Here is a 461,373-nt window from a genome sequence, read left to right as displayed (position 1 = left end):
CGTCATGGCGGTTCCGAGCGGAGCGACGGCCCCTGTGAACCCTGCCTGATGCAGCGCGATGACGTCCATATAACCTTCGACGACCAGCGCCTCGACTGGCAGCGCCCCCCTCGGGCGAGCCGCACGGAGAGCGGGACGGGCGCGATCGAAGCCGAACAGAAGCCGCCTCTTGGAATAAAGCGCCGTTTCGGGACCGTTGAGATATTTCGGCTGCCCGTCGCCGAGGATACGGCCTCCGAAGGAGACGAGGTCACCGCGTCGGTCCCGGATGGGGAACGTCACGCGGTTCCAGAACAGCTCGCCTTTCGGACGCCCCTGCTCGTCGAGACGCATGAGCCCCGCCTCGGCCATCGCCTCCGGCGTGATACCCTGAGATTTGAGGGCGTCCACGAGGGCGTTACGACGATCACTGGCCCAGCCGAGACCAAAAGCCGCAATGGTTTCGTCAGTGAGACCACGTCGGCGGAGATAATCGAGACCGGACCGTCCGGAAGGCTGATGCAGATCGTAAGTATAGATACGTTGGGCGGCCTCAAGCACGTCGCCGAGAGTTTTTTGCCGGGCGGCTTCCTCGCGGGCCCGAGGGCTGGGCTTGGGAACGCTCAGTCCCGCTTCTCCGGCGAGAGTCTCCACAGCCTCGGGGAAGCCCTTGCCTTCGATCTGCATGACGAAGGAGATGGCGTCGCCGTGCGCGCCGCACCCGAAACAGTGGAAATGGTCGTCGTAAACGTAGAAGGACGGGGTTTTCTCGCCGTGGAAGGGGCAGCATCCCTTCCAGTTGCGACCCGAACGCGTGAGCTTGACGCGACGACCGATCAGGGGCGCGAGAGGCGTTCTCGCACGAAGTTCGTCAAGGAAGGCGGCGTCAAGACTCATACGTTCATGATTAGGTGGAGAGTGCCGCCTTGACGAGGCCATTTGCGCGCCCAAGGTCGAGAGATGCGCCGAATTTGGCTTTCAGGGCGCCCATGACCTTGCCCATGTCCTTCATGGTGGCGGCGCCTGTCTCGGAGACGGCGGCCTTCACGGCTTCTTCAAGTGCGGCCTCATCCATTTCCGGAGGCAGGAATTCGCGAATGACTTCGATTTCACGCTGCTCCTTTTCGGCAAGGTCTTCCCGACCGCCTTCAAGGTACATCTTCACGGATTCCTGACGAGACTTGACCATACCGCGGAGCGTGGCGGTGATATCATCATCCGAAAGCGCCTCCTTGCCCTGCCCGCGTGCGGCGATATCGACGTCCTTGATTTTGGCGCCGATCATGCGGAGCGTGGTGACACGATCTTTCTGACCAGCCTTCATCGCGGTCTTGGTGTCTTCGGCAATGCGCGCACGAATGTCGGTCATGGGATCAGCCCTCGGATGGAAATATGTTCGGTTGACGGGGTGTCTCCCGGATTGACGGGATGGTCAAGGCCGACAGAATTGGCCATCAGCCTGACAGAACGCTCCTGACACAGGCATATTACTTAAATCCGGCCAGAACTGTGGACACGACAATAATCGTTTCACGGTAACGGCTGGATAAGGCGATTCATAAAGGTGCATGCCTCAAATAGCTGCGTCCGCCAGTTTCTGCCCGTCTGGAAGACGTTCCGACAAACCCTGCTTTCAGGAAAACCGGAATTCAAAATTCTTGTTTTTATTATCGATATGCTATGCGGAAGATGCCCTACACGTCAGAACCTTCTGCGATGAGGCATCTTATCGCAGAAGGCTCTGACACATTGTTTATCAAGAATCTTCACGTGATTGGGTGAGTCCGCCCCATCACGATCTGCTCTAGCGCCCGACTGAAACAGGTGACCACTCATGCCAGCATCACGACTCATTCTCTCCTTCGGCAGCGTGAACATCGACGTCACGGCGCGAGGGCAACGCCTGCCCACTCCCGGGGAGACCGTTCATGCCGACAGCTACACAATCGGACTGGGAGGAAAGGGAGCCAATCAGGCCGCCGCCGCCGCTCGACTGGGGTCAGGCCGCGCCATTCAATCCGCTCTGGTGGGACGTATTGGAGCAGACGCCTTTGGCGCTCAGGCAAGAAGCTCACTGGAGACGTTCGGCGTTGAACTCGAAGCGCTGAGAACGGATGGGAACGCTGCAACAGGGCTGGCATTGATCGGCATTGATCAGCAGGCCGAAAACTGCATCACGGTCGTCGGCGGCGCAAACCTGCATGTCGATGAGCATGACATCCAGAATGCGGAACATCTGTTTTCACGGGCTGCGGTTCTGCTGCTGCAACTGGAAGTGCCAGTTCCGGCGGTTCTGGCAGCAGCCCGGAAAGGACGGCAGGCTGGAGCGCGCGTAATCCTTGACCCGGCCCCCGCATCAACAGAACTCCTTCCGGACGCTCTCTGGCCACTGCTTGATGTCATAACGCCCAATGAGACCGAAACGGCGGCCCTGTGCGGAATACTGCCGAAGTCCCCGGAAGATGCCGACGCCGCGACACGCCTCCTGCTCGAACGGGGCACAAAGGCCGTCATCATCAAAATGGGGGCCCGAGGCGTCTACTGGCGCACCGACAGCGCGAAGGGTTTTCTCCCGCCTTTTCCTGTCAAAGCCGTTGATTCGGTCGGCGCCGGAGACTGCTTCAATGCGGGTCTTGCCGTGGCTCTGGCTGACGGTCTGTCTTTTGACGCTGCCGTGAGAGTCGCAGCCGCATGTGGCGCACTGGCCGTCACAAAACACGGGGCTGCCGAAGCTGCCCCCGAATGGAACGAGGTCGCGGCGCTCCTGTAACCTCTGGGGCTGGCAACAAAACGTCTGACGGACCGCCGACGAACAGAGGCGTCATCTGTCAGAAAAGACCCTCAACCAGAGCAGATCAGCGCCCAGCTTCCTTCTGTCGCCGCATCGAGACTGAAACGATCAATCCTCCCGCTGCTCCGAAAGCGGGAGGGAGCATCACACAGCTTCCAGAATTACGCCGTGCGCCGCTTTTCGTCTTCTATACTTCTGGCCATTGATCCTTGGATATGTAGAGAGAACGCGGTTTTTGGGGTCCCTTATGAAGCGGTAAATACAGTACCATTTTTCAATAAGCGCATGACTGTTTGTGCGGCGCGCCTCTTCAAGCTGACGAACAACGTAATTGATGGTGTTTTCTTCCTGCTCGAATACAATTGAGTAAATTTCTTCTAACTTGTCTATAATATCCATCTTTTCCATTTCTGCCCCCTCATAATGAATATCGTCAAAATCCATAAATGAGGGATTAATATTTTCAGAAATGATCATTCATTTAATAACCAGACACCACTGGGACAGAGCATCTCCCCATAAGCAGACCCAATCTTGATGCAAGCCAGATTCAGAGAAGGGTACCCGGCTTCTCCGCAACCCTTTCCTGAACCGGACATCCCGACACGACTGCGCCGATTCGTCACAGATGAAGCGCCCTGCATACAGTCGGCGCAGTCAGAAATTCCGCCCTCTGGAGCCGCATTATCCCAGAACCCGGTACAGCCAGACACGCCTAGAGAACAAAATTCCCACCCATCAGACTTTGGGGTGGGAATTTTCTTCCCACTTTTCCACCAGACTGTTAAAAGCGCGTTCTGTAGGGAGAAGGTAGCCATGTCTCTGTCTGTCGAAGCCATCATTGAACGGGTCGGCGGCCCTGAAAAGATCGCAGCGCTGACTGGTGTCGGCACTGAAGCCGTGCGCAAATGGCGTCAGGCGCGGGCCATCCCGCCAAAGCACTGGCCCGTCGTGGCCCGGGCCGCAGGCATTTCGCTCGATGAGCTTCAGCCCGAAACACCTTCTTCTTCCCCGCCCCTTCCAGAGTCCCCTAACCGGAAACAGATCATGTCCGAACAGCGCGCAAGCTCAGCCACTGAGGTTCCGGAGGGAGCAACAGCCGCTCTCGTTCTCGCCGATGGCACAGTCTTCTGGGGGATCGGCTTTGGAGCCGCGCCGGCTGACGAGGCGCTCGGGGAAATCTGTTTCTCCACCGGCATGACCGGTTATCAGGAAACACTGACCGATCCGTCCTTTGCCGGGCAGATCATCACCTTCACTTTCCCTCATATCGGCAATGTCGGCACCAACGGCGAGGACGACGAAGCCCTGCGCGTGGCCGCCCGTGGCCTCGTGGTGAAGCAGGATCTGACGGAGCCGGCCAACTGGCGCTCGACGGAAAGCCTCGACGCCTGGCTGAAAGAGCGGAACGTGCCGGGCATCTGCGGCGTGGACACGCGTGCGCTGACTCTTCGCATCCGCGACGGGGGACCGCAGACCGCCGTGCTCGTAGCCGTCAGCAACGGTCAGATCGACCTCGACGCCGCCAAGGCGAAAGCTGTCGCATGGCCGGGTCTGGAAGGCATGGACCTCGCCAAGACCGTGACATGCGCCAAGCCTTACACATGGTCGGAAGGCGTGTGGGAATGGCCGTCCGGCACAAAGCCGCTGCCTACCAAGCGTCGCAAGGTTGTTGCGGTTGATTACGGCGCAAAGCGGAACATTCTCCGCTGCCTGACAGCTGCGGGCTGCGATGTGACAGTCGTTCCGGCAACGACATCCGCCGAAGAGATTCTCGAACTCAAGCCGGAAGGCGTATTCCTCTCCAATGGTCCCGGCGACCCGGCCGCCACGGCCCCCTACGCCGTTCCCGCCATTCGTGGTGTTCTCGATGCGGGCATTCCCGTGTTCGGTATCTGCCTCGGCCACCAGCTTCTCGCACAGGCGCTCGGCGCGAAGACCTACAAGCTCGCGCAGGGCCATCGCGGCGCAAACCAGCCCGTGAAGGATATCGAGACCGGCAAGGTCGAGATCACCAGCCAGAATCACGGTTTCGCCGTCGATGAGAAGTCGCTGCCGAACGATGTGAAAGTCACGCATATCAGCCTGTTCGACAAGTCGAACGAGGGCATCGCCTCCACCACGCTTCCCGCCTTCTCCGTGCAGTACCATCCGGAAGCCAGCCCCGGCCCGTCTGACAGTTTCTATCTTTTCGAGCGGTTCGTGGCGCTGATTGATAAACACGGAAAGGCCGCCTGAGCCTTCCCATATGGATCCTGTCCGTAACCCCTATGTCCCCGGAGCGGGGGCTTCTCCCCCGGAGCTTGCCGGACGGGAAGACCTGTTCACACAGGCCGGAATCGTGTTGCAGCGCGCGCTTGGCGGAAAGAGCGCGCGCAGCTTCATCGCGACCGGCCTGCGGGGCGTGGGCAAAACGGTCGTGCTGGCCCGCGTCGAGCAACTGGCGAAAAGCGCCGGGTATCTGACCTGCTTTGTCGAAGCCGAGGAAGAAAAGCCGCTCGGCGCCACTCTGGTTCCGCATCTGCGTCGGATGATGCTGGAACTGGATCGTCTGGGCGCGGTGACGGAGCAGGTCAAACGCGGCCTACGCGTCCTGAAAAGTTTCGCCAGCGGCCTGCGTATCCAGTCCGTGCTTGGGTTCAGCATCGAACTGGACGTGGAACCGGAGCACGGCACCGCCGACACTGGTGACCTGACCACCGACCTGCCAGACATGATCTCGGCTCTCGGCCACGCAGCGCAGTCCCGTCATACCGGCGTGGCGCTGTTCATCGACGAGATCCAGAATCTCTCCGAGGCCGACCTCTCAGCAGTCATCATGGCGATGCACCGGGTCATGCGTGAAGGTCTGCCCATCGTGCTGGTCGGCGCGGGTCTGCCGCATCTGGTCTCGCTGATCGGGCAGGCCAAATCCTATGCCGAGCGCCTGTTCGAGTTCCCCATCCTCGGCCCACTTTCTCCCGCCGAGTGCGAAGATGCCCTCCGCACACCCGCAGCACGGGAAAAAGTGGATTTCACACCGGAAGCCGTCGCGGAAGTGGTCCGCATCACGCGGGGCTACCCCTATTTCCTTCAGGAATGGGCCTATCATGCGTGGAACGTGGCGCATGGCGACCGCATTCTCAAAGGCGACATCGATGTGGCGACCGAAGTGTCACTCACCTCGCTGGATGGCGGTTTTTTCCGGATGCGCTACGCCCGCCTGACGCCCCGCGAACGGGAATACTGTCAGGCAATGGCGGAACTTGGCGAAGGCTCTCACCGTTCCGGGGAAATCGCCGAACGCATGGGCTCCCGTACGCAGGCCGTGGCCCCGGTGCGGGCGACGCTGATCCGCAAGGGCATGGTCTACAGCCCGGCTCACGGCGAGACGGCGTTCACCGTGCCGCTTTTTGAAAACTATCTTCACCGTATTCGGACCATGGGCACCGACCCGGCCGACTCAGACGACTGACCAAAAGGACTGATCATGCCCAAACGGACAGATATCCGCTCTATCCTGATCATCGGCGCTGGTCCGATTGTTATCGGTCAGGCCTGTGAGTTCGACTATTCCGGCGCGCAGGCGTGCAAGGCGCTGCGTGAGGAAGGCTACCGCGTCATCCTGCTGAATTCGAATCCGGCCACGATCATGACAGATCCGGGTCTGGCGGACGCGACCTATATCGAGCCGATCACGCCGGAATTCGTGGAGCGGATCATCCTCAAGGAGAAGCCGGACGCGATCCTGCCGACCATGGGCGGTCAGACGGCGCTCAATGCCGCCATGGCGCTGGATGCTTCCGGTTTCCTCGTGAAGCACAATGTCGAGCTGATCGGTGCGAAGGCGGATGTGATCGACCGCGCCGAGGACCGTCAGAAGTTCCGCGAGGCGATGGACGCCATCGGCATCGAGAGCCCGAAGAGCTTCATCGCGCACACGCTGGAAGAAGCCCGCGAGGCGCTGACGCATGTGGGGCTCCCGGCCATCATCCGCCCCTCCTTCACCATGGGCGGCGCGGGCGGCGGCATCGCTTACAACAAGGAAGAGTTCGACCAGATCGTCGCCGGTGGACTCGACGCCTCTCCGACGACGGAAGTGCTGGTCGAAGAGTCGGTGCTGGGCTGGAAAGAATTCGAGATGGAAGTCGTCCGCGACAAGGCGGACAACTGCATCATCGTCTGCTCCATCGAGAACATCGACCCGATGGGCGTGCATACCGGTGACTCCATCACCGTCGCCCCGGCGCTGACGCTGACCGACAAGGAATATCAGCGGATGCGTGACGCCTCCATCGCCTGTCTGCGGGCGATCGGCGTCGAGACAGGCGGCTCCAACGTGCAGTTCGGCGTCAACCCGAAGGATGGCCGCATGGTCGTCATCGAGATGAACCCGCGCGTGTCACGTTCCTCGGCGCTGGCCTCCAAGGCGACCGGCTTCCCGATCGCCAAGATCGCGGCGAAGCTGGCCGTCGGCTACACGCTGGACGAACTGACCAACGACATCACCGGCTCGACCCCGGCCTCCTTCGAGCCAACCATCGACTATGTCGTCGTGAAGATCCCCCGCTTCACGTTCGAGAAATTCCCCGGCACCCCCGCCCTGCTCTCCACCTCCATGAAGTCGGTTGGCGAGGCGATGGCCATCGGCCGCTCCTTCCCCGAGGCGCTCCAGAAGGGTCTGCGCTCGATGGAAACCGGACTTGTCGGGCTGGACCCGGTCGAGGCTCCCGGCGACGGCGGTGTGGACGCGTTCCGCGCCGAACTGTCGCAGCCGCGTCCGGAGCGCATCCTGATGGCCGCACAGGCGCTCCGTGCCGGTCTGTCCGTTGAGGAGATCGCCGCCGCCTGCAAGTTCGAACCGTGGTTCCTGCGCGAGCTTGAAAAGATCGTTCAGGCCGAACGCGAAGTGCTCGACAGGGGACTGCCGGAAGATGCTCAGAGCCTGCGTCGCCTGAAAGCGATGGGTTTCTCGGACGTGCAGCTTGCCCGCCTGTCCGGCACGCAGGCCAGCGAAGTCTCCGCCCTGCGTGAGAAGACTGGCGTGAAGCCGGTTTACAAGCGCATCGACACCTGCGCGGGTGAGTTCGCCTCCGCCACGCCGTATATGTATTCGACCTACGAGAACCGCTTCGGCCAGCCTATCTGCGAGTCCAACCCGACCAGCCGCAAAAAGGTCGTCATTCTCGGCGGCGGCCCGAACCGGATCGGTCAGGGCATCGAGTTCGACTATTGCTGCGTCCATGCCGCCTACGCTCTGCGTGAAGCCGGGCTTGAGACCATCATGGTCAACTGCAACCCCGAGACAGTCTCGACGGACTACGACACGTCCGACCGTCTGTATTTCGAGCCTTTGACGAGCGAGGATGTCATCGCGCTGATCCGGCTTGAGCAGGAAAAAGGCGAGGTTCTGGGCTGCATCGTGCAGTATGGCGGCCAGACGCCGCTCAAGCTGTCCCGCGCTCTCGAAGAAGCGGGCATCCCGCTGCTCGGCACGCCTGCCGACGCGATCGACCGTGCCGAGGACCGCGAGCGCTTTCAGGCCCTGCTCCGCAAGCTTGGTCTGCGTCAGCCAGCCAACGGCATCGCCCGCTCTCCCGCCGAAGCCGAGGATATCGCCGAGCAGATCGGTTATCCGGTTGTCGTGCGCCCGTCCTACGTTCTGGGCGGTCGCGCGATGGAGATCGTGCATGACCGGTCCAGCCTCCAGCGCTACATGAAAGTCGCATTGCAGCTCGCCGGTGCGGAAGTGGCGAACGGCCCCGTTCTGATCGACCACTATCTGAACGACGCCATCGAAGCCGACGTGGACTGCATTGCCGACGGCAACGAGGTTTATGTCGCGGGCGTCATGGAGCACATCGAGGAAGCCGGCATCCATTCTGGCGACAGCGCCTGCGCCCTGCCGCCCTACACGCTCTCCCCGGCCATCGTGACGGAGCTGAAGGCCCAGACCGAAGCCATGGCGCGTGAACTCGGCATCGTTGGTCTGATGAACGTGCAGTATGCGATCAAGGGTCAGGACGTTTTCGTTCTGGAAGTAAACCCTCGCGCCTCCCGCACCGTACCGTTCGTGGCGAAGGCGACGGGCGTTCCGGTGGCCAAGATCGGCGCCCGGGTGATGGCCGGTACGAAACTGTCCGAATTCACGCTGGATGATCGGGCCGTCGTGCCGCACGTGGCGGTGAAGGAAGCCGTCTTCCCGTTCCACCGTTTCCAGGACGTGGACACGATCCTCGGCCCGGAAATGCGCTCCACCGGCGAAGTCATGGGCCTCGATACCTCGTTCGAGCGGGCTTTCGCCAAGTCGCAGCTTGCTGCGGGCGTGAAGCTGCCGATGTCCGGCGCGGTGTTCCTGTCGGTGCGTGACGGAGACAAGACCCATCTGCCCCGTCTGGGCCGTATGCTCGCCGATATGGGCTTCACCATTCTGGCGACGAGCGGCACGGCGAAAGGCCTGAGTGACGCGGGCATTGAAGTGAAGATCGTGAACAAGGTGCTGGAAGGTCGCCCCCACTGCGTGGACGCTATCCGTTCCGGCGAAGTCCAGATGGTCATCAATACAGTGCAGGGCGGGCAGTCCGTGAAGGACAGCTATGACATCCGTCGCTCGGCCCTGACGATGGGCGTGCCCAACTTCACCACGATGGCCGGAGCCCGGGCCGCAATTCACGCAATTGCAGCGATGCGCGAGGGTCCGCTTGAAGTTGCGCCGCTTCAGTCCTATTTTAACGGATCGTTCTGAGTAGATGAGGGGCGTTCCCGTTGAACGTCTCTCGCCTTCTCCCGGTAATTTTACCGTTCTGAAACGATCTGCTGAGAGGTTTATCCCTTGAGCGGATCGTGAGGGATTATCCCTCTTCGCACGGGGCTGGACTGGCGCTCTCGCCGGTCTGGTCCTCTTTTTATGTTCCGCTTTCCGAGGATTGGCACCTTGCAGAAAACTCCGATGACCGCTTCCGGCCTGCAGCGACTTGAGGACGAACTCCGTCATCTCAAGTCTTCGGAGCGTCCGGCCGTTATTCGTGCGATTGCAGAAGCCCGAGAGCACGGCGATCTTTCGGAAAACGCGGAATATCACGCCGCCCGCGAGCGTCAGTCGTTCATTGAAGGGCGTGTGCTGGAACTTGAGGAAATCGTCTCGACAGCCGAGGTGATCGACCCTTCCAAGTTCTCTGGTGATCAGGTGAAATTCGGCGCACGCGTCACCCTGATTGACGAGGAGACAGAGAAGGAAGTGCGCTACCAGATCGTCGGCATGTATGAGGCCGACATCAAGCAGGGCCTTCTCTCCATTTCCTCGCCACTGGCAAAATCACTCATCGGCAAGTCGCTGGGTGACACGGTCTCCGTACCCGCGCCCGGCGGCGACCGGAGCTACGAGATCACCGCCGTCTTTTACGCCTGAGGAAAGCTGCCCGCGTGATCACGTTCGAAGACATCACGGCCGCTGCCCGGCGGATCGAAGGGCGTGTACTGCGCACGCCCACCATCCCGTCTCACTCCCTGTCGAAGTCAGTCGGGGCGGAAATCACGCTGAAGCTTGAAAATCTTCAGGCGGTCGGATCGTTCAAGGAACGCGGCGCTGCGAACAAGCTGGCGCTGCTGACACCGGAAGAACGCGCCCGTGGCGTGATCGCCGTCTCGGCGGGCAATCATGCGCAGGGCGTGGCGCGTCATGCCAGCCTGCTGGGCATTGACGCCGTGATCGTCATGCCGCGCTTTACTCCGGCGTCCAAGGTGACACGGACCGAAGGCTGGGGCGCACGGGTTGTGCTTGAGGGCAACAATTTTGCCGAAGCCTCTCTTTTCGCCAAAGACCTTCAGGAACGCGAAGGCCGGGTTTTCATCCATCCCTACGACGACGATGCGGTCATGGCTGGTCAGGGCACATGTGCGCTGGAGCTTCTGGAAGACGCCGGCCCGCTGGATGCGCTCGTTGTGCCGATTGGTGGTGGCGGCCTTCTCTCCGGCATGGCTGTTGCGGCAAAGGCCATGCGTCCCGAGATTGAACTGATCGGCGTGCAGGTGGAAAGCTACTCCTCCCTGTCAGCCTTTCCCGGCCCCGAAATCATGCCTTGCGGTGGCGCAACCATTGCCGAAGGCATTGCGGTGATGCAGATCGGTCGCCGGACGCATGAGGTCATCCAGCAACTCGTCTCTCGGGTCGTGGTCGTGTCCGAACGCGACGTGGAAAATGCGATCACCCTCATGGCCGAGGGAGCCAAGCAGGTGACAGAAGGTGCTGGCGCAACAGGGCTGGCCGCCGTGATGAGCAATCCCTCCCTGTTCGCAGGCAAACGCCTCGCCCTCCCCGTGAGCGGTGGGAATATCGACACGCGCATTCTGGCCAATACGCTGCTGCGCGCCATGCTACGTGACGGAAGGCTGCTGCGACTGATCATGCAGATTCCTGATCGTCCTGGCATACTGGCGGATATTTCAAAAACGATAGGCGAGGCTAACGGTAATATCCTCGAAGTTTCTCATCAGCGTCTGTTTGCCGCGCCATCGGTGCAGGCTGCGGAACTGGAAGTGATGATCGAGGCGCGCGATCCTCAGCATGCGGAACAGATCACCGAGGCGTTGCGAGAGCGTTACGTGGTGCGACGGGTGTGATATAATGCAATAACTTTAAATGTCTTTTTGATAATGAAAGCCACTCTCTATAAAATATTCAAAATGGAATCGTGTCAGCAGTAATCTTTAATTCTATTCGCGATAGAAAATCCTGATAGGGTGTCCGCACCTTCATTAATGCGAAACCATTTAAATCATAACTATCTTGCAATTCATCACCATGCCACGAACGGCCCATCACCTTTCTCCCAATCAATTTCAAAGGAACCCATCCTTTGCGCCCAATACGCGAGACTGGGCTTTTAATAAAATGTCTCTGTCCAAAATCGGGCATATCTGATTCAGTTGACATACACTCCTGACCGTCCTGACTAAAATACCACCCCTTTCCAGTATAAAAATATATTGTTTCGATCTCAGGTGATTGTGTATCTGTTTTATTTTGTATATCAAACGATACAGTAACAATTGCAGTTGCCGTATATTCAGTTTTTTCCAAATCTCCTTCTATATTATTAAGAGAAACAACAATTGGCTTTTCAGATTCCACTAAAACATGCTTTAAATCACTCGTTAATTGATCTCTCAAATGAGATACTGAATTATAAACAAGATGCCTATGGTGTTTTAGATCAAATGGAATATCTTGGGAATTATCCGTGAGGAGAATACATAATTTTCCTTTTGCATGAGCATACCCAACTTCATAAAATACATTAGGATTACGGCCAGTCATATCAGCAACAATCACATCAGCCGTATTTATTTGATTATAGATTCGGGTAAGAATATTTTCTTGATGAAAAATCTGTTCATCTACTCTTTGACAAAACATTCCGCTTTGCTCAACGGCACTTTTTATTCCTAAATTATAGACGTCATCGAAAATTTTATCAAATGGCATAAGCACAAAAACGAAAGGTTTAGTATTTTCCAATTTAAAAACCTTCCTTAAAAATAAAGGAAAAGGTTATTCAACCTTTTCCTTCTTTAATAATATTTATCAGAGAGTGGTAATCTCTCCCCCATCGGCACCATCAAAATCCGTGCCCCACATCTGCTCCAGACCGTAAAGCGCGCGCGCTTCCGCCTTGAACAGATGGATCACGATATCGCCGACATCGATCAGCACCCAGTCAGAGCCGTTCGCGCCTTCGACGAGGATGCGCTTCAGACCGACTTCCTTCAGCTTGCGCTCGATATGCTGGGCCATCGCGGCAATCTGACGATCCGCCACACCCGTCGCAATGACCATACGGTCCGCGAAAGAGGCCCGCCCGGTCAGGTCAATGACGACAATGTCCTCACCCTTATCGTCGTCGATGCTTTCCGTGATGATGCCGAGATATTTTTCGAGCTCATCAGCGGGTGCATGAGGACGTTTCTTGCCTTCCTTCGCAGGACCTGCCGCTGCGGCTTTCTTGCGCGGCGTACCGGGAGCCTTTGCCACAGCGGCAAGGCCCGGATCGACCGCCTTGGGCGTTCTGGATTTTGCCGGCGCCTTCGACGCTCCAGCTTTCGCGGCGACCGGGCGACGATCCGTCGTGTCCGTATCGGTGGGGGGCTTTCTGGCTATGACCGTGTCTCCTGCCGGGTGGCTGCCCGATCTGTCCGGAATAAGGATTCTGTGTGTCCCGCGCGTCGCAGGGCTGTTGCCGATATACCGTTTTGCGGGCCAGGAAGAAAAGCCCAGACCGGGGGCGTTTTATCGGGAAGCTGTCGAATTTTTCCGACTGGCAGACGACAGTGGCTCAGACGCCCCGCAATCTTGCCATGCAGCGCTGCGGCATTGCTGCCCGGACGCGGCATGACAGCAAGCGGAACCTGCCTGAGAAAGGCCTGCCAGCGATACCAGCGGGGCAGTTCGGCAAAAACATCCGTACCCATAAGCCAGACGAAACGGACTCGGGGAAAACGACGCCTGAGAGCCCGCATGGTGTCAAAGGCGTAGCGTGTGCCGAGAGCGACCTCGATATCCGTGGGAATGAGCCGGCGGTCGGTCGCCAGCCGCTCGACCGACGCCAGACGCTCGGCAAGCGACGCCATCCCTTTACGTGGTTTGAGCGGATTGCCCGGCGAGACCATCAGCCAGACCTGATCGAGACCCAGCAGATGCAGCGCCCGAAGCGCAATCTGGATATGCCCCTCATGCGCGGGATTGAATGATCCGCCGAGGAGACCGATCCGCACCGCGCGGCGATCTCCCCGGATCGGGATCGTATCGTGATGGAAGGTCACGGCAGACTTATGAACGGGTCTGGCCTGTCCCGATGACTTCGTAACGGAAGGTCGTGAGTTGTTCGAGACCGACTGGACCGCGAGCATGGATACGACCGGTGGCAATGCCGATTTCCGCTCCGAATCCGAACTCACCGCCATCGCAGAACTGCGTGGACGCGTTCCACATGACGACAGCACTGTCCGTGCCGTTCAGAAAGCGGGTCGCCACAGCTTCGTCGGAGGTGATGATCGCCTCGGTATGGCCGCTGCCATAACGGGCAATGTGAGCCAGCGCGGCCTCCACACCATCCACAACGGCAATGGAGAGAACCGGGGCCAGCCATTCGGTCGCAAAATCCTCGTCAGCGGCAGGCTCAAGACCGGGCACGATGTGACGGGCGCGCTCGTCGGCACGGAAATCGCAGCCAAGCTCCCGCAGGTCACTGACAATCCCGGGCAGCAACTCCGATGCGATGGCATTGTCGATCAGCAGCGTCTCGGTGGAACCACAGATTCCGGGACGACGCATCTTGGCGTTAGCCAGAACACGCCGGGCCATCTGCGGCTCGGCGGCAGCGTGAATGTAGGTGTGGCACAGCCCCTCGGCATGCGAGAGCACAGGGATACGCGCCTCGTTCTGCACGCGCTCGACAAGGGATTTGCCGCCACGGGGAATGATGAGATCGATCAGACCGGACGCCACCAGCATATCGGCAACATGCTTACGATCGACGCTGGGCGCCACCTGCACGGCGTCCACGGGAAGGCCTGCGGCTTCAAGACCGGTGGCCATCGCGGCATGAATCGCCTGCGCGGAATGGAAGCTCTCCGAACCACCCCGCAGAATCACGGCATTGCCCGATTTGATACAGAGACCGGCTGCATCCGCCCCGACATTCGGACGGCTTTCATAAATCACGCCAAGCACACCGATGGGTGTCGCGACACGACGGATTTTCAGACCGTTGGGACGTGTCCATTCCGTGAGGATACGGCCAACAGGATCGGAAAGATCAGCCATGTCCTCCAGCCCCTTCGCCATCCCCTCGACGCGCTCGGCGGTCAATGTCAGACGGTCACGGAAGGCATCGCTGCCTGTATAGGCGGCAAGATCCTTCGCATTGGCTTCGAGGATGGCGTTCTGCTGTTCACGCAGAGCATTGGCGGCAGCCCAGAGAGCCTTGTCGCGCAGAGCGGTTGGGGACTGGGCCAGCGTCCGCGCTGCGATCCGTGCGGCCCGGGCCATGCCCGCGATCGCATTGGAGTCTGTCGCTTCCGCCTTCATGCTGGCGCTCATTTACGGTCCCCTACCCTCTTCTTCTATAAAGTTGATGTCTCAGACATTGAAACGGAATAGCAGCACATCGCCGTCGTGAACGATATAGTCACGGCCTTCGATCCGCATCTTGCCCGCTTCTTTTGCCCCTGCCTCACCATTGTATTTCACATAGTCGTCATAGGCGACCGTTTCGCAGGCGATGAAGCCTCGCTCGAAATCATTATGAATGACGGCGGCGGCCTGAGGAGCCTTCGTGCCGGCCGTGATGGTCCAGGCCCGGGTCTCTTTCGGACCGACAGTGAAATAGGTGCTCAGGCCGAGCAGTTTGTAACCCGCGGCGATGACACGATCGAGACCACTGTCTGACAGGCCAAGACCTTCCAGAAATTCCTTCTGGTCTTCCTGAGGAAGCTGGCTGACCTCGGCCTCGATCGCGGCGGATACGATGACGCAGGCCGCGCCTTCGGCTTTCGCACGCTCTTCGACCTGAGCGGAAAAGCTGTTGCCCGTTGCGGCCGAGCTTTCCTCGACATTGCAGACATAAAGTACGGGCTTCGTCGTCATGAGCTGAAGACGCTCGGCGATCAGTTCCTTGCCTTCCGGAATGGCCGTGCGGGCAGGCTTGCCTTCGCGCAGCGCCTCGATCAGAGGCTCCATCACCTCGACCTGAGCCAGCGCATCACGATCGTTCGACTTGGCCTTTTTCTGCAAAGGCACGATGCGCTTTTCGAGAGAGTCGAGATCGGCCAGCATCAGTTCGGTCTCGATGATCTCGGCGTCCCGAACCGGGTCAACACCGCCCTCAACATGGGTAATGTCGTCATCCTCGAAGCAGCGCAGGACGTGAATGATGGCGTCCACTTCGCGAATATTGGCGAGGAACTGATTTCCCAGCCCTTCACCGCGTGAAGCCCCACGCACGAGACCGGCGATATCCACGAATTCAAGGCTGGTCGGCAGGATTTTCTGCGACTTGCCGATCCGCGCCAGTTCCGCAAGGCGCGGATCGGGCACGGCGACGCGACCGACATTCGGCTCGATGGTGCAGAACGGATAGTTCGCCGCCTGTGCCGAGGCCGTGGCCGTCAGGGCGTTGAACAGGGTGGATTTACCGACATTGGGCAGTCCGACGATGCCGCAGTTGAAGCCCATCAGTCTTTCACTCCTGTTTCTCCTGCCTTCTGGCCGGGAATTGTTGGTTTGGGGCTGTTTGCCGTGAGAAGCGCAATACGCGTCATACAGTCTTCGCGCTGCCCCGCAGCAAGCAGGGGCGCAGTATCGGACACGGCGTCCAGCAGGTCTTCAAGCCACGGCTGATCGGCCTTGGCGAAGTCCCCGAGAACCCAGCCGTGGACACGTTCCTTCGAACCGGGATGGCCGATGCCTAGGCGCACGCGCCAGTAATCCTGTGTACCAAGCTGTCTGTCGGTCGAGCGCAGGCCGTTATGACCAGCGGCTCCTCCTCCCTTCTTGATGCGCACCTTGCCGGGAGCAAGATCAAGCTCGTCATGGAAGACGATGATGGCATCGGGGGAGATTTTATAGAACGTCGCGGCTTCGCGGATGCTGTCGCCGGATGCGTTCATGTAGGTCATCGGCTTGAGGAGCAGCACCTTGCTGGTGCCGATCCGTCCTTCCGCGATCTCGCCGCGAAAGCGCTTTCGCCACGGCGAAAAACCGTGACGTGACGCAATGGAGTCGACCGCCATGAAGCCGATATTGTGGCGGTTATGGCTCATGGAAGTCTCGGGATTACCGAGCCCAACCCAGAGCTGGATCGCCGGTTGCATGGCGGTCTGTCCCGAGGCCGGAAGCTATGCTCCCGACCCGACGGGCCTCCTTCTGTTTTTATACAGCAGCCGAAGCCGCAGCGCCTTCCTCAACGTCCACGGTCGGAGCCGCGATCGTTGCAACGACGAAGTTCGGGGTCTGCAGAACCGGGGTCACACCCTCGGTGCCCTTCAGATCGTCCCAACGCACGTTGTCGTTGATATCCAGAGCCGACACGTCAACCGTAAAGACTTCAGGGATGTTGGTCGGGTCAGCCGTCACTTCGATCGTGTGAAGAACGATATTGAGCACGCCACCGCGCTTGATGCCGGGGGAGCTGTCTTCACCATCGACATGCACGGCGATCTCGACATGGACCTTCTGTCCCGGCGCAAGGCGCTGGAAGTCAACATGGATCGGCGCATCGGACACCGGATGGAACTGGATGTCACGCATCAGGGCGCGCTCGCTGAGATCGCCAGCCTTGATTTCGTAGACATGCGAACGCCAGCCCGGCTTGTGCAGCTCGCGCATGATGACGCGCGGATCGAGCGCGATAAGGGAAGCTTCAGCCTTTGCACCATACACGACAGCCGGAACAAGGCCCGCACGTCGGGTTGCGCGCGCTGCCCCCTTACCTGCGTTCGCGCGCTTGGATGCTTCGATGGAAATCAGTTTCGTCGCCACTGTATCAACTCCTAAGTATGCGAACGGACGTCGGCCTCCAGGGGTGCCGACGCGAGGCGCGCTCTTTAGCGGAAAAGCGGTAACGACGCAACAGAAATGCCGGAACGACACTGCGTCCCGTTCCTTTCAGCCTCTCTGGCTGTCAATAACCCTGCTGAGGGGCATAACCAGCAGGATAACCACCATAGGTACGGGGATAATTCGTAGTGCCCTGCTGCGAGACACCATTATACCCGCCCTGATAGCCACTCTGCTGGTAGCGCTGCTGGGTCTGATACTGCTGCTGGGGGGAGACGGCCTGAGGCTGCTGATAACCCTGCGTGTAACCACCACCGGGACGGTTGGGCGTGGTCAGCGCTCCGGTCCCTGCCCCGAGCAGACCACCCGCGAGGGCGCCAATGGCCGCGCCACGACCGCCTCCGGCCAACGCGCCGATAGCAGCCCCGGTGCCTCCACCTATCAGCGCACCGTTACCAGCTCTCTGCCCCGGGCTGTACGGATCGCCGCAAGAGGAGAGGAAAAGCGGCAGAGCCAGAATCGCAATGCCGCAAGCCTTCTGTCTGTTCACTGTCTTTGCCATCCATTCGTTATGTCCGGCAGCAAGCTGTGGACTATTGGTCCGCCGCAGCTTGCCCCTTTCTCTCAGACGTCTCCCTGCCCTGAAAAGCGGCAGGTATCAACGTCTGCGATTACCAGCCTTCGGCGGATTGGGCGTTGTCGCGGCCCCCACCGCCGCTCCCGTTCCTCCACCGGCCAGCGCGCCAATGAGCGCACCCTGACCACCTCCGGCAAGAGCGCCGATCGCCGCACCGCCACCCGCGCCAATCAGGGCGCCACTCCCCGCACGCGCTCCGGAATCATAAGGATTGCCGCATCCGGTCAGTACAGACATGGACATCAGCCCGGCCATAGCCAGCAGACGCACGCCCCATCGACCGGATTTCGGTTTTTTAATTATATTTTCTCTCATGACGCCACTCCCTGATCTTCATGGCACACCGCGTTGACCGCCTCACCGGAGACTCGTCAGGCGCAGTACAAGCAAAAACGACGAAGCGTTTCCGGAAGTTCCCCGCCTGTCTGACGGGAAGCAGGAAATCCAGAACACTACATGGATGCGGATTCCTGCTTTAGAACACTCTGAAAGAGATTTATGGCCAAATCAGGAACGCCCTGCCTGTCCCATAGTTTCTGCATGTCAGCCCTTGCGGTGTCATCCCAGCCTCGCTAAGCGTCGCAACCAACCTGCATGCGCGACCGACACATGCTTCCCGCGTTCTTCGCACCTGGAAAACTGGCGTCCCTCACGTCATGCGGGTTTCATTATGCCGCACGACCTCAGTGCGCGCATGACTGCTGGCCAGGAGTTTTGGATGTTCGCTCGCCTGCTGGGTCTCATGTCGGCCGACATGGCCATCGACCTCGGCACCGCCAATACGCTGGTGTATGTCAAAGGCCGCGGTATCGTTCTGAACGAACCGTCCGTTGTGGCCATTGCCGACTCACGTGGCAAAAAACAGGTTCTCGCCGTCGGTGAGGAAGCCAAGCAGATGGTCGGGCGCACACCCGGCAACATCATGGCGATCCGCCCGATGCGCGATGGCGTGATTGCCGACTTCGAAGTCGCGGAAGAGATGATCAAGCACTTCATCCGCCGCGTTCATAACAGAAGCATTTTCGCCAGCCCACAGGTCATCGTGTGCGTCCCCTCCGGCTCGACGGCCGTCGAGCGCCGCGCCATTCAGGAAAGCGCCGAAAGCGCCGGAGCACGCCGCGTGTTCCTGATCGAGGAACCCATGGCGGCGGCCATCGGCGCAGGCCTTCCTGTCACCGAGCCGTCCGGCAGCATGATCGTCGATATCGGCGGCGGCACCACGGAAGTCGCCGTCATCTCTCTCGGTGGAATCGTCTATGCCCGCTCCGTGCGCGTCGGCGGCGACAAGATGGATGAGGCGATCATCTCCTACATCCGCCGGATGCATAACCTGCTGATCGGCGAGAGTTCAGCCGAACGGATCAAGATGTCCATCGGTTCGGCCATGATGCCCGACGATCCGAACGATCCCGGCCCGCTCCAGAACGTGAAGGGGCGTGATCTGATCACAGGCGCGCCTCGCGAAGTGGTTGTGTCGCAGGCGCAGATTGCTGACAGCCTTGCCGAGCCGATCACCCAGATCATCGAAGCCGTCAAACTGACGCTGGAGAACACACCGCCGGAACTGGCCGCCGATATCGTTGATAAAGGCATCGTGCTGACAGGCGGCGGCGCTCTGCTCTATCGCCTCGATGAAGTTCTGCGACTGGCAACCGGCCTGCCGGTTACGGTTGGCGAAGATCCCCTGTCCTGCGTTGCACTGGGAACGGGACGCGCCCTTGAGGAAATGAAGCGTCTGCGCAATGTCCTCACGACAATGTATTAACGAAAAATAACCATGCACTCTCTGCGGCTTTTTGCCATTATACCAGCAGAGAGCTGAAGGATTATGGCTCGAAGAGCGTAGATTGGGGATACAGCCCCCAAAATATGGGGGTTCCTTGTCAAGCGGCTGCGAGGAAAAATCAGGACGGAAATCCGGCAGGGCGCTGTCTGACATGACGACAGGGCCGATTTCGTGTCCGCGCCGGTCAAAGCTGTCGGAAAGATCGACAGCATGATTCCTGTCTCGATCCAGATTCGTCAGGCTCTGGACCGGCTCTGGCTGCCCGCCATGCTCCTGCTGTCCATCGCGATCATGCTGCTGGGCTGGGCCAATCAGCGCGTCACGGTCGCGGCGCGCATGGCGACTGCTGATGTCCTGTCCCCCCTCTGGTCTCTCGTGGCCCTGCCCGGTCATGAAATTTCCGAGGCAGTCTCCGAGTTGCACAGCATCGGACATCTCGCGCACGAAAATGCACAGCTTCGCTCCGAGAATGAAACCCTGCGCGGATGGTATGACGTGGCCGTCTCGCTGACGCAGGAAAATGCCACCCTGAAAGAAAATCTTCACTGGATGCCCGACCCGCTGCCATCATTCGTGACAGGGCGCGTTATCGGCGATGTCGGCGGTCTTTATTCCCATGCCGTTCTCATCAACGCCGGGCCCGCCAACGGTGTCCGGGTCGGCGATGTGGCGCTGGCCGCTGACGGATTTGCCGGGCGTGTGACGGAAACCGGCGAACATTCGGCCCGTATCCTGCTGATCAACGACGTCGCCAGCCGTATTCCCGTCCTGCTGGAATCCAGTCACGGCACAGCCATCATGGCGGGCGACAGTTCGCTGACCCCAAGACTGATTTTCTATGCTCAGGACAATCATCCGGTAGAAGGAGAGCGTGTCGTCACATCCGGGCAGGCCGACCTCCTGCCGACAGGAATTCCGGTCGGCGCCGTGCATTATGTCCGTGCCGGAACGCCGGTTGTGGTCCCCTACGCCCGCCTTAATCATCTGAGCATCCTGCGGGTCTTCAACTTTGAAACCGGGACGATCGAATCGCCTGATGCGCCTGGTCGTGTGCCTGTCACAGCCAGTCGCAGCGTCCGCAGCGACGGCAAGAAAGACAATCCGCTCGATGGCATGACCCTTGGCGGCGTGGTCGAAAGCGCGACCGGTCGCCCGCCGGCAGGCTACCAGCCGCAACGTCAGGACAATCAGGAAAGCGGAAAGCCGGACCCTGTCCATCCTGATGATGACCATCCGCAGAACCGAAACGAGGATGAGAGTCCGCAGGGCGACCATGAGCCATTACAGAAATCAGGTTCCCTCAACCCTCATTCCTCTTTCGGCATCCCTCCGGCGGAACACGGGTGAGAGAGACCGGCATGTCTTCCGATCATCATCCGCAGTCTCACTGGCATCCCGATGTCCGTTCCGCGCCCGCTCTCGCACAGCGTCTCGACCGGCTGGCCATGCGTCTGCTGCCGGGCGGTCTCACAGCCCTTGTGGCCGCCCTGCTTGCCGCGCCCACCGGCATTCCCGGCGCCATCGCGCTGATTCCGGGACTTGTCATGGCCTCGGTGTTTTTCTGGTCCGTGTGGCGTCCGGCCTCGATGTCCGTGCCTGTCGTATTTTTTCTGGGTCTTCTGCTCGACCTGATCGGCTTTGCGCCTCTGGGCGTCTCCGCTTTTGCCTTCCTGCTGCTGCACGGCGTAGCGGTTCATATGCGTTTCGGACTCATGCGCCTGAATTTCGTCACGCTGTGGCTGGCTTTCACACTGCTGGAAAGCGGCATATGCTGGCTGTTGTGGTTTATGGTTTCTTCGCTATCCTTCAAGATCATGCCGACAGCTCCGGTCATCTTCGAATGTATGCTCACCGCAGGCATCTATCCTCCCTTCGCCGCACTGGGAAACTGGGCGCATCGAAGATTTTCCAATCCGGAACCCCAGCTTTGATGACGTCTGACCTCATAACCGGACCATCCGTCGCCGGAGCATCCGTCGGATGAAATTCCGCGGGCGGAAAAAAAGGGAAAAGCTGAACAGGCTTCTGCCTGTCCGTGACCAGAAAGACCCCGGCAAGGGCGTCTTCACCCGTCGCGCCCTTCTGCTCATGGCGGCTCAGACGGCGGCGCTTGGAGAACTGGGCCGTCGTCTGTACGACCTTCAGGTCAATAGCGGCGACCATTTTGCCAGACTGGCCGACAAGAACCGGACCAGCAAACGCCTGCTCGCCCCGCCGCGCGGCCTGATCTCCGACCGTTTCGGCACCATCCTCGCCGCCAACAAAACCAACTGGCGGGCGCTACTTCTTTCTGAAGAGACAACCGATGTCGATGGCAGCGTCGAACGGTTCTCCCAACTCGTGCCGCTCGACGAACATGACCGTTCCCGCATCGCCCGTGAGGTTCGGCACAAACGCAAATTCATTCCCGTCGTGCTCAGGGAGTTTCTCTCCTGGGACGATATGGCCCGCATAGAACTCAATTCTCCCTCGCTTCCCGGCGTGCTGATCGATGTCGGCACCACGCGCTCCTACCCCTTCGGAGAGCTTCTGGCGCACACGATCGGCTACGTGGCCCCACCCAACGAGCAGGATGTCGCCAAATCCGCGCTGCTCGCGCTGCCCGGCATGAGGGTCGGGCGCGCCGGTGTCGAACAGAGTCAGGACGCCATGCTGCGCGGACAGGCCGGTTCCGTGGAGATGGAGGTCAACTCGGTCGGCCGTATCATGAAGGAACTCGAAAGACAGGACGGCACTCCGGGCGATGAACTGGCGCTGACGCTGGATGTCGGGTTGCAGCAGACCATCCAGAACCGGATCGGCGACCTCGCCGCCTCTTCCGTGGTCATGGACTGCCGCAATGGGGAAGTGCTGGCCATGTGCAGCACGCCGTCCTTCGATCCGTCCCTGTTCGACAGCGGCGTCAGCCGCGCCCAATGGATTGAATGGACCAATGACCAGCGCACGCCCCTGATCGACAAGACCGTCTCCGGCGTCTATCCACCCGGCTCCACCTTCAAGCCCGCGGTTGCGATGGCGGCCCTGAATGCTGGCGTCATCACGCCTTCCGACAGGTTCTTCTGTCCCGGCCATTTCGATCTGGGCGGCGCCCGCTTCCATTGCTGGGCAAAGCACGGCCATGGCTCCGTCGATCTACATCTTGCCCTGAAATATTCATGCGACGTCTATTTCTACGAAGTCGCCATGAAAGTCGGCATGGACAAGCTGGCGGCCTCAGCCCGTGAGCTGGGCCTTGGCACCGAGCTGGGCATCGAACTGCCTCACCAGCGTCAGGGCCTCATCCCGACACCCGAATGGCGGCGCAAGCACAATCATCACTGGAACGGCGGCGATACGGTCGTCAGCGGCATCGGTCAGGGATTCGTGCAGGTCACGCCCCTGCAACTGGCGACCTACACATCCCGCATCGCCACAGGCCGCAAGGTCGAGCCGCACCTTGTCCGGGCCGTGAATGGCGACATCGGCGCCGAGGTCGATCCGCAGCACTGGCCGGAACTGGGGATGGACGAACGCTACCTGCAAGCCGTCCGGGAGGGCATGTTTGCGGTTGTGAACGAGAGCCACGGCACCGCTCCCAAGGCGCGTCTGGCCATTCCGGGTGTCGAGATGGCTGGCAAGACCGGCTCGGCACAGGTGAGACGTGTCTCCAGAGCCCTTCGTGAGAGCGGCCACTTCAATTCCGCCACCCTCCCGTGGGAATTCCGCCCGCATGCGCTGTTCATCTGCTTTGCGCCCTATGACTCTCCGCGCTATGCGGTGTCCGTCGTGATAGAACATGGCAACGCCGGCGCCGATGCGGCGGCTCCACTGGCCCGTGACATCATGACCGACACCCTGTTGCGCGACCCGGTCAACCACAAGAGCGCACCCGGCCAGACAGTGGCGGATGCCGAGTAGTCCACCCGGTCCCTGAACTGGTCCCCATCTGACTTCGAGGAGGGCATCACCGTGGATTCACGGATGCCGATGAGGCGTTTTCGCAAGCGGCTGTTACGCGCCGAACCGAATTTTCGCACACTGTCCAAGCTCTGGCAGGTAAGCTGGCTGTACATCCTTCTCATCTGCACGCTGGCGGGCATCGGCTACATCGCGCTCTATTCCGCAGGTGGCGGCTCCGCCCGCCCCTTCGCAGGACCACAGGCCGCGCGTTTCGGTTTCGGGCTGGTCCTGACGCTGACTGTCGCCATGCTGCCACCCAGATTCCTCGTCCGGCTGGCGTGGCCGCTCTACCTCGTCTCGCTGGCGCTGCTGGTGATCGTGCTCCAGATGGGGCATGTCGGCAAAGGCGCGGAACGCTGGGTGATGATCGGCGGCACACAGGTCCAGCCGTCCGAATATGCCAAGGTCGCGCTCGTCCTGATGTTGGCGACATGGTTTTCCCGGATTCCCTATAGCAAGATGGGCAACCCGCTCCGTCTGATCATTCCGGCGCTGATGGTTCTGGTTCCCGTCGGTCTGGTTCTCAAGGAGCCCAATCTCGGCACCGCCGTCATCATCGGCGGCATCGGCGCCTCTCTCTTCTTCGCCGCCGGAATGCGTTTATGGCAGATCGTCCTGCTTTTGCTACCTGTGCCTTTTCTTCTGAAAATCGCCTATGCCCATCTGCATGATTACCAGAGAGCGCGGATCACCACCTTCCTGCATCCGGAAAACGATCCTCTCGGAGCCGGCTACAACATCATCCAGTCGAAAATCGCACTCGGCTCGGGCGGGATGTGGGGACAGGGCTATCTGCACGGGACACAGGGACAACTGAATTTCCTTCCCGAAAAGCAGACGGACTTCATCTTCACAACCATCGCCGAAGAATGGGGCTACGCAGGCGGAATACTGGTCATAGGCCTGCTGCTGCTGCTCATACTCGGCGGTATGGTGATGGCCATCCGCAGCCGCAACCGTTTTGGACGCCTGCTCGCTCTGGGCATCTCAGTGAATTTCTTCCTGTATTGTCTGGTCAACCTCTCGATGGTGATGGGCGCGATTCCTGTCGGCGGCGTGCCTCTGCCTCTTGTATCCTACGGCGGCTCCGCCCTGATCAATGTGATGCTTGGTTTCGGACTGCTCATGTCCGTGTGGGTTCACCGTAATTCCCGGTTTGGCGAAGAGGGGGATGAAGAAGCGTAAAGGCGCAGAGTGCGTCCGGCTCAGGGTTACAGTCTGCAAAACTCTGTTGTCCTTTATGATAGAACCACTCTGTCATCTGACGGCTTACCTTGCAGCCCTGTGTCGTTCGACTCTCTGCCCGTTTCTCCCCGTTTTTAGAAACATCTGGGCAGCCGCATATAAGCTTTTCAATGAAAACGCCTCCCCGCTGTCCGGTCTTTGTCTTGAATCAGCGCCATGTTAGCGCCATCGTTTTCATGTCATATTGACCTGCAACACAGCTCAGGAAGTGAGTTCCCTATGCGGATAAAACATATCGCATTCATCATGGCGTCCGTTCTGAGCGTCGCGCCCGTCTGCGCGATGGCCCAGCCCATGCCCGGTGGCCACTCGGGTCCGGGTGGAGATTACCGGGGCGGAGGCGGGCGCGACAATGGCGGCCCAGGACGTGGAGGACCGGATCGCGGTGGTCCGGGACCGCGTGATTTCCGGGGCGGCAACTATGGTCGTCGTGGAGCACCTCCACCACCACCCATGAACAACTGGCGGCCCGGAGCACGCTATTGGGGCGGTGATCCGTGGATCAACAACTGGCAGTCCTACAACGGCCTTTATGCGCCTCCCTACGGCTATCGCTGGATTCAGTCCGGCAACCAGTTCCTGCTGACCGCCATCGCCACCGGCATCATCTCCGCCGTGGTCGTGAACGGCATGGCAATGGGCGGACCACGCTGACCTTTGAAGCAAAAACACCCCCTGCCATACGGACAGGGGGTGTTTTCATCCAGCCGATATCGGGCGTGTTATCCGGCTGAAGGAGTTGCCTCTTCTTCAGCATCCTGCCCTCTGAGAAACACCTTCAGTTTCTCATCAGCCTTTCCGATATGCACTTCCAGCCGGACATACAGATTTCCGGCCTCGTGCTTTCCATGCTCTTTCACGCCACGCCCCTTCAGACGCAGAACCGTGCCCGTGTCTGAATCAGCCGGTACATTCATACGCACGGCGCCCGATGGCGTCGGCACCGTGATGGGGCCACCCAGAATGGCCGTTTTCAGATCGACAGGGAGCGTCTGGCGCAGGTCGCGTCCTTCCCGCGTGTACTGAGTATCCGGCGCCACCGTCACGGTGATGAGAGCATCTCCGGCGGGACCGCCCTGCGTCCCCTCGCCGCCTTTTCCGCGCAGCCTCAGCACCTGACCACTCTCGATGCCCGGTGGAATACGGACATCCAGCGTCGCGCCACCCGGCAGCGACACGCGCGATGTCGTGCCCAGCACGGAATCGATAAAGGAAACCGTCAGATTGTAGGATCTGTCCTGTCCCGGCTGCGGACCGGCAGAACGACGGTTGAAGCCGCCGCCGCCCCGGCCACCGCCGAACATTCCACCGAACAGGTCACTCAGATCCTCGGTCGAAAAACCACCGGCTCCGCCCCCCTGACGGAAACCGCCCATACCTTCGCCGAAGTCACGATATCCACCGTGCGCGCCATAGCCCGGAGGTGCCCGCTCCTGCCCACCGGCATCGATCTCACCACGATCATACCGCGCCCGTTGCGCTTCGTCGGACAGCAGATCATTCGCTTGACTGATGGCCTTGAATTTCTCCTCGGCCTCCTTGTTGTCCGGATTGAAATCCGGGTGATACTGCTTGGCCAGCTTGCGGTAGGCCTTACGAATCTCGTCCTGACTCGCGGTTCGCGCGACACCCAGTATCTGATATGGATCGCCTGCGCTCACTCATCTTCTCCTTCAGGCGTGGTCACAGCAAAGCTCTCCGTATCCAGCAGATTGATCAGAACCGCGACCGTCACGTCGGCCGGAAAGCCATTCTTCACGGCTTCAGCTACCAGCGCGTTAAGGCGTGGTTTGAGAAACCGTGCCTCTGGCCCTTCAGTCATAATGGTCCTGCTCCACCTGATCCGGAACGGTCGCAACCCGCGCCGCAACATTGCAGACCCGGTTCCGGGCCGCCCTGTGACGCGCCCGCACGGATCTTTTTCACGATGCGGCCCCGCCGCGCCTCCTCTATGGACAACGCCCGGACAAACCGCACCGCATTTTTACAAAATAATGGGAACGCAAACCTGTCCGGTCAATGGGAATGGGAACAAGTCTTTCACATCATTCATCTCTGACCCGTTTTTTCATTTGCCGCCCTTTCCTCCGTCAGCAATATCATCTCCCGAAAAGAGGCTGTCCCGTCCTCCAGCCGGAAGTTCCGATGCAAGTTGCCCTTACCGTTCTCGCTTTGCTTGTCATGACCGCCCTGTCCGGCCTGTTAGGACGCCTGCTCCCTGTCCGTATCCCCCTGCCCCTGCTGCATATCGCGGCAGGCAGCGCGGTCAGTCTTCTCGGCTTCTCAGTCCCGCTCTCATCGGACCTGTTCCTGCTCCTGCTGATGCCGCCGCTGCTCTTTATCGACGCCTACCGCATTCCCATGCGCGAGTTCGGAGAACTCCGGACCATTATCCTGTCGCTCGCCGTCGGGCTGGTGGTGTTCAGCACTGTCGCGGGCGGATACGCGATTCACTGGATCATGCCCGCCATCCTGCCCGCAGCGGGCATGGCGCTGGCCGCGGCGCTCTCTCCTACCGATGCGGTTTCCGTCAACAGCTTCCTCTCCACAGCCAAGGCGCCCATCCGCCTGACACAGGTCCTCAATGGCGAGGCCCTGCTCAACGACGCCTCCGGTCTTGTCTGTTTCAAGTTCGCGGTCGCCGCCGCCACAACCGGCCTGTTCTCGCTCAAGGCAGCCTCCAGCAACTTCGTTTATGTCTCGCTCGGCGGCGTGCTGGTCGGCGCGGGACTGGGCTGGCTCTTCGCCCGTATCGAGCTTCTGGTCCTCAGACGTGGCTATGACGATTCCTCCAGCCACATCCTGATTTCGCTGCTCATTCCCTATGTCATCTATCTCGCCGCCGATTCCATCGGCTGTTCAGGCATTCTCGCAGCCGTTGCCGCAGGTATGTGCATCCGCCTGACGGGCGTGATGCTGGAAACCCAGATCGAGACCCGGCTGCGCGCCACAACCTTGTGGGACCAGTTTTACGCCACCCTGAACGGGCTGGTCTTCATCATGCTTGGACAACAGCTTCCCGGCCAGGTCACACAGGCTTCCCACATCATCCAGTCCGCCGGGCTGACCCCGTGGGTACTGCCTCTGGCCATTATCGGTATCCAGTGCGCCATGAGCCTTCTCCGCGCGGTCTGGATGGCCACCAACGGGCTGGTGTTCCATGTCGTGGGGAAACTGGTCCATCGTCCACAGGTCATGCCGTCATGGCGCAATGTGCTGGTCATGACGCTGGCGGGCGCACGCGGGGCCGTAACACTGGCCGCCATCATCTCTCTGCCGTCGGAAAGCGACATGCCGGAGCGGACCGTGATGGTCGTGCTGGCGACCGGCGTCATCATCACATCGCTGCTGCTGACCACCTTCGGCCTGCCCCGCGCCCTGAAACTGCTGCCGCGTAATGACGGCGAAACCCCGGCGCAGCGCGAGCTTCTCGAAACCCGCATTACACTGGCCCGTTCCAGCATCGCCGCCCTTCAGGCGGAGCAGGCGCGACTGCCGCCCGACGCCAACCGCACCAACGACACGGTCAGCCTGCTACTGACCGAATTCAACGAGCGCCTGCGCCGTCTGGACCCGAGCAATGACGATGATGGCAAACGCAACAACAGCGTGCAGCGAAAGCGCGACGAACTGATGTTACGGCTTCGCATCGTGCGGCTGCAACGGCGTGTGCTGCATTCCCTCCTGACGGACCGCAATATCAACGACCTGACAGAACGGGCTATCGGGCGTCAACTGGATGTGCGGGAGCAGGAGTTTCTGATGGAGATGAGTGATCTGCCGCAACTGCCGGAACCGCCGCCTGCGGAGACTTTGGTTACGGCGATGCCGGTGGGGGATAATATTGAATTGAAGACAAAATAACTTAAAGCATTACGGAAATAACCGAATCGGAAATTCATCGAGTAATTTGATATATAAACTTTTTTGAATTATAATAATATTTAAATATCAAATATCATCGCATTAAACGCTTTTATGAATATAAAATACACACAATTTTGAAACTTTTAAAAAAATACGTGACAAAATTACAGATAATACAATAAAATTAGTACAGATATTGCACTAATTTATTTAATAAATACATTAAACTGTCATATCCTTATAAAATACTATATCCACTGATATACCTGTTTTTATTAATTTTTATTGCGCTCCAATGAGAACTGGCCCAGAAAGATATCTGACAACCTGAAAGCTTAACGCTGTAGTCAACTCTCCTGTTGCAGCAGTGTATTGATAAGGATCTCTACCAATTACCACGGTCCACCTACCTAACTTCAAGGCTTCGTCACTATGAATGAGCATAGGAATCCCACAACCGTATAAGCTCCCGCATTTAGGAATAACAAGCGCTGTATTTTTATCAATCCATTGTATTCTTGAAAGCAAACCAATCAATAATTTATAGCATTTTCCATTTGTATTAAAAGGATTCCCATCAGTGTGTATATTTTCTTCGTAATTAATGCATGTTTTTTCTGCTATTTTTTCTTTAGGTACAATCATTCGATTAGATGGTTTTATATCTACCACATTATGGAAGGGTGACGGGAGATTCATACCAGTTTCTGCGTTATACTTGTCCAGAGCATTAATGATGTCTGATGTTCCAACCAATGACATAGGAAGATGTTTTCCATCAAACGTGATAAATGCTTTATTTGCCGAGGTAAAATTATGAATGATGCCAGGGAGATCTCCAGTATTTATCTGGCCTAAAAAACATTGAAATAATGATGGACAACCATCAGATACATAAGTAGGGAATTCTAAAATATCGTCGTTCAGACTCAATGTCACATTTGATACCGAACGCGCATAGACACCAATAAGAAAAAAGAATTTCTTAGAGTCTCCATTCAAATACATCTTCGCTATAAAGCCATCCTGCTGACTTTCAAGTAAAGCAGAGTGCTCTGTTTTTGATACTTTCAGAGTCCAATCACCAGATTGTTCAAGAGTTTTTATATTAGAAACCAAATCATCTTGTGCAATTGATTGCGTTCCAGAAAATAGAAGACTACCAACCACTAAAAGAAAACCATAAAATCCGAAACGCATCTAACATTCCTTTTGAATATAATAGATATTCTGCACATATCCGGGAAAGAAATACTAAAAATCCTCCCAGAACAAATGCACCAGTTTGGACCACGTTAATTCACCATGATTGAGAATTCACGCGTATTCAAGCATCAGTTAACCCCGGATTGATCTATTGTAAAACAGCCATATCCAAAACCAAAAAAAAACCGGGAACAAACCTGTTCCCGGCTTCCAAAACTTATCTCGTCACAAAAGCCCCTCACTCCGTCTCCGCCGCATCCTTCTTCACGACAGGCTTCGGCTTGGGCAGGTTCAGTGCGATGGACAGTTCTTTCAAACGCGCAGGCTCGACGGTGGACGGTGCGCCCATCATCAGATCCTCGCCCTGCTGGTTCAGCGGGAACAGGATGACCTCGCGGATGTTAGGTTCATCAGCCAGCAGCATGACCATACGGTCCACGCCCGGAGCAGCACCACCATGCGGCGGGGCGCCGAAGCGGAAGGCGTTCAGCATGCCGCCGAACTGCTCCTCGACCACGCTTTCCGGATAACCCGCGATCTCGAAGGCGCGGATCATCAGGTCCGGCAGGTGGTTGCGGATCGCGCCGGAAGTCAGCTCGATGCCGTTGCAGACGATGTCATACTGATAGGCTTTGATCTCAAGAGGATCTTTCGTATTGAGCGCCTCAAGACCGCCCTGCGGCATGGAGAACGGGTTGTGGGAGAAATCGATCTGTCCCGTTTCCTCGTTCTTCTCATACATCGGAAAGTCGACGATCCAGCAGAAGCGGAACTCACCTTCTTCGATCAGGTCCAGTTCGGTCGCGATCTTGGTACGCACCAGACCGGAGAACTTCGCCACTTCGTCGCCCTTGCCTGCGGCGAAGAACACGGCGTCACCGGCCTTCAGGCCGAGCTTGTCCTGAATGGCCTTCACGCGGTCGGCTTCGAGGTTCTTGGCGATCGGCCCCTTGCCGCCTTCCTCGTCGAACTGGATGTAGCCGAGGCCACCTGCGCCGTTCTCACGCGCCCATGCGTTCAGCTTGTCGAAGAAGCCGCGCGGTTTCGGACCAGCGCCCGGAGCGGGGATAGCGCGGATTTCGCCACCATCGGCCGCGATCTTGGCGAACAGGCCGAAGGATGAGTCGGCAAACTGCTCGGTGACGTTGGCGATCTTCAGCGGGTTGCGCAGGTCCGGTTTGTCGGAGCCATAGACCGCCATCGCCTCAGCGTAAGGAACACGCGGGAACGGTGCGGGTGTCACGGCGCGACCATTGCCGAACTCGCGGAACACGCCTTCCATCACCGGCTCAAGTGTCGCGAACACTTCTTCCTGCGTGGCGAAGGCCATCTCGAAATCGAGCTGATAGAACTCGCCGGGGCTACGGTCGGCGCGGGCGGCTTCGTCACGGAAGCAGGGCGCGATCTGGAAGTAGCGGTCGAAGCCCGCGACCATGGCGAGCTGCTTGAACTGCTGCGGAGCCTGCGGGAGCGCGTAGAACTTGCCGGGATGCAGACGGGACGGCACGAGGAAGTCGCGTGCGCCTTCCGGGGAGGAAGCCGTCAGGATCGGCGTCTGGAACTCGGTGAAGCCCTGCTCGACCATACGGCGACGCAGGCTGGCGATGACCTGCGAGCGCAGCAGGATGTTGCGGTGAATCTTCTCGCGGCGCAGGTCGAGATAGCGGTATTTCAGGCGCAGCTCTTCGCCATAATGCTCGTTGCCGGCGACCTGGAACGGCAGGACGGCGGCGGCGGACTGCACCGTGAATTCTTTCGCGCGCAGTTCGATATCACCGGTCGGCAGGTTCGGGTTGCGCGTGGTTTCCTCACGCAGCACGACCTCGCCCGTCACGGTGATGACGCTCTCGACACGGACTTCTTCGGCCACTGGCATGACCGGAGATTCGGCGGGAATGACAATCTGCGTCAGGCCGTCCTGATCGCGCAGATCGATGAACAGCAGGCCGCCGTGATCTCGCTTGCTGTGGACCCAGCCGGACAGGCGCACGGTCTTTCCGGCGTCTTCGGCGCGGAGGGCGGCGCAGCTATGGGTGCGATACGGATGCATGTGGTCAATTCCTGCCCGGCTGGAACGCGGCGCGGACGACGTGGAGCCGTCCGGCCACAATGTGAAAATTCAGGGGCGGAGGAAGCCGGTCGCAGGCGCTCATGTCAAGTCCGGAGAGGTTTCGCAGGCATGAACAGCGCCGTTTTTTCCTCTGCGCCGGAAACCCTGCCGCGTTCCAGTATCGGTGGTCGAAGACACGGGGAGCGGATACAACCCCACATGAACTTCATCTCCACCGATCAGGCTGCCCGCATGTCCGACACCCTCTCCACCCCGACGACCGGCGTGGAAACCGTTCTTTCCGCTCTCCGCGAAGCTATGGGGAGCCAGATCAGCACCGTAGCTTCCGTGCGCGAAGAACACAGCCACGGCGAGGCGCTGGACACCGCCTGTCTGCCCGCCGCTGTTGTGTTTGCGGAAAGCACGGACGATGTCTCCCGCGTGTTGTCCCTGTGTCACGAACATCGCGTGCCGGTCGTCGCATTCGGTGCGGGCACGTCGATTGAAGGCCATGTCACGCCGCCCGCAGAAGGCATCAGCCTCGATCTGTCCCGCATGAAGGAAATCGTGCAGTTCAATCCGGAAGATCTCGACTGTCGTGTGCAGGCGGGTCTGACGCGGCAGGAACTCAACGCGCACATCCGCGATTCAGGCCTGTTCTTTCCGGTCGATCCCGGTGGCGAGGCCACGCTAGGCGGCATGTGCGCCACCCGCGCCTCCGGCACGGCGGCGGTAAAATACGGCACGATGAAGGAAAATATGCTCGGCATGACCGTGGTGCTCGCCACTGGCGAGGTCATCCGCACAGGTGGCCGGGTCCGTAAATCCTCGACCGGCTATGACCTGACCTCTCTGTTCATCGGCTCGGAAGGCACGCTGGGCATCATCACCGAGATTCAGTTACGTCTTTATGGATTGCCGGAAAGCATCGCCGCCGCGATCTGTCAGTTCAGTACGGTGGACGAGGCGATCACCACCGCCGTCGAGATGATCCAGTATGGCCTCCCCGTCGCCCGCGTGGAGTTTCTCGATGAAGTGCAGATGGCAGCCAGCATCGCCTTCTCTCACCTTGATGAACTGAAACCTCTGCCGACGCTGTTCTTCGAGTTCTCAGGCGGCCCCGCGTCCGTGCGTGAGCAGGTGGAAGCGACGGAAAGCATCGCCCGCGACAATGGTGGTCTCGGCTTTGCGTGGGCTGACACACCCGAGGAACGCACCCGTCTGTGGAAGGCCCGTCACGACGCGTTCTGGGCGGCCCGGGCCATCGACCACGTGGCGCTTGTCATCTCGACCGACTGCATCGTGCCAATCTCCCGTCTTGCCGAGCTGATCGACGGCGCACGCGGGGATATCGCTGCGTCCGGCCTGCGTGCCGCCATGCTGGGTCATGTGGGCGATGGTAATTTCCATACCCTGATCCTCACTGAAAATTCTCCAAAGGGACGTGAGCGGTTGCTTGAACTGGACCGCAGGATTGTGGGCCGTGCGCTCGCGCTGGGCGGCTCATGCAGCGGCGAGCACGGCGTCGGGATCGGCAAGCTTGAATTTCTGGAGCCGGAACATGGTGCCGATGCGCTCAGCGTGATGCGGGCGCTCAAGCAGACGATGGACCCCCGTGGCATCCTTAACCCCGGCAAGCTTCTGCCTCCCGGCGAAGCCTATAAAGGATGACGACATCCACCATTCTGGAGGACATCTTCCGCTGGCGGCGGGATGTCCGGCATTTTCGTCCTGAGCCAGTAGCCGAGGCTACACTCGATGAACTGCTACAGGTCGCCAGCATGGCGCCATCGGTTGGTCTCAGTGAACCGTGGCGCTTCATGCGGGTGGACAGTCCTGCCCGACGTAATGCTGTGCGGGATATCTTCGCCCGTAGTCAGGCCGAAGCCCTCGCGGAACGCGAGAGCGAGGACGCAGCCGCCTATGCCCGCCTGAAGCTGGCCGGGCTGGATGATGCGCCCCATCATATTGCGGTGTTTTCGGTGGAGAATCCGGAACAGGGAGGTGGTCTTGGCCGCCGCACCATGCCGGAGACGACGGTATGGTCCACGGTCATGGCGATCCACACCTTCTGGCTGGCCGCCGCAGCACAGGGGATCGGCGTGGGATGGGTTTCCATCCTTGAGCCTGAAGCCGTGAGAGAGGCGCTCGAAAGCCCGACATCCTGGCGGTTCATCGCCTATCTGTGCGTCGGATATCCAAGTGAACGCCACGACACACCCGAACTGGAGCGGCTCGGCTGGGAACAGCGCCAGTCAGCCTGTCGGGAATGGATCAGGCGTTAGCTTCTTTCGCCTGACGCCGCTTTCTGAACTTTCCGCCGAACCTGTCCATAATCTCTCTGAACATTTCGGGCCGGAAGACCGCAAGCAGCGCGGGATAGACGACGCAGGTCACAAGACCGATGACCATGCACTCCACGAAATCGTTGCCGTGAAACAGGCTGGTCTGAGCAAGCGCCATACCGGCCCCGATGGCGATACAGGAGAATAGCATGGGCAGGAAATAGAACTCGGCCACGGCCAGGACAGATACACCCGACCCGATCAGAATCAGGTAAGAGGTGATGGGGGGCCACAGAAAATAGTAAACCGCCACAGCATACGCGACACCCATGACGCCACTACAGTATCCGCCGAGACCGACCATAATGTAGAATAACAGCAGTGCAATGATCCGATACTGACAAGAACGTGCAAACTCCCGTCTTGCACTTTGGAGAGCGCCCGTAATCCAACTGATTGAATCAAATGGCAGACCAATACTCAGAATGATGACATAGGGTACCGCTGGCATCCAGCGTTCACCAAACAGCAGATGCAATCCTGGCTTGGCCAGACCCGCCTGCAAAAAGCAGAACGGCATGACAAGATAACCAAGCAGGCGACACGCACGAAGAACGGCATCAGTCTGACGGACTGGTTCATTACGAAACTGTACAAGCGCCGGAAAAACAACGTTAGTTACATTACCAGCGAGCATGCGCACAGGTTGAGCGGCAAAACGAAAAGCAAAAAAATAATATCCTACCATAACCTTCGATGCGATCAGTCCAAGAACGATGTAGTCACCCTGATTGATGAATTCGATACAACTCCGGTTCAACAGAATAAGCGTGCTGTTACCCACCAGATAGCGGGCCTGTATGGCCTTATAGCGCCCTTTAATAGCGGGTATGGCTCGCCTCCAAAGCCAAGCCGTACGCGCTAAAGCGACAACGGGATATGGAATTGCAAAAGCATATGCTCCCATCCCCAGAGCCGCCAGAACAATGGTCAGAACCTGCAACGCTACAATTTCAAATGTATTGCAGACGGCCAGAAAGCGGAAATCCATTTCTGCCCGGACCTTGACGGCAGACACCGTGCTCAACGCCCGGAGGGGCGTGGCAACAGCAATCGCTATGATGAGCCCGACAAGTCCCGGTGAATGGTACCAGTGTGCGGCGAATGGCGCTGCGATGAACATCCCCAGCATGCCTACGACACTCACACCCGCCGACATCCAGAACGCCAGCGGTTCCCACAACGTCATGGTTTTCTGACGCTGAAGCAGAACCTCATCGATCCCGAAACTGATCAGGGAGTTGGCAATGCTGGTGACCGTCAGCGCAAGACTGATCGCACCGAAATCTTCCGGCAGAAGCAATCGTGCCAGAAAAAGCTGTGAGATAAACCCGATACCACGAGCGGCCAGGCTCTGGACTGCAAGCCAGAGGAAACCACTTGTCGCCGCCTTCCCCACCTTGGATGGACCTGCTGTTTTCGCAGTCATAGCGGCATAGAACTGTGCATGTGATCCAATCCGGTTTCTGACATGAACATTACTGACATCATGAATATCGCGTCTGGAGCAACATCCAAGCAGACAAAATCGTCTGATCAGATAAAGCTGCCCGACAAATAATGAACCAGCGCGAAACCCGTCCTCCAGTCTGAACGGATACCGCCTAAAAACAATCCAGTTTTATACATCTTTTAAAACTGCATGCACCCTCTCTCCAGTCAGAGAGCGCTCTCTGTCAGATACAACACGTCTTCAGCTCACCGATCCATCTTCAGCGCGGCAAGAAACGCGCTCTGCGGAATTTCGACCTTGCCGAACTGCCGCATCCGCTTCTTGCCTTCTTTCTGCTTCTCCAGCAGCTTGCGCTTACGCGAGATATCACCGCCATAGCACTTCGCCGTCACGTCCTTGGACAGCGCACCGATCGTCTCACGGGCAATCACACGTGCGCCGATGGCCGCCTGAATGGCGATCTTGAAAAGCTGGCGGGGGATCAGGTCTTTCAGGCGTGCGCAGATGGCTCGGCCACGGCTCTCCGCCGCAGAACGGTGCGCGATGAAGGACAGCGCATCCACCGGTTCCTGATTGACGAGAATCGAAATCCGCACGAGATCGCTCTCTTCATAACCATCCATCTGATAGTCGAAGCTGGCGTAGCCGCGTGTCAGCGACTTGAGACGATCGTAGAAATCGAACACCACTTCGTTCAGCGGCAGGCGATAGACCGCCATCGCGCGATTGCCGACATAGGTGAGATCGCTCTGCACGCCACGGCGCTCGGTGCAGAGTGTCAGGACGGCGCCGAGATATTCGTCCGGCACCATGATCGTCGCCTTGATCCACGGCTCCTCGATATACTCGATCTTCATCGGATCGGGCATGTCGGCCGGATTGTGCAGATCCTCTTCCGTGCCGTCGTTCATCTTCAGGTGATAGACCACGGACGGGGCGGTCGCGATCAGATCGAGATCGAATTCACGCGACAGACGTTCCTGAATGATTTCCAGATGCAGCAGACCAAGGAACCCACACCGGAACCCGAATCCCAGCGCGGCGGACGTCTCGGCTTCATAATGGAAAGACGCATCGTTCAGACGCAGCTTGGCGAGACTGTCACGCAGCTTGTCGAAATCATCCGCGTTGACCGGGAACAGACCACACCACACCACCGGGATCGACGGCTTGAACCCTTCCAGCGGCTTGTCCGCCGGACGACGGTCATCGGTGATGGTGTCACCCACGTTACAGTCGGCGACGGTCTTAATGGCGGCGTTGATGTATCCCATCTCACCCGGTCCGAGATCATCCACCGGCACCATGCGCGGCGCGAACACGCCGACCTGATCGACCAGATGGGTCGCCCCACTGGACATCATGCGGATACGCGCGCCCTTCTTCAGGCGGCCTTCCTTGATGCGGACAAGAATAATGACGCCGAGATAGGCGTCATACCAGCTATCCACCAGCATCGCCTTGAGCGGCACATCCGCATCGCCCGTCGGCGGCGGCAGCCGCGTGACCACGGCTTCCAGCACACCTTCAATGTTGATGCCGGTCTTGGCGGAAATCTCCACGGCGTCCTCGGCGTCAATACCGATGACCTCCTCGATCTGCGCCTTCACCCGCTCCGGCTCGGCGGCGGGCAGGTCGATCTTGTTGAGGATGGGCACGATTTCGTGATTGGCGTCGATAGCCTGATACACGTTGGCCAGCGTCTGGGCTTCCACACCCTGCGAGGCGTCCACGACCAGCAGCGAACCTTCACAGGCGGCGAGCGAACGGCTGACTTCATAGGCAAAGTCAACGTGACCCGGCGTGTCCATCAGGTTCAGGATGTAGGTCTTACCGTCCTTGGCCGGATAGGTCAGGCGCACGGTCTGCGCCTTGATGGTGATGCCGCGTTCGCGCTCCAGCTCCATGTTGTCGAGCACCTGATTCGTCATCTCGCGGGCGGTCAGCGCACCACAGGCCTGAATCAACCGGTCGGCAAGGGTGGATTTGCCATGATCAATATGGGCGATAATCGAGAAGTTGCGGATCAGGGAAAGCGGCGTATCGGTCATGCCCGCTCCATAGGGGATAAAGGAAGAAAAGTCAGCACGCGAAAGCACGGGAAATGCAGCCTGCCGCAAAGAATCAATCGGCCTCGCCACCTGCATCCGCCCGCGCTACAATTCCGGACATGGTAGATCAGGCTCCTTTCCCCCTTCCGCACGCTCGACTGCGACCCTTTTCCGCTCAGGTTTCGCTTGCAGCGAACACTCAGTCATCAGGGCAGAGCACAGACATTTCTCCACCCCGATGGGATTTGTCCGACCTTTACACGAGCCCCGACTCGCCTGCGGTAAAGGCTGATCTGGACCGTGCGGCCACCAAGGCAAAGGCTTTCGCAGGGCAGTACAAAGGCACCATCGCTTCGCTTTCCGGCGCTGATCTGGCTGAAGCGATCAAAAGCTGCGAAGCGATCAACGAAATCCTCGGCAGGGTCGGTTCCTTCGCCTCCCTTTCCTTCTCCGCCGACATGACCGATCCCGAGACCGGAAAGTTCAGTCAAGCCATCCGTGAACGTATCTCCGACATTTCGGCTGATCTGCTGTTCTTCACGCTGGAACTGAACACCATCGAGGAAGATGTGCTGGAGGCGAAACTGTCTTCCTCCTCCGCGCTGGCGCACTGGCAGCCATTCCTGCGTGACCACCGGATGTTCCGCCCACACCAGTTGTCGGACGATATCGAGCAGGTGCTGCTGGAAAAATCCGTAACGGGCGCATCCGTCTGGTGCCGCCTGTTCGACGAACAGATCACGGCTCTGCGTGTATCACTGGACGGACGGGAAATGCCTCTCGGCGAGGCGCTGAACCTGATGTCGGATCAGGACCGCAGCCGACGCGAGGCCGCCGGCAGGGCTGTCGGAAAGGCGCTGGAAAGCAACATCCGGCTGTTTTCTCTGGTGACCAATACCCTCGCCAAGGACAAGGCCATCTCCGACAAGATGCGCCATTATCCGCGCCCGGAATCTTACCGAAATATCTCCAACATGGTGGAAGACTCGGTCGTGGATGCGCTTGTGTCCGCCGTGACGGATGACTTCCCTCGCCTCTCGCATCGCTATTACGGACTGAAGGCCAAATGGCTTGGTCTGGACAGGCTGGAACACTGGGACCGCAACGCACCACTGCCGGGAATGCGCGAGAAGGATATTCCGTGGACAGACGCCAAGACGATCGTGCAGCAGGCGTATGAAAAATTCGATCCCGCGCTGGGAGAAATCATCAGCGAGTTCTTCAACAGACCATGGATCGACGCGGCTCCTGTTCCGGGCAAATCGCCGGGTGCCTTTGCCCATCCGGTTGTGCCTTCGGTGCATCCTTACGTCCTGATGAACTATCGCGGTCGCACACGCGACGTCATGACGCTGGCGCATGAACTCGGCCATGGCGTGCATCAGAAACTGGCCGCGAAACAGGGCTATTTTCTCTCTTCGACGCCGCTGACACTGGCGGAAACGGCCAGCGTGTTCGGGGAGATGCTGACTTTCCAGCATCTGCTGGACACTGAAAAGGACCCTGTTCAGAAACGTCTTCTTCTTGCCTCCAAGGTTGAAGACATGCTGAACACGGTCGTCCGTCAGATCGCGTTCTATCAGTTTGAAAGCCGCGTGCATCATGCCCGACGTGAAGGCGAACTGCTCCCCGAGCAGATTGGCACCATCTGGCGTGAGGTCCAGACCGAAAGCCTCGGTCCTGCCTTCAATTTTACGCCTGAATACGACACCTACTGGGCATATGTTCCCCACTTCGTGCATACGCCGTTCTATGTTTATGCCTACGCTTTTGGAGACTGCCTCGTGAATGCGCTGTATGGCGTCTATCAGCAGGGCGAACCGGGGTTTCGGGAAAAATACCGTGCCATGCTGGAGGCCGGTGGCACCAAACGTCATGGCGAACTACTCGCTCCTTTCGGCCTCGATGCCAGCGATCCAGCCTTCTGGCGCAAGGGACTGGATGTGATTTCGGGCTTTATTGATCAACTGGAGGAAGCCTGAGTCATGGCGGAGAAAGATCTCGACAGCACGGGACTGTTCGGAGAGTTTCGCCGGATGGTTCGCACCACCGGCACGGTCGGTGGCATCGCGGCCCGCATGGCCGGACACCGTCTTGGCTTCAAGGGCGACGGCGCCGCGCACGCGGAGGATCTGAAGGCCATTCTTGGCGGCCTCAAGGGACCGCTCATGAAAGCGGCACAGCTCCTCGCCACCATTCCGGGCGCCCTGCCAGACGAATATGCGACTGAACTGGCGCAGCTTCAGTCGAATGCGCCGCCGATGGGCTGGAGCTTCGTGCGTCGGCGCATGGCGGCCGAGCTTGGCCCTGACTGGCAAAAGAACTTTCGTGAGTTCGGTCGGGAAGCGGCGGCGGCGGCCAGTCTTGGGCAGGTCCACAAGGCCGTTCTACAAAACGGCGAAATCGTCGCCTGCAAACTGCAATATCCGGATATGACCACGACGGTCGAGGCGGATCTCAAGCAGTTCCGCATGGCAATGGGTGTTTACCACAAGCTGGACAACGCCATTCGTCAGGACGACGTCATAGAAGAACTGACCGACCGTCTGAGAGAAGAGCTTGATTACAAGCGTGAAGCCGCAAATCTACGGCTTTACGATCTCATGCTGAAAAACTCGGCATCTGTGACCATTCCAAAAACCGTTGACAGCCTCTGCACCCGCCGCCTTCTGACAATGGAATGGGTCAATGGTCAGGGACTTCAGAAAGTCCTCGACACCAATCCGACACAGGAAGAGCGCAACACCATGGCGCGTGCGCTTTTTGAGGCGTGGTATGTGCCCCTTTACCGTTACGGCGTCATTCATGGCGACCCGCATATGGGCAACTTCACGGTTCGTGATGATTGCGGATTCAATCTGCTTGATTTCGGCACGATCCGTGTCTTCAGGCCGCGTTTCATCAAGGGCATAATCGAACTGTGTGAAGCTCTCCGCACCAAGGATGAAGATCGGGCAGCCCATGCCTACGAGATGTGGGGCTTCGAGGGACTGTCCCGTGAGACGATGACCGTACTCAACGAGTGGGCCAGTTTCCTCTATGAACCGCTCATGGAAGATCGTGAGCGCACCATCAATGAAAATGCCGAAACGATCTTTGGACGCGACATAGCCGGACGCGTTCATACCGGTTTGCAGAAGACGGGCGGCGTCAAGCCACCACGCGAATTTGTTCTTGTCGACCGCTCAGCGATTGGTCTCGGCTCCGTGTTCATGCGGATCGGCGCGAAGCTCAACTGGCACAGAATGTTTCAGGATCTCATTGCTGATTTTGATGAGGATGCTCTGGCCGCCCGCCAGGCCGAAGTTCTCACGGCAGCAGGCCTTTCGGAATTTATCAAGAGATAGTCAGGTTTCTTTCCAAGAAACCGACATTCGTGGTGGTGGACAGGCCAACATCCATCACCACGAGCAGATGATCTGTCACAAAGCATTTTTCTGAATATGCCAGTTATTTTTTTCGTTTTTTCATTACGATATCGAAATATTTAATGCAAATTATAGAAAATAAAGTTTTCCATTTTTACATAATATTATTTAACAAAAACAAAGTATTTATTGCGTTAAAAATCATAAATACTCAGATCAACCGGAAAACCGGGGTAGTTTATTTGAGGATTATGCCATGTACGCCTTACTGTTTGCAGAACCCGTTCTTGATCGCGATGTCGTCCGTGTCGGCACCAGAGAAGGCATATTTTCATCTCAGCTGATCCGCGCCTGCGCCCAGGGTGACCGCGCCGCCATCCGCGCCCTGCTCATCGGCTTCTGGCCCTTCGTGCAGGCGTTTGAACGCGCCATTGACCAGCGTGTCGGACATCTGCCTTTGCGTCCTCTCGTGGAGCGCTTCGGTCAGTCGCGCGTCAAAACGTTTTTCTCAGAAGCCCGCGAGGCTGTCAGGGAGATGAAGGAGGAGGAAGGTTCGCACGCACTGCTTTGGGTAGCGGGCGCAAAAGAACTGGGAATTGATCTGAATACGGACCATTACCCACTGCTTTCATCTGTTGAAAACCTTATTCAGGCTTCCACCAGTGACGACCCGGTCGAATTTTTCTCTTGGCTGGCTGGCGTGGAATATCTTGCGGAAGAGCTATCAGCCTACCTCTGCCACGCGCCCCGCTTTACCGGAACGTTCCCTTCCGGACGCTGGATCTGGGGAGAAGCCCACAACGCCCACGAACACCACGGCCCATCACATCTGGAAATAGATGAAGATCTGGCCCGTGCTTATCACCCGTCGAGTGATCCGGAAATCGTGGCGACAACGATCAGCACAAACATCCGTCGCTGCATTCATTTTTTTGACGAGGCTGCGGATCAGATTCAGGAAACTCTTGTCCAACCGGAAAAAATTTCCTAAAAACAGAGGTGTCTTTGAATTAAAGACCTGATTTTATTTTAATACGATCACGTCGTTTTTTCAAGAGAAAATGCCTCTGTTTCTTGTATGACAGGGAAAAGAGGCATTTCCGGAACACACGGGAGGTAGCTGGAGCATGAAAATTCGACAAAATGAAATTTTTGTCAAAAAAATATGAGATTTATCAATTTTTTTATACGCTTTTGGAGAAAACTGAAGAACAGTCCTTTTATGTTGAAAGGACAGGCTATTGCGCCGCGCCTGAAGGGATTCGTCAGAAGGCAGCAACGTAGAACCCTTCTCCGTCTGCTTCCCTTTCATCTGACAGCCAACATCATCAGCGCACCCTTGACCCTGTCCTTCATCGAGAAGCGTCATCCCCTTTATGGAATGGTCCTTCTCATTATTATCGAAACCCTTGTTTTAAGCTATACTTTTTGTGTATGTTTTTTTCAGGAAACAGCACTATCCAGAAAAAACTTCACCATCTTCAATGCATTACTCGGCATTTGCTGGGCCAGTGTGCCTGTTGTCGTCTTTCCCGCCGGTTCAGATCAGGAACAGACGCTGATTGCCGGCGATATTGTTGCCCTCATTGCAACGTCTCTTTCCGTATCACCGTTTTTCTGCGGAACCATCGCACTTGCCAGCACAATGATCGTCGGCTGCACCATAGCCCTGATCTGGGCTTGGATTCTTCAGCCTGATACTTTTTATATAGTGCTCATGATGCTGCTGGGCATATACGCAGCCTTCATTCTTGGACTTGGCCGCGCCGTCTCCATTCTGCTCGAACGCTACATCCTCACCAGTCTGGAACTTGAGGAGCAGACTGAAATCGTGCGGCTGATGTTGCGCCGTTCGGACCAGAGTGTCGGCGATTGGGTGTGGGAGACAGATGTCAACGGAAGTCTGACCGCCAACATTCCTGCTCTTGAAGCTATTTTTCAGGACACAGGCAATCTGTCGGGAAGACCGTTCCTGCAAACACTTGAAGAATACGTGACGGCACAGGCCCAATGGCATCACCTCGCGGAATGCATGCAGTCACGTCTGTTTTTCCGCGATCTGATCGTCTCGCTCAAAAGCGCGCACTCAATCCGCGTTCTTTCCCTCACCGGACATCCTCTTTTCAACGATGACGAATTCACGGGATATCGCGGCATAGGTGCCGATATCACCAAAAATTATACGCTGGATCAGCAGGCTTCATTCAGGGCCGCTCATGACAGTCTGACCGGATTGCCGAACCGGTATTGCTACGAAGATTCCCTCAGGGCCGCTCTTGTCAAACTCTCCCGTGAGCACACGCCTTTTGCACTTCTCGCACTGGACCTCGACAGATTCAAACCCATCAATGACACGCTGGGACATGCCGTCGGTGATCTTGCGTTGATCGAAATTTCGAAACGTCTGCAAGCCTGCCTGAAGAATGATGACATGCTGTTCCGTATCGGCGGCGATGAAATGATGCTCATTCACCATCATGCCACGCTCGATTCCGCTACAGACCTTGCAGCGCAGCTCGTAGAAGAGGTCGCCAGGCCGCTCTGCATTGCGGAGACAGTCGTTCCCTGTTCCATCAGCAGCGGCATTGCTCTCGCGCCTGTTGCGGGCTCCAACGAGAACTCCCTTCAGGAAGCGGCAGACCTCGCTCTTTATGAAGCAAAACGGCAGGGGGGCAACACCTATCGCGTCTTCGTGCCTTCCTACAGGGCTGTCGCGGATTCCCGCAGGGATCTGATCCGTGATCTACGTGAGGCTATCCGGACACACAGCATCACACTGTATTACCAGCCCATCATCAATGCCCAGACACGTCACCTTGCCGGTTTTGAAGCCCTTGCACGTTGGACCCATCCCGTTCTGGGACCTATTCCACCGGATCGCTTCATACGTCTCGCTGAAGAAGCCGGTCTGATGCACGATCTGGGTCTGTCTCTTCTGACCGAAGCCTGTCGCACAGCCCGCTTCTGGCCTCACAATCTGTGGATATCGGTCAATATTTCAGTCGGGCAGCTCTACCATCGGAATTTCATTCAGGAAATCAGGAGGGTTCTGAAGGAAACCTCCTATCCATCCAAGCGGCTCCAGTTGGAAGTCATCGAAACCATCTTCATGGAATCTGATGCGGCGACCTATGGCGTGTTGCAGGAACTGGATACGCTCGGCATCCGGGTCGTTCTTGATGATTTCGGAAAAGGCTACTCGTCTCTTGGATATCTGAGATTCTTCCCGTTTTCCAAGATCAAGCTGGATGCAAGCTTCGTCCGGGACATGCTGTCAGATTCCCGCAGTGCGGCAATTGTCAGCTCCGTCATTGCCCTGGCAGGCGATCTTGGCGTGGCCGTGACTGCAGAAGGCGTTGAAACGGAAGAATATTTCTATCGACTAAGCAGCAAGGGCTGCACGGAAGTACAGGGCTACCTCTTCGGATATCCCATGCCGAAAGAGAAGGTCCCAGCCTTTATCGAAGACAACTGCCGCAAGGTGCCTTTCTTCTCCCAAAGCACACAGCAATCGTGACGCTCTTCGCACTGGACGGGCCAGTCCCGTTTCTGCTCCACTCCCCGACGATGACCGGAATCATCACCTGATATCCGGCAAGTCTGCGGAGTTTTCCATGAACACAGAACCAACTCTTAATTTTTCCGTTCTTTTAGGAAGTCTGCGTAAATCGTCGCTCAATGCGGCCATTGCGCGTGCGCTGCCTGATCTGGCGCCTCCCGGCATAACAATCACGCCCCTGGGGTCAATTGGCGAGTTTCCGCATTATGACGCCGATGTGCAGGAAAAAGGCTTTCCCGCACCCGTTCTGACGATGGCGCAGCAGATTGCGGCCTCTGATGGCGTCATCATCGTAACGCCGGAATATAACTACTCTATTCCCGGCGTTCTCAAAAACGCGATCGACTGGCTGTCCCGTGTGTCACCGCAGCCCTTCACAGGCAAAGCCGTCGCGATCCAGACCGCCTCGCCGGGCCTTATCGGAGGAGCCCGCGCCCAGTATCATCTCCGTCAGTCGCTGGTCTTTCTGGACGCATTCGTTCTCAACAAGCCCGAAGCCATGATCGGTCAGGTTACACAGAAAGTAGACCCTGAAAGCCTGCAACTGACCGATGTCGGGACACGGGAGTTTCTGACCCGCCAGATCAGCGCTCTGGCCACGCTTGCCAAAAGGGTTCGTGAATAGCCTGCCCGGTTGGAAGCGACACGAAGGGTAGCGCAGATTTTCTGAAACAATCATCAGAATCAAAAAGGGAGAAGCGGCCTTAAGGCTGCTTCTCCCCACACGGAAGATCAGTCGTTCTTGAAATTACCGACGCTTGCGCGAAGATTCCCGCGTTGAATCGCCACCTGAACGGCGCGGCTTCGCAGTACGTGAGCCCGGTGCCCGTCCACGCGGAGAGGGTGCTTCGTTGCCCGATGGCGCTTTAGCGGGCTCGATCCGGATTTCATCCGCATCCGCGGCGGAAGCGCATTCGGTAAACCGCTGTGCTTTCTCAGGCGAGATTTCCACAAGCGTATAAGTCGGTGCGATACGGATTGAACCGATGTCCTTCTTGGTCACGCCACCAAGACGGCAGATGACGGGCACCAGCCATTTGGGATCGGCCTTGTCCGCACGACCAACCGACAGCTTGAACCAGCTTCCGCCTTCCATCTGCTTGCGCTCGCGTGGTTCACGGGGCTCGCGAGGTTCACGTCCCCCTTCTCTCGGAGCGCGAGCTGGTGCGCTGGAAGGTGTAATCGGCCGCACCCTGACAGGCTGGGGCAGACCCTTGTTCCACAGGAAGACCAATGCCGCCGCCAGTTGTTCAGGCGTCCGCTCAGAAATCAGGCGTTCAACCAGCGGTTTTACATTTTCCGGGGTTTCACGCGTCAGAGCCTCGCTGGTGATCAGCCGCTCCGTATCCGCTTCGTGAATCTGATCCAGCGTCGGCGCCGTATTCCACGTCACGTCCACGCCAGCCGCCTCAAGCAGACGGTCGGCCTGACGCTTCTTCGATGGCACTGTGACAAGAACGCAGATACCCTTGCGGCCCGCACGACCGGTGCGGCCTGAACGGTGCAGCAGCGTGGCGGGGCTGCCCGGCAGGCTCGCATGAATCACCAACCCAAGCGAGGGCACGTCAATGCCGCGCGCCGCTACATCGGTCGCCACACAGACACGGGCCTGACCGTTGCGCAGGCTTTCGATAGCCCGGCTACGCTCGTTCTGGCCCAGTTCACCGGAGATCGCGACGGAAGAAAAACCGTGCTGAAGCAGAGCCGCGTGCAACTGACGCACGCCTTCTCTCGTATGGCAGAACACCATTGAGCAGGGGCTTTCGATCAGCCGCAGCGTGTTGATGATCGCGCCGATCGTGTCATTCTGGTCTGCAAGAATGGCGCGATATTCGATATCGGTATGCGGCTCGTTGTCGCCGATCGTGTCGATCCGCAGCGCATCATGCTGATAGCGCTTGGCGAGGCGAGCGATTTCGCGGGCGATCGTGGCCGAGAACAGGAAGCTGCGACGATCCTGCGGCGTGGCGTCCAGCAGCGTTTCCAGCTCTTCGCGGAAACCGAGGTCAAGCATCTCATCGGCTTCGTCGAGAACGGCGACCTTGAGGCCCGAAAGATTGAGGTTTTTCCGTGAGAGATGATCGCACAGACGGCCCGGCGTGCCGACCACAATGTGGCAGCCCATTGATAGCGCGCGCGCTTCCTTGCGCGGCTCCATGCCACCGACGCAGGACACGATACGCGCTCCCGTGTCCGCATAAAGCCACTCCAGCTCACTCTTCACCTGCAGGGCGAGTTCACGGGTCGGCGCGATGACCAGCGCCAGCGGTGTGGCGGCATAAGCGGCCTTGCCCTGCGCGTCGAGCAGTTCATTGGCCATGGCCAGACCAAAGGCGACCGTCTTGCCGGACCCTGTGCGCGCAGAGACGAGAAGATCCCGTCCCTTTGCCTTTTCATCCAGCACGGCCTCCTGAACGGGCGTTGGCTCCTGATAGCCGCGTTGGGCGAGAGCGTGCGCAAGCGTGGGGACTGTGTCCGGAAAAGGCATGGTTTGAATTGGTCCTGGAACGGGTGACTGGAAGCCGGGCATAGAGAGAAATCTCGGGAAAAGCCAGCTTCAGCTCATAAAAAACAACGGGCGCCCGGAGAGGAGCGCCCGCGTATGCTGTATGCAGCCATATTTACTGAAATGGCAAATATCGGAAATCAAAGAATATCTGGCTTTCGGATGTATGCGGCTTGCCACCCACGCCTTCCCACGCCTGTACGCGAGAGTAAGCAAGCTGGGTTCCGAATTCGACCGTCCCGAACCGCCCCTTGAAAAAGCGCCACCAGGCACCGATCGTGCCTTCCATGACATTATGGATGTTAGCCGTGCAGGGCATCGAGGACATTTCGATGTTGCAGCCCGTATTGAGTGCGTTCGGGTTGCCATAACCATACGCCGAACCGTTCAGCGTCGAATAGTTACGACCGGCCCACTGCGTTCCAAAATAGCCATACACATCAAATCTCGGGTTGGGGTGGGCAATGATGCCCGCCGTGCCCTGCGCCGAGAATAGCGGCTGAGGCTTGCCCTGAGCATTGATCGTCGCGTCAGGCAGGAGAACCGAGCCGTATCGTCCGATTCCATATCCCGCCAGCCCCGCGATACGCACTTCAACTTTTTGGGGAATGATCGGCAGGATCATGGAGCCGCCGCCGCCGCCGGTGGGCACGGTGTAGTTGTGACCGCCACCCTCCCAAGACACCCGGTCATGGGCAAAGTGAGCAATCCCTTCGATTTCGTAATGGCCCCAGCTCGGATCATAGGCGATTTTTGCGATCACATCCGGCGCGATTTCGTTCGAGAACGGCCCGTTATTGGTCAGGCCCGTGCCATCCTTGTTGATTGTCGCCACCTGACCGCCAGGGAGAACAACCCTTTCATCCCCCTGCGTTGTAAAGCCCGTCGTGTCATACAGGGTCTGCGGATTCTCGATGGACAGGCCAAGCCAGAGCTTGTGTTTGAAGAAATCCTGCGTGATGCGAACCTGCCACTGACGCGCCCAGGTCTGGCCAGCCAGCATTGCGGCGTCGATCGTTTCCGGCAGGCTTTCCTGTCGCGGCACGATACCGATACGGCCGGGAGTCAGCATGCTCCAGGCCTGACCAGCAAGAAAATGGAAGTTCTCCCTGCTGTTGTCATAAACAAGGTAAGCCTGTCGGAGACGCGGCGAGTAGCTGTTGCTCTCATAAGCGTTAGTCGTGGCCGCGCCCGCGCCGAAATCAGTCTCAAAGAAACCTGAAATAGTTTCGTACTGATCGATATTTCCCCTCAGCATAAGGGAAAGGCGACTATACCGCGCTCCCCCTTCAAAGCTGTTGGTGTGATAATTCGGACTATTTCTGTAAGGCAGACCGGACCAGAACGTGAAGGTGCCTGTTGACATCTGACGGTTCTGCAGGACCGTTGCGGTGTCAACAAACCCGCCGAGCGCAATCGTCACCGGCCCGACATGGAAAACACCGTGATCACCCACGGCGCCGGCGGCCTGCGCGCCCACTGTTTCACGCGGATGCGGACCGACCCCGTTTTCAGCCGTGTGTACGATCGTGTCTTCTGCACGATGCGCGGTCACCGTCTTGATCGTCGGCACGTCATCCGTGACGAAACTCGGGTGCGCCTCCGGTTCATGCCTGCGCGATGCTGCATGCACCGGCTCTTCGATTTCCGTTTCCGGAACAGGCACGGCCTCGTTATTGGCTGTCATGATCTTCTGACGCGTGGCCTTGCTCAGACCGGCATGGCTCGTCGTGTGATCTGTCGCGGCCGCCTTTCTCGCAACGAGCTGCTTCTGAAGGCCCATCAGGGCTTTGGTAAGCTGCGCCTGCTGTTGCTGAATTCGTGCAATCTGTTGCTGCATGAGCTCCAGCGATTCACTCTGCTCGTCAGCATAAGCTGCGAGAGGGGAAAAGGCTGCCCCTGCACAAAGCAGGAAAGTGAGGGAATAGCTGGTCCGGCGGAAAAACGTCGGGCATTGGGGCATGGAGGAAGAGCGTCCGTTCTCTCGAAGAAGTTTTACGTCAAAGTATTTCTTATTCAGGACATTTAATAATAAACCAGCATTAAAATGTCATTCAAAAAAAATTTAAGAAGTCCCCCCAACCCCATTTTCCCTTTAAATTTTTCGCACAAAACCGTGCATTCCGGGGATTTTTGGCCTAAATGCCACATATGAAGACATTTTTTCACAAGATGCATGGATTGGGGAACGACTTCGTCATTGTTGACGAAAGATCGGCCTCTTTGGACTTGACACCCGCCCGCATAGCCGCGCTGGCCGATCGCAGACGCGGAATCGGCTGTGATCAGTTCGTCACTCTCTCCGGACCGTCAGACAGCAAAGCCTCCGTCTTTGTGCGCTTCTTCAATCCTGACGGGAGCGAGGCAGGCGCATGCGGAAACGCCTCCCGTTGCGTCGCCAGCCTGATTGGCGAGGAACTCCAGACCGACACTCTGATTCTTCAGACGCAAAACGGTCTCCTTCGGGCGCAGATGCTCTCCCGCAACGGAACGCAAGGGGCTGTCGTCACGGTTGACATGGGACGCCCCAGGACTGACTGGCAGGCTGTCCCCCTGGCGCACCCAGCCGATACACTCCGGCTCCCGCTTGCGGGTGAACCTGCGGCCCTGTCGATGGGCAATCCGCATGCAACCTTCTTCGTGCAGGATCTAGCCAAAGCGGAACGCGGCCCCGCTCTGGAAATCGATCCCCTTTTTCCTGAGCGTGCCAATATCGGCTTCGCCCGCATCGATGCCCCGGACCGGATGCGGCTGCGGGTCTGGGAACGTGGCGCGGGCTTCACACTCGCCTGCGGTTCCGGGGCCTGCGCGGCCGTCGTGAACGCGGCCCGGCGTGGGCTGGGTGAACGCCGGATGACAGTAGAGGTTGACGGCGGGGAGATGGTTATCGCATGGGATGCCGACGATCATGTGCTGATGACCGGTCCCGCCCAGCTTGCCTTTGAAGGGACCGTCGATCTCGAGGCCTATCCAAAATGACTGACACCCCTCCGGACATGCCGGTGGACGACACGCCCAATTCAACACGGGACAACCCGACACAGGGCGTGGATATCCTGACCTTCGGCTGCCGCCTCAACACCTATGAGAGTGAGGTGATGCGAGGCCACGCGGCTGCGCTGGAGGATGTCATCATCGTCAACACCTGCGCCGTCACGAATGAAGCTGAGCGGCAGGCGCGGCAGGCCATCCGTCGCGCTCATCGCGAGCGTCCGGATGCGCGCATCGTCGTGACAGGCTGCGCCGCGCAGATCAATCCGGACCGCTGGGCGTCCATTCCCGGCGTGACGCGCGTGCTCGGCAACGAGGACAAGCTGAAGGCCGAAAGCTGGAGCCTCCCTGCCCTCAGGTCCGGCAATGCCGTGTCCGACATCATGGCCGCCAAGGAGACCGCCGCTCATCTGGTGACGGAGTTCTCCGGACGTACTCGCGCCTTCGTGCAGGTGCAGCAGGGCTGTGACCACCGCTGCACCTTCTGCATCATTCCCTATGGACGCGGCCCGTCACGCTCCGTTCCGGTCGGTGTGGTGGTCGAACAGGTGCGCGCCCTCGTTGCATCCGGGTACCGTGAAGTCGTGCTGACAGGCGTGGACATCACCTCATGGGGAGACGATCTGCCCGGAACGCCGCAACTCGGTCAGTTGTGCCGCCGCCTGCTTGCACTGGTGCCTGAACTGGAACGGCTGAGGCTGTCCTCCGTCGATCCGGTGGAGATCGACGAAGATATCTGGCGTCTGCTGGAAAACGAACCACGCTTCATGCCCTACCTGCATCTTTCCTTGCAGGCCGGGTCAGACATGATCCTGAAGCGGATGAAGCGACGTCATCTGGTCGCGGATGCAGCATCTGTCATTGAACGCGCTCGCTCGATCCGCCCCGAGATCGGCATTGGTGCTGACCTGATCGCCGGTTTTCCCACCGAGGATGAAGTGCTGTTCGGGGAGACGCTGTCTTTCCTTGAGCAGGCCGCCCTGCCCTATCTCCACGTCTTTCCCTACAGCGCCCGTCCCGGCACCCCTGCCGCCAAGATGCCTGCCGTGCCGGTTGTCGAACGCAAGGCTCGTGCCGCCCGGGTCCGCGCTGTTGGCGAACAGTCGGCGCAGAATTATTTCAGGAGCCTTCTTGGCCGTGAACTGCGCGTGCTGATGGAAACGCCGGAAAGCGGTCACAGCGAGGAATTTGCCCCTGTTCGACTGGCCCACGGTCAGTCGGAGATGGGACGCATTGAAGTTCTGCGTCCGGTAGCGGTTGACGAAAAAGGGCTTGTGGCGGAGATCGTATAATCATGGCACTCGGATTTTTCTCCCGTCTCAAGCAGGGGCTGTCGCGCTCCACCCAGAAACTCAGCAGTGTCTTTACCAAGCGCAAGCTTGATGAAGCGGCCTTGGAAGATCTGGAAGAACACCTGATCGCCGCTGATCTCGGCCCGGAAGTGGCTGAGCGCGTCATCGAATCCTTCCGCAGCACCCGTTTCGGGACGGAAGTGACCGATGACGAAGTCCGGCAGACACTGGCGGATGAAATCGCGCACGTTCTGACGCCTGTGGCGATCCCGTTCGAGCCGAACCCGGATCTCAAACCCCATGTCATGCTGATGGTTGGTGTCAACGGCACCGGCAAGACCACCACCATCGGCAAGCTGGGCCGCTATTTCAGCGAGCAGGGCAAGAAAGTCATCATGGTGGCGGGCGACACCTTCCGTGCCGCCGCAGTCGAGCAGCTTCAGGTCTGGGGCGAGCGGACGGGCGTGCCGGTCATTGCCGGCAAGCCTGAGGCCGATGCTGCGGGACTTGCTTTCGAAGCCCTCAAGCGCGGCAAGGAAGAAGGCGCGGACCTGCTTCTGATCGACACGGCCGGACGCCTGCACAACAAGGGCGCTCTCATGGAGGAACTGGCCAAGATCATCCGTGTGATGAAGAAGTTTGACGAGACTGCGCCCCACTCCGTCATTCTGGTGCTCGATGCGACGACCGGACAGAACGCTATTGAACAGGTGCGTGTCTTCCGCGAACTAGTGAACGTCACAGGTTTGATCGTGACCAAGTTGGACGGCTCGGCTCGTGGTGGTATCGTGGTCGCGCTCGCAGACCAGTTCAAACTGCCGATCCATGCCGTTGGTGTCGGAGAGAAAGCCGAGGATCTGCGTCCTTTTTCGGCGCAGGAATTCGCCCGGGGTCTTGTTGGCAAAACCGAGATTTCGACGACAAGTGCAGAAGAAAGCGCCGAGCAGTCGGTTTCTGAATAGCCCAGAATCACAAAAGCGTCTGTCCTTGCTGGCAGGAGAACAGACGCAGTCACTGTCGTTATCCTGAGCGGTTTTTTAATCCGACCTCCATGACCTGACGCTACAGTCAGTATAATACATTAAAATTCTTATGTATTTACGAAATTGCGAGTGTACGTTTCTATTAAAAAAACGACAGGAATGTCCGCCTCGACTTCTCCGTCTATATCTTATTAAAAGATATTTTAATTTCATTTCAAATACAATAATAAATAACGTCACATTATACTGAAATCACACACCCCATTCATCAATATATTTCTGCACGAGACAGGATTCGCAATGCCGTTGTCAAAGTGGAAATCAGTTCTTCTTCCGGCATTGGCCTGCCTGACAATGGAAGGCTCCGTTTCAGGCTACGCTGCCATTCCATTATTTACCAAAAACACTGAAGCAGCGGGTTTCGAAGAATGGTGGCGAGCCATAACTTTGTCTGGTCGCATGGATGGCGGCATTACCGCTAATCCCGCAAGGCCAGACAATGGCATCAATTTTGGAAACTTCATTGGCGATCATGCCAATCAGGCCCAGCTCAATCAGTTTGCCCTGACTCTGGCGCACGGCATCGACACAACGACCAACGGGTATAGCTTCGGTTTTACTCTTGAAGCTTCTTACGGTTCGGACTCCCGATATTACCACCTTCTCGGCATTTCAGACCGGGCTTTCAACTCGCGTTACCAGATCATTCCCTCACATGCCCAGCTTGACGCCCATCTCCCCTGGTTCACCAGACTGGGTGTCGATATGCATGCTGGCATTCTTCAGGCTCCCATGGGGCTGGAGGCTTTTGATCCAACAGCACGTCCATTCTACACATTCAGCTATACGGGTCAGTATTCAGTCCCCTTTCAGCATGTGGGCATGATGGCCACCATCCATGTCACCCCCATGATTGATGTTCTCACAGGTATCGATACCGGTAATCAGACCACTTTTGGTCGAAACGACAACAACAGTGCTCCCGCCGGATATGCGGGAATCACACTGAATAATCTGGCTCATGGGAAACTCACACTAACGGAGTTAAGCCGTTTTGGCTCCGAGGATTCACGTATTGCTTTTACTCACGGAGTCAATGAGGATTTACGTTTCTGGAATGACCTGACTGCCATCTACAAAATTACTCCCACCATTATTGTGACGGGAGAATTCAATTACATGCACGATGACGGATTGAGAGCCGACACAGAAAGCTTTGTCTCTTATCTCAGTTGGAACTTCATGAAAAATCTGACCTTTAATTATCGAGGCGAGATTTATCGTGACAATACGGGGCTGATGGTGGCCAGCTTTTTAAGTAATGAAGGTTATATGAATGCCATTGCAGGACGTTCAGCACCTGTGGAGAGCGCGCCCCGCACTACATATGGCGCACTTACGCTGGGCATAACCTACAAAACATCGCTGAGCAAAGACTACGGATATTTCGCAATCCGTCCGGAAGTCAGGTTCGACCGGTCGCTGAATGGCACGACACCATTCAATGACAATCGGAACAGCGGAATGTTCACATTCGGTGGAGACGCCATGATTGGCTTCTGAGCCCCGGCGAAAGGACTTTTAAACGTCCTTCCGCGAACACCCCTCAACGAAAACCAATTATATGTAGTTTGCCAGCGTCATACTCTTGAGATCAGAGATCAGGGTATACGACGCAAGAAGCTGATCCTGAACATTCCCTGTCTGCACGGAAACAGCCGCGATATCAACTTCCTTGATATCGGCAAGCTGGGATGTGAGCATGCTGCTCATTGTAGACAGGTTCGTCGACTGAGCCGTCAGCGAGTTCTGCATAAGACCGACAGCACTCTGCTGATTGCTCAGCGTTGTTCCCACGGAAGCTGTCGATGTTGTCAACTGCGTCACAAGATCTGAGAAACTACTGCTGGACGTATCAGCACTTCCAAGAGATGCGACAATCATCAGATTACGCATCAAATCCCGAATGGCTGAGCCGGTCGTTGTGGAATCCGCCGACGTTGTTCCTTCCGTGGCAACCATTCCAACATTAACAACAGAGGATTGTCCGACAACTGCTTTTGTTTCAAGGCTTTTTGCCGAACTTGGATCTGTGGACAGAGCAGACGAGAAAACGGACAGGCTGACCGTTGCACCGGACGCATCAGTGTACGTTCCGCCACTTGCGGCGTACGATGTCGCTGTTGCAAAAACAGAGGAAGCTCCCAGCGTATCAAGCTGACTGACCGCATCGGAAGTGGCCGTCGCAAGGGTGCTGCTCGCCAGATCACCTGTATCGGAAACCGGAGCATTGTTGACGTCAGTCCCGGCGAAGACATAGCCGTTGCTACCTTTGGTATTCAGGTAATCGCCCAGTTCGGACAGAGCCGTCTTTGCGCTTTCTGCAACAGTCGCCAGAGTATCCTGTCCAAGCGTTCCCTTCAGGGACAACAGGTCATTTTGCAGTGTCGTATTGAGCGCAACGATCTGCGTCAGAGCCCCCGCTGTCACGCTCAGGTTCGTCTGCGCACCGGTGATGGAGGTCTGCCATGTGGAAATTGCGGTAATCTGAGGTTGCAGACTCAGCGCCTGCCCACGCTGGTCTCCCAGACCGGCATAGGTGTCGGACACCACGCCGGTTGTCGCCTGTGAGACTAGCGCTGTCTGCTTGTCAGTCAGGGTGCTGACTGCCTGCTGCAACACATAAGCTGTGCCGCTTGCTCCATAAAGACCAACAGATGTGCTCATGACTTTTACACCGCATTCAGAAGCGCCGTGAACATATCCTTCACGGCTGTTATGATTTTTGCATTCGCTGTATAGGCATTTTGTAATGCAATGATGTGGGACATCTCATTATCCACATTGACCCCCGAAACATTCGAGACTTTTGTGGTCAATGAAGACTGCACGGACGTCGCAGTTGTAAGGCTGGCCGTCACCGACGACGCCACCTGCGCCTGAGCGGATGTCAGAGAGGTCGCAAGATTGGCAAGTGTCTGACTACCGTTATAACCGGTGGAAATATTGCCATTGACACCCAGCCCCGAACTGGGTGCTGTGGGTGAACCGGCCCCTAATGCAGTCTGCAATAATGCCTGAGCGGTATCTGTCGATCCATTTTCAGACAATGGAGATGGATCAGCGGCCAGCGTCGCGCTCACCTGAATGACACTTGAAAACCCTACAATACCCGAAGGCGAAGAGGAGGTTGTGTCTGTTCCCGGCACGTTACCGGAACTGTCGGTGAACAACGCAACTCCTTCATCATTGAATCGCGTTGCGAGCGTTGAGGAAAAGGAATCAAGCTGGGCCTGCATCTTTGGGTAGACATTATCCCGCAGGTCGATATTGGCGCCAAGCTGACCACCCGTCAGATGAGACGTCAGATCCGTTGTGCTGCCCACCAGCGTAATGGCCGGAATATAGCTGCTGTTTGCGGAAGCGGTAATGGATGAGGTCGCAGTAAGGGTTATAGCATCCGTCGTCAGGGGCCAGGTCGAACTGGGCTCCAGAGTGGACGTTCCCTCGCTGTTGGAACTTGTTGTCGGATAGGTCGAAAGGCTGTTGTTATTGCTATCCTTAGGATAGGTTGGCAGTTGCGTTCCATCTGCTGTCTTGACCAGCATGTCGCCTTTGGATGTCTCCGTATACGTCACCGACAGATACGAAGAGAGGTCGGACATGGCGGCGGCACGCTGGTTTTCCAGATCGGCCGTGCTCATGCCCTGCACTTTAAGGGACATGATCTGCTTCGAAAGAACACCGATCGTTGTCAGATCTGTATTCACCGAAGAAACCTCGGTAACAATCGAATCCTGTGCCGCCTGACGCTGTGACTGATAGGCTGACGAGAGAGTATTGATGGATGCCGTCAGCGCCTGCGCGTTGCTGATGACGTTACTTCTCGCCGTCGCATTGGAGGGCGTTGAAATCAGCGACGTAATGGCATTCGAAAGATTGCCAACCTCATCCGACAGGGTCGCGCTTGATCCTGAATCCGAGCTGGTCGATCCCTGAAGCGCCGTAATGGCGGAAAGGGAATTGCTCTTTACCGTCAGCGCGGCGACTGAGGCGTTCTGTGTGTAAAGACTGCCCTGTAGCGCATTGTTGACGTTGCGCGTTGTCAGTCCGATCGAGACACCGGACCCCGTCCCCGTCGTATCGGCGGAATTGAGGTTTGCAACTTCCTCCACATAACCAGTCGTACTGGCGTTGGAGACGTTCTGTGACAGCACGCCAAGAGCGTACTGAGTGCCTTCCAGCCCGCTGGTGGCGATGGACAGAGCATTGTTCAGATCCATGACCTTGAACTCCGACAAAACCTCGCCAACCCAATAAGAATGTAGCAAGGCGCACCACGCCCAAGTTTTTTGGCGACGCGGCGCTTTGTTGAACCGGGCGGAACTACCGATCTTTTGCTCATCTTGCTCCGCTCAGGTGAAAAACAGGTTAATCAGCCGTTAGCGGATCATCGCAATCGTCGCCTGCAGCAGGGTGTCCGCCGTCGTGACGATCTTGGTGTTGGCTGTATAGGCTTCCTGAGTGACGATCAGGCTGGACAGGTCGGATGTAAGGTCAGTCGTGGAGGATTCTGTGGAAGATGTCTTCAGAATACCCGTGCCATTTGAACCCACCGTTCCAATTGTTGCGGAACCCGAGGCTGAAGTCGCCTGATAGGCCTGACCATCAACAGCCATCAGACCGTTCGGGTTTACGAACGAAGCCAGCGCCACCTTACCGACAAGCTGCGTGTCACCATTACTGAAAGTCGCCATGATGGACCCGTCGGATTCCATGGAAATACCCTGATAGGTGCCACTGGTCACACTATCACTGGTCAGTGTGGGTGTCGTTGAATTCGCTGCCGCGGTTGTCGTTCCTGCGCTGCTGCCAACCGTACCCAGATCGAGATCAACCGTCTGGGACGCCGCACCATTAGAGTAGGTCAGTGTAATCGGCAGGGTTGCCGAGGAACCACTGTAACCCGTACCGACCAGATTACCGGATGAGTCCTTCACATCCTTGATGTTTCCACTGGAGTCAAAATCAACCGTATATGTGGAAGTATCGCTGCCAACAGACAGTGTGGAGTCGGTGGAATCACCGTTTGCAATCGCAACCGTATATGTGGACCCGCCAGTATTGTCGCTGGATGTCGTCGTCTGCGTCCAGGTTGTGGAGAGTGTATGGGACTGGGACGTCGAGTCATAAACCGTCTGGGAATACGTCTTGCCGGTATCGACGCCACCACTCATCGTCAGGGTCGTTGTCTCTGTCGGACGGAACGCAACATCTGAAATCTGAATTTGCGTCAATGTGTTGTTGAGCGTTCCCGTCTTGGGATCGACCATGTAACCATTCAGGTAATAACCTGATGTATTGAACAGATAGCCGTTCTTGTCCTGATAGAAGTTACCATTACGTGTAAAATACTGCTGGTCCGAGAATGTTTCCTTACCAGCGGTCGCCTGACCTGATGGCTGCGAAACATCGAAGAAACCGTTTCCTGAAATCGCAAGGGCAAGCGTATTCGTGCTGGCTGAAATCGTGCCCTGCTTCTGCGTCTGGGACGTCGTGTAAGCCGTCACGCCATCAGAAACGGCCTGACCCTGTGCATAGGAAGCAAGATTGTTGGAGACCGTATCCTGAAAGCTCGTATCGGATGCCTTGTAGCCGACAGTCTGGCTGTTGGCGATATTGTTACTCAGATTTGTAAAAGCCGTTGACTGGGCATTGATACCGGCAACAGCTGTTGTAAGAGAATTGAAAATCGACATGGATCACTCCTAAAGGGCGGCCCCGGCAACCCGGCGCCGACGACCTCAACACCCCTTATCCATGCAGAAAACGTGCCAACTTCCACCTGATCACGTTTTTTTATCGATGTTAATAAACACTCCAGGAAATGCGCCAAAGAAATCTGCAATATTTACCTTTCCATTTTCCATTCAGAACTTCCGGAAAAAACTTCACTCAACAGACCGGCAAATTCTGCCGAGCATGGTATTTTCGTGCCTGTTTGATGCGAGCGTTCCTCTCGTTCACTTAATTCCCACCTCCACTCAAATGAGAAACCTTGCGATCTTTATCTGCATAAGGATTTTACATAAATTCAATATTTTCAGTATATTACATAACGGTCGGTTCAAAAAAACCTTCTCAGACCCTCTTCGGGGAAACTATCTCCCCTCAGTTGGCACGAAATTTGCATCTATTCTCATTGCATAATTCGACTGGGATTAAGTTATGGCAAGTCTGCTGACATCGCTGCTTACAGAAAACTCCCCCAAAGTGACCAAGGTCGCTTCGGGACAAACCGGTTCTTCTGCGGCGATATCCCGGCGGTCCCCATCCCCCGCCAGCTCACCGACAGACGATCTGGCCAGAACAGGTTCGCAGACCACATTTGGCGACCATATGGCACGTCAGACCGCCAGCCTGCCGGACAGCTCCCAATCCAAAACCAGCCCGGCAAATTCTGCCCAGTTGAAATCCTCGGACATCTCATCCCCATCAGCAGGGAAAAATGAGAGCACCCAGACATCATCGGACATTACAGCGGCCTCCGCCGATACGTCGCTATCGCTTTCCTCTACCAGCACGGCTCAGGAGGAAACGGCCGCCATAGCAACCAGTCTGTCTCCACTGTCCGTCGTCACGAAAGATGCCTCTGCCCCCCCCACTGCCAGCAGCACCACCGACAGCAGTCATACAACCCCTAACAGCCGTCCGGTAAAAAACCAGCGTACGGAAAAACAGAGCAGTTCTGAACAGTCCGCCAGCGACAGTAACAGCACAACACAGACGCCCTCGGATACAACGCTGGAACTGGCGGCCTTGACCGTTTTGCAGCCTTCATCGCTGCCCACCGAAGCCGCCGTTACTTCCTCTGATAAGAGTGGCCAGACCGTGTCCTCCCTCGGCACAGGGCAGGCAACCATTTCTTCTCCATCGCCTGCATCCGGAAACGAGTCAGGAAAACCCGTCCTGACCGCGGAAACAGTCAGCAATGCGCTTTCCGGCACACATATTTCTCTGGCTGGGTTAACGACATTTGGAAATACGGAAGCGAGTGCATCTGATCCACTCGTATCTCTGAGCGACGCCTCACCTCGGACACAGCAGAATGAAGGAACGCGTGACCAGACTGCCGTCAGCGCGATCACAGACACGCAGATATCGGGCAACAGAATCACGGGCCTTCAAACAACCAGCGTTCAGGGAACGAAAAACCAGACAGCCACTACCGAGACGGCCAGTGTGCAGGCGGCTGGAGACAAAGCCGTCCTCTCAATGATAGCGGATGCAAAAGTCACCTCTGACCTCGACACCAGTCACACATCGTCTTCGCCTGATGGTACCCGCCCTGCGAGCACAAGCAGCTTCGGGCAAATTCAGTCCTTGCAGGATATTGCGATCACTCTCCCCAACACCGAAGAGAGCAGGCACACTCTTTCAGGTGAAACACTCTCTTCCTCGAAAGCGCAGACTGAAACGGCATCTGTTTCCACAACGACCACTCCCGTCCGGAATATGCCATCTGAGTCGACGGTCCTACCGGCACAGAGTCAGGTCAGTCCATCAGCGGCACTTCAGACTGCCCAGAGCAGCAACAGTGCCGATACTGCCCAAGCAGCACAGATATCGGCCCAGTCCGTCGGTTTGTCTTCACTGACGCAGGTGATCTGGAATCCAGTTTCTGGCGTCTCGGCTTCCCCGACAGGGAAAACCAGCGCAGCCGACACATCCGGTCTGGAGGTCAGCACCCGGTCACGCACCGATATTCCGGGTTCTGCACAGATACAAACCGCCGCTGCGGAACCACAGACAGAAGGCGTATCGTCTTCCATCATCTCCGGGAAGACAGCCACCGACCAGTCAGGCAACAGTGACGACAACAGGCAGTCCGGACAGCATGCTTCGTCTGATCACTCTCTCACTGCAAACATGACGACACCGCAGGCCTATAACGAAGCCACACCATTTTCTGAGCGACTGTCCGCCAACACGGCAGGCGACGGCTCTTCCTCTGCCGTCAACACATCGCAGTCAGCAGCAACGACTTCCACCAGTTCCATCGACAGGACCGCATCGTCCGACACAAGCTCCACAGCGCTCAACCTGACAGTCGCGCTGCAAAATGATGACCAGACGGCATTGCACGTCACGATTGATAAATCCGCCACATCTGACGGGCTGAACATTCATATTGGAACGGACGGTCTTACGACCCTGAACGAATTACAGACCCATAAACACGAACTGGTTCACGCTCTGGAAAATGCAGGCATCTCGACAACCGGATCGCAGATTTCATTCGGCCTGGCAGACAACAGTTCTGTTTCTTCCTCTTCGCAGAACAATCAGTCTCATCAGCATCCACAGGATAACAGCGCGGCAACGCCAGCAGGCTCTTCAGATTTTACAAACGCTTTTGGCGGTACACTCTCCGGGAACAGCAACGGCGACGGTGCACGGAGCAACTGGAGTGCGGCCCCATCCGCGAACTCGACCACGGCGTCAGACGCCGATGATACCAGCGACCAGACATACGCCCTGACTGCCCTGCGGACAGGCTCAGTCAACATCACAGCCTGAAAGAACCGGATATGACAACGATAGCAACATCCTCCTCCACTTCGCTTCTTTCATCCGCAGTCAGCGCGTCCCAGTCCGCGGCATCGGTCAATGCGGCCGCCAACACTGCCGCCTCCAGCACCACGGCAACCGATACCAGCACAAGTGCGCTTTCCTCGCTCACCAGCAACTTCAACACGTTTCTCACCCTGCTCACCACGCAGCTCAAGAATCAGGACCCGAGCAGCCCCATGAGCAGTGACTCCTTCACGTCCGAACTCGCCCAGTTCGCAAGCGTGGAACAGCAGGTCGATACCAACACCAACCTGAAGACGCTCATCTCCCTGACGCAGGATGGTCAGCAGTCGACCGACATGTCGCTGGTCGGCAAGACCGCCATCGCAACCACCAGTGAACTGCCCCTGCAGAACGGCAGCAGCAGCGTTTCGTTCAAGACGACAACGCAGGAACCGATTGCAATCGCCGTCACCGACAGTAACGGCAACGTCGTCAAGACGGCGGAACTGACCTCCTCTGTCGGCACCAATACATGGACGTGGGATGGCACCAGCAACAGCGGAGTCCAGCTCAAGGACGGCTCCTACAACATCGCCGTGCAGACAGCGGACAATTCCGGCAACACGTCAGACGTGCCGTTTACCGTCACCGGCACGGTCACCGGCATTACGCGCAACGGCAGCACGATTTACGTAAATATGGGCGACAGCACGATCGATATGTCGGACGTCAATTCGTTCTCCGACGCGACAACTTCCAGCACGACCTCAACATCGTCCACGTCATCGACTTCTTCTTCCAGTTCAAGCTGACGATGACACAGGACTGGGTCTTTCCTACGGATGAGACCCGGCCTCTTTCAGCAGAGAGATCACGGGGCGCTGCCCCGGCTCTCGCCAAAGGTGCGCCCTTGAAAAGCGTTTATCGCCAATAAATCGGAAGAGCGTGCGGTCCCTCTCGGGTCGGGCAACGCCTGTATAAAAGGCGTGCCATAGGGTCGTCGTTGGTATTACTCGTCCTCGCCAAGCACCTCACGAGAGCGTCGGACGACCGTCTCATACTCTTCATCCGACAACTCACCCCGATGGTGAAACTCGCTGGCACGCGCCAGAGCATCTCTGGCGTGGCTTTTGTCAGGAATAGGATATCGCCGCCCCGGCAGGGCAAAGGCGCTATCAGGAAGCGCATCGCGCTCGGCTTGCGTCAGACGTGACATGGCGGTCCCCCAGAAAAAAGCGCTCGAGCAAAACCATCACATCAATGATCGTGGATCGAGCGAGAACAACACGACCGACTTTAAACCGACCAGTGACAGACTGCTTTGATATGGCCCCTGTTCCCGCCGAAACAATCACGGAGGCCCATCTTTAGCGCGAGATTTTACGGCGATCCGTCCTTCGCATACAGATCCGCCTCTCCCATCTCGTCGAGATCCACCATGGCGGCCTCCGCGCTCTGCGTCGGCACATCACTGGCCCGGACATCCGTTCTCTGCATCGGAGCCTTGGCAGCCCCCGGCACTGACAATCCGTGCACGACACGGAAGGCGACAATAATCGCCAACCCTCCGAACAGCACGCTGCCTACCGCCTGACCGATCTGCACACCCAACGCGCCGAATCCGGCTCCATAGGCAACAAAGGGAATCGTTCCCAGTGTCGCGCGCCCCCAGTTGAACAGGGTCGAATACAGCGGATGGCCGAGATTGTTGAACACCGTGTTGGCAACGAACAGCATCCCGACAAACAGGTAGCCCAGCACCGTCCATGAACAGAACAGATGGATCAGGGCAGCCCCATCCCCCTGAAGGTGGAAGCCCGCCGTCAGCAGATTCTGGGAAAGCGCCAGCACGAGCCAGGTGCAGGCGACACAGCCCACCACAATCTTGAGAGAAGCGACCAGCACCTCCCTCACCCGATCCAGCTTGCCCGCTCCGAGGTTCTGCGAAATGATCGGCCCAACAGCGCCTGTCAGCGCAAAAACCATGGCGAACGCGACCACCACGATCCGCTCGACCGCCGTCTGGCCACTGACCGCCTCAAGACCGAACTGCGCCATATGCTCGGTGACGTAAGCCCCTCCCACGGGGGTCGCCAGATTTGTCAGGATGGCCGGAATGGCAATCACCGCAACGCGACGGCTGTCACCCCACACGGCGACAAGCTTGGGCCATTCGAGCATTCCATGCAGGCTCGCCCCACGCCATCCGAGCACGAGAACCGCTCCACGAGCGAGGATCGTGCTGATGGCGGCCCCCACCAGTCCCTCTCTGAGCCCGAGAATCAGCAGAGGGTCCAGAATGGCGGTGAGGACCGCCCCCACAAGGGTAACATTCATGGAGCGTTTGGCATCTCCGACGGCGCGCATCAGCGCCGAGGCGGACATGCCGAGAGAAATCAGCGGCAGAAATGGAGAGGTCAGATAGAGATAGAGAACGGCCTGATCGAGCGCCTCTCCGGATGCTCCCAGCAGCGAAAGGATGGGACGTGCCAGAATCGCCGTCACGATGCCCACCATCGCCGTAAGCACGAAATTGGTCAGCATGAAGGAGGAGGCGATCCGCCGCGCCCGATAGAAGCTGCCGCCGCCGATCTCCCTGCCGATACAGGCGCCAAGCCCAATGGTCAGACCGATGGAGACCGCTATCTGGATGCCGCCCACCGCGCCGGCAAAACCGATTGCCGCAGTCAGGGCCGGCTCACCGAGATGAGCGATATAGATCATGTTCAGCATGTCGACGGCAAACACGGCCATCAACCCGATAGCGCCGGTTCCCGCCATAACGAGAACGTGCCGCATCACACTGCCGACCACGAAACACGCCTTTTGTCCGGGCACTGCTCTTCCGTTCATTCAGATTCTGCGTGTCGGACTTCAGGAGTGCTTGGCCCGCTGCTACTTCACCGCACTATGGCATGGCTGGCCTGTAACGCGAATGCCGAACGCGTATCACAATAACATTTATATTCCATGACGTGCCGCTCCGGACAAACGGGGCGAATTCCGGCCTGAAAGGACTTATCCTCCCTTCAGGCTCATTCCCCGTTCACGAGACCAGTTACGCCAGAGCAGATGCAGCGTCGCCATCGCAGCCGGGCCGAGAAAGAGACCGAGAAGCCCCCATGTCTCGGCACCACCGACAATCCCGAGCAGCACCCACAGAAACGGCAACTGCGTGCTGCCACCGATAAGCCCCGGACGGACGAAATGATCCGCCGTGAAGATCACCACCGCTCCGATGGCGAAGACAGCCACAGCCGACATCGTTCCGCCGTCAACAAGCAGGAAAGTCGCGGCGAGTCCGACCGGAATCATGGCGCAGAAGGGGATCATCGCCGCAATGGCCGTCGCGCCACCAAGCAGAACCGGATGAGGAACTCCCGTCAGAAAATAGATCACTCCCATGATGATCCCCTCGCCCACTCCGACGAGCACCAGCCCCGCGACAGTGCCGTGGATGGAAGCGATGATCTGGTGTCCGATCAGTTCACCCCGTCGGCCGAAAGCCCGGCGGGAAGCCACGGTACATTCCCGCATGATCGTGTCCCCGTCCTTGTAGAGAAAGAACAGGGTCAGGATGGAGAAGAAAAACAGCGTGCCACGATGGACGACCTGTGACCCGACCGTCCTTGTCATGGCCAGCCCCCGCGCATCAAACGAGCTGAAGAACTCCGCTGCGGCGCTGGGATCGGAGAGATGGCTGTCCCACCACTTGATGACCGCATTGGCTCCAAAAGGCAGCCTGCTGACCCAGACCGGCACCGGCACACCGGCATTCCGGGCATGCTTCATCAGACCCAGCACGTTCTGCGCTTCGTTGGCCGCCTCAAGTCCGACAAACAGCATCGGGATCAGAAAGAGCAGAGCCATCCCCGCCGTGCAGACTGCGGGCAGAAATGCCCCGTGCGCCAGACGGGGCCAGCGCGCCTGTATCTTGCGATAGAGCGGCCATGTCGCCACGGCGAACACGACACCCCATGCCAGCGCACTCAGAAAACCATGAATTGTGTAGGTTGTGATGGCGACAATGGCGAACGCGAGTACCTCCCGCGCTTTCCACTGCGCCCGTCGGGCTGCCTGCCTCTGCTCAAGCGTGACATCTTCGACCGTACAGGGCGCGAGGTGAACATGGTCGTCATCATGCGGCGGCAAACCGGATTGTGACATTCAGCTATCTTCCCTCAAGCCATTGCTCCCCGGACAGCCTCGGCAAAATCCGTGGATCAGATAAACGCCAATGCCACGCAGGACCGCTCCTGTCACGCGCTCACCTGTCGGCCACGCGCTTCTGCCCAGATCGCGAACGCATGAATCAGGGCGGCTTCATCAAGCGCCTTGAAGCGTCCGGACGCGCCGCCATGTCCCGCTTCCATGTTGATCCTCAGCAGAAGTGGACTGTCTGAGACAGAATGGTCCCGAAGCTTCGCAATCCATTTGGCGGGCTCCCAGTAAGTCACGCGGGGGTCCGTCAGGCCGCCAATGGCGAAGATCGCCGGATAGGGTTTTGCAGTAATCTGATCATAGGGTGAATAACCGGCAATCCGGTCATAGGCTTTTTCATCAACCAGCGGGTTCCCCCATTCCGGCCACTCCGGCGGCGTCAGCGGCAGACTGTCGTCCGACATGGTGTTCAGCACATCCACAAACGGCACAACCGCGACGATCCCTGCGAACAGGTCCGGACGCATGTTGGCGATCGCCCCCATGAGCATGCCGCCTGCCGAGCGGCCATCCGCCACAATACGACCGGCATCCGTCCAGCCCTGCCCGATCAGATGGTCAGCACAGGCGATGAAATCCGTGAACGTGTTTTCCTTGTGCTCCCCTCGCCCGCCAAGGAACCAGTCCCAGCCCTTTTCCGAACCGCCCCGGATATGCGCGATGGCATAGACCCAGCCACGATCGACCAGACTCAGGTTACGGGTCGAGAATGTCGGGTCAATGGAAATGCCATAGGAGCCATAACCATAAAGCAGCATCGGCGCGGGTTGGCCCTCCGGCGTGTCCCGGTGCCATAGCAGCGTGATCGGCACGAGTTCGCCATCCGGCGCTCTGGCCATGAGACGCTTCGTCCGATAGTGCTCCGGATCATGACCCGACGGAACGTCCTGCATCTTCAGCAGATGCCGCGTGCGGTCCTCCATGTCGTAGGAAAACCACTGACGCGGCGTGGTCGGCGACTGGTAGGAATAGCGGAGTTCCGTCGTCTCGAACTCGTAGGAGCCATCGAGCGAGAGTGTGTAGGCGTCTTCATCCGTCGCAATCTGATGCCGTTTACCCGCGGCGTCTTCGATCACGATGACAAGGTTCGCATTCACCCGCTCGGTCCAGACCAGATGCCCGGAAAAGCAGACCGCGCCCGTGACGTAGTGCCCTGCGCGGTAAGGCACATGCTCACGCCACGCCGAACGTTCACCAATCGCTCCATCGGCCGTCCCATCGGCGACTGTCATCAGCTTGAAGTCCGTCGCCCCATCGGCATTCGTGCGAATGACAAACCTGTCTCCCCAATGGGACAGTTCATACATCAGCCCCTTTTCACGACGGGCGACACACACAGGCGACGCCTCCGGGTCACTGCCGGGAATGATCCAGTTTTCCGACGTGTCATGATCATTGGTGCTGATGACAATCCATTTGCCGGAACGCGCCGCGCTTACTCCGACAAAAAAACCCGAGTCCGGCTCATCATACACCAGAACATCGTCGCTCCCGGTCAGCGCCCGGCGATAAATCCGCACCGGACGACCGTTATCATCCCGACAGGTCCAGAAAATGAAACGCGTATCGGGAGAAAAGGTGAATTCTCCTGAACAGTTCGCTATCTCGACAGGCAGCATCTCACCTGTGGTCAGGTCGCGCACACGAATGGTGTAGATTTCTGACCCCTGCGTGTCTTCCGCCCATGCAAACAGCCGGTGGTCCGGACTATGAGTTGCGCCGCGTGCCGCGTAATAGGGCTGATCCTTTGCCCGGCTATCCGCATCGAGCAGCACTTCTTCCGTATCCGGATGACCTTCCGCATGGCGAACATACCGAGGATACTGGGACCCGGCCTCATAGCGGACACCATAGCGCCAGCTTCCGTGCGGAAGTGGCGGGAAAGAGTCGTCTTCCTTGAGACGCCCTTTCATCTCGGCGACGATGTCGCTCTGCAACGCGCTGGTAGAAGCAAGCACAGCGTCAGAGTAGGCATTTTCCGCACGGAGATGCTCGGCAATTTCCGGGCGCAGCAGGGCCGGATCACGCAGAACGGCCTGCCAGTTATCGTCCTTCATCCACGCATAGTCGTCCACACGGGAACGGCCGAGTTGCTTGATGCGACGCGGGTTCTTGTGAGCGACGGGAGGTACGGGGATTGCGGACATGCAAATGGCCTTCCAGTGACTACCAGAAGGCCATTCTTGCACAGGATGGCTTAACGAACACCCTGTCACCAGACGGGATTCAGCCATGCATGTATCGAAAAACCGTGCGTCAGGAGTCTTTCAGCGCCTTGCCTTCTTCAGCACGTGTACCAAACGGCACTTCCTGCCTGTCGTCCAGTTCGTCCATGCTGCCGCCGGGATTGCCTAGATTTTCCTGAATTTTCGCATTTTCGATCGGCTGGCCGTTCGGAGCCAGCGGCACGGGAAACTCGACCGGGATTTCTCCCGCGTCCGGGTTGAGTTCCATCCCGACCAGATCCGTCGCGGCTTCCAGATAACCTTCCGGACCACAGGTCGGCTTGCCGTCGGCAACCCACATCTCGTTGGCTCTGGCCTTGATTCTGGCGTCGCGCTGCGGCGAGTCTTCTAGCGGATTTTCCATATCACGCACTCCTTCAAATGACGGTCACTGTGCGGAGATCACCTCCGCTTCCCCATCAGAACAGCCTGATCGGGAGGCAGTTTCGGTCCTGTCCGTCATGTTAGGCCAGCCGCCGCCGGAAGACACCCCTTCAGTTAGCAGATCAGGGAGCCGGGTTGTTGTGGACCTGATGAATGTCGTTGATCCGGCTTTCCAGTTCTGGCGCAATCTCGACATCCACAGACCCGAGAATCGTCTGCAACTGGGCGATGCTGGTTGCGCCGATGATATTGGAGGTGACAAAGGATCGTGACGTCACAAACGCCACTGCAAGCTGCACCGGATCGATCCCGAATTCCCGCGCCAGAACGAGGTAGGCCCGAATGGCGTCATCCACGCCCGGCTTTTCGTAGCGCTGTCCACGGTTGAACAGGGTGGTGCGTGCGCCGGCTGGCCGTGCGCCGTCCAGGTATTTTCCTGTCAGATAACCCTGAGCCAGAGGGGAATATGCCAGCAGCCCAACCTGTTCGCGCAGGGCGAATTCGGCGAGCCCCAGTTCGAATGTCCGGTTGATCAGATTATAGGCATTCTGGATCGACACCACACGCGGCGCCCCCTGACGGGATGCTTCCAGACATTTCGCAACGCCCCACGAGGTTTCATTGGACAGCCCGACATGCCGGATTTTGCCTTCCGTCACGAGGTCGCCCAGCACCCCCAGCGTTTCCTCAAACGGCACTTCATCATCAGCAGACGGTTTTTCGAATGTCGTGCCTCCGGCTCCGAACAGATTGACCCGACGATCCGGCCAGTGAAGCTGGTAGAGGTCCACATAGTCCGTACCCAGCCGCTTCAGAGAGCCTTCCAGCGCATAACGGATCTGACGCGGTGAGAGACGGGTTTCCTCGCCGCCGGGACGAAACCATTCCATCGGACTGCGACCCACGACCTTGGTGGCAAGAATGATCTGGTCACGACGTCCGGTTTTGGCCAGCCAGCTTCCTACAATCCGTTCCGTCGCACCAAAAGTCTCGGCTCTCGGGGGAATGGAATACAGCTCTGCCGTATCAATGAAGTTGATGCCTCTGTCGATCGCAAGATCAAGCTGGGCATGACCTTCCGCTTCCGTGTTCTGCTGACCGAATGTCATCGTGCCGAGACAGATTTCACTGACAAGGATGCCGGTTCGGCCAAGTTCGCGTTGTTTCACGTTGCTGTCTCCTGTCCGGATGAGTTCCCGCAGGAGATAAGCAGCGCTTGGGGGACCATCGCAAGGGAGGCTGATGATTTTTCCGTCAAATTATCCAATCGTATCAATTGATAAAAATCAACTGATACATTGCAAAACAAACAATCAATTCAAAATCCGGGAAATGATTTTATAGCCCCCCTCGATATTATCTGCTGATGGTAGTCCAATTCACTCCACCACCCGATCGTCATTCATAACTGACTGTCAGTTCACCAACATTTTCGCATCTGGCTTCCAGAATATCATGAACATTGACCTGACCGACACCCGCTGGTGTGCCTGTCATGATAAGGTCACCCGCACGCAGTGTAACACTATACGACAGCACAGAGATCATGTCCGGTATCGACCAGATCATATCGCTTATTCGCCCGGATTGCCGGATGTCGCCATTGACCGTCAGGGTGAGAAGACTCTGTTCCACCTCACCTACCAGACTGGCCGGACGAATAGCGGAAATGGGACAGGCGTTATCGAATCCCTTGGACAGGCTCCACGGATGCCGGTTGTTTTTGGCCGCCTCCTGCATGTCTCGTCGGGTCATATCCAGACCCACGGCGTAACCATAGATCAGCCTGCGACTTTCTTCCGGCGACAGATTGGTGCCGCCAGCATTGAGCGCCACCACCAGTTCCACCTCATAATGGAGTTTCTGTGTTTGCGGCGGGAACGGCAGCACAGAAAGAGTGCTTATGTTGTCAGACGGTTTTGTAAAAAAGAACGGCGGGTTTCGCTCGGGGTCGCTCCTCATTTCCCGGCTGTGCTCCGCGTAGTTGCGTCCAACACACCAGATCCGTCCGACCGGAAATTTTACGTCCAGCCCCTCGATTGGCAGTGCTGAAATCGTAGGAGGAAACAGGAAAGATGCTTTCTCAGTCATAGGCAATACTCCGGAACCAGAGAAAAAACACATGCAGAAATACGCGCACCAACCAGAACAAGGACCACATGCGTCAGGTATAGCTGCGGTCCTGTGAAACACTGGTCTGGTTAGAGCAACATCCGGGCAGATGCGGTTGTCTGATCGGATAAAGTTGCTCGACAAACAAAGAGTTAGAGCGGCATCGCCCTGCTACTGTTTACAGAAATTTCCATGCCTGCTCACTGGTCGAATCTGAGCGTCATATAGCCATCGCCCACACCGAAGGATGTACCATAAGGCGCGGACAAATCCTTGATTTTCTCCCGAACACGATGGCTGTCGGCATCTTTCGCCAGATAAGGCACGCCGCGTTTATGCGCAGAAAGCCCCAGTCCGAGCGTCACAGGATGAACATCCACCGCTTTAAGAACACCCTCTTCAAAATGGCAGACAGGAAGCATGCTATCCCAAAATCTCTGATCCGACGGAAAGCCTTTCGTATCATTCTCGCTCCGCCCCTTATAAAGCCGGTGCGGCGTCATATCCGGTGTGTAACGAAAAGCACTGTATGAATCCATCGGCAGACGGGACACCAGTTCATTCTGTCCGATAAAATTTCCCATTCCGTGAAAGATCGGGGTATTTTTGTAAATCTCGATCCCTCGCAGCAAATGCGGGCCGTGACAGACAACAACCGATGCTCCGGCATCGACGACTGTGTGCGTGAATTCACGCAGAAAAGCAGCCGGGACTTCGATATCCGGAGTTCCCTGTGCGTTGTAATCACTCTCATGCGCGTGAATGCTGACGACAACCACATCAGAAACAAGCTTTGCTTCTTCAATCCATTTTACAATATCGGCAAGATCCTGCTGGTTCGCGCGGGTCTGCACACGGGTCTGGTCGCCAGTTGTAAATTGAAGCCCATCAAAGGGTAATGTGCCCTTGGGAGGGTGGAAGGAGAAACCCTGCCGGATTTTCTCATCCAGAATATCCTGCAAGCCCAGACGCTCATAAATGCCGCGCAATTGCGCGATTTCTTCCGGTGTGACCTGATACGTTTTGCTGAAGTGCAGCGGATTGACGCCCGGCCGCCCCGCCATGAGGCCTGTCTGGGCGGCGGCTTCCTGCCCACGCGCAAAAGTGGAAGTGCAGGATACCAGCGCCACCGTTCCCGCCGGTGTTGTGGTATATGCGGGCCTGCGCGCCTCCTCAAGGTTGACGCCAACACCCGCGTAGACCATCTCCCGCTCATCCAGAGCCTGCATCATCTTACGCAGGCCGGATATGCTGTAATCAAGACTGTGGTTGGTTGCTGCGGCGTACAGATTGAATCCGGCGTCATTCAGTTCATCCAGCACCCAGCACGGGGCCCCGAAATGCGTGCCGCCATGATCCAGCGCCGGATCACCTTCAAAATCATTTGCTACAAACTCAAGATTTGTAAAACTGATATCACATTCGCGGATCAGATCAAACAGAGGAGCAATGGCGGCATCCCGCTGGCTGTTCAGACGACGAAAGAGAATGGAATCTCCGGTCAGAGCCAAACGCATCAATCAGATCCTTTCCGCACGAAGTTTAAGAACGCCATCCAGAACGGAAGTCGCAGCAGCAAAATCGGTCATTTCGAGATGTTCGTAGGGATTGTGGCTGCCATTTTCATTCCGGACAAACAGCATTTCCGTTGGAATGTCGCGGTTGGCGAAGGTTGCGGCATCGTGTCCTGCACCACTTGCCATGCTGATCGCGGGAATCTTCAGCTCCCGGCTCACATCAAACGCCAGACTCTGGAGCGTTGCATCCATGAGCGCCGGGGCACTGCCTGTGCGCTCGCCCAGATCAATTTTTACATTATGGCGCGTGCCCACATCCTGCACGACCTGCTGAATATGCCGATCGACTTCGCCCAGCAGATCCGTATCCTGTGATCTGACGTCAAGCGAGAACGAAACCTTGCCCGCAACAGCGCTAAAATTGGCCTGCTGTGCATCGGTATGACAGACACCGAAGGTCAGAGTCATGGCCTTGCCATTACTCTCCATCTGCTCCCAGTATGCCTGTAGCGTAGTCACAAGATCCGCCATAGCCACCACCGTATCGGCCCTGAACTGGCGGGGTGTCGCCCCCGAATGAGCGTACTGCCCCAGTATACTGGCATGGCGATAACGCATGCTGCCACAAATTCCTGACACCACGCCGATAACGGCATTATTACTGGGCAGAACAGGGCCTTGCTCTATATGCAACTCAACAAAACAGTCTATTTTTTCGGGTTGCAGAATACCCGCATGTGGCCATTGCGGTTCCCCGCCGCATTCCGCCATATGCTCCGCCAAGCTTCGGCCTGTATCGGAGCGTCTGGCCTGAAGGTCCTTTTCTGTCAGCAAATCGAAAGCTGTCCTGCTGCCGATATAGGACACAGGGAACCAGACACTCTCTTCCGCACGGGTCGCCATGACGGTGACATCCCGTTCAGGCGTAAATCCGTCCCTCACCCAACGGCACAGGACGGACAGACCGGCCACGACGCCCGCAGCGCCATCGTAATTACCGCCCGAAGGGACCGTGTCCATGTGAGAACCAGTCATGACGGCAGGCTTGCTCCGGTCACGACCTGGAAGCGTCAGATACAGGTTACAGGCCCAGTCCCGTCGAATTTCCAGTCCATGTTCGCGTGCGATCACACAAAGCATCTCGTGCGCTTCATTTTCCTTCTCGCTGAAGGAAGGACGCGTCATGCCCAGCCCGTCAAAACTCATTGCGTGCAGGGCTTCGAAAAGCGCCTGTCCGAATGCCTGATGAAATAAGGTTACACTCATGCTTCGGGAACTCTTCGCTTGGGGTATCAGGGTAAATTGACGAAAATCAACTACATTGACCGGAAAGAAACGTAATAAACTTTCCAACCGATATCTTTCTTCTGCTATTGAAGGCCATAACGCCTATTTCTCGTTTCTGAGAAAATTCTGGTATGTCTATACATTTAATGTTTTCGTATTTATTGATTTCCTGACATGAAGGAATAATGGCAATCCCGATATTCTTGGAGACCATATCCAGAATAAGGCTGATTTCCTCCGTCTCGGTAATATCATGCGGCGTCATACTATGCATTTTCAAAAAACTACTGATACTGCTGCCACCAAATGAACGACTGTCATAACGGATGAACGGATGCTGATTGAGGATGGACTTCCAGTCCTGCACCTCAATGCTTTCATGCATCACCATCACGTAGTTCTGGGTCACAAGTGGCACCCATTCCATATGAGGAATAAGACTGAATGGCGGCTTGACCATAATCGCCATATCGAGTTCCTTGGCCTCCAGTTTCTGAAGCAGCGCAAGAGACACGTCGACACTGACTGAAAGCAGGACATCAGCATAAATTTTCAGGAACTCGGCCATGGCAGGCGCCAGAAGCGCCGAGTAGGCCGTAGAGATGACTCCAACCTTGATGGTACCGCTAATGGTGTTATCTCTTGGAATATCACGCATACGATCAAAAAGCGTAACAATCTCGGCAGCACGATCAACGGCAATCAGACCTGCCTTGCTCAGACTGACCGCCCGGCCAGTCCGTTCAAACAGGGCATAACCGAACTCCATCTCCAGACGTTTGATCTGCGCACTGACAGCCGACTGGGTCAGCCCCACTTTTTCAGCCGTGGCGGCAAAGCTTTCGAGTTGGGCGGCAACGAGAAAGGTGCGCAGTTCCGTTATCATCATACAACACTTTTTTTGTGCCTCAGAGGCAAAAATTATCGATATTTTTGTTGCTCTTTTTTGTTCTATAATCGAAATTAAATGGAAGACAAGCTCTTTTTGCGGGTGACGAGGACAAAAACTTCTTTTTCTGAAAAGGGAAGTTGAAAACCTCAATACCACCGAAAAAACTGTGAAGCCCATGTGTGTACGGAGAGATAACGATGCCACGCAACCTTGATGTCATGCCCGTGCCCCGTTCAATTCTTCCAGCATGATTGTCTGAATTTTGACGCAGGAAAAAAATCAGGACGTGCATCTATCCTCTTCTCTATCGAGCGGAGTGGCCGGAACAACATGGAGGCGGGTTGCCGTCTGTGCCGCCACAGTCATGATGTGTGTCATCTGTTATGGAGACAGAGCCGCCCTTTCTGTTGCATTACCTGACATTGTAAAAGATTTTGGTCTAAGCCCCAGTCAGGCAGGATGGGTTCTGTCGAGTTTTCTCTGGTCCTATTTTTTCCTGAATCTGCCCTCTTCCATCCTTCTGGACAGACTCGGTCCACGGCTTGTTGGCATTCTGGCCGTGGCAGTATGGTCCGCGGCGATGGTGCAGGGCAGTCTGGCCATGACGCTGCCTGCCTTTCTGCTTTCCCGCGTTGTGCTCGGGGTAGGAGAAGCACCAACTTTTGCCTTGGGGGCCAAGGTCATGCGCCTGTGGTCGTCTCCCCATCAACGGGGGCTGATGATGACCCTGTTCACCAGTGGCATTTCAATTGGTCTGGCATCTGGCGCCCTTGTTGCGGGCTACATGGTGGCGCAGCATGGCTGGCGCATGACATTCATCATTCTGAGCTTGGTGGGATTTCTGTGGTGTCTTCTATGGTATTTCCTCTACCCCCCACGAACGAAAGCAACTGAAAAATCCATTAAAAAAACGCGTTTTTCACTCAGGCCATTTTTTGCATCCCGCTCGTTCTGGGGCGTGGTTATCGCACAATGCTGCGTCAATTATGCCAATTTCCTCATGATGTCGTGGCTGCCTGTTATTCTCAAACAGAGGATGAATCTCTCGGTTTTTGATGCAAGCGTTTATACTGCCTACTGTTACGCGGGCGCTGTCATTATTTCACTTGTTGCGGGCCGGATAGGAGAAAGCCTGCACAGCACCCACGCAAACACACGCTCTGGTCGGAAACGTATTGTCGCACTCTACCTTTCCATGGTCTCCGTGCTCGGCATTCTGCCATTCATCCATTCGGTTCCTCTGTCGATGGTCTGCCTTATCCTGAGCATGGGGTTTGTAACCGCTGGCAGCGGCGCAAACATGGCTCTATTGGCCGACCTGCTGGTCGAGCATGACGCTTTGGGGGCAGCCAATGGGCTTGTGCTGACCTTCAGCAACGGCACCGGCATCCTCGCGCCGGTTATCACCGGATATATTCTTGAATTTACAGGAAGTTTTGAATACGTATTCTACATGGTCGCAGCCATTGTTCTGGCTGGGGCTGGAGCGATTCTGACTTTCCCCCGCATTCCCATAAAACTCGACACTGTTGCAAACGGATAATTTGTCATGCGTATCAGTTATGCGGGCGTGGAGGCTTTCCTGTTGGACATGTCCGAGGGGCCATTCCTTGACGATATACAGACCCGGATATGGAGTCTGGAAAATATCCTGAAAAAGAAAACCGAAATTCAGACAGTCATTCTCGGAGCAAACAATCTTCTGGCCACGTTTGACTGCGAAAAACATGAAGCCGCCGACATACGCCAGATATTGCATACCGCATGGGAACAGGCAGGATCAGCCCACATCACTCCGCGAGAGCTGGTTATTTCTGTGACTTACGGTGGACCAGATGGAGAGGACCTTCCCTTTGTAGCCGAGACGGCAGGGCTGTCCGAACGTGAAATTGTGGCCCTTCACACGGGCGCAACCTATCGGGTTGCCATGGTCGGCTTCTCTCCCGGTTTCGGTTATCTGACCGGAGTGCCGAAACCGTTGGCCATCCCCCGCAGAAACACCCCTCGTGTTAGTGTGGAACAGAAATCCGTTTGTCTTGGCGGTGGTTTCACTGCGGTAACGCCCAGCAAGGGACCGTCAGGCTGGCATATTCTGGGTAAAGCTCACTGCCCTGATCTTTTCGACGTAACGGAAGATGATCCCTGCCTGCTGAGAGCTGGCGATATTGTCCGTTTTGTGAGCGCATGATGCTTGAAATTCTCACGAATGCCCCCCTGAATACCGTGCAGGATCTTGGTCGCGCCGGAAGCTTGCCTTTTGGGGTGTCCTGTGGTGGCGTCATGGACCGCACCGCCTTTATTCTGGGAAATATTCTTGTCGGGAACAAACCGGATGCAGCCGGTCTTGAGATTGTGTTTTTTCCTTTCAGAATCAGATTCCGTCAGGACTGCGTATTTGCCATTACCGGAGCGCCCGCCAAGGTCCAACTGGATGCAATGCCTCTGCCTGCCTGCTGGAGCATGAAAGCACGCGCTGGTCAGACACTGGCCCTGGAAGCTCCCAAAAAAGGAATGCGATCCTACCTGACGGTTGCCGGAGGAGTGGATGTACCCACCTTACTCGGCGGTCGCTCAACAGACATCAAAGGCAGCTTTGGCGGTTTCGAAGGGCGTGGCCTGCAAAAAGGCGACCTTCTGTCCTGCGGCACAACAACAGCCAGTCTCCCGGTACCCGTCAATGGACTGGGACTGGCAGCCCATCCCCCCATGCCTGATAAGGATGGCGTGGAACTGCATGTTCTGCCCGCAGCCGAATACGAAGAATTTACGGAACAGGCACAGGCTTGTCTGGTACAGCAGCCGTGGCGAATCACCACACAGACCAATCGGGTTGGATTCCGGCTTGAAGGAGACTCCGCCCTCCAGACCCGGAACCCCCTCAGCCTTCTGTCACACGGACTTCTGCCCGGAACGATACAGGTGCCTCCATCAGGTCAGCCCATCATCCAGATGGCGGATGCCAACACCTGCGGAGGATATCCAAAGATAGGTATTGTTTCCGAACCTGACCTGAGTTTTCTATCCCAGATGCCTCCGGGAGGCTGGATCAGATTTCGTATGATCGACCATGAACAGGCGCTTGCCCGACTCAGGGCGCATCGCCAATATCTGCGACAGATGGCAGAACAGGTTGATACTGCAAAATCCCATATTCTAACAAAATAGTTTCTTTTCTGGAGAAGACGCCATGACAAAAACAACAATCGACATGAACGCCGATCTTGGCGAAAGCTTCGGTCACTACAAGATCGGCGATGATACGGCGATGCTGGATATTGTCACTTCAGCAAACGTCGCCTGTGGTTTTCATGGAGGAGACCCTGAAGTCATGGCGCAGACATTCCAGATTGCCCGCGAAAAAAATGTCGCTGTCGGCGCGCATCCCGGCTACCCTGACCTATGGGGTTTCGGTCGCAGGCTGATCCCTTTTTCTCCAGAAGAGACAGAACGCCTGATCGCCTATCAGATTGGAGCGGCTCAGGCCATGGCCACCTATGCTGGCCACCCTATAGCCTACGTCAAGACACATGGCGCGCTCGGCAATCTGACAGAACGGGACGCTGATGTTGCAAATGCCGTCCTGAACGCCATGCAGGCTGTAGACCCTTCCCTCGCTCTTGTTGCCGGTGCGTTTGGTGAACTGGAACGGCTTGGACGTGAACGAGGCATGACCGTCTACACTGAAATCTTCGCCGACCGGGCCTATACCGAGGACGGACACCTCGTCTCCCGCAAGGAACCGGGCGCCGTGTTGCATGATGTGGATTTCGTCTCTGAAAGAGTCATACGCATGGTCAAGGCAGGCGCTATTGAAACACGTTCCGGCAAAATGCTGCCAACCCAGATGGATACCATCTGTGTCCATGGAGATAACGCTGAATCCGTTGCCATTGCACGCACCGTAAGAGCCCGTCTGGAGGATGCCGGTATAGCTCTCAAGGCTTTCATATGAAAAAAATACCGTCTTTTTCTGGCACAATGGACATGGAGCAGTTGTGCGCTCTCATGTCCTGCATGCAACAACTGGGCGTGCGCCTGCTGGACTATACGACCCCGGACGGCAAACGGATTGTTCTGCGCGGGCCAGAAACCGCACAGACGGAACAGCCCGCGCAGTCCAGAGGCGCAGCCATCCTCGCCCCGCCCGCTCCAGCACCTCTTGCAGCCAGCCAGCTTGAGGCTTCCATGCACGGGGTGTTCTACGCCGCTCCCTCTCCCGGCGAAGAATCTTACGTTCAGCCCGGTGATGTCGTGGAGGAAGGACAGACAATTGGCATTCTTGAAGCCATGAAAACATTGACCTTGCTGGAGGCTGACTATCGCTGCCGCATTCTCTCGGTTCTGGTCAAGAACGCCACGATGGTAGAGCCGGGTACGCCGCTTTTTAGCGTGGAGAAACTGGATGACTAAGCCATTGCGTGTTCTGATCGCCAACAGGGGTGAAATAGCTCTACGTATTGTTCGCGCCTGTCGCCTGATGGGGCTGGAAACCATCGGTATCTATTCCGAAGCGGATGCGGATCTCGCCCATCTGGACCATGTGGATGCCAAAGTGTGCATTGGCCCTGCCAGCGCTGCACAGAGCTACCTTGATCAGGAGCGTATCCTGCGGGCCGCCCGGTTGTGTCAGGCAGACATGGTGCATCCCGGATACGGTTTTCTGTCCGAAAATCCTGATTTCGCAGAGGCCGTGGAAGATGCAGGCCTGATATTTATTGGCCCAACTGCGCAGGTCATGCGCCTTATGGGCGACAAGATCAGCGCAAAAAAGGAAATGATTGCTGCTGGCGTACCCTGCCTGCCCGGTTCTGATGGTGCGTTACCTGACTCAGCGCAGGACACACAGCGTATCTGCGACACCATTGGCTACCCTCTGATCGTCAAGGCGTCTGCGGGTGGTGGTGGCAGGGGCATGCGGATTGTGGAGTCCGCGACGGATGTCGCCAATGCCGTTGCCAACGCCAGACAGGAAAGCCTTCTCGCTTTTGGCAAGCAGGATGTCTATGCCGAGCGTTTTTTGGAATCTCCGCGTCACATTGAAATTCAGGTCATGGCAGACCGTCACGGTCATGCCGTATGGCTGGGCGCACGTGACTGTTCTGTGCAGAGACGGCACCAAAAGCTGATGGAAGAGGCTCCTCCAGCCGGCATCCCGGAGCAGGAGATTGCCGCACTCGGGGTCAAATGTGCTCATGCCTGCCAGCAGATCGGATATGTTGGTGCTGGCACGTTCGAATTTCTGTACGAAGATGGGCAGTTCTGTTTTATTGAAATGAACACACGTTTGCAGGTTGAACATCCGGTAACGGAGATGACAACCAGCATTGATATTGTGCGCGAACAGATTTCTGTCGCTCGTGGCCACCCCTTATCCTTTACGCAGACCGACGTGAAATGCATGGGCCACGCCATAGAATGCCGGATCAACGCGGAAAACCCTGATACTTTCCTGCCAAATCCAGGAAAAATCACAGAATGGTGGCCCGCGGGTGGGCCCGGTGTGCGTATGGACAGTCACATTTATGAATCCTATGTGGTGCCTCCCTATTACGACTCCCTTATCGCAAAATTGATTGTTTACGGCTCTACAAGAGAAGATGCGATTGAACGTATGCGTGCCGCGCTCGCCGAAACACGCATTGGCGGCATCTGCACGACCATCCCGTTACAACAGCGTGTTTTGCAGTCGGAATCGTTTCTCAAAGGCATGGTTACTGTTCACTCACTGGATAAAGGGCTCATGAAATGATCATGCCCGATCACAACACTCAGTTGATCGATCTTCTGACAGTCCTTGTGCCCCGCATGCGTGAACATGGCATTGTATCCTGCGATGTCCCTCTGGAGGAAGGTCAACTCAAACTTGAGCTAACTCCACTGCAAATTGTCGACGTTCTGCATAATGTTTCGACAGTAGAGTCCGCTGCCAGAACAGTGGACGCACTCAGCCCAGAAATGGGAATCTTTTCCGAAGCAGTCGTGGAGGAAGGGCTCCATATCACTAAGGGAGCGATTCTGGGGTTTGTCGATGTCGGACCGTTGCGGCTCGCACTGGATGCACCCGTTTCGGGCACCGTCCTGCTCTGTCTTGTGCCGGTAAACTCTGTGGTTGGATATCATCAACCCGTTTTCCGTATCCAACCGGATTAACCTTCTGTTTTCATTACTATCCTGCCTGTTTCAGGATTATTCAGATCGCGTAAAGGATCAATTTCGGTGGAATGTTTTATCACCCAACCCGTGCATGAAGCCGCTATTACCTTCCTGAACAACCACGGTATTGCAACACGTTACGCTTCACGCCCAGACATGCGGACCGTTATTGAGGAAATAGGCTCGGCCGACGCGGTCATAACACGTGATCTGGGTCTGGACAGGCAGGCCATTCTTGCCGCTCCCAACCTGAAAATTATCAGTTGTCACGGTGCAGGCACCAATCGGATTGATGTCCCGACTGCCTGTGAACGGAACATTCTTGTAACCAACACGCCCGGCGCCAACAGCCAGTCGGTTGCTGAACTGACCGTGGGCCTGATGCTCGCAAGCGCCAGAAACATTTGTGAAGCAAATCAGGCTGTCCGCGAAGGTAACTGGGGCTTTCGTTACTCTGCGCACGGAATGGAATTACACGGCAAAACACTGGGGCTCATCGGCTTTGGCATCATTGCTCAGAAAGTCGCCACCATTGCAGGCAGAGGATTGGGCATGCGTTGTATTGCATGGTCGCCCAGCGTGCCCGCCTCCATCTTTACGGAGCATGATGTGGAACAGGTTCACCATCTGGAAGATCTTCTGAAAAATGCCGATGTCGTTTCAAATCATCGCTCCGGAAAAGCGACAGACACGCCAATTATTAACGCCTCCACACTGGCGCTGATGCACCCTGATGCAATTCTCATCAATGTAGGTCGGGGTTTTTCCGTGGAAAGCACGGATCTCGCTCATGCGCTGGAAGAAGGACGCCTGCATGGCGCCGCACTGGATGTATTTCAGCAGGAGCCTCCCTCCGCAACCTCTCCCCTGCTCAAGGCTCCCTCACTCATTGTCACGCCTCATCTTGGCGGCACAACACAGGAAGCCCTGCGACAATTAGCCCTTATCTGCGCGCATCAGGTACGGGATGCGCTCACGGGCACGCAACCCGAGCATATTGTTCTGGCACACTAGAGCAGTATCCGTGATCCAATCTGAACGGATGACGATCTAGTTTCAGACTGACGTGTCAGAAGCAGGCTATTTATGAACTCCTCCGCTTTCGTCTCCGCCCATGATGGCCTGTACGGGCGTATGCGTCTCTGGGCCATGACAGCCATCACGCTATCCATTCTTCTGTCCATTCTGGATTACTCTTCAGCAAATATTGCTCTGCCGGTCATGGCGCATGATCTCGGCATATCACAGGCGCAGTCAATCTGGATTGTTAATGCCTATCAGTTCGCCTCTCTGATTACGCTGCTGCCCTTCTCCTCCCTAGGAACCCGAATTGGGTATGCGCGCATGAGCCTGATTGGCACTGCCGTTTTTCTTCTGGCGTCCATCTTGTGCGCAGTAGCCACTTCCCTTTCATTCATGATGTTCGCCCGCGCCCTGCAAGGTATAGGTGGAGCCTGCATCATGAGCGTGAACCTGGCTCTGGTACGTCTGGTGTATCCTGCTGCAGAGTTGGGTAAAGGCATCGGTGTGAACGGCCTTATGATTGGGCTTGGCGTTGCCATGGGACCAAGTCTCGGGGCCTTTATTCTCGCTCTCGCCAACTGGCACTGGATTTTCTGGATCAACATACCCCTTGGCGGCATTGCCTTGATGCTGGGTATATCAGCCCTGCCAAAGACGCAGCACCACACACAGACATTCGACTTTCCGCATGCGGTGCTTACGGTTGCGGCGCTGGGTTTTCTGGTGATCGGTTTAAATATCTGTGCGCATGGACAGCATGTGCCGCTTGGCAGCACGCTATTATGTGCAGGCAGCGGACTCATTTTTTTGCTCTGGAAGCGGCAAAGCAAGGCCGATTCCCCTCTTTTTCCCGCCGACCTCCTCTCCCTCCCGGCCATGAGACAGGCGAGCGCGGTAGCCATCATCAGTTTCATTGCCTCCAATTTTTTCCTGATTTCCATCTCGTTCACCTTGCAGGATGACTTTGGCCGATCTTCCGTCGTATCCGGCCTGCTCATCACCGCATGGCCCATTGGTGTTGTTCTGACTTCTCCGGTTTCCGGCAGAATGGCGGACCGATTTTCCAGTGCGTTCCTCGCATCTCTGGGATTACTGGTCATGACCTGTGGCTTTGCCTGCCTGTGGACACAACCACTGACGGCAGGCAATCTATCCATTGCTTCATGTATTTTTCTGGCTGGAACAGGTTCTGGCCTGTTTCAACCTCCCAATAACCGCATCATCATGAGTTCCGCTCCCAAAGGGCGTGAAGGCGGCGCAAGCGGTGTCGTTTCTCTGTCACGCCTGTCCGGGCAGACCCTCGGAGCAACGGCTGTCGCACTTGTCTACCGTTTATACGCAGACCACGCCGCACAGATCTGTCTGGGCATGGCTACAGCCATAGCGTTTCTCGCTGCAATTGCGAGTTTCTGCAGAATACAGAAGAAACAGAATGATCCACCCATATCTGGGTAGCGTCTTTTTTCCACCTCATGAGTGAGGCATCCAGTGTCTGTATTTTTTGCTCTTAGCCCTAAAAAAGATCATTTTTCACAACAGATCACCCACCTTATGTGTTTGTTTTTCATGAGGAGAGTGAAAAAATGACTGCCCAAGAAACAACCGCACGATCTATCCCCCCTTTTCATCTTGCTTTTCCAGTGGATAACCTGTCGGAAGCACGCGCATTCTACGGTGACAAAATGGGATGCGGAGAAGGTCGCAGTTCCTCCGATTGGGTTGATTTTGATTTCTTCGGTCATCAGATTGTTGCTCACATGGCCGATTGCTCTCAGAACCGGCTTCATCTGAGCGGTGTGGACGACCATGACGTCCCCGTTCCGCATTTTGGTGTCGTTCTGACCATGCCCCAGTGGGAAGACCTTTCCAAAAAACTGATCGACGCAGGAACAAAATTTGTTATCGAACCTTATATCCGCTTCAAGGGACAACCTGGAGAGCAGGCGACAATGTTCTTTTACGACCCGTTTGGAAATGCAATCGAAATCAAGGCTTTCAATGATCTGAAAAGCCTTTTTGCAAAATGATCTATCACCTTTTCCGGGCGTCTACGCGCCCGGAAAAGCGGAATATAGTTGCAAATTACACCGCGCGATTCATCAAAAAAATTCAGAATTCTGATTATCAATCAGGCAGACAGACCTCATCTCCAAATCTTTCTCACAAAGTGCATTTCGAACAGATACAAATCACTTAATAAATTGATTTTTAATATAATTTTCTTCATATACACCTCCTACTCACATCCATTCATCTGATCTCATGGCTGCCCCGAGCCACAAAAAAATAATCTCTTGGGGCCAAAAAATATCGTTTTCCGAATTGGCGCACCCAGATTATTATCATTTCGAAACGATATTGCCGGAAAGAAGAATCGGCCCGTATATATGGAGAGCCAGAGATTGATCTCCTGCCGAGACCAGACTTCCTAAAATATTCCTGTTGTAACGGTGCATCCAACCTCTTTTTTTTCTTCATTGAATGAGTTTTAGGTTGTTCTCCCGTCGCAGTTACGTGGTCCCTTGTTTAGCTATGGAGTATATTTGATGCGACAAAAGACCTCACCCATCGACAAGAAGCTGTTGATCAGCACAGCCGTATTTGTCTCGGTTTTTTCAACACAGCACGCCACTGCTGCCACGACGTCGGGAAATATCAGAAAAACATCCTTCCAAAACAAGGATGTTACAAACAACCCTACAAAACTGGCATCTACCCAGGCAATATCCAAGCCTGCATCCGTTACGGCTTCAAAAAAAAGCTCTCCTCATAACCTGTATAGCCGTTCCAACGAAGAAGTCAGGGTCGCTGCGTCTCGTGTTATCGGGAAATCCGCAACATCTCCCTCTACCCCCGTGAACAGCACAACTCCTGTCACGGTGATCAGCGGCGCCGAACTCGCCGCAACCGGCCAAAGCAATGTCATGCAGGCGCTGGCCCAGCTCTCTCCTGCCATCACTTCCCCGGCGGTTCCGGGAATCGGCGGGAACGCCTTTGTGCAAACCATGCAGCTCCGTGGCCTCTCCGCCGACGAAACCCTGATTCTGGTCAATGATCACCGTCGTCACATTGGCGCAAACTTCAATGCCAATGCGGGTCCAAACTGGGGCACGGAACCAGCGGACATCGGCCTTATCCCCATGAGCGCCATTGACCATGTGGAGGTCATTACCGAAGGCGCAACAGCACTGTACGGACAGGACGCCCTTGCTGGTGCAGTCAATATCGTTCTCAAATCAGACACACACGGTGGTTCTGTCAATTTCAAGAACAGCGGATTTTATGGCGGAGATGGTCAGGGCATCAACGGCTCTGCGAATATCTCATTTCCCCTCGGTCACCACGGCGGTTATCTGGATCTCGCGGCGGAAATCGTTCATCAGCTTCCGGCCTTCCGTAATGGCGACTACAAGAACAGCAGCCGTTATCCCAATGACCTGTATTACACCCTTCCTGATGGCAGCACAGACCCACGTTCAAGCCGTAGCCGTGACGTGCAACGCTCCAACGGCCTGCCCAAGAAGACAACGGAAACCCTGTCTGCCAACATGAGCGTGCCGGTTACGGACACGATCAACCTGTATTCCACTTCCACCTACGGGCATCGCAACGTGAGCGTGGGTCAGGCTTACCGCTCTGCGGCGGATGATCTGACCGTCACCGCCCTTTGGCCTAATGGCATGCAGCCTTACTATCTGATGGAAGAAAATGATTTTGAAGTTGATAACGGCTTCAAGGGTCATAATCTGGGCTTTGCGTGGGACACTTACGTCAACTACGGCAAGGACATGCAGTCCTACGACCTGAAAGATACGGACAACGCTTCCTACGGCACAGACAGCCAGACGCGCTTCCACACCGGGTCCGCCGTTTCCAGCCAGTTGACCGCAGGTTTCAAGGCATCACGCAATATCAATGTCGGTTTCCTGCCCAAGCCTGTGGGACTGGAGTTCGGAGCAGAATATCGTCGGGACACCTTTCAATTGGGCGCCGGTGAATACGCATCTTATGCATCAGGTGGCGTGCCAATCCTGACAGGCCCCAATGCGGGCAAGACAGCAGCCCCCGGCGCGGCCACTCATGCCGGCAACCCTGATTACGTTGCTGGAAAATACACACGCGATGTTTTCGATGGCCACGCCAACCTGGACTTTTATGTCACGCCGAAATGGGAGTGGACAATTGGCGGCCGGACCGTCGCCTATCACAACTATCCTGTCGTCTCTACAGGCTCGATCGGAACACGCTACAACTTCAACAAGCGTTGGGCCATCCGCGCCAATATCAACACAGGCTATCGCCCACCAACCCTTGGCCAGACCTATTATTACTACAATTCACCACAGGCAACCTACTCAACTCTGTCTCTGCCCAACAACAACGCTGCAGCTCAGGCACTTGGAGCAGGCAAGCTCAAGGGGGAATATTCGCGCAGCTTTACTGTTGGAGTCGATGCTACTCCTCTGGATAACTGGCATGTAACCGGAAATCTGTATTACATTGCCATTAACGATCGTCTTGCCAGCACTACGACACTGAGCGGTAATTTTGTTGCCCAGACTCTTGGTGCGTATGGCATGGGCAATGCAACCTATGCATCCTACTACTCAAATCCGGTCAACACCAACACATGGGGTGGTGACCTGACAACAGACTACACACTTCGCACCAGAATCTATGGCACATTCCGTTTTGCCTTCAGCGTCAACTTTTCTGATAACGAAATTCGTAGTTATAACAGCACACCGAGCGTTCTTCAGGCCAACGGACTTTCGTCCTATAACGCTTACGCCGTGGCGGAGCTTATTCACTCCAGCCCCAAAAATCGTGAAACTCTGAGCCTGAACTGGACCAAAGACAAATGGTCTGTGTCAGTGGAAGAAATGCGTTACGGTTCCAGTGTCTTTATCGCGGCCCCCAGCCTCCCCACCAATCTCTGGACGAAAATACATCCGGCCTTCATCACGAACATGGAAGTTGGCTACAAGATTACTCCCATATGGCGCGTAGCCATTGGAGCCAACAACCTTGGCAACAAATATCCGACACGCGTCAAAGCTGCGGCCGCAGCATCGAACAATAACCTCTTCAAATATCCCACGTCCTCAGCCTTTGGATATTTTGGCGGCATGTATTACGTGAACACATCCATCAATTTCTAAAGCATACCCAGCTTAAATGGAGATATTCAGGCTAGTGAGCAGACCCTTCAAACATAGAGTTAATAAAAACTGATACTCATTGATTGAAGATTCCGTCACAAGTCTGAAAAAATTTATATGGTCGGAGGGTGAGATATTTTCTCATCCTCCGACCATTTTTCGTAAAAATTCCTACTCGACAGAACGAAAATTTCCTTCACCATTCAACCACATGCATTTTTCAACAATCGTTTCATTATAGCCATAAAAACGATTGCACTTCTCAGAGCTACAAATGCCTGGCATTCTGCTGAATGATTTACGTCACAACTTCATGGAAGGCGGGCAGTAGATGCTGGTTCTAGAAACCCTGCCCTTTCAGCCTCACTCCAATCATCACGTCGATATTTCTATCAGAACAACCAACCAAAATAGGCTTTTAGAACCTGCCATCGTGCCGAGACGGATTTCACTGGCAATACGCCATTTTGGAGAAGTCCGCGTTGTTTCATGCTGCCTGTCTCCTGCTTGAACAAGTTTCCGACCGAAGGCAGGCAGCGCTTTGAAAAGCATCACAAGGAAGAAGGGATATTGTCGGCATCAAATAATCATGTGGCATTAACTGGAGATTTCATTTCTCAAGTAAATTGCCCCAAACAGATTTCCATATCCGTATTTCATCCCGAATTATCCTGTCATTTTGGCAGGATGGTCAGAGCGTCAATGGAATACGTTCACGTGTTTCCCATGCATAAATCTCTTCTCCAAGAGCAACCGGATTATCTCGACCGTCTACAATCTGCTCACTTCTTTTACCCGTGACACTGACGGGTGTATCTCCCACCAGCGTCACACGCTGCAACTCCCTGTGCTGTGCGCCAAAATCCGCTGTTGCACGATGCTGCGTCGATCTGTTGTCCCAGATCGCTATATCGCCAGCCTGCCAGTACCACGTCACCGTGTTTTCCGGACGTGAAATATATGACTGAAACAGATCAAGAAGCGAACGTGAATCAGGAAGATTGAAGTCAGCAAGGCGCTGAATAAAGTTCGCCAGGAGCAGGCACTTCTCTCCTGTCTCCGGATGAACATGCACGACTGGATGTTTTGCCTCAAAAATGCGGGCAGCGAAAACATTCGCCTGCCACCGCACGAATTCCCAGTCTCTCTCGGACACCAGATCTGTATGGTCGTAGGCATTATTCGTATGAATTGCCCATATTTTTTCAGCAAGCTCCTGAAGTGGTTCTGGAAGCATTCGATAGGCGCTCGCCGTATTCGCCCACAGGGTCGCACCACCATACTCTGTCGGCTCAACGCACCGGAGTATGGAGGCCTTCGGGAAGGACTTCATGAATGTCATGTCCGCATGCCATGTGTTGGCTGCACGTCCATTACGGGCCTTCAGTTCGAAGATATGGCTAGTCCCTTTCGCACTGGTCACAGTGGGGTGCGGCACCAACACGCCAAAACGTTTACCCAACTCTTCCTGCTGAAGGCTGGAAAGCGATTGCCCTCTAAAAAAAACAACTTTGTGTTTTAGTACATTATTCCAGATGAGGCTTATTATGTCCTCATCAAGGTCAGGTGAAAGACTGACTCCCCTGATTTCCGCTCCGATGTTTCCACCGATTCTGTGTACCAAAATATCATCGATCTTCTGAGAACCATCTGTAGACATACCAAGCACTCCTTTTATCCACCATTTTTCCCGTTAGAATTCAAATCGAAAGACGATCAAAATAAAAAATAATTACCTTATTTATCAATTATATATAACAAAATCTCTCATATTTCACTATTTTATAAAGCAATAAAAAACTCTCATAATCAGCCAAAAAGAACGAATTTAATCATAAGAAATGCTGCATATCCTGATTTCAAAAATATAACAACATTGACTGTGTGTGTTTTATGGATAAGAAACACATTCACGAATCGCAAAAGTTAAATTTAACTATTTATGACGGTAGATACCTAGATGACCGCTTTCTCTCAAAAGCTCCGCCGGATCACACTGAACACGTCAGTAACGTCGCTCGGCTGTGCTTTGGCCATGAACGCAGTTGCTGCCGCGCCTCACACATCCGGCGCAAAAAAGGCAAAGCCCGTCGCCCTACAGGCCAGCAAAACTGAAGAAGTGACGGTTTCAGTACGTCGCCGAAGCGAACCTCTGCAGAAAGTTCCTGTGGCCACATCGGTTTACACCGCGAAACAGGCGACGAAGGACAATGTCCATGACCTCCAGGGCATTTTCCAGTTCATCCCTTCCGCGAACTTCAGAGCAAATGCCTCCTCCAAAGACCGTGCAATTTTTGTGCGGGGCATTGGCACCGTTTCCACATCACCCGGTGTATAGCCATCCGTTTCAACCGTGATCGACGGTGTTGTTCTGGCGCGCCCCGGCCCGGCAACGGCCGATATCCTCAATCTTGATCACATCGAGGTCATGCGCGGCCCGCAGGGAACGCTCTTCGGCAAGAACGCCTCAGCCGGAGCCGTCAATATCGTGACGGCAGCCCCCACAAAGGATTTTCACACCTTTGCTGAAAGTTCCTATTTCTCTGGCAATGAATACCGTCTGACGGGTGGTGTTTCAGGCACGCTCGTTCCTTCAAAACTCATCGCGAACGCTTCTTTTCTGGTAGGTGGTTTTGATGGAAACGTCACCAATCTTGCCACGCATGACATGGTGAATGGTTACGAACATCGCGGGGCCCGCACCAAATTTCTCTGGACCCCCGACGAGAAGACCAATGTCACCCTCGGTCTTGATTACATGTATCAGAACGACCGTGTGCCTACCGGTGTCTATTCCTCTTCCCGCAATATCGCTTACCCCACGGGAGCCGTGACCCTGAATCCGGCTCTCGCGTCAGCCCTGACGGCGGAAGGCATCAAACCTTCGAACAACAACACCTCCGTCAGCAATAATACCAACAGCCAGTCGGTGGACCATACGGGAGGCGCCGCGATAACGCTCGATCGTGATATGGGGCACGGATACAAGCTGACGTCGATTTCAGCCTATCGTCGCTGGCAGAATATTCAGGATCAGGATTACGATGGCCTCGCTTACGTACACGCGGGTCTGCCACAGGTCCGCGATCACGGCCAGCTCAACTTCTGGCAGGCCTCGCAGGAAGTCCGCATCGCATCACCTCGCGGACACTTCTTTGATTATGTCGCCGGTTTTTATTACCTTCACAGTGTGGACAGGGAGGTTTACACACGCTCCCTGTCCGCATCAGGTACCAACGCACGCGGACAGTCCCGTTACGGCACGGTCAACAACAACTATGCGATGTTTGCCGAAGGTAATCTGAATTTCACCCGGAATTTCAGGGCCATTCTGGGGCTACGTCTTCTTCGCGACGATATCGGCTACGATATGTCCCGCGTATCGAGTTCGGCAGTCGCCGTGACAGGCATTCGCCCCTCCTATGCTTCGTCAGGTTCAACCGCACGCAATGGCTATGTCGATCGAATCGGGCTGCAATATGACATAAACCCCGACATGCACGCCTATTTTACGTACTCTCATGGGTACAAGGGGCCTGCCTATAATGTGTTTTTCAATATGTCGAACACGGACACGCAGGCGCTCAAGCCCGAGCAGAATGACAGTTTTGAAATCGGCCTGAAATCGCAGTTCTGGCATAAGAGGATCACAGCCAACCTGACCGGTTTCATGGAGAACTTTACAAACTATCAGGCCAATTTTCTCGATCAGGTCGCAGGCGGCACTGTCTACCGCATGATCAATGCGGGTTCGGTCTCATCCAAAGGCTTTGAGGGAGATATTTCCGCCCGTCTTCTGCCGGGTTTCACCCTCGGCGGAAACTTTGCCTACACCTATGCTGTCGTGGACAAATTCAATTGCCCTGCCGGTTCTCCCGCTTCCTGCAATGTCAACGGACAGCCCCTGCCCTTCGCACCCCGCTGGAAATTCGTTCTCAGCGCTGACTATGCGCGTCCGCTCAACGACCGCTTCATAGCCTCTGTCGGCAGTGATTACGTATGGCAAAGCCGCACCCAGTTCTCCCTCACCGAAACTCCGGATACGGTGCAGAAAGCCTACGGCATCTGGAATCTGAACGCTGGTCTGGAAGACACGAAACTCCGACTGAAGCTTACACTGGTCATGCGTAACGCGATCAACACGCACTATGCTTCTTACATGAGTTACGGCGCAGTGGGCGGCGTGCTCAATTCGCTGCCCCGTGATTATGGCCGCTACGGAGGCTTCGTCCTCAGAAAAGATTTCTGACAATGCATGTCATAGACAGCGAGAGTCTGCCCATGCCTGTCCGCAGTCCGTCAGCAGGGTGGACCACGCCTCTCCTGTTTGGAATCATCGTTATTGCCGCCGCCGATCGACAGATCATGGCGCTCCTGAAACCGATCCTCGACTCAACCTTCGGCTGGAGCGCAAAAGACTACGCGGCGATTTCAACATTTACACAGGTTGCAAGCGCGTGCAGCCTGCTGGTCGCAGGCTGGCTTGTCGACCGGCTCGGTCCGAAACGCACACTTGGTATTGCGATGACAGGCTGGAGTCTCATGACCATCCTGCATGCTGTCGCCCGGACCGTCGTTGATTTCATCTGCATCCGTTCAGCACTGGGTGCGCTTGAAGGGGCGGGAATGCCGAGCTTGATGAAGGTCATCGCAACCAGCATCGCACGAAAAAAGCGTGCAAAGGTCATCGGCTATCTCAACGCCGCACCCAACCTTGCGGCCATTCTGACCCCGTTCCTCGTGACCGTGCTGCTCTCCTTCACCGACTGGCGAAGCATCGTGATCGGTCTGGGAGGAGCCGGACTGCTGCTGGCCCTTCTCTGGCAACTCAAGGCAACGCCAGCACCGTCAGAAAGAACGTCTGCTTATAACATTCACCCTTCATACGAGCGGAAAGCAGATATCCGCCGCATGTTCACGGTGTTTTCCGCCAGCAAGGTTTTCTCGGATGCCACATGGTGGATCACCCTGTTCTGGCTCCCGGACATTCTGCATTCACATTTTCATCTGACGATGCAGGCAACCAGCACCGCAACCGGAATCGTTTATATCGGCGCTGCGGCAGGGGCGATGCTGGGCGGCGTCCTACCCGCACGCTTACAGGTCATCACAGGCTCTCATGAAATCGCACGCCGGTTGATCATGGGCGTTGCCGCGCTCTGCATCATGCCGATGTCGCTTATCTTCGTAACGTCCTCATTGCCTCTCGGAATCGGACTGCTGACACTGGCCCTGCTGGCTCATCAGGTTTTTTCCAGCAATCTGTTCGGCATCGCCACCGAGTGGATGCCCTCCGTTCAGGTCGGACGCCTGACCGGAGTGGGAGCATTCTGCGGCAACCTTGGTGGCGCATCCCTTCTCTGGCTGACAGGGTTCGTGCCCATGCCTTTCATCCTTGCCGGATGCGGAACAGCCTATTTCGCTGCCTGGGGTGTACTCGCCGTTGGCGCCTCTCCCCGCTGGCTCGAACGCGCCTTTCCGCAGTTCCTTGGCGCCAACATCTGAACCCTGTAGATTTTCCCACAATAAAGGAACAATCCCATGAACTGGTCCCCCGACACCGGACGGTATGATAACGCAACTTTCCGTCGCTGCGGTCGCTCCGGCCTCGACCTGCCGCTGATATCTCTGGGCCTGTGGCATAATTTTGGCGATACCGACGTGTTTGAGACGGGTCGCGCCACTCTTCGCCGTGCTTTCGATCGAGGCGTCACACATTTCGATCTCGCCAACAATTACGGCACGCCTTACGGATCAGCCGAACAGAACTTCGGCAAAATTCTTGATCTTGATTTCCGTCCTTTCCGCGATGAACTGATCCTTTCCACAAAGGCTGGCTGGGACATGTGGCCCGGTCCTTACGGCAATGGCGGCTCACGCAAATACCTTCTGTCATCGCTTGACCAGAGCCTACGCCGCCTCCGGTTGGATTATGTCGATATTTTCTATTCTCACCGCCCGACACCCGATGTTCCTCTTGAGGAAACGATCGGCGCGCTCGTGCAGGCCTACAGACAGGGGAAAGCCCTCTATGTCGGCATTTCTTCCTACGACGACGCCACGACACGACAGGCGGAAGCAATCCTGCGACAGGAGGGCATTCCCCTTCTCGTGCATCAACCCTCCTATTCCCTGCTGAACCGGGAGATTGAGAAGGACCTTCTGCCCGCCCTCGATGAACTGGGCGTCGGCTGCGTTGTGTTCTCCCCGCTGGCTCAGGGCGTGCTGACCGACAAATACCTCTCGGGTATTCCCGCGGACTCCCGCGCCGCCAGAAGCCGTTATCTGGACAGGAACAGTCTGACCGAGGACCGGCTTGCAACAGTCCGCGCTCTGGCGGACGTCGCAGGCAAAAGAGGGCAGAGCCTCGCCCAGATGGCTGTCGCGTGGACCCTGCGGGATCGTCGCGTCACGTCATCCATCATTGGCGCGCGTAACGTGAAGCAGCTTGATGACACGCTCGATGCGCTGAAAAACATTACATTCAGCGAGAGCGAGGAACAGACCCTGAATCGTATTCTCGCCGGAGAAGCCGTTTCGCCCTGAAGCAGAATCCAGAAACCAGCCTACTCCGCCGGCCCCAGATGGTGCGTCCCCCGTCTGGCGGCCAGACGGGTCTGCTGCTCACGATCGGCATACCGACGACGCTGCGCCTCCGTCCGCTCGTCATGGCAGGCCGGGCAACTCACCCCTTCCTCGTAGAGCGGTGAGGCCTTGTCCTCATCGCTGACCGGACGGCGGCAGGCATGACAGACGGAATACTGTCCCTGCTCAAGCCCGTGCTTCACCGTCACGCGCTGATCGAAGACGAAGCATTCGCCATCCCAGAGACTCTCTTTCTCCGGGATGGTTTCAAGATATTTCAGAATCCCGCCCTTGAGATGAAAGACATCCTCCACCCCTTCCGCCTTGGCGAAAGCCGTGGATTTCTCGCAGCGGATGCCGCCCGTGCAGAACATCGCCACTTTCGGCGTGCGTCCCTGTGCGGCAAGCTCGTCCCGTCTGGCGCGAAACCAGTCTGGAAATTCACGGAACGTCGTAATCTTCGGGTCGATTGCCCCACGAAACGTTCCGACCGCGACCTCATAATCATTGCGGGTGTCGATAACGATCGTATCCGGATCGGAAATCAGGCTGTTCCAGTCCGCAGGGTCAACGTAGGTTCCGACAATGGCGCGCGGATCAACACCCGGCACCCCCATCGTGACAATCTCTTTCTTGATGCGCACTTTCATCCGCAGAAACGGCAGTTCAGCGGCGCGGGATTCCTTGACCTCCAGATCGGCACAGCCCGGCAATGCGCGGATATGCTCCAGCACCTTGTCCATAGCCCCGTCACTACCGGCAATCGTGCCGTTGATGCCTTCTTGGGCGAGAAGAAGGATGCCCCGAATACCCAGTGAACAGCACAGTTTAGCCAGAGGGCCACGGATCACCTCACAATCCTCGAACGGCGTGAAGCGATAGAGCGCGACAACCCGAACAGGCAGCGTGGTTTCGGACAGATTATGATCAGACATGAGCATTCATCGCTTCCGTATAAGCCTTCAGCACATCAGAAGCCGGGCCATCCATTTTCACACGCCCGCCTTCAAGCCAGATAATCCGCGCGCACCATTCTTCAAGGACAGGCAGCGAATGGGACGTAATGACCAGAATTTCAGCCCCATCCACGACGTTGGCAAGACGCGCCCGCGCCTTGTCCTGAAACCGGGCGTCTCCTGCCATGAACCATTCATCCATCAGCAGTATCTGCGGCGCGATGGCCGTCGCCAGTCCGAAGCCAAGACGGATGGCCATGCCTGATGAATAGAGCCTCAGAGGCAGGTCCATGAATTCGCCCAACCCGGCGAACGTTTCCACATCCTGCTCAAGCTGTTTGAGCTGGGCCGACCGGAGAGCCTTGTGCTGCGCGAGCAGATAGATGTTCTCACGCCCGGTCAGCGCAGGATTCATCCCCGAATTGGTGTCGATCAGCGTCTCGACCGAACCCCGCACCGTCACCATGCCGGGCTGCGCGAGATAGATTCCGCCCAGCACCCGCAGAAGCGTGGATTTCCCTGCCCCGTTATGACCAATCAGACCGACACGTTCCCCGCTTCGGATCGTCAGAGAGAGATCACTGATGGCGCGCACTTCCAGCACACCGGGCGTGTTCTCGCTCATCCGCACCTCACCGCCCGTCCGGGAACCGCGTCCCAGCGCCAGCGGACGCTTGACCTTCCCGAACAGGCTTTTCTTGAGCGAACGCGCTCCACCGTGGAAGATCGGAAAATCGAGCGTCAGATGCTCAAGCCGGATGAGCGCCTTCGACTGCGCCGGTTTTCTGACGGTCATGCCGGGAGTGGATGCGGAGCCTGTCACGTTCGTCAGATCCAGAAGGCGAGTTGCGCCCGCGAGCGCGAAAACACAATGAGACTGCTGATCCAGAGCAGCACGCTCAGTCCGATGGCGACACCCCATATCAGCAGGGACGGCATATCCCCGGTCAGAGGCTGGCGCACAATTTCCAGCAGGGAGTAGAACGGGTTGAAAACCAGCCACCATCCCCGCGCTCCAAGTTGCCGGGCGCTCCAGATGATCGGCGTCACATAGAACGCAACCTGCACGATGCTGGCGACGATAGGCGGAATATCCCGGTACCGGGCCGCGACCGACCCCAGCAGCAGGCAGAAGGCAAACGCATTCAGCGCCCAGATGAGCAGTCCCGGCACGGCAAACAGGGCGACCGGTCCGGGCAGCAGGCCGAAGATCACATAGACTCCCACCGGCACGACAATGTTGTAGCCGAACATCACGCCGTTACGGACCAGCACGCGCAAAGCCTGTAAGGAGAACGGCAATCGGGTCGCCCGGATCGAGCTTGCAGCATTGATGAAGCAGGAGCAGGCGTCCTGTGTCACGCCCGCGACCCCGATCTGCCAGAGGATCATGGAAATCGCCAGATAGGGCAGATAATCCTTCAGGACGATATGAAACAGGTGGCTGTAGATGCCGCCCATCGAACCGATCATCACCGCCGTTCCGAGCGTGAGCCAGAGCGGTCCCACGCGTGATCCACGAAACTGGAGCCTGATGTCGAGCCAGCCGAGAGACACGGCCAGACGCCACAGGCGCAGACCTTCCCCGATATCCGCCAGAGCCAGACTCAGACGGGAACGCCGGGCGCTCTGTTCATTATCAGGATCGAGGTCACTCTGCTCCCCATCATCCATATCCGTAGCGGCAGACGTGCCGCCGTGCGGCAGGAGCGTCTGCTCCATGCTCTCCTGCGCGGAGATGGTCGGTGTCACTGCGGAACGCTGGCCGGTCGAGGCTGTCATGGTCCGATCGCGTAGCCCATCCGGCCCACATGCGGCAACTCCCGTCAGTCTCCCGCCTCCCGGAACCGTGCCGCTCTCTGTCGTTGTCAGGTCCACCAAAAGACGACTCCACCTGCGCCACGATAACGTCACAATTCGAAGCCAAACGAGGATTCTCAGGACCGGGTTCGTGTGCAAGGCGGATAAATCGCGTGCATCCTGCCGCATTGAGGGTTATTCCTGCGCTTTGAAACACAGGGTGGAAAGGGGAGATACGCTTTGCGGACCGGGAACGAGAGACCGATGCACCACGCGCCCGGGTTTTCCCCGTGTCACGCCAGAACATCCACTCCCATGAACAGTTCAAAATCCGCGCTCTCCCGTGTCGCCAGCCAGCTTCAGGCTCCCGCCGTTCTCGGCCTGCTCGCCCTCCTGTCGGCCTGCGCCGGTCAGGGGCCGCAGTCCGACCTCCAGATCCCCATCGCGCAGGAAGAAGCGCGCTACCGGGCACACGCAAAATCCTATTACGCCCCTCCCGGCTCAAGCGATGATCCGTGGGGACCATACATCACCGAAGCCTCCCAGCGTTTCGATATTCCGGAAATCTGGATTCGGAGCGTGATTCAACGTGAATCCGGCGGTCGGCTGTTCCATAACGGCGAACTGGTGACCTCCGCCCCCGGCGCAATGGGCCTGATGCAGTTGATGCCGCCGACCTACGACGCCATGCGCAGCCAGTATAATCTCGGCGACGATCCTTATGATCCGCATGACAATGTGCTCGCGGGAACCGCCTATATCCGTCAGATGTATGATATCTACGGATCACCAGGCTTTCTGGCGGCCTATAATGCGGGCCCCGGTCGGCTTGAGGACTTCATCTCCCGCAATCGCACCCTTCCGCGTGAAACCCGGAACTATGTCGCCGCCATCGGACGCGAGATCGCCGGGATTTACCCCAACAGCCGCTCACAGGCCGATCTTCTTGTCGCCAGCCATACCTCCGGCCAGAACGCGGAATATGCCGCGGCGGCGCCACCGGCAGGCAGCGCCGCCAGTGTCCGCAACGCCTGGGCGCAGCGCGCAGCCGGCAACACCCGGCCCGTCGAGGTTGCGGAAGCCCCGACATCTCCGACGGAAGACACGACACCAGTCGTTCCGACTCCGGCCTACGCCAGCCAGATGGCTCCGGTCTCCAGCAATACCGAGTCTCCTCAGGCCGTCAGTTCGGTGTGGGCGGCGCGCATGAAGTCCAGCGGCGCAAGCACGGAAACGGAAGCTGCGGAACAGCCCCAAGCTTCGGCTGACACATCGCCCACGCAACCCGTGGTCATCAATGACAGCGCCATGCCTGCGACACTTCCGGCCCGCAGCGCCAACCGCTTCGCTCTGATCTCGTCTGCCTCCGCCGCGTCCGCTCCGCTGCCCTCCCGCGCAGCCACCGTGACGAACAACCACATCAAGGCGCCGGTTGCCGAGAGCGCGGCCGCAGCCACATCCCGGGTGTGGGCCATTCAGGTTGGCGCGTTCAGCACGCCATCCCTCGCCCAGACCGCCGCCAGCCGCGCCCGCTCCAAGGCAAGCAATGACCTGTCTTCGGCCAGAACACAGATTGCAAGCGTCCGTCTGGCAAAAGGCCAGATCTATCGCGCGCGCCTGACCGGTCTTTCCCATTCGGAAGCGACGGCCGCCTGTCATCGCCTCGATGCCGGTTCGTCCAATTGTGTGGTTGTCTCGCCCGAAGGCATCTGATCGCCGCACGAAGCAGCCGCATTCATCGGCCTCATTCACCAGCAGGGAACGATTCTTATGCTCCTACGCAAATGTTTCGGTCTGACCCTGATGACTGGTCTTCTGATGACTGGTCTTCTGATGACTGGCATTCTGGTGACTGGCCTGACACTCACGCCGCAGGCCAGCGCCGCCCTGCAGACGGGCGCCAAGGCTCCTGTTTTCACGCTTCCAGCCAGTCTGGCGGGACACAAATTCAATTTCTCACTGGCAACAGCGCTGAAGAAAGGGCCTGTCGTCCTGTATTTCTATCCTGCCGCCTTCACACCCGGCTGCACGATAGAAGCGCATGACTTCGCGGAGGCTATGGATCAGTTTCAGGCCCTGAAAGCGACCGTCATCGGGGTTTCGATGGATCAGTTCGATACCCTGAAAAAATTCTCGGTCAGCGAATGTCGCAATCGTTTCGCCGTCGCCGCCGACGAGAGTGGGGCCGTTTCCGCGCTCTATGACGCCAGACAGTCCCATGACACCCATGCCGCACGCATGTCGTACGTCATCGCGCCGGATGGAAAAATTCTGATGAGCTACGAAAATCGCTCGCCCGACCAGCATGTGGCCCAGACTCTCAGCACGCTCCAGCAATGGAAAGCTGAATCATCCCGATAGTGCAGCAGTCGTCCTTGATGACTTCTGCGATCAGGCTTGCCTGACCCTTCTGCCGGGGGATGACGGAGCGCTAACGCGAACCACACCAAAAGCGCGTCTTTGGGAACCGTTTTGTCTGTAATACATTGGGGGCATGGGGCCTGTGGTCCCTACCGGGGTGCGGGCAGCGCCCGCTTCGATCCTGCAAAGTCCAGCCCGTTATACCGGCCTTACTGCTTTCTTGTTTTAAGTCATCTTCTTACGTGATCAGATGAACCATCTCATCACGATCTGCTCCAAAGGGCGGCGGTCACCCGCCCTCCCACTGAACTTTCCTGAGAAACCACTGAAGCTCCAGAACGCTGCTCAGGCGGGAGCCTTCCGCAGTGTCGATCAGCACGCCACTACGGCTACGAGGCTCGATCAGCCCCCATTTCACCAGATCGCCACGGATTTTGGCGTCGTCATACTCGTACCCTTCCCGCACGACCTCTTTCAGCCGTTCGACAATGGAGGCGAGGAGCGTGAGATCAGCTGCATGCCGCGCCAGCATACTGCGCCTCACCTCCGCGACTGCCTGCATGGCAACCCGCGGAACCTCACCCTCCTGAACGAGAGGTGTGATTGTGTAGCCAAGATTGAGGTAACGCTCGGGATAGTCGGTGGTGAGCCACTTCTCACGGCCCGCCGCTTCGACAAGCCATGCCTCGACCTTCGCCTCGACCTGAGGCAGGGCGAAGTTTCCGCTCAGAACCTCATCAGGCGTTGGTGAGTCCTTTCGCCCGGCAGACTGCGCTTCTTCCGAAGAGTGCTGTTCCGCCCGATCTTCAGGCACATCCTTATTCAACAGGATTTTGCTCCTCCGTGGGCACCGCCAGGGTAATTCATGACCAAAGTTGTCGCTGATCCGACAGACACTCCGCCAGAACGGCGGACATGCCATCTTCCACCAAATTCAGTAACGGGAAAACAGCCTTGCCACATTTTTCAGACGATGAGTAATGTCTCAATACATAATCCATTTCTATCGCCGACCATAGAGCCTGTACCTGCTTCATCGTAGAACAGGTTTTCGTCCGGCAGAAATCAACTGAACGAATGACCATCTCAGAAAGAGAGCCTATTGAGAGCGGCATTCGTTCAGACTGAATCGCGGATGCCGCTCTAAGCCATTGTTTATCGAGCAATTTTATCCGACCAGACGATTCAGTCTAATCGGATGTTGCTCTAAACGCTCCGAACCGTGAACTTCCATTTTGGCGAAAATCAGACCGGTTCGGTCGATCACAACACAAGCCGGGGCAAAATCGCTTCCAGCCTCACGCGCCCCGACGGCGTCGCCACCAGTCCTCCGCCGGAAAGCTGCCGCAGATATCCCTCTTCCAGACAGAGTTGCAGCACGCTGTCATCAAGAGCCTCAGAAAAAGCGCAGCCTGTCCGGGCCTCGAAAGCGGCGCTGGAAACACCCTCAGCCAGTCGCAGCCCCATCAACAGCATCTCCCGGGAACGATCCAGCCGGTCCAGAGGCTCCGCACTGGTTTCGCCCGAGCCGGTCTGCTCGACTTTTTCCGCCCATATCTCGGGCGCACGATGACGGCGCGTCGCCAGCAACTGCCCGCCCCACGTCAGTCGCCCATGCGCTCCCGCACCGATGCCGAGATAATCCCCGTAACGCCAGTATGTCAGATTATGGCGGCTCTCCGCCCCCGGCACCGCGTAATTGGAGACTTCGTAAGCCGACAGACCGTGCCGTGCCGCCACCTCTGTCGTATCGTCATAAAGCGCCGCCGCCAGATCTTCATCCGGCAGAACCAGCTTCCCCTGACGAAACAGTCCTTCAAATTTCGTACCGTCCTCAATGGTCAACTGATACAGCGAGACATGGTCAGCGACGAGATCAAGCGCCTGCGCAAGCTCAGTGCGCCAGTCCTCCCGCGATTGTCCCGGACGGGCATAGATCAGATCGAACGTCACCCGGGGAAAGATGCGTCGCGCCATTTCCAGCGCCCGCACGGCCTGCCCTGCCGAATGCTCGCGACCGAGCATCTTCAGCGCATCATCACGCAGGGACTGAACCCCCAGCGAGACCCGGTTCACACCAGCGTCACGAAATCCCTGCAACCGGGCCGCTTCCACACTCGTCGGGTTGGCCTCCAGCGTGATCTCGATATCAGAATCCGCGTCAAACAGCGTCCGGGCGTCCTCGATCAACTCCGCCACGCCTTCCGGCGGCATGAGAGAGGGCGTCCCACCCCCGAAGAAGATCGATGTCAGGGACCGGCGACCAAGACGCGCGGCTTCATGCACCAGTTCTTTCCGCAGGGCCGCAATAAAACGTTCGGACGGGATACGTTCCCGCACATGGCTGTTGAAGTCACAGTAAGGGCACTTGGCCAGACAGAATGGCCAGTGGATATAAAGCGCGAGAGGCCCGCCATCCGATGACGGGCCTCCCTGCATGAGAGATGAAGACATTGCCACAGGTCTCAGATGGCGACCTTCACGCCAAGCTCCACAACGCGATCCATCGGAATCCGGAAGAATTCCGTGGCGGGTGTGGCGTTCCGCGCCATGAACATGAACACCGCCATTCGCCAGCGCGCCATCTTCGGCACGGAGGAGCGGGCGATCAGTTCACGGGAAATGAAATAGGACGCCAGAGTCGGGTCGAAGTCGATGCCGTTGGACTTCAGTTCTTCCAGCGCACGCGGAATGTTCGGGGTTTCCATGAATCCGTAACGCAGAATGACGCGGTAGATGTCATGGGACAGTTCCTCGACCATCACACGATGCCCGCGATCCGCCTCAGGCTGGTCGAGGTTCTGGATGGTCACGAACAGCACATGATCATGCAGAACCTTGTTGTGCTTGAGGTTGTGCAGCAGGCATGGCGGCACAAAGTCCGGCGTGGCGGTCAGAAACACGGCCATGCCCGGCACGCGCACGGTGCGGGACTGCGGCAGACGGGCGATGAACGAGCCCATCGGCAGACTGTCCTGTCCCTGCCGGGCGATGATGAGGCTGCGCCCGCGTTTCCAGGTCGTCATCATCAGCGTGAGGACGCAACCCAGCATCAGCGGCACCCAGCCGCCATCGGGAATCTTCAGCGCGTTGGCTGAAAAGAAGATCGCGTCAATCAGCATGAACGGGATAAAGGTGGCGTAGACCGTCTGAGTCGACCATTTGAAATGCGTGCGGAACACGATGAAGCATAAAGCCGTCGTGCAGATAAAGGTGCCGGTCACCGCGATGCCGTACGCGGCCGCCAGCGCGTCCGAACTGCGGAAGGCCACAACCAGCAGGATCGCGCCCACCATCAGGAAACGGTTGAAATCCGGCAGATAGATCTGCCCCTCTTCCTCGGCGTTGGTATGCACGATCCGCATGCGCGGCAGATAGCCAAGCTGGATGAGCTGTCTGCACACCTGAAAGCCGCCCGAAATACCGGCCTGACTGGCAATGACCGTGGCGAAGGTCGAGAGGATCACCAGCGGAATCTGCATCGAATGCGGCGCCAGCATGAAGAAGGGATTCGCCAGCGCCGCAGGGTCCGCCATCACCAGCGCGCCCTGTCCGAAATAGTTCAGCACCAGCATCGGCAGCACGAAGAACAGCCACGCATAACGGATCGGCTGACGACCGAAATGCCCCATATCGGCATAAAGCGCCTCGGCACCGGTCACGCAGAGCACAACGGACCCGAGCGCCATAAAGGACAGGGTGCCGTGATGGATGACGAACTGGATGGCGTAGAGCGGAGAAATGGCGAACAGAACCGCCGGATGATGCAGGATCTCAAGAAGTCCCATCACCCCGAGCGTGCCGAACCACAGCAGCATGACAGGACCGAAGACCGCCCCCACCTTGCCGGTGCCAAGCCATTGCACGCTGAACAGGCCGATCAGGACGGAGATGGCCATGGGAATGATGATTTCCTGCGCAGCAGGGAAACTCACCTCCACGCCTTCGATCGCCGAAAGCACCGAAATGGCGGGGGTGATGATGCCGTCACCAAAGAACAGACACGCTCCGACGATCCCGACCAGACCGAGGATGATCCTCATGCGGCTGCTGGAGGCGCCACGCTGGGCGAGCGAGGTCAGTGCGAGAATACCACCCTCCCCGTTATGATCAGCCCGCATGACGAGGAGCACGTATTTCACGGTCACAACGATGATGAGCGTCCAGAAGATCAGGCTCTCAATGCCCAGAACTTCCGCGTTCTGCACCGGATGGTGCCCGGAAACGACTTCAATGGTGGAGCGCAGCGCATAGAGAGGGCTGGTACCGATATCACCATACACCACACCCAGCACGCCAAGGAGCGCCGCGAAACCAACGGGGGGTGTCTCGTGCTCGGCCTGATCAGCTCCGAATTCCGTCACTCTCGGGCTCTGATGAGCGCCTGCCGCCGCACCCTTGCCCGCAGCAGCAGGCGACGCGCCGTTACTGTCAGACGATGTCTCGTGTCCGGTCATTCTTCGCGTTAACTCCCTTACGCGGGGCCTGTGCGGGTTTTCACACCAGGAAATCCGCGTCTTCGGAAAATCGTTGCCGGAGATTTACCGGCTCAGGTCAGTCTCCGGCAACCCCTGCGGGTCTCTCGCCGAAAATGGCTGTTCCCACACGCACGAGAGTCGCGCCCTCGGCGATGGCCTGCGGATAGTCAGCCGACATGCCCATCGAACGCACGGGAAGGTCGTGCTCATCGGCCAGCGAGCGTAAAAAACGGAAGTGCGGAACCGGGTCCTCACCCGCTGGCGGAATACACATCAGCCCACACAGTTTCTCTCCGAACCGCTCCCGGGTCATACGGATAAACGCATCGGCTTTTTCTCGCGGAACCCCGAATTTCTGCGGTTCATCACCAGTGTTCACTTCCACCAGCAGGTCCGGCATGCGCCCCTCCTGATCCGCCGCCTTCGCCAGCGCGTCGGAAAGAGAGGGTCGGTCGAGGCTTTCGATCACATCCGCGATCCTCACGGCCTCCCGCGCCTTGTTGGTCTGAAGACCGCCGATCAGATGCAGGCGAAGATCGGGATATTGCGCTCGGAGCCGGGGGAATTTCTCCGCCGCTTCCTGCACCCGGTTCTCGCCGAACACTCTCTGTCCGGCATGCAGGGCGGCTTCCACCGCGTAGGCCGGATGAAACTTGGACACGGCGACCAGCGTGACAGAATCAGACGGTCGCCCGGCAGTCTGCGCGGCTTTTTCAATCTGCCCGCGAACCTCATCCAGAGCCCTGCTGATAGATACGGCAACCATTTCCATGGAATATCCGTCAGAATGTGGGAGAGTCATGTCCTGCACCTTGCGCTTTTGTCATGCCCGGTCAAGAGGTCGTCCCGTCATCGTCCGATTGTGGTTATGCGCCCGGACGAAACTGCCCCTGACAAAACTGCGGGGACGACGCTTTCCCGCCTGCTGCTGCGCCCACCGGACCGCATGCGACTGGAAACCAGTCCCGCGCCAGTCTTGTGCAAGATGGGACACATTCCTTGATAGGAGCCCTATGATAGGAGCGGAACGACGCAGGCATATCAGTCCAGCCGCCGTTTTTCTCCCATACCGAAGGCGAGATAGTGATAGAAGGCCTTCATGCCCGAGGCGGCGACATCAGGATAAAGTTCAAGATATTTTCCGGCGTCGAAGGTTCGGGTCCGGGTCATCCGCCCCTCCTCCACCTTCACCAGTTCGGCTAGATCAGTGGGAACTGCCGGTTCCGCGGGCTGCATCGTTCCAAAAAATTCAGAGCGCAGCCCGATTGCCCTGAAATGGTTCAGCACACCGGGGAAGCGCAGATAGACCCCGTTTCTGAAGCGCCCGAGATATTCCTCTTCCGTCATGAAGAAATACTCGATCAGGTGCATGCCCGCGCCGACAAAACCTTTCAGCGCTTCAAGGTCCGTCACGTCCACCCTGTCACGCAGCTTGCGGGAGGCATGCTCCACCAGCATGTCGAACGGCTTATGGTGCATGTGCAGATAGGCCAGCCGTGTCTCGGCAAAACCTTTTTCCACCCGCGACGTAATCGCATGGTAGCCGAGATCGACCTCTTCGACGGTTCCACTGGCGACGAATTTCTTCGGAAAATCCATCGGCATGAAGCAGCCGGGCACACCGGGCACGTTTCCCGGACTGAACCGGATCTGCATCGCCCTTTTCTCTCCGATCAGTTCATCCAGACAGGCATGAACCGCCTCTCTGGAGCAACTGAAACCGTCTTCCGTGTAAACGGAGAGAAATTCGTCACAGTCAACCGGGATCGCAAAGTCGTATTCTTCCGTCGCATCCCAGAACTGGATGATGCGGCGGGCATATTCACCCTTCGCCTCGAAATCCTTGGCCTTGCCCAGCCCGCGAAAAATCCGCGCCCCGGCCTTTTCATACCGGTCGAGCGTGGCGAGCACCTCGGGTTCGACGGATCCATTATCCAGAACGACAAGGTTTTCAAAACCGAACAGGTATCCGTAGTGCCTGAACCACGCTTCCAGCAGCAGGGTTTCATCCCGCTGCATCATCACACATTTCACACGCGCCATTCGCGCAGCACCCCGATCGGCCTTGACATGAAGCCACCCTATAGCCGGGGTGGTTAAAACTCTATTCCTCCCGGAACAGACAGTTTTGGCGGAGTGTTCACTCTATGGTAAACGCCGCTTCGACCTTACACTGAAGCCGCATCCCGCGGCCTGTAGCCCGGCATCCGGCCGGGCGACCCGGAGCATCACATGACCCTCGACCGGACTACGGACCTCGCAGCGAACGCCCCCGTCACCAGAGACGAGACGACGCATGCGACCCATCATCCGGATAACAGGCTGATTCTGGCGCTTCCCAAGGGCCGTATCCTGAAAAGCGCTGGTCCCCTGCTGAAAAAGGCGGGCATCATCCCATCTTCCGACTGTCTGGACGAAAGCAGCCGTCGCCTGCGCTTCACCACCAATGATCCGAATCTCGACGTCGTGCGGGTCCGTTCCTTCGATGTGGCGACCTTCGTGGCGCAAGGTGGCGCGCATCTCGGCATCTGCGGCGCGGATGTCATTATGGAGTTTGATTACCCGGAACTCTACGCCCCGCTTGATCTCGGCATCGGCGGCTGCCGGGTTTCCGTGGCCCAGCCGATCTCCGATTCCCCGGAAGAAGGCCCGACCCGCCTGTCGGAAATCCGTGTCGCCACGAAATACCCCTCCATCACGCGGCGTCATTTCGCCGCACGCGGCATCAATGCCGACATCGTGCATCTGCATGGCGCGATGGAACTGGCCCCGATGCTCGGCCTCTCCCGCGTGATCGTCGATCTGGTCGATACGGGCTCCACCCTGCGCGCCAACGGCCTGCGCGAAGTGGAAACCATCGCCCACATCACAAGCCGTCTGGTCGTCAACCGTACGGTGATGAAGACACGCCCGCAGGAAATCGCACGCCTGATCGCCAGCTTCCGCGATGCGCTGGCGACGCCCTGATCCCCCATCTTCAGTAGACTCATTTTATCCGGCCCGATTTCACCGGGCAGAAAGACAGAGAACATCATGAAACGTCTTGATACAGGCTCCGCCGACTTTGAAGCCGGTTTTGTCGCGCTGCTGGCCGACCGTGAGACGGAAAGCGGTCGTGTGGACAAGCCCGTCACCACCATTCTTGAGGATGTCCGCACCCGTGGCGACGCCGCCGTCTGCGAACTGACATCAAAATTCGACAGGCTTCCGCTAACGCCAGAGCACATGCGTATCACTGCGGAAGAAATCGACGCGGAAACCGCGAAAGTGCCGCAGGACCAGATCGACGCCCTCAATGTGGCCGCGTCCCGCATCGAAGCCTTCCACCGCGCCCAGTTGCCTAAGGATATGGAGTTTACCGACGCCGATGGCGTGACGCTCGGCCAGCGCTGGAACGCGCTCGACGCCGTAGGTCTCTATGTGCCCGGCGGCAAGGCGGCCTACCCCTCTTCCGTGCTGATGAACGCCATTCCGGCCCGTGTAGCAGGTGTGGAGCGGCTGGCCATGTGCGTGCCGACCCCGGATGGCGTACTGAATCCGCTGGTGCTGGCTGCTGCGAAACGTGCCGGCGTGACCGAGATTTACCGGATCGGCGGCGCACAGGCTGTCGGCGCGATGGCATACGGCACGGAGACGATCCGTCCCGTGGACCGCATCGTCGGCCCCGGCAACGCCTATGTCGCGGAAGCCAAGCGGCAGGTGTTCGGGCGTGTCGGCATAGACAGCATCGCCGGTCCTTCCGAGGTCGTGGTGGTGGCGGACAACCAGAACAACCCGCGCCTCGTCGCGCTGGATCTGATGGCGCAGGCCGAACATGACGAACTCGCACAGTCGATTCTGATTACGAACGATGCCGTCTTTGGTGACGCCGTGGCCGCTGCCGTGGAAACGGAGCTGAAAACGCTGACCCGTTCGGCCATTGCATCCGCGAGCTGGCGCGACTTCGGAGCGGTCATCATCGTCGCCGACTGGGATGAAGCCGCGAAGCTGGTGGACCGGATCGCGCCCGAGCATCTTGAACTGATGCTGGATGATCCCAAATCAGTGTTCGCAAAGGTACGGCATGCCGGTGCGGCGTTCCTCGGCCGCTTCTGCCCCGAAGCGGTCGGTGATTATGTCGGTGGCCCGAACCACGTTCTGCCGACCTCCCGCACGGCGCGGTTCGCATCCGGTCTTTCCGTTTATGACTTCCTCAAGCGGACGACCTATATCGCCGCCGACAGAGAAGCGCTGGAAAAGATCGGGCCCGCAGGCGTTACATTGGCGAATGCGGAAGGTCTTGAAGCCCACGCGCTGAGTATTTCTGCGCGTCTCGGCAATTCGTGACTCGGCAAAAATCAGCCCGAACTTGACCCGGGGGCTCGGGCGCGGCCATAAGACCGCCCTTGACCAGCTATTTCAAGCAACCGGGTTCACTACAGGGAAGCCGACAACCATATGAAGAGTGGAAATAACGATGTCTAAAGAGGACATGATCGAGTTCAGCGGAACCGTAACGGAGCTGCTGCCTAACGCCATGTTCCGCGTCAAGCTCGACAACGAGCACATGATTCTGGCCCACACGAGCGGAAAGATGCGCAAGAACCGCATCCGCGTGCTGGCTGGTGACCGTGTGAGCGTAGAGATGACGCCTTATGACCTGTCCAAGGGTCGCATCACATTCCGCTTCAAGTAAGACCGTAGTGCCGGGATTGTCTGAAAACCCGGTTGGCGGACGGGGTGACGCCGCTTCACAGCGGCCCCACCTGATCCTTGCCTCGGCCTCTCCCCGCCGTCTGACTCTTCTGGAGCAGATCGGCCTGAAGCCGGATCGCATCGATGTTCCCGACATTGATGAAACGCCCCAAAAAGATGAACTGCCGCGCGTCTATGCCCAGCGTCTGGCGCAGGAAAAGGCCGCGACTGTCGCCACCCGCACGGCTGACCCGGCGCTGATTCTGGCTGCCGACACGGTTGTTGCGCTTGGCCGTCGCATTCTCCCGAAAGCTGAAGACCGCAAGACCGCCGAATCCTGCCTGCGTCTTCTCTCCGGCCGTCGCCACATCGTTCTGACAGCCGTCGCCATTCAGCCCAGCGCTGCATGGACAGACGGGCGGGCCGGTCTGCGTGTGGTGGAAACGGGAGTGGTATTCTCCCGCCTGACTGAAGCACAGATTCAGGGTCTGCTTGATGGTGGCGACTGGGAAGGCAAGGCCGGGGGCTATGCGCTTCAGGGGCAGGCAGCCTCCTGTATCCGCTTCGTCTCAGGAAGTCCGTCCGCCGTCATCGGCCTACCGCTTTTTGAAACCGCCCAGCTTCTCCGAGGCCAGAAAGGCCAGTGGCTGCCGTGAAAGGCACGCTACGCCTCGCCTGCTCGCCGGGTGAGGCCCGGATCGCCGTTTTCGAGAACGGCACACTTCAGGATTACGGAATCTGGACACCAGGTCATTCAGACCATCTCAGCTCTGTCTTCCTTGGACGTGTCACAGCCCTTGCTCCCGCGCTGGGAGGAGTCTTCGTTCATATCGGTCTCGGCGAAGCCGGCTTCATGCCCGTGCGGGACAATGATCCCGCCCTGCACGAGGGCGATGCCGTCTCCGTACAGCTTATCCGCTGCGGCATGGGTGGCAAAGGTCCACGCCTGAAGCGGGTGGAGCTGTCTGCTCCTGCTACAGAGATCGGTTTGATACAGCAGGGCCCCTCCCCGCTGGAAGATATGGCGCAGCGATGGGCTGGTGACATTCTGGTCGATCATCCGACTTTCGCCGCCCGTGTGCCGTCGTCTCTCCGGGATCGTGTCCGGCTTGTGCAGCAGGCATGGACCGATGACATCCATGATGCCGTTGACGACCTACTGGCATCGGAGATTCCTCTGCCGGGTGGAATGCGCGCCAGCATTACACCCACACCCGCGCTTGTCGCCATCGACATGGATACGGCTTCCGCCTCCGGGATGGCAGGACTGAAACAGACCACCCAGTTTGCCCTGAACCGGGACACCTTCCCTGCTCTGGTGCGGCAGATCTGCCTGCGTAATCTTTCCGGCGCGATCCTGATTGACCCGGCCGGTCTCTCGACCCGCAAGAGGCAGGCGCTTCGTGACCCCATGGAAGAGGCGCTGAAAGCCGACCCTCTGAAGGCACGCTGCCTCGGCATTACGGCGCTTGGATTGATCGAGATTGTCCGGACCAGAATTCGGCCGCCACTGCATGAGCTGACGTCCAGCCCGCATGGCCGGGCCATGTCCGCCCTCCGGGACATTGTGGCTTCCTGCGCGGACCAGCCGCTTTCACGACCGATTCTGGAAGCGGGTGTGGGACTTGTGGAAGCTCTCGCCACCGATACTCTGGCTGTTCAGGACGTTACGACGTGGTGCGGTCATCCTCTGACCATTCGCAGCACTCCCAATCTTCCCACTCTTTCATGGAGCACTGTCCGTGGCTGAGCCCGTTCCCTGCCCGATCTGCAAGAAGCCTTCGACACCGGAGTTTCGTCCATTCTGCTCCCGTCGGTGCGCCGACATTGATCTCGGTCGGTGGTTGTCCGAGGATTATCGCGTTCCGGCAGAACCCGCCCCCGAGGATGGAAAAATTTCTGACACAGAAGATGACCTCCCCGCTTGATCTTCATGGCAAGGCGGGTTAAACGCTCCCCACACCAGCAGGGAACGCCGCTGGCCTGGTGCCCAAGTAGCTCAGTTGGTAGAGCATGCGACTGAAAATCGCAGTGTCACTGGTTCGATCCCGGTCTTGGGCACCATTTAAACAAAATTCTTAATAATTTTGTTTCGAGATTATTCCTTACATCCCGAATAGCAAATAAGCATATGCTCAGTGCAATGCTTCAAATCCTTATCGACCTCATGCTTTCAAAGAGACGCCGGAAGTATTGTCGGCATCTGATGTAATGCCGCTTTTCTTCTCTTTTTCAGCATTTCCGAACAGCACATCTACAATTTGCTCCTCGACCGAAAGATGGTCGTTCACATTGGCTTCCGACAGGGCTTTCTCTGTAACGTTGGCAATGTTGCGGGCAGACTGTGTCGTGTCCTTTGAATTGTCAGTCTGCTCGGCAGACTCTGTTACCTGCCCTGTTTTCGTTTCTGTCGCAGAGGTGATGACAATTCTCGTACGATCTGCGGCAGCGGTATCCACATAATCTGGGATGACCTGTGCGTTCTCAACCTCTGTTCGCGTCATGCCATAAGTAAAGGATACTTCTTTCGATGCCGCTGTACCGGTATTACTCGCTGCAACTGCGGAGCCACTTGTTTCCGAAAGTGTGTAATCCACAATTTCGAAATTATCGGGATTTCGAATTCCCTGAATTACACTATACAACTGCTTTTCAGTGGCAGTAGCGTTTTCAGGCAGGGATGTGGCATCGGCCATCTGCACAGCGCTCTGAATGAACGATGAATTGCCCGTTGCCGCATAAAAGGCTTTTTCCAGAGCTTCGACCTGCGGCGCTTTTGCCACCACGTCTGGTTGGCTGCCGTAACGCGCCAAGGTGGAATACCATGCCACATCCGCAAAAGCGTCTATCTTGGCCGCGTCTGTTGCGGTGCTGCTATTGATGGTCTCAGCGGCAGAACTGAACAGCTTCCCCAGAAGACTGATCGAATTCGTGTGAGAAAGCAGATTCTCCTCGTCAGTTTCCTGCAAAGACGTGTCGTTACCCACCGCACTGATTGTCTGACTTTCCGCAACACCTGATGAAGATGACACCAAGCTATTGGTCTTGACGCCTAAACCCTGACTTAACCCAAACTGGAGAATATTAAATGCAGTGAGCGCAGAAATTCTATCAGACATGGTCTTTTTTCCATTTCCTAGTTTTCCAGAAAAAAGAATACTCATGCGTAGATTAATGACTTCTAAATTATTCAATTATGTGAAGACGATACGATTTACTCTCCATTTTTGGAGAAATACTGATGTCATTTAGACACCGCTCTCGGAATGCCAATGGCGTCATGAAGCTGTTGCACATCGGATATTATGCCTTGTTCTGCCTGAGTTCTCCGATCACCCTCCGGGCAACAGCGTTCCAAAATCCCGCTTTCCACCGACCTTGCCCAGCAGACCGACACTATGAATCACCATGTCGTGGCTTAACGCCTTGCACATGTCATAAATGGTCAGAGCCGTGATCGACGCACCTGTCAGCGCCTCCATCTCCACACCTGTCTGCCCCACACAGGCGACGCGGCAATCAATGACAGCGTCCTGATCCTCAATGGTGATATCGATCTTACATCCACTGATGGACAGGGGGTGACACATCGGAATCAGGGTGGAGGTCGCCTTGACGCCCATGATTCCGGCAATCTGCGCGACCGTCAGGACAGCGCCTTTTTTCGTCATGAAGCCGGATTCACGTAAAGTCGCAATCACACTTTCCGGGAACCTCAGACGTGCCTGAGCATGAGCCTCCCTTTTGGTGACGGCCTTATCACTCACTTCCACCATCCGCGGCTGTTCGCCGGTTTCATCGACGTGAGAAAGGAGAGGTGAGGTCTCGGTCATGAAACTCCGGATCCCTTGTAAAGGCTGGATAGAGCCAAGAGATTCGTCTGAACCACATCGGCGAAATCGGTTTGGTGCATGTGTCTTTAGGCGTTCCGGGGAAATGTAGCCAGCGGACAATGACAAGACCGTTTCAGGAGCGTGCCGAAAGTCTCCGCGTCCAATCCAAGGATATGTCTTTTCTGTAATGGCATGCTATTCCTGAGGTAATGTGTCACCACAAGCAGGCCTGAACGTGAATTCTGGATTTCCGTCATGAAAACACCCGAAAATACGGGCGATCCCTCTGCGAATACGCCACCAGCGACCGGCCTCGCAGGCTGGATCGATCAGCGTCTTCCAGTCATCTCCGCGTTTCGCGCCGAATATGTTGATTTTCGCCTTCCCCGCAACCTGAACTGGCTGTGGAACTTCGGCGCCATCCTGACCGTCGTGCTGGTGCTGATGCTGGCGACCGGCATCTTCCTCGCCATGAACTATACGGCGACGGATGCGGGGGCTTTCCTGTCGGTCGAGGCGATCGACCGGCAACTGTCAGGCGGCTGGCTCCTGCGGGCCATGCATATGACAGGCGCAAACCTGTTTCTGGCGGCGCTCTACATCCACCTTTTCCGTGGTCTGTATTACGGCTCCTACAAGGCCCCCCGCGAAATCCTCTGGCTGACCGGCCTCATCCTGCTGGTTATGGTCATGGCGACCGCCTTTGCGGGCTACATGCTGCCGTGGGGCCAGATGTCCTACTGGGGCGCTGATGTCATCACCAAAGCCGTCGGTGCGGTCCCTGTAATCGGTGGTGCGCTTGAGCACATCATGACCGGCAGCGACCATCTGGGCGACGTGTTCCTGCATCGTTTCTTTGTGCTGCACTTTCTGATGGCGTTTCTGGTTGTCGCCGTTGTCGGGCTGCATGTGACGGTCGTGCATATCAGCGGTTCCAACAACCCGCTTGGCATCGAACCGAAGACCAAGAAAGACACGTTGACCTTTCATCCATACTACACCACCAAGGATCTGGTCGGTCTGATCATCTTCTCCCTGATCTTCACGGCGCTGATGTTCTTCTGGCCCAACCTTCTGGCTGAACCGGCGAACTATGCGCCCGCCGACCCGATGCACACACCCGCCGACATTGAGCCGGAATGGTATTTCCTGCCGTTCTACGGACTTCTTCAGTCGGTTCCGTCCAAGTTCGGCGGCCTGCTCGCCGCTGCCGGGTCGATTGCCGTGCTGTTCTTCCTGCCCTGGCTGGACCGCTCCCCCATCCGTTCGGCGCGGTTCCGGCCGCTGTGCCGCGTGGGTCTGCTCGGCCTTGTCGTGGCGTTCGTGCTGCTGGCCGTCGCGGGCAAGCATCATGCGGAAGGCGTGTGGATGATCGTCGCCCGTCTGGCTGGTCTCTATTACTTCGGCTACTTCCTCGTACTGCTGCCGCTGGCCGCCCGCATGGAAAAGACGCGTCCCCTGCCCTCATCCATTGCCGCCGCAGAGGGAGACGCATGATGAAAAACACACGTTTCCTTGCGCTCGCGGCGGCTGCTTTTCTTTCCGCTCCCCTGACCACACTCGCGGCAGTTCCAGAGCCGCTGGTTCCTCCGCATCAGAAATGGAATTTCGAGGGACCATTCGGGCAGTTTGACCAGAAAGCCCTGCAACGCGGCTTCATGGTCTATGACCGGATCTGCTCCACATGCCACGGCATGAAGGCGCTGACCTACAATGACCTTAGCGGCATCGGGATGAGCGAGCAGGCCATCCTTGATCTGGCCCATTCCAAGATGATTGCCGGGCCACCCGATGTGTCCGGTCAGCCGACGTCCCGCCCCGGTCGTCCTGACGATCATTTCCGCTCGCCTTTCCCGAGTGACGAAGCTGCAGCAGCCATGATGGGAGGCGTCGCGCCGCCGGATCAGTCGCGTCTGGCCGTGATCCAGCCGCACGGTGCGGACTGGCTTTACGCCTTTCTGACCGGCTACAGGATGCCACCACCAGCGGATGCCCCTGTCGTGCCGGGTAAATTCTACAATGACTGGGTGGATGGGCATCTGATTGGCATGCCGCCTCCGCTGATGAACGGCATGATCCAGTATCCGGACGGCACGCCCGCGACGGTCGAGCAGCAGGCGCGCGACGTGACCAGTTTTCTGGTCTGGGCCGCCGATCCGCATCGCAACGCCCGTCACCGGACGGGGCTATGGGTAGTGCTTTATCTTATCGGGCTTCTTGTTCTGGCGATCGCATGGAAGAAGAAGACATGGAAACGCGTGAAGTCGCAGTAAACGGGACGTGCAATCAATGACCGATCATTCTGACACCACGGAAAGCACGGAACCCGGCCGCCGGGGCTTCCTCGGCATGGTGACGACAGCGGGTGTGGCGGCTGGCGCCTGCGCCTGCGCTGTTCCCTTCGTGCAGAGCCTTGCGCCTCAGGACAGCGCCTCCGCGCATCTGCCTGTAGACGTGGACATTTCCAAACTCGCGCCCGGTCAGCAGATGACTGCCGTGTGGCAGGGCAAGCCGGTGTTCATCCTGCGTCGCACACCGGAAGACCTTAAGCAGCTTCAGGACGCCGCGCTGGTGGCTGACCTCCGCGACCCGGACTCCTCCGTGGTCCAGCAGCCCTCATACGCCAAGAACTGGCACCGCTCGCTCGTGCCGGAATATGGCGTGTATGTCGGCGTCTGCACGCATCTGGGTTGCGTGCCGGTGTACGAAGCCACCACGGGAGGCGACAGCAAGGGCCGCTATAACTGCCCGTGTCATGGCTCGAAGTTCGATCTGGCCGGACGGGTGCGTAAAGGGGTTCCGGCTCCTTACAACCTGCCGGTCCCGCCGCATGTGCTGGTCAGTCCGACCCAGATTCGATTGGGGGAAAGCCCCAAGGGGGAGAGTTTCGATTTTTCGAGTATTGTGCAGATTTGATGGAAAGCCCCGTTAATAGCGGGGCTTTTTTTAAAGTGAAGTAATCATACCGTCTATAAATATGGCTGTTATCGCCCTCATCAAAGACACCCAGAAGATCAAAACTGCTTCCTAAACCAAGTCACTCACTCATTTAATGAGACCTCGACCCAACTGACTTCATTTTGAAATATGAATGCTGATGGAAGAGGAAATATCCATCAGAAAATACCGCGACTCTGTTCAACTTCTATTTCAGCACCCTGGCACCAAGTCGTAATCATCCAGTGCGCTTGAAAAAGATGATCCAGATCAATTTCAATATCCTCGAATGGCTGACCATTTCTCTTATTTGGATAGCGGAAGCGATCTGCGAAAGGATCGAAAGATTGCACCTCGGCTATCATAATCTGCACGCATCGAGTGAGATCGTTATCGTCGCAGTATCCAAGGATCGCACGTTCCCGGAGCAATTGGATAAACAGTTTGTTCAGGTCGTGGCCGAACCCACCTTTTACGTCGCCGACCATATATGCAATGGCTGATTTGATATGGAGTTCTACACTTTGCCGCCAGAGCATCAGAAGAGGCCTATCGAGAACACTCCTAGACCTGTCGAGTTGAGCACGATCCCACATTTCCTCAAATCCGCGCTCAAAGCTGTAGGCGAGAAACTCCCAAGAACCTGTCATCGGATTGCCAGAGTTCGGTCTGAGGAATGACCGAAGTTCTGGCTGCAAGTCCATACACTTCTCGGCTAATAAATCGCGGCGTTCAAATGACACTGCCTTCATATCCTATAAAATTCTCAGTCGACTACATGTCTGGCTCGATTGATATACGCGAGTAAGTAAAAGAATAGAGCGATCTATTACCAGAGCACATCAAGCTTTATGACAGAAACCATATCAACAACATTACCTCTTCCTCCCCTGCCGGATCACCAACCCCAAAATCATCAGAAACGCCAGAAACATAAAGCTGCTGCTGACACTGAGACTAGCGCTGATCGCTCCCTTGTAGGCCTCCGTCACTTCCGTATGCACGTCCGGCGAAACAGACTTGATCGCCGCCATTCCTTTTTCCAGAAAAGCCGCGATATCGATTTTTTCTGGCAAATCACTCAGGTTTTTCTGCAAGGTCAGCGCCGTGACGCCGCCTGAAAGCGCCACGCCGAGCGAACCACCTAGCGAGCGGATAAAGGACATCATGGCCGTCGCAATACCGAGCCTGCTGCCGGGCACGGAGTTCTGGATGAGGACCGTCGCATTCGGCATGCCGATACCCATGCCGATCCCCAAAGCGCCCAGACTCAGCAGAAAGAACAGGGGCGACGCACCATGATGAGCGCACAGAGCAATCAGGCTGAGGCCGGCAAATTCAATCCCCACGCCAATGACCAGCAACAGTTCATAGCGCTGGGTCTTTGACGAGACATAGCCTCCCAAAACCGAACTGATCATCATGGTGCCGACCTGTGGCAACATCATCAGACCGGAGACTTCGGGCGTCTCACCAAGGACGAGCTGGTAATACAGCGGCAGGAAAATCATTGAACCCATCATGGCGAACGACATGATGCCGGTAGCCGCGACGCACACGGAGAAATCCAGAATTCGTAATAGGTCGAGACTGACCAGAGGTTCTGGCGCGCGCATTTCCTGTCGAACGAACAGCACCAGAAAAACGGCGCTGCAACCGAAAAGCAGGCCCGCCAGAGGCGAGGTCCATGCGAACGTTGTGCCGATGGAATTGAACAGCAGCAGAAAACCCGTCGTGGCGACGCTCAGCAGAACCGCTCCGAGATAATCAATCCGGGGTTTTCCACCTGCGCGACCGGCAGGCAGCCCCAGCATGATCAGCGTGAAGGCGAGCAGGCCGACAGGCAGATTGACGAGAAACACCCATCGCCATGAGAGTGTGCTTGTCAGCACGCCGCCCAGAAACGGTCCTGTGACACTGCTGACGGCAAAGGCTCCCGTGAACAGCCCCTGATACCGTCCCCGTTGCTGTGGCGGCACGATATCGCCGACGACCGTCTGTGACAGCGTCATCAGACCGCCAGCGCCAATTCCCTGAAGCCCACGGAACAACACCAGTTGCCACATGCTCTGGGCCACGCCGCACAGGAGCGAGGCAAACAGGAAAGCGCCGATGCTGAAAGCAAGGAGCGGCCTGCGTCCGAACATGTCCGACAGCCTGCCATACATGGGGGTGGCGATGGTGGAAGTCAGCATGAACGCCGTGACGATCCACGAGATATGCGCCAGCCCACCCAGATCGCTCACGATGGTCGGCAGTGCTGTCGAGACGATGCTCTGGTCCAGCGCCGCCATGATCATGGTGAGGATCAGGCCCGTAAAAACAAGGGTCCGTGTCACAGGACGGCTTGTCGCTGAAGCCTCCGTATTTGAGGTGGACTGCACGAAATCTTCCCGAAAGATCAAAATCAGGCGGCAGATTTACACAGAACTGCCGGGGAGAACAGGACAGGCAAAATCAGACCACCCTTCTCTTTCCGACTATTTTCTATCTGGAACAGAAACACTCATCTCATCGCCAACAGTCTCTTTTCCGTGAATATATCCGGAGAGAAACAGTACAGATTCAAAATACACCCATCTATATTTCAATATATACAGACAAATATTTTTTTAATTATGCAGCCAGAATAATCCTGAGCTGTTATAATGAAACGATGCAGCCACAACACTCAAGAGGACTCACATGCAGACATTGCGCGTGAATGGGCAGACACATTCGATCAATGTCGATCCCGATACGCCTCTGCTGTGGGTGCTGCGCGACATATTGGGACTGAACGGCACGAAATTCGGCTGCGGCATCGCCCAGTGCGGCGTCTGCACAGTGCATCTCGACGGCCATCCTGTTCGCGCCTGTAGCCTTCCTGTGGGCACGATTGGCGAGCAGTCCGTCACGACTATCGAAGGCGTGGATAATGCTGATCCTATCGTGCATGCGGTCACAAAAGCCTGGACTGACCTTGATGTCGTGCAGTGCGGTTACTGCCAGCCCGGACAGGTGATGGCGGCAATCGGGTTGCTGAAAGCCGTTCCCAATCCGACAGATGAACAGATCGACAGCGCCATGTCCGGCAACATGTGCCGGTGCGGCACCTACATGCGCATCCGCAAGGCGATTCATCTGGCAGCGGGAGAAACAGCATGACCCGCCCTCTCCTCACCACCCGCCGCGCCGCGCTTTTTGGTGGTGGCGGATTGCTGCTGGCGACACTCTGGCCATCCACCTCCCCGCGCGCGTCCACCGGTATGCTGGTCGAAAACGCCACAGCGCCTTTTGCGCCCAACGCCTATATCCGCATTACGCCGGACAACAGCATCACGCTGATCCTGCCCAATATCGAAATGGGGCAAGGTATCTACACATCATCCGTCATGCTGATCGCCGAGGAACTCGGGGTCGATCTGGCGCAGATCGGGATCGAGGCCGCACCTCCCGGCAGCGCCGAGATCACAGGTGGCTCCACGTCGATCATGACCGAATGGAAGCCTCTGCGCGAAGCGGGAGCCGCCGCAAGAACCGTTCTGATTCAGGCTGCCGCCGACCGGTGGAAAGTAGAGACAGCAAGCTGTAGCGCTGCATCGGGGGTTGTCACACACACGGCGTCCGGCCGGACATTCACGTTTGGCGAACTGGCGACGGATGCCGCAAAGCTTCCTCTTCCCAAAGCCCCTGCGCTCAAGGCCGCAGCCGATTACAGACTGATCGGCAAGCCCCAGCACCGTATCGACAGCGCCATCAAAGTGCGGGGCACCGCCGCTTTCGGGATTGATATGCAGATCCCCAACCAGAAGGTCGGAACAGTAGCCGCAAGCCCGGTCATAGGCAGCACGCTGCTCCATCTGGATCGTGACGCCGCCATGGCCGTGCGTGGTGTTGTGGCGGTTCTGGTCAATGACGCCAAGGATGCCATCTGTGTTGTCGGCGAACATTACTGGGTGGCCCACAAGGGGTTACAGGCCCTGCGTCCTGTGTGGAGTGAGAACGACAATGCCCGCGTCAGCACGCAGACAATCTATGATCAGTTGCATGACGGCCTGAAGGGACCGGCGATCATCCCGGACCCGAAAGGAGACGCCGATGCTGTCATTGCAAAATCCCATTCCACATACAGCGCTGTTTACCAGCAGCCCATGCTGGCTCATGCCACCATGGAGCCGATCAATTGCACGGCCCATGTCCGTCCCGACGGCTGTGATGTCTGGGTTGGCACGCAGGTCGCTGATCGGGCGCAGGAAACGGCGGCAGACGTCACTGGTCTGCCCAAGGAAAAGGTCTTCATTCACAGTCAGTATATTGGCGGCGGGTTTGGACGACGGCTGGAGCATGAATACATCACGCAATGTGTGCAGTTTGCGAAACAGACCAGCTATCCGCTGAAAATTGTCTGGAGTCGTGAGGAGGACATCACACGCGACCGCTACCGGCCCGCCTATGTTGACGAGGTCACGGCAGGTCTGGATGAAAAGGGTCACGTCACGGCGATGAAACATCGCATTGTCGGCCCGGCCGTTGTCGCCCGCTGGGATCCGCCGGAACTGACAAAAGATGGATATGACGAGGATCTTTCCGTCGCCACTCTGGTCACACCCTACAGCTACGGCGCCTACAGGCTGGAATTCGCAAGACGGGAGGCGCCGGGCGTCATCACCGCGTGGTGGCGGGGGGTCGGCGGCACGCGCGGCCTGTTTGTCGTGGAAAATTTCATTGACGAACTTGCGGTAAAAGCTGGCGCTGATCCGGTCGCCTATCGCAGGGAACTGGCGAAAGACAATGCCCGCGCCATTGCTGTTCTGGACAGGGTCGTCAGGGAGGCAGGCTGGAGTGACCCTGCGCCCAACGGTCGGGCGCGTGGCGTCGTGCTCCAGTTTGCCTTCGGCTCCTACATGGCCACCATTGCGGAAATCGAGATGCCGACATCCGGGACTGTCATCATTCATCGCGTTACGGCGGTGGTGGATTGCGGACAGGTCGTCAATCCGGATCAGGTGATTTCCCAGATTGAAGGCGGCCTGATCTTTGGTTTCAGCGCGGCCCTCTACAATGAGATTACTCTGGAAAATGGTCGCGTGCAGGAAAACAACTTCAATACATGGCGTGTAATGCGCATGAACGAAGCGCCCCGTCGCATTGACGTCCATCTGATCGCCAGCACGGAAGATCCCGGTGGCATCGGCGAGGTTGGAACAGCGGCGGCGGCTCCGGCGCTGGCCAATGCGATGGCTGCGGCGCAGGGACGCCGTTATCGGACACTCCCCCTGCTTTCCAGCAGGAATCAGGCAAAGGAGACAGCACAATGAGCCGCAACCCTGTCTCACATTCCTGTTTCGCGCTTACTCTGCTGGCGGCAACCAGCCTGTTCTCGACTGCGCATGCGGCCACAGCTTCCTCACTTGAACGGGGCGAATATCTTGCACGCGCAGCCGACTGTGAAGCCTGCCATACCGCACCCGGAGGCGCGCCGTTCGCTGGTGGCCGCGCTTTCAATGTGCCGGGGATCGGGGTTATCTATTCCCCGAACATCACGCCGGACCCGGTTCATGGAATTGGCCGATGGACAGATGATGAATTCGTAAAATCGGTGCGTGACGGGGTCTCTCCGGGCTGGAAGCATCTCTATCCCGCCATGCCTTATCCGGCCTATTCCCGGATGAGCGCGGACGAGGTCAGGGATCTCCGCACCTGGCTTGCTACAATCCCCGCCTCCCCCAACACCGTTCCAGCCAATCAGGTAAAATTCCCGTTCTCCATCCGGGCCCTGATGATCGGCTGGAACATGCTCAATGGTCCGGCCTCGGCCTATCCTGATGATCCGAGGAAATCTCCCGAATGGAACAGGGGACGCTATCTGGTCGAAGGTCCCGGACACTGCGCTGACTGCCATTCACCGCGCACAATGACGTTCGGTCTTTCAAAAGAGCAGGCTTTTTCTGGCAATGTCGTCAATGGCCAACGCGCCTACAACATAACCTCCGACAAAAACAGCGGTCTCGGCGCATGGACCGATCAGGCTCTTGCTGACTATCTGTCTACCGGCCATGCCGATGGTCATGGCACGGCGTCAGGCGATATGGCCGAAGTGATCAGCTACAGCCTGCGCCATCTGAAACCGGCTGATATTCACGCCATGATCGTCTATCTGCGTGATGTAAAACCTCTGACATCGGCTGATGGCGCAGCGGCTGCACGTCAGCCTCTTCCCGGCGATAGCACCCTTCCCCAGCAGACAAACGGAGCGCGTCTGTTCGCATCAGCCTGTAGCGGCTGCCATCTTCCCGACGGCAGCGGCCGCCAGTCGGTTTTCGCCGATATCGCCGGAGCCCGCAGCCTCAGCGCGGACAACGGCCGCAACCTGCTCCATGTCATCATGAATGGCTCGCTCCTGATGACGGAAGACGGGAAGCAGACCATGCCCGGTTTCTCTGGCGGCAATTACAGCCAGAAAGACCTGAATGACATCGCAGCTTTTGTCATGACGCATTTTACGGAAGGAAAGCCCTCGGAACACGCCTTCAGCGACTTTACGAAAAAAGCAGACTGATACGGTCGGCCCTATGGCATGATCTTTATGCGGGCTCTGCCCACGCCCGCAAGAGACCACAGGCCCCTTGATCCCGATTGATTGAAAGCAAACGGTTTCCAAAGGCGCGCCTGTGGCGGGGTGCAGGGCAGCGCCCCGTCAATCTCTCCGGCAGGAATTACAGGCGGAAGAGCCTCTGATATGACACGCCCGTTCTTCCAGACGTCCCTTTTCCGAAAATAAGAATTCCGATTGTGGCAGGAATTACTGGCGGAGAGAAACCCGTCAGACGGTCTGAATTTTCTGTTGCTTGCGGTGCGTGATGTAATCCTGCACCGTTGTAAAACCGCTTTCCCAGGCGTTGAGCAGACTTTCCAGATGTTCCCGGCTGTTCACCAGACCACGTGACAGAATGACTCCCTCCGAAGAAAGTAGGAAAGCAGCAGGAAGTTTATCAACCTCAAGCACGCGTCCGATAACGGAATCATTGACAAAATGATCTGCCTTTACACCCGACTGCTGAGCAAAACGCTGCTGAACCTCAGAGGCGTCATCCCCCGCGAAAATCAGATCGACACGCTCCTTCCGGCAGAAATCCTGTGCAATCGGAATGATCTTTCGCGATACGGGACAGGTCGCGGAGACAAACAGCAGTAGCGTCGCCTCCCGACCGTCTGCCGGACTGAACGCGGCTCCATTCAGCAAACGGAATGGCCCCGACGGACAGGTATCGCCCGGCTGCGGGCCTTTCGATCCTGTCAGCGCGCCCGCCGGTGCGACTTCGCGGAAAAGCCGCCTGACCTGACGGGTCAGCCGCCATGTCACAAAAAAGGTCGCCAGCAGAACGACAGTCAGCAGCACATTGCCGCAAACCAGCGCTGTCATCGCCCCCGTTCCAGTCAACATGCCTCAGAACGCCCAGATCGCGTCACAACTGAACCAGAACATGTTGTTGGTGCCGTTATTCGCATAATTGATGGTTGGATCATCCGTTGACGACACGCGGTTGAAAGGCCTTGTTCCACTCAGGGATTTGTCCAGACGCAGCTCCGGACGGATGGTCAGGCTGCCTTTCGGCAGATGCAGAAACTGCGGACGATAAGCCACGCCGACGGTCAGTTCACTATAGGTGGTTCCTGCGGCGTAATCATAAGGATAAGCGCGTCCGCGTAACTGGTTGATGTAAGACATGGAAGACGTGTTATTGCCGACAACGCCGCCATTATTGTCGCGAAAGACTTCGCCACGGGCGTTAAAAGTCAGCCACGGATAGAAATCGTGGGAAAAATAGGCCGTGACTCCGTAAACATCATCTCGAAGATAGTCATCGTGGAAGTAGGTGCCATTAAGCGTGAATGTCGTCCTGTCGTTGATCTTGTAGGACGCGATGATGTCGCCGATATATTCCATCTCATGATTGGCGTCGCGCCCGATGGCATACACGCTCTGCTGTGGCCCGACATAAGCGAGAGCGGAGATATCCAGCTTTCCGTCAAGCAGACCGTTTGACTGGAAACCGAAATAGCCTTTCGGACGGCTGTTGTTTTTCGCACCGCCAAAGCTTGTCGAATTTCCGGCGTTGACGCCGAGAATCCAGTCGAAATGCTCGGCCAGATGGACAGTTGCCGTCACACCGACCACTTCAAACGGCACAATGAAATCCGATGAATAATTGTAGCTGTAGAAAGGCCGTTCCAGTGCGTCCGTCCCCTCCACACCCTGCATACCGTACATCTGTCCGATCTGAAGATCGACACCATCCTTGGTGAACCAGGGAAGATGCGCGTCAATATGCGCCTGTGTCGGCGCAAACTGATACAGGCCCGTTATCGCGCCATCCGCCATACCGATCGTCGGATTGAAACGGGCGTCGGAGCCATACAGGACTTCAAACGTGAAACCGAGCCCATAACCCGCGCCAATTTCCGAAACCGGATGAGACAATGTGCCCGTAATCTGATTGAGCGTCGCCGTGTTGGCGCGATCGACGTAAGACTGCGCCCAGTTGCGCCCCGTATGGGTCCAGGGGTTGCCGTTGACACCAGCCTCGACCACGATGTGACCTTCAAGATCATCAAACCAGCTATGGCTTCCGGGCGGCCTGAGATTCACGTCAACCTTGGCTGCGTCGGCTTTTTCCGCCTCTGTTTCCTCGCTGACCAGAGGGCGTCCCGACTCTTCCGGTGTCAGCCTCTCCTGAGCGAAAGCTGGCAGAGAAACAAGCTGAAGCGCGAAACAAGCGCCTATGGAGAGACGGGGACGAAAAACCATGCGCGGAACACTCCTTGTCTGACATCATACTGGCTGGTCAGCGACTTCCCGGTATCCAGAAGATTACAGAGATGGGCGACCATTTTGTTTTTACAGTTTTTTTGCAGTCTTCTGTGCGCATGCCGCCAGAGAGCGCCCGAGGGTCTGGCCACGCTGCGCCATGAAATCCGGAACGGACAGAGGCTCCCTCCGCCATTGATGGATTTCAGCCGCCGTGTAAGGACGGAATCCCGCTGGCAGGCTGGTTCCCGCCAGTCGGAACATGACGAAATTCATGACATCCGCGAGAGTCTGATCGTCACGGATGAGCGACATCGACACACCCGGCACACGAATCAGATAGGCCCGCCCTTCCTCCGTGCAGGCAAATCCGCCGACAGCGTTGCGCAGGGTGGGCACGAAGCTGCTGCCGGAGACGCCCTCAATACCGTGACAGCCACCGCAATGAGACAGATAGGTCACGCTGGTATGGTCAAGCACCGTGGCGTGCTCCACTGAATCCGCCGCGCGGGAAGCACCCGACAGAAGGAAACCACCCGTCGAGACCAGCATCAGGAGCGGAACGACCCGCAACATGAAGATCGTTCCTGAGACTGAACCGTACTGCCCCGTTTTCTCAGGGAACCGGATGCGCGGCATTCAGCTTGTTTCGCTCTTCAAGAACAGCCATGGGCGTCAGTGACGATGCGCGCTCTTTCTTCACCTCATCAGCGGTGAAGGTCGGTGCGGGCTTTGCGTCGCCGAGAGACGCGACATAGGTCAGGATGGCCGCGATATTCTCGTCACTCTGGGCACCGAAGGACGGCATATAGCCCATATAGGGATTGCCGCCCGCCTTGATCATCCCTGTCAGACCGTTGAGCAGCACGTGCATCACATACGCCTTGCCTTCCGGCGTGGAGGCAATGGCTGCGATCCGTCCCTTGAGCGGCGGAAACTGGCCGACAACGCCCGCGGCGCTGGCCTGATGGCAAAGGCTGCAATTGCCTGTGTAAAGCTGCTGCCCGTCCGCTGCGGCTTGCGCCTGACCGGAGACAGCGACGCCTCCGGCGAGAAAGGCGGCTGCACTCAGGGAAAAGAGAATTTTCTTCATCATCACTACAATCTGCTTCCGGTGTCTTACGATGCCCTGCCGACCACGGCTGCGGTCGAGCAGTTGTACATCTCCGATGTTCCCGTTCCGAAACACCAGATGATGTCGTTATTGGCCATCGGGCGATAGGACGGCTGGTCACCATCCGTATTGAGGCATGTCACCTCGTTACAGGAATCCTGCCCACAGCAGTCACGATAGGCAATCATATAGGAATTGCCATCCTGCGGGTTGTAGCAGCTCCCGATCCATGAAGTCGGGGACGGCGCAGTTCCCGGCGGGCATGTATGGGTGCCGCCACCACAGGAGGTGCAGAGATTGCCGTCGATGGCGCAGTAACGCCAGTAATCGCACGACAGATCATCCTTGGCCTGTGCTTTTGCAGCAAAAGATGACTGAGGCTTGGACTTGTTCGCCTTTGTCGTCGCTGCATCAGCACGGCTGACCGGCAGCAGCATGAAGGCTGGAGCCGCCGCGACCGCGCCGCCAACCCTGGTCAGCACATCGCGGCGTGACGTATGACCGGCGATCCGCCGGAGAACGCTCTCTGTCAGACGATCCAGCATCGAACCCTGTTTCTTTTCAGACGGCAGCATGAGAAATCACTCCTGTCTCCACCCGCCCGACCTTCGGAGCCACCGGAACAGTGTCCAGCAGGTCTTCGATCTGACGACGTGTATTCACAATATCCTTGACCCGGATGACGCCGCGCTCATCAAGCAGCACCAAAGCAGGCAGACGGTTGATCTGAAGGACCAGCCCAAGCTCCACTCCCGTCAGAAGCGGAACGCCCCGCATCTCGGGGCGGCTGGCCACCATATCCTGAAGTTCGGGAACAGGCCCGTCCCCGACGAACAAAAACTCGAAACCTCTGGTCGCAGCCACCTCACGCGCAATGGGAATGACGCGCTTGCAGACCGGACACTCCGGGGCCACGAAGAGAAGCATCTGGTAATAGCCCGGTTGCAGGGCGTCACCGATCATGATCGGCCTGTCTTCCAGCGTATGCAGGACCAGCCTCGGGACAGTCTGTCCGACATCCAGACCCGGACGCGCCTCCTGATCGCCAATCGGCGCTATCCGTTCATGCAGCACGCCAATCTGCCGCGCGAGCGCCAGCAGTGTCACGGCAAGAACCAGCACCAGAATCGTCAGAAAACCCTGCCAGATGAGAAGAGCAACCATCATGCCCGTTCTCCTGCCTCACCGCCGGGAAATCCCTCAGGCAGCGCACGCAGCGCCTGCCAGAGCACCCACAGCGTCACACCGCAGGCAACACCCTCAAACCGGATGCTGACCGAGGAAGCCATTCCGACAACCGCAGGCAGCAGAGCAGGCGCAACGCAAAGCAGAGTCCGCAAAACCAGCGACCATGAAAGCGTCTCGCCTTTCTGCCCCGGCGTGCAGCCACAGGAAAGGTCGGTACGTCCCCGCATGACGTTGATACCCATCGCCACAGCAAAGACCACCAGTAGACCAGCGGCGAGAACGCCGCCGACATCCTGCCCCATCCCGAACAGCAGCATCAGGCCGACAAGCACCTCTGCCGCACCCAGCATCCACGCCGCCGGTTCAAGGGACCATGCGGGCAGGAGGCGGTAGGACGACAGCGTCCCAAGGAAGAGATCATGCTCCCGTAGCTTGGACACGCCAGCGACAAGAAACATGATCCCCACACCTCCGGCGCAGAGGGCTGAAACTCCACCCATCATGAGAGAGGCGGCATTCATCCTTCACCGGGCGCAACCGTGAAGATCAGCGAACCGCCGAGCGCCTTCATCTTGCGGAGCTGCTTGCCGGTTTTCGCATCAAGAATGTAAAAATCGGCGGTATCTTCGTCAGTTGTGAACATCAGCGGATGCTCGTCCTGCGTCACGCCAACCATCGGGCTGGGTGTCGGCAGGGGCAGACGCCGCACGCGCTTGTGCGTCTCGGTATCGAAAACCCAGACTTCCGAACCGGCTTCCTTGTGGCTCCAGAACGGTCCCTTGTGCATCAGCACATACAGTTCGTGGCTACCTTTATGCAGCGCCGACATCTGCCAGCCACCCGGACGCCATGTCACCTCGAAAGGCTTTGACGAATCCGGAGCCGCCTTCATTCCGGCGCCTTCCTGCAAAGACCAGGGCTTGCTTACGACAGAATCAGAACCAAGCCTGGTTTCGTAAACCTTGCCGGTATAGCTGATGAACCACGCTTTACCGTCCTTGGCCGAGGAAGGGCTCTGCTCAAAGATGCCGTCGTGGTCAGGCTCGAAGAACGCCGCGCTGTGCGTCATGGACGGCTTGCCATCAGCGCCGATGCTGACATTGGCCAGCGTGCCGTCAGCGCAGAGCGAGGAGAAACCGCTGTTGCCCCAAGGGTAGATCAACGCACAACCCGGCACATCGACCGTCTGCGTGACCTTGTGGGATGCCGTATCCACTACCTCGACCGCGCTGCCGGGGCTCATCTGATAAACATAGACATGCGAGCCGTCGGCGCTGATGGCGAGGTTATTGCGCTTTGGCGTGACCAGCGCACGGGACGGAAGCTTCTCGTCGGCGACGATCTTCAGTGTGCTGCTTTCATATTCAGCCAGCAGATCATTGCGCTCACCGCGATTACCGCGTTCCCATGTTGTTTCACCAACAAAGAAATGGCTTGCGTCAGGCGACAGAACGACATTGGCGTTGTACGCAGCCTGCACCATTCCCAGCAGACGCCCTTTATCAGCATCGACGATGTAGGCACGGCCGTCCTTGTTGTGCTGATACACCGCGTCCACCACCAGAAGCGTATGGGGCGACCAGGGAGCAAGCGTTGCAATATCGCTTTGTTCCGTCTGGGGAATAGGTTCGTCTGCCCGCGCCGAGGCTGTTGCTGCAAGAAGAGCGACCCCGCCCAGCAGGGAACGGAGCAAAGCAGCGCGACTGCTCTTCGTATTACGCGAATGCGGGAACGTCATGAGACTCATTTCTATCGGTTTCGCAATGATCGAGATATGACGCGACTGTCGCGGTTCCGCAAGATCAATCGTCATTTTCTTCAATTATTTTCCACGAAGAGTAAAAAATACACCAGCTATAGGTTAATCTGTACCTGTCATATAGAAATATCCGATAGCAGTGTCGGTCTGATCATTTTCCGGAGGAAATGACCCTTCCTCGCAAGACATAATAAATCCCTCGCAAATCATCTCATCCATCTCATTTTTAAACCAGAACATTACCATTCAGAGTCATTCACCATACGGACAGGATCTCCATCTACAATCAGTTCCATCAGGCCAACTCTCTCCAGAGGAGATTTTGCAAACCCGTCAGCAGGGCGCATAATCCGGTCGCTGCAAGAAGCTTCTGCCGGGCGGCCCCGTGTCGCTCCGGCCCGCTTCGACCACGCTTCCGTCGAACCCGACAGCCTCTCTGTGCGGGTTGATGGGGATTTTGTGTGTTCATGCCGTGCCTATCGCCCTGATTGCGGTATCCAACGGGACAAGAGGAGTTGTCATGACTGTCGGTCGTTTTCCGCTGACACGCCTGCGCCGCAACAGGCAGGACCGTTTCACCCGCAGACTGGTTGCCGAGAACAGCCTTTCCATTGACGACCTGATCTGGCCGATCTTCGTGATGGAAGGAACAAATTCCGTTACCGACGTCGCCTCCATGCCCGGCGTGCAGCGTGTCACGCTCGACAGGCTCGCGGCGCATGTTGAGACGGCGGCCAGACTGGATATTCCCGCACTGGCCCTGTTTCCGATCACACCTTCCGAAATCCGTGACGAAGCCGGAACCGAGGCGCTCAACCCCGACAATCTGATGTGTCGCGCTGCCCGTCTGCTGAAAAAAGAATTTCCGGACATGGGACTGATCGGCGATGTCGCCCTCGACCCCTACACCAACCACGGACACGACGGCATCATCCGCGATGGTTATGTCGTGAACGATGAATCCGTCGATATTCTGAAGGTTCAGGCGACCAATCAGGCCGCAGCGGGCATCGACGTCATCGCGCCTTCCGACATGATGGATGGTCGCATCGAAGCCATCCGCCGCGATCTGGACGAAAACGGCCTGATCGACACACGGATCATGTCCTACGCCGCCAAATACGCCAGCGCCTTCTACGGCCCGTTCCGTGACGCGCTTGGTTCCGGAGGGCTTCTGAAGGGCGACAAGAAAACCTACCAGATGGACCCGGCGAACTCGGACGAAGCCCTGCGCGAGGTGGAACTGGATATTCTCGAAGGCGCCGACATGGTCATGGTCAAGCCGGGCATGCCCTATCTCGACATCATCCAGCGCGTGAAAGACACTTTCTCCGTGCCGACCTTCGCCTATCAGGTCTCGGGAGAATATGCGATGCTGATGGCGGCCATCCAGAATGGCTGGCTGGATCATGAGCGGGCCGTGATGGAAAGTCTGCTGGCCTTCAAGCGGGCCGGCGCGAACGGCATCCTGACCTATTTCGCCATTGAAGCGGCGCAGCGACTGAAAGCCCAGTAAGCCGGGCACTGTATCGGCAGAGGACATTCCGGCTGCCGATACAGCTACCCTCAAGTGACGAAATCGCAACACTTCAGAAATATAAACGCAATCACAAAACCACAATAACAATAAAATCATATACTTAAAAATATACAATTTATATGATTCTTTTAATCACAATGTAACTTCACTGATACATGTGGCATGCGTCTCATCAACGCTCCAATGCTGTGAAAGCCTTGAAACAGATGATCTGCAAGACCGCCCTTCTCTCCTGCCTGACAACGGCAATACTTACACTTTCGATGGTTGACGCAGCCTGCGCCGCTCCACCGGCAGTCGTCGCCGTCAACAGAGAGGTAGGCCTGTCTGTTACGGGCAATTTTCAGGACTTGACCCGCAATATCGGACGCCATTACAGCCTCAATTCCACTGTATTTCCCGAGGACAATTATCAGTCACAACGCTCCGATCGGGTTCATCAGACAGGCTGGACACCCGGCTTCCGGGCTGATGCACAGTACATGTTTGACACCCGCATCATGAAACATCTTTACGTTGCGACCGCCTTCACTCTGGACGACGGTCAGATAGAATATAATAACAACGTAAACTGGCATGTACAGCCAGCGTCGAGAGCAGCCTATAATGATCATGCACGCTACAAGTTTGGAGAAAACCGATCCGGCATCAATGTGACTGGGGAAATCGGCAAGGGGTTTCTGGTTCTGCATGATCGACTACTCATCATGCCCACCATACAAGGCGGTTACCGTGCTGGCGGACGAGACACTTTTACCGCCTACGGTCAGGGCTATGTCGGACTCGCTCTTCATATCGATTACGCCATCACAAACCGTCTTGTAATCCGCGGTCGGGCGGGCTGGGCACAATTCCTCGATACGCATACTTATTTCAGCGGGAACAATCCTTACGCCCACGACTCCCGTCCCGAGTGGAGTGGCGATATCGGTCTTGATTACCGCATGACAGGCCGTATCCATGTGACAGGTGGCGTGCGTTACACGTACCTCAATTACGGTCGCGCACGACAGTCCCTGTCTAATTCTTTCTGGGACGAAACTGTGTCGAACAACGGCATCAACTGGCGTAACGGCGTTCAGCTCCGCCTCGGCGTGGCCTATCAACTCTGAGAAAAGAATGAGGACATAGCCGGTCTTCAATTGACGGAGGGCGTGGCAGTTCGCCATTATCCGTGACTTGCCCGGATGGAAGCATCCGGAGCAGGAAGCACGATAACGCGGGAGGCTGAAGACTGATGACTTTTTCGTCTCGTCACCCGCAGTTTTTCTATACGACCGCTCCCCAGCCCTGCCCTTACCTGCCGGACCGGATGGAGCGGAAGGTCGTCACCGATCTCTCCGGACCCAACGCGGAATCGCTGCACGACAGGCTGTCACGCGCCGGTTTCCGCCGCAGCCACGCCATCGCTTACGCACCCGTCTGCAATGGGTGCAGCGCCTGCATCCCGATCCGCATTCCCGTTCAGCGATTTACTCCCAACCGGACCCAGAAGCGTAGTTTCAAGGCCAATTCCGACCTACAGGGCTTTCAGGTTCCCGCCAAAGCGACCGCGGAACAGTTCGTTCTGTTCCGTCAGTATCAGCTCGCCCGACATGCGACCGGCGACATGGCCAGTATGAACTTCGCCGATTACCGCTCCATGATTGAAGACACGCCCATCGATACTTTCATGGTGGAATTCCGTTCACCGGAAAATCACCTTATGGCGGTCAGTCTGGTGGACGCCCTGAGCGACGGACTGTCCGCCGTCTACAGTTTCTATGATCCTGCCGACAGCACGCGGTCACTCGGCAGCTTTGCTGTTCTCTGGCTGATCGAATGCGCCAGACGGCGACGTCTGCCCTACGTCTATCTCGGCTACTGGATCGCCCAGAGCCGAAAGATGGCCTACAAGACCAACTTCCGCCCCGCCGAGATTTTGACCCGCGGTAGCTGGCGTGACCTCGACGAGCATGACCTCATCTGAAGCACGTCGATGTGGAGAGCATGAAGGCAAGCTCGCCGTTACATGAATAACACCTCATGTACGACCTCTTTTCCGCAGGAAGCCGGGCATGAGGCGAACAGGGACGCTGTCCGTCACGTGACAGAGGCTGCAACTCTCTCTAGTCTTTCACGTAACGCAGTATGCGATCCGTCGCAGCATCGGAGATCTGGTTTTATGCGCGTACTTCTCGTTGAGGATGATCCGACAGTCCGTGGTTTCGTCGCCAAGGGCCTGAGCGAGACAGGCCACCTCGTCGAGCAGGCAGACAACGGCAAGGACGGCCTGTTCCTTGCCGTCAGTGAAAAATTCGATGTGGTCATCCTTGATCGCATGCTGCCGGGCGGCATCGATGGGCTCCGCATCCTTGAGACGCTCCGCTCGCAGGCCAACGCGACGCCTGTGCTCATTCTTTCCGCTCTGGCTGACGTGGATGACCGCGTTGCGGGCCTCAAGGCTGGTGGAGACGATTATCTGACGAAGCCTTTCGCCTTCTCGGAGCTTCTGGCCCGTGTCGAAGCGCTCGGACGAAGGGGCCGCAACGAGTCAGCGCCCCAGACCAAACTGGAAATCAGTGGCCTTGAAATGGACCTGCTTTCCCGGACAGTGAAGCGCGAAGGACAGAAGATCGATCTCCAGCCACGCGAATTTCGTCTGCTGGAGTTCCTGATGCGCCACGCCGGACAGGTCGTCACCCGCACGATGCTGCTTGAAGGCGTCTGGGACTATCACTTCGACCCACAGACGAATGTGATTGACGTCCACGTATCCCGCCTGCGCCAGAAAGTGGACAAGCCGTTCGAACTGCCGCTGATCCACACAGTGCGGAATGCGGGCTACATGCTTCGGGCTGACTGACCTTTCCAGTTACCCGATGAAAGGAGGGGCAGTTTTCCAGCCTCCTTTCATTGGTTTTCAACAATCGGGATGCTGAGCGTGCGCGATGGCTTCCTTCCATTTTCCTGCCAATCCGTGGCGGCTGACTTATGACATCCACTCCCGCTGAATGTGATGAGCATGATCCCCCCATGCGTCGCCGCGGCTTCCGGTTCCCCCGCCTCTCGCTCAAGACACTGCGTTACCATGTCGGCGGGCTGAGATCGGCCGGCGTCCGCTTTGCCCTCGGCTATGCCGTCCTGTTCTGGGTCTCCGCCGGGCTGTTTCTCTCGGTCATCTGGTGGGGAACCGCCAGCCTCCTGCAACGACAGGTGGAAGCCTCCGTCGCCGCCGACGCCCGCGCCCTTTCCGAACGCTGGACGGACGGCGGGCTTTCGGCGCTGGCGCTGACCATTGAGGACCGGCTGGAAGACAATGTCGATGATGACGCGCTATATCTGCTGGTGGACGCCCACGGGGAGCGTATAGCGGGCAATCTTCCCTCGTGGCCGGAAGCCGTGGCCATGAGCAACGTCTGGTATCAGCTCACCATCAAGCGCGCCGGCATCCGGGGTGTCGCCGAAGTCCAGTCTTTCGATCTTCCCAAGAACTACCGTCTTCTTGTCGGAAGGGATGTCCGGGGACGCTCGACGCTGCGCCACCTGCTCACCGACACCCTGTTCTGGGCGTGGGGCATCATTACCGTCCTGACATTCGTCGGCGCCTTTTTCGTCCGCAGCATGTTCAGGCGCATGATTTCCTCGATTGCGCGCACGACTTCCGCCATCGCCCACGGCGATATGGACCGCCGCGTTCCCCTCTCCGGGCGTGGCGACGAAATTGATGAAGTTGCTGAAGCCATCAATGAGATGCTTGATCGCATCAAGCGCCTGATGGACGGAGTAAAGCAGGTTTCAAACGCGATTGCCCACGATCTGCGCACTCCGATCACGCGGGCCCGCGCCCAGCTTGAATATGCAGCGCTGCACGCCAAGGATGAAAACACCCTGCGTGCCGCCATTGAAGAAGGCGTCAGCGATCTCGACAACATTACAGCCGTGTTCGAAGCTCTTCTGAGAATTGCCCAGATCGAAGCCGGTTCCAGACGGTCTGCTTTCGCAACATTCGATCTCATGCCTGTGCTCAGCGATATTGTGGAACTCTACGAACCTCTGGCGGACGATCAGGGCAGCAGAATTGTGCTGCGCGCGCCGGAACACCTTCAGTTCTACGGCGATCGATCGATGATCCAGCAGGCTGTTTCAAATCTCATTGATAACGCCATCAAATTTTCTCCACAGAATGGCACCATTACCGTTGCTGTCGCCACCGGCTTCAATCCCGCTTCCGCCGACCGGGCGGGCGGGCGCACCATCACGATCGACGTCAACGATCAGGGTCTGGGGATGACGAAAGCCGACATGGAAAGAGCATCCGAGCGCTTCTTCCGGGCCGATGCCGCCCGCAACACACCAGGGTCGGGCCTGGGACTTTCGCTTGTTCAGGCCATTGTCCAGTTGCATGGCGGGATGCTGCAATTTTATCCGCGCAGTCCCGGTCTCTGTGTGAGAATGTATCTGCCGCTTTCTGAAGAAGATGGCAAAAAACAGGGTGCAGATATGACGGAGGTTTCACAGACTTACCATCCGCAAGACAGACCTGATCTGCTAATGTCTCAATCATGATACGAATCATACTGATCATTGCAGCGCCTCTTCTGCTCATTGGACTGTGTGGAGTGGCGGCTGCGCAGACGGAAGAGCAGCCGGTTCGTACGCTCTTCACCAGCAGGCCCCTGAATGAGGGCGAGGCGTCTCATGGCACGGATGTCGCCTCCATGATCCAGACCCCGGAGGCGGATGAAGCGTCGACAACGGAAGTCGGCATGGAAGTCACATCCGACAGCCGGGATTACTGTTCCCGTCTGATGCGCACGATTGACCAATATAACGTGCAGTCACACCCGGAAAATGATGTCACAGCACTCCGGAAAGAGGGCCAGCGCCTGTGCAGTCAGGGCTATGTCCGACTGGGCGTCACGCGGCTGAGAGAAGCCCTCGCCATTCTCAAAGGCAGGAATAGTCGTCAATGATCCAGTCAAAATCATTATATCTTGCAACATGCGGCGTCGCCTTTCTCGGAAGTATCTCCAGTGGAGCGGTTTACGCCGCTGCGCCCGCAGACTCCGATGCGTCAACGCGTCTGAATGTAACGGGGTCCGGATCGGTTGATGCTGCCCCTGATCTGGTGACAGCAACGCTCCTTGTGCAGAATGAAGCGGCGAAAGCCGTTGAAGCGCAGGCAAAAACAAATGACGCCGCGCGCAACGCCGTGACAAGAGCGGAAAAGGTTGTCGGCGTGACCGTTCTGACCGATTCCTACGATGTTTCGGAAAACCGCAAGGACAATAAACCCTCAAGCTGGACGGCCCGACAGACGATCCAGATCAAGGCGAAAGATGCTTCTGCGCTTCTGGACCTGGTCGGCAAGCTTCAGGCGAGCGGACTGCTGCTGGAAGGCGTATCATGGTCCCTGTCTCCCGAACATCAGAAAGAACTGCATCGGCAGGCTGAAAAAAAGGCTGTCGAGGATATGCGCAACCGCTCGAACGACATTGCCGGTGATCTTGGCCTGAAAGTCTCTTCAATCGCCTCGATCTCGGTGGATGAATCACTGATGGTTCGACCGGTCGCCTTCATGGCGCGCGCCGCAATGGCTGCGCCGACCATGCGCTCGGAAGACCAGACGGTGAGCGCCACCATCCGCGCAGAGGTCATTCTGAAACCGAGATAACAAAGAGCCACCATCTCGTGTCAGGTCGGGAATAAAAAATGAGCTGTTAATATTTATCTGACATCACGACCTCAAGGAAAGGAGATCAGGATGTCAGAACTATCCTCAGTCGCGAGGACTTATATTTTTATCGATTATGAAAATATTCAGCCAAAAACACTCCCCTCCTTGAATGATGAAAATATAAATATCCTTGTTTTTGCTGGAAAAACTCAGGATAAAATTGGCTTCAATATCGCAAAATCTTTACAATTGATTGGGAAAAGAGCCCGGTACATCAAAATAAATGCAATCGGAAATAACGCGCTCGATTTTCATATCGTCTATTACATTGGTCTACTTTCTGGTGTGGATAAAACCGCGCGCTTCCATGTCATTTCAAAGGACACTGGCTTTGATCCTCTTATAGCCCATTTGAAGACCACAGGCGTCCAATGCACCCGGTCTGCGAGTTTTCCCGGCTATCATGAACCCGAAGACATTACGGAGAAACTCCCGGAAGACAAAATAATCGCACATTTAGAAAAGATAAGAAAAAATCGGCCCAGCACAGAGGAAAAACTCCGGAACATGATCAGCGCAGTATTTAAAAACGATATCCCTATTCAGAACGTCACTCCACTGATCGAGATTCTGAAAGAGAAAAAGATCATACAGATCGATAAAAATCGGAAAATTCCTTATCTTTCATAAAAAATGGCGGCTCTCATTTCGAGAGCCGCCATGAATCCGTTCCCCTGCATCCGGGATTACGGAGAAACACTTGCTCCCAGAACCTTCAGGAATTGAGCCAGCCATGCCGGATGCGCGGGCCATGCCGGGGCGGTCACAAGCTCTCCATCCGTAATAGCCTCTGTCACAGGAAGATCGACATAGGTGCCGCCGGCCAGTTCCACTTCCGGACGACAGGCAGGGTAGGCGGAAACCTTGCGGCCTTTGACAATTCCGGCCGCCGTCAGAATCTGGATGCCATGACAGATACAGGCCATAGGCCTATCTGCAAATGCCCTTACGATATCAAGCACCCTCTGGTCGAGGCGAAGATATTCCGGCATCCGTCCGCCGGGCACAATCAGACCGAGATAGTCATCGAGAACAACCTTGTCGAAGTCTGCTGTCAGTTCGAAATAATGACCGGGTTTCTCGCTATAGGTCTGGGCGCCTTCAAAATCATGAATGGCTGTAATGACCTTGTCGCCCTTCTTCTTTCCGGGCGATACGACATCGACAGTGTAACCAACCATGGTCAAAGCCTGATACGGCACCATGATTTCGTAATCTTCGACGTAGTCACCAGCAAGCATCAGGAGTTTGATATCATCGGCCATATCATCTTTTCCTTTATCGTTCCTGCAGACGCGGCATAAGTTCCACAAAATTACAGGGCATATGACGACTGTCGAGCTGGAAAACCAGAATATCGTCCCACCCGTCCTTTACTGCTCCAGTCGAACCCGGAAGGGCGAACAGGTAGGTGCCTCTCGCCACCCCTGCCAGCGCCCGGGACTGGATCGTGGAGGTGCCTATTTTCTGATAGGACAGCATCCGGAACAGTTCACCAAAACCTTCGATACGTTTTTCAATCACACGTTCGAACGCTTCAGGCGTGACATCGCGTCCGGTGACGCCGGTGCCGCCATTTGTAATCACAACGTCAATTTCGGGATCAGCGATCCATTCTTCCAGACGCGAGACAATCCTGTCAGCGTCGTCGGGTTCGATCGACCGGGCTGCCAGCACATGTCCGGCGGCCTGAAGACGATCGACAAGACTCTGGCCGGACCCGTCCGTTTCCAGAGTGCGTGTATCCGACACCGTCATCACGGCAATCCGGACAGGCAGGAATGGTTTTGATGTATCAATGCGCGTCATGCGCATAGCATATCTTCAGAGAATGGCGGGGCGTCAACAACCGCCCCGCCATACCTGCTCAGATGTAATGCTCAGCCAGCGGCGCGAAGCCGTTGAAACGGGTCGCGCAGTAGGTCGAGACGTAAGCGCCGGTGCCCAGAAGCTCGACGCGATCACCGGATTCGAGCGCCAGCGGCAGCTCGTAGTGGGTCTTCTCGTACATGATGTCCGCGCCATCGCAGGTCGGGCCAGCGAGAGCCACAGCTCCTGCCTGACCACCATCACGCGGCGTGCGAATCGCGTAGCGGATCGCCTCACCTTCCGTTTCGGCCAGACCACCAAAACGGCCGATGTCGAGATAGACCCAACGGGGACCACCTTCACGTCCACGCTGGCTGACCAGCACGACTTCAGCCGAAACCACACCGGCGGCACCGACAATGAACCGGCCCGGCTCGATCAGCATTTCCGGCAGCGCGTTGCCGAAGTGCTTTTTCATGGCTGTCGAGATCGCCTCACCGAAATCGTCGATGTGCGGCACGTCCTCGCGGTAACGGATGGGGAATCCGCCGCCAAGATTGACCATCCGCAGATCGAGACCAGCCTCGGACAGGTCGGACACCAGAGCCGCGACACGGCTGATCGCCATCTCATAGCTGCCGGTCTCAACCTGCTGGCTTCCCACATGGAAAGACAGGCCGTAAGGGTCGAGACCAAGGTCACGGGCCTTCAGCATCAGTTCGCGGGCGCTTTCGACCGTCGTGCCGAACTTGCGGGACAGCGGCCATTCCGCGCCGTAATTGTCCACCAGAAGACGGCAATACACTTTCGAACCCGGTGCGTGCTGGGCAAGCTTGTTCAGCTCTTCCTCGCAGTCAAAGACGAAAAGACGAACGCCAGCAGCATAGGCCGCCTTGATGGCGCTGACTTTTTTCACGGTATTACCAAAAGAGATATCATCCGCGTCCGCGCCTGCGTTCAGGCACATCTCGATCTCTTCCCACGAAGCGGCGTCGAAGCTGGAACCCAGCGATACCAGACGGCTGAGGATCGCATCGGCCGGATTGGCTTTCACGGCGTAATAGATGCGGGCCAGCGGGAGAGCGACCTGAAGGGCGCGATAACGGTTTTCAACCTCATCGACATCAACGACGAGGCATGGGGTTGCGGGCTTCTTTTCCGCAAGAAATTGAGAGATTTTGGGTGTCATCGCACCTATCCCTTGCTGGCCTGCCAGATAAGGAGCCGTGGCAGGCTGTGTTGCGAAACGGTCTAACGGACCAGCGACCAAGACTGAATCCCGGAGGATCCCAGTTGCCAGAACGCTTGACGTCGTTGCGTAACCTCAGTGGGCCAGTGGCACGTGCGTTGCTGCGTGAGGGGGCATATGGGGTGTTTTATCCCCGAATGCAACAGTTTTTTTGTTACATCGAAAAAGCTGGAAAATGCTCCCCCTCTTCCTTTAAGACAGCCATAACCGTTTTTCACGAAACAGAAATCTTTATAGAAGAATTCTGAGACTCTGGTGGGCTGGCTTCGCCATCCACACTTCATCAATGCGCCCTCCTCAACGCCAAGGCGCACCTGCACCGCACAGACGCTGCAGGATTCACCGAACATAGCTTGAGGCTGACGACATCTGATGAGTTCCTCCCTGTCCAACGCTCCGCCTGAGCCCGAGCTTGAAGCGGCGCCGCTTGCCGGAACACCCGGTCAGACCGATAAAACAGACAGGCCTTACCTCCTTTCCTCCCCTTTCGCCCTGGGCGCGGCTGACTGGAAAGCCGTCTGCAAATCAACGATAACGTCTCTCATCGCGGGTCCGACAACCCTGATCGCCGCAGGATGCGCCTTCTACGGCACTCTGGCGCTGTTCCCCGCCATCAGCACCCTGATCTCGATCTATGGGCTCGCCTTTGACGTCCAGAGCGTCGCCACACAGCTCAATTCCATCAGGCAGTTGCTGCCGCCGTCGGCCTTCTCGATCATTGAGAACAGGATCAACGAACTCGTATCGGTTCCTCACAGTTCGCTGACCATGAATCTGATCATATCCACATCTATCGCGCTGTGGTCAGCCTCTGCGGGTATCAAATCCATTCTCTCGGCCCTGAACATTGCCTACGGCACCACTGAAACAAGAAGCTTCATCGCATTTCAGGCGCTGGCGCTTGGCCTGACACTGTCCGCCATTCTGGAAATCTGCCTTGGTGTGGCGATCATGGTCGCCGTTCCTATCCTGTTTCAGTTGCTGCCGGTGATCCTGCGCATCGACCCTCCGCCCGGCTCCATTGAACTTGGCGTCCGTCTGGCGGGACTTGGGATCATGTCGATCCTGATCATCCTCGCCTACATGCTGCTCTACCGTGTGGGACCAAGCGGCCATCATGCGCAATGGCGATGGGTCATTCCGGGGGCGGTCACCGCGACCTTCATCTGGATTCTCGCAGCTTCAGGCTTTTCCTATTACGTCGCCAATATTGCGAGTTATGGCTCGACCTATGGCCCCCTGGGTGCCGTTGTCGCCATCATGATGTGGTTCTTTGTCAGCGCGTGGGTCGTTCTGCTGGGCGCGGAATTCAATGCCGAACTGGAGGCGCGCGCGCAATCCACCACACGGGAAATCATGAGGGTCTGATCGGAGAACATCTGATCAGAACGCCATAAAAAAAGGCCGGACGCGCACTGAGCGTATCCAGCCTTCCAGTCCAGAGACCGCCGTAAAATCCAGACAGATACGGCTTATAATCAGGTGAAAGACTTACTCGGGAGCCTGCGCCACCTCAAGAGCCTCTTCTTCCGTCAGAGGGCTAACCTCGACATGCGCGACACCTTTGCGCAGCATCCCCAGCTTGGCGGCGGCTTCATGAGACAGATCAATCACGCGCCCTCCCTTGAAAGGGCCACGGTCGTTCACTGTCACAACGATCTGCCGACCAGTCTCCTCGGAGCGGACCAGCAGCTTGCTGCCAAGCGGCGCGGAAGGATGAGCGGCCGTCATCTCGGACGGGTCGAACCGCGTCCCGTTGGCGGTGCCATGATGGGCGAAACGACCGCCATACCAGCTCGCCATGCCATGCTGGATATGGTGGGCCAGCGATGCGGCTCCTGAAGCCCGCTTCGCGAGAGCCTCCCTGACTGACGCCGCCCAGCTTGTGTGAACGGGTGATGCCGAAAGAGCGGAATCATGTGTCTGCGTGGCAGCTTTGGCGTCTGCGACCCCGACTGTCCATGACAGCGCAAGTATCGCAAAAAGCCCGGAGCTTCTTTTTTCACGCAAAAACAGCACGCATTCACCACATCTCTGTTGATACCGCAGCCAGTAAAACCGATTTTTCGGAGAAATTCAACCCTGACAGACAGATCAGGCGGTTGAGTGGTTATAGTCGCAACAATCACAATGTGACACGCACCATCCTTTCAAAAATTTTTACTTCTACAAAACAAGCGCAATTACAGTATGTTATTTCAGTAATTTTCAAGACAAAACCAAGAGCGCTTAATTTACACCAATATTCCGCCATTTATTTTCCATAAAGAAATTACATAGCGAAACATATCCTGCAAAAAATGAACGCCCGACTCTTGGAGTTAAGGAATGGGCGTGCTAACGGCGCGCAGTTATGGAACGTCCCCTCATCTCCGTTCTCAACGGTCCCAACCTGAACATGCTCGGCCTCCGCCAGCCGGAGGTCTACGGCAGAACAACGCTCGACGATGTCGAACAGCTCTGCGCGCAGCACGCGGAAAGACTGGATGTCGGTATCGATTTCCGGCAGACCAACGGTGAAGGCGAGCTGATTTCCTGGGTACAGGAATGTCGGGGGCGGGCGCAGGGCATCATCATCAATCCGGCAGGCTACACACACACGTCCATCGCCCTGCTGGATGCGCTGCTGGCCGTCGATCTGCCTGTGATCGAAGTCCATATCTCCAATATCCATCGTCGTGAGCCATTCAGACATCATTCCTATGTTTCGCGCGCTGCGGTGGGCGTCATCTGCGGTCTGGGTGTGCAGGGCTACGCACTCGCACTTCAGGCAATGACCGACATTCTTTTGAACGAGGAAACACAATGAGCCGACTGCTCGTAGACGCAGATGCCATACGGGCACTCGCCGATATCCTGACGGACACCGGACTGACCGAGATCGAGGTCGCTGAAAAGGACAGCCGCATCCGCGTTGTTCGCGCCGCGGCTCCGGTCGCCGCAGCTCCGGTTCAGGTGGCCGCCCCTGTCGTCCAGACACCGGCTCCCGCCGCCACTCCGGTTGCCGCCGCTCCCGCCGACCTGTCCAAGCATCCGGGCGCGGTCAACAGCCCGATGGTCGGCGTCGCCTATCTCAGCCCCGACCCATCCTCTCCGCCGTTCGTCACGGCAGGTCAGACCGTCACTGCGGGTCAGACCCTGATGCTGATCGAGGCGATGAAGACCTTCAACCAGATCAAGGCGCCCAAGGCCGGCACCGTGACGCAAGTCCTTATCGCTTCCGGCGATCCTGTCGAGTTCGGCCAGCCTCTCGTCATTATTGAATAATGTTTTCCAAAATCCTCATCGCCAATCGCGGCGAAATCGCACTCCGCGTCCTGCGCGCCTGCCGGGAAATGGGCATCCGCACGGTCGCCGTTCACTCGACCGCAGACGCGGAAGCCATGCATGTCCGCCTCGCTGACGAGGCGGTCTGCATCGGACCGCCTGCGGCCCGCGACTCCTACCTGAACGTGGCGGCGATCCTGTCGGCCGCCACGATCACGGGCGCGGAAGCCATCCATCCCGGCTACGGCTTCCTGTCGGAAAACGCCGACTTCGCCGAGACGGTCGAGGCGCACGGACTGGCCTTCATCGGCCCGACCGCCGAGCATATCCGCACCATGGGCGACAAGATCAGCGCCAAGACCACGATGGAGGCGCTGGGCGTTCCTCTGGTTCCCGGCTCCGACGGTGAACTCCTCAATATCGAGGAGGCCTACGAGGTTGCTGACCGTGTCGGCTATCCCGTGCTGATCAAGGCCGCCGCCGGTGGCGGTGGTCGCGGCATGAAAGTGGCCCATACCCGTGAGGAACTGCCCGAGGCGTGGAGCGTCGCGCGCACGGAAGCCCTCGCCGCCTTCGGCAATGACGCGGTCTATCTCGAAAAATATCTCGACAAGCCGCGCCATATCGAATTGCAGATTCTGGGCGACACACACGGCAACGTGGTGCATTTCGGCGAACGTGACTGCTCGCTCCAGCGTCGTCACCAGAAGCTGCTGGAAGAGGCAGGCTCCCCTGCCCTGACAGCGGAGGAACGTGACGCCATCGGCGCGACGGCGACGGAAGCCCTCGCGAAGATGGGCTACCGCAATGCGGGCACGCTGGAATTCCTGTATCAGGACGGACAGTTCTGCTTCATCGAGATGAACACCCGTCTCCAGGTCGAACATCCGGTGACGGAAATGGTCTGTGACGTCGATCTCGTCCGCGAGCAGATCCGCATCGCCGCTGGCGAACCGCTTGGCTACGGCCAGAAGGACATCACCTTCTCGGGCCATGCGATCGAGTGCCGTATCAATGCGGAAGACCCCGACACGTTCATCCCAAGTCCGGGAACCGTGACGGTCTATCATCCGCCCGGCGGACTCGGCGTACGGATCGACAGCGCCGTTTATGCCGGTTACCGCGTCCCCCCCTACTACGACAGCATGATCGCCAAGCTGATCGTCCATGCCCCGACACGCGCCGCCGCCATCGCCCGCATGAGCCGGGCGCTGGATGAACTGGTGGTCGAAGGCGTCAGCACAGTCGTTCCCCTGCATCGCCGTATCCTTGCGGATCCGGAATTCCAGAAGGGCGAATACACCATCCACTGGCTGGAAAACTTCACAGCCCGCGGAAAATGAACAACCGAGGCGCAGCATTGCAGAAGCAGGCTGCGCCTTTGTTCTGATCAGCAGACCGGGAAAATCAGCCTGTTTTCCGTCCGGATCATTCCCGGACTTTTTGCCGTTACGGTTGCTTCATCGCAACCATTTGACTAAGCACGCCGCCAACGACGCCAGACCGCCGTTTTTGATGGACTCCTTCGCGAAAGACCCGACTTCGATGAGCCAGACCAGCCTGTTGCCTGTAAAGCGCGCCCTTCTCTCAGTCTCCGACAAGACGGGACTGATCGAGCTGGGTCGCGCCCTTGCCGCTCAGGGCGCAGAACTCCTGTCCACCGGTGGCTCAGCGAAGGCCCTGCGTGACGCTGGACTGCCGGTCGTCGAAGTTTCCGACCATACCGGTTTTCCCGAGATTCTCGACGGTCGCGTCAAGACGCTGGTTCCGCAGATTCACGGCGGCATCCTCGGTCGTCGTGACCTCCCGACTCATGTCGCCCAGATGAAAGAGCACAAGATCGCGCCGATCGATCTGGTCGCCGTCAATCTCTATCCGTTTGAGGCAACCGTCGCGTCCGGCGCAGCCACAGACGACTGCATCGAGAATATCGACATCGGCGGCCCTGCCCTGATCCGCGCCGCCGCCAAGAACCACGGCCACGTCGCCGTGCTGACCAGCCCCGATCAGTATGGCGCCATCATCGAAGCGCTTCAGGCGGGTGGCACCACTCTGGAAGCCCGCCGTGCTCTGGCTGGCGCGGCCTATGCCCGCACCTCAGCCTACGACTCCGCCATCGCCACATGGTTCGCACAGGAGCGCGGCGAGACTTTTCCGGAGCGTCTCACCGTCTCAGGCATGCGTCAGGAAGTCCTGCGCTACGGCGAGAACCCGCATCAGCAGGCGGCTTTCTACACGGATGGCACCAACCGTCCGGGCGTCGCTACGGCGCGTCAGGTGCAGGGCAAGTCCCTGTCCTACAACAACCTGAATGACACCGACGCCGCCTTCGAAGCAGTCGCCGAGTTCAGGGAACCGGCTGTGGTCATCGTCAAGCACGCCAATCCGTGTGGCGTGGCGACAGCCGCCAGCCTCAGCGCCGCATGGGACAGCGCCCTGCGTTGCGATCCGGTGTCGGCTTTCGGTGGCATCGTGGCCCTGAACGGCACGCTGGACGAAGAAACAGCCCAGAAGATCGCCTCCATTTTCACGGAAGTCATTGTCGCGCCTGACGCGACCGAAGCGGCGCAGGCTGTTCTGGCCAGCAAGAAGAACCTCCGCCTGCTACTGACCGGCGCCCTGCCCAACCCCACCGAAGGCGGCGTGATCGTCCGTTCCGTTGCCGGTGGTTTCCTAGCCCAGACACGCGACAACGGCCGGATCGAGGAAAGCGCCCTGAAGGTCGTCACGAAGCGTGCGCCGACCGCCGAGGAGATGCGTGACCTCATCTTCGCCTTCCGCGTCGCCAAGCACGTCAAATCGAACGCCATTGTCTACGCCAAGGATGGCGCGACCGTTGGCGTGGGTGCGGGCCAGATGAGCCGGGTGGATTCCGCCCGTATTGCTGTCAGCAAAAGCCTTGAAGCCGCGAAAGCCCTCGGCCAGTTCGAACCGCTGACCCGTGGCAGCGTGGCCGCGTCAGACGCCTTCTTCCCGTTCGCCGACGGGCTGGAGACCATTGTCGCCGCCGGTGCTACCGCCGTGATCCAGCCGGGTGGCTCCATCCGTGATGATGAAGTCATCGCAGCCGCCGACAAGGCCGGAATCGCCATGGTGCTGACCGGTATGCGTCATTTCAGGCACTGATCCGCATACGGAAAGGCTTGTCCGGATACGTCACTCGTGGCGATATCCGGGCTACCTTGTGTTTTGCGCTTTTCCGGCTGGTTCGCTCTCTGGCAGCAAACAGCCAGTGAACGATTGGACCAGCCATGCGCCACCTGTTTTGTCTTGCTGTCATCGCCGTCGGTTCCGCCGTAGCGCTCAGCGCTTCTCCCGTTCTGGCAGCCTCATCATCAGCCGGAAATGGACCTGTTTCCGTCTATGACCTGTCAGTGCTCCCCGCCTTCAGCGGGACGGTGTCACAGTATATCCCCTCGGCTGGCGGCGGTGTGACCGGTCTGCTGCTTTCTGACGGCACGCAGGTCATTGTTTCGCAGGACCTGTCCTGGGATCTCCCGAAAATCGTCAAGCCGGGCGATAAGCTGACCGGCACCGGCCTGAAGGGTAAGACCCTTCCCATCATTCATGCCTTTTCGCTCAGTGGGCCGCGCGGCAGCCGGGCAGAAGATGTCGGCATCGCCATGCCTCAGCATTCTCCTGAAATGGTTGCTGGCGCCGACATCGTTGTGCATGGCGAGATTTCCTATCCGCTTTACAATATTCAGGGCGTGCTGGTCGGAGCCATTCTGAAGGATCACACGGTCATCCGGGTTCCGACCCGTGACGCCTCAAAGATTGCGGCATGGCTGAAGCCGGGCGCCATGCTGTATGCAGCCGGGCCGGGCGCCACCGGTGTTTATGGAACAGCCATCAACGTGCATCAGATCGGGCCGGACGCACAGCAACTGCTTTCCGTGACGGCGGACGATCTGCCGCCACCGGGGCCACCGCCGGGCTCAGCGGGCTATGATGTGATCAAGTCCGCTGAAACGCACTGACAGGCATATACGACGTGGGTGGCCAGGTTTTGCGCCACTCCACGACAGAGACAACGCTGTTCATCTGGTATTTGGAAGCTGGTCGAGCTTCTAACGCTGGAAGAGCTGTAATGGCAGCCCAGATTGACTGTTCCGACAAACAACGTGTGGAACAGTCCGACCATTGTCATGAGATCAATAATTTCCGGGCGTCTATTGGCAAAAACCGCCAATTGTTATTTCGACAAACGCCAAGATATTGCGTGAGTGAGTCACTTCCCCATCTCTGGACCTGTGATAGTCATCAAAAGAAGTTTTTGGTGAAGCTTTTTCCAAAAAGCTTCATAGAACGCCGCCCCTCTGAAAAGAGGACGGCATCCACCACTTTCACTGCTTCAGACTGTGCCAGCGTAACCTCGAAAGCCCTTCCGGGACGCTACTTCCGCACAAACGTCCAGTACATCGGCTGACGTCCGGCCCGGATCGCCTTCGCCTCATAGCGCGTCGGAGGCCAGCCTTCCGGACGCTCAAGCGCAGGAGGAGCCGTTTCGAAGAAATCCTGCTTGCCCATGACCTCTTCGACCCACGCCTGATAGGTCGGATCATCACTTGCCACGCGCCAGATGGCGCCCGGCTTCAGCGCACGGGCCACAAACGGCAGATTGCCGGGATGAACGAAGCGACGCTTGGCATGACGCTTTTTCGGCCAAGGGTCCGGAAACATCAGAAACATGCGATCGAGCGAGGCTTCCGGCAGATTCTGGAGCAACAGACGCGCATCATCGTTCCACAGACGCAGAAGCGGCGGCAGGGGAGAAGTTGCTTCCTCACGTGACGGAAACAGTGGCGCGAGAAGCGAGCAGAGGCCGTTCTCAAACACTTCCGAGGCGATGTAGCCAACGGAAGGATGCATCTCGATCTGGGAGAGAACATGCTCTCCCCCACCAAAACCGACTTCCAGCCAGACCTGTTCGGGTCGGGTGTTGAAAGCCGCTTTCGGATCAGAGGCCTTGTCTTCCGGAAACCGTATCCGGGGCAGCGCCTCGTCCATCAGGCGCTGCTGGCGGTCACGCAGCGGATGGCCGCGCTGACGCCCGTAGAGACGCTGAGCCGGTGGCTTCAGAGCGGAAGCGCTTTTCTCCTCACTCTCATGCGGAGCAACCGCGCCACCTTTCTCTTCCACCGTGCTCATAAGCTGCCTTAGCGGTTGAACGCGTTACGCAGCGCGTCGACAAGGTCCGTACGCTCCCAGGGGAACGTGTCACGGGCCTCGTCAGGCGTGCGACCGAAGTGACCGTAAGCAGACGTTTCGGTGTAGATCGGACGGTTCAGACGCAGGTGCTGACGGATGCCGCGCGGAGAAAGGTTCATCACCTCGCGCAGAACCTTCACCAGCTTGGCTTCATCGATATCCTTGCCTGTGCCGTCGAAATCGACATAGACGGACAGAGGATGCGACACGCCGATGGCGTAGGACAGCTGAAGCGTGCAGCGGTCCGCGAGACCGGCGGCCACAACGTTCTTCGCCAGATAGCGGGCGGCGTAGGCTGCGGAACGGTCAACCTTTGTCGGATCCTTGCCGGAGAACGCGCCGCCGCCATGAGGCGCCGCGCCGCCATACGTGTCGACGATGATCTTGCGGCCTGTCAGACCGGCGTCGCCGTCCGGACCACCGATCACGAAGATGCCTGTCGGGTTGACGTAGAATTCCTTGTCAGCCGGCATCCAGCCTTCCGGCAGCACGTCCTTGACGATGGCGCGCAGCTCGTTGCGGATGACGTTCTGGTCCATGCCCTCGTCATGCTGCGTCGAGATGACGACGGAGGTGGCCTCGACCGGCTTGCCGTTGAGGTAGCGCAGGGTCACCTGACTCTTGGCGTCCGGCTGGAGACCTGCCGCACGCGGATCGCCAGCGCGACGCAGATCACGCATCGTCTTGAGAATCTTGTGGGAGTAGTAGAGCGGCGCCGGCATCAGCGTCTCGGTCTCGTTGGTCGCGAAACCGAACATGATGCCCTGATCGCCAGCACCCTCGTCCTTCTCGCCCGCGCTATCGACGCCGACAGCGATGTCAGCGGACTGCGCGTGCAGGTAGTTGCTGATCTCGGCGTTCTTCCAGGAGAAACCTGCCTGATCGTAGCCGATGTCACGGATGGCTTCACGGGCCGCTTCGATCAGACTTTCCGACGTGACGGACGCCGGACCACGGACCTCACCGGCGAGGACGACGCGGTTGGTTGTCACCAGCGTTTCGCAGGCAACGCGCGCTTCCGGATCTGCTGTCAGATAAGCATCCAGAACCGTGTCGCTGATCCGGTCCGCCACTTTGTCGGGATGGCCTTCGGACACCGATTCCGAGGTAAACAGGAACTCGCCTTGCTTGAGCATGATTGCGCTGACTGCCTCGCTGTAAGATGAAACATTCGCGTTTTGCGAAGTTCTCGGTATTGAGAGTTCTGTCGTTTGGCGGATGACGGCGGCGGGGTCAAGTTGCAAGACCCCGACTATACCGATCTGTCACATATCCGCCGGTCGCCTCAGGTGAGCCCGAGCACGTCTTCCATATTGTAAAGGCCTGCTATTTTGCCGCTCACCCATTCAGCGGCCTGCACCGCGCCATCGGCAAAAACACGGCGATCGAAAGCACGATGACCGAGGGTGATCTGCTCCGTGGCGGACGTGAACAGCAGTTCATGCTCGCCGACGATCTGTCCTCCGCGCAATGCAGCAAAGCCGATTTCGCCCGTCTTGCGCGCACCACACTGCCCCTCCCGCACCGGCGCCCGCACATCGGACAGCTTCACGTCGCGTCCCTGGGCAACCGCCTCACCAATGGCCAGCGCCGTGCCCGAAGGCGCATCGACCTTCTGGCGATGGTGCATCTCGACAATCTCGGCGTCGAACCGTTCAGCCGAAAGCGCCATGCCCATTTCCCGGGCCAGCCGAAGCATCAGCGTGACACCAGCCGAAAAATTCGCCGCCTGCACAACAGGGATCAACTGAGCCGCAGCATCCACCGCGCGCTGGTCGCTCTCCGAGAGCCCGGTCGTGCCGAGAACCCATGCGACGCCCACGTTCTTCAACGTTTCAGCGTGACCGATCACTGACGAGACATGCGTGAAATCGATCACCACATCCGAGATTTCTGCGAGCCGGGTCATATCCGCACAGAGCGCGATCGAACCATCTCTGGTCAGTTCGGACATGGTCAGGGAACTCGCCTGCGGATCACGGCAGGTGCCTCCGACCACAGCGCACCCCGCATCGAGCGCGCTCCGCACCAGTCCCTGCCCCATCCGCCCTGAGAGGCCCGCAATCCCGACGCGCAAGGGAGAGGAAGTCATCACCACACCACACTTCTGTTTATCTGTCCGACAGAGCGTCTGTCTGCGCCATCCCAGACCCGATCCCCGTCATTTCTGGCGTTTTCCTACGCTGTTTGACATGCCAGTTCAACGACCGCACCGATGATCGCGCCAGTGGTTCGCTCCAGCGGTTTCAGGCGCTCCCTCAGAGATAAGGCGAGAACAGCCTCATCGCGGCGTCGCGGAGCTTGACCACCAGAAATCGCTCATCAAGATCATGGTGAGTCAGTCGCCCTTTCCGATGACTGTCTATGAAATCATCAATCTGCTCCGCAAACGCGGCCCGGTAGCTTTCCACGTTGATCTCAAAGTTGAGCCGCAGACTTCGGGCGTCAAGGTTCGAACTGCCGACGAAAGCCCATTCCCGATCAACCACCATCAGCTTGGCATGGTTGAATGGTGGTCCGCTCAGCCACACACGGCAGCCAGCGTCCAGCAGAGGGTGAATGTCAGCGCGACAGGCCCAGTCCATGACACGATGATTGCTGCGACCGGGAATGACCACATCCACCTGCACACCACGCAGTGCGGCCAGAGCCAGTTCAGCCTGAAGACGTGTGCCGGGCAGAAAATAGGGTGTCATCAGCCTTACGCTGTGGCGGGCCAGCGTGATGGCCTGCAGGGCGGTATATTCAATTTTTTCGAGATCCGTGTCCGGTCCGGCAGTCACGACACGGAGAAGTTCCTCCCCCTCCTCGGCAAGAGGGGGGAACCAGATCTCCCCCGCGAGTTCTTCCCCGCAGGCGAAAGACCAGTCCCATGCGAATGCCTCGGCCAACTGTCTGACGACCGGGCCGCGCACACGGAAATGCATGTCACCGACACGCTTCCTGAGAGCGGTCACATTACAGTTTTCATCGCCGATATTGAGTCCGCCGATAAAGCCGGTGGCCCCGTCAACGACGAGGATTTTCCTGTGATTCCGCAGGTTGATGAACGGCATACGCCAAGGCAGCATGGAGTGCAGAAACCGCTCGCACGGCACCCCGACGTTACGTAACGTTTTCGCTGCGCGACATGCGAAATAGCCCGCACCAACGCCATCGAGCAGAACACGCACGGCAACGCCGCGCTGGTGCGCCTCGGTCAGTGCCGAGACGAAGGTTTTTCCGGTCTGATCGTACCGGAAAATATAGGATGACAACATGACGCTGTGCTGCGCCTGCCGGATCGCCTCCAGTATGACAGGATAGGCATTGTCCCCATCAATCAGGATTTCGAGATGGTTGCCACCCAGCAGGGAGCGTCCGGTTATCCGTCCGACCATGCGGGAAAGTGGTCTGAAAGCGCCTGTCACCGTCCGGCTCCACCGGGTCGCCGCTCCCGCCCCGCTCTCCTGCGGATTGCGGTCACGCACAAGCTTCCGCGCCAGACGGTGGACACGATTGATGCCGAACAGCAGATACAGACACACGCCGAAAAACGGGATGACAAAAACAGTCCCAATCCAGCCGATCGCCGCCGAAGTGTCCCGTTTTGTCAGCAGAATATGCCCGGCCGCCAGTGTGGCTACGGCGCTATGACTGATCAGGGCTCCATTGAGCAGCAATGACGCAATATCCGTCAGCTTCACGCCTCCCTGTCCGTTCGTTCAGAAAATTCTTACCTTAATGGAAGACACTCTGGATAATGCAAAAACATATCTCCATGACACGACGCCCGGAACGCGGCCTTACAGCATGGCAACAGGGCGTAAAGGCCGAATTTATCGCCGAGCAGGCGCTGGTATCTCATGGATGGCGCATTCTCCTGCGTCGGGCACGAACGCCTCTGGGAGAAATCGATCTCGTGGCCCTGAAAGCCGGAGAGCTGAGCTTCATCGAAGTCAAGAAACGGGCGACATATTCCCACGCTGCGGAATCCATCAGCGAAAGGCAGCGTTCCCGGATCATGGACGCAGCGGAGGTTCTGCTGGCCACACATCCTGAATGGATCTACGAGACGGTGGTGTTCGACGTCATCCTTGTGGATGGGACGGGTGTTCCGCGCCGGATTCGGAGTGCGTTCTGGCAGAGCTGAACGGAGATTCAGCCAGAAAAAAAGCCACCGGACAGAGTCAGGCGGCTTTCAACTTTCACACCAAGGCGGGGAAACTCAGGTGCGGCTGCGCGAATGCACGGCATGGGTCGCTTTCTTCGCGACGTGAAAAGAAACCAGATGCACCATCGGATGGGAAGACTGTGCGCGGGAAGCGACCACGGTATGACGGCCAGCCGTCGCTACGGCGTAATGATGGGCGGCAGCGTGATGCACAACAGGATGATAGACAGGCACGGCGGTCAGTGACTCAAGGGTCAGCTTGCTGGCCTCGTAATCGGAAATGATCCGTTCGGCATGCGCCGGGTTTGCATGGACGACCGCGACAACCGCAGAAATTCCTGCCGTGATAATCGTCAGCTTCCGCAGTACTGTTCTGATCATTTCCATCCCCGGATTTCGTTTCTCCATGCGAGTATACGTCATTAGGTGACACTCACAACCCGCAGAATGGGCCTAATCGCTCTAAATTACTATTTCATTTCTACCATTCGCCGAATGTGCGAAGGATATATACTGGGAAAAAAGAACAAATCAGAAACGGAATCCTGCAATATCATGGCGACACGATATTGCAGGCGGAAAGCGTCAGGCCGCGGCGCTGGCGATTCCATTTTCCTTCAGAAGAGTCTGCAACTCACCGGACTGGGCCATTTCCATCACGATGTCGCATCCGCCAATGAACTCGCCCTTGACGTAAAGCTGCGGGATCGTGGGCCAGTCGGAGAAAATCTTGATGCCTTCGCGCAGTTCAGGATCGGCCAGAACATTTTCGCCCTTGAACGGCACACCGAGATGGTTGAGGACCTGCACAACGCGGGCAGAGAAACCGCACTGCGGGAAATCCGGGGTGCCCTTCATGAACAGCATGACGGGGTTTTCTTCAATCAGCGCCTGAATACGCTGTCCAGCAGGTGTAGACATCTGTGTAACTCCAGAGTGTTCGTCCCGGGGCTGTCAGCAACGCCCCTCAACAAAAGGATTTCCGTCAGAACTCTATAGGGGCCTTACGGCACCGCCGTTTTCACGGCAAGCGCATGAAGCGTGCCGCCCATGTGCCCTTCAAGCGCATTATAAACCAGTTTGTGCTGTTTCACGCGCGGTAATCCACGAAAGGCTTCACTGACGACAGTGCAGGCATAATGATCGCCGTCACCCGCCAGATCATCGATCGTCACTTTTGCGTCAGGAAAGGCTTTGAGGATGTAAGCCTCGATATCCGATGCACTCATGGCCATGACCGTTCTCCTTGATCCGGTAGTCTGGACCGCCTCTCAGCGCTCCATCAGGTTCGGGAAAAACGCGCTGTTCGCAACCGTCAGGCGGGCCGCTGAAACAACGGCCCCACTGGGAAGCGTCAGCCCCTCACCACCAATGGTTGCCGCCACACGCGCCGGAACGCCAGCCTTTTCCGCTGCTGACAGGAACGCCACGCCGTCCCCTTCGACCGCCACCAGATAGCGCGACTGATCCTCGCCGAACCAGAACGCTTCCGGACGCATGCCGGACTGGGCCGGCTCAAGCGTGCAGCCGTTGCCGGTCGCCATGACCATCTCGGCGACGGTGATCAGGATGCCACCATCCGCCACGTCATGACAGGCTTTCACGGCGCCCGACTGGATCTGCTCACGCACGAAGTCGCCGTTGCGACGCTCGGCAGTCAGATCAACATCCGGCGCGTCACCCGTTTCGCGACCGAGAATCTCGCGCAGCCAGAGCGACTGGCCGAGATGGCCTTTCGTCTCACCGACGAGAATCAGCGTGCCATTCTCAGGCATGCCGAGACCGACGTTTTTCGTGACGTCATCCAGAACACCCAGACCACCGAGAGCCGGGGTCGGCAGGATGGCCGAAGTGGTGCCGTCCGGATTGCGGGTCTCGTTGTAGAGCGAGACGTTACCGCTCACGATCGGGAAGTCGAGCGCACGGCAGGCGTCACCGATACCTTCGATAGCGCCGACGAACTGCGCCATGATCTCGGGCTTCTCGGGGTTACCGAAGTTCAGGTTGTCCGTCACGGCCAGCGGACGCGCGCCGGTCGCCGTGATGTTACGCCATGCCTCGGCCACCGCCTGCGCGCCACCCTTCTTCGGGTTGGCGCGGCAGTAACGCGGCGTGCAGTCCGTGGTCAGCGCCAGACCAATGGACGTGTCCTCGATCTTGACGATAGCGGCATCCGCCCCACCCGGACGGCGTACGGTCTGACCGCCGACCGTGCTGTCATACTGGTTCCAGATCCAGGCGCGGGATGCGAGATCCGGACAGCCGACCAGACGGATGAGCGTCTGCTCCAGACCAAGCGGATCATGGATGTCACCAACCGGCTCCGGTGCGGGCAGAGGCGCGGTCGGACGATCGTAGACCGGCGCCTGCTCCGCCAGCGGGTCCAGCGGAATCTCGGCTTCGACCTGTCCCTTGTGGCGCACGACGATGTTGCCGGTGTCGGTCAGATGACCGATGACCGCGAAATCCAGTTCCCACTTCTCGAAGATCGCACGGGCGACCTCTGTACGTTCCGGTTTGATGACGATGAGCATGCGCTCCTGACTCTCGGAGAGCATCATCTCATAGGCCGTCATGTTCGGCTCACGCTGCGGCACGGCGTCGAGGTCGAGGTCGATGCCGACCCCACCCTTGCCTGCCATTTCGACAGACGAGGAGGTCAGACCGGCAGCGCCCATATCCTGAATGGCGACGATCGCATCGGTCGCCATCAGTTCAAGACATGCCTCGATCAGCAGCTTCTCGACGAACGGGTCGCCGACCTGCACGGTCGGGCGCTTGGCCAGAGCGTTCTCGTCGAACTCGGCGGAGGACATGGTCGCGCCATGGATACCGTCGCGGCCCGTCTTGGAACCGACATAGACCACCGGATTGCCGATACCCGCCGCAGCCGACAGAAATATTCTGTCCTGACGGGCGACGCCGACCGTCATGGCGTTGACCAGCGGGTTGCCGTCATAGGCCGGGTGGAAGTTCACTTCGCCGCCCACCGTCGGCACGCCGACGCAGTTGCCATACCCACCGATACCGCGCACCACACCGTCCACGATCTGACGTGTGCGGGGTGTTTCCGGCGAACCGAAACGCAGGGCGTTCAGGTTGGCGACCGGACGCGCGCCCATGGTGAACACATCACGCAGGATGCCGCCCACACCCGTCGCCGCGCCCTGATAGGGCTCGATGAAGGACGGGTGGTTGTGACTTTCCATCTTGAAGATGGCGGCCAGTCCCTGTCCGATATCGACCACACCGGCGTTCTCGCCGGGACCGTGAATGACCCACGGCGCTGTGGTCGGCAGGGTCCGCAGCCACTTGCGGGATGACTTGTAGGAACAGTGCTCGGACCACATGACCGAGAACACACCCAACTCCGTGAAACTCGGCGTACGGCCCATGATGGCGAGGACGCGATCATATTCCTCAGCCGACAGGCCGAATTCACGCGCCAGATCGGCGTTGACCGCTTTCTGCTTGCTGCTCATCGGACCAGCGCCTCCACCAGACTGTCGAACAGGGGCTTGCCGTCTTCACCGCCCATCAGCGGATCAACGAGGTCTTCCGGATGCGGCATCATACCGCAGATGCGGGAATTGGGGCTCAGGATACCAGCGATGGCGTCGAGGCTGCCGTTCGGGTTGCAGTCGCGGTCAGCCGCGTCCACCTTGCCGTTCGGCGCGGCATAACGGAACGCCACGCGATTTTCGCCCTGAAGCGCCTTCAGCGTCTCGGCATCCGCGACATAGTTGCCGTCACCGTGGGCGAGCGGCGTGCGGAACACGTCGCCTTTCTTCCAGCGGGACGTGAACGGCGTTTCGGCGTTCTCGACGCGGAGATGACAGTCCTGCGACAGGAAGCGCAAACCAGCATTCTTCAGCAGCGCACCGGGCAGCAGGCCGGTTTCCGTCAGGATCTGGAAGCCGTTGCAGACGCCCAGAATGTGACCACCCTTTTCGGCAAATGCACGGATTTCCCGCATGATCGGTGAATGCGCGGCCATCGCGCCACAGCGAAGATAATCGCCATAGCTGAAGCCGCCGGGCAGTACGACGAGATCAAGCTCGGGAAGCCCGGTGTCCCGGTGCCAGAGGATTTTCGGAGCGTGACCGGTCACCGCCTTCAGGGCGATCGCCATATCGCGCTCCCGGTTGGTCCCCGGAAAAACGACGATACCGGCTTTCATTTCTTCTGTTCCGCAGGCTTGGAGGAGGCAGCGCAGGGGTAGGAATCATGCAGCGCGGCAAAGACGCCTTCACCAACAGGTTTCTGCAGAACGTCCTTGTGCGCCTTCAGCCAGGTGATGACCTTGCCGCGCATGGTGGCGCTCGTTTCTGTCGCCGGAACACAGAACCCCGCAGGAGCGTTCGGGTCGCCCTCGTTACGGTCATTGATCTTTGCCAGAGCGCCTGCGTCCGCAACGCCGGAAATATAGGCGTCACACACGGAAGCGCCAGCAGGGCGCGTGCAGATGCGGCCGAAATTGCCGGACGTCATCGGCGAGACGCGCTGCGCCATGGCGGCATCAGCGGCGAACAGACCGGATGCCAGAAGAAGGACAGTCGAAAACGCGGAAAAACGGTTCATTTCACCACCTCCACTGCAAAGTCCTCGATCACTTCATTGGCGAGAAGCTGCTTCGCCATCTCGGTGGCGCGCGCCTCGACCTGTGCGGCGTCCGAGCCATCGACGTCCAGCTCGATCACTTTACCGACCCGGACTTCCTTCACTTCCGGGAATTCCAGAACATGAAGGGCGTGGCCAATGGCCTTCCCCTGCGGGTCAAGCACACCCTCTTTCAGAGAAACAGTCACGCGAACCTTCATACCGCCCTCCGGCCTTCCGGCCTTACTCTTTCAAACACACCCTGAACGGCGTGCTTACTGCATTGTTTCAGAACCTTTGAGATCGCCATTGCCAGCCTCGGGCAGAATGCCGAGACGACGGGCGACCTCCTGATAGGCTTCCTCGACCTGACCCATATCCCGACGGAAACGGTCCTTGTCGAGCTTCTCATTCGTCTTGGAGTCCCACAGACGGCAGTTATCGGGAGAGATTTCATCCGCGAGGATGATGCGCATCTCCTCGTTCTCCCAGACACGTCCGAACTCCAGCTTGAAATCGACCAGCGAAATCCCGACACCCGCGAACAGGCCGGTCAGGAAATCATTCACCCGCAGCGACATGGAGACCATATCATCCATATCGTGCGGACCGGCCCAGCCGAACGCGGTGATATGTTCCTCGGCGACCATCGGGTCATTGAGGGAATCATTCTTGTAGTAATATTCGACGATGGCGCGCGGCAGGCGGGTGCCTTCAGGAATTCCCAGACGCTTGGCGATGCTGCCCGCAGCGATATTGCGGATCACGATCTCCAGCGGAATGATCTCCACTTCACGGATCAACTGCTCCCGCATGTTGATCCGGCGGATGAAGTGTGTCGGGATGCCGATCTCCTGCAACCGCATCATGATATATTCGCTGATGCGGTTGTTCAGCACACCCTTGCCGGTGATGATGCCATGTTTCGCGCCATTTCCTGCCGTGGCGTCGTCCTTGAAATACTGCACGAGGGTTCCGGGCTCCGGACCTTCAAACAGGATTTTGGCTTTACCTTCATACAGCTGGCGGCGGCGGGCCATGATCGTCTTTGCTCACTTTCGGCTTGCGGGAAGACTGGAACAGACCCACCCGCAGTTTTCCGGCCCGATACAGGCCTCCTGCGGCTGCCTCTTAGCAGCCTTCTAAGCGAGATGATACAGCCCGGTTGGATAAACGCGCCCGTCCCCGTCCTGAGGAACCGCGCCAGAATTTAAAATGTATATTTTATGCATGTTATTTTACACCGAAAGCCGGTCGAAACGGCACAGAATCGGCTTAAAAAGTCAAAAAACCGGTTCGATCGTCCACAGTGATGGGCCGTATGACCCGACACGGCACACCCGCCGCGATGACGTTGGGCGGAATATCCTTCGTCACAACACTCCCCGACCCGATAACGCTGTTATCGCCGATCGTGACGCCCTGATTGATGTGGACACCGGCCCCGATCCAGACACGGTTGCCGATCACCACGGACCGGGCGTAACAGGCCCCGGCGGCGCGCTCCTCCGGATCAATCGCGTGATTGGCCGTGTAGATACCAACCCGAGGGCCAAACAGCACATTGTCCCCGATGGACACCGTCGCGGCATCAAGAATGATGCAGTCGAAATTGGCGTAGAATTTTTCACCGATGGAAATATTGAAGCCGAACTCGCACCGGAAACGCGGCTCGAAATGAGCTCCATTGCCCACATGATGCAGGAGCGTTCGCAGCAGTTGCTCACGCTCATCCTGCGGACGACCAAGACTGTCGTTATAACAATCCGAGAGACGAACGGCACGCGCTCGTGCCTCAACCAGCTCAGGCGTCAGATCATTGTAACAGGAACCTGTCAGCATATGCCGACGCTGTTCGATCAGATTCATCCGAGATCGTCCACAATCACGCACCACCAAAAGCCTGAACCGCCTTTACAGAAAGACGGTTCAGGATCAATCAGGCCTGCGGACCCGCTTCGCCGAAGATCAGTTTGTAACGCTCATCAACGGCTTTCAGATGAGAGCGGCTGTCCATGGCGGCATCCAGCACTTCCGGCGCGATCCGTCCGGCGATTTCCGGATCAGCGTCCAGATTCTCGCGGAAGGTCCTGAAGTCCGGCTTACCGAGCTTGGTCCATGTCTCCATCGCGCAACGCTGCACAATACGGTAGGCGTCCTCACGCAGCACGCCCGCACGGGCCAGAGCCAGCAGCACCTCGCCGGAATGCACGACACCACCAAGGCTTTCAATGTTAGCGGCCATCTGGTCCGGATAGACCAGCAGCTTGTCCATCATGCCCGCCAGACGGGCCAGCGCGAAGTCGAGGCCGATCGTCGCATCCGGGCAGATGTTGCGCTCGACCGAGGAGTGGCTGATGTCGCGTTCATGCCACAGCGCCACATTCTCAAGCGCGGGGATGACAGCGGCACGCACCAGACGCGCCAGACCTGTCAGGTTCTCGGACAGGACCGGATTCCGCTTGTGCGGCATCGCGGAGGAGCCCTTCTGACCCTTGTGGAAGAACTCTTCCGCCTCGCGTACTTCCGAACGCTGGAGATGGCGCACTTCCGTCGCCAGACGTTCGATCCCGCTGGCGATGACGCCCAGTGCGCAGAAATAGGCTGCATGACGGTCGCGGGGAATGACCTGCGTGGAAACCGGCTCCGCCTGAAGGCCCAGCTTGTCGGCGACATAGGCTTCAACACGCGGATCGAGATGCGCGAACGTGCCGACAGCACCGGAGATGGCGCAGGTGGCGATCTCGGCGCGAGCCGTCACAAGACGCGTCCTGTTGCGCTCGAATTCGGCGTAATGACCGGCCATCTTGAGACCGAACGAGGTCGGTTCGGCATGGATACCGTGGCTACGGCCGATGGTCAGCGTGTATTTGTGTTCGAAAGCCTGCTTCTTCAGCGCGGCCAGAACCGTATCGAGGTCAGCCAGCAGAAGATCGGTCGCCTGTGTGAGCTGGACCGAGAGGCAGGTGTCGAGCACATCGGACGATGTCATGCCGAGATGCACGAAGCGGCTGTCCGGCCCGATCTTTTCCGCGAGCCACGTCAGGAAGGCGATCACATCGTGACGGGTCTCGGCCTCGATCGCGTCGATACGATCGAGATCGGCCTGTGAGAACGCGGCCATCGCGGCGTCGCCCTTCTCGCGGATGGTCTGCGCTGACTCTTTGGGAATCTCGCCCAGTTCGGCCATCGCCTCACATGCCAGAGCCTCGATTTCGAACCAGATCCGGTAACGGTTTTCGGGGGCCCAGATAGCCAGCATTGCGGGTCGTGTGTAGCGAGGCACCATGGGCGCGCTTCCTCTTTCTGCTCAAAATCCGGCTGTGACGAGCCTCATCATGTCGACCATTGGAGAGCAGCGAGGTCATCGCAAGGCCTTCGCGCGGTCCAGCGCGATGCAATGACTGAACGGACACGCTCCATATGGTCTTTGGAGCGTCCTAGAACATTTCGCCTTGCGACGGAATGGCCTGCGCGGTTTTATCGTGGTTTGCAGCCGCTCCACTTCATCGACCCTTGTCGGCGGATCTGGCTGTCGAGGAGCGCCTGATAAAAGCCGCGCCAGACCCGTCTCTTCCGCAGTGAAGAGAGCGGGCGTTCGGTGGGATCAGGAACCGGCACCCTTCACGAGGAATCCGGCTTCTATAAATCGAAGCGGGCGCTCAGCGTTACAGTACGAGGCGCACCGGGGAACAGATTCCGGTTCCCCCGGCTCAGCCAGTAGCGCACATTCCCGATATTCTCGACGGCCGCGCGGAAGACCATCGGATGTCCACCGACATTCACGGCGTACGAGGCTCCCACATTCCCCACGATGTAGGATGGAAGGCGGATTGTGTTGGCGGCATCAAGCCAGTTCCGGGAGACAAAATTGAAACCGGCGTTCACGCTGAGCCCCTTGACTGGCCGTATCCGGTAATCGGCGTTGAACGCCGCCTGAAAAGGCGCGACGGCTTCCAGCTTGTGGCCTGCGTAACCGGCTGCCGCTTTCACGTAACGGGCATCCAGATAGGCAAGGCTCCCGTTGACGTTCAGATCCCGTGTCAGCAGCCACGACGCGGATGCCTCCACACCCTGATAGCGGGACTTGCCATCCTGCACGTAATAATTCTGGGCATTCGTATAGGCGGCACCTGTATCCATGCGAAAAACAGCGAGTGTACCACTAAATGTTTTTCTCTGGACCTTGATACCCGCCTCGTACTGATCGCTCCGCATCGGCCCGAACACCTGCAGGTAGTTCACATTGCTCGAACCAGCCTGCCCGCCCGCCTGCATGGCCTGCACCCAACTGAAGTAAGCATTGATTTCAGGCGTGATCTTATAACTCAGCGAGACGATGGGCGTGACCGGATTATTACGATGGGCTGCCGTCCGACTCCCTGTTTTCGAATAATCGTTCTCCAGATAATCCGTGTAACGGGCTCCCGCCATCAGGGACCATTTTCCATAGCTGAACGTATCACTCCAGAATGGCGCGACCTGCTGGTAGTCAATGTAGCGATACATGCGGGGATTGAAATGCGCCGCATTCGTGATGATTGGTCGCCCGTCATGGATATTGCCGTATTCAAGCGGACCTAGCGCACCTGAATTGGCATCCGCATCGAACATCTGCCTTAACCAGGTAATCCCGACGATGACATCATGACGGATCGGCCCGGTCGTGAAATGTCCCTGCGTGATGGCGTCCACCTGATGATAGGTCAGGACGCGCATCTGCTCGAATGCCTGATTGTAGTAATTTCCGTTAGGGTTTGTGAAGGTAATCTGGTTGGACGGAAACTGCTCATTGAGGTGAGTGTAGCCATAGGTCAGGGCAGCAGACCAGTTTTTTGCAAACTCCCAGTCAAAACCAGTACTGAATCGCTTCATGTCGTTTGTTTTCCATGAATCCTTCGCACCGAAGACGGATCGTCCGCTGACTGTCCGGATGGCTCCCACCCCGTTGGCGGATGCAATGGTGTTGACCATGCCTTTCTGCAGGGTGTTCATATAAAAACTGTTGAAATGCCAATGCAGTTTGTCAGTAATCCGTACATCGGTCGTAAATGAGGTCGAAAGATTCCTCACGAAGCTCGAATTGTACTGATTTCCGACCTCACTGGCGAACGTCAGCCGCGTCTGGACCCGATGGGCAGAATCAAGGGAGCCGCCGACATCAAGCATCTGCCGGAACACAGCATCCGAACGGTAGCCCGCCTCCACCGTGACCTTTCTGTTTTCCACCGGGGCTTTCAGACGATAATCCAGAACACCACCCGGCGATCCAAAACCGTACATAAAAGCGGAAGCACCCTTGAAAACCTGAATGGTATCAAAATTTGCGACAGGCAGATCGATATACCAGTAAGGGATCGCCATCCCGTCTATCTTGTAACCGTTCGTCCAGTCCAGATTGAGACCACGCACGCGGACACTGGAGCCTGAGGCCGTCGATGTTCCGTTGGAATTGGCCTGCACGCCGGGCTCATACCTCATGACATCGTTGATATCGGATGCCTGCATCGCCTCAATTTTGGCGGCAGAAACAGAGCTGACGGAAAAAGGCGTGTCAAATTCGGATTTGTTTCCAAGCGCCCCCAGAGGAACATGTCGGGCAAGGCGGGGCGCATTACGGACAGTCCTGACCGTGATGACTTCAGCCCCACCCGTGACATGCCTTGGTTTTACAGGAGGTTTATTGACAGGCTGCGACACTGACGCCGTTTGCGGACTATGTTTACGTGCTGCCTGTCCTCCTGACACATGAGGCGTTGTCGCATGTGCTACAGAAATACCGGATAGTGAGGCGACCAGAAGAGAACGCAACCCAATGTGGGCCATAAAGATTATCCCCGAAAAACAATGACAGAAGAGTGTGTTTTTGAATATTCTATGATTCTATCTTCCACATCGCTCTTCACGCTCAACAAGCGCCCTCACGCGGGGGATCAGGTCGTTTCCATAAATCAGGGCATCGGAAAGAGGATCAAACCCACGGATCAGAAAAGTCTCGATTCCGATCCTGTAATAATGGAGCAGGCTTTCCGCGACCTGATCCGCGGTTCCGACCAGCGCCGTGGAGTTCCATCGGCCACCAGTCGCCTGAGCAACACCCGTCCAGAGCCGTTCATCATGGCGGTTGCTTCTGGATGCAATTTTCTGAAGACGTCTTGATCCTTCGTTCGTCGGCAGATTTTCGGAAGACGGTTTCCGGCCAGCGCGATCAAGACCAATCCCTGTCGGTTCCTGCGTTTCTTCCTGCCTTTTCTCAAGAGTTTCCTGAATGGCGGCGGCCCGCTCCCATGCAAGCTCTTCCGTCTTTTCTATGATCGGCCGGAAGGAAACAGAAAATCTGATCCGCCTTCCATGTCGGGCGGCTGCGCTTTTCACCTGCTCCACAAGTTCACCTGCCTCCCTGAGAGGCTCGCCCCACAAGGCATAACCGTCAGCATACTGGCCTGTAACAGCGATGGCTTCAGCAGAAGCCCCGCCAAAATAAATCGGGATGCCGCCAGCATTGAAGGGCAGAACAGCCGACTGGGCGCCCCTGACCTGATAGTAATCGCCGTGATGATCAAACGGCGCTTGCGCCTGCCATTCCTGACGGACGATCTGGATATATTCGGCAGCGCGGCGATAGCGCTCCACTTTCGTCAGGTGATCGCCATCGGCCTGCAATTCCCTGTCATTTCCACCTGTAATGACGTGCATGGCGACACGTCCACCGGTCAGTTGATCCAGTGTTGCGAACTGACGGGCCGCAAGGGTGGGCGCAACAAAACCGGGACGATGAGCAATCAGCAACCCCAGCTTTCTTGTTGCGGACGCAGCGTGCTGTGCGACAAGCAGACTGTCGGGCGAAGTCGAGTGAAACGCGACCAGCGCCCGATCGAAACCGCCCCGTTCCTGCAGAAGGGCGCTTCCGGCAATATAATCGGGATCGACAGCAGGCCCATTGGGGCCAACAACCTCCGTTTGCTCCTGAGCACTGACATAACCAATAAATTCGACAGGCATTATCCGATGATCCTGAGAGAAACACGCCCCTCAAGAATGAATTGGATCACCGTGAAAATCACATCAGAAATGCTCACATATATTATAATGGATTTTTATATCAGGTTATTTACAAATATAGAAAAATAAAAATCAATAATATTCTATTTTTTACCTGAAAACCAAAACAGAGCACAGAAAATATTTCTGACTCCCAACCCTGTTTTCGGGATGGCAGTTACGCTTTTCAATATCTATCCCTGCGTTTCCTGTAGCGCTACAGAGTTCAGGAATGGAACCAAGGAGCATCAATGAGCGCTACATGGGGTGATTTTCAGGCTGTGATCCAGCTTTCAGCCGGTCTCAACGTCGCCATCCTCAGCTTTGTCGATATCAGCCTTCCCGCCATCAAGGAGCGACGCCGTGTTTTCGCCAAGGCGCGGCAGGAACTGGAGATTCATCGCAAAAATCCCCACAAGCGAACGGCGGAGGAAAAATCCAGCCACGCCGACGCCGTTGGCGACATTGACCGCAGACTGTTCGATCTCTGGCGGGAAACCTCAGCCTTTGAGGCCATTGAGGATTCCCTGATGAGATCGACTGGCGTTTTCGGAATCTTCGGCGCGGTTCTCGGGCTCGGACTATTGTGGTATTCGGCCACGCATTACGATGCCGGGATTCCTCTTCTGGGAGAAATCCTCACCATTCTTTCATTCTTCTCGCTTGCGGGCGCTTTCCTGATCAATTTCTTTACGGCGTCAAAAGCATCCACCTACGCCAAGCGGTGCAACGCATTACGGGATCACATGCGCAACCATCTTTGAGCAGCGCCAATGAAAGCCGAATAACAGACGCAAGACCCTGCCATTTTCAGGTCCGATAGGCGCTCATCCCTCCACCCTGAACGCCGCCCGCAATGCGCGTCCACTCTCACGCAGGACGCGACGCGCCTTTCTCATCATGGGATAGAACTGAAGAAAGCCGTGCAGCGTGCCGCGAACGCAGATAAAGCGGACCACGTTTCCGGCCTCGGCAAGCCGTCGGGCATAGAGCGCGCCCTCATCCCTGAGCGGATCACATTCTGCGGTCATGATCCATGCAGGCGGAAGGTCTGAAAGATCGTCCCGCAGGGCTGGCGCAAAGTCAGGATTGAGCAGATCCTCCTCTGACGAAGCATATTGGCTTCCGTACCATTCCATCATGGCTTTCGTCAGAAAATATCCGTCAGCAAAACGCTCACGAGACAGCGTCTCCTCCCGCCCAAGCGTCGCCGGATAATAAAGTACCTGCATGACAGGAGCGGGGACCGTCGGCCCCGCACCCGCCCGGCGTCTTTCCCGCACTTTCTGACACAATACAGCCGCCAGCGTTCCACCAGCGCTATCTCCTGCGACAGCGACCGGACCACCCCAACGCCAGGCTTCCGACGTCAGCCAGTTGAAAGCCGCCAACACATCGTCCACGGCGGCAGGAAATTTATGTTCGGGCGCAAGACTGTAATCAAATGACAGGACAGCAGCACCGGACGCATATGCCAGGCGACAGCATATCCCGTGATGGGAGTTGAGGCCGCAATGCACGAAGCCGCCACCGTGCAGGAACAGAACAGCCCCCCTCACCTTTCCATGAGGAAGATAAAGACGCGCGGGCCTGAGTGCCGACGCACCGGGCACGCGCAGTTCGATAATCCGTCTGAGAGGAAGCGCGGACAGACGCATGGGAAACGATGGGCGATTGGTGAGACGCCTTATATAAGCAAGCGATGCTGCCGATATGGTGTGTGATGCCACCGGGGCCGCCGCATGATGCGTTTTCTGGCTGCGCCTGCGTCTGCGCTTTCGGCTGGCGACATGCAGCCCCGTCAGCAGAAGGCGAGAGGTGAAATCCGGCATGTCGCCAGCGCGATGGCCGACGGGCTTTCCGGCGGACTGACGTTCCGTGAGCTTTTCAATCTTCAGCATGGCCTGAACAGGCTGTGGCGTACGTCAGAATATGTCCAGTCGTATCTTGACGGAACAGTCCTGCACGCGCAGGGTCCGCGCCTGCCAGACGGTCGGGCGATCGCTGTTGCCTATATCAGGTGATGGAGGAAAGTCCGGGCTCCACGGGAGAACGGTGCCGGCTAACGGCCGGCGAGGGTGACCTCAGGGAAAGTGCCACAGAAAACAGACCGCCTTCCTGGCCTGCTCGCAGGCTGGAGGTAAGGGTGAAACGGTGCGGTAAGAGCGCACCGCGCTTCCGGTAACGGCGGCGGCACGGCAAACCCCACCGGGAGCAAGACCGAATAGGGACGGTAGGCAGCCTGACTGCCAAAGGTTCTCCCGCCTTCCGTCCGGGTTGGTCGCGTGAGGCGTGTCGCAAGACACGTCCCAGAGGAATGATCGTCACGGTCTCTTCGGAGAACGGACAGAACCCGGCTTACAGACCGTCTGGCACCTCTCGATCCCTTAAAATTCACTAAAGAAACGAGTCGCGTTTTCCGGAGGAAATGGGCGGCTCCCGATTCTTTCCGATGCTTCGGTTTTTAATATAGCGATAAGAAACACACCAAAAGAACATAACGAGAACACTCGTTCTTGTTAACAGATACCTGCCTTCTGGAAACCTTTTAGGAACGAAGTACGACAAACTTGTCTTTTTTCGCGGTTTTCTGCCAGTTTTTATTACAGATTCATTTGACGTCCCATAAAATCCCATGATATCCCAGAATCAACCAAACGGCCCCAACAACCGCGGACCGCAACCCTGCGCATGAAGGATTCCTCACCCGGTGAGCGTGTTTCTCGGCACACACCAGAATCGAATCGACGCCAAGGGGCGCGTTTCGATTCCAGCCGGGTTTCGCACGGTCCTGCGCAATCAGACTGTGGAAGGTGAGGCTCTGATGGTTCTGCGCCCTTCCCACACACAGCCCTGCATCGAAGCATGGCCTTCCGCCGCTTTCGCTTCACTGGCGCAACCGCTCGACAGGCTCGACATGTTCTCGGACGAGCATGATGACCTCGCGGCCGCTCTGTATGCCGACGCCTACCCGATGGACGCGGATCGTGAAGGCCGCATCATCATTCCCGACTTTCTGAGGGAGCACGCCGGTCTTTCCGATAGCGTCGCGTTCATGGGTCTTGGCCGCATCTTCCAGATCTGGGAGCCGAAGGCCGCCGAACAGCGCCGCGCCGAAGCGCGTCTCCGCTCCCGTCGTGTAACGCTTCCGGGCAACCGCAACGGCGAGACGGGAGGCGCTGCATGAACGCGATGAACTCTCCCGTCGCCAGTCGTCCGGACTACGATCCCGGCCATGTTCCGGTCATGCGGAACGAGGTGCTGGAGTGCCTCGCACCCGGAGATAGTGAAGTCTATGTGGACGGCACCTTCGGCGGCGGCGGTTACACAAACGCCGTGCTGGCGGCGGCAAACTGCCGCGTCTGGGGAATCGACCGCGATCCAGACGCCATCGTGCGTGGCGAGACTCTCGCCCGTGTCTGGGGCGCGGGCCCGGACGGCACGCCGCGCCTGCGGATGCTGCACGGCGGGTTCAGCACGATGCAGGACATGCTGCACGCCGCCGGGACCGATCATGTCGATGGCGTGATGCTGGATCTTGGCGTGTCCTCCTTCCAGATCGACGAGGCGGAGCGCGGCTTCTCCTTCCGCCATGACGGCCCGCTCGACATGCGAATGGGAAAAGCCGGTCGTTCGGCAGCGGATATCGTCAACACGGCCTCCGAAGCGGAACTGGCTGACATCTTCCATTATTATGGAGAGGAACGGCATGCACGCCGCGTGGCGCGCACGGTCGTTGAAGCCCGCAAGACCACGGAACTGAAGACGACTCTTCAGTTGGCCGAGGTCATCCGCTCCGTCGTGCCCTCCGACAAGTCGGGGATCGACGCGGCGACACGCAGTTTTCAGGGACTGCGGATTGCGGTGAATGACGAGCTTGGGGAAATCGAGCGGGGGCTGGAACAGGCTCTCGCCCTTCTCTCTCCCGGCGGACGTCTGGTCGTTGTGTCTTTCCACTCTCTGGAAGACCGCATCATCAAACGCGTCATGGCGGCGGCGGCGGGTCAGGAGCCCGGCCTCTCGCGTCATGACCCGCGCTCCATGAGTCGCGGAAAGAAAGCAGCGTCGTTCAGTCTCCTCTTCCGCAAGGCGATAAAGCCCTCGGACGAGGAGTGCCGACGCAATCCACGGGCACGAAGCGCCAAGCTGCGCGCCCTGAGTCGGCTCGGATCGTCAGATGACTGTTTGGGTTCACAGACCGTGCATGCGGAACCGCAGGCGAATGTCGGCGCCGGTTCCGTAAAATCCTCCGACAAAGGGACAGTCTGATGTTCAGGCCTTTCACTTTCTTCTGCGCGTTGCTGGCCGGTTCGTCGGGCATGTACCTGTATACGAAGAAGCATCAGACGACTGTTCTGGATCAGCAGATTTCCAGAATTGTCAGTGATACACAGCATATCCGCCAGCAGACGGCGGTGTTGCAGACCCAGTGGGCGCTGCTCAACCAGCCTGACCGCCTGAACCATCTTGCCTCCCGTTTCGACCCCACTCTGAAACCGATGGAGCCGAAGCAGTTCGTGCGCATGACGGATCTGAAGCAGCACCTGCCTGCTGTCGTCAGCGTTCATGATGTCGCCGTTGCGCGTGCCGATGCGCCCGTTGCTCCGCCTGCTTCACCCGACACAGCGGAATCCCATGTGGCTGCGACGGCTGTCATGGCGTCCAGCAACGCTCCGGACCACGACCATCTTCACGATGTCGCCGTAAAGCCGACAGCCTCTGTTGTAGCGGACGCTCCTGTCAGAAAAGCGCCTGTCGTTCTGGCCAAAGCCGAGACCCCCGCCCTTCCGCTCCATACGCATGAGGCTCGTGTGACGGAAGTTCATACGGCTGGTGAAGCACGCAGGCTGACGAGCGAGAGCCCCAAACCGCAGATGCTGGCTCTGTCCGACGCGACACCGGCGGTCACGCGCAAAGTCCCGCATCATGCGACCGCTCCCGCATCGACCGACGCGCTGGCTCTGGCGCTGGGCGAAAAGCCTGAGACCACAGCCGTTCATCACAGCGCCCGCACGGTCGTCGCCGACAACAGCGTGATCCGGCACACAGCTTCGCATGACGCAACCGACCTGAGTGGTGTCGCCCCCGCCACCCATCATACGGTGACGCGTGTGGCCATCAGCGATACGCCGCATCATACGACGGCGCTCTCGCCGGTCACTGTCGCCGCATGGCGTCCGACAGCAGCTCCGCGCTATGTGGAGGCGCGCGCGACCTATAGCGGTTCGCTGCTTGGACGCTCCGCTATCGGAGGAGGACTTCCCCCGCCGATGCCGGTTTCAAACTAAGGCCACAGTTCTTCGTTTCAATAGCTTCGTGCCGGTCTGACCGGCACGGACCTTTTTTCAGCCCGTCATTCCGGCACACGTGTTTCCAGATGTTTCCGGGCCCTCGAGGATACGCCGCCCCTCATGCCGCGCCAGTCGTCACCACCCGAGTCTTCCGCATCAGATCACGAACATCCCCCACAGGATGTGCGGATCACGAGCGCAGATCTGCGTGAACGGGCGCATCTGGAGCGGATGCATGTGCGGCTGCTCGGAGTCGCCGCCGGGTTCTGCCTGCTGTTCGGGACGGTGGCGCTGAAGGCCACGTTCGCCACCATCATCTCGCCCATGGCTCCCGAGGCGCGGCAGTTGCGTCCGCAGGTGCCGGACATTCCCAAGATCGATCCGAAAAGCACGCTCACCAGCACCCTGACCATGCCGCAGGTCAGACGCGCCATGATCGTCGATCGCAACAATCAGGTGCTGGCGGTCTCACTGCCGGTCGCCCAGCTTTACGCCAACCCGCGGGAACTGATGGACCCGCAGGACGTCGCGAAGAAGCTGAAGTCCGTTCTGCCGCAGATGAATGAAGAAGAGACGGTCAGACGTCTCTCGATGGCGAAACAGTTCGTCTATCTCGCGCGTAACATCACGCTCCAGCAGGAACTGGCGATCAACAATTTCGGTATTCCGGGCATTTACTTCGAAGCCGGGGAACGCCGCCATTATCCACAGGGTCAGGTCGCGGCCCAGATTCTCGGCAGCGTGGATATTGATGATCACGGCATCGCCGGTGTCGAGCGTTACTTTGACAAGCGTCTGATCAACGACAAGAATCCACTGAAACTGTCGCTTGATGTGCGCGTGCAGGGCGTGGCGCGTGAAGAACTCGCCGCCGCCATGCAGACATTCGAGGCAATCGGCGCCTGCGCCATCGTCATGGACGTCAATAGCGGTGAGATCATCGCCATGGTCAGTCTGCCTGACTATGACGCCAACGATTTCGCCCATGCGTCCAACGACGCCCGTTTCAACCGCGCCGTGACAGGCATGTACGAGCCGGGCTCCACCTTCAAGCTCCAGACCGCGGCCATGGCGCTCCAGCTTGGCGTCGCCCATGTCTGGGACCGTTTTTCCTCCATTCCCATTCATATCGGCCGGTTCACCATCGCCGACATGAAAACCGATCATTTCGCGCCATGGCTGTCCCTGCCGGAAGTCATGGCGTTCTCCTCCAATCCCGCCGCCGCCCATATCGCGCTGGATGTCGGCGCGCAGAGGCAGCAGGACTGGCTCAAGGGCATGGGCTTCTTCGCGCCGGTACCGGTCGAACTGCCTGAAGCGGGCCGTCCGATCATCCCGGCGCGCCGGAACTGGGGCATTTCAACCGTGATGACGGTCGGCTTCGGCCACGGTGTAGCGGAACCGCCGCTCGCCATCGTGCGCGGCACGGCGGCGACGGTGAACGGTGGCATTCTGATCAAGCCGACCCTCCTCGCCCGCGATGAGGACGCCAGCGCACGCACCATTCCTGCCAGCGCCACGCCTGCTCTCGCCACGCCCGACAGGGAGGCTGGTCCTTCCATCTCAGGTGGCCCTGAAAACGGCGATGCCCCCTCCGATACGGCAATGAACACGGAAACCGCCGATACGGTCGACGTCCCCGTCACACCCGAGGGGCAGCGCGTTTTTTCACCCGAAATTTCCGCAACTCTCCGCAAGATCCTGCGGCTGGACGTCAAGCTCGGCACCGGCAAGACGGCAGAGGTTCCGGGCTATTTCGTCGGTGGGAAAACAGGCACCGCCGAAAAGATCGGTCCACATGGCGGCTATCTCAAGCATGTGAATATTGCCGCCTTCACCAGCATCTTTCCCATGAACGCACCGCACTACGCCGTCTATGTCATGCTCGACAGCCCTAAGGCGACGGCGGCGACGCACGGCTGGACGACCGCCGCGTGGAACGCCGCTCCGACCGTCGCCCGGATCATCTCCCGTATTGGTCCCATGCTGGAAGTGTTCCCGGATACGGCGCATGAAGCGCAGATTGATGCGGCGCTTTCCATTCCCATGCGTCCCTCGCCCCCAAAAGGTGTAAAGCCGCTCGGCCCCGGCAACGATCCCGGCGACCCGCGTCACGTCGCCGAAGAAAAACGGGCTGAGGAAAAGCGAGTAGAAGAAACCGAGAAGAAAAAGCCTTTGAAGACGGGCGATGCGAACGTCATGAAACATGCGGCAAGCGGACAGAACGGTTCCCAACAGGAAGGCGGACAGGGTTAGATCATGAAACTTTCCTCTCTCCTTTCCCAATCAGGTCTTTCCCAGTCGGGCCTGACATCGGACGCCCTGACGGCCAACGACCCGGAGATCACATCCGTCACCGCTGACAGCCGTCAGGTCGAACCCGGTTCCCTGTTTGTAGCGCTGCCGGGAACGCAGGAAGACGGCAGCCGCTATATTCCCGATGCGCTGGCCGCAGGCGCATCCGCCCTTCTCGTGCCGGATGGAGAGCAGGCCGCCGAGGGGCAGGCGCCAACCGTCTTCACCAAGACACCGCGTCGTTCTCTCGCGATTCTGGCCGCGACCCTTGCCGGTCCACAGCCTGAGCATATTGTCGCCGTCACCGGCACGAACGGGAAAACAAGCACCGTCGATTTCCTGCGTCAGATCTGGCAGGGCATGGGCCGCATTTCCGCGAGCTTCGGCACGCTGGGACTGATTTCTCCGGTGGAACTGCCGTTCCGCATTCCCTCCCTCACCACGCCGGACCCGGTGACGCTGGCGAAGGCGCTTGCCGCTCTCCGTGAACGGGACGTGACGGATGTGGCGATGGAAGCCTCTTCCCACGGGCTGGACCAGCGCCGTCTGGACGGGGTGAAGATCGCCGCCGCCGGTTTTACCAACCTCACCCGCGATCATCTTGATTATCATGGCTCGCTGGAAGCCTATCGCACGGCCAAACTGCGCCTGTTCGACACGCTTCTCCCCGGCGGCGGCCTTGCGGCGGCCAATGCCGACATGGATGAGGACACGCTCGACGCCCTGCGCGATATCCAGCGCCGTCGTGGTCTCGACCTTCGGCTGGTCGGGCGCAAGGGCAACACGATCCGTCTTGTCGCGCACAAGGCCCTGCCGAACGGGCATCAGCTTCTGCGGCTTGAACTCGGCAAAAAGGAAAGGGATGTGACCCTGCCGCTGCCGGGTCGTTTTCAGGTGGACAACGCCCTGCTCGCCGTGGCTCTGGCGGGACCGGACAGGGCCGACATGGAACAGGCCCTGACCCTGCTGCCGACATTGCGCGGTGTGCGCGGACGCATGGAACAGGCCGTCATGCTGGCCAACGGCGCTTCCGTCTATGTCGATTATGCCCACACGCCGGACGCGCTGGCGCGGGCGCTGGACAGCCTGCGTCCGCATGTCAAAGGCCGCCTGCTGATCCTGTTTGGCGCGGGCGGTGACAGGGACAAGGGCAAGAGACCACTCATGGCGCAGGAAGCCACACAGCGGGCCGATGTGGTGTTTGTCACGGACGACAACCCCCGCAGCGAGGACCCGACGGCAATCCGCCGCGATATTCTGGCGGGCGCTCCAAAGGAAGTCATTGAAATCGCAGATCGCCGAAAAGCCATAGGCGAGGCGCTGCGCCAGCTTCAGCCGGGTGACGTGCTTCTGGTTGCGGGCAAGGGGCATGAGCAGGGCCAGATCATCGGTGATGTCGTGCAGCCGTTCGACGATGTGAGTGTGGTGAAAAATCTGGCGGCGGGACTGTGAGCATTCTCTGGACAGGCGAGGAATTGGCTGCCGCGACCCAAGGATGTTTCGCTGGGGCACGCTCCGGAGAGGACCGTGCGATCACGGTCTCCGGTGTGTCGATCGACACACGCACGCTTGAGGAAGGCGATTTGTTTATCGCCCTTCTGGGCGAGAACTCGGACGGTCACGCCCACGTCGCCGCAGCGCTGGAGAAGGGCGCGGCAGTGGCGCTCGTGCATCGCACGGAAGGGCTGGAAGGCGTTGATCCCACTGATCCACGCCTGCTGAGTGTCGGTGACACGATGGTCGGCCTGTGGGATCTGGCGCGTGCGGCGCGTGCCCGCTTCACAGGCGATGTCATCGCCGTGACAGGTAGCGTCGGCAAGACCACGACCAAGGAAATGCTGCGGGTGGCGCTCGGTGCGCTCGGCATGACCCATGCGTCCGCCGCCTCCTACAACAACCATTGGGGCGTGCCGCTGACCCTGGCCCGACTGCCGCGTGACGCCGCGTTCTGCGTCAGCGAAATCGGCATGAACCATCCCGGCGAGATCGCCCCGCTGGCTGAACTGGTGCGGCCCGATGTGGCCGTCATTTCCACAATCGGCTCGGCACATCTGGGGCATATGGGCAGCCTTGAGGCCATCGCACAGGAAAAGGCGTCGATCATCGCGGCACTTCCACGCGGTGGCATCGCCATCGTGCCGGATGATGCGGCAGGTCAGCCGATCTTTACTGACGTCGCGCAGGCTTCTGGCGTTACTCTCTGGAAGTCCGGTTTTGCCGGAACCAGCACAGCGCGCATCACCGATCTTGAGCTTTCGGGTGAAGGAAGCCGGTTTGTCGCCCATGTGGCGGAGACAGCCGTTCCTGTCGAAATTCGTGCGCCCGGCGAACATCTCGCCCGCAATGCCCTGTCCACTCTGGCGGTCGTCGCGGCCCTGCATGGCGGCGGCCCGGAACTCAGCCGGGCGGCTGTGGCTCTTGCCGGTTTCACTCCCGGCACGGGACGTGGCGCGGCCTCCCCCATTCTCGGCGGCGAGGCTCTTCTGCTGGATGAGAGCTACAACGCCTCCGTCCTGTCGATCAGAGCCGCCCTTGGCGTGCTCGCGCTTCTGCCGGCCAAACGCCGCATTGCCGTGTTGGGAGACATCCGCGAACTGGGTGACTTCGCACGCGAGGAACATCTCTCCCTTGAGCCTGCGGTCAGCGCCGCGGCCGACCTTGTTTTCTGTTGTGGACCGCACATGAAAGACCTGTTTGACGCCCTGCCCTCTTCCCGTCAGGGAAGCTGGGAGGAGAACTCCACTGCGCTTGCGCCGCGTGTGCGGGAAACCCTGCGACCGGGCGACGCCGTGCTGGTCAAGGGCAGCTTCGGCAGCCGTATGAAGATTGTCGTGGACGCGCTGAAAGCGGAGAGCCTCTGATGCTGTATCTGCTGGTCGCCCATCACGCACACGGTCACACGACGTTTCTCAACCTGTTCCGCTATCTCACCTTCAGGGCTGGCGGAGCCTGCCTGACTGCGCTCGCCATCGCCCTGCTGCTTGGCAATCCGGTGATCCGGGAACTCAAGCGTATCCAGCGTGAAGGGCAACCCATTCGCGCGCTCGGCCCGGAACGCCACATTCTGGAGAAAGCCGGAACGCCGACGATGGGCGGTATCCTGATCCTGATCGCGCTATTTGTTTCGACGCTGCTCTGGGCCGACCTACAGAACGGCTTCGTCTGGGCCGTGCTGTTCGTCACCGGCTCTTTCGGCGCGATCGGTTTCGCGGATGACTATCTCAAGCTGTCCAGACGCAATACGGATGGCGTGTCGAAGAAAGCCCGCCTCACCTGCGAGTTCGCCACCTCCCTGATCGCGGGCTGGTGGATGCAGCATATGATGCCGCCTGAACTGGCCAATCATCTCGCTTTTCCATTCGTGAAGGATTTCCTGCTGCCGCTCGGCATCGCTTTCCCAATATTCGCGATGGTGACGATCGCCGGTTTCGGCAACGCCGTGAACTTCACGGACGGACTGGATGGGCTGGCGACAGTTCCTGTGGTGATTGCCTCACTTGTGTTCGCCCTGATCGCCTATCTGGTCGGCAACCATGTCTTTGCCGACTATCTCCAGCTTCACGCGGTTCCGGGAACTGGCGAACTCGCCATCTTCTGCGCGGCGCTGGTCGGCGCGGGACTGGGCTTTCTCTGGTTCAATGCGCCGCCTGCCTCCGTGTTCATGGGCGATACCGGCTCGCTGTCCCTCGGTGGTGCGCTGGGAGCCGTGGCCGTGGCCACCAAGCATGAACTGGTGCTGTGCATCGTCGGCGGTCTGTTTGTGGTCGAAACGCTGTCTGTTGTGATTCAGGTCTTCTGGTACAAACGCACCAAGCGCCGTGTGTTCCTGATGGCCCCGCTGCATCATCACTTTGAAAAGAAGGGCTGGCAGGAACCCAAGATCGTCGTCCGGTTCTGGATCGTCTCCGTCGTGCTGGGGCTGTTCGGCCTCGCCACGCTGAAGCTGCGCTGAGGAGACCCCGCCTTGTCCGCTCCGTTGTCCGCCAAAACCTCATTCCCTGCCGATCTGTTCGCTGGCCACCGTTTTGCGGTGCTCGGGTTGGGCCGCAACGGCACGCCGGCCGCAAAGGCGCTGGCGAACATGGGTGCTACCGTGCAGGCGTGGGATGATGGCGAGGCCGGACGGGCAGCGCTTGCAGGATGGAAGACCTCTTCCGGCACACTGACCGTCTCGCCGCTCGACAGTCTGGACGGATTTGACGCGCTGGTCATGTCGCCGGGCATTCCTCATCTCCTGCCAACCGTGCATCCGGTCGCAGCCATGGCGAAGGCGGCTGGCGTGCCGATCCTCTCAGACGCCGACCTGCTGTTTCAGGCGGTTCGCAAAAGCGGATCGAAGGCCCGGTTCGCGGGCGTCACCGGCACGAACGGCAAGTCCACCACCACCGCCCTGCTGGCCCATCTGCTGCGTCATGCCGGACTGCCTGTGGCGGAAGGCGGCAATCTCGGTCCCGCTTCCCTGTCCCTGCCTCTGCTGCCGGACAATGGCGTCTATGTGCTGGAAATGTCGTCCTACATGCTCGAACGGCTGGCGACCCTGCATTTCGACACGGCCTGCCTGCTCAATCTCACGCCGGATCATCTCGACCGACACGGCGACATGGCGGGCTACGCCACGGCCAAGACACATATCTTCGACCGGATGACCGGCTCCGATCTGGTGGTTATCGGCAACGGGGACACGTGGTGCCGGGACATCGCCGCCAGCCTGAAAGAGCGGGACATCTCCGTCGAGACCATTTCAGGCCTGGACGACGAGACCGCTGATTTTCATCTGCATGAAGGCGCTGTCGTCAGCCACGGCATGGTCATCGCCCGCCCCGGCGCAACATTGCCCGGCGCGCACAACGCGGAGAACGCATGCGCGGCGCTCGCCATGGCGCTGCGTCTCGGCGTCGCTTCCAGCAGTCTGGCCAGCGGGATCGGGGATTTCGCCGGGCTGGCGCATCGTCAGAAACATGTCGCGGATATCGACGGTGTGGCCTATGTCGATGACAGCAAGGCGACCAATGCCGACGCTGCTGCCCGTGCGCTCGGCTGCTACAGCAAAATCGTCTGGATTGCGGGCGGCGTGGCCAAGGCAGGCGGCATTTCCGACCTCGTCCCGTATTTCTCCCGGATCGCCAGAGCCTTCCTGATCGGCAAGGATGCCCCGATACTAGCGGAAACGCTGGCCGCGCATAAAGTGCCTTACGAGATTGTGGGTGATCTGGAGCACGCCGTTCCAGCCGCCCGACAGGCCGCTGCGGCAGAGAACGCCGAGGTCGTGCTTCTCTCTCCGGCCTGCGCCAGCTTTGACCAGTTTCCGGGGTTCGAGGCGCGCGGCCTCCGCTTCGCCGCACTGGTGCACGCGCTGAAGGATCACGCCTGATGGCCCGGTTTTCCCGCATTGACAACTCGGCGCTCGGGCGCTGGTGGCGCAGCGTCGATCATGTGACGCTGGCCTGTGTGGGGATTCTGATCGGCTTCGGCTACATCCTGATGCTCGCCGCCAGCCCTGCCGTGGCCGTGCGTATCGGCGCGTCCCGCAACATGTTCATCTTCAAGCAGGTCTTCTTCCTCACGCTTGCCGGATGCGTGACCATCGCCGTGTCGATGCTCTCCCGCAAGGGCGTGATCCGGCTCGGCTTTATCGGCGGTGCGATCGCCATTGCGGCAACAGTCATGACACTGGTTCACGGCATCGAGATCAAGGGCGCGCGCCGCTGGATCGCCCTGCCGATGATGTCCGTGCAGCCGTCAGAATTTCTCAAGCCATGCTTCGCCGTGATGACGGCATGGCTGTTGGCGAAGCGGCACGAAATCCGGCGTTTTCCGGGGATGCTGCTGGCGCTCGCCTGTTACGCGGTCATTCTGATCCTGCTGAAATCCCAGCCGGATATCGGCATGCTCACCGTTGTTTCCACCGTGTTTCTGGCCCAGCTTTTCGTGGATGGGCTCAACCTTATTCTGGTCGCGGGCGGTGTCGGCATCATGATCGCGGCTGGTATCGCGGCTTTCTTCCTGTTCCCCCATGTGCATTCCCGCGTGGAGCGGTTTCTGCATCCGGATGTGGGCGATCACTATCAGATCGACACTGCTCTCCGGGCTTTCGGCAATGGCGGCCTACTCGGACGCGGTCCGGGTGAAGGCCGCGTGAAGGATCTGCTGCCCGATGCCCATGCCGACTTCGTATTCGCCGTGGCGGGCGAGGAATACGGCCTGCTGATCTGCCTGTTCATCATCGCCGTGTTTGCGACCATCGTCATCCGCGCGCTGCTCAAACTGCTGCGTGAGGACGATCCCTTTCTGATCATGGCGACGGCGGGTCTTGTCACCGGCTTCGGGTTGCAGGCCTTCGTCAACATGGCCTCCACCCTGCATCTCATCCCGACCAAGGGCATGACGCTGCCGTTCATTTCCTATGGCGGCTCCTCGGCCCTCTCCATCTCGCTGGCCATCGGCATGGTGCTCGCGCTGACACGGCAACGTGTCGGGCAAAGCAGGCTCAGCCGCTCACTGACGGAACCCACCCGGGGCACATGGAAAACAGCGACATGACTACGCAGGCGAACATTTCCTCCATCGGCCCCATCGTCATTGCAGCGGGCGGCACTGGCGGTCACTTCTTCCCCGCCGAGGCGCTCGCCGATGTGCTGGTCGGGCGCGGCTACTGTGTCGCCCTGATGACGGATGCAAGAGCGGGCAAACGCACCTCCGGCGTCTTCGCCACGACGGAACAGTTCATCCTGCCGGGTGCGGGTGTCGCGGGACGTGGACCGATCCGGGCGTTCAAGGGAGGGCTCGCCCTCCTGCGTGGCGCGAATGAAGCCCGTCGCATCATGGCCAAGCTGCGTCCCGCTGCTGTCGTCGGGTTCGGCGGCTACCCCTCCGTGCCACCCCTGCTCGGCGCACGTCTCCTGCCCAGCCCGTCGCGTCCGAAGATCATTCTGCATGAAGGCAACGCCGTTCTGGGCAAGGCCAACGCCTTCCTCGCCCGGTTCGCAAACGGGATCGGCACGTCTTTCAGCGACGTCAAAGGGCTGCCTCCCAGCGCTCATGTCGCGCTGACCGGCATGCCCGTGCGTCCCGCCATCGCCGCGCTTGCGGGAGAGGGCTACACACCGCCGGACAATCTCATTCACCTGCTGGTCTGGGGCGGCTCACTCGGCGCACGTGTTTTCTCCGATATCGTGCCCGGTGCGCTGGCGGCGCTTCCGCTGGCCATCCGTGAGCGCTTGCAGATCACGCAGCAGGTTCGCGCCGAGGATCTGGAGCGTGTTCGCACCGCCTATGAATCCTTCGGCATCGCCGCCACGCTGGCTCCATTCTTCCCGAATGTGGCGGAACTCATGCGGCAGGCGCATCTGGTGATCGGACGGGCTGGCGGGTCATCTGTGGCTGAACTGGAGGTGGCTGGCCGTCCTTCCATTCTCGTGCCGCTGCCGGTCGCCGCGAGTGACGAACAGACCGCCAACGCCCAGGCCCTTGAAGGGGTCGGCGCAGCCTGGCTTTTCCGCCAGCCGACCTTCACCGTGGAAGCTCTGGCGCCCCTGCTGACCATGATGCTGACCGACACGGGCATTCTCACCGCCGCCGCCAGCGCCGCCGCAAAGCTGGGTCGTCCGGATGCGGCGGAACGTCTGGCTGATCTGGTCGAGGCCACCTTGCATCCCGGGTCCGGGGGACGCTATTCCTCCCCGTTTCCATCATCCCCTGCGTCCTCCGGAAACGCTACACAGACCGTGGAGTCCAAGCCATGAGAGCCCTGCCGCTGACAATCGGTACCATTCATTTCGTCGGTATCGGCGGCATCGGCATGTCAGGTATCGCGGAGGTGCTGCACCTGCTCGGCTACAAGGTGCAGGGCTCGGACATGAGCGAGAACGCGAATGTCCAGCGTCTGCGCGGGCTGGGCATTCCCGTCACCGTCGGTCATGACGCCGCCAATCTCGGACAGGCTCAGGTTCTGGTGATTTCCACGGCCGTCAAGCGCGACAACCCGGAGGTGGTCGCAGCCCGCTCGCGCCTGATCCCGGTCGTGCGCCGCGCCGAAATGCTGGCCGAACTGATGCGCCTGCGCTGGTCCATCGCCGTGGGCGGCACGCATGGCAAAACCACCACGACCAGCCTGATCGCCGCCGTTCTGGAAGCCTCCAAGCTCGATCCGACCGTCATCAATGGCGGCATCATCGAGGCCTACGGCACCAACACCCGCATGGGTAAGGGCGAGTGGATGGTGGTGGAAGCCGATGAGAGCGACGGTTCCTTCCTGCGCCTGCCTTCCGTAATCTCCGTCGTCACCAACATGGACCCGGAGCATCTCGATCACTGGGGCACGGCGGAAGCGATGGAAGCGGGCTATGACCAGTTCGTCTCCAACGTGCCGTTCTATGGCTTCGCCGTTCTCTGCATCGACCATCCGGCCGTGCAGCAGATGATCCCGCGCCTCTCCGACCATCGCGTCGTCACCTATGGTTTCTCGCCACAGGCTGATGTACGGGCCGAGAAGGTCATCACCGACAAGCTCGGCGCGACGTTCGAGGTGCAGATCACCGACCGGACCCATCGCCGCACCCGCAAGGCCGGTCCATTCCGTCTGCCGATGCTCGGCAACCACAATGTGCAGAATGCGCTCGCCGCCATCGCCGTCGCCACAGAGATGGATATCGACGACGCCACCATCCGCTCTGGTCTGGCCTCTTTCCGTGGGGTAAAGCGTCGTTTCACCCGTTGCGGCGAGGCCAACGGCATCACCGTGATCGACGATTACGGCCACCATCCTGTCGAGATCGCCGCCGTGCTGAAAGCCGCCCGTCAGGCTGGCGCGCGTCAGGTCATCGCCGTCATGCAGCCGCACCGCTATTCCCGTCTACAGATGCTGTTCAACGAGTTCTGCACCTGCATGAACGATGCTGACATGGTCATTGTGTCCGATGTGTACGCCGCTGGCGAAGAGCCGATCGAAGGCTTCAACCGTGACAGGCTGGTGGAAGGTCTGCGTGAGCGTGGCCACCGCTCGGTCGTGCCGCTGACGGACCCGGCGCATCTGGCGGAAATGATCAACGCCATGGCCAAGCCAGGCGATTACGTCGTCTGCCTCGGCGCGGGCACCATCACCAACTGGGCGCATGCGCTGCCGGGTGAACTGCTCGCGCTTCAGGCCAAGCAGAAAGGCGCGGCATGACCGACACTCCCGCCTCTTCGCTCCTGACGGCTGGCGACGCCATCGCCGCTTCGCTCGGCGATGTGCGGGGGCGTGTGTCCGTCAATCAACCCCTCGGCGCACGAAGCTGGTTCCGTGTCGGCGGTCCGGCGGAATGTCTGTTCCAGCCCGCTGACACCGATGATCTTGTCACGGCCATGCAGCGTCTTTCGCCGGAAATCCCGGTGACGACGCTGGGGGCCTGCTCCAACGTCATCATCCGTGACGGCGGCATCCCCGGGCTGGTGATCCGTCTCGGCGGTGCGTTCGCTGGCATCGAGCAGGATGGGAACGGTCTCCTCGTGGGTGGTGCAGCGCTGGACGCAACCGTTGCGGAAACTTCCGCCAGCAAGAATCTCGGCGGTCTTGAATTTCTGGCGGGCATCCCCGGCTCGATTGGGGGCGCGGTCCGTATGAACGCCGGAGCCTACGGATCCGACATGGCGGCGGTTCTGGACTGGGCCGAAGTCGTCTCCCGCGATGGCACCCTGCTGCATCTTGAAGCCTCCGCGCTGCGGTTCGGATATCGCCGTTCCGCCCTTCCGGACGGCGCTGTGGTGGTACGGGCGCGTCTGCGGGGAGAGCCGACGGAGCAGAGCATCGTCTCCGGCCGCATCGCGGAAATCCGTGCGGCGCGTGAAAGCTCGCAGCCGGTGCGGGCGCGGACCGGAGGCTCCACGTTCCGCAATCCCTCTCCGGATATCAGCGACAAGAAGGCGTGGCAGCTTGTCGACAGGGCGGGTTGCCGTGGTCTGACCATCGGCGGCGCGCAGATCAGTGAGAAGCACTGCAATTTCATGCTCAACACCGGCGATGCGACGGCAGCGGATCTGGAAGCGCTGGGTGAAGAAGTCCGCAAGCGGGTGCTGGAGAAATCCGGCGTCAGCCTTCAGTGGGAAATCAAGCGCATCGGGCTGAAAGCCTTTGAGACGAAGGGAGACGCCACATGAGCGCACCACAACAGAGCCCGGAGCAGAGCAAGGGACGGATCACGGTTCTGATGGGCGGCGCCTCGGCGGAACGGGAAGTCAGTCTGTCGTCAGGCAAGGGGGTTGTCGCCGCGCTGAAAGAAGCGGGCTACGACGCACAGGGACTGGACGTTACCCGTGATCTGGCGGCTGTTGTCGCTGGTCTGGCGGAACAGAAACCCGTTGCCGTGTTCAACGCGCTGCATGGCCGCTTCGGAGAAGATGGGGCCATTCAGGGCGTGCTGGAATGGCTCGGCCTGCCTTATACGCACTCGGGTCTCCGCGCTTCCGCCAACGCTATGGACAAGGAAGCGTCCCGGCAGATTTTCATGACGGCAGGGCTTCCGGTGGCGGAAGGACGTGCGGTCGCGGTCAGTGAGCTGACCGAGAAAGACCCGCTGCCGCTGCCTTACGTGGTGAAACCCCTCGATGAAGGTTCGTCGGTCGGTGTGTCCATCGTCCGCAACACCAATCAGCGGGCGCAGGTTGTGGAAGAATGGCATTACGGCCCCGTGGCGCTGGTGGAGCAGTATATTCCCGGTCGCGAAATCACGGTCGGCGTCCTTGATGATGGTCCGGACGGTCCCCGTGCCCTGACCGTGACCGACATCACGCCCAATGCCGGGTCCGGTCATGATTTCTATGACTATGCCGCCAAATATGGCGCGTGTGGCAGCCGTCACACTCTGCCCGCCGAAATTCATCCGGACGATTTCGCCCGCGCCTGCGAACTGGCGGTCGCGGCGCACAAGGCGCTCGGCTGCTCCGGCGCATCCCGCTCGGACTTTCGCTATGACGATACGTCGGGCGACGGACGCGGGCAGATCGTGCTGCTGGAAGTCAACACCCAGCCCGGCATGACCCCGACATCGCTTCTGCCGGAACAGGCGGCCTATTGCGGCATTTCCTACGCGGCGCTCTGCGACCTTCTGGTGCAGGACGCTCTCCGTCGGGCGGACGCCGCGCGCCGATGAAACGACCGCCTCCGCCTTCCCCGGAACGCCGCGAAGCAGGGAGCGGTGACCGTTTCCGCCATACGAACCGGGCCGACCGTCCATCGGCGGTCGCCCTGTTCCTTCGCCGCCACAAGGGAAAGCTGAAGTTTTTCGTCGTGATCGGCGTGCTTGGCGCGGGGACATGGGCGTTTCTGTCCATGCACGGCACACAGGGTCTTGTGGCGCCTCTGAAGGCGAGGATCGAGGCGGCAATTCCCCTCAAGGTGACGGAAATCCGTGTTGAGGGGGCGAACCTGACCAGCCAGGACGCCATCCATGAGGCGCTCGGCATTTCGGTCGGTGATCCGATGCTGGGCTTCGACGTCAAGACCGCCCGCGACCGGCTGAACGATCTTCCCTTCGTCGAGAATGCGACGGTGGGACGGCGTTTCTCCGGACTGATCGTGGTGCATCTCACGGAGCGTCCTCCCTTCGCCATCTGGCAGCACAAGGGCCAGTTCGTGCCCATCGACCGGGACGGCAATCCGGTTCCCGACAAGGGCATGACCAGCAGGGACGCTCAGGCTTTCATGCAGCTTCCTCTTGTTGTCGGAGAGGGTGCGGACCATGCGGCGGCGGAGCTTCTGGACGCTCTGGCCAAAACGCCTGACGTGAAAGCACATATGACAGCCGCCACGCTGATCAACATGCGGCGCTGGACCCTGACGCTGAAAGACGGAGCCTCGGTCTATCTGCCGGAAGCGGCTGAGCCTCAGGCGCTGACCCGCCTTGAAGAACTTCAGAAACGGTTTGACCTGCTGAATCGCCCGGTCGAGATCATCGACCTGCGCCTGCCCGATCGTCTGACCATTCGGGAACGCCCGGCCCCTGCCCCGGTTGCCGACGATGCCGCCACGCCGGAAGATCAGGACCACATGGCGAAATCCAATGGGGCGAAATCCAATGGGATAAAATCCGGTGGAGCAGCGAAGCCTGACGGGCAGCCGCAGCCCTCCAGCACCCATGATGAGGCACCGACCGCCAAGACCGCGCCTGCGAAAAAGCCGAAACACACGGATGAGGGTGACAGTCGTCCTTCATCATCCCACGATGACAACGAACATGCCCATAACAGCGGGGGAGCGCTTCCAGCATGAACGATCTGATCGTTTCCGGACAGGCCTCCAGAGCCCTCAGTCTGGGTAAGGCGGCACGCCCCCGAGGGCAGGATCATGCTGACGTGCAGGACTCGTCCGGCAGCCTGCTCAATCTCGCGGAAGGCAAGCCGGAACAGCGGGCATGGCGCAGCGGGCTGGTCGGCGTTCTGGATATCGGCTCGACCAAGATCACCTGCCTGATCGGCAAGGGCGAACCCAACGGCAAACTGCGGGTTCTGGGCCACGGCTGGCTGCGCTCCAACGGCGTCAAAAACGGCGCGATTGTCGATCTCAAAGCGGCGGAAGCCATCATCCGGCATGTGGTCGGCAATGCCGAGCGTGAGGCCGAACGCTCACTGGACAAGGTTGTGGTCAACCTGTCCTGCGGTCACCCGGAAAGCCTCCTGTTCAATGTACACTGGCCGATCGGCGGGCGCGAAATCACGGATGGCGATATCCGCAGGATCGTGACGGAAGGCCGGATGAAGGCGCAGTCGGAAGGACGCGCCGTCATCCACACGCTGCCGCTGGATTTCGCGGTCGATGAAACGGATGGCGTGACCGACCCACGCGGGCATCTGTGCGAGCAGCTTCGCGCCCGTCTGCATGTAATCGACGCCTCCTCCACGGCGCTCCGGACGCTGGACGCGCTGCTGGGACGTGCGGAACTGAAGCTCGACGCTCTGGTCTCCGCCCCTCTGGCCGCCGGTCTGGCGGTCACGAACGCGGACCAGCGCATGGTGGGTACCACCGTGATCGAGATGGGCGGTGGCACCACATCCCTTGCGGTTTTCGCGGAGGGCCAACTTCTGCACACAGCCCAGATCGGGATCGGCGGCGAGCACGTCACGCGCGATATCGCCCGTGGTCTGGGAACATCCACGGACAATGCCGAGCGTCTCAAGACGATGCACGGTCACGCGGATCTTTCAGCCGACAATGACGGCGTCACCATCCGTATCGAACGACAGAACGCCGACATGCCGACGTTCGAGGCCATTCCCCGTGCGATGCTGGGTGACATCATCCGTCCCAGAATCGAGGAAACCTTCGAACTGGTACGGGATCGTCTCGACAATGCCGGGCTCGGACACCTTGCGGGCGGGCGCGTCATCCTGTCCGGCGGCGGCTCGCTGCTGGATGGCGTCGGGTCTGTCGCGGCCCGGATTCTGAACCGTCATGTCCGGCTCGGCCGCCCGCACAATGTCATCGGCCTGCCTGATGCCTGCACGACAGCCAGCTTCTCCACGACCGTCGGTCTGCTGACCTGGGCGGCTTCGGCGGAGCGTCCGTTTGGCGATATCGAGTTCAGCGAAGAACGTCCGACAGGTATTTTAAACCGTCTGGTCTCTTTCATCCGGGATCGCGTCTGACATGCTGTTATCGATATGTTTATAGTGTTGGATAAATTTCGATTCACCCATCGAGTCGCGCGATGTAGTATGGCGACTCACCAGCGCCTGTCTCGTCCAAGGAAGTGTAAATGACTCTGAACCTCACCGTTCCCCCACAGCACCATGCGGATTTCTCGCCGAAGATCACAGTCATCGGCGTGGGGGGGGGTGGCACGAACGCCGTGGACAACATGATTCTCGCTGATCTGAAGGGCGTGGAGTTTGTGGTGGCCAACACGGACGCCCAGCAGCTCTCCAGCAGCCGTGCGGATCGCCGCATCCAGCTTGGTCCGCATCTGACACAGGGGCTGGGCGCTGGCGCGAAGCCGGAAATCGGACGGGCGGCGGCGGAAGAAGCTGCGGACGAACTGTCCCGTCACCTTGAAGGTTCGCATATGGTCTTCGTGACGGCGGGCATGGGCGGCGGCACAGGCACGGGCGCAGCGCCGATCGTGGCGCGGATGGCCCGCGAGCGCGGCATTCTGACCGTTGGTGTGGTGACGAAGCCCTTCAGCTTCGAAGGCCCGCGCCGTGCGAAAGCGGCTGAAGAAGGCATTGCCGAACTTCAGCAGTATGTCGACACGCTGATCGTCATCCCCAACCAGAACCTTTTCCGGATGGCCAATGAACGCACCACCTACAAGGATGCGTTCAAGATGGCCGACAACGTCCTCTACATGGGCGTGCGTGGCGTGACCGACCTGATGGTGGCCCCGGGTCTTGTGAACCTCGATTTCGCCGACATCCGCACCGTCATGGCGGAGATGGGCAAGGCCATGATGGGCACCGGCGAAGCCGAAGGCGAAGACCGCGCCCGTCTCGCTGCCGAGGCCGCGATTTCCAACCCGCTGCTTGAAGACACGTCAATGTCAGGCGCGCGCGGCCTGCTGATCAACATCACCGGCGGCGATGACCTGACGCTGTTCGAGGTCGATCAGGCCGCCAACCGCATCCGCGAGGAAGTGGCCGAAGACGCCAACATCATCTTCGGTTCCGCGATCGACCCCGATCTGGATGGCAAGATCCGTGTCTCCGTCGTGGCCACGGGCATCGACATGCCTTCCTCCAAGGCCCAGCAGGAAGCCGAGGAACAGGCCGCCGCACAGCAGCATGACGAGCAGGCGGCCGCCGCGAATATCGTCCAGAATGCACCGCAGACGGGTGGCCAGCCGCCAATGTTTGGTGGCGGCATGCAGCCTGTCCGCAATGCGCCGCCTGCCGGTCACCCGAATGGCGTTCCCGCAGGACAGGCGCCGCGTCAGACGCCGAACTTCAGCCAGCAGCCCGCTCCGGGCCAGTCGGCGCATTCCGGCGCAGCGCAGCGCCCCGCCTCTCCGCGGGACGGGCTGTTCACAAGCAACACGCGGTCGCCAGCCCCGGCTCCCCGCGCTCCGGAACCCGCCCCGTCGCGTGGCAGCCTGTTCGGTCTCATGACCGGCGTGCTGCGTCGTCCCGCAGCGGACCCTCGTGAGGTGAGACAGGAGCCCGCTCCGCAGGTGACGCCCGCTCCGCGCAACGAACAGCAGGACGGCCCGACCGTGCGCCCGGCACAGGGCGATGACGGTCTGGACATTCCGGCCTTCATGCGCAGACCTTCCTGACCGACCCGTCCGGATCACTGGCAGTCCAGAAAAACGGGGCCCGAACAGCCCCGTTTTTTAATGGGAAAATCCCTTTTGTCAGTCTCGGGATGGTCCTCCAGCCTGCGCTTAAAGTCACTTTCTCCCCCGGTAATACGACGCAATAAACATTGACTGGAACCATTGTGCTGCCGGCGTATTGTAAGTTTCAAAATACAGGCTCCATGAGCCACAGTCAGACCGAGAGATACGTCAATGGAAAGCTTCAGTTCTGATCCCGTCGCACTGCTTGAAAGGGATGACGAAGTCTTTTCATCAACGCCGCAGACATTCAAACTCTCTCCAAAACCATCAAAAACGGTTGTGACTGTGCGCCAGAACACCCTTCGTTCCTCCATAAGATGTGTGGGCACCGGTCTGCACACAGGGCGCAAAATCGCGCTGCGGATGGAACCTGCGCCCGCCGACACCGGCGTTATCTTCCAACGAACGGACATTCCGGGCGCAGCCGCCATTCCAGCGCTTTATGACCATGTCGTTGATACAAGACTGAGCACGGTCATCGGGGATTCCTCTGACCGGCAGAACCGTGTCGCCACCATCGAACATCTGATGTCAGCTCTCGCCGGCAAAGGCATCCACAACGTCCGCATCTTTCTGGATGGTCCGGAAGTGCCGGTGCTGGACGGTTCGTCCGCCGATTTTCTCTTTCTCATTGATTGCGCCGGGCGAGCCTCTCTTGAGCCGTCACGACGCGAAATCGAAATCCTGAAAACCGTCCGGGTGGAGGAAGGCGACGCCTTTACCGAACTGCGCCCTTCAACGGCGAAGAACATGCTGCTTTCGATGACGATCGACTTTCCGGCGTCCGCCATTGGTCGGCAGACGCTGGAACTGGCCTTCACTGAAGCATCATTCCGCACGGAACTGTCATTCTCGCGCACTTTCGCCAACCATCGCGAAATAGCCGCATTGCAGGCTGCGGGACTTGCGCTTGGTGGATCACTGGATAACGCCGTCGTCGTCGATGAGGATAAAATCCTGAACCCGACAGGTCTGCGGGTAAAAGATGAATTTGTCCGTCACAAAATGCTGGATGCCGTGGGAGACCTTTCCCTTGCTGGCGCACAGATACGCGGCAGCTTCACAGGCTATAAATCCGGCCACCATCTTAATAACCAACTGCTGCGCAAACTCTTTGCCGACAAAACCGCATGGCGCGAGGTCAGAAGCGCCACAAAATCGGTTTCTGAATCGCTCAGGGCCGCCTGAAAGCCCGCCTGTTCGCACCGACACCCGACAACCCGGAACATTGTAGCACGCAGAACGGACTGGACACCTTTCCGTCGCTGTATTCCGTGCTATAACCGGCCAGTCATTATATACGCAGACAGTGAGTTGATACGTGCCGCAGCCAACCTCGCGCATCCCCCCCAGAGTGACGTCGCGACTGGTTTCAGCGGCCGCCTATGGAACATTCCTGCTTCTGGCAGGCTGTTCGATGTTCAAGACAACACCAGCAGAGAAGCCGGCTCCCACAGTCGCCTCGGCCGATGAACTCTATAACAACGGCATCGACGCCCTGCGCACCCAGCGCTACCTGTCCGCAACGAAACAGTTCGAGACGCTTCAGCAGAATTACCCCTATTCCGGCTACACCGCCAATTCGCAGCTAATGGCGGGCTATGCCTATTATCTCCAGAACAAATACCCGGAAGCAGCACAGCAGCTCGATCGCTTTATCGAACTGCACCCGACCAGTTCCGACGCCGCCTACGCCTTCTATCTTCTGGCTCTCTGCTATTATGAGCAGATCGGAGACGTCGCCCGCGACCAGCAGATGACGTCGGAAGCCATGTCACGTTTGCAGGACGTCATCGCCCGTTTCCCGCAGACAAAATACGCGCGCGACGCCCAGTTGAAGATCGACCTCTGCCGTGACCATCTCGCGGGCAAGGAAATGCTTGTCGGACGCTATTATCAGGAACAGCGCGCCTATCAGGCGGCGCTTGGCCGTTACCAGCGCGTTGTGCAGGACTTTCAGACCACCAACCACGTGCCGGAAGCCCTTGAACGGCTTGTGGAAGTCTATCTTAACCTTGGTCTGACGGATGAAGCACGCCGGACCGGCAGCGTTCTGGCCTACAATTATCCCGACAGCCGGTGGTATCGATACGCCTACAGCACCCTGAAGGACTACCACCTCCTCTCGAACAGAACTCCGGCTCCGGGAAAGCTGATCTCCGCACCGGCCCTATCGACACAGAGCCCCGCCCAGTCCGCCAGTCATGGCGGGGGACGGGCCGACGCGCCGCCTTCCCTGTCAAAGGCTCCCGTGGCCCCGGTGTCCGCGAGTCAGTTGAGTGACGGCGGCAATGGTTCGGAACTGACGAGCAATCTTGCCCGCACCGGGGTTCCGGCATCCGAGAGAGGGGCACGCGGCTCGGCCCACTGAGCCACGCGTTACAGACACGTTGGGGTAAACAGCGCCTGTCATTGAAATGCGGGCCTTGGTCGACTGGCAGGCAGGCGTGCCTTCACGCCTTTCCATCCTCAGGCTCCGCTACAGCGCCAGCTTCCTTGCGGAGACAGGTCGGAGCGGATTTTCGTTATGCTGAACTTTCTTTCCATACGTGACGTCGTTCTCATCGAAGCTCTGGACCTGTCCTTCCATCCCGGCCTGACAGCGCTCACAGGTGAGACCGGCGCGGGAAAATCCATCCTCCTCGACAGTCTCGGGCTGGCTCTCGGAGAACGCGCCAATGCGCGCCTCATCCGGGCCGGAGCCAGCGAAGCCCGTGTCACGGCCAGCTTTGAAGTCCCCGCAGACCATCCCGTGCGCAATATTCTCTCGGAACAGGGTGTCCCCGCCGAGAGCGACGAATCGCTCATTCTGCGCCGTATTCTGGGCGTGGACGGACGATCCCGTGCGTGGATCAATGATCAGCCCATAGGCATCGGTCTCCTGCGCCGCGTCGCCGGAATGCTGGTGGAAGTTCAGGGACAGCACGAACAGATGGGGCTTGCCGACCCCACGACGCATCGTGACCTGCTCGACGCGTTCGGTGTTCCCGCCGCCACCCGGCGCAAGGTCGCCGCCTGCCACAAGACGTGGCGCGAGGCACGGGAGACACTGGACGCAGCACGGAGGGAAATCGAAACCGCCGCGCGGGAAGAAGAGTGGCTTCGGCACACAATCGACGAACTCTCCACCCTCGCCCCCCAGCAGGACGAGGAAAACGATCTGGCCGCCCAGCGGCAGGCGCTTCAGCGTAACGAACGCCGTAGCGAAGCCGTGGCGGCCGCCCTTGCGGAACTGAACCCGCGTGATCGGCGCAACTCGGGACCAGCCGCCGCCTTGCGGGCCGCCAGCCGCGCCCTGCACCGCCTGCTTCCGCCTCCGGGTCAGGAAGCGGAAGACGCGGAATTCGGACAGCAGCAGACCGGAGCCCATGAAGCGCTGAGGGCGCTGGAAGCGGCAGAAGTCGCTCTCTCTGAAGCTGAAGGCACGCTGGCCAGACTGGCCGCCGATCAGGACGCGGACCCCCGTCTGCTGGAACAGGTGGAGGAACGTCTGTTCTCTCTGCGCGCGGCCGCCCGCAAGTTCGAAACATCAGTCTCCGATCTGCCGGACCTGCTGAAACGACTGCTGGACCGTCTCAACGCCCTTGAAACAGGCACGGCCCGCCTTGTCGAACTGGAAGCCGCGACGGCAGCGGCAAAGGCGGCCTTTATGACCGCCGCCGAGGAACTGTCGGCCCACCGCGCCAAGGCCGCCCGGAAAATTGAAACAGCGGTCATGGCGGAACTCAAGCCGCTGAAGCTTGAACGCGCCCGCTTTGTAACGGAACTCACACCGCTCCCCGAGGAACAGTGGAGCGCTCACGGTCTGGAGCAGGCGACCTTCCTGCTGGCAGCCAATCCCGGCCAGCCGCCCGGCCCACTGGGCAAGGTCGCCTCCGGTGGTGAACTCTCCCGGCTGATGCTGGCCATCCGTCTGGTGCTGGCCGGTCGCTCTCCCATCGGCACACTGGTATTCGACGAGATCGATTCGGGCGTTGGCGGAGCGACGGCAGCGGCTATCGGTGAACGGCTGCACAGACTGGCGAGGGATATGCAGATCCTGACCGTCACCCACTCTCCGCAGGTCGCGGCGGCGGCTGATCACCACCTGCGGATCGGCAAGCTGGTGCGGAACGGACAGACCCAGACCAACGCCGCCCCTCTTCCGGACACGGAGCGACGAGAAGAGATCGCCCGGATGCTGGCAGGTGACGTCATAACCGATGCCGCGCGCGCCGCCGCGGAAAGTCTTCTGGAGAAGCGGTGATGGACACGACGCATACGGCTGTCGAGCAACTCGACGCCGCACAGGCGGAACAGGAACTGGCGCGTCTGTCCGCCCTCATCGCTCACCTGAACCAAGCCTATCATACACAGGACGCACCGGAAGTTTCGGATGCGGAGTTCGATGCTTTGCGTCGCCGCAATGAAGAAATCGAGAACCGCTTCCCCACGCTGATGCGCATGGACAGTCCCCGCTTTCAGGTGGGAGCAGCACCAAGCAGCGCCTTCAGGAAACACCGGCATCTCGCGCCGATGCTGTCGCTGGATAACGTCTTTGACCGCACGGATTTCGAGGATTTCGTGAAACGCGGCGTGCGGTTTCTTGGCCTTGATGAAACGCAGGCCGCCGCCCTCGCCTTTGTCGGCGAGCCGAAGATCGACGGTGTTTCCATCAGCCTGACCTACGAGAACGGACGGTTCGCACGCGGCACCACGCGCGGCGATGGCACGGAAGGTGAAGACGTCACCGCCAATCTGAAGACACTGAAAACCATCCCCCTCCGACTAAAGGGAGACGCGCCTGACCTGATCGAAATCCGTGGCGAAGTCTTTCTTGGCAAGGAGGAGTTTCTCGCCATCAACGCCGCGCAGGAGACTGCTGGAGACAAGCCGTTCGCCAACCCGCGCAACGCCGCAGCAGGCTCACTCCGACAGCTCGACCCGAAAGTGACGGCCCGCCGTCCGCTTTCCCTATTTGCCTACGCGATGGGGTTTTCATCCCATCCCGTCGCGACGACCCATTCAGCCTGGCTCGACCAGCTTCGCGCATGGGGTTTCACGGTCAATCCGCTCTCCACAAGACTGGAAGGCATTGCGGAGGCCGAGCCGTTCTTCGACAGGATCGCTCAGGAACGGAGCGCATTGCCGTATGATATCGACGGCGTCGTCTACAAGATCGACGATCTGACACTTCAGGAGCGTCTCGGTTTCGCAGGACGCGCGCCACGCTGGGCGACAGCGTGGAAATTCCCCGCCGAACAGGCCGTCACGCGCCTTCTGGCCATCGAGGTGCAGGTCGGACGCACAGGCGCGCTGACACCCGTGGCGCATCTTGAGCCCATCAATGTCGGTGGTGTGATCGTCTCGCGGGCCACGCTGCACAATCAGGACGAGATCGAGCGGAAGGATGTCCGCGTTGGCGATCTGGTGCAGATCCAGCGGGCGGGCGATGTCATTCCCCAGATCGTCGCGATCGTCGCGGAAAACAACCGCGAGAGGCAGGCTCCGTTCACCATGCCGGATCACTGCCCGGCCTGTGGCGCGAGCGTGGAGCGCGTTCCGGGTGAAGCGGTCATCCGTTGCACCGGCGGTCTCACCTGCCCGGCTCAGGTTGTCGAACGGCTGATTCACTTCGTGTCGCGCATGGCGTTCGACATCGACGGGCTCGGCGAAAAAAGCATCACCGAGTTCCATGACATCGGGATGGTGAAGGCGCCCGGCGATATTTTCCGCCTCTCCATACATGAGGCCGTGATTGCGAAACGGGAAGGATGGGGCGCGACCTCCGCGCGGAAACTGACTCAGGCCATCGAGACTCGGCGGACCATCTCCCTGCCCCGTTTCATCTACGCGCTGGGCATCCGGCGGGTGGGAGAAAACAACGCCAAGCTGCTGGCGCGACATTACGGCTCCTTCACGCATCTGCGCGAACGGATGCAGGCGGCACGTCTCATCGGTTCGGAAGAACGGCAGGAATTGGGGGAAATCACCGGGATCGGCACGGCGATTGCCGACGAAATCGTCAGCTTCTTTGCCGAACCTCACAACCAGACGACGCTGGACGATCTGCTGACCTCTGTAACGGTGGAGGACGAGCGTGTTGAGGCGGGAGGCGCTCTGTCTGGAAAAGTCATTGTTTTCACGGGCTCCCTTGTCACCATGACCCGCCCGGAAGCCAAGGCGACGGCGGAACGACTGGGGGCGAAAGTGACCGACAGCGTTTCAAAAAAGACCGATCTTGTCGTTCTGGGCGCGGAAGCTGGCTCCAAGGCGCGGAAAGCGCAGGAACTTGGTATTGACACAGTTGACGAAGCGGGATGGCGGCAGTTGGCCGGATTACCGGAAGCCTAAAAAAACATGCCTTATTTCTGTGACAGACTCTGTCCAGCCGCAATATTCGTTGCAAAGCGAATTGCCGAAACCGCCACAAGCTGGCATGATGCGGGCGCCCGGGAACGGAGCACTTAATAATAACTATAAATTCCCCGCGGACTGCATTCAGGCCTGATTTTCCCGGGAAGGAACAGACGGGCGGGATCGCCGCGTTCGGAGAGCGTTGGTCATGACGAAATGGGTTTACAGCTTCGGTGGCGGCCTGAATGAAGGCAGCGCCGGAATGCGCAATCTGCTTGGTGGCAAAGGCGCCAACCTGGCGGAGATGGCTTCCATCGGACTGCCAGTGCCTCCAGGCTTTACCATCACGACGGAAGTATGCTCGGCATACTACGATAACGGTAATGCCTATCCGACCGAGCTCGCAGAGCAGGTCGCGGCGGCCCTTCATCGCATCGAGAAATCGGTCGGTCTCGTTTTCGGCGACGCCAGCGCACCGCTGCTGGTCTCCGTCCGCTCCGGCGCCCGCGTTTCCATGCCGGGAATGATGGACACCGTCCTCAATCTCGGCCTGAACGATGAGACGGTTGAAGGTCTGGCGACATCCTCCAAGGACGAGCGTTTCGCCTGGGACAGCTATCGCCGCTTCATCCAGATGTACGGCTCCGTCGTCATGGGCGTGCCGCATCACCGCTTCGAAGACCTGCTGGAGCAGGCGAAGCACGGTCTCGGCGTCACCGACGACACGGCCATCAAGGCATCCGACTGGCGCGAGATCGTCAAGGATTACAAAGACGTCGTTCAGAAAGAGACCGGCACGCCGTTCCCGAACGATCCTCAGGAGCAGCTCTGGGGCGCGATCAGCGCCGTGTTCGGCTCATGGATGAACCCGCGCGCCCACACCTATCGCAAGCTGCATGACATTCCCGCAAGCTGGGGCACCGCTGTCAACGTGCAGGCGATGGTCTTCGGCAACATGGGCGATGACTGCGCGACCGGCGTGTGCTTCACCCGTGACCCGTCCACCGGCGAAAACATCTTCTACGGTGAGTATCTGGTCAACGCGCAGGGTGAAGACGTTGTGGCCGGTATCCGCACGCCGCAGCCAATGTCCGCTGGCCGCGCTGCTCCCGACCAGTCTCCGATGGAGAAGGTTCTGCCGGAAGCCTACAAGGAACTCATGCGCGTGCGTGATATCCTTGAGAAGCATTACCGCGACATGCAGGACATCGAGTTCACGGTGCAGAGCAACGTGCTCTATATGCTCCAGACCCGGTCCGGCAAACGCACGGCAGCCGCAGCCCTCAAGATCGCCATCGACATGGCGCAGGAAGGCCTGATCACGCAGGAAGAGGCCATCCAGCGCGTTCCCCCCGGCTCGCTCGACCAGCTTCTGCACCCGACGCTCGACCCGAAGGCCGAGAAGAACCTGTTCTCCCGTGGCCTCCCGGCTTCTCCGGGCGCCGCAGCGGGCGCCATCGTCTTCACGGCTGAGGAAGTCGAAGACCGCGCCGCCAAGGGCGAGGACGTCATTCTGGTCCGTATCGAAACCTCCCCGGAAGACGTGCATGGCATGCACGCGGCCCGTGGCGTTCTGACGACCCGTGGCGGCATGACCTCCCACGCCGCCGTCGTGGCCCGTGGCATGGGTCGTGTCTGTGTGGCCGGTGCCGGCGGCATCACCGTCGACTACAAGGCGCAGACCATGACGGTCGGCAACGTCACGCTGAAGGGCGGTGACTGGATCACCCTCGATGGTGGCACAGGCGCTGTCTATATCGGCAGGGTTGCGACCATTCCTCCGACCCTGTCCGGTGACTTCAGCACGCTGATGGGCTGGGCCGACGAAGTGCGCCGTCTGCGTGTCCGCGCCAATGCCGAGACACCAGAAGACGCCGAAACGGCCCGTCGCTTCGGTGCGGAAGGTATCGGCCTGAGCCGTACGGAGCACATGTTCTTCGGTCCGGACCGTATCGGTTTCGTCCGTCAGATGATCATGTCGGACGACGCCGAAACGCGGAAGAAGGCGATTGACGCCCTGCTTCCGTTCCAGCGCGATGATTTCTCGCAGATTTTCCGCATCATGAGCGGTCTGCCTGTGACAATCCGTCTGCTCGATCCCCCGCTGCACGAGTTCCTCCCGCATGGCGAGACGGAACTTGAGGAAGTCGCGACCGCTCTCGGTCAGTCCGTGGAGTCCCTGCGCGCACGCCGCTCGGCCCTCTCGGAAGCCAACCCGATGCTTGGCCATCGTGGCTGCCGTCTCGGCATCTCCTACCCGGAGATTTACGCCATGCAGGTCCGGGCCATCATCGAGGCCGCCATTGCCGTCTCGAAGGAGACCGGACAGGCCATCGTTCCTGAAATCATGATCCCGCTCGTCGGCATGAAGACGGAACTGGAAGTGACCCGCAAGGCAGCGGAAGCGGAAGTGGCCGCCGTCTTCAAGGAGCAGGGCACGACGCTCGAATATCTGATCGGCACCATGATCGAACTGCCGCGTGCGGCGATCACGGCTGGCCAGATTGCTGAAGTGGCCGACTTCTTCTCCTTCGGCACCAACGACCTGACCCAGACGACGCTCGGCCTGTCCCGTGACGACGCCGGTTCGTTCCTGCCCTACTATGTCGATCACGGCCTCCTGCCGAAAGACCCGTTCGTCTCGATCGACCGTGAAGGCGTGGGCGCTCTCGTCCGTCTGGGAGCCGAGAGCGGTCGCAAGACCAAGTCCAATCTGAAGCTCGGCGTCTGTGGTGAGCATGGCGGCGATCCGGACTCCATCGCTTTCTTCGAGAGCGTCGGGCTGGATTACGTTTCCTGCTCTCCGTTCCGCGTACCGGTCGCCCGTCTGGCAGCCGCGCAGGCCGCTCTGGCGACGAAGAAGGAAAAAGCTTCATCCTGACATGCGGGATGATGGCTTGATCTGAGATCAGCAACGACGGGGCGCTCCCATAAGGGCGCCCCGTTTTTGTTTATGCGATATGGAAACAAAAAACCGGCTCAAAGGCTCATGAAACGACGTGTTTCCTTTTCCATGTGGAAAGGAGAAACCGTTTCTGAAAACACAGGCTTCCAACATGACCAAACGCAGCATCAGCCTCCATCTGGTTTCCGGTGGCACGGGACAGACTCTCGATACGCAGGCTAAGGCATGCGCCCCACATTTCCCCGATGTGGAGTTTCATATCCGCCACTGGAATCTGGTCCGTAGCCGGACCCAGTTACGTCGCGTGATCTCAGGCATCTCCAGCGAACCCGGCCCGGTTCTGTCCTCTCTCATTGATGTGGAATTACAGAACGCTCTGGTGGATGGCTGCAAACGGGCCGGGGTGCAGTTGCTGGACGTCATGAAAAACACGCTGGGCTTTCTGGAAGGCGCCACCGGCACGCAGGCCATTGATGGCGGCCCCGGCGGTCAGTACATCATGGACGAGAACTATTTCCGCCGTATCGACGCCATGCACTACGTCATCGAGCACGATGACGGCCAGCAGACCCGCGAACTCAGAGATGCGGACGTCGTGCTGGTCGGTGTCTCCCGCGCCTCCAAAACGCCGACCTGCTTCTACCTTGCCAACAAGGGCATCAAGGCCGCCAACGTGCCGCTGGTGCCCGACACGCCCCTCCCCCCCGAACTGTTTGAACTGGATGTCCCGGTTATCGGACTGACCATTGCGCCGGAAGCCCTGCTTGAAATCCGTCGGACACGACTGAACAGCATGGTGCCCGCCAAGCAGCATGCCGGAGGCACATCCCTGACGCGAACAAGCTATATTGATCCGGAAGAAGTCAGAAATGAGCTGCTATGGGCGAAACGCCTCTGCACGCGTCACGGCTGGCCGATCATCGACATCACCAGACGGTCGATTGAAGAAACCAGTGCGGCTGTTCTGGATATTCTGGAACATCCCAACCCGCTTTCAGCGCCGGGTTGAGTGAAGACAACGGTTCCTTGGTCCGCCTCCTCCAGCCGGGGGCGGTTTCCGGGGCGCTGCCCCGCACCCCGCTGAAGGCGCACGCCTTTGGAAACCGATCTGTCGGAGTCAAGGGGCCTATGGCCCTTTGCAGGTGCGGACAGAGCCCGCATAAGAGTCCTTTCACAGGACTGACTGTGTTCTACTCTTCGTCATCCGCTTCATAGCGACGCGGATCGAGCAGACGCCAGTCACGCTCTTCTTCTGTCGCCGGGCGATCCATGAACTCATTCAGTTCGCCCGAAGACACCCAAGGGTCGTCCGTTCCCAACACTTCAGCATTTTCGCCGAACGAGAACCACGCCTCAAGCGTGTCCCGCGCAGAAGCACCCGGCACACGGCAGATTTCTATACTATCCCGCACATAAGCGCGCGCAAATGCATTGGCATGTTCGGCATCAAGAAAGCCCTTGATATCCTCGATGATATTGTCTTCCGCGCCTCCGGAAAGGTCGAGAAGACGCACAACCGGCCCCGTTTCCTGAGCCGCTACGGTCGCGTCTTCACCATTTTCTTCGGCTTCAGTCATGAACGAAACAGCTCCTGTGATTCACATAAAATCATTATAGAACAGCAGATTCAGCAAGGCAGCCGATCAGCCCGGATGCAGCCGCCGACGCTGCCTCTCTTCCGCCTTGCGAAATGACGGCAGAAGAAACTCCCGACCGGTCTTGACGCTTTCCACGCCGTCATACGTCACGATGTCCGCCGTGGCATAGGTTTCATTCCATAGTTTGGGAATGAAAGACCCCGTCCCCACGACATCAATGGGGGCATTCGCGTCCGCCATGCTGGCGCATTTCGTCACGCCGAAGCCCGATGACACGACAATCTTCACTTTCTCGAAGCCCGCATCGTCAAGCACTTCGCGCATCCGCCAGATCGCAGCGGCCGAAACACCCGTGCCGATCAGATTCCGCAGTTCGCCCTCCGACCGATATCGTCTGATGGCATCGGGAACATAACGGTCCAGAACAGCATAGGACTCCTGAGGGTCCAGCCCTTCAAGGAAACGCCCACCATGCGTATCAAGACGCAGACTGACCCGCCCGGCGTGTGCGAGTTCCTCGAAGCGACGGCAGACGGCGAGGCCGTCCGTGATCTCACGGCCATAATAATCGACCAGAACCGTCAGATCCGTTTCAGGATAGACCTCGTGAAACATCTCGGCGGCCCGCAGCGTGGAGCCGGCATAACCGATAAGAGCATGCGGCATGGTGCCGAAGCCGTGCGTCTCGCCGAAAAAGGACGCCGTTGCATCGTTGGCGCCCCCGATAAAACCGATAGCGCCTTCCTTCTGGGCCGCACGGCTGCCCACGGACGCACCGTAGCTCATCAGTTCCTGCATCTCGTAGCCGGCGCAATGACGGGCTTCCATCGCGAGGAACCGTGCCTTGGGAAGAGACAGGGCCATCTGGTAGGCACGATGCGCCGCAACACAGCATGCCCCCAGCTTCTGAAGCATCAGCGTTTCAAGTTGCGTGAGGTGCGAGAAGAAGCCTGTGATATAAAGCAGCGGCTCTCCTGCCCCAACCCAGTCGCCTTCAGCAAAAACCGGCTCGACCAGAATCTCGATCCCCCGTTCGCGGGCGATATTCTTCAGCCATGTTTCGACAACCGCGGTGGCGGAAAGGACCGGACGGCGGATAAATACCGCGTAAGTCACCACGCAATCGCCGAATCTGGAAACAATCTCCCGTGTCCGGTTGAAATAACTGTCAGTCCGGGCATGAATCGCCGCATCATCAATCGGGGCGACACAAAGCGAGGAACTCACACCTGAAGCCACCTCGGAGCGAGGTTCTTTCGGCTGTGCGGAAGACGTTTTCAAAACCACGACCTGCCCTTTCCTAGGCGCCACCACCAGACGCGCTGTATTATCCTGAGCATAGACCCCGCCCACGACAAGGTCACAGAACGCAAGGCAGGCAGAAAAGTGACGGCGCGCTGTTTATGACAGAGGCGTCGCCCCCGTCATAAACACCGGTTTGGCCCGGTTAAACGCTCTTGCGCAGAGTACGGGCGCGCGCATTCAATTCCTCGGCAATCAGGAACGCCAGTTCGAGAGACTGTTCGGCATTGAGACGCGGATCACAGAACGTCTCATACCGTGCGCCGAGATCATGCTCCGTGAGCTGATGCGCACCGCCGACGCATTCGGTCACATCCTGTCCGGTCATTTCCATGTGCACACCTCCCGGAACCACGCCTTCGGCTGTCAGGATGTCGAAGAATCCCTGCACTTCCGTCAGAATGGCTTCGAACGAGCGCGTCTTGACGTTGCTCGCCGTGGAGATGGTGTTGCCATGCATCGGATCGGACATCCACGTCACCGTGCGGCCGAGCCCTTTGACCGCCTGCACCAGACCCGGCAGATGGTCCTGAATCTTGGTCGCGCCCATGCGGGAGATCAGGGTGATACGCCCCGCCTCGTCCGCGGGATTGAGAATCTCCAGAAGCTGCTCAAGCGCGTCGATCTGCGTCGTCGGACCGACTTTGATGCCGATCGGATTACGAACGCCGCGCAGGAACTCGACATGGGCCCCCTCCGGCTGGCGGGTGCGATCCCCGATCCACAGGAAGTGCGCCGAGCAGTCATACCACTCGCCGGACGTTGAATCGACGCGTGTGAAAGCCTGCTCATACTGGAGCAGCAGTGCTTCATGAGACGTGTAGAACTCGGTCTCGTCGATCTGCGGCGCCGTCGTGGAGTTGATGCCACATGCGGCCATAAATTCCAGTGTCTCGTCGATGCGCTCCGCAAGGGCGCGGTAACGCTCGGCCAGAGGCGACCGCTCGACAAAGCCGAGATTCCAACGATTGACCCGGTTCAGGTTGGCATAGCCACCACGGGAGAACGCCCGCAGCAGGTTCAGAACACTGGCCGACTGGAAGTAGGCTGTCTCCATCCGCTTGGGGTCAGGAATACGGTCTTCCGACGTGAAAGCCGGTCCGTTGATGATATCGCCACGATAGGACGGCAGCGACACATCCCCCACTGTTTCCGTGTCGGACGACCGGGGCTTGGCATACTGGCCCGCCATACGACCGATTTTCACCACCGGCACCTTTGCGCCGAAGGTCAGCACGACCGCCATCTGAAGCAGCACGCGGAACGTGTCACGGATGAAGTCCGCCGAGAATTCGGAGAAGCTTTCCGCGCAGTTTCCACCCTGAAGCACGAACGCACGACCAGCGGCCGCATCAGCCAGATGCTCGCGCAGACGGCGCGCCTCACCGGCAAAAACAAGCGGAGGATAGCTTTTCAGCCGTCCTTCGACCGCTTTCAGGACAGATTCGTCCGGATAGGTCGGCACCTGCTTGATGGGAAACGACCGCCAGCTTTCCGGCGACCAGTTGGCAGCCGTCGCCGGGGCGGCTGTCAGGGGCGATGCGGAAGGGCTGAGCGTGACACTCATGGTCGGTTCCTGTCGATAAGCGCCGGACCATTGTGGTTCGGCTGTTTCAGAAAAGCTGATGTTGAAGGGATCCCCACGCAAGACGTGGGCCGGACTTTATGCCGGAGATTGGCTCCGAGTGCAAAAAGCACCTCGTCACCGGACAACACAACCGCCCACTGACACCAGAGCCCTTGCATCGCTTTTCGCACGAGCGAAACCGGTGCTGACGGTTTCACACTTTCGGCATACCACACCGGAAGCATGCCAAAAAAAAACGATAATTCACTCATGGGCAGACCCTCTTTGCGGCCACAGGTCAGAAGTCGGGACTACTTATTCCCGTAAACATCACCAGACGACGGTTCAAAGCGGCTCTCACGCTGAGGTTTCTTTCCTGACACAAGATATGACCTGGCCGTCAACGGGGTTTGCGCGTCCATCGGGACTGTTCCGCCACAAGCGATAGAAATATCTTGATGTTTCCAAGAGGTTTGCAAAGAGGGAAGCATCCCTGAAGCAAAAAGGTTTCCGCCTCATTCAGATAAAAACGTCTCGACAAAACCCTGAGCAATTCAACGTTCTGTCTGCTGGTGACTGCAGATGCTGCAATCCAGCTTGAGCCGTCTTCAGTGCCAACCGCATTCATGGATGATCTGTAACAGAAACACCGCATCCGCCCGGAGAGCCAGTGAGCAAATAGTCACGTCACTACCCGGAAAGAGACGGTCACAACCTTCGTCACCGTCCGAATACACCACGCAACTCGTTCCACTCTTCATTCGCCATATCCGGAGCCCACCACCCCACGCCAATTCTCCGACAGATTATGAGCCCATTCGTCTGCAGACAGGAATTTTTAAATCTTTTTCATGCAGATTGAAATGAGGGTATCTATGAAAACGATACAGGACGGGATTGGATTTTAACTTCACAACCCCTGAGATACAGCGTAACACTCTCTGAATACGGAGTGAATTATATGCATAAACTTCTGGCTCTCTCGTTTCTAATTCTTCTGGCCGGATGTGGTATGCAACATGCTGGCTGCCCAGACGATCTACCCAATGCGCCGGATGATAATTCCGGCGTCAAGTCAGCCATCAGGACCTGCAATTAAAATTTACCATTCAAGGGCGATACGGGACTGATTTAGACGCCGCCCTTGTTGTGCAACGTGTTTTTTTCGTCCTGCGCTCTCTCCATGATTTCTGACAGCTTGCTCGTATAGGTCTTTTTCACCCTGGCGACAGCATTCTTAAGGCTTTCCTTCGGTGATTTCTGACATTCATCCCGGATAGATCTGGAAAGCCCTTTTGTTACTTCGTCCGGAGCCTGAGATTCCGCCATTTTGTTACCCGAATAATTATCATGTTCTTCATTCAGGTAATCCAGGCAACTTTCCTTTGTCGTAACTTTCCGGATCAACTCACCGTAGTCACTATCCTCCTCCTGCGCCCTCGCCATATTGGATCCCAAGAACAAGGACCCAATAAATAGTAAAATTATAACCCGTTTCACTGTAAAAGTTCCTCCAGCCTTATAATCTGTCTGACAGCCACTCTTCACCAGTTCAATATCCCAGATACTCACAATCAGAACAACTCATCACAGCATCTTTAATGAGCTATAGAATCATGCGTATTCCGAGAGAAATTTAACAAGCAATCCATCTCGTACGATTTGATTGCCTATCCGTCTGCTGAAGACAGATGAAAGGAAAAACCCGGCAGTGCATCCACGGAAAAGTGGGGAGATACAGCGTTTTTTATCCACTCCATCCCCCCCTTCGCTTACACACAGTCAGCAATGCTTAATGCAGCAGGGTCGCCACCAAGGCATGCTCATCAATTGCGGACCGGACCATCTCGCTATCTTCGGTGGTGCCCATCAACTCGCCATTTGCAGCGTAGATTGTAAAAACCTCCTGCCCAAACTGAGATTCTCTACGCACATACACGAGACTGGGAAGACCAAGGCTCAGAAACTGAGCATCCGTCAGGTTTCGGATATCGACCAGATCACGGACGGCAGGAGTATTGCCGGATGCTTTATGCTGCATGTCTCCTCCTTGCATTAAACCGCATTCCAATTCAGAAAAATCACTCATCGCCTATGGTGCGAACAGTTCGTGGAGATGCCGGGACCGAACCCTCATTGACAACCGATTTAGTCGCACTGCCTTTGGTAATATCAATGCGCCTTACACGCACCTCAGGTTCCGGGCGGAACAGATCAATGTGCAGCAGGCCATTATCGAGCCACGCGCCGCCGATATCGATCCCCTCCGCCAGAACGAAAGACTTCTGAAACTGACGGGCTGCAATGCCACGATGGAGGAAGATACGTCCCTGAATATCCTCGGACTGCCGCCCACGGATGACCAGCTGATTATCCTCCTGCGTGATCTGGAGATCCTCCATGGTGAATCCCGCCACCGCCAGCGTGATCCGCAGCGCGGACGAGCTGAGCTGCTCGATGTTGTAGGGAGGATACCCATCCCCCGACGATTTGGACGCACGCTCAAGCATGGTCTCAAGATGATCAAAGCCGAGAAACATCGGCGACCCAAACACTCTTCCAGACAACTCAGCCTCCTCTCTTGAGCGAGACACTCCCTGCCGGCCCCGCTTGGGCGACCAGCTCTCCTGTAAAGATATGGAACTCCTGTCACGCCTTGCAAGAGGGCATGCAGGAGACCCATAGAAAGCAGTCAGTTCATGAGGCTAATTTACGAACTGCTTCAGCACAGTCATCTGGGGTTTCTCAGTCCCGTCCTTATCGGGCGCTACCGAAAACATGTAGTTTCCCCACAATGGTCCGCCAGACCAGTAGGTCCAGCCATACCAGACATCAGACGCCTGATTGATGAAATTCAATGCCACCCGCAGATCCGCCAGACACCCCGCGCTAGAGCTCACGCCAAACTCCCCAAGCAGCCCCTTAGCCTTGTGCGCCCTGAGCCAGTCGGTAAAGGGAGCCAGCCGGGATTCCACCTGATCTTCCGGCACACATTCCGCCGACGTGCCAGAGCTGTAGCGGTCAAAGTACTCATGCACCTCAAAGATAAGGCCGTTGCCCGGATCGGTAAGAGTTGCCAGTGCATCGCCGTTCACCTGTGGGAAATTATGCGCGCCATCCCAGTTCACCCCTGACACGGCAATCAGGTTTTTTGCACCGGCAGCCCTGATGGCGTTAATGACTTTCTGCTGGATGCCTGCCCAATCTCCACCCGATGAGAGCTTCGGCTCATTCATAAGCCCGAAGAGAACACCGGAATCATTACCAAAAACCGTGGCCAACCTGACCCAGAGATCAACAAAGGCATCGACCGAAACCGTATCCGAACCAATAAGCTGACCGCCATATGCACCGTAATTATGCACATCAATGATGACTTTTGCTTTACCAGCTTCCGCCATCGTCACCACACTCTGGATATGTGCGAGATACTGGGGGGCCAGATCGGACAATGGCTGGGACTGCAATCTCTCCCAGAGCACGGGCAGACGAACCAGCTTCATCCCGGCTGAGGTAAAATAATCTATCTCACTCTGCCGTGGAAACATATAATCCCAGCCGTCGCGCCCCGGCACCTTGTTGCTGGCAAACGCGGCGGCTGACAGATTGACGCCAGCCATCGGCGCCGCGCAGGCCCCGTCAGCGACAAGGCATGAGGCCCCTATAGCGCAGCATGACAAGAAACGGATCAGATTCATATATTTTCTCCATTTAATAGAAATAAAATCAAAATATTTACACAAACGATATGATTAGATAATATTTTAAATATATTTATTTACCAATAAATATTCATTTATATTTTAAATTATCCATCCGAATAACACCCCCCTGACAAGACCATCACATATATATTAATTTATTCAATCTCAACCTGTTGATTGTGCAGATAAGAATGGCAATGATTGGTTTGCGGCAAAAACGCCTGTTGCCTTATTTCCGCAACCGGAGGAAACACGTTTCATCATGACCAACTTCCTCGTCCTTTCTGTGCATGACTTCCGTTCCCGCCGCAAGGCCAGCGTACATTTCATCGCAACCGAACTGGCAAAACGTGGTCAGGTGAGATTCTATTCCACCGGCCTCAGCCGTCTTTCCGAACATCGAGGCGATACACGCACGGATCTGGCATCGCGCGCGAACCGGGTCGAAGTGGAAAATGGCGTGGAGTGTTATCTCCAGCGCGGCTTATGGCATCCCTTCCGAATCATGAAGACCGGAGCGCGGCCGCTGGAAACAGCCATGTTCTGCTTCTACCGCTGGCGCATGCCATCCATCCTGAAGCAATGGATACAACAGGCGGACGTGGTTTTCATCGAGTCCGGTATGGCGACCGTCTATATCTCCGACGTCAAACGCCTGAACCCGGAAGCCAGAATTATCTATCTCGCTTCCGACGACCTTGCCGTAGTCGGAGCAGCCCAAACGATCCAGAAGGAATTTGTCCGGCATTTCGACAAGATAGACCTTGTCCGCCTCCCCTCCCGGCTTCTGCTGGACGGCATGCCACACAGCCGGAACGCGATTTTCGCCCCACAGGGGGTGGATCGCGAGCTGATGGAACGGACCCGTCCTACTCCGTTCAAGGGACGTCTGGCCTGTGTCTCAGTTGGCTCCATGCTCTTTGACGCCAGTTTCTTCAATCTGGCGGCACCGGAATTCCCCGATCTGGATTTTCACGTCATCGGAGCCGGACGAGCGGCTGAATTACTCGACAGGCGTCCCAATATCATCGTCCACGACGAAATGCCGTTTGAAGAAACGCTGGACTACGTACAGAACTGCGCCTTCGGTATCGCGCCCTATAAAAACGCCAACACTCCACGGTATCTTTTTGATACTTCTCTCAAACTCAAGCAGTTCGCTTTTTTTGGAAAACCGGCTGTCTGTCCAGAATTCACCGCCGGCGAAGACAGAAGCCGGTTTGGCTATGTGCCCGGCAACAGGACATCGATCCTGACTGCTATCCGGGGAGCTCTCACCTGCACCGATCCGATCACACTGGACATTCCGACATGGGCTGACGTCGTAGACAGACTCCTTACCCCCGAACGCTTCCCGGAACATCGCATTGTGAATACGACAAACAATCAGACCGTCGCCATTTATCGCACTGAAATCCTGCCGCTTTCAGAGACTTTCGTGCGGGATCAGGCTCTGTGGCTTCATCGCTGGAAACCTGTGCTGATCGGCGAACGCGAGGTCGATAAACTTCCACTGGAAGGACTACGGGTACAATCCGTCTACAAGGGCGCCGCCACTTTTTTGCAAAAAGCATGTGGCGCGATTGCCCGTCGGCTTGACCTCCCTCCACCCGGGATCATGCGGATCGCACGGCGGGTGAATCCCAGCCTCATTCACGCACATTTTGGCTTTGACGGCGTCGAAGCCTGGCCGATTGCCCGTCGCCTCGGTGTTCCACTGGTGGTCACTCTGCACGGATCTGACATCCATACGAATATGGACTGGTTTGCATCGGGTTCAGGAGGGCGTCGCTGGAAGGATTATCCACGCAGGCTGGCAAGACTCGCCAAGTATCCACAGGTCAGTTTCATTGCCGTGTCGGGACCGATCAGAGAATCGGCTATTCGCAATGGAATACCCGCAAACCGTATTTCCATTTGTCATATCGGCGTCAACATTGAACGTTTTCAGCCTTCGGCCCCACCGATAGGCGAACGCGGGCCTGTCATCTTATTTGTCGGGCGTCTTGTCGAAAAGAAAGCCCCCTCTATCCTTCTGGAGGCTTTCCGGCACGTAAGGCATGCAGTGCCAGATGCACAACTGATTATCGCCGGAGACGGACCACAGAGAGATGCATTGGAACAACAAGCTTCCTCGATAGGCGCAGTAAGTTTCAAAGGCGCCGTCACTCTTGAAACCATTCGCTCTCTTATGAAAACCACCCGTGCTTTCTGTCTACCCAGTATTACCGCGTCCAATGGGGACGCGGAAGGGCTTGGGTTAGTTCTTCTGGAAGCTCAGGCCAGTGGTGTGCCAGTTGTCACATCTGCCAACGGTGGAGCCACCGAGGGTATGATAGATGCTGAGACCGGATTTGCTTTTCAGGAGAAAGATACCGAAGCGTTGACGCGTCATCTGATCACTCTCCTGACCGATGACGCACTGGCGACCCGTTTTGGAAAAAATGCCCGCGTCTATATTGAAGAGAATCACGACATCAGAACCTGCACGGCACGCCTTGAAGCCGCATATGACTGGGCCTGCGCACAATGACCATCACGTTTTCTGTGGTTATTCCTGCTTATAATGCTGAAGCCTTTCTCGATCGAGCCATTCATTCAGTTCAGGTACAGACAATACCGCCCAAGGAAATTCTGATAATCGACGATTGCTCTACGGACAGCACCCGCGACAAAGTCGCAGACATGACAAAAGAAGATCCTCGTATACGTCTTCTGAAAACGTTCAGAAATGGCGGCCCTTCCGCAGCCCGCAATCTTGGCTTTGAGAACGCAACAGGTGACTGGATTGCTGTTCTTGATGCAGATGATGCTTTCGCTCCCAATCGTTTGGAACAGTTCTCTGTAATGATCGACCACGTGTCAGCCGATATTCTCGCTGATGATCTGCTTTACTATGATGCTGGCGCGGCTTGTGTGACGGAAGCCGCCAAAGCGACACGAGATTTCAATGGTCAACGCATTACGCTAAGAGATTTCCTGAGTCACAATATCGTAGATGGAAAGTCCGTGGACTGGGGACTGCTGAAGCCTGTCTTCCGAAATGAATTTCTTTCTGAAACCAAACTTCGTTACCAAACAGATATGCGGCATGGAGAAGATTTTTATTTTTCCGTCAGCGCGCTTTTAAAAGGCGCACGATTTATTCTGATCGATCAACCACTCTACCTTTACACACAGCGCTCTGGCAGCATCAGCAAAGAAATTTCTGAGTTAACGCGTACCAGAATAGCTTACGATGCGCTGGCCAGTTCCGCGCTCTCTCTTACCAATCAGGCTGGAATTTCTGGCCACTCTGAACTGATCAATCTGCTTGAAAAACGTGCAAAAGGTTTGACACGCTTGGACGACGCCCATTTTTTTTCTGTCGCCATTCGAAAACAGGACATCAAGGGATTAATCTGTCGTTCGGTAAAACGTCCTGCATTTGTGAAACATGCGCTAAATTCTGTCCGACTTGCGCTGCAAAAAAGATTTATACGCATTCTACGGCGTGTCGTCAGTTAAGCGCTGAGAATTGTACTTTCTTGCCTCCCTGTGGTGATTGTTTTCCTCGGTTTCAGGAGGAGCGGCGGGTATGGCTTACGAGATGATCAGTGGGAACAGATAAAAGACCTTTTTCCCGGGCATGAAGGCCATGTCGGTGGCACATCTCGGATAATCGTTGTTCGTAGAGGCCGCGTTGTATCGCTATCGTGCCGACATTCCGTGGCGTGATCTTCCTTGCGCGCTTCGGAGATTGGAAGAAGGTCCTATTCGAATGGTGACAACGTCACACTGTTTGCTGTCGTTGACGCAAGCTTCTGAGATGCGACAGACCAAAACAGCCCTGTTGAAGTTGTCTCAGGACTGTCTGATAAGCCACCGGCCTGACTGACGCACAGCTTGAGGAAATCTTCGCTAGAGCATGTCGTCCGTTAGCATCAGACGCTATGAGGCTTGTACTTCCATCTGATCTGTGATGTTTTCTCCCTGTTTTCAGGGAGAAAATGAATGCGACGATATGGCCTGAGTGACAGCCAGTGGGAACGGATAAAAGATCTTCTCCCGGGTCGCGAAGGTCATGTCGGTGGAGCGGCTGCCGATAACCGTCTGTCCGTGGAAGCGGTTCTGTATCGTTACCGTGCCGGCATTCCCTAGCGTGACCTGCCTGTCCGTTTTGGTGACTGGAAGAACGTCCACCGGCGACTGCGTCGCTGGTGCGAAAGCGGCGTGATCGAACGGATTTTCCGGCATCTGGCTACCGATCGCGACAACGAATATATGATGATCGACAGCACGATTGTCCGGGCTCACCAGCACAGTGCGAGTGTCCGTAAAAAGGGGGCGCGGATCAGGCCATCGGGCGGTCTCGTGGCGGACTGACTTCGAAAATCCACACCATTGTCGATGCCGCAGGAAAGGCGGTTGCCCTGTCCCTGACGCCCGGGCAGAGAGCGGACATCACGGAAGCAGAACCTCTTCTGGATAAGGTCGATCCCAAAGCTTTTATTGCCGACAAGGCTTATGACGCCGATCCGCTCATTGAAATGCTTGAAGAACGGCAGATCACACCGGTTATCCCTTCAAGGAAAAACCGACGCAATCCACGGAAAATCAGCTTCCAGCTCTACAAAAACAGAAACATCATTGGACGCTTCTTCGCCAGGCTGAAGCAGTTCAGAGGCATTGCAACACGCTACGACAAGCTGAAATCAACATTCCTCGCAGCAGTGCAACTCGTTTCCGCCATCATCGGAATTAACTGACAACACGCCCTAGAGTGTGTTATGCACTTTGGCAGAGCAGGCTGGCTGCGTTTTTCAGCATGAAACCTGCGATGGTGTGCATTGCGGCGAGGGTTGAAGCGCAGCGCTCGTAGTCTTTCACGAGCCTTCTGCATCGTGTTGCCCACGCGAACGATCTCTCCACGATCCATCGGCGGGGCAGCAACACAAAACCCCGTTTTGCCCGAGGCAGCCGGACGATTTCGAGGGTGATATCCTGCTCTTCAGCGGCTTTCGCCGCTTTTGATCCGGTATAGCCCTGATCGGCCCATGCAAGTTCAACGCTCCCGTCTGTTGCCTGCTGAATGGCTTCCGTCAGCGGACCGACTTCTCCCCGGTCGTCCCTGTTTGCCGGGGTGACGTGCAGGGCCAGAAGATGCCCCAGGGTATCGACCGCCATGTGAAGCTTCGATCCGTTCTTTCTTTTCGCGCCATCATACCCAGCGCGCGATCCACTCTCCGGTGTCGAACGCAGTGTCCGGCTGTCGATAATCGCCGTTGTCGGCTCAGCCTGTTTTCCTGCAGCCAGCCGCAGCACAGCCCGGAGATCGTGGACAACAGCCTCGAAACATCCCGCTTCCATCCAGCGCCGGGATTGCTGATAAACCGCAGTCCACGGCGGAAGATCGTTCGGCATCGTCCGCCACGCAATGCCGTAACGGATCATATATCGAAGACCGTTGAGCAGATCCCGCAGATCATGATGCCGTTGTTCCGCGTCTTCCTTCATCAGAAGAAGATACGGAACAATCAGAGACCACTCTTCGTCACTGATATCAGATGGATATGGTTTGCGTGCAGTATTCATCCAGCTGTTCTGCAACACTCACGCCAGAAAGTACATAACACCCTCTAGGATGACGGCCGACAACGTGACCGTTCAGGCATCATGAATAAAGGCTGGCCTGACTTCGACTATATCTATTCGCCCGCTCACAATGCGGAGCGGCGAGTAACTGATACCAACAGCTATTACGTCTGACTCATCTGTGAAGTGACGTGGCCAGTCAGTTCTGATTCTGTCTTGTGAGGGAGGATCGGAGATGGCTGGTGCGATTGCATTGCGGACGGATTATACGGCTGAGGCGCTTCATGGCCTCGATATAGGTCGCTTAGGGAACCTAACAGACTACTGTTGTGAATCCCTTACGATAAACATACGTCAAGGGGATAAACGTGAAAAATAAAGCCACACACTCAAAAAAAACACTTTCTACCCTCTGTAGCGCAGGTGATCGACGAGAAGCGCAAACGCTGCAGAAGGCTCCCGGCGGCTTGGATAATACAGGTGGTATCCCGGAAAAGGCGGGCACCAGTCTTCCATGACCCGCACAAGACGTTTCTTTTTGATGTGTTCGACCACATGATCTTCCATGATGAAGGCGAGCCCGAAACCTGCCAACGAGGCCCGGACGATCATATCGACATTGTTGAAGGCGAGTTGACCGTCAACACGGGCACGGACTTCACGTCCGTCTTTCTCAAGTTCCCAGCTATAAAGTCCGCCACCAGTAAGAAAACGAAGGTTGATGCACTGGTGATCGGCAAGATCATGAGGTGTTTGCGGTGGAGAACGCCCTTTGAAATAGGCAGGCGATCCAACCATCGCCATCCGCAGTTCAGGCCCGATCCGGACGGCAATCATGTCCTTCGCGATCGCCTCCCCAAGACGCACACCCGCATCGAAGCGCTCGGTCACGATATCAGTCAGACTCTATCCTGTGCGCCTGTTCCGGAAGTATCGGCAGTCTGATCGCATGGAGGATCGTGCAGGCGTTCGGCGCTTCAGCCGGGGTCGTCCTATCCCGCGCGATGGTCCGCGACCTGTATCAGGGGCATCATGCCGTCCGGATGCTCTCGACGCTGATCACCGTCATGGCCATCGCACCGTTGCTGGGACCGATCGTGGGCGCACAGATTCTAGCTCTGGGCGGCTGGCGGTCGGTTTTCGGTCTTCTGGGAGGCGTCGGTATCGCCACTCTCGCGGCTGTCGCCACCTTACCGGAAACATTGACGCCCGATCGTCGTCACCACGAGCCTCTGTCGCGCGCCTTCCTGCGCTACGGCGAACTTCTCACGACACCTCGCCTCATGGCCTATACGGGCGCCGGTGCTTTCTTCTATGGCGGCATGTTCGCCTATGTCGCGGGCACGCCATTCGCCTACATTTCCTATTACCATGTTCCGCCCCGCTATTATGGCCTGCTGTTCGGAGCAGGGATTATCGGAATCATGGCGACGAACATGCTCAATGTCCGACTGGCCCACAGGATCGGCAGCGACCGCATGCTGCGATTTGGCACGTTTCTGGCGGCCGTCGCGGGTATACCGGTCGCACTCGCTGCGTGGACCGGCTGCGGAGGATTATGGGGGCTGGTCGTCCCGCTGTTCATCTTTGCTTCGGCGACCGGATTCATCGTCGCCAACTCGATCGCCGGCGCCCTCAACACGTCACCAGCGCGATCAGGTTCGGTTTCGGCGTTCGTTGGGGCGGCGCAATATGGCAACGGCATTGTGGGCTCAGGTCTGATCGGAGCGTTCGCCGATGGCACGCCTTGGCCCATGGGCTGGGTGGTTGCCCTGAGCGGCATCGGCAGTCTGCTCTGCGCCGCCGCACTGTCGCTTCATCCTTTCCGAAATCGGAGTGGGGAGACCTGAAGCTCTGCGCGTAAGGCCTCTTTCGCAACGGGCAGGGAAACCAAAATACCCCGTCACGTAAAAACATTGCCATGATCACAATGAAATACTTCGCGTCATCCATGACAGTCCACGTCTTCGGGAACGTCACCACGTCAGGTGTTTCCGTTGGATCGTTCCGCAATACGAGAAAACACTCTCCGCTGACGGGTGCTGGTCGCTTTGTCAGCGCCATGATCTGGCTACGTGACTCCAGACACATTCACAAACTCTTATCGTCACTCTCAGAATAATTACGTTCCGAACAAATAACAGGCCACCCTTCCCTCAATGTCTATACATACGGGAAACTCTGCCATCTCCTCATCATTCGCCGACTGACCCAACACCTGAGCAAAACATGCACGGATAAGTCAGGGGATTCCCTATCAGTAACGATTCTACAGAAAATTTATTATTTTATAAGGAAACACTCAGTCAGGATATCCGAAGAAGGATAGCTTTATTGAAAAGAATCACAGTCATAAAACACTCAAACGACACAAGATTTTTCTTCGCGTATTTTTCGTTGCAGTTTCATATTGACAAACCCCGAACGCATAACGCAAATTAAGTTGTCTATACATTAAGATAAAAAATCCCAGTCCAGTCAAAACGGCTTTCCAAAGACGTTTTACAAAAGAAATGTTTTCAAGTCCCGGTTCCGATCCCCACAGTGAACAACCTCGAAAGCCACACCGACATGGACAACACATTCATATTCATGCGTCGTCTGAGTGGATGTAGCGCCTCCTGCTGTCTTGCTTATCTTGGATCGTCGATCATACCGTTTCAGGTTACATCCATAATGTCGAGATATCAGAAAACAGCTACTGAAGCAGGGGTTTTCTGTTTTTTCGATCTCATATTCTTTGCCGCCATCATGTTTGTGCTGCCACAGCTCATAGGGCAGAAATTCATCCGAAAAGGTGCGCTGCTTGGCGCCGCAGGGTGCCTGTCGAGCAATCTGCTGCTTGCCGGGCATGTCATCCCGGAAAATATGCTCTGGCTGGCCGCCACGATGCTTGGCATATCGCAGGCCTTTCTGGCCCGGAGCTATGTCTGCGCTGCAGCTGACACAGCCAATCCGCAACGCACTTTTATTTTAATCAATGCAATCACCCCCATGCTGATTGCACTGCTGATTCTCACCATTCCCGTTTTTGACACGTTTTTTGGGAAACTGGGAGAGGCGCCCATAAAACCATAAAAACAAAACAGACGCTTGGCTTTCCCGCATGGTGTCTCATGTCATTGGCGTTAGCAACATCTCTTGCCGTCAGCATGGCATGGTCATTTTCCGTGCATGTCGCTGAAAACATACATATTCCCGCACCACTTCTCTCTCGCATTGACAATATCGGCATCACATCAAGCGTTGCTGCCCTTCTTACCCTCTCCGTTCTGCTCAAGAAGATAAACAATATCAAAATGCTTGCTATCAGCGTTATCGGGACAGGAATAGGGTCATATTTTATATGTGTTGCGGAAAATACGGGCGGATATTCAGCCGCCATCGTGATTCACTGGGTATTTTCAACCAGTCTTTACTGCTTTGTCCCAGCCACTTCGACCACTCTGGACCCGACCGGTCGGCTGGGCACCATGTGCGGCGGCGCCGAACGCGTTGGTTACGCGATTGGCGCTCCTTTGGGCGGGTACATCATAGATCATGCCTCCATGAGCAAGCTGGGCATAGCCGTTCTCATCTGTTGCGTGATCACACTGCCCATAGCCATTCCCGCAATTCTGCGCGGAGCACCCCAACGATATGCGAATATCTGACACAATTCTTCCTTTCCCTGAATCTTGAGGTAAAATATGACTGTTTTTCTCGATGGCTCCAGCCTGACAATTGAAGAACTCGTGCGTGTCGCCCGGGAAAAAGCGCGGATCGAACTCACAGATCTGGCTCGCGAACGTATCAGGCGATCCCGCATGATTGTTGATGAGACATACAAGAGCGGAAAAACCGTTTATGGCCTGAATACAGGAGTAGGCGTCCTGAAACGGGCAAATGTCGATGGCGATGTGGCTTTTTTCAACCGGCGGATGCTTGAATTCCACCAACTGGCTCAGGGACCTCTTTACAAGGAGGAGATTGTCCGCGCGGCGACTTGCCGGTTGATCAACCAATATGCCTCCGGGGTCTCAGGCGTGCGGCTGGAACTGGTTGAACATCTTGTCGCTGGCCTGAACTGGGGCGATACCTTCACTGTCCATGCTGACGGCAATCTGCTTTTAACCAATGCAGATTTCGCTATCGGTCTTGTTGGAGATTTTGACCTTTCCTACGGCGAAGCTTTGACATTACTGGGCCAGACAACCCTGACCGATGCCCAGGCAGCCCTACTGCTCCATGATCTTGGAACTCTTCTGGGCAACATGGAGGCTGCCGCAGCCCTGAGTCTGGAAGGATTTGCAGCCAAACTGTCTCCACTGGACGAACGTGTCGCCGCTTTGAAAAAGGTCAAAGGTTTTACCGAAAGCTCCGAAAAGATGCGATCCTACCTTCAGGGTAGCACCCTCTTCCACACCGACCAGCCCCGAAATCTCCAAGATCCATGCAGCTTTCGCAACACGGCCTATCTGACAGGCAGCCTTCGGGACTGTCTGGAATACACCCGGAGAGTCATTTCAAATCAGTTGAATTCCTCGGCCGGGAACCCCGTGGTTGATCTGGAAAGCGCTACTGTTCTCCACGCGCCCAACTGGGAGATACAGAATGTTGCATCAGCACTCGATTTTGTAAAAATTTCGCTTGTTCCACCAGCATTCGCATCACAGGAGTGCACGATCAAACTTCTGGACAAATTCTGGTCCGGCCTGCCCACAGGGTTGGTTGGCACCGCGGAACAGTCAGAAAGCGGTCTGGCAATGTATCAGATTCTGGTAGCGAGTTACGCCTATAAACTCAAATTTGCAGCGGCTCCGACATCTTTCGATGTAACAACAACATCCCAAGCGGAAGGCATTGAAGACCGGGAAACAGGTGGTGTATTCACAATCTCCACACTGAAAGAAATGCTTGATCTGACAAAGAAAATTGTTGCCATCGAATTTGTCGTCGCCGCACAGGCGGCTGAACTGCGTCGTGAAGCAGAGATACCTGCGGGGCTGCAATCCATCCTGAAGATAGTCCGGGAAACATTTCCCTTTGTCCGGATCGGCGATGCACTGCCACGTGATTTTTCCGGATTGCTGCAGGCGATGGATGCAGGCCGCATGATCGCTGCGTAAGCCGGATTCCGGACATTTTCTCAGAAAACACCTTGCCTGACATCGTCGGGCAAGGTTCCGGCGTTACAGGCCGGTCTTTATACCCCGCATGATCAGTCGCGGAGCAAAGAACCATCACGGATCAGAACCACCAAAACACGCCCCAAACACCCATCGACCATCTCGGGCATCACGCCAGCTCTTTGCCGCTTCGTTCTTGCCTGTCCGACCCGTTCGTTCAGTCCATACACTGAACAACTATCGCCCACAGAAACCGAGACGATCGCCGCCGTTGAAACGGCCCAGTCAACGGCTCTTCACCCCCATCCTGCACAGCCGCTGTGTTCCAGCAAAATATCAATACGATCTTGTAATATTTTTTAATGTATATACAAGATGATTCGTCATGCTCTTACGCACCGGCAGGATAAGGGTTTCAGGTTTCATGACTGCTCAGCACGAAACATCCCGTGAGAAAAAACATCCACACATAACGCCCGTCACCTTGGGCACGCATAAAACCACAATTGCCGAAATTGTTGCCATCGCCCATGGCGCCCCTGTTATTCTGGACGAGACGGCGCTTGCCAGACTGCATGAACTACAGGCCAGCCTACAGGACGCCATTGCCCAGAAACGCCGCGTTTACGGTCTGACTACAGGAGTTGGCGATCAGTATTCTGTTCTGCTTTCGGCTGAAGAAATCAGCAACGGACAGATTGGCATGCTCCGCAGTCATGCCTGCGGGATAGGTGCGCCGCACCCCCACGCGGTTGTCCGCGCCATAATGGCCACGATGCTGCGGGCACTCCTGCAGGGGCATAGCGGAGTAAGCGCCTCCCTTGTGAACACAATGGCCGCCATGCTGAACAGAGGCGTTGTTCCCTGCTCTCCCTCCAAGGGTTCCGTTGGCTATCTGGTCGCCACAGCCCACATCGGTCTTGTCATTTTTGGAGAGGGGGAAGCCACCTATAAAGGCGAACGCCTGCTGGGTCGTGTCGCCATGGAGCGTGCCGGGCTGACGCCGCTCACCCCCGGTCCCCGGGAGGGACATGCGCTCATCAGCGGCACATACGAAATTACAGCCATCGGCGCACTGGCGTTCGACCATGCCCGCCGTGCGTTGGAACTGGCCGATCTGGCCGGATGTATGGCGCTGGAAGCCATGCGTGGGAACAGCCGGGGTTATGACGCGGACCTGCAAAGCCTGCGCCCCCATCCTGGCCAGATAAAAACTGCTGAGATTCTGAGGCAGCTTCTGGCCGATAGCCAGATCATGGCAGCCAACCGGGACCACCGCCTGCAGGATGCGCTCAGCCTGCGCTGTATTCCACAGGTGCATGGCGCCGTGCGGGATGCCATGACCTATGTCGGACAGGTTCTGGAAACAGAGATAAACGCGGTTACGGACAACCCGGTCTTTTTCTGGCGCAACAACAGCTACGAAGCATTGCCGGGGGGAAACGGGCATGGAGCACCAACCGCTCTGGCGCTGGACACTCTGGCAATCGCCATCGCCTCCATCAGCAACATGTCGCAGGCCCGTTCCGACCGGCTGACCAATACCTACCTTAGCGGTCTTCCCCCTTTCCTCGCCCCTCAGGGAAGCGGGTTGTCGGGTCTGATGATCCCTCCCTATGCGGCAGCCGCAGCCGCAGCCGAGAACAGGTGTCTTGCAGCCCCCTCCTCCGTGAACAGCCTGTCCACCTGTGCCGGGCAGGAAGATCACACCAGTATGGGAATTTACGCGGCCCAAAAGGCCTTTACGGCGGCCGACAACGCGCTTGATGTCATCAGCATAGAGTTTCTGTGTGCGGCGCAGGCGCTGGAATACCATCAACCCCTGCGTGCTGGCCGAGGCGTTCAGGCGGCGTACGAGGCCATTCGCGCCCATGTTCCCCCACGTCACGGTGATACCGCGATTCACCCCGAACTTGGCGCTCTCCGTGCGCTGATGGACACGGATGTCCTCAGGGCCTGTGTGCGGGATGCCCTGACACCCCGCCCCTCACCTTCAGGAGAATGCCCATGAGCTCTGCATCATCACCCTGCCTGCCGTTGCGGGGCGTAAAGGTTCTTGATTTATCACGGGTTCTGGCAGGCCCCCTGTGCGCGGCCATGCTGGCCGATCTTGGCGCGGATGTCACCAAGATCGAACGGCCCGACGGTGGCGATGACTCCCGATCATTCGGGCCTTACCTCAACGGAGAGAGCACCTATTTCATGCTCCTCAACAGAGGCAAGAAAAGCATCACCCTTGACCTGAAAAAAGACGATGGCATGGCCATCTTTCATAAACTTGTCAAAAACTCCGATATTCTGGTCGAAAACTTCAGACCCGGTGTGACTTCCCGGCTCGGCATCGATTACGAAAGCCTCCACGCCATCAACCCCGGACTTGTCTATGTCAGCATTTCGGGATTTGGACAGGAAGGCCCCCTCGCCCAGCGTGCCGCCTATGATCACGTCATTCAGGCCATAGGCGGGATCATGAGCAGCACCGGGTGGCCCTCCACCGGGCCGACACGGGTGGGCGACCCCATCGCCGATGTGGTGTCCGGCCTGTATGGCGCGTGGGGAGCGCTGGCGGGCATTCTGCAACGCCAGATCAGTGGCAAGGGCACACATGTTGATATTGCCATGCTGGATGCCGTTATTTCGCTTCAGGTTGTTTCACTCGCCCGACTGATGGGAGGCGATCCACCGCCCGGCCTACTGGGCAACGCCCATGCCATCAGTGCGCCAATGGACACATTCCCGACAGTGGATGGAGAGATTGTCATCGCCGTCGCCAATGACAGCCTGTTCACCCGTCTGGCAAAAGCCATTGGACAGCCCGAACTGGATCAGGATTTCCGTTTCAGCTCGGATGCACAGCGCTACCAGCATCAGGATGCCCTGAAAGCCATCCTGAGCGCATGGTCCAGCCACCTGACAACAGCGGAGGCCACCAGCACGCTGGTCACGGCAGGTATACCCGCCGCTCCGGTCAACAATCTTGCCGAAGCACTGGAAAGTCCACATGTGCAGAAACGCGGCGTCGTAAAGCAGGTGAACCATCCTGTTGCCGGTCCCACGCAGATTATCCCGCAACCCGTGCGCTTCAATGGGCTTAATCCTGCGCCCGATCTTGCGGCTCCGGTTCTGGGCGCTGACACCGACGCAATTCTGCACGACGAACTGGAGCTGTCCGATACACAGATCGCACAACTCCGCTCAGACCACGTAATTTAAGCCGGGCCAGAGCAGATAATGTCGGATACATCACACAAGACCCAGGGCAAAATTGCCGTTGTGGGGGCTGGCACCATGGGAGCGGGCATCGCCAGCGTGTTTGCCGCTCTCGGGTGGCAAGTCGCCCTGTATTCACGCAGTCAGGCCACGCTGGATACCGCCAGAACCATTGTGGAGGCAGGCACAGGCAGTGCTGAAGCTCCCGTTTTCTACACCACGTCCCTGAATGCCTGCCTGAAAGACGCTGATGTGGTCAGTGAAAATCTGACTGAAGACCCGGAGCTGAAAAAAACGGTCCTGCGTGAGATCGAACAGCAGGTTCCCGCCACATGCCTGTTAAGCACCAACACCTCAAGCGTGCCCATTACCCAACTCGCCACGGCCCTGAACTCTCCCCAGAGACTGATTGGCATCCACTGGTTCAATCCGCCCCAGATTATGCCGCTTGTGGAAATTGTTCCGGGAGAAGTCACATCGGAAGAGATTATAGTTCAGGCTCAGGCTCTTTCAAAAAAGGCTGGAAAATCCTCCATTATTGTCCGACAGGATTGCCCGGGCTTTGTCGTCAACCGCCTTCAGTACGCCATGCTGCGCGAAGCCCTCTTTCTGGTCGAGCAGGGGATAGCCAGCATCGCCGATGTGGATCTGGCGGTAGAAAGCACACTGGCGCCACGCTGGGCCGCATGTGGCCCACTCCGCCTGATGGACATGGCCGGGCTGGATACGGTGCGGAATGTGTCCGCCATTCTTATGCCCGAGTTAAGTAACGACCCACATATTCCAGCTCTGGTCACACAACTGGTGAGTGAGGGCGCGCTTGGCACCAAGACCGGACGTGGATTTTACCCGTGGACGGAACAGATCGCCACATCAGCCCGCAACAAAAGAGACCGGATGGTCGTCCATGCACGCAAGGTCGCCAGCAATGACTGAAACATTCATTCTCCGCCAACAACATGGACATATCGGGCAGATCACTCTCAACCGCCCCCAGAAGCTGAATGCGCTCTGCCTGCCCATGCTTGCCGAACTTGTAGCAGCCATACAGGATTATGACGCCACACCGGATGTGCGGGCCATTGTAATCTGCGGCCAGTCACGGGCTTTTGCCGCAGGAGCGGATGTGGGCACACTGGCTGAAAGCGGCGCGATCGCCCTTTACACCAGCGGATTCAGCGAACACTGGGACCAGATTGCAGCCTGTCAGACCCCCATCATAGCCGCAGTGCAGGGATACGCGCTGGGAGGAGGTCTGGAGCTACTGATGGCGTGTGATATCATCATTGCAGCGCCGGACGCCGTTTTCGGCCTGCCAGAAACCACACTGGGCATCATTCCCGGCGCAGGCGCCACGCAGAGGCTGACCCGCACCGTTGGCAAATCCCTCGCCATGGAAATGGTTCTTGCGGGCCGGAGACTCAATGCCACGGAAGCCTGCGCGCAAGGTCTGGTCAGCCAGATAACGGAAGATGGAGAGACCGTATCCACCGCCATAGCAGTCGCCGGACGCATCGCACAGGCAGGCCCGCTGGCCACACATATGGCCAAAGCCGCCCTGCTGGCCAGCTATGACATGCCACTTACTGCCGGCATCAAGTATGAACGCACACTCTCCGCCCTCGTTGCCGCGAGCGAAGACCGAAAGGCAGGTCTGGCCGCGCTCGGGAGCAGAACCAAACCTACTTTCCACGGGCGCTAGAACCCTCTGTCGCGCCAGAACCGGATAGAGGCTCCGGGTCCGCCTGCCCCGGGCACCGTCTGGCAGGCTGGCGGAATTTGACTACTGACACCCGAAATCCTTGCAGAACTATGAGAAGGCGGAGACCATGCCGCTCTGCGGCTCCACCACCACACGACCGCCAAAAATCACGCCACGCGGCTTCCTGCCTCCAATCCAGTAAGACAGTTCGTGAGGGCCCGCCATGTCCCATAGCGCCATGTCGGCCTGATAACCCGGCCTGAGCATGCCCAGTTCCTGCTCCGCGCCCAGTGCGCGCGCGCCAACGGTTGTCACCGCCCTGAATGTTTCCTCCGGCGTCATCCTGAACAATGTGCAGGCCATATTCATGACACCGGGCAGGCTTAGCACCGGCGAGGTGCCGGGGTTGCAGTCCGTCGCCAGCCCCATGGACACACCATACTGACGGAACAGGGCGACAGGAGGCACTCTGGTCTCCCTGATAAAATAGAACGCACCGGGTAACAGCATGGCGACCGTGCCGGCCTGCGCCATATAGCTGACGGCCTCTTCGTTCACATATTCCAGATGGTCGGCGGACAGAGCGCCGTAACGCGCAGCCAGCAACCCTCCCCCACTTGCCGACAACTGGTCCGCATGAATACGCACCGGCAGATTCAGCTCGCCTGCCTTTCTGAACAGTCTTTCAGCCTGATCTATGGAAAAAGCTATATTTTCACAGAAGACATCGAGGCTATCGACCAGATTTTCCTCCATCAGACGCGGAAGCATCTCTTCGCTCAGATGACGGATATAATCGTCGGCGCGGCCTGCATATTCTTCAGGCAGGGCATGCGCTCCCAGAAACGTAGTGTGTACATGAACAGGCAACTGCCGTGCCAGATCACGCGCAACGCGCAACTGCTTCAACTCGTCTTCCGTGCGCAGACCATAGCCGGATTTGATCTCTATGGCCGTTGTTCCCGATGCGATCATCTCCCGCACACGTGGAATGGCCTTGTGCAGGAGTTCTTCCTGTGTCGCCTCGCGCGTCGCCCTGACCGTGGAGAGAATGCCTCCTCCCTGTCTGGCAATTTCTTCATACGACACACCGTGAAGACGGAGGGAGAACTCGGCGCTCCGGTCACCGCCAAACACAACATGCGTATGGGCGTCCACCAGACCGGGCGTCATCCATAGTCCCTGCCCATGACGCAATTCGCGCGCAAGCGTGTGGGCTGGAGCAGGCAGATCCTCCATGGCTCCGACCCAGGCAATCCTGCCATCCTGCACGGCCAGAGCGCCATTGCGCACACACCCAAAGCCATCTTCCGCGGATATCCGCTCCGGATCGGAAGTCGCCAGATGGACGTCAAGCCACAAACTATCCCACGTCATAGCCTGCTCCTTTTGTTTTTCGACTACCTCATCAATATATGTATATACAACCATGTCAATTCCGTTATAGATTCGAAACGGAACCGTTCCCAGAGCAATTTCACTGAATCCGGGTTCAGAAAAATTACTCTAACCCGTTGTTTATCGGGCCTCTTCACCAGTTTGAATGGATACGTTCAAACTGATGAAGAGGCTCTAGCCGGAGCCCGCAGAACTTCAGATGTCTGATCTTTTTGCACGACAGGCCCTCCTTCCCGATGGATGGCGCCAGAATGTCAAAATAACCATAGCCGAGGACGGCACTTTCGCGGCCATCACACCAGACAGCCCTGCTCCCGCCGACGCGGAATGGGCGGACTGCATTGTGCCGCCCATGCCCAACCTGCACTCCCACGCATTCCAACGCGCCATGTCTGGTCTGGGAGAAAAGCGCGCCAATCCGGACGACACATTCTGGACATGGCGCAAGCTCATGTATCAGCTCGCGCACCGTATAACGCCCGAGCAGATGCAGGCCATTTCCGCCTATCTATATGCGGAAATGCTGTGCGCGGGTTACACACAGGTTGCCGAATTTCACTACCTGCATAACGCACATGATGGCGCGGCCTATGCCGGGAAAGCTACACTCTCCCTCTGTCTCGCCAATGCTGCGGAAGAGGCGGGCATAGGGCTGACCCTTCTGCCGACTCTTTACACCTATGGCGGCTTTGGCGGAAAACCTCTTCAGGACGCACAGAAACGCTTTGCCAGCACACCCGAACTCATAGCCGATATTGTCGCTTCAACGCGGGCGGCCACACACGGCTCCCGGTTGGTCAGTGTTGGTGTCGGCCTGCACTCATTACGTGCCGTGTCTCTTGAGGCGGTTCCAGACATCCTGCGCATCGCAGGCTCCGATACGCCCGTGCACATCCATATTGCCGAACAGATGCGGGAAGTGCGGGACTGCGTGCAGGCGACCGGCCAGCGGCCGATAGAGCATCTGCTCGCCCATGCCCCGGTCGATGAGCGCTGGTGTCTTGTGCATGCAACCCACCTGACAGAGGCGGAAACACGGGCTCTGGCAAAAACCGGGGCTATAGCTGGCCTGTGCCCGATTACGGAAGCCAATCTGGGCGATGGCATTTTTCCCCTGACCGACTATGTCGGCCACAACGGCCGTTTCGGTCTGGGCAGTGACAGCAATATTCTCCTCAGTCCTTGGGAAGAGCTGAGGATACTGGAATATAGCCAACGCCTGCACCACCAAAAACGCTGCGTCAGCCTGCCTTTTGGACATCTGGGCTCAACCGGTGGCTGGCTCTACCGCGAAAGCCTTAAAGGCGGCGCGCAGGCCTGTGGCCTGTCTGCGTGGGGCTTGCAGACCGGGGCCCGCGCGGACCTGTGCGTGCTGGATACTGACGCCTTCCTGCTCCCCGAACTGATGGGAGATGATGTGCTGGACGCCGCCATTTTTTCCCAGACAGCACCACCGGTGCTGCATGTCATGAGCGCCGGACAGTGGCGGGTGCGGGATAGACAGCACCACAACGCCCCCGCCCTGCGTCAGGCATTCCGTCAGGCGGTACGCCCGCTCCTGTCCAACTAAACCCGAGCAGGTCCAAGAACATGAGCGATATTTTTACTTACACCCCCGGTCATCTGCCACTCCTTGTAACCATTCCCCATTCGGGCACACTGCTCCCTCACGGCATGGAGGCGCGACTAACACCCTATGCCCGCACACTGCCCGACACGGACTGGTATGTGGACCACCTGTACGCCTGTGCGCACGCATTGGGGGCGAGCACCCTGCGTGCGCGCTATTCACGCTATGTCACGGACCTGAACAGGGGCGCGGATAATGCCGAACTCTACCCCGGTCGCCCCAGCACAGGCGTTGTGCCCACGCATGCCTTTAACGGTTCTCCCCTTTATCTGCCGGAGCAGGAGCCGACGGAGGCGGAAATACAGGAGCGCATCGGCACATACTGGCACCCTTATCACAATGCCATAATAGCGGAACTGGAACGGCTGCGAGCCCAATGGGGCTGGGCAATCCTGTGGGATGCACACTCCATTCGCTCACACATTCCCCATCTGTTCGAAGGGACGCTACCAGCCCTCAACTTCGGAACAAACGGCGGCGCAAGCTGCGCGGCCGACCTGACCGAGCAGCTTGTACGCCATACCGAGCAGAACGGCGGCTATACCCATGTGCTGAACGGTCGTTTCAAAGGAGGGTATACAACCCGCCATTATGGACAGCCGCAGAACGGCATACACGCTGTGCAGCTTGAACTGGCCCAGTCATCCTACCTTGCGTCAGAGGACAGTCCCTGGCCCATGAACCTGCACACAGCAGCCAAGCTTGGCCAATTGATAGAGAACCTGCTCAGACTCGCCATCGACTACCGGCCTGACAGATAACAGGGAACGAACGCGTCCCGGCAGCGCCATAATCCAATCAAGGCGTTGCCGGGGAGCTTCCCCCTGTTTTCAGGTTTCCTCACCGGAAACGGCAAAGACACCATAAGCCAGAGAAACGGCTCCCTCCTGCGGTACCAACTCCATATCCTGAGGAGTGGAAAACCGCAGGAAGGAGGTTTCCGCAGCAACAGACATCTCCGGTTGCCGTTCCGCCTTTGCGCACCACACACCACGCACAGGCACCAGCGCCAGAAGATTGGTTACAGTCCCGGCCTGCGTAATCGGTCGCAGCGCATGACGTTCCACTCCGTACATCAGGTTCAGCACCTGCACCGGACCGTCATGCAACTGACCTGTAAGCGGGACATCACCAGAAAAACGGAAACAGACTCCCGTTTCATCCAGCACTATGGCCGCAAGAGCCGGATCATCTGGCTGAAGGGTGATGCCGTATCCCTGCATCAGACCGATCTCACGCGTCTGCCCTCCAAAAATGGAGAAACTGGAGGATGTCCGGATTTCGGCCAGACTGAGCCGCCATCCGGTATCCCCGGCCAGCACACGTGTAAGGCCCTGTCCGTTTTTCCAGGGCTCCCAGTCAAAATCCTTGAAAAAAGCAACACGGGACATGTCTGTCATACCTTACAATCAAACCGTCTTCTGGATTTTTCCAGCTCTGGAATGTCAGGCCGGACGACCGTGTCAAAGGCGGTAAATACAATATACTGAATTCCCATATTTTTCCCATGCTCGCTTTTTGCGCCGCCGATGCTAAGGTGTGCGCAATCAGGCAACGATGTCATGGAATAACCTTGTCACAGACACTCAAGAAAAACCGCTCTGCCTCTCGCTATGTACAGGTCAAGACCTTTATTACCGACCGTATCAACAAGGGGGAATGGAATGTGGGCTACCGCCTTCCTTCCGAGAACGAACTTGTTGAACAACTTGGCATTTCACGCATGACAGTGCATCGCGCCCTGCGAGAGCTGACGGCGGACGGCATTGTGACACGCGCTCAAGGGATTGGCACTTTTGTCGCCAAACCGGCCAAACGCGTGGAACTGCTGGAAATACGCGACATTGTTGATGATATTGTAGCCAGTGGAAACAACTACCATGCGCAGGTTCTGGCGCTGGAGATGATCCGGGCCAATAGCGATCTGGCCATTGCCTTTGACCTGCGTCCCGGAGCGCGGCTTTTCCGCTCCCTGATCGTGCATTACGAGGACGACACTCCGCTTCAGCTCGAAGAACGCTTTGTTCTGCCCGCTTTTGCGCCGGATTATCTGGAGCAGGATTTTACCACGACCATTCCCCACCGCTACCTCGTCAGCATTGCCGGCCCCGAGGAAATTGAACACGTGGTTTTTGCCGTCTCCCCCTCAGCTGGCATGTCCAAGGATCTCCAGATTGGTCCGCATGACGCCTGCCTGCAACTCGTCCGACGGACATGGGTGGACAATCATGTCGTCATGAAAGGAATTTTCACCTATCCCGGCAACCGCTACAGCTTTGGTGGGCACTACAAACCCTGATCGGCGCAGGCTCCGTATTGTCATTGACAGCACGGAGAAACCCATGAAACATACTTGTACATACAATAGTGCAGGTAGCAATCCGTCATGCCCGACACGCGACAAACCCTGTTGCTGGACGCCCCCCTTGTTCCCCGGCAGGTATGGGATATTGCACAGGGCACCGTAAAACTGGATCTTTCCAGTGCAGCGCGTCTACGCATCCGTCATGCCAACACCAGCCTGCGCCATCTGATTGAAGGTGACACCCCCATTTACGGCCTGAATACAGGCGTGGGAGGGCTTTCCGAGCAGAGAATATCCGCCGAACAGCAGGCTGAACTGTCCAGAAAAATCCTGTTCAGCCATGCCGTGGGTGTTGGTCGCCCCCTTACCCCCGCACAGACACGCGCGATCATGGCCTGCGCCGTCAACTCCTACGCACTGGGCTATACCGGTGTCCGCGAAACTATTCCTGACCGGCTGATCGCCCTACTCAACAGCAACTGCCTGCCTGTTGTTCCAAGCGAAGGTTCGGTGGGTTATCTGGTGCACATGGCGCATATTGCGCTGGCGCTGATAGGCCACGGAACGCTGCAAACCCTGGACGGACCGCAAGCCGCAAGCCTTGTCATGCAGAGGCTGGGCTTTGCTCCCTTGCAGCCGGAGGCCAAGGAAGGGCTTGCTCTGGTTAACGGGCTTGCCTGTGCAACCGGGCTTGGATGCCTGAGCACCCACTCCCTGAGCATGGCCCTGCACTGGGCCGACAGGATTGCCGCAGCCACATTTGATATCATGGGCGGACAGCGTCGGGCGTTTGATCCGCGTTCAGCCACCTTACGAAATATGCCCGGAGGCCAACGGGTTTCCGCCAGACTGCGAGCCCTCACGCAAGATTCCCTACATCTTGCCGCGCGACAGGGGAGCAGAACACAGGATGCCCTGAGCCTGCGCGCCATTCCTCATATTCATGGCAGCGTGCATGACGCGCTTGAGGGCATTACCCGCACACTGACACAGGAATTGGGCAGCCTGTCCGATAATCCGGCCATCATTGACATTGACAACCAGCCTCGGGCTTTTTCACAAGCGCATGCGGTTGGCGCCAGTCTGGCAAGGGTCATGGATGAAGCCGCAGTCGCCGCGGCATCTCTGGGCGCTGTGGCGGAGCGGCGGCTGGACCGCATGGTCAATCCGCTTGTCAGTCCCTTCCCTGCCTTTCTGCCGAGTGACAGCGGCACAGGCAGCGGCTTTATGATCGCGCAATACACGGCCTGCGCTCTCGTCGGACAGAACCGGCGCATGGCGGCGCCAGCCAGTCTGGATGGAGGCATCACCTCCGGATTGCAGGAGGATATTCTGGTCCACGCCACTCCTTCGGCTCTCAAGGCCCAGACTGTCGTGGACAACACCCGCACCATCCTTGCCATTGAACTTCTGGCTCTGTGTCAGGCAATTGATCTGGCCAGTCTTTACCCTGATCTGGCACCGAAAACACAGGAACTGTATACTCAGGTCCGGGCTGAAGTTCCGCTTTATCAGGAAGACCATCCGCTGGCGGATGATATTACAGCCATTGCCAACTGGCTTGGAGCAACGCACCCCTGACACAGGGACGCACGTCTGATTCCACCACAACAAAGGCGGCTGCCAAAACCGCCTTGTCTGTCTGTTGCGGACCATCTCCCGGAGTTTATACCATTTCCAGATGGGCTTCATGCTCCCCAGAGGCCAGAGTGGACTGGTGCAGTGCCCGAAAAAGAACCGGCAGCGCAAAAGGCAAAGGAAGCACGCACATCAGGAATCCACAAATTCCGAGCACTGCAAACGAGGTATGGTCAACCAGAAGCCCACCCAACGGAGCGCCAAGGGCATACCCCATCCGGTCCATGCCGCCGCAAAATGTTCCAACCCGGCCACTGCCATCCAGCGTGGCCGCACTTCCCAGAAGCCATGCGTAAGACAGCATGGCGCAGTTCCAGTACAGGACCACGCCAAAACCATAACTGAAGGCATCCCATGCCACACAGGTCAGCAGACAGCCTGCTCCGGTTCCAAGCAGGGTCAGCAGCAGGACCGTCTCCCTGCTCCAGCAATGCGCGAAGGCCGCCCCCACCAGACTTGCAAGAACACTGGTGACAATGCCGACCGTCGAGAGAGAGACAATAAAGTCGGGAGAAAGACCGAGATTACGGCCCATGCGTTCGGCAAAAGACCACGCCATACTGGAGCCCAGAGAGCAGCCTACCCACACGCACAACAGCGCAATGGCCCCGCCCGTCAGGAGCGGGCCGCTCTCCTGCTTCCGAAAAACTTTTCCGCCCGCATGAACATTACGAAAACTGAGAACAGAGGGCATGGCAAGCAGCATGATGCAGGCCACAGCCAGAAAAACCCCCAATGAACCGAAGTAACGCGTGGTTACAGGCACAAGAGCGATAACCGAAACGATAATGACCAATCCCCCACCGCTGGCAATAGCATAAATCCGCTCCGGGTTAAGCGATGAGGACACTGCCCTTACATAGGAGCGACCCAGCAGTGCTGCGGAAAGACCAAGTAAAACGGCGACACTACAGATCCAGACCTCCGCTCCCGGCCCGACATAAACCAGCAGACAGGCCACAATACCCAGAACCATGCCTGACAGAGCGGAGTACATAACCGGCAACGCAAGGAAAATGCGCGACAATAACAGCATGAACATCGCAAAGGCGAAAATTTCGAAAAAACCAAAAAGACCCGCCAGACTGGCGGACTGATGCAGGCCTGTCATCAGCGCGTCAATCTGAAACGGCATAATGGAAGAGCCCAGATGCGCGCATCCGGAGCAGATGCTCGCTCCCACGGCAAGGACCAGAACTGAACGATCCTGAACAAAACGAGATGGTTCTGATCTGGCCATATATCTTGTCTTTCCGATTACGCACTAGAAAATAGGAAGAATGAGACACGGGAAACACGACATGGGTGTAGACTGTCAGCAGAACAGCCTCCCCATGCCTGTCATGTATCCTCAGTCTTTACGGGTTATCATAGGCAGATCCAGACCTTTTTCCTTGGCGCAGTTCACCGCAATTTCATAACCCGCATCCGCATGACGCATGACGCCGGTTGCCGGGTCATTCCACAACACCCGCTCAAGACGGGCAGCGGCATCATCCGTGCCATCAGCAACAATGACCATGCCCGAATGTTGCGAGAATCCCATACCAACCCCGCCACCGTGATGGAGGGAAACCCAGGTGGCGCCAGACGCCGTGTTCAGCAGCGCGTTCAGCAAGGGCCAGTCAGACACTGCATCCGAACCATCCTGCATGGATTCCGTTTCACGGTTAGGACTGGCGACCGATCCGCTGTCCAGATGATCACGCCCGATCACGATGGGAGCCTTGAGTTCACCCTTGGCAACCATTTCGTTAAAGGCCAATCCCAGACGGTGACGATCTCCCAGACCAACCCAGCAGATACGAGAGGGCAGTCCCTGAAACTGGATTTTCTCTCGGGCCATATCGAGCCAGTTATGCAGGTGCTTGTCGTCGGGCAGGAGTTCCTTGACCTTCTGATCGGTCTTGTAAATATCTTCTGGATCACCAGACAACGCCGCCCAGCGGAACGGACCGATGCCCCGACAGAAGAGCGGACGAATATAGGCCGGCACGAAACCGGGGAAGGCAAATGCGTCCTCCAGACCGTCCTCAAACGCCATTTGACGGATATTGTTGCCATAATCAAAAGTGGGAATACCCATACGGTGGAACGCAACCATGGCCGCAACATGCTCACGCATGGAGGCGCGGGCCGCTTTTTCCACCGCGGCAGGGTTTGTCTCACGCATTTTTTCCGCCTGCTCCAGTGTCCACCCGGCAGGCAGGTAGCCATTAAGCGGATCATGAGCGGAGGTCTGGTCCGTTACCGCATCGGGACGGATGCCGCGGCGCACCAGTTCGGGGAAAATTTCCGCCGCATTGCCCAGCAAACCAACCGAAACAGCCTCGCCTTTTGCGCAGGCATCATGAATGATGCTCAGCGCTTCATCCAGCGTATCCACCTGTCGATCGAGGTAGCCGGTTTCCAGACGTTTGCGGATGCGCGAGGGTTCACACTCAACCGCCAGCATGGACGCACCCGCCATAACGGCCGCAAGCGGCTGCGCGCCACTCATCCCGCCAAGGCCTCCCGTCAGAATCCAGCGGCCTTTCAGGCTTCCAGCGTAATACTGGCGCGCCATCTCGACAAAGGTTTCATACGTCCCCTGCACAATGCCCTGGGAGCCGATGTAGATCCACGAGCCAGCGGTCATCTGCCCATACATCATCAAGCCACGACGATCGAGTTCGTTGAATTTGTCCCAGTTGGCCCAATGGGGCACCAGATTGGAGTTTGCAATCAGCACGCGCGGCGCATTGGCATGGGTCCGGAACACCCCCACCGGTTTACCCGATTGCACAACCAGCGTTTCTTCATCACCCAGACCGCGAATGCATTCAACAATACGGTCATAGCAGGCCCAGTTACGGGCCGCCTTGCCAATACCGCCATAAACAACCAGCTCATCCGGCTTTTCGGCCACCTCCGGGTCCAGATTGTTCATCAGCATGCGCAACGCAGCTTCTGTCTGCCATGATCTGGCAGTTTTCTCTCTCCCGTGAGCAGCCCGGATCACACGACCGTTCGCCACGGCCCTCTCGGAAGAAAAGGACTCATTCTGCATAAACTTGAACCTCTGTTTTTCTTGTAATGAACTTGACGCGATGAATTCAGAAACCGGCAGCAATGGTCATGGATGAGGTAAAGCGCGGCGCAATGTAATAGCTCGCTGAACCGCCTTCTATACTCGTGCCATGTATCCCCGTTGTGGTCTGGGCGTTCAGTTGAGGTGACGCCACACCAGACAGAACCTTTTCATCTGTCAGATTCATGAAGGCAACACGTATTTCTGGATTTTTAACAAATCCGAAGCTTGGAAGACGATAACCCAGAGAGAGGTTGAGCGTCTTGTAGCTTGGCATTTTCTCGTCATTCATGAATGTCGAATATTGCGACCCGGTATATTTGACGGAGAAAGTACCGAAGAAATTTCGATGGTCGTAAACAATACCGATCGCACCCTGAAAATGCGGGCTTCTGACAGCCGTTTTACCGGCGGTAGGAAGATAGTCGTTGCCAACCTGAATGTTGTTGTCAACCGTTGCGTGCAGATACTCGGCCGACACATAGGGAGAAAACCCATAGAACGGCATTAGACCGGCTTCAAAATCCACACCGCGTGTTGTCTGCCCGCCACCGTTGATGGTGGAATAAACCTGCACATTATTCACGTATCGCAGGCTGGAAACCTGACGATTGGTGAAGTTGTAATTAAAGAGTGCAATAGACGCGTGGGCAATCTTTCCCTGATACCGGTAGCCCAACTCTTCGGAAATCGAATATTCCGGCTTAAGGGCGGAGTTACCCTGCGTGGAAACCGCCCCTCCCGAGTAGCTGTTGTACAAAGTATCATCAATCGGCATAAGCGTGTTTGTGGTCACATTGAAAAAGACCTGATGCTCCTTATTGAATTTGTACGCCACGGAAAGCCGTGGAAGCGGCTGGAAGTTGTTGCTTCCCGCATGGTACTGAGGTCCGGGCAGACTGTTTGTGCCCTCCCGGTTTACCATCAGCGCCTTGATCCCCCCAACAATCTTAAGCCTGTCCTGCAAAAGCGAGACCTCATCTTGCAGATAAATCGCGTTTGTCTGGGTGACTGTATGCTCTTTTTCCGCCAGATAGGGCTCACCATTGCCCATGGTCACATTATGCAGGCTCCATGCAGAACCCGCGGAACCAGAAGGCGATACGCTGGAAAACGGCATGGACAGATCATCCACGGCGTATTGATACCAATACCCAAGAGTAAGCTTGTGGTCACCAAATTTGCGAGAGAGAGCCGCGTTGATTCCACCCACGCTCTGCGTCCCCACATAATCGCTCCGCACACTTCCTCCCGCCGCGTCAAAACCGGGAATGTTTACGGAAACAGGCTGTGTGCCATAGTAATTTCCGGTCTCGGACAAAGTGGAAGACGCTGGAGAATTCTGCCATGCCTCAAGGAAATAAGGTGTGACAGTCAGCTCGGTCTTACCCGGCAGCTTGAAGAGCGACGGCATGCTGAGCATGATCTGCTCCCATTTCCAGCGATTTTGCAGCCAGTAATCCGAACTGCCGGGCGAAAAAGTGCTGCCTCTCGCATAGCTGCGCCCCTCTGCCTTCCAATCCGCCATGCTGGGGTTCGGGTTGTTCATGTAGTCCATGTCAACGTAGGAGCCGTTCAGCTTGATGACATCGCCGTTTTCGAAATCCTTTTTCAGACTGAAATCAACGTGTCGCCGCATCTGCCGCCCCGGCCCAAGCGAGTTCTTGGCTGTGCCGTTGGAGAAAGAGACATAACCGGTCACTCCGGTATGCCCAATTTCACCGGTATCAACGCGACCATAAAACCGCTGCAGATTCAACGTGCCATAACTATAGTCAACCAATCCGCCAAACTTCTTGGCCGGATCACGCATCGTCGTTGTAATCTGCCCGCCGGCGGCATTCATGACCGGAGCCGTAATGGCGGCAGACCCCTGCGTCAGACTGACTGAGTCAATATCCTCACCATCCGCCCAGTAGGTCGGATATCCATTGTATGTTTCGATATCATTCACAGGCATGCCTTCCCAGACCTGCCCCACTTCGTTCCCTCCCAACCCACGCACACTCAGCATGGAGTTGGCCGCAAAACCGTATGGATCACTTTGGGAAAAATTCGCACCCGGAGTAAGGGATACAGCCTGATAAGCCGTGGTCGTGGCCGCCTGCTTGTTGATATATTCCGATGTCACCGTGCTTCGCATATCTCCTCCGGTCTGACGGGCCATAAGCCCGCCACCCGCAACACGGCGTACCCGTCCATAAGCCCCATGTTGCAGGACCGCGCTGACCCGCACCTCTTCAGTGCCATGAGATACAAACGCACGAGGCGCTGCCGATTTACCCGAAGCGTCCGTGCCAGATACGACATGCTGGCCGGATACAACCTTATGCTGCCCCCTGACACTCCGCACATGAGGCTGGTCTACAGCAGCATGCGCCAAGGCAGTGGACGCCAGAAAGGAGGCGGTTGAGAGAGCAATGTATGTCTTACACGCACGATAATGCACGATAGTCAGCATGGCACCTGCCCTGGATGGTATTTTTGTTTCAGACAAGCAATGACATTGATCAGCTTGTCTATGCAACCATAATTTTCATCTACACTGAAAAAACATTGCGTTCAGAGATCGAAAACAATCGACGCGCAGTTTTCTTTGATTAAACTAAAATTATTTTTTCATTTAATATCATATAGTTAAAGTATGCAAACACCATTTTTTGGCGGGAAAACATATTCATTCATCAGAGAGCGCTACTTCCATCACAGGCCAAAACCACGACAAAATTAGTATTCAATCCAAATCGTAAAAAAACTCGTAATTTGTATAGACATAAAATCATCAAACGCGTCAGTGCATTTGACCCACGCTAATTATCGGCCTAATTTTTCCACATTTATAAATATTATTATCAATATAAAAAGATACATTATTTTTACATACCCACGAAACAGTAGTTGTATATACATTTATATACAACAAGCTACAAACTATGTAGCCGTGAGTGTCTCGCCTCTTACATAAATAACAAACACGACAAAGAACGAATATATATTTAACATTATAAGGAAAATTTATTTTCATAAACGCAATAAACTTAAATTTATATTTTATTTAAAATAAATTATCTAAATATATTTTATATAAATACATTTAATTCCATATAAATATCTATATTATCAATAAAATACATGATTTTGTAGACCGCACATCGACTCACAAAGGGAAATCTATTCACCAGAAACAACCCACCATTAGGCACGGTCTCCGGATCCTTCGATTTTTTACCACATGCAACGGAGCCGGGCTTTGTCCCAACACGATCATCCATTCTTGCCAACTTCACAACGTCCTCCCCTGCTCTGTTTGCTGACAAAGATGGAGAGTCACAACGCGTCACAGTTCCTGAACTCAAGGAACGACATGACTATTTTTTAAGGAACAGCCCCCCCCCCCCCCCCCCGTAAAATAACTCTCGCTTTGTGCCCATTCCCGCTGACAATAAATGCCGGACCTGCACCGACAGATATGCCGCAATATCTTCCGTCTACCCCGCAATCCACGGTTCAATCACTTGTGGCTGGAACCCCTGATCACCTTTAACTCCACCATAATAAATCGAATAACTCCTGAAATATAAAACAAAAACCGATATTTCATTCCACATAGTCAGAAAATCCTTATTGCCACCACGCACCCAGCACTCCCGAGGTTTTCAGGCGCCCGTCACCCTGTCCCAGCGTCCAATAGATGCGGAACGACAAACCGATAGCATCGCTGACAATGAGGAAACTGATCCGTCATTGGGATATTTTAAGCTGACTGATGCGTGCTCACAGGTCTTATGTCGTGTCCGTGACGTGCTTTCTTTCATCAGACTGCAAGCACCCTACAGACTGCGACGGAAGCCGGTTCATGCTGATATGGGTAATTTTATTTTGTCTCGCTGTTTCCGCATTCGGTCTGAGTGCTGTCTCCGGTGGCGGAGCCGGCCTGCTTCTCATGCCTCTGCTGGGTCTGATCGTCACACCTGCCCAAGTGCCTGCCGCACTGTCCATCGGAACCGCGAGCAGCTCAATTTCCCGCATCACGGCTTTTTATAGCAACATCCGCTGGGACATAGTCCGATATTTCATCCCTGCCGCGTTGCCATTGTGTGGTTTTGGTGCATGGCTTTTGACAAGGCTGGACCCTCTGTATCTCGAAGTCTGTCTGGCGATATTTCTCATCGGCAACCTGCCTCTGATTTTTTTTGCTCAGCCGATAAGATCCGAGAAAACAATTGAGGGAGGAAAAATCTTTCTGGTTGCCATCGGAGCCGGGGCCGGTTTTCTGTCTGGATTCACCGGTGCGGTAGGCCTGATTTTCAACCGATTCTATCTGCGCCTCGGCCTTCGCAAGGAAGAAATCATTGCGACACGCGCAGCCAACGAGATTCTCCTGCATCTCCTTAAGCTCGGTCTTTACGGTACATTCGGCCTCCTGAGCACCCGTGTATTGCTGGCTGGCGGTATCCTCGCAGCAGCGGCGATAAGCTCATCGTACCTGATGCGTATGATATTGCCTCTCGTGCATGATCATGTGTTCCATCGTCTAAATCATCTGGCGATGGGTATCGCAGGTTTCGTCATGCTCATTACGTCAGGAATCCAGTTGGCACACCGCGAAAACATCGTCATTTCGTACGTCACCGAGAGCACAGGACACACAGCGTCGATGAAATGGGGACATCATACGTTCACCGTTGAACTGGAAAACGGACAGGAGGTAGAAATAAAGCACGCCATCCGCGCTCTGGATCTCGTCTATGCACCATATTTTTCGAAGCACTACAGACGACAGGAAAACATTCTTCATTTATCCACTGTCTCAGGTATTTATCTCAGCAGCCGAGCACTGTAATCATTCTGATTCAGGTGAGAGGAACAGGCTATCTCGTAAACACCAACCGGTTATCCTTACGCTCGCAGACGACGGCGTCATGCAGATCAGCTACGGTCACGATAAAAGTTCTTCTTCATGTTACATTCGCATCATCCTGAAGGCATAACATGAGCAAAGAACTCCTTATCCCCTCATCCAACATTCTTCTGATAGAAGACGACGCGGATACAGCGTCATACATCACAGATTTTTTTCTGACTTCATCCCTCCAGATCACGGTGGAAACCGACGGCATTCGTGGACTGGATCTCGCCATATCCCGATCATGGGATTGTATCATTCTCGACCGTCGTCTTCCGGGCATTGACGGTTTGACTGTTCTCACCCGTTTGCGGGCCATGAACATCCAGACACCGGTTCTTTTTCTTACAACTATGGACGGCATTCGTGACCGGGTCGTAGGACTTCGAAGCGGTGGAGACGATTATCTTGTCAAACCCTTTGCCGTGGCAGAGTTATCCGCGAGAATTGAGGGGCTACTACGGCGCACCAAGGAACCTTCAGGTCAAACATACCTAACTTTTGCAGATGTCAAAATTGATCTCTTGACCAGGGAAGTCACCCGCGCTGGAGAAAAAATTTATATACAGGCTCAGGAATTAAAACTTCTCGAATATTTCATGAATCATCCCTGTGTGGTTCTTTCTCGTGAAATGATCCTTCAGGCTGTCTGGGACATTGATTTTCCAATCCGAACCAACCTGGTTGAAACACATGTGAGCCGACTGAGGGAGCGACTGGGACGGGATGCCCCACCCCTGATTCACACTGTGAAAGGTCAGGGTTATACGCTCCGGAATCAATAGAATGAAGCCATACCGGGAGCCTCCCTCATACAGGCTGTCTGTTTTCCAGAGCTCATCGTTTCGTATCATAGCCATGTTCGCAGGCTGTTTTGTGATCAGTGGTGTCAGCGTGATGGCCACCTCAGGCTATCATAGTCTGGCGCTTCTGGAGCGGCAGATGAAAAACGTGGTTGCCAATGAAAGCAATGAGGCGCTCATGGAAGCGCATAGTCATGACGTGCCGCATCTGCGACCCATCATGACCGAACTCGTTCAAAACGAACCGGGATTTTATTACCTTCTGGAGAATGCACGACAGGAAATCATTGTCGGCAACATGTTTCATCTCCAGCCTGTCGCGGGATGGCGCAGACTTCCCTGGACGCACCGTTCCGTTCCGCCTGACCACCGGCTTGTGATCGGATACGGCTCCATATTGCAGGATGGAGGATATTTGTTCGTCGGCATCGATGGAGAGCCTCTCCAGACTCTCCGCCATGACCTCTGGTTCATACTTAGCTGGAGTGTCGCAGGGTTTATTGTCATCGGGACCATCGGAGGCTTTATTCTCAGTCGTCTTGTCTTGGGCAGGATTGAAAACATCAGTCAGACTGCTCGCAATATCATGCGTGGAGACATATCCCAGCGGATTACACTTAACGCGACCAACGATGAATTCGACCATCTTGCTGTTAGTCTTAATGCCATGCTGGATCGGAATGAACACCTGATTGACAGTGTGCGGCAAGTGACTGACGATATTGCACACGACATGCGTCGTCCTCTCTCCCGTCTCGCTCAGCAACTCGACGAGATAGCGCGGGATGGGCTGACAGAGCCTCAGGTAAACGTTCTGAACCGCGCCAGAGGCAGTCTTGAAGAGGCTCTGGAAATTTTCTCATCTTTACTGAAACTTGCCCAGATAGAAGCAGACGAGGATATTCCGGATAGTCAGCTTCTCAATGTTGACGATCTTCTTGTATCGGTGGCCGAGCTGTATCAGCCAATTATTGAAAGCAAGAGACAGAAGCTGGAGCTGAACTGTCTTTGTCAGACTGCACGCCTGTCGGGCAACAAGGCTCTTCTGATGCAGGTGCTGGTCAATCTGCTTGAAAACGCGATCAATCACTGTCCGCCGGGCAGTCGGATTCTTCTTTCTTCATTCACAGAAGGTGAGACAATCACCATTACAGTCGCGGACAATGGTCCCGGCATTCCGTCTCATGAACGCGAACGTGTTTTTGAAAAAATGGTCCGACTGGACAACAGCCGTTCAGTTCCCGGTAGCGGCCTTGGCCTCAGCATGGTGCAGGCCATTGTCCGGCTTCACAAGGGGCAGATAAAGCTGCTGGACAATGACCCCGGTCTTCGATGTGAAATCCGTCTCCGGAAAGCACCAGTTGCTACATCTTGAAAGTCAGTTGGAAAGTGACAGCACGTCCCGCCGCAATACGGGAGTAGTTCGTATAGATACGGTCATAATAGCGTTTGTTCGTAAGGTTCTGCAAATTGGCCTGTAAATCCAGAGTGCGCGTTATCTGATAGTCGGCGACCATATCCAGTCGCACGTATTCAGGCACCCATACCGAGTTGCTCACGCTGGTATAGCGCTTGCTCATATAAGTGAGCCCGCCTCCCGCTTTGAATTGCGGCAGTATCTTATAGGTGCTCCAGACAGCCACCGAGTTTCCGGGCGTGTAAGGAAAGCGCTTTCCGACGTTGGCATGGGTTGGTCCGCCATCGAGAACCGTGCTGTCCAGATACGTCCAGCCGCCAAACACCTCCCAACGGGATGTGATATTGCCAGCCACATTGATTTCGGCGCCACGCACGCGCTGTGTGCCCGCATTGATCTGATTGCCAAAACCATCGGAAACCTGAGCATTGGTCATTTTTCCGTCGAACAGAGACCCGGTTATCGAAAAGCGGCCGTTGAACAATTCAGCCTTAGCGCCGACCTCGATGTTTTTACCGTTCTGCGGAGCCAGTTTGTTGTTCGCGGTGGACAGTGCTATCTGCCCGTCAGCTCCAGCATCCACACCAACAGGATTGGATGCCGTGGCATAGGAGAAATAGAGGCTGATCGGTTTGATAGGTTTGTAGACTGCTCCAGCCTGATAATTGATGAAACTCTGATTGTTGCTCAGACCCAGATTGCCCTGAACCGCGGATGTCATGAAGCGGTCGAACCTGACGCCTCCGTTAATCAGGAGATGATCATGCAGCATGCTCATCGTATCAAACGCGTAAGCCGATCCTGTTGTCACATTGGTATTGAGGGGCGCAATACCCGGCTCTCCGAGAGAATATGAACCGGTCCATGGGTTCGACGGACTCCAGCTTCCCAGACTGGCTGCACTGATGCAGTTGTAGGCTACCGAGCATGGTCCACCACTACGGATGTTGTTTCCGGCGGAATCCCTGACGTAATACTCGTTGCGGGTCAGACGTTCGCGTGAAACTTCAATACCGGTGTTGATGGAGTGATGAATCGGCCCGGTGTTGAAAGTGCCCGATACCATAGCCTGTTCCTGAAAATTATCCGTATGGAACTTTCCGGACTTGGCTTCGAGAAGAATGTTCTGATTGGCCGCAGAGGTACTCTGCCATTGGGGATTGGTGGCGATATAATCGAACTGGGTGCTGGTCCACTGAAGCGTATTGCGAAACACGAAGTCATGCCAGAGATCCCTTTCAAGGATGATCTGACCAAGATCCGTCGTGCTATGTTCGAAATCACGATCCTTCAGACCCAGCACCATGTGACGGGGAATTTTCAACGGTTCGTGGGTAGTTTTGCTGTAAGGCGCAGAGTAGTCGGGCATGTCGGAAGAGTAAAGATGATAATAGCCAAGTGTCAGACGGGTCGGAGTACCCAACCCGAAAGACACGGAAGGAGCAACGCCCCATTTATACCCTCCGATTGGCGCCCGACCGGCAGTATCGCCGTCCGCTCCCATTGCGTTCAGGCGTATGGCTGTCGATGACCCAAGCTGACGGTTGATGTCGATTGTGCCACGCTTATAAGCCGCAGTACCAAAACCAAGCTGGCCTGATGTTAGGTTGCCAAGCTGTGCTTTCTTGGTTGTGATGTTGATCTGTCCCCCAAGCCCTCCACGTCCGCCATAGACCGAACCCGGCCCTTTAAGAACTTCCATCTCCTCGACATCGAACACCTCGCGCTGGCTTACCCCGCTATCACGCAAGCCATCGATAAACATATTGCTATAAGAACCAAATCCTCGAATAACAGGATAGTTTCCGCCCGGAATCGCATAGGCGTCACCGCCACGGAAGCTCACTCCCGGAACGGTACGCATCGCCTCTTCGAAAGAGGTTGCGTTTACGAGTTTCATCTGTTCCTGAGTGACAACAGAGACGGAACGCGGCGTATCAAGCAGGGAAGCTGTATATTTCCGGTTTGGAGATCGTGCCGTCAGGAGAGGACGGCTCTTTCCCCAAACGGTCAGATGCTCCTGACCACCCGCCTCTGTGCTGCCAGCCGTATTGACCGGATGTGATTTTGACGTCGCGGTTTGTTTGGGATCAGTCGCAGTGACGCTTTTTGTCAGAAGTGCATTTTTATCGTTTTTTTGAACCTCTGAGGAGACACCAGCAGGAGCAGCATCCGCGCGGGAAGCAAGAACCGTGCCTGCCAGGCAACTCACTATAAATGAATACGAGTAAATGCGAGATATCACTGGACCGTCGAACATTTTTTGCGCCGAAGTTGAGAATGGTTTGCATTCTCTATGATCTTTTTTTCGTCGGAGCAATTGAACTCTTGCCACATTGGGAATTGTTAACAGTGGGCCTCATGCATGATCAAAGATGATCGGCGATGTGGTTTCAGCAGAACATCAAACACTCAAAAGAAGCTTTATGGTTTGGACAAACCATTCGAATTATATGAGTATTTTTGCCGTTACTCACGAATATGAGAACCGGCTTTATCTATATACCGAAATATATACTTAATGTCGAAAGATGCAGTGAAGTATGGAGAGAGATCTCAGGCGCCCTGAGGAACTCACAATACGATGCCAGCCTGCGAGTATAAGGCGCCTGATGCGACATAGCTGCCTGAAGACCAACACAGCCTGTTTTATCGCAAGTGCTCACGACCGGAAAACCATAAAAACAAGAGTGCAACAGGAAGGATGGGGTGGAGACCCCATCCAGCACCTCAGACCATTTCCGTAAACGACGCCATGTCGATAACAAAGCGATAATGGACATCACCCTTTTCAAGCCGAACAAAAGCGTCGTTGATCTCTTCCATTCGGATCATCTCGCAGTCCGCAAGAATGTTTTTCCGACCACAGAAATCGAGAAGCTCCTGAGTCTGTGCGATACCACCAATGATTGATCCGGCAAGCTGCCTGCGTCCGATCAGAAGCGGACTTGTGTTGAACGCTGGCGTCGCACCAAGTTGACCGACCATGACGATCGCCCCGTCAATATCGACCAGAGGAAAGAATTCGGAGACGTCATGCTGAACCGGAATGGTATCGATAATGAGGTCGAAGCTGCCCGCAGCCTCTTTCATGGCCTGACTGTCGGTCGAGACGAGGAACCCACCCGCTCCCAGAGCAAGCGCAGAACCTTCCTTCGACTTTGAACGGCTTATGACCGTGACATCCGCTCCCAGCCCCGTAGCCAGCTTGACCGCCATATGCCCCAGTCCCCCCAGACCGGCGACCCCAACCCGCGAACCGGGGCCTACATTCCGGAAACGGAGTGGCGAATAGGTTGTAATTCCCGCGCACAGAATGGGGGCAACCCTCGAAAGATCGAGGCTGTCAGGAACGGAGAGAACGAAATCGTCACGAACGACGATATGTCTGGCATAACCTCCGAACGTCACTTCCTTCGTGATCCGGTCGATCCCGTTATAGGTCCAGGTCGCACCTTCCCGGCAATATTGCTCGTCACCCTGACGGCACTGATCACAGTGGCTGCAACTGTCCACCATGCATCCGACAGCGACCCTGTCGCCGACCCTGAAGCGGGTCACGTCGCTGCCAACATCCGTGACGCGGCCAACGATCTCGTGTCCCGGCACGGACGGGTAGAGTGTGTTGCTCCAGTCATTGCGGGCCTGATGCAGATCACTATGGCAGACGCCACAATACAGGATTTCAATGGCAACATCGTTGCTGCGAACATCGCGGCGATCAAAGGAGAATGGCTTCAGCGGCGCTTCGGCACTCTCGGCAAAGAAACCATGTGTCTTCATTGTCTGTATCCTTCCTTCAGACAGTCTTGCGACCTTCGACCGGATAGCCGGGGTCCGTATAACCGGGGGTGGACGCATGACCGGGTCTGACCAGACCATCGATAAAAGTCTCATCTTCAGATGTCAGATCGACATCGAGCGCCGCGCAGTAACCTTCCCAGTGAGCTTCCGTGCGTGGACCCGCGATAAGGGCGCTGACCTGCCTGTTTTTCAGTATCCACGCGAGAGCGAAAGCGATGGGTGTCGTGCCGCGATCCCTCGCATAATCCGCGATCTTCCGTGCAATCTCCAGTGATTCCGGACGCCATTCCGTCTGCATGATCCGCATATCGCCCCGACCGGCCCGCGTATCCGCTGCCGGAGAGGAACCGGGAGCATATTTACCCGTCAGAACGCCACGTGCCAGCGGGCTGTAAGGAACAACTCCCAGCCCATAAGCCGCTGCCGCCGGAATCTGTTCAACTTCGCTGGTACGGTCGACAATGTTGTAGAGAGGCTGGCTCACAACAGGTCGCTCCATGCCGAGCGCGTCCGCAAGGCGAACGATCTCTGCGATGCGCCATCCTCTGAAATTGGACAGTCCATAATAGCGCACCTTCCCCTGACGGATGAGATCGCTTATGGCGCGGAGACCTTCTTCAAGGGGCGCATCGACCAGAGTACGGTGAAAATAGAGAATATCGACATAGTCGGTATTCAGACGCTTCAGGCTTGCTTCAACAGTTTGCATGATCCACTTGCGGGACTGCCCCTGCTGATTGGAGCCGGATTTTGGGCCGCCATAGCCGAATTTGGTGGCAATGACCCAGTCATCACGATGAGCGGCCACAGCCTTGCCAACAGCAATTTCCGATTTGCCGCTATGATAAACGTCAGCGGTGTCAAGGAAATTGACTCCCTGTTCAAAGGCCCGGTCGATGATCCGCTGCGCTGTCTGCTCGTCCGTCTCACCACCAAACATCATGGCGCCAAGGCAGAGCGGGGAAACCTTCAGGGCACTTCTGCCGAGATAACGATAGTCCATAGAAAATCTTTCTGTTTTTGACGATCGGATTATCGGGACGTGCCGACGTCATCGAATACTTTCCGGGCGATACCCAGCGCTGTCATTGCTGTCGGCCAACCGGAATAGAAGGCGAGCTGCGAGATCACCGCGATGATCTCGTCTTTCGTCAGTCCGTTTTCCAGCGCCTTTTTCATATGGAAAGGCAGTTCGTTTTCCCGATAGAGGGAAATCAGACTGGTGATCGTGACAAGGCTGCGATCACGGGGCGACAGACCCGCTCCGGCCCAGACCTGCCCAAACAGCACCCTGTCAGATATTTCAGCAAGCTCGGGAGCGATGTCCCCGAATGACTGGCGCGCGGCCGTAGGTTCGTCTGCCATCAATTGCTCTCTTTCGTCGTTTTGCAGGGCATGGCATCGCCTGCACGAGAGACGTTGTTGCAGCCTGCCAACCCACGCATTCAATGGTTTCGCAAACGCGGTGGGATACCCGTAATGCCGAAACAGCGACGGTGGGCAGCGGTCAGGTCAGCCTCTCTCCTGTCGGATCACCATGCGCTTCAGGTGCACAGGTCGCAACCGAAGGTGAAGGGTGGATCACATGAAGCAGACACCATCTCAAAGCCGGACTGACGCGAAAGAAACATGATAGTCATTTATTTTTTAAAGATAATTTCCATTTTCATTTTTGAAACCAGAGAGATTTGATGAATAACAATCAACGTGGCAATGAATTACTCGCATGATATAGAAGCGTGTGATGCTATGATAGCAGACATCGGTATGGGTCTCAGTTCATCAGTTTCTGATTAGGAGAGAGCAGTCTGAGCCGATTATGAAATACGAGGAACATTCATGCATATCATGCAGTTCGGCCGTTCAGACCTTGCCGATTTCACTTATTTCCTTGCCATTGCCCGGCATCGAAACTTCCGCAAAGCCGGACTGGAACTGGGAATCAGCGCTTCGGCCCTCAGTCACGCGCTGAAAGGACTTGAAACCCGGCTGGGTATCCGTCTTGTCCACCGAACCAACCGCAGCGTCACCCTGACGGCGGCAGGTGAGGAACTCTGCAATTCCATCACAGCGCCATTCGTTGCCATCGGGCAAGCTGTAGAAAACCTGAACCGATTTCGTGACAGCCCGACCGGACGCATTCGTCTCAATGTCGTCGCTGACGCCGCCCCCCTGCTGCTTGGCCCGGTCCTGCCCGTCTTCATGGACCGATACCCGGACGTGGACGTGGAAATCACGTCGAGCAACCGAATGGTTGACGTGATCAAGGATGGTTACGATGCAGGAATCCGATATGGCGGGACTGTCCCACAGGACATGATTGTCCAGCGTCTATCGGCGGATATCCGCTGGGTTGTCACGGGAGCCCCGGCCTATCTGGAGCGTTTCGGAACACCAGAAACACCGTATGACCTGAAGGACCATCGCTGCCTGCGCATCAGACTGGGCAATGAGAGCCTTTACCAGTGGGAATTTCAGCGCAATGGCAAGGAATTCGCGGTGCATGTTCCAGGAACAATCACGATTGATGAAAGTCAGACCGGCCTATCCCTGACACGCAATGGTGCCGGACTGTTTTTTGCCTCGGAACCGGTTCAGGCGCAGCTTGTCTCCGAAGGAGCCACCAGAGTCGTTCTGGAAGACTGGTCAACCACCGGGCCGGGATATCATATCTATTATTCCAGTCGTCAGCAGGTTCCATCAGGACTGAAACTTCTGATTGATCTCATTCGTGAGATGCGTCCGCTCGGTTTTTAAGTGAGGGTTCAGAAAGCTCTCTCAGACCGATGCGTCGATCGTGGATTGCTCTGTTCCTTTCCTCTGACGGCTATCTTCAGATTTATCCTGCGACAGTCACGCCAATCGAGCGTGCTTCAGGTGTCCACGTCTTTTTCGAACAGGCTCTTTTTTGAAACGCTCCGTTCTGCGGAAATCACAGACTCAATTTGTTCCGATAATTGAAACTAAATTATATAATGTTTTTAATAACGAAATTAACTTGACATAAATTGTCTCTTTTACCCTAATTTGTCATCGAAGTTGCCGTTAAGACAATTTCTTCTGTGTTTTCCACCATATTCGATCTGATGGCGTGTTGTTCATCATGCAAACGAGGCTGTTGCTATGAATGTGAGGGATCTGGAATATTTCATTGCGGTTGCGGAATGTGGTTCGTTTTCGAAAGCATCTGTGAGGCTTGGCCGCCCCCAACCGGCGTTGAGTCGCCACATCCGCGATCTGGAAACGGATTTACGTGTTCCTCTGCTGTACAGAAACGGAAGAGGTGTCGTCGTCACTCAGGCGGGAGAACTGTTGCAGCAGCTCGGCTGGGCGATCATCCGTCAAATACATGATGCACGCGAAAAAGTTCGTGACTTCTCATCGGATCAGCTAGGCTCCGCAGCCATCGGTATGCCGGCAAGCGTCAGCGCCATTCTGCTTGCGCCTCTGGCACGCTCCCTGCGCACAGCCCACGCTCAGGCTGAACTGCGTTTTCTTGACGGCTGCAACGGTGATCTTCTTCTCGCGCTCGGCGGCGGGTCGCTGGACATCGCTCTGATCTATGATGCACCGGGAACAACACACCAGAATCTTGAAGCCCTGTTCAGCCAGCCTCTCTATCTGATCGAGCGGCATTCCCCTGACAGTGAAATGCCAGAATTCGGCGACGATGTTGAAGCTGCTGAACTTGAAACCATCCAGCTCGTACTGCCTGGCCGTCGCCACGGGCTACGCCAGATCGTGGACGCATGGGCAAGTCGCAATGGTCTTGAACCGCATGTGCAGTTTGAATGCGATTCCTATTCCGCTATTCTGCAAGTCGTCGCATCCGGTCTTGCCGCAACGCTTCTCCCGGCCGCTTCACTGCAACGGGAGATATTGTCCGGACAGTTCAGGGCACGGCTGATCACAAAACCTGCTGTTTATCGCACGATTTCTCTGGCAACATCGCAGAGCAAGCCTGTGAATTCATCTCTCGTGGGGTTGATCAAGCAATCGGTCGCAAGCCTCAAGGACGAATTTCTCTGGCCACAAAATGCGATAGCTGACAATCCAGTATCCCGGAACGTATCTGTCCGGATGGCCCTTGATGAGATCAGACCAGTGACGTAGGTGCTTCAATCAGCACTTCCTCTGACAGGCAACCATTATTGGCATGTTGCGATCACATTCTCTGATCGCAATATGCCACAATATTTTGTTTTCAGTGTGTTTATGTGACCAGATAAACCCAAACGATCACATCATGCTCTGGCGCAAACAGAAAGCCTGTCGGTTTCCCCGAACCCGTCAGACTGAAAACAGGCCATCACAGAGTTCGGAGAAAATTTTAGTTCTGTCCGACAGGATTACAGTGAGACGCGGATATATTTTGCCTGACCGGATGCTCCGCGGATCGCTGTAACCTCAAATTCAACCTTCAGGTCATCCCGCGCCAGCGGTGTATTGGCGAAGGTGAGCGCAGGATCAATACCTTTGAACACTTCGCCAAGGACAGCAGAGACTGCGGGTGCGTTAGCCCGGTCCGGAACATGGGTGACAACCCGCACGATGTCGGCGAGAGAGGCCTCCACTGCTTTCAGAGCACCTTCAATGTTCTGCAGAGCCTTGCGGGCCTGCATTCCCGGATCGGCAGAAATTTCGCGCGTTTTGTAATCTATACCCGCTGTATTCGCTACGAATATCTGGTCACCAACCATTACAATTCTGGAGTAACTATCCTTTTCCTCATACATGCTGCCAGATTTAACCTTTATAATTTCAACCATGACTTCCTCCTTTTGTTTTATACGTCTGATATTTGCTCATATCGAAATATATGTCTCGATATAACAGCTATTCCTCACCGGCTTATCACCCGATTTCAACAATCAGATTGAGATGGGGTTCAACCACCGCCTTGGTTCCGGGAGGCAGCACCGTCGTTGCGTCCATCTGTTCGATGATGGCAGGACCGGCGATATGGTTGCCGCATTTGAGCAGTTTCCTGTCATAGAGAGGGCAGGATACAAAACCCTTCGTTTCCGGGAACCAGACATTGCGCTCCCCGATGATGGCGGCGGCCGCATCTGGCCCGGCATCCTCGAACGCAACGAACGAAGCCTTGTCGACTCTCCCGCTGGCCTCTATGCGGAACGTAACGAACTGCACAGGATCGGTCTCGGATGCGAAACCATATTGCATCTTGTGAGCCGTCACGAATCCCGAGACCATCACATCAACGGACTGCTCCGTAACAGTCGTAGCCGCATCCGGCACGTCAACCGACAACTCGTAATTTTGACCAACATAACGCATGTCTGCGCTCAGCTTGATGCGTCGGTCGGCATCGGGCACAGATTCCTGCGCGAACCACTCTTCCGCCTGCTCCATCAAGGTCGCGAAAATCCGCGACATGGCATGGTGTGAAGCGGAATTCGCGGTCATGATCTGGGTTGCAGAGAAATCTGCCCGCAGATCGGTCAGAAGAAGGCCAAGAGCGCACATGACACCGGGAGTCAGCGGCACGATCACGCGCTTCATGTCCAGTTCCTGCGCAAGGCGCACGGCATGAAGCGGGCCTGCGCCGCCGAGCGCCATCAACGCATAATCACGAGGATCATGTCCCTTCTGGACGCTGATCACCCGCACGGCGCGCGCCATGTTCGCAGTCACGACCGAGAGAATCCCCTGCGCCGTTTCCATGACGTCCATGCCAAGCTCGTCGGCCAGAATCTGGATGCGCTCCAGAGCGAGATCACGCCGGATCGCCATTCTTCCGCCCAGCAGAAACAGCGGATTGAGGGTCTGCAACACGACGTTGGCATCCGTGGTGGATGGCGTGAGGTTCCCCTGATCGTAGCAGACAGGCCCCGGGAACGCGCCGCAACTCTGGGGGCCAACCTTGAGAAGCCCGCCATTGTCCCGATAGGCAAGAGAGCCGCCACCTGCGCCGACCGTGTGAATGTCGAACATCGGCGCTTTGACGGGATAGCCGTGAACTTCCGCGTCGCCTGTGAGTCGGCAGACCCCATCCTTCAGAAGCGCTACATCGGTGCTGGTGCCCCCCATGTCGAAGGTAATGATGTTGGGAATACCGATTGCCTGACCGATCGCCTGCGCTGCGACGACCCCCGTTGACGGACCGGACAGCACCGTCCGCACCGGCAGTTCACGGGCGAGATCGAAACTGATCACGCCACCATTCGACTGGGTGATTCGTGGCGCCACAGCCAGACCGAGTTCCTTCAGACGGGCGCCAAGCCGTGCGATATAGAGTTCCATCACGGGGCCGAGATATGCGTTGACCACCGTTGTCGACAGACGTTCATATTCGCGAAATTCCGGCGCAACCTGATGACTGGCGCAGGAAAACGCTTCCGGAAACTCCTCCTGAACGATCTCAAGCGCACGTTTCTCATGGGCCGGGTTTACGAAAGCATAGAGAAAGCCGATCGCCACTGCCTTGACGCCTGCTTTTTTGAGGGCACGCGCAGCTTCTCTTACACTCTCTTCGTCGAGCACCGTCTCGATGGTGCCATCATGTCGAATCCGTTCCGGCACTTCAAAACGCAAGGCTCGCGCAACCAGTGTTTCGGGCTTGTCCGCCTGCGTGTCGTAGAGACTTGGTCTCTGCTGGCGACCGATTTCCAGAAGGTCTCGGAAACCATCCGTCGTAATAAGACCCGTCAGCGCGCCTTTGTGCTGGATGACGGCATTGGTGCCGACCGTGGTCCCGTGTCCGAGAAAACTCACATCGGGCGGTCCGGCTGAAACCGTACCCAGCCCTTCGGTTACACCGGCAAGAATGCCACGGGACGGATCGTCAGGAGTCGAAGACACCTTCCAGATCGAAAACTGTTTCGTATCTGCATTATAAAGGCAGACATCACAAAAGGTGCCTCCGGAATCAACCCCAAGCCTCCAGGCCATAGTCTGCTCTCCAACTCGTATTCATTAACACCAGATCTAGGCTACAACTGTGAAAGCGTGAGTAATAAGACGGGTTTTGAAATATCAGCTATGTAGAGACAACTGCCGGAGAGCGTGTCACGAATTTCGATGTGGCACGGTGGCGTGCTGAATTTCAGGGACCGGTAATCATGGCGCCTAAGGTTGATCCCATTCAGTCAGACGATCAGATGCCCCGTTCTACACAGGTTGTTGTGATCGGTGGCGGTGTGATTGGAGTAACCACGGCATTCTTTCTGGCGCGCGCCGGTGTGCCGGTTGTGCTCTGCGAAAAAGGACATATTGCAGGCGAACAGTCGAGCCGGAACTGGGGATGGACCCGCGTCATGGGACGTGACGAAAGGGAACTCCCCCTTGGCCTGCTCAGTCTGGATCTCTGGCGGCAGATGAATGAACTCACCGGACGTGAAACAGGTTTTCGGCAGTGCGGAATTCTCTATGCCTGCGACGATCAGAAGCAGCTCGATGAATTTCTGACATGGAAAGATATCGCCGACACCTATCAGGTCCGCACGGTTGTCACCGACGGCGCGAAGACCGCGGAAATGGCAGGCGGCTCCCAGCGTCTCTTCAAGGGAGGCCTGTTCTGTCCGACGGACGGACGCGCGGAACCCACGAAAGCGGTGCCCGCCATCGCGCAGGCAGCCCGTGAACATGGTGCTGTCATTCTGGAACATTGCGCAGTGCGCATGCTGGACAGAAAAGGCGGCAAAGTCTGCGGCGTGATCACTGAACGAGGGTCCATCGCCTGCGACACTGTCGTCTTGGCCGGTGGCGCATGGTCGCGCCTGTTCGCCGGTAATGAGGGACTGGACCTCCCTGCCCTCAACGTGCTCGGCAGCGTTATGCGAGTGGATAATGTCGAAGGCGCTCCGGAGGAGAGCGTCGGCGGAAGCGACTTCGCATTCCGCAAGAATATACAGGGAGGTTATAATATAAGCAGGCGCAACGTGAGTGTATCCGACATCACGCCTGACACATTGCGCCAGTTCACGAAATTCATCGGTTCCTATCTACAGACGCGAAAGGAACTACGACTACGGATCGGACGACGTTTTCTTGATGAATGGCGTATGGCCAGAAACTGGACGGCAGACAACGTGACGCCGTTCGAACAGATTCGCACTCTTGATCCGGAACCATCGCACAAATATCTCAATGAGGCAGTTCGGATCATCAAGCGTGATTTCCCGGCATTCCGGACAATGCGCGAAGTGGAACGCTGGGGAGGTCTGATCGATGTGACGCCGGACGCCGTTCCCATCATTGGACATTCGAAGACAGTTCCCGGACTGGTGCTGGGCGTCGGCTTTTCCGGACATGGCTTTGGCATCGGACCGGGCGCCGGAAAGCTGCTTTCCGAAATTGTCATGAACACGCGTACCTCCGTCGATCCGACCCCCTTCGCATTCGAACGTTTCGGTCGATAGCGCATTTCACCCCATGAACAACGAAACAGGAAAATACCAGTGATGACAGGTTTTGATCGCAAGTCGCTTGATCCCGTTACCGTGGAGATCATCGGAAGCGCCCTCTCCTCCGTCGTTGACGAAATGGGAGAAGCGCTGGTTCGGACAAGCTATTCCACGAACATCAAGGAACGACGGGACTGTTCGACAGCGCTTTTTGACCAGTTCGGTCATACGCTGTGTCAGGCAGAACATATCCCCATGCATCTCGGCTCGTTCATCGAGTTCATTCCCCTTGTCATGGCGCGTTATCCATTGGAGGACATTGCTCCCGGCGACGTGTTTATCGGCAACGACGCCTATCTCGGCGGGGGAACGCATCTGCCGGACATCGTTCTCGCGGAGCCCATCTTCGTTGGAGAGAAGCTTGTCGCTTGGGCGATCAACACGGCGCATCATTCGGACTTCGCCGATCGCGGCAATGCTCATATCTTTCAGGAAGGAATCCGTATTCCACCTGTGCGCCTTTATTGTCGCGGCGCGTTGCAGCAGGACATTCAGGACCTCATTCTGCTGAACTGTCAGGTTCCGGACGAGCGCGTTTCCGATCTGCGCGCCCAGATGGCGGCAAACCGGCTCGGTGTGAGCCGGTTTGGTATCCTGTGCGAAAAATACGGAGCGGATGTCGTCGTCAGCGCCGGACTCGAATTGCAGGACTATGCCGAACGCAAGATGCGTGCGGGGATCGCCACGATTCCGGATGGAACCTATACAGCGGAAGATCTTTTCGAAACCATTGATCACCCGGAACCGATCAAGATCTCCTGCGTCATCACCATCACCGGCGACGAAATGACGCTTTCATTTGAAAGTCCGAAGCAGGTGCGAGCGAATTTCAACATGACACGCTCAGCGCTTCTTGCAACCGTCTATTATGCGATCAAAGCCATCGTCGATCCCACAATCCCGCCCAATTCAGGTCTCGCACGACCTCTTCATGTCGAGGCGGAACCAGGTACGATCCTGTGCTGCGCCCTGCCTGCGGCCGTGATGGGGCGCATTTCCACCTGTCAGCGTGTTGTGGACGTGATTACTGCGGCTCTGGCTCCGGTCTGCCCCAAGACGATCACCGCAGCGTCCAATGGCTCGGTCGTGTCCGCGACATTCAGTGGTAGCCGACGCAGCAGCAACAAGTTCTGGATTTATCTGGAAACAATCGGAGGCGGAAACGGCGCACGCTACAACAAGGACGGTCTGGACGGCGTGCAGGTTCACCTCACAAATACATCCAACCTGCCGATCGAAGCGCTGGAGACGGAATACCCGCTGTCAGTACTGCGCTACGAACTGGTTGATGGTTCGGGAGGCACCGGTAAATTCCGGGGCGGCATGGGACTTCGCCGGGTCTACCGGGCCGAAGAGGAATGTCAGGTCGCAATCAGCATGTCCCGGCTCACAACAGCGCCGTGGGGTCTGCACGGTGGCGGCTCGGGCGGAAACGCACAGATTCGCTGCACGGCGCCAATAACGGCCGGAAATGCCATGCTGGCTCCGTCTGATATCGTCGAGATCGTGACTCCCGGCGGCGGCGGTTATGGTGAGCCGGAAGCAGCCTGAGGGAGACGTTCTATCATGTCGCAAGCCAAACGCTCCCCGTCCGCAGGCCGTGTTGTCATGATCTCCGGGGCGTCCCGGGGTATCGGGGCGGCGATCGCGTCCCGGCTTGCGACTGATGGCTGGCTGATCAGCGCAGGACTACGAAATACAGCGATGGCGTCACTGGGATCGCCTCATATCACGTGTTTTCACGATGCGACCGATCCCACTACGGAAGCAGCATGGGTCGGGGAAACGCTCGCCCATTTCGGCCGTATCGACGCTGTGATCGCCTCAGCAGGAATCTCGATCCCGGGGTCGATACTGGAGACCGACGATCAGGATCTTGAGCAGATGCTCCAAATCAACGTCCGGTCACCGACACGACTGGTGAAAGCCGCCTGGCCCGCCCTCGTGGCAGGCGGTCAGGGGCGCGTGGTTCTTCTGTCGTCCATGTCCGGAAAGCGTGTGAAATCACCACGATCTTCTACCTACGCCATCTCCAAGTTCGCCGTTACGGGTCTTGCCGCAGCAGTGCGACGCACGGGATGGGCGGATGGCATTCGTTCAATCGTGGTCTGTCCCGGCTACGTTGCGACCGACATGACCAGCAAGGTGGCAGGATGGCGTCCTGAAGACATGACGCAACCCGAAGATATCGCCGCCATGGTGTCGGCCACGCTCAATCTGCCCAACAACGCCAGCGTTTCTGAACTCTGCTTTACCTGCCAGGACGAAGATATGGCATGATCAGGATGGATGTGGCGGTTTTTCAATGACCGTGAATTTTTTCCGGAGCCCATTTGCGCCGCCGACCAATATCCGGGTGATGGTCGATGGGCAGACCGTGCTGGCGCTGGCAGGCGAAAGTGTCGCCGCCATCCTTCTACGAACGTGTGATGGACCCACAGGACACGACCATGCCGGGCGGCCACGCGCGCCCTACTGCATGATGGGCATCTGCTTTGAATGCGTGGCGATCGTTGATGGTGCGGCCTCAGTTCGGACGTGCCTGATCCCCGCACGTGACGGGATGAATATCCAGCGCCAGAACGGTCCCTATCCGCTACCGGATATCTCCTGTCAGGGACAGGCGAAAAGAAATGGCTGAGTTTTTTGATCTTGTCGTGATTGGTGCTGGTCCGGCCGGAATCAGTGCAGCTCTTACGGCTTCGGATGCGGGATTGCACGTCGCGGTTGTCGAAGAGCATTTTTCTCCCGGCGGGCAGGTTTGGCGCGGCGCCGACGGGCCGGCCGCAAGGATGTGGCGGCGGCTTCCCGGCGTCACGGCGCGCGAGGCCTCACGCTTTCTCACCCGTTTCCGACACTCTGACATCCGTTTTTTCTCTCAAGCACGAGCGTGGGAGATCACGTCTTCCGGGCAGGTTCTGGTCACAGACGTCAATGGAAACTCTTTCACACTGACATCGCGCAAAATCGTACTCGCCACGGGAGCGCAGGAACGGACCGTGCCTTTCAGAGGCTGGACACTTCCCGGCGTAATGACGGTCGGAGCAGGACAGATTCTGCTCAAAAGCTCTGGCGTCGTACCTCGTGAACCGATCTGGCTCGCGGGACAGGGACCGCTGATCGCGTTGTATGCGGTACAGCTTCTTGCTGCCGGTGGCAGTATAGCGGGAATTCTGCAAACCGGCGCACCAGTATCCTGGGTTAGAGTGTTGCAGACCCTCCCTGAAGCCATATGGCAGTGTCCCGGGCAGATCGGAAAAGGTCTGGTGCGACTGGCGAAGATTCGTCTCCGTCGGGTCAGGATCTTCCGTGATGTGGAAAAGATCGAGGCGCTTGGCTCCGGGAAACTCGAAGCAGTTTCCTTTACGGATCGCAAAGGCATCACGCATCATGTCGATGCCGCGGTTCTGATGGTTCACGAGGGACTGATCCCCGGAGTGCATCCTGTTCTGGCCGCCGGTGGGCGTCTGGAATGGGACGAAACGGAACTGTGTTTCCGGCCCATCCTTGATGAGTGGGGTGAGTCCACTGTACCGGGCCTGTTTGTTGCCGGGGACGCTGCGCGGATCGGCGGAGCGGATGCCGCACTGTACAGCGGAGCCCTTGCCGCCCTGCGTGTTGCGATGCAGACCGGACATGCTGAAGAGAAAGCTCTGGCTAGGAAAATTCGTTTTCATCGGAAGAGGTTTCGTCAGGCAATGGCCTTGCGACCACTTGTCACCACGCTCTCACGTTTGCGGCTGGAACAGCTTTCCCCAGCTGATGACGTCATGATCTGTCGTTGCGAGTCCGTCAATGCCGGGACAATCTGCCGCGCCTCCCTTACCGGCTCAGGCATGCCGGATCAGGTAAAGGCGTTCACACGCACGGGAATGGGCGCCTGTCAGGGACGACAATGCGCCTTACCGCTTTCAGTGCTGCTTGCTTCGACTCACAACAAAAGCATTGCAGAACTGGGATTGTTTCGTGTACGCGCACCTTTCAAACCTCTAAAACTTGGTGAACTGGCCTCCCTTTCGCATGAAAGCGATATCCAGTGATCCGCACAATTGATGCCGTGGTTATCGGTGGCGGCCTGCACGGACTGTCCTGCGCCCTGCAACTGGCACGACGCGGTGTTTCGGTCGCCGTACTGGAACGTCGCTGGATCGGACGTCATGCCTCCACTGCCAATGCCGGTGGTATCCGGACCCTGAACCGCGACCGGCGGGAACTCGACCTGGCACTCCACTCTCTGGAACTGTGGCGTGGCCTAGCTGACTCCCTTGGTGAAGACTGTGGTTTTCAACAGGTTGGACAGCTGCGTATCGCTCAAAATCCAACTGAACTTGCCCATGAAGCCCAGCGTGTAAACAGTCTGCAACAGGCAGGATACACACACGAAGAGATGCTTGACAAAGCATCTCTCTATACGCTGCTGCCATCTCTGGCCCCTCACTGTGCTGGTGCCTCCTATGCGCAGGGTGACGGGTCAGCCGACCCGCATCTGACCGTCAACGCATATCGACGCGCCGCTGAGAGCGCTGGAGTATTGCTGCTCGAAGGACATGGGGTGAATGCACTTGCTTCAGAAGGCCTGGAATGGCGTGTCGATACTGATCACGAGACTTTTCTCGCCGCATCAGTCGTCATCGCAGCGGGAGCCTGGAGCGCCACATTAGCGGGATGGGCCGGGGAGAAAGTTCCTGCGTGCGTAAAGGCGTCAATGATGACCGTTACAGAACGAGTCAGTGAGTTTTCTGGACCGGTCATTGGTTGTGTCGGAGCGGCGCTCTCTCTGAAACAGACGCGGACTGGAAGCCTTCTTATTGGCGGAGGCCTGCAGGGGCAGGCGGATGTGAAAAAAGAGCGTACATGTGTGGATTTTCACGCACTGGCGACTGGCATGAACACGCCTCTCCGTTTGTTTCCGCAACTCGCCGGAGTACGGATTGCCCGATGCTGGACGGGGATCGAGGCACGAACCCCCGACGATCTACCGATTATAAGCCCCTCCTCACAATTGCCCGGAATATTCTATTGCTACGGTTTCTCAGGACACGGCTTCGCTCTTGTTCCAGTTGTCGGCGCCGTTATCGCCGACATGATCGTTAGCGAAACATCTGCTCATGAAAAATGGCCTGTGAACGCACTCAGCATCGGGCGCTTTGAACATCGGAAGGAAGACACGAATGAAAGACGCGGACAGCATGGCTAAGACAGCTCATCCTTATAGAGGCGGAATCAATCGTGAAACGCGTTTGTGCATTTCTCTTGCTGGCCGACCGGGTAATTTCGGCACACGATTTCACAACTATCTCTATGATCGTCTAGGTCTGAACTATCTCTACAAAGCGTGCACCACAGATAATATTGGCGCCGCCGTACAAGGCATTCGTGCACTTGGGATACGTGGCGCGGGAATTTCCATGCCATTCAAGGAAAGCTGCATCCCTTTCCTTGACAATCTGAGGGAGTCTGCATCTGGTATTCGATCGGTCAATACAATCGTCAACAATGACGGACATCTCAGCGGATATAATACTGATTATATCGCGGTTCGTCATCTTCTTGAAGCACGCTTGCTGAATCCGCACTCTCCCGTCGTGCTTCGAGGTTCGGGCGGAATGGGCAAGACTGTGGCCGCAGCCTTTCGCGACATGGGTTTTACGAACGGTGTAATTGCAGCCCGCAATCCTGTCGAAGGAAAAACTGTGGCTGACCGTCATGGCTGGCAATGGGTTGAAAAACCGGAACCTCTTGCATCGTCATGTTACAATGGGAGCATACTGGTGAACGTCACCCCGCTGGGCATGGCTGGCGCTCTGGAGGCAACATATTTGTCTTTCCCCGAATCCATGGTGGCGCGCGCGTCGCTTGTGGTTGAGATTGTCGCAATGCCTGTTGAAACGCCATTGGTTCTGGCTGCACGGCATTTTGGAAAACCTGTGATAACGGGCAATGAAGTCTCCGCTCTTCAGGCTCTGGAACAATTTGTACTCTATACCGGAGTGAGACCGGAAAATGATCTGGTCGCAGATGCAGCGAGATTTGCGAATTCCTGATCAACAGAATTGTGCAGAGTGATGATCCAGACAAGGATAAACATCTGCCGTTTGGTGTGATACTGAAAGCAGTTCGATGTCGGAGGGCTTTCTGATGAAGGATCGTCCGCCCACTGCCGCTTTCTCAGTCTGAGACTATCCGGTGGCGTGTCTGACATCAGAGCAGTCTGGCTGTTTCGCAAGCATCTGACGTGAGCCGATAAAACTGAACATCCTTAATAATGATTTTCGTAAAACATTTCTAAAAATATTTATACAATTATGGTATAATAGATGATTTCAAAAACAGAATAGAGAAATACCAATTGAAAAAATCTATAGTTTATTTCTTCACTCGCATGGTTATCCCGATCAAACATCACAGATGGAACTCATCCTCGGCACCATGGTGATCGAACGGGCTATAGCTGGTTATAACCATCAATCGTTGTCTGCCAAAGCTGAAAGCAAATTGCCAGCATACCGATCGATGGTTCTTCATTCCACCTCTCTGTCAGGTTACAAACGCCACATCAATGTATGAACAGGCGAAAAATTTTCGTTTCATGGGGGCATTCTCATAATAATGAAACATATCGCCCATGTTCTCCAAACCCTCCTCAGAAAGATGATGAGACGCTCATCACAACTGTCAGAGGAGCAGCAAGGAAATACGCAGGTGTAGAGGCGGCTACGGTATTGCCATTTGTGGCATGGGTAGCTTTGGCATTGGGTGTTATAGTGCTGACACCTCCCAGATAAGCTCCATTGGTAAGATTCATAAAATTGAGACGAAGGATGGGCTCCTGCAAAACCAGCCACTTTGGAAAACGGTAGCCAAATCCAAGGTCAACAGTTTTGAACGCTGGCATCGACTGATCGTTCATGAAAGTCGAGTATTGGGAGTCGACCCATTTGAACGAGAGATTGGCGAAAAATGGCCCGTGATTATAGTTCATCCCTATAGTTGCCATGAATTTTGGACTCATGACAGCTATCTTGCCGGCTGTTGGCAGATATCCGTTGGCAGTTTTGAAATCATTATCCATCGTTGCATGGAGATACTGCCCATTGATGTAAGGTGTCAGACCATATATAGGTCGCAGGGCGACTTCTGCGGTCACACCACGAATGGTCTCCCCCCCGGCGGAAATAGACGTATTCGTTGAAGCACCATTGATGAAGGCCTGTGTGGTGACCTGATGGTTGGTCAGGTTGGCATTGAACAGTGCGACATCCAGATTGAAAAGACCATAGTAACGAAAACCTATTTCCTCACTGATTGTATATTCCATCGGGTTCGAGTTTCTGCCCTGCTGGCTGACTGCCCCGGTCGACGTGCTATAGATGTTCGGATAGGTCGAAAGCGGAACAGGCGGACGCGCATTCGTCATGCCGTTGATATAGATCTGCATTTCTTTGTTGATTTGATAGGATATTGCAACACGCGGCATCGGCTGCGTGATTGCCTGTGAAAAATGGGTTTGCGGACCGGACAGTCCATTAGTTCCCGATATATAGAACATCATTTCCCTGACCCCAGCCGTTACTTTCAGGCGGTCATTCAGGAATGTCTGAGTATCAGAAATATAAAATTCGTTTACATCCGTTGATACTTTGTATTTTGTCCCGCCAATGAAACTGCCATCAGTAGCCCTCAGAAGACCGCCACCCACATAGCTTGATGCATTACCGTTAATATCCAGAGGCGTCACACCGGAAATAGCGTCCATGTTCCAGTGATCGAACCAGTAACCAAAGGTCAAATGATTGGTTCGAATCGGATCGTATTGGAGGTAGGCATTTATGCCTTCCGCATATTCTTTCTGTACAGTGTTGGCCAGCGCATCAAACTTTCCATTGACCAGTGTTACATCATTTGTGTCGATCGTGACCTTCCGATCACCGGCATAAAGCGAGGATGGAGAGAGCGAGGTCTGTCCGGGGCTATTCGAGAAATTCCAGTGAAAATAAGGAGTGACATGCAATTTCAGATTTTTTGCGAGGGAAAACTCGTTCTGGAACGAAATAAGCACACTGCTCCGATGATAGATGTAATTTTTCCAGTAATTCGTCGTCTTTCCGGCAGTGTAGGTCGAGGCATAATTACCAGCAGAGTAGTTATTATCAACGGCAGCCGCAGCCTCATAGGCGGCGAGGGTATACGGGTTACTGCGCGCGTTTTTCCAGTCATTATAGGACACGAAGAGGCTGCTTTTTCCCCAGTCATCCCATTCCTTGAGCAGTTTGAAGTCAACATGCGTTCTGTTGCTGCGCCCTGAACCCGCGAACAGATCGGCGGCTGTATAGGACGCGGAAGCGAAAGCACGGACGCCCGACTGACCGAGATAGCCACTCTCCAAACGTCCAAACACACGCTGCGAACGGTAGGACCCGGCGGCATAGGACAGCATGCCGCCAGCTTTCTTGGATGGATCTCGCACGGTCTCGATCATCTCCCCGCCAGACGCGGTCTGAACGGGATCATTGATACGCGAGGTGCTGGCAATCAGTGTGATCTCAGAAAGATTCTCGTTATCAGCATACGTTTCCGAATAAGGAAGATAATAGGCCTGATCGACGCCAGGCGCGCCCTCAATCGTCCAGCCCAACTGATTCTGCTGAAATCCGCGAAGACTGATCGTGTTGCGGATGCTCAACCCGAAAGCATCCTGCGTACCATAATTGACGCCGGGCATTGCGGAGATGAGTTGCAGAGGAGATGCAATCGAAGATTTCCGGGCAATCGCCTCTGCCGTGATGGAACTGGTGGCTTCCGGCGCCGTCTGTCGCTTCATGAGACCGCCAGCCATCCGATGCATGCCAGTGACGTGAACCTGTTCAGGATTCGACTGCATGACCGCCCTCGTTGATCTGGGCGTTCGTGCTCTGGAAGGCTGGGGAGGTGTAACAACTGATGTTTTGGCACCCAAAGGAGCGTGTGTCGCAACGCTTCGCGTGCTCTTCGATTTCATGGACGCGGCCAAGGCGACCATTGGTGTGAGCGTACAGGATGCCAGCAGAAGAAAGATAGTCGGAAAACCGCTTGAGTTTCGGAATACTCTCATTGAAACTCTCTCCATTTCTAAATCTGACAGAATGTTAACCAGCGATATTGCCCAAGTTTATCGCACGCGCCCTGCCAATTTACCGACGCGGTTCACATCCCGTCGGCAAGCCTGACTGTCGTTTCGTTACCGAAATCTATCTCTGATAATGCCGTCCAATGAAACAATATAACTGATATTCAGAAGGGCCGACCCGATGACAGCTCCAAATCCCGCTATGCTCGTTTGAGTAGCACCTTAAGACGAGATAGCTGATATAACGAATTCGAAATTATTTGATCGTGTAGAACCAAGAGAATGTTCGTAATGTAGTGACCGAAACCATCCCCCGGTCCTGAGACCAACGTATCCAGGCATTAAATATCAACAAGCGAACAATCGGTCCCTCTTCATTAAAGGATCTGGAAGGTGACGACTTTGCAGGCAACATACGACCATGGCCCCAGTGCAGTAGCGGGCACCGAAGAACTCCCCCGGACGTCGAAAGACCGTAAGGGAAAATCGTGGCTGATTCTTTTTGGTCTGATCGCGCCGATCAATTTTCTCATGTCACTGGACAGGCAGGCCATGACACTTTCCGCTCCTCGGATACAGGAGCAGTTCGGGTTTTCTCTCGTCGAAATATCGATGATTATTTCCTGCGTTCTCTGGACATATGCCGCCCTTCAGGTTCCGACCGGTATATTGGTCAACCGTTTTGGACCGCGTATCTGTCTGTTCGTGGGCTGCCTCGCATGGTCTCTCGCGACGATCCTGACCCCTTTCGCCGGATCTTTTCTGGGTTTCATGGTTGTGCGGCTTTTCATGGGAGCGGGTCAGTCTCCTGACTGGTCATCAAGTATCGTGACAATCAACAACTGGTTTGCTCCCGGACGCCGCGCCAGAGCAAATTCCGTTCTTCTCGCGTTTCTTTACTTAGGCTCGGTGCTCGGTGGACCGCTGACCACACAGATTACAGAACGCTACTCCTGGAAACTCAGTTTTTTCGTTTATGGCGTAGCCGGTGTGCTCTGGAGCATTCTGTGGTTTGTCCTTGTCCGGGATCGTCCGGCTTCTGCGCCTCTTCCCGCTCCTGACATAACCGGGAAACAGGACAAAGGCTGGCTCCAGTTTACCCACCTGCTCGGCTCCACCCAGTTCTGGGCCATCGGGTTGCATTATATGTGCCTGCTGACGATTCAGTCGTTTTTTCTAGTGCTTATGCCATTCTATTTGATGCAACACCGCCATATGAGTTACACTTCCATGGGGTGGCTCTATTCCATGCCCTGGCTTTTTCTCTACGTTTCGGTTTTTGTCAGTGGCATGATAGCGGACCACATCCTCAAACGCACGGGTTCCATATGGTGGGCCCGTACGCCGATGGGGATCGTAGGAACACTGTGCTGCGGTGGGTTGGCAGTCGTTGGAAACCTGATTGACAGCACAACCCTGATGATTCTGGTCTTTAGTGTGGCTCTGGCCTTTTCCGGCCTATCCCAGATTTCCATCTGGACATCCGTTCAGGATCTTACGCGGACTCAAACAGGAATGCTTGCTGGCTGGACGACCTGCTGGGGCAATGCCGCGAGCGGTATCGCCCCGATCGCCATGGTCTATATCGTCAAGCAAACCGGGAGCTGGAGCGCCGCGTTGAGCCTTCCGCTCGTCGCTGGTATCATCGGAGCACTATGTTGCGCCTGGACTCATCCGGAACGCACGATCAATGCGGAGAATCCCCGATCATGATCCTGAAGAATCGGCTCTCGGCGAATGCTTCTGAATCCGAGGATGAAAAACTGCGAGTGGATAATATCGGACAATACTCGCAAAATTCGGATCGGGCCGCGTTGGTGCTGATCGCTCTCGGTGAATGTGGACGGCGCGGACTGGCGCTCAGGGAACTTGCTGAAATCGTTGGAGCAGAAAAATCTTCCGTTCATCGTACTCTTCTCGCGCTCCGCAAGCACTCGCTCGTGACGCAGAGCACACAGCGCGGACGTTACCGTATTGGACCTGCAGCTTTCTCTCTGGGACACCGCAGAACGACACCTGTGGAACGGATTCAACAATGGAAGCCGTATCTTGTCGCATTGGCCAAGGAGTTTCATGCTTCGGCGTTTCTGCTCGAACGTTCAGGACTTGATGCCATTATCACCGACATGGCCATCACCGATAGCGCATTGCCAATTCTCGGAAGCGATGGACTCGGTGGTCGTCTTCCACTTGGATACGGCCTCGGAGGCATGGTGATTCTCGCCTGTCAGGAACCGGACAACCGGATGGCGATCATCGCCGCGAACCAGAATCGCTATGGCGAACTTGGGCTGGGTCTGGAAAAAATTCATGAATGCATCGATCAGGTGAAGAAACTGGGCTACGATTATCGACGGAATGCCGTCATCAACGGCGTGTCGGGGGTCTCCATGCCGATCCGTGAGAGTGACGGCAGTTGCTCCGCAGCCATCACGGTCTCCAAACCAACTGCATCCATGACCGAAGACGAGGCTCATCTACTCATCACGAGACTCGGTGCCTCTATCGCTGAAAACGCGTAACCGTCCTTCCCTAGTTTATGAATCAATAAGTTTTCGATATATTTGCCATCGTTCAAATCTGCCGTCTGCTGTATGTGGGGAGCATTTTTCCGGGTCTCATCGGAAAAATACCGCATCCTCTCCATATCACCACGACTGTAACCCAATAATCATGAAACAGTGAGTGAATACATTTCTTCGGCATGACCGAAATTTTTTGATTGTGTCTTTTGACATAACAAATTCTGTCGCATCTTATCCTGAAAGTCGATCTGCTATATCAGGTATTCCAGAGCCGGATGACGACATGGCTACAGGCGATAAGATAATATCGTTCGAATAATCGAGGAGACAATCCATATGGTCAAGCAACCGTTTCTTTCCCTCAACGCGGGCATTGATATGCCGCAGGTTGGTTTGGGGGTGTGGCAAACTCCCCCTGAAAAGACAACCTCGATCGTGCATTACGCCATCAATGCAGGATATCTGGCAGTCGACACAGCATCCATCTACGGAAATGAAGAGGGAGTGGGCGAAGCACTAGCAGACCGGCCTGAGATTTTCCTGACCACCAAGCTATGGAACGCGGATCAGGGTTTCGATTCAACATTGCGAGCGTTCGAACAGAGCGTTCAGAAATTACGACGGGATGTCATTGATCTTTACCTGATTCATTGGCCTGTTCCAAAGAAAGACCTTTATGCCGAAACCTGGCGTGCGATGATCCGTCTGCGTGATGAAGGTCGTATTCGCGCTATTGGCGTCTCCAACTTCACCGCGGACCAGATCAAAACCCTGATCGCCGAAACGGGAATTACACCTGCCATCAACCAGATCGAACTTCATCCCGAGTTTCAACAGCAGTCCTTGCAGGATTTTCATAAGCAGCATGGAATCCTTACGGAAGCATGGAGTCCTCTTGGACAGGGTCAGACACTGAACAGTCCTGTCATAGCGACCATAGCGAAAAAACATGAAAGAACCGCCGCGCAAGTTATCATCCGCTGGCACATCCAAAACGAATTCATTGTGATACCGAAGTCTGTCACTCCGTCGCGTCTGGACGAAAATCTGGCAGTATTCGACTTCGAACTTGATAATCAGGATATGGCTGACATCGCACGAATGGACCGAACGGACGGACGGATTGGACCCGACCCAATGACAGCGGATTTTTAAACAGACAGATACGTATCTCTACATATTTTCAGAGAATTTCCACGATTTACGTTACAGGCTTCATACGAGACCTGCCTTGCACAGTGGAAAATCACAACTGGTCTCAGTTCCATCCAACACGCATGAGAGAGAAACATCCATACGGAATTTCTCTCTCATGCGGCCGCCCAGTCACCACAGACAATCATTCTATCTGAAAAATTCTTTTATATAAGAAACTTACCTCTCTCCATCGACATAACGCAACCGAACATGACGCAGATAGTCTTCAGCTCCCAGCGGCTTTCCTGTGGCTGCGCTGATAATATCCTGCGTCGAAGCACTGCTGCCACGCTCATGCACTGACACGCGAAGCCACGCCAGAAGATTGCCGAATTCGCCACGCTGGATTTCATCCTCGATATCCGGCAACGCCGCCTTTGCTGCCGCGAACAGTTGCGCCGCCGTCAGAGCCCCCAGCGCGTAACAGGGGAAATAACCCCACAGACCCAGTGGCCAGTGAATGTCCTGCAAACATCCGCGCCGGTCATCAGGAACATCCAGACCCAGCATATCCTTGATACGGGCGTTGAATGCGTCAGGAAGATCCTTCAGAGCCAGCCGTCCTTCGATCAAGGCGACCTCAAGCTCGTAACGAACGATGATATGCGCCGGATAGGTCACTTCGTCCGCATCCACACGGATAAAGCCGGGACTGACCCGCGTCATGCGTCGATAGAGAACGTCCGGATTCCATGAACCCCGTTCACCAAATGCAGAAGCCATGACAGGCGCGGCAAATGTCGCAAAAGAACGGGACCGCGTAACCTGCATCTCCATCAGCAGAGACTGGCTCTCATGCAGCGTCATCCCCCTCGCCCGCCCAACGGGCTGGCCCTGCCACGCGGTCGGCAATCCCTGTTCATACAGAGCATGCCCGGTTTCGTGCATCACGCCGAGGAAGGCCGGAAGAAAGTCATCGGCCTCATACCGTGTCGTGATACGCACATCATCCGTAGCACCCCCACAGAATGGATGAGCACTGACATCCAGCCGTCCACGCGCCATGTCGAAGCCAACCTGCCGCATCATGGACACGCCAAGTTTCTCCTGATCCGCAATCGGAAAAGGAGCGTTACCAACCGAGGAAGTTTCTCCAGTTCTCTTCTGCCGTTCAAGCACCTCCTGCAATAAAGGCGGCAGATCCCGAGCGATGGTCTCAAAGATCGGTGTGATGGCGTCCTGCGTCATCCCCGGATCGAAACCATCCAGCAGCGCGTCGTATGGCGAAACAGACAGAGCCTCTCCCATCGCCGTGGCGCTCTCACGCGTCAGGTCGAGCACCGTCTGCAGGGAGGGAAGCAGACTCCCGAAATCATTGTCGACCCGCGCCTTGCGCCAGATCATTTCCGCCTCTGACCCGGCCTTGGACAGCGCCTCGACCAGATCACCCGGCACCGCCACGGCGCGGGCATGAATCCGTTTCATCTCGCTAAGATTGGCCTGTTTCCAGACATCACCGTCTGCGCTGGCCGTTTCCAGCCAGTCGGCCACTTCGGGGGCAGTCAGCATCTCGTGCTGCAAACCGCCAAGTGTCGCCATGACCGTCGCACGGCGGCCGGACGCTCCTTCCGGCATCATCGTGTCGCGGTCCCATGAAAGAAGCCCACCCGCATCTTCCAGAGCGGAAAGACGTCCGAAAAGACGATGCAGATGGTTGTAGGCGTTCATGGAAAACTCCCGTTAGATCGTTTACGCCAGACTATCACGATCCCGCTTTCCTGTGAGAGTGGGTTACGCAGCCGATTTTCCGGCGCTGAGACAATCAGTCTATGAGACCGAAAAATTCTTCTTTATGAAAGCCCGGTTAACAGACGGGCGCAGCCAGAGCCCTGCCCCGTTTTCATGAGACGGGACGTCCTGAACCACAATGCGGACAACACACATTACAGAGCGCCTTTCCCTTCGGAAAAAATGGAACCGGGATTATCATCCGGGCTGGAGCCTGCTGATCGCCGTTGTCGCCGGTCTATGTTCCGGTCTCGGCTCGGGATACATGTTTTTCAGGCTGGATCAGGCCCGCTCTGCACAGATCATCGCTGGCAAGAACGCCCGGATCGCCATCCTGACAGCGCAGAAACAGGCTGTGGAAGCGCGGGCAAAGGCGGAACAGATCAAGGCGAACGTGGTGTGGCGTGACATTTCAGATGAGGCGCGCCTCTGCCTTCAGAACGATTTTGTAAATCTCGGGAACGATTTCGAAATCATCACGCTTGCAGGCGATGCGGAGGCGACCTTCATGGCTGACCAGACGCAGGCCGTTCTCGAAGAGATCGACAGAAAGATTCAGCGCTCACAGATCTTTTCCGCCCGCGGCATCGGGGAGTATTACGTCTATGACAAGAATCCCCGGACTGCCTCCGGCGTCGCGGCGGCACTGAGCCGCTGCGGTTTTCCTGCCCGCACCATGTCCGCGCCGATTACGGCGGCCGGGATAGCTGGCCCCCTTCCAGCCGGCTTTGACACCTCCAACGCCGTGCAGCTTTTTATCAACACACGGAAAAAACCGCATTTCAGCTTCGACTGAAACTTACTTCCGTCTCACAGACTTCGTGACTTACACGTCTCTTGTGACCTGACGGAAAGTCAGATTGAGACGACACTCGCCCGTCAGCGGGTGTGAGGATACAGCCAGCGGTGCGACACCGTGGTACATCATCCGGGATGGTCCACCCCACACCACCACATCGCCGTGTGACAGCCGAAACCGGCGCACAGGATCAGCACGGTCGAGCCCACCCCACAGGAACGTCGCCGCCACACCGAGAGAGACGGAAACAATCGGTGTTTCCACATCCTCTTCATCCCTGTCCTGATGCAGGGAAAGACGGGTTCCGGGACGATACAGATTCAGCAGCCCGGATTGCAGCGGCGGATGTTGAAAACCAGCCGCCTGCGTTGCTTCCTCCACGAGTGATCTGAACAGGTCGGGCGTGGCGGGCCAGAGTTGACCCGTATCCGGCCTGATTCTGCTGTAGCGATAGCCGGATCGATCCGAGACCCAGCCATAATCCCCAAAAGAAGTCATGGCGACGGACATGCGATGGCCACCCGGCGTGACAAGATGCCTGAACGGCGCCTGCCGGACGATATGACGGGCTGCCTCCAGCAGATCGGGCGCCCGCGAAAGCGCCATGCCAGGAAAAACAAAGGCGCCCGGGTCCATCTGGATGCGTTCGCTCCTGTTTTCGTCCTGTCCGGGCTCCATCGCGTTGCGGAAGTCGAAAAGATCCCCCGTCACTGACGCTTTCTCCTGCCGTGCTCTTCACCCCACCGCTGATAGCACGTCTGACCGTAGTGTATTGCGGTTGTAAGATGGGTGGCGGTGATTGTAGAATGAGAGAAATGACACTGACGATGGGCTGCCCAGCATCCGCCCGCAACCCAGCCCTGAAAGATCTGTATTCATGCGTGCTCTTTCCAGACTCACCGGCCTTTCCTCCAAAGCGGGTCTCCTGCTGCTTCTGACGGTCACAGGTGCGTCCCTGTCTGGACAGGCGCTGGCGCAGCAGAGCGACGCTCTGTCGGGCGCTGAACTGATGTCCGGCGACCCCACGCGCGAGGACAGCGGCGCAGCAACGGCGACGACAGGCCGCCACGAAAATCTGCATGTCAAAGGACGCAGAAAGCTGCCGCCCGGTTATCAGGATGCCCCATCGATGGATATGCTGCATGGTCCGGACCCGGATCACGCCCAGCATGTGACACGCGATGCGGTCACCGGCGCCGACCTGTCGCGGTTTGGTTCAGCCTATCAGGATTCCGGCCCGACCGGATCGGGTAGTCTGGGAGATTCGACGGGCAACGGCTGGGTCACGCCTCGCTGACGGACTGCACCGGCATGGGACACTGTGTTTGCAGGCTACAAGACGCCGCCTGACAGGTCCGTGCGTCGAACACGTGTTTCGCCAAAGCTGAGCCAACCGTCATCAATTCCCTCTCGAACCATTTTTTACAAAAAATGTAACGGCTCTTGTGAGCCAAAGCCTGATGGCGGCGTTATGCCGCGTGTCAGGCCCGATAACGATGGCCGCAGCTTCAGGTGACCGAGACCCTCATGGCTTCATTGCAGACTTCCGACGACGAACAGAGCGCACCGCCGCCCGCCGAAACGCCACTCGACAGCATCGCCCGCATCCTTCGCCTCACTCTGGCCATCGCTGCGGTCATGCTGTCGGTCTGGCTGATCGGCGACGTGATCATGGTGGTCTTCGCGTCCGTATTATTCGCCGTGATCCTGCACGGACTCGCCCGCATCCTGAAACGCTGGACGAAGCTGCCTTATGGCGCGGCGCTCGCCATCGTCTGTCTGCTGATGGTCACGCTGAGCGTCGGAATCGGCTGGTCCAGCGGCTCGGACATCGTCGCGCAGGCCGCCAAGCTGCGTGACGCCCTGACGACTCAGGTCTACGCGCTTCGGGACCGGCTTGCCGCATGGCCGCAGGGGCAGGTTCTGCTGAACTATCTACCGGCCTCGCTCGGCGGTCACGGCGGAGGCGCGACGGGCAGCGGTGGCCTGATGTCGCTCGGCTCGCGGATCGCAGGCTCCATGACCGGCTTTCTCGGCTCGGCATTCGGCGTGCTGGGAACGCTGGCCGTGGTGGTGATCGCCGGACTGTATTTCGCAGCCTCTCCTTCTCTCTATGCCAACGGCATGCTCCGGCTTGTGCCCCGTCACTGGCGCGGACGGGGGCAGGAAGTCATGCTCGTCGCGGCGGACACCCTGTGGGCCTGGGTCGCGGGACAGGCGCTGGACATGGCGGTCGTCGGCATCCTCTCAGGCATGGGTCTGTGGATTATCGGCGTGCCTCTGGCGGTCAGCCTCGGTTTTCTGGCGGCGCTCTGTAATTTCATTCCCTATATCGGCGCCATCCTCGGCGCTGTTCCAGCCCTGCTGCTGGCGCTATCTCTCGGTCTGCGCGAGACCGCCATGGTCGCCGCGCTCTACGCCGTGGTGCAGTTTTTCGAGGGCAACGTCATGGCTCCGCTGATCCAGCGCAAGGCCGTGCAGATGCCGCCCGGACTGACCGTGCTGTCACAGACATTTTTCGGCGGCATTTTCGGCGCGCCGGGACTGATTCTCGCCTCCCCGCTGACCGCCATGCTGCTCGCGGTGGGCGACAAACTTGCGCCACCTCTGGAAGATGACGAACGTGTCTAAGCGGATGTGTCCCCCCCTGCTGCCGGTTCTGGCCTGTCTCGCGAGCGCTCTCGCCCTCTCGGGATGCGCCCGTTACGAGGACACCAAACGGCAGCTCTGCACTCAGGAAAAGCCTGACACGACACTGCTGAGACAACCGACTCTGGCCGCGTTCATTCAGGACTGCGGCCTTCAGTATTATCCCGACGCGACAGGACAGGTGACGCTGCACTACACGCCGCCGCGTCATGACGACACGCTCCCCGTTTCCGCGCCAAAAGCCTTCGCCGTCAGCGACGCCGGCGGCTCCCGGGGCAGACTGTGGTATCTCTGTATGCCCGTGCCCTATCTGGCGTCTCCGGGGAGCCGGGTGGAGAGCATTCTCGCCGTCTGCCGCTATGCCGGATCGGGCGTGGATCGCCTGTCACTGACCTATGATCCGGCTGACGCCGCCACCTACAGCCCACGGAACTGGTGACAGTTGCCCTGCCTCCGACAGGCAGGCACGCCTCCCGGTAAGTGAGGGCTGGAAAAACAGAAGCAGCCTCGCTAAACCGGCGCTATGAACGACGTCGATTTTTCCCTCGCCGGGGCCACTGCCGCGCCCACCAGAATTCTTGTCGCCCCTCAGGCCGTGCTGCGCCAGAAAGCCCGCGTTGTTCGCCCTGAGGACATGGATGTGCTGAAAGCGACCCTTCCCGGCATGTTTTCCGCCATGTATGCCGCTCCCGGCATCGGTCTGGCCGCGCCGCAGGTGGGGATCAGTCAACGCTATGTCATCGTCGATCTGGGCGATGCCGAAGACCGCCAGCCGATCGTTCTCATCAATCCCGAAATCCTCACGGAAAGCGAAGTCATGACGCCGCGTGAGGAAGGCTGCCTTTCCCTTCCCAACCAGTATGCCGAAGTCGTCCGACCGGAAGCTGTACGGGTTCGCTGGACCAGCGTTGCAGGCGAGCGTTGCGAGCGTGAAGTGGACGGACTGCTGGCAACCTGCATCCAGCACGAGATCGATCATCTGGACGGCGTGCTGTTCGTGGATCATCTCTCCACGCTGCGTCGCAACATGATCATGCGCCGTCTGGCCAAAGAGCAGAAGCTCATCAAACACTGAACGCCTCCCGCGCCACAGCCTTCACACTTCTGGGCGGACACTTCTTCCCCCGCCCGGATCTGACTTGCGGAGAACAGACCGATGCGTCTGGCCTTTATGGGCACGCCCGATTTCGCCGTTCCGGCGCTTTACGCTCTCCGCGACGCCGGACATGAGGTTGCGGTCGTTTATACCCAGCCTCCTCGCCCAGCAGGACGCGGCAAGGCGCTCCGGCCTTCTCCCGTGCATCATGCGGCGGAGACCCTCGGGATTCCCGTGCGCTGTCCGGAAAAACTGAAGAACAATCAGGAAGAGCTGGACTGGTTCGCCGCGCAGAAATTCGATGTTGCCATTGTCGCGGCCTATGGGCTCATTCTGCCGAAAGCGATGCTCGATGCGCCTGAGCGGGGCTGTCTGAACATCCACGCCAGCCTGCTCCCGCGCTGGCGGGGCGCTTCCCCCATCCAGAGCGCGATTCTGGCCGGAGACAGGGAAAGCGGCGTGACGATCATGCAGATGGATGTCGGTCTGGACACGGGCGACATGCTGTCCTCAGTCGGCGTGCCGGTCACGACGATCACGACAGCGAGCAGCCTGCATGACGAACTGGCGGCGCTGGGCGCGAAGACGGTGGTGGATGTGCTGCGTGATCGCCCGCCCGCCGTCCCGCAGCCTGAAGACGGTGTGACCTACGCCGCCCGGCTCACGAAGGAGGATGGTCGCATCGACTGGGCTCAGTCTGCGGAAACCATTGATCGACAGGTACGCGCCCTGACACCGTGGCCCGGCGCTTTCACCACGCTGGATGGCGTCACCCTGAAGATCGATGCCGTCGCGGTCGAAGCGGCACGTTCCGGCACGCCGGGTGCGGTTCTGGATGATCGTCTGACTGTAGCCTGCGGCGAAGACTCGGCTCTCCGCATCTGCCGCATTCAGCGTCCCGGACGCGGCATGATGGACACGGAGGCATTCCTGCGCGGGCAGTCCGTGGCTGTCGGCACGCGCCTAGGGTCATGACTGACGACTGTCCTCCGGCGTTTTTCAGCCAGAGCCACGCACCCGAAGACCGGCAGCGCTGGGCCGTAAAAATCGAATATGACGGCACCGGACTGGTGGGCTGGCAACGGCAGAAAAGCGGCCTGTCCGTACAACAACTGCTGGAAGAGGCTGCCTCCCGCATGGCTGGCGGACGGGATGTTCCCAGCATCACAGCCGGGCGGACGGATGCACGCGTTCACGCGACGGGACAGGTCGCGCATCTGGATTTTCCCGCCTCCCTGCCGCTCAATCCGCGTGCGGTGCGCGACGGTCTTTCCTACCATCTCAAACCGCATCCGGTGGTGGTCCTACAGGCTGCCTCCGTCGATCCCACATGGAGCGCCCGTTTCTCCGCCATCCGTCGCCGCTATCGCTACAGACTGCTGAACCGCCCTTCTCGTCCTGGTATCGAAGCCAGCAGGGTATGGCATGTGCGTCACCCGCTCGATGCGGTGGCCATGCAGTCCGCCGCCCGTATTTTGTTGGGAACGCACGATTTCTCGACCTTCCGGGCCGTCGCCTGTCAGGCGAGAAGCCCCGTCCGCACTCTGGGCCGGCTGGATATCATCCGTGATGGCGAGATGATCCTGTTCGATGTTGAGGCTCGGTCTTTCCTACACCATCAGGTGAGGAATCTGGTCGGCACACTGCAACTCGTCGGCTGCGGCCGCTGGGATTCCGACCGTCTGCGCGCAGCTCTGGAAGCGCGTGATCGCTGTGCAGGCGGCCCGACAGCCCCCTCGGAAGGACTGTATCTGGTGGGCGTGGATTACGATCCTGATCCGTTCGAATAAACATCAATTCGATTGATGTATTATATCTGAATATTTTTCTTTCTATTGCTCATATTCAGCCTCACACAAATGAAGCGACCTCTTTCTTCCATATTGCGGTCGTCACCAAGAATACCTCCACCCCTCACGACATATCTGAAAATCTCCATTCTGCCACAGCAGACCTGCTCTCCCCCTTGCATCCCGCCGCCGGTTCAGCCAAACCAAGCCTTTGCTTCAACATGGGCTGGTCACGGAATTGTCGGGGCTGGCCAATCTTGCGCTGTCAACGGCAAGGGCCTGAAGACCTCACATGATCTCCATTTTTATTGGCCGACTGATTGTCTTTTGCGCCAAGCGCGCCTCTCTCGTCGTCGCACTGTTCATGCTGCTGGCCGCGACATCCGTCTGGGTGAGCTATAATTATCTCGGTGTGACCACCGATACGGACAAGATGCTGTCCGACAGGCTGGCCTGGAAAAAACGCTCTGACATGATGGGGAAGCTGTTCCCCCAGAAGGACAATCTTCTGGTTGCGGTCATCGAGGCCGACCTGCCTGAGGAAGGACGCGCCACAGCCCGCGCTCTGGCGGACAGGCTGTCTGGAGATCATGAGCACTTCAACTATATCCGCCTGCCCGACGACAATGCTTACCTGAACCGCAACGGGCTGATGTTTCTCGACCAGAAGGCTCTCGCCAAGGTTCTGGATGACACGGTCGCGGCCCAGCCCTTTCTCGGCGCTCTGGCGGCGGACCCGTCAGCACGCGGTCTGTTTGACGCGCTCGGGCTGATCGCGGAAGGCGTCAAACGTGGTCAGGCCAATCTGGCAGGGTTTCAGGCTCCTCTGAACGGCTTCGCCAACAACCTTGAAGCAGCAGCGAACGGTCATCCTGAATTTCTGTCGTGGCAACAGCTTCTGGCCGGAAATCTGACGGATCTGGCTGGTCGCTACCAGTTCGTGATGACCCAGCCAAAACTGGATTACGGCTCGTTCCAGCCGGGTGGCGCTGCCTCCAACACCATTCGCGCCGCAGCGAAAGATCTGGAATTCGTGCAAAGCGGTCACGCCCATGTCTATCTGACCGGCGATGTGCAGATCAGTGACGAGGAATTCGCCACCGTCGCCGACGGTATGGTCGCCGGCCTGCTCGGTTCGCTCGCTCTCGTCATCCTGTGGCTGACGCTGGCTGTTCACACATGGCGCGTCATCGTGCCGATCGTGATCACCCTGATCACCGGGCTTCTGCTCACAACCGGTTTCGCGGCTGTCGCTGTCGGCACGCTGAACCTGATTTCCGTGGCCTTCGCGATCCTGTTTGTCGGTATCGCCGTCGACTTCGCCATCCAGTTCTCGGTGAGACTGCGCGGACAGCAGCCCACACAGTCCGGAGAAGCCGGTCTGGAAGAAGCACTGTTCAAGACCGGCGAGGAAACCGGTCACCAGATTCTGGTCGCGGCGCTGGCGACAGCGGCGGGTTTCCTTGCCTTTACGCCCACAGCGTTTCTCGGCGTTGCGGAACTGGGTCTGATCGCAGGCATCGGCATGCTGGTGGCGTTTGTCTGCACCATCCTGCTTCTGCCCGCTCTGCTACGCCTGTTCCGCCCGTCGATGGATCATGCGCGAACCGGCTATGCTTTCATGAAACCGGTTGACCGGATGATCCGCCACTGGCGCAAGCCTCTGCTCGCCATCTTTGCGGTCATCGCGGTTGTGGGCGCAGTCCTCATTCCCAACCTGAAATTCGACGGCGATCCGCTGCATACGAAAGACCCCCGGTCCGAAGGCATGCGGACCCTGCATCTGCTGATGAGCAATCCTGTCTCATCACCCTACAGCGCCGAATATCTCGCACCCAATCTCGATACCGCCAAAGCCGTGGCGGAGAAGGCCGGAAAACTGCCGGGTGTGCATGACGCCATGTGGCTGGGTTCCTACGTCCCCGAGGATCAGGACGCGAAGCTGGCCCTGATTCAGGACGCCGCCCAGATTCTTATCCCCGGTCTGACTGCGCAAAGCCCGCAGCCTGCCCCCGATGCCGCTGCCATCAAGGCTTCCGCAGCCTCCGCAGCTTCCGCGCTCTCGGGCATTCTCGACAGCCTTGCTCCGACCGATCCGCTGCGCCGCATTCAGGCCGCTCTCGCCAAACTCGCGACGGCGCCTGACGCACTGGCCCTGCGGGCCAATGATGCACTGGTCCGCTTTCTGCCCATGCAGCTCGACACACTGAAAGACGTGCTGTCCGCCCAGCCGGTAACGCTCAACGATGTGCCGGACATCATCAAGCGTGATTATCTGCTGCCCGATGGACGCGCTCTGGTGGAGATTCACCCCAGCGGCCTGATGTCACAACCCGGCGCGCTGCACAGCTTCGTCAAGACAGTCCGTCCGCTTTCGCCTGAAATGGCAGGATCGGCCGTGGATATCGTCGAGAGCGCGAAAACCATCGTCGGAGCGTTCAAGACAGCCGCCATTTCCGCCATCATCATGATTGCGATCATCCTGCTGTTCGCGCTGCGCAAGGTGCTGGATATGGGGCTGGTTCTGGCGCCCCTCCTGCTGTCCGCCCTGATGACCGTCATTCTGATCGTGACCGTTCCGGAAACCCTGAATTTCGCCAACATCATTGCCCTGCCGCTGCTTCTGGGTGTCGGCGTGTCGTTCAACATCTATTTCGTGATGAACTGGCGGGCAGGCGTGCAGCAGCCCCTCGCCTCACCAACCGCCCGCGCCGTACTGTTTTCGGCCCTGACAACCGGCACGGCTTTCGGTTCTCTGGCGCTTTCCCACCATCCCGGGACCGCCAGCATGGGACGCCTGCTGCTGCTTTCTTTGGGCTGCACGCTTCTGGCGACACTGGTGTTCATCCCGGCTTTATTGCCGAAGCGGTCGATCGATCAGGAATAAAACCGCGTTTCAGATTGAGTGAAAAGCACACGAATATTCAGTATTTGTGTACTTTTTTATCAATAATTAAAGACCATGCCGTGCAATCAGTTCACATGATTGCCGCAAGACTCTCACTGATAATCTCAGCAGGATGCCATTCAGTCCGCGAACACCCGACTGTGACGGGCCTGCTCTCCTACTGTCTTTTGAGTCTGACTGTGTGGCTCCAGACAGCACAGGCGCAATCCATCAATCTGGAAGAACTGCACCTCTCCTATGACGGTCCTTGCGAAACCGTCTCTCAGGCCTTGAAAGACTATCAACCCAGCACACCCGAAGCCGCGGAAGCGAACAAACGCTGGTGGAACGGCGCCATGGCTGCCGGAGGCCTTCCTTCCTACAATATCCAGTATGACCATTATCGTATCATCGATGAGTTTTTCGCCATCTGTCACCAGACACCCGGCACGCCCATCAAACCCATCATGAGACATATCGGCCTTCAGCACAGATGGATCCTGGACTGAACCTCCGTTCAGGAGACCTTCGCGCTACCAGCTCATGTATCGTGCGGGTCAACGCTATGAAACCCATATGTTTCATAGCGTGTTCTCATGACGCCGTTTTCGACATGCACGACCATGAACCCCTCAGGTGTCCCATAACGTGTGCCATGCCACCAGTTGCCGCTCACCGCGCCACCAGTGATATATGGAATGCCGTGCCAGTCGATCCGCTCCACTATATGCGTATGTCCCTGCAACACGCCGATAATGTTGTACTGATCAAATAACGGCAGCACCTGATAGGCGTTTCTGACACTCATGACATGATGCTTGGGAGGAACCGCCTGCGGCGCCGCGTAATCCTCAGCGGCAGTCACCAGAGGAATATGGGTGACAACGATCATCGGTGTTCCAACCGGTTGCGCTGCGAGATCGTGCGCCAGCCAGGCAAGCTGGGCGTCATCGATCCAGCCTTCATAACCACGATCTTCTGTGATCCCGATCGAGTCCAGCACGATGATATGGACGCCCTTGTGATCGAACGAATAATAAAGCCGACCGAAATGATCCTCGAAAAACTTCTTGCCATATAAAGGATCGGTTGGTTGCACACCACTCTTTGTATAAACGCCGAAACAGTCGTGGTTGCCGATTGTGTGATGGACTGGCGATTTCAGATCGTCGGCTGTTCTTTTATACAGATCCATCAGCATTGAGGCGCGTCCGGCATTCACACCCAATGCGTCAAAGACATGGTCGCCGCCCTGTATGACAAAATCGGACCGGATGGAACGGGCTTTTACAAAGGCCTGATGACAGCCCTCCGCCGCATTCAGTTCAGGCTGAAGATGCGTATCGGTAATGAAGAGAAAAGAGAAGGATTTGTGTGGTCGCAGAGGTGGGCGAACCGGAAGAGCGGCCCGCGCACCCATCGTCGTGAGCAGTCCCGCCCCACCGGCGAACGACAGAAAGGTTCTTCTTTTGAGGCAAAGCATCCGGACGACCTCTCTCTGTCCATAAATCGCAAGACTGAAGAACCAGTCTGATCAGAGTTCTGCCTCCATTCAAGCATGTCACAAATGATTCATAACGCCGTAATCACGACTGAAAAGCTCCCCCAAGCCGGTCGAAAGCCCCTCGTCCGACAGTCATTTTTCCGGACGGGTTCTGTTTCTGAGCAACATTCGCTATCTGAGATAGTCAAACAGAAGCGGAATGGACAGAATGAACAAGGCTCTGCTCGCCCTTGCCCTCGGAGCGTTCGCCATCGGCGTGACGGAATTCACCCCCATGGGACTGCTTCCGGTTCTGGCGCATGGCGTGCATACCAGTGTGCCGCAAGCGGGTGGACTGGTCAGCGCCTATGCCTTCGGCGTCATGGCCGGGGCTCCGCTCATCACGCTCTTTCTTGCGCGATATCCGCGCAAATATGCGCTGATCGGGCTGATGGTCCTCTATACTATAGGCAATCTGACAGCCGCCGCCAGCGAGACTTACACGGAATTGCTGCTGGCGCGCGTCTTCACAAGCTTCTCGCACGGCGCGTTTTTCGGACTGGGCGCCGTGGAAGCAGCGAGCCTCGTTGACCGCTCCAGAAGAGCCAGCGCCGTCGCCAGCATGTTCATGGGTCTGACGATTGCAAATATTCTGGGCGTGCCCGCAGCGACATGGATGGGCGACACACTGGGTTGGCGACAGGCTTTCATGGCGATCTCGCTTCTCGGTCTGGTCGCGGCGGCCGCCCTGTCCCTGTTTCTCCCCCTCGCCGAAGCTGGACCACGCCCGAATGCAGCCGCCGAGCTGAAAGTCATGCTCCGTCCCAATGTGCTGATGGCGCTGGGAGTTACGGTCATTGGCGCGGGTGCGATGTTTGAACTCTACACATATATCGTGCCGATGCTGGAGAGCATCACTCACGCGGGCCCGAAACTTGTGACTGCGGCATTGATGCTTATTGGTGTCGGTTTCAGTATCGGTAATGCCGTAGGCGGACGGGCGGCGGATATGTCCCTGACCAAAACCCTGCTGATTTTCTTCCCGATCCTCGGACTGATCATGCTGGCATTCCCTCTCGCGGCGCAAACGTCGGCTGGAGCGCTGATCGGCGTGTTTCTCTGGGGGATTGCCAGTTTTTCAATCATGCCGGCCTTGCAGATGCGTACGATGCAGGCCGCACATCAGGCTCCGGGACTGGCGTCCTCGGTCAACATTGGGGCCTTCAATCTGGGCAATGCACTGGGCGCCGCTCTGGGCGGCAGCGTTCTGTCACTAGGCATGGGTTATTTTATGGTCTCGGCGCTTGGTCTCGGTCTGGCAGCAATCGGCATTGTCATGGTGCTGCTATCCCGGCGCGGAAGACTTTCACCCGAGGCAGCGTAACATCTGCCTCAGTTCAGCCGGTGAAGATCGAGAGCGTTTGTCTCTGATCTCAGATAAAAAATCCGAGCCGACCTTTAAACGGATAGATCGGGCGAAGCCGCGAAACTGATGAAATCCTTCAGATACTGAATCTCTTCATCAGTTTCACGACAGCCAAGAAATATCTGTTTCGCAATGCCAGTTTTCCCAAGCCTTACAGGATAAAGCTCAAAGCGCGCGGCATATTCCTCAACAAGCCAGCGTGGAAGTGCTGCGACGCCCCTTCCACGTGTGACCATGACCAGCATGATATCAGTCGTTTCTATCTGTTTCTGCTGTCTTGGACCGATACCCGCCGGTTGCAGAAACTGCGTGTAGATATCAAGTCGTTCCGGAGGAACGGGATAAGTGATCAGGGTTTCGCCTGCCAGTTGTTCCGGCACGACAAACCGTGCCCCACGCAGGGGATGTTCCGGACCGACAACCAGAACGAGTTCATAATCAAAAACCGGAATGAATTTCAGGCCGGGTTTATAAAGCGGATCAGGGGTAACCAGAATATCGATCTCGTTACTGAACAAGGCGCCGATACCGCCGAACTGGAACTTCTGCCTGACGTCAACATCGACTTTTGGCCATCGCTCCAGATAAGGCGATACGATTTTCAGAAGCCACTGATAGCAGGGATGGCACTCCATCCCGATACGGAGCGTGCCACGTTCTCCATTGCCGAACTGTTCGAGACGCTTTTCCGCCAGTTCAAATTGAGGCAGCAGGCGGTTCGCCAGAGACAGCAGCCACTCACCTGCCTGCGTGAGTACGAGGGAGCGCCCTTCCCGTCGCCAGATCTTTACCCCAAGCTGGTTTTCAATCTTGCGAATAGCATGGCTGAGTGCTGGTTGAGTCAGGTGCAGACGCATTCCTGCAGCCGTCAGAGAACCCTCCCGGGCGACTTCCCGAATGATGGTCAGATGGCTGCGTTCCAGAAAACCCATATTTCACCCAGTAAACAGATCGGACTTATATAATCACTTCCGCTTGTTTTTATAAATCCTTACAAAAACTTCTGACATATTTCCCAAAGAGTTTTGCAGGAATACAGTATGAAAGCAACGTTTCTTACAGCTTCCCTGAACGTGAACAGCATATCATATTCAAGGAAACCACAAGACGTTTGTCGGGCTGTACGCGCCCCTTACATCTGCTAAGCGGCAAGCTCTTTCCGGATGATTTCCGCACCTGCACTCAAGGCATTGAGCTTGCCTGTTGCAACTTTCCGGGACAAAGGCGTCATGCCGCAATTGGTGCAAGGATAGAGTTTGTCCGCATCAACGAACTGAAGCGCCTTTCGCAGGACATTGGCGACTTCTTCAGGTGTCTCAACGGTGCTGGTTGCCACGTCAATAGCACCGACCATCACCTTTTTGCCGCGAATGAGTTCGATGAGATCCATTGGCACGCGAGAATTCTGGCATTCGAGCGAAATCAGATCGATACTGGATTTCTGCAATTTGGGGAAAATTTCCTCATATTGTCTCCATTCTGACCCTAGAGTGTTTTTCCAGTCGATATTGGCCTTGATACCATAACCATAGCAGATATGAACTGCGGTTTCGCACTTGAGACCTTCGATTGCCTTTTCCAGAACGGCAATACCCCAGTCATTTACCTCATCAAAGAAAACATTGAACGCCGGCTCATCGAACTGGATAATATCGATACCAGCCGCTTCCAGTTCCCTCGCTTCCTGATTGAGTATTCTGGCGAACTCCCATGCCAGCTTTTCGCGACTTTTGTAGTGATCGTCATAAAGCGTATCAATCATCGTCATGGGACCAGGCAGCGCCCATTTGATTGGTTTCTTCGTCAGTTTACGTAGAAATTTCGCATCTTCGACAAAGACGGGTTTTTCCCGTGTCACGTCACCTACGACTGATGGAACGCTCGCATCGTAACGATTACGAATTCTGACTGTTTGACGGTTTTCGAAATCAACGCCACTGAGATGTTCAATGAATGTCGTGACAAAATGCTGGCGCGTCTGTTCACCGTCACTGACGATATCAATACCCGCGCGATCCTGATCATCCAGTGTCAGACGCAAGGCATCCTGTTTGCCCTCGACAAGTTCCTCACCCTGCAATTTCCAGGGCGACCAGAGTGTCTCAGGTTTTGCAAGCCATGAAGGCTTGGGCAGGCTACCGGCCGTAGAAGTGGGAAGCAATGTTTTCACGATAGATGACCCTGTCTTTCTGGTTGATTAAACGGAATAAGTGGCAGACCAACGCTCAAGGCTATCCCGATACGGTTTGATGAAGTTCTGTTCGGTAAACTTTCCCTGCTCTACAGCCAGCTTGCTGCGTTCTTCCCGGTCGTAGACAATCCGGGTTACTGAATAATCCTGATGCTTCAAACTTGGCTGATAACAATCAGCCGCCGCAGAGTTGGCGTTATAAATTTCAGGACGGTAAATCTTCTGAAAAGATTCCATTGTGCTGATGGCACTGATGAGTTCAAGGTCTGAATAATCAGAAACGAGATCACCGAAAAAATAGAATGCCAAGGGTGCAACACTATTGGCGGGCATAAAATAGCGCACCTGCATTCCCATTTTTTCAAAATACTGATCGGTCAGCGAATCTTCGTGCTGGTGATATTCCACGCCCAACACAGGATGCTGATTTTCGGTTCGATGATAGGTCCTGTTGCTTGAAACACTCAGGCAGATAACCGGATATTTTCTGAAATTTTTCTTATAGAGATTTGAATTTATAATGTATTTAAAGAGGTTCCCGTGCAACTCTCCAAAATGACGCGGCGTATCAAACGCGGACAAGTTCCTGTTATGCTCCAACAACAACACGCTAAAATCATAGTCCCTTACATATGAAGAAAAATTGTTCCCCGTCATTCCTTCAATTTTTTTACCTGTTTTTTTATCAAGAATATTCGTATTCAGAACTTCAATCAGAGGGAAGGCATCCGTCTTATTTCCAGAATCAACATTCATCTCAAAAGAAATAATTTCAAGTTCAATAGAATATCGATCTCTTCTGGAATTATCCCAACAGGCAAGATCATTGAAACGATTATCAATCATCGTCAGAACATTACGCAGGTTTTCCTGACGGCTATCCCCCCTCGCCAGATTGGCGAAATTCGTCGTAAGACGCGTATTCTCTGAAGGATGATAATTCTCATCGAATACAATCCTTCTAATATTGAATGCAGATTCTTCAATCACGTCATTGATCCTGTTTCTACGAAATCAGAGCCTGCTGATCGGAATTGAAATAAATCCGACTTTTACTTCTGATTTTCTTTTATTCAGTGGTATTTTTCTGCCTTCAAGCAGAAGCATCGTCCTTATGCCCCAGCTTTTCGTTGAATAAAAATGATTTGATTTCATTAAAACATGAATTTCATTCATATCTCAGCATATGCAATGCGCATAGACAAGCCTCGCTTGATCTGCTCAGCACAGCTTCAATCATCAAAAAGTGAGCATTCATAAAAACAGAAGTATATTTACCAAATAAATCTTGATATCATTCAAAAAAATAGAAGCATTAGATTTAACTTGGGAAATCGTCCTCTGTCGTCAGACAGGCTTGACTGATCATACGTTCGGCTTATGGAAATGACGGATTGCCGCCACTTCCACATCGAGTTGAGGCAGCTTCCACACGCCAACCTCAGCCCGGCACGATTTTCAAAAGGGCACTTAGCAAAAAGCGGTGGTTTCCCACCGCTCACTGCCAGCAAGATATAGTCGACCCTGCAACACCGTTAGAACGGCTCATAGAGCCACATGGACTTTCGAGCTGAAATGCAGTCTGAAAATCCTCTACTCCACCCAATGGAGTAGAAGATCTGCCTCCCAGCCCGGAACAGAACGCTCAGATATGGCTGAGCGTCCGACGAACAGCAACGTGCCATCCATCAATCATGTCCTTGCGGATCGTCGCCTCCATCTTCGGCTCGAATAGCGCGCCGCGTTGCCATTCGGAAGCGACCTCCTCCAGATCATTCCATAGCCCCACACCCACGCCAGCAAGGAACGCAGCGCCAAGGGCCGTTGTTTCGATCTGTCTGGGACGTTCGACTTTCGCCTGCAGCATGTCGGACAGGAACTGACAGAACCAGTCATTCGCCGCCATGCCGCCGTCGATACGCAGTGTTTCAGCCGTGCCGCCTCCGTCCTGCGTCATCGCCGCCACGAGGTCGAGCGTCTGATAGGCTACAGATTCCAGAGCCGCACGGGCAATATGCGCCTCAGTGGCGTCAAGCGTCAGACCGCAGATCAGACCACGCGCATCCGGGTCCCAGTGTGGCGCGCCAAGACCAACGAAACCCGGCACCATATAGACACCATGGCTGTGCGGGATACGTGTCGCCATGTCGTCAGTCTGGGAAGCGTGTGTGATCAGATGCAGACCATCACGGAGCCATTTGATCGCTGCACCGGCAACAAAGATGGAGCCCTCCAGCGCGTAGGCCGTCTTGCCTTTAACGCGGTAAGCAATAGTCGTGAGCATCCGGTTCTGGGAGACGACCGGTTTCTCGCCAGTGTTCAGCAGAACGAAGCAGCCCGTGCCGTAGGTCGCCTTGGCCATGCCCGGCTTGAAACAGGTCTGGCCGACAACAGCGGCCTGCTGGTCGCCAGCAATACCGGCAATCGGCACCGCACGACCGAACAGATCAGGCGTGCTTTCACCAAAAACGCCGCTGCTGTCTTTGACCTCCGGAAGCAGGGCCGCCGGAATGTTGAAGAGCGCAAGAAGCTCGTCATCCCATTGCTGACGATGGATATCGAACAGCAGTGTGCGGGAAGCATTGGTCACGTCCGTCGCGTGGACCTTTCCATCCGTCAGACGCCACAGCAGAAAGCAGTCAATCGTGCCACAGGCCAGCTCGCCCTTTTCAGCCCGCGCCCGCGCTCCTTCTACATTGTCGAGTATCCATGCGAGCTTCGTGGCTGTGAAATAAGGGTCGAGCAGCAGACCGGTACGACTTGCGACCAGTTCTTCCTTCCCCTGCTTCTTGAGTTCCGCACAGAGCTTGGCTGTCCGACGATCCTGCCAGACAATGGCGTTATGAATCGTCTTGCCGGTTTTACGATCCCATACAACGATGGTTTCACGCTGGTTGGTAATACCAATTGCCGCAATACGATCGACGCCGCCGGAACGTTCGATCGCTTCCTGCGCGGTTGTTTTTGCATCGCGCCAGATATCTTCAGGATCATGTTCCACCCAGCCCTGCTGCGGATAGTACTGGCGGAACTCCTGCCGTGCGACCGAAATCTCCTGCCCCTTCATATCAAAGACAATACTGCGGGTGGAAGTGGTTCCCTGGTCAATCGCCAGAATACGATCCTGTTTGATCATGATGGCAGTTCCTTAACGGTCAGACAGATGTTTCGATTGAGGAAACCGTCACAGCGGGCCTCGGCATGAAAGGCTGGACAAGGGTACGGTAAAGCCCGGCTCCAAGAAGACCACCACAGAGCGGACCAACAACAGGCACCCACCAGTAATTGCCCGGAGAAGGCAGAGCCTGCGGCCCCCAGCCTGCGAGATAGCAGAACAGGCGCGGCCCGAAATCACGCGCCGGGTTGATCGCCCAGGCATCCAGATAACCAGCGGACGCACCAATGATCGCCACGAGCAGACCGATGATCAACGCACCGGAATTCGCCTGTGGCGCCATGGTGTTGTGCTCATACGTGATTGCGAAAATCCCGAAAACCAGCATGGCCGTCAGGACGATTTCAACCAGAAAAGCATGCATCGGCGTCACGAAATCACCCGGATGGGTGAAGAACACGCCTGCCGCCACGCCATCGTGAAAACGATCCAGACCATGCGCGACGGCATAATGTGCGATGACAGGCTCAAACAGCGTGTAAACCACGACTGCTCCCAGAAAGCCGCCCAGAATCTGCGCCACGCAATAAGGCACGACCTTGGCCCATGAGAACCCGCGATACACCGCCAGAGCAAGCGTCACCGCCGGATTGGCGTGAGTGCCCGAGACCGCGCCTGTCACATAAATGGCGATGGTCACGCCGAGGCCCCACACGATGCACACCCCCCAGTAAGCCGTCCTGTAAGGGCTCGGATCATAGAGGGAATACATGGCGGCGACAGAATCACCGAACAGGATGATTATGAAAACCGCTATACATTCGGCGATAAGTTCGCCGATCAGTTTTTTCCGGTCTGTCATGCTGCTCCGATAGCCGTTAACCGACTTTTTCTTTTATATACGCGCCCACACGCTGACGCTGCTCTTCGGTCATATGCAGACCGATCTTGGTACGCCGCCATAGCACATCCTCCGGCGCCCGTGCCCATTCGTTTGCGATCAGGTAATCGACTTCGCTGGCCGTCATACCCTGACCGAAATCCTCGCCCATATCGGAAAGCGACCTGGCTGTTCCGACAACATCGTAAGCCCGCATGCCGTAGGTTCGCATCAGACGCCACGCCAGCGGCAGGGACAGGAAGGAAGCCGCGTCACGGAAACGGTTCAGGGCGGCCTCAAAACCACCTGTTCCCAGATCCCCCCCCGGCAGGGCCGCGTCGGCTGTCCAGGAATAGCCTCCCACGGCAGGCAGAACCGGCGCAAGCTTTTCAAGCGCGTGCTCCGCCAGTTTACGGAAGGTCGTGATCTTGCCACCAAAGATGGATAGCAGGGGCGCACCATCCGTATTGTCGAGATCCAACACGTAATCACGCGTCACGGCAGACGCATTGGCGGCGGCGTCATCATAGAGCGGACGCAGACCGGCGTAGCTCCACACGACATCGCTCGGCTTGACGTCCTCCTTGAAATAGCGGTTCACGCTTTCACAGAGATACTTGATTTCATCCGGAGAAATCTGAACCAGACCCGGCTCTTCGTTCCACGTCACATCGGTCGTGCCGATCAATGTGAAGCGCTGCTCGTAAGGGATTGCGAACACGATGCGTTTGTCAGGGTTCTGAAAGATGTAGCACTGCGGACCGTCGAATATCTGCGGTACGACAATATGACTACCCTTGACCAGACGCACGGATTTCGAATTCGGCAGATCAAGCTGGTTGGACAGCAGACGCGCGACCCACGGACCAGCGGCGTTCACAACACCCTTGGCGCGAACAGTTTTCGTGCCGCCCTTGAGCATGTCCTCGATCTCGGCTTCCCAGATACCGTTGACGCGGCGCGCGGAGACCAGACGGGTGCGGGTGCGGATGTCCGCGCCACGGTTGGCCGCGTCCATCGCGTTCAGCACCACAAGGCGACTGTCCTGCACCCACCCGTCGGAATAGACGAAGCCCTTTCTGTACTGATCCTGCAGCGGTTGACCGGCTGAATGCGTATTCAGATTAAGCGCCCGGGATTTGGGCAACTTCATCTTCGGGGCGAGGTGATCGTAAAGAAACAGTCCCAGACGGATCATCCAGACAGGACGTTGTTCCGGGGAGTGCGGCAGCACGAAACGCAGCGGCCACATGATATGTGGCGCAATGGCCAGAAGCCGGTCACGCTCGATCAGCGCCTCACGGACAAGGCGGAACTCGTAATATTCCAGATAGCGCAGGCCGCCATGAATCAGTTTGGTGCTGGCGGACGAGGTGTAGCTGGCAAGATCATCCTGTTCGACCAGCAGAACGGACGCGCCCCGCCCCGACGCATCGCGTGCGATACCCGTTCCATTAACACCGCCGCCGACAATCAGCAGATCATATACGGTGGAGGAGTCGTCGGCTGCGGCCATCTTCATCGGTCCCGTCTGTTGTTCGAAAAACGCATCGATATTTTCGTATCCGAACACGGACCTTTTTGGCAATGGAAAAATCTCGACGGGATTCTGCAAAAAGACGCCACAATTCCGTCACCAACTAGCTGCAAAGCCTAAAATGTTCGTTTTCGAACATCTTCACCCACAATGACAAGCGCGATATCATGAGCGGCAAGCATCTCGCAGATCGACTCAGGCGGCATCCGGTCCGTGAAAAAGGCTGTTACACCGGCGATACTGCCCGCATCCATCAGAGGCCTCCGCCCGAACTTGGTGTGATCGGCCAGCAGGAAAATCTTGCGTGAATTGGTACGGATAAGTTCGGATGCGCGAATCTCCTCCGCGTCATAATCCAGCAGCGTGCCGTCCTCGTCGATTCCGCTGATGCCGATCACACCATAGTCAGCACGATACCGGCTGAGCATGGTCAGGGAGTCCGGCCCCAGAATTCCGCCGTCCCGCACACGCACCGTGCCACCGGTGAGGACGACCCGACAGTCCTCGCTACCTGCCAGCAGGGTGGCCACATGCAGGTTGTTGGTGATGACCTGCAATCCCTTGTGATTAGCCAGAGCACGGGCAAACGCTTCCGTCGTCGTGCCGATATTCACAAACAGGGATGCGCCGTCGGGAATGACGGCGGCCGCCAGTTGTCCGATCGCATCCTTTTCGCCGCGATTGCGAATCTGCCTTTGCGGATAGGCAATATTTTCGACAGAAGACGACGCGCTCGCCCCCCCGTGGTGACGCAGCACCTCCCCGGCGGCATCCAGCGTGCGGATATCGCGCCGGATGGTCTGCACTGCCACGTCGAACAGACGGGCAAGCTCCTCGTTCGAGGCATAACCCTGCCGCTTCACCGTCGCGATGATCGCCTGATGACGCGCCTGCGTGCGGGAGCCCTCTCCGCCGACATCTCCACGGGACTCAGGCACGCTCTTCACCTTCCAGCCCCAAGATCTTCGAGCACTTCCAGAACCGCTTCTCCATACCGGCTGAGCTTGGAGCCTCCCACGCCCTTGACATCACCCAATTCATCAAGAGTGCCGGGGCATTCCAACGCGATATCCCGCAACGTCGCGTCATGGAAAATGACATAGGGCGGAATCTCCTGCTCCCGCGCTTCGGCCAGCCGCCAGCGTTTGAGCGCGTTGAAGCGTTCCCGCGCATCCTCGGTCAACTGATCGGCGATGGAATCTCCCTGCCCTGTGGACCGGCTGTTTCTGGAAGACGCCTCGACCGCATCCTCCCGCAGCCGCACTTCTTCCTCCCCGCGAAGGATCGGACGCGCGACCTCTTCGTTCAGTCGCAGGCCACCATGCTCATCGCCGGTCATCAGGGCGCCGCGGGCAATCAACTGCCGCACCACACTGCGCCAGAATGTCTCGGTTTTATCCTTGCCAATCCCCCAGACTGACAGACGATCATGTCCCGCCCGCGTAATGTTGTCCGAAGGTTTGCCGCGCAGAACGGCGATCACATGCAGCGCGCCATAACGCTGGCCGGTGCGATAGATGGCGGACAGCAACATCCGCGCCGCCTGCGTGCCGTCAAAGGTCGGCACCGGCGTCCGGCAGTTGTCGCAATGCCCGCACGGCTCGGTCATGGTCTCGCCAAAACAGGCCAGCAGCGCACGGGTCCGGCAGGACGTGCTTTCCGTGAAGGCGATCATGGCCTCCAGCCGCCCCCGCATGATGCGCTTTTCACTATCTGGCGCGTTGGACTGATCCAGCCAGTAACGCGCCCGGCTCATGTCCTCGCCGCCATAGAGCAGCAGCACATCGGATGGCAGACCGTCACGTCCCGCACGTCCGATCTGCTGGTAATAGGCTTCCGGCGAGGCAGGCATGTCGAGGTGGATCACCGTCCGGACATCCGGACGGTCAATCCCCATCCCGAACGCGATGGTGGCGACGATGACAATCGGCTCGCCCGACCGGAAACGGTGCAGGGCCGCCCGTTTTTCCTGCGGCGAGAGACCAGCGTGGAAAGCACAGGCGGGATAGGATTTTTCACGCAACGACGCGGCGATCCGCTCCGTGCGGGCCCGCGATCCGCAATAGACAATGCAGGCGTCGTTGCGATGCCTGCGAAGCGCGTCATCAAGCTGCCGCATCTCGCCCCCTTTGGGACGGGCGGCGATCATCAGGTTGGGGCGGTGAAAGCTGGCGGACAGCACTTCCGCTTCCGGCATGGCCAGCGCGGTGAGAATGTCGTCGCGGGTCCGGGGATCAGCCGTAGCCGTCAGGGCGATGCGCGGCACACCCGGAAAATGCTCCGGCAGAGTCTGAAGCGCCCGATATTCCGGACGGAACTCGTGGCCCCATGCGGAAATGCAGTGAGCCTCGTCAATCGCAATGACGGAGATCTGCTGGCGGGAAAGCCGGTCCAGCGTGCCGGGAGACAGCAGCCGCTCCGGCGAGACGTAGAGGATATCAATCCGTCCGTTGAACAGGTCGCCCCGGATACGGGAAGCCTCGTCGCCATCCAGTTCCGAGTGCAGGGCCGCCGCATTGACGCCGAGCTGACGGAGAGCCGCCACCTGATCATCCATCAGCGCGATCAGGGGAGAAACCACCAGCCCCATACCGGCGCGACAGAGCGCGGGCACCTGATAGCAGACGCTCTTGCCGCCGCCCGTCGGCATGAGGACGAGCGTGTCCTCGCCCGCCATCACACGATTGACGGCCTCCTCCTGAAGCCCCCGGAAGGCTGGAAAGCCGAAGACACGCTGGAGCACCTCACGTGGCGACTGTCCGACAAAACGGTCACGCCCCCCCTCCGAGGCAGACTGCCCGGCAGGAAAGCCATCGTCCCTGCAATCAAGATCGGACAAGGAAGACTTTTCCAGCATCAGCCTTGATTACTGGGCGAGCAGTTCGATCTCGACCCGGCGCGAACCAACGACGCCTTCCGCATTCGAGGGTGGCCGGGTCGTCTCCCTGATACGGCCTTCGGCAACGCCGTCAGCCACCAGTTGTCTGGCCACGGCCTTGGCTCTCAGGACTGCCAGCAGGGACTCCGCGGACAGGTCTCCGTTCTGGCGGGCATAGCCCTCCACCACAACCACCCTGTCAGAATAATGGCGTGCCTTGGCGGCAATTTTTGTCACAACGCTCTGTGACACATCATCCAGTTCGGCTGATCCCTGACCGAAGAAGACAACATACTGCCTTCCCGGCCCCTCACCGGCGCAAGCTGCAAGCGCACACAGGCTGATAACAGACAGAAGACGACGCATAACGCACTCCTCAGGATGCAGCGGACCCAACGCGGATGGATGTCAAATCGGCTGGGTTCTTTTCTCGTGCCCGCAAGAGAAAAGAAGGTCAACAAAAGAGAGCGGGCACCTCTTTCCCTGCCACACGGGTCATACCGGCTCCGTGTCTCAGACAGGAGAAGCCGAACCACCGGAAATAGTCCAGACATGGTCAAGCTGCTCAACACCCGTGAGCCGGTGCGCGATCAGCACAACGGTACGCCCCTGAGCAACCCGGTTCAGGGTGAGGAAAAAATCCTGTTCGGTCTGGGCGTCGAGGCCCGTCGCAGGTTCGTCCAGAACGAGAATGGGAGCCTCGGACAGCAATGTCCGGGCCAACGCGATACGACGCCCCTGCCCGCCGGAAACCTTGACTCCGCCTTCACCAAGCCATGTATCAAGACCGTCGGGAAGTGTGCGCACGAAGTCACCGACAGCCGCTTCGTCAAGCGCCCTCCAGAGCGCATCCTCATCCGCGTCAGGTCCGCCAAGCAGCAGGTTATTGCGGATCGTGTCATCAAACAGATGCGTCGCCTGTGACAGCCATGCGATATGCTGACGCAGCCAGACATCCGGCAGAGCGGCGATATCGACGCCGCCAACCAGAACCCGACCGTCCTGAGGGAAAGCCGCCTTGAGCAGCAGGGCCGCGAGTGTCGATTTTCCCGCGCCCGACGGTCCCAGCAACGCGACCCGGCTGCCCGCCGGAATGGTCAGCGAGAAATCACTGAACACGGCGGGACGGTCAGCCCGCCAGCGAAACGCAACATGTTCGAAAGCAATATCAAAGCCGGTCGGCATCACGGACGCGGGCGGCACGGCCTGCGCGGGACGTGGATGTTCATCGGCAATCGCCACGACGCGATATGCCGCAGCCCCCATGTTACCGGCCAGCATACCCGCACGGGTCAGACCGGACACCCCCTCGAAACAGGCGAAGGTCAGAAACATCAGTCCTACACCCTGCACGGCGGGGACACGATCGAATCCGACCCCTGCAATGGCGGCCAGTAACAGCAGCAGGGCGGTCTGCGTGCAGACGCTGGACAGCGCGCCAACAAAAGCCATGCGGCGGGAGAGTTGCGCCTGACGCGCCAGCAGACGACTGTTCGCACTGTTGACCTGATCAAGAATCCGCGATCCGGCACCGAAAGCCCGGATCTCGCGCATGCCACTGACAAGATCCAGCACACCAACGCGAAGCGCGGCCTGCGCGTGGCTGAGGCCAGCCCCTTCCTTACGACTCAGCCTGGCAGCCGCGAGAGGCATGACGAAGGCTGATGACACAAAAAGAATGCCGATCAGCACGCCCAGCAGCGCATTGGTGTTGGCCAGAACCAGAACCAGCACAGGAAATGTCAGACAGGCCCCAGCGAGTGGCAGCAGAAGGCGGAGGTAAAGCCCGTCCAGCGCCTCGATGTCTGAGACAAGCCGCGACAGCAGGTCTCCCGCCCGCCGGAAGCCGAGACCGGCGGCTCCGCCCTGCGCCAAAGAGCGGAAAAACCACACCCGCAATGTCGCCAGCGCCCGGAACATGGCGTCATGAGCATACAGACGCTCGGAATAGCGCAGCACGATACGGCCAAGACCCAGCACCCGGAGCGATGTCGCCGTGACAAGCACCATGCCCAGCGCCGCCCCGGCAAAACGCAGACCGGCGCTGCTCATCAGGGCCAGTCCGGCCAGAACGGCCAGCAGCGACAGAAACAGTCCTATCGTCAGGCGGGCAGCATGCGGACGCCAGACCTCGACGATACGGATCAGGGCGTCACGGTCGGCCCGTTCACGCGCGGCCACATCCCGGGAAGACGGTCGGCTCATGAACAGTTCCCCTTTATGCCGGTTTCATGTGCCGGGATGCTGTTCATGCCGCCATCCCTCCAGCATCGGCGATCCGCCCCTCGGACAGTTCAATCCGCTGTCCCTGAAACACCTGAAGCGCAGTCGAGTGACTGGCGAGAATCACCGTACGATGCTGCGCCAGCACCTCAAGACTTTCGAACACGTCGCCTTCCGTCACCGGATCGAGATAGGCTGTCGGTTCATCCAGAAGCAGGACCGGCGCATTCTTCAGATAGGCGCGCGCGATGGCGATCCGCTGCGCCTGCCCACCGGACAGGCCAAACCCGCCCTCGCCGATCATGGTTTCAATTCCGTCCGGCAGACTGTCGAGGAACCGGTCAACAGAGGCCGCGTGAATGGCCTGCTGGAGTTCTTCCCCGGTAGCGTCCGGGCGGGCGAAAAGAATATTTTCCCGCAAGGAGCCTGCGAACAGGACTGGCCGCTGCCCGATCCATGAGATCAGGTGCATCAGGCTTGTCGGGGCGATCGTCTGCATATCGACGCCATTGAACGTAATCCGTCCGGAAGTCGGGCGGATAAAACCCAGCAGCAGTTCCATCACTGTGGACTTGCCCGCGCCCGAAGGGCCGGAAAGGATTACGGTCTCTCCGGCTGCGACCGAGAACGATACGTTATCGAGCGCCTGTCCACGCGCCTCGTCCCAGACGAACGAAACATTTTCAAACGTGATCGCCACACCTTCGTCCGCCGCCACGCGAAGCTGGTGTGTCTCGCCTGGCGCAGCGGCCTCTTCCGGGAGCGCCAGGATATCTTCCGCCGCGCCCTGTACAAGCGCGCGATCCTGATAGGCGAGGGCCAGTCCGCGCAGAGGCGCGAAAAACTCCGGCACAATCAGCAGCGCAAACAGGCTGGCCGTTACAATGGAACGGAATGTCGCGGCGTCGGTCGTATGAATGGCGGCCTGTACATGCCGCCCGTCGATCAGGGCGATCAGGATCAGCGCGACGATCATGGCGCAGTCGATGGAAGCGGACGAAAGAAACGCCACCCGCAGAATCTTCATGGTCCGCTTGCGCAGATCATCGGCAGCCTGCCCGAGACGCTGCGCCTCGTCATCCGCCCGCCCGGCCAGAACGATGGTGGCGATGCCGCGCATGCGATCCAGAAAACGGGCCTGAAGCCGGGTCATGGCGAGGAACTGCTTGCGGGACGCCACGGCGGCCCCGATGCCGAACAGGGCCTGTGCGAACGGCACGAAAAGGCCGCAGAGCGCCAGAATAAGAGCGGCCCGTGGCTGCACGAACGCTGTCAGAACCGCCAGCACGCATGGCGACGCCATCCACAGCACGGACGCCGGAGCCCAACGGGTGAAGTAGCCGTCCAGCGCCTCGATCCGGTCCACGGCCAGCGCCGCCAGCGCGCCGCTATGCGCGTGACGCAGTACGGCAGGACCAGCCCCGACAATTGAGCCGAGCACTTCGTTCCGCAATCGACTGCGGGCGCGGCGTCCTGCCGTGGCGGTCTCATTTTCGCTGAAAAAATTGATTGCGATACGGAGAAGAGCAATGATGACAAAAGCAGGCAGAGGCCAGACCGGCACAGGGGCTCCCGCCCCGTGACCTGATGGGGTCACGAAATCCGTCAGTGCCGGACCCAGAATATTGGCCACGCACCAGAACTGCGCCGCTCCCGCCAGACTGGAAACAATGCCCAGAACAATGGACGGACGCACTGCACGCAGTCCCAGACGCGCCTGCGTCTTGGTCCAGGCCTTTATGGCTGCCTTACTCTCACTCATGCCGCCCCTATACCGAAGACTCCACTCCGGAAACAGAGGGCATCTGACGTGTCAGCCTCGCACTCCGGGAATTGGAGATCCTTGTCCTATTCTCCGGTCAACCCTGCTTTTACGGAACAGGTCACGACAATGCGCATCCCGTTCTGCTCTTCGATATGAAGAGTCCCGACGATTTGCCTGACAAATCCGCGGATCAGTTGCTGACTGAGCCCGCCGGCATCGAGCCCTCCCTGCAGGGCGGCGGCGCTGTCACCGTTATCTTCCACGATCAGCGTCAGGAGATCGGCTTCCCGGGAAAGGGAGACGCGCACAACCCCGACACGGGCAGCGGGGAAACCATAGTTCAGCGCATTCAGTAACGCTTCGGCAATGATCATGACGACGGGAGTCGCCATATCAGGCGTGAGCGCGACGTCGCCCGCATCCTCTTCAATCGTCACCCGGTAGCGTACGTCATCGGGTGCGGCCTGAACGATCTGTTGCGTCAGTATGGGCAGAAACTCGGCCATCCGCAGATTGGCAAGCTCATCACCGACATACAGGTGGCGCTGCAACATCGAGAGAATGCGCACACGGTTCCGGGCGACCAGCAGCGCCATGCGGGTGTCGATGTCTGAAGCACGGTTCGCCTGCAAACTCAAAAGGGAGCCGACAATCTGAAGATTGTTTTTCACCCTGTGATGAATTTCCGCAGCCAGACGTTTCTGGTGCACGAGAGCCGCTTCCAGTTCGGTCTCACGATGCGCCAGCCGCCATGTCGCCGTGCCAAACGCACCGGAAAGCTTGCGAAATTCCCGTGGCATACCGGAAGAGTCAGCCACGCTCTCGAATTTTCCTTTCCGCAACCAGCCTTCGACATCCTGAGCCAACTGGTTCAGGGGTTCGACGACAAGCCGCCTGCCCGCCACCATGATCCCGGCCATCCCTGCGATCAGCAGGATGCCGACCATCGCGATCCACCCGAACAGCAGGAAGACCGCCCGTTTTTCTTCCGGAAGCCGCCTGACTTCAATGAGCGCAAAATCCGCACGGCCGACAGGACCGTAAATATAGGATCTGTTCTCCCGGCGCTCGACAGTACGTTCATGTTCGGAGCGCATGCGCGCCTCGATCGCCGCCTGACTGACCGCCCTGTCAGCCGGAGGAGCCCAGTTGCATTGCGGACATACCGACACAAGGGAGTGGTCCGGCATGACAAACCATGCCGACAGGAATTTCCGGGATGTTTTTACTGCCCCAACGCCAGATGGAGAAGCGTCATCAGACACGTCAGGCTCCCAGCCAATCGACTGGATCGCCACCAGAAAATGATTTCCTTCATCATGATCGGCAACGGGAAGTTCCTGCACAACCCGCAGATAGGGACGTCCCCGATACACCCATAAATGAGCAGGCTCTCCGGGAGGAGGCGTGCTACGCGCAATGTCACGGCAACTGGCGTCAGCGGGATCTGCGCCAGTCACGACGTCCCGCAGAGCCCCTTTCTCATCGACGGCGGCCAGAAGACAGTAGCGTCCCTTGCTCGCCGCCTGAGCGAGCAGCAGCAGATTGCGGAGCGCGCTGTCGTCAGACGCCTGACCAACCTGCTTCAACATCGACATTGTGCGAAGTATTTCGCTGTCGAAGTATTTTTCAAGTTCTGAAAATGCCTGCTTGCCGCGCTGGGTGCCTGCGTCATTCAGGCGGATATAATCCTGCCAGATGACCACTCCCCCAAGTGCCGCAACGGGCAGCACTGACCCCATGATGACGATGGCCATCCGGCTCCTGACCGAATCGAATCGGCTGGTTATGCCGATCAGGAAAGAAACCAGAAAACTACGGGATCGCCAGCCACGCTGATGGCCGTTTTCAGCCATCTTACGTTTCGCGCCTTTGCATCAGAAGGCGACCATCAACACCACCCCGTCACCCCTCGAAGACGAAACGGAACATGAAAACAAAAAACGCGAGTCCATTCACATCGACCCTGTCGAACGCGGAAACACTAACAGAAAACGGACAGTCACTGACCGTCCTCGTCTTCCTCAAGCAGACGCAGAAGTTCTTCCGGGATAGGCTCGTTCGCAACGTCATCGAAAAGCTGATGAAGACCGCGCTTCAGCCAGATATCGAACGCGTCGTCCTCTTTCTTCCCGCCATGGGCAGAAGAACTGGATTTTCGGTTTCTGGCTGACATTGACAACCACCCCGGCAGATATTCAGACGATTCCAGGCATGATGTCGGGAAGCTATCGCCATTCATATAGCAGAACCTTCCCCGTTTCACATTTCATTTCTTGGAGTGCCGTCAGCTTCTTACACGACCACGGGATTTGTTACCACAGATCGATTACCGAAATTTTTGCGCCGCTCCTCAACCTCATGACGCAAAGCCATTGCCTGCTGACGCAGACGATCGCTCTCGGGCAGTTCTCCGGTCATCCAGGCTTCAAGCTGACGACGTGCGCGGAATACCCGGCTTTTGGCCGTTCCCACCGCACAGCCCGTCGCTTCCGCAAGCTCCTGATAGCTCATGCCCTGCAGGACAACCATGACCAGCGCCTCACGCTGATCAGCCGGCAGACGTGCGAGCGCAAAGCTCAGGTCCTTCACAGCCAGACGGTCCTCATGGTCAGCCTTGCTGGAAAGCATGTCGCCGGGCAGATCATCAATGTCCGTCGTCGCTCTGCGCTTGCGCAGGTCAGAGATGAAACGGTTGCGCAGGATTCTGTGCATCCATGCGGCAAAATTTGTTCCGGGAATAAAGCTGTCACGCGCGCCCAGAGCGTTGCATACGGCATCCTGCACCAGATCTTCCGCCTGGGCACGGTTTCTGGTGAGAGCGAGCGCCTGCACGCGAAGCTTGGGCAGGATCGCAACAATCTGGGTCTGGAAGGTATCAGCCATCTTTTTTCCCCTGTTCTTATGGGATCAATGAATGGCGCGGTCCATTCGTTCCATCAGAGAGGGATTTTTTCGATCACGAGAAAGCGAGGTCTACCGCGTCTGCGGCAAACCTCATGATCCCCGCTTCGACAACGCCGCCGATGACTGGAGGTTTTCCGGCTTCATCATCTTTCGCAAAAAAATCAGAGCGTGAAGCTGAACGCAGAGCTGAAGACCGCAGCGTTCCTGAATACCGTGCTGCCACCGGGCCGCTGGATATACTGGAAATCAGGCTGCACACTGATGCCGGGGATGACCTGGATCGTGTAGAAAAACTCATAGATGTTTTCATGCGACTGGACGCCATACGGCACCCCGAAATTCGCTCCCTGAAACGGCAGTCCCGCAGCCTGCGAGACTTCCTGCTGCCTGATCGCCGAACGGCTGAATTCAGCCCACTGGAAAGCGAAACCAACCATATCCTTCGGCCTGTTCCACCAGTGACCGGTATCCATGATCACCCCGACAAGATGATTTTTCATCGCCGAGGTCTGACCGGAAGCGTAGCTGTATTGTCCGCCGATGATAAAGCCGTTCATGGGACCGTCTCCATGACGCACCAGCATCTGATCGATCATGACCCACATGGAGGTCTGCCCGCTCTGACGTCGCGCAGGCTGCCCCGATGTCACCCAGGCATGGCCGTAGATATCCCTGTACAGGTCATTATATTTTGAATTATCGTACATCGCGCCGACCTTGTAATGGCCGATCAGGTGATTTTTCCCGAACTCCGGAATCCAGCCCAGTTCAACTTCCGTCGAAAGCTTTCCAAGTCCCGGCTGAGCCCACGCCCATCCTGAAATGCCGCCATTATAGGCATGCGGCGAAACAGCAAACAGACCGCCCATGATATAGAAATGCTTCGTCGGCATCAGACGCAGCACCGTGCCTATGTTGCCCGACGGCCAGTCACGTCCACCATTCAGATATTTTGTCGGCGTGACGTTGCCGCACATCCACACATTCATGAATGAGCAGCCCCACGGGGAGTTATTGAAGAACGTTCCCGTCGGGATCCAGCCCATCGCCAGATCAACCTTGTTGTGGTACATGGATTTTTCAAAATAGGCCCACACCAGATGCGCCACGACGTTACCACGTGCGCCGTAAATCTGCTGCACCTGATTGGCATTGTCACCAAACTCTGCGCTCAGGTTCCGACCGTGTCCGTTGACCGCAAGCATGTGCAGCCAGAAATTGTCCGACCAGTGACCGGCATTCAGTATCTTCTGCCAGTCAATATCCAGAGTGACGCCGACCTGTCCGGCATCCGTCACTGTCTGCTTCCTGCCGCCAATGGGATTGCCCGAAAGACTCTCGTACACGTTCACGGCAACGTAAACACCACGCTTCTGAAGCCACGGCTGCACACCCCCCAGTCACCGAAAAGGTGAGAGGTGCCATATGGCGGTCCAAATGAGGGAGGACCATAAGGAGACTGCAGAAAGCCCGGTATCGACTGATAGAGCGGGATGATCTCCTGTCCCTCGCCATACATGCCAGGATTCGAGACATCCGGAGAAGGATCATAAAATATGCTGTTTTTTTGCGGCAGATTCGTCTGATGCGTATAGGGGGACCGCGCCGACGCCTCATCGACAGAACCGGCAGCCAGAAAACACGCAAGCACACCCACGACAGCCTTGCGGAAATCGACACGGAGTCTCTGGCTTACTTTCGACGTAACGGTCTGCCGGGACATGATTTTTATTTTTCCTTGTTGCAACACAGCTGTTTGGTCATGAAACACGACAAAACATTTCCATACAGACACGTTTCCGCAGAACTGACTTAATCTGAATCCATAAAGCGCCTGTTTTTATCTGTGTAGAGGCCAGAGAAGAAGTGTTTCCACTGTGTCTTAAGTGTCACGCAGACACTGCTTTCCCGAACTCGCTCCGATACCATGAAAACCGACAGACCTCCGATGCAGGACATGCAGCAATCCATCAGGCCGCATAAAAACGGTTCCGCCCACACAGAATCAGGAAGATTTTTCCAGAAAAACTCATTCCGCAGCGAGTCTTTTATTTATACAATATTAGAACCCGCCATACTTATGCAGGCTTCCACAAGAAACTGACACTCCAACCACCAAGAACGCCTTCTTATCAACGACCTGACGATCCAAAAGTTCAATCAGTCGCAGGACCAGAAACCTCCTTGATAACACACGGAATTCCCGCCACGCACAGAACGACTTTTTCCGCCTGCGCGGCAACTGCCTGATGCAGCCAGCCCGCCTCGTCCCGGAAACGGCGGGCCAGCGCGTTCTCAGGCACAATGCCCAGACCGACTTCGTTACCAACCAGCACCGTCAGAGCCTTGCGGCGGGAAAGCGCGATCAGTAATCGCTGCTTCTCAATCGAAATATCCCTCTCCGCCATCAGAAGATTTGTCAGCCAGAGAGTCAGGCAGTCAACAAGAACCGGCACATCACCTGCCGCGACCAGCGCATCCACCAACTCCAACGGCTCTTCAACCGTGAGCCACCCCTCTCCACGATCAGCCTGATGACGCACGATGCGCTCCTGCATCTCATCATCCCAGGCCCGCCCCGTGGCGAGATAGATCCATGGCGCGGGAAACCGTTTCACCACACTCTCTGCGTAACGACTTTTGCCGGACCGAACGCCCCCCAGAACCAGTTCAATCATTGCCCTCGCCCTCCGAAAACGGCATGTGTCTATCCATGAGCACGCCTCCTTTTACAGCCCCCCTTTTTGCAGACATGGACAGCCTGCGCGCCCTGTGCCGTGCCCCCGCATCCAGCGATACGGTCGCCATAAACCAGATTGCCGAACGTGAGGCCACACTCACCAAGCCAGCCGGCAGTCTTGGACGACTGGAAGAGCTGACAGCATGGCTGGGCGCGTGGCAACGACGAAGCACACCCCGGCTTGAACGTGTCCAGACGATCATCTTCGCAGGCAATCATGGCGTCGCCGCGCAGGGTGTGTCGGCATGGCCATCGGATGTGACTGCCCTGATGGTACAGAACTTCCGTAATGGCGGCGCGGCCATCAACCAGCTCTCCCGGTATGCGGAGACAGCTCTGACCATAGAGACGCTGGAAGACCTTCGTCCGACAGAGGATTTCACGCAGACCGCCGCCATGAATGACGGGACGTTTCTCCGCATGCTGGAGCGCGGTTTCAATTCTGTCTCACCCGAAACCGATCTGCTCTGTCTGGGCGAGATGGGCATCGGCAACACAACCCCTGCCGCCGCGCTGTCAGCAGCACTCTTTGGAGGCGATGGAACAGAATGGGCCGGCCGGGGCGCAGGCAATGACGATGCCGCCATGACGCGCAAAATTTCCGCCATTGACCGGGCTCTGGCGCTTCATCGCGCTGCTTTCACCGATCCCCTGCAGATCGCCCGTCGATTGGGCGGCCATGAACTCGCCGCCATGATGGGCGCCACCATTGCCGCTCGGGTCCACGGCATTCCCGTGCTTCTGGACGGGTTCGTCTGCACGGCGGCGGTCGCCCCTCTGCACGTCCTGCATCCTGAAGGGTTGGCGCACTGCCGGATCGCGCATTGCTCCGCCGAGCCCGGCCACACACGGCTGGCAGGCCTGCTGGAACAAAAGCCACTTCTCGATCTGGGGCTTCGTCTGGGCGAGGCGTCCGGCTCCACCCTCGCTGTCCCACTGCTCCGTGCAGCGCTCGCCTGCCACACTGGCATGCACACCTTTGCCGAGGCCGGCATTGGCTGATCACCGGCGAACATCCATTTTGGGATGTCTCGCCGCAGATTTCCTTGCCGCCCTTGGCCTGTTCACCCGACTGCCGCTGCAATGGCTTGAAAAACATGCAGCAGGAGTCGATCTTCGTCGATCGGTCCGGGTCTGGCCGCTTACTGGCGGACTGATCGGCGCTCTGACAGCCTGCGCCATGTGGCTGGGCTATGCCGTGCACCTTCCGCCAGCCGTATCCGCTATCTGCGCCGTGATGATGCAACTGCTCGTCACGGGAGGCCTCCATGAGGACGGGCTTGCTGACAGTGCGGACGGCATGGTCGGCGGCAGAACGGTGGAGCGCCGTCTGGAGATCATGCGGGACAGTCGCATTGGCTCCTATGGAACACTGGCATTATGCAGTGTCGTAGCCCTCCGCTGCGCCTGCATTGCCTCTTTACCGGTATCCTGCCTGTTCCCCTCACTGATTCTGGCAGGAAGCCTCTCGCGGGCCGCCATACTGCTGGAACTGAAATGGGGAAAACCCGCACGACAGGATGGACTGGCCAGCGCCCTGTTTCCTCTTTCCTCACGCCCCTTTGCCGCAGCGCTCCTCACGACTCTCCTGCTCGCAGTCCTTCTGATTCCGGCCAATGAAATCATTACGTCTTTCGCAGCCGCACTTTTGACCACCACCCTGACGCATCGCTTCAGCATAAAAAAGATTGGTGGTTTTACAGGTGATATCCTTGGAGCAGAAGCCGTGCTTGCTGAACTTGCCGTGCTTGTCACACTGACGTCGTTCAATGGATAGACTTCATGGGAAACACTATAGATTCTTTAATATTCTTTAATATAAAAGATATCTTTACACATACACCCTCACAAAGAACACAACACCTTTACTACAATTTTACAAAAAACCTTTATGAAACAGGCGCTATCTTCCCCAGCGGTATTGCCGTGACTGAAAGATCAATCTCTTTTCGTGCAACAAGCGCCTCCAGAATGCGCAGGGGGCCTCCATGCGAGAGGATTGCACACGCCTCTCCCGTGCTTGCTTCGTTCCAGAAAGCCGTGACGCGAGCTATCAGTTCCTGGCCGCTTTCTCCCTGCGGAGGGGAAAATCCGGACAGATCAGCCGCCCATGCGTCAAGAGCAGCCCGAGGGATGCTGTCCCAAGCGCACAGTTCCCAGTCTCCGAAACTGATCTCTTTCAGCCGCTCATCCAGACGCAATTCGCAATGCGTTTGCGCCGCCGCCCATTGAGCCGGAAGGCGACAGCGCGCCAGAGGTGAGGCCACCAGCATTCTGATGCCGGTTTTCTGCATGTAATCCGCCAGTTGAGAAGCGAAAACCTCCCAGCCTGTAGCGAGCCCCACATCAGACTGGCCGTAACAGACCCCCGGCGTCACCTCGACCCGGGGATGTCGGACGAGGCACCGGATGGCCATGAAAACTGCTGCCCCGTCTCTCGATCAAATACGGGACAGGGGCATTTCGAAATGATGGTCGGGCTTATCACCCACCATCGACAGAATCCCAAAATTGTCCGAAATCAGCTTGAAAGAAACCGTTACGTTATCCTGGACCCCACTCCATTCATCATCGCTTTTCCGGGAGAGAGAGAAACTGGCCTGACCTGATTTCTGCAGGTTCTTCGGCAGTTTTACAATGATACGGCTTGCCGGTCCCATAGCTCTGTTGGCGACAATGGTTACAACAGTACCCATTGAGGACCAGTCGCCTGCGAAAAATGCCGATGAGTGTGGCGTGCTTGAAGAATGAGCCGGTTGAGGCGCCGCATACCCCGGAGCAGATGCCCCGAGAGTGGCGCTGGCGATAACGCCCGAACAGAGAACGACAAAACGTAAGCGCATGATGGTACATCCTTGTTTGCCCGGACATCACAAAAACAAACAGGTTTCTCCAGACATCCCGGCCTGACACAGTTCACGGCAAAAGATGTGCCTTACCGTCCGGTCTACGTCTACCCTGCCCGACGCAGACATCCTCCCGGCCAACGTACATCGACAGGCCACGTTGCCCTGAAACATATAGGTTGCGGGCTGCTGTATTTTTACAGCAGCCTGAAAACGGACAAACTCATTCTTTCAAGATTTCCTTTCTGTATCAGGAAAATCACGGAACGGGATGAAACTGTCCGGGCGTGCCCTGATCTGTTTCCACACGAGCCGCCACCCTGTCCACGCGGAGGCTGAACAGCTTCGGCAGGGACGCATCCGGATTTGGGCAGTTTCCGGAATGTTTTTCCATCACATCAATCATCGTTGCGGTTGGCGGACTGTTGCCATTCACAATGAACAGCAGACAGTCAGGCCGATCGCCCGTCATGCCGTTGTGCGTAACTTGCTGGCGCAGATGTCTGACCAGAGCCGTATCATCAAACCAGCTTGCAGGCTTGAAGGTGTACTGATCGACCAGACGATCCATGAACCCTGATTTGGCCAGAACAATCATGAGCAGACTGAGAGGCAGGACCAGTATCAGACGGCGCAGGATATGCTGCTTAAGGGACCGCCCCTTGAAAGGCCCACTCGTGAACCGACGCGGACCTTTTCCGGACTCTGGTGTAACAGGAGATGTCATTGAATGCTTTCTTTCCAGACAAAACCATCCCGCGCCAGCAGTTCATCTGACGAGGCTGGTCCCTGATCTCCGGCAGGGTAGGTTTCAAGCGGTCGGACGTTCTTCTCCCAGCCGCGAAGAATCGGCTCGATCCATCGCCAGGACGCCTCAACCTCGTCACGGCGGATAAACAGGACCTGATCACCACGCACGGCAGCCATCAACAGATCCTCGTAGGAGTCAGGATAGCGGGTGTTGAACGCCTTCACATAATCCACATCGAGCACGGCTTCTTTCAGCCGATACTGCTCCGAAGCAGGGTCCTTGCTGGCCAGCGACAGGGAAACACCCTCATTGGGCTGGATTCGCAACACGAGCTGACCGGGCTCCGGGTTGTCAGTGAAAATGGCCCATGGCTGCGGACGAAACTGAACGACAACCGTCGTTTCCTTGCGGGCCATGCGTTTACCGGTCCGGATATAGAACGGCACGCCGGCCCATCGGGCCGTGCGGATTTCCGCCCTGATGGCGAGGCAGGTTTCCGTCGTGCTCACCGGCGCGCCAAGATCTTCAAGATATCCCGGCACCTGCTCCCCATCGACGCGGCCTTCGCCATACTGGGCCCGCACCGTGTCAGTGGCGATATCATGGTCGGACATCGGCTTCAGGGCACGTAGGATCTTCAGCTTTTCGTCTCGCAGATCCATGGCCGAAAAAGCCGTGGGCGGCTCCATCGCAACAAGGCTCAGCACCTGAAGCAGATGATTCTGCACCATGTCACGCAGAGCGCCCGCGCTATCGTAATACGGTCCCCGCTTGCCGACACCAACCGTTTCAGCGGCTGTAATCTGCACATGAGCAATGGAATCAGCGTTCCACACGCGCTCCAGAATGGGATTTGCGAACCGGAGCGCCAGAATATTCTGCACGGTCTGCTTGCCGAGATAATGATCTATGCGGAAAATCTGCTCTTCCGTAAAATGCTGGCCAACGCCATCGTTGATCTCGGCCGCAGTCGCCTGATCCGTACCGATTGGCTTTTCCAGAACGATCCGGCTGCTTTCCGTAATCAGCTTGTTATGAGCAATCGCGTCCGCGGTCGGGACGTAGAGCTTCGGGGCCGTCGCTACATAAAAGACCCGTGGGCGCTCTTTTTCGGCGGAAAGCTGGTTTGCCAGTCCGGTCCAGTCGGCATCCCTGCCCGACATGTCGAGCGAGACATACTGCACGAGCCCAAGAAAATCCCGGCTTATGGCGTCATCATACGACGCAGACGCCACAAAATCCTTCAGAGCCGCCTGAGCCTTGCTCCGATACCCTTCAGCACTCAGCGGGGACCGGGCGACACCGATAATCTTCGCGCTCCCGTCGATCTGCCCGCGACGAAAACATTCATAGAAAGCAGGGAGAAGCTTGCGCATTGTCAGATCGCCGGTCGCGCCGACGATCACGAAATCAAAGGCGGCGGCGTCCGGAACAGACTGCTTTCCATCGGCCTGAATCTTGCTGGATGAGCCAGCAGCAGCCACCTGTTCAGCCATCGGGATCTCCATTACATTCTATCGTCCATGATGTGTGCCCACGCACTCAGAAGGACAACAAGCCAACTCCCCACAGGTTCATTCATGAAGAGTCTTCGGCCCCTGATTGACCAGCAAATCACGTCGAACGCAATCCGCCGGACGCTCTGACGATGAGCCGATGTGCTTGTCAAAGGCGCATTCCTCGCCGTCAGGCAGGATTTTCAGACACAAACGGAGGCTTACATCATTATTTTTTTCATTTTAAACAAATAGTTATATAAAAACACCCTCTACTCCACCTTAATTACGGACTACCGCCCCCTGCCGACTGACCATATAAGGGCCGCTATCTGCGGCTACCCAGTCGCTCCAGTTCACTGAAACTCTGAGGAAATCATGTCTGACGTCCCTTTTGATATTGATGATGAAGCCGCTGCCAGCAGGGCACGTCAGGCCGCTGCCCCGGAATCAAATGTAGGTGGTATTGCAGCTGACCGGCTGAGAAGCATCATCGAACGAGTCGAGCGTCTTGAAGAAGAGCGCAAAGCTCTGGCCGGTGACATTAAAGACATTTTCAGCGAGGCTAAGTCTGCCGGATTTGATGTAGCGACCATCAAGCAAATCCTGCGGCTGAGAAAAAAGGAGCCCTCCGAGATAGAAGAGCAGGAAACGCTGCTGGATATCTACAAAAGAGCTCTTGGAATGTAATATCTGTTTTGAAAATATCAAAACAGAAGGATTTATCTACAAAACATCCCATATATAAATTTTATGAATATGGGATGTTTTCGAATGTGTATTTAAAAATATACATTTCATTGGTCTGAAATTTATTTCCAAACCGATGAACATTTTCTCGCACGAGATTGAATCACGTCGCAGCGAAGGTCACAGCCCAGTCCCAAGTCGACATGAACCCGCAACCCTACTGTTTCATACCGTATTCGCAGCAATCGCTGCTCAGAAGATGGCCATTCTTACCGACAGTTTCGCAAGAATGAAAAATCTCAATGAGTAAATCCAAATCAGCGGATAGATACTCACTTATTAGAGCCCTTTTGGAAATTCATTATCTGACGTTGAACGCAGCCTCGCGGAGCACATCATGGCGCTTGAAAATGCCGGTTTTTCAACATTTTCCTGTTGATGCGGAGAACCGCTTCCATACTCAGTTCCAGACTCTAAACCATTTCCAAAAGGGTTCTTAGCCTGCACTACGCACAGCATCAAGAAGCACTTAGTCCCCAATACTATTGGAAATATCTGTCAAAGCTGGATCAACGCCAGCAGAGGCATGCAGCGCTTCTGTCTGTTCACGAACGAATATGGTCAGCGACAAACCATATGACGCCTGCCCAGAAAGGAACACAGAACACCGCTCCAACAGCCATGCCCTTAAAAGCCGATGCGCGTGGAGAAGGCTTTTTCAGCGGATCAGTTACCTGCACCAAAAATTCGGGAGAAGCATCCTGACGGCCTGCCAATTCCCATAACGTCAGCGGAAGCGCATTTTTGGACGGAACCATGCTTTCTGTTACCGTGTAAAAAGTGAATACACGTCTAAATAACGAAGCATTCCTTAATAAGGAGTTAAGCTCACGAGCGTCCATCACAAACGATAGTGGTAAGGATTTGTCCTGCATGAAACGAAATCAGTCTCAATGCTGCATTTCTTATGACAGCAGAGACGCCTCAATCGTTGCCAATGATTACCTGACAGATTGTCGCCATGTATAACAGAAACAGGGAAGCCGAAAGTCTCCGTCATTTACTCAGATGAGACATAAGAGATAGAATATTTCACGAGCATTGCCCGGAACCAGCAAAGCCCAAGCGTCACATAGCGAACCGATCAAACATTACAAATGACAGTGATGTTTAGGAAATACTGCCCCATCCAGCATGATGGGGCAATCATATCACATTTAGAGTTCAGAAAAATCGCTCATAGATTGTTATGACGTCTCCAGGAGCAAGGTAAGTCTCTTCCGAGATCCTACCTTTCATTGGACGGCCATCTGGTGTCCCTTCCGTCCGAACCACACTCGCCGGATTTTTGATGGCTCGATAGGTGTACCCTCCGGCAAGCGCCACAGCCGTTTCCATCGTCATACCGGGAAGATAGTTATACTGACCAGGCTTCTGTATCTCTCCCAAAACAAATACCGGCCTGTATTGAGTCACTTCAACAGAAACGCTTGGCTTATGCAACAAACCTTTCGTTGCCAACTGGCTACTCAAAGCTGTCGCAAAATCTGCCGGTGTCTGACCTGCCGCCATGACAGTCCCCAAAAGAGGGAAAGCAATCGTACCCCCATCACTCACAAAAAAGGAATTGCTTAATTGAGGGTCATTGTAGGTCAGAATCCGGATCTGATCTCCCGCACCAAGATGATAGGCGCCCGTCACTGGTGGAATAGGCTTCAATCCGTGTGTTGGAGAACAGGCAGCCAGAAGAAGACCAGATATGCCGACCACGACCAATCGCTGTATGAGACGTAACGACATTCTGTAATTGCACTCCACTGCAGAGGAAAAGAGGGTTGAAACAGGGTTTTCGTGTCGTTAGCGAGTAAACTCCACGCCAAATGTTATGGAATTATTCGTGAACGTACCATGAGAAAAACCATTATCAAGAACAGCCGATGCCCCGTGCTTTGTATAACTTGAAGTGTGACTGTAGTTCAAAGTAAATTTGACATCCCGTGTGAATTGCCAGTCCAGCGCAGTTCTGAAGATAATTTGATTTTGTTGTCGAGACCTCGCGCCCTCGGTAGAGGAGCGGGAATTCGTAAGCGCATATGTAGCGCTTCCATGGAAGAACACATCTCTTCTTAGTTCGCGGTCCCAACCAATCTGTGCAGTTGACATCACCTGATTGCGTGAAAAAGGGGAAGTCGGATCAAACAACCCTCTCCGGCCAGAAAACGTCAAGGTATTCAATTTGTCTGGCATCCATAATATCTGTGCTTCCGCTGTCGGTGTCGTAACCGGATTACCGCCCCCTCTTGTAAAACGGCGTGTTTCTCCTCCGGCCAGTAAACGATACTGGAGGACAGGATCAGCACGAAGATCAAGACCGATAAAACCACCTCCGCTCACATAATCATTGGGTAATTGTCCGGAGCGAGAATTAAACTGAGCCTCAGCTCCTTTCAAAGCCACCACGAATGCATTCCCTTTAGAAACTTCGAATCGGCCCTGAATGACCTGCATTTCAAGCTGATGACTCAGGGCGCTCATGTTGCGAGAGGCCGTTGGCAAAGTCGTCGGACTCTCCCCAAAAGAAAAATTGTCATATGATGCGGTTGGAATAAGAGCAAAACGTGCCCACGTTTTACGGTAGCTCATTCGCACATCGTCAGTAGTGTAAGGCACAGGGTAGCCAACCCCGAAGTTCCCCAGATCTGTCGCCGACAAATGCTTAAAAGAATGAGAATAACCCAGAGACAAGGTGTCGCGACGAAGATCGAGCGCGCCACCGGCAGATGCAGACCAGTCAGTATAATTGGCAGCACTGAGTGATGGATAAGCCTGATTTGTGACCGACATGGATGCTCCGATAGCATGCCGCGACCAGTTTGACTTCACCCCCAATCCAGCGGAAGTAATGAGAGAAGCACTCGATGTATGAGGTGCAGCTAGAATATTTGTTCTATAACCGATCTGCTGGGACAAGGTCGGCCTGAGGATATACGCACCGACCGGAATACCCGTGTATCGATGCTGCATCATCTCTCTCAGAGAAACATTTCCCGTTGAATCGCTCGAATAACCCGGCAATTCACTTGAGAAAGACTGTTGGGCAAGCTGCGCCCGTGCTTCCGGGACAAACAAGCCTCCCCAGAGCAGCACAATCAGAAAAATTATATTAAAAAAACAAGTGGTTATGCCGTTGATCTGATGCATATATCGGTATTCAGCAATCATATTCAGGAAACAGAACCCGACGAAGCGACTGGCATACCCAGAACTTCGGCATAAACACCCACATACTGTCGAGCGACATCTTTCCAGTCGTAGCTTTGGGCACCAGCAATAGCGGAAGCCCTTCCTGCCGCCATCGCTTCAGGATCAGTCTGTAGGGATTCAATTTTTGTAGCCAACCCCTGCATGTCCTCCCCTTCCAGTTGCAACCCGACCCCCGTCTTGTCGACCAGACGACTAAAGGGCGCGATCTCACTGAGAACAGGAATGAGTCCGGCTGACATGGCTTCCACCGCAGCCAGACCAAACCCTTCGTGATCTGAGAAACTCACGAACCAGCTTGCGACACCAAGAGCGTCCCGCAACGCTTCATCGGACGGCTCAACGAGAAACTGGACAGCATTCTCAACACCAGACCGCACCGCGAATTGTTCAAGGTCTGATACAGACTGCTCCGCCGGTCTTCCCGCGACAATCAGCTTCCATTCCGGGTTCTGTTTTTTCAATACCGCCAGAAGATCAAAAAGACGGTCAAGACGTTTATGTGGCGAGAACCGCCCGAAACTTATCAATGTACGAAGTGGTTTTTCTGAGGACGCATTGGAGAATTTCGACTGGTTGATACCATTTTCAATGGTAACCAGTCGGCCTTTTGCAACGTCAGCAAAAATATCCGCATCATTCTGGCTACAGGCGACAACTTTGTCATATGCCCTGACACTTGCCCGGGTCAGCGTTGCAAACCAGAGTTTCTTGAGTTTCGCATACGCCCCACTATGGAAAAAACCACCATGAGTGGACACAATCAGTGGCTTCCTGACCACGAATTTTGTCAGTGCGAAGAAATCAAAGAAAAAATCAATCGCATGCACATGAATGAGATCCGCTCCACCAACATGCGCGAGCACTGTCGGGGCCAGCGGGTAGCGTGTGGAGCCTCGCCAGGGCACGCGGGTTACCGGGATGCCCTGTATCGATTCACGAGGAGGCAGCCGTCCAGTGTCCCTGTTGAACACTGTATTCAGCGTTATGACCTGAGCATCGATGCCCATGGCTCTCTGTTCAAAGGCGAGGCTGAGAACGGAGTCTTCAAGCCCGCCGACTGACGGGCTGAACTGCCTTACAACATGCAGGATTTTCACGCCTGACGCCTATGCGCAATCAGTCGGGCTTCCTGTCGCGTCAACTGGGCGCCGCAGAGAAGATTGAAAGATGCGTTGTCCGTACCCGTCACGACAAAACCTGATAGTCTGGCACCATAAAGCCGCAATCTTTCAATGCAGGCAGCCGTTGTTTCCCGAGACGTGCGTCCCCAGCGGCAGACAAAAAGCGTCTGGTCCGCAACAGAAGCCATCGACAGACCGCCTGCCATGACACCCAGCGGAGGCGTGACGAGAATAATCTTGCGGTAAGAACGGGAAAGATCACGAAACAGATCCTGAAGTTGCGAAATCTCGGCCCGGTCAAAGACATAGCCTCGTGGCGTGCCTGCGGACATGACATCGCATCCCCGCTGCTGATCCCTGACAATGATATTCCGTGCCGCAACCTTCCCTTGCAGAACGTCTGAAAGCCCCAGAGAGCCCCCGGCCCGGTTGCGATCAAGGCCAACCCGACGGCTGAAATCCGTATCGATGACCAGAGCCGTTTCACCAGCTTCCTCGGCTGCCGCGGCGAGCCATGCAGCGAGCGTCATCTTTCCATCGCCGGGCAACGCCGACGCAATGGCTATGATCCTTGTGTCACCACTCCGTGTTCCGCCGCTGGCGATGGAAAGCTGTGCCCCCAGTTGCCTCAGCGCCTCGGCAGGCAGAGAGAATGGGTGTTCACGCAAAAGATCGACTGGCGATTTTTTCTTTCCTGCCTGAATCCAGGGGAAGACAGCCAGCAGCGGCATGCCGCCGAAGCCCCTGAACTCGTCAATATCCGTAAAACTTGGCGAAAAGAAAACGCGCAGCGCGACTGCACCGATGCCACCGACAACAGCGAGAACGATGACGCCCATCATCAGCTTCGTGCGATTGGGGAAAGTCGCCGTAGCCGGAACCGCCGCATGCGAAACAAACATCACGGGCGGCTGAAGAAGGGCGACGCGATCCGTCAGTTGTTTGGCCCGCTCAAGGAAGGACTCATATATGCTTCTTGCGCTTTGCGATTCCTGATCAAGGGTCCGATACTCCGCCTGCGCTCCACTCTGTTTGCCGGACTGCAAACGAAGACGATCAAGATCCGACGTCAACTGATCCACCTCTGCACGTGCGGACGCAAGTTCTCCATTGATCGAAAGCAGAGCCCGGCGGGTGGCTGCGACCAGATTCGCCCGGCTGCTGGCAATCTGTTTGTCAAACGCAATGACGTCAGGATGGTTGGGGCCAAAGGAAGCGCTTTTCTGGGCTCTCTCGCTTTCTTCCTGCATCAGGGCCGTCGCGGCCGCAATGACAAGAGGCTGTTCACCGAGCGTCAGAAGAGTCTGCGGATCACCGCTCTGCATGGCGGCCTTCAGGGTGGATGCCCGTGCCTGAGCAGCGGCGTAACGCGTCTGAGCCTGCCCCAGACTGACTGCCATGTCGGAAATCTGATGTTCGACAAGAGGCGATCCGCCTGTCGTGTTAACGAGCGCGTGCTGGACGTTGTAGGTGCTGGCGGCCCGCTCGGCTTCCAGCCAGCGTTGACGGAGCGCCGCCGTCCGGTCATCCAGCCATTCCGCCTCACGTTGCAGGTCGCTACGCTGCTGGTTCAGCGCCAGCTTCTGATAACTGCTGACAAATGCATTGGCCACGGCAGCCGCACGCTCCCCAGTATCCGCTTTCGCAGTCACAGTGAGGATACGGGATCGTGGGAGCGGCTCCACCGTCACGCTGGCCAGCAGGCCGTCAATCTGCCGATCCGCAACTCCGGCGCTGTTGCTCGCCACCTCCGTCCCGGCAACACATCCCAGCCTGACACCATGCTCACAGAGAAAGTGATGCCAATTATGCGATACCGGCGGAGGTGGAGGCGGAAGCTCCTTCAGCACCATCGCAGCCACATCTCTTGAGGCAATCAACGAGGACTGTGTGGCAAGCTCGTCATCTTCGATGGTCCGATTGGAGTCGGACTGCTGCACCATCGGGTCAACGACATGCGTTGTCACAACCACAGTCGCAGGCGCCATGAAAGATCGCTTCAGCGACAGAACCGCCAGCGTACCGAGAAAAAGAATCAGGAGGGCAACAGCACTGAACAGATAACGATGGCGCCACCCCATCGAGAAATAGCGCATCGTGAGTCCGTAGCCCCCTGTGACCACAGGAGGAGGTTCAGCCCTTGGCTGCTCGAAAGTACAGTCCAGTGGTCGATCAAGCATACCAGAAGGATCCTACATCCAACAGAAATTCTCTCGGCGTTCTTACGTCCGGGTGGATGACACCGTTTTTTTACCAAGCAGGGTGGATAACCTCCACCATAGTACATATACGCCAAAACAGGGCAGACCCAGCAGATATCGGCGCCACAGCCGCGTCGGCTCGCGACTCAATCTGACTAACCATTCAAGCCCCAGATTCGCAACCCATCTTGGCGGGCGTGAAACACGTCCGGCAGCATGATCAACGAGAGCACCAGCCGTGATCGCCACCATCGGCGGCAGCCTGTGCCAGTTGTCCCACAGCCATCGCTCCTGACGCGGCATCCCCATGTTGAGCAAAAGCACAGACGGCCTCGCCGCTACAATCTTTTCAATGACACTCTCAGCGTCCGGACTACCCGGCGTGGGATCAAAAAAACCATGATGAACGCCTGCCGTCCTGCATCCATATTTCGCGGCGAAGCTTGCAGCGGCTTTTTCAGCAACCTCCTGCTCTCCCCCCAGCCAGAAGATATGCGCCGCATCGCCGAGCGCGGACAGCAGAGCGCCAATCCACTCCGGCGGCGTGGTCCGGTACAGGTTCTTTCCCGTCAGAAACATTGACGCCAGTTGTACACCCGCACCATCGCAAAACGCGATTTCGGCTTCATCGAAAAAAGCGCGCATCCATGGCTGTTTTTGAGAAAGTGTTACGCAATGGGCGTTCGCGTTGATGACCCTCGCGGCCCCTTTTTGCCGGACAGTCTCCGACAGACAGGCGACAATATCCTCACGGGGGATATCCATCAGATTCAGCCCCATGACCTCCACGACAGGAAAATCATGTCCACAGAACCGCTTTGATCGCTGACTGAGCGCACTATCAGAACGCATGACGGCTGAAGACCTCCCGGACGATGGTCAGAATCATGATCCTGAAATCAAACACGAGCGACCAGCGACGGATATAGTCCAGATCGTAGGCCACTCTTTTTTTCAGATCATCAATGGTGACAAGCTCACCACGGGCGCCGTTGATCTGGGCCCAACCGGTGATGCCAGGTTTGACGTGATAACGCAGAACATACTCGGCCAGCGCATCATTCAGCAACAGCCCGCCAGCCCGTGTATGAGGCGCATGGGGCCGGGGACCGACCAGAGACATTTCTCCCTTCAGGACATTCAGCAACTGGGGGACTTCATCGATGCTCAGACGTCGCAACCATTTCCCGACACGTGTCACCCGGGGATCATCCCGGCTTGTCTGACGCTCGGCCATAAGGTCAGACATATGGGTATGCATGGAGCGGAACTTGTAGACCATAAACTCCTTGCCGTTTTTTCCGATCCGGGGCTGGCGAAAAAAGACAGGCCCTTTTGAATCGCACTTTATGGCAAGCGCCACGCCGAGGAGGAACGGCAGCAGAAAAAAAGAGACACAAAAAGCAAGAATGAAATCAACAATTGTTTTTTCAACAAGCTGAACATCGGAAAGTGGCCGTCTCTGGATCACAAAAACCGCATTCTCTCCCAAAAATTCACAGGGGAGAACACGATCAAAACCGGAAACAAGATTTGGAGTGACATAAATATCCGAAAGCACCGGCTTAAGCGCCACTGCGACAGCACGTACGCGCGCCTCTGCGTCTCCGGTTTCAGGAAAAGCAAGGATGATCGCATGCAGTGCTTCACGTCGACTTCTGTGGATCAGATCATCAAGCGTCCCATCCAGCTTTTGCCCGGATTCACAATACGCGGCGTCTTCAAACTGACCGAAGAGGGAATAGGCCTGACCTGCATCCGAACGAAGACGACACACCAGATCCGTCGCCACACCGCCCGTTCCCACTATCGCCACCCTGCGACGCAGTCTGGCGACAATGGCAGGCTGATGCAGACAGAATGTCAGCATGGACCGTTCGATAAAAACTGCGGCGCATACGCACAGCATCCACACCGCTGCCATTTTCAGTGAGGCGACACCATCCGAAACTAGAATGGCGGAGAGGCAGGCATGTGCAAAACATCCAGCGAGGACAGGCGTTATCAAATAACGAATCTGCGCTTTTCCGCGACGTATTTTTGGAAAAGCGAGAAGCTTTGACTTTTTTGGAAAGAGACAAAAAACTATAACAGCCACCAGATCGGCTGCATCTGTTTCCGTTCCTCCCGAATGGAGCATATGGCTCTTCTCGAACCAGTCCGCCGCCATTGTCCCGGCAGCCACCGAAACAACATCCAGACAACGGACAATCATAGCCAGAATACTATGGAGGTAGGGATAAGGCTCCCTCAATAGCTGGCGTATAGCTGGAACCTCCACCAACGGCTTGGCGCCATCAATGTCAGCAGCCACATAACCTGAGTCCACAATCAAGCGTCGGTTACTCATCAGCATCCACTCTCCCGACACATAGCGGACAGCTTGCAACACCAAAATCAGTCATCGTCACTGAACGGTTGAGGACGATATAACCCTGCTTCAAATATCTCAAGATGAAGCTGAATAATTACCCGTGACAAAACCGTTTATAACCATATCCTTACACCATGCGAACTGAACACTTCAAATCGCCGGTGTCTGTTTTATCCCAACGCTGCAAAAGCCACCGCCTCCGGAGACGCCAGAATATATCCGCTCAATCACTTATCCTGATATCCTATAATCCGTCTCTATCCACAGAGAATTCATAAAAGCAACCGGAATGCCATAATATCCGATCGTTTTCATATAACATCAATAACGTCCTCAGAGCCTGTTGGGAAATATGCTCTAGCGAGTGGGAGTGGCCTTGATAACGTGAGCGCCAAGGCACAGAAAATACGTGTCAGACCTCCGTCAGCACGTATTTCCGATACAGCCTCTCAGGCGTCAGCCCCCATCCGGGTCTGGTCCACAAATCTTTCAGTATCATCATCCAGAGTACGGGACTTTCTCCCACCCGGACCATGCACGTAGAGCTCCTTGACATCCATTTTATCAACCACGTCCGGCTGAACAGGCATCTCATAGCGCGGCCTGCGCATATGATCCGCCAATTGTAGCTTTGGATTGAAGACTGAATTGAATTTCCAGATCATTTTGACAAAGTTTGTCTGCCCCCGGCTCAGCAATCGCGCGGCGATACCCACCGTGTCCCGTAAAGCCGACCACCCCATATGCTTGGTGTTCAGCACCTGCTGGGTCTTCACCAGTTCCTCGTAGAACTCTGGCAGGGACAATGTGGTCGGCAGGACGGCATGCTGGATATCAAACAGGCGATAATCCCGCGTTGTGAGACGCCGCGCTTCCCTGTGCCAGATTTCCGTTCCCGGATAAGGCGTCGTCACAGAAATATTGACGATATCCGGAATCTCCAGACACCACTGGCGGATCGTCTCAAACCGTTCTTTCGTCCATGACGGGTCCGCAATAAGGTTGATCGCCACCATCAGCCCCAGTGAACGGGCATATTCCAGCGCCTCAAAATTCCGGTCGACAGAAACACGCTTGCGGAACCGCTTCAGCCCTTCCTCATCGACCGCTTCAAGGCCGATAAAAATATAGCTGAGGCCTATCTCACTCCATTCCCTGAAAACCTCCTTGTTGCGAAGCAGGACATCCGCACGGGTTTCAAGATAATACTCTTTTTTGATCCCTCGTTTGCGAATCTCCGCCGCAATCGCCAGACCGTGCTCGGCATGAACGAACGCGACGTCATCAACGATGAAGACGCCCGGCTCCTTCAAAGCCTCCAGTTCGTCAGCGATAATTTTCGGATCGGCCGTACGGTAGGAACGACCGTAAAAGGTCCAGGCGCTACAGAACGTGCAGTCCCATGGACAGCCTCGCGCGAATTCAATGGAAGCCGCCGGATCGAGCGTGCCGATGAAATACCTGTTCCGGTGACGCAGAAGATCACGGGCGGGCCTTACCTCATCAAGGCTTTTGACAAAGCTCGGAGGCGGTCCCTCGAATGCGGTCGTCACCACACCGGGAACCTGAGAAATATCACCCTTCAGCCAGCCATCGAGCAGCGGACCAATGCCGGGCTCCCCTTCACCGCGCAGGATGCAGTCAATCGCGCCTTCCGACAGGCCCAGAACATCCTGCGGAATAAAAGAAACGGAGTGACCGCCGACAATCGTGAAACAGTCCGGAAAATGGTCCTTCGTCTCTTTACAGAGATCGACGATTTCGGGAATGTTCGCCAGATAATTTCCACAGAAACAGACGGCGTCCGGCCTGAACTCCTCGATCAGTTTCCAGTAATCACGATGGGTTTCGACCTGCAGATCAATAATTCTGACATCATGGCCGGCATTTCTTGCCGCGCCGGCAATCAGTTCAAGCCCAAGAGGCTCCAGTCTCAGAAACACTCGTGTGTACATCAGGGCGCTTGGATGTACCGCCAAAAGTTTCATTATGCTGCCTCCGGACTTTCATTTCAGTATCCTCACGGCGCATTCTCGACCTGTCAGGAGATATTGTCACACATTTTCAGGAAATATCTCCTATTCATGAAGAGGTCATCTGGGCTTGTTCTGACCGGCATCCGGTTTGCCGTAGGTGACTTCCGTATCCGGTGTCGCGTTGGACGTGCCGGGTTTCGGCAGGGCCGTTCCGGCATAGGGCGCAGGCTCATAGCCCTCCCTTACGCCACCACCCGCAGGAGGCGTCTGATAGTTCGCCTCCCGCTCATGACGCTCTTCCGCTTCCGCTGCTTCAGGAATATTGCGGCCGGGACGCTCTGGGGGAACGTCGATATTATCGCCCGCCCGTGGATCGGTTCCCGACATTCCGCAGGACGCCAGAAAGGCGACAGGCGTGAAGACCATCACCCACCGCGACAAACATATTATGGTCGGGCGGCACATCTTACTCTCTGAGCCGAAACCGTCCGGATCAAAGCTTGCGGGCTTCTTCCGGCAGCATGACCGGAATTCCGTCGCGAACGGGGAAGGCCAAACCGGCCCGCTCACTGATCAGTTCCGAGGCCTCACGATCATAGACCAGCGGTCCCTTCGTCACCGGGCACACGAGAAGAGACAGAAGCCGCTGATCCAGAGGGGGTGAAATCTCGGTGGTCGTCATGACTGTCTCCAAAAAAACAAACAGAAAATCTATACAGGCCGGGCGCTGCCGTTCTGCGATCCGGAAAGATCGAGAAGAGACTGCAACACCCTCGCCCGCTCGGTCAGCGTATCCGCCTCAAGCAATGCCTGTTTTTCCGGAGAAGGGAAAGGACAGATCATCGGGAGCGCCACCAGAAGGGCGTCATCCGCCATCTGGTCGATCACCTCCCACCGCACGCCCATACCACGGGACTCGAAATAACCCTTGAGCGATTCCAGCAGCATCTTCCGGTCAAAGGGCGCGGAAGGAATCTCGTTCAGATCACCCGCATAGGCGGAAACATCGATACGGGCGCGGCGATAGCCACGCGCGCCTTCACTCTCACGCAGATATCGAAAGCGACTGACACCGGTCAGGGTAATGGCATATGTGTTATCCAGCCGCTCCACGAAGGAGGTGATGCGACCGATGCATCCCACTTCGAACAAATGCGGCTCGGCAGCGAAATCCTCATCATCATCAATCTCGCTGAACGGCTGGATGATGCCGATCAGCCTTTGATCGGCCAGCGCGTCTTCAATCAGCCCGATATAACGCGGCTCAAAGACATTCAGCGGCAGCTTTCCCCGTGGCAGCAACAATGTGCCGAACAGCGGGAAAAGCCCTATTTCCGCAGGGAGGTCCGCAAGGGTGATGTCACCAAGTCGGGGAACTCTCCGCGGCGTGTTGTCATCGAAAAAGTGGGAAGCAGTAGCCAGACCCGTTCCTCCTCAGGAGAACAGCATGGAAGACAGACGGCGACGGGCCGACAGTGTCGCCGGGTCCGTATGCCCCCATGCCTCAAAAAACTTGAACAGCAACTGCTTGGCGGCGCCGTCTTTCCACTCACGGTCCGCCTTGATGATCGCCAGCAGTTCGGCAGCGGCCTCTTCGCGATGACCCGCGACATTCAGCGCACTGGCAAGATCCATGCGCGCTTCAAAATCATCAGGATTGGCCTCAATGCGCCTGCGAAGCTCATCCGCTTCTCCAGCCACCTTCCGGCCTTCACGCTTCAGTTCCAACTCCGCACGGGCGCCCTCGACCTCCGGATGCGTCGTGATGGAAGCCGGAACGTCATCCAGCGCGGCAGAAGCCGCTTCCTCATCATCCAGCGCCAGCATGGCGCGGATCAGACCGCCCCACGCCGCCGGATTCTCGGCCTCGTCTTCCAGCACAGCGGAATAAAGCTCGGCGGCATGCGCAGGCTGCCCTGCTTCCATCGCCGCGGCAGCTTCCACCAGCAGATCGGCGCTCGGCAGCGTGCCGCCACCAGCCGCCTTCAGCACGGTTTCGACAAACTGCTTGACCTGACTTTCCGGAAGCGCGCCCTGAAACAGGTCCAGAATCTGGCCCTTCCAGAAAGCCGCCACCATCGGGATGGACTGAAGCGGCAGTCCCGCACGGGTCAACTGCGCGGTGAGACTACGGTTGGCCTCGATATCGACCTTGACGAGTCTGACCCGCCCCTTGGCCGCCGTGACCACACGTTCGATAACAGGCGTGAGCTGCTTGCAGGGGCCGCACCAGTCCGCCCAGAAATCGACCAGAACCGGCACATTGCGGCTGGCCTCCAGCACGATCTGCATGAAGTTGGCTTCTGTGCCATCCATGATGATGTCGCCGCCAGCCTGTGGCCCATGCACCATTCCCGGAGCCACTGGAGCTTCCCCATGCAGACCGGCTCCGCTACCGGCGGGAGGCGCTGAACGGTTCTGGCCGATTATATAATCCATCGTCTGCAATCCTGCCTTCCTGCAACCGCCACACGTCTGCCTGCGCCAGACCCGGCTTCAGCCATGGCAACAGGTTTAGCGCAGGGACGCGAAAACAGAAACCCGCCTTCAGGATGAGCTTCCTCCCCGGGCAGGTTTCCTCAAAACATCGCCGTGACCACCCCCGCTCCTCAGAAAAAGCGGCGAACAGCCATAGCTCTGTCTTTCAGGTGGATTGAAGACAGGATCGTTTCAAGAGGGGAGCAGCCATGACGCACACAACAGCCCCCGTGTCTGCTGCACGTTCCTGCCGCAATCAGGCCAGCAGCCCGCCATCCACAGGAATCGCAGCACCTGTGACATACCCGGCATCCGGCCGGGCAAGGAACGCCACCATGCGGGCGATGTCCCCGACATGACCGTAAGCACCGGTTGCAACGAAACCCGCAAGAGCCGCCGCTCCCTCCGCATCAGCCGGATTCATGTCGGTGTCGATCGGGCCGGGTTCCACCACGTTGATGGTGATGCCTTTTTTACCGAGATCACGGGCGGCGCCCTGAGCAAAGCCACGCAGCGCGGCTTTTGTCGCGCCATAGAGAGACAGGCCGGGGAACGGCAGACGCCCGGCAAAGGCCGACCCCATCAGGATGATGCGTCCACCGCTCTTCATGTGCTGGAGCGCTTCCCGCGTCTCGATCATGACGCCACGCACATTGAGGTTCAGGACTTTCTCGATGTCTTCGACGCTGGCCTGATCAATGGTTGTGTAAGGATAAGCACCCGCGTTGCACACCAGAGCATCAATCCGCCCAAAATGACTCACAGTTTCAGCGATGATTTTCCTGTTGCCTTCAACGGTCGCGCCATCGGCCTGAATGGCTTTGGCTTTCCGCCCGATCTGCTCGATTTTCCTGCACAGCTCGTTGGCCTGCGCCTCGCTCCGCGCATAGGAAAACGCGATATCGAATCCGTCTCTGGCAAGATGTTCGGCAACAGCAGCGCCGATGCCACGGCTTCCGCCGGTAATCACAGCAACACGATCAGTCATGATTGATATCCCTCGTTTAACTCTTATCGAAAGGAATTACTGTTTGAAGGTATCGTGAAAAATCAAAACTCCGCCATATCCGGCCACACAGGATGATGACCGGCTAGCGGACAATCACGACGCACTTTCTCCCATGCAATCCCCTCCCCTTATCCTGCGATGGTTTGCGCCAAAACGACATGAATGGGATAGAATGATCTTCCCAAAAAATTGCCTGATTTTCTATAGACCCAATCACTCGAATGGTTTTCATGACTTCTGATGCACTCAGCAAAATCCAGTCGCGTGTCACTGTTCTCTGTCAGGACAAGGTCGTCAGAACCGGCATCAACTGCCTGACGCTCTATAAATCCGAGCGGAAAACAGACCCGGTGCTCTTGTCTATGAACCCCGCATCTATATCGTCGTGCAGGGCAGCAAGCAGGTCTCCCTTTACGACAAAACCTACGATTACAACGAACGCCAGTATCTCATCTCGACCGTCGATCTGCCGGTCTCAGGCATGATCACCGAGGCGTCTCCGGAAAAACCCTACCTTGCAGCCTGCATCGCTTTCTCGCCGCTGGAAATTCTGGAAGTGATCAAAGCCTGCGGTACAGATGCCATGCCGCGTCCATCCTCTCACACAGGCATGGGTCTCGGCGCACTCACCGACGATCTTCTCGAAACGCTGCTACGATTCCTGAACTGTCTGGATTCACAACAGGATATTCATTTTCTTGCGCCCCTGATCAAAAAGGAAATCATCTATCGGATGCTGGCAGGAGAACAGGGAAAAACGCTGCACGACATTGCCAACGACAGAAGCGACCTGTCCGGCATCAATCGGGCAATCGCTTTTCTAAAACAGGGGTTTTCTGAAAATGGCGACATGGCCGCTCTCCCCGCTCTTGCCGGAATGAGCCGTTCCCGCTTCTATAAAAAGTTCCAGCAGGCCACCAACCTCACGCCGCTGCAATACCGCCTGCGTCTCCGGATGCAGGAAGCCCGCCGCATGCTGCTTCATGACGGCATATCCGTGGCTGAAATCGGATTCCGTGTGGGGTACGAAAGTCCTTCCCAGTTCAATCGGGAATACAGAAAAGTGTTCGGGCTGCCGCCTCATGCCGACATGAAACGCATCCGCACGATCGGCATCGACCGCTACAAGGACGAAAATGAAGCGATCTGGCGGTAGGATGTTTTCGGGGACTTTGCGCTTTCCGGGCCTGTCTATGGCTGCGGCCTTGAACCATTACCCCTTATCCGGGCTCTACCCGCACCCGCAGGGGACCGCTGGGTAATGTCCCAGAGATAACGCACCCTGAACCAGCCCATCGCCAAAGAGCCTCAGCCCTTTTGCTGTAGCCTCTTTTTGCCACCCGCTTTCGGCGCGTTCGCCGGATCATCCACACGGTTCCACCAGCCGCCACCGAGCGCCTGAAAGAGTCCGACCGTATCGGACAGTCTCGCGCCCTGTGCCTGCGCCAGAGCCAGCTTAGCCTGTAACTCGGCCTGCTGCGCGTTCAGCATGGCGACCCGGCTGACATCTCCCAGACGAAGCTGGGCCAGCGCGATGCTGGCGCTTTTCGCCGCCGCCTGCGCCGCGTTCTCGGTCTGGATCAGCATGTCTGAATCATTGTGGACGGCATTGAGACTATCCGCGACATCCTCGATTGCCGTGATGATGGTCGAGCGATACTGGGCGGCAGCCTCGTCATACCTGCGCCGCGCCCCGGTCTCCTGATGCTGAAGCTCAAATCCGTCGAAAAGCGGCTGACTGAGCATCGCCGCCAGTTGCCACTGGCCGTAGCCGGGAGCCGCCATCTGCGCGATGCTTGCCGCGGCGAAACCCGGTGAAAATCCAAGCTGTACATTCGGCAGACGATTGGCGATGGCCACACCGACATGCGCGCAGGCGACGTGATAATACGCCTCGGAAGTCCTGATGTCCGGCCGCTGATTGATGAGCTGCGCGGGAAGACTGACCGGAAGTTCGGCGGGCAGCGTAAAGCGGGCCAGTTCGAACTCCGGCGTCGGCTGATCCGGCTGATCGTTGGCCAGCGCCGCAATCTCGTCATGCAGGGCAGCCAGCGTCTGACGGAGAGTCGGCAGCGTCGCCCGGGTCTGGGCCAGAAGGGTCTGCTGCTGCGCCAGATCGGCCAGCGAGACATCGCCTAGTTTCTGCTGCATCTCCATTGAATGCAGCACAGCTTCCTGCTGGCTGATCAGGGTGTTTGTCGTGGCGATTTCCTCGCGGACCATCGCATAGGAAATGGCGGCGTCCACGGCGGAGCTCGTCAGCGTGAGCCACGCGGCCTCAAGCTGATATTTCTGCGCCTCCCGCTCGGCGGCGGCGGCCTCGACCTGACGACGTATCCCGCCCCACAGGTCTGGCGAGTACGAAATATTCAGTTGCGCCGTGTGCATGTTGTAAAGCCATGAATTGGCTATCGGCACATTGGAATAGGCGCGGGACGTCTTGAAACGGGCCGGATTAAAGTAACCGCTGACCGAAGGATACAGCGCGCTTTCCGAGGCCAGCTTGTCCTGCTGGGCGGCATAGAGAGACTGTTTGGCGGCCTCCAGAGACGGGTTGCGCGCCAGAATCCGCTTCAAGAGCTGATCCAGTTCCGGATAATGGAACAGCCGCCACCAGTCGGCGGGAATATCCGCGTCCGGGCGGAAAATCTGATCGCCATCCAGCGCAGACGAAACACCCGTCCGACCACCGCTACTTTTCGGCAGACCACCCTGCATGTAGGACGTGACAGGCGCGGACGGGCGGTGAAAATCCGGCCCGACAGCGCAGCCTGCCAGCATCAGAACGCTGAAGGAAACGCCGGCATGACGAGGCAGGGTGCTGAAAAGACCGTACCGCTTCATTGTCAGTCTCCTCCATCACCATTCTGAGGCGCGTTCATCCGACTCTGCCGACGGCGCTCGAACATAGCTTCCATCTCGGCGTAATAGGTCGGCAGGATGAACAGGGTCAGAATGGTGGCGATTCCCAGTCCGCCCACCACGACCGTCGCCAGACCGCGTTGCACATCCGTACCAATGCCGGTTGCGATCGCTGCGGGCAGCATGCCAACGGACGCGACGGTCGCCGTCATCAGGACGGGGCGGAACCGCTCGCCTGCCCCCTCCAGAACCGCATCACGCAGGGAATTGCCCTCCGAGCGCAGGCGATTGATGTTGGAAATCATGATGATTCCGTTCTGGATCGCGACCCCGAACAGCGCGATGAAGCCGACCACGGTAGCGACGTTCAGGGTTTCCCCACGCACATGCAGGGCGATCAGCCCTCCGAGCGTGGCCAGCGGCACGACGCCGAGCACCAGAACAGCCTGACGGAACAGCCGGAATTCGCCGAACAGCAGCAGGAGCATGACGGCGAACATGATCGCCAGCGCCACGCTCAGACGCGCCTGCGCCCGCTGCTGCTGCTGGAAAGTCCCCGCCCATTCCAGCCGATATTTCGACGTATCGAAATGGACTTCCCGGTCGATATGGGTCTGGGCATCCGTCAGATACTGGGACAGGGGCCGGTCGCCATTGTTCACGCGGATGGTGATCTGCCGCCGGTTGTTCTCGTGCGAGATATTGCTCTCGCCGGTTTCCAGACGGATTTTCGCAAGCGCCTCAAGAGGGATATGGTCTCCTGACGTGCCGGTCAGCGGAAGGTGACCAAGCTTCTGAAGATTGGCTGTCTCGTCCGGCTGGAAACGGACCGTCATGTTGTAGGTCCGATCACCGACATAGACCTGCGTGACAGGCGCGTCGCCGATCCCGTTCTGGATCACCGCCATCACGTCAGCGACAGAGACTCCGTAACGGGCGATGGCCGAGCGATCCACGGTAATGGCGAGTTCCGGAATTTCCGGTCCCTGAAAGATCGAAGCGTCACGCGTACCGGCGACGGAATGCAGAACCTTCACGATCTCGTCGCCGATCCGCCGCAGTTCACCGAAATCCTGACCATAGACACGCAGCACCAGCGGCGAATGCGCGCCGCCGACAAGATCGTTCATGCCGTCTTCAATCGGCTGGCTGATATCGAAGCTGATACCGGGAATCTGCCTCAGACGCTCCCGCAGACGATGCTCGAACTGCGCCTTCGTCTCTCCCGCGGGCCACGTGCCGTAGGGTTTCAGCCCCACCGGCATTTCGATGTGCGATGGTGTCCAGGGATCGGTGCCTGAATCGTTCCGCCCAAGCTGGGTTATGGCGTAGGAAATCTCCGGAAACTCATTCACTGCCTTGCGGATTTCGCTCGCCATCGCACTGGCCTTGTCGAGCGAGATACCGGAGGGCAGTCCGACCTGAAGCCACAACGCGCCTTCGTCCAGTTCCGGCAGAAACTCACGCCCGGTGCTGAGACCCAGCACGATCACCAGTGCGAACGCCGCGCCGCCGCCGAGATAGGCCAGAAACGGCCGGTCCACGATATGCCCCAGCCAGCGGATATACTGGTGGCGCAGCCATTCGAGCGGCCTGTTATGAAACAGCTTGTGCGGTTTGCGCATGGCCAGCCACGCCAGCGCAGGCGTGAGCATCGTGGCGCTGAGCAAGGCGCCGAACAGTGCAAAACTGACGGTAAAGGCCATCGGGCGGAACAGCTTGCCTTCCGCACCGTCGAAGGCGAATAGCGGGCTGTAGGCCACGATGATGATCAGCGTCGAGAACAGGATCGACCGCCCGATATGATTGGTGACGCCGAGAATATCCTTCATCTGGATCTTCTGCGTCGGGCGTTCCTCGCGAATCCGCAGGATCGCTTCCGTCACCACGATGGCGCCGTCCACCACCACGCCGAAGTCGATGGCGCCCAGCGAGAACAGGTTCGCGGGCATCCCGACAAGGTCCATGATGACGAAGACCATCGCCAGCGCCAAAGGAATGGTCACCGCCGCCACAAGCGCGCTGCGGGGACTGCCGAGGAACACCAGCAGCACCACGACCACCAGCAGGACACCCTTGAACACGGTGTCCATCACCTTGTCGGTGGTCGCCTTCACCAGCATGTCGCGGTCGATATAGGGGACGATCTTCACGCCCATCGGGTCGAGCTGCTTCTGGAGCTGCTTCACCTGCGCATGGACCTTTTCCAGCACCAGAGAAGCGTTCTGGCCGGTGAGCATCGTCACGATGCCCTCGATCGTGTCGGGGTTGGAATCCTTGCCGAGAATACCTTCCCGCACCTGATGTCCCATCTGGAGACGTCCCAGATCATTCAGCAGGATCGGCACGCCATGATGCTGGGCCACCGCGATCTCGCCCATGTCGTCCAGCGTCCGGACAAGACCGGAGCCGCGCACAACGTAGGACTGCTCGCCGCGTGTCACGCGGCCGCCACCGGCATTGGCGTTGTTGTTCTGCATCGCCGTGATGACATCATTCAGGCCGATTCCGTAACGCTGCAACGCGCCGGGCGTGAGGACGAGCTGATATTCCTTGGTGAAGCCGCCGAAATTGTTGACCGCTGCGATACCCGGTATCTGCTGGAGCGCGGGCATGACGATCCAGCGCTGGATGTCCGAAAGCTGCATCAGATTGGCGCGGTCGGACTCCAGCGTGTAGCGATAAATCTCGCCGGATGGCCCCGTGACCGGCCCGAGTCCCGGTGTCGCGCCATACGGCACAGTCACCTGAGCCAGTTGCTCCGTGACGCGCTGACGGGCGAAATAGACGTCCGTGCCGTCCTTGAAGATCAGCGTGATCAGGGACAGTCCGAAGGTGCTGCTGGAGCGGGAATCCACAATCCCCGGCGTGCTGGCAAGCTGCCGTTCGAGGGGAATGGTGATCTGCTGTTCGATTTCCTCGGCGGCCAGACCCGGCACCTGTGTCGAAACCTGAACGGTGACAGCGCCAAGATCGGGATAGGCTTCGATGGCGATGTTGCGCCATGCGAACAGTCCGGCGAGCGCCAGAATGAGCGCTCCCAAAAAAACGAGCTTACGCTGGCGCAGGCATCCCGCGATGACGGCGTTAATCATCGTTGAGCAGGACCGCGCCGGTCGTCACGATACGGTCGCCCGGGGCCAGCCCCGAGGTGATCCGGCAGAGAGCGCCATCGTCATAGATCACCTGCACGGCCCTGCGTTCGAACACATGCGGCGCCGTCTCCACGAAGACCGTCACCTGATCGTTATTCATGACCAGAGCGGATTGCGGCACGGAAATGGTTTCCGGCTGCGAGGCCATGACCGTCATGTTGGCGTACATGTTCGGATGCAGCTTGCGGTCCACATTCGGCAGAATGACACGCACCATCAGAACCTGCGTATCGGCCTGCATGATCGGCTCGATTCCGGACACGGTGGAATGAAAAATCTGACCGGGGAAAGCCGGAAGCGTCAGGTTGACGGCCTGCCCGAGTTCCACGTTGCGGATATCACGTTCCGGCACGCTGGCGACCGCCCAGACTTCCGCGATATTGGTCACCACCGCCAGCGGCTGCGTCATATCCACGACATTCATCCCCGCCGTGGTGTTGACGCTGCCGACCGCTCCTTCGATGGGCGATCTCAGCGTGATGACGCCGCCCGCGTTTACGCTGGTGGAGAGGGATTCAAGATGCGTGCGGGCGCGCTGCTCCTCGGCCTGCGCCTGCGCGTAGCCGGACTTTGCGTTCTCCACATCCTTGACCGCCTCACCGCCAGCCGCCAGCACGCCCTGCGCGCGGCGAAGCGTCCGGCTGGCGAGATCAAGCGCCGCCTGCGCCTTCAGTTCATCAGCGGAGGCCTGCGCCGCGTCAGCCGAGAGAATATGGGCGATTTCGTCACCGACATCCACATGCTCGCCCACCCGGACCGCGACATCCAGCACCTTGCCAGCCGCGGGAGAGAACACAGTGACGTTTCGCGCTGGCTCCGCCACGATCACACCGGGCGCTGTCGTGCCCCGGTTCCAGTGACTGACCGTCACGGGACTGACGGTCAGTCGTCTGTCCACCGGCGAGCCTTCCGGGACGACCACCCGTCCATCCGCCCCGCGCTGCACGGGAACCTGACCGTCCGCATATGCCGAACCTGCCGTCAGCAGGCCCATGCACAACGCCGCGACCATAGGCCTGACCACGTCGATCAACGGCCCTCCGTTCCGGGCAGGCGGCATCGCCCTGCGCTCGACCCTGCCGAGGACAGAACGAACAGCCGGAAAAGCGACCTTGAATCGCATGATACAGAGGGCATAAATCTTCATTGCGGACCAAAGAGCAGACGGGAGAACGGGCGGAGGCAACTTTGATGCAATGGCCTGAAACCTGTCCGGGAATGCGCCTCTGCACCTAGAACACAGTAGCAGCCAGCGCAACGGGCGACCGGCCATCAAGACTCGTATCACTGCTGCAATAACAATGACATTTACATGACGATCATGGTTTTCTGATGAACATGGCCGTCCCGCCCTATCTTCTGGGCGCGATCATTTCCTTTTCAGGATAAAGGCAGTCCTTCACCGCAGCGCAGCGCCAACATTCCGGCCGCCGGGCCTTGCAGACATATCGTCCCTGCAGGATCAGCCAGTGATGCGAGTCCCGTAGCTGATCGCGCGGGATACGGGCCTCCAGCGCATTTTCCACATCCAGAACCGTCCTGCCACGCGCCAGCCCCGTCCGGTTGGCCAGCCTGAAACAATGGGTATCGACCGGCATGGCCGGAAGTCCGTAGGCGACGTTCAGAATGACATTCGCCGTCTTGCGTCCGACACCGGGCAGCGCCTCCAGAGCATCACGGTCAGCAGGCACCTCGCCCCCATGCCGCGTGAGAAGATCACGCGACAGGGCGACGACGTTCTTCGCCTTGTTCCGCCACAGGCCGATGGTCTTGATATAGCCGCCGACCGCGTCTTCGCCGAGTTCCGCCATTTCCCTCGGACCAGGAGCGACCGCGAACAGCGCGGGCGTCGCCTTGTTGACCGAACTGTCCGTCGCCTGCGCCGCCAGAGCCGTGGCGACGAGAAGCTGGTAGGGCGAACTGAACACCAGCTCGGTTTCCGGGTCCGGCCACGCTTTCGCCAGATCAGCGAGAAAGCGGGTGAGTTCCGGCTTCGTCATATCGCGGGGGGCAATGGCGGTGCCGTTGGGAAGACGCGGGATGTCGGCCTTGGCTGGTGGCACCGTTTTTTTGGAGCGGGTTGGCGGCATGGGGTGTTTATTGGACAGAACGGACCGTTCGTCAAAACCGGAAAAGATGATCAGGCGTGCATGAGCAGCAGTAGACTCGACGGACAAAACGGGGTTGTCATGAAAGAGAGCGGGATATCGGGCATGTGAGTAACGGCCGCGATCCAGTCTGAACGGATGCCGCTCCCGGCAGTCGAAACGAAGACGACCATACGGGCTGTTACGGCTCCAATGTCTGTCCTGTTCAGCGCTGGCATCAACGGTCACTCCCGCCCACCTCTCCCTCCGCCTGTGACGGAACGGTCGGTCCCGAGACCATTTGTTACGTCTTTTCAGTCTTCGATGTGCTAGAGGCGCTGCGTGCAGGGTGGCAATTCCCGCCCCTCTCACCTCAGGTAACACCCTCATGCGTTTCAGGCAGTTTCCGGCAGGAACCCTATCTGCTGTCAGACCGTGGACGCACTTCCTGCATGCGCTCACAGCAAACACTTTCGGACTTTTCACACCTTCATGACGCCCGCCCCGGTGTCCTCCGGCAGGGACCGCATTGGCGGTTATCTGACCGGACTGGCGTTCAACAGCGCCGTTGGGCTGATGCGTCTCCTCGGTATAGGGTGGTCCTCCGGCATCGGCGGCCATTTCGCCGGAGCCATAGGCCCGCTTCTGCCTGTCTCCCGGGTCGCCAGAGGCAACCTCACCCTCGCCTTTCCCGATATGGGAAAGGATGAACAGGAAAGGATTGTCCGGGGAGCATGGAACAATCTGGGGCGCGTGATCGGGGAATTTTCCCATCTTGGAAAGCTGGAACGCACTTCGGCCGGGCCGGGCTGGGAGATTTCAGGTCAGGAACATATCGACGCGGCCCAGAAGAACGGGCTGCCACCGCTGTTTTTTTCCGCCCATCTCGGCAACTGGGAAATGATTCTGCCCATCGCTGGCGCACTGGGCCTGCCGGTCGGTGGCGTTTACCGGGCATCGTCAAATCCCGTGATCGAACGTCTGATCCAGCAGCTCCGCAGTGAGGCAGGACATGGAACACGGATGTTTCCAAAGGGCGCGCGAGGCGCGAGAGACATCATCGGCCATCTGAGCGCTGGCGGCACGCTCGGGCTGCTGGTGGACCAGAAGATGAATGACGGCATCGCCGTTCCCTTCTTCGGGCAGACGGCGTGGACGGCCCCAGCCCTCGCCCAGCTTGCTGCGCGTTTTGAGCGTAATATCGTGCCGATCCATGTCGTGCGGATCGGCACGGCCCGGTTTCGGCTTGTGTGCGAACCCGCCCTGGATTTCGTCACGACCGGCGAGCGGACCGCCGATCAGGTGTCGATCATGAAGGCCGTGAACGCGCATCTTGAGGGCTGGATCAGAGCAGAGCCCCAGCAATGGCTGTGGTTCCATCGTCGATGGCCGAAAGCGGTCGCCAATCCAACGGCGCCCGAAGAGATGGCCGCGTAACCGACTGATCTCATGTAACGCACAGGCTGCTCATTGGGGCAGGATAACGAGTGTAATGGTTCTCACTCGCCTCCCTGATGACTGCTCCGGAGGATAATGGGACGCCGCTTTTTCTGAAAAAAAGCGGCGCTCAGAAACTGTCGAGTGACATGATGTGATTTTGAAACTGTTCAGTTTCAGTCACAGGCGGGGACGAAGAAAGCCCCTCATTCACCCGGTCCGCCGTGCGCCAATCAGAAACTCGCGGTTCCCTTCCGGTCCGGTGATCGGGCTGGCTTCCACACCCAGCACCTCCCATCCCGGCAGGGTCTTCCACCAGTCAGAAATCATTTCACAGACCTGTTTGTGAATGACAGGATCACGCACGACGCCTTTCGCACCCACATGCTCACGTCCGGCTTCGAACTGCGGCTTGATCAGCGCAACAGCCCAAGCGTCCGGTGCGGTGAGCGACAGAGCCGCGGGCAGCACCGTGCGCAGACCGATGAAGCTGGCGTCACACACGACCGCGCCGATGGAAACAGGAATAATCTTGGCGTCCAGAGCCCGGGCGTTCTGCTTCTCCATCACCACGACACGAGGATCGGAGCGCAGCTTCCACGCCAACTGGCCATGCCCGACATCGACGGCATAAACCTTGCTCGCGCCATTGGTCAGCAGGACATCGGTAAAACCGCCGGTGGATGCGCCCACATCCAGACCGGTCCGGCCTTCAGGGGAAAAACCGAAGAACGGCAGCGCATGGGAGAGCTTCAGCCCCCCACGGGAAACCCACGGATGATCCTGTCCCTTGAGCGCCAGAGGCGCTTCTTCGGGCAACAGATCCCCTGCTTTCGCGATACGTCGGTCACTGGTGTAGACAAGCCCCGCCATGATGAGGGCCTGCGCCTTCGTACGGCTTTCGACCAGCCCCCGATCAACGAGAAGCTGGTCTACGCGGCGCTTCGCCATGAATCAGGCGATCTGCTCGCTGACGTTCACACCCAACGCCTTGATTGCTGTCTGGACGATATGGGGAGCGTTGAGGCGTGCTGTGTTGTATTGCTCGAACTGGCTGTCATGGTCGATGAACGTATCGGGGAGCGTCATGGTGCGCAGGCGGACGTGATCGAGCAGGCCGGTCTGTGAGAGATGCTGGGCGACCAGCGATCCGAACCCGCCGACAGAGCCTTCCTCGATGGTGATCAGAACGGCATGGTCGCGGGCGAGTTGCTCGACAAGCTGCGTGTCCAGCGGTTTGGCGAAGCGGGCGTCGGCCACCGTCGGCGGCAGGCCGTGCGCGGCGAGCTGGTCGGCGGCCTTCAGCGCCTCCTCCAGACGCGGACCGAGCGACAGGATGGCGATGCCGCCCTTCTCGCGCCCGGACTGCTGACCCATCTCACGAACGATGCGCCCCTTGCCGATCTGGATGATCTCGCCCTTCGCGGGCAGCTCCAGACCATAGGTGTTGCCACGCGGATACCGCAGGGCGATCGGACCTTCATCGAACTCGCAGGCCGTGGCCGTCATGTTCAGAAGCTCAATCTCGTCGGACGGCGCCATGATGGTCATGCCCGGCAGGCAGCCCAGATAGGCGATGTCGAACGAGCCCGCATGCGTCGCGCCGTCGGCGCCGACCAGACCGGCGCGGTCAATGGCGAAGCGCACAGGCAGCTTCTGCAGCACCACGTCATGCATGACCTGATCGTAGGCGCGTTGCAGGAAGGTGGAGTAGATCGCGCAGAACGGACGCAGCCCTTCCGTCGCCATACCGGCGGCGAAGGTGACGGCGTGCTGCTCGGCGATGCCGACATCGAAGAACCGGTCGGGGAACTTCGCCGCGAATTTGTCGAGCCCCGTACCGGACGGCATCGCGGCGGTGATGGCCGTGATGCGGCTGTCGGTGGCGGCGCGATCGACCAGCTCACGGGCGAAGATGTTGGTCCAGGACGGCGGTCCCGGAGGGGCTTTCTTCTGCTCGCCAGTAACGACGTTGAACTTCGCCACGGCGTGATACTTGTCGCCCGCCGCCTCGGCCGGCTTGTAGCCATGGCCTTTCTCGGTGATGACATGCAGCAGGATCGGACCCTGATCCGTGTCGCGCAGATTGCGCAGGATCGGCACGAGCTGGGTCAGGTCGTGCCCGTCGACCGGGCCGACATAATAGAAGCCGAGTTCCTCGAACAGCGTGCCGCCGGTGATCATGCCGCGGGCATATTCCTCGGCCTTCTTGGCGGTGCGTTCCAGACGGTCCGGCAGTTTCTTCACGAACTTCCCGGCGAGGTCGCGCAGGCCCATGAACTGGCGCGAGGACATCAGGCGGGAGAGGTAGTTCGACATCGAGCCGACCGGCGGCGCGATGGACATCTCGTTGTCGTTGAGGATGACGATCAGCCGTTCCGCGCCCTCACCGGCGACGGCGGCGTTGTTCATCGCCTCATAGGCCATGCCGGCGGAGATCGAACCGTCGCCGATCACGGCGATGACATTGCGCTCGCGGTAGGACGGGTCGTCTTCGGCGCGCAGATGGTGCGCCACGGCCATGCCGAGACCGGCGGAGATGGAGGTGGAGGAGTGGGCCGCGCCGAACGGGTCGTATTCGCTCTCCGAGCGGCGGGTGAAGCCCGACAGGCCGCCCGGCTGGCGCAGGGTGCGGATGCGGTCGCGGCGTCCGGTGATGATCTTGTGCGGGTAGGCCTGATGGCCCACGTCCCAGATCAGCCGGTCGTCGGGGGTGTCGAACACGGCATGGATGGCGACCGTCAGTTCCACCACGCCCAGCGATGCGCCGAGGTGACCGCCTGTTGTGGACACCGTCTCGACCGTCTCCGACCGAAGCTCGTCCGCGACCTGCTTGAGCTGGTCGATCGACAGGTTCCGCAGGTCAACAGGCTGCGAAACACGGTCCAGTAACGGAAAACGACCACGCGTGGGGATGGATCCTGACGTATCGCTCATGGCTCTCAGCTCCTGCGCTCTACGACATAACGCGCAAGGTCGCGTAGCCGATCGGCTTTTTCACCAAAAATATCAAGGGCATGGCACGCCCGATCGGCCAGCTTCTCAGCCTCCCTGCGAGCGCCGTCGATCCCCAGCAGCGCCACGAAGGTCGACTTTTCCGCAGCCTGATCCTTCCCGGCCGTCTTGCCGAGTTCTTCCTCGGTCGCCGTTGCATCCAGCACGTCGTCCGCGATCTGGAAGGCCGCGCCGATATCACGGCCATAACTGGCGATGCGCTCACGCTGTTCGGGATTCGCGCCGCCCAGAATCGCGCCAGCCTCGGCCGAATAGCGGATCAGGCAACCGGTCTTCAGGGCGTGCAGATGGCTGACTTCCTTCAGGGAAAGGGCGCGGCCCTCGCCTTCCATGTCGATCATCTGGCCGCCGACCATGCCAGCCGCGCCGGAAGCCTGCGCCAGAGCCAGCACAAGCTGAATCCGCACAGCGGCGTCAGGATGGGTTTCAGTCTCGGCCAGCACCTCGAAAGCGCGCGTCTGGAGCGCGTCACCGGCTAGGATGGCGGTCGCCTCGTCGAACTTGCGATGGGTGGACGGCTGACCACGACGGAGATCGTCGTCATCCATCGCGGGCAGGTCATCATGCACGAGGGAGTAGGCATGCAGCATCTCGACGGAGGCCGCTGCACGATAGGCCCCTTCCTCGCCATCCCGCTCCGGGAACAGAGACGCCACTTCCGCCACAAGATAGCCGCGCAGGCGCTTTCCACCACCCAGCGTCGCATAGCGCATGGCGTCGATCACGCGTGCTTCCGGACCGTCGACCTGAGGAATCAGCCGATCAAGCGCGACTTCCACGGCGGCGGCGCGTTGTTTGAGAGAGACGCCCAACGCTTCGGAAGAGGTGGGATTTGTGCTTGCACCGGGGCTGGTCATGACGAACTTCAATCCACGTTCTTGGCGTCAAGCGAGCCGTCAGCCCGCTTGACGATAGCCTGCACGCGCTCTTCGGCCTCGCGCAGCTTGCTTTCACAGTGGGCACGCAACGCCGCACCGCGTTCATAGGATGTGATGGCCTCTTCAAGCTTGAGCTGTCCGCCTTCAAGGCTCCGGACGATCCGCTCAAGCTCGGTGAGGGCGTCCTCGAAGGACAGGGAATTGGTATCGCCCGTCATGTCAAACAGCATCCTCGGTCAGGTCATCAAGCCGCTGCCCTTACCCCGCACGCACGCGGATGCCAAGACCGGAGATGACATTCAGGGGCTACTTTCCCCTGTAAAAATGTCGATTTCCCGGCAGATGTCGCCTCTTCGCATCGGCCTGCCACTTCTCAGACGGGCTCTTCGCTCTTTTTCCGGATCACGAAAGACAGCACGCCCGCCTCCTCTCCAAACGCGACAAGGGCGTGTCCCGTCTCCCGGCAGAAGCTGCGAAAATCGGCTGAAGACGCCCGATCGGTGGCCAGCACACGGAGATGGTCGCCGGTCGCAAGCGCACGCAGGGCCTTGTTGGCCTTGAGAACCGGCAATGGACAGGAAAGACCTCTCACATCCAGAAGAGTCTCGCTCATGTTTTCTTTCCCTGACTTTCAGCATCGCCGCTCGGGCTCTTATCCCTGCGTTCCGGGCGGGTCTGGAACATGACTGTACTATCTGCTTTGAAGTAACCTTAACAGATCGTTTCGCACGACACGCAGTAACGGATAGTCAGCATGAACAGCATACGCCTTGGCATCGACCTGGGAGGCACCAAGATCGAAGTCGTGGCCATGGGCCCGGCCGGAGACATCCTTCTGCGCGAACGTGCGCCGAATCCCGGCACGTATGAGCCGATGATGCTCGCCATCAGGGATCTTCTTGACGCCACCACCGCCAGACTGGGGCTGGAAGACGGAAGCAGCTCCGGTGCACGCCTGCCTTTCGGAATTGGCATACCCGGCTCGATCGACGATACGACGGGGCTGATCAAGAACGCCAACGCCACATGGCTGAACGCCATGCCGTTCGGCGTCGATCTGCCCCGCGTCACTGGGCGCAAGGTCCGCGTCGAGAATGACGCCAACTGCTTCGCCCTTTCTGAGGCCATCGACGGCGCGGCAAGCGGGCGCAGCGTTGTCTTCGGCGTCATCATCGGCTCAGGCATGGGCGGTGGCCTCGTCGTGGACCGCAAACTGCTCAGCGGTCACCACCACATCGCAGGTGAATGGGGCCATATCCCCCTGCCCTGGCCACGCCGGGAAGAATTCCCGATGCCACGCTGCTTCTGTGGCAATGAGGGCTGCCTTGAGCGCTTCCTCTGCGGCCCTGCTCTGGCGACGGCCTGGAAAGGCGAAGGGACACGAAGTGCTGAAGGTATCGAGGAAGCCGCTGCGACCGGGGACAAAAAGGCTCAGGCGGCCCTTGACGCCTATGTGGATCATCTGGCCCGCGCCTGCTCGCTCGTCATCAACCTTCTCGATCCCGACGCCATCGTCTTCGGCGGCGGCGTGTCCAATCTCAAAGCCACTCTCGCCAGAGTGCCTGAACTGCTGTCACGCAATATCATAACGCCCGTGTGCAGGACGGAACTGCTTGTCAACAAACATGGAGACAGCTCTGGTGTCCGGGGGGCGGCATGGCTTTGGGACATCGGGGAAATTCGCTGAACACAGGCAAATATCCGGTTCTGTGCCGGGATTGCCCGGACCTGTTCTGGCCACAGGACGGCTCAGCCGTGTCGCGCTGTCCGGCCTGCGGTTCCCGACGACTGGTTTCCCATCCTGAACTGACACGCCTTTCCATCGCCCATATCGACTGTGACGCCTTTTTCGCCAGCGTCGAAAAGCAGCGTCGTCCCGAACTGAAGAACAGGCCTCTTCTCGTGGGCGGCACGGGTGAGCGCGGGGTCGTCAGCACGGCCTGCTACATCGCCCGCCTGACCGGCGCGCGTTCCGCCATGCCGATGCGCCGCGCCCGCGAACTCTGTCCGGACGCCGTGGTGCTTCCTCCGGATATCGCGGCCTACCGCATCGTGGCCGAGCGCATCCGCACCATGATGCGTGAACTGACGCCGCTGGTGGAAGTCAGATCCATTGACGAGGCCGCGCTGGATCTCTCAGGCACACGGGAACTGCATGGCGCGCTTCCCTGTGTGGTCGTGGCGCGGCTGGCCCTACGGGTGGAAAAGGAACTTGGGGTGACGATTTCGGTCGGCCTCGCCACCAACCCCCTGATGGCCAAACTTGCCGCCGGAATCGACAAACCCCGTGGCTATGGCGTGATCGGCACGGAAGCGCGGGAGTGGCTGGCCGACAAACCGGTCAGACTTCTGCCCGGTATCGGCAGGGCGCAGGAAGACTCGCTCCAGAAGCTCGGCCTGACAAGATTGGGCGCGGTCGCGTCCCTGACGACGGAAGAGGCGTTCCGGCGTCTGGGGCCACGCGGACCGGATTTGGTGGCAAGAGCGCGCGGAGAAAGCTCCCGGAAGGTGACGCCCTTTCATCCTGTCAAATCCGTCAGCACCGAAGTAACATTCACGCGGGATATCCACGATACGGTTCTGCTGGAAAGGGAACTGTGGGATCTCTGTGAACAGCTTGCCCTTCGTCTGAAGCGCAAGGAGGTTGCGACACAAGGTATTTCCCTCAAGCTGCGTACGGCCAGTTTCCAGACCCGCAGCCGGGCGATGAAGCTGCATACCCCGACCGTTCTGCCGGAACGCCTGTTTCAGGCAGCCCGAACCCTTCTCGCTCCGGAAGTGGGAGATGCGGCCTTTCGGCTGATCGGTCTCGGCTCGAATGGTCTTGCGCCACTGGATGACGCCGACCCGCCTGACCTTGCCGACACACAGACACAGAGCCGGGTCGCCGTGCAGCAGGCCATCGACACGTTGCGCTCACGGTTTGGAAAAGCAGCCGTTCAGCGGGGACGGGCACTGGGCGACAGATCGGCGCAGTAAGTCGCGCGACATAACTGGCGATCTTTGCGGGGGTCGATGCGGGTGCTGCAGCCCCCGGTCTGTCGAGAGCAAACGATTTCCAAAGGCGCGCCTTTGGCGGGGCTCGGGGTAGCGCCCCGTCAGTCTCACCAACAGAAAAGGCCAGGCAGAAAGGCCTCTGGTATAAACCGGAGAGCAAGCGTCTTCGCGGATCAGACGTGAAAGCTCATCCCGCAGCCGCACCGGCCTTTTTCATTGGGATTGCTGAAGACAAAACCGGACTCGAAGTCACCCGTCTGATAGTCCATCTGTGATCCGATCAGAAACAGCACGGCCTTCTGGTCGATCAGCACCGTCACACCCTGACTGGTGACGCGCTCATCACCCGGCGTACCCGCCGCATCGACAAAGTTCATGTCGTAGGCGTGACCGGAGCAGCCTTTCGTGCTGACCGAGATGCGGAGCAACTGCCCGACATTCGCGCCTTCATAAAGCGCCCGCAGACGGGCGGCGGCCTTTTCCGAAAGCGTGATGACGGGCGGCAGTTCACGAACCGGACGGGTGGGAGTCTGGCCTGCTGAAGTCTGTGTATTCATCTCGGCGTCTCCGGACTCAGAACATGTTGAGGGCAAGGCGGGCCTCGTCGCTCATGCGCGACATGTCCCACGGCGGATCCCACACGATATCGACCTCCGCAGAGGTGACACCCGGCACCTTTTCCACGGCTTCACGCACCTGCACGGGCAGTTCCTGCGCGCTGGGACAGTTGGGGGCCGTGAGGGTCATCTCCACCTTCACGCGACCATCATCATGCAGATCAATCGCGTAGATCAGGCCGAGTTCATAGATATTCACCGGGATTTCCGGGTCATGCACCGTTGCGATGGCGTCGATCACCGCGTCCTCGGAAGGCGCGCCCGTGGCTGGCTGCACTTCTCCATCCGGCGTCCAGTGCGCAACCTGACCCTGCTGCACTTCCGCAGTGTCCCTGTTTTCATCTGACAACTCGGTGTCCTGCGACGTCATTTTGCGTTCGTCCTGTGCGGGCATGGTATCGGTCATTGAGTGAGCGCCTCCCCCAGCGCTGTCCAGGGCAATGTCGCGCACCGCAGACGGGAGCGATGGGTTCTCAGAGGGCGAAACGCCTGCAACCCCACGGGCAGAACATCCTCTTCCGTAACCATGGTCTGCGAGGAAGGGGTCTCAAGCATATCGGCAAACTGGCGTCCCAGTTCAAGAGCATCAGTCACGGAATGTCCTGTCACGGCTTCCGCCATCAGATCGGCGGACGCCATACAGATCGCGCAACCGCGTGTCTGGTGACGAACCGCTGCGACTGTCCCGTCGGTGGCACGCAGCGAGAGCGTCACGCGGTCTCCGCAGACCGGATTATTCCCCTGTGCGGTCGCCGTCTCCCCTTCCACGCTGCCGGAAAATTCCGGCCTGCGGGAACGAAAGAGGATCAGCGCGTCATAACAGGATGATCCGTCCATGACCGGCCTATACGAAAAACTGCCGGATACGCCGGAGCGTTTCCGCAAGTATGTCGATTTCTTCTTCGGTCGTATAAATGCCGAAGCTGGCCCGCGCCGTGGCCGTCAGGCCGAGACGGTGCATCAGAGGCTCGGCGCAGTGATGTCCGACCCTGACCGCTATCCCGTTCCGGTCCAACAACGTGGCGATATCGTGGGGATGCACATCATCCATTGTAAAGGAGATGACCCCGCCACGCTCTTTCGGCTTTCCGACAACCGAGAAACCGGGAACCTCGGGCAGCACACGCAGGGCATGCGCCGTCAGGGCGGCTTCATGCGCACCGATGGCCTCGTAGCCAATGTTTTCGACCCAGTCGATGGCGGCGCCAAGCCCGACGGCTTCCACGATCGCTGGTGTACCCGCCTCAAACTTTGCCGGAACAGGCGCCCAGATGGACTTCTCGAACGTCACCGACGAAATCATGTCGCCACCGCCCATAAAAGGCGGCATGGCCTCCAGCAGTTCCCGACGCGCCCACAGCACGCCGATACCGGTCGGCCCATAGAGCTTATGGCCGGTAAAGACGTAGAAATCGGCACCAAGCGCCTGAACGTCGATCTTGCGATGCACAACGGCCTGACTGCCATCAAGCAGGATTTTAGCGCCTGCATCATGAGCCATCGTCACCAGACGCTCGGCCGGTGTGATCGTGCCCAGCACGTTCGACATGTGCGTGATGGCGACCAGAGCCACCTTACCGTCTGAAAGCAGACGACCATAGGCGTCCAGATCGAGATCACCCTCATCGGTGATAGGGGCAACACGCAGTTCGATCCCGACACGGTCACGCAGCATCTGCCACGGCACCAGATTGGCGTGATGCTCCATCTCGGAAATCAGCACAGCCTGTCCCGACTTCAGCAGACTTCCGTAGGAATAGGCGACGAGATTGATCGCCTCGGTGCTGTTGCGGGTAAAGACGATCTCCTCACGCGCACCACCGAGGAAAGACGCCACGCGACTGCGGGAAGCCTCATAAGCTTCCGTCGCCCGCTCACTCATCCAGTGCAGGCCACGATGAATGTTCGCATAGTGCGAACGCATCATCTGCGACATGGCGTCAATGACGACATCCGGTTTCTGGGCAGACGCCGCACTGTCCAGAAAAACCAGAGGCTTTCCATGAACCTTTTCCGACAGGATCGGAAATTGCGCTCTGATGTCTGCGATATTCATGCGGTTTTCTCCGCAGCGCCAATACGCTGTCCCAGCGCCGTTGCGAGCGTCTGCGTCAGCACGGTCCGCAGTATCTCATCCTCGACAAGATCGACAGTTTCAACCAGAAAAGCCTCGACCAGCATCTGACGCGCCTGATCGTCAGGAATACCGCGACTACGCAGATAGAAAAGCTGATCATCATCCAGCGCGCCGACTGTCGCACCATGGCTGCACTTGACGTCGTCCGCGTAAATCTCAAGCTCCGGCTTGGCGTTTATTTCAGCGGACGGCGACAGCAGCAGCGCCTGATTCATCTGGTAGCCATCGGTCTTCTGCGCGACACGCTCGACCAGAACCTTGCCCTGAAACACGGCCCGCGAGCGGTCTGACAGAACATTGCGCACGGTCTGACGCGAGATACAGTCAGGCGCTCCGTGCGTAATGACGCTGGTAATGTCGCCAACCTGCGAAGCCGCAAGAAGCTGCGCCCCGTTTACATGGACAGCGGCATGGTCCCCACGCATCGTGGCATGCACTTCATGACGCGCCAGAACGGAGCCGAGACCGAGTGTAAAGCTGTCATAGGCAGCCCGTACGGCGATATCGACATAGACCGTCGCCAGATGAACAGCGTTCTCGGCTTCCTGCTGGATCTTCACATGCGTCAGATGAGCCTTCTCGGCCACCGTGCATGTCAGAACCGGATTATGAAGATAAGAACCTGTATTTTCAGAAGCGACGATCTCGACAACCGAAAGCGAAGCGCCCTCCCCCAGCGTGATGCTGTGACGCGGATGGAATGACACATCGCTTTCCGTGCCAAGCGCCAGGGAGACGAGCACGAGTTGTCCGACCTGCTTACCGGGAGCCACCGTGATCTGCACGCCATCATCCGCCAGCGCGGTGTTCAGCGCGACCATGCCTTCACGGTCAGGAGACGCCAGCATTCCGAAATCCGGCGACTGGACGAAGGATGTGCAGGACACGCCTTCCGGCATATCTGTCGAGGACAGTGTCGGCGCAAACCGGCCATTCACCAGCACCAGCCGCGGAAGAGCCGCAACCACTGAATCCAGTGGCAGAATACGCTCCAGCGCAGCCTCAGCAGCGGCTTCATCAAAGCCAACAGGAGCATCCGAAAAAACACGCCCGGCGAGCGCCCGCAGATTGGTATAATGCCACGCCTCGACACGCGGTGTCGGAAGTCCGGTCCGGGCCAGCGCACCAGCGGCAGCTTTGCGGTCCTCGCCTTTCACATCGGAAAGACGGGCGGCAAACGGCTCAAGACCCTGCGTGATCGGTGCGATGGCGTTCATGCCGCCTCCTTGAGAAAGGCTGCATACCCTTCCTCGTTGATCTGCTTGGCCAGTTCCGGACCACCACTGCGGATGATGCGGCCTTTGGCCATGACATGCACACGATCCGGGCCAAGATAATCGAGCAGTTTCTGATGATGCGTGATCACCAGCGCCGAGAAGTCCGGTGAGCGCAGGTTCTGCACGCCCTCCGCGACAATCCGCAGCGCATCGACGTCGAGACCACTATCCGTCTCGTCGAGAATGGCCAGCGTCGGCTGCAACATGGTCATCTGAAGCACTTCGTTGCGCTTCTTCTCACCACCCGAGAAGCCGACATTGACGTTACGCTTGAGCATATCGTCCGCCATGGAGAGATTCTTCGTGGCGGCACGGACAGCTTTCAGAAATCCGACTGCATCCAGTTCCGGCGCGTTGCGTGCGCGGCGGACCGCGTTGACGGCGGTGCGCAGGAAGTTGGCGTTGTTCACGCCCGGCAGTTCCACAGGTGCCTGAAATGCAAGGAAGATGCCAGCAGCAGCGCGCTCTTCCGGCTCCATCGCCAGCAGATCTTCACCCTTGAACAGGGCCGATCCTGCCGTGACTTCATAATCCTGACGCCCGGCGAGGACATAGGACAGAGTGGACTTGCCGCAGCCGTTCGGCCCCATGATCGCATGCACTTCACCCGGCGGGATCACCAGTTCCACGCCGCGCAGGATTTCCTTGGGAGTGCCGTCGGCGTCGATGCTGGCATGCAGACCGGAAATTTTCAGTAATTCGCTCATTTTTTCCATTCCTCTCTGCACGTTCAGCCGACGCTGCCTTCAAGACTGATCTGCAACAGTTTCTGTGCTTCCACTGCAAACTCCATAGGCAGCTCCTTGAGAACTTCCTTGCAGAAACCATTGACGATCAGACCGACGGCATCTTCCTGCGAAAGACCACGCTGACGGCAGTAGAACATCTGGTCTTCGGAAATCTTCGACGTGGTGGCTTCATGTTCCACGCGCGCCGTCATGTTCCGGCTTTCAATATAAGGCACCGTATGCGCGCCACACTGATCACCGATCAGCAGACTGTCGCACTGGGTGAAGTTTCGCGCGCCCGATGCTTTCGGCATGATCTTCACCTGCCCGCGATAGGTGCTGTCGGACTTCCCGGCGCTGATGGTCTTGGCGATGATCGTCGAACGGCTGTTGCGGCCCAGATGGATCATCTTGGTGCCCGTGTCGGCCTGCTGATGATTGTTGGTCACCGCCACCGAGTAGAACTCACCAACGGACTCCTCACCCTGCAGGATGCAGGACGGATATTTCCATGTAATGGCCGAGCCCGTTTCCACCTGCGTCCATGAAATCTTGGCCCGCGCGCCACGGCAGGCGCCACGCTTGGTGACGAAGTTGTAGATGCCGCCGCGTCCGTTCTCGTCGCCCGGATACCAGTTCTGCACCGTGCTGTATTTGATGGACGCATCTTCCATCGCCACGAGTTCCACCACCGCCGCGTGAAGCTGGTTCTCGTCACGCATCGGCGCGGTGCACCCTTCGAGGTAGGAGACGGAAGCCCTGTCCTCGACAATGATCAGCGTCCGCTCGAACTGTCCCGTGTTCTTGGCGTTGATGCGGAAATAGGTGGACAGCTCCATCGGGCAGCGCACGCCCTTCGGCACGAACACGAATGAGCCATCCGTAAACACTGCCGAGTTCAGGGCTGCGTAGAAATTGTCGGCGACCGGCACAACACTGCCGAGATATTCTTTTACCAGATCGGGATAATCGCGGATCGCTTCCGAGATCGGGCAGAAGATCACGCCTGCTTCAGCCAGCGTCTTGCGGAAGGTCGTGGCCACCGACACGCTGTCGAACACGGCGTCCACAGCAACCGGCAGACGGGCTTCCTCACCTTCCGGCACTTCCACGCCCGCGAGCATGGCCTGCTCGTGCAGCGGAATACCCAGCTTCTCATAAGTCCGCAGCAGTTCCGGATCGACTTCGTCCAGCGACTTCGGGCCGTTCTTCTTTTTCGGGGCTGCATAGTAATGCACGTCCTGATAGTCGATCGGCGGATGGCTTACCTTGGCCCAGGTGGGCTCCTTCATCTTCAGCCAGGAACGATAGGCGGCGAGACGCCATTCCAGCATCCACTCCGGCTCTTCCTTGCGGGTCGAGATCAGACGGATGATGTCCTCGTTCAGCCCTTTCGGGGCGAGGTCCATCTCGATGTTGGTCTCAAAACCCCATTCGTAGGAGGACTGGCCGAGCTTTTCGACCTGCTCACGGGTTTCTGTAACGGCTGGCATAGCCAATTATCCTCCAAACGTCCCGACCGTCGCGGCCGTCACCTTATTGTCCTGCGGCCCGGTGTCTGCCGATACCGCCGCGACCGCTCTTCCGCGGCCCTGCCCGTGGCCCATTTCAGCCATCCGGGCGATGGATATCCCTGACAGGGTCTTCCGGATGGCGTCATTCACTACATCCCAACTTCCGTAAAGAGTGCAGTCACCATTGTCGCACCCTGCCCCACCGCTGACGCATGCCGTCAAGGAGATCGGCCCGTCCACAGCGGTAATGACCCGTGCTATGGAGATTTCCTCCGGCTTCAGCGCCAGCCGGTAGCCACCCCGCGCTCCACGCTGGGAGACGAGCAGGCCATCAGAGGCCAGCGCCTTGAGAACCTTGGCCACCGTCGGCTCCGGCACGCCGGTTTCGACCGCAAGGGCTGGTGACGTGACAACGCCATCATGCCGTCCGAGATTAACAAGGGTCAGAACAGCGTAATCCGCCAGTTTCGACAGCCTGAGCATGGTTTCCGTCCGTTGCGGCGGTGCTTCCGCCATTAAGGACCAAATCAGTCCTGTTTAGGGACAGATGGAACGCCGGAAGGCTCGCGTCAAGCTCAAAGCCTCGTGAGAAGGGCTGACAGAGCACACTGTGGCACTTTGCCAACAGCCTTGTATGGAAGCGACACATGCCAGTCTCTCCGGCTTTTCTACCGGAAAAGGCTTTCAGGGCACCGTCCCACACCGCGCCAAAGACGCGCCTTTGGAAACCGCTTTATGGTCAAATAACATGCGGCTGCGGGAACTGCTCTCTTCTGGAAGAAAGCAGTTCCCGCAGCCGCCTTTACAGCCCTCAACCTGTAGAACCGTTGTCGCAAGAGAGCTGCGAGGTCAGCCGAACGCACCGATTCCATGCATCAGCGCCACGCTGATCTCCCGCATCATCTGGAACATCTCCCGCATGGGCTGGAAGATTTCGTCATGTTCCTGGTTGTAGGAATTATCCACCTGCGGGCCTGCGGGCTCATGGAAGTCATAATCGAGCTTGCTGCCACCTCTCGGGAAAATCGCGTCCATCTCCCGCAGCACGGACGGAATTTCCAGACACAGAATCCGCTGCATCATCACCTCGCGGGTGAAATTCCCGCGTGGCATGAAGAACGGGACCTGCGTCGCCAGCACCCATATCTTTTCGATCAGGGCGATGCGAATGGCGTGCAGCAGCTTTTCCGCCGGGTGAATGGTCGGCGCTTCCGGCCAGATGGCGCGCAGGGCGAGGTGATCCTCCTGAATCCGACGGAACATGGACTGTGTGTCAGCCCAGAAGTCCAGCCGCTCCAGATCATGCATCACCGAGAGATAACGCTCGCGCTTCCCGGAACGGGGCTCGGCGGTCGCCCGGTCCAGCCAGTAGCCCGGATCGAGCAGCCAGATCACGCTCCGCAGCACCTGATCGTCCGAATGCGCCAGCGCGTGCGCGGCGAAATCGAGCGCCCGACGGAAGCGGGCGCTACCCTCCCGGAACGTCTCGAAGGTCTCCGGATGACGCCGCGCCGCCGAGCCCAGCCCCTGAATGGTGTTCGCACACCATCCGAGCTGCTGGAGAATGGCGTTGTTCGGAATCGCCCGAAGCTGGCTCGGATGCGTGATACGGGGCGTCGCGCCTCCGCCCTCGCTCTGGCGCGCGGCTGGACGCGAGCCTGTCTTGTCGATCAGGGATGGACCGAAAGCGCCAAGCACATCGGCATAACCCGGATCGGCCACCAGCCCGGTCATGGCGTCAACGATCGTGGAGAAGAAATCCGACGAAAAGTCAGGCTCGTCATAGACCGGATCGTCATGGCGACGCGCAGGCTCGAATGTGTGTTCCGCGATGGTGACCACACTGGCCGCCGCCAGTTCCGGCGTTCCGAACAGCAGATAGCCGTCACCGCCCTGAAACGCGCTCTCCTCGCGGTATTTCACACCGCGCTCGGCGAATTTCGCCCGTACATGCATGGGCGAAAGATAGGAAAACCGGTCAGACAGACGGAAAGGATGCCCTCCTCGCCCAATGCTTTCGCCATGCGTGTCGAACAGGACAACCTCGACGTCCTCCAGATCCCAGATATGGAGCAGATCGAGAATCTTCAGACGCAGACGTTCGATCAGATAGGTCGCGGCGAGCTGCCCGACATAACGACCGGAATCGGAGTAGCCGAACTGGAGGCAGAGTCGTCCCGTCTTGCGGAGATAGTCCCGCCAGTGGGGAGAACGGAGCGCCTCTTCGATGATGTGCGCCCCGCCTATCAGAGCTTCACGCGTCTCGAACAGCGGCGAGATTTCGACCCTGTCTTCAATCCCGAAATGCTTGGCGAGCCAGAGAGCGGCGAGCAGCGTGTAACCGCTCTCCGTTTCCGCGATCAGGAAGCGGACGGGTGTCGCCGAGTCGATATGCTTGACGATCTGGGCGACCGTCATCATCAGCCGGGCGGCGGAAGCCTGCTCGACCAGAAGCGCCCCGAAATCGACAGGCACGGCGGAGACGTTTTCAAGCGCCTCGTTGATATGGGTCAGCAGCGCCCGGCGATGGGCAGGATCGGCCGGATCATCCGTAAACCGCAGACGCTGGCGGATCACGTTATGAAGCTGTGTGGCGTTCAGCCGCGTGTGGCTGTGGGACGCCGACATCCCGTGTGCGAAGAAACCTGCCCGGGCGACGGCGACCAGCAGGGCGGCCTCCGGAGAAGCCGTGTCGATCACATCCTGCAGGGCGTCGCCCAGCACCGCAGGGTCGGGAATGGCGTCTTCCTTGTGATCGACGATGAGGGTGGCGAACTCCACCGCCGCCTCCGGATCAGCGTTCTTCGGACAGGCTGCGATCTGGGCTTCCACCGTGTAACAGGCCCGCGACAGACGGCTCATCAGCGTGGCCGCTTCGACTCCGGAATCCACGATCTGCTGCCGGAGCCGCTGCAACTGGAACAGCTTCATCTTCAGGCGCAGGCGGAGCGTGTCCCACCAGCCGATATCCGTGCGACCGTCCGTGTCGTATCCGACCCAGCTCGTCATGACGATCGGACGGGGGATGATGGAGGACCAGGCGTCCGGCCATGTTTCACGCGCCGCGCCGAGCAGCTCTCCATTCAGCCTGTCGAGCGCGTCCCGCCCCCGCAGGATCGCGGCCGAGGCGAGCGCGAACTCCTCCTCAAGGGTCGGTGGCGTCGTGCGGCGGTGCGAGAGCATATCCGGCGCAGCATCCTGCGGTCCGGGGGCTGATGCGTAGCTGGCGAGTGCCGCATACACATCGTTTGTGACCGCGAAGGTCGGATGAGCCGTAAAAACGGCCGCATACCGGATACGTTCCAGCGCCGTGCGAAAACTGGCGAGCGCCTCCAGCGACGAGAGGGATGTGGTTTCAGCCTCTTCGCCACCATGCGTCCGGCCGAACGCCGTATCCAGAATCTGCCGGACCACACCCTGCACACGATCTTCGGTCACGGAAGAACTGGTCCCGCCCGGATAGCGATGCAAACGCGTCGCCCTGCGCAGAAAGGCGTCGTCACGTAGATGCCTGATAACGGCCTGCAAATCCGAGAGAGAGGCCTTGCCCTGCTCCAGCAGCGTGGAAACACGCCATGCCGTCGAGAGGACATCGTTGCCGGTCACTTCCGCGGGCGGCTGACTCTGCTCTTCCCCCTCCTGCGCACCGTCATGAAGATTGCCCATCGCCAGAATGGCACGGGCACCGACAGAAAGAGCGTCGCCTTTCGCGATCAGCGGAGAACCGGAAGACGGATACGCAGCAACCATTGAAACTTCTCTCTGCCATAAGGACGGACATAACCGACAGGACGATACGGTACGGCAACCTTATCGGAGCATGTCGGCGCGTATTTGGGAAGAGCATCATGCCGATGCTATTAACCTCGTGATGAGCATGCAGACGCACCCGGATAATGAAGCCCGCCGCATTCTGAATCGCCAGAAACGGGCCGCGACAGGACTGCTGGCCATGATGGCCGGCCTGACAACGGCGGGTTATCTCGCGCCTGCCTACGGCCTGCTCCACGACAGCCTGTGGCTCGGCACGTTGCGGGCCGGCGCCAAGGCGGGCGTGGTCGGCGGGCTGGCGGACTGGTTCGCCGTCACGGCGCTGTTCCGGCATCCGCTCGGCCTGCCGATCCCCCATACCGCGATCATTCCGGCGCAGAAGGAGCGGCTTGGTCTCGCTCTGGGCCGGTTCGTCACAACGCAGGTCTTCACTGAGGAAGAAATCGACCGCGTCCTGTCCCGGATCGACCTGCCGGGCTTTGTCGCCAACATCCTGTCCGATCCCACGACGGCCAACACGCTGACCAGCAGTCTGATGGGGGCTGTACCCCAGATGCTTGAACGGCTGGAGGACGGGCGGGCGGGCGCTGCTATCGGACGCAGCCTTCCTCTCCTGCTTGGCGGCAGCAATCTCAGCCCGATCATCGCCCGGGGCCTGCGCTCCCTTGTGGACGGCAACCAGCATCAGGAAGTGCTCAGTTTTCTTCTCCGCCAGCTCAAATCAGGGTTACAGGCCAAGGAGCCCGCCCTGCGGGACATGATCGAGGCCCGTGTGCGCGAGCAGGGCGGTCGGCTGGTCGGCTGGGCGATCGGCGGCTCGATCGCCAACAAGGTGCTGGCGGCGGCGAGTGAAGAACTGGATCGCATCAACCCGGAAGACTCGACCATCCGGGAAGGATTCACGGAATGGGTTCGCAGCGAGATCGACCGGATCGAACTGGACCCCAGCCGTTCCGAAGAGATTTCCCAGACACTGCGTTCCGTCTTCGCCCATGAATCCATGGTGGGCTGGGGCGCTGACATCTGGGCGCGCATGAAACGCATGATCGAAGCGGACATCACGCGTGACGACGGCTGGACGTCCACGCTGGTCCGCGAAACACTGTGCCGCATGGCGCTTCAGGCGCGGGAAGACCCCGCCATGCGTCAGCGCATCGAGGAAGCGGCGCGAAAGGGCGTCACCCGGTCCCTGCCCTATCTGCGGGACCATCTGACGACCTTTATCGCCACCGTGGTCGGCAACTGGGACGCTGATGTCGTGTCCCAGAAACTGGAGCTGCGGGTCGGGCGGGACCTTCAATATGTGCGTGTCAACGGCACTCTGGTCGGCTTTGGCGTCGGAGCCATCCTGTCCCTGATTCTCTCGCTTGTGTTCGGGATCAACGGTCAATAAACCGTGCGCCTCCGCGGAGGATGGGCAGCCATACCCGCGCCGGGCGGGAGGCTGCGCCGCCGCCCCAAAAATACCTTTAAAAGTTCTCGTCGTGAGCACTTCCCTCTTTTGTAATCAGGTGTATCTCAGGAGGAGAGAGGCAGAGGCAACATCTGTCTTGATGCAGGCCCCACCGGGCCAGACAACTCAAAAGGATACCGTCATGCGGTTCTTCGCTTCAAAGGCCCTTCTTGCTGCAACCCTGCTGGTCGGCGCTCCGGCTCTGGTCGTGTCATCTGCCCAGCCTGCCGCTGCCCGCTCTCACCACAAGCATCACAAGTCTTCTACCAAGACCGCCAAGACGGCTGCTGAAAAGACAGAGAAATCCACGGATGCAGGCACGTCTGACCTGAACGCCAAGAGCCTGTCCGCTGCCCAGCAGGACAAGGTTCCGGCGATCGGCGCAACGGCTCCGGCCGCACCGACCGTTGCAGCCCCGGCTGCTCCCACGGCACCGGCTGTTGCTGCTCCGGCCGCGAACTGATCCGTCGCGTTTACGGATAAAGGGGGTGTCGGGCGCTCTCGCCCGGCACCCCTTTTTTTATTCTTATGCCAGCAGGCCCGCAGGCACATGGCCGGGATTACCTGTCTGACTGACCGCCAGCCCCACCGCAGGCTACCCCTTCCGCGACAGCAGAAAAGCCGCCGAAGAAGACCGCCCCAGACGCGTCCTGTTCAGGCCGCTTCGGTCAGTCCGGATTCCTTGGCGAACGCGGCAAGCGGAACTTCCGCGAGCAGGGTTTTCAGGGCCGAGACCATCTGATCCATCATCTCGTCCGTATGGAACGGTCCCGGCGTCAGACGCAGCCGCTCCGTTCCCTGCGGAACCGTCGGATAGTTGATGGGTGTCGCATACAGCCCGTATTCGTTCAGAAGCCGCTTGCTGATGACCTTACACCGCTCGGCATTGCCAACCGGCACGGGGACAATGTGACTGGGCGTCATGGTGAACGCCACACCTGCCGCACGCATCTTGGCGCGGAAGGCGTTCACCCGCTCGAACATCTTCTCCCGCCGCCAGTTCTCGGCGCGCACCATCTTCACGCTGGTCAGCGCCGCCGCGACGACGGAAGGCGGCAAAGACGTCGTGAAGATGAAGCCGGATGCCGTGGAGCGCAGATAATCGACGATCTGGCTGGAGGCGGTGATATAGCCGCCATGCACGCCAAAGCCCTTGGCCAGCGTGCCCTCGATGATATCCACCTGATCGGCCACACCATCACGGTCGGTAACGCCGCCACCCTGTTCGCCGTAAAGACCAACAGCATGGACCTCGTCGATATAGGTCAGGGCGTTGTACTTACGGGCCAGCGCGCAGGTTCCGGCGATGTCAGAAATGTCGCCGTCCATGGAATAGACGCTCTCGAACGCGATCAGCTTGGGCGCATCGGCAGGAGCCGCCGCCAGCTTCGCTTCGAGGTCCGCCAGATCATTGTGCTCGTAGATAACCGTCGTGGAGCCGCGCGCTCCCTTGATTCCGGCAATCATGGAGGCATGGTTCAGGCGATCTGAAAAGCAGATCCAGCCCGGCATGGAGGTCAGAATGGTCTGGAGGCTGGCCTGATTGGACACATAGCCCGACCCGAACAGAAGTCCGGCTTCCTTGCCATGAAGTGCTGCCAGTTCAGCTTCCAGCGCCTTGTGGAGCGGACTGGTGCCCGCGATGTTGCGTGTCCCGCCTGCCCCAGCTCCATGTTCGCGGATGGCGCTGATCGCGGCCTCGCAAACTTCGGGCTCCACGCCCATGCCGAGATAGTCGTTTGAGGACCAGACCACCACTTCCCGGCTGATATCGCTTTCCGGGAGCGCTTCCTCATAGACCGGATAGCGCTCGGCATCGCGGGCCAGTGGGGTGAAAGTCCGGTATCGTCCCTGTTCCCTGATACCGGCGAGCGCCTCGTCACAAAAATCGTAAAACGGGTGTCTCGCGTTACGAATCGTCACCCTGCCCCACTCCTGCTTCTGGCCAGTCCGCCCGAAACGGACCTTGCTTAACTTTTACGGCGCTCTGCCGACCTGATATCCTCAACAGGCAATCCAACGCCCAGCCAGAACCTCTCTTCCGCCCTGCCGGACTGAAGAGAAATCCTTGCTGACGAAGACGAACGCGCCTGCGACCCTGCCCTGCTCCCGTCCCGGACGGACCTTGCGAACCAGAGCATATTCAGATTGCCGACGCATGAAGACCATGCGTCAGTCGGAATCATTCAATGAACATAGACCCGTATGGTGGGCTGCGTCACCGTCGAATCCGGCATGGCGGACATCTCCACCTGTGCGGGGGAGGCTCCGGCGGCAACGATGGCGTCGGTGACAGCCTGCGCATCGGACGACACCAGACGGGACAGGGCGGTGCGAGTCGCGTCCGGATCGGCTCCGGGTGGCGCCACAGCCTGCACCTGAAACAGGATGTTGGGCTTGCGATCCAGAGCCTTCCTGACGACCGCCCGCACTGGCCCGCCCCATTCCTGCTCCGGCGTTCCGGCCACGAGCTGGATCAGCGGCGGAATGGGCGGCGGCCCCGGCGGCGGCGGCGGAATGTAGACTTTGGGCGGTCTGGACGCACGGGAATTGAAAGTGCGCTGGTCCAGCAGGCCACACCCGTCGAGAGCCAGAACGGCCACACCCATAAGACTGCCGCGAAGGACGGTCCTCCGGCGCGGAGAGAAGGACGGCATGGAACCCTGCGCACGCGGAACGGGGGCCTTGCTGGCGGAAGAGGAATCAGACGACATGGTTCGGACGGTCGCAGGAAGTTGGGTGTGGGGCAAGCTGCGTGCATACCGCTCCTGCGCCATGAGCGAAATCCTTGCCGGAGGAATACTTGCGGGAAAACAGGCCCGGCGCTTAATTAGCCCGACGACTGACGCCCTCTTCCCGACCCGGTTTTCACGTTATTTGCAGTCTGGACAGACCCCGGATGGCTCGCAAGCCGCAGTTTTCCACATTTTCAGATGATCCGCTGATCTTTGCCGAGGAGGCCCGCAGAGCGGCTCTCCAAACCGAGGGCGTGACCGCAACGGCCATTCAGGATATTCCACATCCGTTCTGGCTCGTCTCGGCCCTTCTCTGGCAGCAGACCGTCCGTTTTGACCCGGAAAGTCCGCTCTGGCCCGACCGGGACCGTTTTTTTGTCTCATCAAGCCGTCTGCTTCCACTGCGGAATGCTTTCCTCAATCTCGTCTCATCCTCCGCTCCTTCCAGCGCCGCGACGGAGCTGTTCGGGCTGGCGGGAGCCCTGCCGGGACAGGCCATCGCCGCCGCCTGCGGCATGACGTTGGCCGAAAAAATTCTTGCCAGACGCTTCGGTCGCTCCCTTGTCGATCATCGCACATGGCTTCTGGCCCTGCCGGGAGACCTCGAAACGGGCGTAGCGCTGGAAGCAGCGGCTCTCGCCGACCGGTTCCATCTGGATCGCCTGACAATCATCGTCGCATCGGCCACCTCCGCACCAGAAGAGAAAGCGGACCTCTCACTGGCGCTGGACAGGATCGAGGCCTCCGGCTGGAGCATCCGGCGTCTCGATGGCGACGACGCCAATGCTATCGCGCAGGCTCTCGCCGCCACGCCCAGAGCCCGGAAACCCCGCCTCATTCTGTGTGAAACGTCCGGCAAGACGACGCCCCCACCCCGACCCTCGCGCGCGAAGGACACCGCGAAAGACTCCACGCAGCCGGATGTCTCCGCACCTGAAATCATTCCCTCCGACACCAGACGACGCGGATCGGTCCAGCGGTCGTGGCTACGCAGGCTGACCCGCCATCCGCTACGGGCCGAATTCGAACGCACGCTCGAACGCCGCACGCCCGCCCGTCTTGAAGACGATTTCCTTCGTCATGCGGGTGAAAGCCTGCCAGTGGAGCACGAGGGAGGAGGCTCAGACACCTCCCTTCTCCACTTCGGCGTCAAAGCTCGGGAACGACTCGCGGACCTGCTGCCCGAGTTTGTCGCTATGTCCGCAGGTCATGCTCCCAAAAGCGTGGGCGTTTCGCCCGGCGAGGCCGGTTTCTTCGTCTGCGGTCCCCGTGAACCCGCGATGGTCGGTTTCATGAACGGGCTGGCGCTGCACGGGAGCATTCTGCCCTGCGGAACAGCCAATCTGTCCTCGGCGGACCGCATACGTCCCGCCCTGCGTTTTGCCGCGCTCTCGCGGGAGCGGCTCCTTCTCGTGCTGATCGAGGATGACCCGGAAGCCTCCACCTGCCCGCCCTGGCAACAGGTCGAGCAGCTCGCCAGCCTGCGCGCCATGCCCAATCTGGCGCTGTTCCGTCCGGCGGATTCCCACGAAGTCGCGGCGGCATGGCTGTCGGCTCTGTCATGGCGCCACGGCCCGGCCGTCATTGTCCTTGCGCGGCAGGGCTCCCCAGCCAGCGGGCAGAACACGTCCCCCGCCCCGGCTGACACCGCCACGCCGCCCATCCGGAAAACCGAGCAAGGCGGTTATGTGCTGCGTGAGGCGAAAGGCGGCCCCACCCATCGCGCCGTCACCCTGATTGCATCAGGCCCGGAGGTGGGTCTGGCGCTTCAAGCGCAGCATCGACTTGAGAAGGAAGGCGTTCCCGCCGCTGTGGTATCGCTACCCTGCTGGGAGCTATTCGAAAAGCAGGGCGCACCCTATCGCCGGTCCGTTCTGGGACAGTGTCCACGGGTTGCGATCGAGGCGGCTTCCGGCTTCGGGTGGGAACGCTGGCTCGGGGACACGGGAATTTTCATCGGAAGTGAGGAATTCGGAGTAGCATCCGGGTTCGACCCGTTATACCAGAGTTCTGGCCTTACGCCTGATGTCGTCTGCACACGCGTACGCGCCCTGTTGGGCGTGACGCAGAAGCAGGAGGACCGTGCGCGTACGGAAACCCAGAAACGCGGAGGGGACCCGCGACTACGCCCGTCCCCCATCGTAAAGTCCAACCATCGTCCCGGACCGGGACGATAAGAAGAAAAAGAAGACGGAGACAGAGCAGATGGCAGTCAAAATCGCGATCAACGGGTTCGGTCGCATCGGTCGCCTCGTCCTGCGCGGCATCATCGAAAGCGGACGGACAGACGTTGTGCCTGTGGTCATCAATGACCTCGGCAGCGTGGAAGACAACGCTCACCTCCTGTCCTACGACAGTGTGCATGGCCGTTTCCCGGCTGACGTAAAGGTCGACGGAAACAAGCTGATCATCTCCGCCAACGGTCGCACATGGGACCCGATCCTCGTGTCCTCCGAGCGCGACCCGTCCAAGGTTCCGCTACAGGGCGTCGATGTCGCCATGGAATGCACGGGCCTGTTCACCTCCAAGGAGAAGGCCGCCCCTCTGCTCGCCGCAGGTGCGCGCAAGGTCATCATCTCCGCTCCGGGCGACGCCGTGGACGCGACCATCGTCTATGGCGTGAATCATGACACCCTGACCTCCGACATGACGGTCATTTCCAACGCGTCCTGCACAACAAACTGCCTCGCGCCGGTCGCCAAGGTTCTTGACGACGCTTTCGGCATCGTACGCGGCTACATGGTGACGATCCACTCCTACACGGGTGACCAGCGCACGGTGGACACGCTGCACAAGGATCTGCGTCGCGCCCGCGCCGCCGCGCTGAACATGATCCCGACCTCCACGGGCGCCGCCCGCGCTGTCGGTCTGGTTCTGCCGCACCTGAAGGGCAAGCTGGACGGCACCGCCATCCGCGTTCCCACGGCGAACGTCTCGCTGGTGTCCCTCGACTTCGTGCCGAAGACCGTCCCGGCCTCCGTCGAAGCCGTGAACGAGGCCATCAAGAAGGCGTCCGAGTCCGGTCCGCTGAAGGGTGTTCTGGCCTACAACACGGCGCCGCTGGTCAGCAGCGACTTCAACCACGCTCTGGCGTCTTCCACGTTCGACGCCACGCAGACCTCGCTGGTCGATGGCGGTCAGCTCGTCCGCATCTGCGCATGGTACGACAATGAGTGGGGCTTTTCGAACCGCATGTCCGACACGGCAGCGGTTTTCGGCGCACTCTGAAACTTTTCAGGCGGTCACGTTTTTCCGGTGTGACCGCCACCCCGCCTCAGGTTTCCCGGACGGTGACGGCCCGAACGGGCTTGTCCGGTTCGGGCGACTGGAAAGGATACAGCGATGGCTAACCTCTCCTTCAACACGCTCGATTCTCTTGACCCGCGCGGCAAGAAAATCCTCCTCCGTGCGGACCTCAATGTCCCTGTGCGCGATGGCGCAATCTCCGATCTCACACGCCTCGAACGGCTGGCGCCGACCATCAGGGAACTGTCCGAAAAGGGCGGTCGTGTGATTGTCGTCAGTCACTTCGACCGCCCCAAGGGCAAGGTCGTTCCTGAGCTTTCTCTTGCGCCGGTTTCCGAAGCTCTGGCCAAGGTGCTGGGCAAGAAGGTGACCTTCGTTCCGGACTGTCAGGGTCAGGCCGCGCAGGACGCCGCAGCCGCCATGCAGGACGGCGACGTGATCGTTCTGGAAAACACGCGCTTCTATGCGGGCGAGGAAAAGAACGATCCGGAGATGGCGAAGAACCTCGCTGCCCTGGCTGATATTTACGTCAACGACGCCTTCTCGGCGGCGCACCGTGCCCATGCCTCCACTGAGGGCGTGGCGCATCACATTCCATCCTTTGCCGGTCGCCTGATGGAGATCGAACTGAACGCTCTGGAAGCTGCTCTGGAGAATCCGGAACGCCCGGTCGGCGCGATTGTTGGCGGCGCGAAGGTCTCGACCAAGCTCGACCTGCTCAACAATCTGATGGAAAAGGTCGATATGCTGGCGGTTGGCGGCGCGATGGCCAACACTTTCCTCGCGGCGCAGGGCTATTCGGTCGGCAAGTCGCTCAAGGAAGAGGACATGCTCGATACGGCGCGCGAGATCATGACCAAGGCGAAAGCCCGTGGCTGCGATCTGGTTCTGCCGATCGATGTTGTTGTCGCCTCCGACTTCATGGCGGGTGCGCCGACGGAAATCGTGGATGTCACAGCGATCCCCGATGGCTGGATGGCGCTCGATGTTGGCCCCAAGACCACGGCGCTACTGGTCGAGAAGCTTTCCGGCCTGAAAACTCTGGTCTGGAATGGTCCGCTCGGCGTGTTCGAGCTGCCTCCTTTCGATGAAGGCACCAATGCCGTCGCGCAGGCTGCGGCGAAGCTGACCGAAGCGGGCAAGCTGAAGACCGTTGCCGGAGGCGGCGACACGGTTTCAGCCCTCCGTCATGCCGGTGTGCTGCGTGAGATGAGCTATGTTTCAACGGCTGGCGGCGCGTTTCTTGAGTGGTTGGAAGGCAAGATTCTTCCGGGTGTGGTTGCTCTCGGAGAAGCCGCCCGTGAGGTCGCGCCTCTTTAAGAAACCTTTAATTGGCGTCAGAATAATCTGACGCCATGATTTCAACCGATCTCATCTCGATCCTGTCCCGACCGGGAAACCGGGGCGGCGCGTCCCGCACTGGTGGCAGGAGGAGCGTCGAATCCACCGATGCGGATCAGTTGGATGAAAGCCCCTCCCGTCGCTCACGCAAACTGGTGGACGGTCTCGATCTTGACGGACCGATGCCTGTTTTCCGCCGACGTGGCTACTATCTTGATCTTCTGATCTGATTTTTCCGTCTTGTAGCGTATTGCCTGCTCAGCTAGACAGGCAGCGTGTGTCCGCGTAGCTCAGCAGGATAGAGCACAGGATTCCTGAATAATTGGGCGCCATGAGGGGAAACCGCATGGTGGATCTGCTCAAAGTCGGGGAACGCTTGACCCTCTCGGGTTATGCCGATCCCGAGCCAAGCCCGGAAAATTCCGGGAAGGTGTAGAGACTGGACGGGCAGCACCTTCGGATTTGCAGAAATCCATGGTGAAGGGACAGTCCAGACCACGAACGTCGCCTCATGTGGCGACGGCGGTGAAAGCCGAAGTGGTATGAATCCTGGGGCCGTGGGTTCGAATCCCGCCGCGGACACCATTTTGTAAAACCGGTCGTTTCCGGAGAGCCTGCTTCGACAGACCTGAGACAAGCTGGTTCAGCAGCCTATCTTCCCCAAATGCGAATCTCCCTGCCATTGATCCCTATGCGCTCGACGAGCCGCACGGAAATACCCTGATCGGTTCTATCAGGCCAACGCACCAATAGAAGAACCGCGCCAAGCCCGATCACGTAAAAATCTCACAGCAACGAACACCGGGGCTAAACACGTAGCCCCGGCTCAGATCGCCTATTTCAGCCGGGAAGCAATTTCCGAGACACGCTTGCCATACAGTTCCGCCGTAGCGAGATCGCCCTTATGAACCTCGTCGACGGAAGCGTCGGCCGGCGCACGCGTCAGCAGGCCGACCGAACCACCCAGATTGTTAGGGTCATTCGACGTCGCCGCCTTCGTGTTCGACGGAGGCAGGCCCAGACTGACCCAGATGCCGCCGTGCTGGGAAGCCAGTGTCTGCAGGGTTATCAGCGCCACCTGCTTGTCACCGTTCGGGCTGGCGGAGTTGGTGAAACCGCCGAAAACCTTATCCTGCCAGCCACGTGTGAACCAGACTTTCGATGTCGCATCGGCAAATTTCTTGAACTGCCAGCTCACGTTACCCATATAGGTAGGAGCGCCCATGATAATGGCGTCCGCCTCATTCAGAGCTGTCCAGTCTGTGTCGCTGATGTCGCCGTTCGCATCGATCGCGACGAGCGTGGCATCGGCTCCGCGCGCTACGTGCTCGGCAACCACCTTCGTATGACCATAGCCTGAGTGATAGACGACGATAACCTTGCTCATGACTGAACTCCCATAAGTGCGATATAAAACAATGACATTTCGTTCTTGATTTCATATTGAAACCAAGTTTCATTTTCCAAGTTACTCATGGAACCAAGACACGACAAGAAGGCACCTGCAGGACACATGGTTACTCAACGGAAACCAACACCATCATGCTCTTCTCAGGCGTTCGACGTGTATGCCCGGGACTGCCCCGCACGCGTGGTTCTGAACCGGATCGGCGACAAATGGGCGCTCCTGATTCTTGATTGTCTCAGGGATGGCAGCGCACGCTTCAGTGTGATCCGAAGAAAGATAAGCGGAATATCCCAGAAAGTCCTGTCACAAGTTCTGAAAAGTCTCGAGCGTGACGGGCTCGTGCTGCGAACAGTCCATGCCACAGTGCCGGTCGCTGTCGAATACAGCCTGACATCTCTGGGCGAAACATTGACGCAGGCCGTTGCCAGCCTGACGCACTGGGCGGAGCAGCATATGGAGGAAATTCAGGAAGCGCAGCTCCGGTATGACGGAAAGATAGCCGATAGCTGATGTTGGCCTGGCGCTTCTATATCTCTCCGATCCTGAAGTAGCCTGCTGATCGCGACAGCGAAGATGAACAGCTTCACCTGTGGTCTCTGATTAGTTAGAAATATGCCTGTCTACGGAACAGCCTTGCTGATTTATCCCTCCATCAAACTTGCTCGTAGACCAATTTTTTCAGCATTGGTCCCACTTTACCTTGGAGTATCAAGGATAGTTCCAACATGAATGACTGGCGCATCGCACAGATGTCGTATAAAAATCCTGAGATATAAGAAGAATTTATTTAATTAGATTCAAAAAATTTCCAATCTTCAAAATTCATGATCGCCTTGTTTCGTGAAATGCATAGATCACAAAATTTAAGATTTCGTTCAATATTTTATCTCCACCAACAAACAAAAGATAATATTTTTATTATGTATTTATATTTATAGTAATTAATAAATTTATACAAAATTATTATTGTTTATATTTTTTCATATTAATTTAAATTGTATATATTGTATTATATAAAAATCAAATATTCATAGTTTTAAATATTTATATGCTGTGATTCACACCCACTTACAATTATACTTTACCTTGGCAAGCCATAGATACCGGATAAAAGCAGAGCCATATGTCTGAAAAAAAAGAAATTAAAGCGCTCACTGGCATTCGTGGTGTAGCAGCCTGCTGGGTTGTAATGTATCATACTTGGACCGCTGGAAATCATCATATTCCCGGATTAATTGGTAGATTTTTACTCCACGGATATTTGGCAGTAGATTTATTTTTTATTCTCAGTGGATTAGTAATGTCCATGTCATATGGACATCTTTTTGAAGAACATTGGAAATATTCTGATTATTTCAATCTGATAATCAGGCGTATAGCCCGCCTATGGCCTCTTTATATTATCACCTTGATCATCACAGGCGTTCTTTCATATTTCTTTGAAGGCAAAACATTTTCTCCCGGCTTGTGGCTGGCTAATTTCATGATGATACAGACATGGAGCATTGGAGAATCGATCAATGGTCCCTCATGGTCTGTCAGTGTAGAATGGGCGGTGTATTTTATTTTTCCTTTTTTGTGCTTTCCAATACTAAAAATGCACAAAATCATTCCATTCATTTCCGCTTTCGTTTCATTTTTTTTGATTATATTAATAATTAGAATTGGAGAAAACACTGGAATTCAACGCAAAGGCCCTCTTGATATATTTGATCCACATAGCATTCTCCCTTTTCTGCGCTGCATCTCGGAATTTGTCCTTGGCATGATCTGTTATCGGGTAGTTGATGCAGATTTTGCACTTTTTCGATCAAAAACAATATCTACAATCATCGCATCGATTGCGTTTGTGTCCTTATTTTTTGATGGAATAGATATTTTTTCAGTTCTTGTTTTTTGCTTATTGATCATTACGCTTGCAAATAAAAACAATGCTTTATCACGCATCATGACATACATTCCCATTTATTATCTCGGCGTTTGGTCATATGCCATTTATCTATGGCATCGATCTTTTCTTTTTATAATTGGAGATGTATGGAATGGTCATCACACTGTACTGAGGCCATTGATTGTTCTGATCGCCTTGATTGTCGTTTCATCTATCTCATATTATTATATTGAAAGACCGTTTCAGAAAAAAATTAGGGAAATGAATTTTATATTTTTCAAAAGCTCAGCGCGTGTCGTCAACTCAATCTGATCAACAATCACGCCAGCGGATCATCGCTTCAGCGAAATGAATGAAGCCTGTGAAATAGGGTTCTGTGGTCGTAGCGGGTTGTGAAACGACAACAAATGTCTGAAGCGATTGCTGTGCTTGTAAAAAGCACGATCATACATGATGAATATCTTGCTGTTCCGTTTTAACGTGATCACTGCTCCTGCTTTCATGCCAGATATCCGTTCGTGCAAACTGACCCTATCCGGCTGGTCCGTTCCGTCTCTCACTGTCACAAGATGGAATTTTTCCTCCTTGCGGCGGAGATAGTGGCAGATGATATGGTGTTTGGTAGTCCAGCATCATCTGACGCAGGTCGCCATGATGAATCATCATATATAAGGTACGCCGGAACGTTCATGCTGCGCATTCAATGGAATTTTTTCCAGAACCGCCCCGTCTGCTCCCGTTTCGGCTAACCCAACAGTCTGGGAGGCTGAGAATCTCTTCAAGTTTCTTGCCCAAGCCATCAAGATAGGCGGCATTTCAGGGCATTAGGTCGAAACTGAATGCCCGCTCCCAATCTGTACAGACCGGGCACCAGATCATAAAGCGACGTCAGAGTCCTTACGCTGTAAAAGCCCTGTGCGACAACGTTACCAAGACCTGCCCTCACAATATCGCCTCGAACACTATCCGATAACTGGTTACCTTTCTGCTCTTGGCCATTACAGAGCAGGAGATATCAACAATGATAGCCTACACATGATTCATACCCCCGAGGACATCAAGGAATTTATAGAGATAAACTCCCCAAACCTTCAGTCTTCAAAAAACGCCAGCTTCTTCAGGATATGCAACGCTGCAATTCTCTCACATTCATCAAGCGGTGCCAGTGTGCATGCGGTTACATCCGAAGCGCTCGGAATCAAACTCTCGACCAAGGCACTGCCTTCCGGCGTCAAGGACACGATACGCTGCCTGCGATCATTCCGATCTTTGACAATGCTCAACAGATCCCTTTTGCACAAACGCATGACAATATCGCGTAAAGTTGCATGATCAATACCCGTTGCCGCGCTGATCTGCACAAGAGGCGCCTCTTGCAGACGGTGGACCGTCACCATGGTCGCAAACTGGGCGGAGGTCAGCCGGTCATCGGGAATTTCACGTTGGAAAATGATCGTATGCCTTTGATAGGCACGACGGAGCAGGTATCCGATCTGATTGCAAAGCTCATAATCTGCATCATTTGACATCGGATTTTTCTCCACTGAAAACACTGGAGATTCTCACAGGCTCTGAGAGGATTGTATATTCAAATTTCCTGATCGCACGCCCTGCCCTACAAACAGGCCAGTGTCCCATACCACATTCCGAATGCCTCGACCGACCATCCCGTCCACCGAAAATTCCACATGGCACTCAACCGCTATTAATAATGTACACACCACTGAAAGGTTTTCAAACCTTACTGGAACAGAAGAAGAAAATGGAGAGTGTCGGCTGTAGGACAATGTTTTTTTGGTGGATTCTTTTTTGTTGCAGAATCGAATCATAATTCATATTATCGTTTATACGCTATAAGCTCGCAGCGTAGCGTTTCCCCGGTTGTCCAGATTGCCACCCCGTCAGACCCATGTGAGGGCAAGGATTGATCTCAATGCGTATCGTCCACCAGAACAAACTCGCATTACGCCACATGGCCTTTCTGTCCACAGTAATGGCCGTCATTCCCTCATACGGATGGGCGGCAGAAAAATCACCGCATGTCAGCAAAGGCAAGATGCAGGCACCTCACACAGTATCTACGCCCAAGGCATCTGCCGCACGGCACGCCCCGACACGCGCCATACAACCCGAGCTTATGCAGGTTCAGGGACGACGCGTTTCGCATGGCGCACAGACCGTCATCTCCCGACGTGTCTTTACAAACGCTGTTGCCGGAACATCCGTCATGAAGGCGCTACAGAACGTGCCGGGCGTCCTGTTTCAGTCGGACGATGCGCAGGGCGTCGATACGGGCGGCGTCAAGCTCTATATTCACGGATTTTCGCAGAACCAGATTGGCTTTTCACTGGATGGCATCCCGCTGGGTGAATCCGTCTATCGCAACTATAATGGTCTGAACGCCGTCGCTGCGCTGTCTTCCGAGAATGTCGGCCATATGGAGATGTCCCAAGGGGCGGGAGCCGTGGACATGCCAAGTACCAACGTGCTTGGCGGTGCAATCATGATTTCGTCGTCAGACCCCAAAGACAAATTTGGAGGCACTCTGGCCGCGACCGGTGGTAGCAACAGCACGACGCATGCCTTCATCCGCATCGACAGCGGCAAGCTGACCCCCTCCGGAACCAAGTTCTATGTGTCTTATATGCGGAATGACACAAAGCTGTGGAAGGGATACGGCTCCCAGTTTTTCCAGCAGGCCAACCTGAAGCTGGTGCAGCCGATCCGTAATGAAAGCAGCGTCTCGCTCCTGTTCGACTGGGCAGATGTCCAACAGTTCAACTACCAGTCTGAAACGCTGGAAACCGTTAAAAAGCTGGGCTACGGCGTCTCCAACTACTATCCGAATTACCGTTTGGCCTATGAGGCGGCGCAGGGAATCTACTCGCATGGCGAAGGCACCACCAGCGACCCCAAGGATGTATCCTACTACGCCGGAACAACGGCTTCCCGCGATCTGCTGGGAGGTCTGAATTTTCACCTGAAGCTGGCAGACCGCCTGCAATGGGATTCTGTCGTGTACGGCCACAACCAAAAGGCCAATACGCAGTGGTCCGATCCATGGATGGCCTCAGCGAACGGCGCTCCTCTATCCGAGATCGTCAAGCAGCCTGATATCCAGCGTTTCGGCCTGACGTCGGGCATGACGTATGATATCGGCAAACACAAAATTCATGGCGGCATCTGGTACGAAAACAACAAATACGTCTCGAACATGTTCGGCTATAACGACCCTCTGCTTGCGGACGGACAGACGCTGACGCCCAATCCTTTCCGCAAATGGTCCGATCCTTTCGCGAAACTCTGGGGTCAGACCTACAACACCAATACGATGCAGACCTATCTCGAAGACACCTGGCGCCCGGTCAAAAACCTTTCGCTCCATGCAGGCTTCAAATCCATGCTGAGCACAACCCGTGTCTCACAGACCGGAAATTACGAGCCCTATACCGGAACCAATGCCCTTGCCGGTGGCGTAGGCCTGACGACATTCGGAGCATTCCTGCCGCATTTCAGCGCAGACTGGCATTTCCTGACGCATCATGAGCTGTATTTCGATATCTCCAAGAACATGCGCGCCTATCCGGAAAGCGGCTATCACCTATCCGCATCGCCATTCGCCGTCTCGCAGGACGCCTTCAACCTGTCACGCAACTCGGTCAAACCCGAGACCAGCTGGGCTTATTCGGTAGGCTACCGTTTCACTCAGCGGTATGTGGATTTCTCGGTCAGCGCCTATCACGTGAACTTCTCGAACCGTCTGGGCGCTCTGGTCCAGGGCAGCCAGACCAACCCACAGACGACGGTGCTGAACCTTGGCGGCGTGACAATGAACGGCATGGATGCTGGCCTGACCCTGCGGCCGATGCGTGGCCTCTCGATCTTCAACTCGATCAGCTACAACCACTCGACATACGACAACAACGTCACCCAGCAGGGCACGACCTACGCCACCAAGGGCAAGCATGTCGTGAACTACCCGGACCTGATGTACAAGGCGACGGCGGAATACACCTACAAGAAGGCCAGCTTCAACATCGACGCCCTCTGGACCAGCAGCCGCCCGTTCAGCTACACGAACGACACGTCCCTTCCGTCCTATTGGCTGGTCAATTTCGGAGCGCGCTACAATTTCGGCCATATCGGACGTCTGGAAAATCTGACCGCATCGTTTAACGTCACCAACCTGACTGGGTCGCGCTACCTGATCATGACGGGCGATGACGGTGGCAACCCACTTTCAGGCGACTACCAGTCGCTGGTCGTAGGCGCTCCCCGCCAATTCTTCGGTGGGGTGAAGGCAGATTTCTGATGTTATCCTGTCCGGATCGGACATTCCCCGAAGCTGCCTTTCCGGAACGATGGAAAGGCAGCCACGCCCCCAACCGGATGGCTGCATGAACGGCACGATGAACGACCAGCGCCCTGCCCTGTGGGAGCGGATGAGCTTCGGCTTCGGCGATCTGGCAGGCAATGCCCTATTCGGAATTACCGGGGCCTATCTTATCTACTATTACACCAATGTTTACGGCATTTCAGCCACCTCCGTCGCCCTGCTGATGCTGCTGGCACGCGTGGTTGATAGCGTAGTGGACCCAGTCATCGGATATCTGATCGACCATCGTATCCTGTTCGGAGGGCGTGTCCGACCCTACCTGAAATGGTTTTCACTACCGCTCGGCCTCCTGACATTCTGCTGCTTCCTGCCCCTGCCGCTTGGATCAGGCGGACGCCTCGCCTGGGCTTATGCCACGTATCTCGTGATGGGCGTGCTCTTCTCGCTCGTCATCGTGCCTTACGGGCTCCTACCCAATGTCATGACACGCAACCGGGAGGACCGTCTTTCCCTGTCCACTTTCCGCATGATGGGCGCAACGCTTGCGACGTTTCTTGTTGGCTCGTCCATCCTGCCAATGGTGCACCTGTTCGGCGGAGGTAACGAGAAACTGGGATATCCGCTGGCGATGGCCGTTGCGGGGGCCTTGGGCGGAGGGCTGGCGCTCATTCCCGTCTTCACTTGCCGAGAGCGCTATGATCTGGAAGCGAATGACAGCCCCGTTCAGGTCCTGCTCGGCTCCCTCTTCCGCAACCGGGCATGGGTGATTGTCACAATCGTACTGAGCCTGTTCTATATCAATCTGACGGCGTTCTATGGCCTGTCACTCTATTATGCGACGGAAGTCCTGCATCGTCCGCAGTATTTCGGGGGACTGCTCATCTCAATGATGGGTGCCAGCAAAGTTCTGGGAGTAGTTTGCTCTCCCTGGCTGGCTGGTCGCGTCGGACAGAAACTGACGATCGTCCTGCCCTACATCCTGTCGGCCATTGGTCTGGCGCTGTTTGCGTTTGGACCGAATGATGCTTTCTATCTTGTAACGGTCTTCGGTCTAATCTGTTTTTTCCAAGGCATGACCCTGCCTGTTTTCTACGCCATGGTCGCGGATTCCATCGACTACGGTACGGCCGTGACAGGTGTGACGGCGTCCGGCATGGCCTATTCCGTAAACAGCTTCGCAGGAAAGGTTGCCTGGGCCATCGGCGGCTCACTCTCCGCTGCGATACTGGGGTGGGGTGGCTATGTGCCTCATGCCGCCACTCAGACACACACTGCCCGCGCCTTCATCACATTCGGCTTTCTGGGAGTGCCTGCCTGTGTCGCCCTGCTCTCGATCCTGATCATCCTGCTCTATCCCTCCGAAGCCGAGATGACGCGCACCCTCCAGCCGGAGACACCCGTTGAGCCACAGAGCATCTGACATGACGCACGCATTCCAGAACGAAGCGGCCGCGATCGTCACGCAGATGACGCTCACAGAAAAGCTCGACCTGATCTGCGGCAACGGCCTGTGGCGCACAACGGGCGTGCCCCGACAGGGACTACCATCCCTGCTGATGGTCGATGGCTCCAACGGTCTACGTGTCGTGCCAGACCAGATTTCCCAGAACGCCCAGAATGCCGATCTCGGGGCATTTCTTGATGCCGTTGAGACAACAGACGATCCGGAAAACCGGGACGACAACGTCCTTCTTGGCAAGAGCGTGCCGGCGACCTGCTTTCCCGCGCTTTCGGTTCTGGGCAACAGTTGGGACATCGCGCTGGCCTATGAAATCGGGACGGCGCTGGCAATCGAATGCCGTGCCGCAGGCGCACAGATTCTGCTCGGGCCGGGGATCAACCTGCGGCGCTCACCGCTGGCGGGTCGGGGGTTCGAATATTTCAGCGAAGACCCGATCCTGACAGGAGAGATGGCGGCGGCCGTTATCCGTGGTCTTCAGGAGCATGGCGTAGGGGCGTCACTCAAGCATTTTGCGTGCAACAATTCGGAAGTTGAACGCATCAGCATGGATTCCATTGTCGAGCCTCGCGCACTTCATGAGCTGTATCTTCTGGGATTCGAAAGAGCGATCGCCAGAAGCAATCCATGGACGGTCATGACGTCCTACAACCGGCTCAACGGGATACAGACATCACAAAACCCCTGGCTCCTGCGTGGTGTTCTGCGAAAGCGCTGGCACTATGACGGGACAATCATGTCCGACTGGCATGGCATTCAGGACCTCCCCGCGGCAGTAACGGCCGGGAACGATCTGGACATGCCGTTCAATGCCGCCCGCCTGAGACGGCTTGAAAACGCCGTTTCAAGCGGGAACGTGCCGGTCGCAGCGCTGGATGAAGCCTGCACCCATATCGCCGCACTCACTCTGCGGATTGGGGACGCCCAGCGCAGACTGCCCGTCTCACGCCCGGATTTCGCGGCCCATCACGATCTTGCCCGTAAAGCCGCCTCCCGGGCCTGCATTCTGCTAAGCAACCAGAACGACATCCTGCCTCTTGCCCCCCAATCCGGCAAACGGCTGCTGATCATTGGCACAGGCGCGGTTTCGCCTGAGATTCAGGGAGCGGGCAGCGCCGCCGTGCGACCCATCCGATGCGATATCCCGCTGGACTGTCTGCGAGCAACCGCACCTGAAGGCGTATCCATTCTTTGGGAACCCGGCTGGAGCGCGAATGGCGACCATGACACACAACGTCAGGACAGCGCCCTTGCCGCTGCGCGCACGGCTGAAACCGTTATCGTGTTCGCTTCCACGCCACCCTGCATCAGCGGCGAAAATGCCGACCGGCCCGATCTGAATCTTTGTCCGGCGCATGATCGCCTGATTGCCGAACTGACGACAATCCATGACAGGGTTGTGGTGGTTCTGACGCATCCGGACGCAGTCGTACTGCCATGGGCCGATAACGTGCAGGCCATCCTCTCGGCAGGCTATGCAGGCGCCGGATTTGGGCAGGCCGTTGCCGATCTCCTGTTCGGGCACACCAACCCTTCCGGCAAAACATCCGTCACATGGCCTGTGCGGGTGGAAGACTGCCCTGCCTTTCTGGGATATCCCGGCGAACAGGGGACGCACCTGTACCGGGAAGGCATTTTCGTCGGATATCGTTTTTTCGATATTCGTCGGATACAGCCTCTTTTCCCGTTCGGCCACGGGTTGTCCTACACCTCCTTCACTTATGACACTCTGGAGCTTGCAGAGGGAGTAGACGGTGTTGCCGTCCGGTTCACACTCTCCAACACTGGCGTCCGCGCAGGGTGGGAGGTGTGTCAGCTGTATCTCGGTCGAGCGCCAGACCCGCTCAACCGGGCCCTCCCCCATCACCCTCTTCGGGCGCTAAAAGGGTTTGCGACGGTTTATCTGGAACCGGGAGAGAGCCGTGTCGTGAACATGACACTGGACCGCCGCGACCTCGCCTATTTCGATACCGTGCGTGAGGACTGGACCGTGCCGACCGGAACGGTCAGTGTCGAAATCGGGGCCTCATCCCGTGACATCCGCCTGTCGGCTCCGCTGCATGTCACGGGCGATGCCAGACCGGCGCGATGGCTCGACCTGCATACCCCACCCGGACAGGCGCTGGAGGTCCCCGGCGTGCAGGAAAATCTGGTCGCATGGCTTGCCGAGGTGACAGGACAAACCATCGCCGAAACTGAAACGCGGCTCGCTCCCTGCTCCCGCTCCTTCCTCGGCATTTACGACACGCTGTGCTGGTCGTTCGGTCCAGAACTGGACGAAACGCGCCTATCGCACATTCTGAACGACGCCAACACACGGAGTGGCGCAAATCCTCCCGGACATCTTAACGCACTGGATCCGTCATGATTGTTGAGAGCACAGTGCCCCCGGCCCGCGCATGGAACACCTGGTCCGACCGCCCGGCAGCAATGACGTTCCTGCCACTTGGCGTTCATGTAACGCCTCTGCTTTATTCCACCAGCCAGCGCCGCGCGACACTACTCGCGCCGGGCAAGGATCTGCTGCTAGGCACTCATGACATCGACGGACGGTTGGTGGAGTTTGTAACCCGGCATGACGGAACAGACATTACATTCCGCTATGAGAAGGACGATCCTTACTGCCTGCGCGGCACATGGGACGGAAAGGTCCTCGCGGAATGGGGGCTGCGTTACTGGCTGACACTCTGCCTCTCTGCCGAGTGCGGCGCCACCGTAACCTATAACGGGAGCGCTGCCGTCATTCAGGTCGGCTATCGGTACGTGGCCCTGATGGGGGATATCGCCCCTGTTCAGGTTACAGCTCATGAGACGCTTGAGGCTGTAGCAAAAGATTTCGACGATAACGGCTATTTTCATAAAGCCAGCAGAGGCGCATCCGCCCCCGTCATCGCATTGCGGTTCAATCTGGAAATGATGCGCACAGGACGCTTCGCCGCAGCCGTCGCCGACAGTGAAGCGTTGGCTGTCGAGAAAGCACGAGCGGCACTTGAGCGCACTCCTGAGAAAGCGCCTGTGCTTCCAACTCAGACCGGACGTCACGCCGGGGCTCTGGATGCCGTCCGGGATGTCATGGCCTGGAACACCCTGTATGACGGCATCAATCGTCGCCCGTATACCACTTTCAGCCGGATCTGGAATCTGGGAACATTCGCGGTCTGGTACAACGATCAGACGTACTCCGCGCTGATGACCGCTCTTCTTGATGGACAGGCCGCGCGCGAGAACATGGCCGTGGCGACAGCAAACGCAACGCCTCAGGGCAATTTTGCCTGCCTTGCCACATCGAACGACACATGGGTAGACCGCACTCAGGCTCCGAATGGCGCGTTCATGACGTGGATGATCTATCTGCGTCATCGCGAAAAATCATTTCTTGAATGCCATTATGAGGCTTTGTGCCGCAACCACTTCTGGTGGCGTCGCGAGCGTGACCCGGATGGCATGGGACTTGTCTCATGCGGAACATCCGATGTCGGAGAAGCTTTGTATAAGGGCACTCACTTCGGAGCCCGCAACGAGACGGGTATGGATAATTCCCCAACCCATGACGAAGCTCTCTACGACCCGGAAACGCGCACACTCTCACTGCTCGATGTCGGGCTGAACTGTTCTTTGGCGCTTGATGCCGAATGTTTGGCGCATATTGCGCGGGAACTGGGGCTTGCAGAAGACGCACAGACCTTCAATGCAATGGCGGACGACACCCGAAGCAAGATCCGGGAGCATCTGTGGGATCATGAACGCAGTATCTTTGCCAATCGCCAGCGCGATGGCGGGTTCGTACGCAGTCTTGGCCCGACAAGCTTTTTCCCGCTGATCTGTGGTGCCGCCACGCCTGAACAGGCACAATCCCTGCTCGGGCATTTTTCTGATCCGGTTCGTTTCGACGGCCCGTATATGATCCCGAATGTCAGCCGGGATGACCCCGCCTTTACAGATAACGTCTACTGGCGCGGTCGCATCTGGCCCAATGTGAATTATTTTGTATGGCACGGATTGCGACGTTACGGTTTTGTAGCTGAAGCCTCCCTGCTTGCTGAACGCAGCATGGCGCTGTTCAACCAATCATGGCTCGACCGCAGGATCGCAGCCGAAAATTACTCGGCGACAACGGGTGAAGCCAACGACCAGCCGGATACTGACCTGTTCTATTCCTGGGGCGCGATGCTGCCGATGCTGGGCGTTGCGGACGTCATGGACATCAATCCCTGGGCAGGCTGGGAACTGCACAATACAGGTCAGGACGTCACACTTGGCCCGATCCACACCCCCCTTGGACAAGTCGTCGTGACAGCTACGGATGGTCGTATGACCCTGTGCCGTGGACAGGAAAATATCCTCTCCTGGACAGGAACAGGCCGCCTGACAGCACTCACGATAAGCGAGGGCCTGCTGAGTTGCCATATCCACGCTGCTGAAGGCCAGCAGGGCATCCTGACACCCGGTCCGACCTACGCCTCACGGATCGTGGAAAGCCGTCTCGATGGCAGGCCCCTCCCCACCTTACAGAGCCCGGACATAGACCTGTCCGGTATTCGTTCTGGGCAACGCCTCGATCTTTACCTCGCTCCACTGCCCACAGCATGAACACCACAGCATTGCCCACCTGGTTCCAGACACCAGAAAACCGCTTCCGAACTGCGGCCTTCTGGTTCTGGCATCATCTGCCCACGCCCGAAATGTGCCGCGAGGCCATCGCGGATATGAAACGCGCTGGGCTGGGCTGTATTCTCGTGCAAGCACGACTTGCCATGCCACTGTCCGACTATCTTTCTCCGGACTATCTGGCCCTGTGCCGTCTCGTCTCCGACCTGGCAGAGGAATACGGGCTAGCCATCGAAATCTACGATGAATATGGCTGGATGTCGGGGCATGGAGGCGGTCTCACTGTGCAGGGCGCGGATCATCTCCGTGAACGTCACCTTTTCTGGGTGTCCGGTGTTCTTAAAAACGGAGAGGCTACACTCCAGATTTCCGGTATCGACGCCACGTTTCTGGATTTCCTCGGGCCTGCCGGGAAACACTGGACACATGATGGTGGCAAGGCCCAATGGGGCTTGTGGCAGATCGTAGCTGCTGGCGTCATACCGTCCCGGACACTTCTTCAATCTTCCCAGATCAGATTTCTAGAAACAAACGAAAGCGGTTGCACCGTACAGATCTCTGCCCCGGATCTCGCGGACGAAACCCCCATTGCCCTTTTCGTAGCGGCAACATGCCTGACCTCCCGGCTGGTCAATTACCTTCTACCGGAAACGGCCGAACGTTTTTCTGACCGCGTTTACACGCCTCTACGAGAGGCTTTTCCCCAAGCCGAGGCGTTTTTTTTCGACCATCCCTATGCCGGTTTCTACACATGGAACGGCCAGAACTCCGGCCCCAGCCCCGACGCAATCCACACTTCCCTCCTCTGGGACGACAGCCTGATTGACGCTGGAATCAGCGGTACCGTTCTTTTGGACGCGATTTATGGCACGATCCCACAGGCGGCATCCCACCGGGCGTATCTGTTTGAAACCTACGCCCGGCAAATGCATCATGCCTTTTTCGGCACCCTAAGACGGTGGTGCGACGCGCACGACATTGGTCTTACCGGCCATGAACTGCTGCCCCATGTCGGTGGCTGGAATCTGCTTGGAGGGCTGGGCGGCATTGATGTGCGCGTTGCTCCGGGCGTGGACTATTTTGATCTCGACACGTTCAAGACCCAGACCGTCACGGATGCTGCTGACTATCGTACCCAGCTCTCCGCCATATTGGGAGACTCCCTCGCCCGAGCGCATGGCCGAACACGTTGCACGGTCGAACAGTATTCTACCGGTCGGGAAGCGGGTCGACCGTCACTGCACGGACAATGGGACCTTTCGCTCTCTCGGCTACGCGCCCAGATGATCCGTCATATCCTTCAGGGCGCACGCCGCGTTCTGCTTCATGCCATTTTCCTGCCAGACGCGCTTCATCCGAATTCCGCTCATCAGTCCGACCCCCGTTTTGACTTCGCTCCCGGCTTCAACCTTCAGCCCTGGTGGGACGATGCACCAGATACTCTGATAGAGATGGCACGCCTCTCGGCTTTTCTGGAAGACGGCACGCCGGTACGATCCGTAGCCCTGTTCTATCCTCTGGAGGACCTCAGGGAAGCCGGCAGTATGCCTGACTGCGCCGCTCATTTTGGCTTCTGGGCCGAGGCATTGATGAATGCAGGCGTCGGATACACCATTATTGACGAAAAACAGATCAGTAAGGCAACCGTCCGTGACGGTTTTCTACATCTGGCTTCCGGCCAGTTTGACACGCTCATTCTGCCTGACGTCACCGTCGTCCATGATCATCAAACCCTCTCGACCTTTGAAGAATTCTCCCGCACAGGAGGGCGTCTGCTCAGATCAGGCAGTCCCGTAACAACCTCCCGAAATGACAGAACCCTACGCCTTGAAGGCCCAGCTATCACACCCTCGGAAATTGTTCCCTTTATTGACGCGGCCTTTCTTCCACCTCTCCTGTTAATCGAAGATCAGCCTCAAAGGATCGCGTTACAAAGATTGAGCCCATCCCTGTTCCGCGTGGCAGTCTTCAATGACTCCGATCTGGAAAGGACCGCCAGACTTGCTCCGGCACCACAGGCCCGGACTCTTCAAGAATGGCGATGCGATACTGCGGTGGCGATGTCACCGGTTTTTATCCCCGCAAATACGACATTCACCTTCCCCCTGATGCCACGCCAGGTTTCAACCTTCGAGCTATCTGTCACAGCAACAGAATCCCGCTGTTTCCCTGTTCGGGACGAACCATGCCTCACGACTTGTTATAAGGAGATGCTCGAAACAGGCTGGCTCTTTCAACCCGGTCAAGACTGCCTTCCATTGTCTATCGCCGTTGACTGTGGCTGGGAACAACAAGGGTTTGAGCGATTTTCCGGTGTAGGCATCTATACTCTGCACCTCTCCAATTCCAACAGCCCCTCCAAGCACGACCTCTATCTGGTCTTGCCAAAAATTGCCGGCACAGTGAAATGCTTCGTCAATGGAACCCTGATCGGGAAAAGCATCGAACATACGGCTTCATTTCTTCTCCCTCCTTCAAATCAGGATTTTGAAATTAGTCTACAGATCCGCAATACCGCAGCAAACACACTATACCCTTCAATGGACCCGTCCTTAGACCCAACAACCTTTTCTTCCGGTTTGCTGGCAGCGCCCTACATATGGAACGGGATTGCGCCAGAAAACACCCGAGCGCACCATTCATGTCTGGGGCGGTATCAGCCCCTCTCGCTTTTAACGCAAGAGTGACATAATAATTTCCAGACAGGTACAAAACCGTTACAAGCCCAGCCTGACAGACCATCATTTTGGGGGCCAATCCAGCCTCTCCGTTCTTGCCGCAGGTACAATGGAAAAATGTCAACCAACAACAACGATGCCCTACCAAATTACGATCTGGAACAGCAGATAGGACACCTCCTACGGCGCGCCTATCAGCGTCACACTTCCATTTTCCAGAAAGAAATATCAGACGAGCATCTGACATCCGTGCAGTTCGCCGTGATGGTGACAGCCGAAAAGCTCGGGTCCGCCCCTTTGGTCCAGATCAGCCACGAAACAGCCATCGACCACGCAACATTACGAGATATCGTTTCCCGCCTGAAGAAGCGAGGACTCATCAAGGTGGTTCAGGACAGCGCCGACCGCCGACAGAAGCTCGTGTCGATAACGCCGGACGGCAGAACCCTGCTCCAGTTCGCCATTCCTGCCGCCCGCCTCATCACCGAGGAAACACTCTCCCCCCTCACCTCATGTGAGCGTCTTGCTGCACTGGAAGTTCTCAAAAAGCTGGCGCAATCCTTGGATTGAATCACTCACTGGCGGCTGGAGATGAACTCTGTCCCGCCCACGTCATGAGAAACTGCGGATTGATCAGCCGCACCAAGGCGAGATTCACCTCGCCTCCTTAACGAACACCTCCGCAGTTTCTCATTCTTTTCAAATAATGCGGCAAGATTCCTCCCTATTACTCCCACGCATCATTTCCTGTAACGATGCAATTCCGGCAGATTAAGCCCCGGATTGATCTCGAAATTAATCATGAGCCCTACCTGCGCCGCATAATTGACGTGTGGAAGCACTCTGTCAGAGGCCAACTGATCCGGATTCCATATATATTCAAAATAAGGGGTCGCCATCACACCTGGCGCGATGTTCAGGCCATAGTTCACTTCCATCATGGTTTCAGTGCTGTTCCACTGATTGTGGTAACCCTCGGCCTGAAGAGAAGCATTCATGGCGTGCACCACCTTGCGATTCCAGAGATAACTCTGGAAAACCAGACCAACGTAATCACGAGGCCGAGAACGGAAAGGCCCCCAATCGAAAAGGCCTGCAACAAAACCATTTCTGACAGTACCATCACCAGAAGTCAGGAAGTTCGCCGAACCGAAGACAATCAGCCCTCGCGTGCCCTCCGGGTCAGGCTTCCAGATCATCTGCTGCGCCTGCGCATACACCGTCGTACGACCACGTCTTGGCTGTGCCTTCCCACCATACAAGGCAGTAATCTCACGTGACGTATTATAAAGCGGGTCATTGTAGATCGACGTATCGTAAGTAAATCCAAGACTATAGGCACGCGGATATTTGTCAGTGGAGAAATCAGTATGATAACCGGCTTCAACCGGGATGAATTCACCCTGAGCTTTGTCGAAGCCCCAGTCAGGTCCCGGCCAGCCATTATGATTCTTCGCCCTGACCCAAGGCTCAACTTCCCAGATACCTCCTTTGATATAGGTCGCTGGCGTTGGCTTGATCAGCACGCGCGTACTCCATGAAGATACCGTAAAGGATGGAGATGAGCCATCAATTGTAAAAGTTGTCGGAGACGAACAGAGAAACGTAGCGAACTGGCAATATAACTCTGAACCTTCGAACTCTCCGCCCTTCGGGTTAGATCGCCCTGCCAGAATAAAAAGATGCTTGTTGAACAATTCCTGATCCCAGGTGAACTCTCTCACCTGCAGACCATCATGGTTGCCCCATGTGTTGATCCAAGACCAGTCCGAAGCGTTATATTCCCAACTACGTCCTTGTCCGGCCACATCATCAATAATGAAATGAACCTGACCACCCGGGATACCCGCGATGCGATGCATATCGAGATTGAGGCCGAGTAAAACCCAGTTTGTATAGGCTGATCCGGTTTTGTAACCACCACCCACATTGGCGTTCAACTGAGATATATTCCATCCGTTGAAATAAACTCCGTAATCTGCGAGCGATTTTCCAGCTTTTTCCACTGGACTGAACTGTAGAGAAAAAAGATAAGGCTGGGCAAGCGTGGAATGGGCGCCATTTTTAGAGACGATCGCCGGACCATCGCCACCGTTTGGAGCTGGCACGAATTTTGGCACACCCGGTTGTGTCGGGGAATGAGTAGCATCGTAGAGACTCCGCGTACCTTTCACATAATAAAGGCTATTCCTGCTTTTTTCTGTATCAGAGATGTCCGGATCAGCCAGAGCGACCCCCGAAAACAGCACGCTCGCCATGCCGCACCACCCGCCAAAGCGCAATGCACGGCGCGCAAAGAAACCATCATGTCGAACTTCGTGTCCTAACACTTACATGTCTCCGTTTTGTCGCCCGAATTCGTGATTTCGAGCGTCTATCTTTCTCGAAAGGCGTGAAATGACACAGATCGAAACTCAGCCGATCTGCTAGATGCGTTTGATGAAGAAAATTACTTCATTCTACTCGTTGGAATGAGCAGAACAGAGAGACCGCCGACAAACACAAATCCGGAAAACATCCAGATTACATAGGACATGTCTCCAGTCATGCTTCGTGCATACCCGACAAGAGCCGTTGCAAAAAAACCAGCGATATTGGCGATCGAACCCGCCAAAGCCAATCCGACAGCAGCAGCCCGTCCTTTCAGCATCACTGATGGCAGCACCCAGAAAGGTGGAAGCGCGCCCAGAATACCCATATTCGCCAATGTGATGAAAATGAGTGCCAAGATCGGACTTCCGCTGACAAATGGAATACAGGCCATCGCTGCACTTCCAAACAGGATAGGGAGAACGATGTGCCAACGGCGCTCACCCCGCTCATCCGAACTGCGTCCTACAAGTATCATACTCAGAACAGCACCGATCTGAGGGATAGCGCTCAGACATCCAATCTGAAATGTCGAACGTATACCGTCATCATGCAGAATCGAAGGAGTCCAGAAGGCCACTGTATAAAGACCTAGCAGCAAGGTGCCATCCACAAGCCCCAGAAGCCATACCCATGGGCTACGGAAAGCCGCTGCGACATTGGCGACCATTCCCGCAGAAGTCGCTGCCATCATCGGATTTTCACGATACTGGCGTTCCTTTTCCTTTTCGCTTAGCCAATCAGCTTTTTTGGGAGAAAGCGGCAGGAACAGAAATACGGAGATTCCAATCAGCACTGGCGGCAATGCTTCCCAAAAAAATAGCCAACGCCAACCTTCATAGCCACCAACACCGTTCAATCCTTCCATAAGCAATCCTGAAAGGGGACCACCAATCACGCTGGCCAGAGGAATACCGGCCATGAACATGGCTGTAACCTTCGAGCGGTAACGGGGCGGAAACCACAGAGCCAGATAATACAGGACCCCCGGCATAAAACCGGCCTCAGCCACTCCGAGCATGAAGCGAAGAATATAAAACTGGGTTGGCGTCTGGACGAGCATCATGCCACCGGAACATACGCCCCACGTCACAAGGATACGGGCGATCCAGTTGCGTGCTCCAAACTTTACCAAAAGAAGGTTACTGGGAATTTCGCAGAGAATATAACCCAAGAAGAACAATCCGGTGCCAAAACCGAAGACTGCTTCGCTCATACCCAGATCCGAAAGCATCCGCAGTTTTGCATATCCTACATTCACACGATCAAGATAGGATGCCAAAAAACCAAGAAAAAGCAGCGGAAGAACACGCCGCGCCATGATGCGATAAAGCCTGTCCCCATTTTCATCGGCTGCATCTGATTGTCCAGAAACAGAAATGCTCGTCATACTTACCTCAGAGCAAAGGGTTTTTCATAATGACACTTCGCAGGACAGCCCATCCGAACCAGTCGTTGCGATTCTGATATATAAATAACGTACACACGATATATGGCAAACACATATTTCGATATCGCAATCTTATAATCCTACGGACAAATGCGCATCATCCGCGCACACTCCGCAGAACAAAAATATAATTTCCATTGTTATTTTATGGGATAATCATAAACATTACCGACCCCACGATTCCACAGGAAAACGCCGAGATATCGGTTCAGATCAACCATAAAGAGAAGATCCAGACTACATGTCAAATGCAGCTTACAAACTATAGAAGTGAATTCTATCCGGACACGCCACGGAAAACCGAACAAACTGGTTATCCCAGTTTGTTCTGCTAAATAAATAATCAGTAAGCGCCGGAAAGAAGAGCCCCACCAGCGGGCGCTACACATTCCAGACCAAGCGCCTTGAGCATTGCATAGGTCGTCGCAACCGCTGCGCTCAGCGTCGGCTTGCCTGTAAGCGCCTCTACCAGCGGCACAACAGGTAGAGATGGCATCTGCACGCAGGCGGAAACAACTACAGCATCAGCCTCGTCATAGCGAAGTCCTTTGACGATTTCTGGAAGACGCTGACAATCATGTCTTGCTACGTCAAGATTATCCGGAATTTCGAGAGCCACGTAATCGATGACTTCTATCCCTTCGTTGGCAATGTAATTAACCACAAGTTCCGTTAGAGGACGCATGTAAGGCGCGACCAAGACAATCTTTTTTGCGCCTAGAATCTTCAGGCCATCGACCAGCGCACCCGCACTGGTAACAACCGGAGCGGGATGACCGTTTTCGACTGTTCTTTCATGAAGTCTCTTTTCAGAAACACGATGATAACCAAGACCCATGGACATGGTCGCCACCAGACAGGCATAACCAAGCACATCCAGTGCAGCATCGCTCAGTTCCAGCGCGCAGCGATCGGACTGCGCGTCCATTGCGGCCAGTTCCTCTTTCTTGACGGTTTTCATCCGCATGCGCGCTGAATGAAAAGTAAACCGTTCCGGACGAATACTCTCACGCAGCTTCAGCAGCGCCGGGATTTCTGTTTCCATGGTGAGATTGGAACTCGGCACGATCTGACCGATCCGATAAATTTTTGTCATAAATCCTGATCTCAGAAAAAAGGAAACCACCACAGCGAGTGGTCTCCGGTCATGGCGGAAAACGGTCAGACGGAAACTGCTTTGTAAAATCCTTCTTCATTATCCCAGGGAATCATGTGACCCGCATTTTCCACATGCACGATTTCAATGGCGGGATTCAAACCGGAAATCTCTTCCTCGTCTTCCTTCTGAATGACGCCGCCACGTGTTGCGACGATCAGCCGTGCCGGTACCTTCAGATGCGGAATATCCTGATGCATGTCTTCCGTGTGGAACTTTTCGAACGTGATGCGCGTGGCCAGCTCATCGCAGGTGTGCAACCATTCGGCCCGTAGTTTCAACTGCTCGTCGGTCCATGTGGGACAGAAACGACGCATGTCCTCCGCGCTCATGCCAAGACGTGCAAGACGAATGGACTCCGTGTACCAATCGAGCTTGGCTGGATAGGCACGGCGACCGGGACCGCTGACAGGTGGATCGATCAGCATGAGCTGCGCAAGCGCCGATGAATCCTTTCTGGCGGCGCGAATGGCAATCCGGGCCCCCATGGAATGCCCCATGAGCGTCACGTCCTTCAGGCCAAGCACCTTGATGAACGCGAGAATATCGCCTGCATAACTGTCAAGATCGTAATTCAGATCCGGTCCTGTCGAGGATAGTCCACGCCCCCGCACATCGAGAATATAAACGTCATTCTTTTCCGCGAGCCGCTCCCCGACAAAGCCCCATGTAATGGCCGGACTGGTAATACCGGGCACGAGCACCAGTGGCGTTCCCTTGCCACCATAACGGAGATAATGCTGACGAATGCCATTGGCATGCACGTTAGCGCCGTAAAGAAGTTTTGTTTCACTCATGATTTCAATTTCTTCTTACTGATTGGGCATGCGGGAAAGCAGCGTATCAAGATCCATGACGTCACCGCACTTCTGAGCCATGTCGAAGAGATTGGCTTCATGTGGCCCGATCGCACGGTCCCCCACACAGTCCGAGATCACCACCGGACGGAAACCCGCCTGCATGGCATCAAGCACACTTGCGCGTACGCAGCCCGATGTCACACATCCCGCAACGATTACGGTCTGCACACCATGTGTCACATACCATGCAGCGAGCGGTGTGCCGGAAAAGGCGGATGGCACCGTCTTGCGCACGACATATTCACCCTTCGCTGGCGCCAGCTCGGGTACGATGGCCGAAGCGGGATTATCTTCCGTCAGCCCCAGCATGGACGGCACCTTGAGTGAGAAGATGTTGCCATCAGCACCATCATCTGCAAAGACGATACGGGTATGGGCTACTTTCCAGCCCTTCTTACGCGCAACCGCCAGCAGCGTGCGCGTGCGCTCGATGGCCTCCGGAATGTTGCCGCCACCGAAAGCCTCCGGATCTGCAAAGCCATTGACGAAATCGACAATCAGAAGGCCGATGCCGCCCGTGATCCCGATCTCGTTGCCAAATCCCTGTTTCTTGTACCGCGCCTCATCGCGCATGCCGTCGGATGTCATCAGGCTTCTCCCACCAGTTTGCCGTCTTTCACCACTGTCTCATTGTCGATCATCACCGTGCAGTCGCGCATCGGGATATCGATGTGACATGCTGTCTCGCGATCACCACCCGCTTCATTGTTCGGTCCCGTGGACCACAGGAAGTTTCCGGCACAGGCTCGCGGGTCCATGCCAATACTGGCTTCCCGGTCATAAAAGCCCATGACGGACCAGTGCGCACGGTCCTGAAGCCCCCAGCCGATATGCGATACTGCGTACACTTCCGGATCGTTGAAGCTTTCCATGTAATCGCGCAGATGGTCGGCTTCGAAACCACCCTCAATCGCCCGCACATATCCTTTTTCGAGATGGCAGGTGATCGGCGCGGTGACATAACTTTTCTGCGGCAGCAGAATATCGCCGGGCGCGAGAACGATCTTGCCTTCTGCCGTGCCTTCGTTCGCCCATGTCGCGAGGAAGCCGCTCGGCCAGTGATCCCAGCGACCCGGCTTTTCCACGAAGCCATATTCTTCAAGAATCGGATATTCCCCGAGCGCGAACGTCGCGTCGGTGCCTGCTGCGGACGTCACCTTCATGGTACGGGCCGCCCGCAGTTTGGCAGAAGCCGCCAGAACACGCTCGCGATCCTCGGCAGTCGGCGTCATGCGCACCAGCACATCAGGCGGCTCGACCGCCAACAGGATGCGACCGCCTGCTTCGAGAATCTCGTGCTGTTCAGCAGAGAAAAGCAGGGTCATCAGATCAAGGACCAGATCACTGGCCTTGAGCATCTCGACAGCCGCCCGATTACCGGTCAGCGGCGTCGTCCCGACATAGGCGAGCGGATCGCGGGAAAGAGAAGTGCCGCCATTACTCGGCTGGAGATCAAGGCGATTGGCGAACGCTCCCTTTTCCTGCACCGCCAGAATGGCGCAGCGCAGGGTCTGCTCGTTGGTGCCTCGCGATGTGAGGATTGTCACACTCTGGCCCCCCTGCAATTTGCAGAGATCCAGAACCTGACGCCAGGACTGAACAAGTTCAAAATCACTTACAGGCATTGGACTGCTCCTTCAGAAAATCTTTCGAGGCACGGGACAGGACGAAAGGACAAACCCGGCATGTCAGTGCCCTCCTTCGGCGCGGATACGGGCAACGCGGGTAGCAAGGTCGCTCCATTCCCCCTTTTCGGGAGCCATGGTGCGACGCAGGAACGCCAACACTTCCGCCATCTGCCGATCCGACAGCAGATGACGGTAAGCGGGCATCATGTTTTCCGCCTGATGGGCCGGTGACGGCGCACCATCAAGCAGCACACGGATGAGATTATCCGGCGTGTCAGCCCACACATTGCTGTTCAAAGCCAGTTGCGGACGGGCTCCATAGAGGTGCGCTCCTTCTCCCTCGTGGCACACGGCGCAGGCCGAGTTGTAAATCCGAGCCCCCTCACCTTTTTCCAACGCCTGCAAAGATGCTGTGCGGGTCAACACTTCTTCACGACGGGCAGTAACGCCAACAGATGTCTGCCGCGTATCGAAGGACGCGATGTAATGAGCGATGGCGCGGACATCCTCATCCGGCAGGACTTCCATCGCATGCACCACCGGCGCCATCGGACCACCGGCAGGACCGTGATTCGGGCTGAATCCCGTCCGCAGATAGGCGTAGAGATCGTCCTCGCTCCACGGTATCGGCGAGCGGGACAGCGCAGACAGCGCGGGCGCGACCCAGCCTTCGGCTTCGCCGCCCGCCAGATAAGCGGTTTTCGTACGCTCTGCACCCAAAGCATTGCGCGGCGTATGACAGGCGGAACAATGCCCCAATCCTTCCGCCAGATACGCGCCTCGGTTCCACTGCGCTGACTGCGCCGGATTTTCCACGAAAGGTGCGGTGCTGTGAAACAGTGCGTTCCATCCAGCCATGGAAAAGCGGAGATTATAGGGGAATTTCAGAGTTGTTTTCGGTGACTGTTTCCTTACCGGCTCCTGCGACATGAGGTAGGCATAAAGCGCCTGCATGTCCTCATCACTGGTTTTGGCAAAAGCCGTGTAAGGAAAAGCGGGATAAAGATGACGGCCATCACGTCCTATGCCTTCGCGCATCGCCCGCTCGAACGCCTGATAGGACCATCGACCGATACCCGTTGCCGGATCTGGTGTCAGGTTGGTGGAATAGATGATGCCGAACGGCGTCTCCAGCGCAAACCCACCAGCATTCTCATGACTGCCCGGAGCGGTATGACAAACGGCGCAATCACCTGCGGCAGCCACCAGCTTTCCGCGTGCGATGATTTCCGGCGAGAACATACCCGACGCGGGAGGCGCGACGGGTGCGATCGGTGCGCGCCACGGCAGCAGGCCGGTCAGCGCGCTCCCCGCCACGGCGAAGACCGCCCCGAAACCCGCTGTGCGGAGCAGGCCTTTCCAACCCTGCCGTAAAGCAGGCTGCGCTGGCTCACCGGACACAGCAAGGGGGAGTAATGGAGTGGGAGACTGCTGCTCCAACGGTCCAAGAGCTTCATCCAGCCGCGCCTTGACCTTTTCAGGCGTAAACGGAACATCCCGAAAACGCACGCCTGTAGCCGCATAAATCGCATTCGCGATAGCAGCCGCACTCGGCACGGAAGCCGATTCACCTGCACCCAGTGGCGGCTGGTCGGGTCGCTCCATGAGAACCGGCTCGATTTCCGGAACATCAGGGAACTGGATGATGGGATATCCGCCCCATTCCCGGCTCTCCACGCCCTTGTCGTCGAACGTAACCTGTTCCGTGAGAATACGGCTGGTGGACTGCACGACATTGCCATGCAGCTGATGACGCACCCCGGCGGGATTGATCATCAGGCCTGCGTCCTGCCCCACCACGGCACGGGTCACACTGACAACGCCCGTCAGACGATCGACCTCAACATCCGCGACCCATGCTGACCACGCAGCAGGTTTTCCAGGAAAGGGTCCATGAACATACAACGCGTAGGCCAGTCCACGTCCCTGTAAAATCCGCTCTTGCGGATCAGGCTGCGGCGCTTCAGTGCGCGGTTCCCACCCCGCCCTCGCTGCCGTGGCTTTCAGCAGGTCCGCCGCTCGCTGGTCGGGTAGATACCGCAGGCGGTATTCCAGCGGGTCCACCCCGGCCTCTGCCGCCAGTTCATCAATGTAGCTGTCATGCGCAAAACTGTTTGGAAGGGCTGACACGCCACGAAACCATGACGCCCGCGCCATCGGTGGCATATCCTTCACCGTGATGCGTGCGTTCGTGTAGTCATAGGGCGGAATGGCGGTCCGGTCGCCCATCTGCGTGACGACGGGAATATCACCGGGCACAACGCCGGTCAGTACCAGCGCCAGCAGTGGCGAAACATTCGAGGGATAACTCGTGTCCAGATCATAGGCGACAGGATTGCCAGCCTCGTCCAGACCACCTCTGATGCTGATAAGCTGCGCCGTGCCTTTCGGTTCCCAGACATGCTCCTGCTCACGGGAAAGCTGCACTCGGACCGGACGCCCGACCGCACGGGACAGCAGGGCGGCATCACCACCCACATCATCCGCACAGTTGCGTCCATAGCATCCCGCTGCTTCATGCCGGACAATGGTGACCTGCTCTTTTGGCAGCCCCATCAGCATGGCGATATCAGCTTGCAACATATGGGGATTTTGCGTCCCAGACCAGACGGTCAGCCCCTCGTCGCTCCAGTCCGCCACCGAGCAGGATGGTCCGATGGAACCGTGCATCTGATAGGGCCAATGGTATTCCCGATCCAGCCGATGCGCGAGTGTTGCCAGATGGCCTTCTGCATCACCCTGATCAAGAACTACACGTGGCTCATATGGATTTTTTTTGACTGCCTCGATCGGATCGGACAGATCGGGCAATGCCGGAGGAGCCCATGTTACTTTTAGCGCATACGCTGCTTCCACCGCCTGTTCTTCACGTTCCGTGACAACACCGACAAAATCGCCAATGACCACCACATCGACAAGCCCCGTGATATGGGCAACGGATTCCCGGTCCACGTCCAACAGGGAGCGACCAACGAACGGGCCGTGGTCGTAGCCAGCGTAAGGCGGACGGACTACGCGGGCATGCAACATCGCAGGAACACGGACATCGTGCACATAGACCATGCGCCCCGTCACCTTGTCGGGGATATCCACGCGCGGCATCTCACGTCCGACAACGCGATATTCAGACGGCGTCTTCACGGACGTTTCTTCGTCGAGCTCCAGCCGCACCGTGATATCACACACGAGATCGCCCATACTGATGGAACGATCCTGCCCTGAAGCATCCTCCAGTTTTCCATTCCGAAAGGACAATTCGTTGGCAGGATGATTCGTCAACGTCGCGGCACGATCCAGTAAAACGCGCCGCGCCTGTGCAGCCGCCTTTCTCAGTGGTTTGGCCGTGATCTGAATTGTTTCACTGGCAATAGTCGCACCCTGATCGGGAGTCCTGTCGGTATGGCCAAGAACCATCCGGACCTGCTTCAGATCGGCATCGAGTTCATCCGCCACGATCTGAGCCAGTGATGTGGCGATTCCTGTTCCGAGATCGACATGGCCGCAGAAACCGAGAACCTGTCCATCGGCATCGATCTGGACGAGCACTTCCTCACGAGGGACGAAATCACCGGCACGGGCGGCAAGACCTGTCGGTGGTTGGGATTTCCGGAAGATCTGGAGCAAACCGGTCACGTTCCGCCATTCTCCTCTGTCGGATCAGCCATTTCCAAGCCTGCGACGATGCGTGCCGCGCGCATGATTTCGACATGCGTGCCGCAGCGGCAAAGATTATAGCGAAGCGCTTCCTTCAGAGCCCGTTCATCAGGATTGGGCACAGCGTCGAGAAAGGCCCGCAAGGTCATGACCATTCCATTGAGACAGTAGCCGCACTGCGCTGCCTGCGCCTTCACGAAGGCCTGCTGGACAGGATCGCTCCCATCCGGGGAAAGCCCTTCCAATGTAACAACATTTTCACAGGCAGCAGCAGCATCCAGACGCACCACACAACTACGTGCGGCTTTGCCGTCCAGCAGCACCGTGCAGGCGCCACACGCACCGAGACCGCAGCCGAACTTTGGGCCGTTAAGACCCAGATCATTCCGCAATACGGTCAACAGCGGAGTGTGGGTGGCAGCCATCACCTCGTGACGTCTGCCGTTGACCGTCAGAAAGACGCTTGTCACCATGGCGCCCTTCCCCTTCTCACATCAGCCGAGCGCTAGATCGTACACGTTGTCGCCGTAGCACCAGTAAGGATCTTCCGGCTGGCGCAGCCAAGTGTTGGCGTTGGAGATGCTCTGCACCTTGGTCGCACGCTCCTTGCGGGCCTCATGGTAAGCACGGAAGGTGCGTTCCAGATCTTTCGTGCCCAACTCTTTCAAAGCACGCGCCAGAACGGCGGCATCTTCGACGGCCATGGCCGCGCCCTGCGCCATGTGTGGCTTCATCGGATGGCAGGAATCGCCCATCAGAACCGTGCGACCCTGGTACCAGGTCGGAAGAGGATCGCGCGTTTTGAGCGGCCATTTCGTCACGACATCCGTAGCGTCGATATAGCCCTGCACCAGCAGGTGAAAGCCCTTGAACACTTCACGGAGCGCTTCCTGACTGCTTGGCAACTGCCCTGCGCGGCTGGTCCATTCTGCGGGCTCACCCGTTACGAGATAGAACTCGTCTTCGTTGCGATCCAGATAATAGCAGACAATATGCCGATCATCCGACCACCATTTGGCGTTGACATCCGCTCCCAGACTTTTGGCGGCAGCACCAGGGATAATGGCGCGGTGCGCAATCCAGCCTGTGTAAACAGCTTCTTCTAAACCGAAGATTTTTTCACGCACACACGAATTGATACCATCAGCGCCGACCAGAATATCGACGGTTTCCGTCGCACCGTTTTCAAAAGACAGTGTCACGTCGCGGCCATTGTCGACGAAATCGATCAGTTTGTGTTCCCAGCGCACACGTTCCGGACTGATACAGTCCAGCATCGCCTGATGCAGATCACCACGATGGATGGTAATGTAGGGTGCGCCATATCGGTCACGCTCGGCATTCAGCGGAATTTTCGCCATAACAGCACCATCGTCCCACTTCCGGCTGACCCAGTAATCCGGCAGGCAGGAGATCGCTTCCAGCTTTTTGTCCAGGCCATCCAGATGCGCAAGAATCTTCAGCACGTTGGGACCGAACTGGATACCTGCTCCAAGGCGGGAGAACGCAGGAGCCTGATCAAAGAGGACAACATCGAAGCCTGCCCGCTGAAGGAGCCCAGCAGCAGCAACTCCTCCCAGCCCTGCTCCCGCAATCCCTATGCGCATTCCGTCCGACATGCTTCGCTTTCCTTGATCTGCAATATCATCAGCGCGTACCCACGAAATTAATCGCGTATACGCTGTATTTTGCATATCACCGATCTGGAAACGAACCGTCAAGCAAATAATTTCGATTCTGTTATAATTTAACTGCGCTTGACTGCAGTCGGCAGGAGCCCTGCACGTTCTGATCCACCGCACGATCGTACATATTCCATCCCAGCATACGGCACACAGTTAGAGGGTGTTATGTACTTTACGGCAGGACATGACGGCGGAACGCTGGACACGCCTTGATACCGAGTTACAGCGCCAAACCGATGATCTCGGCATCGTGGACCTACGACCCGACGCTGGGGACGCTCACGGCCTCGGGCAAAATGCAGCGCATCGAGCGCTGCTGACCGGCAGGGTGCAGACACTGGAACGCATGGGGCTGGCCACGCCGGAAGGACCGGGAAGATGGTCGCTTTCTGGTTAGACGTTCGTTGGTATTAAGTTCTCGGATCCTAGACTCCAATATACAAAAGCGTTGACAGGATTTGGCAAAGATTGCCAAATCCAAGTATGGAGGCACCGATGGCAACAATGAACGTATCCCTGCCCGACCCCATGAAGGAATGGGTGGAGGCTCAGGCCAGGACAGGACGCTACAGCAATGCGAGCGACTACGTCCGCGACCTGATCCGGCGTGATCAGGAAGCCCGTGCGGCGCATGACGAGGTTCAGGCCCACATCACAGCCGGTCTGCAGAGCGGCGTCGGGACCAGAAGCATGAAGCAGTTGCTGCAGAATGCTCGCGCGGCTGCCGGGACGACGGATGCCGACCTGTAGAAAGACACGGCTCGCCGAAGACGACATCATCAGCATCTACATTCAGGGTGTGAAGGAATTCGGGCCACGGCAGGCCGAAATCTACCATGCAGGACTGGCAGACGCGTTCGACCTTATCACCTCACATCCGCAGCTTGCGCCGGAACGTCGTGAGTTCGACCCACCGATACGGCTGCATCGTCATCGGGCTCACCATATCCTCTATTTCATTGACGACGAAGGGGTTCTGATCGTCCGCGTGCTGCCTCGACTACGGCGCTGGGAGCGGTTTATGGAAACAGACTGACGCTGCTTGTGCGCGCCAAACCTGCTTTACCCTTCGCTGGAGACGCCTGTCATTTCCGCGGCAGGTGCTGGCTTTCTGCCCCGCCGCTGTTTCTGGAAGACCCGATCGGTTTCCATGAAACGCCCGACCATGAGCGGCACCAGCCGGGCCGCATCGGGGATGGCATCTGCCGTCTCACCTGCGTTTCCCGAGACCAGTTCAGCATACAGCAGCAGGTCACGATGTATCTCTGCGGGCAGCTCAATCGTCAGCTTGACCGGCCGACTGTCAGGAATGGCGCTGATACGAAGTTTTGTCATGGCACGGCTCCTTCATTTGGATGCCAAGGTTTGGCGGAATGGATCGTCGAGAGGATCAGATAAGCGTCTCACCGTGGCGGGGCTGGTGCTGGTCCGGCAGCGACCGGGCTCCGCCGAAGGCGTGGTGTTCATGACGCTGGAGGACGAAACGGCAAACATGAATGTCATCATCTGGCCGGATCTGTTCGATGAGAACCGACGCGTGGTACTGGGTGGGCAGATGCTGGCCGTGAAAGGCATGCTCCAGAAGGAAGGCGAAGTCATGCATCTGGTGGCTAAGGAGATCACTGACCTTTCCGGATTGCTCGCGGACGTAGGTAATCGCTCCTCTACGGAGACCACTCATGACAGCGATTCCGCTGGTGAGCGTATCGTCGTCAGATCTCGCAATTTCCACTGATCAATAAGGCTGCCGATAAAGCTCGCGTTATCGTGATATGACCTGTTTTAAGCGCAACCTACGCTGGAGTTTCACTCCCAGTTGCATCCTATACGCATCCTGTGCGTGGAGCAGAAACGCCAAAGGCCGCCCGTAAGGCGGCCTAAGCGCTTGACATCAATCGCTTATTCATGGTTGCGGGGAACCGCACACTACGATCCCGGCGAAATGTAGCGAAAGCGCAGATGCTTGAACAGCGTCGCCACGTCCGCCTGATCGCGCGAGATACGGTCCAGTGCCTCGGCCATCAGCACGTTAAAGATACCGGCGCGGGCATCTTCCAGCACGGCCTGAATGCCGGGGCGCAGGATCATGCTAGCCCCAGAAATCGCGGCATCCCGATAGGTCTGCACGACGGGCCAGCCCTCGCGGACGGCCATTTCATCGCATAGGTGCAACTGGTCCTCGATAGAGGCCGCGCTCTGGTTGTCGGACGAATAGCGGGCATAAAGAGCTACGCGGGTCATTCACTCTCCCCTTTCCGACCTGTCCTTCCCGTCCGGGCGATGGCCGGGAAGAGGAAGATTGTCGTTGGCGGCCCGTCCATGTTTCCGGCGGGCAAACTCTTCGCGGGCGATCTGGCGGCCGAGCGCGCTTGCCAGGGCGAACACCAGTTCATCGCACCGTGCTTTCGCGGCAGGATCGACCGGCCCGTTATCGTTGGCCGGGACGATGCCGCCGGGTTCCGTCTGCGTCATGGTTACGCCCTTTCCTCGCTGGAAAGGACAAACCTCAACGCCTCGGCCAGTTTAGCGCAAGAACTCCTGCAACAGACAGAAAAACCGTGCGGTCATAGCGAAGAATTACTTATTCCGGCGTAAATGTGATTTCTGGTTACGTGCGCCCGGAATCACAGCCTGAAACGAATAGTGCCAGTGCCAGTGCAATGCGGACTTTTCCGCTATTTCTGAAAGAGATTGGCAGGCGGGCCTCTTTTCCACAGTGCCACTCGAAAACCTCCCAACCCCATGTGCAGACAGACAAAAATCCGGCCCGCGACGTCAGGAGTGCCGGATGCCTTTATCTTGCCCTCCTAATTTTTCCTCTTTTCGGCATCTGTTTTTCAGATTCCATACCTTCCCGGTCCGGTCAATCTGCCCTCCACCCTCCCCGCTTTTTGCCGTGACAACGCGACGTGCCGCGTCTCTTGCCAGTAATTTCCGGGGGGGCGTTCTCATCCCGCTCCGGCGTCCGTCGGACGACCTACGGCGCTCCCGCGCTGCGCTCGCCCGGAGCCTGAAACGGCAGCGAAACCGGAGCAATCCATATGGCTCAAGGCGCGGGGAGCGTGAGGCCCGGTCCTTGCCCCCACGTATGCTATCTGCAATCGCGAAAAAGCCCGGAAATCCGCCAGATAGCGAGACGACATCGCGAGCGCAGTCGGATTGTACTCTCGAAAAATGGCAGAAAACCGCCGCAGGCCAGTGCGTGGGGTGTGTTCCCCTTTCCGTGCCCCGATGCAAAGCATCGGGGCGCTTCTCCACGCGAAAAGTCAGCCACACGAAATATGGCCAGAACGCGGGGTGACCGGGCCGCTTTTTCTGGCAATAATCTGTATGATTGACTATGATTAAAGTCGATTAAATATGGAGGCCGTCCAATGGGACAAGCACCGGAAACCCGCGTCATCACCGCGCATGTGCCCGCCACGCTGGCGGAACAGGTCGATCAGGTCGCCCACCGGCTGGAACGCTCACGCGGCTGGATCGTCAAGCAGGCACTCAGCGCCTATCTCGCGCAGGAGGAAGAACGCGACCGGCTGACCCGTGAAGCGCTCGCCGATGTGGATGCCGGGCGCGTCATCGACCACAACGCCATGCGGGCCTGGGCTGACAGTCTTGCAACCGAACAGCCTTTGCCCTCCCCCGTCGCACGATAGATGAACATCCGCTGGACTGAAAAGGCGGCGGGAGATGTCGCGCGCCTGCATGACTTTCTCGCCCCCTATAACCCAGCCGTGGCGACACGAAATGTTCAGGCCCTGATCGCCGCCCCCGAGCGTCTGCTGGCTTTCCCACGCATCGGGGAAAGCCTCACACAATACGATCCCCGAGAGGTCCGACGGCTTCTGATCGGCGACTATGAAATGCGGTACGAGATCGCCGGAGACAACATTTACATTCTCCGTATCTGGCACAATCGCGAACAGCGTCAGGACGATTGAAAACCAGCGTTTCAGGCGGCTGTCTGTCCTTCTGTTTCCCGGTTCGCGGAAGAAAAAGCTCGTTTCCCCGTCCCGCTCGGCATGGGTCCGGCCATCGCGCACAGCTTCGGTCCAGGGCGGTCGTCAGACCGGCGCGCGGCGCGAACCCTGGATGGAAGCGAGCACGGTGGCAGGCTGGTCGGGTAGCGGGAGCGTGATCGCCACCACGCCCGACCAAAGCAACGCAGAACACAGCAGTCGGACTGCCCGGCGGACAATTCCCGCCACATACCGGGCGTTAAGTGACACGAACTTTCCCACAGGCGCGAGACAAAATCCGCGCGGATCGGTGACAGGATGGGCGCGCGATGACCGAACGGTCAGCGACGTTTCGGCAACGCATTTCTGGCATGATTTTTGCCCGCCGGATGTCACGCGAAACGCCAGCCGGGAGTCAGTTTCCCCTCATCCGACCAACACGAAAACGGTCATAAAATCACGTAGTCTTTTGCATTCCCGAGCAGCCCGATGCGCAGTTTTTCGGCCCTCAATCCGGTCGATTTCCGGCCAGAACGTGAAAGAGGATATTCCAGCGCTCTGAAGCCGAGATGATGCGACATAAAGCGTCTCGCCTCGTCACAGCGGCTTCGGTAATGGGGGTCAATCGGGATCACGACCGCAGGCCGTTTCTGGGCGGCGGGATCGTCCAGCAGGAAGGAGAATGTTCCGAAAGAACCGCTCACGGTGACGGAGCGTCCCGCGTCGTCCTCGCCGTCGAACAGAATGCGTCCCATCGCTTCGAACTCCAGCGAGCGGAGATCGTTAAAACCTCGTGGGGCATCCGTCAGACTGATGATCCGGGTTGTGTCCTGTCTGCGCCAGATCACTGGCTTACGGGTGATGGGAATGTCAGGATCATGGACAAAACTGTAACCTCCAACGGTCCCGGAACGCCGCCCACAGGAGAGAGGGATTGTCACTGGCTCCGGCCCGCAGGCTTGTATCCCGGTAATCGCTGATATAGCGGGACCAGCGGCGCATGAAGGCCCCGGCAAGGGCGGAGGCCGGGAGGGTTCTGAGGATGGCCAGATCGGCCTCGGAATGCCAGATGTTCAGTGGCATGAGAGACGTCCCTTATTGGCTGGGGAGCCGCCTAGCAGGCGCGACAAAACACGCCGCGCACATCAGGCAGCCCCGCGTTTCTGGTTACATGCAGACTTCACACTTGGTGCAGCGTGACCTCACGGATATTGCACACCCTCGCCCGCCAAATTTGGCATGGACAAACCACGGATATTGCCGGGCGACCTCACGTATCTTGCATAAGGTCGCTTCACGGATTTGGCAGGGGTATGCGGTATAAAGTATTGGAATGTCGGGCGGAAACCGCCTGGGTTTTGGCGAAGAAAATTTCACCAATTATAAGTTAAGTTCCCATACACGCGCCGACCTTGCCCAACATAACAGTCATAATTATCGCAACTAGGCATATAATATTTGTTAGTAAGATTAGATACGGCTAGTTGTGCCTTCAGACCCTTCAATACAGATGTTGCAGCGCCAAAATCATAGTTGGCACCAATATCAAAAAGCAAATAATCAGGGGATTTGAATGATTCAACATATCCGGCATACGAAGACCCCGTGTATCTTATCCCGCCATTTATTGAAATACCTTTCACCACGCTAGATGGAATCGTATAATTTGCAAAAATTGACGCCATATTACGAGGTATATAGGGAACAGACATACCTTGCTCGGAAATGGCGTCACCATATGTTGCGCCTGTAACGGGGTTAATTCTTTTGGTCGTCCGATTGTTTTTTGCGAATCTGGCGTCTGTGAAGCTATACGATGCTATGATTCGTAGATTTTTCGTGACATTCGCATTTACAGAGACTTCGAATCCTTGAGATTTTACTGTGCCCGCATCCGTACTATATCCTGTATGCTCCATATCTTTAATAGAATAATGGTTCTCTAAAATATGGAAGGCCGCAGCTGTTACAAAAATCTCTTTGTTGGGACTTTATATTTTAATCCAGCCTCATATTGATTTCCTGTCAAAGGGGCAAAAGGCTGGCCCCGATAGTCGGTTTGGCTCTGTGGAACGAAAGAGGTTGAATAACTGAAATATGGAGCCAAGCCGAAATTAAACTGGTACACAAGACCAGCTCTCCACGTGAATGCAGATTGTGGCTGCTTGGTGTGATCTGGGCCGTCCGCAATTTTTATATTTGACGTATTATCATACGAAATCGCATTTGTTGTTGTGTTAACCCAGTCTTGCCGACCTCCAGCGATCACAGATAGACCGCGCCACTTTATTTGATCCTGAAAGTAAATGCCTTCCTGAAAACAATTATACTGCTCCTTTGTTAACGTATTCTGGCACCCAGAATTGGAATTTATATTATAACACGGTGTATAACTAGACGCTTCTGGATGATAGACGTTTATGATTGTATCTTCTGGTTCAGTTTGACTCTGAAAATTGTTATCAAAACTACGAAAATCTGAACCAACAACCCATGTATGGTGCAGTGGCCCCGTCGCCAGTTTTCCTGTGAATCGCGCATCCATACTTTTGTTTTCTGTAACCGTATGATGAGCGTCGGTATAATAGTACTGATTGGCAAAGTCAGTTGAGCTGACAGAACCGTCGTTCAAAGCTTCTTTTAGGTGTAAGTCACTTTTTTCCCACCTGAAAGTCTGACTAAATTTGATGTATTTATTAAATTCATGCTTAAATTGGTACTCAAACATGGCATCTTTGACACTGTCTTCGTTCCAGTTCGTAAAGCCAATAAAATTGCTTCTTGGAATTCGCTTAAAGCCGTCTGTAATTAATGTTCCCTGAATTGGGTAGCGACCAGCAGCATCAGCACGACGCTACTGAGCAACCACGTCGGGGTGTGTAGACGAAGGACACCCGCCAAGCCGCGCCCAGTTGTGCGCCCAATCCGCGCGCTTATGATCTGAATGGCAACCATAAGCGGGTAGGTGACAATCAGCGTCCACGACAGACCGTATGCAAATTGCGCCCCAACTTGCGAGTAGGTCGCGATACCGCTCGGATCATCGTCAGAAGCGCCCGTGACCAGACCGGGCCCGAGGATGCGAAACAGACGTGGCCGACTTGGCCCCACCACCGGGCTCGGCAATTCCGGATCGTCATCCTGGTGAGACCTGTGTGGTTTAGGAGAATTTGTCATGTCGTGCGTCGACTCTTGGTTCAACTCTATAAAAAGCCGTTGGCGCTACACTTTAGATCAGTCCGTAACGTTCCAGCAGATCATCTATTTCCGTTCCATCCGTCAGATGATGAAGCAGTCCGGAGGCCGGAACCTTCTGCCCGTCCCGCAGTTCCGCCGCCGCCTGCAGCAGCATCCGGATATCGTAGATGCTACCAAAAACTTCCGGGACAGCCCGGTCGACATTGAGCAATGTATAGACTGCTTCCATCGCGGTACGGACGGAATATTCTGTGGTGAACACCGTGTCGCGCGGCGTCTCGGCGAATTGGCCGAGAAAGGCGAGATTGACACTCCCGTCCGGCACGACCTTTGGGCGATCTCCCGGAGAGCGTGGCATGAACTGCGCTGTGATGAATGGCATCATGCAGGGACGTGTGATTGCGCCTGTCGCTGCCATGTCATCAATCTGGTCCGTCGGAACACCCATGTGAAACAGCCATTCTCGCGTGATTTCCTCACCGGTGCATTCCTGCATCGGCTTTTTCACGTAATCGCCAGGCACATCACTGAACAGTCCGTAGAGCCAAGCCACCATCTGGCCTTTCGGCTGACCTTTGAAATGGGGCTGGCGGCTGACGACCCAGCTCATCAGCCAGGCGGAATCCTGAATGGTGATCGGGCCACCGGTAACCGTGCGTCCGGAGAATGGATCGCGCCCCGTCACCGTATGCACGAGATCGGGGATACGTGCGTCCTGTGTAGTGACCGTTGCTGACAGCCAGCGGGATTTTGTGGTGTCGACACAGAACACATCAGGATGCCCGAACGTCGGGTCCTGCATCGCGATATTGCGCCACAACTGCCAGATACTGCCGTCCTTGATGGTTGTATCGATCGGTGCGGGGGTATGGTGGTCGCCCCAACGGGAATTTTCCACCATGGAGCCGTTGGTGACGAAAACCAGTTCGTCCTGACCAAGATCAATGCCGGCTTCCGTGCCGCTTTCAAGCCAGTCGATATGGGTTGCGACTTTCTTTACGCCCGAAGTATCGACGGCGACATTCGTCACCTGCACACCGTGGCGAAACACGACACCTTGGTCGGCAAGCCATGTCGCCAGTGGTTTGCTCAGCGATTCCTGCTGATTGTATTTGGTGAATTTCAGAGTGTGCAGATCCTTCAGCCCGAGAATCTGGTGCACAAAACGGGCGAGATAGCGCTTCATCTCGATTGCGCTGTGCCAAGTCTCGAAAGCGAACATCGAACGCCAGAAGAGCCAGAAGTTAGACTTCATGAAGTCATCCGACAGAACGTCGCCGATCGTCTTGCCCGCGAGCTTCTCCTCATCGGCGAGAATGAGGGCAATGATCTCCCGTCGTGCCTTGCCCGTTAGTGTCAGACTGCCGCGATCCGGCAACGGTTGCCCATGACCGCACATTGCCCGCACCGGACTACTACTGGGATCGACCCGGTTGAGGCGATAAAACTCATCTAGGACCGAGGCATCCGGCACTTCCAGCGAAGGGATCGAACGATATAGATCCCACAGACACTGGAACTGCTCCTCCATTTCCCGGCCACCGCGGATCAACCAGCCTGTTTCCGCATTGCCTGCGCCGTCCAGAGCTCCGCCGTCGGCGTCCGAGGTTTCAAGAATGGTGATCTTTGATGGTGTCATCTGTGCATCGCGGATCAGGAACGCTGCCGCCGCCATGCCGCCCAGTCCACCGCCGATGATCCATGCGGATCGGTTTTCCACGCCTTCGGGTTTTACAGGACGCGCGAAGGCTTCTAAGTTACTATGAGCATATCTCATAAGGCACGAGCTCCTGTCAGGACCACGCACGGCCTGATCGGTTGTTTCAGACTGGGATCGCGCGGATTATAGCGCGTTTCTCGACCGTCCCACCACTGATAGCCACCAATTTTTTAGAAAACCTCGGCCACCCTTCGTCATTAAAGTGGTGGAGGCCTTGCCACTCTTCTTGATAATTCTCGCTGAGAGCGAACCTTACATTTCCTCTGATGACCATCCTTACCATATAGCGTTCGTCTCGGCGGAAAAATCTGTATGCCGCCGACTACACTCTTTTCCACTCTGGCTGATAAATAAACAATTTATATTTGGATGTATTTTATCCGATTTTGAATTTTTCAACCAAAATGTAAGTAATACTCACTATTTCACTGCACTTACAGTAAGAGCGCAACAAAACTCCGTTACACCGCAAAAGTATTCATGATGTCAGTCTCAGATCATACCAATTCACCCGATCAAAAGCCGCGCAACGAGTGCCGCGAAGAGTGCAACGGGCATCGCCACGGCGCCAACCCTGAGAAATTGTAGAAACCCGACCTCTTCGCCTTCTCGACGGATCACCTGCAGCCAGAGGATTGTGGCCAGAGATCCTGTCACGGAAAGGTTTGGGCCAAGATCCACGCCGATCAACAGGTTATCAATCACCAGTCGCTGTATATGAGTCTGCGCCACTGTCTCACTGGCAATTAATCCGGCAGGCAGGTTGTTCATGATGTTAGAGATGATGGCCAGAAGAGTGCCCGCCCCCCAGGCAGCAGTGACAGGATCGGCTTTGGCGGCGTGCTGAAGCAGGCGGCCAAGCACCCTGACCACCCCGGTACTTTCAACGGCGGCTACCAGAACGAACAGGCCGCCGACCAGCGGGAGAACGCCCCATGAAATATCCCGCATGAGCACAATCGGCGAGCGTCGTGCCAGCGCTGAGGCGCTTAATGCTGTCCCAATACCGGCGAGCGCTGTTGGCAAGCCGAGAGACAGATCACATGCGGATACTGTGACAAGCAGAAGCACGGTCAGGACGATGCCGACAAAAGCCGCCTTGCCGCCCAGTGTTAATGGAATGGTTTCAACCTGAGAGGAGCAGTCCTGACGCAGATGTGCCCGCTCCATAAGGCGCAAAACCAGATAGGTCGTCATGATCGCCAGGAGTGACGGGAGCGCGAATGACCTCATCCATGATCCTAGCGCGGGGAGTGCGCCGTCATACAGAACCAGGTTCGCCGGATTGGAGACAGGCAGGACAAAGCTTGCCGCATTGGCGACGAGTGCGCAGGCAAACAACAGCGGAAGGGGATCAGCTTTTGCTTTTTTTGCCGCTGCGAACACGGCCGGTGTCAGCACAACAGCCGTCGCATCGTTGGACATGAACGTCGTCACCACGACACCGGCCAGATAGACCAGTGTGAACAGCTTTGCCGTTGAACCTGCGGCATGATTGACGGCCCAGGTTGCGATCCATTCGAACAGACCGTTTGCACGCGCCGTTTCACTGAGCAGCATCATGCCGATCAGAAACAGATAGACATCGCCGCCTTTCACGAGACCGGCCCCCGCCATGGTGAGGGGGATCAGCCCCGTCACCATGAGGACCGTGGCTCCGATGACGGCCCATATCCACTCTGGAACCCGAAACGGTCGGAGAATGACACCGACCGTCGCCAGAGCCGCGATCGCCCAGATGGCCCCTTGGTGAAAGGTCATGCCTACACCTGATCCGCAGATCGAATGGTCGATGCCGCGCCTATCCAGAGCCCGAACGATACGATTGCAAAGCAACCCAGAGTATAGAACGCCACCGGATATCCCAGATCTTCGGCAAGCCATCCTCCCAGAGCCGGGGAGAGGCTTGCTCCAATGCCCTGCGCCGTCATGACGACGCCCTGTCCGATATTGATCCGTCCGGTTCCGTTCAGAAGTCTGGCTACCAGACCCGGCACGGCGACACTCTGAAGCCCCGCACCGATCCCATCGAGGATCTGCACCGGCCACACCCCCCAATGCTGAATGCAGCTTCCCGCAATCAAACCACGCAGCGGTAGGGCGGCAAACGATATCAGCAGGACGAACCAGTAACCACGGTCCCTGACGAAACGTATGGCCAGCAGGCTCACGACGATCATCACAGCCTGTGCGACCATCACGGTCATCGCCGTGAACATGGCTGGATTGCCTTTGCCTGCACTGACGACCGCCATGCCGTACAGTGGGAGCATCGCGGCGTTTCCGAGATGGAAGAAACACAGACAACTCGCCAGAATGAGAAGAGGCTTGTGTCGCAGAAAGGATCGTAACCCCTCGGCATTCCTCTCATCGTGAGCGGGTTCATCGTCCAGTCCGCGGGCAGCCTTATGATCTATGGATTTTTCCGGGATCAGGAGCACCGCAGAAATGGCGAACAGACCGAAGGCCACTTCAAGAAAGAAAATCGCTGAGAGACCAAACTGCCATCCCAGCCAGCCGGACAGTCCGGCCCCGGCCATATTGCCGGTGTGGTTCCAGGCCTGGTTACGGCCGATCTGTGTGTTGAAGCCTTTCTGGCGCACGATCCCGAGCGTTATGGCCGCCATCAGAGGGCCAATTCCAGCGCCGGCCAGAGCGGTTGCAAGCTGACTGACTGTCACAACGGCCACGGATTGCGAACTCAGGAGAAGAAGAGAGGCGGAAATCGTGCAGAGCGCTGCCACAATGACGAGCAACCGCTTTTTCGTCGTGTGATCAATCAGCGCGCCCGCGGGAATGGTGGCGAGCATTCCGGCAACTCCACCCACGGTCATGACGGTGCCGATCGGTCCCGTCTGCCAGCCGTGACGCTGAAGAAAAACGCCCAAAAAGGGCCCTATCCCCGCCTGGACGTCCGCCATGAAGAAATTGAGAGCGCATAAGGCGAACAAGGCCCGGTTGAGCGCTGGAATAGCAGGAGTTTCGTCAGAGTTGGCGGCAGTGGCAACAGTCTGGGTCATCAGGCTCTCTTGGTTTGGCCACAATGCCTAACTACGCTTGAGAAAATAAGTTACAAAACTATTTTACCGTCGTTTGTCCGTTCTCATGAAACACCGCCTTCGTCCGAACGAAAAAGTTGACCGTGGGAGTTCCCAGCGTGACAGAATTCACGGCGAAAATGAATACTCCTCTTGCCTTTCTTTTGCTGATCGCGAGCGCTGCGACGCTTCCAACCAGCACTGGATGCGCTGCCGCCGAGGACGGCTTTGGCGTGAAAGAGGATGGCGAGACCTATGTCGTCAACACCGGAGCGGACCTGATTTTTCGTGTGCGACGAGGAAGCGGAGGATCTTCCCTCAGAGGAGCCGGAGATCTTTTCTCATTGCAATATCATGGCATCGACTATCAGGACGAGACCACGGGAAGCCATATCAATTCAGGTTTTGGCGGGCTTTATGACAATCAGGATGACGTAACGGTCCAGGCCGCGCAGGACGGCGACTTCATACGGATCACGGTTCATGCCGGCAATCTGATACACTATTACATGGCCCATCGAGGCGATCCAAAGATCTACATGGCCACGTGGTTTTCACAGGAACCGAAGCCAGGCCTGGTACGATTCATCGTCCGCGTCCCGTGGGAACGCCTGCCGCATGGTCCGGAAGCAGCCGACCTGCATGGCACGGACAACCACCCCATTGAAGCGCATGACATTTTCGGCAGACCTGATGGTCAGACAAGATCCAAGCACTATTCCAATATTCGTCTGAAAGACTGGCGATATTTCGGTGCGACTGGCAGTCATGTCGGATTATGGATAGTGCGTGACAACAACGAGGGAAACTCCGGCGGTCCTTTTTATCGTAGTCTTCTTGATCAGGGCGCCAGCGATCAGGAACTGACCTATATCATCAATTACGGAGAGGGTCAGACAGAACCATTCCGGACGGGCATTCTCAACAGCTATACACTTGTGTTCACCGACGGAAACGCACCGGGCCGCGTTGAAACATCCTGGTTTTCCCGAATGGGGCTGAAAGGCTATGTGTCGTCTTCCGGGAGAGGCAGTGTTGCAGGACACGTCTCACAAGGGCTTATTCCCGAATTTCATTATACGGTCGGGTTTTCCGGTCCCTCCGGTCAGTACTGGACAGATGTCCATCCTGAAAATGGCACCTTTCAGTGTGAGGACATGGTGCCGGGCCTCTATCGTGTCACCCTGCACAAGAACGAGCTTGAGGTCGCCCGCAGCACCGCCGCTGTCAGCGCCCGACAGGAAGTCTCCGTGAACGGATTATCTCCGGATGATCCGGAGGCCGATCCCGCTCTGTGGCGCATTGGCCATTGGGACGGCTCACCACAGGAATTTCTCAACGGCGATAAGATCACGACCATGCACCCATCGGATATCCGCATGGCGCCATGGACGACTTCCCCTTTTGTCATCGGCAGGTCATCTGCACATCAAGACTTTCCGGCTTATCAGTGGATGGATGTCAATAATGACCGCCATATCCGTTTTAGCCTGCCTGAAGCACCATCATCAGATCTGATATTGCGTGTTGGAATAACGGACTCCGCCTTCCATGGCCGTCCCTCTCCGTCAATCAATGGGTGGGAGGCAAAAGCAACGGACGCATCACAGCAGCCAACATCGAGAACTCTGACTGTGGGAACCTATCGAGGAAATAATGTGACATACCGGTTCATTATTCCCGCCGATGTTCTGCACAAAGGTGAAAATGATCTCTCTCTTCGTGTCATCAGCGGAAATAAGGGCATACGGTTTCTAAGTGACTGTTTCAAAAGTCTAGAATAAGCCTGAAAACGTGAGTCATGGTCAGGCTACTTGGGTAATTTTCCCGTTTTGGGTAAAATCAGGGCGGGTAACTACGCCCTTATTGCTTTATGCGGAGAATGGTAATGAATGCCTATAAGAAGAAATATTATTTTAAAGCACGATTAATATTGTTAATCGCTAAAGTAATCCGAATTCCCATTGATATACGCGCTTCTTATTTTAGATCTAAGCCTTACTAACGTAATCCATAAATTTCTTAAGTGCGAAAAATTCAACATTTGATCCAAAATAAATAGCACTCTTACTGTCCATTTTTCTAATCAAAAAATTATCGGTAGATTCATTTAGTGCTTTTTTTAACGAGGCGGCAATGCTTTTAATGCTATCTTTTGATTCTATAATATGAAACGATGTGGTATCATTTTCCCATTGTTTATCGCTTACAGAGTCTAACGATGCAATAAAAGCGCTATACCTTGCAGTATATGTGCAATCCTCGTGGATTCTGTATGAGACCCAATAAATTCCCGACATAAATACCTCAACACTAAACAGGCACCAGTCTTCTCAACATCAGTCTGATGAAGGCCAGCCTAATCATTGACATACTTCGGGACGGGTAGCGCTCTCTGTCAATAGACAAGCGCCAATAGTCGCCCAACCATGCAAAACCTCGTTCTACCAACCAACGCTTGTGGGCTGGCACAAAGCCTCTGATCATATTGGTATGGTTCTCACCAATTTCAACCACGGCGTTGAACGCTTTTCGGACAAAGCCGTTCAACAATTCTCCCCGGTAGCCCTTGTCGCCAATGATTTTTTGGACCTTGGGCTTCTTTTCCCTTCGTTTGTATTTTTCTAAAAGGAGACGTGCGCCTTTGGTGTCATGCACGTTAGCAGGGGTCACTTGAACGTCAACCAGCAGGCCCATGCTATCAACAAGGACGTGCCGTTTTCTGCCCTTTACCCGCTTACCTCCATCATAGCCTTTGGTTTCAGCACTGGCACACTTGCCAGTTTTGACACTCTGACTATCAATGATGAGCAAGGTAGGCCGTTTTGACTTGCCTGCCCTATGGCGGATTTCTTTGTACAAATCGCAATGGATGCTTCGCCACAGGCCGCGACTATGGATAGCGCAAAAGTAGCGGTATACAGTTTCCCACGGTGGAAAGTCTTTGGGTAGACCTCTCCACTTACAGCCGTGAGTGACTACATACATAATGGCGTCTATCACACGCCGCATATTGGTAGACCTTGGGCGTCCTCCCTTTTTGGCTCGCGGGATGCGATGCCTGATAAGCGCCCACTGTTCATCAGTGAGATCTGTATCGTAGGCCATCACATGCAAGCCATAAATATCATTCCACTATCGTAATATAAATAACACCAAAATCAAGTTACAAAAAATTAATGTCATCTTAAATCAATGGGTTATGCCGAGCGGTGGTGCGCCACGTCATGCCGTGCTATGCTCGTCGGTGGCGTGTCGTAGCGCCTTTTTACACGGGGCGGCCCCTATGTCGGGTGGCCTGCTAAATACAACACCCGGACTTATGGTCCAGCGGTGAACGGTGAAAGCTGTTTATCGTCTGGGAAATAGGCAGGGCGTGACTATGCCTCGTGTAAACACGCTACGACCCGCCCGACGCCAGGAGGCGCCGATGAGCAAACTCGTCTGTCGTAGGACGAAAAAAACGAGGCATAGTTATGGCTATCAAATTGTACAAAGCCAAGATTGTTTTGAAATCAGGATCGATCCAAGAAATAACGGTACAGGCTGACGACCCGTTCAAGGCAAAAGAGTTGATTAATATGCAATATGGCAACCCAAAATTTTTCAGTAATCCAACTGAGGTCAGAAGGTGAGTTTGCAGCCTAATTACGACGATCGAACGCTTGAAGAGTTAGAGGAAGAATTAAACCGGGTAAGAAACAGGATAGATGATCTGAATGTCAACGGTAACTACGGATTTAAAGGTCGATTCAGTAACAATAGAATACTAAATTGCCTTGCGTGGTTTTTCTATATGATTGGCTTCATCATGTTCTCGCCAATCATTGTGCCGTTCAAAATTCTTAGGTTTGTTTGTCAACCTATTTTCTTTGTTTATCGTCGTTTGGTAAAATAGAAAGGTGGCCGGGTAAAGCTTTACCCGGCCACCTTTTTCGTGCCGGGTAAATGGAAAACTAACTTTTAAGGTAAACCTACCCAAGTAGCCTGACCATGACTCACGTTTTCAGGCTTATTCTCGACTTTTGAAACAGTCACTAAGTCCCGGGATTTCATACGACGCGGTGGATCTGATACCCGGAAAATAACGTGAACCGTCACAAGCCGCATAGGGCTACAAAAGGTGGCGGCGTATTGGACAAACCTTTTGCCAGCGGCCCGAGCGTCGGATCCAGCAGTGAGGCGAACCAGTACAGAGGGGCTGCAACATGCGGATCGAATAGTCCGGAAAAGCCCTTTTCACCAGCATGCAAGCGGATCAGATCAAAACGGACATGCGTATTCACAAATTCCTCATGGTTTTTTTGACCGGACACATACGGTGTTAACCAGGCCACGGCCTTCTCAAGAGACGCTCCATCGGGTGTCGTCCAGTGATACCAGTCCTCTCCCCTGCGCTGTGCGGCCAAAGCAGCCTGAACAAGAGGTTGCAGATCATAGACGACATAATGCAGTGCATCCCGATCCTCGAAATCTTCGGTCTCTCCGGTCTTTGCAATATTGACCGTCAACTGTTTCTGAAAGAGAGTTCTGGCCGCTTCGAACAACGTGTGATCATCAAGGGCAGTAGCGATCAGTGTGAGCAGTTTTACACGGTGACTTTGCCAGTTATTGATCCAGATTTTGCTCTGATTTTGTTCGTCAATACTCCGAAGGTAACCCTGAGCCCATCTTTCCAGAAATTGAGTGATCCGGGCACGTTCAGTCGACGAAAACGTATCCCGGATGATCGCATAGGTATCGATCAGAGCATCAAAGCCTGTTTCGTCAATCGGGTTATAACTCGGCTGATATGTTTCAACCCAGGCCAAAAGATATTGCTGCGCCATCGCAAGCCACGCGACATCTGCGGTAATGTGCCAGGCCAACGCGGCATCCAGCATGACGGGCAGATCTTTTTTTGCTGCAATACTTTCGTCGTAAATACCCTGATGCGGAAGCGTGCCCTCTGTATGAACGCGCGGCAATGGCGACGGCGGCTGATTTTGCCGCTCCCGAAGCGTCGACGCAATCAGAGGGAGAGAGGAGCGCCCCTGTATAGACAAAACTTCGCACCAGTTCCGTTCTGCTGCGCAGATCGTCTGAGGTGCTAAGAGTCCAAATGCCGAAAAAGTGAGAGGTAAGACACGCCACAAAAAATCAAAGCGGCCATATGCAGCCATTGTTTCCCTCCACTGCCTTCAGATCGCAATTCCTATGTCTGGCCTGTATTTTCGACACCGAAAACCCAGTTCCTGACCATCGTGACTGCAACGGAGAGGATCATCGGTCCGACAAACAAACCTGCCAGCCCCAAAGTAGCCAATCCACCTACCGCTCCTATCAGAATCAGCCAAAAGGAGATGTCTACATACTTACGAATTGCAAATGGCTGTAGGAAGTTATCACAGATCACGGTCAAAAAAGCGAATGGGACAAGAACCAGTGACGGGATAAGTCCATATGAAAAATATGCCCATACTACACAAGGAATCATGATGATAGATGCGCCAACCTGAAGAAGGCAGGTCACAAAAACAATAGAAATAACGACACTGATCCAAGACATTCCCGCAGCGAAAAGGCCGATCGCGACGATTATCGTTTCAATAATCGCCGCTGCGGTAACGCCTAATGCTACGCCACGAATTGTCTGTTCAGCCTGCTCTAACAGACTGACTCCGGTAGATCCTGCTACGCCATAAGAAAGCTTTATGCATAGGGAATGAATAGCTTCCGCTTTGGCGAGGAAGAAGGCCATAATGAGCATTGTGAGAACGAAATGAACAATGAGAAGGCCAGTGCTACCAGCATAGCTCACAACGCTGTGAAAGAGTTGATCCGGAGTTGGCACTGCCTGGGTCAGTAATTCAGGAAGTTTCTGCTCGCGCAGACGATCCCACGATCTCACGGCATGCTGGCCGACATACGGGAGATCTGAGACCCAATGCGGGAGAGAAGGCAATTTTAAGGTCGCCAGTGACGCTGCGAAGTCGGAAAGCGACCCGACATGACGGAGCAGCGTCGAGATCGTCAGAGAGAATGGCAACACAAAAACGAACAACGCAATAAAGGCGGCACATAGAATGGACAGAGCCCGACTGCCGCGTAGCACAGGTTGAATCCGCTTGACCATCGGCCAAAGTGCAATGGCGATTGTCGTCGCCCATATGACAGCCGGAAGAAAAGGGCGCAGAATCCACAATGCAGCAAGAAGAATGACCGCTGCGGCTCCTACGGAGAGTAATGGCCGCGTATTACGTGCCGACCCGGATGACTGCGGTTCTGGCTGGATATTTTCCTGTGAATGGACAGTATGCTCGGTCATGGATCAGGGTATCCCCCCAGACAAGATGAGTGCGAATAATAATCGTTCAGGGAAATGGGCACGGGGATGTCAGATGCAGCATCCTTCAGCAGGGCACGCCCGCGTCGAGAGAACATGGCGAGACCAAATCCCGGATTTGAGAACGATCCCCGCGCCATAAGAGGAATTTCCAAGGCGAAAGGCGCCTTTGCTCCATGGCTGGTAAAGACGAGTTCGAACCACTTACGCCCGAGATCAAAGTTGGCTTCTCCGTAGAAAGAACCAACGGATGTCCTTATCCGCAAGGGACGTAGCGCGCCGCGTCCATGATCCATACTGACGAAAGCCAGCAGACACGAAACAGGCTCCGAGCCCGTTTGCCTGCCAAACAGTAGCGCAAGATTTTCCTGTGCTATTCCAAGAACCTGGCGAGACAGGGTCCCCGAGGTAATCCCCGCGCCAGCAATGATCCTTGCTTCTGTGACAGCCTGATTCAATGTTTTTACCGGCCCCGAGACTGCGGAGCCCTGAAAAGCGGCCATCCCGGAGAGAGGCAATGGCGGCAATCCGGCCTGTCGCCGAAAGCGGTCGATATCCGCGTTGGCAACCACAACAGAAACCTGCGCCAGCGTCCCATCCCCTTTGACGCGAAGATTACCGGACATCTGGAGTGTTGCGCCCAGCCACGCCATGCGGAGGCGCTGGATACTGATTTCCCCCGGTATCCGCTTGAGAGACAGGGCGGTGTTATCAAACGCGAACCTGTTATAGAGGATGTGCCCAGCCGAAAATGACAGATCCAGCAATGGATCTGGATGAACGTCCACGAAAAGCGGGATGTCTGTTGTTTCGTGTTTGGTTGACCGGACCTGATCACCGTCCGATGCTTTTCCAGGCGGTGCACCTGCCAGCAGCGCGTTCATATCGAGGGTGGAGAAATTCAATGCTCCCGAAATGGCGTCAGGTTGATGGAATGCCCCTTCACGAAAGACCAGATCGGTGGGACGAAGATCGCTTCCCCGAATGTTTCCCCCTGTTTGGGTCAGAGACCATACATCTCCCAGATGAATAAAATGACCCCTGAGTCTCAGAGGAACTTTCAGTGATCCCGGCGCGATCCCGGCGATCCTCATAAGGGGCCAACTGCTTCGCGTGATCAGATCAAGTGTGCCGTCAATACCGTCGAAATTCAGCAGGTCCGTCGCGGTACCGACCAGATGCATGGTCAGGTCGCCAGATGTAGCGGTGAACGCCATTCCAAAAGGTTGCCCGGCATGGCGAAAGGCGCTGAAAGAATGAAGCGCAATTTTGAGAGTAAGTGGCACAGAATTGTAGGCACCCACGACATTCATTCTGATCGGGGTTTCGTCGCTTGTCGAAGACAGGACAACATCGTTCAGACTGCTGACATAACTTTTTCCGTTTGAAGAGCGATAGATGATTTTACTGTCTGTTATGTGAACCGAACGCAGTCCAGGAAACCAGTTCAGGTCAGGAGCTTCCGCAGCCTGCCTGACGGGCCTGATCTCTTCGGGATCCGGAGAGAAATGCCAGTTCCGTTCGCGTTTCGCGGTTCGCTCAAACAGCCCCGAAAAGCCGTCAATCCAGACGTTGCGCAGTTCGACCGGGCTGGCAAGAAGGGACATCAGACGTATTTCCAGATGCGCGTGCCTGAGCCGGAAGATGTCAGGCCGTGACCCATCAGGAATGTTTGCGATATGCACATCATCCAGATCGACCGTGACCCATGGGCCGATCCTGACATGCAGTGAGCCGACTGTGCTCCTGCGTCCGCTGGTCTGGGTTAACGCAGGCGCAGCCAGAGATGTCAGGTTGAGATCCGTAGAGCGAATGTCGATCCCATCGGCTGTCCGTCTCAACGTAACGCCAACCTTCTCAAGACCGATCGTCTTGTAGCGCAGATGGCCTGCAGAAAATGACATATCGAGCCACAGATTGGGGCAAAAGGTCGCAAGAGATGCCACGATCGTCTTTCTATTTTTCTTGACCATCCCTGACGATTTCTCTGATGTCTTGTCGAACGCCCCACCCGCCAGCAAGGCATCTATGTCGAGCATAGAGAAATTCAGTTGCCCGGACAGCATATCGGGCTTTCCCTCCGCGCCTTCTCTAAAGCTCAGAGACGTCGGCGCCAACGCGCTTCCGCGGATTCTACCTGTGGCGTCTGAAAGCGACCATAGATTGCCCTTGTGAATGAAATGCCCTTTGAGCACGAGGGCGGTTTCCAGTGACGCCGACGTGATGCCCGCAATCGTCAGAAGTGATTTGCTGGTTTGTGTGGCAAGATCAAACGTGCCATCGACCCCATCGAAATTCCGCAGATCCTTCACCGTGGTGTCGAGATGCAGGACAAGATCTCCGGATGTGACTGTCGCGTGCAAATCAAACGACTCTCTGGACTTGCGAAATTCCGCAAAAGACCAAAAACCGCTTTTTACAACGAACGGAACCGTATTGAATGCCCCATCGAGCACCAGCCGAACAGGCGCGTCATCGCTGGAAGACGCAAGAAGCATGTCATTTAGAACACTATCGTAACTTTTCCCGCCCGATGTCCTGAAAATGAACGTGCTGTTGGTAACATGAACCGATCGGAGACCTGGAAACCAGCGCCAGTCGGCAGAATCCGCGGCGGCTTTCACGGAATGAAGTTCCTCCCGCCGGGACACGAAGCGCCAGTTCTGCTGACCCGAGGCAGTCTGCTCGCAAAAAATAGCAAGACCGTTAATGACGACATTGCGGAGTTCAGCAGGCCCTCGAAAGAGTGATATCAAGCGAATTTCAAGATGTGCGTGCTGGAGCGTAACCATGTCTGGCCGGGAACCATCCGGAATATTCGCGATATGGACATCGTCCAGATCAACCACCAACCATCGATTCAACGTAACATGCAGTGAGCCGACCGAGACCTTACGTCCTGCGGTCGCGCTCAGTCTCTGTTCTGCGAGGGGCGCCAGATTGCAACGCGGCAATTCCCACAATCCCGCCCACAGGATCAGCCCCGATATCAGGAACGCAAATCCGCTGACAACGCCCAGTCTGGAAATCCGGAACAGCCTTTTCTCCACAATGTCAGGCGATCGAAGAATCACAGTGCCCCTGAGGACGAATCTTCCTCATGCGGTCTTCTGGACGCGGTCAGAATGATTTCAACGATCTGTCGCAGATCATCCCGCGTCATCCCGAACGGCGGTCGCGCCCCTGTCGAAGACAGCAGAGTGTCCGCGATAAAGACCCCTGTGAGAGCCCCAACTGCCCGGCTCCGCACCCCCCGAACGCGTTTAACGTCAGGCTTCTCTTTGGAAAAAAGGGCGCCTATCAGATGGTCTACGCGCTCCTCAAGGAACTTTCCCAAACTGCCCGACAGCCACTTTATAATGTCGTCACGGCTGCCAAACTGAATTGCCGCACACAGAAACACCCCAAAGCCTTCACTGCTCGACAAGACAGAACAGACATTGAGAAGTTCCTCCAGCAGCACCTCCAGAGCGTCGTCCTGCTTTCTTGCAGTTGTGGCTGGAACGTGGCGCTCAAGAGCATCCTGAAGCATTGCATCGACAAGCTCCTCCTTACTTGAAAAGACGGTATAGAGCGTCTTCTTCGAAAGGCGGCATCTCGTCGCGATCGCACTCATCGAGCACTGTCCAAGATCGCCTTCTTCAAGGATCTCGCTCACGACCTGCAGGATACGTTCCCGTCGCAGTCTTGTGGATCCGGCCCGTCGCGGAAAAGGAAGGCGTGGAGGAGGACTCCTCTTCCCGACCTGCTTCGGCGCATGATTTATATGCATCATTTCCTGATCCATTTCGGGGCAGCCGAAGATGCTTGCCCTACTCCTCGCCATCAACCTGCTCTCGCCGACTGGCTCCATCCACCGCCAAGAGCGCGGTAGAGTGTGACCATATTCTGGTAACGAGCCATCTCCACCTCGATCAGCGAGCGCTGTGCCTGATACAGGCTGCGTTGCTGCACCAAAGCAGTCAGGTAGGAGATGCTTCCCGTATTGAAACGCATCATCGACAGATCGTAAGCCCGGTGCGACGACGCAACGAGGCCGGTCATCCGGCGTCCCTGCGCAAGATAGGTCTCCCGCGCGCTCAACGCATCGGAGACTTCCTTGAACGCCGTCTGAACCGTCTTCTCATAGGTCGCGATTTCCTTAAGCTTTCGCGCCTTGGAAATGCTCAGATTTCCTTCATTCTGCCCCCATGTGAAGATCGGTAGGGAAATCGACGGCGACAAAGCCCACGTCTCCGCACCCGGAGTGAAGAGACGCCGGAACTCCAGACTGCTGATTCCTTCGTTCGCGGTTAACGTCACACGCGGAAAGAATGCCGCACGCGCCGCGCCGATATTGGCGTTCGCTCCAATCAGCGTGTGTTCGGCCGACTGGATATCGGGGCGATTTGCAATCAGATCCGATGGCAGACCCGCGGGAAGATCTGTCAGAATGGTCTGTTGCCCGAACGACGCAGCGGGAGGAAGATCATTCGGAAGAGGCGCTCCGACGAGGAGCTGGAGTTCGTGTTCGTCCTGCGCGATCTGGCGCCTCGCCTGCTCCCTGTCCGAACCTGCCTGTTCGACCTGTGTATTGATTTGACTGACTGTCAGGAGATCACTCTCACCATGGTCATATTGCATCCGGGTTAAACGGAGCGTTTCGCTCTGCGAGGTCAGGGTGTCCGACGCCAGCTGGAGAAGTTCGCGGTCCGCCAGCCACTGGATATAGGTGGTGGCAATCTGCGATATCGTGCTGATCAGCACTGAACGGGCATTGTACTCGGACGCCAGTGCGGCCTCGGCTTCCTGCTTCGACAGATTGCGGATGCGCCCGAACAGGTCGATTTCATAAGACGAGAACCCGATCCCGAGGGAATAGTAGCGCAGTGTGGAGACACCCTCCCCCTGCCCCGGCGCGAAGCTGAACCCGCCAGTGGAAGACGGCGCGACATACATCCCGCTGCCCGTGGTGGAGATCGACGGGAACAGCGAAGCGTGCTGGACCTGATATTGTCCCTGCGCTTCGATGATCGCAGCCGCCTGACTACGCAGATCCCGGTTGTTCTTCAGGGCCAGTTCGATCAGCGCCTTCAGACGACGGTCTACAAAGAAATTCTGCCACCCCAGCGTCGCCGCCGCGCTCGCGGCTGTTGGCGATGCCAGACCCGCATCCTGGGGCCATGAATTCTGCATGGACTGAGCGGGCCTTTTATAGGCCGGCGCCAGATTGCAGCCACTCAGCAGGCCGTTGAGCATCAGGCCCGCGCAAATTGCCCGCTTTCGCGCATTTCGGCTCATTATGGACCTCATGCTTCTGCCTCCCCGACAGGAACACAACGTTTCTCATACGGATCCACGCGGTCACGCACACGCGTTACCCTGAACAGACGCAGAACAGCCACGAAAAATACCGGAACATAGTAGACCGCAAGAACAGTCGCAGTCAGCATCCCGCCCACGACGCAGGTGCCAATCGCCACGCGCGCGGCCGATCCGGCTCCGGAGGCGATCGCCAGCGGAAATGTACCCGCCACAAAAGCGATCGATGTCATGAGGATCGGGCGCAGACGCTCCTGTCCAGCCTTCACCACCGCGTCCTCAAGGCTGTCACCGGCTTCGAAAAAGGCCTTGGCGAACTCCACGATCAGAATGGCATTTTTCACCGAAAGACCGACCGTCGTCAGAAGACCGACCTGAAAATACACGTCGTCAGCCAACCCACGGAAATACGTCGCCACGACCGCCCCGAGAACACCAAGCGGCAGGACAAGGATGACTGCAAACGGGATCGCCCAGCTTTCATAAAGGGCGGCGAGGCAAAGGATGATCACAACAAATGCAAGCGCGTAAAGTGGCCCTGTCGAGTTGCCGGATGCAACCTGTTCGAAAGACAGCCCGGTCCATGCAAATCCAATCCCCGGTGGCAATCTGGCAAGGATCTTGCCCATTTCGGTCATGGCCTGACCGGAGCTGGCGGAGCCCGCCGGTTGTCCGAGAATTTCGTAGGCATTAAGCCCGTTATAGTTTTCAACTTTCTGCGCACCGACCACCCAGTGACCGGTAACGAAAGTATTCAGTGGAACCAGACTGCCCGACGAATTCCTCAGATACCATTTCTTCAGATCATCAACATGCATGCGCGATGCGATGTCACCCTGAATATAGACCTGCTTTACGCGATCATCGCGCAGGAACTGGTTGACATAGATCGACCCCAGAGCGCCCTGCAGCGTCGTGTTGATATCCGTGTTCGTAATGCCCTGAGCATTCGCCTTCGAACGATTGATATCAAGGTGATATTGTGAGGCAGCCTCCATTCCGTTGGGTCGCACGGCGGCGAGTGACGGGTTGGAGGCCGCCATGCCAAGCACCATGTTGCGCGCATTCAGCAGGGTTTGTGCGCCGACATGACCCCGGTCCTCAAGTTCGAGATCGAAGCCCGATGCATTCCCAAGCTCCATGACGGCAGGCGGATTGAACGCAATGATCCGGGCCGCCGGATCGCCCGCGAAATGCATCAGGAGCGCATTTGCAATGGCGCCTGACTTCTGCCGTGCGGCGGTACGGACGTCCCAGTCCTTCAGTTTGATGAAGAACGCGCCGGAACTCTGTCCCTGACCGGCAAAGTTGAAGCCGCTGACCGCCATAACGGACTCAACCTCGCCGGAATAAGTCTTCAGCAGGTAATCCGTGATCCTTTTATTGACAGCCGCTGTTTGCTCGCCCGTCGCACCGGGGGGCATGTCCACCTGACCAAATATGATTCCCTGATCTTCGTCCGGCAGAAACCCGCCCGGAACATGCATGAAACAGATTACAACCGCAGCCGTGACGAGCCCGAAAAGACCCCATGCCGCTACGGGCAACGCCAGAAGTCGCTTGACGCCCCCAAGATAGCCATTCGTCAATCGCTCGAAATTACGATTGAACCATCCGGCGGCACCTGTATCCTTCGCGTGTTCGGTCGGTTTGAGCATAGTTGCGCAGAGCGCCGGGGTCATGATCATCGCAACCGCGACCGACAGCCACATCGCCGCGACGATGGTAATCGAGAACTGTCGATAGATTACGCCGGTAGAGCCGCCAATGGCCGCCATGGGCAGGAAAACGGCGCTGAGCACGAGAACGATGCCAACCAGTGCGCCGGAAATCTCATCCATGGACTTGCGGGCAGCCTCACGAGGAGAGAGATGCTCCTGCGTCATGACGCGCTCGACATTCTCGACTACGACGATGGCATCATCCACGAGAAGCCCGACCGCCAGAACCATGGCCAGCATGGTCAGCGTATTGATGGAATATCCGAGAGCCGAAAGAATACCGAACGTTCCCATGAGCACGATCGGCACGGCAATCGTTGGGATCAACGTCGCGCGAAAGTTCTGGAGAAACACCAGCATGACAACGAAAACCAGCGCGATAGCTTCAAGAAGGGTCTTGATGACATCCCCGATCGACGCGGTGATGAACGGCTTGGTGTCAAGCGGATAGACGACCTTCAGGCCATGCGGGAAGAACTTCTCAAGATCGTCAATCTGGGCTCTGACGGCAGCCTCTGTGCTCAACTGGTTGGCGCCAGGGGCAAGTTTCAAAGCCAAGCCGGCGGCAGGCTGATTGTTATAATAGCTGCTCTGGTTATAACTCTGCGCGCCAAGCTCAACCCGCGCGACGTCCCCGATCGTAACCTGTGACCCATCCTGCTGAACCTTCAGGAGAATGGACCGAAACTGGGATGGGTCGGTAAAGCGCGTGGGCCCGATGATCGTGGCATCGAAAGGAACACCGGGACGAGCAGGAAGGCCGCCCAGTTCGCCAGACGAAACCTGAATGTTCTGAGCGGTGATGGCGTTCTGCACATCCCCGACAGTCACAGCATATTTGAACAGCTTGGCCGGATCCATCCAGATCCGCATGGCGTATTCCGACCCGAGCAGCGTGTGATCCCCTACTCCCGTCACGCGCGACAGGGAATCAACCATGTTGGAGGCCATGTAGTCGGTGATGTCCTGTCCGGACATACTTCCGTCCGTCGAGATCAGACCGACGATCATCATGAAATTCTTGACCGACTTCACGACGCTCATGCCCTGCGCGGTCACCTCGCTCGGCAGCTTGGCTTCGGCAAGCTGGAGCTTGTTCTGCACCTGAACCTGCGCGATATCCGGGTTCGTACCCTGCTTGAATGTCAGGTCGATCTCCATATAGCCACTGGCGTAAGACGACGATGACAGATATTCGAGCCCGTCCAATCCATACATCTGCTGAAGAATTGGTCTGACAACTGTATTGTTGACGGTTTCAGCAGATGCTCCAGGATACGTTACCGTAATCGCAATCTGAGGCGGAGCAATCGAAGGATACTGGGCGACAGGCATCGTCGCGATGCAGACCCCGCCGACCAGCGTGATGATCAGCCCGATCACCCATGCGAAGACGGGTCTATCAATAAAAAATCTCGACATTTTCTTTATTTCTCCGGCTCGGAGATAGCGGAATGCGACGCTTCGACCGGCTTTACCGCACTACCCGGCTGCATTTTCTGGAATCCACTGGTAGCGACGCGCTCGCCTGCCCTCAGACCGCTGGAGACGACCCAGTCATCACCAGAAGCCTGACCGACCACGATCGAGCGCTGCTCGACCTTGTCATGTGCATCGACGACGTAGACAAAAGGTTCGCCCTTCGTATCACGCTGCAATGCGCCCTGCGGTATTGTGATGGCATTGGGGGTAGTACCCTCGTCTATGCTGGCATGAACATACATTCCCGGCATCAGCAGACGGTCAGGATTGGAAACCTCCGCGCGGAGGACGAGCGTTCCCGTGGCAGGATCAACCGTGACCTCGGCGAGCCTGAGCTTGCCGGAATATTCGTAAGCCGTTCCGTCACCAAGTTGCAGCGTCACAGTCGGATCACCGTCTCCGTCACGCCGAAGCTGACCGGAGGCGAGTTCGCGACGCAGACGCAGCATATCGTCGTCCGCGAGATTGACATCGACATAGACCGGATCAAGTCGTGTCACGAGCGCGATCGGTGTGGCCTGCCCCGCCGTAACAAGCGTGCCGGGGGTGACAAGCATCCGCCCGATACGGCCATCAATCGGAGAGCGCACCGCCGTCCAGTCCAGATCAACTTTCGCGCTGTCGAGCGCCGCCTTCGCAGCAACGACATCGGATTCCGCCTCCTGAGCCTGAGAGAGCGTATTGTCATAATCCTGACGACTGACGGCATTCGCGGCGGCCAAAGGACGATAACGACGCAACTGGGCGGCTATACTGGTCTGCGCCGCCTGCGCGTGGAGCAGTTGCGCGCGCGCCCTGTCATACGTCGCCTGAAATGGCGCAGGATTGATCTGATACAGGAGTTGCCCTGCCTTGACGTCCGAACCCTGCTCGAATTTCCGGGACAGAATGACCCCTCCGACCTGAGGACGGATCTGCGCCTGTTCAAAAGCCTCGGTTCGACCCGGAAGATCCATGCCGCGATGGACTGCGTGAGGACGAATGGTCACGACGGAAACTTCCTGGGCAGGAGGCGCCTCCGAAACCTCCCGTTTCTTGCATCCAGCAAGGAGGAAAGACAGCACCACGATGGCCAGGACGCTCAAGGGAAGAAGGACGCCTCCGGGATGAAGGTCCCGCCTGTCCTCCTCCGCTTCATCATACTTTTCCCGTCTTCTTACGTAGGGAATGCATGTCGCGAGGCGAGGAGCCTTCGCGTCGATATGATCCGACTGATGACGAACATGTTCGATGCTCCTCATTCTTCGACGACTCCTCTGCCGCAATTGCCCCATCAGTTCTGAAGTGAGAAATCGCTGACACTGCTGCCCCACCGTGTCTGGCGGGATATATGAACGGAATCGTTTAGTTATATGGAGACAAAAGCGCCGTCAACATTAATGTACGATATCGTTCATATATGCAGCTAGGAGCTTTTCTGTTAGGGTGTCTCGCCAGCGATCCAGGGGAGAAACAGCAGCTAGATGCGCAAGAAGACACAGGCACGCAGGGAAAGCTTCATCAAGGCCGCCGGGGAATTGTTCATCGCTCACGGGTTCAATGCCGTCACAATGGAGAGCATTGCCGGAGCTGCAAAAGCCTCGAAGGTCACTCTGTATAATTACTTTCCCAGCAAGGAACTGTTATTCGAAGCCTTCGTCATCGAAGCTGGAAAAGGCGTTCCGGAAGCGATGGAACTGGCAAAAGAAGAGACGGATCTTCGTCGTTGCCTGTCCAAAGTGGGCCACGTTTTCATCGAGATCACGGGCCGACCCGAAATAGTCAGAGTCAATCGCCTGATCATTAGCGAAGCCGAACGCGCGCCCCAACTCAGCAGAATTTTTTACGAAAACGGTCCCAGGCGCGCCCAAGAAGCAGTGAGAGACATTTTAGTCGACCTCATGGAACGGAAGCTATTGCGGACAAGCGATCCTCTTCGGGCCGCCGATATTTTCGTGGCGCTGTGCAATGCCGGAATCATGGAAAAGCAACTCTGGTGCATAGAGCCTCCGCCGGCGCTTTCGGAACGTCAGACTGCGGTCGAAGAGGCCGTGAATATTTTCATCTCGGTGTATGGAAAAAAATGAGCCGACAAGATTTTGTACACAGCACATAGAATATATTATGTTTTGTCGTATAATATCATGAGTTCTGCCTGCCCGAGGTCTCTCAGTGTTGGGAACAGTCGCCGGAACGTTGCCGCCGATCTCAGCGAAGGCCATTGAGTATCAAGCAATGCTCCCGGGAGCCCTGGGTCAGCCTTGAGAAGATTACCCCAATCTAAAGCCATACGAATAAGCGTAGCCAAGGGGGCTCCCTGTGGTTCATAGGCCTCCCATGTCGCAAGAAATGACTCGTGCAACAAGCGAATAGCCTCAACGTTCCACGCTTGATGCACAAGCCTGGCAGCATCCGTTGTTGAAAGCAGATCTCCGTGTACGGCCCGGAGAGAAGACAGTTCATTCGGCGAAAGCATATCACCGAACCTGGCGGCAATATCTACACAGCCGGGGGCTATCCACAGGCGCGTATCGATCGCACCAAATCCGGCCCATAGGAGTCTCTGCTGGAACTGATACCGACGAGACGGCGGTGAAGCAGGCGGCAAGGCGTTCAGAACAGTCCAGCCATCCGTATTCGTTCCAAAAGGATGTTCTTTAAACACCCGTTCCTTACCCTGCTTCAATAAACTGCTGCCAGTCTCGGTAAGCACGAACAGCGTGATCCGGCCCTTTCTTCTTCGGGCGAAGATTCCGCGGTGAGCCATGCGGGTCAATGTTACCCGAACGGCAGTCTCGGAGACGTCGAGGCGTTCCATAACCGCTATGATGACAGAGGTCGGAAGTGCGGAAAACAGCCTGTCATCCAACACGAACAACCCGAACAGACATAGGAGCAGGTCATGAGTTGTCGCATCGCTATCGCGGGTTTCAGCCAGATTGTCACCCATCTTCGTTTGACATAATTCCATTTTAGATAAAAAAAGTGTATCACGTTCGGCGTGGTGCCGAATAAACTCTGATACCACGTCGTTTCGCCAAACCCGACTGCTTTCCCGAAAGCCGCAATATTCGCGGTCCCATTTACCGTCCGCCCAACAAGCGGCACGAAGGAGACATCCCGATGACGACAAATGTCGTAGTCCTGTCATTTGCAGAGGAAAGCCGGGCTTTCCAGGCCTTTTCCGAGCTAAAGCAGAAATCCGCAGACGGCGCGTTCTCTCTGGTCAATGCAATCGTCCTCAGCCGCAAGCCCAGTGGCGAACTTGTGTCACGAGACGGATGGGCTGATGGTTCATCAGGCGACCACGTTCTCACGGGCACCCTTCTCGGCTCGCTGATCGGTCTGTTTATGGGGCCACTTGGTATGCTTTTCGGTGCCACGACAGGCGCGCTGATCGGCGGCAGCGTTTCTCTTGATGATGCGGCCGGTCAGAGTAGCCTGCTCGACCAGATGACCCACGCCGTTCCCGCAGGGATCACCGCAGTCATCGCCACAATCGAGGAAGGAAGCCCGGACGCCGTCGACGCGATCGCGCGATCCCTTGACGCAGTGATCCTGCGATGCCCCGCCGAAATCGTCGCCGCTGAAGTCGATGCGACCGCCAAGGCGCAGGACGCAGCTGCAGCCGCAGCGCGCAAAGTCCTGTTCGAGCAGCACAAAGCGGAGTGGAAAGCCAAACTGGCAGACTGGCACCAGCAAGCGAAGGTTGGTGCTGAAGAGTTAAAGTCGAAAATTAAAAAAGCGCTTCAGTAAGATCGTATTGCTCCGAAGCGGTCGAGTGCTTCGGAGCACACATCGACAAATCGAGTGGGCTCTATTGCATGATGTCAGCGCACGAACACTCCCAAGCTCCGGCCAGGGCGATCTGCGCGCCCAGCAGAGAAGAAGCCCATCGTTTCCATCTATGGATGCAAGGGGCTCTTGCCCTCGTTGTCACCCTTTTCACTCTCTGGACCTTCGGTCGGTTCCGACAATCGATCCTATGGGGTGGCATTCTTGCCGTAATCTGCTGGCCGCTTTTCACACGGCTCCGTCTGAGATGGAACCGCCCGCATGCGGAAATCATAATTCCCGCCGGAATCTCTGGAGGAGTTGCGCTAATTTTTCTCATGCCAACACTGTTTCTCGTCTCCGCGCTCAGTAGGCAGGCTCATGAAGGCAGTAACTGGATAAAGGACGTATCGCGCAATGGCCTCGCCGTTCCTGAGTGGGTCGATCGGTTACCGATCGCATCGTCCGCTATAAAACACTGGTGGCAAAACAACCTGGCAAATCCGGACAGAATTCACGTTCTACTGCATCATCTGAAAACCGAACAAACTCTTGGAGCCGTCGAACATGTTGGCCATGGAGCGATTAATACACTGGTCGTCGCTTGCTTCGCTCTGCTGATCCTATTTTTCTTTTTACGCGCAGGTGACAATATTGTCGCCCGGATTGAAATTTTCGGAAAACGCCTGTTGGGAAAACGGTCTGCACTCATGCTCCATCACGTCACCGGTGCAATCCGTGGCACAATGGCCGGCCTTGTCCTGGTTGGTCTCGGAGAGGGCGCACTGATCACTCTATCGTACGTAATTGCGGGTGCGCCACAATCCTTGTTACTGGGCATTTTCACAGCGTGCGCTGCAATGATCCCGATGATCGGCGGTTTCGCGCTGGCGCTATGCGTGGTTGTCATCCTGCTCAAGTGCAGCCTCACGGCCGCAATTTGCGTTGGCGTGTTCGGAGCATTGATCCTGTTTCTAGGCGATCACTTCGTCAGACCCGTGCTGATCGGCGGCTCAATCCAACTCCCATTCATGTGGGTCCTTCTCGGAATCCTTGGTGGTCTGGAGACATGGGGCGTCGAAGGATTATTCATTGGCCCAGTGCTCGCGGCCTTGACACATCTTGCATGGCGCCTGACTTCCGGACATGGCTTAAAAGCGTAAAAATCAAAGAAATAAAAAAACAAACCCGCCACGATCGAACATATGAAAGTATATGAAGAAATATCATTGGGAACATTAATTTCTTTTCTTGAAAATCGCATAGATATGCATAATAAACAAAACAAATAACAGAAATAAAGAGAAAGCACACTATGTAAATGGAATGTTGTACCATGATACTAACGGAACTTCGCTATTTTCTTGCCCTACTGGAAGCCGAGAGTTTTGGCAGAGCCGCCAAGTCATTGCGGTTGCATGTCTCAACCCTCAGCCGTGCGATAAGTCGGCTTGAGGACAAGCTCGGAGTTTCTTTGGTAGAACGTGGCCCGTCCGGTATCAAGATTACGGCCGCTGGCTATAGTCACCCGGCAGATTGGCCAACCCGTCCGGCGTGCTGCGATTGCCGGTATTGTAGAGTTCGGCATTGCTTTTCAGTGGCGCCGGCTTCAGCGCCAGATAAAGCGCGCCGCCGATGCCGCCCACGGCGATGACCGACAGGCCGAGGATCACCTTGCGCGACAGCCGCGTGACCGGTGGCCGCGTCGTCCGTAGCCGCATCTCGCCCGGCGGTCTGACGGGAGCCCCATCGCGCCCGCCGATGACACGGCCCGCGCGTCGCCCCTGCTCTCCGCATGCAGGACGGCAGCAATCCATGAGGCCGGAATCCGCGTGCGCATGGCCGCATCTTTGATCATGTCGGCGTACGGATCAGCCTCCGCCATGCGAACGGGTGACACGGAAACCAGCACTGCAACCAGCGCGTTCGCGACAAGATCGCGAACCTTCCTACCGCCGGTCATCGCGCTTCACCGGACGGTTCCAGACCAGATGAAAGGCACGCCCCTGACGGTCGGACTGGAACAGATTGGCGCGGATCGGCTGCGCCAGCATGGGGTCATCGAGAACGAGCGAGAGGTAAGTGCCCGCCTTCTCGCCGGTGCGTTTCCAGGCCGCACCGATCTCCGGTCCGGCGTCAGCGTCACCGAGATGGACACGATAATCGGGCGCGTGCTCGGCGTCCGACGATTGCGCCGGCACGATCGTCAATTCGACGTCGAGGGCGAGCGTGCGCAGACGACCGGCGAAGCCGTCAGGCATGATGGCGGTCGCGTGTGTAGGGGCGTGCCGCCTGCCCGGAGAGCATCCGATTATGCAGATGCCGCCAATGGTCGGGCGCGACATCGACGGGGTCGATGCCGATGGCTTCGATACGATCGATCGCTTCCAGCACCAGCCGGACCTTCGGCCAGCTGCTCTGGCGCAACAGGCTCTCCCGGCGAGAGGCGGCTGAACGGTTCGGGGTCAGTCCGGCGAGCGCGATTCGCCGGTGTTCGTTGTCCGCCTCGACCAGCAGTCCTGCCGCCAAGCCGTGTGGCGGGGACCGCCTGTCACACAGAATCGAGGCGTAAGCAGGGCGCATCCACGCTCTGATCGCCGAGAAGGACGATCTGACACTGGCCGAAATCCGTGCCCGGCTGGCGGATGATGGACATCATTTTGCGGTCGGCACGCTGTGGCGCTTCTTCGCGCGCCATAAGATCACATGGAAAAAAGACTGCCCATACGGCGGAACAGGACCGGCCGGACATTCTGACACGACGACAGGAGTGGTTCGACGCCTAGCCCGATCTCGATCCGGCGCGGCTAGTCTTCATTGCTGAAACCCGGGCTTCCACCATTACGGCAAGACGCTACGGGCGGTGTCGACGCGGCCAGAGGCTGCGTTCCGCCGTGCCACATGGTCACTGGAAAACGACAACATTCGTAGCAGGGTTACGGCTGACGGGTATCGTAGCGCCCATGGTGCTGGATGGTCCGATCAATGGCCGCAGCTTCCAGACCTACGTCGATCGCGTGCTCATACCCGATCTGCAGCCAGGCGACATTGTCATCATGGACAATCTCGGCTCTCACAAAGGCCCCGGCGTTCAGGCCGCGATCGAAGCATCAGGTGCGACCGTGCGCCATCTCCCGCCCTACAGCCCGGACTTCAACCCCATCAAGAAGGCCTTCTCCAAACTCAAGGCCCATCTCCGTAAAGCCGCAGAACGGACACGCGATGCCCTGTGGGGCAGAGGCGGCATATTGATCGATCCGGTCACACCCAAAGAATGTGCGAATTTCCTCATGGCTGCCGGATATGATCCAGATTGAAGAGAAAACGCTCTAGCACTCGATAAATCTTGCGTCGCTTGCGAATTCCATGTAGGAATACGATGCCTAAATAAGGTAGGTGATTGTGGCCTTGGTTTTGAGCGACCTCAAACACAAATTAGAGTGTGATTACACCTGACAAATTCAGGTGCATGCGATTACTAGACTAACTTCCTTATGGCCCGTTCAGACTTTTCTGATCAAGCGCATTCTCCGGTTTAAACGCTCAAACGGTTCGCGCATTTTGATGGAAAGCGACAAGCATGGACCAGAACAACAGAAACTTCGACTTTACCAAACAGGCCGCTGATTACCTGCGCAAGGTAAGTAAGGACGATGGCTTATGTTCCGATATAGGGTCAAGCCACGCCCATATGCTCGTAGCTGCCGCCCTTGGGTATAATTCCCGGAAGGCAATGCTGGATGACCCCAAAGGCCCGTATACAAAAAGCCAGTGGCTGAACCAGACGGCAAAGCATGTTGAAAAAATTCGAGCTGCAATCCTGAGAATGAAAGGTGCATATGTTCGCCCAGAGCATGCACCTGAAATTGCCCGTATAATTCAGGATGGTTTAACTCCAGCGTGCTGCGAATGTGGCGAGCACAATATTGACAACTTACCTATAGGATACGTGGAGCATGGAGATGATGCTGACTGGGTCTGTGCATCTTGTTCAGTGGACGATACCCAGTACGGAACTTGCCACTGCTGTGGAGACCATGTGGTTTACACTGTAGAGCAACTAGATGCTAAAGGGCTCTGCTCAGAGCATCATGGCGAATTCGACCTAGATCCAGAAGAAGAAGAGGACTACGAGAGCTATATTGAATATCTTGAGATACACTAAATTCTCTTTTTTATAGAGAATGTAAGAATAGCCCTCTGCGTTTCTCTTCTGATGTCTTGATCGGAAGAGAAACGCAATAGCCCCGTGATTTTTCGCCCTGATCCGAATATCAAAAATTCCAATACCACGAATAAAACATTATATTTCTATCGATAATATCTTTGTGAATCTTTTTTCCATTGGGCAACTTTACCTTCAGCTATAAGATGAAACGGTAAGGTGGAATCGAGGTAGTCTAGATATCCGTCTAATTCTTTGAGAAACGTATCTCGTAATGGGATAACTGGCTGAGGGGTAAATTCTGAAAATCCACCCCCATCATTGGTTTGCCACCAGCGCCAAAGTGTCGAACGGAATGGTTCTTCTGTTTCGGGTGAAAATGCTCGCGCACTTTCATGTACAGCCACCCCATAAACAGGAGCTAAACTCTCAGCTTTATAAGCTTGAATAATTGGCGATCCAATAATTACTTGTTGAAAAATATCACTTGCTCCCTTCTGGATTTTGCTCAGTTGAGTTGCAAGTGAAGTTCCGAACCAAACTGGTCCATATGCTATTCCCCCTCTAGCAAGAAATCTATCTGGGTGATTGCGTCTGGCAATAAAATTTCCAACTAGATATATAATCGATGATCTTAGAACATTAACAATTTCAGACTTTTTCTCGCTAACGAAAAATACGCCGTCATTAATCGGCACGGTGCGCAAATTGAGTCTATGATCTTGCTGCGCCAAATGAACCGCAAGTTGAATGCGAGCAATTGCATTCGCCGCTTTATGGATGGAGATCGACATCATGTTACCAGCTCCCATCAGGTCAAGCCAGGCGACATAATCGTTTTTCGGTTTTTCTATTCCCTCCGTCGAAAAATTAAGTTTTTCACGTAGGCTTCTTGCTAGCAGACGAGCCCCATGTTCGGGTGAACTGCGTTCAACGTCAGGAAATGTTGGCTTTGTATTCACGATACCAGATCCTAATTTTCATAAAATAAATATATAATTGATGTATTGTCATCCGGTAAAAACAAAAAAATTCCCCTTCTTCCGTTCAAATTTTATCCTATTCCTTTCTAGGAAACTCAACATCTCGAATACTATTGGTATTTTTATCAGCCTCATTTTACACCTAATGACGCGCCGCCTTTTTGTATACACTCAAAAGGAGAGTTCCCGTTTTTTATGGCTTGGAGTTGATGGGATGACAAAGGTTTCGTGGGCAAGTCACGATTTTACAACACCATTGATCAATGCATCGAATGTAAGTGGCTTTCCTTGGCCGATCGCCCGCTCGTCAATTGTGATGATCAACTCAGGAACAAGTTGTCCGGACCGGTTCTGCTCTTCCGATAGTGGCTTCATAAGACGACGATCACTACCAAACAAGCGAATCTCGTTACCTTTGATTAGTTGGCATATCGATGCATTTGCATGCGCGTGGAAAACTGTCCAAGAAAAAAAGTTTCTTTTACCTCATTTTAGATAAACAGCATGGCTTCATTATCAGGAGGCCATAAAAAATTATGATTGACGTTTCGGAAGCCACATTCGGAGGCTTTCTTCGCCTTTAATTGTGAGATTGGAAACACGCTCTGCTATCGTATGGTCATCCACATCATTTCTCTCTGCAAATTGAACTGCGTCAAAGAATGCTGCGCAGAAACGTGATGCCGAACTGTCTGACCACCATACTCTCATAACCTCCTCTACACTGGGCCGTCCTTCCTGCGCCTCGGGACCAAGAAGCAGGATCGGTGCTACTTCAGCAAGCAGTCGATCTCCAGTCGCCAGGATAACCCGCTGCTCATTAGACAGGCCAATTGCTATCCGGCGTACAAACTCACTGAGATAGGTAATGTCCCACGCTGCGTTACGAGCACCAGCCAGCGCACGGTCTCGATTGGGTGCCCTGATGTGTTTGACAAGGCCCGCACGGCGAAGACTGGGTGCCCAATAACGTGCGGCGAAAAAGAGGGCCGGGGATGCGAGAAAGAATTCATGAGTCATCCAGTTGAGCAGTGCCATGAGTTTCTCTAGTGGTCGAATCGGCAGTAACTCCAATTCGGCAATCTTCAATGCTGCCACGTAATTGCGACACCACCTTCGTATCGGGGTGCTGAGATCAATATTTTCGACCGGAGCGGCATCGCCGAGCGCAATGCCCGAGCAGCGACCAACAGCAAGGTCGATCCAACTTTGCGCCATTCCACCTTTGTCGGCGGTACGGAACCAGCAAAGTTCTTCTTGCGCCGCTCGGTTTGTTTCGCGCTGAGCTAATTCATGGAAAGCGAGCCCAGGCTCGATCTCGAAATCTACAGCTTGGGCAAATGCCATAAGAAGAATCGCGATATTCATCGGGTGGTCGCGTTTACTGACAATCCCTTCTCGAGCTACCCGAGCCATTCGGGAAACGATGTTTCGATCTGGGAGAATGGTGGTCGACCAGCCGTGAAGCTGTTGGTCGACCGCGACAGCACGAATGTCAAAGGGGCCAACAGCAGGAGGTATCCAGCCTGGGATAAGAGCATCCGATGCGGCTAGACGTTGTCCAATTTCACCTACATCATTTATCGGAAAATGACGATCAAAGTGGAACATAAATTTTGTGCTTTCTTCTTCCACTTGGTTCTATGCTCCTCTTCATATTTGATGATGATTTTGTAAAAGTTTATCTAAAAAATTTGTACGACTGAAATTGGGTGTTCTTTTGAGTCTTTTATAAGATATCGGATGCCGGACGACCTAGCAGGCCTACGTAACCGTTCCGACTGCCGACGATGGGTCAAGCACTCATAGAGTTTACCTGGATATGGAAGTATCTGCGCTCCTATATTCATAACTCTAAGGCTGCTTTCCCACTTTTTCGGATGATCTATCTATCGACTCCGGAATATTAAGTGATGGACCGCAGTCGCCTCACACCGGACAAGTAGCTTAACGTTTAGCGAACACAATTTGTTGGAAACCGAACTACCTTATGCGAGGCCGTAGCGGTCCAACGGACCTCGCGCAGAACCCCCGAGACCATTGACGATCTTGCCCGGCACGACTGCCTTCTGTTTGCCCGTAACGGCCAGTTTCTGCCCTGGCATCTGACGGATGCCGGCACTGGCCTGGCACAGGCAGTTACACCCCGCCCCCGTCACATCATCAGTCATGGCGACGGTCTCCGCGACGCGGCGTTAGCGGGAACCTACGCTGGAGTTTCACTCCCGTTTGCATCCTATACGCATCCTATACGCATCCTATACGCATCCTATACGCATCCTGCGGTGGATTTCGGACACAAAAAAAGCCACCCTAGTGGGTGGCTTTTTCTCTGTCTTTTCAGACACTTAACGTATGGTTGCGGGGGCAGGATTTGAACCTGCGGCCTTCAGGTTATGAGTTAGGGATTTGGGCCTACGCCCCTCCCCGCCCTAGCCGACAGAACTACGCCCAACCACGCAGAACCCCTTATTTTCCTTGAAAAACTGTCCCATCAGGCTACGCAATTGTCGTACCGGCTACGCCCGGTTTCGCATTCATCTGTTTCCTATGTGTTTCCTGCGATGGGAGCAAGCATGGCCAAGCTCAGCAAAAAAATTGTCACCACTGCCGAACCGGCAGAGAAGGATTATTTCCTCTGGGATGACAGCATTCCGGCCTTCGCAGTCCGGGTGTGGCCGTCCGGCCGAAAGGTGTACGTCATCCATTACCGCTCCGGCGGACGCATGCGCCGCTACACCATCGGGCAACATGGGAGCCCATGGACGGCCGATCTCGCACGTGAAGAAGCCATCAAGGTTCTTGCACGGGTGCATAGCGGTGAGAATCCCGCGGATGCTCGCTTAGAAGACCGCAAGGCGATGACCGTCAGGGAATTCAGCAATCGTTTCCTCGACGAATATGTGGATGTCCACCTCAAACCAACGACCCAAAGCGAGTATAAGAGAGCTGTTGATCTGTTCATCGTTCCGAAATTCGGGACATGGCGGATGGCCGATATATCTCGCGCGGACGTCTCCGGATTCCACGGGGATCTACGACAGATCCCTTATCAGGCCAATCGCACGCTCGGCGTCCTGTCCAAAATGTTCAGCCTGGCAGACCTCTGGGGTATTCGGACTGATGGTCTCAACCCGTGCCGTGGCGTTCAGCGCTATAAGGAAGAGAAGCGCGAGCGTTATCTAACCCAAGAAGAATATGCGCGCCTCGGCGCCACACTCAATGAAGCAGAGGATATGCCAGAGGCCGTCTGGGCGATCCGTCTGCTTATCCTGACAGGTTGCAGACTACGCGAAATCCAGACTCTGCAATGGAGCCACGTTTTCTTCGACCAATCTGAATTGAGGCTGCCTGACAGTAAAACCGGGGCTAAAATCGTCCAGATCGGACAAGCGGCCATCAACGTAATCAAAGCCATCACCCGGTTGGAGGACAACCCCTACGTCATCACCGGGCGGAAAAAAGGTGGCTATTTGACTGACCTGCAAAAGCCTTGGCGCCGCATTCGGAAAGCCGCCGGTCTGGACGACGTCAGGATACACGATCTGCGCCATTCCTTTGCTTCTGACGCGCTGGAAATGGGGGCTGACCTGACGATGATTGGTCACATGCTTGGACACAGCGATATCAAGACGACAGCTCGTTACGCTCACCTGAAGCGGGAGAACGTGAGGCTCTCAACCAACCTTGTGTCCGAGAAAATCTCGGCAGCGCTTTTGGGACGTTGAAAATGACAGATATCGGCTCAGTGCAGCTTAGGCGTAATGAATGGTTTGTTGCAGAATTTATAAAGGAAATAAACACTCTGCCCCTTCGCGGCCGAGGTCAACTTACGCCTACATCTCGGACATGGAAGCCCAGTCAGGCTATCTCTGATAGCGGACCCCTGAATTGCCGGTTTTTCTTGACGTGGAGGACAGGAGCGGCCAGCGGTGAAGGTATGGATACCATCAGCCTCATCGCTCTGCTTCTGACCCTCTCGGCAGGGTTCAGCATTCTCAATCACCACATATTTCGCCTTCCTGTGACGATTGGCGTGCTGGTCATCTCATTGCTGGCTTCCCTGCTGGTCATGATCCTGAATCCGTTGATACCGGCCTATGACCTTCAGGCTCTCCCACGGTCTGTGCTCGGAGCGATCAATCTCCCCACGGCCCTTCTGAATGGCGCGTTGTCCCTGCTTCTGTTTGCCGGGGCCACGCAGGTAAACGTCGAACATCTACGCGCAAAGCTTGCCTCTGTGGCTGCTCTCTCTGTTCTGGGAACCGTTCTAGCCGTTGCCTTTCTGGCGATCGCGGCATGGTACGTCTTCCCTCTGTTGGGTCATACCATTCCTTTTACGTGGTGCATCGTCCTTGGCGCCATCCTCGCGCCGACTGACCCCGTTTCGGTTGTCGGCATGCTGAAGCGTCTCGGATTGCCAGGACCGATTCAGGCCGTTTTTGCAGGGGAGAGCCTGTTTAATGACGGCGTGGGCGTGGTGATTTTCGGCGTCACGATCGGACTGGCAACCGGGGACAGTCTGGGGGTGACCGCCTCCGAGATTGCTCTGAGCTTTTGCCGCGAGGCGATTGGTGGCGGTCTGCTGGGCGCACTGACTGGATGGATCGCGCTCCGTGTGCTTAAGGGTCAACGGGATCCGCATATCGATCTGCTGACATCGCTGGCTCTGGCGACCGGAACCTTCAGCATCGCCAACCAGTTTGGCATGTCGGGTGCGATTGCCGTCGTCGTGGCGGGACTGTGCTTTGGAACAAGCTATAGCCATTCCGTTTTCGATGAGGCATCCCGGAAGGAACTCGACATCGCATGGACACTTATTGACGAGGTGCTGAATGTCCTGCTGTTCATGCTGATCGGATTTGAAATTCTGGAGATCACGCCGCATCTGTTTACGGTGCTGGCGACCCTTGCCGTGATCCCGCTGTCCGTTGCCGTGCGGGCATTGAGCGTGCTGTTTTCAACACTTCCAGTTCATTTCAGGCAATGGGAGCGGGGCCGTGTTCTTGGGATCCTGACCTGGGGCGGTCTACGTGGCGGCATCTCGGTTTCGCTGGCGCTTGGATTGCCACCCGGAGACTTGCGCGACCTGCTGCTGCCTGTCTGTTACGGCGTCGTGGTCTTTACGATCATTGTGCAGGGGCTAACCATGGAGCGGGTTGCCCGCAGACTTTATCCGTCCTCTACGCTTGGATCTCAATAATACGGCTCTGATTATTTGAAGGGCAGCTCCGTAAGGAGGAAAGTAATGGTAGCTTTGTCATGTTTTTCAACAAATATCTGACCTTCCGCTCCCCCTCACCCAGCAAAAAACCGACGCCCTGTGCAATTCGAAATTACGGAAACAAGTGTACGAACGTGGCTGGGACATCGCCGTGGTGGCCTGAATGAGTATGTTTTTCCCAGCTGCTTAAGTGCCAAAGCTCACCTGAGTACAAGGCAATACGCCCGGCTTCCGGATCAATGGGTTCAGGCGGTGGGACTGATCCCGGGGGAATATGGAACTCATTCGCTCCGCCGGACTAAGGTTGCCATGATATACAAACGAACCGGTAATATCAGGGCCATGCAGATTCTGCTGGGTCATTCAAAACTGGATAGTACGGTTCGATACCTTGGAGTGGACGTCGAAGACGCTGTGGCCCTGTCGGAAGCCACGGATCTCTGAAATCGAATAGGTATCAGGAATTCTCTACCTCCTCCTTCTGTGTACATGATATGATGACACACAAGGAGGAGATCATGAGCGAGCATCTCTCAGATAATGCGCCAACCCCACAAAAAATTGGGGTTCGAGAGTTCCGGGGAAACCTGACAGCGTATCTGCGTCAGGTCAGACAGGGCCGTACGATCCTCGTGACGTCTCACGATCAGGTCGTTGCTGAACTGCGTCCGCCAGCGCCTTCCTATCGCCCCCGTCGTCAACCCGGCGCATTACGAGGGCGGATCAGAATGAGCGAAGATTTTGATCTGACAGCGTCGGACATTCTTGAAAGCATGGATCGCGACCTGTGAAGGTTCTGCTCGATACGCATGCGCTGCTCTGGTGGCTTTCGGACTCCGACCGGCTGGGAGAGACTGCACGGGAAATCATTGCAGATCCGGTCCGCGATATTCTGGTGAGTATCGTATCACTGTGGGAGATTGCGATCAAAATCCGTATCGGAAAACTGGATGCGGATATGAACGACATTCTGGCAGCCATTCCTGAGGAAGGTTTCTCTCTGCTACCAATACAGCCTGAACACCTGCAGTTCCTGATGTCTTTGCCTCTGCATCATCGTGATCCGTTTGACCATCTCCTGATAGCGCAGGCGCAAGCTGAGCACGCCACATTCCTTTCGGAAGACGGGCAAATTGATCATTATCCGATAAAACGAATAGGTTGTTCCTGAGATTGTGAAGATAATGGCTGCTATCTATCCCGATTTCCATTTGCCAGAGGGGATAATTGCTGCACGATAAGAACAGTGTTTACTATTTGAAAGAATTGGCGATTATTTAGTGAGTGTAACATGTTTTCCTGGATAAAACGTATTTTCAGTGCCCCCGAAATTTCGGACACAACCAATAAGGAAACCAGGAAAGAGACTATCGCATCGCCACCTACATACGGACTCTCCTTTAATGCCCAACATGTATTCCCCAATGATGAGGAGAGTTTAGAAAGGTATAGACAATCAAGGATTCACAAGAAAGACGATGCTCGCTGGGTGTGCCCTAGCGAAAAAGTCACGATCCATGGCTTCGAGATTACCGATGGCATGGTCTATGTCGGCAACTTTTTGACGGCAGCACCGGACGGAGACTGGAATATCGATACTCCAGCGCCTTGTCTTATCAGACCATCACTCAAGGTCGCGTCTGGAGCGCCACAAACGAACCTAGATCTGGGGTATTGGCCCTCTTATACTGATATCACGCCCAATCAACGATTGACTTACCTGCATTGGCTGGCGAGCGGGAAATCCGACACGAGCTACCCTATGGGCTATCCCTTCCTTTACTTCTATGGGCTTGAACGTCGCTTGGTGGCCGATAGTCCTCCGATTGACGAAGAGGCGTTATTGGTAGCCGAAGTAGAACGCCTGCGAAACCTCTTCGGAAAAAACGGTTCTTTTGTAAATTATAGCACTGAGCTACTCAATTTCATCGAAATGAAGCATGCTGTGACGGATATACCGAGAGTGGAAGCATGGAAGCCAGAGCTCGCAGCTTTGGGAGATCATATGTCTCCATTGCTTCAGGTTAAATTAGGTCTGCACGCATTGAGAGGTATGCCGCTGGATGTCGACCTCGCCATGGCAGGTATTCTATCTTTACCCCCTCACTTAACCGGCTTATGGCCACGCATTACGACGACACGAGCGCGTCCGGAGTTCATTGAACTCATGCGACATCGTTTTACTCAGAAATTTCCGCACGGCTTTCGACTCAGAGATAAAAAAGAGAGCCGCCTTGATTTGAACTATCGGTCGGCGAGTCAGTATCTCCATAGCTCAATAAAATTTGAAGGTATCGATCGCCTTCCTGATCCAGCGCAATTGACGTGGACAAAAATGATCAAGCTATGTGAAGGGGCGCGTGAGGATCTGTCTGCATTTGCCAAGGTCGTTGGCAAGGAACGTGAACATGCCGACAGTATGGCCGCCGCCTTGATGCTGCCTGCGGAACTTGGGGAAAGAGAAACTGTTCGTTCTTTCCGAGCCTGGCTGGATGACTTGCCTCAACCTCTTGCCGATGTGCCGCTTGAAGAACTGGGCCCGCGGTGCTTTGGTTCTGGCAAGGCAGCCTCGGGTCTTCGACAAGCTCGTGACATGTCCGCCATGCTGGCACGAGTAGGTTACGGCATGGAACCGGATCCAACCTACGGTGGGACCAAGCCAGGTGAGAATATAATTCTATTCCGCATTAGCAATGCTCAAGGCCAGCTAACACCCGTCGGTGCCGACTTCCGCACAGCAGCCCTGATCATGACTGCCATTGGCCCGGCAGCCAAAGCTCTGACTTTAGGTCAAAAGCTGGTCGATGCTCTCACCACACGGCTGCAACTCACCCCGCACGAAACGAAACGATTGACGGCCCGTCTGCGCCTGCTTCCGGAACGCTTGCCAACACTTGGCCGCCTTAAAACCATCGTAGAGAGTATAGAACCCGAGCAACAAACCACTATTGCCTCGCTGGCTGCTTCAGCCGCCCTAACGATAGGCGAAACCGATCAAAACATGATGGTGGCTTTGGAGCGGCTTTACGAGGCTGTTGGTCACGGCCGACGAGAACTCTATACTGTCCTGCACCAGAGTAATGCCGCTGCGGCATCCTGCGCTTCGGAACCAATTGTGATCGAGGATGGTAAATCGCGGAGACGTGGTCATCGGATCCCAGCACCTCCCTCGAAAGCAAAATCCCAGGAAGGTATCGTCATTGACATGAGCAAGGTTGGCGTCATCCTGCGTGAGACTAAGGAAGTCGAGGAAATCCTGGCACCCATCTATGAGGACGAGGCTGCTGAAATTCCGGTTCCTGCAGCCGCTACGCCCACTTTGGAACGGGAAATGAGGTTCGTCGGACTTGGTCATGACCAGGCCCGTCTACTTGAGGCTCTGGTCACCCAACCGGAATGGCCACGCTCCGGGTTTGAGGCCAAAGCACACGAACTCGGGTTGATGCCGGATGGCGCGCTCGAAGCCATCAACGAGTGGTCCTATGATAAGTTCGATGAAGAACTTATCGAGGACGGCGACCCTTTGATTATCAATATGGCGCTCCTTGCTGACGCGCCGGGAGCAGCATCATGACCACCCTCAGTATCGCAGCTTCAGACGGCACGCGCATCGCCGCGCAGAAAATCAAGCCCAAGGACCGCGATGGTGTCATTCAGGCGCTTCGTGCAGGTGTCGTGCCACGTTCAGGCATCCAGTTAGTTCAGGTCGGTCGCGCAGGCGAAGTCAACCAAGTGGTGCAGGACGTCAAACGCATCGCGGACGGAGGTTCTGCGGTTCGTTTCATCATCGGCGACTATGGAGCGGGCAAGACTTTCTTCCTTAACCTGGCCCGTTCTATTGCCATGCAAAGCAAGCTGGTAGTGGCTCACGCAGATTTATCCCCTGATCGTCGCCTGCATGCCAGCGGGGGCCAGGCCCGCAGTCTTTATGCAGAACTCATGCGTAACATAGCTACCCGCACCAAGCAGGACGGAGGGGCTCTGGCAAGTGTAGTCGAACGTTTCATCATGGAGACACAGGCTTCAGCCAAAGCATCAGGTCGCAAGATCGGAGACGTTATTCAGGAAAGGCTGCTCCCCATTCAGGAACTCGTTTCCGGCTACGACTTTGCGACCGTGATAGAATACTACTGGCGAGCTTTTGAAGAAGGGAGCGAGAGCGGAAAGGCGGCGGCACTGCGCTGGCTCCGTGGCGAATACACGCTCAAAACTGAGGCTCGGGAGGCGCTTGGCGTACGTTCTATCATCGACGATGCCTCGGTTTACGATTACCTGAAGGTCATGAGTCGCTTTGTTACCTTGGCAGGATATTCCGGTTTTCTTGTCATGCTTGATGAATGCGTGAATCTGTTCAAGCTGGTCAGTGCTCAATCACGCAATGCCAACTACGAGCAGATTCTCCGTATCGTGAATGATGTGCTCCAGGGCTCGGCTGAGTCTCTTGGCGTCTATTTCGGTGGGACCCCAGAATTCCTGATGGACAGCCGTCGAGGCCTCTATTCATACGAAGCGTTGCGGTCCCGTCTAGCTGAAAACAGCTTTGCCAGAAATGGTCTGGTCGATCTTTCCGGCCCAGTTATTCGACTACAGAGTCTAACACCTGAAGATTTATATGTTCTCCTTAATAAGTTGCGGCATGTTTTTGCTGCTGGTGACCAAAAACACTATCTGGTGCCAGATGAGACTTTCAAAGCTTTCATGACTCACTGTAACCAGAAGGTGGGTGAGGCTTATTTTAGGACACCCCGAAATATCAGCAAGGCTTTCCTCGACCTACTCGCCATTATGGAACAAAATCCACAAGCTCAATGGCAGGAGTTGGTCGACCACACTGAGATCGAACCTGACTTACCCACAGCAGGCGGAGACATTGTCGATGATGACAATGTAGATGCGCCTGCTGCGACCGGCTCCACTCAGACCTCGTCCGACGATGATCTGACGGACTACAGGCTTTGAGCGACGCGCCGCCTGACCCATTAGAGCAAACTTCCGGTGACGGTGAATCAACGTCTTTCGATTTACTGCACGAGAAAATCCGGCGTTGGATCTGGCGTCAGGGCTGGACAGAGCTTCGGGATATTCAGGAACGATCCATTCCGGTTCTGCTGGAAGGACAACGGAATCTCATTATCGCGGCCGGGACAGCAAGCGGGAAGACCGAGGCGGCCTTCCTGCCGATTGTTTCGCGATTGGCTACAGATGAACGCAAGCCCGGTGCCGGGTTTGAGGCCATTTATATCAGCCCCTTACGCGCACTCATCAATGACCAGTTCGGTCGCATGGAGACACTTTGCGAAGAAGTAGAGATTCCTGTCTGGAAGTGGCATGGGGATGTGGCCAGCAGCGTCAAGGAAAGAGCACGTAAGCGGCCCCAGGGGATACTGCTGACCACACCAGAAAGTCTGGAGGCCATCCTCGTTCGACGAGGGAATGAAGCAAAGCGTCTGTTTGCTGCGCTAAGTTACATGGTGATCGACGAGATGCATGCTTTTATGGATGCAGAGCGCGGACGCCAGCTTCAATCTCTGCTCAATCGTATCGAGATCGCCGCAGGGCATCCAGTCGTTCGAGTGGGCCTTTCGGCCACCTTGGCCGACATGAGGACCTCAGCTGCTTTTCTGCAGCCACTAAATCCGGATGGCGTGGAGATACTGGAATCTAAAACGGGTAGCCAACCCCTGAAACTTCAGGTTCGCGGCTATATACAGCCACGTCTGAAGCAACGTGACGAGAATTCAGAGAAGGGCGATGCTACTGAGAGCACAGCAGACATAGAGATCGCGAAACACCTCTTCGACACGCTTCGAGGACATCGGAGTCTGATTTTTGCTGGCTCGCGCCGGAATGTTGAACTGTACACCGCAAGACTGCGTGGTCTTTGTGAAACATCGGGCGTGCCGGAGGAATTTTTCGCTCACCACGGCAGCTTATCGCGTGAGCACCGCGAGGAAGCCGAACGAAGGCTGAAAGAAGATGATCGACCAGGTTCTATTGTTGCAACCACAACCCTCGAACTGGGCATCGATATTGGCCACATTGATGCTGTGAGCCAAATTGGACCTGGACACACCGTTGCAGGCATGCGCCAGAGACTGGGGCGTTCTGGCCGACGTGCGGGACAATCCTCGGTAATGCGAGTTTACACTACCGAGATGGTGATTGACGAGCGCATCCATCCCATTGATGCCATGCGGCCTCGCACGGTGCAGACCATCGCCATGCTCAATCTGATGCTGAGGCGCTGGAATGAGCCGCCTCAAATTGGGCGTTTGCATCTTTCTACGCTGATACAGCAGATTCTGGCGCTGATCGCCCAGCACGGTGGTCTGACAGTCAAACAGGGCTGGAACCGCTTGATCGAGAGTGGGGTATTCCCTGAAGTTGATCAGGCTCTCTACATTGATGTGCTGCGACAGATGAAACATCCAGAGGTCCAGCTTATTGAACAGGCACCAGACGGAACGCTTTTGCCAGGAGAAGAAGGCGAACGGGTCATCAATGACCGTGGGTTCTACGCCGTATTCATGACACCTGACGAATTCAAGGTTATAACGGATCGCGGGCGGAACCTTGGCACGTTGCCGGTCGATAACTCGGTGGTGCCAGAACAACTCATCATCTTTGCCGGATATCGGTGGCGGGTTATCGAGATCGACAATCAACGCCGGGAAATTCTGGTCACACGAGCGTATGGTGGCATACCGCCCAAATTTGGTGGCGAAGGCTTGCCTCCGGCCGATGAAGTAGTGGCGGAAATGCGTCGGGTTTACGAGAACATCGCTATTCCTCGCTTTCTTGACAAGACTGCACTTGATTTTCTTACTGAAGCCAGAGAAACATTCGACCACCTTGGGTTGCGGCATGCAGGTTTGCATCGGCATGAGGACGAACTCCTGCTTTTCCCTTGGGTCGGCAATCGGGCGCAACTGGCCTTGGTGCTAGCACTCGCCTCTCATGGCGTAGCGGCCAATTCGGAGGGTATCGCGCTCACGGTTCCGGCTCAAGACGAAAGCAAACTGCTTGCCGCCTTGAAAAGTCTCGCTGAAAGGCCTGCGCCTGACGCGGAAGTGCTAGCTCGACTAGTGCCGGATATGAAGCGGGCGAAGTATGATGCTTATTTAGGAGACGAATTACTGGCGCGTTGTTACGCCAGTGAGCATATCGACGCGGCACGTGTACCGATTATTGCTGCTGACCTGCTCTCTAGGTTACCGACTGGAGTAAAAACAATTTTTGAAACCTAAGTGCTTCTATATAATATGCTTGGCACTGGCGGAGGGTACTAGAGTGACGAGTAATTTTAATGCTTAAGCAGGCGGTTGATTCCCCGTATTGTGAGACAGAGCCACTGAATTGTATGGTGGTCAAAATGTGAACACAGACCGTACGTTCTCTACCGTGCGGGTTAGGTCAACAAAGGAAGGTAGTTTTAGCCAGAAAATTGATATTGTGACCAATTTAATCGGATATAATCAGCCATCCCTCGCGCTGGAGCATATGACGGATAGATCTTCTGGAACTCTGCGACACCCTTATCCACATCCAACCCCACAAATAGATCTGTATACCGCGCCAAATAGAGGAGAGCGATTGAGGGCGAGCGTGATAGACCTTGATTGCAATGGAGTAGAATATTGGTCTTGCCGATGTTGGCGTGAATAGTTTCAAGTGCCACATCGATGATCTCGACAGAGACATAATTGACATCTGTTCCATCGATTAAATTGAGAATGAGGCAGCTATTGCGTCGTGCTATTAAGTATTCTGGGTGATTTTTGGGTGCAGCTTTGCCTGTATAACCGAGTGCCTGACGATGATATGGCTCTTTACAAGCATGAATAAAGAACCAGTTCGGATCGCCTCGAAGGCGCTGCTCGTCAATCTCATTGCCAACAAATAAATTTGGATAGACCTCAAGCATTTCAACACTCTTTTATTTTTCAATTAAAAATATAACGCCGCTTTCTCTGCCATATTTGACATAAAATGCGATCTGTTTCTTCTCGACCAATGACCGTGCGTGCATTTTCATAAATTTCGGCACCATGATGCATTTGGAAGGGAATGTCGGGTTGCGTCTAGGTTAATCCCATGAGGTGTTTGCAACCTCATGGGATAACGGCATGCTTTATAATTAAACAGCGCGCCAATGGGCCGGATTACGCTTATCATTCAGGTGACGAACGCGTGCGACATGAGGCGTATAGCCTTGTGCTTTTGACCACGTAATTGCTGCGACTTGTGTCGCCGCTGTGTGAAGAACACGATCTCCAGATTCTTCCACCACATACTCAGAAATAGCAGTTCCTTCTGGCCGTCCTTTAGGACGAGCCTCTACATAAACAGCTTTACTCATACGAATTATTCTCCTACAGGCACAAATTGTACCTCCCAAGAAATGGGGAGTAATTCTGAGAATATAATACCAAATTCACAAATATGATTTATTTTTATTTTATAGAAATGGCTTGATATAAATAAATATACTAGAATAAGTATTTCAGTATTAATAAGTTACCGGAACTGAACAGACGGACGGTAATCGCCTTATTTCAGACACCGAATCTGTTATGATGGTTTCCCGAAAGCCGACATTCTAAGCGAACCCAAGTAAACCGCTTTTGGGACGAAGTCGGCTGCCGAGGTGACTATTCAACGACGCCTTTCGGCAAGAACAGACGCTCGAATTGTGTATGGATTCTACCATTCCCTGAATGAGATGGATTGTTGAGTGACCAGCACTACTCAAGTCGAATTCGGCAGAAACTGACCTTCGCTCTGGCGAGCGCCTAGCTATGTATCATAGACAACACCCAATACGAGACGTGCATTGAGCATCACAGGCAGGTCTGGTGCGCCTTCTACTTGTTCGGTCGCGATTACTACGGAAGCTCCAAGCCCGCCGATCGTCTCAAACTGCCGAAGATACGGCAAACTCCCCGAAAGCGGCGCGCCAATACGCTTCAGAATGCTGTCACCGCTTTCCAGCGTGACGGCTACTATCTCATTTCTCATCGCGTCAAGTTGATCTGGGGTCAGGACTGCTCCGCCGAGAATTATCTGACCTGGCATCACTCGTGGAACGGCGCTGTCTTCTCGGACACGATATGCGACCTCAATCCTCCCAAGCGCGGGATGCTCGTCGAGGAAAACCGCCTCTTCCCGTCCGACTGGTGGGGGTGTCTGAACGAATAGAGCTCCGACGACGCGATGCAGGTCGAGTTCATGATTCTCGAATGCTAGCGTCGGTCGGCCGCTACGTGGGTCAGTTGCTTCAGCAGCTAAGGAATATCCTTCGCCATTGCGTGGACGGAGTAGTCTGCGCGCGAAAGCCTGCGTTCCGCGACGACCAATGACTAGCTCGTGATCGGCTGGCGAAGATGGAGTAGACTCTACGATCGCTATGGACCCGGCGGGTATCGTGAAACCCATTGTGTCCCGGCGAATGTAGAACAACGACTTATCGTCGAACCATTGGCTGGAGAGTGTCTCCAAGCTTAGTTCCTGGCTACCACCGCTCGGGACTTGGCTGCTGAAAGCGGCAATGTCCTGAACGATCGGAACACTGAACGCGGGTATGGCAACGGCAGTCAGAGGTACGACATTGTCTGGAGCAGTCTCCTGAAGTGGTTCCCGCCAGCGATAGCGCCGGAACTCTTCATGGACGCGCTCAACTGCCGAGCGTAAACGCTTCAGGTCCATATCGACGTTCTGCACGTCGATGTAGCTCAGCGCATTGGCATTACGGTGGTGCGCCTCATTAAGCACCCTTCGCGGCTCAGCGCCGTCAGCCAATGCAGGATCATCACAGAAACGCGAGAGCACGGGGCTTCGGAAAAGCTCGTTGCTGCGAGCAGTGATCAGCGACCGCAGCCGTCCTAGTAACGGCATTAGGGTTGGTGCGTCCGTTGGCGCCGAAAATGCAGGATAGGCGGGGTCGTCGAACAGATCTCCGAGGCGTGTTTCTAGAAAGATCCGAGCCTGATTAGCATAGTCCTGTGCGTGAAATGCCGAATCAGCGTTTGAGACGAACTCGTTCCTCTTCCGATCTAGGTCCTCTATCGCCAAGGACGTCTCGAGGGTAGCACGTGATGCGTTTACCGGATGGACAGCACGATGCTCCACCCGATTTGCTCCCCGAGCCTCGGCGACAAGGGTGCGACCGAAGCTCCGATCATAAGTAGTAGCCAGAATCTGAGCGCCACCCTCAGCAAGCTGATCCAAGGCACGCGCTAGCCGGGCCCGATTATCGTAGTCGAGAAGATCTTGAGGATCGTCCAAGATCATAAGTGACAGGCCGCCGTTCGTTTCAAGAACATGCTCGCGGAATGCGAAATAAAAACCCAAAAGTGATGCTCTCAGAGCTGAGGCGTTCGATACATGCTGGGCAGGCGCGTTGACACCATCGCGGCCAACTTGAATCGCGATAGCACCCTGAGGGGTCAGACCAGTTCGATGCGGCTTGGGGGATAGTGTCGTCGCATTCTGGTAAATAGCGTTTCGCCAATACTCTGCCCGGTTATGAAGGCGGGCTTGCAGGCCTTCGACCTGTGCGGTGGCAAGATCACCGATAGGTATTATCTCATCAAGTGCCGCTACCGCCGTGGTACAATCTTCAATTGCCTTAAGCGTGCGCTTGTGTGCGCCCTGAGCTGTGCCCATTCGTTTTGAAAGATTGATCGCCGCGTTGATAGGGGCGACGCCTTTGACGATTGCATCGAGGCGAATCAACTGCGCTCGCAGACCGCTCGCTTGGCGATCGTTACTATCAGCTTTGCCGCGGACTTCATCGAGCACGACAACAAGTTCGTCGCGGTGAGCTTTCATCCAGTCGACAAACGCTAATCCTCGGATGAGGCGGTTCAAGCTCTTGTTCAGTATAGCCACATGGGCGCCAACTCGACTTGGCAGAACCCGCTGCTCCGGTTCTGTAAACGCAGGCAGCCTCGCCATTGCCTGGTTAGTTAGCTTTTCCACATTGGAGCGAAGTGAGAAAAGGACACCTGCGAAGCCTTCCGTTCTGAAAAGGTCATCCAGCAAGGCGGTTCGGAAGATTGCACTGGGAGACTCCGGTAGATCCTTTTGCAAGCAACGCCTAAGCGCTTCGGGCAGATCGCGAGCTAACTTTCCGGTCCAACCCTCGGCCCATTGTGCGATAGTCTTTGCTAGGATTTCGCTATCTCCAGCAACCTGACGAAGATGATCAGCAACCAAGCCACCAGCCTCAGCGTCAACCACTCCAGCGAGAGACTGGTGGCAAACGGGGCAGCGATCATGATGAGCCTCCCCATGCTCATGCATCCAGTCGGTGACTCGCGCGTAGAGTTGGGTCCGGCGTTCGAGGATCGGGTTCGCAGATAGCTCATCGAGCATCGTCGCTTCGTCGAACAGGCGATCAACGAGGGAATCCACTGCTTGGCGGGCATCTATCTCCAGCTTGAGAGCACCTAATTTTTCCATCGATGGCAACTGAGAGAGCCTGCGAACCTGCTCTAATGCAGGAGCGATGCATTGCTCCAAGTTTTGACGTTGTGAGGCGTCCGAAGCGTCAAACATATCGCCTAGCACGTCCCGAGCATGCCCGAGGCCGCTAGCCTTTAAGTCTTCGAAATGCTGGCTCAGGGTGGCGAACGCTGCTGGGTGGTCAGTAATCGCAGGAAGATCGGCTACAGGTGCCATTCCTGGGAATTCGGAAATGCGCTGTTCAAGGTCAGTGCGATGCTGACGATATTCCGTCTCGATTTGTTCGAGCCCAGTTTTGCGCTCCTTGGTAATGTCGCCAGCTATCTTTGCTCTGGCACGCTTGGCGTGCTTCGCCAAAGCCACCAAGTCGGAAAGGCCTGTGAGACTCGCCACGGCCAAACCTAATTCCGATGGGTTGCCCACCTGCAGGTATGGCAGAAGACCGGGCATGGTGGTGCCAAGATTAAAGGCAATCGGATCAAGGCCTAGATCAGCCGGATTAGGCCCGACTTCTTCCAACTTGCCATTTGTTTTTCGCGACTGTGTCCTGCGGATCGGTGGAAGGTGCGTCCCGTCCTCCAATTCGAATGTCAGTTCAACCCAGGTGTCGGCAGGCACAGTTTTGGCTGCCGCCGCGGGGAGCCAATGCTGAGAACTTGGCAGAGGCGTCACCGCGCTGATCTTGTGCTGCGATGTTTCTTGCATCGCCCCTCGATCGATCTCGCAATGGAATTCGGCTTCACCGCTCTCAGGTATTCTCTGGGGTCGGAGCAGCTTTCCGGTGAGGCACCAGATCACCGAATTCATAAGGCTCGTCTTGCCCGAACCGTTCCAACCTTCGAAGACCGTGATGGGACTGGTCGGTTCGAACACAAAATCCTTACTCGGCTCTCCTATTCCCCCGTATGCGTGAAGCCCGGCAAATCTGTGTGCGACGATCTTGGTAAGCCGGAGGACTCTACGCTCTCGATTACCGGAGACAACTGGAGACGGTACGTGATCTGGAGTGGCGCTGATACTGGCTATGATCGCTTCGCAATCGGGCACCATGACATTGCCCGCCCACTTGGCGCGCGCCCGGCAATACCATGACAGCACACCTCTAGCGGCAACGGTATGGAGCACCAGCCTATAACCTGTATCTGTCGCTATGGGGCGTCCGGAGACTAGTTCTGCAAGGAGTATGTCAGTCGTAAGCAAGTGAAGTGCCCGTGTGGGCGTCACGTCCGACGAAACATGGACTAAATCCAACAAATGCACTCCCTACGTCGCAAAATTGGTCCGGATATCTATTTTTCGTATAATCTGCTTACTAAATAAAGATCGTTAATGAAGAAAGCTACTGGCGATGTTTGTACTATGCCTCCAGATAAAGCTGTGTAGTAGATAAACCTTATCGTTTTCTGGTCTTGTGACGCAATTGACTATCAGGATTTATGTAACAGGCCGCTTTCTATATTTTCTCACCGTCAGCCGAATTTCTGCCCTGAATTGCCTGTCTGCTCAGTGATACAGGAGCAGACAGGCAGTAGTTGCCCTCAAGGCAGACATCGAAGTGGTGATGGTGGTTGCCCGAGAGACGACATTGTTAGGCTAACCGTGATAGACCGCGTTTGGGACAAAACTGCCGATTGCCATTGCTGCTGAGAAAGACCGGCGGCGCTGAAACTGTCCATTCTTGAAGTGGCGAAAAAGGGGGCTTATCTTGCCGCATTAAGGAGGCACCATTGTGACGGCCCCGCCCGATGAGGAGCATAATGACTAAATATTACATTGTGGCCGCCAAGCCTGGCGGCAAGACTGCGCTCAAGAACGAATTCAAGACGTACAGATGGGCTCTGAAGGACGAGAAGTGGCAGTGGCTCCAGGCGTGGCGGTCGACCGACAATATCGCTGACCTGATTCGGAAAGGAAATGATGTCGTCACGGGTAAGTTCATTGGTGACAAGATGGACGAAGGCGATGCCGTCGAGGTCGAGATTCGGATCAAGCACAATGGCGTAAAGTACAAGCTGAGCGATATGCCGGATAAGTAAAAGAAAGGCCTTCCCCTGACGGCCAGCCGCACCCCTTCTGCGGGGCTGGCAGCCCAGCAACGCGCTGGGTGAGAGGCAGGAACGCCGGTCCCGGGAGAGAAAAGTCGGTCCATCGCTGAAACCTTCCCCGCGCGCCCTTCGACGCCAGCGTCATCGCGTTGACCCTGCCCCGAACGTGCCCTCAGTTTTACGTTAGGGTCTGTAGGTAGTGATCTGCTTCCAAACGTTGAGGCGCCGGATGGTGCTCAGTGAGTATCTAGGTTGCAAGGTTGTGTGGGATTATTGACCGCGGGTGGGTATCACGACCGCGTTGATTGATTGGGAGATATAGTTGGCTGCCGCCTCACGTTCATTCGACGAACTTGTCTTAATGTTTCCAAACCTCGGCCCTTGCGGCGCCAAGCCGGAGGCGGTGGCCGACATGAGCAGGACAACCGCATGCTACCAATTCCTTGACGACGCTTACAGCGACAACGCGATGATCGAGACGCTCAAGTGCTGGAGCGTCAACAACACCGCGATGATGGAGATGGCCGAGGGCAGACTGACCACGACCGACGCCGCGATTCGCCAGGAGGCTATTGAGAAGCGGCTCGACCGAATAAAGGCCTACGGAACGATCAGAGCCGATGTGGTCACCCACGTGGAGAGTTCGGTGGATGCACAGCTGTTGGCTTTGGACGAGATGGCATCAGCTGGACAATGCTTCGACGAGATTTCCAAGATTCACCGCGGGGCGGCCATGGCTACGAGTCTGTTCGATGCCAACTTCAAGGTTGGTGCAACAGTGCGCTGGCAGCATTTGACGGCATGCACGCTAAATCCTGAAGCCGCCTCAATCCATTTCGCATGGAAGCAACGCAACAACCTTTTGGCCACGATGGCGGCCAAGGATGTGACCAGCTTTTTACTCAACATTCATCTCGACGCTCCGGCGCCTCTCGTCTGGACGGGAGCGGTTCCTGGCAAAGACGAGGACACAACCTATCGGTGGCAGGCCGAGGTCGTCACGCCGCCTGGATTCAAGTTCGAGGTCACGTCAGTCAAGACGTTGAGCGCCGCCGGTGTGCCCGACCGACTGGTAATGGTCGAGGCCAAGTATCCGGCCAGCGGAAGCCCCATGCCCTCACCTTGATCCCTTCGACGAGCTCGCCGGGCACGATCCCCGAGCCCAGCAGCAGGTCGAGGAGGAATATGTCGCGCGGCGCCTCCTCGAGGGGCGCTCCGCAAGGTCTCGGGGCCCATGCCGTGCTTCACGACATCGGCGCGGCTGACGTGGTATATGTCCGCGACGTCGGCACTTCCCCCGACGCTGGTCAGCACTGGCGATATGTTGTCGAGCGTCGCGCCGCATTTGCTCGGTTTACCTCACCGGCGGCAGACCGACGTGTGTCAGCACGCTGTTCAACATGTCGATGCATTCATCGCGCGCCCGTTCCAACTCGCCTGCGAAACGCGTGTCGGTGAAGTCCAAGAAGCCCTGCACCCGCCGTATTCGCTGATCCTTGAGTCCCTGTTCGATCTGCGTTCGCAGGTGTCGGAGAGCCTTGTCGACAAGCTGGATGCCGCCGCGAACATGGGTGTCGTCTATGTCGCGCCAGCCGCCGATCGACTTGCGGATCGGATGCCGGCTTTCGCGGTCGAGCAGCTCGCCCGTCCGAACCGCTCGCTGCGTGTCAGAGAGCGCTTGGAGGAATTCCTCAGGGCTCTCGCAGTGGAGCGGCACCTCGAAGGCAGGCCGCCCGAAGGCCATGGCGATCGTCGTGAGGATCACCTCGTCGAGGTCCTTTGCCCCACGGACCTTGATGACTTCCTCATAATACCAGCGCTGGAGTTCGGGAAAGGCGTTGAGGTAGCCAATGATGTCGTCCCAGGACCACACCATCACGCGGCAGTTCCGTCTGCCATTCACCCATTCTTCGTTGAGTTCATTCACCCAATTTTGCACCACGGTGTCGCGGCGCGCCGTCGTGGCGAGGATCCAGATCGATAGCTTGGACTTGAAGTTGAGCGACTTGGCGGCTTCGTCCCGTAGCAGCTTCCGGCTGACGGGTCCGCCCGGGTATGGGCTGCCGTGCTCGTCCAAGTCGGCAAGCCGCTTGCATTGGACGCCGATCAATCCATAGCGCTTCGAGAGACCGAACACGTCCACACCGTCCTGCGCCTGGCCCGGCCTGCCGAACGGCTGCGCGTCGGGAATGCCGTAGACTTCGCCCAGCAATCCGTTCGCGAGATCCTCGAACTGTTGCCAGTAGAGCGGCGGCTGGAAGAATTGATTCACTGTCGGCAACTGCACCCCCAAAATCGACGGCTTAGCCGGCGAACCGGCGGGACGAGTCATATCAGCTCGTCTGGCGCAACGATATGTCGCTGATCATGGCCCGGGCCTCGGGCGTAGTCACACCGTTACTCTAGAGCGAAAGTGTGAAATCGAAAGGGGATTGTCCGGCGCGTCGAACGGAACGAAAGGGCGGCAGCTTTCCGATGCTACCGAGAAAGAGCGGACAGCAGATAATAGGGCAAGTTGCTGCAGGCAGCTTCGCATTGGGCGAACGGCAAGTTGTGTCAGAGGGTGCCGTTCAAACACTGACCACCGAACAACTGGCTTTGGTCGGTAGCTGTCATGAACGTGAACACTGCGAATGGCGGCTTTCGGTCATCCCTTTCGGATAACCGACATTCCGCTCCCCCCCCCATTGCTGCCGTCCCGCGGCCTTCCAAGGCTTGCTGTTGTAGCGCTTGCAACGACACGCTTTAGTTATAGATGCCTCATGTCACGCGCAGGCAGAACACGCGCAGTGTGAGAGCAGTTAACTGACTTTCGCTCTCAAATTCGTGCAAAAGCGATATAGATTTGTAACGCTGTATTTCTGGAACCGGACCCTGCTAACCTCTGATAATGACGATAGAAACCCGGCACCTGCGCTATGCAATCGCGGCCCTTGAGCAAGGGAGCATCAGAAAAGCCGCCCTGAAACTTGGCGTGCGGCAGATGACGGTTGTCAGGCATATTGAGGCGCTTGAGAACCATGTCGGCTATTCCCTGTTTACAAGGAGGCGAGACGGCGTTCACCCCACAGACGATGGCACCACTTTCATGCAGGCCGCACGACGTATCCTACAGGACATGGAGAGTCTGACTGCCCATGCGCGCTCCAACCGCCATAAGAGAGGTGAGCGCATTGCTATTGGATTTTATACCTCAGTTTCGACCGGCAATCTGCGCGCCACCCTGACTGAATTCCGCAGTCGTTACCCGGACCTCCAGTGGCGGCTGGTCGGTGGTACCCGCCGTGAGCTTCTTGCGGCCGTTGAACGGGGTCATCTTGACATTGCCATCGTGACGGCTGGCGAATTGAACTGGCCGGAAGGGTCTCTTCCGCTGTGGCCAGAGCGATGCATTGCCGTCTTACCCGCGAAACACCCTCTTGCTGGCGAAGCGGTGCTCGAATGGATGATGCTGAAAAAGGAGCGGTTTCTGGTCAGCAGTCTGGATCCAGGTCAGGAACTGACACGGATCATTCGCGCATGTCTGGGCCGCGGCAGTCATCATCCCACCCTGATCGAGCATGATATCCCGTTGGCGTCTCTGCGGCCTTTTGTCAGTGAGGACCGAGGGATCATGATCGATTGTGAAAGCAGCACAGGCGAGACGTTGCCGGGGATCGTCTACCGGGAGCTACGCTTCGAAAACGCACCGAGCGAGTTGCGCTTCGCTGCCTGCTGGTTGCGAAGCAATCCAAGCCGCCCCCTCGCCTCCTTCCTCTCCCTGCTCAGAGAGCGTTACCCGGACCTGATCCCGCCGACTTCGTCCGAGCCACCCGTGAATGGCGCTGTTTCTGGAACGCCCGATCCGTCTCCATGAAACGTCCAACCATAAGCGGCACCAGTCTGGCCGCGTCAGTTACGGTGTCTGCAGGCTCGCCGGCAGTGCCCGAGACCAGTTCGACATAGAGCAGCAGATCCCGATGGATTTCCGCCGTCAATTCGATCGTCAGCTTCACGGGCCGACTGTCGGGGATGGCACTGATACGGAGTTTGGTCATGGGGATGCTCCTTCCTGCTGATGCCAGGGTTTGAGGACAAGATCGCGATTGACGATCAGGGTGAACGGAAGCCCAGGCCGGTCAGTCAGCGTGGGCTGCACGTCCATGCTGCGGTCGATCAGACGGTTCCCCACCATGGAAAATCCGTTGCTGGCCCCGCTGCGGATCGCCTGAAACAGGTTGTTCTCGCCCCATGATGTGCCGGCTTCGGAACCGACGCTAAGCAGGGTCGTGACCAGAGCGGCCTTGAAGAGTTGGCCCCAGTGCTGGTCCACCAGATCCTTCAGGCCGGTCTGGCCGATCGCATCCGCGCCAGGCATCCTGTCGAACACGATGCTTTCACCATCGGGCCGGATAAGTCGGGTCCAGATGACCTGCGTGCGCTGCTGACCGAACGAGATGCTGCTGTTGTAGCTCCCGAACAGCGTGCTGCCCTGGGGAACTAGAAGATAACGGCCGGTCGGACTGTCATAGACATTCTGCGTCACATGCCCAATGAGCTGGCCCGGCAGGTCGGAACTGACTTTGGTGTTCAGCGCGCCCGCAATCACTGTCCCAGCCTGAATCACGTAGGGCGAAGCCTGTGGCGTCAGACGATCGGGGCTGACCGTGACACGGTCGGGCTCTCCCGCCAGAAAGGCACGGTTGGCAGCCTGACGGTCATTCGCGCCAGATTGTGCAGCTGTGACGTTACCCCCGGTTGCCGGTGCAGCGATGGGGAGTTCATTGTCCTGTCGCCCGCCATCACGTGTCTGCACGAACAGCTTGCTGGCTATGGCAGCCGCGACTTCCTGTTCGGCGCGATGGTCGCCCATGCCGGAGACAGGACCAGCGCGTCCTTCCTGCTGCGCTTTCAGGATCGGTTTGCCCAGATCACCAGGCAAGGGCGGTCCCAGCTTCGGCACGCCGGTATAATCCTTCGGCAAGGCATCCAGCCCGTCGGCCGAGGGACGCGCATCAGACTCCTGAACGACTGACGGTGCCCCCTGACGACCGGAATTCTGGAGCGCATAACCGAGCGCCAGACCTATTCCGATCATCGCGGTGCCGGCCAGCCCCCAGACGACATAGCGCGATAACCGGACGACCTTTGGCCGTTCCGCCCGCAGACGGAGGTCTGATGTGGATGACGGAACCGCAGGGCGCCGGCCGTCCATTCCCTCTTCCCGTCCTGCATCACGGTCCGCGTCCTGTTCGCCCGTCATGAGCGCCGTCCATCGGTACGGACAATCCGCACGCGCTGTTCAGACTGTTTGTCGCCCAGCCGCAGTTCAGCGGCGGCGAACAGACGATCCACGATCATCCAGTTCTGGCGCACCCGGTAATTGACCAGTTCCGGTCCGCCATCGGCCGCCAGCACGAACAGTGGCGGTAGCTCGCCCTGCCCGATCCCCGATGGGAAAGCAATATAGACCTTATGCCCATCATCGAAGGCCCGGCTGGGAAGCCAGGGCGGCGTGCCGCCTTTGACCGGCTGGATGGCATAACGGAAATTCAGGGCGTTCAGATCCAGCCCCGCATCCACCGACGCAGCTTCATCGGCAGCGCTATCCTGCCGATGCAAAGCAATCAGATCGTCTTCGGGATAGTTCCAGGAGACCGATGCCATATAGGTAGCTGGCGTTGACCTCAATTCGGCAAGGTAGGTCCGTCGGTCGGTATTGACGATCAGATTGGTGGTGAGATCCGGCCGTGTTGGCTTCACCAGAATATGGATGCGTTTGGTCGCCCCTGTCCCGCTCTCGGTATCGCCGATGATCCAGCGCACCGTATCCCCGGCGGCAACCGGCCCCGTGCCGACCAACCTTTCGCCCTGCTGGAGCATGATGTCGGTGATTTCGCCCGGCGAGGTGTAAACCTGATAAAGCGCTCCCGGACTATAAGGATAGACCTGCACCGCGTTAATGAACCCGGCTCGCGTGGGCTGAATGCGCGCCGCCAGATTGGCCTGCGTCACGCGCGCGGTCGGATCGGCGACTTCGGGGGCCAAATGGGCGGCGCGTCGTGGCGGCAGCGGCTTGAGTTGCCCGGGCAAGGGAAGCGGTTTCGGGACTTCAACCACCTGAACCGGCTTCGGCGGATCCGGCAGACGTGTCGCCTGCACGGCATCATCATAGCGGATAGCGGGTGGATGATACTGCTGCGCGCATCCCGCCAGAGGCAAAATCAGCAGTGGCAGAAAACGAAGAGCACGACGGATCATTGGCCCAGCTCCTTCGACCAGTTGATGGCGGAGACGTAAATCCCCAGAGGATTTTTTCGGAGGTGGTCGGCGTCACGCGGCGTGTTGAGCCTGATCACAACAATGGCGGTCCATCGCTCTGTGCCAACGAAAGCCCCATCGCGATAATGCCGCTCGACCCACGCGACCCTGAAACTCGTAGGCGACGCACGAATAACCGATGAGACATCCAGTTCAACCTGCTCATGCCCGACACGGGCAAAAGGGTCATTCAGGCGCGCATAGTCATTCAGTGCGACGGCACCTGACGTTGTGGTGAAATCATACGCACGCAGCCAGTTCTGCCGCACCACCACGGGATCGGAGGACAGACTACGGATATCCTCAATGAAGCGAGCCAGATACCAGGCGATCTGTGGATCGGTGGGCCTATAGGACGCTGTCGCGGGGGCCACGACCTGCGCCTCGCCCAGATGATCGACCTGCACGACCCACGGCGTGACAGTGCCGCGCGCGGACTGCCAGACCAGCCCCGCACCAAGTCCGGCGGACAGGAACAGCGACCCGAACGCCATCAGTCGCCAGTTCCGCGCCTGGACACGGGCGGACCCGATCCGGTCATCCCAGATCTGCGCCGCTTTCTGGTAAGGTGTGACCGGCTCGGGGGTTGCCCCGTAGCGTGTGGTGGAGCGACGGAACATTGTCCTTATTCCTTTTCTGACAGATCAATGGACGCCGATCCGCCTCCGCCTCCGCCATCGGCAGCGCGGATGACATGGGCCGCCTCTGCGGCATGGGTGGCGGCGTTGCGACGCTTCATGGTGCGCGTCCATCGCGGCGGCTCACCGGCGGTGCGACCCGAGCCAGCCCCGCCATCTCCACCACCATCGCCATCTCCGGACGGACCACCACCGGCTGGAGAACCTCCTCCACCAGAGGGATTGTCCCCGGATGGCGTGGGGCCACCTCCGTCAGAACCACCGGTTTCACCACCCTGCCCGCCCCCCATGCCCTGTGCGGCCCATTGGCTGCCGGCGGCGTAACTTTCCTTGAGAGATGAGCCTGCACGCGATGCCGCCCCTTTGGCGGCATTCGCGATATTCCCGCCGACAGCCCGGCCCATGCCTCCGATCCCGGCGGCCATACTGCCCGCGCCACCAGATGCGCCAGCCGCTCCGGCCGAATAGGCTGACGTAGCAGCACCTGCGATCGCGGCTCCTCCTCGGGCGGCGGCGGCGGTCGCACCTACAGCCGCAGCACCACCCGAGGCGACAGCTCCAACACCAGCCACCGCCGCAGCCCCCATGGCACCAACCGCCATGCCAGTGCCGACAGCGGCCCCTGCCCCAAGCTGGGGGGCGCCTGAAATCAGCCCGTTGGCAATGCTGCCCCCAAAAATCGACAGGCCAACAATTGCAAGAGAGGCCAGCACCACCGATACGGATTGACCGATCGTGGGAACATCGCTGCCATAGGATGTTGCAAATTGTCCGAACAGAACTGATGCGATGGCGGAGATCACCGCCAGCACCATGATCTTCACGCCCGAGGACACGACATTCCCCAGCACCTTCTCCGCCAGAAAGGCGGTGCGATTGAACAGGGCGAAGGGGATCAGCACGAAGCCTGCCAACGTGGTCAGCTTGAATTCGATCAGGGCGACAAAAAGCTGCACGGCCAGAATAAAGAACGCCGCGAGCACGATCAGCCAGGACAGACAGAGCACGAAGATCTGAATGAAATTCGTAAAGAAGGCGACCGGGCCGAGCAGAGTGTGAGCAGAGTCCAACAAGGGGCGGGCGGCATCAAAACCGGTGGACGCGAGGCGGCCAGGACGGAGAAAATCCGCAAGCGCCAGCGTGCCTCCGCCTGCCCTCAGACCAAGCCGGGCAAAACTGTCAAACACCAGCTTTGACAGATGGTCGAAATTGTTGATCACGAAGGCGAAGAAGCCGATATAGAGCGTCTTCTTCACCAGACGCTGGATGATGTCCTCGTCCGCCGCCCAGGCCCAGAACAGCCCGGCCAGGGCGATATCCAGCACGGACAGAGATCCGGCCAGTGAGATGAGGTTTCCTTTCACCAGACCGAACCCGGTATCGATCGTGGTGGTGAAGGTGTTCAAAAAGGTGTCGATCACCCCGACATCATTGGTGGCCATGGCGGTCAGTTCCCGCTGCTGCCGAACATCGACACCGTGCCGGGCACGTAGGCGTCATGCTGGGAGAAATGCTGATACTGCGCTTCGCTCTCCGCTTCCGTAGCGGCCTCGCGCGCCTGTTGCAGCGCCGTTGCCCGACCATTCGCCGCGAGTTCAGCCTGAATGTCGGATAACTGACGGGATTGCAGAGCCAGAAGCTGGTTTCCGGCCTGCGCGGCCTGCAACGCGCCCGTGGAGGTCTGGCTGGAGGACACAAGCTGGCTCATGGCCGAACTGTCGCTGGGGATGTTGCCCACCACGCGCGCCTGAAGTTTCAGGGCATCTTCGAACCCGCCCACGGAATTCTGCCAGCGGGTCTGCGCTTGACTGAACAGAGCGCTGTCGGACATGCCCGAGGACACAGATATGTATGCCTGCTGATACTGCTGCTCAACGGACTGGACGCTGTAGGCAATATTCTGCGCCTGCGCGAGCAGAGCCGTCGTGTGGTAAATCGTTGATTGCAGCGTCGACAATGTCGAGAGTGGCAGGCTTGCGAGGTTCCGCCCCTGATTGACCAGCATCTGCGCCTGATTGGCGAGAGAGGTGATCTGGTTGTCGATCTGCTGGAGCGTACGAGCTGCGATCAGCACGTTCTCGACATGGTTCGCCCCGTCATACACGGCCCATTGCGCGTGCGCCGGACGCAAGGGAGAGAACGTCCCGCCGCCCGCCAGCAGTGCAGAAGTGAGAAGGATACCTCGGCGGAAATGTTTTTCGTGAGCGCGACCGAAAAATTCAGTCCAAGGCCGGAAAGTTTTTTCCGTCATGGCACGCCCTCCGACCGGAGATCTTCACGCAAAAAATCCGCCGCCCATGACACGCCACGCGCCTCAAACCACGCGGGGAGAAAACCGTCGCGGCCGTGTTCCGCCATTACCATGTCGATCAGCCTGTGATCATCCTTCCCGGATGCGGCGCACAGGGCTAGAGCGACGGGACCGAGGCCGAGTTCGAACAGCCGGTTGCCGCGCTGGGTCTGGCAGTAATACTCCCGCTTTGACGCTGCCCGCGCGATGATGGCGATCTGGCGGTCATTCAGACCGAAATCGCGATAGATGACCATGATCTGCGGCTCGATGGCCCGCTCGTTGGGCAGGAAGACCCGCGTCGGGCAGCTTTCCACCACCGCAGGCGCAATAGGTGAGTTGGCGATATCCGACAGGGATTGGGTAGCGAAAATCACCGACGCATTTTTCTTACGCAGCGTTTTCAGCCACTCGCGCAACTGGCCGGCGAAATCGCCGTCATCCAGAACGAGCCAGCCCTCATCAATGACCAGCAGGGTCGGGCGGCCATCCAGCCGTCCTTCGATGCGATGGAACAGATAGGACAGAACGGATGATGCCGCGCCGGAGCCAATCAGCCCCTCGGTCTCGAACACCACCACATCGGCATCACCCAGCCGTTCGGCATCCGCATCCAGCAGGCGACCATAGGGACCACCCAGACAGTAGGGGGCCAGCGCCTGCTTCAGAGCATTGGACTGGAGCAGTGCCACCAGACCGGACAGGGTTCGCTCCTGAACCGGCGATGACGCCAGGGAATTCAGCGCTGACCAGAGATACGCCTTGACGTCTGGCGTTAACGTTACCCCTTCGCCGGCAAGGATCTGCCCCAGCCATTCGCTGGCCCATTTGCGCTCGTCTGGATCATCGATCCACGCCAGTGGCTGGAGTGAAACACCGGGAAAACCGTCCACACCCGAGGCGTCGTCATCCGTCACACCACCGCCAAGATCATGCCAGTCTCCGCCCATACCAAGCGCAGCCGCACGCATGGATCCGCCGAAATCGAAAGCAAAAATCTGTGCCCCCATATACCGGCGAAACTGCAAGGCCATCAAAGCCAACAGCACGGATTTGCCCGCCCCCGTCGGTCCCGCGATCAGGGTGTGACCCACATCGCCGACATGCAGGGAAAACCGGAAGGGCGTAGCCCCTGCCGTTTTGCCATAGAACAGCGGTGCGGCCTTGAAATGCCCATCCATCTCGGGGCCAGCCCAAACCGCCGACAAGGGAATCATATGCGCGAGGTTCAATGTGGAGACCGGCGGCTGCCGCACATTCGCGTAGACATGACCTGGCAGAGATCCCAGCCACGCCTCTACAGCGTTCAGGCTTTCCGTCATGCAGGTGAAGTCGCGGCCCTGAATGATCTTCTCGACCAGACGCAGCTTCTCGGCAGCAATCGAGGCAAAGCCGTCCCAGACCGTGATGGTTGCTGTGATGTATGCCTGTCCGACATCGTCGGCCCCGAGGGACTGTAAGGCCAGATCGGCATCCGCCGCCTTGTTGGCGGCGTCACTGTCCACCAGCACCGACGCCTCGTTGGTCATCACTTCGCGGACAATGGCTGCAATGCTCTTGCGCTTTGCGAACCACTGACGCCGGATCTTCGTCAGAACCTTGGTGGCGTCGGTCTTGTCGAGCAGGATGGCGCGGGTGGACCAGCGATAGGGCATGGCGAGTCGGTTCAGGTCGTCGAGGATTCCGGGGAACGTCCGTGACGGAAAACCGGTGATGGTCAGGGTTTTGAGGAAAGCGTCGCCCAGCTTCGGTTCCAGACCACCCGACAGCGGCTGGTCCACCAGTAGCGCGTCGAGATGCATCGGGATTTCCGGCACCCGCACGCGCTGGTTCCGCGTCGAGATCGTGGAATGCAGATAGGTCAGGGTTTCTCCGTCATCAAGCCATGCTGCTTCGGGCATGAACCCGTCGAGCAGAGCCAGCAGACGATCGCTGCGATCGACAAAGGCATGAAGCATCCCATGCGGGTCGGGACCGTCGCGCTCCCGGCCCTCATAAAGAAAGCGCGCTGCCCGGTCAGATGATTCAGCAGGCGGTAGCCAGACCAGGGTGAGGAAATACCGGCTCTCAAAATGTGCCCCCTCATCCTCGAACTGCTCCCGCCGTTCGAGATCGACCATCTGACTGGCGGCGTCCGGGAAATTGCTTTCCGGGTAGATCGTGGCCGGCACACGCTGTGCCTCCACGAACACGGCCCAACCCGAACCCAGACGCCGCAGGGCATTATTTAACCGCCCGGTCACACCGACCAGTTCCGCTGGCGTGGCACTATCCAGATCAGGACCACGTATTCTGGCAGTACGCTGAAAAGAACCGTCCTTGTTCAGGACCACACCCTTCTCAACCAGAGCGGCCCATGGGAGAAAATCTGATAGAAGGGCGGAACGATTACGATATTCGCCGAGGGACATCATGGCCGATCTCCCTATGCCCGAAGCCAGGCGGGGTAGCGGAGATGCCGCCGCCCGACCTCGATGAAGAACGGATCGCGCCTGGCACCCCAGACGGCAAGCGTGTGCCCCACGATCCAGAATCCTGCGCCGATCAGCCACAGGCGCAGCCCAAGAGCGATCGCGGTCGCCAGCGTGCCGTTGGCAATGGCGACCGCGCGAGGCGCCCCACCCAGCAGGATCGGGTCGGTCAGCGAGCGATGCACAGGGACATGAAAACCCGGCACCGCGTCATCGTCGTATCCGGCGGCCATCAGATCAGTGCTCCGCCAGAGAAGGAGAAGAACGACAGGAAGAAGCTGGACGCCGCAAACGCGATGGACAGGCCGAAGACGATCTGGATCAGGCGACGAAAGCCGCCGGAAGTTTCTCCGAAGGCCAGAGTTAGGCCGGTCACGGTGATGATGATCACCGAGACGATCTTCGCGACCGGCCCCTGCACGGATTCCAGAATCTGATTGAGCGGCTCTTCCCATGGCATGCCGGCCCCCGATGCCCAGGCCGATGACCCGAAGCAGAGCCACAGCAGCATCGCAGTGCCGATCACACGACTATCGGGCAGGCAGCGAGCAGAACGGGCGACGGAATGGAGGCGTGAACGGGACATCATGATGACTCTCCCTTCCCGGAGAACGCTGTTTCGAAGGATGACAGGCTGGCCGGACGGATGCGGTAAGCGTCTGTGGCGGAATCAAGACCGTCGATTTCGGCCAGTTCGCTCAGACGACGGGCGGTCCCGCGCCCTGACAGCACGGCGACCACGTCGATGGTTTCAGCAATCATCGCGCGTGGCACGGTGACGACGGCTTCCTGGATCAACTGTTCAAGTCGATAGAGGGCAGCCAGCACCGATCCGGCGTGGAGTGTACCAATTCCGCCCGGATGGCCGGTTCCCCAGGCCTTGAGCAGATCAAGAGCCTCGGGACCACGCACCTCCCCAATCGGGATACGGTCAGGGCGCAGGCGGAGTGCCGATCGAACCAGTTCGGACAGTGTGATGACACCATCCTTTGTACGCATGGCGATCAAATTTGGCGCCGTGCATTGCAGTTCGCGCGTATCCTCGATCAGGATCACGCGATCCTCTGTTTTTGCGACCTCGGCCAGCAGGGCGTTGACCAGCGTGGTCTTGCCCGTCGATGTCCCACCGACCACAAGGATATTCCTGCGGGCCATGACGGCAGTGCGCAGCCACTCCGCCTGCGCCTCTGTCATGATGTTGGCCGCGACATAATCCCCGAGCGTGAAGACCGCGACCGCTGGTTTTCGAATGGCGAAACTCGGCGCTGTCACGACTGGCGGGAGCAGCCCTTCGAACCGCTCACCCGTCGGCAGTTCAGCAGAAACACGGGGGGCACCGGAATGTACCTCTGCTCCAACATGGTGGGCGACCAGACGCACAATGCGTTCGGCATCAGCAGGCAGGACCACTTCCCCCGTGTCAGCCAACCCATCTGCCAGACGATCAATCCACAGCCGGCCATCCGGATTGAGCATGACCTCGATAATGGCCGGATCAGACAGGTGATCTGCGATGGCTACACCCATGGCGGTGCGCAGCATCGCGGAACTCCTTACCGCACCCGGCGAGAGAGGCTGATGAGCTGTCATGGAAATCCCCGCTCTACCGAATACTGTCAGATCAGCCGTGAGGCGCGGGATATATTAAGAGAGGACTATTTCTTCACTTTTCAATAGTGTTCTTTGTGACTGCGCAGTGCGGCGTAACGAGGCGCAAAATTATCGGCGAGGAACGGGAAACAGAAAGACCTGACCCAATAAAAATCCGGTTGTGCCGCGCCCCGATGTGCAGCATCGTTGAGCGGCTTCATGCCCAGACAGCGATCCGAATTTTCAGGAAGATATTTCGTGGACGATATCAGCGACAAGCACACTGCCCTTCTCGCCTCCGTGACACAGATCGTCACAGCCCATCTCTCGAATGGCAACACGGCATTACCGACAGAAAATGTTCCTGCCTTCATCCGGGAGGTCCATGAGACCATCCGCACCATCGCCGGCGTTCAGGACAACCCAGCCGAAGACACACACCAGGACGTCGAAGCCACACTGGCCCCGGCAGTTCCGATCGACCAGTCTGTTTCTCCCGATTACATCATCTGCCTTGAAGATGGGAAACAGCTCAAGATGCTCAAGCGTCATCTGATGTCCCGCTACCAACTGACGCCGGCCCAGTACCGGGAGCGATGGAATCTTCCCAAAGATTATCCAATGGTCGCTCCCGCCTATGCGGAACGCCGTGCTGCCGTCGCCCGTGATATCGGACTTGGACGCAAGGGGCGGACGCCCACACCAGAAAAGACAGTAGAGAAGGTGGTCGCGACAGCAGAGGTCATGCCCCCGGAAACGACGCTTACGGACGCATCCAGACCGGCTGGCTCCACTGGCCGGCCCGCGCGACTGTCATCTCCCGCCAAATCGAAACAGGACAAACCTGTACAGCCAGCATCAAAGAAAGAACAACCCGTCAGCCCCCGTGCTGCACGCCGCAGCAAACAAACTCCATCAAAGGCGTGATAGTGTCATTGCGCGCTACACCACACCCGTATCGCCATAAGGTGCGTCGGGTGGCTGAATATCCTCATGCAGGCGTCGGCCTGTCGCCAGACGCCTGCCGAGTGCCTCGATGAAGCCTTCATAACGCTCCGCCGCCTGCGCTCGTGCAGCAGCAGCCGAGCTTTCTGGCAAGGCGGGCGTCATGATCATCCAGAAACGAATGAACTGGGCCAGCGTCTCGACGGTAATCCCGGTATCGCGCTCCAGCCGTGACAGGCGTTTATCGACACGGTCCAGCCGTCGGGTCAGTGCGGCCTGCCCGGTCCCCTCTTCTGGCGAGAAAAAGACAGAGAGAGCCGTCTCGACCACGAGAGAACCGGACTGACGGCGGCGGGTGGCCATGTCACTGACAGCTTTGAACAGATCGGGATCAAGATAGACCGTCATCTGCTGCTTCTTGCGGGCGCGCTTCATGGTCCACCGATCTCCATGCCATCATCGCGGTCAATGGCAGCCAGCCGGGCGACTTTCTGCAGATCGAGAAAGTCCCGGTCCCACCGTGTGCCGCGCTGGCCGGCCTCGGGTGGTCTGGTCTGTTCGCGCTGCTCATCCGTCTCATCACGGGGTGGAATATCGCTGGGGTCGGCATCCGGAGTCCGCTTGTGCCCCGCCCCCAGAGGTGTTTCCTCTTCCTGCGCTGGCTGTGTGGGAACTGAGGTATGTCCGGCTGTCTCCGGCGATGGGCGTAAGGTCCAGTCATCTGGATGCGTTGGTGCTGACGCCGTTGCCTCGCCCGATTTGGGCGGAGGCAGCAGCCGTTCCTTGAAGCGCGCATCACCATAATAGCGTGCCTTCTTCGCCCGGACAGGCGGGGTGCCCGCCGCCATGACAATTTCATCGGCTGGTGGAAGCTGCATGATTTCACCAGGCGTCAGGAGCGGGCGCGCACTTTCCTGCCGCGAGACCATCAGATGCCCCAGCCAGGGCGACAGGCGATGCCCGGCATAGTTTTTCTGGGACCGGATTTCAGTGGCGGTCCCCAGCGCATCCGAGACCCGTTTGGCGGTCCGTTCATCGTTGGTGGCAAAACTGACCCGCACATGGCAGTTATCGAGGATCGAGTTGTTCTGACCGTAAGCTTTCTCGATCTGATTGAGACTTTGGGCAATCAGAAAAGCTTTGATGCCGTAACCTCCCATGAACGCCAAAGCGCTTTCAAAGAAGTCGAGCCGTCCGAGTGCGGGAAATTCATCCAGCATCATCAGCAGGCGATGATTATGTTTATGCGCGTTCAGATCCTCGGTCAGCCTACGTCCGATCTGGTTCAGCATCAGACGGATCAACGGTTTGGTGCGACTGATATCCGAAGGGGGCACGCTGAGATAAAGCGTGGTGGAACACCGCCCTTTGACAATATCCGCAATCCGCCACGCACAACGCGAGGTAACTTTCGCGACGACCGGATCGCGATACAGACCAAGAAACGACATGGCGGTAGAAAGCACACCCGATCGTTCGTTGGGAGATTTGTTCAGCAGTTCACGGGCAGCTGATGCGACCACCGGATGCGGGCCATCCTTGCCGAGATGCTTCGTCTGCATCATCGCAGCAAGCGTGGCTTCAATCGAGCGTTTCGGATCGGACAGAAGATTGGCAACGCCGTAGAGGGTCTTGTCTTTCTCTGCATATAGAACATGCAGGATGGCGCCCACCAGCAGAGAGTGTGAGGTTTTCTCCCAATGGTTCCGGCGTTCAAGCGATCCTTCGGGATCGACAAGCACGTCCGCGACATTCTGCGCGTCGCGGACCTCCCACTCCCCCTGGCGAATTTCAAGCAGCGGGTTGTAGGGATCAGAGGCCGGATTGGTCGGGTCGAACAGAATGACCCGGCTGAAGCGGGCACGAAAACCCGACGTAATCTGCCAGTTTTCACCCTTGATATCGTGGACGATGGTTGATCCGGGCCATGTCAGAAGGGTTGGAATGACAAGCCCCACCCCTTTGCCAGAACGGGTCGGCGCAAAACAGAGGACATGCTCGGGACCGTTATGGCGGAGATAATCCCGACCATACTGCCCAAGAATGACACCGTCAGGATCAAGCAGTCCGGATTGTTGTAATTCCTCACGACTGGCCCAGCGTGCACTCCCATAGGTCGCCGCCCGTCTTACCTCACGGGCGCGACGGATAGAAAGCGTGATGGCGGCCACCAATGCCAGCACGCCTCCACTTCCTGCGATCCAGCCTCCCTGATTAAAAATATCCGGGGCATAGGCATCGTAAAGATACCACCACCAGAAAAACATGGGGGGCCAGTAGACGGGCCAATGATGCGCAAGCGTGAACCAGGGCGGACCAAGCTGGGGCTGAAAGCCCAGTTTCCACGCCACCCATTGCGTCGCCATCCACCATGACAGGACGATCATGAGCAGGACGACGCTCACCTGTCCCCATAAAATCCGTGATCCGGACATAGTGATTTCCTCCATACAACCCCATGGAGGAAAGGAAACGAAGACAGATAGCTGGATTCAATATTTTCAGCCCTACCTGCGCAGCCCGGCGCAAAAGGGCGTAAAATTGTCGGCGCAAGCGTTACCAGAGTCCATTACAACAGCGTCTTTGGTCTTGGCGACAAAACGCACTAACGGCATAGATCAGGACATGTGCTGACCAGCCACGCAGGCATAATCATGCCTCGACGCACAATCTGACCATTCTCGATTTCAAGCACAGGCTCCGGCATAACGCCTGAATTATCAGAGATGACAACATGGTCAGACAGGCCAATAACAGTCGGAAGATTGCCGAGGCTGCCAATATATCGCCTGCGAATGGCTTCCGGTTCAATGAAATGTCCACCACCCGCAGCACGTGCCCTGACGCGCTGAACATTCATTTCAACCGAAGCCAGAGCAATATATCTCAACTCGACATGATATCCGGCCATACGGGCCGCCATGATGCGACGGATTATGGAGTGGCCGGATAATGTCGTTTCGAGAGAAATCGATTTTCCGGTTGCCAGAGATACATTGAATATCTCGATGGCTCTTCGCCCTGCTTCCCGGTCGGCATCGCGCGGGCTAGCCGGATCGATGCCCCGTGCTATCTGATCGGGGTCAATGACGACGTCGACCGGCTCAATGTCAGCACTGGTGCCAACCCGCAGACTACTTTTGCCAGAGCCGTTCGGTCCTGCATAAATCAGTAATCGCGTCACGCCGGATAGGGAAAATCTTCATCGCGGAACTCTTCCAGCGGTGCAAGACGTTCAACCCGACCGCCGGGGAATTCGCGCACAACCCATCCCTTCTGGACATAGGTCATAATCTCACCACTGGCTGCCCGCGCTACTCGCGCCCGCTCACCAGCAATGCGGACCGCCTCAAAGCTGGCCCACGCATAATGCTGCCGTTCCTGCGTTTTGTGTCCGGACATCACGATCTCCATCTAGATCACCAAATCTTCGGCGCTAGGTTAGCACAACCTCGGTCTGACAAAGGTATGTATTTTCCTAGTGCAATCAACATTGAGCATCGTCACCAGGAAAGTGACAAGGCAGTCGTGCAATCAGTCCCGTTTGGCACGAACCACAACAGTCGAAATTCCTCGCTCTGTAGCATACCGTGTCGCACGATCGAGAACTTCCTTCATAAGCCAGTCAAATGGACCTGATCCACCAAAATCCTTTTCTTTACTGTCGTAAAAATAGCCTTTTTCGACACCTCTCTCGTCTTTGTGAATAACGACGGCGACATGATGATTGGCCGGAATATCTTCTCTTGGAGAGAGATATACAATACTAGTCATTTTACCTCACACAAAATTATTTCAAAGGATAATCGCATTAAATCAGACTTCAGCAAGCTCACGCACTTTAAGCTTACGCTCAAATTCTTCAACCTCTTGAATAGTGAAAGTTAGATGATGGTTAGTATCAAATCCGATCCATGTTCCGGCATTACCCGATTTTATCTTTCCTTTTATTTTCTCTTTTTTACTGCAGGATAAAAGGTTTCTATCTCCCCAGCTAAAATCTGCTCCAAGATAGTGCTCAGAACTTACTACATTTTCAGCAAGAGCATGCATTTGAACATACTTCCCGTCATCAAGCTTAATCGAGTGTCCACGCATTACAAGAAAGTGTAATTCCGTCGTGTAACGAATTTTACCGTTGATGTTAGGATTAGGGTGTTCTGTAGTTGTTGGACCACGCACTCCGTAGTCTCCACTCTTAACAAGATCGGCTGGGAATTCAGACCTAAGCATCTGATAAACCAACATCTCTTTGCGAAGAATCAATCCACTTGTATCTCGTTTGGAGACCGCCTTGTCGACAGAGGATGGTAGGGAGCAGCCACACACTGTGTAATATAAGAAGTTAGTTTTTTGGAGATGTTTGATGATCCCGCTTGCTTTTCCGACAATGTCTGGGACAGGATCTGCTATGGCTGAGAGGTCGGCAAAATCTAAAATTACACAGCACTGCCGCGGATCAATATTCAATTCTTCAATAATACTATCTATATTTTCCTGAAAAAATTCCGGTTCAGAAAAATCTTCGATGGCAGTGATGTCCAAACGCAAACACCACCCATTAATTTGACAAAGAGGAATATTTTTCAAAGCCAACCTATACTCAGCACTCTCCCATCGATCATATCCGATAACTGGCGTCACAGGATTACCCGCTGCAGTCAAACGTGAAATGATGTAAGGGATTACATGCTCGCCATTCTCAGCCCGAGCATCCGGCGCCCACCGAAATCCATCGATCATTGCCGGCCGTTGAGGCCAACGATCCGCTATTTCATCAATCTTTCGGTCCAAGTAAGTTATAGTAGGATTTTCACTCTCCTTCATATACTTACGGCTACGAACACTTTCCGAAGGCGGATCAATCTCAAAGAGAATGGATAATTTATCCGAACTCCTATCATCCAGATGATAGATTGCCTCGAGTTCGTTTTGATTAGCCTTTAGAATAGAAATGTGCGTAGCTGACATTATACAGCATCCTCAAGCTCAGAAACGAACATGTTTTTCACCTCTCCACTACCCAGCATATCACTGAATACAGAGAAATTCCCTGTATCCTTTCTTAATCTACCCGCGACTATCGCAGGATGTATTTTCAATTCTCGTGCAAGATTATTGATGCTCTCTTTACTTGGAGAAATATAAGCATCACTTCGCCGCCAAATAAGTCGCGGTATAAAAGCTTCTCCAGCGAGGCGATTGGCTTCAGCTTCACGCCTATCTTCCGATGAAACATTTAAATCATCAACAAAGGCTTCTTCATCTCCATCTAAATGTTTCCAAACATGAGCCACTTCATGAAGTAATGTGAACCAAAAATTATCTAGCCTATCGTATCGTAGCGTCAGAGCTATTATTGGCGTTCCATCTACATCTTTGAGAGCTGCCCCATCAACTTGAGTACCTTTTAGATGTCCTTCAAAAACCACAACAATCCCATGGTTCTGAAGATATTCAACAGCCAAAAGGGGGCCACGCTCTGACCAACTCAGTTGGGCTAACTCTCTCAAAAAACCTGAATTAATCTTACTAGGATCAAATGCATTTATATTATTTTTGGATGCTCGCGCTTTCTGTATAACGCGAGCAAGCCAAGCATATAAAGCGTACACCGTCGTAGGCGACGTGGCGTCACCTGCAAGACTACGACGGAAAGATGCAGCTCCTATCTGCAGACCTGAACCCGCTATGTAATCTTTAATTACACTTTCAGCCAAACCAATACTTTTATTTGTAAGACGATCCATCCATCCACGGCTTACCATTTCTTTAATTGGAAATTTGGACCAATCGATTTCTTTTTTTACTGGAGCCACCTCATTTAAGCCAACAAGAGTATCAGCCGAAATGCCCAAACCTAGGGAAAGGGCACGTATCATCTGAACCGTCAAAGGCCGCTTACGGTTTAAGACCTCAGACACTCTGCTGCTAGTTCCAAAATACGGAATCAAATCCGCTCGCTTAAGGCCCCGTTCTTCCATGCGAAAAAGAATAGCATCAATCGGATCTGTTGGTTCTACCGGGCACTTCCCGTTTTCATAAGACTCGATGAGGACAGTCAAAACCTCCATCCGGTTTTGTTCGGCCGCCGTCAGAACTTCACTGCGTACGATCAGATCACCAACCTCCTTAAGGTAAGCGTGATACTGATCTTCAGTGCGAATGATTTTAGCGTCCATCATGGGTTTCAAGAGATTTTATTGCCGTTATAAGGGCTGTTCCCTGAGGAAAAGCGATCAAGACCTCTACTCCAGTTGGGCGGTGCAGTAGGGGAAATATGAAGCGGCTATCGCTATCGCGATAAGAGCGCGGGAATTGACTCGACACATCGGATGGATGTTTCCAGTGTGCATATTCGAGCTCTTTTATCCAATTAGCGATCCATTTACCTGTTTCACTGTCAGAAACGGCTAACGGCGCTAATTTTGTTCGACCAATCAACCGCACTGATGTTCCTCCCAATATGGGATCGTTTATACCATCGATAAATCGATTGTAAACCTCCCAATTTGGGAGGACTTACTGGTTGTGTTATTCGTGCCCCCCAGCGATCCTGCTAAAGCCAGGAACCGCCACCACATTAAAAATGCTTTAAACATGCATCACCGCGGCTCTCACGATACTAACTCTGAGTGGGGTCTGGTCATTTCCACAGCCGCTAACACCATCAAAGCCCAATTCCCATGTCCCGCTTCCGTCCGAAGGACCAGTCCACACCTCCATCCTCCCGCGCAACACCGGAGACATGACGCCCGATCTGTTTCTCCAGCGATGGCGTCCAGGGGACAAGCTGGAACCCGAGGCCGCCGTCAATCATGGCGAAGCGCCCCGAGGCGAGGGTGAGGCGCTGCCGGTAGGTTCCGGTGACATACTCGCCGGTCTCGGCACTCTGGACGGGCTGACCAGTTTCGCGGGCCAAACGTTCGGCCACGTCCCCCATCTCCCGCGCCCGCATGGAGGCGACCATGCCACGCGGATAGCGCACGCGCGCTCCGTCCTGCTGTGCGATCCCCTGCTCGACCAAGTGAGCGCTGCGCTGGCCTAGCGCGTCACGGACGTCCGCCCCGAAACCACCCTCTCCCAGCGCCACCGGCTCGCGTGCAACAAGCTGCCGATCCAGCCATGTCGCGCCCTGTGCCCGCACCTGCTCCCCGATCGACAGATCGGAGCGCACCGCAAGTGTCGCCCGTCTCTGCCCCTTCGCATCCTGATAGGTCCGCAGTTCAACCAGCCCACCGTGCGGCACATCTCCAGCCGCCTCCAATGATGGCAAATGGACATGATGCGTGCGCCCGTCCACGCCGTCGATCACCGCATAGGCACTCCCCTTCAACTCATCATCCAGACCACGCGCGACCAGACGTCCGATCACCGGCTCGGCCAGTTCTTCCCCAGCCAGTATCCATGACGACGAGGCCCGTTCGATCCCCTGTTCACTCAGACCACGGTGGATGCGTTTGATGATGTCATTGCGCTGCCCCATCTCGCGCAGGGTGGCTTCCGCCGTTTCATCCAGCCGCCATTGTCCAGCCCCGACCTCATGGGCAAGGCCCATCCGTTCCAGTCGCCGCAGCCGCCCGACCTTCATGACCGCGAATGCGTCAGGCTGCCGGTCAGGCGACGGCGCCATATCGATGATGCCGTGCTGGTTCGCGTCCTGCTGCAACTGGCGGTCCAGTTGGGTCCAGCGTTCCGCCTCGACCTGACGCTCGACATTGCGGTGAATTTCCTGGTCGGTGCGCGGCCCGAGTTCGAGCGTCACCAGGTTCTGGGCGCGGGCACGCAATCCCTCGCGGATGTAATCCTTCGAGATGACCAGATCCTCGCCGTCCTGGTCTTTGCCCCGCACGATGATGTGGATATGCGGATTGTCGGTGTTCCAATGCGACACGGCAACCCAGTCAAGCTTCGTGCCAAGATCCTGTTCAGCCTGCGTCATCAACTCCCGCGTGAAGGTTTTCAGGTCCGCCATTTCGGCTGCATCCTCTGGTCCCACGATGAAGCGGAAATGATGCCGGTCGTCCTGACACCGCTCGGCGAATTCGCGCGCGGGCACATGGTCGCGCTCAGCCCCGAACAGCCTGGCCTTCTCTCCGTCCTTCGTCACCCCTTCGCGCTGGAGGTAGGACAGATGGGCACGCAGGGTCGCCCGTGCGCCATGCCGGACCACCCGCGCCTTGACGATGGCAAGCCGGGTGCGCCGCGACAGGAGACGGTTGGCGCGGGTTGCAGCACCCCTGCCCCGCCCGAAAGTGGACGGTCCCTTTCCGGCACGCCCCGAGCCAGAACGGCCCATGCCACCAGCCCGGTTGGTGGCGGCCAGCACGCGCCCGATGAAGGATCGCCCCTGGCGGGCACGGGATGAGCGGATGCGACCCGGCCTGACCCGGAAATCGTCATCGCGGGCCATGAAGACCACGACCTTGCGCTAACACATTGAAAACAAACCGATCACGCGATCGGACACCTTGGGATGGGAAAATGACCTTGTGAAAACCCCAGAAAAACCGCCCTCCCCAACCATGCCGCACCTTGCGGCTTTTATCTTGCATTAGCCCCCAAACACCCGATCCCCAGAGCAATCGCCATTCCCCTGTCTTCCCTGCTCTCCGCGCCATCGGCATTGGCGCGTGCCCGATCATGGCGCCTGCTCCATGGAAATGGGCACGAACAGCGCCTCGGACGTGCCGACCGATGCCCGGGGCATGTGCGGGAAATGGCCGGCAAACAGCGTCTTTTTAGGCTGATCGCGCGCAACGGAAACGCCGCTTTCGTGCAGACCGTCCGCAGGAAACGTGCGCCGGTCGAGCAGGTGCGCGACAGAGGCGACGTAGTCCCGTGTTTCGTGTGGGAGGGGCTGGCCCGTCGCAAGATGGGCCTCATAACGGCCCGGTCCTGCGTTATAGGCTGCCAGAAACCCTGCATCCCCATAACGGTCGTGCAACAGACGGAGATAGCTGGCACCGGCAAGGATGTTGTCCTGCGGGTCGAAAGGATTGCTTCCAAGCGCGAGATCGCGCCGCAACTCCTGCCATGTCGCGGGCATGATCTGCATGAGGCCCATCGCCCCTTTGGCGGAGATGGCATGGACATCACGGCCGCTTTCGACCTGCATCACCGCGCGGATCCATTCTGGCGGCAGGGCAACCCGCTCTGCCGCCTGGCGGATCATTCCCTCGATGTCCTGCGCGCTGGCAGGACGCATCAGCACCACCGCCGAAACCGCCAACCCTGTGCAGCACAACCGGGCGAAACTGGACCAGATGCAAGCGGCGGCATTGCGTCCACCCCGTCCTGCTCCTGCAATCAGGCGCATCATTCTCGTGCTCCCTGACGTTTCTGCGGGCGGTTCCAGACAAGCTGCCAGACCCGTCCACCCCGGCCCGACTGGAACAGGCTCGCGCGCAGGCCCTGTGCCAGAGAGGGATCATCGACCACCACGACGATGTATTCGCCAGCCCGTTCGCCGGTGCGTGTCCAGCCCGCGCCAACTTCCGGGCCTTCGGCACTGTCACCGAGATGGATGCGATAATCCGGTGCGTTACCGCCGTCCGGTGTCTCGACACGCACCAGCGTCAGTTCGGCATCCAGTACGAGTGTGCGCAGACGTCCGGAAAAGCCATCAGCCGTGCGCGTGAAGAGTCCAATCTGCGTCATGTCAGTGATCCTCTGAGGTATGAGAAGGAGGCGGGCTGGCGGCAGGCGCAGGGCCCGCACCAACCCAGAGCGGTGTCGCGCGCCCGATCACGCTGCTGACCGGCAGAGAACCGAAATACCGCCCGTCGAGACTGCGAGGTTCGTGCGTGTTCATGACGAAGAGTTCGCGCACACCGAGACGGTGACAGCCCTGCCAGACGGGCAAGGGACGGTGCCGATGATCGACAGGCAACGCATCCCCCATAGTCCGACCGTCGATCGTGATGTGACTGCCGGCGCGGCAGACTGTCTGTCCGCCGACCGCCGCCACCGGTTTGAGCAACGGTACACTGCGCGGCAGATACCCACCCCGCGCCAGCATGTCGGCATCGCGTTCCGGCAGGCGGAGTGCGACCAGATCCCCGACATGAGGAGCCCGCACCGGGTGCAGACGATACAGCCCTACGGGCACGCTGGCGGTCGCGTTCCAGATCAAGCGCGGCATCGGATGCAGCGCCATCGACAGACCGACGCCAAATACTGCGAAATACGTGGTGAAGAACCAGCCCCGTCGCGTCATGACACGGCCCTCCGCCGTTGCCACGCAGCATGTCGGGGCGCGGAATAGCGGGGAATATCCTGACCATCAGGCCGTGACCGCCCGAGCTGTCGCCAGTATTCCGGATCAACATCGACGGGATTGATACCTTGCCGTTCCAGTGTCTCGATCACAGACAGCACGGCGCGCACCTGCGGCCAGCCCGTGAACAGCAGCAGACGCTCCGCACCTGTGGGCACGAACGGCAGGCGGTCGCGCGGCTCGCCAGCCAGCGGCGCCCTGATGATATCGATGCAGCAGGTTGTCGTCCCGCAATCCGCCTGCGTCCAGCGTAACAGGGCGAAGACCGCACCGGGCGCAAAGCTCAGACGACGGCGATAGCGATCGATCGGGTGTGTTTCCAGAGCGTGCCCGAAGCGAAGCCACTGTTCGATGCGCTTCTCAAGCCAGGTCAGTTCGAGATGCGTCAGCACCTCGCACGATGGGTGCATCATGCGCGTTCTCCGGCAGGGAATGGAAGAAGGGATGCGAGACGATCAAGGGCGCGCTGCGCCATCTCGGCGTCGATCTCACAACCGACGTAGCGGCGACCGGCAAGACGGGCCGCGACACCCGCCGCGCCCGATCCGGCAAACCAGTCCCCGACCAGGCCATCAGGCGGGCAACTGACCCGGACGATCAGATCCAGCAGAGCCACGGGCTTCTCCGTGGGATGGATCGCGCGGCCATGTACGTTGCGGAAGCGTTGCACCGACCGGGCCAGACGGGGGCCGCCATCGACGCTGCGATACGATGCCGCACCGATCGCGCCGGTATGGGTGGGGCGCATCTTGCGGCGCACCACCCGCCCCCGCGCGTCGTCTGTCGTGGCAACAACGTTGTAGATGTCGCGCCAAGGGCTAGCCTCCGGATGGAACTGCACCAGCAGTTCATGCACGCGACGGAAACGATCTGCATGAAAGACGCTGCCGTTCTGCTTCTCCCAGACGATCTCCTGAGCCTGCCTCAAGCAGGCCGCCCGGAAATCCGGCGCGGTAGCCATGAAGCTGCGCAGAGAGCCGAAGACCCAGAGCGAGCCGTGAGGCTTCAATGCCTTTGCCGCCAGCGGCAGCCATCCACGCACGTGCCGATCCCACGCCAGCGATGTCTCGCCATAGGGCGGATCAGCGATGATCAGATCAAAAGGCCCGTGATCAGGCATCAGGAGCCGGCAATCGCCGCAAAGGAGGGTCATGACCAAATCCCCCGCTCCATACCGCCGCATCTGCCCGCCGCCATGGACCACTGCGCAGAACTGTCGGAAAATGTCGCGACAGAATCGTCGGTTTTTATGATAGTCGAAGACTCACGCACGCGCTCCAGCGCGGTGTACAAGTACAGAATAGTTATAATATTTAGTACCTTTAGAGAGCGCGAATTTCTCCTTTTATTCCAAATTGTTAGAGGGATTTCCCGTTCCTGATAGGTCGAGAATCCGATTCCTGATAGGTCGATGGGCATCAGGAGTCCTCCACATGGTTATCCACAAGCTCTTGTGGGTAAGTTTCTTTGCTGGGATCAGGGGAGAAGCGGAGAACCGGCACATTGCTGGCATCGGTCTCCAGACGCAGGCGGTAGCCCGGCAGGGTGTCCGCCGCGATAAGGCGACGGATTTCGAAAACGAACCGGGGATAAGGAGAGCGGGATGCGGATTTGCGGTAAAGATGGGGCAGATCGAACGCCCAACCATCGGACTGCCGACCGGCATGACGGCGAACGAGGAGATACAGCCAGCGCTCGAACCCGCCGGTCAGGGCGAAGTAACGGGGATCAAGCGTGAGCACGCCCCGTCGACCGATGGCATCGCAGAGCCATTGGGGCAGGATCAGGTCCAGTTCTCCACGCCGTTCCTGCCAGGCTATCAGCCACGAGAAGCTCTGCGCGCCGTCACGGGTCTGGCGCAGCGATGTCGTCACTTGGGTTCCGTGCAGCCGGTCCAGCGCCGTCCGAAGGCGCTCATAACGAATGGCAGCCGGGTCGCGCCCGGTGAAGCGCAGCACCTCACTCATGCTGCCCTGCACGCGCGGTGAGACTGGAATACCCTGCCTGCGCGCGGCCACCAGCCGGGACACAGCCCAGATCAGGATATCGGCATCCCATATGGTTGCCATCGGACCGTCATCGCGACCTGACACCTGCATGGTGACACGCCCCATGACAAAGCTGACAGGCACATGCCGGGGGGATTTGCTCAGGCTGAAGAACGGCCATGACATGAGATCGATCAGCAGGCAGGGCGAGAGAACCGGTGGCACCGGACGCGCACTCATGGCCGACGCTCCAGCCTTCGGCTTCCGATCACACGGGCTTTTTCATAGGACTCTTCGGATGTGGATTTGCAGGCGACATTCTCGATCCAGTGCCGGATGTCGTTGACATGATAGAGAACCCGGCCGCCCATCTTGCGAAAGACGGGCCCACTACCCCGGCAGCGATAGCGCTCCAGCGTTCGTGGCGAGATGTTCAGCCGGTGGGCGGCCTGTGGGGTAGTGAGCAGTTGTTCGTCGAGAAAATTGTCCTGACGCGGATGTGACGGCGTCATGCTGGCCTCCGTCGGTTCGGGCGTGACTGGGCGCAGCGTGGACGGGAACTGTCGTGGCGGGGACGTACGCAGATTGGGGCCGTCTATGGGCGTACGTGCCGGGCGGCATCGTCCGGACGGTGAAGCAATCTACCGGGAGAGACGGAAACGGGCTGGTCTGAGAAGGGTGAGATATTCGCGCTCTTCGGCAAGCCGTGTTGCCTTACGCAGCAGGCGCCCAACACGTCCACGCTGGGAAGAGGTGTCCCATTGCCGTGCGTTCATGTGTCTTACGGACGGATCAAGAACCACACCGATATCGCGATGGGAGGCACCAGTTCGTCGTCCGGCATAGGCACAGATGGCATCTGCGATAAAACGCGCACGGTAAAGCGGCAGCCCCAGCGCCCGGGATAAAGGCGGAACGGGCATTCCGGAAAGATAGCGAATGAACCTGCGCACTTCTGCAATCCGCAGTTCTTCACCTCCGTCCAGAGGAATGAGGACTGCAGCGCGATCACGTGCTTTCGCATCACGGATCTGGACACGGTAGGTGTTTCCGTCGTGATGCAGGGCGAAAGATTTGCTCTGTAATCCCTGTCGTTCTGTGGCCATGGACGCAAAGAGAATGACTGGCAACCTACGGGAATCAAAGCCAGTAGGTGCTTCCACGATGACTGTGACACCGGGATAAAATTCCGGAGCCCAGAGCGCCGGTTCTATCCATGCGGGGATTTCCGGTTCAGCCGGTACAGGATAACCCCCAGTGGCGAGCAAACTGCTCCACCAGTTCATGTCGCGAACGAATACTCCTAAGCATCCCGAGTTGCCGACCAAGAGACTGATATCCCGTGACGTAAGCAGGAATCCGGCGCAACAGTTCATGCGCAAGCCCGGGCGCATCGAGGTGGTGCAGATGTGAGCGAAAACGTGGATCGTGCCAGTCGGGCTGTTTGTCCATGGCAGTTCTCTCCCATTCCCCGCCAGAACTACCGAGATGGCCAGAGCACGTCATAGATGCCGCGAGGAAAGCGCTGCATCCCGAGATGATGCATAACCGGAATGTTTTTAATAGACCTTCCTTCGATTTGCCAACGAGCACGACTGTTTTTCGATAAAAGCTCACTATTTTCAGGTGGATCTGTCAGCCGGGTTGCCTTTGGTACGCGTGTTGGAAAACGAGGCAGTGCTTCCTTGAATGATGGCATCATGACGATATCGTGAGCACTGAAAGCTGGGCTCACCACAAGAAGAAGGGCTGCGAAGCCCCCCGTCAGGCGGGGGGCTCTGCATCGCGTCGGGCAAGCGCCTCATTGAGTTCGCGCTCGATCTGTCGGCGCTCGCGGCGGCTCAGGTGAAAGCTGGTCAGTTCGGCGCGCAGCATCTGGATGTGGTCGTGGTACGTGGTCATCGTCCTGCTCCTTTCGTTTCTCGAAGACAGGACGGACGGCTCATGCCGTGGTGGACCGGGTCAGGGATCGCCGCAGGCGACCGGCTCACCGGCGCGTGGGGGAGCCGATTTTGTTCGGCGTGCCCGAAGGGTGCATCGGGCAAAATTGGGGGGACCACGCGTCCTTGACCCGGTTCGCCCTCGCGCATGGTACAATGGGAAAGCTGAGGGAAAGCCCCTTGTTCCTCCTGCGTCTCACGGCGGGCGACCAGCGCTGCCGCCCGCGCTCCGGAAAAGCACGTGGGAAAAGAGGCCCGGAAGGCCCCGCCCGGGGAGACCGGGCGGGGTTGGTGGTGGGGAGCTTACTCCCCGTTCCGGCTGCGGGGCCGGGTCCAGATGAGGGTGTAGCCTTCCCCTTCCTCATCGGTGAACAGGTTGGCGAAGATCGGGGCGGCGAAGGAGGGATCGTCCAGCTTCAGGCTCAGATAGGTGCGGCCTTCGCTGGAGCGGCGGGTCCATGCGGCGCCGAGTTCGACCTTATGCGGAGCGCCGCATAAGGTGGAT

Annotated in this window: 396 protein-coding genes, 1 tRNA gene, 1 other RNA gene and 9 pseudogenes (1 of these 407 only partly in view); 182 read left to right on the top strand and 225 right to left on the bottom strand. The window is 57.0% G+C overall.

Annotated elements, in window-relative coordinates; genetic code table 11:
- Both dnaG and LKE90_RS02025 read right to left on the bottom strand, forming a co-directional pair.
- Positions 1–876: the 5' portion of a DNA primase gene (gene dnaG, locus LKE90_RS02030; RefSeq protein WP_291491170.1), read on the bottom strand. Its footprint begins 993 nt before the window's first position; the window shows 876 of its 1,869 coding nt (coding positions 1–876); its start codon is at positions 874–876; its stop codon lies off the left edge, out of view.
- 10 nt (positions 877–886) lie between these two features.
- Positions 887–1,348: a GatB/YqeY domain-containing protein gene (locus LKE90_RS02025; RefSeq protein WP_291491169.1), complete on the bottom strand. Its 462-nt coding sequence runs from the start codon at positions 1,346–1,348 to the stop codon at positions 887–889.
- 465 nt (positions 1,349–1,813) lie between these two features.
- Here LKE90_RS02025 and rbsK point away from each other — a divergent pair, with 465 nt between their 5' ends.
- On the top strand, positions 1,814–2,749 hold the full coding sequence (rbsK, locus tag LKE90_RS02020) for a ribokinase (RefSeq protein WP_291491168.1): 936 nt from the start codon (positions 1,814–1,816) through the stop codon (positions 2,747–2,749).
- Between the two features lie 165 nt (positions 2,750–2,914).
- Here rbsK and LKE90_RS02015 read toward each other — a convergent pair whose 3' ends face one another.
- Positions 2,915–3,247 carry a hypothetical protein gene (locus LKE90_RS02015; RefSeq protein ID WP_291491167.1) on the bottom strand — a complete coding sequence of 111 codons (333 nt, stop codon included), beginning with the start codon at positions 3,245–3,247 and terminating at the stop codon, positions 2,915–2,917.
- Positions 3,248–3,586: 339 nt separating this feature from the next.
- Here LKE90_RS02015 and carA point away from each other — a divergent pair, with 339 nt between their 5' ends.
- From carA to LKE90_RS01990, 5 genes are all read left to right on the top strand, one after another.
- Positions 3,587–5,008 carry a glutamine-hydrolyzing carbamoyl-phosphate synthase small subunit gene (carA, locus tag LKE90_RS02010; protein WP_291491166.1) on the top strand — a complete coding sequence of 474 codons (1,422 nt, stop codon included), beginning with the start codon at positions 3,587–3,589 and terminating at the stop codon, positions 5,006–5,008.
- 10 nt (positions 5,009–5,018) lie between these two features.
- The gene (locus LKE90_RS02005; protein ID WP_291491165.1) at positions 5,019–6,224 is read left to right on the top strand and encodes an ATP-binding protein; all 1,206 of its coding nucleotides are present in this window, start codon (positions 5,019–5,021) and stop codon (positions 6,222–6,224) included.
- Between the two features lie 15 nt (positions 6,225–6,239).
- Positions 6,240–9,494 (top strand): carbamoyl-phosphate synthase large subunit, encoded by a 3,255-nt coding sequence (gene carB, locus LKE90_RS02000; RefSeq protein WP_291491164.1) that lies wholly within the window; start codon positions 6,240–6,242, stop codon positions 9,492–9,494.
- A 189-nt stretch (positions 9,495–9,683) separates the two neighbouring features.
- Positions 9,684–10,157 (top strand): transcription elongation factor GreA, encoded by a 474-nt coding sequence (greA, locus tag LKE90_RS01995; RefSeq protein ID WP_291491163.1) that lies wholly within the window; start codon positions 9,684–9,686, stop codon positions 10,155–10,157.
- A gap of 14 nt (positions 10,158–10,171) precedes the next feature.
- Positions 10,172–11,368: a threonine ammonia-lyase gene (locus tag LKE90_RS01990; protein ID WP_291491162.1), complete on the top strand. Its 1,197-nt coding sequence runs from the start codon at positions 10,172–10,174 to the stop codon at positions 11,366–11,368.
- 58 nt (positions 11,369–11,426) lie between these two features.
- Here LKE90_RS01990 and LKE90_RS01985 read toward each other — a convergent pair whose 3' ends face one another.
- The 9 genes from LKE90_RS01985 to LKE90_RS01945 all read right to left on the bottom strand — a co-directional run bounded on the left by LKE90_RS01985 (position 11,427) and on the right by LKE90_RS01945 (position 18,195).
- A complete protein-coding gene (locus LKE90_RS01985) occupies positions 11,427–12,266 on the bottom strand; it encodes a nucleoside 2-deoxyribosyltransferase (RefSeq protein ID WP_291491161.1) in 840 nt (279 codons plus the stop codon).
- 66 nt (positions 12,267–12,332) lie between these two features.
- Positions 12,333–12,779, bottom strand: a complete 447-nt coding sequence (rsfS, locus tag LKE90_RS01980) for a ribosome silencing factor (protein WP_291491160.1) — start codon at positions 12,777–12,779, stop codon at positions 12,333–12,335.
- 122 nt (positions 12,780–12,901) lie between these two features.
- On the bottom strand, positions 12,902–13,654 hold the full coding sequence (locus LKE90_RS01975; protein ID WP_407066031.1) for a nicotinate-nucleotide adenylyltransferase: 753 nt from the start codon (positions 13,652–13,654) through the stop codon (positions 12,902–12,904).
- Positions 13,575–14,846, bottom strand: coding sequence for a glutamate-5-semialdehyde dehydrogenase (locus tag LKE90_RS01970; RefSeq protein WP_291491158.1), 1,272 nt, complete (start codon positions 14,844–14,846; stop codon positions 13,575–13,577). The genes LKE90_RS01975 and LKE90_RS01970 overlap by 80 nt, the downstream gene beginning before the upstream one ends.
- Positions 14,847–14,885: 39 nt before the next feature.
- On the bottom strand, positions 14,886–15,980 hold the full coding sequence (gene ychF / locus LKE90_RS01965) for a redox-regulated ATPase YchF (protein ID WP_291491157.1): 1,095 nt from the start codon (positions 15,978–15,980) through the stop codon (positions 14,886–14,888).
- Positions 15,980–16,606, bottom strand: a complete 627-nt coding sequence (gene pth, locus LKE90_RS01960) for an aminoacyl-tRNA hydrolase (protein WP_291491278.1) — start codon at positions 16,604–16,606, stop codon at positions 15,980–15,982. The genes ychF and pth overlap by 1 nt, the downstream gene beginning before the upstream one ends.
- A 70-nt stretch (positions 16,607–16,676) precedes the next feature.
- The gene (locus tag LKE90_RS01955) at positions 16,677–17,285 is read right to left on the bottom strand and encodes a 50S ribosomal protein L25/general stress protein Ctc (RefSeq protein WP_291491156.1); all 609 of its coding nucleotides are present in this window, start codon (positions 17,283–17,285) and stop codon (positions 16,677–16,679) included.
- A gap of 142 nt (positions 17,286–17,427) precedes the next feature.
- On the bottom strand, positions 17,428–17,865 hold the full coding sequence (locus tag LKE90_RS01950) for a YMGG-like glycine zipper-containing protein (protein WP_291491154.1): 438 nt from the start codon (positions 17,863–17,865) through the stop codon (positions 17,428–17,430).
- A 96-nt stretch (positions 17,866–17,961) separates the two neighbouring features.
- Complete coding sequence (locus tag LKE90_RS01945; protein ID WP_407066038.1) at positions 17,962–18,195, bottom strand: hypothetical protein; 234 nt, start codon at positions 18,193–18,195, stop codon at positions 17,962–17,964.
- A gap of 463 nt (positions 18,196–18,658) precedes the next feature.
- On the opposite strand from LKE90_RS01945, the gene LKE90_RS01940 reads away from it, so the two are divergent.
- The 6 genes from LKE90_RS01940 (at position 18,659) to LKE90_RS01915 (ending at position 25,564) form a co-directional block, all read left to right on the top strand.
- The gene (locus tag LKE90_RS01940; RefSeq protein WP_077814381.1) at positions 18,659–19,705 is read left to right on the top strand and encodes a rod shape-determining protein; all 1,047 of its coding nucleotides are present in this window, start codon (positions 18,659–18,661) and stop codon (positions 19,703–19,705) included.
- Positions 19,706–19,897: 192 nt separating this feature from the next.
- On the top strand, positions 19,898–21,073 hold the full coding sequence (gene mreC, locus LKE90_RS01935) for a rod shape-determining protein MreC (RefSeq protein ID WP_291491152.1): 1,176 nt from the start codon (positions 19,898–19,900) through the stop codon (positions 21,071–21,073).
- A gap of 11 nt (positions 21,074–21,084) precedes the next feature.
- Entirely contained in the window at positions 21,085–21,657 is a 573-nt protein-coding gene (gene mreD, locus LKE90_RS01930) for a rod shape-determining protein MreD (RefSeq protein ID WP_291491151.1), read from the top strand.
- A 49-nt stretch (positions 21,658–21,706) separates the two neighbouring features.
- Positions 21,707–23,623, top strand: coding sequence for a penicillin-binding protein 2 (gene mrdA, locus LKE90_RS01925; protein WP_291491150.1), 1,917 nt, complete (start codon positions 21,707–21,709; stop codon positions 23,621–23,623).
- A gap of 63 nt (positions 23,624–23,686) precedes the next feature.
- Positions 23,687–24,850 (top strand): rod shape-determining protein RodA, encoded by a 1,164-nt coding sequence (rodA, locus tag LKE90_RS01920; protein WP_291491277.1) that lies wholly within the window; start codon positions 23,687–23,689, stop codon positions 24,848–24,850.
- Positions 24,851–25,129: 279 nt separating this feature from the next.
- Entirely contained in the window at positions 25,130–25,564 is a 435-nt protein-coding gene (locus LKE90_RS01915; RefSeq protein ID WP_291491149.1) for an RcnB family protein, read from the top strand.
- Positions 25,565–25,632: 68 nt separating this feature from the next.
- Here LKE90_RS01915 and LKE90_RS01910 read toward each other — a convergent pair whose 3' ends face one another.
- Entirely contained in the window at positions 25,633–26,571 is a 939-nt protein-coding gene (locus LKE90_RS01910) for a DnaJ C-terminal domain-containing protein (RefSeq protein WP_291491148.1), read from the bottom strand.
- Positions 26,568–26,732, bottom strand: a complete 165-nt coding sequence (locus LKE90_RS01905) for a hypothetical protein (RefSeq protein ID WP_291491146.1) — start codon at positions 26,730–26,732, stop codon at positions 26,568–26,570. Before LKE90_RS01905 ends, LKE90_RS01910 begins: the two co-directional genes overlap by 4 nt.
- A gap of 323 nt (positions 26,733–27,055) precedes the next feature.
- On the opposite strand from LKE90_RS01905, the gene LKE90_RS01900 reads away from it, so the two are divergent.
- Positions 27,056–28,774 carry a Na+/H+ antiporter gene (locus tag LKE90_RS01900; protein ID WP_291491145.1) on the top strand — a complete coding sequence of 573 codons (1,719 nt, stop codon included), beginning with the start codon at positions 27,056–27,058 and terminating at the stop codon, positions 28,772–28,774.
- A 285-nt stretch (positions 28,775–29,059) separates the two neighbouring features.
- On the opposite strand, the gene LKE90_RS01895 is transcribed toward LKE90_RS01900, so the two are convergent.
- Both LKE90_RS01895 and aspS read right to left on the bottom strand, forming a co-directional pair.
- Complete coding sequence (locus LKE90_RS01895; RefSeq protein ID WP_291491144.1) at positions 29,060–29,977, bottom strand: hypothetical protein; 918 nt, start codon at positions 29,975–29,977, stop codon at positions 29,060–29,062.
- Between the two features lie 244 nt (positions 29,978–30,221).
- Entirely contained in the window at positions 30,222–32,033 is a 1,812-nt protein-coding gene (aspS, locus tag LKE90_RS01890; RefSeq protein WP_291491143.1) for an aspartate--tRNA ligase, read from the bottom strand.
- A gap of 252 nt (positions 32,034–32,285) precedes the next feature.
- Here aspS and LKE90_RS01885 point away from each other — a divergent pair, with 252 nt between their 5' ends.
- Both LKE90_RS01885 and bluB read left to right on the top strand, forming a co-directional pair.
- Complete coding sequence (locus LKE90_RS01885) at positions 32,286–33,704, top strand: FAD-binding oxidoreductase (RefSeq protein WP_291491276.1); 1,419 nt, start codon at positions 32,286–32,288, stop codon at positions 33,702–33,704.
- The gene (gene bluB, locus LKE90_RS01880; protein WP_291491141.1) at positions 33,701–34,318 is read left to right on the top strand and encodes a 5,6-dimethylbenzimidazole synthase; all 618 of its coding nucleotides are present in this window, start codon (positions 33,701–33,703) and stop codon (positions 34,316–34,318) included. The genes LKE90_RS01885 and bluB overlap by 4 nt, the downstream gene beginning before the upstream one ends.
- On the opposite strand, the gene LKE90_RS01875 is transcribed toward bluB, so the two are convergent.
- Together LKE90_RS01875 and lepA are read right to left on the bottom strand one after the other, a co-directional pair.
- Positions 34,308–35,807: a lipopolysaccharide biosynthesis protein gene (locus LKE90_RS01875; protein WP_291491140.1), complete on the bottom strand. Its 1,500-nt coding sequence runs from the start codon at positions 35,805–35,807 to the stop codon at positions 34,308–34,310. The genes bluB and LKE90_RS01875 overlap by 11 nt on opposite strands.
- Positions 35,808–36,076: 269 nt before the next feature.
- The gene (lepA, locus tag LKE90_RS01870; RefSeq protein WP_291491139.1) at positions 36,077–37,882 is read right to left on the bottom strand and encodes a translation elongation factor 4; all 1,806 of its coding nucleotides are present in this window, start codon (positions 37,880–37,882) and stop codon (positions 36,077–36,079) included.
- A 119-nt stretch (positions 37,883–38,001) separates the two neighbouring features.
- Here lepA and LKE90_RS01865 point away from each other — a divergent pair, with 119 nt between their 5' ends.
- The 5 genes from LKE90_RS01865 to LKE90_RS01845 all read left to right on the top strand — a co-directional run bounded on the left by LKE90_RS01865 (position 38,002) and on the right by LKE90_RS01845 (position 45,434).
- Complete coding sequence (locus LKE90_RS01865; protein WP_291491275.1) at positions 38,002–39,864, top strand: M3 family oligoendopeptidase; 1,863 nt, start codon at positions 38,002–38,004, stop codon at positions 39,862–39,864.
- Positions 39,865–39,867: 3 nt separating this feature from the next.
- A complete protein-coding gene (locus LKE90_RS01860; RefSeq protein WP_291491138.1) occupies positions 39,868–41,229 on the top strand; it encodes an ABC1 kinase family protein in 1,362 nt (453 codons plus the stop codon).
- A gap of 277 nt (positions 41,230–41,506) precedes the next feature.
- Entirely contained in the window at positions 41,507–42,241 is a 735-nt protein-coding gene (locus tag LKE90_RS01855) for a hypothetical protein (RefSeq protein ID WP_291491137.1), read from the top strand.
- A gap of 231 nt (positions 42,242–42,472) precedes the next feature.
- Positions 42,473–44,767, top strand: coding sequence for a putative bifunctional diguanylate cyclase/phosphodiesterase (locus LKE90_RS01850; RefSeq protein WP_291491135.1), 2,295 nt, complete (start codon positions 42,473–42,475; stop codon positions 44,765–44,767).
- Between the two features lie 97 nt (positions 44,768–44,864).
- Complete coding sequence (locus LKE90_RS01845; protein WP_291491134.1) at positions 44,865–45,434, top strand: NADPH-dependent FMN reductase; 570 nt, start codon at positions 44,865–44,867, stop codon at positions 45,432–45,434.
- A 123-nt stretch (positions 45,435–45,557) separates the two neighbouring features.
- Here the strand turns inward: LKE90_RS01845 and LKE90_RS01840 are convergent, their stop codons facing one another.
- Together LKE90_RS01840 and LKE90_RS01835 are read right to left on the bottom strand one after the other, a co-directional pair.
- A complete protein-coding gene (locus LKE90_RS01840) occupies positions 45,558–47,297 on the bottom strand; it encodes a DEAD/DEAH box helicase (RefSeq protein WP_291491133.1) in 1,740 nt (579 codons plus the stop codon).
- 133 nt (positions 47,298–47,430) lie between these two features.
- Positions 47,431–49,155, bottom strand: coding sequence for a hypothetical protein (locus tag LKE90_RS01835; RefSeq protein ID WP_291491132.1), 1,725 nt, complete (start codon positions 49,153–49,155; stop codon positions 47,431–47,433).
- Between the two features lie 311 nt (positions 49,156–49,466).
- Between LKE90_RS01835 and dapF the strand changes: the two genes are divergently transcribed.
- The 4 genes from dapF to LKE90_RS01815 all read left to right on the top strand — a co-directional run bounded on the left by dapF (position 49,467) and on the right by LKE90_RS01815 (position 54,144).
- On the top strand, positions 49,467–50,294 hold the full coding sequence (gene dapF / locus LKE90_RS01830) for a diaminopimelate epimerase (RefSeq protein WP_291491273.1): 828 nt from the start codon (positions 49,467–49,469) through the stop codon (positions 50,292–50,294).
- Between the two features lie 17 nt (positions 50,295–50,311).
- Positions 50,312–51,598, top strand: coding sequence for a tRNA (N(6)-L-threonylcarbamoyladenosine(37)-C(2))-methylthiotransferase MtaB (gene mtaB, locus LKE90_RS01825; RefSeq protein ID WP_291491272.1), 1,287 nt, complete (start codon positions 50,312–50,314; stop codon positions 51,596–51,598).
- A 2-nt stretch (positions 51,599–51,600) separates the two neighbouring features.
- Positions 51,601–52,560 (top strand): signal recognition particle-docking protein FtsY, encoded by a 960-nt coding sequence (ftsY, locus tag LKE90_RS01820; protein ID WP_291491131.1) that lies wholly within the window; start codon positions 51,601–51,603, stop codon positions 52,558–52,560.
- A gap of 375 nt (positions 52,561–52,935) precedes the next feature.
- A complete protein-coding gene (locus tag LKE90_RS01815) occupies positions 52,936–54,144 on the top strand; it encodes an outer membrane beta-barrel protein (RefSeq protein WP_291491130.1) in 1,209 nt (402 codons plus the stop codon).
- A gap of 57 nt (positions 54,145–54,201) precedes the next feature.
- Here the strand turns inward: LKE90_RS01815 and LKE90_RS01810 are convergent, their stop codons facing one another.
- From LKE90_RS01810 to LKE90_RS01800, 3 genes are all read right to left on the bottom strand, one after another.
- On the bottom strand, positions 54,202–55,308 hold the full coding sequence (locus tag LKE90_RS01810) for a flagellin (RefSeq protein WP_291491129.1): 1,107 nt from the start codon (positions 55,306–55,308) through the stop codon (positions 54,202–54,204).
- 5 nt (positions 55,309–55,313) lie between these two features.
- On the bottom strand, positions 55,314–56,864 hold the full coding sequence (gene flgK, locus LKE90_RS01805) for a flagellar hook-associated protein FlgK (RefSeq protein ID WP_291491128.1): 1,551 nt from the start codon (positions 56,862–56,864) through the stop codon (positions 55,314–55,316).
- 159 nt (positions 56,865–57,023) lie between these two features.
- Complete coding sequence (locus tag LKE90_RS01800; RefSeq protein WP_291491126.1) at positions 57,024–58,340, bottom strand: flagellar hook protein FlgE; 1,317 nt, start codon at positions 58,338–58,340, stop codon at positions 57,024–57,026.
- Between the two features lie 640 nt (positions 58,341–58,980).
- Between LKE90_RS01800 and LKE90_RS01795 the strand changes: the two genes are divergently transcribed.
- Complete coding sequence (locus tag LKE90_RS01795) at positions 58,981–61,161, top strand: hypothetical protein (protein ID WP_291491125.1); 2,181 nt, start codon at positions 58,981–58,983, stop codon at positions 61,159–61,161.
- A gap of 11 nt (positions 61,162–61,172) precedes the next feature.
- Positions 61,173–61,970 (top strand): flagellar hook assembly protein FlgD, encoded by a 798-nt coding sequence (locus tag LKE90_RS01790; RefSeq protein WP_291491124.1) that lies wholly within the window; start codon positions 61,173–61,175, stop codon positions 61,968–61,970.
- Positions 61,971–62,167: 197 nt separating this feature from the next.
- Here the strand turns inward: LKE90_RS01790 and LKE90_RS01785 are convergent, their stop codons facing one another.
- From LKE90_RS01785 to LKE90_RS01740, 10 genes are all read right to left on the bottom strand, one after another.
- Complete coding sequence (locus LKE90_RS01785; protein ID WP_291491123.1) at positions 62,168–62,374, bottom strand: hypothetical protein; 207 nt, start codon at positions 62,372–62,374, stop codon at positions 62,168–62,170.
- 164 nt (positions 62,375–62,538) lie between these two features.
- The gene (locus LKE90_RS01780) at positions 62,539–64,011 is read right to left on the bottom strand and encodes an MATE family efflux transporter (protein WP_291491122.1); all 1,473 of its coding nucleotides are present in this window, start codon (positions 64,009–64,011) and stop codon (positions 62,539–62,541) included.
- 165 nt (positions 64,012–64,176) lie between these two features.
- A complete protein-coding gene (locus tag LKE90_RS01775) occupies positions 64,177–65,325 on the bottom strand; it encodes an AI-2E family transporter (protein ID WP_291491121.1) in 1,149 nt (382 codons plus the stop codon).
- Between the two features lie 92 nt (positions 65,326–65,417).
- A complete protein-coding gene (locus LKE90_RS01770; RefSeq protein ID WP_291491120.1) occupies positions 65,418–67,526 on the bottom strand; it encodes a S9 family peptidase in 2,109 nt (702 codons plus the stop codon).
- 109 nt (positions 67,527–67,635) lie between these two features.
- The gene (locus LKE90_RS01765) at positions 67,636–67,968 is read right to left on the bottom strand and encodes a hypothetical protein (RefSeq protein WP_291491119.1); all 333 of its coding nucleotides are present in this window, start codon (positions 67,966–67,968) and stop codon (positions 67,636–67,638) included.
- A 142-nt stretch (positions 67,969–68,110) separates the two neighbouring features.
- Positions 68,111–69,157, bottom strand: a complete 1,047-nt coding sequence (locus LKE90_RS01760; RefSeq protein ID WP_291491118.1) for an aldo/keto reductase — start codon at positions 69,155–69,157, stop codon at positions 68,111–68,113.
- 229 nt (positions 69,158–69,386) lie between these two features.
- On the bottom strand, positions 69,387–70,079 hold the full coding sequence (locus tag LKE90_RS01755) for a fumarylacetoacetate hydrolase family protein (protein WP_291491117.1): 693 nt from the start codon (positions 70,077–70,079) through the stop codon (positions 69,387–69,389).
- Positions 70,080–70,300: 221 nt separating this feature from the next.
- The gene (locus tag LKE90_RS01750) at positions 70,301–71,617 is read right to left on the bottom strand and encodes a CapA family protein (RefSeq protein ID WP_291491116.1); all 1,317 of its coding nucleotides are present in this window, start codon (positions 71,615–71,617) and stop codon (positions 70,301–70,303) included.
- Positions 71,618–71,620: 3 nt separating this feature from the next.
- Positions 71,621–72,883 carry a Zn-dependent hydrolase gene (locus LKE90_RS01745; RefSeq protein ID WP_291491115.1) on the bottom strand — a complete coding sequence of 421 codons (1,263 nt, stop codon included), beginning with the start codon at positions 72,881–72,883 and terminating at the stop codon, positions 71,621–71,623.
- Positions 72,884–72,929: 46 nt separating this feature from the next.
- Positions 72,930–73,793, bottom strand: coding sequence for a LysR family transcriptional regulator (locus LKE90_RS01740; protein WP_291501388.1), 864 nt, complete (start codon positions 73,791–73,793; stop codon positions 72,930–72,932).
- Between the two features lie 367 nt (positions 73,794–74,160).
- Here LKE90_RS01740 and LKE90_RS01735 point away from each other — a divergent pair, with 367 nt between their 5' ends.
- From LKE90_RS01735 to LKE90_RS01685, 11 genes are all read left to right on the top strand, one after another.
- The gene (locus tag LKE90_RS01735) at positions 74,161–75,339 is read left to right on the top strand and encodes an MFS transporter (protein ID WP_407066037.1); all 1,179 of its coding nucleotides are present in this window, start codon (positions 74,161–74,163) and stop codon (positions 75,337–75,339) included.
- Between the two features lie 6 nt (positions 75,340–75,345).
- On the top strand, positions 75,346–75,984 hold the full coding sequence (pxpB, locus tag LKE90_RS01730; RefSeq protein ID WP_291491112.1) for a 5-oxoprolinase subunit PxpB: 639 nt from the start codon (positions 75,346–75,348) through the stop codon (positions 75,982–75,984).
- A complete protein-coding gene (locus LKE90_RS01725; RefSeq protein ID WP_291491111.1) occupies positions 75,981–76,961 on the top strand; it encodes a biotin-dependent carboxyltransferase family protein in 981 nt (326 codons plus the stop codon). Before pxpB ends, LKE90_RS01725 begins: the two co-directional genes overlap by 4 nt.
- A gap of 22 nt (positions 76,962–76,983) precedes the next feature.
- Positions 76,984–77,748: a LamB/YcsF family protein gene (locus tag LKE90_RS01720; RefSeq protein ID WP_291491110.1), complete on the top strand. Its 765-nt coding sequence runs from the start codon at positions 76,984–76,986 to the stop codon at positions 77,746–77,748.
- Positions 77,745–78,206 (top strand): acetyl-CoA carboxylase biotin carboxyl carrier protein, encoded by a 462-nt coding sequence (locus LKE90_RS01715; protein ID WP_291491109.1) that lies wholly within the window; start codon positions 77,745–77,747, stop codon positions 78,204–78,206. Before LKE90_RS01720 ends, LKE90_RS01715 begins: the two co-directional genes overlap by 4 nt.
- A complete protein-coding gene (accC, locus tag LKE90_RS01710) occupies positions 78,199–79,545 on the top strand; it encodes an acetyl-CoA carboxylase biotin carboxylase subunit (protein ID WP_291491108.1) in 1,347 nt (448 codons plus the stop codon). The genes LKE90_RS01715 and accC (LKE90_RS01710) overlap by 8 nt, the downstream gene beginning before the upstream one ends.
- Positions 79,546–79,547: 2 nt before the next feature.
- A complete protein-coding gene (locus tag LKE90_RS01705) occupies positions 79,548–79,946 on the top strand; it encodes a hypothetical protein (RefSeq protein WP_291491107.1) in 399 nt (132 codons plus the stop codon).
- A 66-nt stretch (positions 79,947–80,012) separates the two neighbouring features.
- Entirely contained in the window at positions 80,013–80,963 is a 951-nt protein-coding gene (locus LKE90_RS01700; protein ID WP_291491106.1) for a hydroxyacid dehydrogenase, read from the top strand.
- Between the two features lie 72 nt (positions 80,964–81,035).
- Positions 81,036–82,427 (top strand): MFS transporter, encoded by a 1,392-nt coding sequence (locus LKE90_RS01695; protein ID WP_291491105.1) that lies wholly within the window; start codon positions 81,036–81,038, stop codon positions 82,425–82,427.
- Between the two features lie 128 nt (positions 82,428–82,555).
- A complete protein-coding gene (locus tag LKE90_RS01690) occupies positions 82,556–82,999 on the top strand; it encodes a VOC family protein (protein ID WP_291491104.1) in 444 nt (147 codons plus the stop codon).
- A gap of 519 nt (positions 83,000–83,518) precedes the next feature.
- Entirely contained in the window at positions 83,519–86,134 is a 2,616-nt protein-coding gene (locus LKE90_RS01685) for a TonB-dependent receptor plug domain-containing protein (RefSeq protein ID WP_407066030.1), read from the top strand.
- A 691-nt stretch (positions 86,135–86,825) separates the two neighbouring features.
- Here the strand turns inward: LKE90_RS01685 and LKE90_RS01680 are convergent.
- Entirely contained in the window at positions 86,826–87,794 is a 969-nt protein-coding gene (locus LKE90_RS01680) for a TauD/TfdA dioxygenase family protein (RefSeq protein WP_291491101.1), read from the bottom strand.
- A gap of 300 nt (positions 87,795–88,094) precedes the next feature.
- On the opposite strand from LKE90_RS01680, the gene LKE90_RS01675 reads away from it, so the two are divergent.
- From LKE90_RS01675 to LKE90_RS01660, 4 genes are read left to right on the top strand one after another with little or no spacing between them, the layout of a single operon-like run.
- Positions 88,095–88,472 carry a TonB-dependent receptor plug domain-containing protein gene (locus LKE90_RS01675; RefSeq protein WP_291491100.1) on the top strand — a complete coding sequence of 126 codons (378 nt, stop codon included), beginning with the start codon at positions 88,095–88,097 and terminating at the stop codon, positions 88,470–88,472.
- A 15-nt stretch (positions 88,473–88,487) separates the two neighbouring features.
- Positions 88,488–90,383, top strand: coding sequence for a TonB-dependent receptor (locus LKE90_RS01670; RefSeq protein WP_291491099.1), 1,896 nt, complete (start codon positions 88,488–88,490; stop codon positions 90,381–90,383).
- Between the two features lie 32 nt (positions 90,384–90,415).
- Positions 90,416–91,639, top strand: a complete 1,224-nt coding sequence (locus LKE90_RS01665; RefSeq protein ID WP_291491098.1) for an MFS transporter — start codon at positions 90,416–90,418, stop codon at positions 91,637–91,639.
- A gap of 36 nt (positions 91,640–91,675) precedes the next feature.
- Positions 91,676–92,680 carry an aldo/keto reductase gene (locus tag LKE90_RS01660; RefSeq protein ID WP_291491097.1) on the top strand — a complete coding sequence of 335 codons (1,005 nt, stop codon included), beginning with the start codon at positions 91,676–91,678 and terminating at the stop codon, positions 92,678–92,680.
- A gap of 20 nt (positions 92,681–92,700) precedes the next feature.
- On the opposite strand, the gene trhO is transcribed toward LKE90_RS01660, so the two are convergent.
- Genes trhO through LKE90_RS01645 form a run of 3 tightly spaced genes read right to left on the bottom strand, consistent with a single transcriptional unit; the run spans position 92,701 to position 95,553 of the window.
- Entirely contained in the window at positions 92,701–93,660 is a 960-nt protein-coding gene (gene trhO / locus LKE90_RS01655) for an oxygen-dependent tRNA uridine(34) hydroxylase TrhO (protein ID WP_291491096.1), read from the bottom strand.
- Positions 93,647–94,471 (bottom strand): ABC transporter ATP-binding protein, encoded by an 825-nt coding sequence (locus LKE90_RS01650; RefSeq protein WP_291491270.1) that lies wholly within the window; start codon positions 94,469–94,471, stop codon positions 93,647–93,649. Before LKE90_RS01650 ends, trhO begins: the two co-directional genes overlap by 14 nt.
- A gap of 32 nt (positions 94,472–94,503) precedes the next feature.
- Entirely contained in the window at positions 94,504–95,553 is a 1,050-nt protein-coding gene (locus LKE90_RS01645; RefSeq protein WP_291491269.1) for an ABC transporter permease, read from the bottom strand.
- Between the two features lie 237 nt (positions 95,554–95,790).
- Between LKE90_RS01645 and LKE90_RS01640 the strand changes: the two genes are divergently transcribed.
- Entirely contained in the window at positions 95,791–97,188 is a 1,398-nt protein-coding gene (locus tag LKE90_RS01640) for a lytic transglycosylase domain-containing protein (RefSeq protein ID WP_291491095.1), read from the top strand.
- A 57-nt stretch (positions 97,189–97,245) separates the two neighbouring features.
- The gene (locus LKE90_RS01635; RefSeq protein ID WP_291491093.1) at positions 97,246–97,836 is read left to right on the top strand and encodes a peroxiredoxin; all 591 of its coding nucleotides are present in this window, start codon (positions 97,246–97,248) and stop codon (positions 97,834–97,836) included.
- Positions 97,837–98,125: 289 nt separating this feature from the next.
- Here LKE90_RS01635 and LKE90_RS01630 read toward each other — a convergent pair whose 3' ends face one another.
- From LKE90_RS01630 to LKE90_RS01610, 5 genes are all read right to left on the bottom strand, one after another.
- A complete protein-coding gene (locus LKE90_RS01630) occupies positions 98,126–98,662 on the bottom strand; it encodes a hypothetical protein (RefSeq protein ID WP_291491092.1) in 537 nt (178 codons plus the stop codon).
- Between the two features lie 437 nt (positions 98,663–99,099).
- Positions 99,100–100,275, bottom strand: coding sequence for a radical SAM family heme chaperone HemW (gene hemW / locus LKE90_RS01625; RefSeq protein ID WP_291491268.1), 1,176 nt, complete (start codon positions 100,273–100,275; stop codon positions 99,100–99,102).
- A 26-nt stretch (positions 100,276–100,301) separates the two neighbouring features.
- Positions 100,302–102,293, bottom strand: a complete 1,992-nt coding sequence (locus LKE90_RS01620) for a potassium transporter Kup (RefSeq protein ID WP_291491091.1) — start codon at positions 102,291–102,293, stop codon at positions 100,302–100,304.
- A 97-nt stretch (positions 102,294–102,390) separates the two neighbouring features.
- Positions 102,391–103,086, bottom strand: a complete 696-nt coding sequence (locus LKE90_RS01615; RefSeq protein ID WP_291491267.1) for a YggS family pyridoxal phosphate-dependent enzyme — start codon at positions 103,084–103,086, stop codon at positions 102,391–102,393.
- A 269-nt stretch (positions 103,087–103,355) separates the two neighbouring features.
- A complete protein-coding gene (locus tag LKE90_RS01610) occupies positions 103,356–104,357 on the bottom strand; it encodes a glycosyltransferase family 2 protein (RefSeq protein ID WP_291491090.1) in 1,002 nt (333 codons plus the stop codon).
- Positions 104,358–104,546: 189 nt separating this feature from the next.
- On the opposite strand from LKE90_RS01610, the gene hisG reads away from it, so the two are divergent.
- The 7 genes from hisG (at position 104,547) to LKE90_RS01575 (ending at position 109,052) form a co-directional block, all read left to right on the top strand.
- The gene (gene hisG, locus LKE90_RS01605) at positions 104,547–105,281 is read left to right on the top strand and encodes an ATP phosphoribosyltransferase (RefSeq protein WP_291491089.1); all 735 of its coding nucleotides are present in this window, start codon (positions 104,547–104,549) and stop codon (positions 105,279–105,281) included.
- A 66-nt stretch (positions 105,282–105,347) separates the two neighbouring features.
- Complete coding sequence (gene hisD, locus LKE90_RS01600) at positions 105,348–106,640, top strand: histidinol dehydrogenase (protein ID WP_291491088.1); 1,293 nt, start codon at positions 105,348–105,350, stop codon at positions 106,638–106,640.
- Between the two features lie 130 nt (positions 106,641–106,770).
- On the top strand, positions 106,771–106,989 hold the full coding sequence (gene infA / locus LKE90_RS01595) for a translation initiation factor IF-1 (RefSeq protein WP_010667149.1): 219 nt from the start codon (positions 106,771–106,773) through the stop codon (positions 106,987–106,989).
- Positions 106,990–107,005: 16 nt separating this feature from the next.
- On the top strand, positions 107,006–107,644 hold the full coding sequence (locus LKE90_RS01590; protein ID WP_291491265.1) for a Maf family protein: 639 nt from the start codon (positions 107,006–107,008) through the stop codon (positions 107,642–107,644).
- On the top strand, positions 107,632–108,738 hold the full coding sequence (locus LKE90_RS01585; RefSeq protein ID WP_291491087.1) for a ribonuclease E/G: 1,107 nt from the start codon (positions 107,632–107,634) through the stop codon (positions 108,736–108,738). Before LKE90_RS01590 ends, LKE90_RS01585 begins: the two co-directional genes overlap by 13 nt.
- Positions 108,731–108,916, top strand: a complete 186-nt coding sequence (locus tag LKE90_RS01580; protein ID WP_291491085.1) for a DNA gyrase inhibitor YacG — start codon at positions 108,731–108,733, stop codon at positions 108,914–108,916. The genes LKE90_RS01585 and LKE90_RS01580 overlap by 8 nt, the downstream gene beginning before the upstream one ends.
- Before the next feature lie 60 nt (positions 108,917–108,976).
- Positions 108,977–109,052 (top strand) — tRNA-Phe (locus tag LKE90_RS01575).
- A 101-nt stretch (positions 109,053–109,153) separates the two neighbouring features.
- On the opposite strand, the gene LKE90_RS01570 is transcribed toward LKE90_RS01575, so the two are convergent.
- On the bottom strand, positions 109,154–110,152 hold the full coding sequence (locus LKE90_RS01570) for a hypothetical protein (protein ID WP_291491084.1): 999 nt from the start codon (positions 110,150–110,152) through the stop codon (positions 109,154–109,156).
- Between the two features lie 168 nt (positions 110,153–110,320).
- The gene (moaC, locus tag LKE90_RS01565) at positions 110,321–110,821 is read right to left on the bottom strand and encodes a cyclic pyranopterin monophosphate synthase MoaC (protein WP_291491083.1); all 501 of its coding nucleotides are present in this window, start codon (positions 110,819–110,821) and stop codon (positions 110,321–110,323) included.
- 255 nt (positions 110,822–111,076) lie between these two features.
- On the opposite strand from moaC, the gene LKE90_RS01560 reads away from it, so the two are divergent.
- The 3 genes from LKE90_RS01560 to petA are packed head-to-tail and all read left to right on the top strand — an operon-like array spanning position 111,077 to position 113,737.
- Complete coding sequence (locus LKE90_RS01560; protein ID WP_291491082.1) at positions 111,077–112,318, top strand: cytochrome b; 1,242 nt, start codon at positions 111,077–111,079, stop codon at positions 112,316–112,318.
- On the top strand, positions 112,318–113,094 hold the full coding sequence (locus LKE90_RS01555; protein WP_407066036.1) for a cytochrome c1: 777 nt from the start codon (positions 112,318–112,320) through the stop codon (positions 113,092–113,094). The genes LKE90_RS01560 and LKE90_RS01555 overlap by 1 nt, the downstream gene beginning before the upstream one ends.
- A 16-nt stretch (positions 113,095–113,110) precedes the next feature.
- Entirely contained in the window at positions 113,111–113,737 is a 627-nt protein-coding gene (gene petA / locus LKE90_RS01550) for a ubiquinol-cytochrome c reductase iron-sulfur subunit (protein ID WP_291491080.1), read from the top strand.
- 200 nt (positions 113,738–113,937) lie between these two features.
- Here petA and LKE90_RS01545 read toward each other — a convergent pair whose 3' ends face one another.
- Positions 113,938–114,510, bottom strand: coding sequence for a hypothetical protein (locus LKE90_RS01545; protein WP_291491079.1), 573 nt, complete (start codon positions 114,508–114,510; stop codon positions 113,938–113,940).
- 123 nt (positions 114,511–114,633) lie between these two features.
- Positions 114,634–116,142 carry an MDR family MFS transporter gene (locus LKE90_RS01540; protein WP_291491077.1) on the bottom strand — a complete coding sequence of 503 codons (1,509 nt, stop codon included), beginning with the start codon at positions 116,140–116,142 and terminating at the stop codon, positions 114,634–114,636.
- A 301-nt stretch (positions 116,143–116,443) separates the two neighbouring features.
- Between LKE90_RS01540 and LKE90_RS01535 the strand changes: the two genes are divergently transcribed.
- Genes LKE90_RS01535 through LKE90_RS01525 form a run of 3 tightly spaced genes read left to right on the top strand, consistent with a single transcriptional unit; the run spans position 116,444 to position 120,299 of the window.
- Entirely contained in the window at positions 116,444–116,905 is a 462-nt protein-coding gene (locus LKE90_RS01535) for a (2Fe-2S)-binding protein (protein WP_291491076.1), read from the top strand.
- Positions 116,902–119,058 carry a xanthine dehydrogenase family protein molybdopterin-binding subunit gene (locus LKE90_RS01530; protein WP_291491075.1) on the top strand — a complete coding sequence of 719 codons (2,157 nt, stop codon included), beginning with the start codon at positions 116,902–116,904 and terminating at the stop codon, positions 119,056–119,058. The genes LKE90_RS01535 and LKE90_RS01530 overlap by 4 nt, the downstream gene beginning before the upstream one ends.
- Positions 119,055–120,299: a cytochrome c gene (locus LKE90_RS01525; protein WP_291491074.1), complete on the top strand. Its 1,245-nt coding sequence runs from the start codon at positions 119,055–119,057 to the stop codon at positions 120,297–120,299. The genes LKE90_RS01530 and LKE90_RS01525 overlap by 4 nt, the downstream gene beginning before the upstream one ends.
- Positions 120,300–120,563: 264 nt before the next feature.
- Here the strand turns inward: LKE90_RS01525 and LKE90_RS01520 are convergent, their stop codons facing one another.
- The 8 genes from LKE90_RS01520 to LKE90_RS01485 form a co-directional block, all read right to left on the bottom strand.
- On the bottom strand, positions 120,564–121,163 hold the full coding sequence (locus LKE90_RS01520) for a methylamine utilization protein MauD (protein ID WP_291491073.1): 600 nt from the start codon (positions 121,161–121,163) through the stop codon (positions 120,564–120,566).
- A gap of 24 nt (positions 121,164–121,187) precedes the next feature.
- Positions 121,188–122,549: an outer membrane beta-barrel protein gene (locus tag LKE90_RS01515; protein WP_291491072.1), complete on the bottom strand. Its 1,362-nt coding sequence runs from the start codon at positions 122,547–122,549 to the stop codon at positions 121,188–121,190.
- A gap of 90 nt (positions 122,550–122,639) precedes the next feature.
- On the bottom strand, positions 122,640–123,125 hold the full coding sequence (locus LKE90_RS01510; protein WP_291491071.1) for a c-type cytochrome: 486 nt from the start codon (positions 123,123–123,125) through the stop codon (positions 122,640–122,642).
- A gap of 40 nt (positions 123,126–123,165) precedes the next feature.
- Complete coding sequence (locus tag LKE90_RS01505) at positions 123,166–123,642, bottom strand: c-type cytochrome (protein WP_291491264.1); 477 nt, start codon at positions 123,640–123,642, stop codon at positions 123,166–123,168.
- A 26-nt stretch (positions 123,643–123,668) separates the two neighbouring features.
- On the bottom strand, positions 123,669–124,238 hold the full coding sequence (gene mauA, locus LKE90_RS01500) for a methylamine dehydrogenase (amicyanin) small subunit (protein WP_291491070.1): 570 nt from the start codon (positions 124,236–124,238) through the stop codon (positions 123,669–123,671).
- On the bottom strand, positions 124,225–124,830 hold the full coding sequence (locus LKE90_RS01495) for an alkyl hydroperoxide reductase (protein WP_291491069.1): 606 nt from the start codon (positions 124,828–124,830) through the stop codon (positions 124,225–124,227). The genes mauA and LKE90_RS01495 overlap by 14 nt, the downstream gene beginning before the upstream one ends.
- Complete coding sequence (locus tag LKE90_RS01490) at positions 124,827–125,372, bottom strand: MauE/DoxX family redox-associated membrane protein (RefSeq protein ID WP_291491068.1); 546 nt, start codon at positions 125,370–125,372, stop codon at positions 124,827–124,829. The genes LKE90_RS01495 and LKE90_RS01490 overlap by 4 nt, the downstream gene beginning before the upstream one ends.
- Positions 125,369–126,598 carry an amine dehydrogenase large subunit gene (locus LKE90_RS01485; RefSeq protein ID WP_366509516.1) on the bottom strand — a complete coding sequence of 410 codons (1,230 nt, stop codon included), beginning with the start codon at positions 126,596–126,598 and terminating at the stop codon, positions 125,369–125,371. Before LKE90_RS01485 ends, LKE90_RS01490 begins: the two co-directional genes overlap by 4 nt.
- Before the next feature lie 532 nt (positions 126,599–127,130).
- Between LKE90_RS01485 and hemB the strand changes: the two genes are divergently transcribed.
- From hemB to LKE90_RS01445, 8 genes are all read left to right on the top strand, one after another.
- Entirely contained in the window at positions 127,131–128,126 is a 996-nt protein-coding gene (gene hemB, locus LKE90_RS01480; RefSeq protein WP_291491263.1) for a porphobilinogen synthase, read from the top strand.
- Between the two features lie 230 nt (positions 128,127–128,356).
- A complete protein-coding gene (locus tag LKE90_RS01475; RefSeq protein ID WP_291491066.1) occupies positions 128,357–129,262 on the top strand; it encodes a hypothetical protein in 906 nt (301 codons plus the stop codon).
- A gap of 125 nt (positions 129,263–129,387) precedes the next feature.
- The gene (locus LKE90_RS01470) at positions 129,388–130,119 is read left to right on the top strand and encodes an arginyltransferase (protein WP_291491065.1); all 732 of its coding nucleotides are present in this window, start codon (positions 129,388–129,390) and stop codon (positions 130,117–130,119) included.
- A gap of 195 nt (positions 130,120–130,314) precedes the next feature.
- A complete protein-coding gene (locus LKE90_RS01465) occupies positions 130,315–130,995 on the top strand; it encodes a winged helix-turn-helix domain-containing protein (protein WP_291491064.1) in 681 nt (226 codons plus the stop codon).
- Between the two features lie 128 nt (positions 130,996–131,123).
- Positions 131,124–132,698, top strand: coding sequence for a sensor histidine kinase (locus LKE90_RS01460; RefSeq protein WP_291491063.1), 1,575 nt, complete (start codon positions 131,124–131,126; stop codon positions 132,696–132,698).
- Positions 132,695–133,105: a hypothetical protein gene (locus LKE90_RS01455; protein ID WP_291491062.1), complete on the top strand. Its 411-nt coding sequence runs from the start codon at positions 132,695–132,697 to the stop codon at positions 133,103–133,105. The genes LKE90_RS01460 and LKE90_RS01455 overlap by 4 nt, the downstream gene beginning before the upstream one ends.
- Entirely contained in the window at positions 133,102–133,806 is a 705-nt protein-coding gene (locus LKE90_RS01450; RefSeq protein ID WP_291491061.1) for an SIMPL domain-containing protein, read from the top strand. The genes LKE90_RS01455 and LKE90_RS01450 overlap by 4 nt, the downstream gene beginning before the upstream one ends.
- A 90-nt stretch (positions 133,807–133,896) precedes the next feature.
- Positions 133,897–134,499, top strand: a complete 603-nt coding sequence (locus LKE90_RS01445) for a PIN domain-containing protein (protein ID WP_291491060.1) — start codon at positions 133,897–133,899, stop codon at positions 134,497–134,499.
- A gap of 56 nt (positions 134,500–134,555) precedes the next feature.
- On the opposite strand, the gene LKE90_RS01440 is transcribed toward LKE90_RS01445, so the two are convergent.
- Genes LKE90_RS01440 through LKE90_RS01430 form a run of 3 tightly spaced genes read right to left on the bottom strand, consistent with a single transcriptional unit; the run spans position 134,556 to position 136,867 of the window.
- Complete coding sequence (locus tag LKE90_RS01440; protein ID WP_291491059.1) at positions 134,556–135,134, bottom strand: DJ-1/PfpI family protein; 579 nt, start codon at positions 135,132–135,134, stop codon at positions 134,556–134,558.
- Positions 135,135–135,147: 13 nt separating this feature from the next.
- Positions 135,148–135,678: a molybdenum cofactor biosynthesis protein B gene (moaB, locus tag LKE90_RS01435; protein ID WP_291491058.1), complete on the bottom strand. Its 531-nt coding sequence runs from the start codon at positions 135,676–135,678 to the stop codon at positions 135,148–135,150.
- A 58-nt stretch (positions 135,679–135,736) separates the two neighbouring features.
- Positions 135,737–136,867, bottom strand: coding sequence for a type III PLP-dependent enzyme (locus LKE90_RS01430; protein ID WP_291491057.1), 1,131 nt, complete (start codon positions 136,865–136,867; stop codon positions 135,737–135,739).
- A 432-nt stretch (positions 136,868–137,299) separates the two neighbouring features.
- On the opposite strand from LKE90_RS01430, the gene LKE90_RS01425 reads away from it, so the two are divergent.
- A complete protein-coding gene (locus LKE90_RS01425) occupies positions 137,300–138,295 on the top strand; it encodes a YihY/virulence factor BrkB family protein (RefSeq protein ID WP_291491056.1) in 996 nt (331 codons plus the stop codon).
- Between the two features lie 123 nt (positions 138,296–138,418).
- Here LKE90_RS01425 and LKE90_RS01420 read toward each other — a convergent pair whose 3' ends face one another.
- On the bottom strand, positions 138,419–138,946 hold the full coding sequence (locus tag LKE90_RS01420; RefSeq protein WP_291491054.1) for a septal ring lytic transglycosylase RlpA family protein: 528 nt from the start codon (positions 138,944–138,946) through the stop codon (positions 138,419–138,421).
- Positions 138,947–139,280: 334 nt separating this feature from the next.
- Here LKE90_RS01420 and aroQ point away from each other — a divergent pair, with 334 nt between their 5' ends.
- From aroQ to LKE90_RS01395, 5 genes are all read left to right on the top strand, one after another.
- Complete coding sequence (aroQ, locus tag LKE90_RS01415; protein WP_291491053.1) at positions 139,281–139,736, top strand: type II 3-dehydroquinate dehydratase; 456 nt, start codon at positions 139,281–139,283, stop codon at positions 139,734–139,736.
- A complete protein-coding gene (gene accB / locus LKE90_RS01410) occupies positions 139,733–140,194 on the top strand; it encodes an acetyl-CoA carboxylase biotin carboxyl carrier protein (RefSeq protein WP_291491052.1) in 462 nt (153 codons plus the stop codon). The genes aroQ and accB overlap by 4 nt, the downstream gene beginning before the upstream one ends.
- Entirely contained in the window at positions 140,194–141,537 is a 1,344-nt protein-coding gene (gene accC, locus LKE90_RS01405; protein ID WP_291491051.1) for an acetyl-CoA carboxylase biotin carboxylase subunit, read from the top strand. Before accB ends, accC (LKE90_RS01405) begins: the two co-directional genes overlap by 1 nt.
- Before the next feature lie 202 nt (positions 141,538–141,739).
- Positions 141,740–143,320 carry a bifunctional phosphoribosylaminoimidazolecarboxamide formyltransferase/IMP cyclohydrolase gene (gene purH / locus LKE90_RS01400; protein ID WP_291491262.1) on the top strand — a complete coding sequence of 527 codons (1,581 nt, stop codon included), beginning with the start codon at positions 141,740–141,742 and terminating at the stop codon, positions 143,318–143,320.
- A 125-nt stretch (positions 143,321–143,445) separates the two neighbouring features.
- Entirely contained in the window at positions 143,446–144,174 is a 729-nt protein-coding gene (locus LKE90_RS01395) for a hypothetical protein (RefSeq protein WP_291491050.1), read from the top strand.
- Between the two features lie 415 nt (positions 144,175–144,589).
- Here LKE90_RS01395 and trmB read toward each other — a convergent pair whose 3' ends face one another.
- The 4 genes from trmB to cls all read right to left on the bottom strand — a co-directional run bounded on the left by trmB (position 144,590) and on the right by cls (position 149,067).
- Complete coding sequence (gene trmB / locus LKE90_RS01390) at positions 144,590–145,345, bottom strand: tRNA (guanine(46)-N(7))-methyltransferase TrmB (protein ID WP_291491049.1); 756 nt, start codon at positions 145,343–145,345, stop codon at positions 144,590–144,592.
- 8 nt (positions 145,346–145,353) lie between these two features.
- Entirely contained in the window at positions 145,354–146,541 is a 1,188-nt protein-coding gene (gene metK, locus LKE90_RS01385) for a methionine adenosyltransferase (RefSeq protein ID WP_291491047.1), read from the bottom strand.
- A gap of 149 nt (positions 146,542–146,690) precedes the next feature.
- Complete coding sequence (gene dapB, locus LKE90_RS01380; protein ID WP_291491046.1) at positions 146,691–147,497, bottom strand: 4-hydroxy-tetrahydrodipicolinate reductase; 807 nt, start codon at positions 147,495–147,497, stop codon at positions 146,691–146,693.
- Positions 147,498–147,663: 166 nt separating this feature from the next.
- Entirely contained in the window at positions 147,664–149,067 is a 1,404-nt protein-coding gene (gene cls, locus LKE90_RS01375) for a cardiolipin synthase (protein WP_291491261.1), read from the bottom strand.
- Positions 149,068–149,147: 80 nt separating this feature from the next.
- Between cls and LKE90_RS01370 the strand changes: the two genes are divergently transcribed.
- On the top strand, positions 149,148–149,537 hold the full coding sequence (locus tag LKE90_RS01370) for a YraN family protein (protein ID WP_291491045.1): 390 nt from the start codon (positions 149,148–149,150) through the stop codon (positions 149,535–149,537).
- A 75-nt stretch (positions 149,538–149,612) separates the two neighbouring features.
- Here LKE90_RS01370 and LKE90_RS01365 read toward each other — a convergent pair whose 3' ends face one another.
- The 12 genes from LKE90_RS01365 to LKE90_RS01310 form a co-directional block, all read right to left on the bottom strand.
- Positions 149,613–149,939 carry a hypothetical protein gene (locus LKE90_RS01365; protein ID WP_291491044.1) on the bottom strand — a complete coding sequence of 109 codons (327 nt, stop codon included), beginning with the start codon at positions 149,937–149,939 and terminating at the stop codon, positions 149,613–149,615.
- A 204-nt stretch (positions 149,940–150,143) separates the two neighbouring features.
- A complete protein-coding gene (gene grxD, locus LKE90_RS01360) occupies positions 150,144–150,479 on the bottom strand; it encodes a Grx4 family monothiol glutaredoxin (protein ID WP_291491043.1) in 336 nt (111 codons plus the stop codon).
- Positions 150,480–150,562: 83 nt separating this feature from the next.
- On the bottom strand, positions 150,563–150,793 hold the full coding sequence (locus LKE90_RS01355; protein ID WP_291491042.1) for a BolA family protein: 231 nt from the start codon (positions 150,791–150,793) through the stop codon (positions 150,563–150,565).
- A 36-nt stretch (positions 150,794–150,829) separates the two neighbouring features.
- A complete protein-coding gene (purL, locus tag LKE90_RS01350; protein WP_291491041.1) occupies positions 150,830–153,040 on the bottom strand; it encodes a phosphoribosylformylglycinamidine synthase subunit PurL in 2,211 nt (736 codons plus the stop codon).
- Entirely contained in the window at positions 153,037–153,738 is a 702-nt protein-coding gene (gene purQ, locus LKE90_RS01345) for a phosphoribosylformylglycinamidine synthase subunit PurQ (protein ID WP_291491040.1), read from the bottom strand. Before purQ ends, purL begins: the two co-directional genes overlap by 4 nt.
- Positions 153,735–154,139 (bottom strand): Rap1a/Tai family immunity protein, encoded by a 405-nt coding sequence (locus tag LKE90_RS01340; protein ID WP_291491038.1) that lies wholly within the window; start codon positions 154,137–154,139, stop codon positions 153,735–153,737. The genes purQ and LKE90_RS01340 overlap by 4 nt, the downstream gene beginning before the upstream one ends.
- The gene (purS, locus tag LKE90_RS01335; protein WP_291491037.1) at positions 154,136–154,378 is read right to left on the bottom strand and encodes a phosphoribosylformylglycinamidine synthase subunit PurS; all 243 of its coding nucleotides are present in this window, start codon (positions 154,376–154,378) and stop codon (positions 154,136–154,138) included. The genes LKE90_RS01340 and purS overlap by 4 nt, the downstream gene beginning before the upstream one ends.
- A 54-nt stretch (positions 154,379–154,432) precedes the next feature.
- Positions 154,433–155,197, bottom strand: a complete 765-nt coding sequence (purC, locus tag LKE90_RS01330) for a phosphoribosylaminoimidazolesuccinocarboxamide synthase (protein ID WP_291491036.1) — start codon at positions 155,195–155,197, stop codon at positions 154,433–154,435.
- A 235-nt stretch (positions 155,198–155,432) separates the two neighbouring features.
- Positions 155,433–156,026 carry a sugar O-acetyltransferase gene (locus LKE90_RS01325; protein ID WP_291491035.1) on the bottom strand — a complete coding sequence of 198 codons (594 nt, stop codon included), beginning with the start codon at positions 156,024–156,026 and terminating at the stop codon, positions 155,433–155,435.
- A 70-nt stretch (positions 156,027–156,096) separates the two neighbouring features.
- Entirely contained in the window at positions 156,097–157,446 is a 1,350-nt protein-coding gene (purB, locus tag LKE90_RS01320) for an adenylosuccinate lyase (protein ID WP_291491034.1), read from the bottom strand.
- A 353-nt stretch (positions 157,447–157,799) separates the two neighbouring features.
- Positions 157,800–159,857, bottom strand: a complete 2,058-nt coding sequence (locus LKE90_RS01315; protein ID WP_291491033.1) for a TonB-dependent siderophore receptor — start codon at positions 159,855–159,857, stop codon at positions 157,800–157,802.
- A 183-nt stretch (positions 159,858–160,040) separates the two neighbouring features.
- Positions 160,041–161,159: an LLM class flavin-dependent oxidoreductase gene (locus LKE90_RS01310; RefSeq protein WP_291491032.1), complete on the bottom strand. Its 1,119-nt coding sequence runs from the start codon at positions 161,157–161,159 to the stop codon at positions 160,041–160,043.
- A gap of 290 nt (positions 161,160–161,449) precedes the next feature.
- Between LKE90_RS01310 and LKE90_RS01305 the strand changes: the two genes are divergently transcribed.
- Positions 161,450–161,962 (top strand): hypothetical protein, encoded by a 513-nt coding sequence (locus tag LKE90_RS01305; protein WP_291491031.1) that lies wholly within the window; start codon positions 161,450–161,452, stop codon positions 161,960–161,962.
- A gap of 63 nt (positions 161,963–162,025) precedes the next feature.
- On the opposite strand, the gene LKE90_RS01300 is transcribed toward LKE90_RS01305, so the two are convergent.
- A complete protein-coding gene (locus tag LKE90_RS01300; RefSeq protein ID WP_291491030.1) occupies positions 162,026–163,099 on the bottom strand; it encodes an alpha/beta hydrolase in 1,074 nt (357 codons plus the stop codon).
- Between the two features lie 84 nt (positions 163,100–163,183).
- On the opposite strand from LKE90_RS01300, the gene rnpB reads away from it, so the two are divergent.
- The 23 genes from rnpB to LKE90_RS01185 all read left to right on the top strand — a co-directional run bounded on the left by rnpB (position 163,184) and on the right by LKE90_RS01185 (position 194,336).
- An RNA gene (gene rnpB, locus LKE90_RS01295) (RNase P RNA component class A) lies at positions 163,184–163,575 on the top strand.
- Positions 163,576–163,908: 333 nt separating this feature from the next.
- Positions 163,909–164,385, top strand: coding sequence for a division/cell wall cluster transcriptional repressor MraZ (gene mraZ / locus LKE90_RS01290; RefSeq protein ID WP_291491028.1), 477 nt, complete (start codon positions 163,909–163,911; stop codon positions 164,383–164,385).
- A complete protein-coding gene (gene rsmH / locus LKE90_RS01285) occupies positions 164,382–165,467 on the top strand; it encodes a 16S rRNA (cytosine(1402)-N(4))-methyltransferase RsmH (protein ID WP_291491027.1) in 1,086 nt (361 codons plus the stop codon). Before mraZ ends, rsmH begins: the two co-directional genes overlap by 4 nt.
- On the top strand, positions 165,467–166,486 hold the full coding sequence (gene ftsL, locus LKE90_RS01280) for a cell division protein FtsL (RefSeq protein ID WP_291491026.1): 1,020 nt from the start codon (positions 165,467–165,469) through the stop codon (positions 166,484–166,486). Before rsmH ends, ftsL begins: the two co-directional genes overlap by 1 nt.
- A 123-nt stretch (positions 166,487–166,609) precedes the next feature.
- The gene (locus tag LKE90_RS01275) at positions 166,610–168,745 is read left to right on the top strand and encodes a peptidoglycan D,D-transpeptidase FtsI family protein (RefSeq protein ID WP_291491025.1); all 2,136 of its coding nucleotides are present in this window, start codon (positions 166,610–166,612) and stop codon (positions 168,743–168,745) included.
- A gap of 3 nt (positions 168,746–168,748) precedes the next feature.
- Complete coding sequence (locus tag LKE90_RS01270) at positions 168,749–170,236, top strand: UDP-N-acetylmuramoyl-L-alanyl-D-glutamate--2,6-diaminopimelate ligase (RefSeq protein ID WP_291491024.1); 1,488 nt, start codon at positions 168,749–168,751, stop codon at positions 170,234–170,236.
- Positions 170,233–171,645: a UDP-N-acetylmuramoyl-tripeptide--D-alanyl-D-alanine ligase gene (locus LKE90_RS01265; RefSeq protein WP_291491023.1), complete on the top strand. Its 1,413-nt coding sequence runs from the start codon at positions 170,233–170,235 to the stop codon at positions 171,643–171,645. Before LKE90_RS01270 ends, LKE90_RS01265 begins: the two co-directional genes overlap by 4 nt.
- On the top strand, positions 171,645–172,736 hold the full coding sequence (gene mraY / locus LKE90_RS01260; protein ID WP_291491022.1) for a phospho-N-acetylmuramoyl-pentapeptide-transferase: 1,092 nt from the start codon (positions 171,645–171,647) through the stop codon (positions 172,734–172,736). The genes LKE90_RS01265 and mraY overlap by 1 nt, the downstream gene beginning before the upstream one ends.
- A 24-nt stretch (positions 172,737–172,760) precedes the next feature.
- A complete protein-coding gene (gene murD / locus LKE90_RS01255; protein ID WP_291491260.1) occupies positions 172,761–174,155 on the top strand; it encodes a UDP-N-acetylmuramoyl-L-alanine--D-glutamate ligase in 1,395 nt (464 codons plus the stop codon).
- The gene (locus LKE90_RS01250; RefSeq protein WP_291491021.1) at positions 174,155–175,324 is read left to right on the top strand and encodes an FtsW/RodA/SpoVE family cell cycle protein; all 1,170 of its coding nucleotides are present in this window, start codon (positions 174,155–174,157) and stop codon (positions 175,322–175,324) included. Before murD ends, LKE90_RS01250 begins: the two co-directional genes overlap by 1 nt.
- Positions 175,306–176,526 (top strand): undecaprenyldiphospho-muramoylpentapeptide beta-N-acetylglucosaminyltransferase, encoded by a 1,221-nt coding sequence (gene murG, locus LKE90_RS01245; protein ID WP_291491020.1) that lies wholly within the window; start codon positions 175,306–175,308, stop codon positions 176,524–176,526. Before LKE90_RS01250 ends, murG begins: the two co-directional genes overlap by 19 nt.
- Complete coding sequence (murC, locus tag LKE90_RS01240; protein WP_291491019.1) at positions 176,523–177,950, top strand: UDP-N-acetylmuramate--L-alanine ligase; 1,428 nt, start codon at positions 176,523–176,525, stop codon at positions 177,948–177,950. The genes murG and murC overlap by 4 nt, the downstream gene beginning before the upstream one ends.
- Complete coding sequence (gene murB / locus LKE90_RS01235; RefSeq protein ID WP_291491018.1) at positions 177,947–178,918, top strand: UDP-N-acetylmuramate dehydrogenase; 972 nt, start codon at positions 177,947–177,949, stop codon at positions 178,916–178,918. The genes murC and murB overlap by 4 nt, the downstream gene beginning before the upstream one ends.
- Positions 178,915–179,910: a D-alanine--D-alanine ligase gene (locus LKE90_RS01230; protein ID WP_291491017.1), complete on the top strand. Its 996-nt coding sequence runs from the start codon at positions 178,915–178,917 to the stop codon at positions 179,908–179,910. The genes murB and LKE90_RS01230 overlap by 4 nt, the downstream gene beginning before the upstream one ends.
- Entirely contained in the window at positions 179,907–181,028 is a 1,122-nt protein-coding gene (locus LKE90_RS01225) for a cell division protein FtsQ/DivIB (RefSeq protein WP_291491016.1), read from the top strand. The genes LKE90_RS01230 and LKE90_RS01225 overlap by 4 nt, the downstream gene beginning before the upstream one ends.
- Positions 181,025–182,401 (top strand): cell division protein FtsA, encoded by a 1,377-nt coding sequence (gene ftsA, locus LKE90_RS01220; RefSeq protein WP_291491015.1) that lies wholly within the window; start codon positions 181,025–181,027, stop codon positions 182,399–182,401. The genes LKE90_RS01225 and ftsA overlap by 4 nt, the downstream gene beginning before the upstream one ends.
- A gap of 110 nt (positions 182,402–182,511) precedes the next feature.
- Positions 182,512–184,023 (top strand): cell division protein FtsZ, encoded by a 1,512-nt coding sequence (gene ftsZ, locus LKE90_RS01215; RefSeq protein WP_291491014.1) that lies wholly within the window; start codon positions 182,512–182,514, stop codon positions 184,021–184,023.
- 234 nt (positions 184,024–184,257) lie between these two features.
- A complete protein-coding gene (gene lpxC, locus LKE90_RS01210; RefSeq protein ID WP_291491013.1) occupies positions 184,258–185,274 on the top strand; it encodes a UDP-3-O-acyl-N-acetylglucosamine deacetylase in 1,017 nt (338 codons plus the stop codon).
- Positions 185,275–185,440: 166 nt separating this feature from the next.
- Positions 185,441–186,457 carry an outer membrane protein assembly factor BamD gene (locus LKE90_RS01205; RefSeq protein ID WP_407066034.1) on the top strand — a complete coding sequence of 339 codons (1,017 nt, stop codon included), beginning with the start codon at positions 185,441–185,443 and terminating at the stop codon, positions 186,455–186,457.
- Positions 186,458–186,613: 156 nt separating this feature from the next.
- Positions 186,614–188,332, top strand: coding sequence for a DNA repair protein RecN (gene recN / locus LKE90_RS01200; protein ID WP_291491012.1), 1,719 nt, complete (start codon positions 186,614–186,616; stop codon positions 188,330–188,332).
- Positions 188,332–190,419, top strand: a complete 2,088-nt coding sequence (gene ligA / locus LKE90_RS01195) for an NAD-dependent DNA ligase LigA (protein ID WP_291491011.1) — start codon at positions 188,332–188,334, stop codon at positions 190,417–190,419. The genes recN and ligA overlap by 1 nt, the downstream gene beginning before the upstream one ends.
- Before the next feature lie 211 nt (positions 190,420–190,630).
- The gene (gene ppdK / locus LKE90_RS01190; protein WP_291491009.1) at positions 190,631–193,303 is read left to right on the top strand and encodes a pyruvate, phosphate dikinase; all 2,673 of its coding nucleotides are present in this window, start codon (positions 190,631–190,633) and stop codon (positions 193,301–193,303) included.
- Positions 193,304–193,478: 175 nt separating this feature from the next.
- Positions 193,479–194,336: a pyruvate, water dikinase regulatory protein gene (locus LKE90_RS01185; protein WP_291491008.1), complete on the top strand. Its 858-nt coding sequence runs from the start codon at positions 193,479–193,481 to the stop codon at positions 194,334–194,336.
- A gap of 181 nt (positions 194,337–194,517) precedes the next feature.
- On the opposite strand, the gene LKE90_RS01180 is transcribed toward LKE90_RS01185, so the two are convergent.
- The 7 genes from LKE90_RS01180 to LKE90_RS01150 all read right to left on the bottom strand — a co-directional run bounded on the left by LKE90_RS01180 (position 194,518) and on the right by LKE90_RS01150 (position 201,492).
- Positions 194,518–194,904, bottom strand: a complete 387-nt coding sequence (locus LKE90_RS01180) for a hypothetical protein (RefSeq protein ID WP_291491007.1) — start codon at positions 194,902–194,904, stop codon at positions 194,518–194,520.
- Between the two features lie 66 nt (positions 194,905–194,970).
- Entirely contained in the window at positions 194,971–196,152 is a 1,182-nt protein-coding gene (locus LKE90_RS01175) for a nicotinate phosphoribosyltransferase (RefSeq protein ID WP_291491006.1), read from the bottom strand.
- Between the two features lie 220 nt (positions 196,153–196,372).
- Positions 196,373–197,794 carry a class II 3-deoxy-7-phosphoheptulonate synthase gene (locus LKE90_RS01170; protein ID WP_291491005.1) on the bottom strand — a complete coding sequence of 474 codons (1,422 nt, stop codon included), beginning with the start codon at positions 197,792–197,794 and terminating at the stop codon, positions 196,373–196,375.
- A gap of 1,131 nt (positions 197,795–198,925) precedes the next feature.
- Positions 198,926–199,240 (bottom strand): hypothetical protein, encoded by a 315-nt coding sequence (locus tag LKE90_RS01165; protein ID WP_291501387.1) that lies wholly within the window; start codon positions 199,238–199,240, stop codon positions 198,926–198,928.
- A gap of 346 nt (positions 199,241–199,586) precedes the next feature.
- Positions 199,587–199,835 carry a hypothetical protein gene (locus LKE90_RS01160; RefSeq protein ID WP_291491003.1) on the bottom strand — a complete coding sequence of 83 codons (249 nt, stop codon included), beginning with the start codon at positions 199,833–199,835 and terminating at the stop codon, positions 199,587–199,589.
- 40 nt (positions 199,836–199,875) lie between these two features.
- The gene (locus LKE90_RS01155) at positions 199,876–200,361 is read right to left on the bottom strand and encodes an Hsp20 family protein (protein ID WP_291491002.1); all 486 of its coding nucleotides are present in this window, start codon (positions 200,359–200,361) and stop codon (positions 199,876–199,878) included.
- 138 nt (positions 200,362–200,499) lie between these two features.
- Positions 200,500–201,492 (bottom strand): glycoside hydrolase family 5 protein, encoded by a 993-nt coding sequence (locus LKE90_RS01150; RefSeq protein ID WP_291501386.1) that lies wholly within the window; start codon positions 201,490–201,492, stop codon positions 200,500–200,502.
- A 268-nt stretch (positions 201,493–201,760) separates the two neighbouring features.
- Here LKE90_RS01150 and LKE90_RS01145 point away from each other — a divergent pair, with 268 nt between their 5' ends.
- From LKE90_RS01145 to LKE90_RS01130, 4 genes and pseudogenes are all read left to right on the top strand, one after another.
- Positions 201,761–204,031 carry a GumK N-terminal domain-containing glycosyltransferase gene (locus LKE90_RS01145; protein WP_291490999.1) on the top strand — a complete coding sequence of 757 codons (2,271 nt, stop codon included), beginning with the start codon at positions 201,761–201,763 and terminating at the stop codon, positions 204,029–204,031.
- Entirely contained in the window at positions 204,028–205,005 is a 978-nt protein-coding gene (locus LKE90_RS01140; RefSeq protein WP_291490998.1) for a glycosyltransferase family 2 protein, read from the top strand. The genes LKE90_RS01145 and LKE90_RS01140 overlap by 4 nt, the downstream gene beginning before the upstream one ends.
- Positions 205,006–205,041: 36 nt before the next feature.
- A pseudogene (locus LKE90_RS01135) lies at positions 205,042–205,244 on the top strand (transposase); the annotation flags it as partial.
- A gap of 247 nt (positions 205,245–205,491) precedes the next feature.
- Positions 205,492–206,246: pseudogene (locus LKE90_RS01130) on the top strand (IS5 family transposase).
- A 19-nt stretch (positions 206,247–206,265) separates the two neighbouring features.
- Here the strand turns inward: LKE90_RS01130 and LKE90_RS01125 are convergent.
- Together LKE90_RS01125 and LKE90_RS01120 are read right to left on the bottom strand one after the other, a co-directional pair.
- A complete protein-coding gene (locus tag LKE90_RS01125; RefSeq protein WP_291500984.1) occupies positions 206,266–207,072 on the bottom strand; it encodes an IS5 family transposase in 807 nt (268 codons plus the stop codon).
- 405 nt (positions 207,073–207,477) lie between these two features.
- A complete protein-coding gene (locus tag LKE90_RS01120) occupies positions 207,478–207,963 on the bottom strand; it encodes a LysR substrate-binding domain-containing protein (protein WP_291500983.1) in 486 nt (161 codons plus the stop codon).
- Between LKE90_RS01120 and LKE90_RS01115 the strand changes: the two genes are divergently transcribed.
- The 8 genes from LKE90_RS01115 to LKE90_RS01080 all read left to right on the top strand — a co-directional run bounded on the left by LKE90_RS01115 (position 207,861) and on the right by LKE90_RS01080 (position 217,092).
- A complete protein-coding gene (locus tag LKE90_RS01115) occupies positions 207,861–208,922 on the top strand; it encodes a multidrug effflux MFS transporter (RefSeq protein ID WP_366509514.1) in 1,062 nt (353 codons plus the stop codon). The genes LKE90_RS01120 and LKE90_RS01115 overlap by 103 nt on opposite strands.
- 826 nt (positions 208,923–209,748) lie before the next feature.
- Positions 209,749–210,150: a hypothetical protein gene (locus LKE90_RS01110; RefSeq protein WP_291501385.1), complete on the top strand. Its 402-nt coding sequence runs from the start codon at positions 209,749–209,751 to the stop codon at positions 210,148–210,150.
- A 38-nt stretch (positions 210,151–210,188) separates the two neighbouring features.
- On the top strand, positions 210,189–210,725 hold the full coding sequence (locus LKE90_RS01105; RefSeq protein ID WP_291500981.1) for a hypothetical protein: 537 nt from the start codon (positions 210,189–210,191) through the stop codon (positions 210,723–210,725).
- A 36-nt stretch (positions 210,726–210,761) separates the two neighbouring features.
- Entirely contained in the window at positions 210,762–212,180 is a 1,419-nt protein-coding gene (locus LKE90_RS01100) for an aromatic amino acid ammonia-lyase (protein ID WP_291500980.1), read from the top strand.
- A 424-nt stretch (positions 212,181–212,604) separates the two neighbouring features.
- On the top strand, positions 212,605–214,191 hold the full coding sequence (locus tag LKE90_RS01095; RefSeq protein WP_291500979.1) for an HAL/PAL/TAL family ammonia-lyase: 1,587 nt from the start codon (positions 212,605–212,607) through the stop codon (positions 214,189–214,191).
- Positions 214,188–215,393 (top strand): CaiB/BaiF CoA transferase family protein, encoded by a 1,206-nt coding sequence (locus tag LKE90_RS01090; RefSeq protein WP_291500978.1) that lies wholly within the window; start codon positions 214,188–214,190, stop codon positions 215,391–215,393. The genes LKE90_RS01095 and LKE90_RS01090 overlap by 4 nt, the downstream gene beginning before the upstream one ends.
- Before the next feature lie 18 nt (positions 215,394–215,411).
- Positions 215,412–216,326: a 3-hydroxyacyl-CoA dehydrogenase family protein gene (locus LKE90_RS01085; RefSeq protein WP_291500977.1), complete on the top strand. Its 915-nt coding sequence runs from the start codon at positions 215,412–215,414 to the stop codon at positions 216,324–216,326.
- Positions 216,319–217,092 (top strand): enoyl-CoA hydratase-related protein, encoded by a 774-nt coding sequence (locus LKE90_RS01080; RefSeq protein WP_291500976.1) that lies wholly within the window; start codon positions 216,319–216,321, stop codon positions 217,090–217,092. The genes LKE90_RS01085 and LKE90_RS01080 overlap by 8 nt, the downstream gene beginning before the upstream one ends.
- Positions 217,093–217,200: 108 nt before the next feature.
- Here LKE90_RS01080 and hutI read toward each other — a convergent pair whose 3' ends face one another.
- Positions 217,201–218,469 carry an imidazolonepropionase gene (gene hutI, locus LKE90_RS01075; protein WP_291500975.1) on the bottom strand — a complete coding sequence of 423 codons (1,269 nt, stop codon included), beginning with the start codon at positions 218,467–218,469 and terminating at the stop codon, positions 217,201–217,203.
- A 220-nt stretch (positions 218,470–218,689) separates the two neighbouring features.
- On the opposite strand from hutI, the gene LKE90_RS01070 reads away from it, so the two are divergent.
- Together LKE90_RS01070 and hutG are read left to right on the top strand one after the other, a co-directional pair.
- Complete coding sequence (locus tag LKE90_RS01070; protein WP_291500974.1) at positions 218,690–220,060, top strand: formimidoylglutamate deiminase; 1,371 nt, start codon at positions 218,690–218,692, stop codon at positions 220,058–220,060.
- Positions 220,061–220,080: 20 nt separating this feature from the next.
- Complete coding sequence (gene hutG / locus LKE90_RS01065; protein ID WP_291500973.1) at positions 220,081–220,881, top strand: N-formylglutamate deformylase; 801 nt, start codon at positions 220,081–220,083, stop codon at positions 220,879–220,881.
- Positions 220,882–220,950: 69 nt separating this feature from the next.
- Here the strand turns inward: hutG and LKE90_RS01060 are convergent, their stop codons facing one another.
- A complete protein-coding gene (locus tag LKE90_RS01060; protein WP_291500972.1) occupies positions 220,951–221,511 on the bottom strand; it encodes a HutD/Ves family protein in 561 nt (186 codons plus the stop codon).
- Between the two features lie 182 nt (positions 221,512–221,693).
- Here LKE90_RS01060 and hutC point away from each other — a divergent pair, with 182 nt between their 5' ends.
- Positions 221,694–222,419: a histidine utilization repressor gene (gene hutC, locus LKE90_RS01055; protein WP_291500971.1), complete on the top strand. Its 726-nt coding sequence runs from the start codon at positions 221,694–221,696 to the stop codon at positions 222,417–222,419.
- Between the two features lie 87 nt (positions 222,420–222,506).
- Complete coding sequence (locus tag LKE90_RS01050) at positions 222,507–224,006, top strand: HAL/PAL/TAL family ammonia-lyase (RefSeq protein ID WP_291500970.1); 1,500 nt, start codon at positions 222,507–222,509, stop codon at positions 224,004–224,006.
- Between the two features lie 85 nt (positions 224,007–224,091).
- Here LKE90_RS01050 and LKE90_RS01045 read toward each other — a convergent pair whose 3' ends face one another.
- The 3 genes from LKE90_RS01045 to LKE90_RS01035 all read right to left on the bottom strand — a co-directional run bounded on the left by LKE90_RS01045 (position 224,092) and on the right by LKE90_RS01035 (position 229,594).
- Positions 224,092–225,303 (bottom strand): hypothetical protein, encoded by a 1,212-nt coding sequence (locus tag LKE90_RS01045; protein ID WP_291500969.1) that lies wholly within the window; start codon positions 225,301–225,303, stop codon positions 224,092–224,094.
- A gap of 111 nt (positions 225,304–225,414) precedes the next feature.
- Positions 225,415–227,112 carry a urocanate hydratase gene (hutU, locus tag LKE90_RS01040; RefSeq protein WP_291500968.1) on the bottom strand — a complete coding sequence of 566 codons (1,698 nt, stop codon included), beginning with the start codon at positions 227,110–227,112 and terminating at the stop codon, positions 225,415–225,417.
- Positions 227,113–227,158: 46 nt separating this feature from the next.
- Positions 227,159–229,594, bottom strand: a complete 2,436-nt coding sequence (locus tag LKE90_RS01035; protein ID WP_291500967.1) for a TonB-dependent receptor — start codon at positions 229,592–229,594, stop codon at positions 227,159–227,161.
- 1,395 nt (positions 229,595–230,989) lie between these two features.
- Between LKE90_RS01035 and LKE90_RS01030 the strand changes: the two genes are divergently transcribed.
- The 3 genes from LKE90_RS01030 (at position 230,990) to LKE90_RS01020 (ending at position 234,217) form a co-directional block, all read left to right on the top strand.
- Entirely contained in the window at positions 230,990–231,976 is a 987-nt protein-coding gene (locus tag LKE90_RS01030) for a sulfite exporter TauE/SafE family protein (RefSeq protein ID WP_291492733.1), read from the top strand.
- Positions 231,977–232,125: 149 nt separating this feature from the next.
- On the top strand, positions 232,126–232,824 hold the full coding sequence (locus tag LKE90_RS01025) for a response regulator transcription factor (protein ID WP_291492732.1): 699 nt from the start codon (positions 232,126–232,128) through the stop codon (positions 232,822–232,824).
- Between the two features lie 112 nt (positions 232,825–232,936).
- Positions 232,937–234,217: a sensor histidine kinase gene (locus LKE90_RS01020; protein ID WP_291492773.1), complete on the top strand. Its 1,281-nt coding sequence runs from the start codon at positions 232,937–232,939 to the stop codon at positions 234,215–234,217.
- Here the strand turns inward: LKE90_RS01020 and LKE90_RS01015 are convergent.
- The 4 genes from LKE90_RS01015 to LKE90_RS01000 all read right to left on the bottom strand — a co-directional run bounded on the left by LKE90_RS01015 (position 234,207) and on the right by LKE90_RS01000 (position 239,428).
- Complete coding sequence (locus tag LKE90_RS01015) at positions 234,207–236,519, bottom strand: TonB-dependent receptor (RefSeq protein WP_291492730.1); 2,313 nt, start codon at positions 236,517–236,519, stop codon at positions 234,207–234,209. The two genes, LKE90_RS01020 and LKE90_RS01015, sit on opposite strands and share 11 nt — an antisense overlap.
- Positions 236,520–236,989: 470 nt before the next feature.
- Positions 236,990–238,042: an NAD(P)-dependent alcohol dehydrogenase gene (locus LKE90_RS01010; RefSeq protein WP_291492728.1), complete on the bottom strand. Its 1,053-nt coding sequence runs from the start codon at positions 238,040–238,042 to the stop codon at positions 236,990–236,992.
- Between the two features lie 16 nt (positions 238,043–238,058).
- Positions 238,059–239,066: an aldo/keto reductase gene (locus LKE90_RS01005; RefSeq protein ID WP_291492726.1), complete on the bottom strand. Its 1,008-nt coding sequence runs from the start codon at positions 239,064–239,066 to the stop codon at positions 238,059–238,061.
- A 29-nt stretch (positions 239,067–239,095) separates the two neighbouring features.
- Positions 239,096–239,428, bottom strand: a complete 333-nt coding sequence (locus LKE90_RS01000; protein ID WP_291492724.1) for a carboxymuconolactone decarboxylase family protein — start codon at positions 239,426–239,428, stop codon at positions 239,096–239,098.
- 474 nt (positions 239,429–239,902) lie between these two features.
- On the opposite strand from LKE90_RS01000, the gene LKE90_RS00995 reads away from it, so the two are divergent.
- Positions 239,903–240,820, top strand: coding sequence for a LysR family transcriptional regulator (locus tag LKE90_RS00995; protein WP_291492722.1), 918 nt, complete (start codon positions 239,903–239,905; stop codon positions 240,818–240,820).
- 366 nt (positions 240,821–241,186) lie between these two features.
- The gene (locus tag LKE90_RS00990) at positions 241,187–242,176 is read left to right on the top strand and encodes a LysR family transcriptional regulator (RefSeq protein WP_291492720.1); all 990 of its coding nucleotides are present in this window, start codon (positions 241,187–241,189) and stop codon (positions 242,174–242,176) included.
- Positions 242,177–242,412: 236 nt separating this feature from the next.
- Here the strand turns inward: LKE90_RS00990 and LKE90_RS00985 are convergent, their stop codons facing one another.
- Together LKE90_RS00985 and LKE90_RS00980 are read right to left on the bottom strand one after the other, a co-directional pair.
- Positions 242,413–242,832, bottom strand: a complete 420-nt coding sequence (locus LKE90_RS00985) for a Rid family hydrolase (RefSeq protein ID WP_291492718.1) — start codon at positions 242,830–242,832, stop codon at positions 242,413–242,415.
- Between the two features lie 85 nt (positions 242,833–242,917).
- Entirely contained in the window at positions 242,918–244,975 is a 2,058-nt protein-coding gene (locus LKE90_RS00980; protein WP_291492715.1) for a hydantoinase/oxoprolinase family protein, read from the bottom strand.
- A 170-nt stretch (positions 244,976–245,145) separates the two neighbouring features.
- Here LKE90_RS00980 and LKE90_RS00975 point away from each other — a divergent pair, with 170 nt between their 5' ends.
- From LKE90_RS00975 to LKE90_RS00945, 7 genes are read left to right on the top strand one after another with little or no spacing between them, the layout of a single operon-like run.
- A complete protein-coding gene (locus tag LKE90_RS00975; RefSeq protein WP_291492713.1) occupies positions 245,146–246,444 on the top strand; it encodes an NAD(P)/FAD-dependent oxidoreductase in 1,299 nt (432 codons plus the stop codon).
- A 42-nt stretch (positions 246,445–246,486) separates the two neighbouring features.
- Positions 246,487–248,040: a hydantoinase B/oxoprolinase family protein gene (locus LKE90_RS00970; protein WP_291492711.1), complete on the top strand. Its 1,554-nt coding sequence runs from the start codon at positions 246,487–246,489 to the stop codon at positions 248,038–248,040.
- Between the two features lie 15 nt (positions 248,041–248,055).
- A complete protein-coding gene (locus tag LKE90_RS00965) occupies positions 248,056–248,769 on the top strand; it encodes an SDR family NAD(P)-dependent oxidoreductase (protein ID WP_291492709.1) in 714 nt (237 codons plus the stop codon).
- Between the two features lie 25 nt (positions 248,770–248,794).
- A complete protein-coding gene (locus tag LKE90_RS00960; RefSeq protein WP_291492707.1) occupies positions 248,795–249,130 on the top strand; it encodes a (2Fe-2S)-binding protein in 336 nt (111 codons plus the stop codon).
- Entirely contained in the window at positions 249,123–250,529 is a 1,407-nt protein-coding gene (locus tag LKE90_RS00955; protein WP_291492705.1) for an FAD-dependent oxidoreductase, read from the top strand. The genes LKE90_RS00960 and LKE90_RS00955 overlap by 8 nt, the downstream gene beginning before the upstream one ends.
- Entirely contained in the window at positions 250,526–251,686 is a 1,161-nt protein-coding gene (locus LKE90_RS00950) for an NAD(P)/FAD-dependent oxidoreductase (RefSeq protein ID WP_291492703.1), read from the top strand. Before LKE90_RS00955 ends, LKE90_RS00950 begins: the two co-directional genes overlap by 4 nt.
- Complete coding sequence (locus tag LKE90_RS00945) at positions 251,661–252,533, top strand: shikimate 5-dehydrogenase (protein WP_291492701.1); 873 nt, start codon at positions 251,661–251,663, stop codon at positions 252,531–252,533. The genes LKE90_RS00950 and LKE90_RS00945 overlap by 26 nt, the downstream gene beginning before the upstream one ends.
- Positions 252,534–253,132: 599 nt before the next feature.
- Here LKE90_RS00945 and LKE90_RS00940 read toward each other — a convergent pair.
- Complete coding sequence (locus LKE90_RS00940) at positions 253,133–255,580, bottom strand: TonB-dependent receptor (RefSeq protein ID WP_291500994.1); 2,448 nt, start codon at positions 255,578–255,580, stop codon at positions 253,133–253,135.
- 408 nt (positions 255,581–255,988) lie between these two features.
- Between LKE90_RS00940 and LKE90_RS00935 the strand changes: the two genes are divergently transcribed.
- The 3 genes from LKE90_RS00935 to LKE90_RS00925 all read left to right on the top strand — a co-directional run bounded on the left by LKE90_RS00935 (position 255,989) and on the right by LKE90_RS00925 (position 259,275).
- On the top strand, positions 255,989–257,308 hold the full coding sequence (locus LKE90_RS00935; protein WP_291492694.1) for an MFS transporter: 1,320 nt from the start codon (positions 255,989–255,991) through the stop codon (positions 257,306–257,308).
- Positions 257,305–258,117: an IclR family transcriptional regulator gene (locus tag LKE90_RS00930; RefSeq protein WP_291492692.1), complete on the top strand. Its 813-nt coding sequence runs from the start codon at positions 257,305–257,307 to the stop codon at positions 258,115–258,117. The genes LKE90_RS00935 and LKE90_RS00930 overlap by 4 nt, the downstream gene beginning before the upstream one ends.
- A 339-nt stretch (positions 258,118–258,456) precedes the next feature.
- Positions 258,457–259,275 carry an aldo/keto reductase gene (locus tag LKE90_RS00925; RefSeq protein WP_291492690.1) on the top strand — a complete coding sequence of 273 codons (819 nt, stop codon included), beginning with the start codon at positions 258,457–258,459 and terminating at the stop codon, positions 259,273–259,275.
- Between the two features lie 219 nt (positions 259,276–259,494).
- Here LKE90_RS00925 and LKE90_RS00920 read toward each other — a convergent pair whose 3' ends face one another.
- On the bottom strand, positions 259,495–260,985 hold the full coding sequence (locus LKE90_RS00920; protein ID WP_291492688.1) for a carboxypeptidase M32: 1,491 nt from the start codon (positions 260,983–260,985) through the stop codon (positions 259,495–259,497).
- A 199-nt stretch (positions 260,986–261,184) separates the two neighbouring features.
- Here LKE90_RS00920 and LKE90_RS00915 point away from each other — a divergent pair, with 199 nt between their 5' ends.
- Positions 261,185–261,841: a hypothetical protein gene (locus LKE90_RS00915; protein WP_291492686.1), complete on the top strand. Its 657-nt coding sequence runs from the start codon at positions 261,185–261,187 to the stop codon at positions 261,839–261,841.
- A gap of 30 nt (positions 261,842–261,871) precedes the next feature.
- Here the strand turns inward: LKE90_RS00915 and alkB are convergent, their stop codons facing one another.
- A complete protein-coding gene (alkB, locus tag LKE90_RS00910) occupies positions 261,872–262,555 on the bottom strand; it encodes a DNA oxidative demethylase AlkB (RefSeq protein ID WP_291492685.1) in 684 nt (227 codons plus the stop codon).
- Between the two features lie 166 nt (positions 262,556–262,721).
- On the opposite strand from alkB, the gene LKE90_RS00905 reads away from it, so the two are divergent.
- The 8 genes from LKE90_RS00905 to LKE90_RS00870 all read left to right on the top strand — a co-directional run bounded on the left by LKE90_RS00905 (position 262,722) and on the right by LKE90_RS00870 (position 270,775).
- On the top strand, positions 262,722–263,141 hold the full coding sequence (locus LKE90_RS00905) for a hypothetical protein (protein WP_291492683.1): 420 nt from the start codon (positions 262,722–262,724) through the stop codon (positions 263,139–263,141).
- A 230-nt stretch (positions 263,142–263,371) separates the two neighbouring features.
- Entirely contained in the window at positions 263,372–264,475 is a 1,104-nt protein-coding gene (locus LKE90_RS00900; protein ID WP_291492753.1) for an AI-2E family transporter, read from the top strand.
- Positions 264,468–264,932: a hypothetical protein gene (locus tag LKE90_RS00895; RefSeq protein WP_291492681.1), complete on the top strand. Its 465-nt coding sequence runs from the start codon at positions 264,468–264,470 to the stop codon at positions 264,930–264,932. The genes LKE90_RS00900 and LKE90_RS00895 overlap by 8 nt, the downstream gene beginning before the upstream one ends.
- Before the next feature lie 84 nt (positions 264,933–265,016).
- Positions 265,017–265,568, top strand: coding sequence for a peptide deformylase (gene def / locus LKE90_RS00890; RefSeq protein WP_291492679.1), 552 nt, complete (start codon positions 265,017–265,019; stop codon positions 265,566–265,568).
- Positions 265,569–265,649: 81 nt separating this feature from the next.
- Complete coding sequence (gene fmt, locus LKE90_RS00885; protein WP_291492677.1) at positions 265,650–266,564, top strand: methionyl-tRNA formyltransferase; 915 nt, start codon at positions 265,650–265,652, stop codon at positions 266,562–266,564.
- Positions 266,561–267,379 (top strand): tRNA pseudouridine(38-40) synthase TruA, encoded by an 819-nt coding sequence (gene truA / locus LKE90_RS00880; RefSeq protein WP_291492675.1) that lies wholly within the window; start codon positions 266,561–266,563, stop codon positions 267,377–267,379. The genes fmt and truA overlap by 4 nt, the downstream gene beginning before the upstream one ends.
- A 292-nt stretch (positions 267,380–267,671) precedes the next feature.
- Entirely contained in the window at positions 267,672–270,266 is a 2,595-nt protein-coding gene (locus LKE90_RS00875) for an MMPL family transporter (RefSeq protein WP_291492673.1), read from the top strand.
- A gap of 161 nt (positions 270,267–270,427) precedes the next feature.
- Positions 270,428–270,775, top strand: coding sequence for a hypothetical protein (locus tag LKE90_RS00870; protein ID WP_291492671.1), 348 nt, complete (start codon positions 270,428–270,430; stop codon positions 270,773–270,775).
- 32 nt (positions 270,776–270,807) lie between these two features.
- On the opposite strand, the gene LKE90_RS00865 is transcribed toward LKE90_RS00870, so the two are convergent.
- Positions 270,808–271,749 carry a metallophosphoesterase family protein gene (locus LKE90_RS00865; protein ID WP_291492669.1) on the bottom strand — a complete coding sequence of 314 codons (942 nt, stop codon included), beginning with the start codon at positions 271,747–271,749 and terminating at the stop codon, positions 270,808–270,810.
- 229 nt (positions 271,750–271,978) lie between these two features.
- Between LKE90_RS00865 and LKE90_RS00860 the strand changes: the two genes are divergently transcribed.
- Positions 271,979–273,133, top strand: coding sequence for an MFS transporter (locus tag LKE90_RS00860; protein WP_291492667.1), 1,155 nt, complete (start codon positions 271,979–271,981; stop codon positions 273,131–273,133).
- A gap of 74 nt (positions 273,134–273,207) precedes the next feature.
- Here LKE90_RS00860 and LKE90_RS00855 read toward each other — a convergent pair whose 3' ends face one another.
- The 17 genes from LKE90_RS00855 to cobU all read right to left on the bottom strand — a co-directional run bounded on the left by LKE90_RS00855 (position 273,208) and on the right by cobU (position 293,349).
- The gene (locus LKE90_RS00855) at positions 273,208–274,107 is read right to left on the bottom strand and encodes a LysR family transcriptional regulator (RefSeq protein WP_291492665.1); all 900 of its coding nucleotides are present in this window, start codon (positions 274,105–274,107) and stop codon (positions 273,208–273,210) included.
- A 209-nt stretch (positions 274,108–274,316) separates the two neighbouring features.
- The gene (locus LKE90_RS00850; RefSeq protein WP_291492663.1) at positions 274,317–275,345 is read right to left on the bottom strand and encodes a methionine synthase; all 1,029 of its coding nucleotides are present in this window, start codon (positions 275,343–275,345) and stop codon (positions 274,317–274,319) included.
- 27 nt (positions 275,346–275,372) lie between these two features.
- Positions 275,373–276,356 (bottom strand): DUF1852 domain-containing protein, encoded by a 984-nt coding sequence (locus LKE90_RS00845; RefSeq protein WP_291492661.1) that lies wholly within the window; start codon positions 276,354–276,356, stop codon positions 275,373–275,375.
- Between the two features lie 655 nt (positions 276,357–277,011).
- Positions 277,012–278,502, bottom strand: a complete 1,491-nt coding sequence (gene glpK, locus LKE90_RS00840) for a glycerol kinase GlpK (protein ID WP_291492659.1) — start codon at positions 278,500–278,502, stop codon at positions 277,012–277,014.
- Positions 278,503–278,521: 19 nt separating this feature from the next.
- Entirely contained in the window at positions 278,522–279,343 is an 822-nt protein-coding gene (locus LKE90_RS00835) for an MIP/aquaporin family protein (protein WP_291492657.1), read from the bottom strand.
- 16 nt (positions 279,344–279,359) lie between these two features.
- Positions 279,360–280,877: a glycerol-3-phosphate dehydrogenase gene (gene glpD / locus LKE90_RS00830; RefSeq protein WP_291492655.1), complete on the bottom strand. Its 1,518-nt coding sequence runs from the start codon at positions 280,875–280,877 to the stop codon at positions 279,360–279,362.
- A gap of 137 nt (positions 280,878–281,014) precedes the next feature.
- Positions 281,015–281,836, bottom strand: a complete 822-nt coding sequence (locus LKE90_RS00825; RefSeq protein WP_407066076.1) for a DeoR/GlpR family DNA-binding transcription regulator — start codon at positions 281,834–281,836, stop codon at positions 281,015–281,017.
- 5 nt (positions 281,837–281,841) lie between these two features.
- On the bottom strand, positions 281,842–283,755 hold the full coding sequence (gene recQ, locus LKE90_RS00820; RefSeq protein WP_291492651.1) for a DNA helicase RecQ: 1,914 nt from the start codon (positions 283,753–283,755) through the stop codon (positions 281,842–281,844).
- Positions 283,756–283,764: 9 nt separating this feature from the next.
- Positions 283,765–284,142, bottom strand: a complete 378-nt coding sequence (locus tag LKE90_RS00815; protein ID WP_291492650.1) for an OmpA family protein — start codon at positions 284,140–284,142, stop codon at positions 283,765–283,767.
- Between the two features lie 147 nt (positions 284,143–284,289).
- Complete coding sequence (gene cydC / locus LKE90_RS00810; protein ID WP_291492648.1) at positions 284,290–285,981, bottom strand: thiol reductant ABC exporter subunit CydC; 1,692 nt, start codon at positions 285,979–285,981, stop codon at positions 284,290–284,292.
- 43 nt (positions 285,982–286,024) lie between these two features.
- On the bottom strand, positions 286,025–287,761 hold the full coding sequence (gene cydD, locus LKE90_RS00805; protein ID WP_291492647.1) for a thiol reductant ABC exporter subunit CydD: 1,737 nt from the start codon (positions 287,759–287,761) through the stop codon (positions 286,025–286,027).
- Positions 287,762–287,847: 86 nt separating this feature from the next.
- The gene (locus LKE90_RS00800; protein WP_291492645.1) at positions 287,848–289,620 is read right to left on the bottom strand and encodes a sensor histidine kinase; all 1,773 of its coding nucleotides are present in this window, start codon (positions 289,618–289,620) and stop codon (positions 287,848–287,850) included.
- 146 nt (positions 289,621–289,766) lie between these two features.
- Positions 289,767–289,940, bottom strand: a complete 174-nt coding sequence (locus LKE90_RS00795) for a NepR family anti-sigma factor (RefSeq protein ID WP_291492642.1) — start codon at positions 289,938–289,940, stop codon at positions 289,767–289,769.
- A gap of 119 nt (positions 289,941–290,059) precedes the next feature.
- Entirely contained in the window at positions 290,060–290,650 is a 591-nt protein-coding gene (locus tag LKE90_RS00790; protein ID WP_291492640.1) for a sigma-70 family RNA polymerase sigma factor, read from the bottom strand.
- Positions 290,651–290,832: 182 nt separating this feature from the next.
- Entirely contained in the window at positions 290,833–292,062 is a 1,230-nt protein-coding gene (locus tag LKE90_RS00785) for a carbohydrate porin (RefSeq protein WP_291492637.1), read from the bottom strand.
- Positions 292,020–292,394: a hypothetical protein gene (locus LKE90_RS00780; protein ID WP_291492635.1), complete on the bottom strand. Its 375-nt coding sequence runs from the start codon at positions 292,392–292,394 to the stop codon at positions 292,020–292,022. The genes LKE90_RS00785 and LKE90_RS00780 overlap by 43 nt, the downstream gene beginning before the upstream one ends.
- A 433-nt stretch (positions 292,395–292,827) precedes the next feature.
- Positions 292,828–293,349 (bottom strand): bifunctional adenosylcobinamide kinase/adenosylcobinamide-phosphate guanylyltransferase, encoded by a 522-nt coding sequence (gene cobU, locus LKE90_RS00775; RefSeq protein ID WP_291492633.1) that lies wholly within the window; start codon positions 293,347–293,349, stop codon positions 292,828–292,830.
- A 35-nt stretch (positions 293,350–293,384) separates the two neighbouring features.
- Between cobU and cobT the strand changes: the two genes are divergently transcribed.
- Together cobT and cobS are read left to right on the top strand one after the other, a co-directional pair.
- Positions 293,385–294,413 carry a nicotinate-nucleotide--dimethylbenzimidazole phosphoribosyltransferase gene (gene cobT, locus LKE90_RS00770; RefSeq protein ID WP_291492632.1) on the top strand — a complete coding sequence of 343 codons (1,029 nt, stop codon included), beginning with the start codon at positions 293,385–293,387 and terminating at the stop codon, positions 294,411–294,413.
- 19 nt (positions 294,414–294,432) lie between these two features.
- A complete protein-coding gene (gene cobS / locus LKE90_RS00765; RefSeq protein WP_291492630.1) occupies positions 294,433–295,188 on the top strand; it encodes an adenosylcobinamide-GDP ribazoletransferase in 756 nt (251 codons plus the stop codon).
- 112 nt (positions 295,189–295,300) lie between these two features.
- Here cobS and LKE90_RS00760 read toward each other — a convergent pair whose 3' ends face one another.
- The 4 genes from LKE90_RS00760 to zwf all read right to left on the bottom strand — a co-directional run bounded on the left by LKE90_RS00760 (position 295,301) and on the right by zwf (position 298,504).
- Entirely contained in the window at positions 295,301–295,828 is a 528-nt protein-coding gene (locus LKE90_RS00760) for a histidine phosphatase family protein (RefSeq protein WP_291492628.1), read from the bottom strand.
- 24 nt (positions 295,829–295,852) lie between these two features.
- Positions 295,853–296,254, bottom strand: coding sequence for a hypothetical protein (locus LKE90_RS00755; RefSeq protein ID WP_291492626.1), 402 nt, complete (start codon positions 296,252–296,254; stop codon positions 295,853–295,855).
- A 262-nt stretch (positions 296,255–296,516) separates the two neighbouring features.
- Positions 296,517–296,984, bottom strand: a complete 468-nt coding sequence (locus tag LKE90_RS00750; protein ID WP_291492624.1) for a hypothetical protein — start codon at positions 296,982–296,984, stop codon at positions 296,517–296,519.
- Positions 296,981–298,504 carry a glucose-6-phosphate dehydrogenase gene (gene zwf / locus LKE90_RS00745; RefSeq protein WP_291492623.1) on the bottom strand — a complete coding sequence of 508 codons (1,524 nt, stop codon included), beginning with the start codon at positions 298,502–298,504 and terminating at the stop codon, positions 296,981–296,983. Before zwf ends, LKE90_RS00750 begins: the two co-directional genes overlap by 4 nt.
- Before the next feature lie 378 nt (positions 298,505–298,882).
- Between zwf and LKE90_RS00740 the strand changes: the two genes are divergently transcribed.
- Entirely contained in the window at positions 298,883–299,194 is a 312-nt protein-coding gene (locus LKE90_RS00740; RefSeq protein ID WP_291492621.1) for a DUF2312 domain-containing protein, read from the top strand.
- A gap of 605 nt (positions 299,195–299,799) precedes the next feature.
- Here LKE90_RS00740 and LKE90_RS00735 read toward each other — a convergent pair.
- From LKE90_RS00735 to LKE90_RS00675, 13 genes are all read right to left on the bottom strand, one after another.
- Positions 299,800–300,129, bottom strand: coding sequence for a hypothetical protein (locus LKE90_RS00735; protein ID WP_291492619.1), 330 nt, complete (start codon positions 300,127–300,129; stop codon positions 299,800–299,802).
- A gap of 289 nt (positions 300,130–300,418) precedes the next feature.
- Positions 300,419–300,994 carry a polysaccharide biosynthesis/export family protein gene (locus tag LKE90_RS00730; RefSeq protein ID WP_291492618.1) on the bottom strand — a complete coding sequence of 192 codons (576 nt, stop codon included), beginning with the start codon at positions 300,992–300,994 and terminating at the stop codon, positions 300,419–300,421.
- A 57-nt stretch (positions 300,995–301,051) separates the two neighbouring features.
- Positions 301,052–302,416 (bottom strand): outer membrane beta-barrel protein, encoded by a 1,365-nt coding sequence (locus tag LKE90_RS00725; protein ID WP_291492616.1) that lies wholly within the window; start codon positions 302,414–302,416, stop codon positions 301,052–301,054.
- 2 nt (positions 302,417–302,418) lie between these two features.
- Positions 302,419–303,555 carry a glycosyltransferase family 4 protein gene (locus LKE90_RS00720; RefSeq protein WP_291492615.1) on the bottom strand — a complete coding sequence of 379 codons (1,137 nt, stop codon included), beginning with the start codon at positions 303,553–303,555 and terminating at the stop codon, positions 302,419–302,421.
- Positions 303,552–305,759 carry a GumC family protein gene (locus LKE90_RS00715; RefSeq protein ID WP_291492614.1) on the bottom strand — a complete coding sequence of 736 codons (2,208 nt, stop codon included), beginning with the start codon at positions 305,757–305,759 and terminating at the stop codon, positions 303,552–303,554. Before LKE90_RS00715 ends, LKE90_RS00720 begins: the two co-directional genes overlap by 4 nt.
- A 42-nt stretch (positions 305,760–305,801) precedes the next feature.
- On the bottom strand, positions 305,802–306,632 hold the full coding sequence (locus LKE90_RS00710; RefSeq protein WP_291492612.1) for a WecB/TagA/CpsF family glycosyltransferase: 831 nt from the start codon (positions 306,630–306,632) through the stop codon (positions 305,802–305,804).
- Positions 306,622–308,130, bottom strand: a complete 1,509-nt coding sequence (locus LKE90_RS00705; RefSeq protein WP_291492611.1) for an exopolysaccharide biosynthesis polyprenyl glycosylphosphotransferase — start codon at positions 308,128–308,130, stop codon at positions 306,622–306,624. Before LKE90_RS00705 ends, LKE90_RS00710 begins: the two co-directional genes overlap by 11 nt.
- A 473-nt stretch (positions 308,131–308,603) precedes the next feature.
- Positions 308,604–310,142: a hopanoid C-3 methylase HpnR gene (gene hpnR / locus LKE90_RS00700; RefSeq protein ID WP_291492610.1), complete on the bottom strand. Its 1,539-nt coding sequence runs from the start codon at positions 310,140–310,142 to the stop codon at positions 308,604–308,606.
- A 105-nt stretch (positions 310,143–310,247) separates the two neighbouring features.
- A complete protein-coding gene (locus LKE90_RS00695; protein WP_291492609.1) occupies positions 310,248–310,556 on the bottom strand; it encodes a hypothetical protein in 309 nt (102 codons plus the stop codon).
- A gap of 67 nt (positions 310,557–310,623) precedes the next feature.
- Positions 310,624–310,812, bottom strand: coding sequence for a Trm112 family protein (locus LKE90_RS00690; RefSeq protein ID WP_291492607.1), 189 nt, complete (start codon positions 310,810–310,812; stop codon positions 310,624–310,626).
- Positions 310,813–310,841: 29 nt separating this feature from the next.
- On the bottom strand, positions 310,842–311,552 hold the full coding sequence (locus LKE90_RS00685) for an LON peptidase substrate-binding domain-containing protein (protein ID WP_291492751.1): 711 nt from the start codon (positions 311,550–311,552) through the stop codon (positions 310,842–310,844).
- Positions 311,553–311,564: 12 nt separating this feature from the next.
- Entirely contained in the window at positions 311,565–312,569 is a 1,005-nt protein-coding gene (locus LKE90_RS00680) for a tetratricopeptide repeat protein (protein WP_407066075.1), read from the bottom strand.
- Between the two features lie 295 nt (positions 312,570–312,864).
- A complete protein-coding gene (locus tag LKE90_RS00675; protein WP_291492605.1) occupies positions 312,865–313,596 on the bottom strand; it encodes an SDR family NAD(P)-dependent oxidoreductase in 732 nt (243 codons plus the stop codon).
- Positions 313,597–314,002: 406 nt separating this feature from the next.
- On the opposite strand from LKE90_RS00675, the gene LKE90_RS00670 reads away from it, so the two are divergent.
- A complete protein-coding gene (locus tag LKE90_RS00670; protein ID WP_291492603.1) occupies positions 314,003–314,773 on the top strand; it encodes an AraC family transcriptional regulator in 771 nt (256 codons plus the stop codon).
- A 152-nt stretch (positions 314,774–314,925) separates the two neighbouring features.
- On the opposite strand, the gene LKE90_RS00665 is transcribed toward LKE90_RS00670, so the two are convergent.
- The 4 genes from LKE90_RS00665 to nth all read right to left on the bottom strand — a co-directional run bounded on the left by LKE90_RS00665 (position 314,926) and on the right by nth (position 321,724).
- Entirely contained in the window at positions 314,926–316,461 is a 1,536-nt protein-coding gene (locus LKE90_RS00665) for an efflux transporter outer membrane subunit (RefSeq protein ID WP_291492601.1), read from the bottom strand.
- Positions 316,462–316,463: 2 nt separating this feature from the next.
- Positions 316,464–319,574 carry an efflux RND transporter permease subunit gene (locus LKE90_RS00660; protein WP_291492599.1) on the bottom strand — a complete coding sequence of 1,037 codons (3,111 nt, stop codon included), beginning with the start codon at positions 319,572–319,574 and terminating at the stop codon, positions 316,464–316,466.
- On the bottom strand, positions 319,567–320,757 hold the full coding sequence (locus LKE90_RS00655; RefSeq protein ID WP_291492597.1) for an efflux RND transporter periplasmic adaptor subunit: 1,191 nt from the start codon (positions 320,755–320,757) through the stop codon (positions 319,567–319,569). Before LKE90_RS00655 ends, LKE90_RS00660 begins: the two co-directional genes overlap by 8 nt.
- A 229-nt stretch (positions 320,758–320,986) precedes the next feature.
- Entirely contained in the window at positions 320,987–321,724 is a 738-nt protein-coding gene (gene nth, locus LKE90_RS00650; protein ID WP_291492748.1) for an endonuclease III, read from the bottom strand.
- Between the two features lie 489 nt (positions 321,725–322,213).
- Between nth and LKE90_RS00645 the strand changes: the two genes are divergently transcribed.
- A complete protein-coding gene (locus tag LKE90_RS00645; RefSeq protein ID WP_291492596.1) occupies positions 322,214–323,158 on the top strand; it encodes a lysophospholipid acyltransferase family protein in 945 nt (314 codons plus the stop codon).
- A 210-nt stretch (positions 323,159–323,368) separates the two neighbouring features.
- On the opposite strand, the gene LKE90_RS00640 is transcribed toward LKE90_RS00645, so the two are convergent.
- The 5 genes from LKE90_RS00640 to LKE90_RS00620 form a co-directional block, all read right to left on the bottom strand.
- A complete protein-coding gene (locus LKE90_RS00640) occupies positions 323,369–324,109 on the bottom strand; it encodes a TlyA family RNA methyltransferase (protein ID WP_291492594.1) in 741 nt (246 codons plus the stop codon).
- A 3-nt stretch (positions 324,110–324,112) separates the two neighbouring features.
- The gene (gene dxs, locus LKE90_RS00635) at positions 324,113–326,095 is read right to left on the bottom strand and encodes a 1-deoxy-D-xylulose-5-phosphate synthase (RefSeq protein ID WP_291501384.1); all 1,983 of its coding nucleotides are present in this window, start codon (positions 326,093–326,095) and stop codon (positions 324,113–324,115) included.
- Positions 326,096–326,100: 5 nt separating this feature from the next.
- On the bottom strand, positions 326,101–327,030 hold the full coding sequence (locus LKE90_RS00630; RefSeq protein ID WP_291493920.1) for a polyprenyl synthetase family protein: 930 nt from the start codon (positions 327,028–327,030) through the stop codon (positions 326,101–326,103).
- Positions 327,031–327,038: 8 nt separating this feature from the next.
- Positions 327,039–327,269 carry an exodeoxyribonuclease VII small subunit gene (locus LKE90_RS00625; RefSeq protein WP_010669009.1) on the bottom strand — a complete coding sequence of 77 codons (231 nt, stop codon included), beginning with the start codon at positions 327,267–327,269 and terminating at the stop codon, positions 327,039–327,041.
- Positions 327,270–327,424: 155 nt separating this feature from the next.
- Positions 327,425–327,664 (bottom strand): sulfurtransferase TusA family protein, encoded by a 240-nt coding sequence (locus tag LKE90_RS00620; RefSeq protein ID WP_291493918.1) that lies wholly within the window; start codon positions 327,662–327,664, stop codon positions 327,425–327,427.
- Between the two features lie 141 nt (positions 327,665–327,805).
- On the opposite strand from LKE90_RS00620, the gene LKE90_RS00615 reads away from it, so the two are divergent.
- Positions 327,806–328,738, top strand: coding sequence for an ROK family protein (locus LKE90_RS00615; protein WP_291493916.1), 933 nt, complete (start codon positions 327,806–327,808; stop codon positions 328,736–328,738).
- The gene (locus LKE90_RS00610; RefSeq protein ID WP_291493914.1) at positions 328,708–330,030 is read left to right on the top strand and encodes a DNA polymerase IV; all 1,323 of its coding nucleotides are present in this window, start codon (positions 328,708–328,710) and stop codon (positions 330,028–330,030) included. The genes LKE90_RS00615 and LKE90_RS00610 overlap by 31 nt, the downstream gene beginning before the upstream one ends.
- A gap of 191 nt (positions 330,031–330,221) precedes the next feature.
- Here LKE90_RS00610 and LKE90_RS00605 read toward each other — a convergent pair whose 3' ends face one another.
- The 9 genes from LKE90_RS00605 to LKE90_RS00565 all read right to left on the bottom strand — a co-directional run bounded on the left by LKE90_RS00605 (position 330,222) and on the right by LKE90_RS00565 (position 340,071).
- Entirely contained in the window at positions 330,222–330,605 is a 384-nt protein-coding gene (locus LKE90_RS00605) for a HesB/IscA family protein (RefSeq protein ID WP_291493912.1), read from the bottom strand.
- Between the two features lie 16 nt (positions 330,606–330,621).
- Positions 330,622–331,071, bottom strand: coding sequence for an SUF system Fe-S cluster assembly protein (locus LKE90_RS00600; protein ID WP_408737091.1), 450 nt, complete (start codon positions 331,069–331,071; stop codon positions 330,622–330,624).
- Entirely contained in the window at positions 331,068–331,502 is a 435-nt protein-coding gene (gene sufU, locus LKE90_RS00595) for a Fe-S cluster assembly sulfur transfer protein SufU (protein ID WP_291493908.1), read from the bottom strand. The genes LKE90_RS00600 and sufU overlap by 4 nt, the downstream gene beginning before the upstream one ends.
- 7 nt (positions 331,503–331,509) lie before the next feature.
- Positions 331,510–332,721 (bottom strand): aminotransferase class V-fold PLP-dependent enzyme, encoded by a 1,212-nt coding sequence (locus LKE90_RS00590; protein WP_291493906.1) that lies wholly within the window; start codon positions 332,719–332,721, stop codon positions 331,510–331,512.
- Entirely contained in the window at positions 332,718–334,019 is a 1,302-nt protein-coding gene (sufD, locus tag LKE90_RS00585; RefSeq protein ID WP_291493904.1) for a Fe-S cluster assembly protein SufD, read from the bottom strand. The genes LKE90_RS00590 and sufD overlap by 4 nt, the downstream gene beginning before the upstream one ends.
- Positions 334,016–334,786, bottom strand: a complete 771-nt coding sequence (sufC, locus tag LKE90_RS00580) for a Fe-S cluster assembly ATPase SufC (RefSeq protein WP_291493903.1) — start codon at positions 334,784–334,786, stop codon at positions 334,016–334,018. Before sufC ends, sufD begins: the two co-directional genes overlap by 4 nt.
- A 23-nt stretch (positions 334,787–334,809) precedes the next feature.
- Positions 334,810–336,300, bottom strand: a complete 1,491-nt coding sequence (gene sufB, locus LKE90_RS00575) for a Fe-S cluster assembly protein SufB (protein WP_291493901.1) — start codon at positions 336,298–336,300, stop codon at positions 334,810–334,812.
- Between the two features lie 6 nt (positions 336,301–336,306).
- Positions 336,307–336,804, bottom strand: coding sequence for an SUF system Fe-S cluster assembly regulator (locus tag LKE90_RS00570; RefSeq protein ID WP_291493926.1), 498 nt, complete (start codon positions 336,802–336,804; stop codon positions 336,307–336,309).
- A 366-nt stretch (positions 336,805–337,170) separates the two neighbouring features.
- Positions 337,171–340,071 carry a phosphoenolpyruvate carboxylase gene (locus LKE90_RS00565; protein ID WP_291493899.1) on the bottom strand — a complete coding sequence of 967 codons (2,901 nt, stop codon included), beginning with the start codon at positions 340,069–340,071 and terminating at the stop codon, positions 337,171–337,173.
- Between the two features lie 70 nt (positions 340,072–340,141).
- Between LKE90_RS00565 and LKE90_RS00560 the strand changes: the two genes are divergently transcribed.
- A complete protein-coding gene (locus LKE90_RS00560) occupies positions 340,142–341,485 on the top strand; it encodes a DUF445 domain-containing protein (protein WP_291493898.1) in 1,344 nt (447 codons plus the stop codon).
- Positions 341,486–341,687: 202 nt separating this feature from the next.
- Complete coding sequence (locus LKE90_RS00555) at positions 341,688–342,008, top strand: hypothetical protein (RefSeq protein ID WP_291493896.1); 321 nt, start codon at positions 341,688–341,690, stop codon at positions 342,006–342,008.
- A 191-nt stretch (positions 342,009–342,199) separates the two neighbouring features.
- Here LKE90_RS00555 and hemA read toward each other — a convergent pair whose 3' ends face one another.
- The 3 genes from hemA to LKE90_RS00540 form a co-directional block, all read right to left on the bottom strand.
- Positions 342,200–343,468 (bottom strand): 5-aminolevulinate synthase, encoded by a 1,269-nt coding sequence (gene hemA / locus LKE90_RS00550; RefSeq protein ID WP_291493894.1) that lies wholly within the window; start codon positions 343,466–343,468, stop codon positions 342,200–342,202.
- Positions 343,469–343,549: 81 nt separating this feature from the next.
- Positions 343,550–343,705: a hypothetical protein gene (locus LKE90_RS00545; protein ID WP_291493892.1), complete on the bottom strand. Its 156-nt coding sequence runs from the start codon at positions 343,703–343,705 to the stop codon at positions 343,550–343,552.
- Positions 343,706–343,731: 26 nt separating this feature from the next.
- Positions 343,732–344,322 carry a hypothetical protein gene (locus tag LKE90_RS00540; RefSeq protein WP_291493890.1) on the bottom strand — a complete coding sequence of 197 codons (591 nt, stop codon included), beginning with the start codon at positions 344,320–344,322 and terminating at the stop codon, positions 343,732–343,734.
- Between the two features lie 122 nt (positions 344,323–344,444).
- On the opposite strand from LKE90_RS00540, the gene LKE90_RS00535 reads away from it, so the two are divergent.
- The 4 genes from LKE90_RS00535 (at position 344,445) to LKE90_RS00520 (ending at position 349,097) form a co-directional block, all read left to right on the top strand.
- Positions 344,445–346,457: a transketolase-like TK C-terminal-containing protein gene (locus LKE90_RS00535; RefSeq protein ID WP_291493888.1), complete on the top strand. Its 2,013-nt coding sequence runs from the start codon at positions 344,445–344,447 to the stop codon at positions 346,455–346,457.
- Positions 346,458–346,485: 28 nt separating this feature from the next.
- Positions 346,486–347,508 carry a type I glyceraldehyde-3-phosphate dehydrogenase gene (gene gap, locus LKE90_RS00530; protein WP_291493886.1) on the top strand — a complete coding sequence of 341 codons (1,023 nt, stop codon included), beginning with the start codon at positions 346,486–346,488 and terminating at the stop codon, positions 347,506–347,508.
- Between the two features lie 114 nt (positions 347,509–347,622).
- Positions 347,623–348,846 (top strand): phosphoglycerate kinase, encoded by a 1,224-nt coding sequence (locus LKE90_RS00525; RefSeq protein WP_291493884.1) that lies wholly within the window; start codon positions 347,623–347,625, stop codon positions 348,844–348,846.
- 35 nt (positions 348,847–348,881) lie between these two features.
- Positions 348,882–349,097, top strand: coding sequence for a hypothetical protein (locus LKE90_RS00520; RefSeq protein WP_291493882.1), 216 nt, complete (start codon positions 348,882–348,884; stop codon positions 349,095–349,097).
- Positions 349,098–349,702: 605 nt separating this feature from the next.
- Here the strand turns inward: LKE90_RS00520 and LKE90_RS00515 are convergent.
- Positions 349,703–350,254: a flavodoxin family protein gene (locus LKE90_RS00515; protein WP_291493881.1), complete on the bottom strand. Its 552-nt coding sequence runs from the start codon at positions 350,252–350,254 to the stop codon at positions 349,703–349,705.
- A gap of 126 nt (positions 350,255–350,380) precedes the next feature.
- Here LKE90_RS00515 and LKE90_RS00510 point away from each other — a divergent pair, with 126 nt between their 5' ends.
- Positions 350,381–350,785: a winged helix-turn-helix transcriptional regulator gene (locus LKE90_RS00510; protein WP_291493879.1), complete on the top strand. Its 405-nt coding sequence runs from the start codon at positions 350,381–350,383 to the stop codon at positions 350,783–350,785.
- 613 nt (positions 350,786–351,398) lie between these two features.
- Positions 351,399–352,478 carry an acyltransferase family protein gene (locus LKE90_RS00505; protein WP_291493877.1) on the top strand — a complete coding sequence of 360 codons (1,080 nt, stop codon included), beginning with the start codon at positions 351,399–351,401 and terminating at the stop codon, positions 352,476–352,478.
- 779 nt (positions 352,479–353,257) lie between these two features.
- Here the strand turns inward: LKE90_RS00505 and LKE90_RS00500 are convergent.
- A complete protein-coding gene (locus LKE90_RS00500) occupies positions 353,258–353,695 on the bottom strand; it encodes a MarR family winged helix-turn-helix transcriptional regulator (RefSeq protein WP_291493875.1) in 438 nt (145 codons plus the stop codon).
- A 404-nt stretch (positions 353,696–354,099) separates the two neighbouring features.
- On the opposite strand from LKE90_RS00500, the gene LKE90_RS00495 reads away from it, so the two are divergent.
- From LKE90_RS00495 to LKE90_RS00470, 6 genes are all read left to right on the top strand, one after another.
- A complete protein-coding gene (locus LKE90_RS00495; protein WP_291493873.1) occupies positions 354,100–356,478 on the top strand; it encodes a TonB-dependent receptor in 2,379 nt (792 codons plus the stop codon).
- A gap of 85 nt (positions 356,479–356,563) precedes the next feature.
- On the top strand, positions 356,564–357,922 hold the full coding sequence (locus LKE90_RS00490) for an MFS transporter (protein ID WP_291493871.1): 1,359 nt from the start codon (positions 356,564–356,566) through the stop codon (positions 357,920–357,922).
- 1 nt (position 357,923) lies between these two features.
- Positions 357,924–360,329, top strand: a complete 2,406-nt coding sequence (locus LKE90_RS00485; RefSeq protein ID WP_291493869.1) for a beta-glucosidase family protein — start codon at positions 357,924–357,926, stop codon at positions 360,327–360,329.
- Positions 360,326–362,551 carry an MGH1-like glycoside hydrolase domain-containing protein gene (locus tag LKE90_RS00480; protein ID WP_291493867.1) on the top strand — a complete coding sequence of 742 codons (2,226 nt, stop codon included), beginning with the start codon at positions 360,326–360,328 and terminating at the stop codon, positions 362,549–362,551. The genes LKE90_RS00485 and LKE90_RS00480 overlap by 4 nt, the downstream gene beginning before the upstream one ends.
- Entirely contained in the window at positions 362,548–365,256 is a 2,709-nt protein-coding gene (locus tag LKE90_RS00475) for a hypothetical protein (protein ID WP_291493865.1), read from the top strand. The genes LKE90_RS00480 and LKE90_RS00475 overlap by 4 nt, the downstream gene beginning before the upstream one ends.
- A 108-nt stretch (positions 365,257–365,364) precedes the next feature.
- The gene (locus tag LKE90_RS00470; RefSeq protein ID WP_291493863.1) at positions 365,365–365,817 is read left to right on the top strand and encodes a MarR family winged helix-turn-helix transcriptional regulator; all 453 of its coding nucleotides are present in this window, start codon (positions 365,365–365,367) and stop codon (positions 365,815–365,817) included.
- Positions 365,818–365,987: 170 nt separating this feature from the next.
- On the opposite strand, the gene LKE90_RS00465 is transcribed toward LKE90_RS00470, so the two are convergent.
- From LKE90_RS00465 to LKE90_RS00425, 9 genes are all read right to left on the bottom strand, one after another.
- Positions 365,988–367,577: a carbohydrate porin gene (locus tag LKE90_RS00465; protein ID WP_291493861.1), complete on the bottom strand. Its 1,590-nt coding sequence runs from the start codon at positions 367,575–367,577 to the stop codon at positions 365,988–365,990.
- Between the two features lie 119 nt (positions 367,578–367,696).
- The gene (locus LKE90_RS00460) at positions 367,697–369,007 is read right to left on the bottom strand and encodes an MFS transporter (protein ID WP_291493859.1); all 1,311 of its coding nucleotides are present in this window, start codon (positions 369,005–369,007) and stop codon (positions 367,697–367,699) included.
- Between the two features lie 403 nt (positions 369,008–369,410).
- Positions 369,411–370,163, bottom strand: a complete 753-nt coding sequence (locus LKE90_RS00455) for a maleate cis-trans isomerase family protein (protein ID WP_291493857.1) — start codon at positions 370,161–370,163, stop codon at positions 369,411–369,413.
- Positions 370,164–370,228: 65 nt separating this feature from the next.
- The gene (locus LKE90_RS00450; protein WP_291493855.1) at positions 370,229–371,020 is read right to left on the bottom strand and encodes an alpha/beta fold hydrolase; all 792 of its coding nucleotides are present in this window, start codon (positions 371,018–371,020) and stop codon (positions 370,229–370,231) included.
- Between the two features lie 15 nt (positions 371,021–371,035).
- Positions 371,036–371,671 carry an isochorismatase family protein gene (locus tag LKE90_RS00445; protein WP_291493853.1) on the bottom strand — a complete coding sequence of 212 codons (636 nt, stop codon included), beginning with the start codon at positions 371,669–371,671 and terminating at the stop codon, positions 371,036–371,038.
- A complete protein-coding gene (locus tag LKE90_RS00440; RefSeq protein ID WP_291493852.1) occupies positions 371,671–372,708 on the bottom strand; it encodes a 2,5-dihydroxypyridine 5,6-dioxygenase in 1,038 nt (345 codons plus the stop codon). Before LKE90_RS00440 ends, LKE90_RS00445 begins: the two co-directional genes overlap by 1 nt.
- Positions 372,709–372,771: 63 nt before the next feature.
- Positions 372,772–376,344 carry a molybdopterin cofactor-binding domain-containing protein gene (locus LKE90_RS00435; RefSeq protein ID WP_291493850.1) on the bottom strand — a complete coding sequence of 1,191 codons (3,573 nt, stop codon included), beginning with the start codon at positions 376,342–376,344 and terminating at the stop codon, positions 372,772–372,774.
- Positions 376,341–376,838: a (2Fe-2S)-binding protein gene (locus tag LKE90_RS00430; protein ID WP_291493849.1), complete on the bottom strand. Its 498-nt coding sequence runs from the start codon at positions 376,836–376,838 to the stop codon at positions 376,341–376,343. Before LKE90_RS00430 ends, LKE90_RS00435 begins: the two co-directional genes overlap by 4 nt.
- A gap of 21 nt (positions 376,839–376,859) precedes the next feature.
- Complete coding sequence (locus LKE90_RS00425; protein ID WP_291493848.1) at positions 376,860–377,984, bottom strand: FAD-dependent monooxygenase; 1,125 nt, start codon at positions 377,982–377,984, stop codon at positions 376,860–376,862.
- A gap of 250 nt (positions 377,985–378,234) precedes the next feature.
- On the opposite strand from LKE90_RS00425, the gene LKE90_RS00420 reads away from it, so the two are divergent.
- The 3 genes from LKE90_RS00420 to LKE90_RS00410 all read left to right on the top strand — a co-directional run bounded on the left by LKE90_RS00420 (position 378,235) and on the right by LKE90_RS00410 (position 379,086).
- On the top strand, positions 378,235–378,447 hold the full coding sequence (locus LKE90_RS00420; protein WP_291493847.1) for a hypothetical protein: 213 nt from the start codon (positions 378,235–378,237) through the stop codon (positions 378,445–378,447).
- A 98-nt stretch (positions 378,448–378,545) separates the two neighbouring features.
- Positions 378,546–378,800 carry a type II toxin-antitoxin system ParD family antitoxin gene (locus LKE90_RS00415; protein WP_291493846.1) on the top strand — a complete coding sequence of 85 codons (255 nt, stop codon included), beginning with the start codon at positions 378,546–378,548 and terminating at the stop codon, positions 378,798–378,800.
- A complete protein-coding gene (locus tag LKE90_RS00410) occupies positions 378,787–379,086 on the top strand; it encodes a type II toxin-antitoxin system RelE/ParE family toxin (RefSeq protein WP_291493844.1) in 300 nt (99 codons plus the stop codon). The genes LKE90_RS00415 and LKE90_RS00410 overlap by 14 nt, the downstream gene beginning before the upstream one ends.
- A 26-nt stretch (positions 379,087–379,112) precedes the next feature.
- On the opposite strand, the gene LKE90_RS00405 is transcribed toward LKE90_RS00410, so the two are convergent.
- The gene (locus LKE90_RS00405) at positions 379,113–379,385 is read right to left on the bottom strand and encodes a DUF2274 domain-containing protein (RefSeq protein WP_291493842.1); all 273 of its coding nucleotides are present in this window, start codon (positions 379,383–379,385) and stop codon (positions 379,113–379,115) included.
- Positions 379,386–379,446: 61 nt separating this feature from the next.
- Between LKE90_RS00405 and LKE90_RS00400 the strand changes: the two are divergent.
- Positions 379,447–379,785: pseudogene (locus tag LKE90_RS00400) on the top strand (OB-fold nucleic acid binding domain-containing protein); the annotation flags it as partial.
- A 215-nt stretch (positions 379,786–380,000) separates the two neighbouring features.
- On the opposite strand, the pseudogene LKE90_RS00395 reads toward LKE90_RS00400, so the two are convergent.
- Together LKE90_RS00395 and LKE90_RS00390 are read right to left on the bottom strand one after the other, a co-directional pair.
- Positions 380,001–380,291 (bottom strand): annotated as a pseudogene (locus tag LKE90_RS00395) (recombinase family protein); the annotation flags it as partial.
- Complete coding sequence (locus LKE90_RS00390) at positions 380,292–380,522, bottom strand: hypothetical protein (protein WP_291493840.1); 231 nt, start codon at positions 380,520–380,522, stop codon at positions 380,292–380,294.
- Between the two features lie 902 nt (positions 380,523–381,424).
- On the opposite strand from LKE90_RS00390, the gene LKE90_RS00385 reads away from it, so the two are divergent.
- Positions 381,425–381,703 (top strand): CopG family ribbon-helix-helix protein, encoded by a 279-nt coding sequence (locus LKE90_RS00385; RefSeq protein WP_291493839.1) that lies wholly within the window; start codon positions 381,425–381,427, stop codon positions 381,701–381,703.
- Positions 381,704–381,988 carry a type II toxin-antitoxin system RelE/ParE family toxin gene (locus LKE90_RS00380; RefSeq protein ID WP_291493837.1) on the top strand — a complete coding sequence of 95 codons (285 nt, stop codon included), beginning with the start codon at positions 381,704–381,706 and terminating at the stop codon, positions 381,986–381,988.
- A gap of 123 nt (positions 381,989–382,111) precedes the next feature.
- Here LKE90_RS00380 and LKE90_RS00375 read toward each other — a convergent pair whose 3' ends face one another.
- From LKE90_RS00375 to LKE90_RS00335, 9 genes are all read right to left on the bottom strand, one after another.
- Positions 382,112–382,276: a hypothetical protein gene (locus LKE90_RS00375; protein ID WP_291493835.1), complete on the bottom strand. Its 165-nt coding sequence runs from the start codon at positions 382,274–382,276 to the stop codon at positions 382,112–382,114.
- A 179-nt stretch (positions 382,277–382,455) separates the two neighbouring features.
- On the bottom strand, positions 382,456–382,947 hold the full coding sequence (locus LKE90_RS00370; protein ID WP_291493833.1) for a hypothetical protein: 492 nt from the start codon (positions 382,945–382,947) through the stop codon (positions 382,456–382,458).
- Entirely contained in the window at positions 382,883–383,089 is a 207-nt protein-coding gene (locus tag LKE90_RS00365; RefSeq protein WP_291493831.1) for a transcriptional regulator domain-containing protein, read from the bottom strand. The genes LKE90_RS00370 and LKE90_RS00365 overlap by 65 nt, the downstream gene beginning before the upstream one ends.
- Positions 383,090–383,379: 290 nt before the next feature.
- Complete coding sequence (locus LKE90_RS00360; protein WP_291493830.1) at positions 383,380–383,925, bottom strand: TonB-dependent receptor domain-containing protein; 546 nt, start codon at positions 383,923–383,925, stop codon at positions 383,380–383,382.
- 47 nt (positions 383,926–383,972) lie between these two features.
- Complete coding sequence (locus LKE90_RS00355; RefSeq protein WP_291493924.1) at positions 383,973–384,776, bottom strand: TonB-dependent siderophore receptor; 804 nt, start codon at positions 384,774–384,776, stop codon at positions 383,973–383,975.
- Between the two features lie 38 nt (positions 384,777–384,814).
- Positions 384,815–385,183, bottom strand: a complete 369-nt coding sequence (locus LKE90_RS00350; RefSeq protein WP_291493828.1) for a divalent metal cation transporter — start codon at positions 385,181–385,183, stop codon at positions 384,815–384,817.
- Between the two features lie 52 nt (positions 385,184–385,235).
- On the bottom strand, positions 385,236–386,981 hold the full coding sequence (locus LKE90_RS00345; RefSeq protein ID WP_291493826.1) for an oleate hydratase: 1,746 nt from the start codon (positions 386,979–386,981) through the stop codon (positions 385,236–385,238).
- 450 nt (positions 386,982–387,431) lie between these two features.
- A complete protein-coding gene (locus LKE90_RS00340; RefSeq protein ID WP_291493825.1) occupies positions 387,432–388,685 on the bottom strand; it encodes an arsenic transporter in 1,254 nt (417 codons plus the stop codon).
- Between the two features lie 2 nt (positions 388,686–388,687).
- Positions 388,688–389,944: an MFS transporter gene (locus LKE90_RS00335; RefSeq protein ID WP_291493823.1), complete on the bottom strand. Its 1,257-nt coding sequence runs from the start codon at positions 389,942–389,944 to the stop codon at positions 388,688–388,690.
- A gap of 158 nt (positions 389,945–390,102) precedes the next feature.
- On the opposite strand from LKE90_RS00335, the gene LKE90_RS00330 reads away from it, so the two are divergent.
- Positions 390,103–391,746: a rhamnogalacturonan lyase B N-terminal domain-containing protein gene (locus LKE90_RS00330; protein WP_291493821.1), complete on the top strand. Its 1,644-nt coding sequence runs from the start codon at positions 390,103–390,105 to the stop codon at positions 391,744–391,746.
- Positions 391,747–392,275: 529 nt separating this feature from the next.
- On the opposite strand, the gene LKE90_RS00325 is transcribed toward LKE90_RS00330, so the two are convergent.
- The 8 genes from LKE90_RS00325 to LKE90_RS00290 all read right to left on the bottom strand — a co-directional run bounded on the left by LKE90_RS00325 (position 392,276) and on the right by LKE90_RS00290 (position 406,032).
- Positions 392,276–393,070 carry an IS5 family transposase gene (locus tag LKE90_RS00325; RefSeq protein WP_291493819.1) on the bottom strand — a complete coding sequence of 265 codons (795 nt, stop codon included), beginning with the start codon at positions 393,068–393,070 and terminating at the stop codon, positions 392,276–392,278.
- A gap of 989 nt (positions 393,071–394,059) precedes the next feature.
- Positions 394,060–395,124, bottom strand: coding sequence for an alginate lyase family protein (locus LKE90_RS00320; protein WP_291493817.1), 1,065 nt, complete (start codon positions 395,122–395,124; stop codon positions 394,060–394,062).
- Positions 395,125–395,156: 32 nt separating this feature from the next.
- Positions 395,157–396,269 (bottom strand): AI-2E family transporter, encoded by a 1,113-nt coding sequence (locus LKE90_RS00315; protein ID WP_291493815.1) that lies wholly within the window; start codon positions 396,267–396,269, stop codon positions 395,157–395,159.
- Positions 396,266–399,361 carry an AsmA family protein gene (locus LKE90_RS00310; RefSeq protein WP_291493813.1) on the bottom strand — a complete coding sequence of 1,032 codons (3,096 nt, stop codon included), beginning with the start codon at positions 399,359–399,361 and terminating at the stop codon, positions 396,266–396,268. Before LKE90_RS00310 ends, LKE90_RS00315 begins: the two co-directional genes overlap by 4 nt.
- Positions 399,358–400,062: a TetR/AcrR family transcriptional regulator gene (locus LKE90_RS00305; protein ID WP_291501383.1), complete on the bottom strand. Its 705-nt coding sequence runs from the start codon at positions 400,060–400,062 to the stop codon at positions 399,358–399,360. The genes LKE90_RS00310 and LKE90_RS00305 overlap by 4 nt, the downstream gene beginning before the upstream one ends.
- Positions 400,063–400,112: 50 nt before the next feature.
- Positions 400,113–401,567, bottom strand: coding sequence for an efflux transporter outer membrane subunit (locus LKE90_RS00300; protein ID WP_291493809.1), 1,455 nt, complete (start codon positions 401,565–401,567; stop codon positions 400,113–400,115).
- An 8-nt stretch (positions 401,568–401,575) separates the two neighbouring features.
- Positions 401,576–404,731 carry an efflux RND transporter permease subunit gene (locus tag LKE90_RS00295; RefSeq protein WP_291493807.1) on the bottom strand — a complete coding sequence of 1,052 codons (3,156 nt, stop codon included), beginning with the start codon at positions 404,729–404,731 and terminating at the stop codon, positions 401,576–401,578.
- A gap of 5 nt (positions 404,732–404,736) precedes the next feature.
- Complete coding sequence (locus tag LKE90_RS00290; RefSeq protein WP_291493805.1) at positions 404,737–406,032, bottom strand: efflux RND transporter periplasmic adaptor subunit; 1,296 nt, start codon at positions 406,030–406,032, stop codon at positions 404,737–404,739.
- A gap of 222 nt (positions 406,033–406,254) precedes the next feature.
- On the opposite strand from LKE90_RS00290, the gene LKE90_RS00285 reads away from it, so the two are divergent.
- Positions 406,255–406,857, top strand: a complete 603-nt coding sequence (locus LKE90_RS00285; RefSeq protein WP_291493804.1) for a TetR/AcrR family transcriptional regulator — start codon at positions 406,255–406,257, stop codon at positions 406,855–406,857.
- Positions 406,858–406,892: 35 nt separating this feature from the next.
- Here LKE90_RS00285 and LKE90_RS00280 read toward each other — a convergent pair whose 3' ends face one another.
- A complete protein-coding gene (locus LKE90_RS00280; protein ID WP_291493803.1) occupies positions 406,893–407,720 on the bottom strand; it encodes a PaaX family transcriptional regulator C-terminal domain-containing protein in 828 nt (275 codons plus the stop codon).
- 173 nt (positions 407,721–407,893) lie between these two features.
- Here LKE90_RS00280 and LKE90_RS00275 point away from each other — a divergent pair, with 173 nt between their 5' ends.
- The 3 genes and pseudogenes from LKE90_RS00275 to LKE90_RS00265 form a co-directional block, all read left to right on the top strand.
- Positions 407,894–408,526: a DUF1269 domain-containing protein gene (locus LKE90_RS00275; protein WP_291493802.1), complete on the top strand. Its 633-nt coding sequence runs from the start codon at positions 407,894–407,896 to the stop codon at positions 408,524–408,526.
- 68 nt (positions 408,527–408,594) lie between these two features.
- Positions 408,595–409,707 (top strand): AI-2E family transporter, encoded by a 1,113-nt coding sequence (locus LKE90_RS00270; RefSeq protein WP_291493800.1) that lies wholly within the window; start codon positions 408,595–408,597, stop codon positions 409,705–409,707.
- Between the two features lie 158 nt (positions 409,708–409,865).
- Positions 409,866–410,003: pseudogene (locus LKE90_RS00265) on the top strand (LysR family transcriptional regulator); the annotation flags it as partial.
- 49 nt (positions 410,004–410,052) lie between these two features.
- Here the strand turns inward: LKE90_RS00265 and LKE90_RS00260 are convergent.
- The 4 genes and pseudogenes from LKE90_RS00260 to LKE90_RS00245 form a co-directional block, all read right to left on the bottom strand.
- Positions 410,053–410,265 (bottom strand): annotated as a pseudogene (locus tag LKE90_RS00260) (TrbI/VirB10 family protein); the annotation flags it as partial.
- The gene (locus LKE90_RS00255) at positions 410,214–410,384 is read right to left on the bottom strand and encodes a transglycosylase SLT domain-containing protein (RefSeq protein ID WP_291493922.1); all 171 of its coding nucleotides are present in this window, start codon (positions 410,382–410,384) and stop codon (positions 410,214–410,216) included. The gene LKE90_RS00255 and the pseudogene LKE90_RS00260, both read right to left, overlap by 52 nt.
- A gap of 109 nt (positions 410,385–410,493) precedes the next feature.
- Positions 410,494–410,805, bottom strand: coding sequence for a DUF736 domain-containing protein (locus LKE90_RS00250; protein WP_291493798.1), 312 nt, complete (start codon positions 410,803–410,805; stop codon positions 410,494–410,496).
- Positions 410,798–410,980, bottom strand: a pseudogene (locus LKE90_RS00245) (DUF2840 domain-containing protein); the annotation flags it as partial. The pseudogene LKE90_RS00245 and the gene LKE90_RS00250, both read right to left, overlap by 8 nt.
- Here LKE90_RS00245 and LKE90_RS00240 point away from each other — a divergent pair.
- Both LKE90_RS00240 and LKE90_RS00235 read left to right on the top strand, forming a co-directional pair.
- A pseudogene (locus tag LKE90_RS00240) lies at positions 410,925–411,861 on the top strand (IS630 family transposase). The pseudogenes LKE90_RS00245 and LKE90_RS00240 sit on opposite strands and share 56 nt — an antisense overlap.
- Before the next feature lie 263 nt (positions 411,862–412,124).
- Positions 412,125–412,709 carry a hypothetical protein gene (locus tag LKE90_RS00235; RefSeq protein ID WP_291493796.1) on the top strand — a complete coding sequence of 195 codons (585 nt, stop codon included), beginning with the start codon at positions 412,125–412,127 and terminating at the stop codon, positions 412,707–412,709.
- A 146-nt stretch (positions 412,710–412,855) separates the two neighbouring features.
- Here LKE90_RS00235 and LKE90_RS00230 read toward each other — a convergent pair whose 3' ends face one another.
- Positions 412,856–413,671: a hypothetical protein gene (locus LKE90_RS00230; protein ID WP_291493794.1), complete on the bottom strand. Its 816-nt coding sequence runs from the start codon at positions 413,669–413,671 to the stop codon at positions 412,856–412,858.
- Between the two features lie 555 nt (positions 413,672–414,226).
- The gene (locus LKE90_RS00225; RefSeq protein ID WP_291493792.1) at positions 414,227–415,327 is read right to left on the bottom strand and encodes a hypothetical protein; all 1,101 of its coding nucleotides are present in this window, start codon (positions 415,325–415,327) and stop codon (positions 414,227–414,229) included.
- A gap of 941 nt (positions 415,328–416,268) precedes the next feature.
- On the opposite strand from LKE90_RS00225, the gene LKE90_RS00220 reads away from it, so the two are divergent.
- From LKE90_RS00220 to LKE90_RS00185, 8 genes are all read left to right on the top strand, one after another.
- The gene (locus LKE90_RS00220) at positions 416,269–417,420 is read left to right on the top strand and encodes a site-specific integrase (protein ID WP_003618671.1); all 1,152 of its coding nucleotides are present in this window, start codon (positions 416,269–416,271) and stop codon (positions 417,418–417,420) included.
- A gap of 212 nt (positions 417,421–417,632) precedes the next feature.
- A complete protein-coding gene (locus tag LKE90_RS00215; RefSeq protein WP_003618670.1) occupies positions 417,633–418,895 on the top strand; it encodes a cation:proton antiporter in 1,263 nt (420 codons plus the stop codon).
- A 120-nt stretch (positions 418,896–419,015) separates the two neighbouring features.
- Positions 419,016–419,360 (top strand): tyrosine-type recombinase/integrase, encoded by a 345-nt coding sequence (locus LKE90_RS00210; protein WP_080545411.1) that lies wholly within the window; start codon positions 419,016–419,018, stop codon positions 419,358–419,360.
- Between the two features lie 50 nt (positions 419,361–419,410).
- Positions 419,411–419,707: a type II toxin-antitoxin system Phd/YefM family antitoxin gene (locus tag LKE90_RS00205; RefSeq protein ID WP_040510561.1), complete on the top strand. Its 297-nt coding sequence runs from the start codon at positions 419,411–419,413 to the stop codon at positions 419,705–419,707.
- The gene (locus LKE90_RS00200) at positions 419,704–420,087 is read left to right on the top strand and encodes a type II toxin-antitoxin system VapC family toxin (protein WP_003618666.1); all 384 of its coding nucleotides are present in this window, start codon (positions 419,704–419,706) and stop codon (positions 420,085–420,087) included. Before LKE90_RS00205 ends, LKE90_RS00200 begins: the two co-directional genes overlap by 4 nt.
- A gap of 120 nt (positions 420,088–420,207) precedes the next feature.
- Positions 420,208–422,490, top strand: coding sequence for a TerB N-terminal domain-containing protein (locus tag LKE90_RS00195; protein ID WP_003618664.1), 2,283 nt, complete (start codon positions 420,208–420,210; stop codon positions 422,488–422,490).
- Positions 422,487–423,875, top strand: a complete 1,389-nt coding sequence (locus LKE90_RS00190) for an ATP-binding protein (protein WP_003618662.1) — start codon at positions 422,487–422,489, stop codon at positions 423,873–423,875. Before LKE90_RS00195 ends, LKE90_RS00190 begins: the two co-directional genes overlap by 4 nt.
- Complete coding sequence (locus LKE90_RS00185; RefSeq protein ID WP_291494765.1) at positions 423,872–426,163, top strand: DEAD/DEAH box helicase; 2,292 nt, start codon at positions 423,872–423,874, stop codon at positions 426,161–426,163. Before LKE90_RS00190 ends, LKE90_RS00185 begins: the two co-directional genes overlap by 4 nt.
- A gap of 185 nt (positions 426,164–426,348) precedes the next feature.
- Here LKE90_RS00185 and LKE90_RS00180 read toward each other — a convergent pair whose 3' ends face one another.
- From LKE90_RS00180 to LKE90_RS00170, 3 genes are all read right to left on the bottom strand, one after another.
- Positions 426,349–426,840, bottom strand: a complete 492-nt coding sequence (locus LKE90_RS00180; RefSeq protein ID WP_003618658.1) for a dual specificity protein phosphatase family protein — start codon at positions 426,838–426,840, stop codon at positions 426,349–426,351.
- 213 nt (positions 426,841–427,053) lie between these two features.
- Positions 427,054–427,275 carry a hypothetical protein gene (locus LKE90_RS00175; protein ID WP_080545410.1) on the bottom strand — a complete coding sequence of 74 codons (222 nt, stop codon included), beginning with the start codon at positions 427,273–427,275 and terminating at the stop codon, positions 427,054–427,056.
- Positions 427,276–427,712: 437 nt separating this feature from the next.
- Positions 427,713–431,255, bottom strand: coding sequence for an ATP-binding protein (locus LKE90_RS00170; protein ID WP_291494764.1), 3,543 nt, complete (start codon positions 431,253–431,255; stop codon positions 427,713–427,715).
- An 884-nt stretch (positions 431,256–432,139) separates the two neighbouring features.
- On the opposite strand from LKE90_RS00170, the gene LKE90_RS00165 reads away from it, so the two are divergent.
- Both LKE90_RS00165 and LKE90_RS00160 read left to right on the top strand, forming a co-directional pair.
- On the top strand, positions 432,140–432,418 hold the full coding sequence (locus LKE90_RS00165; RefSeq protein ID WP_003618653.1) for a hypothetical protein: 279 nt from the start codon (positions 432,140–432,142) through the stop codon (positions 432,416–432,418).
- Positions 432,419–432,749: 331 nt separating this feature from the next.
- Positions 432,750–433,553, top strand: coding sequence for a hypothetical protein (locus LKE90_RS00160; RefSeq protein ID WP_291494763.1), 804 nt, complete (start codon positions 432,750–432,752; stop codon positions 433,551–433,553).
- 228 nt (positions 433,554–433,781) lie between these two features.
- Here LKE90_RS00160 and LKE90_RS00155 read toward each other — a convergent pair whose 3' ends face one another.
- Positions 433,782–434,759 carry a hypothetical protein gene (locus tag LKE90_RS00155; protein WP_291494762.1) on the bottom strand — a complete coding sequence of 326 codons (978 nt, stop codon included), beginning with the start codon at positions 434,757–434,759 and terminating at the stop codon, positions 433,782–433,784.
- A 558-nt stretch (positions 434,760–435,317) separates the two neighbouring features.
- Here LKE90_RS00155 and LKE90_RS00150 point away from each other — a divergent pair.
- Positions 435,318–436,283: a LysR family transcriptional regulator gene (locus tag LKE90_RS00150; RefSeq protein ID WP_003618648.1), complete on the top strand. Its 966-nt coding sequence runs from the start codon at positions 435,318–435,320 to the stop codon at positions 436,281–436,283.
- Here LKE90_RS00150 and LKE90_RS00145 read toward each other — a convergent pair.
- From LKE90_RS00145 to trbB, 10 genes are read right to left on the bottom strand one after another with little or no spacing between them, the layout of a single operon-like run.
- Complete coding sequence (locus LKE90_RS00145; protein ID WP_080545408.1) at positions 436,192–436,464, bottom strand: DUF2274 domain-containing protein; 273 nt, start codon at positions 436,462–436,464, stop codon at positions 436,192–436,194. The genes LKE90_RS00150 and LKE90_RS00145 overlap by 92 nt on opposite strands.
- The gene (locus tag LKE90_RS00140) at positions 436,461–437,621 is read right to left on the bottom strand and encodes a TrbI/VirB10 family protein (RefSeq protein WP_407066116.1); all 1,161 of its coding nucleotides are present in this window, start codon (positions 437,619–437,621) and stop codon (positions 436,461–436,463) included. Before LKE90_RS00140 ends, LKE90_RS00145 begins: the two co-directional genes overlap by 4 nt.
- A gap of 44 nt (positions 437,622–437,665) precedes the next feature.
- The gene (gene trbG / locus LKE90_RS00135) at positions 437,666–438,667 is read right to left on the bottom strand and encodes a P-type conjugative transfer protein TrbG (protein ID WP_212356082.1); all 1,002 of its coding nucleotides are present in this window, start codon (positions 438,665–438,667) and stop codon (positions 437,666–437,668) included.
- Positions 438,664–439,347: a conjugal transfer protein TrbF gene (gene trbF, locus LKE90_RS00130; protein ID WP_212356083.1), complete on the bottom strand. Its 684-nt coding sequence runs from the start codon at positions 439,345–439,347 to the stop codon at positions 438,664–438,666. Before trbF ends, trbG begins: the two co-directional genes overlap by 4 nt.
- A 5-nt stretch (positions 439,348–439,352) precedes the next feature.
- Positions 439,353–440,807: a P-type conjugative transfer protein TrbL gene (gene trbL / locus LKE90_RS00125; protein WP_212356084.1), complete on the bottom strand. Its 1,455-nt coding sequence runs from the start codon at positions 440,805–440,807 to the stop codon at positions 439,353–439,355.
- A 5-nt stretch (positions 440,808–440,812) separates the two neighbouring features.
- Complete coding sequence (gene trbJ / locus LKE90_RS00120; RefSeq protein WP_212356085.1) at positions 440,813–441,616, bottom strand: P-type conjugative transfer protein TrbJ; 804 nt, start codon at positions 441,614–441,616, stop codon at positions 440,813–440,815.
- Entirely contained in the window at positions 441,613–444,069 is a 2,457-nt protein-coding gene (trbE, locus tag LKE90_RS00115; RefSeq protein ID WP_212356086.1) for a conjugal transfer protein TrbE, read from the bottom strand. Before trbE ends, trbJ begins: the two co-directional genes overlap by 4 nt.
- Positions 444,070–444,080: 11 nt before the next feature.
- On the bottom strand, positions 444,081–444,359 hold the full coding sequence (locus tag LKE90_RS00110; protein WP_237596152.1) for a VirB3 family type IV secretion system protein: 279 nt from the start codon (positions 444,357–444,359) through the stop codon (positions 444,081–444,083).
- Positions 444,359–444,712, bottom strand: coding sequence for a TrbC/VirB2 family protein (locus tag LKE90_RS00105; RefSeq protein ID WP_212356128.1), 354 nt, complete (start codon positions 444,710–444,712; stop codon positions 444,359–444,361). The genes LKE90_RS00110 and LKE90_RS00105 overlap by 1 nt, the downstream gene beginning before the upstream one ends.
- Positions 444,712–445,668 (bottom strand): P-type conjugative transfer ATPase TrbB, encoded by a 957-nt coding sequence (trbB, locus tag LKE90_RS00100; protein ID WP_212356089.1) that lies wholly within the window; start codon positions 445,666–445,668, stop codon positions 444,712–444,714. The genes LKE90_RS00105 and trbB overlap by 1 nt, the downstream gene beginning before the upstream one ends.
- A 267-nt stretch (positions 445,669–445,935) precedes the next feature.
- Between trbB and LKE90_RS16550 the strand changes: the two are divergent.
- Positions 445,936–446,403, top strand: a pseudogene (locus LKE90_RS16550) (MucR family transcriptional regulator); the annotation flags it as partial.
- Between the two features lie 255 nt (positions 446,404–446,658).
- On the opposite strand, the gene LKE90_RS00090 reads toward LKE90_RS16550, so the two are convergent.
- The 19 genes from LKE90_RS00090 to LKE90_RS00005 all read right to left on the bottom strand — a co-directional run.
- Positions 446,659–447,096 carry a CopG family transcriptional regulator gene (locus LKE90_RS00090; RefSeq protein ID WP_237596153.1) on the bottom strand — a complete coding sequence of 146 codons (438 nt, stop codon included), beginning with the start codon at positions 447,094–447,096 and terminating at the stop codon, positions 446,659–446,661.
- On the bottom strand, positions 447,093–449,096 hold the full coding sequence (locus LKE90_RS00085; RefSeq protein ID WP_212356095.1) for a conjugal transfer protein TraG: 2,004 nt from the start codon (positions 449,094–449,096) through the stop codon (positions 447,093–447,095). Before LKE90_RS00085 ends, LKE90_RS00090 begins: the two co-directional genes overlap by 4 nt.
- A gap of 170 nt (positions 449,097–449,266) precedes the next feature.
- Positions 449,267–449,845, bottom strand: a complete 579-nt coding sequence (locus LKE90_RS00080) for a zeta toxin family protein (RefSeq protein ID WP_212356097.1) — start codon at positions 449,843–449,845, stop codon at positions 449,267–449,269.
- Entirely contained in the window at positions 449,842–450,063 is a 222-nt protein-coding gene (locus LKE90_RS00075; RefSeq protein ID WP_146891725.1) for a hypothetical protein, read from the bottom strand. The genes LKE90_RS00080 and LKE90_RS00075 overlap by 4 nt, the downstream gene beginning before the upstream one ends.
- Before the next feature lie 132 nt (positions 450,064–450,195).
- On the bottom strand, positions 450,196–450,435 hold the full coding sequence (locus tag LKE90_RS00070; protein WP_148299354.1) for a hypothetical protein: 240 nt from the start codon (positions 450,433–450,435) through the stop codon (positions 450,196–450,198).
- A 42-nt stretch (positions 450,436–450,477) separates the two neighbouring features.
- A complete protein-coding gene (locus LKE90_RS00065) occupies positions 450,478–451,632 on the bottom strand; it encodes a beta family protein (RefSeq protein WP_077929778.1) in 1,155 nt (384 codons plus the stop codon).
- Positions 451,632–452,846, bottom strand: a complete 1,215-nt coding sequence (locus LKE90_RS00060) for an ImmA/IrrE family metallo-endopeptidase (RefSeq protein ID WP_212356098.1) — start codon at positions 452,844–452,846, stop codon at positions 451,632–451,634. The genes LKE90_RS00065 and LKE90_RS00060 overlap by 1 nt, the downstream gene beginning before the upstream one ends.
- 485 nt (positions 452,847–453,331) lie before the next feature.
- The gene (locus LKE90_RS00055) at positions 453,332–455,074 is read right to left on the bottom strand and encodes a relaxase/mobilization nuclease domain-containing protein (protein WP_212356099.1); all 1,743 of its coding nucleotides are present in this window, start codon (positions 455,072–455,074) and stop codon (positions 453,332–453,334) included.
- 228 nt (positions 455,075–455,302) lie between these two features.
- Positions 455,303–455,983 carry a lytic transglycosylase domain-containing protein gene (locus tag LKE90_RS00050; protein ID WP_407066117.1) on the bottom strand — a complete coding sequence of 227 codons (681 nt, stop codon included), beginning with the start codon at positions 455,981–455,983 and terminating at the stop codon, positions 455,303–455,305.
- The gene (locus tag LKE90_RS00045) at positions 455,980–456,321 is read right to left on the bottom strand and encodes a DUF736 domain-containing protein (protein WP_212356101.1); all 342 of its coding nucleotides are present in this window, start codon (positions 456,319–456,321) and stop codon (positions 455,980–455,982) included. The genes LKE90_RS00050 and LKE90_RS00045 overlap by 4 nt, the downstream gene beginning before the upstream one ends.
- 1 nt (position 456,322) lies before the next feature.
- Entirely contained in the window at positions 456,323–456,880 is a 558-nt protein-coding gene (locus LKE90_RS00040) for a S26 family signal peptidase (protein ID WP_212356102.1), read from the bottom strand.
- Entirely contained in the window at positions 456,877–457,353 is a 477-nt protein-coding gene (locus LKE90_RS00035; protein WP_212356103.1) for a DUF2840 domain-containing protein, read from the bottom strand. Before LKE90_RS00035 ends, LKE90_RS00040 begins: the two co-directional genes overlap by 4 nt.
- Complete coding sequence (locus tag LKE90_RS00030) at positions 457,350–458,093, bottom strand: DNA-methyltransferase (protein ID WP_212356108.1); 744 nt, start codon at positions 458,091–458,093, stop codon at positions 457,350–457,352. The genes LKE90_RS00035 and LKE90_RS00030 overlap by 4 nt, the downstream gene beginning before the upstream one ends.
- 265 nt (positions 458,094–458,358) lie before the next feature.
- A complete protein-coding gene (locus tag LKE90_RS00025) occupies positions 458,359–459,168 on the bottom strand; it encodes a replication initiator protein A (RefSeq protein ID WP_077929771.1) in 810 nt (269 codons plus the stop codon).
- Positions 459,165–459,440, bottom strand: a complete 276-nt coding sequence (locus LKE90_RS00020; protein WP_077929770.1) for a helix-turn-helix transcriptional regulator — start codon at positions 459,438–459,440, stop codon at positions 459,165–459,167. Before LKE90_RS00020 ends, LKE90_RS00025 begins: the two co-directional genes overlap by 4 nt.
- Before the next feature lie 129 nt (positions 459,441–459,569).
- The gene (locus LKE90_RS00015; protein WP_162993472.1) at positions 459,570–460,214 is read right to left on the bottom strand and encodes a DUF2285 domain-containing protein; all 645 of its coding nucleotides are present in this window, start codon (positions 460,212–460,214) and stop codon (positions 459,570–459,572) included.
- On the bottom strand, positions 460,162–460,380 hold the full coding sequence (locus tag LKE90_RS16440; RefSeq protein WP_301821951.1) for a transcriptional regulator domain-containing protein: 219 nt from the start codon (positions 460,378–460,380) through the stop codon (positions 460,162–460,164). Before LKE90_RS16440 ends, LKE90_RS00015 begins: the two co-directional genes overlap by 53 nt.
- Before the next feature lie 312 nt (positions 460,381–460,692).
- Positions 460,693–460,830 (bottom strand): hypothetical protein, encoded by a 138-nt coding sequence (locus LKE90_RS00010; RefSeq protein ID WP_212356110.1) that lies wholly within the window; start codon positions 460,828–460,830, stop codon positions 460,693–460,695.
- A gap of 341 nt (positions 460,831–461,171) precedes the next feature.
- Positions 461,172–461,373, bottom strand: a 202-nt coding sequence (locus tag LKE90_RS00005) for a DUF736 domain-containing protein (protein ID WP_291501382.1), incomplete at its 5' end; no start/stop codon positions are given.

Source organism: Acetobacter sp. (assembly GCF_022483985.1).
GTDB lineage: Bacteria > Pseudomonadota > Alphaproteobacteria > Acetobacterales > Acetobacteraceae > Acetobacter.
The sequence above is the reverse complement of the archived record's forward strand: the minus strand, read 5'-3'. Positions and strand labels throughout refer to the sequence as shown.

Coding starts and splice junctions, on each gene's coding strand:
- LKE90_RS02025 (WP_291491169.1), bottom strand. CDS start 1,348: ATGACCGACATTCGTGCGCGCATTGCCGAAGACACCAAGACCGCGATG.
- rbsK (WP_291491168.1), top strand. CDS start 1,814: ATGCCAGCATCACGACTCATTCTCTCCTTCGGCAGCGTGAACATCGAC.
- LKE90_RS02015 (WP_291491167.1), bottom strand. CDS start 3,247: ATGATCATTTCTGAAAATATTAATCCCTCATTTATGGATTTTGACGAT.
- carA (WP_291491166.1), top strand. CDS start 3,587: ATGTCTCTGTCTGTCGAAGCCATCATTGAACGGGTCGGCGGCCCTGAA.
- LKE90_RS02005 (WP_291491165.1), top strand. CDS start 5,019: ATGGATCCTGTCCGTAACCCCTATGTCCCCGGAGCGGGGGCTTCTCCC.
- carB (WP_291491164.1), top strand. CDS start 6,240: ATGCCCAAACGGACAGATATCCGCTCTATCCTGATCATCGGCGCTGGT.
- LKE90_RS01975 (WP_407066031.1), bottom strand. CDS start 13,654: ATGCTCGCGGTCCAGTCGGTCTCGAACAACTCACGACCTTCCGTTACG.
- LKE90_RS01970 (WP_291491158.1), bottom strand. CDS start 14,846: ATGAGCGCCAGCATGAAGGCGGAAGCGACAGACTCCAATGCGATCGCG.
- ychF (WP_291491157.1), bottom strand. CDS start 15,980: ATGGGCTTCAACTGCGGCATCGTCGGACTGCCCAATGTCGGTAAATCC.
- LKE90_RS01950 (WP_291491154.1), bottom strand. CDS start 17,865: ATGGCAAAGACAGTGAACAGACAGAAGGCTTGCGGCATTGCGATTCTG.
- LKE90_RS01945 (WP_407066038.1), bottom strand. CDS start 18,195: ATGGCCGGGCTGATGTCCATGTCTGTACTGACCGGATGCGGCAATCCT.
- LKE90_RS01940 (WP_077814381.1), top strand. CDS start 18,659: ATGTTCGCTCGCCTGCTGGGTCTCATGTCGGCCGACATGGCCATCGAC.
- mreD (WP_291491151.1), top strand. CDS start 21,085: ATGTCTTCCGATCATCATCCGCAGTCTCACTGGCATCCCGATGTCCGT.
- mrdA (WP_291491150.1), top strand. CDS start 21,707: ATGAAATTCCGCGGGCGGAAAAAAAGGGAAAAGCTGAACAGGCTTCTG.
- rodA (WP_291491277.1), top strand. CDS start 23,687: ATGCCGATGAGGCGTTTTCGCAAGCGGCTGTTACGCGCCGAACCGAAT.
- LKE90_RS01915 (WP_291491149.1), top strand. CDS start 25,130: ATGCGGATAAAACATATCGCATTCATCATGGCGTCCGTTCTGAGCGTC.
- LKE90_RS01905 (WP_291491146.1), bottom strand. CDS start 26,732: ATGACTGAAGGGCCAGAGGCACGGTTTCTCAAACCACGCCTTAACGCG.
- LKE90_RS01900 (WP_291491145.1), top strand. CDS start 27,056: ATGCAAGTTGCCCTTACCGTTCTCGCTTTGCTTGTCATGACCGCCCTG.
- LKE90_RS01895 (WP_291491144.1), bottom strand. CDS start 29,977: ATGCGTTTCGGATTTTATGGTTTTCTTTTAGTGGTTGGTAGTCTTCTA.
- aspS (WP_291491143.1), bottom strand. CDS start 32,033: ATGCATCCGTATCGCACCCATAGCTGCGCCGCCCTCCGCGCCGAAGAC.
- LKE90_RS01885 (WP_291491276.1), top strand. CDS start 32,286: ATGTCCGACACCCTCTCCACCCCGACGACCGGCGTGGAAACCGTTCTT.
- bluB (WP_291491141.1), top strand. CDS start 33,701: ATGACGACATCCACCATTCTGGAGGACATCTTCCGCTGGCGGCGGGAT.
- LKE90_RS01875 (WP_291491140.1), bottom strand. CDS start 35,807: ATGACTGCGAAAACAGCAGGTCCATCCAAGGTGGGGAAGGCGGCGACA.
- lepA (WP_291491139.1), bottom strand. CDS start 37,882: ATGACCGATACGCCGCTTTCCCTGATCCGCAACTTCTCGATTATCGCC.
- LKE90_RS01865 (WP_291491275.1), top strand. CDS start 38,002: ATGGTAGATCAGGCTCCTTTCCCCCTTCCGCACGCTCGACTGCGACCC.
- LKE90_RS01860 (WP_291491138.1), top strand. CDS start 39,868: ATGGCGGAGAAAGATCTCGACAGCACGGGACTGTTCGGAGAGTTTCGC.
- LKE90_RS01855 (WP_291491137.1), top strand. CDS start 41,507: ATGTACGCCTTACTGTTTGCAGAACCCGTTCTTGATCGCGATGTCGTC.
- LKE90_RS01850 (WP_291491135.1), top strand. CDS start 42,473: ATGTTGAAAGGACAGGCTATTGCGCCGCGCCTGAAGGGATTCGTCAGA.
- LKE90_RS01845 (WP_291491134.1), top strand. CDS start 44,865: ATGAACACAGAACCAACTCTTAATTTTTCCGTTCTTTTAGGAAGTCTG.
- LKE90_RS01840 (WP_291491133.1), bottom strand. CDS start 47,297: ATGCCTTTTCCGGACACAGTCCCCACGCTTGCGCACGCTCTCGCCCAA.
- LKE90_RS01835 (WP_291491132.1), bottom strand. CDS start 49,155: ATGCAGCAACAGATTGCACGAATTCAGCAACAGCAGGCGCAGCTTACC.
- dapF (WP_291491273.1), top strand. CDS start 49,467: ATGAAGACATTTTTTCACAAGATGCATGGATTGGGGAACGACTTCGTC.
- mtaB (WP_291491272.1), top strand. CDS start 50,312: ATGCCGGTGGACGACACGCCCAATTCAACACGGGACAACCCGACACAG.
- ftsY (WP_291491131.1), top strand. CDS start 51,601: ATGGCACTCGGATTTTTCTCCCGTCTCAAGCAGGGGCTGTCGCGCTCC.
- LKE90_RS01815 (WP_291491130.1), top strand. CDS start 52,936: ATGGAAGGCTCCGTTTCAGGCTACGCTGCCATTCCATTATTTACCAAA.
- LKE90_RS01810 (WP_291491129.1), bottom strand. CDS start 55,308: ATGAGCACATCTGTTGGTCTTTATGGAGCAAGCGGCACAGCTTATGTG.
- flgK (WP_291491128.1), bottom strand. CDS start 56,864: ATGGATCTGAACAATGCTCTGTCCATCGCCACCAGCGGGCTGGAAGGC.
- LKE90_RS01800 (WP_291491126.1), bottom strand. CDS start 58,340: ATGTCGATTTTCAATTCTCTTACAACAGCTGTTGCCGGTATCAATGCC.
- LKE90_RS01795 (WP_291491125.1), top strand. CDS start 58,981: ATGGCACGTCAGACCGCCAGCCTGCCGGACAGCTCCCAATCCAAAACC.
- LKE90_RS01790 (WP_291491124.1), top strand. CDS start 61,173: ATGACAACGATAGCAACATCCTCCTCCACTTCGCTTCTTTCATCCGCA.
- LKE90_RS01785 (WP_291491123.1), bottom strand. CDS start 62,374: ATGTCACGTCTGACGCAAGCCGAGCGCGATGCGCTTCCTGATAGCGCC.
- LKE90_RS01780 (WP_291491122.1), bottom strand. CDS start 64,011: ATGAACGGAAGAGCAGTGCCCGGACAAAAGGCGTGTTTCGTGGTCGGC.
- LKE90_RS01775 (WP_291491121.1), bottom strand. CDS start 65,325: ATGTCACAATCCGGTTTGCCGCCGCATGATGACGACCATGTTCACCTC.
- LKE90_RS01770 (WP_291491120.1), bottom strand. CDS start 67,526: ATGTCCGCAATCCCCGTACCTCCCGTCGCTCACAAGAACCCGCGTCGC.
- LKE90_RS01765 (WP_291491119.1), bottom strand. CDS start 67,968: ATGGAAAATCCGCTAGAAGACTCGCCGCAGCGCGACGCCAGAATCAAG.
- LKE90_RS01755 (WP_291491117.1), bottom strand. CDS start 70,079: ATGACTGAGAAAGCATCTTTCCTGTTTCCTCCTACGATTTCAGCACTG.
- LKE90_RS01750 (WP_291491116.1), bottom strand. CDS start 71,617: ATGCGTTTGGCTCTGACCGGAGATTCCATTCTCTTTCGTCGTCTGAAC.
- LKE90_RS01745 (WP_291491115.1), bottom strand. CDS start 72,883: ATGAGTGTAACCTTATTTCATCAGGCATTCGGACAGGCGCTTTTCGAA.
- LKE90_RS01740 (WP_291501388.1), bottom strand. CDS start 73,793: ATGATGATAACGGAACTGCGCACCTTTCTCGTTGCCGCCCAACTCGAA.
- LKE90_RS01735 (WP_407066037.1), top strand. CDS start 74,161: ATGATGTGTGTCATCTGTTATGGAGACAGAGCCGCCCTTTCTGTTGCA.
- pxpB (WP_291491112.1), top strand. CDS start 75,346: ATGCGTATCAGTTATGCGGGCGTGGAGGCTTTCCTGTTGGACATGTCC.
- LKE90_RS01725 (WP_291491111.1), top strand. CDS start 75,981: ATGATGCTTGAAATTCTCACGAATGCCCCCCTGAATACCGTGCAGGAT.
- LKE90_RS01720 (WP_291491110.1), top strand. CDS start 76,984: ATGACAAAAACAACAATCGACATGAACGCCGATCTTGGCGAAAGCTTC.
- LKE90_RS01715 (WP_291491109.1), top strand. CDS start 77,745: ATGAAAAAAATACCGTCTTTTTCTGGCACAATGGACATGGAGCAGTTG.
- accC (WP_291491108.1), top strand. CDS start 78,199: ATGACTAAGCCATTGCGTGTTCTGATCGCCAACAGGGGTGAAATAGCT.
- LKE90_RS01705 (WP_291491107.1), top strand. CDS start 79,548: ATGCCCGATCACAACACTCAGTTGATCGATCTTCTGACAGTCCTTGTG.
- LKE90_RS01695 (WP_291491105.1), top strand. CDS start 81,036: ATGAACTCCTCCGCTTTCGTCTCCGCCCATGATGGCCTGTACGGGCGT.
- LKE90_RS01690 (WP_291491104.1), top strand. CDS start 82,556: ATGACTGCCCAAGAAACAACCGCACGATCTATCCCCCCTTTTCATCTT.
- LKE90_RS01685 (WP_407066030.1), top strand. CDS start 83,519: ATGCGACAAAAGACCTCACCCATCGACAAGAAGCTGTTGATCAGCACA.
- LKE90_RS01680 (WP_291491101.1), bottom strand. CDS start 87,794: ATGTCTACAGATGGTTCTCAGAAGATCGATGATATTTTGGTACACAGA.
- LKE90_RS01675 (WP_291491100.1), top strand. CDS start 88,095: ATGACCGCTTTCTCTCAAAAGCTCCGCCGGATCACACTGAACACGTCA.
- LKE90_RS01665 (WP_291491098.1), top strand. CDS start 90,416: ATGCCTGTCCGCAGTCCGTCAGCAGGGTGGACCACGCCTCTCCTGTTT.
- LKE90_RS01660 (WP_291491097.1), top strand. CDS start 91,676: ATGAACTGGTCCCCCGACACCGGACGGTATGATAACGCAACTTTCCGT.
- trhO (WP_291491096.1), bottom strand. CDS start 93,660: ATGCTCATGTCTGATCATAATCTGTCCGAAACCACGCTGCCTGTTCGG.
- LKE90_RS01650 (WP_291491270.1), bottom strand. CDS start 94,471: ATGACCGTCAGAAAACCGGCGCAGTCGAAGGCGCTCATCCGGCTTGAG.
- LKE90_RS01640 (WP_291491095.1), top strand. CDS start 95,791: ATGAACAGTTCAAAATCCGCGCTCTCCCGTGTCGCCAGCCAGCTTCAG.
- LKE90_RS01635 (WP_291491093.1), top strand. CDS start 97,246: ATGCTCCTACGCAAATGTTTCGGTCTGACCCTGATGACTGGTCTTCTG.
- hemW (WP_291491268.1), bottom strand. CDS start 100,275: ATGCAGGGAGGCCCGTCATCGGATGGCGGGCCTCTCGCGCTTTATATC.
- LKE90_RS01620 (WP_291491091.1), bottom strand. CDS start 102,293: ATGACCGGACACGAGACATCGTCTGACAGTAACGGCGCGTCGCCTGCT.
- LKE90_RS01615 (WP_291491267.1), bottom strand. CDS start 103,086: ATGGAAATGGTTGCCGTATCTATCAGCAGGGCTCTGGATGAGGTTCGC.
- LKE90_RS01610 (WP_291491090.1), bottom strand. CDS start 104,357: ATGGCGCGTGTGAAATGTGTGATGATGCAGCGGGATGAAACCCTGCTG.
- hisG (WP_291491089.1), top strand. CDS start 104,547: ATGACCCTCGACCGGACTACGGACCTCGCAGCGAACGCCCCCGTCACC.
- hisD (WP_291491088.1), top strand. CDS start 105,348: ATGAAACGTCTTGATACAGGCTCCGCCGACTTTGAAGCCGGTTTTGTC.
- infA (WP_010667149.1), top strand. CDS start 106,771: ATGTCTAAAGAGGACATGATCGAGTTCAGCGGAACCGTAACGGAGCTG.
- LKE90_RS01570 (WP_291491084.1), bottom strand. CDS start 110,152: ATGAGTATTCTTTTTTCTGGAAAACTAGGAAATGGAAAAAAGACCATG.
- moaC (WP_291491083.1), bottom strand. CDS start 110,821: ATGACCGAGACCTCACCTCTCCTTTCTCACGTCGATGAAACCGGCGAA.
- LKE90_RS01560 (WP_291491082.1), top strand. CDS start 111,077: ATGAAAACACCCGAAAATACGGGCGATCCCTCTGCGAATACGCCACCA.
- LKE90_RS01555 (WP_407066036.1), top strand. CDS start 112,318: ATGAAAAACACACGTTTCCTTGCGCTCGCGGCGGCTGCTTTTCTTTCC.
- petA (WP_291491080.1), top strand. CDS start 113,111: ATGACCGATCATTCTGACACCACGGAAAGCACGGAACCCGGCCGCCGG.
- LKE90_RS01545 (WP_291491079.1), bottom strand. CDS start 114,510: ATGAAGGCAGTGTCATTTGAACGCCGCGATTTATTAGCCGAGAAGTGT.
- LKE90_RS01535 (WP_291491076.1), top strand. CDS start 116,444: ATGCAGACATTGCGCGTGAATGGGCAGACACATTCGATCAATGTCGAT.
- LKE90_RS01530 (WP_291491075.1), top strand. CDS start 116,902: ATGACCCGCCCTCTCCTCACCACCCGCCGCGCCGCGCTTTTTGGTGGT.
- LKE90_RS01525 (WP_291491074.1), top strand. CDS start 119,055: ATGAGCCGCAACCCTGTCTCACATTCCTGTTTCGCGCTTACTCTGCTG.
- LKE90_RS01520 (WP_291491073.1), bottom strand. CDS start 121,163: ATGACAGCGCTGGTTTGCGGCAATGTGCTGCTGACTGTCGTTCTGCTG.
- LKE90_RS01515 (WP_291491072.1), bottom strand. CDS start 122,549: ATGGTTTTTCGTCCCCGTCTCTCCATAGGCGCTTGTTTCGCGCTTCAG.
- LKE90_RS01510 (WP_291491071.1), bottom strand. CDS start 123,125: ATGTTGCGGGTCGTTCCGCTCCTGATGCTGGTCTCGACGGGTGGTTTC.
- LKE90_RS01505 (WP_291491264.1), bottom strand. CDS start 123,642: ATGAAGAAAATTCTCTTTTCCCTGAGTGCAGCCGCCTTTCTCGCCGGA.
- mauA (WP_291491070.1), bottom strand. CDS start 124,238: ATGCTGCCGTCTGAAAAGAAACAGGGTTCGATGCTGGATCGTCTGACA.
- LKE90_RS01495 (WP_291491069.1), bottom strand. CDS start 124,830: ATGATGGTTGCTCTTCTCATCTGGCAGGGTTTTCTGACGATTCTGGTG.
- LKE90_RS01490 (WP_291491068.1), bottom strand. CDS start 125,372: ATGAATGCCGCCTCTCTCATGATGGGTGGAGTTTCAGCCCTCTGCGCC.
- LKE90_RS01485 (WP_366509516.1), bottom strand. CDS start 126,598: ATGAGTCTCATGACGTTCCCGCATTCGCGTAATACGAAGAGCAGTCGC.
- hemB (WP_291491263.1), top strand. CDS start 127,131: ATGACTGTCGGTCGTTTTCCGCTGACACGCCTGCGCCGCAACAGGCAG.
- LKE90_RS01475 (WP_291491066.1), top strand. CDS start 128,357: ATGATCTGCAAGACCGCCCTTCTCTCCTGCCTGACAACGGCAATACTT.
- LKE90_RS01470 (WP_291491065.1), top strand. CDS start 129,388: ATGACTTTTTCGTCTCGTCACCCGCAGTTTTTCTATACGACCGCTCCC.
- LKE90_RS01465 (WP_291491064.1), top strand. CDS start 130,315: ATGCGCGTACTTCTCGTTGAGGATGATCCGACAGTCCGTGGTTTCGTC.
- LKE90_RS01460 (WP_291491063.1), top strand. CDS start 131,124: ATGACATCCACTCCCGCTGAATGTGATGAGCATGATCCCCCCATGCGT.
- LKE90_RS01455 (WP_291491062.1), top strand. CDS start 132,695: ATGATACGAATCATACTGATCATTGCAGCGCCTCTTCTGCTCATTGGA.
- LKE90_RS01450 (WP_291491061.1), top strand. CDS start 133,102: ATGATCCAGTCAAAATCATTATATCTTGCAACATGCGGCGTCGCCTTT.
- LKE90_RS01445 (WP_291491060.1), top strand. CDS start 133,897: ATGTCAGAACTATCCTCAGTCGCGAGGACTTATATTTTTATCGATTAT.
- LKE90_RS01440 (WP_291491059.1), bottom strand. CDS start 135,134: ATGGCCGATGATATCAAACTCCTGATGCTTGCTGGTGACTACGTCGAA.
- moaB (WP_291491058.1), bottom strand. CDS start 135,678: ATGACGCGCATTGATACATCAAAACCATTCCTGCCTGTCCGGATTGCC.
- LKE90_RS01430 (WP_291491057.1), bottom strand. CDS start 136,867: ATGACACCCAAAATCTCTCAATTTCTTGCGGAAAAGAAGCCCGCAACC.
- LKE90_RS01425 (WP_291491056.1), top strand. CDS start 137,300: ATGAGTTCCTCCCTGTCCAACGCTCCGCCTGAGCCCGAGCTTGAAGCG.
- aroQ (WP_291491053.1), top strand. CDS start 139,281: ATGGAACGTCCCCTCATCTCCGTTCTCAACGGTCCCAACCTGAACATG.
- accB (WP_291491052.1), top strand. CDS start 139,733: ATGAGCCGACTGCTCGTAGACGCAGATGCCATACGGGCACTCGCCGAT.
- accC (WP_291491051.1), top strand. CDS start 140,194: ATGTTTTCCAAAATCCTCATCGCCAATCGCGGCGAAATCGCACTCCGC.
- purH (WP_291491262.1), top strand. CDS start 141,740: ATGAGCCAGACCAGCCTGTTGCCTGTAAAGCGCGCCCTTCTCTCAGTC.
- LKE90_RS01395 (WP_291491050.1), top strand. CDS start 143,446: ATGCGCCACCTGTTTTGTCTTGCTGTCATCGCCGTCGGTTCCGCCGTA.
- trmB (WP_291491049.1), bottom strand. CDS start 145,345: ATGAGCACGGTGGAAGAGAAAGGTGGCGCGGTTGCTCCGCATGAGAGT.
- metK (WP_291491047.1), bottom strand. CDS start 146,541: ATGCTCAAGCAAGGCGAGTTCCTGTTTACCTCGGAATCGGTGTCCGAA.
- dapB (WP_291491046.1), bottom strand. CDS start 147,497: ATGACTTCCTCTCCCTTGCGCGTCGGGATTGCGGGCCTCTCAGGGCGG.
- LKE90_RS01370 (WP_291491045.1), top strand. CDS start 149,148: ATGCAAAAACATATCTCCATGACACGACGCCCGGAACGCGGCCTTACA.
- LKE90_RS01365 (WP_291491044.1), bottom strand. CDS start 149,939: ATGATCAGAACAGTACTGCGGAAGCTGACGATTATCACGGCAGGAATT.
- grxD (WP_291491043.1), bottom strand. CDS start 150,479: ATGTCTACACCTGCTGGACAGCGTATTCAGGCGCTGATTGAAGAAAAC.
- LKE90_RS01355 (WP_291491042.1), bottom strand. CDS start 150,793: ATGGCCATGAGTGCATCGGATATCGAGGCTTACATCCTCAAAGCCTTT.
- purL (WP_291491041.1), bottom strand. CDS start 153,040: ATGAGCAGCAAGCAGAAAGCGGTCAACGCCGATCTGGCGCGTGAATTC.
- purQ (WP_291491040.1), bottom strand. CDS start 153,738: ATGAAAGCCGGTATCGTCGTTTTTCCGGGGACCAACCGGGAGCGCGAT.
- LKE90_RS01340 (WP_291491038.1), bottom strand. CDS start 154,139: ATGAACCGTTTTTCCGCGTTTTCGACTGTCCTTCTTCTGGCATCCGGT.
- purS (WP_291491037.1), bottom strand. CDS start 154,378: ATGAAGGTTCGCGTGACTGTTTCTCTGAAAGAGGGTGTGCTTGACCCG.
- purC (WP_291491036.1), bottom strand. CDS start 155,197: ATGGCCCGCCGCCGCCAGCTGTATGAAGGTAAAGCCAAAATCCTGTTT.
- LKE90_RS01325 (WP_291491035.1), bottom strand. CDS start 156,026: ATGAATCTGATCGAACAGCGTCGGCATATGCTGACAGGTTCCTGTTAC.
- purB (WP_291491034.1), bottom strand. CDS start 157,446: ATGGTGCCTCGCTACACACGACCCGCAATGCTGGCTATCTGGGCCCCC.
- LKE90_RS01310 (WP_291491032.1), bottom strand. CDS start 161,159: ATGCCTGTCGAATTTATTGGTTATGTCAGTGCTCAGGAGCAAACGGAG.
- LKE90_RS01305 (WP_291491031.1), top strand. CDS start 161,450: ATGAGCGCTACATGGGGTGATTTTCAGGCTGTGATCCAGCTTTCAGCC.
- LKE90_RS01300 (WP_291491030.1), bottom strand. CDS start 163,099: ATGCTGAAGATTGAAAAGCTCACGGAACGTCAGTCCGCCGGAAAGCCC.
- rsmH (WP_291491027.1), top strand. CDS start 164,382: ATGAACGCGATGAACTCTCCCGTCGCCAGTCGTCCGGACTACGATCCC.
- ftsL (WP_291491026.1), top strand. CDS start 165,467: ATGTTCAGGCCTTTCACTTTCTTCTGCGCGTTGCTGGCCGGTTCGTCG.
- LKE90_RS01275 (WP_291491025.1), top strand. CDS start 166,610: ATGCCGCGCCAGTCGTCACCACCCGAGTCTTCCGCATCAGATCACGAA.
- LKE90_RS01270 (WP_291491024.1), top strand. CDS start 168,749: ATGAAACTTTCCTCTCTCCTTTCCCAATCAGGTCTTTCCCAGTCGGGC.
- mraY (WP_291491022.1), top strand. CDS start 171,645: ATGCTGTATCTGCTGGTCGCCCATCACGCACACGGTCACACGACGTTT.
- LKE90_RS01250 (WP_291491021.1), top strand. CDS start 174,155: ATGGCCCGGTTTTCCCGCATTGACAACTCGGCGCTCGGGCGCTGGTGG.
- murG (WP_291491020.1), top strand. CDS start 175,306: ATGGAAAACAGCGACATGACTACGCAGGCGAACATTTCCTCCATCGGC.
- murC (WP_291491019.1), top strand. CDS start 176,523: ATGAGAGCCCTGCCGCTGACAATCGGTACCATTCATTTCGTCGGTATC.
- murB (WP_291491018.1), top strand. CDS start 177,947: ATGACCGACACTCCCGCCTCTTCGCTCCTGACGGCTGGCGACGCCATC.
- LKE90_RS01230 (WP_291491017.1), top strand. CDS start 178,915: ATGAGCGCACCACAACAGAGCCCGGAGCAGAGCAAGGGACGGATCACG.
- LKE90_RS01225 (WP_291491016.1), top strand. CDS start 179,907: ATGAAACGACCGCCTCCGCCTTCCCCGGAACGCCGCGAAGCAGGGAGC.
- ftsA (WP_291491015.1), top strand. CDS start 181,025: ATGAACGATCTGATCGTTTCCGGACAGGCCTCCAGAGCCCTCAGTCTG.
- ftsZ (WP_291491014.1), top strand. CDS start 182,512: ATGACTCTGAACCTCACCGTTCCCCCACAGCACCATGCGGATTTCTCG.
- lpxC (WP_291491013.1), top strand. CDS start 184,258: ATGGAAAGCTTCAGTTCTGATCCCGTCGCACTGCTTGAAAGGGATGAC.
- recN (WP_291491012.1), top strand. CDS start 186,614: ATGCTGAACTTTCTTTCCATACGTGACGTCGTTCTCATCGAAGCTCTG.
- ligA (WP_291491011.1), top strand. CDS start 188,332: ATGGACACGACGCATACGGCTGTCGAGCAACTCGACGCCGCACAGGCG.
- ppdK (WP_291491009.1), top strand. CDS start 190,631: ATGACGAAATGGGTTTACAGCTTCGGTGGCGGCCTGAATGAAGGCAGC.
- LKE90_RS01185 (WP_291491008.1), top strand. CDS start 193,479: ATGACCAAACGCAGCATCAGCCTCCATCTGGTTTCCGGTGGCACGGGA.
- LKE90_RS01180 (WP_291491007.1), bottom strand. CDS start 194,904: ATGACTGAAGCCGAAGAAAATGGTGAAGACGCGACCGTAGCGGCTCAG.
- LKE90_RS01170 (WP_291491005.1), bottom strand. CDS start 197,794: ATGAGTGTCACGCTCAGCCCTTCCGCATCGCCCCTGACAGCCGCCCCG.
- LKE90_RS01165 (WP_291501387.1), bottom strand. CDS start 199,240: ATGGCGAGGGCGCAGGAGGAGGATAGTGACTACGGTGAGTTGATCCGG.
- LKE90_RS01160 (WP_291491003.1), bottom strand. CDS start 199,835: ATGCAGCATAAAGCATCCGGCAATACTCCTGCCGTCCGTGATCTGGTC.
- LKE90_RS01150 (WP_291501386.1), bottom strand. CDS start 201,492: ATGAATCTGATCCGTTTCTTGTCATGCTGCGCTATAGGGGCCTCATGC.
- LKE90_RS01145 (WP_291490999.1), top strand. CDS start 201,761: ATGACCAACTTCCTCGTCCTTTCTGTGCATGACTTCCGTTCCCGCCGC.
- LKE90_RS01140 (WP_291490998.1), top strand. CDS start 204,028: ATGACCATCACGTTTTCTGTGGTTATTCCTGCTTATAATGCTGAAGCC.
- LKE90_RS01125 (WP_291500984.1), bottom strand. CDS start 207,072: ATGAATACTGCACGCAAACCATATCCATCTGATATCAGTGACGAAGAG.
- LKE90_RS01110 (WP_291501385.1), top strand. CDS start 209,749: ATGTCGAGATATCAGAAAACAGCTACTGAAGCAGGGGTTTTCTGTTTT.
- LKE90_RS01105 (WP_291500981.1), top strand. CDS start 210,189: ATGTCATTGGCGTTAGCAACATCTCTTGCCGTCAGCATGGCATGGTCA.
- LKE90_RS01100 (WP_291500980.1), top strand. CDS start 210,762: ATGACTGTTTTTCTCGATGGCTCCAGCCTGACAATTGAAGAACTCGTG.
- LKE90_RS01095 (WP_291500979.1), top strand. CDS start 212,605: ATGACTGCTCAGCACGAAACATCCCGTGAGAAAAAACATCCACACATA.
- LKE90_RS01090 (WP_291500978.1), top strand. CDS start 214,188: ATGAGCTCTGCATCATCACCCTGCCTGCCGTTGCGGGGCGTAAAGGTT.
- LKE90_RS01085 (WP_291500977.1), top strand. CDS start 215,412: ATGTCGGATACATCACACAAGACCCAGGGCAAAATTGCCGTTGTGGGG.
- LKE90_RS01080 (WP_291500976.1), top strand. CDS start 216,319: ATGACTGAAACATTCATTCTCCGCCAACAACATGGACATATCGGGCAG.
- hutI (WP_291500975.1), bottom strand. CDS start 218,469: ATGACGTGGGATAGTTTGTGGCTTGACGTCCATCTGGCGACTTCCGAT.
- LKE90_RS01070 (WP_291500974.1), top strand. CDS start 218,690: ATGTCTGATCTTTTTGCACGACAGGCCCTCCTTCCCGATGGATGGCGC.
- hutG (WP_291500973.1), top strand. CDS start 220,081: ATGAGCGATATTTTTACTTACACCCCCGGTCATCTGCCACTCCTTGTA.
- LKE90_RS01060 (WP_291500972.1), bottom strand. CDS start 221,511: ATGTCCCGTGTTGCTTTTTTCAAGGATTTTGACTGGGAGCCCTGGAAA.
- LKE90_RS01050 (WP_291500970.1), top strand. CDS start 222,507: ATGCCCGACACGCGACAAACCCTGTTGCTGGACGCCCCCCTTGTTCCC.
- LKE90_RS01045 (WP_291500969.1), bottom strand. CDS start 225,303: ATGGCCAGATCAGAACCATCTCGTTTTGTTCAGGATCGTTCAGTTCTG.
- hutU (WP_291500968.1), bottom strand. CDS start 227,112: ATGCAGAATGAGTCCTTTTCTTCCGAGAGGGCCGTGGCGAACGGTCGT.
- LKE90_RS01035 (WP_291500967.1), bottom strand. CDS start 229,594: ATGCTGACTATCGTGCATTATCGTGCGTGTAAGACATACATTGCTCTC.
- LKE90_RS01030 (WP_291492733.1), top strand. CDS start 230,990: ATGCTGATATGGGTAATTTTATTTTGTCTCGCTGTTTCCGCATTCGGT.
- LKE90_RS01025 (WP_291492732.1), top strand. CDS start 232,126: ATGAGCAAAGAACTCCTTATCCCCTCATCCAACATTCTTCTGATAGAA.
- LKE90_RS01020 (WP_291492773.1), top strand. CDS start 232,937: ATGGCCACCTCAGGCTATCATAGTCTGGCGCTTCTGGAGCGGCAGATG.
- LKE90_RS01015 (WP_291492730.1), bottom strand. CDS start 236,519: ATGTTCGACGGTCCAGTGATATCTCGCATTTACTCGTATTCATTTATA.
- LKE90_RS01010 (WP_291492728.1), bottom strand. CDS start 238,042: ATGAAGACACATGGTTTCTTTGCCGAGAGTGCCGAAGCGCCGCTGAAG.
- LKE90_RS01005 (WP_291492726.1), bottom strand. CDS start 239,066: ATGGACTATCGTTATCTCGGCAGAAGTGCCCTGAAGGTTTCCCCGCTC.
- LKE90_RS01000 (WP_291492724.1), bottom strand. CDS start 239,428: ATGGCAGACGAACCTACGGCCGCGCGCCAGTCATTCGGGGACATCGCT.
- LKE90_RS00995 (WP_291492722.1), top strand. CDS start 239,903: ATGCATATCATGCAGTTCGGCCGTTCAGACCTTGCCGATTTCACTTAT.
- LKE90_RS00990 (WP_291492720.1), top strand. CDS start 241,187: ATGAATGTGAGGGATCTGGAATATTTCATTGCGGTTGCGGAATGTGGT.
- LKE90_RS00985 (WP_291492718.1), bottom strand. CDS start 242,832: ATGGTTGAAATTATAAAGGTTAAATCTGGCAGCATGTATGAGGAAAAG.
- LKE90_RS00980 (WP_291492715.1), bottom strand. CDS start 244,975: ATGGCCTGGAGGCTTGGGGTTGATTCCGGAGGCACCTTTTGTGATGTC.
- LKE90_RS00975 (WP_291492713.1), top strand. CDS start 245,146: ATGGCGCCTAAGGTTGATCCCATTCAGTCAGACGATCAGATGCCCCGT.
- LKE90_RS00970 (WP_291492711.1), top strand. CDS start 246,487: ATGACAGGTTTTGATCGCAAGTCGCTTGATCCCGTTACCGTGGAGATC.
- LKE90_RS00965 (WP_291492709.1), top strand. CDS start 248,056: ATGTCGCAAGCCAAACGCTCCCCGTCCGCAGGCCGTGTTGTCATGATC.
- LKE90_RS00960 (WP_291492707.1), top strand. CDS start 248,795: ATGACCGTGAATTTTTTCCGGAGCCCATTTGCGCCGCCGACCAATATC.
- LKE90_RS00955 (WP_291492705.1), top strand. CDS start 249,123: ATGGCTGAGTTTTTTGATCTTGTCGTGATTGGTGCTGGTCCGGCCGGA.
- LKE90_RS00945 (WP_291492701.1), top strand. CDS start 251,661: ATGAAAGACGCGGACAGCATGGCTAAGACAGCTCATCCTTATAGAGGC.
- LKE90_RS00940 (WP_291500994.1), bottom strand. CDS start 255,580: ATGAGAGTATTCCGAAACTCAAGCGGTTTTCCGACTATCTTTCTTCTG.
- LKE90_RS00930 (WP_291492692.1), top strand. CDS start 257,305: ATGATCCTGAAGAATCGGCTCTCGGCGAATGCTTCTGAATCCGAGGAT.
- LKE90_RS00925 (WP_291492690.1), top strand. CDS start 258,457: ATGGTCAAGCAACCGTTTCTTTCCCTCAACGCGGGCATTGATATGCCG.
- LKE90_RS00920 (WP_291492688.1), bottom strand. CDS start 260,985: ATGAACGCCTACAACCATCTGCATCGTCTTTTCGGACGTCTTTCCGCT.
- LKE90_RS00915 (WP_291492686.1), top strand. CDS start 261,185: ATGCGGACAACACACATTACAGAGCGCCTTTCCCTTCGGAAAAAATGG.
- LKE90_RS00905 (WP_291492683.1), top strand. CDS start 262,722: ATGCGTGCTCTTTCCAGACTCACCGGCCTTTCCTCCAAAGCGGGTCTC.
- LKE90_RS00900 (WP_291492753.1), top strand. CDS start 263,372: ATGGCTTCATTGCAGACTTCCGACGACGAACAGAGCGCACCGCCGCCC.
- def (WP_291492679.1), top strand. CDS start 265,017: ATGAACGACGTCGATTTTTCCCTCGCCGGGGCCACTGCCGCGCCCACC.
- fmt (WP_291492677.1), top strand. CDS start 265,650: ATGCGTCTGGCCTTTATGGGCACGCCCGATTTCGCCGTTCCGGCGCTT.
- truA (WP_291492675.1), top strand. CDS start 266,561: ATGACTGACGACTGTCCTCCGGCGTTTTTCAGCCAGAGCCACGCACCC.
- LKE90_RS00875 (WP_291492673.1), top strand. CDS start 267,672: ATGATCTCCATTTTTATTGGCCGACTGATTGTCTTTTGCGCCAAGCGC.
- LKE90_RS00865 (WP_291492669.1), bottom strand. CDS start 271,749: ATGCTTTGCCTCAAAAGAAGAACCTTTCTGTCGTTCGCCGGTGGGGCG.
- LKE90_RS00860 (WP_291492667.1), top strand. CDS start 271,979: ATGAACAAGGCTCTGCTCGCCCTTGCCCTCGGAGCGTTCGCCATCGGC.
- LKE90_RS00855 (WP_291492665.1), bottom strand. CDS start 274,107: ATGGGTTTTCTGGAACGCAGCCATCTGACCATCATTCGGGAAGTCGCC.
- glpK (WP_291492659.1), bottom strand. CDS start 278,502: ATGATCAAACAGGATCGTATTCTGGCGATTGACCAGGGAACCACTTCC.
- LKE90_RS00835 (WP_291492657.1), bottom strand. CDS start 279,343: ATGACAGACCGGAAAAAACTGATCGGCGAACTTATCGCCGAATGTATA.
- glpD (WP_291492655.1), bottom strand. CDS start 280,877: ATGGCCGCAGCCGACGACTCCTCCACCGTATATGATCTGCTGATTGTC.
- recQ (WP_291492651.1), bottom strand. CDS start 283,755: ATGCTGGAAAAGTCTTCCTTGTCCGATCTTGATTGCAGGGACGATGGC.
- LKE90_RS00815 (WP_291492650.1), bottom strand. CDS start 284,142: ATGCGTCGTCTTCTGTCTGTTATCAGCCTGTGTGCGCTTGCAGCTTGC.
- cydC (WP_291492648.1), bottom strand. CDS start 285,981: ATGAGCCGACCGTCTTCCCGGGATGTGGCCGCGCGTGAACGGGCCGAC.
- cydD (WP_291492647.1), bottom strand. CDS start 287,761: ATGAGTGAGAGTAAGGCAGCCATAAAGGCCTGGACCAAGACGCAGGCG.
- LKE90_RS00800 (WP_291492645.1), bottom strand. CDS start 289,620: ATGGCTGAAAACGGCCATCAGCGTGGCTGGCGATCCCGTAGTTTTCTG.
- LKE90_RS00795 (WP_291492642.1), bottom strand. CDS start 289,940: ATGTCAGCCAGAAACCGAAAATCCAGTTCTTCTGCCCATGGCGGGAAG.
- LKE90_RS00790 (WP_291492640.1), bottom strand. CDS start 290,650: ATGGCTGATACCTTCCAGACCCAGATTGTTGCGATCCTGCCCAAGCTT.
- LKE90_RS00780 (WP_291492635.1), bottom strand. CDS start 292,394: ATGTCCCGGCAGACCGTTACGTCGAAAGTAAGCCAGAGACTCCGTGTC.
- cobU (WP_291492633.1), bottom strand. CDS start 293,349: ATGATTGAACTGGTTCTGGGGGGCGTTCGGTCCGGCAAAAGTCGTTAC.
- cobT (WP_291492632.1), top strand. CDS start 293,385: ATGAGCACGCCTCCTTTTACAGCCCCCCTTTTTGCAGACATGGACAGC.
- LKE90_RS00760 (WP_291492628.1), bottom strand. CDS start 295,828: ATGGCCATCCGGTGCCTCGTCCGACATCCCCGGGTCGAGGTGACGCCG.
- LKE90_RS00755 (WP_291492626.1), bottom strand. CDS start 296,254: ATGCGCTTACGTTTTGTCGTTCTCTGTTCGGGCGTTATCGCCAGCGCC.
- LKE90_RS00750 (WP_291492624.1), bottom strand. CDS start 296,984: ATGACATCTCCTGTTACACCAGAGTCCGGAAAAGGTCCGCGTCGGTTC.
- zwf (WP_291492623.1), bottom strand. CDS start 298,504: ATGGCTGAACAGGTGGCTGCTGCTGGCTCATCCAGCAAGATTCAGGCC.
- LKE90_RS00740 (WP_291492621.1), top strand. CDS start 298,883: ATGTCTGACGTCCCTTTTGATATTGATGATGAAGCCGCTGCCAGCAGG.
- LKE90_RS00735 (WP_291492619.1), bottom strand. CDS start 300,129: ATGCAGGACAAATCCTTACCACTATCGTTTGTGATGGACGCTCGTGAG.
- LKE90_RS00730 (WP_291492618.1), bottom strand. CDS start 300,994: ATGTCGTTACGTCTCATACAGCGATTGGTCGTGGTCGGCATATCTGGT.
- LKE90_RS00725 (WP_291492616.1), bottom strand. CDS start 302,416: ATGATTGCTGAATACCGATATATGCATCAGATCAACGGCATAACCACT.
- LKE90_RS00715 (WP_291492614.1), bottom strand. CDS start 305,759: ATGCTTGATCGACCACTGGACTGTACTTTCGAGCAGCCAAGGGCTGAA.
- LKE90_RS00710 (WP_291492612.1), bottom strand. CDS start 306,632: ATGCGTTCTGATAGTGCGCTCAGTCAGCGATCAAAGCGGTTCTGTGGA.
- LKE90_RS00705 (WP_291492611.1), bottom strand. CDS start 308,130: ATGAGTAACCGACGCTTGATTGTGGACTCAGGTTATGTGGCTGCTGAC.
- hpnR (WP_291492610.1), bottom strand. CDS start 310,142: ATGAAACTTTTGGCGGTACATCCAAGCGCCCTGATGTACACACGAGTG.
- LKE90_RS00695 (WP_291492609.1), bottom strand. CDS start 310,556: ATGGTCTTCACGCCTGTCGCCTTTCTGGCGTCCTGCGGAATGTCGGGA.
- LKE90_RS00690 (WP_291492607.1), bottom strand. CDS start 310,812: ATGACGACCACCGAGATTTCACCCCCTCTGGATCAGCGGCTTCTGTCT.
- LKE90_RS00680 (WP_407066075.1), bottom strand. CDS start 312,569: ATGGATTATATAATCGGCCAGAACCGTTCAGCGCCTCCCGCCGGTAGC.
- LKE90_RS00675 (WP_291492605.1), bottom strand. CDS start 313,596: ATGACTGATCGTGTTGCTGTGATTACCGGCGGAAGCCGTGGCATCGGC.
- LKE90_RS00665 (WP_291492601.1), bottom strand. CDS start 316,461: ATGAAGCGGTACGGTCTTTTCAGCACCCTGCCTCGTCATGCCGGCGTT.
- LKE90_RS00660 (WP_291492599.1), bottom strand. CDS start 319,574: ATGATTAACGCCGTCATCGCGGGATGCCTGCGCCAGCGTAAGCTCGTT.
- LKE90_RS00655 (WP_291492597.1), bottom strand. CDS start 320,757: ATGCGATTCAAGGTCGCTTTTCCGGCTGTTCGTTCTGTCCTCGGCAGG.
- nth (WP_291492748.1), bottom strand. CDS start 321,724: ATGCCGCCAACCCGCTCCAAAAAAACGGTGCCACCAGCCAAGGCCGAC.
- LKE90_RS00645 (WP_291492596.1), top strand. CDS start 322,214: ATGACGCCCGCCCCGGTGTCCTCCGGCAGGGACCGCATTGGCGGTTAT.
- LKE90_RS00640 (WP_291492594.1), bottom strand. CDS start 324,109: ATGGCGAAGCGCCGCGTAGACCAGCTTCTCGTTGATCGGGGGCTGGTC.
- dxs (WP_291501384.1), bottom strand. CDS start 326,095: ATGAGCGATACGTCAGGATCCATCCCCACGCGTGGTCGTTTTCCGTTA.
- LKE90_RS00630 (WP_291493920.1), bottom strand. CDS start 327,030: ATGACCAGCCCCGGTGCAAGCACAAATCCCACCTCTTCCGAAGCGTTG.
- LKE90_RS00625 (WP_010669009.1), bottom strand. CDS start 327,269: ATGACGGGCGATACCAATTCCCTGTCCTTCGAGGACGCCCTCACCGAG.
- LKE90_RS00620 (WP_291493918.1), bottom strand. CDS start 327,664: ATGAGCGAGACTCTTCTGGATGTGAGAGGTCTTTCCTGTCCATTGCCG.
- LKE90_RS00615 (WP_291493916.1), top strand. CDS start 327,806: ATGAACAGCATACGCCTTGGCATCGACCTGGGAGGCACCAAGATCGAA.
- LKE90_RS00610 (WP_291493914.1), top strand. CDS start 328,708: ATGGCTTTGGGACATCGGGGAAATTCGCTGAACACAGGCAAATATCCG.
- LKE90_RS00605 (WP_291493912.1), bottom strand. CDS start 330,605: ATGAATACACAGACTTCAGCAGGCCAGACTCCCACCCGTCCGGTTCGT.
- LKE90_RS00600 (WP_408737091.1), bottom strand. CDS start 331,071: ATGACCGATACCATGCCCGCACAGGACGAACGCAAAATGACGTCGCAG.
- sufU (WP_291493908.1), bottom strand. CDS start 331,502: ATGGACGGATCATCCTGTTATGACGCGCTGATCCTCTTTCGTTCCCGC.
- LKE90_RS00590 (WP_291493906.1), bottom strand. CDS start 332,721: ATGAATATCGCAGACATCAGAGCGCAATTTCCGATCCTGTCGGAAAAG.
- sufD (WP_291493904.1), bottom strand. CDS start 334,019: ATGAACGCCATCGCACCGATCACGCAGGGTCTTGAGCCGTTTGCCGCC.
- sufC (WP_291493903.1), bottom strand. CDS start 334,786: ATGAGCGAATTACTGAAAATTTCCGGTCTGCATGCCAGCATCGACGCC.
- sufB (WP_291493901.1), bottom strand. CDS start 336,300: ATGCCAGCCGTTACAGAAACCCGTGAGCAGGTCGAAAAGCTCGGCCAG.
- LKE90_RS00570 (WP_291493926.1), bottom strand. CDS start 336,804: ATGCTCAGGCTGTCGAAACTGGCGGATTACGCTGTTCTGACCCTTGTT.
- LKE90_RS00565 (WP_291493899.1), bottom strand. CDS start 340,071: ATGGTTGCTGCGTATCCGTCTTCCGGTTCTCCGCTGATCGCGAAAGGC.
- LKE90_RS00560 (WP_291493898.1), top strand. CDS start 340,142: ATGTCGGCGCGTATTTGGGAAGAGCATCATGCCGATGCTATTAACCTC.
- LKE90_RS00555 (WP_291493896.1), top strand. CDS start 341,688: ATGCGGTTCTTCGCTTCAAAGGCCCTTCTTGCTGCAACCCTGCTGGTC.
- LKE90_RS00545 (WP_291493892.1), bottom strand. CDS start 343,705: ATGCGTCGGCAATCTGAATATGCTCTGGTTCGCAAGGTCCGTCCGGGA.
- LKE90_RS00540 (WP_291493890.1), bottom strand. CDS start 344,322: ATGGCGCAGGAGCGGTATGCACGCAGCTTGCCCCACACCCAACTTCCT.
- LKE90_RS00535 (WP_291493888.1), top strand. CDS start 344,445: ATGGCTCGCAAGCCGCAGTTTTCCACATTTTCAGATGATCCGCTGATC.
- gap (WP_291493886.1), top strand. CDS start 346,486: ATGGCAGTCAAAATCGCGATCAACGGGTTCGGTCGCATCGGTCGCCTC.
- LKE90_RS00525 (WP_291493884.1), top strand. CDS start 347,623: ATGGCTAACCTCTCCTTCAACACGCTCGATTCTCTTGACCCGCGCGGC.
- LKE90_RS00520 (WP_291493882.1), top strand. CDS start 348,882: ATGATTTCAACCGATCTCATCTCGATCCTGTCCCGACCGGGAAACCGG.
- LKE90_RS00515 (WP_291493881.1), bottom strand. CDS start 350,254: ATGAGCAAGGTTATCGTCGTCTATCACTCAGGCTATGGTCATACGAAG.
- LKE90_RS00510 (WP_291493879.1), top strand. CDS start 350,381: ATGGTTACTCAACGGAAACCAACACCATCATGCTCTTCTCAGGCGTTC.
- LKE90_RS00505 (WP_291493877.1), top strand. CDS start 351,399: ATGTCTGAAAAAAAAGAAATTAAAGCGCTCACTGGCATTCGTGGTGTA.
- LKE90_RS00500 (WP_291493875.1), bottom strand. CDS start 353,695: ATGTCAAATGATGCAGATTATGAGCTTTGCAATCAGATCGGATACCTG.
- LKE90_RS00495 (WP_291493873.1), top strand. CDS start 354,100: ATGCGTATCGTCCACCAGAACAAACTCGCATTACGCCACATGGCCTTT.
- LKE90_RS00490 (WP_291493871.1), top strand. CDS start 356,564: ATGAACGGCACGATGAACGACCAGCGCCCTGCCCTGTGGGAGCGGATG.
- LKE90_RS00485 (WP_291493869.1), top strand. CDS start 357,924: ATGACGCACGCATTCCAGAACGAAGCGGCCGCGATCGTCACGCAGATG.
- LKE90_RS00480 (WP_291493867.1), top strand. CDS start 360,326: ATGATTGTTGAGAGCACAGTGCCCCCGGCCCGCGCATGGAACACCTGG.
- LKE90_RS00475 (WP_291493865.1), top strand. CDS start 362,548: ATGAACACCACAGCATTGCCCACCTGGTTCCAGACACCAGAAAACCGC.
- LKE90_RS00470 (WP_291493863.1), top strand. CDS start 365,365: ATGTCAACCAACAACAACGATGCCCTACCAAATTACGATCTGGAACAG.
- LKE90_RS00460 (WP_291493859.1), bottom strand. CDS start 369,007: ATGACGAGCATTTCTGTTTCTGGACAATCAGATGCAGCCGATGAAAAT.
- LKE90_RS00455 (WP_291493857.1), bottom strand. CDS start 370,163: ATGACAAAAATTTATCGGATCGGTCAGATCGTGCCGAGTTCCAATCTC.
- LKE90_RS00450 (WP_291493855.1), bottom strand. CDS start 371,020: ATGAGTGAAACAAAACTTCTTTACGGCGCTAACGTGCATGCCAATGGC.
- LKE90_RS00445 (WP_291493853.1), bottom strand. CDS start 371,671: ATGACATCCGACGGCATGCGCGATGAGGCGCGGTACAAGAAACAGGGA.
- LKE90_RS00440 (WP_291493852.1), bottom strand. CDS start 372,708: ATGCCTGTAAGTGATTTTGAACTTGTTCAGTCCTGGCGTCAGGTTCTG.
- LKE90_RS00430 (WP_291493849.1), bottom strand. CDS start 376,838: ATGGTGACAAGCGTCTTTCTGACGGTCAACGGCAGACGTCACGAGGTG.
- LKE90_RS00425 (WP_291493848.1), bottom strand. CDS start 377,984: ATGTCGGACGGAATGCGCATAGGGATTGCGGGAGCAGGGCTGGGAGGA.
- LKE90_RS00420 (WP_291493847.1), top strand. CDS start 378,235: ATGACGGCGGAACGCTGGACACGCCTTGATACCGAGTTACAGCGCCAA.
- LKE90_RS00415 (WP_291493846.1), top strand. CDS start 378,546: ATGGCAACAATGAACGTATCCCTGCCCGACCCCATGAAGGAATGGGTG.
- LKE90_RS00410 (WP_291493844.1), top strand. CDS start 378,787: ATGCCGACCTGTAGAAAGACACGGCTCGCCGAAGACGACATCATCAGC.
- LKE90_RS00405 (WP_291493842.1), bottom strand. CDS start 379,385: ATGACAAAACTTCGTATCAGCGCCATTCCTGACAGTCGGCCGGTCAAG.
- LKE90_RS00390 (WP_291493840.1), bottom strand. CDS start 380,522: ATGACGCAGACGGAACCCGGCGGCATCGTCCCGGCCAACGATAACGGG.
- LKE90_RS00385 (WP_291493839.1), top strand. CDS start 381,425: ATGGGACAAGCACCGGAAACCCGCGTCATCACCGCGCATGTGCCCGCC.
- LKE90_RS00380 (WP_291493837.1), top strand. CDS start 381,704: ATGAACATCCGCTGGACTGAAAAGGCGGCGGGAGATGTCGCGCGCCTG.
- LKE90_RS00365 (WP_291493831.1), bottom strand. CDS start 383,089: ATGCCACTGAACATCTGGCATTCCGAGGCCGATCTGGCCATCCTCAGA.
- LKE90_RS00360 (WP_291493830.1), bottom strand. CDS start 383,925: ATGGAGCATACAGGATATAGTACGGATGCGGGCACAGTAAAATCTCAA.
- LKE90_RS00350 (WP_291493828.1), bottom strand. CDS start 385,183: ATGACAAATTCTCCTAAACCACACAGGTCTCACCAGGATGACGATCCG.
- LKE90_RS00345 (WP_291493826.1), bottom strand. CDS start 386,981: ATGAGATATGCTCATAGTAACTTAGAAGCCTTCGCGCGTCCTGTAAAA.
- LKE90_RS00340 (WP_291493825.1), bottom strand. CDS start 388,685: ATGACCTTTCACCAAGGGGCCATCTGGGCGATCGCGGCTCTGGCGACG.
- LKE90_RS00335 (WP_291493823.1), bottom strand. CDS start 389,944: ATGACCCAGACTGTTGCCACTGCCGCCAACTCTGACGAAACTCCTGCT.
- LKE90_RS00330 (WP_291493821.1), top strand. CDS start 390,103: ATGAATACTCCTCTTGCCTTTCTTTTGCTGATCGCGAGCGCTGCGACG.
- LKE90_RS00325 (WP_291493819.1), bottom strand. CDS start 393,070: ATGGCCTACGATACAGATCTCACTGATGAACAGTGGGCGCTTATCAGG.
- LKE90_RS00320 (WP_291493817.1), bottom strand. CDS start 395,124: ATGGCTGCATATGGCCGCTTTGATTTTTTGTGGCGTGTCTTACCTCTC.
- LKE90_RS00315 (WP_291493815.1), bottom strand. CDS start 396,269: ATGACCGAGCATACTGTCCATTCACAGGAAAATATCCAGCCAGAACCG.
- LKE90_RS00305 (WP_291501383.1), bottom strand. CDS start 400,062: ATGATGCATATAAATCATGCGCCGAAGCAGGTCGGGAAGAGGAGTCCT.
- LKE90_RS00300 (WP_291493809.1), bottom strand. CDS start 401,567: ATGAGCCGAAATGCGCGAAAGCGGGCAATTTGCGCGGGCCTGATGCTC.
- LKE90_RS00295 (WP_291493807.1), bottom strand. CDS start 404,731: ATGTCGAGATTTTTTATTGATAGACCCGTCTTCGCATGGGTGATCGGG.
- LKE90_RS00290 (WP_291493805.1), bottom strand. CDS start 406,032: ATGAGGAGCATCGAACATGTTCGTCATCAGTCGGATCATATCGACGCG.
- LKE90_RS00285 (WP_291493804.1), top strand. CDS start 406,255: ATGCGCAAGAAGACACAGGCACGCAGGGAAAGCTTCATCAAGGCCGCC.
- LKE90_RS00280 (WP_291493803.1), bottom strand. CDS start 407,720: ATGGGTGACAATCTGGCTGAAACCCGCGATAGCGATGCGACAACTCAT.
- LKE90_RS00275 (WP_291493802.1), top strand. CDS start 407,894: ATGACGACAAATGTCGTAGTCCTGTCATTTGCAGAGGAAAGCCGGGCT.
- LKE90_RS00270 (WP_291493800.1), top strand. CDS start 408,595: ATGATGTCAGCGCACGAACACTCCCAAGCTCCGGCCAGGGCGATCTGC.
- LKE90_RS00255 (WP_291493922.1), bottom strand. CDS start 410,384: ATGCGCACGCGGATTCCGGCCTCATGGATTGCTGCCGTCCTGCATGCG.
- LKE90_RS00250 (WP_291493798.1), bottom strand. CDS start 410,805: ATGCCTGACGGCTTCGCCGGTCGTCTGCGCACGCTCGCCCTCGACGTC.
- LKE90_RS00235 (WP_291493796.1), top strand. CDS start 412,125: ATGGACCAGAACAACAGAAACTTCGACTTTACCAAACAGGCCGCTGAT.
- LKE90_RS00220 (WP_003618671.1), top strand. CDS start 416,269: ATGGCCAAGCTCAGCAAAAAAATTGTCACCACTGCCGAACCGGCAGAG.
- LKE90_RS00215 (WP_003618670.1), top strand. CDS start 417,633: ATGGATACCATCAGCCTCATCGCTCTGCTTCTGACCCTCTCGGCAGGG.
- LKE90_RS00205 (WP_040510561.1), top strand. CDS start 419,411: ATGATGACACACAAGGAGGAGATCATGAGCGAGCATCTCTCAGATAAT.
- LKE90_RS00195 (WP_003618664.1), top strand. CDS start 420,208: ATGTTTTCCTGGATAAAACGTATTTTCAGTGCCCCCGAAATTTCGGAC.
- LKE90_RS00190 (WP_003618662.1), top strand. CDS start 422,487: ATGACCACCCTCAGTATCGCAGCTTCAGACGGCACGCGCATCGCCGCG.
- LKE90_RS00180 (WP_003618658.1), bottom strand. CDS start 426,840: ATGCTTGAGGTCTATCCAAATTTATTTGTTGGCAATGAGATTGACGAG.
- LKE90_RS00175 (WP_080545410.1), bottom strand. CDS start 427,275: ATGAGTAAAGCTGTTTATGTAGAGGCTCGTCCTAAAGGACGGCCAGAA.
- LKE90_RS00165 (WP_003618653.1), top strand. CDS start 432,140: ATGACTAAATATTACATTGTGGCCGCCAAGCCTGGCGGCAAGACTGCG.
- LKE90_RS00155 (WP_291494762.1), bottom strand. CDS start 434,759: ATGACTCGTCCCGCCGGTTCGCCGGCTAAGCCGTCGATTTTGGGGGTG.
- LKE90_RS00150 (WP_003618648.1), top strand. CDS start 435,318: ATGACGATAGAAACCCGGCACCTGCGCTATGCAATCGCGGCCCTTGAG.
- LKE90_RS00145 (WP_080545408.1), bottom strand. CDS start 436,464: ATGACCAAACTCCGTATCAGTGCCATCCCCGACAGTCGGCCCGTGAAG.
- LKE90_RS00140 (WP_407066116.1), bottom strand. CDS start 437,621: ATGGACGGCCGGCGCCCTGCGGTTCCGTCATCCACATCAGACCTCCGT.
- trbG (WP_212356082.1), bottom strand. CDS start 438,667: ATGATCCGTCGTGCTCTTCGTTTTCTGCCACTGCTGATTTTGCCTCTG.
- trbF (WP_212356083.1), bottom strand. CDS start 439,347: ATGTTCCGTCGCTCCACCACACGCTACGGGGCAACCCCCGAGCCGGTC.
- trbL (WP_212356084.1), bottom strand. CDS start 440,807: ATGGCCACCAATGATGTCGGGGTGATCGACACCTTTTTGAACACCTTC.
- trbJ (WP_212356085.1), bottom strand. CDS start 441,616: ATGACGGAAAAAACTTTCCGGCCTTGGACTGAATTTTTCGGTCGCGCT.
- trbE (WP_212356086.1), bottom strand. CDS start 444,069: ATGATGTCCCTCGGCGAATATCGTAATCGTTCCGCCCTTCTATCAGAT.
- LKE90_RS00110 (WP_237596152.1), bottom strand. CDS start 444,359: ATGGCCGCCGGATACGACGATGACGCGGTGCCGGGTTTTCATGTCCCT.
- LKE90_RS00105 (WP_212356128.1), bottom strand. CDS start 444,712: ATGTCCCGTTCACGCCTCCATTCCGTCGCCCGTTCTGCTCGCTGCCTG.
- trbB (WP_212356089.1), bottom strand. CDS start 445,668: ATGCTGCGCACCGCCATGGGTGTAGCCATCGCAGATCACCTGTCTGAT.
- LKE90_RS00090 (WP_237596153.1), bottom strand. CDS start 447,096: ATGAAGCGCGCCCGCAAGAAGCAGCAGATGACGGTCTATCTTGATCCC.
- LKE90_RS00085 (WP_212356095.1), bottom strand. CDS start 449,096: ATGTCCGGATCACGGATTTTATGGGGACAGGTGAGCGTCGTCCTGCTC.
- LKE90_RS00075 (WP_146891725.1), bottom strand. CDS start 450,063: ATGTCCGGACACAAAACGCAGGAACGGCAGCATTATGCGTGGGCCAGC.
- LKE90_RS00070 (WP_148299354.1), bottom strand. CDS start 450,435: ATGACTAGTATTGTATATCTCTCTCCAAGAGAAGATATTCCGGCCAAT.
- LKE90_RS00065 (WP_077929778.1), bottom strand. CDS start 451,632: ATGTCAGCTACGCACATTTCTATTCTAAAGGCTAATCAAAACGAACTC.
- LKE90_RS00060 (WP_212356098.1), bottom strand. CDS start 452,846: ATGATGGACGCTAAAATCATTCGCACTGAAGATCAGTATCACGCTTAC.
- LKE90_RS00055 (WP_212356099.1), bottom strand. CDS start 455,074: ATGGCCCGCGATGACGATTTCCGGGTCAGGCCGGGTCGCATCCGCTCA.
- LKE90_RS00050 (WP_407066117.1), bottom strand. CDS start 455,983: ATGATGCGCCTGATTGCAGGAGCAGGACGGGGTGGACGCAATGCCGCC.
- LKE90_RS00045 (WP_212356101.1), bottom strand. CDS start 456,321: ATGACGCAGATTGGACTCTTCACGCGCACGGCTGATGGCTTTTCCGGA.
- LKE90_RS00040 (WP_212356102.1), bottom strand. CDS start 456,880: ATGACGCGACGGGGCTGGTTCTTCACCACGTATTTCGCAGTATTTGGC.
- LKE90_RS00035 (WP_212356103.1), bottom strand. CDS start 457,353: ATGATGCACCCATCGTGCGAGGTGCTGACGCATCTCGAACTGACCTGG.
- LKE90_RS00030 (WP_212356108.1), bottom strand. CDS start 458,093: ATGACCCTCCTTTGCGGCGATTGCCGGCTCCTGATGCCTGATCACGGG.
- LKE90_RS00025 (WP_077929771.1), bottom strand. CDS start 459,168: ATGAGTGCGCGTCCGGTGCCACCGGTTCTCTCGCCCTGCCTGCTGATC.
- LKE90_RS00020 (WP_077929770.1), bottom strand. CDS start 459,440: ATGACGCCGTCACATCCGCGTCAGGACAATTTTCTCGACGAACAACTG.
- LKE90_RS00015 (WP_162993472.1), bottom strand. CDS start 460,214: ATGAACTGGTGGAGCAGTTTGCTCGCCACTGGGGGTTATCCTGTACCG.
- LKE90_RS16440 (WP_301821951.1), bottom strand. CDS start 460,380: ATGGACAAACAGCCCGACTGGCACGATCCACGTTTTCGCTCACATCTG.
- LKE90_RS00010 (WP_212356110.1), bottom strand. CDS start 460,830: ATGACCACGTACCACGACCACATCCAGATGCTGCGCGCCGAACTGACC.